The 453,337-nt window shown below is 59.5% G+C and carries 449 protein-coding genes, 4 tRNA genes and 4 pseudogenes (1 of these 457 cut by a window edge); 248 read left to right on the top strand and 209 right to left on the bottom strand.

The genetic code is table 11. The features are described from left to right. The 3 genes in view from mutL to AB4874_RS07795 are tightly spaced (at most 58 nt apart) and all read left to right on the top strand, a layout consistent with a single transcriptional unit that may run on beyond the window. Positions 1–1,350 carry the 3' portion of a DNA mismatch repair endonuclease MutL gene (gene mutL, locus AB4874_RS07805; RefSeq protein ID WP_368391562.1) on the top strand. The gene continues 504 nt to the left of window position 1, outside the view, so the window shows 1,350 of its 1,854 coding nt (coding positions 505–1,854); its start codon lies beyond the left edge, outside the window; it ends in the stop codon at positions 1,348–1,350. After that, on the top strand, positions 1,347–2,795 hold the full coding sequence (locus AB4874_RS07800; protein WP_368391561.1) for a DNA recombination protein RmuC: 1,449 nt from the start codon (positions 1,347–1,349) through the stop codon (positions 2,793–2,795). Before mutL ends, AB4874_RS07800 begins: the two co-directional genes overlap by 4 nt. 58 nt (positions 2,796–2,853) lie before the next feature. Next, the gene (locus tag AB4874_RS07795) at positions 2,854–3,198 is read left to right on the top strand and encodes a DUF3775 domain-containing protein (RefSeq protein WP_295532154.1); all 345 of its coding nucleotides are present in this window, start codon (positions 2,854–2,856) and stop codon (positions 3,196–3,198) included. Between the two features lie 102 nt (positions 3,199–3,300). Here AB4874_RS07795 and AB4874_RS07790 read toward each other — a convergent pair whose 3' ends face one another. Then, positions 3,301–3,987: a response regulator transcription factor gene (locus tag AB4874_RS07790; protein WP_295532195.1), complete on the bottom strand. Its 687-nt coding sequence runs from the start codon at positions 3,985–3,987 to the stop codon at positions 3,301–3,303. A gap of 142 nt (positions 3,988–4,129) precedes the next feature. On the opposite strand from AB4874_RS07790, the gene ribA reads away from it, so the two are divergent. The 8 genes from ribA (at position 4,130) to AB4874_RS07750 (ending at position 11,977) form a co-directional block, all read left to right on the top strand. Further along, entirely contained in the window at positions 4,130–5,209 is a 1,080-nt protein-coding gene (gene ribA, locus AB4874_RS07785; RefSeq protein ID WP_368391560.1) for a GTP cyclohydrolase II, read from the top strand. Then, positions 5,209–5,724 (top strand): L,D-transpeptidase family protein, encoded by a 516-nt coding sequence (locus tag AB4874_RS07780; protein ID WP_368391559.1) that lies wholly within the window; start codon positions 5,209–5,211, stop codon positions 5,722–5,724. Before ribA ends, AB4874_RS07780 begins: the two co-directional genes overlap by 1 nt. A gap of 461 nt (positions 5,725–6,185) precedes the next feature. Next, the gene (locus AB4874_RS07775) at positions 6,186–6,836 is read left to right on the top strand and encodes an ABC transporter permease (RefSeq protein ID WP_368391558.1); all 651 of its coding nucleotides are present in this window, start codon (positions 6,186–6,188) and stop codon (positions 6,834–6,836) included. Between the two features lie 28 nt (positions 6,837–6,864). Continuing rightward, entirely contained in the window at positions 6,865–7,992 is a 1,128-nt protein-coding gene (locus AB4874_RS07770; RefSeq protein ID WP_368391557.1) for an ABC transporter ATP-binding protein, read from the top strand. A 10-nt stretch (positions 7,993–8,002) separates the two neighbouring features. Further along, a complete protein-coding gene (locus AB4874_RS07765; protein WP_295532162.1) occupies positions 8,003–8,728 on the top strand; it encodes an ABC transporter permease in 726 nt (241 codons plus the stop codon). 49 nt (positions 8,729–8,777) lie between these two features. Next, on the top strand, positions 8,778–9,656 hold the full coding sequence (locus tag AB4874_RS07760) for a glycine betaine ABC transporter substrate-binding protein (protein WP_368391556.1): 879 nt from the start codon (positions 8,778–8,780) through the stop codon (positions 9,654–9,656). A gap of 61 nt (positions 9,657–9,717) precedes the next feature. Next, on the top strand, positions 9,718–10,593 hold the full coding sequence (locus AB4874_RS07755) for a nitrilase-related carbon-nitrogen hydrolase (protein WP_368391555.1): 876 nt from the start codon (positions 9,718–9,720) through the stop codon (positions 10,591–10,593). Between the two features lie 31 nt (positions 10,594–10,624). Further along, positions 10,625–11,977 (top strand): MmgE/PrpD family protein, encoded by a 1,353-nt coding sequence (locus AB4874_RS07750; RefSeq protein ID WP_368391554.1) that lies wholly within the window; start codon positions 10,625–10,627, stop codon positions 11,975–11,977. Here AB4874_RS07750 and AB4874_RS07745 read toward each other — a convergent pair. The 9 genes from AB4874_RS07745 to AB4874_RS07705 form a co-directional block, all read right to left on the bottom strand. Then, complete coding sequence (locus AB4874_RS07745) at positions 11,966–12,973, bottom strand: GlxA family transcriptional regulator (RefSeq protein ID WP_368391553.1); 1,008 nt, start codon at positions 12,971–12,973, stop codon at positions 11,966–11,968. The genes AB4874_RS07750 and AB4874_RS07745 overlap by 12 nt on opposite strands. A 6-nt stretch (positions 12,974–12,979) precedes the next feature. Beyond that, complete coding sequence (ydiJ, locus tag AB4874_RS07740) at positions 12,980–16,051, bottom strand: D-2-hydroxyglutarate dehydrogenase YdiJ (RefSeq protein ID WP_368391552.1); 3,072 nt, start codon at positions 16,049–16,051, stop codon at positions 12,980–12,982. A 53-nt stretch (positions 16,052–16,104) separates the two neighbouring features. After that, the gene (locus tag AB4874_RS07735) at positions 16,105–17,085 is read right to left on the bottom strand and encodes a hypothetical protein (RefSeq protein ID WP_368391551.1); all 981 of its coding nucleotides are present in this window, start codon (positions 17,083–17,085) and stop codon (positions 16,105–16,107) included. 17 nt (positions 17,086–17,102) lie between these two features. Then, positions 17,103–17,999, bottom strand: a complete 897-nt coding sequence (locus AB4874_RS07730) for an amidohydrolase family protein (protein ID WP_368391550.1) — start codon at positions 17,997–17,999, stop codon at positions 17,103–17,105. Positions 18,000–18,363: 364 nt separating this feature from the next. After that, positions 18,364–18,615, bottom strand: a complete 252-nt coding sequence (locus tag AB4874_RS07725) for a cupin domain-containing protein (RefSeq protein WP_368391643.1) — start codon at positions 18,613–18,615, stop codon at positions 18,364–18,366. A 255-nt stretch (positions 18,616–18,870) separates the two neighbouring features. Continuing rightward, positions 18,871–19,140, bottom strand: a complete 270-nt coding sequence (locus AB4874_RS07720) for a hypothetical protein (protein WP_368391549.1) — start codon at positions 19,138–19,140, stop codon at positions 18,871–18,873. 127 nt (positions 19,141–19,267) lie between these two features. Continuing rightward, positions 19,268–20,071 carry a 3-hydroxybutyrate dehydrogenase gene (locus AB4874_RS07715; protein WP_368391548.1) on the bottom strand — a complete coding sequence of 268 codons (804 nt, stop codon included), beginning with the start codon at positions 20,069–20,071 and terminating at the stop codon, positions 19,268–19,270. Further along, entirely contained in the window at positions 20,071–21,576 is a 1,506-nt protein-coding gene (locus AB4874_RS07710) for a class I adenylate-forming enzyme family protein (protein WP_368391547.1), read from the bottom strand. The genes AB4874_RS07715 and AB4874_RS07710 overlap by 1 nt, the downstream gene beginning before the upstream one ends. Beyond that, positions 21,573–22,739: an acetyl-CoA acetyltransferase gene (locus AB4874_RS07705; protein WP_368391546.1), complete on the bottom strand. Its 1,167-nt coding sequence runs from the start codon at positions 22,737–22,739 to the stop codon at positions 21,573–21,575. Before AB4874_RS07705 ends, AB4874_RS07710 begins: the two co-directional genes overlap by 4 nt. 93 nt (positions 22,740–22,832) lie before the next feature. Here AB4874_RS07705 and AB4874_RS07700 point away from each other — a divergent pair, with 93 nt between their 5' ends. The 4 genes from AB4874_RS07700 to AB4874_RS07685 all read left to right on the top strand — a co-directional run bounded on the left by AB4874_RS07700 (position 22,833) and on the right by AB4874_RS07685 (position 27,164). Continuing rightward, entirely contained in the window at positions 22,833–23,396 is a 564-nt protein-coding gene (locus AB4874_RS07700; protein ID WP_368391545.1) for a LuxR C-terminal-related transcriptional regulator, read from the top strand. 576 nt (positions 23,397–23,972) lie between these two features. Further along, complete coding sequence (locus AB4874_RS07695) at positions 23,973–24,563, top strand: hypothetical protein (protein WP_368391544.1); 591 nt, start codon at positions 23,973–23,975, stop codon at positions 24,561–24,563. An 81-nt stretch (positions 24,564–24,644) separates the two neighbouring features. Then, positions 24,645–25,871, top strand: a complete 1,227-nt coding sequence (locus tag AB4874_RS07690; RefSeq protein ID WP_368391543.1) for a surface lipoprotein assembly modifier — start codon at positions 24,645–24,647, stop codon at positions 25,869–25,871. Positions 25,872–26,114: 243 nt separating this feature from the next. Then, the gene (locus AB4874_RS07685) at positions 26,115–27,164 is read left to right on the top strand and encodes a LuxR C-terminal-related transcriptional regulator (protein ID WP_368391542.1); all 1,050 of its coding nucleotides are present in this window, start codon (positions 26,115–26,117) and stop codon (positions 27,162–27,164) included. A 94-nt stretch (positions 27,165–27,258) separates the two neighbouring features. On the opposite strand, the pseudogene AB4874_RS20040 reads toward AB4874_RS07685, so the two are convergent. The 4 genes and pseudogenes from AB4874_RS20040 to AB4874_RS07665 form a co-directional block, all read right to left on the bottom strand. Then, positions 27,259–27,456 (bottom strand): annotated as a pseudogene (locus AB4874_RS20040) (helix-turn-helix domain-containing protein); the annotation flags it as partial. A 37-nt stretch (positions 27,457–27,493) separates the two neighbouring features. Continuing rightward, positions 27,494–28,078, bottom strand: a pseudogene (locus tag AB4874_RS07675) (oxidoreductase); the annotation flags it as partial. A 361-nt stretch (positions 28,079–28,439) separates the two neighbouring features. Beyond that, positions 28,440–29,084, bottom strand: a complete 645-nt coding sequence (locus AB4874_RS07670; RefSeq protein WP_368391539.1) for a hypothetical protein — start codon at positions 29,082–29,084, stop codon at positions 28,440–28,442. A 47-nt stretch (positions 29,085–29,131) separates the two neighbouring features. Beyond that, positions 29,132–31,576: a heavy metal translocating P-type ATPase gene (locus tag AB4874_RS07665; RefSeq protein ID WP_368391538.1), complete on the bottom strand. Its 2,445-nt coding sequence runs from the start codon at positions 31,574–31,576 to the stop codon at positions 29,132–29,134. A 185-nt stretch (positions 31,577–31,761) separates the two neighbouring features. Between AB4874_RS07665 and AB4874_RS07660 the strand changes: the two genes are divergently transcribed. The 6 genes from AB4874_RS07660 to AB4874_RS07635 all read left to right on the top strand — a co-directional run bounded on the left by AB4874_RS07660 (position 31,762) and on the right by AB4874_RS07635 (position 36,429). Then, positions 31,762–32,157, top strand: coding sequence for a MerR family transcriptional regulator (locus tag AB4874_RS07660; protein WP_368391537.1), 396 nt, complete (start codon positions 31,762–31,764; stop codon positions 32,155–32,157). A gap of 51 nt (positions 32,158–32,208) precedes the next feature. Further along, positions 32,209–32,541: a hypothetical protein gene (locus tag AB4874_RS07655; RefSeq protein ID WP_368391536.1), complete on the top strand. Its 333-nt coding sequence runs from the start codon at positions 32,209–32,211 to the stop codon at positions 32,539–32,541. Positions 32,542–32,631: 90 nt separating this feature from the next. Next, positions 32,632–33,066: a c-type cytochrome gene (locus tag AB4874_RS07650; RefSeq protein ID WP_368391535.1), complete on the top strand. Its 435-nt coding sequence runs from the start codon at positions 32,632–32,634 to the stop codon at positions 33,064–33,066. 1 nt (position 33,067) lies between these two features. Beyond that, positions 33,068–34,438: a multicopper oxidase family protein gene (locus tag AB4874_RS07645; RefSeq protein WP_368391534.1), complete on the top strand. Its 1,371-nt coding sequence runs from the start codon at positions 33,068–33,070 to the stop codon at positions 34,436–34,438. A 50-nt stretch (positions 34,439–34,488) separates the two neighbouring features. After that, positions 34,489–34,872, top strand: a complete 384-nt coding sequence (locus AB4874_RS07640; RefSeq protein ID WP_368391642.1) for a c-type cytochrome — start codon at positions 34,489–34,491, stop codon at positions 34,870–34,872. A gap of 612 nt (positions 34,873–35,484) precedes the next feature. Next, positions 35,485–36,429 (top strand): Acg family FMN-binding oxidoreductase, encoded by a 945-nt coding sequence (locus AB4874_RS07635; protein ID WP_368391533.1) that lies wholly within the window; start codon positions 35,485–35,487, stop codon positions 36,427–36,429. A gap of 8 nt (positions 36,430–36,437) precedes the next feature. Here AB4874_RS07635 and AB4874_RS07630 read toward each other — a convergent pair whose 3' ends face one another. The 13 genes from AB4874_RS07630 to AB4874_RS07570 all read right to left on the bottom strand — a co-directional run bounded on the left by AB4874_RS07630 (position 36,438) and on the right by AB4874_RS07570 (position 49,542). After that, the gene (locus tag AB4874_RS07630) at positions 36,438–36,686 is read right to left on the bottom strand and encodes a hypothetical protein (protein WP_295535732.1); all 249 of its coding nucleotides are present in this window, start codon (positions 36,684–36,686) and stop codon (positions 36,438–36,440) included. A 19-nt stretch (positions 36,687–36,705) separates the two neighbouring features. Beyond that, positions 36,706–37,887, bottom strand: a complete 1,182-nt coding sequence (locus AB4874_RS07625; protein ID WP_368391532.1) for a cytochrome-c peroxidase — start codon at positions 37,885–37,887, stop codon at positions 36,706–36,708. 3 nt (positions 37,888–37,890) lie between these two features. Beyond that, complete coding sequence (locus tag AB4874_RS07620) at positions 37,891–38,820, bottom strand: sterol desaturase family protein (protein ID WP_368391531.1); 930 nt, start codon at positions 38,818–38,820, stop codon at positions 37,891–37,893. 5 nt (positions 38,821–38,825) lie between these two features. Then, entirely contained in the window at positions 38,826–39,818 is a 993-nt protein-coding gene (locus tag AB4874_RS07615; protein WP_368391530.1) for an imelysin family protein, read from the bottom strand. Further along, entirely contained in the window at positions 39,815–41,176 is a 1,362-nt protein-coding gene (locus AB4874_RS07610) for a di-heme oxidoredictase family protein (RefSeq protein ID WP_368391529.1), read from the bottom strand. Before AB4874_RS07610 ends, AB4874_RS07615 begins: the two co-directional genes overlap by 4 nt. An 83-nt stretch (positions 41,177–41,259) precedes the next feature. Further along, positions 41,260–42,606: an imelysin family protein gene (locus tag AB4874_RS07605; RefSeq protein WP_368391528.1), complete on the bottom strand. Its 1,347-nt coding sequence runs from the start codon at positions 42,604–42,606 to the stop codon at positions 41,260–41,262. A 71-nt stretch (positions 42,607–42,677) separates the two neighbouring features. Then, entirely contained in the window at positions 42,678–43,538 is an 861-nt protein-coding gene (locus AB4874_RS07600) for an FTR1 family iron permease (RefSeq protein ID WP_368391527.1), read from the bottom strand. After that, positions 43,535–43,960 (bottom strand): cupredoxin domain-containing protein, encoded by a 426-nt coding sequence (locus AB4874_RS07595; protein WP_368391526.1) that lies wholly within the window; start codon positions 43,958–43,960, stop codon positions 43,535–43,537. Before AB4874_RS07595 ends, AB4874_RS07600 begins: the two co-directional genes overlap by 4 nt. A gap of 310 nt (positions 43,961–44,270) precedes the next feature. Continuing rightward, complete coding sequence (locus AB4874_RS07590) at positions 44,271–44,675, bottom strand: hypothetical protein (RefSeq protein ID WP_368391525.1); 405 nt, start codon at positions 44,673–44,675, stop codon at positions 44,271–44,273. 265 nt (positions 44,676–44,940) lie between these two features. Continuing rightward, the gene (locus AB4874_RS07585) at positions 44,941–45,270 is read right to left on the bottom strand and encodes an ATP-binding protein (RefSeq protein ID WP_368391524.1); all 330 of its coding nucleotides are present in this window, start codon (positions 45,268–45,270) and stop codon (positions 44,941–44,943) included. A gap of 13 nt (positions 45,271–45,283) precedes the next feature. Next, entirely contained in the window at positions 45,284–47,176 is a 1,893-nt protein-coding gene (locus AB4874_RS07580) for a PAS domain S-box protein (protein ID WP_368391523.1), read from the bottom strand. A gap of 679 nt (positions 47,177–47,855) precedes the next feature. Beyond that, entirely contained in the window at positions 47,856–48,509 is a 654-nt protein-coding gene (locus AB4874_RS07575) for a YggS family pyridoxal phosphate-dependent enzyme (protein WP_368391522.1), read from the bottom strand. 97 nt (positions 48,510–48,606) lie between these two features. After that, the gene (locus tag AB4874_RS07570) at positions 48,607–49,542 is read right to left on the bottom strand and encodes a porin (protein ID WP_368391521.1); all 936 of its coding nucleotides are present in this window, start codon (positions 49,540–49,542) and stop codon (positions 48,607–48,609) included. 287 nt (positions 49,543–49,829) lie between these two features. Here AB4874_RS07570 and AB4874_RS07565 point away from each other — a divergent pair, with 287 nt between their 5' ends. From AB4874_RS07565 to AB4874_RS07545, 5 genes are all read left to right on the top strand, one after another. After that, positions 49,830–50,330 carry a DUF3576 domain-containing protein gene (locus tag AB4874_RS07565; protein WP_295535700.1) on the top strand — a complete coding sequence of 167 codons (501 nt, stop codon included), beginning with the start codon at positions 49,830–49,832 and terminating at the stop codon, positions 50,328–50,330. 152 nt (positions 50,331–50,482) lie between these two features. Continuing rightward, positions 50,483–53,041 (top strand): leucine--tRNA ligase, encoded by a 2,559-nt coding sequence (leuS, locus tag AB4874_RS07560; protein WP_368391520.1) that lies wholly within the window; start codon positions 50,483–50,485, stop codon positions 53,039–53,041. Continuing rightward, positions 53,028–53,522 carry an LPS assembly lipoprotein LptE gene (lptE, locus tag AB4874_RS07555; protein WP_368391519.1) on the top strand — a complete coding sequence of 165 codons (495 nt, stop codon included), beginning with the start codon at positions 53,028–53,030 and terminating at the stop codon, positions 53,520–53,522. Before leuS ends, lptE begins: the two co-directional genes overlap by 14 nt. Further along, positions 53,519–54,541 carry a DNA polymerase III subunit delta gene (holA, locus tag AB4874_RS07550; protein ID WP_368391518.1) on the top strand — a complete coding sequence of 341 codons (1,023 nt, stop codon included), beginning with the start codon at positions 53,519–53,521 and terminating at the stop codon, positions 54,539–54,541. Before lptE ends, holA begins: the two co-directional genes overlap by 4 nt. After that, on the top strand, positions 54,538–55,719 hold the full coding sequence (locus AB4874_RS07545) for a TIGR03862 family flavoprotein (RefSeq protein WP_368391517.1): 1,182 nt from the start codon (positions 54,538–54,540) through the stop codon (positions 55,717–55,719). Before holA ends, AB4874_RS07545 begins: the two co-directional genes overlap by 4 nt. A gap of 45 nt (positions 55,720–55,764) precedes the next feature. Here AB4874_RS07545 and AB4874_RS07540 read toward each other — a convergent pair whose 3' ends face one another. Both AB4874_RS07540 and AB4874_RS07535 read right to left on the bottom strand, forming a co-directional pair. Next, entirely contained in the window at positions 55,765–56,361 is a 597-nt protein-coding gene (locus tag AB4874_RS07540; RefSeq protein WP_295535687.1) for a glutathione S-transferase family protein, read from the bottom strand. A gap of 105 nt (positions 56,362–56,466) precedes the next feature. Then, positions 56,467–57,321 carry an SDR family oxidoreductase gene (locus AB4874_RS07535; RefSeq protein ID WP_368391516.1) on the bottom strand — a complete coding sequence of 285 codons (855 nt, stop codon included), beginning with the start codon at positions 57,319–57,321 and terminating at the stop codon, positions 56,467–56,469. A 102-nt stretch (positions 57,322–57,423) separates the two neighbouring features. Between AB4874_RS07535 and ade the strand changes: the two genes are divergently transcribed. The 5 genes from ade to AB4874_RS07510 all read left to right on the top strand — a co-directional run bounded on the left by ade (position 57,424) and on the right by AB4874_RS07510 (position 62,774). Further along, positions 57,424–59,226 (top strand): adenine deaminase, encoded by a 1,803-nt coding sequence (ade, locus tag AB4874_RS07530; RefSeq protein ID WP_368391515.1) that lies wholly within the window; start codon positions 57,424–57,426, stop codon positions 59,224–59,226. After that, positions 59,223–60,698: an AMP nucleosidase gene (locus AB4874_RS07525; protein ID WP_295535680.1), complete on the top strand. Its 1,476-nt coding sequence runs from the start codon at positions 59,223–59,225 to the stop codon at positions 60,696–60,698. Before ade ends, AB4874_RS07525 begins: the two co-directional genes overlap by 4 nt. Positions 60,699–60,829: 131 nt before the next feature. After that, positions 60,830–61,117 carry an HU family DNA-binding protein gene (locus AB4874_RS07520; protein ID WP_038130385.1) on the top strand — a complete coding sequence of 96 codons (288 nt, stop codon included), beginning with the start codon at positions 60,830–60,832 and terminating at the stop codon, positions 61,115–61,117. Positions 61,118–61,215: 98 nt separating this feature from the next. Then, positions 61,216–62,091 carry a DMT family transporter gene (locus tag AB4874_RS07515; RefSeq protein ID WP_368391514.1) on the top strand — a complete coding sequence of 292 codons (876 nt, stop codon included), beginning with the start codon at positions 61,216–61,218 and terminating at the stop codon, positions 62,089–62,091. After that, positions 62,088–62,774, top strand: a complete 687-nt coding sequence (locus AB4874_RS07510; RefSeq protein ID WP_368391513.1) for an NnrU family protein — start codon at positions 62,088–62,090, stop codon at positions 62,772–62,774. The genes AB4874_RS07515 and AB4874_RS07510 overlap by 4 nt, the downstream gene beginning before the upstream one ends. Here AB4874_RS07510 and AB4874_RS07505 read toward each other — a convergent pair. The 3 genes from AB4874_RS07505 to dapD all read right to left on the bottom strand — a co-directional run bounded on the left by AB4874_RS07505 (position 62,771) and on the right by dapD (position 65,313). Beyond that, positions 62,771–64,039 carry a lytic murein transglycosylase gene (locus AB4874_RS07505; protein ID WP_368391512.1) on the bottom strand — a complete coding sequence of 423 codons (1,269 nt, stop codon included), beginning with the start codon at positions 64,037–64,039 and terminating at the stop codon, positions 62,771–62,773. The genes AB4874_RS07510 and AB4874_RS07505 overlap by 4 nt on opposite strands. 81 nt (positions 64,040–64,120) lie before the next feature. Further along, entirely contained in the window at positions 64,121–64,486 is a 366-nt protein-coding gene (locus AB4874_RS07500) for a DUF8846 family protein (protein WP_368391511.1), read from the bottom strand. Next, positions 64,486–65,313, bottom strand: a complete 828-nt coding sequence (gene dapD, locus AB4874_RS07495; RefSeq protein WP_368391510.1) for a 2,3,4,5-tetrahydropyridine-2,6-dicarboxylate N-succinyltransferase — start codon at positions 65,311–65,313, stop codon at positions 64,486–64,488. Before dapD ends, AB4874_RS07500 begins: the two co-directional genes overlap by 1 nt. Positions 65,314–65,395: 82 nt before the next feature. On the opposite strand from dapD, the gene AB4874_RS07490 reads away from it, so the two are divergent. After that, complete coding sequence (locus tag AB4874_RS07490; RefSeq protein WP_368391509.1) at positions 65,396–66,217, top strand: LOG family protein; 822 nt, start codon at positions 65,396–65,398, stop codon at positions 66,215–66,217. Here the strand turns inward: AB4874_RS07490 and AB4874_RS07485 are convergent. The 4 genes from AB4874_RS07485 to AB4874_RS07470 form a co-directional block, all read right to left on the bottom strand. Continuing rightward, positions 66,214–66,924: a gamma-glutamyl-gamma-aminobutyrate hydrolase family protein gene (locus AB4874_RS07485; RefSeq protein WP_368391508.1), complete on the bottom strand. Its 711-nt coding sequence runs from the start codon at positions 66,922–66,924 to the stop codon at positions 66,214–66,216. The genes AB4874_RS07490 and AB4874_RS07485 overlap by 4 nt on opposite strands. Further along, positions 66,921–67,880 carry an amidoligase family protein gene (locus AB4874_RS07480; RefSeq protein ID WP_368391507.1) on the bottom strand — a complete coding sequence of 320 codons (960 nt, stop codon included), beginning with the start codon at positions 67,878–67,880 and terminating at the stop codon, positions 66,921–66,923. Before AB4874_RS07480 ends, AB4874_RS07485 begins: the two co-directional genes overlap by 4 nt. A gap of 59 nt (positions 67,881–67,939) precedes the next feature. Further along, a complete protein-coding gene (gene rlmN / locus AB4874_RS07475) occupies positions 67,940–69,121 on the bottom strand; it encodes a dual-specificity RNA methyltransferase RlmN (protein ID WP_295535656.1) in 1,182 nt (393 codons plus the stop codon). A gap of 119 nt (positions 69,122–69,240) precedes the next feature. Continuing rightward, positions 69,241–69,762: an invasion associated locus B family protein gene (locus tag AB4874_RS07470; RefSeq protein ID WP_368391506.1), complete on the bottom strand. Its 522-nt coding sequence runs from the start codon at positions 69,760–69,762 to the stop codon at positions 69,241–69,243. Between the two features lie 165 nt (positions 69,763–69,927). Between AB4874_RS07470 and AB4874_RS07465 the strand changes: the two genes are divergently transcribed. Next, positions 69,928–70,917 carry an asparaginase gene (locus AB4874_RS07465; protein WP_368391505.1) on the top strand — a complete coding sequence of 330 codons (990 nt, stop codon included), beginning with the start codon at positions 69,928–69,930 and terminating at the stop codon, positions 70,915–70,917. A 3-nt stretch (positions 70,918–70,920) separates the two neighbouring features. Here the strand turns inward: AB4874_RS07465 and AB4874_RS07460 are convergent, their stop codons facing one another. From AB4874_RS07460 to AB4874_RS07435, 6 genes are all read right to left on the bottom strand, one after another. Next, on the bottom strand, positions 70,921–71,739 hold the full coding sequence (locus tag AB4874_RS07460) for a DUF1217 domain-containing protein (RefSeq protein ID WP_368391504.1): 819 nt from the start codon (positions 71,737–71,739) through the stop codon (positions 70,921–70,923). After that, positions 71,736–72,140, bottom strand: coding sequence for a flagellar biosynthesis repressor FlbT (gene flbT, locus AB4874_RS07455; protein WP_295535645.1), 405 nt, complete (start codon positions 72,138–72,140; stop codon positions 71,736–71,738). The genes AB4874_RS07460 and flbT overlap by 4 nt, the downstream gene beginning before the upstream one ends. Continuing rightward, positions 72,137–72,514, bottom strand: a complete 378-nt coding sequence (gene flaF, locus AB4874_RS07450) for a flagellar biosynthesis regulator FlaF (RefSeq protein WP_368391503.1) — start codon at positions 72,512–72,514, stop codon at positions 72,137–72,139. The genes flbT and flaF overlap by 4 nt, the downstream gene beginning before the upstream one ends. Before the next feature lie 86 nt (positions 72,515–72,600). Further along, complete coding sequence (locus AB4874_RS07445) at positions 72,601–73,905, bottom strand: flagellin N-terminal helical domain-containing protein (RefSeq protein WP_368391502.1); 1,305 nt, start codon at positions 73,903–73,905, stop codon at positions 72,601–72,603. A 215-nt stretch (positions 73,906–74,120) separates the two neighbouring features. Further along, a complete protein-coding gene (locus AB4874_RS07440; protein WP_368391501.1) occupies positions 74,121–74,465 on the bottom strand; it encodes a flagellar protein FlgN in 345 nt (114 codons plus the stop codon). Beyond that, positions 74,452–74,754: a rod-binding protein gene (locus AB4874_RS07435; RefSeq protein ID WP_295535635.1), complete on the bottom strand. Its 303-nt coding sequence runs from the start codon at positions 74,752–74,754 to the stop codon at positions 74,452–74,454. Before AB4874_RS07435 ends, AB4874_RS07440 begins: the two co-directional genes overlap by 14 nt. A 73-nt stretch (positions 74,755–74,827) precedes the next feature. Here AB4874_RS07435 and AB4874_RS07430 point away from each other — a divergent pair, with 73 nt between their 5' ends. Together AB4874_RS07430 and AB4874_RS07425 are read left to right on the top strand one after the other, a co-directional pair. Beyond that, positions 74,828–76,900 carry a flagellar hook-length control protein FliK gene (locus AB4874_RS07430; protein WP_368391500.1) on the top strand — a complete coding sequence of 691 codons (2,073 nt, stop codon included), beginning with the start codon at positions 74,828–74,830 and terminating at the stop codon, positions 76,898–76,900. Positions 76,901–76,909: 9 nt separating this feature from the next. Then, positions 76,910–77,575, top strand: coding sequence for a flagellar hook capping FlgD N-terminal domain-containing protein (locus AB4874_RS07425; protein ID WP_368391499.1), 666 nt, complete (start codon positions 76,910–76,912; stop codon positions 77,573–77,575). Here the strand turns inward: AB4874_RS07425 and ubiB are convergent. Together ubiB and ubiE are read right to left on the bottom strand one after the other, a co-directional pair. Continuing rightward, positions 77,572–79,101, bottom strand: coding sequence for a 2-polyprenylphenol 6-hydroxylase (ubiB, locus tag AB4874_RS07420; protein ID WP_368391498.1), 1,530 nt, complete (start codon positions 79,099–79,101; stop codon positions 77,572–77,574). The genes AB4874_RS07425 and ubiB overlap by 4 nt on opposite strands. Next, on the bottom strand, positions 79,102–79,854 hold the full coding sequence (ubiE, locus tag AB4874_RS07415; RefSeq protein ID WP_368391497.1) for a bifunctional demethylmenaquinone methyltransferase/2-methoxy-6-polyprenyl-1,4-benzoquinol methylase UbiE: 753 nt from the start codon (positions 79,852–79,854) through the stop codon (positions 79,102–79,104). It lies immediately after the preceding gene. A gap of 89 nt (positions 79,855–79,943) precedes the next feature. On the opposite strand from ubiE, the gene mutM reads away from it, so the two are divergent. The 9 genes from mutM to gyrB all read left to right on the top strand — a co-directional run bounded on the left by mutM (position 79,944) and on the right by gyrB (position 89,895). Then, the gene (gene mutM / locus AB4874_RS07410) at positions 79,944–80,789 is read left to right on the top strand and encodes a bifunctional DNA-formamidopyrimidine glycosylase/DNA-(apurinic or apyrimidinic site) lyase (RefSeq protein ID WP_295537277.1); all 846 of its coding nucleotides are present in this window, start codon (positions 79,944–79,946) and stop codon (positions 80,787–80,789) included. 87 nt (positions 80,790–80,876) lie between these two features. Further along, the gene (locus AB4874_RS07405) at positions 80,877–81,653 is read left to right on the top strand and encodes an enoyl-CoA hydratase (protein ID WP_295537275.1); all 777 of its coding nucleotides are present in this window, start codon (positions 80,877–80,879) and stop codon (positions 81,651–81,653) included. 207 nt (positions 81,654–81,860) lie between these two features. Next, positions 81,861–82,127 carry a 30S ribosomal protein S20 gene (rpsT, locus tag AB4874_RS07400; RefSeq protein ID WP_295537274.1) on the top strand — a complete coding sequence of 89 codons (267 nt, stop codon included), beginning with the start codon at positions 81,861–81,863 and terminating at the stop codon, positions 82,125–82,127. Between the two features lie 483 nt (positions 82,128–82,610). Then, positions 82,611–83,975, top strand: coding sequence for a chromosomal replication initiator protein DnaA (gene dnaA / locus AB4874_RS07395; RefSeq protein WP_295537272.1), 1,365 nt, complete (start codon positions 82,611–82,613; stop codon positions 83,973–83,975). A gap of 115 nt (positions 83,976–84,090) precedes the next feature. Further along, positions 84,091–85,209, top strand: coding sequence for a DNA polymerase III subunit beta (gene dnaN / locus AB4874_RS07390; protein ID WP_295537271.1), 1,119 nt, complete (start codon positions 84,091–84,093; stop codon positions 85,207–85,209). A 52-nt stretch (positions 85,210–85,261) separates the two neighbouring features. Continuing rightward, a complete protein-coding gene (gene recF, locus AB4874_RS07385) occupies positions 85,262–86,320 on the top strand; it encodes a DNA replication/repair protein RecF (RefSeq protein WP_368391496.1) in 1,059 nt (352 codons plus the stop codon). Next, a complete protein-coding gene (locus AB4874_RS07380; RefSeq protein WP_295537267.1) occupies positions 86,317–86,745 on the top strand; it encodes a VOC family protein in 429 nt (142 codons plus the stop codon). Before recF ends, AB4874_RS07380 begins: the two co-directional genes overlap by 4 nt. After that, complete coding sequence (locus tag AB4874_RS07375) at positions 86,742–87,362, top strand: LysE family translocator (protein WP_368391495.1); 621 nt, start codon at positions 86,742–86,744, stop codon at positions 87,360–87,362. The genes AB4874_RS07380 and AB4874_RS07375 overlap by 4 nt, the downstream gene beginning before the upstream one ends. 82 nt (positions 87,363–87,444) lie before the next feature. After that, a complete protein-coding gene (gyrB, locus tag AB4874_RS07370; protein WP_295537263.1) occupies positions 87,445–89,895 on the top strand; it encodes a DNA topoisomerase (ATP-hydrolyzing) subunit B in 2,451 nt (816 codons plus the stop codon). Between the two features lie 184 nt (positions 89,896–90,079). Here gyrB and AB4874_RS07365 read toward each other — a convergent pair whose 3' ends face one another. Beyond that, positions 90,080–90,823 carry a dienelactone hydrolase family protein gene (locus AB4874_RS07365; RefSeq protein ID WP_368391494.1) on the bottom strand — a complete coding sequence of 248 codons (744 nt, stop codon included), beginning with the start codon at positions 90,821–90,823 and terminating at the stop codon, positions 90,080–90,082. 293 nt (positions 90,824–91,116) lie between these two features. Here AB4874_RS07365 and AB4874_RS07360 point away from each other — a divergent pair, with 293 nt between their 5' ends. Beyond that, a complete protein-coding gene (locus AB4874_RS07360; protein ID WP_438273458.1) occupies positions 91,117–91,644 on the top strand; it encodes a flavin reductase family protein in 528 nt (175 codons plus the stop codon). On the opposite strand, the gene AB4874_RS07355 is transcribed toward AB4874_RS07360, so the two are convergent. From AB4874_RS07355 to AB4874_RS07340, 4 genes are read right to left on the bottom strand one after another with little or no spacing between them, the layout of a single operon-like run. Continuing rightward, on the bottom strand, positions 91,641–92,204 hold the full coding sequence (locus tag AB4874_RS07355; protein WP_368391493.1) for a PqiC family protein: 564 nt from the start codon (positions 92,202–92,204) through the stop codon (positions 91,641–91,643). The genes AB4874_RS07360 and AB4874_RS07355 overlap by 4 nt on opposite strands. A 12-nt stretch (positions 92,205–92,216) precedes the next feature. Beyond that, positions 92,217–94,241 (bottom strand): MlaD family protein, encoded by a 2,025-nt coding sequence (locus AB4874_RS07350; RefSeq protein WP_295534435.1) that lies wholly within the window; start codon positions 94,239–94,241, stop codon positions 92,217–92,219. Beyond that, positions 94,238–94,852 (bottom strand): paraquat-inducible protein A, encoded by a 615-nt coding sequence (locus AB4874_RS07345; RefSeq protein ID WP_295534432.1) that lies wholly within the window; start codon positions 94,850–94,852, stop codon positions 94,238–94,240. The genes AB4874_RS07350 and AB4874_RS07345 overlap by 4 nt, the downstream gene beginning before the upstream one ends. After that, positions 94,849–95,484: a paraquat-inducible protein A gene (locus tag AB4874_RS07340; RefSeq protein ID WP_368391492.1), complete on the bottom strand. Its 636-nt coding sequence runs from the start codon at positions 95,482–95,484 to the stop codon at positions 94,849–94,851. The genes AB4874_RS07345 and AB4874_RS07340 overlap by 4 nt, the downstream gene beginning before the upstream one ends. Positions 95,485–95,609: 125 nt before the next feature. On the opposite strand from AB4874_RS07340, the gene AB4874_RS07335 reads away from it, so the two are divergent. The 11 genes from AB4874_RS07335 (at position 95,610) to AB4874_RS07285 (ending at position 107,180) form a co-directional block, all read left to right on the top strand. Next, positions 95,610–96,458, top strand: a complete 849-nt coding sequence (locus AB4874_RS07335; protein WP_368391491.1) for a flagellar motor protein MotB — start codon at positions 95,610–95,612, stop codon at positions 96,456–96,458. A gap of 96 nt (positions 96,459–96,554) precedes the next feature. Further along, positions 96,555–97,886, top strand: a complete 1,332-nt coding sequence (locus AB4874_RS07330) for a flagellar hook protein FlgE (protein ID WP_295534422.1) — start codon at positions 96,555–96,557, stop codon at positions 97,884–97,886. Between the two features lie 30 nt (positions 97,887–97,916). Beyond that, positions 97,917–99,371: a flagellar hook-associated protein FlgK gene (flgK, locus tag AB4874_RS07325; RefSeq protein WP_368391490.1), complete on the top strand. Its 1,455-nt coding sequence runs from the start codon at positions 97,917–97,919 to the stop codon at positions 99,369–99,371. Between the two features lies 1 nt (position 99,372). Then, positions 99,373–100,386, top strand: coding sequence for a flagellin (locus AB4874_RS07320; protein WP_368391489.1), 1,014 nt, complete (start codon positions 99,373–99,375; stop codon positions 100,384–100,386). After that, positions 100,386–101,486, top strand: a complete 1,101-nt coding sequence (locus AB4874_RS07315; RefSeq protein ID WP_368391488.1) for a flagellar basal body P-ring protein FlgI — start codon at positions 100,386–100,388, stop codon at positions 101,484–101,486. Before AB4874_RS07320 ends, AB4874_RS07315 begins: the two co-directional genes overlap by 1 nt. Before the next feature lie 189 nt (positions 101,487–101,675). Next, positions 101,676–102,248 carry a dTDP-4-dehydrorhamnose 3,5-epimerase gene (rfbC, locus tag AB4874_RS07310; RefSeq protein ID WP_368391487.1) on the top strand — a complete coding sequence of 191 codons (573 nt, stop codon included), beginning with the start codon at positions 101,676–101,678 and terminating at the stop codon, positions 102,246–102,248. Beyond that, a complete protein-coding gene (gene rfbB, locus AB4874_RS07305; protein WP_368391486.1) occupies positions 102,245–103,294 on the top strand; it encodes a dTDP-glucose 4,6-dehydratase in 1,050 nt (349 codons plus the stop codon). The genes rfbC and rfbB overlap by 4 nt, the downstream gene beginning before the upstream one ends. After that, on the top strand, positions 103,291–104,136 hold the full coding sequence (rfbD, locus tag AB4874_RS07300) for a dTDP-4-dehydrorhamnose reductase (protein ID WP_368391485.1): 846 nt from the start codon (positions 103,291–103,293) through the stop codon (positions 104,134–104,136). The genes rfbB and rfbD overlap by 4 nt, the downstream gene beginning before the upstream one ends. Further along, positions 104,133–105,011 carry a glucose-1-phosphate thymidylyltransferase RfbA gene (rfbA, locus tag AB4874_RS07295; RefSeq protein ID WP_368391484.1) on the top strand — a complete coding sequence of 293 codons (879 nt, stop codon included), beginning with the start codon at positions 104,133–104,135 and terminating at the stop codon, positions 105,009–105,011. Before rfbD ends, rfbA begins: the two co-directional genes overlap by 4 nt. Positions 105,012–105,055: 44 nt before the next feature. Further along, on the top strand, positions 105,056–106,069 hold the full coding sequence (locus AB4874_RS07290) for a glycosyltransferase (RefSeq protein WP_368391483.1): 1,014 nt from the start codon (positions 105,056–105,058) through the stop codon (positions 106,067–106,069). A 58-nt stretch (positions 106,070–106,127) separates the two neighbouring features. Continuing rightward, positions 106,128–107,180 (top strand): glycosyltransferase family 2 protein, encoded by a 1,053-nt coding sequence (locus tag AB4874_RS07285; RefSeq protein ID WP_368391482.1) that lies wholly within the window; start codon positions 106,128–106,130, stop codon positions 107,178–107,180. A 24-nt stretch (positions 107,181–107,204) separates the two neighbouring features. On the opposite strand, the gene AB4874_RS07280 is transcribed toward AB4874_RS07285, so the two are convergent. Then, on the bottom strand, positions 107,205–107,957 hold the full coding sequence (locus tag AB4874_RS07280; RefSeq protein WP_368391640.1) for an ABC transporter permease: 753 nt from the start codon (positions 107,955–107,957) through the stop codon (positions 107,205–107,207). 308 nt (positions 107,958–108,265) lie between these two features. Here AB4874_RS07280 and AB4874_RS07275 point away from each other — a divergent pair, with 308 nt between their 5' ends. From AB4874_RS07275 to AB4874_RS07240, 8 genes are all read left to right on the top strand, one after another. Continuing rightward, positions 108,266–109,372, top strand: a complete 1,107-nt coding sequence (locus tag AB4874_RS07275) for a KpsE/RkpR family capsule polysaccharide export protein (protein ID WP_368391481.1) — start codon at positions 108,266–108,268, stop codon at positions 109,370–109,372. Positions 109,373–109,378: 6 nt separating this feature from the next. Next, positions 109,379–110,038, top strand: a complete 660-nt coding sequence (locus AB4874_RS07270) for an ABC transporter ATP-binding protein (protein WP_368391480.1) — start codon at positions 109,379–109,381, stop codon at positions 110,036–110,038. Positions 110,039–110,178: 140 nt separating this feature from the next. Then, on the top strand, positions 110,179–112,938 hold the full coding sequence (locus tag AB4874_RS07265) for a calcium-binding protein (RefSeq protein ID WP_368391479.1): 2,760 nt from the start codon (positions 110,179–110,181) through the stop codon (positions 112,936–112,938). A gap of 174 nt (positions 112,939–113,112) precedes the next feature. Then, on the top strand, positions 113,113–113,535 hold the full coding sequence (gene arfB, locus AB4874_RS07260) for an alternative ribosome rescue aminoacyl-tRNA hydrolase ArfB (RefSeq protein WP_295534388.1): 423 nt from the start codon (positions 113,113–113,115) through the stop codon (positions 113,533–113,535). After that, on the top strand, positions 113,522–114,790 hold the full coding sequence (locus AB4874_RS07255) for an aspartate aminotransferase family protein (protein ID WP_368391478.1): 1,269 nt from the start codon (positions 113,522–113,524) through the stop codon (positions 114,788–114,790). The genes arfB and AB4874_RS07255 overlap by 14 nt, the downstream gene beginning before the upstream one ends. Further along, the gene (locus AB4874_RS07250; protein ID WP_368391477.1) at positions 114,790–115,764 is read left to right on the top strand and encodes a phosphotransferase enzyme family protein; all 975 of its coding nucleotides are present in this window, start codon (positions 114,790–114,792) and stop codon (positions 115,762–115,764) included. The genes AB4874_RS07255 and AB4874_RS07250 overlap by 1 nt, the downstream gene beginning before the upstream one ends. 14 nt (positions 115,765–115,778) lie before the next feature. Further along, complete coding sequence (locus AB4874_RS07245; protein ID WP_295534381.1) at positions 115,779–116,210, top strand: NUDIX hydrolase; 432 nt, start codon at positions 115,779–115,781, stop codon at positions 116,208–116,210. An 82-nt stretch (positions 116,211–116,292) separates the two neighbouring features. After that, complete coding sequence (locus AB4874_RS07240; RefSeq protein WP_368391476.1) at positions 116,293–117,777, top strand: inorganic phosphate transporter; 1,485 nt, start codon at positions 116,293–116,295, stop codon at positions 117,775–117,777. On the opposite strand, the gene pncB is transcribed toward AB4874_RS07240, so the two are convergent. Together pncB and pncA are read right to left on the bottom strand one after the other, a co-directional pair. Then, on the bottom strand, positions 117,774–119,081 hold the full coding sequence (gene pncB / locus AB4874_RS07235) for a nicotinate phosphoribosyltransferase (RefSeq protein WP_295534376.1): 1,308 nt from the start codon (positions 119,079–119,081) through the stop codon (positions 117,774–117,776). The genes AB4874_RS07240 and pncB overlap by 4 nt on opposite strands. A gap of 2 nt (positions 119,082–119,083) precedes the next feature. Beyond that, on the bottom strand, positions 119,084–119,683 hold the full coding sequence (gene pncA / locus AB4874_RS07230; RefSeq protein WP_368391475.1) for a bifunctional nicotinamidase/pyrazinamidase: 600 nt from the start codon (positions 119,681–119,683) through the stop codon (positions 119,084–119,086). 97 nt (positions 119,684–119,780) lie between these two features. On the opposite strand from pncA, the gene trhO reads away from it, so the two are divergent. Next, positions 119,781–120,686, top strand: coding sequence for an oxygen-dependent tRNA uridine(34) hydroxylase TrhO (gene trhO, locus AB4874_RS07225; RefSeq protein WP_368391474.1), 906 nt, complete (start codon positions 119,781–119,783; stop codon positions 120,684–120,686). On the opposite strand, the gene AB4874_RS07220 is transcribed toward trhO, so the two are convergent. After that, positions 120,683–120,844, bottom strand: coding sequence for a hypothetical protein (locus AB4874_RS07220; protein WP_368391473.1), 162 nt, complete (start codon positions 120,842–120,844; stop codon positions 120,683–120,685). The two genes, trhO and AB4874_RS07220, sit on opposite strands and share 4 nt — an antisense overlap. Before the next feature lie 153 nt (positions 120,845–120,997). On the opposite strand from AB4874_RS07220, the gene mbfA reads away from it, so the two are divergent. The 5 genes from mbfA to AB4874_RS07195 all read left to right on the top strand — a co-directional run bounded on the left by mbfA (position 120,998) and on the right by AB4874_RS07195 (position 124,985). Then, positions 120,998–121,975: an iron exporter MbfA gene (gene mbfA, locus AB4874_RS07215; protein WP_368391472.1), complete on the top strand. Its 978-nt coding sequence runs from the start codon at positions 120,998–121,000 to the stop codon at positions 121,973–121,975. Between the two features lie 187 nt (positions 121,976–122,162). Next, entirely contained in the window at positions 122,163–123,080 is a 918-nt protein-coding gene (locus AB4874_RS07210; RefSeq protein WP_368391471.1) for an AEC family transporter, read from the top strand. Between the two features lie 9 nt (positions 123,081–123,089). Further along, on the top strand, positions 123,090–123,920 hold the full coding sequence (fghA, locus tag AB4874_RS07205) for an S-formylglutathione hydrolase (RefSeq protein ID WP_368391470.1): 831 nt from the start codon (positions 123,090–123,092) through the stop codon (positions 123,918–123,920). Continuing rightward, positions 123,917–124,375: a YaiI/YqxD family protein gene (locus AB4874_RS07200; RefSeq protein ID WP_438273451.1), complete on the top strand. Its 459-nt coding sequence runs from the start codon at positions 123,917–123,919 to the stop codon at positions 124,373–124,375. Before fghA ends, AB4874_RS07200 begins: the two co-directional genes overlap by 4 nt. Next, positions 124,368–124,985 carry an HAD family hydrolase gene (locus tag AB4874_RS07195; RefSeq protein ID WP_368391468.1) on the top strand — a complete coding sequence of 206 codons (618 nt, stop codon included), beginning with the start codon at positions 124,368–124,370 and terminating at the stop codon, positions 124,983–124,985. Before AB4874_RS07200 ends, AB4874_RS07195 begins: the two co-directional genes overlap by 8 nt. A 42-nt stretch (positions 124,986–125,027) precedes the next feature. On the opposite strand, the gene dxs is transcribed toward AB4874_RS07195, so the two are convergent. The 8 genes from dxs to AB4874_RS07155 all read right to left on the bottom strand — a co-directional run bounded on the left by dxs (position 125,028) and on the right by AB4874_RS07155 (position 132,906). Further along, positions 125,028–126,953: a 1-deoxy-D-xylulose-5-phosphate synthase gene (gene dxs, locus AB4874_RS07190; RefSeq protein ID WP_368391467.1), complete on the bottom strand. Its 1,926-nt coding sequence runs from the start codon at positions 126,951–126,953 to the stop codon at positions 125,028–125,030. A 19-nt stretch (positions 126,954–126,972) separates the two neighbouring features. Next, complete coding sequence (locus AB4874_RS07185; RefSeq protein WP_295534346.1) at positions 126,973–127,839, bottom strand: polyprenyl synthetase family protein; 867 nt, start codon at positions 127,837–127,839, stop codon at positions 126,973–126,975. Beyond that, positions 127,840–128,088, bottom strand: a complete 249-nt coding sequence (locus AB4874_RS07180; protein WP_295534343.1) for an exodeoxyribonuclease VII small subunit — start codon at positions 128,086–128,088, stop codon at positions 127,840–127,842. A gap of 349 nt (positions 128,089–128,437) precedes the next feature. After that, positions 128,438–129,070, bottom strand: coding sequence for a queuosine precursor transporter (locus AB4874_RS07175; protein ID WP_295534341.1), 633 nt, complete (start codon positions 129,068–129,070; stop codon positions 128,438–128,440). An 85-nt stretch (positions 129,071–129,155) separates the two neighbouring features. Further along, positions 129,156–130,076 (bottom strand): esterase-like activity of phytase family protein, encoded by a 921-nt coding sequence (locus AB4874_RS07170; protein WP_368391466.1) that lies wholly within the window; start codon positions 130,074–130,076, stop codon positions 129,156–129,158. Continuing rightward, positions 130,049–130,945, bottom strand: coding sequence for a penicillin-insensitive murein endopeptidase (gene mepA / locus AB4874_RS07165; RefSeq protein ID WP_368391465.1), 897 nt, complete (start codon positions 130,943–130,945; stop codon positions 130,049–130,051). The genes AB4874_RS07170 and mepA overlap by 28 nt, the downstream gene beginning before the upstream one ends. A 3-nt stretch (positions 130,946–130,948) precedes the next feature. Continuing rightward, a complete protein-coding gene (locus AB4874_RS07160; protein ID WP_368391464.1) occupies positions 130,949–132,292 on the bottom strand; it encodes an MFS transporter in 1,344 nt (447 codons plus the stop codon). An 83-nt stretch (positions 132,293–132,375) separates the two neighbouring features. Beyond that, positions 132,376–132,906: an acyl-CoA thioesterase gene (locus AB4874_RS07155; protein WP_368391639.1), complete on the bottom strand. Its 531-nt coding sequence runs from the start codon at positions 132,904–132,906 to the stop codon at positions 132,376–132,378. 128 nt (positions 132,907–133,034) lie between these two features. Between AB4874_RS07155 and AB4874_RS07150 the strand changes: the two genes are divergently transcribed. After that, the gene (locus tag AB4874_RS07150; protein WP_295537248.1) at positions 133,035–133,334 is read left to right on the top strand and encodes a YggT family protein; all 300 of its coding nucleotides are present in this window, start codon (positions 133,035–133,037) and stop codon (positions 133,332–133,334) included. After that, complete coding sequence (recQ, locus tag AB4874_RS07145) at positions 133,334–135,397, top strand: DNA helicase RecQ (RefSeq protein ID WP_368391463.1); 2,064 nt, start codon at positions 133,334–133,336, stop codon at positions 135,395–135,397. Before AB4874_RS07150 ends, recQ begins: the two co-directional genes overlap by 1 nt. 7 nt (positions 135,398–135,404) lie before the next feature. On the opposite strand, the gene AB4874_RS07140 is transcribed toward recQ, so the two are convergent. Continuing rightward, positions 135,405–137,612, bottom strand: a complete 2,208-nt coding sequence (locus AB4874_RS07140) for a response regulator (protein ID WP_368391462.1) — start codon at positions 137,610–137,612, stop codon at positions 135,405–135,407. A gap of 138 nt (positions 137,613–137,750) precedes the next feature. After that, positions 137,751–138,926, bottom strand: coding sequence for a beta-ketothiolase BktB (bktB, locus tag AB4874_RS07135; RefSeq protein WP_368391461.1), 1,176 nt, complete (start codon positions 138,924–138,926; stop codon positions 137,751–137,753). 166 nt (positions 138,927–139,092) lie between these two features. Here bktB and AB4874_RS07130 point away from each other — a divergent pair, with 166 nt between their 5' ends. Further along, positions 139,093–139,965, top strand: a complete 873-nt coding sequence (locus AB4874_RS07130) for an MBL fold metallo-hydrolase (protein WP_368391460.1) — start codon at positions 139,093–139,095, stop codon at positions 139,963–139,965. Here the strand turns inward: AB4874_RS07130 and AB4874_RS07125 are convergent. The 3 genes from AB4874_RS07125 to AB4874_RS07115 all read right to left on the bottom strand — a co-directional run bounded on the left by AB4874_RS07125 (position 139,947) and on the right by AB4874_RS07115 (position 143,575). Beyond that, entirely contained in the window at positions 139,947–140,693 is a 747-nt protein-coding gene (locus AB4874_RS07125) for a metallophosphoesterase family protein (protein WP_368391459.1), read from the bottom strand. The two genes, AB4874_RS07130 and AB4874_RS07125, sit on opposite strands and share 19 nt — an antisense overlap. Positions 140,694–140,759: 66 nt before the next feature. Then, on the bottom strand, positions 140,760–142,355 hold the full coding sequence (serA, locus tag AB4874_RS07120) for a phosphoglycerate dehydrogenase (RefSeq protein ID WP_295537257.1): 1,596 nt from the start codon (positions 142,353–142,355) through the stop codon (positions 140,760–140,762). Between the two features lie 74 nt (positions 142,356–142,429). Further along, positions 142,430–143,575, bottom strand: coding sequence for a phosphoserine transaminase (locus tag AB4874_RS07115; RefSeq protein ID WP_368391458.1), 1,146 nt, complete (start codon positions 143,573–143,575; stop codon positions 142,430–142,432). Positions 143,576–143,723: 148 nt separating this feature from the next. On the opposite strand from AB4874_RS07115, the gene serB reads away from it, so the two are divergent. Further along, positions 143,724–144,596 (top strand): phosphoserine phosphatase SerB, encoded by an 873-nt coding sequence (gene serB / locus AB4874_RS07110; protein WP_368391457.1) that lies wholly within the window; start codon positions 143,724–143,726, stop codon positions 144,594–144,596. On the opposite strand, the gene nagA is transcribed toward serB, so the two are convergent. Together nagA and AB4874_RS07100 are read right to left on the bottom strand one after the other, a co-directional pair. Beyond that, complete coding sequence (gene nagA / locus AB4874_RS07105; protein WP_368391456.1) at positions 144,572–145,714, bottom strand: N-acetylglucosamine-6-phosphate deacetylase; 1,143 nt, start codon at positions 145,712–145,714, stop codon at positions 144,572–144,574. The two genes, serB and nagA, sit on opposite strands and share 25 nt — an antisense overlap. Further along, positions 145,711–146,523 carry a glucosamine kinase nucleotide-binding domain-containing protein gene (locus tag AB4874_RS07100; RefSeq protein ID WP_368391455.1) on the bottom strand — a complete coding sequence of 271 codons (813 nt, stop codon included), beginning with the start codon at positions 146,521–146,523 and terminating at the stop codon, positions 145,711–145,713. Before AB4874_RS07100 ends, nagA begins: the two co-directional genes overlap by 4 nt. A gap of 133 nt (positions 146,524–146,656) precedes the next feature. Here AB4874_RS07100 and AB4874_RS07095 point away from each other — a divergent pair, with 133 nt between their 5' ends. The 13 genes from AB4874_RS07095 (at position 146,657) to AB4874_RS07035 (ending at position 158,806) form a co-directional block, all read left to right on the top strand. Then, entirely contained in the window at positions 146,657–148,771 is a 2,115-nt protein-coding gene (locus AB4874_RS07095) for a dihydrolipoyl dehydrogenase family protein (protein WP_368391454.1), read from the top strand. Further along, on the top strand, positions 148,768–149,382 hold the full coding sequence (locus tag AB4874_RS07090; RefSeq protein WP_368391453.1) for a CDP-alcohol phosphatidyltransferase family protein: 615 nt from the start codon (positions 148,768–148,770) through the stop codon (positions 149,380–149,382). The genes AB4874_RS07095 and AB4874_RS07090 overlap by 4 nt, the downstream gene beginning before the upstream one ends. A 2-nt stretch (positions 149,383–149,384) precedes the next feature. Beyond that, positions 149,385–150,578, top strand: coding sequence for an ABC transporter substrate-binding protein (locus tag AB4874_RS07085; protein WP_368391452.1), 1,194 nt, complete (start codon positions 149,385–149,387; stop codon positions 150,576–150,578). Further along, positions 150,575–152,230, top strand: a complete 1,656-nt coding sequence (locus AB4874_RS07080; RefSeq protein WP_368391451.1) for an ABC transporter permease — start codon at positions 150,575–150,577, stop codon at positions 152,228–152,230. Before AB4874_RS07085 ends, AB4874_RS07080 begins: the two co-directional genes overlap by 4 nt. Continuing rightward, entirely contained in the window at positions 152,227–152,865 is a 639-nt protein-coding gene (locus AB4874_RS07075) for an ATP-binding cassette domain-containing protein (RefSeq protein WP_368391450.1), read from the top strand. Before AB4874_RS07080 ends, AB4874_RS07075 begins: the two co-directional genes overlap by 4 nt. A gap of 85 nt (positions 152,866–152,950) precedes the next feature. Continuing rightward, positions 152,951–153,598 (top strand): hypothetical protein, encoded by a 648-nt coding sequence (locus AB4874_RS07070; RefSeq protein ID WP_368391449.1) that lies wholly within the window; start codon positions 152,951–152,953, stop codon positions 153,596–153,598. Between the two features lie 146 nt (positions 153,599–153,744). Then, on the top strand, positions 153,745–154,518 hold the full coding sequence (locus tag AB4874_RS07065; RefSeq protein WP_368391448.1) for a DUF6478 family protein: 774 nt from the start codon (positions 153,745–153,747) through the stop codon (positions 154,516–154,518). Positions 154,519–154,528: 10 nt separating this feature from the next. After that, positions 154,529–154,879, top strand: coding sequence for a hypothetical protein (locus AB4874_RS07060; protein ID WP_368391447.1), 351 nt, complete (start codon positions 154,529–154,531; stop codon positions 154,877–154,879). A gap of 130 nt (positions 154,880–155,009) precedes the next feature. Continuing rightward, positions 155,010–155,468, top strand: a complete 459-nt coding sequence (locus tag AB4874_RS07055) for a RidA family protein (RefSeq protein WP_295533336.1) — start codon at positions 155,010–155,012, stop codon at positions 155,466–155,468. Continuing rightward, on the top strand, positions 155,468–156,232 hold the full coding sequence (locus AB4874_RS07050; RefSeq protein ID WP_368391446.1) for a glycerophosphodiester phosphodiesterase family protein: 765 nt from the start codon (positions 155,468–155,470) through the stop codon (positions 156,230–156,232). The genes AB4874_RS07055 and AB4874_RS07050 overlap by 1 nt, the downstream gene beginning before the upstream one ends. 57 nt (positions 156,233–156,289) lie before the next feature. After that, positions 156,290–157,462 carry a GNAT family N-acetyltransferase gene (locus AB4874_RS07045; RefSeq protein WP_368391445.1) on the top strand — a complete coding sequence of 391 codons (1,173 nt, stop codon included), beginning with the start codon at positions 156,290–156,292 and terminating at the stop codon, positions 157,460–157,462. Positions 157,463–157,505: 43 nt separating this feature from the next. Then, positions 157,506–158,387 carry a mechanosensitive ion channel family protein gene (locus AB4874_RS07040; RefSeq protein ID WP_295533342.1) on the top strand — a complete coding sequence of 294 codons (882 nt, stop codon included), beginning with the start codon at positions 157,506–157,508 and terminating at the stop codon, positions 158,385–158,387. A gap of 56 nt (positions 158,388–158,443) precedes the next feature. After that, positions 158,444–158,806, top strand: coding sequence for a 4a-hydroxytetrahydrobiopterin dehydratase (locus AB4874_RS07035; protein ID WP_368391444.1), 363 nt, complete (start codon positions 158,444–158,446; stop codon positions 158,804–158,806). A 42-nt stretch (positions 158,807–158,848) separates the two neighbouring features. Here AB4874_RS07035 and AB4874_RS07030 read toward each other — a convergent pair whose 3' ends face one another. Continuing rightward, on the bottom strand, positions 158,849–159,337 hold the full coding sequence (locus tag AB4874_RS07030) for a peroxiredoxin (protein WP_368391443.1): 489 nt from the start codon (positions 159,335–159,337) through the stop codon (positions 158,849–158,851). Between the two features lie 82 nt (positions 159,338–159,419). Here AB4874_RS07030 and AB4874_RS07025 point away from each other — a divergent pair, with 82 nt between their 5' ends. From AB4874_RS07025 to AB4874_RS07015, 3 genes are read left to right on the top strand one after another with little or no spacing between them, the layout of a single operon-like run. Continuing rightward, on the top strand, positions 159,420–160,622 hold the full coding sequence (locus AB4874_RS07025) for an NAD(P)/FAD-dependent oxidoreductase (RefSeq protein WP_368391442.1): 1,203 nt from the start codon (positions 159,420–159,422) through the stop codon (positions 160,620–160,622). Then, on the top strand, positions 160,619–161,182 hold the full coding sequence (gene rsmD / locus AB4874_RS07020; protein ID WP_295533350.1) for a 16S rRNA (guanine(966)-N(2))-methyltransferase RsmD: 564 nt from the start codon (positions 160,619–160,621) through the stop codon (positions 161,180–161,182). The genes AB4874_RS07025 and rsmD overlap by 4 nt, the downstream gene beginning before the upstream one ends. Further along, positions 161,179–161,829: an HAD family hydrolase gene (locus AB4874_RS07015; protein ID WP_368391441.1), complete on the top strand. Its 651-nt coding sequence runs from the start codon at positions 161,179–161,181 to the stop codon at positions 161,827–161,829. Before rsmD ends, AB4874_RS07015 begins: the two co-directional genes overlap by 4 nt. A 3-nt stretch (positions 161,830–161,832) precedes the next feature. Here AB4874_RS07015 and hemH read toward each other — a convergent pair whose 3' ends face one another. Next, a complete protein-coding gene (gene hemH, locus AB4874_RS07010; RefSeq protein WP_368391440.1) occupies positions 161,833–162,888 on the bottom strand; it encodes a ferrochelatase in 1,056 nt (351 codons plus the stop codon). Positions 162,889–162,998: 110 nt separating this feature from the next. Here hemH and otsB point away from each other — a divergent pair, with 110 nt between their 5' ends. After that, a complete protein-coding gene (gene otsB / locus AB4874_RS07005) occupies positions 162,999–163,760 on the top strand; it encodes a trehalose-phosphatase (protein ID WP_368391439.1) in 762 nt (253 codons plus the stop codon). Then, entirely contained in the window at positions 163,748–165,094 is a 1,347-nt protein-coding gene (locus AB4874_RS07000) for an alpha,alpha-trehalose-phosphate synthase (UDP-forming) (RefSeq protein WP_368391438.1), read from the top strand. The genes otsB and AB4874_RS07000 overlap by 13 nt, the downstream gene beginning before the upstream one ends. 15 nt (positions 165,095–165,109) lie before the next feature. Here the strand turns inward: AB4874_RS07000 and AB4874_RS06995 are convergent, their stop codons facing one another. After that, positions 165,110–165,943 carry a methyltransferase domain-containing protein gene (locus tag AB4874_RS06995; RefSeq protein ID WP_368391437.1) on the bottom strand — a complete coding sequence of 278 codons (834 nt, stop codon included), beginning with the start codon at positions 165,941–165,943 and terminating at the stop codon, positions 165,110–165,112. On the opposite strand from AB4874_RS06995, the gene AB4874_RS06990 reads away from it, so the two are divergent. From AB4874_RS06990 to AB4874_RS06975, 4 genes are read left to right on the top strand one after another with little or no spacing between them, the layout of a single operon-like run. Then, on the top strand, positions 165,942–166,706 hold the full coding sequence (locus AB4874_RS06990) for a ComF family protein (RefSeq protein WP_368391436.1): 765 nt from the start codon (positions 165,942–165,944) through the stop codon (positions 166,704–166,706). The two genes, AB4874_RS06995 and AB4874_RS06990, sit on opposite strands and share 2 nt — an antisense overlap. A 37-nt stretch (positions 166,707–166,743) precedes the next feature. Beyond that, positions 166,744–167,001 carry a glutaredoxin 3 gene (gene grxC / locus AB4874_RS06985; RefSeq protein ID WP_295533361.1) on the top strand — a complete coding sequence of 86 codons (258 nt, stop codon included), beginning with the start codon at positions 166,744–166,746 and terminating at the stop codon, positions 166,999–167,001. Between the two features lie 4 nt (positions 167,002–167,005). Next, entirely contained in the window at positions 167,006–167,836 is an 831-nt protein-coding gene (locus AB4874_RS06980; RefSeq protein ID WP_295533364.1) for a carbon-nitrogen hydrolase family protein, read from the top strand. Then, entirely contained in the window at positions 167,833–168,273 is a 441-nt protein-coding gene (locus AB4874_RS06975) for a MarR family winged helix-turn-helix transcriptional regulator (protein ID WP_295533366.1), read from the top strand. The genes AB4874_RS06980 and AB4874_RS06975 overlap by 4 nt, the downstream gene beginning before the upstream one ends. Before the next feature lie 488 nt (positions 168,274–168,761). Here AB4874_RS06975 and AB4874_RS06970 read toward each other — a convergent pair whose 3' ends face one another. The 5 genes and pseudogenes from AB4874_RS06970 to AB4874_RS20035 form a co-directional block, all read right to left on the bottom strand. Continuing rightward, entirely contained in the window at positions 168,762–170,324 is a 1,563-nt protein-coding gene (locus AB4874_RS06970) for a recombinase family protein (protein WP_368391435.1), read from the bottom strand. Further along, a complete protein-coding gene (locus tag AB4874_RS06965; RefSeq protein ID WP_368391434.1) occupies positions 170,321–170,500 on the bottom strand; it encodes a hypothetical protein in 180 nt (59 codons plus the stop codon). The genes AB4874_RS06970 and AB4874_RS06965 overlap by 4 nt, the downstream gene beginning before the upstream one ends. 215 nt (positions 170,501–170,715) lie before the next feature. Further along, a complete protein-coding gene (locus AB4874_RS06960; RefSeq protein ID WP_368391433.1) occupies positions 170,716–171,123 on the bottom strand; it encodes a hypothetical protein in 408 nt (135 codons plus the stop codon). Positions 171,124–171,193: 70 nt separating this feature from the next. Then, entirely contained in the window at positions 171,194–171,739 is a 546-nt protein-coding gene (locus AB4874_RS06955; protein ID WP_368391432.1) for a hypothetical protein, read from the bottom strand. A gap of 500 nt (positions 171,740–172,239) precedes the next feature. Then, positions 172,240–172,512 (bottom strand): annotated as a pseudogene (locus AB4874_RS20035) (helix-turn-helix domain-containing protein); the annotation flags it as partial. A 390-nt stretch (positions 172,513–172,902) separates the two neighbouring features. Here AB4874_RS20035 and AB4874_RS06950 point away from each other — a divergent pair. From AB4874_RS06950 to AB4874_RS06940, 3 genes are read left to right on the top strand one after another with little or no spacing between them, the layout of a single operon-like run. After that, complete coding sequence (locus AB4874_RS06950) at positions 172,903–173,571, top strand: dual OB domain-containing protein (protein WP_368391431.1); 669 nt, start codon at positions 172,903–172,905, stop codon at positions 173,569–173,571. Positions 173,572–173,575: 4 nt separating this feature from the next. Further along, on the top strand, positions 173,576–174,166 hold the full coding sequence (locus tag AB4874_RS06945) for a DUF488 domain-containing protein (RefSeq protein ID WP_368391430.1): 591 nt from the start codon (positions 173,576–173,578) through the stop codon (positions 174,164–174,166). 6 nt (positions 174,167–174,172) lie between these two features. Then, positions 174,173–174,607 (top strand): DUF488 domain-containing protein, encoded by a 435-nt coding sequence (locus AB4874_RS06940; protein WP_368391429.1) that lies wholly within the window; start codon positions 174,173–174,175, stop codon positions 174,605–174,607. Positions 174,608–174,679: 72 nt separating this feature from the next. Here the strand turns inward: AB4874_RS06940 and AB4874_RS06935 are convergent, their stop codons facing one another. After that, positions 174,680–175,807 (bottom strand): helix-turn-helix domain-containing protein, encoded by a 1,128-nt coding sequence (locus AB4874_RS06935; RefSeq protein ID WP_368391428.1) that lies wholly within the window; start codon positions 175,805–175,807, stop codon positions 174,680–174,682. Between the two features lie 12 nt (positions 175,808–175,819). Further along, positions 175,820–176,446, bottom strand: a complete 627-nt coding sequence (locus AB4874_RS06930; protein ID WP_368391427.1) for a hypothetical protein — start codon at positions 176,444–176,446, stop codon at positions 175,820–175,822. A gap of 406 nt (positions 176,447–176,852) precedes the next feature. On the opposite strand from AB4874_RS06930, the gene AB4874_RS06925 reads away from it, so the two are divergent. Next, positions 176,853–178,280, top strand: a complete 1,428-nt coding sequence (locus tag AB4874_RS06925) for a plasmid recombination protein (protein WP_368391426.1) — start codon at positions 176,853–176,855, stop codon at positions 178,278–178,280. A gap of 69 nt (positions 178,281–178,349) precedes the next feature. After that, complete coding sequence (locus AB4874_RS06920; RefSeq protein ID WP_368391425.1) at positions 178,350–178,703, top strand: hypothetical protein; 354 nt, start codon at positions 178,350–178,352, stop codon at positions 178,701–178,703. Between the two features lie 251 nt (positions 178,704–178,954). On the opposite strand, the gene AB4874_RS06915 is transcribed toward AB4874_RS06920, so the two are convergent. The 3 genes from AB4874_RS06915 to AB4874_RS06905 all read right to left on the bottom strand — a co-directional run bounded on the left by AB4874_RS06915 (position 178,955) and on the right by AB4874_RS06905 (position 181,286). Continuing rightward, positions 178,955–180,058, bottom strand: a complete 1,104-nt coding sequence (locus AB4874_RS06915; RefSeq protein ID WP_368391424.1) for a site-specific DNA-methyltransferase — start codon at positions 180,056–180,058, stop codon at positions 178,955–178,957. 100 nt (positions 180,059–180,158) lie between these two features. Further along, positions 180,159–180,794, bottom strand: coding sequence for a ribonuclease HII (gene rnhB / locus AB4874_RS06910; protein ID WP_368391423.1), 636 nt, complete (start codon positions 180,792–180,794; stop codon positions 180,159–180,161). A 102-nt stretch (positions 180,795–180,896) separates the two neighbouring features. After that, positions 180,897–181,286: a hypothetical protein gene (locus AB4874_RS06905; RefSeq protein WP_368391422.1), complete on the bottom strand. Its 390-nt coding sequence runs from the start codon at positions 181,284–181,286 to the stop codon at positions 180,897–180,899. Positions 181,287–181,454: 168 nt separating this feature from the next. On the opposite strand from AB4874_RS06905, the gene AB4874_RS06900 reads away from it, so the two are divergent. The 4 genes from AB4874_RS06900 to AB4874_RS06885 all read left to right on the top strand — a co-directional run bounded on the left by AB4874_RS06900 (position 181,455) and on the right by AB4874_RS06885 (position 184,867). Beyond that, on the top strand, positions 181,455–181,736 hold the full coding sequence (locus tag AB4874_RS06900) for a hypothetical protein (RefSeq protein ID WP_368391421.1): 282 nt from the start codon (positions 181,455–181,457) through the stop codon (positions 181,734–181,736). After that, positions 181,708–182,412, top strand: a complete 705-nt coding sequence (locus tag AB4874_RS06895; RefSeq protein WP_295533376.1) for a winged helix-turn-helix domain-containing protein — start codon at positions 181,708–181,710, stop codon at positions 182,410–182,412. Before AB4874_RS06900 ends, AB4874_RS06895 begins: the two co-directional genes overlap by 29 nt. A gap of 63 nt (positions 182,413–182,475) precedes the next feature. After that, entirely contained in the window at positions 182,476–183,570 is a 1,095-nt protein-coding gene (gene nspC / locus AB4874_RS06890) for a carboxynorspermidine decarboxylase (RefSeq protein WP_368391420.1), read from the top strand. 49 nt (positions 183,571–183,619) lie between these two features. Continuing rightward, entirely contained in the window at positions 183,620–184,867 is a 1,248-nt protein-coding gene (locus AB4874_RS06885; RefSeq protein WP_368391419.1) for a saccharopine dehydrogenase family protein, read from the top strand. A gap of 232 nt (positions 184,868–185,099) precedes the next feature. Here the strand turns inward: AB4874_RS06885 and AB4874_RS06880 are convergent, their stop codons facing one another. From AB4874_RS06880 to AB4874_RS06870, 3 genes are all read right to left on the bottom strand, one after another. Beyond that, positions 185,100–186,581, bottom strand: coding sequence for a heme biosynthesis protein HemY (locus AB4874_RS06880; RefSeq protein ID WP_368391418.1), 1,482 nt, complete (start codon positions 186,579–186,581; stop codon positions 185,100–185,102). A 10-nt stretch (positions 186,582–186,591) separates the two neighbouring features. Next, positions 186,592–187,872 carry a COG4223 family protein gene (locus AB4874_RS06875; RefSeq protein WP_368391417.1) on the bottom strand — a complete coding sequence of 427 codons (1,281 nt, stop codon included), beginning with the start codon at positions 187,870–187,872 and terminating at the stop codon, positions 186,592–186,594. A gap of 71 nt (positions 187,873–187,943) precedes the next feature. After that, on the bottom strand, positions 187,944–188,666 hold the full coding sequence (locus AB4874_RS06870) for a uroporphyrinogen-III synthase (protein ID WP_368391416.1): 723 nt from the start codon (positions 188,664–188,666) through the stop codon (positions 187,944–187,946). 79 nt (positions 188,667–188,745) lie between these two features. On the opposite strand from AB4874_RS06870, the gene tsaD reads away from it, so the two are divergent. The 10 genes from tsaD (at position 188,746) to phoB (ending at position 197,840) form a co-directional block, all read left to right on the top strand. Continuing rightward, positions 188,746–189,840: a tRNA (adenosine(37)-N6)-threonylcarbamoyltransferase complex transferase subunit TsaD gene (gene tsaD, locus AB4874_RS06865; protein WP_368391415.1), complete on the top strand. Its 1,095-nt coding sequence runs from the start codon at positions 188,746–188,748 to the stop codon at positions 189,838–189,840. Further along, positions 189,837–190,793 carry an NAD(P)H-dependent glycerol-3-phosphate dehydrogenase gene (locus AB4874_RS06860; protein ID WP_368391414.1) on the top strand — a complete coding sequence of 319 codons (957 nt, stop codon included), beginning with the start codon at positions 189,837–189,839 and terminating at the stop codon, positions 190,791–190,793. The genes tsaD and AB4874_RS06860 overlap by 4 nt, the downstream gene beginning before the upstream one ends. A gap of 1 nt (position 190,794) precedes the next feature. Continuing rightward, entirely contained in the window at positions 190,795–191,064 is a 270-nt protein-coding gene (locus tag AB4874_RS06855) for a YciI family protein (protein ID WP_295533395.1), read from the top strand. Then, positions 191,064–191,486 carry an EVE domain-containing protein gene (locus AB4874_RS06850; protein WP_368391638.1) on the top strand — a complete coding sequence of 141 codons (423 nt, stop codon included), beginning with the start codon at positions 191,064–191,066 and terminating at the stop codon, positions 191,484–191,486. The genes AB4874_RS06855 and AB4874_RS06850 overlap by 1 nt, the downstream gene beginning before the upstream one ends. 453 nt (positions 191,487–191,939) lie before the next feature. Next, the gene (locus tag AB4874_RS06845) at positions 191,940–192,971 is read left to right on the top strand and encodes a substrate-binding domain-containing protein (protein WP_295533397.1); all 1,032 of its coding nucleotides are present in this window, start codon (positions 191,940–191,942) and stop codon (positions 192,969–192,971) included. Between the two features lie 95 nt (positions 192,972–193,066). Next, entirely contained in the window at positions 193,067–194,275 is a 1,209-nt protein-coding gene (pstC, locus tag AB4874_RS06840; protein WP_368391413.1) for a phosphate ABC transporter permease subunit PstC, read from the top strand. Beyond that, positions 194,272–195,624 carry a phosphate ABC transporter permease PstA gene (pstA, locus tag AB4874_RS06835; RefSeq protein ID WP_368391412.1) on the top strand — a complete coding sequence of 451 codons (1,353 nt, stop codon included), beginning with the start codon at positions 194,272–194,274 and terminating at the stop codon, positions 195,622–195,624. Before pstC ends, pstA begins: the two co-directional genes overlap by 4 nt. A 12-nt stretch (positions 195,625–195,636) precedes the next feature. Further along, a complete protein-coding gene (pstB, locus tag AB4874_RS06830) occupies positions 195,637–196,434 on the top strand; it encodes a phosphate ABC transporter ATP-binding protein PstB (protein WP_295533401.1) in 798 nt (265 codons plus the stop codon). Positions 196,435–196,444: 10 nt separating this feature from the next. After that, entirely contained in the window at positions 196,445–197,146 is a 702-nt protein-coding gene (gene phoU, locus AB4874_RS06825) for a phosphate signaling complex protein PhoU (RefSeq protein ID WP_295533403.1), read from the top strand. A gap of 1 nt (position 197,147) precedes the next feature. After that, positions 197,148–197,840 (top strand): phosphate regulon transcriptional regulator PhoB, encoded by a 693-nt coding sequence (gene phoB / locus AB4874_RS06820; protein WP_295533404.1) that lies wholly within the window; start codon positions 197,148–197,150, stop codon positions 197,838–197,840. Between the two features lie 219 nt (positions 197,841–198,059). Here the strand turns inward: phoB and AB4874_RS06815 are convergent, their stop codons facing one another. Beyond that, a complete protein-coding gene (locus AB4874_RS06815; protein ID WP_368391411.1) occupies positions 198,060–200,327 on the bottom strand; it encodes an NADP-dependent malic enzyme in 2,268 nt (755 codons plus the stop codon). Between the two features lie 115 nt (positions 200,328–200,442). Here AB4874_RS06815 and mutS point away from each other — a divergent pair, with 115 nt between their 5' ends. Further along, the gene (mutS, locus tag AB4874_RS06810) at positions 200,443–203,088 is read left to right on the top strand and encodes a DNA mismatch repair protein MutS (RefSeq protein WP_368391410.1); all 2,646 of its coding nucleotides are present in this window, start codon (positions 200,443–200,445) and stop codon (positions 203,086–203,088) included. A gap of 59 nt (positions 203,089–203,147) precedes the next feature. Here mutS and AB4874_RS06805 read toward each other — a convergent pair whose 3' ends face one another. Further along, a complete protein-coding gene (locus AB4874_RS06805; protein ID WP_368391409.1) occupies positions 203,148–203,696 on the bottom strand; it encodes a nucleotide exchange factor GrpE in 549 nt (182 codons plus the stop codon). 5 nt (positions 203,697–203,701) lie between these two features. After that, on the bottom strand, positions 203,702–204,763 hold the full coding sequence (hrcA, locus tag AB4874_RS06800; RefSeq protein WP_295533409.1) for a heat-inducible transcriptional repressor HrcA: 1,062 nt from the start codon (positions 204,761–204,763) through the stop codon (positions 203,702–203,704). 120 nt (positions 204,764–204,883) lie between these two features. Between hrcA and rph the strand changes: the two genes are divergently transcribed. The 5 genes from rph to AB4874_RS06775 are packed head-to-tail and all read left to right on the top strand — an operon-like array spanning position 204,884 to position 208,090. After that, positions 204,884–205,597 (top strand): ribonuclease PH, encoded by a 714-nt coding sequence (rph, locus tag AB4874_RS06795; protein ID WP_368391408.1) that lies wholly within the window; start codon positions 204,884–204,886, stop codon positions 205,595–205,597. Further along, the gene (rdgB, locus tag AB4874_RS06790) at positions 205,594–206,202 is read left to right on the top strand and encodes an RdgB/HAM1 family non-canonical purine NTP pyrophosphatase (protein WP_368391407.1); all 609 of its coding nucleotides are present in this window, start codon (positions 205,594–205,596) and stop codon (positions 206,200–206,202) included. The genes rph and rdgB overlap by 4 nt, the downstream gene beginning before the upstream one ends. Then, entirely contained in the window at positions 206,203–206,583 is a 381-nt protein-coding gene (locus tag AB4874_RS06785) for a RidA family protein (protein ID WP_368391406.1), read from the top strand. Further along, positions 206,580–207,737 carry a radical SAM family heme chaperone HemW gene (hemW, locus tag AB4874_RS06780; RefSeq protein WP_368391405.1) on the top strand — a complete coding sequence of 386 codons (1,158 nt, stop codon included), beginning with the start codon at positions 206,580–206,582 and terminating at the stop codon, positions 207,735–207,737. Before AB4874_RS06785 ends, hemW begins: the two co-directional genes overlap by 4 nt. Continuing rightward, positions 207,734–208,090 carry a YbaN family protein gene (locus tag AB4874_RS06775; protein WP_368391404.1) on the top strand — a complete coding sequence of 119 codons (357 nt, stop codon included), beginning with the start codon at positions 207,734–207,736 and terminating at the stop codon, positions 208,088–208,090. The genes hemW and AB4874_RS06775 overlap by 4 nt, the downstream gene beginning before the upstream one ends. On the opposite strand, the gene AB4874_RS06770 is transcribed toward AB4874_RS06775, so the two are convergent. The 7 genes from AB4874_RS06770 to AB4874_RS06740 form a co-directional block, all read right to left on the bottom strand. Continuing rightward, complete coding sequence (locus tag AB4874_RS06770) at positions 208,091–208,975, bottom strand: ParB/RepB/Spo0J family partition protein (protein ID WP_368391403.1); 885 nt, start codon at positions 208,973–208,975, stop codon at positions 208,091–208,093. 3 nt (positions 208,976–208,978) lie between these two features. Continuing rightward, the gene (locus tag AB4874_RS06765; RefSeq protein WP_368391402.1) at positions 208,979–209,794 is read right to left on the bottom strand and encodes a ParA family protein; all 816 of its coding nucleotides are present in this window, start codon (positions 209,792–209,794) and stop codon (positions 208,979–208,981) included. Next, on the bottom strand, positions 209,787–210,413 hold the full coding sequence (rsmG, locus tag AB4874_RS06760) for a 16S rRNA (guanine(527)-N(7))-methyltransferase RsmG (RefSeq protein ID WP_368391401.1): 627 nt from the start codon (positions 210,411–210,413) through the stop codon (positions 209,787–209,789). The genes AB4874_RS06765 and rsmG overlap by 8 nt, the downstream gene beginning before the upstream one ends. Further along, positions 210,410–212,281: a tRNA uridine-5-carboxymethylaminomethyl(34) synthesis enzyme MnmG gene (mnmG, locus tag AB4874_RS06755; protein WP_438273450.1), complete on the bottom strand. Its 1,872-nt coding sequence runs from the start codon at positions 212,279–212,281 to the stop codon at positions 210,410–210,412. The genes rsmG and mnmG overlap by 4 nt, the downstream gene beginning before the upstream one ends. Before the next feature lie 2 nt (positions 212,282–212,283). Beyond that, positions 212,284–213,567: a tRNA uridine-5-carboxymethylaminomethyl(34) synthesis GTPase MnmE gene (gene mnmE, locus AB4874_RS06750; RefSeq protein ID WP_368391399.1), complete on the bottom strand. Its 1,284-nt coding sequence runs from the start codon at positions 213,565–213,567 to the stop codon at positions 212,284–212,286. 33 nt (positions 213,568–213,600) lie between these two features. Next, on the bottom strand, positions 213,601–214,872 hold the full coding sequence (rho, locus tag AB4874_RS06745; RefSeq protein WP_295533425.1) for a transcription termination factor Rho: 1,272 nt from the start codon (positions 214,870–214,872) through the stop codon (positions 213,601–213,603). A 136-nt stretch (positions 214,873–215,008) separates the two neighbouring features. Continuing rightward, positions 215,009–215,473 (bottom strand): CopD family protein, encoded by a 465-nt coding sequence (locus tag AB4874_RS06740; RefSeq protein WP_295533427.1) that lies wholly within the window; start codon positions 215,471–215,473, stop codon positions 215,009–215,011. Between the two features lie 400 nt (positions 215,474–215,873). Between AB4874_RS06740 and AB4874_RS06735 the strand changes: the two genes are divergently transcribed. The 7 genes from AB4874_RS06735 to nadC all read left to right on the top strand — a co-directional run bounded on the left by AB4874_RS06735 (position 215,874) and on the right by nadC (position 222,129). Then, entirely contained in the window at positions 215,874–216,467 is a 594-nt protein-coding gene (locus AB4874_RS06735) for a Maf family protein (protein WP_438273449.1), read from the top strand. Next, the gene (locus AB4874_RS06730; protein ID WP_368391398.1) at positions 216,464–217,303 is read left to right on the top strand and encodes a shikimate dehydrogenase; all 840 of its coding nucleotides are present in this window, start codon (positions 216,464–216,466) and stop codon (positions 217,301–217,303) included. Before AB4874_RS06735 ends, AB4874_RS06730 begins: the two co-directional genes overlap by 4 nt. After that, positions 217,300–217,899 carry a dephospho-CoA kinase gene (gene coaE / locus AB4874_RS06725; protein WP_368391397.1) on the top strand — a complete coding sequence of 200 codons (600 nt, stop codon included), beginning with the start codon at positions 217,300–217,302 and terminating at the stop codon, positions 217,897–217,899. Before AB4874_RS06730 ends, coaE begins: the two co-directional genes overlap by 4 nt. Next, positions 217,892–218,587, top strand: a complete 696-nt coding sequence (gene dnaQ, locus AB4874_RS06720) for a DNA polymerase III subunit epsilon (protein ID WP_368391396.1) — start codon at positions 217,892–217,894, stop codon at positions 218,585–218,587. Before coaE ends, dnaQ begins: the two co-directional genes overlap by 8 nt. 104 nt (positions 218,588–218,691) lie before the next feature. Continuing rightward, a complete protein-coding gene (gene nadA / locus AB4874_RS06715) occupies positions 218,692–219,744 on the top strand; it encodes a quinolinate synthase NadA (protein ID WP_295533434.1) in 1,053 nt (350 codons plus the stop codon). Beyond that, on the top strand, positions 219,741–221,291 hold the full coding sequence (locus AB4874_RS06710; RefSeq protein WP_368391395.1) for an L-aspartate oxidase: 1,551 nt from the start codon (positions 219,741–219,743) through the stop codon (positions 221,289–221,291). Before nadA ends, AB4874_RS06710 begins: the two co-directional genes overlap by 4 nt. A gap of 1 nt (position 221,292) precedes the next feature. Continuing rightward, positions 221,293–222,129, top strand: a complete 837-nt coding sequence (nadC, locus tag AB4874_RS06705; protein ID WP_368391394.1) for a carboxylating nicotinate-nucleotide diphosphorylase — start codon at positions 221,293–221,295, stop codon at positions 222,127–222,129. Positions 222,130–222,132: 3 nt separating this feature from the next. Here the strand turns inward: nadC and AB4874_RS06700 are convergent, their stop codons facing one another. From AB4874_RS06700 to AB4874_RS06670, 7 genes are all read right to left on the bottom strand, one after another. Continuing rightward, positions 222,133–222,618, bottom strand: coding sequence for an RNA pyrophosphohydrolase (locus AB4874_RS06700; protein WP_368391393.1), 486 nt, complete (start codon positions 222,616–222,618; stop codon positions 222,133–222,135). A gap of 29 nt (positions 222,619–222,647) precedes the next feature. Next, entirely contained in the window at positions 222,648–224,054 is a 1,407-nt protein-coding gene (locus tag AB4874_RS06695; protein WP_295533442.1) for a S41 family peptidase, read from the bottom strand. Between the two features lie 2 nt (positions 224,055–224,056). Further along, positions 224,057–225,124: a murein hydrolase activator EnvC family protein gene (locus AB4874_RS06690; protein ID WP_368391392.1), complete on the bottom strand. Its 1,068-nt coding sequence runs from the start codon at positions 225,122–225,124 to the stop codon at positions 224,057–224,059. Positions 225,125–225,198: 74 nt separating this feature from the next. Continuing rightward, positions 225,199–226,719, bottom strand: a complete 1,521-nt coding sequence (gene gpmI, locus AB4874_RS06685; RefSeq protein WP_368391391.1) for a 2,3-bisphosphoglycerate-independent phosphoglycerate mutase — start codon at positions 226,717–226,719, stop codon at positions 225,199–225,201. 67 nt (positions 226,720–226,786) lie between these two features. Beyond that, positions 226,787–227,254 carry a 23S rRNA (pseudouridine(1915)-N(3))-methyltransferase RlmH gene (rlmH, locus tag AB4874_RS06680; RefSeq protein WP_295533446.1) on the bottom strand — a complete coding sequence of 156 codons (468 nt, stop codon included), beginning with the start codon at positions 227,252–227,254 and terminating at the stop codon, positions 226,787–226,789. A gap of 13 nt (positions 227,255–227,267) precedes the next feature. Beyond that, complete coding sequence (gene rsfS, locus AB4874_RS06675; RefSeq protein ID WP_295533484.1) at positions 227,268–227,651, bottom strand: ribosome silencing factor; 384 nt, start codon at positions 227,649–227,651, stop codon at positions 227,268–227,270. 132 nt (positions 227,652–227,783) lie between these two features. Then, positions 227,784–229,070 (bottom strand): mechanosensitive ion channel family protein, encoded by a 1,287-nt coding sequence (locus AB4874_RS06670; protein ID WP_368391636.1) that lies wholly within the window; start codon positions 229,068–229,070, stop codon positions 227,784–227,786. Between the two features lie 311 nt (positions 229,071–229,381). Between AB4874_RS06670 and leuC the strand changes: the two genes are divergently transcribed. The 5 genes from leuC to AB4874_RS06645 all read left to right on the top strand — a co-directional run bounded on the left by leuC (position 229,382) and on the right by AB4874_RS06645 (position 234,199). Further along, complete coding sequence (gene leuC / locus AB4874_RS06665; protein ID WP_368391390.1) at positions 229,382–230,806, top strand: 3-isopropylmalate dehydratase large subunit; 1,425 nt, start codon at positions 229,382–229,384, stop codon at positions 230,804–230,806. Positions 230,807–230,816: 10 nt separating this feature from the next. Further along, positions 230,817–231,422 (top strand): 3-isopropylmalate dehydratase small subunit, encoded by a 606-nt coding sequence (gene leuD, locus AB4874_RS06660; RefSeq protein ID WP_368391389.1) that lies wholly within the window; start codon positions 230,817–230,819, stop codon positions 231,420–231,422. A gap of 115 nt (positions 231,423–231,537) precedes the next feature. After that, positions 231,538–232,056, top strand: a complete 519-nt coding sequence (locus tag AB4874_RS06655) for an HdeD family acid-resistance protein (RefSeq protein WP_368391388.1) — start codon at positions 231,538–231,540, stop codon at positions 232,054–232,056. Positions 232,057–232,352: 296 nt separating this feature from the next. Then, positions 232,353–233,153 carry a hypothetical protein gene (locus AB4874_RS06650; protein ID WP_368391387.1) on the top strand — a complete coding sequence of 267 codons (801 nt, stop codon included), beginning with the start codon at positions 232,353–232,355 and terminating at the stop codon, positions 233,151–233,153. Positions 233,154–233,227: 74 nt separating this feature from the next. Beyond that, entirely contained in the window at positions 233,228–234,199 is a 972-nt protein-coding gene (locus AB4874_RS06645) for an endonuclease/exonuclease/phosphatase family protein (RefSeq protein ID WP_368391386.1), read from the top strand. On the opposite strand, the gene AB4874_RS06640 is transcribed toward AB4874_RS06645, so the two are convergent. After that, positions 234,163–235,083, bottom strand: a complete 921-nt coding sequence (locus tag AB4874_RS06640; protein ID WP_368391385.1) for a Rossmann-fold NAD(P)-binding domain-containing protein — start codon at positions 235,081–235,083, stop codon at positions 234,163–234,165. The two genes, AB4874_RS06645 and AB4874_RS06640, sit on opposite strands and share 37 nt — an antisense overlap. Positions 235,084–235,296: 213 nt before the next feature. On the opposite strand from AB4874_RS06640, the gene leuB reads away from it, so the two are divergent. The 3 genes from leuB to AB4874_RS06625 all read left to right on the top strand — a co-directional run bounded on the left by leuB (position 235,297) and on the right by AB4874_RS06625 (position 237,628). Beyond that, positions 235,297–236,400 carry a 3-isopropylmalate dehydrogenase gene (gene leuB / locus AB4874_RS06635; RefSeq protein ID WP_368391384.1) on the top strand — a complete coding sequence of 368 codons (1,104 nt, stop codon included), beginning with the start codon at positions 235,297–235,299 and terminating at the stop codon, positions 236,398–236,400. Positions 236,401–236,516: 116 nt separating this feature from the next. Beyond that, on the top strand, positions 236,517–237,500 hold the full coding sequence (locus AB4874_RS06630) for a DMT family transporter (RefSeq protein WP_295533462.1): 984 nt from the start codon (positions 236,517–236,519) through the stop codon (positions 237,498–237,500). 51 nt (positions 237,501–237,551) lie between these two features. Further along, positions 237,552–237,628: transfer RNA gene (locus tag AB4874_RS06625), tRNA-Pro, on the top strand. 120 nt (positions 237,629–237,748) lie between these two features. On the opposite strand, the gene sbmA is transcribed toward AB4874_RS06625, so the two are convergent. Both sbmA and AB4874_RS06615 read right to left on the bottom strand, forming a co-directional pair. Then, positions 237,749–238,975 carry a peptide antibiotic transporter SbmA gene (sbmA, locus tag AB4874_RS06620; RefSeq protein WP_368391383.1) on the bottom strand — a complete coding sequence of 409 codons (1,227 nt, stop codon included), beginning with the start codon at positions 238,973–238,975 and terminating at the stop codon, positions 237,749–237,751. Between the two features lie 300 nt (positions 238,976–239,275). Then, a tRNA-Arg gene (locus AB4874_RS06615) sits at positions 239,276–239,352 on the bottom strand. A 263-nt stretch (positions 239,353–239,615) separates the two neighbouring features. Between AB4874_RS06615 and AB4874_RS06610 the strand changes: the two genes are divergently transcribed. Next, on the top strand, positions 239,616–240,644 hold the full coding sequence (locus AB4874_RS06610) for a LacI family DNA-binding transcriptional regulator (protein ID WP_368391382.1): 1,029 nt from the start codon (positions 239,616–239,618) through the stop codon (positions 240,642–240,644). Between the two features lie 21 nt (positions 240,645–240,665). Here the strand turns inward: AB4874_RS06610 and AB4874_RS06605 are convergent, their stop codons facing one another. After that, positions 240,666–241,487, bottom strand: coding sequence for an ABC transporter permease (locus tag AB4874_RS06605; RefSeq protein ID WP_295533468.1), 822 nt, complete (start codon positions 241,485–241,487; stop codon positions 240,666–240,668). Positions 241,488–241,614: 127 nt separating this feature from the next. Here AB4874_RS06605 and cysQ point away from each other — a divergent pair, with 127 nt between their 5' ends. The 8 genes from cysQ (at position 241,615) to AB4874_RS06565 (ending at position 250,628) form a co-directional block, all read left to right on the top strand. After that, positions 241,615–242,412, top strand: a complete 798-nt coding sequence (gene cysQ, locus AB4874_RS06600; protein ID WP_368391381.1) for a 3'(2'),5'-bisphosphate nucleotidase CysQ — start codon at positions 241,615–241,617, stop codon at positions 242,410–242,412. Beyond that, complete coding sequence (locus AB4874_RS06595) at positions 242,412–243,212, top strand: 3-deoxy-manno-octulosonate cytidylyltransferase (protein WP_368391380.1); 801 nt, start codon at positions 242,412–242,414, stop codon at positions 243,210–243,212. The genes cysQ and AB4874_RS06595 overlap by 1 nt, the downstream gene beginning before the upstream one ends. 189 nt (positions 243,213–243,401) lie before the next feature. After that, positions 243,402–244,295, top strand: a complete 894-nt coding sequence (gene galU / locus AB4874_RS06590; protein ID WP_295533474.1) for a UTP--glucose-1-phosphate uridylyltransferase GalU — start codon at positions 243,402–243,404, stop codon at positions 244,293–244,295. A 2-nt stretch (positions 244,296–244,297) separates the two neighbouring features. After that, positions 244,298–245,284, top strand: a complete 987-nt coding sequence (gene galE, locus AB4874_RS06585; RefSeq protein ID WP_368391379.1) for a UDP-glucose 4-epimerase GalE — start codon at positions 244,298–244,300, stop codon at positions 245,282–245,284. A 19-nt stretch (positions 245,285–245,303) separates the two neighbouring features. Further along, a complete protein-coding gene (locus AB4874_RS06580; RefSeq protein ID WP_368391378.1) occupies positions 245,304–246,323 on the top strand; it encodes a glycosyltransferase family 2 protein in 1,020 nt (339 codons plus the stop codon). Between the two features lie 209 nt (positions 246,324–246,532). After that, on the top strand, positions 246,533–247,510 hold the full coding sequence (locus AB4874_RS06575) for a glycosyltransferase family 2 protein (protein WP_438273448.1): 978 nt from the start codon (positions 246,533–246,535) through the stop codon (positions 247,508–247,510). A 12-nt stretch (positions 247,511–247,522) separates the two neighbouring features. Further along, entirely contained in the window at positions 247,523–249,220 is a 1,698-nt protein-coding gene (locus AB4874_RS06570) for a DUF5927 domain-containing protein (RefSeq protein ID WP_295530672.1), read from the top strand. A gap of 4 nt (positions 249,221–249,224) precedes the next feature. Beyond that, entirely contained in the window at positions 249,225–250,628 is a 1,404-nt protein-coding gene (locus AB4874_RS06565) for a nodulation protein NodH (RefSeq protein WP_368391376.1), read from the top strand. Positions 250,629–250,677: 49 nt separating this feature from the next. On the opposite strand, the gene AB4874_RS06560 is transcribed toward AB4874_RS06565, so the two are convergent. The 9 genes from AB4874_RS06560 to AB4874_RS06520 form a co-directional block, all read right to left on the bottom strand. After that, positions 250,678–251,142, bottom strand: a complete 465-nt coding sequence (locus AB4874_RS06560; protein WP_295531081.1) for a PTS sugar transporter subunit IIA — start codon at positions 251,140–251,142, stop codon at positions 250,678–250,680. A gap of 38 nt (positions 251,143–251,180) precedes the next feature. Continuing rightward, positions 251,181–251,756, bottom strand: coding sequence for a ribosome hibernation-promoting factor, HPF/YfiA family (gene hpf / locus AB4874_RS06555; RefSeq protein WP_295530678.1), 576 nt, complete (start codon positions 251,754–251,756; stop codon positions 251,181–251,183). A gap of 266 nt (positions 251,757–252,022) precedes the next feature. Next, positions 252,023–252,799 (bottom strand): LPS export ABC transporter ATP-binding protein, encoded by a 777-nt coding sequence (lptB, locus tag AB4874_RS06550; protein ID WP_295530681.1) that lies wholly within the window; start codon positions 252,797–252,799, stop codon positions 252,023–252,025. Continuing rightward, positions 252,799–253,287: a lipopolysaccharide transport periplasmic protein LptA gene (gene lptA / locus AB4874_RS06545; RefSeq protein WP_368391375.1), complete on the bottom strand. Its 489-nt coding sequence runs from the start codon at positions 253,285–253,287 to the stop codon at positions 252,799–252,801. Before lptA ends, lptB begins: the two co-directional genes overlap by 1 nt. 7 nt (positions 253,288–253,294) lie before the next feature. After that, the gene (locus AB4874_RS06540; RefSeq protein ID WP_295530687.1) at positions 253,295–253,897 is read right to left on the bottom strand and encodes a hypothetical protein; all 603 of its coding nucleotides are present in this window, start codon (positions 253,895–253,897) and stop codon (positions 253,295–253,297) included. After that, positions 253,897–254,853 carry a KpsF/GutQ family sugar-phosphate isomerase gene (locus tag AB4874_RS06535; protein ID WP_368391374.1) on the bottom strand — a complete coding sequence of 319 codons (957 nt, stop codon included), beginning with the start codon at positions 254,851–254,853 and terminating at the stop codon, positions 253,897–253,899. Before AB4874_RS06535 ends, AB4874_RS06540 begins: the two co-directional genes overlap by 1 nt. Then, positions 254,834–255,448, bottom strand: a complete 615-nt coding sequence (locus AB4874_RS06530) for a ribonuclease D (protein ID WP_295530693.1) — start codon at positions 255,446–255,448, stop codon at positions 254,834–254,836. Before AB4874_RS06530 ends, AB4874_RS06535 begins: the two co-directional genes overlap by 20 nt. Positions 255,449–255,620: 172 nt before the next feature. Continuing rightward, on the bottom strand, positions 255,621–255,758 hold the full coding sequence (locus AB4874_RS06525) for a hypothetical protein (RefSeq protein ID WP_295530697.1): 138 nt from the start codon (positions 255,756–255,758) through the stop codon (positions 255,621–255,623). Positions 255,759–255,840: 82 nt separating this feature from the next. Then, complete coding sequence (locus AB4874_RS06520) at positions 255,841–256,647, bottom strand: transglutaminase-like domain-containing protein (RefSeq protein ID WP_438273457.1); 807 nt, start codon at positions 256,645–256,647, stop codon at positions 255,841–255,843. Between the two features lie 154 nt (positions 256,648–256,801). On the opposite strand from AB4874_RS06520, the gene AB4874_RS06515 reads away from it, so the two are divergent. Beyond that, positions 256,802–257,002 (top strand): hypothetical protein, encoded by a 201-nt coding sequence (locus tag AB4874_RS06515; protein ID WP_295530703.1) that lies wholly within the window; start codon positions 256,802–256,804, stop codon positions 257,000–257,002. A 335-nt stretch (positions 257,003–257,337) separates the two neighbouring features. Here AB4874_RS06515 and AB4874_RS06510 read toward each other — a convergent pair whose 3' ends face one another. Beyond that, positions 257,338–257,976 (bottom strand): ChrR family anti-sigma-E factor, encoded by a 639-nt coding sequence (locus AB4874_RS06510; RefSeq protein ID WP_368391372.1) that lies wholly within the window; start codon positions 257,974–257,976, stop codon positions 257,338–257,340. Then, positions 257,973–258,560: a sigma-70 family RNA polymerase sigma factor gene (locus AB4874_RS06505; RefSeq protein WP_368391371.1), complete on the bottom strand. Its 588-nt coding sequence runs from the start codon at positions 258,558–258,560 to the stop codon at positions 257,973–257,975. The genes AB4874_RS06510 and AB4874_RS06505 overlap by 4 nt, the downstream gene beginning before the upstream one ends. 189 nt (positions 258,561–258,749) lie before the next feature. Here AB4874_RS06505 and AB4874_RS06500 point away from each other — a divergent pair, with 189 nt between their 5' ends. Genes AB4874_RS06500 through AB4874_RS06485 form a run of 4 tightly spaced genes read left to right on the top strand, consistent with a single transcriptional unit; the run spans position 258,750 to position 262,545 of the window. Beyond that, complete coding sequence (locus AB4874_RS06500; protein ID WP_368391370.1) at positions 258,750–260,060, top strand: NAD(P)/FAD-dependent oxidoreductase; 1,311 nt, start codon at positions 258,750–258,752, stop codon at positions 260,058–260,060. Continuing rightward, positions 260,057–260,806, top strand: a complete 750-nt coding sequence (locus AB4874_RS06495; protein WP_368391369.1) for a DUF1365 domain-containing protein — start codon at positions 260,057–260,059, stop codon at positions 260,804–260,806. Before AB4874_RS06500 ends, AB4874_RS06495 begins: the two co-directional genes overlap by 4 nt. Before the next feature lie 2 nt (positions 260,807–260,808). After that, positions 260,809–261,972, top strand: coding sequence for a class I SAM-dependent methyltransferase (locus AB4874_RS06490; protein WP_368391635.1), 1,164 nt, complete (start codon positions 260,809–260,811; stop codon positions 261,970–261,972). Positions 261,973–261,975: 3 nt separating this feature from the next. Next, the gene (locus AB4874_RS06485) at positions 261,976–262,545 is read left to right on the top strand and encodes a DUF3833 domain-containing protein (protein ID WP_368391368.1); all 570 of its coding nucleotides are present in this window, start codon (positions 261,976–261,978) and stop codon (positions 262,543–262,545) included. Here the strand turns inward: AB4874_RS06485 and mtgA are convergent, their stop codons facing one another. From mtgA to AB4874_RS06440, 9 genes are all read right to left on the bottom strand, one after another. Next, entirely contained in the window at positions 262,546–263,289 is a 744-nt protein-coding gene (mtgA, locus tag AB4874_RS06480) for a monofunctional biosynthetic peptidoglycan transglycosylase (protein ID WP_438273447.1), read from the bottom strand. It lies immediately after the preceding gene. A 31-nt stretch (positions 263,290–263,320) separates the two neighbouring features. Further along, complete coding sequence (locus tag AB4874_RS06475; protein WP_368391366.1) at positions 263,321–264,166, bottom strand: Hint domain-containing protein; 846 nt, start codon at positions 264,164–264,166, stop codon at positions 263,321–263,323. A gap of 174 nt (positions 264,167–264,340) precedes the next feature. After that, positions 264,341–264,925: a DUF1269 domain-containing protein gene (locus AB4874_RS06470; protein ID WP_368391365.1), complete on the bottom strand. Its 585-nt coding sequence runs from the start codon at positions 264,923–264,925 to the stop codon at positions 264,341–264,343. Positions 264,926–265,010: 85 nt separating this feature from the next. Further along, complete coding sequence (gene gltB / locus AB4874_RS06465) at positions 265,011–269,546, bottom strand: glutamate synthase large subunit (protein WP_368391364.1); 4,536 nt, start codon at positions 269,544–269,546, stop codon at positions 265,011–265,013. Then, entirely contained in the window at positions 269,533–270,213 is a 681-nt protein-coding gene (locus AB4874_RS06460; protein WP_368391363.1) for a hypothetical protein, read from the bottom strand. Before AB4874_RS06460 ends, gltB begins: the two co-directional genes overlap by 14 nt. Further along, positions 270,210–270,920, bottom strand: coding sequence for a hypothetical protein (locus AB4874_RS06455; RefSeq protein WP_368391362.1), 711 nt, complete (start codon positions 270,918–270,920; stop codon positions 270,210–270,212). Before AB4874_RS06455 ends, AB4874_RS06460 begins: the two co-directional genes overlap by 4 nt. 39 nt (positions 270,921–270,959) lie before the next feature. Continuing rightward, positions 270,960–272,393, bottom strand: a complete 1,434-nt coding sequence (locus tag AB4874_RS06450) for an NAD(P)-dependent oxidoreductase (protein ID WP_295530748.1) — start codon at positions 272,391–272,393, stop codon at positions 270,960–270,962. 216 nt (positions 272,394–272,609) lie between these two features. After that, complete coding sequence (locus tag AB4874_RS06445) at positions 272,610–273,410, bottom strand: undecaprenyl-diphosphate phosphatase (RefSeq protein ID WP_295530751.1); 801 nt, start codon at positions 273,408–273,410, stop codon at positions 272,610–272,612. A 47-nt stretch (positions 273,411–273,457) separates the two neighbouring features. Further along, on the bottom strand, positions 273,458–274,447 hold the full coding sequence (locus tag AB4874_RS06440; protein ID WP_368391361.1) for a complex I NDUFA9 subunit family protein: 990 nt from the start codon (positions 274,445–274,447) through the stop codon (positions 273,458–273,460). Between the two features lie 160 nt (positions 274,448–274,607). On the opposite strand from AB4874_RS06440, the gene AB4874_RS06435 reads away from it, so the two are divergent. After that, positions 274,608–274,692: transfer RNA gene (locus AB4874_RS06435), tRNA-Leu, on the top strand. A gap of 211 nt (positions 274,693–274,903) precedes the next feature. Here AB4874_RS06435 and AB4874_RS06430 read toward each other — a convergent pair. Genes AB4874_RS06430 through AB4874_RS06415 form a run of 4 tightly spaced genes read right to left on the bottom strand, consistent with a single transcriptional unit; the run spans position 274,904 to position 277,283 of the window. After that, a complete protein-coding gene (locus AB4874_RS06430; protein ID WP_368391360.1) occupies positions 274,904–275,371 on the bottom strand; it encodes a DoxX family protein in 468 nt (155 codons plus the stop codon). Continuing rightward, a complete protein-coding gene (locus AB4874_RS06425; protein ID WP_368391359.1) occupies positions 275,368–276,123 on the bottom strand; it encodes an HvfC/BufC family peptide modification chaperone in 756 nt (251 codons plus the stop codon). The genes AB4874_RS06430 and AB4874_RS06425 overlap by 4 nt, the downstream gene beginning before the upstream one ends. Next, entirely contained in the window at positions 276,107–276,946 is an 840-nt protein-coding gene (bufB, locus tag AB4874_RS06420) for an MNIO family bufferin maturase (RefSeq protein ID WP_368391358.1), read from the bottom strand. Before bufB ends, AB4874_RS06425 begins: the two co-directional genes overlap by 17 nt. Before the next feature lie 55 nt (positions 276,947–277,001). Beyond that, positions 277,002–277,283, bottom strand: a complete 282-nt coding sequence (locus tag AB4874_RS06415) for a BufA1 family periplasmic bufferin-type metallophore (protein ID WP_295530766.1) — start codon at positions 277,281–277,283, stop codon at positions 277,002–277,004. 144 nt (positions 277,284–277,427) lie between these two features. On the opposite strand from AB4874_RS06415, the gene AB4874_RS06410 reads away from it, so the two are divergent. Together AB4874_RS06410 and AB4874_RS06405 are read left to right on the top strand one after the other, a co-directional pair. Next, positions 277,428–277,976: a sigma-70 family RNA polymerase sigma factor gene (locus AB4874_RS06410; protein ID WP_295530768.1), complete on the top strand. Its 549-nt coding sequence runs from the start codon at positions 277,428–277,430 to the stop codon at positions 277,974–277,976. Next, the gene (locus AB4874_RS06405) at positions 277,973–278,602 is read left to right on the top strand and encodes an NrsF family protein (RefSeq protein WP_368391357.1); all 630 of its coding nucleotides are present in this window, start codon (positions 277,973–277,975) and stop codon (positions 278,600–278,602) included. Before AB4874_RS06410 ends, AB4874_RS06405 begins: the two co-directional genes overlap by 4 nt. Before the next feature lie 6 nt (positions 278,603–278,608). On the opposite strand, the gene AB4874_RS06400 is transcribed toward AB4874_RS06405, so the two are convergent. The 3 genes from AB4874_RS06400 to AB4874_RS06390 form a co-directional block, all read right to left on the bottom strand. Then, a complete protein-coding gene (locus AB4874_RS06400; protein WP_368391356.1) occupies positions 278,609–279,394 on the bottom strand; it encodes a 3'(2'),5'-bisphosphate nucleotidase CysQ in 786 nt (261 codons plus the stop codon). Next, a complete protein-coding gene (locus AB4874_RS06395; protein WP_368391355.1) occupies positions 279,381–280,730 on the bottom strand; it encodes a TldD/PmbA family protein in 1,350 nt (449 codons plus the stop codon). The genes AB4874_RS06400 and AB4874_RS06395 overlap by 14 nt, the downstream gene beginning before the upstream one ends. Before the next feature lie 68 nt (positions 280,731–280,798). Further along, a complete protein-coding gene (locus AB4874_RS06390) occupies positions 280,799–282,286 on the bottom strand; it encodes a DUF2125 domain-containing protein (protein WP_368391354.1) in 1,488 nt (495 codons plus the stop codon). 116 nt (positions 282,287–282,402) lie between these two features. Between AB4874_RS06390 and AB4874_RS06385 the strand changes: the two genes are divergently transcribed. Next, entirely contained in the window at positions 282,403–283,017 is a 615-nt protein-coding gene (locus AB4874_RS06385; RefSeq protein WP_368391353.1) for an enoyl-CoA hydratase/isomerase family protein, read from the top strand. A gap of 54 nt (positions 283,018–283,071) precedes the next feature. Here AB4874_RS06385 and AB4874_RS06380 read toward each other — a convergent pair whose 3' ends face one another. The 3 genes from AB4874_RS06380 to AB4874_RS06370 form a co-directional block, all read right to left on the bottom strand. Continuing rightward, positions 283,072–283,413: a DUF2853 family protein gene (locus AB4874_RS06380; protein ID WP_368391352.1), complete on the bottom strand. Its 342-nt coding sequence runs from the start codon at positions 283,411–283,413 to the stop codon at positions 283,072–283,074. A 202-nt stretch (positions 283,414–283,615) separates the two neighbouring features. Next, positions 283,616–285,007, bottom strand: coding sequence for an adenosylhomocysteinase (gene ahcY, locus AB4874_RS06375; protein ID WP_368391351.1), 1,392 nt, complete (start codon positions 285,005–285,007; stop codon positions 283,616–283,618). A 76-nt stretch (positions 285,008–285,083) separates the two neighbouring features. Beyond that, a complete protein-coding gene (locus AB4874_RS06370) occupies positions 285,084–285,581 on the bottom strand; it encodes a hypothetical protein (RefSeq protein ID WP_368391350.1) in 498 nt (165 codons plus the stop codon). A 142-nt stretch (positions 285,582–285,723) separates the two neighbouring features. On the opposite strand from AB4874_RS06370, the gene AB4874_RS06365 reads away from it, so the two are divergent. Continuing rightward, entirely contained in the window at positions 285,724–286,314 is a 591-nt protein-coding gene (locus AB4874_RS06365) for an HD domain-containing protein (protein ID WP_368391349.1), read from the top strand. 46 nt (positions 286,315–286,360) lie between these two features. On the opposite strand, the gene AB4874_RS06360 is transcribed toward AB4874_RS06365, so the two are convergent. The 3 genes from AB4874_RS06360 to AB4874_RS06350 all read right to left on the bottom strand — a co-directional run bounded on the left by AB4874_RS06360 (position 286,361) and on the right by AB4874_RS06350 (position 287,993). Next, the gene (locus AB4874_RS06360) at positions 286,361–286,669 is read right to left on the bottom strand and encodes an H-NS histone family protein (RefSeq protein ID WP_295530795.1); all 309 of its coding nucleotides are present in this window, start codon (positions 286,667–286,669) and stop codon (positions 286,361–286,363) included. A gap of 70 nt (positions 286,670–286,739) precedes the next feature. Then, positions 286,740–287,294 carry an ActR/PrrA/RegA family redox response regulator transcription factor gene (locus AB4874_RS06355; RefSeq protein ID WP_295530798.1) on the bottom strand — a complete coding sequence of 185 codons (555 nt, stop codon included), beginning with the start codon at positions 287,292–287,294 and terminating at the stop codon, positions 286,740–286,742. A 54-nt stretch (positions 287,295–287,348) separates the two neighbouring features. Continuing rightward, the gene (locus AB4874_RS06350) at positions 287,349–287,993 is read right to left on the bottom strand and encodes an SCO family protein (RefSeq protein ID WP_368391348.1); all 645 of its coding nucleotides are present in this window, start codon (positions 287,991–287,993) and stop codon (positions 287,349–287,351) included. Between the two features lie 105 nt (positions 287,994–288,098). Between AB4874_RS06350 and regB the strand changes: the two genes are divergently transcribed. The 8 genes from regB (at position 288,099) to trxA (ending at position 300,042) form a co-directional block, all read left to right on the top strand. Then, positions 288,099–289,481, top strand: coding sequence for a sensor histidine kinase RegB (gene regB / locus AB4874_RS06345; RefSeq protein WP_295530802.1), 1,383 nt, complete (start codon positions 288,099–288,101; stop codon positions 289,479–289,481). An 87-nt stretch (positions 289,482–289,568) separates the two neighbouring features. Continuing rightward, on the top strand, positions 289,569–291,164 hold the full coding sequence (locus tag AB4874_RS06340) for a PAS-domain containing protein (RefSeq protein ID WP_368391347.1): 1,596 nt from the start codon (positions 289,569–289,571) through the stop codon (positions 291,162–291,164). A 39-nt stretch (positions 291,165–291,203) separates the two neighbouring features. After that, positions 291,204–291,683: a tRNA (adenosine(37)-N6)-threonylcarbamoyltransferase complex ATPase subunit type 1 TsaE gene (tsaE, locus tag AB4874_RS06335; RefSeq protein WP_368391346.1), complete on the top strand. Its 480-nt coding sequence runs from the start codon at positions 291,204–291,206 to the stop codon at positions 291,681–291,683. Next, positions 291,676–292,671 carry an aminoglycoside phosphotransferase family protein gene (locus AB4874_RS06330; protein WP_368391345.1) on the top strand — a complete coding sequence of 332 codons (996 nt, stop codon included), beginning with the start codon at positions 291,676–291,678 and terminating at the stop codon, positions 292,669–292,671. Before tsaE ends, AB4874_RS06330 begins: the two co-directional genes overlap by 8 nt. Next, complete coding sequence (locus tag AB4874_RS06325; RefSeq protein WP_368391344.1) at positions 292,647–293,336, top strand: nucleotidyltransferase family protein; 690 nt, start codon at positions 292,647–292,649, stop codon at positions 293,334–293,336. The genes AB4874_RS06330 and AB4874_RS06325 overlap by 25 nt, the downstream gene beginning before the upstream one ends. Continuing rightward, positions 293,336–296,278, top strand: a complete 2,943-nt coding sequence (gene addB / locus AB4874_RS06320) for a double-strand break repair protein AddB (RefSeq protein ID WP_368391343.1) — start codon at positions 293,336–293,338, stop codon at positions 296,276–296,278. Before AB4874_RS06325 ends, addB begins: the two co-directional genes overlap by 1 nt. After that, complete coding sequence (addA, locus tag AB4874_RS06315; protein ID WP_368391342.1) at positions 296,275–299,667, top strand: double-strand break repair helicase AddA; 3,393 nt, start codon at positions 296,275–296,277, stop codon at positions 299,665–299,667. Before addB ends, addA begins: the two co-directional genes overlap by 4 nt. Positions 299,668–299,721: 54 nt before the next feature. After that, positions 299,722–300,042, top strand: coding sequence for a thioredoxin (trxA, locus tag AB4874_RS06310; protein ID WP_038127961.1), 321 nt, complete (start codon positions 299,722–299,724; stop codon positions 300,040–300,042). A 43-nt stretch (positions 300,043–300,085) separates the two neighbouring features. Here the strand turns inward: trxA and AB4874_RS06305 are convergent, their stop codons facing one another. After that, positions 300,086–300,991 (bottom strand): hypothetical protein, encoded by a 906-nt coding sequence (locus AB4874_RS06305; RefSeq protein WP_368391341.1) that lies wholly within the window; start codon positions 300,989–300,991, stop codon positions 300,086–300,088. 91 nt (positions 300,992–301,082) lie between these two features. On the opposite strand from AB4874_RS06305, the gene hslV reads away from it, so the two are divergent. From hslV to AB4874_RS06285, 4 genes are read left to right on the top strand one after another with little or no spacing between them, the layout of a single operon-like run. After that, the gene (hslV, locus tag AB4874_RS06300; protein ID WP_295530845.1) at positions 301,083–301,640 is read left to right on the top strand and encodes an ATP-dependent protease subunit HslV; all 558 of its coding nucleotides are present in this window, start codon (positions 301,083–301,085) and stop codon (positions 301,638–301,640) included. Beyond that, positions 301,633–302,694, top strand: a complete 1,062-nt coding sequence (locus tag AB4874_RS06295; RefSeq protein ID WP_368391340.1) for a hypothetical protein — start codon at positions 301,633–301,635, stop codon at positions 302,692–302,694. Before hslV ends, AB4874_RS06295 begins: the two co-directional genes overlap by 8 nt. A gap of 3 nt (positions 302,695–302,697) precedes the next feature. Next, positions 302,698–304,005, top strand: coding sequence for an ATP-dependent protease ATPase subunit HslU (gene hslU, locus AB4874_RS06290; RefSeq protein ID WP_368391339.1), 1,308 nt, complete (start codon positions 302,698–302,700; stop codon positions 304,003–304,005). A 55-nt stretch (positions 304,006–304,060) separates the two neighbouring features. Continuing rightward, the gene (locus AB4874_RS06285; RefSeq protein WP_295530853.1) at positions 304,061–305,155 is read left to right on the top strand and encodes an alpha/beta hydrolase; all 1,095 of its coding nucleotides are present in this window, start codon (positions 304,061–304,063) and stop codon (positions 305,153–305,155) included. On the opposite strand, the gene AB4874_RS06280 is transcribed toward AB4874_RS06285, so the two are convergent. Genes AB4874_RS06280 through AB4874_RS06270 form a run of 3 tightly spaced genes read right to left on the bottom strand, consistent with a single transcriptional unit; the run spans position 305,152 to position 307,293 of the window. Then, complete coding sequence (locus tag AB4874_RS06280; protein ID WP_368391338.1) at positions 305,152–305,745, bottom strand: Smr/MutS family protein; 594 nt, start codon at positions 305,743–305,745, stop codon at positions 305,152–305,154. The genes AB4874_RS06285 and AB4874_RS06280 overlap by 4 nt on opposite strands. Next, a complete protein-coding gene (gene mltA / locus AB4874_RS06275) occupies positions 305,742–306,629 on the bottom strand; it encodes a murein transglycosylase A (RefSeq protein WP_368391337.1) in 888 nt (295 codons plus the stop codon). Before mltA ends, AB4874_RS06280 begins: the two co-directional genes overlap by 4 nt. A gap of 4 nt (positions 306,630–306,633) precedes the next feature. Then, positions 306,634–307,293 carry a Tim44/TimA family putative adaptor protein gene (locus AB4874_RS06270; protein WP_368391336.1) on the bottom strand — a complete coding sequence of 220 codons (660 nt, stop codon included), beginning with the start codon at positions 307,291–307,293 and terminating at the stop codon, positions 306,634–306,636. Between the two features lie 120 nt (positions 307,294–307,413). On the opposite strand from AB4874_RS06270, the gene AB4874_RS06265 reads away from it, so the two are divergent. The 5 genes from AB4874_RS06265 (at position 307,414) to AB4874_RS06245 (ending at position 314,692) form a co-directional block, all read left to right on the top strand. After that, complete coding sequence (locus AB4874_RS06265; RefSeq protein ID WP_368391335.1) at positions 307,414–307,914, top strand: FxsA family protein; 501 nt, start codon at positions 307,414–307,416, stop codon at positions 307,912–307,914. 84 nt (positions 307,915–307,998) lie between these two features. Continuing rightward, the gene (gene secB, locus AB4874_RS06260; protein ID WP_368391334.1) at positions 307,999–308,502 is read left to right on the top strand and encodes a protein-export chaperone SecB; all 504 of its coding nucleotides are present in this window, start codon (positions 307,999–308,001) and stop codon (positions 308,500–308,502) included. A gap of 140 nt (positions 308,503–308,642) precedes the next feature. Beyond that, entirely contained in the window at positions 308,643–309,167 is a 525-nt protein-coding gene (locus AB4874_RS06255; protein ID WP_368391333.1) for an isopentenyl-diphosphate Delta-isomerase, read from the top strand. A gap of 120 nt (positions 309,168–309,287) precedes the next feature. Next, positions 309,288–311,081, top strand: coding sequence for an autotransporter assembly complex protein TamA (locus tag AB4874_RS06250; protein ID WP_368391332.1), 1,794 nt, complete (start codon positions 309,288–309,290; stop codon positions 311,079–311,081). Then, a complete protein-coding gene (locus AB4874_RS06245; RefSeq protein WP_368391331.1) occupies positions 311,081–314,692 on the top strand; it encodes a translocation/assembly module TamB domain-containing protein in 3,612 nt (1,203 codons plus the stop codon). Before AB4874_RS06250 ends, AB4874_RS06245 begins: the two co-directional genes overlap by 1 nt. On the opposite strand, the gene AB4874_RS06240 is transcribed toward AB4874_RS06245, so the two are convergent. Beyond that, complete coding sequence (locus AB4874_RS06240) at positions 314,686–315,525, bottom strand: YihY/virulence factor BrkB family protein (RefSeq protein WP_295530877.1); 840 nt, start codon at positions 315,523–315,525, stop codon at positions 314,686–314,688. The genes AB4874_RS06245 and AB4874_RS06240 overlap by 7 nt on opposite strands. Before the next feature lie 103 nt (positions 315,526–315,628). On the opposite strand from AB4874_RS06240, the gene mgrA reads away from it, so the two are divergent. Next, entirely contained in the window at positions 315,629–316,660 is a 1,032-nt protein-coding gene (gene mgrA, locus AB4874_RS06235) for an L-glyceraldehyde 3-phosphate reductase (RefSeq protein ID WP_295530880.1), read from the top strand. A 58-nt stretch (positions 316,661–316,718) separates the two neighbouring features. Here mgrA and AB4874_RS06230 read toward each other — a convergent pair whose 3' ends face one another. Continuing rightward, the gene (locus AB4874_RS06230; protein WP_295530883.1) at positions 316,719–317,516 is read right to left on the bottom strand and encodes a response regulator; all 798 of its coding nucleotides are present in this window, start codon (positions 317,514–317,516) and stop codon (positions 316,719–316,721) included. Positions 317,517–317,603: 87 nt separating this feature from the next. On the opposite strand from AB4874_RS06230, the gene AB4874_RS06225 reads away from it, so the two are divergent. Genes AB4874_RS06225 through AB4874_RS06210 form a run of 4 tightly spaced genes read left to right on the top strand, consistent with a single transcriptional unit; the run spans position 317,604 to position 321,834 of the window. After that, positions 317,604–317,762, top strand: a complete 159-nt coding sequence (locus AB4874_RS06225; RefSeq protein WP_295530886.1) for a NepR family anti-sigma factor — start codon at positions 317,604–317,606, stop codon at positions 317,760–317,762. Next, on the top strand, positions 317,759–318,349 hold the full coding sequence (locus AB4874_RS06220; protein ID WP_295530889.1) for an RNA polymerase sigma factor: 591 nt from the start codon (positions 317,759–317,761) through the stop codon (positions 318,347–318,349). The genes AB4874_RS06225 and AB4874_RS06220 overlap by 4 nt, the downstream gene beginning before the upstream one ends. Next, positions 318,346–320,199 (top strand): sensor histidine kinase, encoded by a 1,854-nt coding sequence (locus AB4874_RS06215; protein WP_368391330.1) that lies wholly within the window; start codon positions 318,346–318,348, stop codon positions 320,197–320,199. Before AB4874_RS06220 ends, AB4874_RS06215 begins: the two co-directional genes overlap by 4 nt. A 57-nt stretch (positions 320,200–320,256) precedes the next feature. Beyond that, positions 320,257–321,834, top strand: a complete 1,578-nt coding sequence (locus tag AB4874_RS06210) for a phospholipase D family protein (protein WP_368391329.1) — start codon at positions 320,257–320,259, stop codon at positions 321,832–321,834. Here the strand turns inward: AB4874_RS06210 and AB4874_RS06205 are convergent, their stop codons facing one another. Next, positions 321,835–322,875: an AI-2E family transporter gene (locus tag AB4874_RS06205; RefSeq protein ID WP_295530899.1), complete on the bottom strand. Its 1,041-nt coding sequence runs from the start codon at positions 322,873–322,875 to the stop codon at positions 321,835–321,837. Positions 322,876–323,014: 139 nt separating this feature from the next. On the opposite strand from AB4874_RS06205, the gene AB4874_RS06200 reads away from it, so the two are divergent. Next, positions 323,015–323,212, top strand: a complete 198-nt coding sequence (locus tag AB4874_RS06200) for a CsbD family protein (RefSeq protein WP_368391328.1) — start codon at positions 323,015–323,017, stop codon at positions 323,210–323,212. Between the two features lie 146 nt (positions 323,213–323,358). On the opposite strand, the gene AB4874_RS06195 is transcribed toward AB4874_RS06200, so the two are convergent. Together AB4874_RS06195 and AB4874_RS06190 are read right to left on the bottom strand one after the other, a co-directional pair. Then, positions 323,359–324,363 (bottom strand): hypothetical protein, encoded by a 1,005-nt coding sequence (locus AB4874_RS06195; RefSeq protein WP_368391327.1) that lies wholly within the window; start codon positions 324,361–324,363, stop codon positions 323,359–323,361. Continuing rightward, positions 324,360–324,776 (bottom strand): phage holin family protein, encoded by a 417-nt coding sequence (locus tag AB4874_RS06190; RefSeq protein WP_295530908.1) that lies wholly within the window; start codon positions 324,774–324,776, stop codon positions 324,360–324,362. The genes AB4874_RS06195 and AB4874_RS06190 overlap by 4 nt, the downstream gene beginning before the upstream one ends. 263 nt (positions 324,777–325,039) lie before the next feature. Here AB4874_RS06190 and AB4874_RS06185 point away from each other — a divergent pair, with 263 nt between their 5' ends. After that, positions 325,040–325,213: a DUF1328 domain-containing protein gene (locus tag AB4874_RS06185; protein ID WP_295530911.1), complete on the top strand. Its 174-nt coding sequence runs from the start codon at positions 325,040–325,042 to the stop codon at positions 325,211–325,213. A gap of 251 nt (positions 325,214–325,464) precedes the next feature. Here the strand turns inward: AB4874_RS06185 and mtaB are convergent, their stop codons facing one another. Further along, positions 325,465–326,724, bottom strand: coding sequence for a tRNA (N(6)-L-threonylcarbamoyladenosine(37)-C(2))-methylthiotransferase MtaB (gene mtaB / locus AB4874_RS06180; RefSeq protein WP_368391326.1), 1,260 nt, complete (start codon positions 326,722–326,724; stop codon positions 325,465–325,467). Next, positions 326,721–327,557, bottom strand: coding sequence for a diaminopimelate epimerase (gene dapF, locus AB4874_RS06175; protein WP_368391634.1), 837 nt, complete (start codon positions 327,555–327,557; stop codon positions 326,721–326,723). The genes mtaB and dapF overlap by 4 nt, the downstream gene beginning before the upstream one ends. A 106-nt stretch (positions 327,558–327,663) precedes the next feature. Here dapF and AB4874_RS06170 point away from each other — a divergent pair. Together AB4874_RS06170 and AB4874_RS06165 are read left to right on the top strand one after the other, a co-directional pair. Beyond that, a tRNA-Lys gene (locus AB4874_RS06170) sits at positions 327,664–327,739 on the top strand. Positions 327,740–328,131: 392 nt separating this feature from the next. Beyond that, positions 328,132–328,377 (top strand): annotated as a pseudogene (locus AB4874_RS06165) (IS481 family transposase); the annotation flags it as partial. A gap of 246 nt (positions 328,378–328,623) precedes the next feature. On the opposite strand, the gene AB4874_RS06160 reads toward AB4874_RS06165, so the two are convergent. The 5 genes from AB4874_RS06160 to fliF form a co-directional block, all read right to left on the bottom strand. Further along, complete coding sequence (locus AB4874_RS06160; RefSeq protein ID WP_368391325.1) at positions 328,624–328,893, bottom strand: hypothetical protein; 270 nt, start codon at positions 328,891–328,893, stop codon at positions 328,624–328,626. Positions 328,894–329,979: 1,086 nt separating this feature from the next. After that, positions 329,980–330,729, bottom strand: coding sequence for a flagellar type III secretion system pore protein FliP (gene fliP, locus AB4874_RS06155; protein ID WP_368391324.1), 750 nt, complete (start codon positions 330,727–330,729; stop codon positions 329,980–329,982). Between the two features lie 4 nt (positions 330,730–330,733). Beyond that, on the bottom strand, positions 330,734–331,015 hold the full coding sequence (locus tag AB4874_RS06150) for a FliM/FliN family flagellar motor switch protein (protein WP_368391323.1): 282 nt from the start codon (positions 331,013–331,015) through the stop codon (positions 330,734–330,736). Beyond that, positions 331,008–331,604, bottom strand: coding sequence for a FliH/SctL family protein (locus tag AB4874_RS06145; protein WP_368391322.1), 597 nt, complete (start codon positions 331,602–331,604; stop codon positions 331,008–331,010). The genes AB4874_RS06150 and AB4874_RS06145 overlap by 8 nt, the downstream gene beginning before the upstream one ends. After that, positions 331,604–333,286 (bottom strand): flagellar basal-body MS-ring/collar protein FliF, encoded by a 1,683-nt coding sequence (fliF, locus tag AB4874_RS06140; protein WP_368391321.1) that lies wholly within the window; start codon positions 333,284–333,286, stop codon positions 331,604–331,606. The genes AB4874_RS06145 and fliF overlap by 1 nt, the downstream gene beginning before the upstream one ends. Before the next feature lie 65 nt (positions 333,287–333,351). Between fliF and AB4874_RS06135 the strand changes: the two genes are divergently transcribed. The 10 genes from AB4874_RS06135 to AB4874_RS06090 all read left to right on the top strand — a co-directional run bounded on the left by AB4874_RS06135 (position 333,352) and on the right by AB4874_RS06090 (position 343,287). Then, positions 333,352–333,855 carry a flagellar basal body-associated FliL family protein gene (locus tag AB4874_RS06135; RefSeq protein ID WP_368391320.1) on the top strand — a complete coding sequence of 168 codons (504 nt, stop codon included), beginning with the start codon at positions 333,352–333,354 and terminating at the stop codon, positions 333,853–333,855. A gap of 11 nt (positions 333,856–333,866) precedes the next feature. Further along, positions 333,867–334,220 carry a hypothetical protein gene (locus tag AB4874_RS06130; RefSeq protein WP_368391319.1) on the top strand — a complete coding sequence of 118 codons (354 nt, stop codon included), beginning with the start codon at positions 333,867–333,869 and terminating at the stop codon, positions 334,218–334,220. 74 nt (positions 334,221–334,294) lie between these two features. After that, positions 334,295–334,840, top strand: coding sequence for a MotE family protein (locus AB4874_RS06125; protein WP_368391318.1), 546 nt, complete (start codon positions 334,295–334,297; stop codon positions 334,838–334,840). A 64-nt stretch (positions 334,841–334,904) separates the two neighbouring features. After that, positions 334,905–335,774 carry a flagellar motor stator protein MotA gene (gene motA / locus AB4874_RS06120; RefSeq protein ID WP_368391317.1) on the top strand — a complete coding sequence of 290 codons (870 nt, stop codon included), beginning with the start codon at positions 334,905–334,907 and terminating at the stop codon, positions 335,772–335,774. After that, entirely contained in the window at positions 335,774–338,110 is a 2,337-nt protein-coding gene (locus AB4874_RS06115) for a hypothetical protein (protein WP_368391316.1), read from the top strand. The genes motA and AB4874_RS06115 overlap by 1 nt, the downstream gene beginning before the upstream one ends. 105 nt (positions 338,111–338,215) lie before the next feature. Then, a complete protein-coding gene (locus AB4874_RS06110) occupies positions 338,216–339,010 on the top strand; it encodes a transglycosylase SLT domain-containing protein (RefSeq protein WP_368391315.1) in 795 nt (264 codons plus the stop codon). Continuing rightward, the gene (gene flhA, locus AB4874_RS06105) at positions 339,010–341,097 is read left to right on the top strand and encodes a flagellar biosynthesis protein FlhA (protein WP_368391314.1); all 2,088 of its coding nucleotides are present in this window, start codon (positions 339,010–339,012) and stop codon (positions 341,095–341,097) included. Before AB4874_RS06110 ends, flhA begins: the two co-directional genes overlap by 1 nt. Beyond that, complete coding sequence (locus tag AB4874_RS06100; protein ID WP_368391313.1) at positions 341,094–341,870, top strand: flagellar biosynthetic protein FliR; 777 nt, start codon at positions 341,094–341,096, stop codon at positions 341,868–341,870. The genes flhA and AB4874_RS06100 overlap by 4 nt, the downstream gene beginning before the upstream one ends. Then, a complete protein-coding gene (locus AB4874_RS06095) occupies positions 341,867–342,952 on the top strand; it encodes an EscU/YscU/HrcU family type III secretion system export apparatus switch protein (RefSeq protein ID WP_368391312.1) in 1,086 nt (361 codons plus the stop codon). Before AB4874_RS06100 ends, AB4874_RS06095 begins: the two co-directional genes overlap by 4 nt. Continuing rightward, entirely contained in the window at positions 342,949–343,287 is a 339-nt protein-coding gene (locus tag AB4874_RS06090; protein ID WP_368391311.1) for a hypothetical protein, read from the top strand. Before AB4874_RS06095 ends, AB4874_RS06090 begins: the two co-directional genes overlap by 4 nt. Positions 343,288–343,330: 43 nt before the next feature. Here the strand turns inward: AB4874_RS06090 and AB4874_RS06085 are convergent, their stop codons facing one another. From AB4874_RS06085 to AB4874_RS06045, 9 genes are read right to left on the bottom strand one after another with little or no spacing between them, the layout of a single operon-like run. Next, on the bottom strand, positions 343,331–343,828 hold the full coding sequence (locus tag AB4874_RS06085; protein ID WP_368391633.1) for a flagellar basal body-associated FliL family protein: 498 nt from the start codon (positions 343,826–343,828) through the stop codon (positions 343,331–343,333). Between the two features lie 9 nt (positions 343,829–343,837). After that, complete coding sequence (gene flgH / locus AB4874_RS06080) at positions 343,838–344,563, bottom strand: flagellar basal body L-ring protein FlgH (protein WP_368391310.1); 726 nt, start codon at positions 344,561–344,563, stop codon at positions 343,838–343,840. Positions 344,564–344,573: 10 nt separating this feature from the next. After that, positions 344,574–344,996: a flagellar basal body P-ring formation chaperone FlgA gene (gene flgA, locus AB4874_RS06075; RefSeq protein ID WP_368391309.1), complete on the bottom strand. Its 423-nt coding sequence runs from the start codon at positions 344,994–344,996 to the stop codon at positions 344,574–344,576. Further along, positions 344,996–345,781: a flagellar basal-body rod protein FlgG gene (flgG, locus tag AB4874_RS06070; protein WP_295530965.1), complete on the bottom strand. Its 786-nt coding sequence runs from the start codon at positions 345,779–345,781 to the stop codon at positions 344,996–344,998. The genes flgA and flgG overlap by 1 nt, the downstream gene beginning before the upstream one ends. A gap of 12 nt (positions 345,782–345,793) precedes the next feature. Beyond that, positions 345,794–346,510, bottom strand: a complete 717-nt coding sequence (locus AB4874_RS06065; protein ID WP_295530969.1) for a flagellar hook-basal body complex protein — start codon at positions 346,508–346,510, stop codon at positions 345,794–345,796. 4 nt (positions 346,511–346,514) lie between these two features. Next, positions 346,515–346,781 (bottom strand): flagellar biosynthetic protein FliQ, encoded by a 267-nt coding sequence (locus AB4874_RS06060; RefSeq protein WP_295530971.1) that lies wholly within the window; start codon positions 346,779–346,781, stop codon positions 346,515–346,517. After that, positions 346,781–347,074 (bottom strand): flagellar hook-basal body complex protein FliE, encoded by a 294-nt coding sequence (gene fliE, locus AB4874_RS06055; RefSeq protein ID WP_295530974.1) that lies wholly within the window; start codon positions 347,072–347,074, stop codon positions 346,781–346,783. Before fliE ends, AB4874_RS06060 begins: the two co-directional genes overlap by 1 nt. 16 nt (positions 347,075–347,090) lie before the next feature. Then, positions 347,091–347,483: a flagellar basal body rod protein FlgC gene (flgC, locus tag AB4874_RS06050; RefSeq protein ID WP_295530977.1), complete on the bottom strand. Its 393-nt coding sequence runs from the start codon at positions 347,481–347,483 to the stop codon at positions 347,091–347,093. 2 nt (positions 347,484–347,485) lie between these two features. After that, positions 347,486–347,872, bottom strand: a complete 387-nt coding sequence (locus AB4874_RS06045; RefSeq protein WP_368391308.1) for a FlgB family protein — start codon at positions 347,870–347,872, stop codon at positions 347,486–347,488. Positions 347,873–347,953: 81 nt separating this feature from the next. Between AB4874_RS06045 and AB4874_RS06040 the strand changes: the two genes are divergently transcribed. Continuing rightward, positions 347,954–349,279, top strand: coding sequence for a FliI/YscN family ATPase (locus AB4874_RS06040; protein ID WP_368391307.1), 1,326 nt, complete (start codon positions 347,954–347,956; stop codon positions 349,277–349,279). Here AB4874_RS06040 and AB4874_RS06035 read toward each other — a convergent pair. Beyond that, complete coding sequence (locus tag AB4874_RS06035; RefSeq protein ID WP_368391306.1) at positions 349,276–350,037, bottom strand: TSUP family transporter; 762 nt, start codon at positions 350,035–350,037, stop codon at positions 349,276–349,278. The two genes, AB4874_RS06040 and AB4874_RS06035, sit on opposite strands and share 4 nt — an antisense overlap. A 211-nt stretch (positions 350,038–350,248) precedes the next feature. On the opposite strand from AB4874_RS06035, the gene AB4874_RS06030 reads away from it, so the two are divergent. The 3 genes from AB4874_RS06030 to AB4874_RS06020 all read left to right on the top strand — a co-directional run bounded on the left by AB4874_RS06030 (position 350,249) and on the right by AB4874_RS06020 (position 353,481). Further along, positions 350,249–351,103 (top strand): CPBP family intramembrane glutamic endopeptidase, encoded by an 855-nt coding sequence (locus AB4874_RS06030; protein WP_368391305.1) that lies wholly within the window; start codon positions 350,249–350,251, stop codon positions 351,101–351,103. Positions 351,104–351,170: 67 nt separating this feature from the next. After that, a complete protein-coding gene (gene accD, locus AB4874_RS06025) occupies positions 351,171–352,124 on the top strand; it encodes an acetyl-CoA carboxylase, carboxyltransferase subunit beta (RefSeq protein ID WP_368391304.1) in 954 nt (317 codons plus the stop codon). Between the two features lie 85 nt (positions 352,125–352,209). After that, positions 352,210–353,481, top strand: coding sequence for a bifunctional folylpolyglutamate synthase/dihydrofolate synthase (locus AB4874_RS06020; RefSeq protein WP_368391303.1), 1,272 nt, complete (start codon positions 352,210–352,212; stop codon positions 353,479–353,481). 5 nt (positions 353,482–353,486) lie between these two features. On the opposite strand, the gene AB4874_RS06015 is transcribed toward AB4874_RS06020, so the two are convergent. Continuing rightward, a complete protein-coding gene (locus AB4874_RS06015) occupies positions 353,487–354,629 on the bottom strand; it encodes an alkane 1-monooxygenase (protein ID WP_368391302.1) in 1,143 nt (380 codons plus the stop codon). A 55-nt stretch (positions 354,630–354,684) separates the two neighbouring features. Further along, the gene (mutY, locus tag AB4874_RS06010) at positions 354,685–355,671 is read right to left on the bottom strand and encodes an A/G-specific adenine glycosylase (protein WP_438273456.1); all 987 of its coding nucleotides are present in this window, start codon (positions 355,669–355,671) and stop codon (positions 354,685–354,687) included. A 150-nt stretch (positions 355,672–355,821) separates the two neighbouring features. Between mutY and AB4874_RS06005 the strand changes: the two genes are divergently transcribed. Beyond that, positions 355,822–356,367, top strand: a complete 546-nt coding sequence (locus AB4874_RS06005; RefSeq protein ID WP_368391300.1) for a DUF721 domain-containing protein — start codon at positions 355,822–355,824, stop codon at positions 356,365–356,367. A gap of 3 nt (positions 356,368–356,370) precedes the next feature. Then, positions 356,371–357,048 carry a DsbA family protein gene (locus AB4874_RS06000; RefSeq protein ID WP_368391299.1) on the top strand — a complete coding sequence of 226 codons (678 nt, stop codon included), beginning with the start codon at positions 356,371–356,373 and terminating at the stop codon, positions 357,046–357,048. A 51-nt stretch (positions 357,049–357,099) separates the two neighbouring features. On the opposite strand, the gene lpxK is transcribed toward AB4874_RS06000, so the two are convergent. From lpxK to AB4874_RS05980, 4 genes are all read right to left on the bottom strand, one after another. Then, the gene (gene lpxK, locus AB4874_RS05995; RefSeq protein ID WP_368391298.1) at positions 357,100–358,089 is read right to left on the bottom strand and encodes a tetraacyldisaccharide 4'-kinase; all 990 of its coding nucleotides are present in this window, start codon (positions 358,087–358,089) and stop codon (positions 357,100–357,102) included. Beyond that, positions 358,089–359,315, bottom strand: coding sequence for a 3-deoxy-D-manno-octulosonic acid transferase (locus AB4874_RS05990; protein ID WP_368391297.1), 1,227 nt, complete (start codon positions 359,313–359,315; stop codon positions 358,089–358,091). The genes lpxK and AB4874_RS05990 overlap by 1 nt, the downstream gene beginning before the upstream one ends. Positions 359,316–359,337: 22 nt before the next feature. After that, a complete protein-coding gene (locus AB4874_RS05985) occupies positions 359,338–359,595 on the bottom strand; it encodes a DUF4170 domain-containing protein (RefSeq protein WP_295531018.1) in 258 nt (85 codons plus the stop codon). An 88-nt stretch (positions 359,596–359,683) separates the two neighbouring features. Beyond that, a complete protein-coding gene (locus tag AB4874_RS05980; protein WP_368391296.1) occupies positions 359,684–360,505 on the bottom strand; it encodes a sugar phosphate isomerase/epimerase family protein in 822 nt (273 codons plus the stop codon). Between the two features lie 79 nt (positions 360,506–360,584). Between AB4874_RS05980 and zapE the strand changes: the two genes are divergently transcribed. Beyond that, the gene (gene zapE, locus AB4874_RS05975) at positions 360,585–361,670 is read left to right on the top strand and encodes a cell division protein ZapE (protein WP_368391295.1); all 1,086 of its coding nucleotides are present in this window, start codon (positions 360,585–360,587) and stop codon (positions 361,668–361,670) included. 39 nt (positions 361,671–361,709) lie between these two features. On the opposite strand, the gene AB4874_RS05970 is transcribed toward zapE, so the two are convergent. Next, positions 361,710–363,725 carry an FAD-dependent oxidoreductase gene (locus AB4874_RS05970; protein ID WP_368391294.1) on the bottom strand — a complete coding sequence of 672 codons (2,016 nt, stop codon included), beginning with the start codon at positions 363,723–363,725 and terminating at the stop codon, positions 361,710–361,712. 289 nt (positions 363,726–364,014) lie between these two features. On the opposite strand from AB4874_RS05970, the gene AB4874_RS05965 reads away from it, so the two are divergent. Further along, entirely contained in the window at positions 364,015–364,920 is a 906-nt protein-coding gene (locus AB4874_RS05965) for a LysR family transcriptional regulator (protein ID WP_295531026.1), read from the top strand. A 39-nt stretch (positions 364,921–364,959) separates the two neighbouring features. On the opposite strand, the gene AB4874_RS05960 is transcribed toward AB4874_RS05965, so the two are convergent. The 3 genes from AB4874_RS05960 to AB4874_RS05950 are packed head-to-tail and all read right to left on the bottom strand — an operon-like array spanning position 364,960 to position 367,366. After that, on the bottom strand, positions 364,960–365,919 hold the full coding sequence (locus AB4874_RS05960; RefSeq protein WP_368391293.1) for an OmpA family protein: 960 nt from the start codon (positions 365,917–365,919) through the stop codon (positions 364,960–364,962). Continuing rightward, positions 365,916–366,641 (bottom strand): GNAT family N-acetyltransferase, encoded by a 726-nt coding sequence (locus AB4874_RS05955; RefSeq protein ID WP_368391292.1) that lies wholly within the window; start codon positions 366,639–366,641, stop codon positions 365,916–365,918. The genes AB4874_RS05960 and AB4874_RS05955 overlap by 4 nt, the downstream gene beginning before the upstream one ends. Then, complete coding sequence (locus tag AB4874_RS05950) at positions 366,638–367,366, bottom strand: competence/damage-inducible protein A (protein ID WP_368391291.1); 729 nt, start codon at positions 367,364–367,366, stop codon at positions 366,638–366,640. The genes AB4874_RS05955 and AB4874_RS05950 overlap by 4 nt, the downstream gene beginning before the upstream one ends. Before the next feature lie 116 nt (positions 367,367–367,482). On the opposite strand from AB4874_RS05950, the gene map reads away from it, so the two are divergent. From map to AB4874_RS05920, 6 genes are all read left to right on the top strand, one after another. After that, positions 367,483–368,292 (top strand): type I methionyl aminopeptidase, encoded by an 810-nt coding sequence (map, locus tag AB4874_RS05945; protein ID WP_295531033.1) that lies wholly within the window; start codon positions 367,483–367,485, stop codon positions 368,290–368,292. Positions 368,293–368,359: 67 nt separating this feature from the next. Further along, positions 368,360–369,307: a 4-hydroxy-3-methylbut-2-enyl diphosphate reductase gene (gene ispH / locus AB4874_RS05940; RefSeq protein WP_295531035.1), complete on the top strand. Its 948-nt coding sequence runs from the start codon at positions 368,360–368,362 to the stop codon at positions 369,305–369,307. Further along, positions 369,307–369,741, top strand: coding sequence for a DUF3429 domain-containing protein (locus tag AB4874_RS05935; RefSeq protein ID WP_368391290.1), 435 nt, complete (start codon positions 369,307–369,309; stop codon positions 369,739–369,741). The genes ispH and AB4874_RS05935 overlap by 1 nt, the downstream gene beginning before the upstream one ends. A 5-nt stretch (positions 369,742–369,746) precedes the next feature. Continuing rightward, positions 369,747–370,355, top strand: a complete 609-nt coding sequence (locus AB4874_RS05930; RefSeq protein WP_368391289.1) for a glutathione S-transferase family protein — start codon at positions 369,747–369,749, stop codon at positions 370,353–370,355. Further along, positions 370,348–370,812 carry a ribonuclease HI gene (gene rnhA, locus AB4874_RS05925; RefSeq protein ID WP_295531041.1) on the top strand — a complete coding sequence of 155 codons (465 nt, stop codon included), beginning with the start codon at positions 370,348–370,350 and terminating at the stop codon, positions 370,810–370,812. Before AB4874_RS05930 ends, rnhA begins: the two co-directional genes overlap by 8 nt. Continuing rightward, entirely contained in the window at positions 370,809–371,465 is a 657-nt protein-coding gene (locus tag AB4874_RS05920; protein ID WP_368391288.1) for a trimeric intracellular cation channel family protein, read from the top strand. The genes rnhA and AB4874_RS05920 overlap by 4 nt, the downstream gene beginning before the upstream one ends. On the opposite strand, the gene AB4874_RS05915 is transcribed toward AB4874_RS05920, so the two are convergent. Beyond that, complete coding sequence (locus AB4874_RS05915; RefSeq protein WP_368391287.1) at positions 371,462–372,175, bottom strand: LrgB family protein; 714 nt, start codon at positions 372,173–372,175, stop codon at positions 371,462–371,464. The genes AB4874_RS05920 and AB4874_RS05915 overlap by 4 nt on opposite strands. Continuing rightward, complete coding sequence (locus AB4874_RS05910) at positions 372,168–372,524, bottom strand: CidA/LrgA family protein (protein WP_295531047.1); 357 nt, start codon at positions 372,522–372,524, stop codon at positions 372,168–372,170. The genes AB4874_RS05915 and AB4874_RS05910 overlap by 8 nt, the downstream gene beginning before the upstream one ends. Before the next feature lie 495 nt (positions 372,525–373,019). Between AB4874_RS05910 and smc the strand changes: the two genes are divergently transcribed. Beyond that, complete coding sequence (gene smc, locus AB4874_RS05905) at positions 373,020–376,478, top strand: chromosome segregation protein SMC (protein ID WP_368391286.1); 3,459 nt, start codon at positions 373,020–373,022, stop codon at positions 376,476–376,478. A gap of 16 nt (positions 376,479–376,494) precedes the next feature. On the opposite strand, the gene AB4874_RS05900 is transcribed toward smc, so the two are convergent. Beyond that, positions 376,495–377,115, bottom strand: coding sequence for an alpha-ketoglutarate-dependent dioxygenase AlkB family protein (locus tag AB4874_RS05900; RefSeq protein ID WP_368391285.1), 621 nt, complete (start codon positions 377,113–377,115; stop codon positions 376,495–376,497). 199 nt (positions 377,116–377,314) lie between these two features. On the opposite strand from AB4874_RS05900, the gene dnaK reads away from it, so the two are divergent. The 3 genes from dnaK (at position 377,315) to radC (ending at position 381,335) form a co-directional block, all read left to right on the top strand. Beyond that, entirely contained in the window at positions 377,315–379,228 is a 1,914-nt protein-coding gene (dnaK, locus tag AB4874_RS05895; protein ID WP_295531054.1) for a molecular chaperone DnaK, read from the top strand. Between the two features lie 76 nt (positions 379,229–379,304). After that, positions 379,305–380,465, top strand: coding sequence for a molecular chaperone DnaJ (gene dnaJ / locus AB4874_RS05890; protein ID WP_368391284.1), 1,161 nt, complete (start codon positions 379,305–379,307; stop codon positions 380,463–380,465). A gap of 96 nt (positions 380,466–380,561) precedes the next feature. Then, entirely contained in the window at positions 380,562–381,335 is a 774-nt protein-coding gene (gene radC, locus AB4874_RS05885; RefSeq protein ID WP_368391283.1) for a RadC family protein, read from the top strand. Here the strand turns inward: radC and AB4874_RS05880 are convergent. Both AB4874_RS05880 and secA read right to left on the bottom strand, forming a co-directional pair. Next, positions 381,326–382,288: a hypothetical protein gene (locus AB4874_RS05880; RefSeq protein WP_368391282.1), complete on the bottom strand. Its 963-nt coding sequence runs from the start codon at positions 382,286–382,288 to the stop codon at positions 381,326–381,328. The two genes, radC and AB4874_RS05880, sit on opposite strands and share 10 nt — an antisense overlap. 277 nt (positions 382,289–382,565) lie before the next feature. Next, the gene (secA, locus tag AB4874_RS05875) at positions 382,566–385,247 is read right to left on the bottom strand and encodes a preprotein translocase subunit SecA (protein WP_368391281.1); all 2,682 of its coding nucleotides are present in this window, start codon (positions 385,245–385,247) and stop codon (positions 382,566–382,568) included. Positions 385,248–385,436: 189 nt separating this feature from the next. Here secA and AB4874_RS05870 point away from each other — a divergent pair, with 189 nt between their 5' ends. From AB4874_RS05870 to mutT, 3 genes are read left to right on the top strand one after another with little or no spacing between them, the layout of a single operon-like run. Then, positions 385,437–386,339 carry a peptidylprolyl isomerase gene (locus tag AB4874_RS05870; RefSeq protein ID WP_368391280.1) on the top strand — a complete coding sequence of 301 codons (903 nt, stop codon included), beginning with the start codon at positions 385,437–385,439 and terminating at the stop codon, positions 386,337–386,339. 17 nt (positions 386,340–386,356) lie between these two features. Then, positions 386,357–387,727 (top strand): bifunctional glutamate N-acetyltransferase/amino-acid acetyltransferase ArgJ, encoded by a 1,371-nt coding sequence (gene argJ / locus AB4874_RS05865; RefSeq protein WP_368391279.1) that lies wholly within the window; start codon positions 386,357–386,359, stop codon positions 387,725–387,727. Continuing rightward, positions 387,724–388,122: an 8-oxo-dGTP diphosphatase MutT gene (gene mutT / locus AB4874_RS05860; protein ID WP_368391278.1), complete on the top strand. Its 399-nt coding sequence runs from the start codon at positions 387,724–387,726 to the stop codon at positions 388,120–388,122. Before argJ ends, mutT begins: the two co-directional genes overlap by 4 nt. A gap of 354 nt (positions 388,123–388,476) precedes the next feature. Here the strand turns inward: mutT and infB are convergent, their stop codons facing one another. The 6 genes from infB to pip form a co-directional block, all read right to left on the bottom strand. After that, positions 388,477–391,014, bottom strand: a complete 2,538-nt coding sequence (gene infB, locus AB4874_RS05855) for a translation initiation factor IF-2 (protein WP_368391277.1) — start codon at positions 391,012–391,014, stop codon at positions 388,477–388,479. After that, positions 391,011–391,640, bottom strand: coding sequence for an RNA-binding protein (locus AB4874_RS05850; protein WP_295534054.1), 630 nt, complete (start codon positions 391,638–391,640; stop codon positions 391,011–391,013). Before AB4874_RS05850 ends, infB begins: the two co-directional genes overlap by 4 nt. 31 nt (positions 391,641–391,671) lie before the next feature. Beyond that, positions 391,672–393,279 carry a transcription termination factor NusA gene (gene nusA / locus AB4874_RS05845; protein ID WP_368391276.1) on the bottom strand — a complete coding sequence of 536 codons (1,608 nt, stop codon included), beginning with the start codon at positions 393,277–393,279 and terminating at the stop codon, positions 391,672–391,674. A gap of 3 nt (positions 393,280–393,282) precedes the next feature. Continuing rightward, entirely contained in the window at positions 393,283–393,864 is a 582-nt protein-coding gene (gene rimP, locus AB4874_RS05840; protein WP_368391275.1) for a ribosome maturation factor RimP, read from the bottom strand. 136 nt (positions 393,865–394,000) lie between these two features. Further along, positions 394,001–394,453 (bottom strand): tryptophan-rich sensory protein TspO, encoded by a 453-nt coding sequence (gene tspO, locus AB4874_RS05835; protein ID WP_368391274.1) that lies wholly within the window; start codon positions 394,451–394,453, stop codon positions 394,001–394,003. Positions 394,454–394,495: 42 nt separating this feature from the next. Further along, positions 394,496–395,467 (bottom strand): prolyl aminopeptidase, encoded by a 972-nt coding sequence (gene pip, locus AB4874_RS05830; protein WP_368391273.1) that lies wholly within the window; start codon positions 395,465–395,467, stop codon positions 394,496–394,498. Positions 395,468–395,532: 65 nt separating this feature from the next. On the opposite strand from pip, the gene ubiG reads away from it, so the two are divergent. Beyond that, positions 395,533–396,276 carry a bifunctional 2-polyprenyl-6-hydroxyphenol methylase/3-demethylubiquinol 3-O-methyltransferase UbiG gene (gene ubiG, locus AB4874_RS05825; RefSeq protein WP_368391272.1) on the top strand — a complete coding sequence of 248 codons (744 nt, stop codon included), beginning with the start codon at positions 395,533–395,535 and terminating at the stop codon, positions 396,274–396,276. 143 nt (positions 396,277–396,419) lie between these two features. Here ubiG and mog read toward each other — a convergent pair whose 3' ends face one another. After that, positions 396,420–396,956, bottom strand: coding sequence for a molybdopterin adenylyltransferase (gene mog / locus AB4874_RS05820; protein WP_368391271.1), 537 nt, complete (start codon positions 396,954–396,956; stop codon positions 396,420–396,422). After that, complete coding sequence (locus tag AB4874_RS05815; RefSeq protein WP_368391270.1) at positions 396,953–398,182, bottom strand: argininosuccinate synthase; 1,230 nt, start codon at positions 398,180–398,182, stop codon at positions 396,953–396,955. The genes mog and AB4874_RS05815 overlap by 4 nt, the downstream gene beginning before the upstream one ends. Before the next feature lie 476 nt (positions 398,183–398,658). On the opposite strand from AB4874_RS05815, the gene AB4874_RS05810 reads away from it, so the two are divergent. Together AB4874_RS05810 and ilvA are read left to right on the top strand one after the other, a co-directional pair. Continuing rightward, on the top strand, positions 398,659–399,282 hold the full coding sequence (locus tag AB4874_RS05810; RefSeq protein WP_368391269.1) for a hypothetical protein: 624 nt from the start codon (positions 398,659–398,661) through the stop codon (positions 399,280–399,282). A 37-nt stretch (positions 399,283–399,319) separates the two neighbouring features. Further along, positions 399,320–400,570 (top strand): threonine ammonia-lyase IlvA, encoded by a 1,251-nt coding sequence (gene ilvA / locus AB4874_RS05805; RefSeq protein WP_368391268.1) that lies wholly within the window; start codon positions 399,320–399,322, stop codon positions 400,568–400,570. Between the two features lie 4 nt (positions 400,571–400,574). On the opposite strand, the gene AB4874_RS05800 is transcribed toward ilvA, so the two are convergent. Then, on the bottom strand, positions 400,575–400,904 hold the full coding sequence (locus AB4874_RS05800; RefSeq protein ID WP_295534072.1) for an Hpt domain-containing protein: 330 nt from the start codon (positions 400,902–400,904) through the stop codon (positions 400,575–400,577). Between the two features lie 152 nt (positions 400,905–401,056). Here AB4874_RS05800 and AB4874_RS05795 point away from each other — a divergent pair, with 152 nt between their 5' ends. Next, complete coding sequence (locus AB4874_RS05795) at positions 401,057–402,319, top strand: PP2C family protein-serine/threonine phosphatase (RefSeq protein WP_368391267.1); 1,263 nt, start codon at positions 401,057–401,059, stop codon at positions 402,317–402,319. Positions 402,320–402,353: 34 nt separating this feature from the next. On the opposite strand, the gene AB4874_RS20030 is transcribed toward AB4874_RS05795, so the two are convergent. Continuing rightward, the gene (locus AB4874_RS20030; protein WP_438273446.1) at positions 402,354–403,160 is read right to left on the bottom strand and encodes an ABC transporter transmembrane domain-containing protein; all 807 of its coding nucleotides are present in this window, start codon (positions 403,158–403,160) and stop codon (positions 402,354–402,356) included. A gap of 354 nt (positions 403,161–403,514) precedes the next feature. Next, positions 403,515–403,964: an NUDIX hydrolase gene (locus tag AB4874_RS05780; RefSeq protein WP_368391266.1), complete on the bottom strand. Its 450-nt coding sequence runs from the start codon at positions 403,962–403,964 to the stop codon at positions 403,515–403,517. 97 nt (positions 403,965–404,061) lie between these two features. Between AB4874_RS05780 and hslO the strand changes: the two genes are divergently transcribed. From hslO to AB4874_RS05750, 6 genes are all read left to right on the top strand, one after another. Next, positions 404,062–405,081, top strand: a complete 1,020-nt coding sequence (gene hslO / locus AB4874_RS05775; RefSeq protein ID WP_368391265.1) for an Hsp33 family molecular chaperone HslO — start codon at positions 404,062–404,064, stop codon at positions 405,079–405,081. Further along, positions 405,074–405,670, top strand: a complete 597-nt coding sequence (locus AB4874_RS05770) for a CoA pyrophosphatase (RefSeq protein WP_368391264.1) — start codon at positions 405,074–405,076, stop codon at positions 405,668–405,670. Before hslO ends, AB4874_RS05770 begins: the two co-directional genes overlap by 8 nt. After that, on the top strand, positions 405,667–406,800 hold the full coding sequence (locus tag AB4874_RS05765) for a CCA tRNA nucleotidyltransferase (protein WP_368391263.1): 1,134 nt from the start codon (positions 405,667–405,669) through the stop codon (positions 406,798–406,800). The genes AB4874_RS05770 and AB4874_RS05765 overlap by 4 nt, the downstream gene beginning before the upstream one ends. 62 nt (positions 406,801–406,862) lie before the next feature. Then, a complete protein-coding gene (locus AB4874_RS05760; protein WP_368391262.1) occupies positions 406,863–408,689 on the top strand; it encodes an ABC transporter ATP-binding protein in 1,827 nt (608 codons plus the stop codon). A 49-nt stretch (positions 408,690–408,738) separates the two neighbouring features. Further along, positions 408,739–409,959, top strand: coding sequence for a class I SAM-dependent RNA methyltransferase (locus AB4874_RS05755; RefSeq protein ID WP_368391261.1), 1,221 nt, complete (start codon positions 408,739–408,741; stop codon positions 409,957–409,959). Between the two features lie 59 nt (positions 409,960–410,018). Further along, on the top strand, positions 410,019–410,519 hold the full coding sequence (locus AB4874_RS05750) for a L,D-transpeptidase family protein (RefSeq protein WP_295534091.1): 501 nt from the start codon (positions 410,019–410,021) through the stop codon (positions 410,517–410,519). A gap of 34 nt (positions 410,520–410,553) precedes the next feature. On the opposite strand, the gene dalA is transcribed toward AB4874_RS05750, so the two are convergent. After that, a complete protein-coding gene (gene dalA, locus AB4874_RS05745; protein ID WP_295534092.1) occupies positions 410,554–411,069 on the bottom strand; it encodes a divisome-associated lipoprotein DalA in 516 nt (171 codons plus the stop codon). Positions 411,070–411,248: 179 nt separating this feature from the next. On the opposite strand from dalA, the gene AB4874_RS05740 reads away from it, so the two are divergent. Beyond that, a complete protein-coding gene (locus tag AB4874_RS05740) occupies positions 411,249–411,854 on the top strand; it encodes a L,D-transpeptidase (protein ID WP_438273445.1) in 606 nt (201 codons plus the stop codon). A gap of 46 nt (positions 411,855–411,900) precedes the next feature. Here AB4874_RS05740 and AB4874_RS05735 read toward each other — a convergent pair whose 3' ends face one another. Beyond that, positions 411,901–412,347, bottom strand: coding sequence for a YqaA family protein (locus tag AB4874_RS05735; protein ID WP_368391260.1), 447 nt, complete (start codon positions 412,345–412,347; stop codon positions 411,901–411,903). Between the two features lie 82 nt (positions 412,348–412,429). Next, the gene (locus AB4874_RS05730) at positions 412,430–412,993 is read right to left on the bottom strand and encodes a LabA-like NYN domain-containing protein (RefSeq protein WP_295534097.1); all 564 of its coding nucleotides are present in this window, start codon (positions 412,991–412,993) and stop codon (positions 412,430–412,432) included. Positions 412,994–413,133: 140 nt separating this feature from the next. On the opposite strand from AB4874_RS05730, the gene folK reads away from it, so the two are divergent. The 4 genes from folK (at position 413,134) to AB4874_RS05710 (ending at position 416,989) form a co-directional block, all read left to right on the top strand. Continuing rightward, positions 413,134–413,694 carry a 2-amino-4-hydroxy-6-hydroxymethyldihydropteridine diphosphokinase gene (gene folK, locus AB4874_RS05725; RefSeq protein WP_368391259.1) on the top strand — a complete coding sequence of 187 codons (561 nt, stop codon included), beginning with the start codon at positions 413,134–413,136 and terminating at the stop codon, positions 413,692–413,694. Positions 413,695–413,781: 87 nt separating this feature from the next. Further along, positions 413,782–414,138 (top strand): DNA-directed RNA polymerase subunit omega, encoded by a 357-nt coding sequence (rpoZ, locus tag AB4874_RS05720; protein WP_295534102.1) that lies wholly within the window; start codon positions 413,782–413,784, stop codon positions 414,136–414,138. A gap of 25 nt (positions 414,139–414,163) precedes the next feature. Then, complete coding sequence (locus AB4874_RS05715) at positions 414,164–416,296, top strand: RelA/SpoT family protein (RefSeq protein WP_295534104.1); 2,133 nt, start codon at positions 414,164–414,166, stop codon at positions 416,294–416,296. A gap of 30 nt (positions 416,297–416,326) precedes the next feature. Beyond that, positions 416,327–416,989: a DUF2062 domain-containing protein gene (locus AB4874_RS05710; RefSeq protein ID WP_295534106.1), complete on the top strand. Its 663-nt coding sequence runs from the start codon at positions 416,327–416,329 to the stop codon at positions 416,987–416,989. Between the two features lie 12 nt (positions 416,990–417,001). On the opposite strand, the gene AB4874_RS05705 is transcribed toward AB4874_RS05710, so the two are convergent. The 4 genes from AB4874_RS05705 to AB4874_RS05690 form a co-directional block, all read right to left on the bottom strand. After that, positions 417,002–417,247: a WGR domain-containing protein gene (locus tag AB4874_RS05705; RefSeq protein ID WP_368391258.1), complete on the bottom strand. Its 246-nt coding sequence runs from the start codon at positions 417,245–417,247 to the stop codon at positions 417,002–417,004. 35 nt (positions 417,248–417,282) lie between these two features. Next, positions 417,283–417,444 (bottom strand): hypothetical protein, encoded by a 162-nt coding sequence (locus tag AB4874_RS05700; RefSeq protein WP_368391257.1) that lies wholly within the window; start codon positions 417,442–417,444, stop codon positions 417,283–417,285. A gap of 103 nt (positions 417,445–417,547) precedes the next feature. Next, complete coding sequence (locus AB4874_RS05695; protein ID WP_295534111.1) at positions 417,548–418,258, bottom strand: response regulator transcription factor; 711 nt, start codon at positions 418,256–418,258, stop codon at positions 417,548–417,550. Continuing rightward, entirely contained in the window at positions 418,255–420,159 is a 1,905-nt protein-coding gene (locus tag AB4874_RS05690) for a PAS-domain containing protein (RefSeq protein ID WP_368391256.1), read from the bottom strand. Before AB4874_RS05690 ends, AB4874_RS05695 begins: the two co-directional genes overlap by 4 nt. 213 nt (positions 420,160–420,372) lie before the next feature. Between AB4874_RS05690 and AB4874_RS05685 the strand changes: the two genes are divergently transcribed. The 12 genes from AB4874_RS05685 to AB4874_RS05630 all read left to right on the top strand — a co-directional run bounded on the left by AB4874_RS05685 (position 420,373) and on the right by AB4874_RS05630 (position 433,391). Beyond that, positions 420,373–422,349, top strand: a complete 1,977-nt coding sequence (locus AB4874_RS05685) for an AMP-binding protein (protein WP_368391255.1) — start codon at positions 420,373–420,375, stop codon at positions 422,347–422,349. Further along, positions 422,346–423,167 carry an ABC transporter ATP-binding protein gene (locus AB4874_RS05680; RefSeq protein WP_295534117.1) on the top strand — a complete coding sequence of 274 codons (822 nt, stop codon included), beginning with the start codon at positions 422,346–422,348 and terminating at the stop codon, positions 423,165–423,167. Before AB4874_RS05685 ends, AB4874_RS05680 begins: the two co-directional genes overlap by 4 nt. Positions 423,168–423,208: 41 nt before the next feature. Then, positions 423,209–424,195: a branched-chain amino acid ABC transporter permease gene (locus AB4874_RS05675; protein WP_368391254.1), complete on the top strand. Its 987-nt coding sequence runs from the start codon at positions 423,209–423,211 to the stop codon at positions 424,193–424,195. A gap of 133 nt (positions 424,196–424,328) precedes the next feature. Continuing rightward, a complete protein-coding gene (locus AB4874_RS05670; RefSeq protein ID WP_295534121.1) occupies positions 424,329–424,508 on the top strand; it encodes a hypothetical protein in 180 nt (59 codons plus the stop codon). A gap of 40 nt (positions 424,509–424,548) precedes the next feature. Next, positions 424,549–425,625 (top strand): branched-chain amino acid ABC transporter permease, encoded by a 1,077-nt coding sequence (locus AB4874_RS05665; protein WP_368391253.1) that lies wholly within the window; start codon positions 424,549–424,551, stop codon positions 425,623–425,625. Positions 425,626–425,704: 79 nt separating this feature from the next. After that, positions 425,705–426,991: an ABC transporter substrate-binding protein gene (locus AB4874_RS05660; RefSeq protein WP_295534124.1), complete on the top strand. Its 1,287-nt coding sequence runs from the start codon at positions 425,705–425,707 to the stop codon at positions 426,989–426,991. 58 nt (positions 426,992–427,049) lie between these two features. Then, a complete protein-coding gene (locus tag AB4874_RS05655; protein WP_295534126.1) occupies positions 427,050–427,874 on the top strand; it encodes an ABC transporter ATP-binding protein in 825 nt (274 codons plus the stop codon). Positions 427,875–427,961: 87 nt separating this feature from the next. Next, positions 427,962–429,182 (top strand): phenylacetate--CoA ligase family protein, encoded by a 1,221-nt coding sequence (locus AB4874_RS05650; protein WP_368391252.1) that lies wholly within the window; start codon positions 427,962–427,964, stop codon positions 429,180–429,182. 53 nt (positions 429,183–429,235) lie between these two features. Then, entirely contained in the window at positions 429,236–430,894 is a 1,659-nt protein-coding gene (locus AB4874_RS05645; protein WP_368391251.1) for a peptidoglycan-binding protein, read from the top strand. Positions 430,895–431,016: 122 nt separating this feature from the next. After that, the gene (acuR, locus tag AB4874_RS05640; protein ID WP_368391250.1) at positions 431,017–431,658 is read left to right on the top strand and encodes an acrylate utilization transcriptional regulator AcuR; all 642 of its coding nucleotides are present in this window, start codon (positions 431,017–431,019) and stop codon (positions 431,656–431,658) included. An 11-nt stretch (positions 431,659–431,669) separates the two neighbouring features. Further along, positions 431,670–432,662 (top strand): acrylyl-CoA reductase (NADPH), encoded by a 993-nt coding sequence (gene acuI, locus AB4874_RS05635; RefSeq protein WP_368391249.1) that lies wholly within the window; start codon positions 431,670–431,672, stop codon positions 432,660–432,662. Positions 432,663–432,674: 12 nt separating this feature from the next. Beyond that, entirely contained in the window at positions 432,675–433,391 is a 717-nt protein-coding gene (locus AB4874_RS05630; RefSeq protein WP_295534137.1) for a dimethylsulfonioproprionate lyase family protein, read from the top strand. 13 nt (positions 433,392–433,404) lie between these two features. On the opposite strand, the gene fmt is transcribed toward AB4874_RS05630, so the two are convergent. The 3 genes from fmt to def (AB4874_RS05615) are packed head-to-tail and all read right to left on the bottom strand — an operon-like array spanning position 433,405 to position 435,346. Then, positions 433,405–434,301: a methionyl-tRNA formyltransferase gene (gene fmt, locus AB4874_RS05625; protein ID WP_368391248.1), complete on the bottom strand. Its 897-nt coding sequence runs from the start codon at positions 434,299–434,301 to the stop codon at positions 433,405–433,407. Next, entirely contained in the window at positions 434,301–434,801 is a 501-nt protein-coding gene (gene def, locus AB4874_RS05620; RefSeq protein ID WP_368391247.1) for a peptide deformylase, read from the bottom strand. The genes fmt and def (AB4874_RS05620) overlap by 1 nt, the downstream gene beginning before the upstream one ends. After that, positions 434,801–435,346: a peptide deformylase gene (gene def / locus AB4874_RS05615; protein WP_295534143.1), complete on the bottom strand. Its 546-nt coding sequence runs from the start codon at positions 435,344–435,346 to the stop codon at positions 434,801–434,803. Before def (AB4874_RS05615) ends, def (AB4874_RS05620) begins: the two co-directional genes overlap by 1 nt. Before the next feature lie 126 nt (positions 435,347–435,472). Between def (AB4874_RS05615) and AB4874_RS05610 the strand changes: the two genes are divergently transcribed. Further along, a complete protein-coding gene (locus AB4874_RS05610) occupies positions 435,473–436,648 on the top strand; it encodes a MalY/PatB family protein (protein ID WP_368391246.1) in 1,176 nt (391 codons plus the stop codon). Between the two features lie 63 nt (positions 436,649–436,711). Here AB4874_RS05610 and AB4874_RS05605 read toward each other — a convergent pair whose 3' ends face one another. Beyond that, positions 436,712–437,059, bottom strand: coding sequence for a hypothetical protein (locus AB4874_RS05605; protein ID WP_295534147.1), 348 nt, complete (start codon positions 437,057–437,059; stop codon positions 436,712–436,714). Between the two features lie 179 nt (positions 437,060–437,238). Between AB4874_RS05605 and AB4874_RS05600 the strand changes: the two genes are divergently transcribed. From AB4874_RS05600 to AB4874_RS05590, 3 genes are all read left to right on the top strand, one after another. Further along, entirely contained in the window at positions 437,239–438,405 is a 1,167-nt protein-coding gene (locus tag AB4874_RS05600; protein WP_368391245.1) for a lytic murein transglycosylase, read from the top strand. A 131-nt stretch (positions 438,406–438,536) separates the two neighbouring features. Further along, on the top strand, positions 438,537–439,310 hold the full coding sequence (locus tag AB4874_RS05595) for an MlaA family lipoprotein (protein WP_368391244.1): 774 nt from the start codon (positions 438,537–438,539) through the stop codon (positions 439,308–439,310). Further along, positions 439,267–439,896: an MlaC/ttg2D family ABC transporter substrate-binding protein gene (locus AB4874_RS05590; protein WP_368391243.1), complete on the top strand. Its 630-nt coding sequence runs from the start codon at positions 439,267–439,269 to the stop codon at positions 439,894–439,896. The genes AB4874_RS05595 and AB4874_RS05590 overlap by 44 nt, the downstream gene beginning before the upstream one ends. Positions 439,897–439,970: 74 nt before the next feature. Here the strand turns inward: AB4874_RS05590 and AB4874_RS05585 are convergent, their stop codons facing one another. Beyond that, on the bottom strand, positions 439,971–442,181 hold the full coding sequence (locus AB4874_RS05585; protein ID WP_368391242.1) for a transglycosylase domain-containing protein: 2,211 nt from the start codon (positions 442,179–442,181) through the stop codon (positions 439,971–439,973). Positions 442,182–442,452: 271 nt separating this feature from the next. On the opposite strand from AB4874_RS05585, the gene AB4874_RS05580 reads away from it, so the two are divergent. Together AB4874_RS05580 and AB4874_RS05575 are read left to right on the top strand one after the other, a co-directional pair. Further along, a complete protein-coding gene (locus AB4874_RS05580; RefSeq protein WP_295534155.1) occupies positions 442,453–442,791 on the top strand; it encodes a P-II family nitrogen regulator in 339 nt (112 codons plus the stop codon). 25 nt (positions 442,792–442,816) lie between these two features. Further along, entirely contained in the window at positions 442,817–444,148 is a 1,332-nt protein-coding gene (locus AB4874_RS05575) for an ammonium transporter (RefSeq protein ID WP_295534157.1), read from the top strand. 69 nt (positions 444,149–444,217) lie between these two features. Here AB4874_RS05575 and AB4874_RS05570 read toward each other — a convergent pair whose 3' ends face one another. The 6 genes from AB4874_RS05570 to smpB all read right to left on the bottom strand — a co-directional run bounded on the left by AB4874_RS05570 (position 444,218) and on the right by smpB (position 450,123). Beyond that, positions 444,218–445,717 (bottom strand): DHA2 family efflux MFS transporter permease subunit, encoded by a 1,500-nt coding sequence (locus tag AB4874_RS05570; protein ID WP_368391632.1) that lies wholly within the window; start codon positions 445,715–445,717, stop codon positions 444,218–444,220. Between the two features lie 87 nt (positions 445,718–445,804). Next, positions 445,805–446,929: an HlyD family secretion protein gene (locus AB4874_RS05565; RefSeq protein WP_368391241.1), complete on the bottom strand. Its 1,125-nt coding sequence runs from the start codon at positions 446,927–446,929 to the stop codon at positions 445,805–445,807. Continuing rightward, on the bottom strand, positions 446,922–447,380 hold the full coding sequence (locus AB4874_RS05560; protein WP_295534162.1) for a MarR family winged helix-turn-helix transcriptional regulator: 459 nt from the start codon (positions 447,378–447,380) through the stop codon (positions 446,922–446,924). The genes AB4874_RS05565 and AB4874_RS05560 overlap by 8 nt, the downstream gene beginning before the upstream one ends. 147 nt (positions 447,381–447,527) lie before the next feature. Then, positions 447,528–448,709, bottom strand: coding sequence for an amino acid aminotransferase (locus tag AB4874_RS05555; RefSeq protein WP_368391240.1), 1,182 nt, complete (start codon positions 448,707–448,709; stop codon positions 447,528–447,530). Continuing rightward, a complete protein-coding gene (gene sseA, locus AB4874_RS05550) occupies positions 448,709–449,560 on the bottom strand; it encodes a 3-mercaptopyruvate sulfurtransferase (RefSeq protein ID WP_368391239.1) in 852 nt (283 codons plus the stop codon). Before sseA ends, AB4874_RS05555 begins: the two co-directional genes overlap by 1 nt. 89 nt (positions 449,561–449,649) lie before the next feature. Further along, complete coding sequence (smpB, locus tag AB4874_RS05545) at positions 449,650–450,123, bottom strand: SsrA-binding protein SmpB (protein WP_295534168.1); 474 nt, start codon at positions 450,121–450,123, stop codon at positions 449,650–449,652. 111 nt (positions 450,124–450,234) lie between these two features. Between smpB and AB4874_RS05540 the strand changes: the two genes are divergently transcribed. Further along, positions 450,235–450,696, top strand: coding sequence for an ion channel (locus AB4874_RS05540; protein ID WP_295534170.1), 462 nt, complete (start codon positions 450,235–450,237; stop codon positions 450,694–450,696). A 16-nt stretch (positions 450,697–450,712) separates the two neighbouring features. Here the strand turns inward: AB4874_RS05540 and AB4874_RS05535 are convergent, their stop codons facing one another. Further along, positions 450,713–451,165: a DUF302 domain-containing protein gene (locus AB4874_RS05535; protein WP_295534172.1), complete on the bottom strand. Its 453-nt coding sequence runs from the start codon at positions 451,163–451,165 to the stop codon at positions 450,713–450,715. Between the two features lie 175 nt (positions 451,166–451,340). On the opposite strand from AB4874_RS05535, the gene msrP reads away from it, so the two are divergent. Both msrP and msrQ read left to right on the top strand, forming a co-directional pair. Continuing rightward, positions 451,341–452,270: a protein-methionine-sulfoxide reductase catalytic subunit MsrP gene (gene msrP, locus AB4874_RS05530; protein WP_368391238.1), complete on the top strand. Its 930-nt coding sequence runs from the start codon at positions 451,341–451,343 to the stop codon at positions 452,268–452,270. Continuing rightward, the gene (msrQ, locus tag AB4874_RS05525) at positions 452,270–452,875 is read left to right on the top strand and encodes a protein-methionine-sulfoxide reductase heme-binding subunit MsrQ (RefSeq protein WP_368391237.1); all 606 of its coding nucleotides are present in this window, start codon (positions 452,270–452,272) and stop codon (positions 452,873–452,875) included. Before msrP ends, msrQ begins: the two co-directional genes overlap by 1 nt. Positions 452,876–453,337: the final 462 nt, after the last annotated feature.

Genomic DNA, 453,337 nt, shown 5'->3' with positions numbered 1-453,337 from the left:
AAATTCATGCGCACCGACCGCGCCGAAGCGCAGGCGATCGCGGATGCGATAAAACGCCTCGCGATGGCCGAGCCCTATGTCAGCTTCACGCTTACCGATAATTCCGGCGACAAATCGCGCGAAATTTTCCGCGTCGATGGCGAGCAGGGAGAGCTGTTCGACGCCCTCGCCGCGCGGCTGTCGCGGGTGATCGGGCGGGCGTTTTCCGACAATTCTGTGCGGATCGACGCCGAACGCGAAGGCGTGCGCCTGACCGGGTATGCTGCGCTGCCGACCTATTCGCGCGGCGCGGCGGTGGAACAGTTCCTGTTCGTCAATGGCCGCCCGGTACGTGACAAGCAACTGACCGGCGCCCTGCGCGCCGCCTATATGGATTTCCTCTCGCGCGAGCGTCATCCCGCGGCTTGCCTGTTCCTGACCTGTGATCCTGAGCGCGTCGATGTGAACGTGCACCCCGCCAAGGCCGAGGTGCGCTTTCGCGAGGCGGGTACGGTGCGCGGGCTGATCGTGACGGGACTGCGCCACGCGCTTGCGCAGGCAGGCCATCGCGCGTCCTCGACCGTGGCCGATGCGACCCTTGGTGCGATGCGCCCCGAGGCCCCCAGCGGTCAGCCGCCGCGCATCTACCAGATGGACCGCCCCAGCCTAGGCGCGACGCGCGCATCCTATGACTGGCAAGCCCCCGCCTTCGCCGAAAGCGCCCCGGTGTTCGACTATGCGCCCTCTGCACGTGCCGAGGCCCCCGCCCCACCCGAACCCGCGCTGACCGAGAAACCGCTGGGAGCCGCGCGCGCGCAGGTCCATGAGAATTACATCATCGCGCAAACCGAAAGCGGGATCGTGATCGTCGATCAGCACGCCGCCCATGAACGACTGGTCTATGAAAAGCTGAAACGCCAGATGGCCGAAAACGGCGTGCCCGCGCAGGCGCTGCTGATCCCCGACATCGTCGAACTCTCCGCAGGGGATTCCGCGCTATTGCTGGAACATGCCGAGGCGCTGAGCCAACTTGGTCTGGGCATCGAGCCCTTTGGCGGCGCGGCGATTGCAGTGCGCGAAACCCCCGCCGTTCTGGGCGAGATCAACGCCGAGGCGCTATTGCGCGATGTGCTCGACGAGCTGTCCGATCTGGGCGACACGCAGCTTGTGCAAGCCAAGATCGAAGCCGTGCTGTCGCGCATGGCCTGTCATGGCTCAATCCGCTCGGGTCGCCAGATGCGCGCCGATGAGATGAACGCGCTGCTGCGCCAGATGGAGGCCACGCCCCATTCCGGCCAGTGCAACCACGGTCGCCCCACCTATGTGGAACTGAAACTGAGTGATATTGAACGATTGTTTGGCCGCACATGATTCAGATCGGGGATATCACACTGGATCTGAACGATCCGCTGGTGCAGGGCCTGCTTGCGGCCTGTGTTCTGATGGTGGTCTTTGCGTGGCTCTGGCTGTCCGCGCGGCGCAATTTAACCGAGGCAAACGCCGATCTGGCACAGGCCGCGCCCTATCGCGAAGAGGCGCAAAACCTGCGTGAGGCACTGGCCGCTTCCGAAGCGGTGGCCGAACGGATGTCTGATCTTGAGGCCGAACTGATCGACACCCGCGCGCAGCTGAACGCCGAATACCGGGCGCGCATCGCTAAATCCGAAGCCTATGACAGTTTGCAACGCGAACATCAGGCGCGGCTGGATGAATTGCGCGGCATGAAGAAGGAAATCGAGGACCGATTTTCGACCGTCGCTTCGGGCGTGTTGCAGAAGAACTCTGAGACCTTCCTCAGCTTGGTCAGCGAGCGCTTCAAAGCGCATGAAAAGACCGCCCAAGATGAGCTGGACCGCCGCCGCGACGCCATCGAACATCTGGTCAAGCCGCTGAATTTGCGGCTCAACGAGTTCGGCGAGCAGATCCAATCGATCGAGAAAGCCCGCAACGAGGCCTATGGCGCGATCCATCAGCAGGTGCGCGCGCTGGCCGAAGGGCAATCCTCGCTGGGCCAAGAAACCCGCAAGCTGGTGCAGGCTTTGCGCGCGCCCAAAACGCGCGGACGCTGGGGTGAAATGCAATTGCGGCAGGTCTTTGAGATGGCGGGCATGACCGAGAATGTCGATTTCCACCTTGAACATCACATGGCCACCGACGAAGGCGCGCGCCGCCCCGATGCCATCGTGCATATCCCCGGCGGCAAAAGCATTGTGGTGGACGCGAAAACCCCGCTTGAAGCCTATCTCGACGCGCTTGAGGCCGCGACGCCCGAGCTACAAAACGCGGCCCTCGCACGCCACGCCCAGCAGGTGCGCCAGCATGTGAAAATGCTCGCCTCGAAGGCCTATCAACAGCAGATTCCCGAGACCCCGGATTTCGTGGTGATGTTCATCCCCGGCGAAACCTTTGTCGCCGCCGCTGCCGAGGCCGATCCGAGTCTGATCGAATATGCGTTCCAGAACAAGGTCTTGATCGCCAGCCCCACGACGCTGATGGCGCTGGTCAAGGCGATAGCCTATGGCTGGCAGCAAGAGAAAATGGCGAAGAACGCGGTCGAAGTGCAAAAGACCGCGCAAGATTTGTATGAACGGATCAAGACCTTTGGCGGCCATATCGACTCGGTGGGCAAGGCACTGACCCGGTCTGTCGAAAGCTACAACAAGGCGGTCGGCTCGCTGGAAAGCCGCGTGCTGCCCTCGGCGCGCAAATTCGAAGCGATGGGTGTGGTCGCTGATGAGGGCCAGCTTGAAACGCCCGCGCTGGTCGACAGCCAGCCCCGCACATTGTCCTCCCCCGCCTTCACACATGAAGACTAAGTTTTGCAGCTTGCGTTAAATCTGCGTCGGGGTGAAAATGGCTCAAATCGGAGGTACCATGCTTAGCATCAGCCCGGCAAAAATTGCGACTGTCATTCTGCGCGCACGCAAGTTCGATGCAGGCCTACCCGGATCGGGCCATGGCCGCGAGTTGCGAAGCTTTATCGCCACCATGAACGAAGACGAACAGGCATCGCTTACCGCAGTGATGTGGATCGGGCGCGAGACGTTCGACGCCTCTGAACTGGACGAGGCGATCGCAACGGCCAAGGCCGAGGCGACAGCGCCCACCGAAGATTACCTGATGGGAATTCCGATGCTGGCGGACTACCTTGAAGACGGTCTGAGCGCGCTGGGAGTCAGCCTGGAAGAGGCTGAGGAAGACATTTACCCCTCCGTCTGAGTGCTTTTTCGCTGTCTGATCGCCGCGCACCGCGAAAAAAAGCGGTCCCCGAAGGGACCGCTGAGGATACTTGTAACCTGAGAGTACTGACAGAAACCCCGTTTAGCCAACGAGCCGATAGCCGCCCGATTCCGTCACCAACAGGCGCGCATTCGAGGGGTCGGGCTCAATCTTCTGGCGCAGACGATAGATGTGGGTTTCCAGCGTGTGGGTCGTGACCCCGGCATTGTAACCCCAAACCTCGTGCAACAGCACATCGCGCGGCACAACACCGTCGGTGGCGCGATAGAGGAACTTGAGGATATTGGTCTCTTTCTCGGTCAGACGAACCTTCTTGTCGCGATCATCCACCAACATCTTCATCGCCGGTTTGAACGTATATGGGCCAAGCTGGAACACAGCGTCCTCTGACTGTTCATGCGTGCGCAGCTGGGCGCGCAAACGGGCCAAAAGCACCGGGAACTTGAACGGTTTGGTGATGTAATCATTGGCCCCCGAATCAAGGCCAAGGATCGTGTCGGAATCGGTGTCATGCCCGGTCAGCATGATGATCGGGCATTTCACCCCATGCTTGCGCAGCTTTTTGCACAGCTCTCGGCCATCGGTATCAGGCAATCCCACATCCAGCACGACCAGATCATAAAGTGCGGCTTTCGTCTTATCGACGGCATCGTGGCCATTCTCGGCCTCAAAGACTTCGAAATCATCGGTAGCGATCAATTGTTCAGCCAGCGCCTCACGCAGGTCGGTATCATCATCGACCAAAAGGATTTTCTTTAACGATGCCATCATATTTACCTCCGATTGCATTCTGAACATAGCTGTTGCCCCCTCACACCGATGGCAAGGGTGGTGAAACCTATCTCACGCGGTCGTGTCGATTTACGCTTGGTTATTTCAATTTGTTACAGGCGAGGCTATCTCAGAACGGATGAAACCAGAAACCACCCTTGGCCCAAGCCCGACCGAGCGACTCAATCGCGCCCGTGCAGATCTGCGCATGGGAGTGCCCGTTGTGGTGGCCGGTCACGGGCTTGCCGTGGCAATCGAGACCCTCAGCCCCGAACGACTAACCGCCTTGGGCGCAATCGGGGCGCTTACGCTGGTGCTGACAGCGCGACGCGCGCAAACGCTCAAGGCGCGGGTCTATGACGAGGATATCGCGCGCATTGCCGTTCCCAAGGATGCCGATTTGGGCTGGCTGCGCGCGCTTGCCGATCCGGCGGATGATTTGCGCGCGCCGATGAAAGGGCCGCTGCAATCGGTGCGCGGCGGTGACCCCGGTTTCGCGCGTGCTGCGATCCGGCTGACGAAATCGGCGCAACTTCTGCCCGCCGCGTTGATCGTCGCAGGTCCCGAATTCCTCCCCCAAGACCTGACCACGATCACCGTGCAGGACGCGCTGCAAGCCGCCGATATCCCGCAGGCCTTTGCCCCCGTGTCAGCCGCCCGCGTACCTCTGCGCGCCGCCGAAGCAGGCCGCTTGCATATTTTCCGCCCCGATGATGGCAGCGAAGAACACTACGCCATCGAGATCGGCCAGCCCGACCGTAGCAAGCCGGTGCTGGCGCGGCTCCATTCCGCCTGTTTCACCGGTGATGTGCTGGGCTCGCTGAAATGCGATTGCGGACCGCAACTGGACGCTGCGCTGTCCCGGATGGGGCATGAGGGCGCGGGCGTGCTGCTGTATCTCAACCAAGAGGGGCGCGGCATTGGGCTGGCCAACAAGATGCGCGCCTACAGCTTGCAGGATCAGGGCTTCGACACGGTCGAGGCCAATCATCGCCTTGGTTTTGAGGATGACGAACGCGATTTCCGCATCGGTGCGGCGCTGCTGAAAAAGCTTGGTTTTGGCGCGGTGCGACTGCTGACCAATAACCCCGCCAAGGTCGAGATGCTGCAAGCCAACGGCATTGACGTCACCGAGCGCGTGCCGCTCAAAGTCGGGATGAGCCGCCACAATGCGGGCTATCTCGCGACCAAGGCGGCGAAATCGGGTCACATCCTGTGATGCGGCTGACGCCTTCGGGCCTGCTGTTTCGCGGCCGCCGATTTCCCGTTCAGATTGGGCGCGGCGGGATCACCATGGACAAACACGAGGGCGACGGCGCAACCCCGGTCGGCAAGCTGCAGATCCTGCGCATGCTTTACCGCGCTGATCGCCTGCCCGCGCCGCAAGACTGGGCCGAGCCCATCGGGCCGCGCGATCTGTGGTGCGACGCGTCCGGGCACCCGGACTACAACCACGATGTGCGCGCGCCCTTCGCCGCCAGTCACGAGACCCTGCGCCGCGCTGATCCACTGTATGACATCGTGCTGGTCACCGACTGGAACTATCCGAATGCACGCCCCGGCAAAGGCTCTGCGATCTTCCTGCATCAACGTCGCCGCGCGGGTTATCCCACAGAGGGCTGCCTCGCCTTTCGCCGCGACCACCTGATCTGGATCGCGCAGCGAGTCACGCCCGGCGAAGCGCTCGACATCCCCATTCATCTAGCCAGAAATACTCCGAGGTCCGGGGCCTGACCCAGCCATCAATTGCACACCCCGGCGGATGTGAGCCCCCCTGGCTCACTACGGCGTGACGAAATCGGCCCGATACAGGCATTCAGCGCATTGGTCGCGTGCCCCGAAACCGGTCATTGGTGCTTAGCGCAGCGTTGTAACCAAGTCGACGACCGCTCTGCGAACCAAACGGTCTGAACTAGCGGAATGAACTGCCCCCACCAAACTGCAGCTATCATTGAGTCAGCCTGTTCTTCGGCTGAGCTATTAAGCGCCGAGAATGAACCGATCCAGCGATGAGCAGAGCAGGCGCGACAACTACATTCACATCTTCAAAATTAACGTAAAGCGGCTACAGATGGCGGATTATTGCTATTTAGTGGCGGAACCCTGTCAGCCCGCCTCTCATCGCCTGCACTATCGTCCCTCATAAGTTGAGCGTGTGTCGATCAGATGCGCGATCTGGCGGTTTCGGAGGACGCATGGACATCATCCAATTCATCGCTAACAACTGGAGCTCGATCCTCGGGATGGCGCTTCAGCATATCGCTATCGTCGGCACTGCGGTCGGACTCGCGATCTTCACCGGCGTGCCGCTCGGCATCGCGATTACTCAGAACCGACGTGCCGCCGATATTGTGCTCTATATCGCGTCGATCATCGTCACGATCCCCTCGATTGCGCTGTTCGGTCTGATGATCCCGATCCTGTCACATATCGGTCAAGGGATCGGCTGGCTGCCCGCAGTGATAGCGATTCTGCTCTATTCGCAGTTACCGATCGTGCGCAACACCTACACCGCCATCACCAATATCGACCCCGCCTTACGCGAGGCTGCGAAGGGGATGGGTATGACCGCCACACAACGTCTCTGGCAAGTCGAGATCCCGATTGCTGTGCCAGTGATCATGGCCGGGGTGCGCACGGCCGTGGTGATGAATATCGGGGTTGCCGCGATCGCCGCCTATATTGGCGCCGGCGGTCTGGGGGTGCTGATTTCGCGCGGGATTAGCCAAACCGATCCGCGTCAGCTCGTTACCGGGGCGCTCGCCGTTTCTCTTCTCGCGATCCTTGCCGATTGGGCGCTTTTGCAGCTTCAAAAACACCTCACGCCCCCCGGGCTCAAGCACTGATCCGCCCAAGCTTTGAAGGACTATAGACATGATCGAGCTCGAGAACCTGACCAAGACCTTCACCCTGTCGACGACGACGATCGTGGCCGCTGACAAAGTGAACATGACCGTGCCAAGCGGAGAAATCTGCGTCCTGCTTGGGCCTTCGGGCTGCGGCAAGACCACCGCGCTCAAGATGATCAACCGGCTCATCCCGCCGACCTCGGGGCGGATCCTGATCAATGGCGAGGATACCGCGCGGCTCAACGATATCGAGCTGCGCCGCCAGATCGGCTACGTAATTCAGCAGATCGGCCTGTTCCCGAACATGACGATCGAGGAAAATATCTGCGTCGTTCCGAAGATGCTCGGCTGGGATATCAAGCGTGCCCGGGCACGGGCCACCGAACTGATTGACCTTGTGGGGCTTGACCCGCGGCAATTCCTGCACCGCTATCCCAAGGAACTCTCGGGTGGCCAGCAGCAGCGCATCGGCGTGATCCGTGCGCTGGCGGCAGACCCGCCGGTGATGCTGATGGACGAGCCTTTCGGCGCGATTGACCCGATCAACCGCGAAATCATTCAGGACGAGTTCCTGAAGATGCAGTCAGAGCTGAAAAAGACGATCATGTTCGTCAGCCACGATATCGACGAGGCGGTGAAGATGGGCGACAAGGTCGCGATCTTCCGTGCGGGCAAGATCGAGCAATTCGACGCGCCCGACCATATCCTCGCCCATCCCGCCAACGCTTTCGTCGCCGATTTCGTCGGCGCCGACCGCACGCTCAAGCGGTTGCGGTTGGTCACCGCCGAAGAAGTCACCGATGCGCATTGCCCCGTCGTCTCGCGCCTCGCCTCTCCGCAGGAAGCCCGCAACGCAGCGCGCAACGGCACAGGCCGGATTGTGGTGTTGATCGACGCAGATCATCGCCCAGTGGGCTATGTCACGAACGAAGAGCTGGAAGGTGCGGACGGTTCGGTTGCCGATTTCGCCCATTCCTTGCCCGCGACCGTGCCAGTGCGCGCCGATCTGCGCGCCGTGGTCTCGGAGATGTTCGCCAATGACATAATGTGGCTGGCCTGCACTGACGATCAGGGCCGTTTCGCTGGGATCGTTACCCAACCCGCCGTCACGGCAGCGTTGGGCGAGACCTACAAGCGTTCCGAGAGGAACTGAGGACATGAGCATGGTGCGACAGGCAACGGGAATCGGCCGGAACGTGCAATTGCTCGTCATGTTCGGTCTGGGGATCTGGGTCTGCAATTCAGGGTTGCTTGGTCAGATCGGGGATAACTGGGACGATATCGTCTATCTCTCGAAACAGCATATGATATTGGTGACGGTCTCAGGCGGGGCGGCGATCCTTGTTGGCATTCCGGTCGGGATCTGGCTTTCGCGCCCGGCGATGGGACGCTACGCCGAAACGGTGATGCAGGTCTTCAATATCGGCGGCACGATCCCGACACTGGCGGTGATCGCCCTGTCGATGACGGTGCTCGGCATCGGTTTCGCGCCTGCCTTCTTCGGGCTGTTCGTGGCCTCGCTCCTGCCGATCGTGCGCAACACCTATACCGGCTTACTAGCCGTGCCGCAGCACCTGAAAGAGGCCGCAACCGGCATGGGTATGACACCGCGCCAGATTTTGTTCCAAGTAGAACTGCCCAACGCGCTTTACGTCATCTTTTCGGGCGTGCGCACTGCGCTTGCGATCAATGTCGGCACCGCGCCGTTGGCCTTTTTGATCGGCGGTGGGGGTCTGGGTGAGCTGATCTTCACCGGTATCGACTTGATGGATACTGGCATGCTGCTGGCAGGTGCGATCCCGACAGCTGCGCTTGCGGTGATGGTCGATTTCACAATGGGTCAAGCCCAGTTGCGGCTTGTCCCGAAAGGAGTGAACCCGCTGCGCTGAAGCGGCTGGCACAAGAAAAGCAAAACAAAGACAACATGGAGGAAACACGATGCTTCACATTCTCAAGGCGGCTTTACTAGGCGCCTCACTGTTCGGGTTAGCCGGTAGCGTCCAAGCCGAGGAAATCGCTGTTGGCGGCAAAAATTTCACCGAGCAGCAAATCCTTGCCTCGATCACCCAGCAATATCTGAGCGCCAAAGGCTACGACGTCACCGACCGATCCGGTATGGGCTCGGCTGTGGTGCGTCAGGCAATGGAGAACGGCCAGGTTGACATCTATTGGGAATATACCGGCACCTCGTTGATCACTTATAACAAGGTGACCGAGAAGCTGAACGCCCAAGACACCTATGACAAGGTCAAGGAATTGGATGCCAAGAAGGGCATCGTCTGGCTCATGCCGTCCAAGGCGAACAACACTTACGCGCTCGCAATGCGCGCCGACGAGGCGCAAAAGATGGGGATCGAGACGATCTCGGATCTGGCCATGAAGGAAATTGGTGGCGCGAAATTGACGCTCGCCTCGAACGCTGAATTCTACGCCCGTCCCGACGGCCTGAAGCCGCTCGAAAAGGATTACGGCTTCGATTTCGGCCGCGCCAATATCAAGCGGATGGATACAGGACTCGTCTACCAAGCGCTCAAGGACAGTCAGGTCGATGTCGGTGTCGTCTTTGCCACAGACGGCCGGATCCCGGCGTTCAATTTCGTCACGCTCAAGGATGACAAGGGATATTTCCCGTCCTACGCTCTGGCCCCGGTGATCCGCAAAGAGGTGCTCGACAAGCACCCCGAATTGGCCGATCTGATGGATGCCATCTCGGCGAAGCTGACTGACAAGGTGATGGCCGGCCTCACGCCAATGTGGATGTCGACAAGGTGTCGGTGGAAAATGTGGCGGCTGAGTTTCTCAAAGAAAACGGCCTGATCTGACGAACCTATCGGCGGGCTGCGCGATGGCCCGCCACTACCATTTAGGGAGCCGGGCTATGAGCGAGCACATATTGCGGGTCGGTGCCGCACAATTCGCCAGCGAAATCGGAGATGTCGATACGAATATGGATCGACATCTCGATTGGATCAGGCAGGGCCGCGAGGCGGGGCTTGAACTGCTGGTCATGCCCGAGCTGTCCCTGACCGGCCATTACGGGCCCGAACGGCTGCTCGACGTCGCGATGCGTCGCAACGATCCGCGCCTCAAGCGTCTTGCCGATGCGGCAGGCGACATGGCCGTCGTGTTGGGCTTCATCGAGGAAGGCGCCGCGGCACAATTCTACAACGCCTCGGCGCTGGTGCAGAACGGGAAAATGCGTCACCTGCATCGAAAGGTAAACCTGCCTACCTACGGCAAGCTCGAAGAGGGCAAATACTATGCCTCGGGCCGCTTCGTCGAAACCTACAATCTCGACGACGACTGGTGCGCGGGCCTTCTGATATGCGCCGATATCTGGAACCCGGCGCTGGCCCATCTGAGCTTCCTGCATGGTGCGACATTACTGATGTGCCCGGTCAGTTCCGGTGTCGAGGCCGTGGGCATCGACTTCGATAACCCCGCCGGCTGGGCGCTGACGATGCGCTTTTACTCAATGATGTATGGCGCGCCCTCGATCATGGTCAATCGGACCGGGATTGAGCGCGACCTGACCTTTTGGGGCGGCTCGCGCATCCTCGACCCGTTCGGGCGCGAGCTGGCCGTGGCGGGTAGCGAGGAAGAGCTCATCACCGCCGAGTTAGACTTCAACGAAGTGCGCCGCGCCCGCCACCTGCTTCCCACGGTGCGCGACAGTAATATCTCCCTTGTGTTGCGCGAGACGGACCGGCTCATCACGAAACTGGGCGTGCCGGACTTCGTGCGAGAAGACTGACTCTTTCATCTCCTGTTCCCGGGCACTGATCATGGCTCTACGCTTTTCCGATTTCGTCCACGACCTGCGTTGGCAGGATCTGCCCCCCGAGGTGCGAAACTTCGCGCGGCGCTGGCTTCTCGATCTGATCGGCGTCGCGGCCGGTGGGTCCGAGACCCAGCTTTCGCGGATCATCCGCGATCATGCGGCGCAACAATTCGGGGCCAGCACGTCTTCGGCGCGGATGCTCTTCGACGGGCGCGCCCTCAGCCCCGCGGGGGCCGCTCTGGCGGGCGGAATGACGATTGACGCGCTTGATGCGCATGACGGGCACAAGCTCACCAAGGGACATGTCGGCTGCGGCGTTCTGCCTGCATTGCTTGCACTGAGCGAAGCCGAAGGGCGCGACGAGGCCGAGGAGTTTCTGACCGCGCTCGTGATCGGCTACGAGATCGGCACGCGCGCTGGTATCGCGCTGCACGCCTCCGTGCCCGATTACCACACTTCGGGCGCATGGATTGCAGTGGCCGCAGCCGCACTGGGCGCCCGCACGCTGGAGCTGAGCACCGCACATACTCGCGAGGCGATCGGCATTGCCGAGTTCCACGGCCCGCGCAGCCAGATGATGCGCTGCATCGACCATCCGACGATGCTCAAAGACGGCTCGGGCTGGGGGGCGATGGCCGGGGTCTCTGCCGCCTATCTGGCGCGGGCTGGGTTCACCGGCGCCCCCGCCCTGACTGTCGAAGCCGAGGCGCAATCCGCGCTTTGGGGTGATCTGGGCTCGCACTGGCGGATTTTCGAGCAATATTTCAAGCATTTCCCTGTGTGCCGCTGGGCACAACCTTCGGTGCAGGCGGCGCTTGATCTCAAGGCCGCGCACGCGATCGCCCCAGATCAAATCGAGCGGATCGAGATCATCTCCTTCCACGAGGCCATCCGTCTTGCGGTGCGCCATCCGCGCAGCACCGAAGAGGCGCAATACTCCACCGCCTTCCCGGTTGCCGCAGCGTTGGCTCGCGACGGCCTCGGACCCGCCGAGGTCGCGCAGGACTCATTAAGCGACCCGCAAATCAACGCTCTCGCTGACCGGATCGACTTTGCGGAGTCGGATGCGTTCAACGCCGCCTTCCCGGCGCGCCGCCTGGCCGAGGTCACATTGGTGCTTCAGGACGGTCGCCGGCTGATGTCGGGACCAACCGAGGCGGGAGGCGACCCGGAAACACCGACACCTGACGCAAAGCTTCGCGAGAAATATCGCGCCTATGCCGGCCCGGTGCTTGGCAGCGCCCGCAGCCAAGCGATCGAGACGGCGGTCGACGGGCTCGGAATGGGCGGTGCGCTATCCACCCTGCTTGATCTTGTGCTCTCGCCGACCCGCGATCAGGGGTCGTCAGCCTCCTGACACCCGGCGGCGTTCCGTCCCCGGGGTGTGTCCGAAGGACCGGCGATAGACGCTGCCCAGATGTGAAGCCGAGACGAAACCGCAGCGCAATGCGATCGCAGCAATCGGTTCGGAGGTTTCCTTCAACAACCGCTGCGCCTCTTTCAGGCGTAGCCGGACATAGAACTGCTTAGGCGTCATTTGGAAATGCTTATGCCAGAGCCGCTCCATATGGCGTAGCGAGAGATTGCACTGATACGCGATATCGCTGATCTCGACCAACAACTCGAGATTCTGTTCCATCAACCTGATGGCTGCATTGATCCGTTCGTCGCGCACCCCGTAGCGCCATTTGGTCTCCATCCGCTGAAACTCCTGCGGACCACGTATCCGGCTGTGCAGGAATTGCTCGGCCACCTCGGCGGCTAATGTGCCGCTGATATCCGTCGCGATCTGTTCAAGCATCAGATCGATCGCAGCAATCCCGCCCGCGCAGGTCCAACGGTTACGATCGCGCACATAGATTTCGCGGCAGGTCTCGATTGTTGGAAACTCTTCAGAGAACTGGCCCAGCGATTCCCAGTGCAATGTGCAACGATAGCCGTCGAGAACCCCGGCCCGCGCCAGAACGAAAGAGCCATTGCTCAGCGCCCCGATCGGTTTGCCCGTGATCGCGAAACGCTGCAAAAAACGGGTCGCGGTCTTGTCGCAAATCTTCTCGATATCGAGACTGGCCACGACGAAAATTCGGTCAAGCTCAGGCGCAAAAGCCAGAGCCTCGGTTTCCAGCTTGAAACCATTGCTCGCACTTATGCCTCCGCCAGTGCTCGACAGAAGATGCAAATCGTAAAACTGTTGGTCTGCCAACCGATTAACCGCACGGAACGGCTCGATCGCCGAGGCACAGGCCATCATCGAAAAGCTCGGGAACAGCAAAATACCGATGCGCATCGGGCGATTACGGTCGCCGCCCGGTTCCGCTCCCCCCGCGTGTGTGTCTGTAAGCGCGTCGATCATCAGACATCATTGGTCGCGGATCGAGTCGATTGCAAGATGCGACGGGCGGCTCTGTTCTGACACAGATTTGCGCAGTAGATTCAACAGCACCTGGACCGGGTGGCGCAAGCTGAGCCCGTCAATCTCGCGCACTTGGCACCGGCACGAAAACCCATCGGCCATCAGCTTTTGCTCCGCATCCGGGGTATTCATCTGCCGGGCCCAACTCATCGCATAGATCTTCTCGGATAGCGGGCGGTTTTCGGCCTCATGCCCAAAGGTGCCCGCCATCCCACAACACCCAACCTGCCCGACCTCAATCTCCACCCCCATCGCCGAAAAGACCTCCGTCCAAGCCGCGACGGCACCCGGAGCAATCGAGCGTTCGGTGCAATGCGGCAGGAGAGTGAAACGTGCGTTCTGGTTCAGTTTCGGTAAAGCGTCGCAGCCTCCAGCGAGCCATTCCTGCAAGAGCTGCACCTTTGGCGCCGTGCCTTTCGGCAGGAACGCAGTATAATCCGAGCGGTAGGTCAGGGCCATCGATGGGTCGAGACCGACAAGATCCACACCACACTCCTGCAAGCGCCGCAGATCGGCCGCATGGCGACCCGCGACCCGCTGGAATGCACCGAGAAACCCATGCACATGAAGTGGCTTGCCGTTGGGCCGGAACCGGGCAAGCGCGGGTCGAAAACCGAGCAGCTGCAACAGATCAATCGCGTCGAGCAGAAGCTGAGTCTCGTAATGCTGGGTGAAAGCGTCTGGCACGATCACAACGGACTTCGCCCGCTCCTGCGCCGATAGCTCACACATCCGGCTCGGATCGGCAAAGTCGACACTCCGACGCGCCAATTCCTTGCGCAGGTTCAGGGTCGAAAGCTTTGGCGTATGCACCAGACCGACGAGACGCGTCAGCGGCGTCGCGGTGGCGAGATTGGCAAGCCGTGGCACGCACGCCGCGAGCGGCAAAAACGGCTCCAACCACGCCACGAGATGATGGCGCAGGGGCCGTAGGTAGCGCCCATGATAAAGCTCGAGAAACTTCGCCCGGAAACTCGGCACATCGACCTTGACGGGACAGCCGCCGGTGCAGGATTTGCATGCCAGACAGGTGGACATCGTCTCCATCACCTCATGCGAAAAATCATCTTCGCGCTTGCCGAATGACGCTCGAATTCGCGCTGGCAGGTGACGCAGTCGCGGTCCCGCGCGCAGCGTTTGCGCCTCGGCCAGCGGGTCCACCCCGGCCTGTGCGAGTCGCCGCAACCAGTCGCGCATCAATTGCGCGCGCCCCTTGGGGGACTGCCTACGATCGCGCGTCGCTTTCCATGATGGGCACATTGCTTCGTCCGGATCCCAGTTGAAACACGCACCGTTGCCATTGCAATGCAGCGCGTTATCCGTCGCCTCGCGCAGGGCTTGCGGTATCACGCGGTCGCGCTGTCCCTTGGTCGGCACAGCATCCACAGCCAGCAGGTGTCCCCCCTTGGGTGCGGCGATCTTGCCGGGGTTGAACTGGTTGCGCGGGTCGAAAGCCTCCTTCACCGCCTGCAATGCCGGGTAAAGCGCGCCAAAGAATTCTGGTGAGAACTCGGATCGCACACCCTTGCCATGTTCCCCCCAGAGTAGCCCTCCATAGCGCTTGGTGAGCGCCACGACCTGCTCGGTGATCTCGCGGATCAGCGCCTCTGATCCGTCCTCTCGCATATCGAGAGCGGGCCGCACATGCAGCACCCCGGCATCGACATGGCCAAACATCCCGTAATCGAGCCCGTGCCCGTCAAGAACCGCGCGGAACTCCATAATGAAATCCGCAAGGCACTCTGGCGGGACCGCAGCATCTTCAACAAAAGCCACCGGACGTCGGTCGCCCTGCATATTGCCCAGAAGTCCGACCGCTCGTTTACGCATCTGCCAGAGCCGTTCGACTGTCTCGGCACCGCGCGCAATGGTGTAGCCGCGCCGCGCAGGGTTGGGCTCCGCCGTGATGCCCGAAGTGAACTGTTCCATCGCCAGATCGAGCGCGTCGAGGCTATCGGCGGTGAATTCGACGAGATTGACGCCTTTCGCCAAGCCCTGCGAGTCCTGCGGGAAGAACTCTGCCACGCTTCCCCAGATGCTATCTTGCTGGGCGAGCGAGAGCACCCGCTCGTCGATGGTTTCAATCGATGCGGGGTCGAAGCGCATCAGAACCTGCGCGTCGCGCAGTGCCCCGTCGAAACTGTCATAGCGCAGCGTAATCAGTCCCGAGTGTGATGGGATCGGTAGAACGGACAGCTCTGCCTCGGCAATGAAGCCCAGCGTGCCTTCGGAGCCGCACAAGACTGCATTGAGATCGAGCCCGTCCGCCCCGTGGCGCAGATGCGCAAGGTCATATCCGGTTAGGCAGCGATTGAGTGGCGGAAAGACCTGGTCGATGGCCTTGGCATTCTCACGCGCGATCCGGTCGAGCGTCTGATAGATCTGCCCGGGCAAACCGGGTCGGGCCAGTGTCGCCGCGAGCCCATCCCGATCCAGCGGCTCCGAGCGTAGCACCGAGCCGTCCGAGAGCACCATGGTCAATGCGCGCACATGATCGCGGGTCTTGCCATAACGACAAGAACCCTGCCCGCTTGCATCTGTGGAAATCATTCCCCCGATCGTCGCACGGTTCGACGTCGACAGCTCCGGCGCGAAGAACAGACCATGTGGTGCCAATGCGGCATTGAGCTGATCCTTAACAACGCCGGGTTCGACACGCACGCGCCGCGTCACCGGGTCAATCTCGAGGATCCGGTTCATATGCCGCGATAGATCGACCAGAACGCCGTCTGTCAGAGACTGCCCGTTGGTGCCCGTCCCACCCCCGCGCGGCGCGATGTGAAGCCCGGCGAACCGCTCGCTGGACAGCAGCTTGGTGATCCGCACCAGATCGTCTTGGTTGCGTGGATAAAAAACCGCCTGCGGCTCGATCTGGTAAATGGAGTTATCCGTGGCCATGACCGTGCGATCAGCCACCCCGGTCATGATATCACCCGAAAATCCGCGTGCGCGCAGCTCGGCGCAAAACGCCTTGGTGAGAGGGAGCTCGGGCTCTTGGAGTGGCAGCGCTGGGATCATGATATCAAATGGCTTGACGGCCCGAGGGATGATGCCCCGGGCCGCGATCCGGCTCAGGCGCTATGCGTGCGGATAGCGTCGTCGATGGCCGAGATCAACGACTGAAAGACCGGGTTGTCGACCTGCAGCTGCTGGCCATGCTCCATCCCGTCGATTATCAGGGCATTCTCGCCTTTCTCGCCCGGATAGACCGAGTATAGCCGCTCCGACTCTGCCGGCATATGCAGAGTATTCTGCTTGCCGTGAATTATGAGCGCGGGTGGGAAGGTGCCGCTGACCGAGGCCAGCTCGGCTTCGGGATCGAAGGCGATATAGCTTTTGTAGGATTTGGCCGTGACGTAACTGCAGCCCGGCCAATGATCGACGCCCCCGACATCGGTGTAGCCGCCCAGTTGGACATCCACATAGGCTTGGGTGGCCGGATCGAGCGGATAATAGCCCAGCTTCGTCGCCTCGGTTCCGGTGTCAAACGGCGGGATCGCAGCATCGTCATCAAGCGCCTTGAGCGCCGCATCCGCAGCCACACGGTCCGCACGCAGCCCCTGCAACGCCGAAAGCTTGGTATAGCTCATCGGCACGTAGAACGGCACCTGCTCGGTGCCGCTGCGCGCAAGTTCGGTGATCGCGGCGAGGCTCGCGACCGAACCCATAGCCCAGGAAGCCACTGCTGGCATCCGCCCGAAATGCGCACGCGTCCAGTCGATCAGCGCAAGCAACTCAGTCTTCTGATCCTCGAGGCTGACATTGGTCACAGTCTGCGCACCGGTCTTGGTGGTGTTGCGCACGCCCTTGTTGGTGAAGAAGCCCGACACATCATATGTCGTCACACGGTAGCCACGCCCGGCCAGCGCTTTGCCGACGAGCTGACCATACATCGACACGCCACCGGTGAACCCGGAATTGAACACGACAGGCGGCAGTTTGCGCGCCTCATCATCCAGCTCAGCGGGGCGGAAAATGAAGCCGCGCAGATCGCAGGTTTCATCCGCGAATTCAACGGGGAAGCTAAATTCTTCTTCGATTACCTTGGTCATCTTTCTGCTTTCATTGATTAGGTTGGGAAGATTTCGTGCCGGGCGGCATTCAAAAGATGCTCGGCCGGAATGCCGGTGCGTTGCGCGGCAAGCGCGGCCAACCGGGCAACATAGGAGAAGGCACTGCTCGGCGTGAATTGTGCCGCGTAGTCACTCCCGCTCTGATCCTTGCCGACATGCGGCGCGTCGCTTGCCTGAAGCAGAACCCGTTGGGGGCCAACCGCCTCAAGGATCGCCAGCAAGAACGGCAGGGTCGTTTCCGGGTCGGTGGTCGTGCGATAGCCCGGCCCTTTGAACCAGACGGTCCCGCGCCGCGTGGCCTCGCCGAGCAAGGCCTGAAAGGCGTTGTCCTGCGGCCCACGACTGGGGCGACAATTGCCCAGATGGTCGATCACGACGTTCAGGCCTTGCGGCAATTGCTGCAACACACGTAGGCCCGTCTCGGGCTCTTGCGCATAGATATGGATGTGCTGATCGGCCCGCAGCCGCGCCCAGAGCGCCGCCCATTCCGACGTCGCGAAGTCATCTGGCCCAACACTCTCAGGCGAGGCATCATGCAACACGATCCGCACACCAACGATCTGCGGATGGCGCAGCCGTTCAGCGGTCGCGTATCCGGGATCGGCAAGGATCGTTCCGACCAGCCGGATATGTCCGTAGCGCTCCGGCTCCCGCGCCTGCAACATTTCCAGCTCAGCAAAGGAAGAAAACACGTTTTCGGAATCGGGCAGGATGCTGAGATGCACGTTATTGATCAGCACAGGCACAATCCCATCTTGGCTCAGCCCATCAAGATAGCTGGTCAGAGATTGCGCGGCGGGCCGGGCATAGGGCGCGTCATCAGCGACCCGCGAAAGGTCGCCATCCCTATAAAGATGGACATGTGCGTCAATATGGATGTCGTTTGGCTGCATGACCGGTTTCCCCTTGTCTCTGCAGCACAATATCCGGCGCAATGAGAACGAGGCTCCACAGGCTCGCCGTCAAATATCAAACTAACGACATCTTGCGGCTCGTGTCCAAAAACACTCCATTGCCATCTGGCCGCCTGCTGCTGGCCTGGCAGTCTCCCGAGGAAAAGACTTGGCAAACTCCGCTTTCTGCGCATGGCTGATGTTGGTGGCGGAAGCAGCATCCAGCAGTATGGGCTCAGTGCGGGCCTTCGCCGCGCGCTGTACCGATGACGTCAGCGCGGACCAACTGGACCTCTGGTTTTTTGCGCCGGAAGGCTTGGGATCGGCGCTTCTCGCTCCCCAGCTGAGTGAGGCAGCCTGTTGCCTACACCGTTGGCGCCCACGCCCCCTCCAAGTGGGTCGCCTCGTGGTCACCCGGCCAAGGCGGCATGGTCACGCAGATAAACGTCAACGGCTGATCTCCCACATTGCGATACTGGAAGGCCGTGCCGATAGGAATGTCGATCGACACGCCCGGACGCAACGGTGTGATCCTCTCTTCGGTCCTGTCTCGTCGCCAGATCTCGCCTTCACCTTCGAGGACGAACCAGAATTCGCTGACGGTGGCATGAACCAGGCCCTGTTGATTTGGCTTGGTGGCACCGTGCTATGGATCATGTTGCCCGTGGTCCCATCCATGATGAAGCGGATGTTCGCCCCGGCCGGGGATTTCGCATCCGGTGTGGGTTGCAGTGATGTCTCCTTCAATGTTCTTGCTCCCTTGCTGATTATCGTTCTGAGTCCGTGCGACCGCCACTACCGGGCTTGTTGTTAGATGAAATTCGACGCGGCCAATGGGTGCCCGACGATGGTCAGCGTGAAGGCCCCGATGCTACCTAACTGTGCGACAAGCCCATTTGCGGGTCCAATCTGGGCCGAATACGGCACGAGACGGGGGACTGCCGACGCCGAAACCGAAGCCGGGCTCGAAAGCGGGCAGCGCGCTTGCGATCAGCAGGGCGGCGGCGGTGAGAACGAGCGTGGTTGGCTTCACCCGATCCGCCAGCAGGCCGTAGACGAGGCTGCCCGCGATGCTGACGCGCGCGACCAAACCGGTGGCGTTTCCCGCCTGGGCCGAACTCAAGCCGTGGGCTTCGATCAAGAAAGTTGACATCATGCTCAGGAAGGAAAGCGAAAGGCCGAGGGCCTGTCCAGAAGTGGCTATTCCGGACAGGTGCGTTGCCGATGATGAACATGACATGCATGGCCGCAATGGTCTCCCTTGCCCTCTATTGCGCGGTCCACCCGCCATCGACCGGGATAGACGTTCCGGTCACGTTGTGCGCGATCGGCGCGCAGAGCCATAGCGCGAGTGCCCCGATCTCTGCAGGGTCCGAGGTTCGCCGCGAGGGTTGTTTCTCCGCAAGTAGATCCGCAATCCCGGCCGCGCGGTCGCCGTCATGAGCCGCCGCGCGTTCCTCGATCTGGGGGGCGAGAATGGCGGTTTCGGTCCAGCCAGGGCAGATGCAGTTGACCGTCACCCCGCCGGTGGATTTCGACCCTGCCGTCGCGTATTCCAGCGCCGCGACCCGGCTCATGCCGACCAGACCGAATTTCGATGCGACATAGGGAGCCTTGTTGACCGAGGCCACGAGACCGTGGACAGAGGCGATATTGACGACACGACCATAACCGCGCTCTGCCATTGAAGGCAGCGCCCGGCGCATCGTGTGAAACGAGCCCGAGAGGTTCACGGCCAGCACCGCGTTCCAGATCTCGGGGGTCGCTTCGGCGAGGCTCGCCGTGCGCTGGATACCCGCGTTGTTCACGAGGATATCGGCCCCACCCCAGCCCGCCACGCCGTCCATCATCGCGTCGATGGCCGCAGGGTCCGCCATGTCGGCATCGAAAAAGCGCACCTCTGGCGCACCAGCCTCTTTCAGCGTCGCAGTCGCCTCGGCGACTTGGGCATCATCGGCCAGACCGTGCAGCGCGATGCGCGCCCCGGCACCGGCGAGGGCTTCGGCGATCGCAAGGCCGATGCCCTGCACCGAGCCGGTCACGAGCGCTGTCTTTCCATCCAGTCTCGACATCATTCCTCCTCCTTCAATTTCTGTCTCAGCTCGGTTTTCAACACCTTGCCGTAGTTGTTCTTTGGTAGTTGCGCGACCACGCGATACGCCTTGGGGCGCTTGAACCGGGCGATGGTTTCGCAGCAATGCTGGTCGAGCGCCGTGGGGTCGATCTCTGCACCCGGCGCGGGAGTGACAAAGGCCACGACGCTCTCGCCCCATTCGGGGTCGGGCATGCCGACCACCGCCACCTCGTGAACGCAAGGATGCAGCAAGAGCGCCTCCTCGACCTCACGCGGATAGATATTGGTGCCGCCGGAAATGATGACGTCCTTTGAACGATCCTGCAGCGTGACGAAGCCATCCGCATCCATCGCGCCAAGGTCGCCCGTCCAGAGCCACCCATCCCGGATCGCGTTCGCGCTTGCCTCGGGGTTCTGCCAGTAGCCGGCCATTACCGCCGCGCCGCGCACAAGGATTTCCCCTGTCTCGCCCGGTGGCAAAGTCCGACCCTCGGCATCCGCGATGCGTACAGAGACCGGGCTTTGCGCCTGACCGACCGAAGCCAACCGTTCGCGCCAGCGCGGATGACTGCGGTCAGCCACGAGATCGCGCGACAGGGCAGTGATCGTCATCGGACTTTCGCCCTGACCGTAGATCTGGACGAAGCGGGGCCCCATCACCGCGACCGCCTCGACGATATCGGCGAGATACATCGGCCCGCCGCCATAGACGATCGTCTTGATCCCATCGCCCGTCTGACCGGCCGCCTTGGCGTGATCGACCAGCCGACGGATCATCGTGGGGGCGGCGAACATCGAGACATGGTCAAGCTTCGGGGCGAGGTCTAGAATCTCGTCAGCTTCAAAGCCACCTGATTGCGGCACGACGTGACGCGCGCCCCGTATGACGTGCATGAAGTTGTAGAGCCCCGCGCCATGCGACATCGGTGCAGCGTAGAGGATCGCGTCCTGCTCTGCGACGCTGTCGACATCGGCGAAATAGCCCAGGCACATCGCCTGGATATTGGCCGAGGTGATCTGCACCCCCTTGGGTCGACCGGTGGTGCCTGAAGTATAGAAGAGCCAGATCGTCTGATCCGATGCCACCTCAACCGGGGCGCGCAACGGCGCGTGACCCAGCAGTTCGGAATAAGCCTCGCCGGCGATGTCGATCGTCTCGGCGCGCAGATCCGCGCCCGTATCGGGAGATACAAAGGTAAGCTTTGCGCTAGAGGCCTCGATGATCCATTCGGCCTCACGCGGGTGGAGCTTCGCGTTGATCGGCACGACCACCGCGCCCGCGAACCACGCCCCGTAAAGCGCCTCAAGATATTCGATGCGGTTTTTCATGAAAAGAGCAACGCGATCGCCCGGCACGATACCTCGTTCCGCCAGTCCGGCGCCGATCCGCGCCGCATGGTCGGCGAAGGTTGCGTAATCGGCGCGCACCTCGTCGCCACAGAGAAGTGCGGGGGCTGCCGGGCGGCGGATCGCGCTGCGCACAAGCCATTCAGCCGGGTTCATGCCGCGCGCTCCGCTTCGAGGATCGAGCAGTAATTGGCAACACCCGAGCCGCCCATGTTGAAGACGCAGCCCAGTTCCGCCCCCGGCAGCTGCATTTCGCCCGCTTGCCCGGTGAGTTGCATCGCCGCCAACACATGCATCGAGACTCCGGTGGCGCCGACGGGGTGCCCCTTGGCCTTGAGACCGCCCGAGAGATTCACCGGCAAGCGCCCGTCGCGATTGACCATGCCCTCATCGATGGCGCGCGCGCCAGCGCCCCGAGGCACCAGCCCCATCGCCTCGTAGACGAGAAGTTCGGCGATGGTGAAGCAGTCATGAACTTCGGCGAAGGAAAGGTCTCCGACCTCGAGACCTGCCTTGGCATAGGCGCGGCGAAAGGCCTCCGCCGGTCCCTCGAAGGCCAGCAGATCGCGCCGCGACATCGGCAGGTAGTCGTTGACCTGCTCGGCGGCGCGGAAGGCGATGGAATTGGCGAAATCGCCTGCGCGATCGTCTGCGACCATGATCAACGCTGCTGCCCCGTCCGAGATCAGCGAGCAATCGGTCATCCGAAGGGGCGCTGCGATCATCGGGTTCTTCTCGCTGACGGTGTTGCAGAACTCAAAGCCTACGTCCTTGCGCATCTGCGCCATTGGGTTGGCGAGCGCGTTGGCATGGTTCTTCGCCGCGATCCGGGCAAGCGCTGAAGACCGATCGCCATAGGTCTGAAAATAGGCAGTCGCGAAGCGCGCGAATATCTGCGGGAAAGAGACGCCAGCTTCTTCCGCTTGATAGGACGCGCCCGCCAGAGCCTCCGTCACGCCGGCTGTGTCCTTCGCGGTCATCTTCTCGGCCCCGATGACCAGTGCGGCCTTGACCCGTCCAGATCGGATCGCGTCGCGCGCGGCGTAGATCGCGGCAGATCCCGAGGCGCAGGCATTCTCGACCCGGGTCGCGGGTTTGAAGCGCAGCGCGTCATCCAGACCCAGCGCGAGGGAGCTCGCGAATCCGTCGGGCACGAGCCCGGAATTGAAATGGCCCAGCCAGATCGCGTCGATCTCAGCGGGATCGATCCCCGCGTGATTGAGCGCTGCAGCGCCTGCTTCGAGAACCAGATTCTCAAACGTCCGGCCCTCAAACCTGCCGAATTTCGTATGCCCCCAGCCGACGATTTTCGCGTCCATGCTGTCATCCTCCCAAATGCATCCATCGCGGCGCAGACTAGCGCGAGACCCACGCGCGCTCTATTCGTAGAACTACGATATCGGGAGAAGACGATGAACAAAGACGCCATGGACGTAGAGGCGGCTGTGCTGGCCTTCACGCATGCGCCGATCGGGTTGGCGGTGACCCGCGATCGGGTGATCGAGCGTTGCAATGCGCGCTTCTGCGAGACCTTTGGCTACGCAGAATGTGAACTCCCCCGTCGCTCGCTTGCGCTGCTCTACCCGTCGCACGAAGAATTTCTGCGCATCGGCGAAATCGGGATGCGGCGCATGCGCGCCACCGGACGTTATGCGGACGAACGCATCATGCAGCGGCGCGACGGTTCGCTCTTCTGGTGCCGGGTGCGTGGCCAGTCGCTGACGCCCGAAACGCCCTTCGAGCGTGCGGTGTGGAGCTTCGCGGACATCTCCGAATCGCGCCCCGTTGTGGACCTCACAGCCCGCGAGCGTCAGGTTGCAGCGCTCTTGGCCGAGGGTCGTACGAGCAAGGAAATCGCGCGCGCTCTCGACCTGTCGCCGCGCACTGCCGAGGCACATCGTGCCAAACTGCAAGCCAAACTGGGGGCGCGAAACACTGCCGAACTCGTTGCACGCCTGACAGGCCTGCCGATGTGACGCTGCAAACCGCGCATGTATCCAAGACTTTTCTGCACATAGAGGACGCTCCTACCTTGCGTAGCAAAAAATACCTTTCTGCTCAGGCTGTCTCGAAGTTTCGGCCCAGGGCTATCGTTTGATTGCACGCCGAGATACTGCCACGTGGCCGCCATACCGGTCTTTCGCTGCATATGCATAATTCACGTAGCGCTGAAGGCCCGAACTGGGACGAAACCGCTGGTTAATACGCCTGCCTCGTGCGGCGCATATCGACAGGAAGACCGACAACCTGAGGGCGGTTCAGCCCTTTCTTAAATGCCCCAAGACAAACAACACCATCCGTTACCTTGACGTTGCGCTCGAAGACGCACAGGCGATCTCTGAAAGCGTGGAAGTCTAACGATTGGGCTCACGTTCTCTGGTGGTCGCGACTTGACGCTTACTTGTCACCCCGACACCGAGACAGGGCTCACCGATGCGAGCGAAACCTATAGTTTCTCATAGATTGCGCGGCGCACGCACGTTGGTGTGAGATGTGTGTGATCGGCTCGACCTGTCGGGCCGTGGGGACCAATCACAAAACAGGGCTTTCTCATGACTCTAAAATTTGCGCTTGCGGCTTCAGCCGCCTGTCTTGCGCTGTCCGCTTGTAACAGCAGCAACGGTTCTTCCGGCGCTCTGACGTCGGCAGCGGCACAGAACGTCGATGCCACCTATTCCGACTATGAAGACCGCATCACCAGTGGGGCACTGACCACGACGGCTCCGACGGGGCAGGCTTCGATGTCGGGCTACATGGGCGTCAGCGACATCAATCCCGAGGACAGTACCACGACTGCGATAGGCAAACTCGCGATGGATGTCGACTTTGATGCGGGAACGGTCAGAGGCACGGCTTCCGATTTCGGGATCTACAGCGGCGAGACCCTGACCAAAGACGCCAATGTCAACGGCACGCTTGCCGTGGACGGGACCGTGGGGGGAACGGATCTGACGGCCTCCGCGACAGGAACATTGTCGGACGGCGAGACGCCAACAGACGTCGCTCTGAACATGACCGGCAGTTTTTATGACGATGCGGGCACCTTGACCGCCGTCGGTGATATAAGCGGAACAATTGCTGACTCTGGCGACAGCTCGACAAGTATCGACGTCGGCGGTGCTTTCTACGCGACCAAAAATTGAGACGGGACACACGTCTACATGGGGGCCGGGCGCAGTGCGCCCGGTGTCCTTCGGACCGACAAACCGACTTCTGAGCACGCGATGCGAAACGTTTTTCCGTTAAAATGGCTTTGGCTCACAGTCTCGATCTTCGTCGGACTTACAGTCGTCGTGCCGACACGCGTTCAGGCTCAGCAATCCGTCTCGGATTGGCTCGCATTCGCGAACGCACAGATCTCACGCGACAAACCGGGCACCGCCCTTGTGGTTTTCGGAGAAATCGCGGCGCGCCACCCCAATTACGTTCCTGCACAGGTAGGACTGCAAAAGAGTTTCGCGAAATTCGGCTCAATCCGGCGCAGCGAGGCTTTCCTGCGCTATGCTCTCGCGAAGGATCCGGCGCATGAGCCCGCGCTTCTCGCGGCCTGGCAGGCGCTCGACCGCGCCCATCCCCTGCGGTTCTCCGCCTCGGCCTCGCTCCTGCCGAGCAGCAATGTCGATCACGTCGCCTCCGAACGCTACCTCGTGACCGATTTCGGCACCTTCCTTATCGATAATGGCGGGAATGAAACCTCCGGTGTCGGGCTCGGGTTCGACATGAATATGGATTGGGTCATCCAGCCCCGACCGGGCCATCGTGTCCGGTTTCGCGCCACCTATGCGGGAGCTTGGTTTCATTCTGCCGCGCTGCGTTACGCAGAGCCCTCGCTCTCGATCAGATACGAGCATCTCGGCGGCCGAAATCCTTGGTCACTGGAGGCAGCCCTGCGCAAGCGGCGTTATGGCGGCGCCGCGCAAGATGTAACCTCGGACAACATCACTCGCGCAATCAGTTTTTCGAAATTTTGGCGCCAAGTTGACGGGAGGCGCACTTTCTTGCGCATCACTGAAGAATACAGCAGCTATTTGGAGAAACCCTACCTGACGGGCCCCCGCTACAGCATTGACCTTGGACGCAGGAACCCGCTGGGGCGGAGAGGACATTTAAGCTACGGGGTGCGGCTTGAACGTGCCCTGCCGCGCACCGACTATCATCGCTACAGCGGTGCCGAATTGCGGATCGGATATGAGCGGCCATTGCTTGAAGGGCTCCGCGGTGGTCTCTCTCTTAGCTATGGCGAACGCCGCTACGATGCCAATTTCCCGATCGTAGGCGAACGCCGCCATGACCGTTCGGCGAGCCTTGGTCTGAGTGTGGCATTGCGAAAGGCGAAAATCTTGGGGCAATCGCCCAAAATCAGTTGCACCGTGCGGCGCACCCAGTCGAATGTTGCGCTTTATACAACCAATTCCGTCGATTGCGCCCTGTCGCTAAAACTTGATTTTTGACAGAAATCGGGCATCTTGGCGTAGGGTTAACAAGTTTCATCTGTCCAGTTTCACGGTGTCCTAGGCGATCTGCTGCGGGGCATATTAACCGATCGACTTGGAGATTTGGCTTTGGTTTCGAAACGGTTTTCCTATCGGAAGCAAGGCGGTTCCCCGAGCCACCGCTCAGCCAGAAATCGCGCAACAGAATAAATTCATCCAATGCCTAAAGCCCTATCGCATCACGACATTTACGAAGCCGCCTTGGATGACGAACTGTTCAACACGCTGCCCAATCGACTGGCGCGCGAAATCGACGTTCCGTCGGCGTTATTCATATGGCTCCACCCGGGGGACTACCGGGAAATCACCGCCGGAACACAAGCGGAAGCCAATCTCGATTACAACACATTCGAAGGACCTGATCCCTGGTTGGCGCAAGGCACGGATGACAAGGTTGGGACCGGCGTATTTCGACTTTCGAACTACGTGTCCCCGCAAGAACTCGAAGAAAGCGAGATGTTTAACGAGTTCATCACGAAGAATCGGCTGGATCGGTATTGGTGCCTCGGCCTGCTACAAGGCACGCGCGACGGTCGGGTTGCCACGGCCTTCCACAAAGGCAAGACCGCCGGGGATTTCACGGATACCGAACTGAGCCTGATAAATCGCCATGTCGAAGACCTAGGTCGGCTCCACGCGATCCGGCGCGAATTGCACCGCGCCAGCATCCGCGAAATCGCAGCCGCGGATCGCAGCTTGCTCGACGATGCGCCGATCTTCGAACTTGATCATCAGGGCCGCCTTCTTCGGATGAATGGGAAAGCTGAACGTCTCTTCAAGTTGCACCCACTTCTTGCCGTCGATTCCAAGCGCACGCTTAGGGTTCAGGGCACCGGACAGAGCGCCTTTCACTTGACGGCCGGAAAAGCCACGGCGGCCCGTAAAAGCGAGGCAGGCGCGATGGATCTAGCCCAGACGCGCGCAAGCGACGGGCGTATCATCCCGAGACTGCGGCTCAACTTCCTGCCACGCACCGACGGCGGGCGTAAGGTGCTTGTTATTGCGACAACCGAATTCACCGATGGGATGCAGGATCTTTTCGACTCTCCGCAGGAACGAATACTGCTTACGCCTCGTGAGCGCGATGTCCTGCATGGTTTGATCCGGGGCCTCAGGCGCGATCAGTTGGGCCACGACCTCGATCTGGCGATGCCGACGATCGATTTGCACAGTGCCAACCTACGTAGAAAGCTCGGGGCGCGAACCATCGCAGAGGCGGTCGCCATCGCCCTAAAGCTGGGCCTTATCTAATCCAATAAGAGCCGTGGAGCGTTCGGCGCAGGCGATGAACTATGCGTCCGCTCTGCCTCTGCGATTTCAACGGGTCGCTGCAACGCATGCTTCAAACTTCTCGGCTGATTGTCGAAGGCGACCGTTTCAAGCTTTGCGCGATCGAACGAAACGACCGCTTTGCGACAAGCTCACGGGAAATCCCCTCCCGCTCAATGAGACCCAACACCCCTCGCGACTGCCTGCGTCCCAATGGCCCGATCCCACCAAATTGCGCCAAATGAGGGAGAATCGAAGACGACGCACGATTGAAGAGCATTCTCTTCGTCAAGCCCGCCTTCAAGCTGGTCTGAAGAGTTGAGCTTCACTGCGATGGGAAAGTTAGGACCGACTGCCGCACGCGTTGCCTCGATGGTTTCAAGGAGCAGTCTCATGCGGTTGGCGATTGCTCCGCCATATTCATCGCGGCGCGTGTTGAACAATGGCGACAGGAATTGACTGAGCAAAAACCCATGTGCGGCGTGAATCTGCATGCCTCCAAACCCGGCTTGCTGTGCCAAGCTGGCGGTCTTTGCGAAATCCAGAGCCATCTGTTGGATTTCATCTTGTGTCATCCCCTCACAGCGAAGGCCGGGCAAATCGAGGGCGCTTGGCCCCTTAGGGCTGCTGATTGGCACATATGCAAGCGCCCCGGCGTGACCGAGTTGCAGCCAAAACTGCGTGCCGTTTTGAGAGCCAAGTTCGGCAAGCGCGCGAAACCTTGACAGGTCAGAAGCTGCGTCAAACATCAGATTGCCGGACCTTTCAGCGTAGATAGGCGTGGCTTGCACCTCGCCAATGATCGATACGGCCACCCCACCTTCGGCCCAATGCTGATACAGCCTGTTTTGCTCGGCTGTCGGATGACCGGTTTCGTCCCCCAAGGAGTCAGACATTGCCGATTTGGCGATCCGATTTTTCAAGACCACGCGGCAAGGCACTGTGGGTTTGGGGTCCAAGCGGTCATACGGCAGCGCGACTTTGCCAATACGGCGATGCACCGCCGCGAGCGACGATCCCGACCCTTAGCAGCCCTTTATGACGATCGCCGCAAAGGTCTGGAAGCAGCTTGAAGCTGCCAGTCGACCACGACGCTGGAAAGCACGATGGTCTGCCCTGAGCAGCCGCCCGATGATACAAGCCTTGTCCGCCCTGAGTTTAATCGTTTTCGAAGCTACAACAAGAATCCAAGCAGTCACTGATCTGAAACTTTCGGCGTTTGGCCTGGCCCGAAATAGATCGGACATCCTCGAAACCTCAATGACCGTGCATCGCCTCACCCTTCGCGATCGCGAGGTGATGAGCCTGATGATGCGCCCCGACGGTCAAAATGCCGATGAAGCCAAGCGCACGGATCTTTTGAGCGTCCGCCCCTTTCACTATAAGCGCGCTGCCTCCGGGGATATTCTCGGCGCTCATCTTCCAGCCCTCGACCCCGTTCATCGTCGCCACATGGGCCGGCACCATCGCCCGGATCGACGCGGTGATCGCAGGATCGTCCGAGGTTGCCTCGAAGCGAGCGCCGCCTTGGATGTCGCGCGCGCGAACCTGCGCATGAAGGGTGACGTTGTTCATGTCGATCAGGTGCTGGCGCAAGACTTCAATATCGACGCGGCTCCAGTCGGTGTTGGGATCGGCGAGCAGGTGGGCCACGATTTCTTGGATCGCGGCAAAAGCGGACTGGCCCGGTTCAGTGATGGTGCGCGCATCACCCATGGGCTGGACGCCGGGCATCATCCCCTCAGGCCCGGCTATATCCGCGCCATGCATCATCGCATGATCGTCTGACATCATGGCATGGCCCTCACCCATTGCTTGGTCCATGCCGTGACCGTCCATGTCCTGTGCATGGGCGAGCACAGGAACCGCCACGAGAGCAAGGATGGAGAGACTGCGTTTCATATAACCTCCAACAGTTTGCATGAGCCTATCATGTTGATCCGGCCGCGTCACAATTTCAGCCTGCGCAGCCGCAACGCGTTGGCGATCACCGAGACCGAAGAGAAGCTCATCGCGAGTGCTGCGATTGCCGGCGAAAGCAGCACGCCGAAGACCGGGTACAGCACGCCTGCCGCGATCGGCACGCCGGCGGTGTTGTAGGCGAAGGCGAAGAACAGGTTCTGACGGATATTGCGCATCACCCCCTCAGCCAGACGGCGCGCGCGCACAATGCCGTTCAGGTCGCCCTTGACGAGCGTCAGCCCCGCGCTTTCCACTGCGACATCAGCCCCGGTGCCCATCGCGATGCCGACATCTGCCGCCGCCAGCGCCGGGGCATCGTTCACCCCGTCGCCCGCCATTGCGACCGAGGCGCCGTCCTTGCGCAGCTTGTCAACCAGCGCGGCCTTGTCTTCGGGCGAGACGCCGGCATGAACCTCATCGATCTCCAGCGCGCGCGCGACCGCCTGCGCTGTGCCCTGACTGTCGCCGGTGGCCATGATGATGCGCAGCCCTTCGCCATGCAGGGCGCGGATCGCATCGACGGTGGTTTCCTTGATCCGATCGGCGACGGCGATCACTCCGATCACCGCGCCATCGCGGGCAAGATACATTGCTGTCTTGCCGTCGTTCTGAAGGCGTTCGACCGTTTCGGCCAGCGCCCCGGTATCGGCGCCGATCTGCGCCATCAGAGCGGCGTTGCCAAGCGCGATCTGCGCGCTCTCCACCCGGCCCATAACGCCCTTGCCGGTCACCGCCTCGAACCCCTCCGCTTCAAGTCTGGGCGCATCCTGTGCGCCCTGCACGATGGCCTCCGCGAGGGGATGCTCCGAGCCACGTTCCAACGCTGCAGCCAGCGACTTCACCTCTTCCTCGCTGACCCCATCGGCAATCACGTCGGTCAGCGTGGGTTTGCCTTCGGTCAGCGTGCCGGTCTTGTCCACGATCAACGTGTCAACCTTGGCAAAGCGCTCCAGCGCCTCGGCATCGCGGATCAAAACGCCTGCGCTCGCGCCGCGCCCAGTGCCGACCATCACCGACATCGGCGTGGCGAGACCCAGCGCACAGGGGCAGGCGATGATCAGGACCGAAACGGCCGCCACGGTCGCGTAACCCAGCGCTGGACTGGGGCCGAAGGTGAGCCAGACGATGAAGGCCAGCGCCGCGCAAAGCACCACCCCCGGCACGAAATAAAGCGCCACGCGGTCGGCCAGCCCCTGAATCGGGGCACGCGAGCGCTGCGCTTTACCGACCATTTCGACGATACGCGAGAGCGTGGTCTCCGAGCCCACCGCCTGCGCTTCCATCACGAAACTGCCCTGCTTGTTAAGCGTACCGCCCGTGACCGCATCGCCCTGCGCCTTCTCGACTGGCACGGGCTCACCCGTGAGCATGCTTTCATCGATGGCCGACGACCCATCAGCAATCACGCCGTCTACCGGCACGGTCTCGCCCGGGCGCACGCGCAGCTTGTCGCCCGCCTGCACTGCGTCGAGCGGCACGTCCTCCTCGCCGCTGTCGGTCACCCGGCGCGCGGTCTTGGGCGCCAGATCCATAAGTGCGCGGATCGCGTCGCCGGTCTTTTCGCGCGCCGAAAGCTCCATGATCTGCCCGATGAGGACGAGAACGAGGATCACCGCCGAAGCCTCGAAGTAGACGGGTGGCATCCCGTGCTGGTTCAGCATCTCGGTCGGGAAAACACCCGGCACCAAAAGGCCCACAAGCGAGAACAGGTAGGCTGCAAGCGTGCCGAGCGAAATCAGCGTCCACATATTGGGCGAGATGTTCACCACCGATTTCCAACCCCGCACGAAGAACGGGCGCGCGAACCACAGCACGGGCGTTGCCAGCACGAATTGCAGCCAGAGGAAGGCTTTCGGGCCGATCCAATCCGCGAACGGCAGGCCGATATGTGCGCCCATTTCCAGCACGAAAACAGCCGCCGCCAGCGGCCCCATGATCCAGAGCCTGCGCCGAAAATCTACCAACTCCGGGTTCGGGCCAGCATCGGCCGAGGGATTCATCGGCTCCAGCGCCATACCGCATTTCGGGCAGTCGCCGGGATGGTCTCGCACGATCTCGGGATGCATCGGGCAGGTATATTGCGTCCCTTCCGGCATGGCCTTAGCCGCCGGCCGGACGCCGAGATAATCTTGAGGGCGCGCCTCGAACTTGTGCTGGCATCCGGACGAACAGAAATAGAACCGCTCGCCATCAAGCTTGGCCATATGCGCGGCCGTGGCGCGATCAATTGACATGCCGCAGACGGGATCGGTCGCTTTGACGTACTCCTCGGGCTTGGCGACAAACTTGTCGTGACACCCTTGCGAGCAGAAATGATAGCGATGCCCATCATGGTCATGGCTGGGCTTGTCGGCATTCGTGTCCACGGTCATCCCGCAGACCGGATCGCGGGTGATCGTTTCGGCAGTGTCATGCTGATGGCGCGATGTCATCCGTTCATCCTTTCGGCAACTTCGCTTGACCAGATAGGGCCTCTAGTAACTGGAGGGTCAAGCCCGTGGCGGGTATTTTCCTTCAACCCCGGGCCGCATCCGCCAGTTCCCGCACGCATCACGCAAGCGTGACTTTGGCTTCCATCTACTAGAGGGCTTACTTGCCGCTCAGGAGGAATGTGCAGATGAATATCGGGGCCGCCGCGACGCAGACCGGGCTGCCGGTCAAGACCATCCGGTATTACGAGGAAATCGGCCTCGTCACGCCGGACCGACGCGCGAATGGCTATCGCGATTTTTCTGCGGCTTGCGTCGAGCAGTTGCGGCTTTTGGCGCAGGCGCGTCACCTAGGCTTCTCGCTTGAGGAATGTCGTCGCCTACTCGCGTTGAGCGCCGACGAGGACCGCGCAAGCCGCGACGTGCGCGCGCTTGCGCAACAAAATCTGGAAGCGGTGCGCGAAAAGATCGCATCCCTCACCGCATTGGAGGGGCAGCTTGAAGGGCTCATCGCGCAATGTCACGGCGACGATGCCCCCGATTGCGCGATCCTTGACGAACTGATGGGCCTGCGCGGCGATTGACAGGCGCGCGCAAGCCCACCAGATATGGATGAGGGAGAAACGGGAGCAGACATGCGCAAGGCGCTGCATATCTTCATGTTCGGGCTGGTCGCGATGATGGGCCTGTCGCAGTTGGGTGCGCCCGCTGCCGCGATGACCCATACCCGCGCGATGGACGCGCTCACCATGGCAGATTGCGCGGCCTGTCCCGATGGGCATCACGCGGGTCAACCCGCGCAAGACATGCCCTGTCCGCATGCGGAAATGCTGGTCTCGGCCACTCTCACCTTTTCGCCCGAGCTCTCTCTGAGCCGAGCCGATCTGTCGTTGCCGCTGCGGCCCGCCGACATACCGGCCCCACCGGCGCATGAGCCCCAGCTCGACCTGCCGCCCCCCCGCATCTGATCGATCAAACGTTCGCACGTCCTGCGCCTGCGCGCGCGGACCCAGTTTCTCGCGCCCGCGAAGGCGCGTCTGATCGCATTGGATATCTATATGAAGACCTACATACTCTACGCTGCGCTCGTCGCAGCGATCGCCGGGGGCGTCTGGCTGTCGCTACGCCCTGACCCCGCCACCGTGGCAAAGGCCGCGACGCCTGCACAAGGCGCTGCGCTTGTCGCCATCAGCCTTCCCGAAACCCTCTCTGCGCAGGCCGTCATGGGCAAGCGCGCCTTCGAGTCGACCTGCATCACCTGTCACGGCAAGAACGCGACCGGCAAGGCGGGGTTCGGACCGCCGCTGGTGCACAAGATCTACGAGCCCTCGCATCACGGCGACATGGCCTTTCTCGCTGCGGTTCAAGCAGGCGTGCGCGCCCATCACTGGCGCTTTGGAAACATGCCGCCGCAAGAGGGCCTGACCCGCGCCGACACCGCAAATATCGTCACTTACGTGCGCGAATTGCAGCGCGCCAACGGGATCAACTGAGATGCAGAACTTCAAACCGACCCGCCGGTCCATTCTTGCCGGAGCGGGCGCAAGCGCGCTGGCATGGCGCGCGGGCTTCGCCCAGACCGCACCCGTCGTTCTGACCGCGCAGCGCGCAAGCGTGCAGATCGCGCCCAAGGGCTACCCACAAACCGAAGTCTGGGCCTATGACGGCGCGCTACCCGGTCCGCAATTGCGCGTTCCCCAAGGCGCGCGGTTGCGCCGCCGTTTCGTCAACAAGCTCGATGTGGCCAGCTCGATCCACTGGCATGGTATCCGCATCGACAATGCGATGGATGGTGTGGCGGGGCTTACGCAAGACGCCGTGCCGCCGGGGAACAGTTTTGACTACGACTTCACGCTGCCCGATGCCGGAAGCTATTGGTATCATGCGCATACCAACTCGATGGAGCAGGTCGCACGCGGGCTTTCGGGCCCGCTGATCGTCGAAGAACCCGAGGCCCTGGATGTCGATCGCGACGAAGTGCTGATGCTGGATGACTGGTTGCTTAACCCCGAAACCGCGCAGATCGACCCGGATTTCAGCCAACCGATGGATCTCAGCCATGGCGGTCGCCTTGGCAACCTGATCGGCACGAACGGGCGTTTCAACCATCGGCTTGCCGTCAAGCGCCACGAACGGTTGCGCTTGCGCCTGATCAACGCGGCCAATGCTCGGATCTTCGTGCTGCGGCTTGTCGGGGTGTCAGGCTGGCAAGTAGCGCTGGACGGGATGCCCTTGCCGACACCGCAACCCGTCGCGCAAGAGCTGATCCTTGCACCTGCGCAACGCATCGACCTGATCGTCGATGTCATGGCCGAGGGCGCACAGGCCGCGATTGAGCGATTGGGCAATGATGATCAATGGCATGCGCAAATCGGTTTCGAAATCGCAGGCCAGGCCAGCCGGGCACGGCGCGATCCGCCATCGGCGCTGCCGCCCAACCCGCGCATGGATCTGCCCGATCTAGCGCAGGCGCGCCAACTTGAGATGAAGATAGAAGGCGGCGCGATGGGGCGGATGGCGATGGGTCAGATGCGCTCACTGATGCAGAGCGGCAAGTTCTGGACGCTGGGAGGTCAGGCCGGGCCGGGCGAGGCCCCCTTTGCCCGGCTGTCGCGCGGCGAACCGGTGCGGCTGCGCCTGCTCAACGACACCGCCTTTCCCCATGCGATGCACCTGCACGGGATGCATTTCCGCGAGGTATTGCCCGAGGGTCGGTTCGGCCCGATGCGCGATACGATCCTGACAATGGCGGGCCAGAGCCAAGAGATCGCCTTCATCGCCGACAACCCGGGAAAATGGCTGTTGCATTGTCACATGCTCGCCCATGCGGCGGCGGGCATGACCCGCTGGATCGAGGTGGCGTGATGGATTGGACCCCTGCATTCTACGCGCTTGTGGTGCTGTCTGGGCTGGCGATGCCAGCAAGTGCTGGCCCGCTTGATGGGCGCGATATCGCGACGGGTAAGCGGCTCTATGGCGAGACCTGCGCAAGCTGCCACGGCGCGCAACTTGAGGGCCAGCCGAATTGGCGCGAGCCGGGAGCTGACGGCATCCTGCCCGCACCGCCACATGACGAAAGCGGCCATACTTGGCACCACGATACCGGGCTACTTTTCGACTACGTCAAACGCGGCGGCGCGGCGGCGCTTGCTGATCGTGGGGTCGCGGATTTCGCCAGCGGCATGCCCGGTTTCGCCGGAACCCTCAATGATGGCGAGATCCTCGACATTCTCGGCTTCATCCGCTCAACTTGGCCAGACCGAATGCAAGCGGCGCAGGCCGCCCGCGACGGGAATTAAATGGGGAAGTCATACTGTCAAAACCGCAAGATTGGTTGCGCCTTGGCTTGCCAATCTTTGGACGGGAACGACCGGTTCCGCATGTGAGAACTATTCCACTCTCGGATATGGGCGGGGGGAGCCCCGCCCATTCTCATGCAAGGTACACCGTGCGCTATCTCGGTGGCGCTGCGATTGGCTTTGCTGTGCGGGGCCTCCCAAAAATCCGCTGGTGGGACGGGAAAGGCTTCGGTCCCTTGATCGACCAATAGTTTCTTTCGCAGCAAGCCGACGATCAAGGCGGCTTTGATCAGCTCGTGGGCTCAATGGCGGTCCTTAGCTACGCGATGCAGCGATGACTGCTGCAGACAAAGCGGACACTCTACTTGCCTTCTTTCATGTTTACCGTGGGGCTATTGACGCAAATCAAGGAATGGTCGCCACAAAACGTTAAATTATTGAAAGCATGCGTCAAACAATTGGGCATTCGATATGATCTCACGTCGAGCTTTGGTTGTCTCCGGGTTGTCGGTCGCTGCTATCGGAGCATGTGGATATGGTCTCTGGCCTCGTCTCGGCGGTTACAACGAAGAGGTTGACCGTCAACGTCGCCCCTTATCAGCGGACCCGGATTTGGTTGAACTGGCGCGTTTCGCAACGCTTGCAGCCAACGGACACAACACCCAGCCATGGAAATTCCGTCTCGACGGGGCGACGGTGTCGATCTTGCCCGATCTTTCGCGGCGGACGCAGGTCGTTGATCCCGATGACCACCATCTCTACGTTAGCTTAGGATGCGCTGCGGAAAATCTATTGATCGCGGCAAACTCAACAGGCAGATCCACTGAGCTTTCGTTCGAAGACGGTCCACAGACGAGAATCGACATTTCACTTGGCAATGGTCCCGTGCGCGATCTGGCGCTTCAGCAGGCCATCCCATTGCGCCAATCGACGCGGTCCGAATATGATGGACAACCGATTTCCGCGTCTGAGATCAAGCTATTGAAAGCTGCGGCCCAACAAGAGGGTGTATCGGTTCTAATCTTCACCGAAGCCTCTGATCGCGACGCAATTCTTGACCTCGTTGTCGAAGCCAACAGCGCACAGATGGACGATCCTGCCTTTGTGGCCGAGTTGCGCAATTGGATCAGGATGACACCGAAACAGGCGCTTGAGACGCAGGATGGCCTGTTTGCCGCGTGCACCGGTAATCCGGTCGTGCCAGCGTGGATCGCGAACCCGATGTTTGGCATGTTCTTTCAAAAGGACAGCGAGAATGACAAGTATCGGACCCAGATCCGCTCTTCCGCCGGCGTTGCGGTTTTCGTTGGGGACGCCGAGGATCCTGAGCATTGGGTCAAGGTCGGACGCAGCTTTCAGAGATTTGCGCTCCAATCTACGGCGCTTGGCATTCGCAACGCGCATATTAATCAACCCATCGAAGTGGCAGGTGTCCGTTCAGAATTCTCGCGTTGGTTGGGAATGACAGATGCGCGTCCGGACCTGGTGGTGCGTTTCGGACGCGCGCCTGCTTTACCCATGTCGCTAAGGCGCCCGGTTGCTGACCTCATGATCTGATTTGAGCGCTAAGGACTCCAAGCCGACATGCGGCGGCGCGGCGTAGCCTTGCTGGCACTCTCGGTCGTAATCAACGCGACCGCCCCATTGCCGCCGTTCACCGGATCAGAGCGCACCGAAGTGCAGCGTCCAATTCCATGCAACTGCCGACCGACGAAAGTGGTGCGACCAGATTTCCGTTCGGGTGCGATCACGCGATTCATATTGGCTGATGGCTTGACGAAGGTCGCCGAAATCGTCTGTTTCTTTGTCGCCACCGATATCCGTCAGCAGCCCCTAGTTCTGGTTGTTTAGCAGGGGCTCATAGCGTTTGTCGGTCAGGGTTTCGAGGAAGGCCACCAGCGCATCGATCTTGCGGTCGCTCAAGGCTTTGGCGCGCAGCTCTTCGAGGTCCACCGTGCCGGGCACTTCGGGATCGGCCCAAGGCTTGCCCGTCTCAGGGTTCAGCTTGCGATCGGGGTTGTTGAATTTGTCGTAGAATTCGATCACCGTCCGCAGGTCGGAAAACACGCCGTTATGCATGTAGGGCCCGGTCACCGCGACATTGCGCAGGCTTGGCGTTCGAAACTTGCCATCCATTGCCGGATCGCTCACCTGCGGATTTTCCAGCAGCCCGTGATCGATGTAATCGGGCGAGACTTGGCCAAGCGCCAGCAGGGCGGGGTTCCGCGGTACGCCGATATTGCGATACTGGTGATTGGTGAAAGGCTCAAACGGCGCATCCTCGCGCTTGAGCCTGTGGCAGTTCGCGCAATTCACGTTATTGTTCGAAAAGAACAGCGTGCGCCCGAGGTCTTCCAGCACGGTCAGATCGTAGTCGCCGCGCAGGAAGCGGTCGTATTTGCTGTCAAAGGGCGCGAATTGCGCGGTGCGTTCGTATGCCTCGATGGCGCGGCCAAACGCGGTGAAGGCGGCTGGCGTGTCGGGGGCGGCATCGCTGGGGCGCTCAAAGATATCCGCGCCGAAGAGCCGCTTGAAATCGGCGACGTAATCGGGGTTTTCCTTGATCCGCGCCTCAACAGATGCCGCCTCGGGCATCATCATCTCGACCGGGTTCAACGTCGGGGCGACGGCCTGATTGGCTAGCGTCGTGGCGCGTCCGTCAAGGAACTGCCCGCCCACATATTCCTTTAACGTCTCGTCAAAATGAAACGGCGGCGCGGTCAGCGCATAGGTCACCATCGGCGCGTTGCGCACGCCCAAGGCGTGGCCGTCATCGCCCAGCGAGACCATGCCCGTCGCAGGGGTCTCGCGCCCGTCGGTGAAGGCGCGGTCGGGATCGTGGCAGGTGGCGCAGGCCATGGTGCGATTGATCGAGAAATTGGGATCGAAGAACAGTTGCTCGCCCAGGTCTGCCTCGGTCAAAGGCGCGCCTTCGGTCAGGGCGGGCGGCGGCGCGGCCAGCACAACCAGTCCGGCGAGGGTCGCCACGATCATCAGTGAAAGGCGGGTCGTCATGGCTCAGCGCCTCCGCATCATTTGGCCGAGATCGCGAAACGGTTCCATCAGCAGCGCCGCCACGCTGGAGTAGCGCGCCCCGCGCGGGCCGATCCCGAAATCGGGAGCGCCCTGAATTTGCGCGGGCAGTTTGAGCGTGCCGAAGACCCAGTCCCAAAGCGCGAGGCAGGAGCCGAAATTGCTGTTCAGGTGGCGGCGGTCATGGTGGATCTGGTGCTGCGCGGGCGACACGAGAATATGGTCCAGCCAGCGCCCGTAGCTTAGTCGCACATGGCTGTGGCGCAGGTTCGCGGTGAAGGCAAACAGCGCCACGATAAACAGGTTTTCGCCGAAGATCGTATAAAGGTCGAGCCGCGCGCCAAAGAGAAAGATGAACACCCCCGTAACGCCCCCCGCCACCACCGCATGACGCAGCGCAAAGAGCAGGCTTTCCAGCGGGTGGATGCGATAGACCAGCAGCGGTGTCAGCACCTCCGCCGCGTGATGGACCCGGTGAAACGGCCAAAGCCAGCGCGAACGATGCATCAGCCGGTGCAGCCAGTAGCGCGACAGATCAGACAGCAAGAACAGCGCGAGCGTGTAGGCCAGCACGATGGATCGGTAGCGCCACGCAAGAAAGGGCGGGTCGTAAAACGCGTTCAACCCGTGCAGCACCCAGACCGCCACTGTCTGCACCGAAAGCACCAGCGGCACGATCAGCGCCGTGCGCAATCCCCACGCCACGATGAAATAGAGCGCATCAAGGCGCGAATCCGAGCTGAGCCAATAGGCCCGCAGCCGCGCGCGCGTCGGCCAGCTTCCTGCCCCCAGCATCAGCACCAGCGCAATCGCCGCGCTGGCGAGAAGATAGAGCCAGAAGATCCGCTCGGCCCCGTCAAAAAGCCCGTCAAAAGGCTTTGGCAGGCTGTGCAGGGTTGTGAAAGCCGTGGTCATCGCGCTCAATCCCCGTCAGCATCCACGAGCCCAAGCGTCACGCCGACCAGAAGCGCCAGCGAGTTGTAATAGGCGTTCTGCGCGCGTTGCAGCGCGTTGATGATCGGCACGGCCTCGCGCGGTGCGAATGCCTTATCCTCGGGCACGGCCTTGTAGGCTTCGATCGCCTCGCCAAGCATGTCCTGAACCGAGGCGAGACCGGCCCCTGCGTCGCGTGCCTCGGCGATGCTCGAGAGGTTGGGCGCGGTTTCGGTCGCCAGAAGCCGCCAATGCGTGTCAAGAATCGTGCCGATTGCGGGCCAAGACGCCTTGCCCCAGCGGTATTGGCGGCTTTCGGGATGCATCTGGCCAAGCGTCTTTTTGGTCAGCCCCGCCACTTCGGAAATGCGCCAGTCGCGGGTCTTGTAGAGACTTTGAATCTGGGCATTCATCAGCAGGCCAAGCGCCTCATTGGGATTGGCCAGAAAATCGTCGCGGTGATCGAGATATCCCTGATGCACCGTCTCGAACCGCTTGCAGAGCGATCCGGAAATCTCCTGCGCGAGGGCCTGACGGCGCTGCGACCAAGGACCCGAAAACAGGATGTCGTCAAGCGCGGTAATCGAGCGATAGGCGTTCTTGTAAAGCGCCTTTTGCGGGCTGGAATCGCTTTTGATCGCACGTTCGAGGCTCGCGTGGAGATCCTCCTTGCCGTTATGAAACATGTCGATCAGCAGCGGGTAATCCATTGCGTCCATGTCGTAGCCGCCGAGGATATAGGTCGCCTGGACCCGCCCCCAGCCAATCGCAAGCGCGGTGAACGCGTCTTCGCGCGCCTGCTGGGTGCTGTCGGTTGCAAGCGTCCCCACCATCGCGTGGCAGCTTTGCACCGTGGCCTCGGAATCGGCCAAAAGAATGTCGTCATAGATCGCCTCATAGGCGGCCTGCGTATCTTGGGCGGCACCAGCCAGCGGCACGAGGGCCGCAAACAGGACGGATAGGACTGCAAGCCGGGTCATAGTGTCTCCAGATAGCTGAGGATCGCGGCCCGCGCGGCCGGATCGAGGGAAATAAATGTCTTTCGGGCCTTTGCGGCCTCACCGCCATGCCACAAGATCGCCTCTTCCGGCGTGCGGGCGCGCGCATCATGCAGGAAACGATGACCTGCGCGCAGGCGTGCGCCAAGGCCCCAAAGCGGTGCGGTGCGAAACTCCGACGGACCTGCCTCGTGTTCGCGCACGCCATCGGCCAAATCCGCCCCCATGTCATGCAAAAGATAGTCGCTCATCGGGCGGATCTCGCGGCCATCGGCGGTGCTCAGCGCAGGCCGGTGACAGGCGGCACAGCCGATGGCGGCGAAGAGATCCGCCCCACGCGCGGCCTGAGCATTGAGCATGACGGGTTGCGGCGCCTTGAACCCCTCGAGATAGGTTTCGATCGCCGCAAGCCGCGTATCGGGCAGATCAAGCAGCCCTTGCGGCGAGGGGCGTCCGCGCGGGGCCTCGCGGCAGGCGGTCTGACCGGGCTGGCACAGCTCCACCGGGTAGCGCGAATTGGTCAGCCCCATATCGACGGCGGCGGCATTGGCAATCTGCGCGATAAGCGTGGGCTCGGCGGCCTTCCAGCCATAGCGCCCGATTGCGCCATCCGCCATCCGGTTGGCGCGTCCGCTGATCCCGTTGCCGTCGCGATCCTCGGGGTCTTCCCACGCCAGAATTTCCGCGTCGGGCACCGCCGCGATCAGCCCCAGCCCGGCCAGCGCGGGCGGCTGGCGGGTAAAAATCACCGTGTCCTCGGCCAGCGGCCCATAGGCCAGATTGTCGAGCTTCGGTGTGAAGCGTTCGAGGGTGACTTCGGCGCCATCGCGATAGCGATACGCGATCTTGTGCGTTTCCAGCCGCGGGCGCGCTTCGGGGGTTGCATGGCCGGTCGCGTTGATCGCGATTTGGCCGCCGTAATGCGGGTCGAGCATGCGGGCATGATCGGGGCTTTCGGGAGTATCCGTCGCCATCCGCGCGTTATGCGCGCCCGGACGGGCGAGCTTGAATAGCAGCGCACGCAGCGGCTTGCCATCGGCGTCGATCGTCGGCGCGGAGCCATTGTCTTCGTGGCAACTCGCACAGGTATTGGCATTGAAGAACGGTCCCAGCCCGTCGCGTGCGGTGGTGGCCGCGGGTGCTGCGACCCAAGGAATGGAAAAGAACGACCGCCCAAGCATCCGCTGGTCGAGCATAGCGTCGTCGCGCGCGCGCATGGCTTGGGCAAAGGGGGAGGGACCCGCCGCATCGGCGGTCCAATCGGGCAAAGCGGTCGCAGCGATGCCCGTTGCCGCCATCAGCGACAGCGCAAGCGTTCCCGCGATGATCTCCTTGCGCATCATTGTGTCCCGCAATTCTCAATCGGTGCAGGCACGCCCGGACCAAGCCGGCCGTGCCCCTTCATTCATCAGTCCCGGCCCGATCAGTTGACTTGCGTCTCTTCCGGGTCGGTCACGTTGTCGGTGGTCAGCGACAGGCCGTATTGCGGCGCGATCTGCACCATCTCATCCCCAAGCTTGCGCAGCTTGTTCTTCAACGTGACGATATTTTGCACGCTGTCTTTGTTCTCGGGGTGGATCTGATAATCGAAATGCATTGAGGTCTTGGCGGTCTCATTCACCGTGCCGATCCGCTGAGAGATATCAGCCATCAGGCTGTCGAGCGTGGCGCGCTCCTTCTTGGGCAGCGCATCGGCAAAGCCCATGCCGACATCTTTACCCCGATACGTGCCCAGCAGAACATTGTGAATGCCCTCATAATTCAGCGCGATATCGCGATGGGTATTGTCGGAAAAGCATGATTGCTCGTCTTCCTCCGAGGGCGTGAGCACCGCCACCGCGATCCGTTCATTGGCCAGTTCCGATTTCGAGAACACGCCAATAGCGGTCAGGATCTGCTTGAGCGCGTCCTGCGTCGGGATATTCATCGCCGCCTGATCGCCGGCCAGCTTGCCCAGCAGCGCCGCGCGATAAAGGCCCTTGTCGCCATCCACCGTGTCGTCCCAAGCCCCCGCAACGGTGGTCAGATCAAAGACCAGCTTGTCTGCGGCCGATTGCAGATAGGCCAAGCGGCGTGCGGCATGTGCATCGGTGGTGAAATCGCTCAGCGGACGCTGCCCTGCGACCATCGCGCCATGGGTGACTTTATCCTCGATCATGTTGGCGTAATCCTGATCCTGCCCCCAAAGCAGAAATTCAATCGCGTGATAGCCGGTCGCGACATTGGCATCGCCGCCATTTTCATTGAGCGCGGTCAGCGCGTCGGGGGTGATCGTGGTCACATCGACTTCCTCGGGCGCTTCGCCGCCCGGGGTGAAGGCACCTGCCGTGTCGATGATATTGCCCGAGGTTTTGTGGCCATCGGCATCGGTCGTGTAGTCGATCATGTTCTCATCAAGCGGCCAGGCGTTGATTTGACCTTCAAGCGCGCCGTATTTCTCGGCAACCCAGCCGGTCTCGGCGTCGATTGGCCCGTTGGAGAGGCGAAACACCTCGGTCGGGCCATAGCTCTCGCGCGATTGCAGCCAAGCCTGCTTGGCGGCCTCAAACGTCTCCTCGGTTGGGGTCGCGGCGAAGGCGTCAATCGCTGCCTTCAACGCCATGGCATCCGCCAGCGCGTCCGAATAGCTGTCATGGGCGATGGTGGCATAAGTCGCGAGCGCGTCCATTTCTTGCTTTTTGCTTACTTCGGCCAGCACACGCGTCGGCGCGAAAGCAGGCATCCCGAGGGCAAAGCAGGTTGCGATCAAGGCGATCCGATTGGTTTTCATGGTCACTAGTCCCTTGTTTTCGGTTTGCTTTGGTCGCGGCTGGCGAGGGCTTGCCGCATCGTGGTGAAAAATCAGGCGGGTGCGATCCGCGTGGCGGCAAAGCGGCGCTTTTGCCAGCCAAACAGCACCGCCAACGTGCCCCAGTAGAGCGCAAGCATAAGGATGTCCCAGACGATGGGTTGCGAGCGATAGGCCGCGAGCGTCGCCAGAAGACTTCCAAACATCGAGCTGTCCGAGAGAACACCTGACGTGTCCCAGACGGTGGCATAGACCCAGCCAGGAAGATCAAAGGCGGAAAGGTGCTTGGAGAGCAGCTTACCCATCGCGCTCAGGAACAGCGCCGAGCCCAGAAACAGCAGCATCCACTCGGTCACGCGGAAGAACCATTTCCAAGAAACGAAGCGCGCACCAACCTGCAAGGCCCAGAACAGCCCCAGCGCAATCCCCAGACCAGCAGCAGCCGATCCGAAGAAACTAAGGAAATTGGCCAAGCTTTGCAGTTGCAGGAAAGAGCCATAAAGGAAGACCACTGTTTCCGAACCTTCGCGCCCGATTGCGATCATCGCCAACGCGAACACGCCCCACCAGTTGGATGTGGCGACATGGCGATCTAATTCGCCCTCCATCTCACGCTTAAGAGTGCGACCATGCTTGCGCATCCAGAGCACCATCTGAACAATCAGCACCGCCGCCATGGTGAGCATACCAATTTCGAACCAGCTACGCGCCGCCGCGCCAAGGAACGTCGTGACCCCCACCAGCGCCAGTGCCAGCATCGTCGCCAACGCGAAACCCGCGACGATCCCGCCCAAAAGCCATGTCTTACCCGCGCGCGCATCGGCGCGATGTGCCATCCATGCCCAGAGAATACCGATCACCAACAGCGCCTCGACGCTTTCGCGCGCCACGATGAAGATCACCTGACCCATCATTGCGTGACCTCCTTTGCGATCAGCTTGCCCATCACGCCGGGCTGAAACTCATCGAAATAGTCATATTCGCCGGAATCGAGCGGGGTGACGGTCATCGTCACGTCCATCCCCATGAACAACACCTCTTCAAGGCGCATCTGGTTGCTCTCGAACTCGCTGGGTTTTGTGCCGATATTCGTCACATGCAGCTTGAAACGGGTCTTGGCGGGCACCACCAGCGTCTCGGGTAGCAACGCGCCGTCCTTCAACTCAATTTTGTAGGTAGGCACCGATGCGCCCGGATCTACAGGTTCGCTAAATCCCGTAGCCTCTGTCGCGGTTTCTTGCGCGTGTGCCGCACTTAGCCAGAGTGGTGCGAGACAGGTCACGACAACGCACAGAAAGGCTTTCTTTGGCATCTTCATCTTCAGTAGGCGGGACATTGCGAAGGCCTCTTTGTCGATCAGAAAACGTAACCACTCAATTCCTGAGCATTTAAGTCGTCTTTATTGAGAGCCACTTAGGGAGTCAATCCTTGAAGTCTTTCGGGGCTGAAATTCAGCGCCAGATTTGAGACACGCCAGAGGTTCCAAAAACACCGCACGGCAGAAAATGTTTCGTTTCCAAGATGATGACTAGAGACAAAGCAAAAGGCGAGATTGGGTCCGATACCCCCGTCGCGACCTTACCCATGATGCCAGATTAGACCCTTGGCTCTGCTGCTGGCCCCTCCCGACGGCCTCCAGCGCTGTGCTAGGGAATACGGCTTCCGCTTCTCGATCGCGGCGTTATCAACGGCGAGACGCAGCGGATCGCCATTGAGCGCGGCGATGGTCGCCACGATTGTATCGCGCAGAGCCTTGTCGCACCGCCGCGCTTCTTCATGCGTTTACCGCCAACGTCGAGCGCATGCTTGAGGATGCTGAGTTCTGAGGGGGCGAAGGTGATATCATCGCTCATCGGCGACATTTTCTCCATTCTTGGAGTTACGGTCGTCGCCCCGACCCGCTTGGTGGCGACGAGCGAGAGCGGCGCAACACCGTCCGGGCCCGGATCTTCGCCGCGCACGACATGGCGACAAAACATCACGCCGAAAAGCGCCGTAACCGCCGTGAACGAGGCCCGGCAAACCCGCCAGCGCGCCGTTTGGCCCGCCAACGGAATAAGCCTGGCAGTGCCCGGGCACGGCCCCGCCATTCTTCTCAACCCAGATCAAGGCCATCGTTGCCGATGGTCTCGACGTCGCTCGGGATGCATTCGATATGATGCAGCAGCTGCCGCGCGAGATCGCGTGGCACCGGGGGCAAGGTCGTTAGGCTTGAAGCGTCAGCGAGCGGACGCGGGCAGGTGCCGCCGCTCAACACAAGAAGCGCCAAAGGGCAAGGAATCTTTCACCGACAGAGATTAGCGGCGCTACTTCACATCATTCGACGAGGGGCAAATCGAAATAGAACGTAGTCCCGCGACCAACTTGCGACGAGAAATTGATTGTCCCGCCGTGAAGCTCGACGATCTCCTTGGAAATCGCCAGCCCGAGACCGACGCCGCCATGCGACCGCTGGTCCGACGAATCGATCTGGGTGAATTTTTTGAAAACCTTATCGCGCACGTCATCGACAATGCCGGGGCCGCGGTCTTCGACCGACAGCCGCGCGGTGCGGGTTTCTGCGTTGGCACGCACATCGACCTGCACGGTTTCGCCCCGCGGCGAGAATTTGGACGCATTGGTCAAAAGGTTGGTGACAACCTGCATCAGCCGCTCGTCATCACCATCCACGATGGACCGGATCGTCAGACCCCACAAATTCAAAGGCGATGTTGTTCTTCGCCCCGTAATTCACGTTCTGCTCTATCGCCGATTTCGCCAGTTCATTTAGCTCGACCGCATGCTTCTCCATCCGAAGCTTTCCCGAGGCGATCCGCTCCATATCCAGCAAATCCTCGATCAGACGGATCAGCCGGGTGCCATTTTCATTCGCGATTTCCAGCATGCGCTGGGTCTTTGGCGGTACCTTTTCGATCTTGCCGCTGAGGACAAGCCCCAGCGCGCCCAGAACGGAGGTCAGCGGCGTGCGCAATTCGTGGCTGACGGTCGAGGTGAATTCGGCCTTGGCCTTGTCCGCAGCCTCGCGCGCGGTGATGTCCCGGATGATCCCGACAAACAGCAACCGGTCCTTGGTGATCAGCTCATTCACCGTCAGTTCCAGCGGAAAGGTCGAGCCGTCGCGGCGCAGGCCAACCTCTTGCCGCCCTGCCCAGGCAATCTTCTTGGTGCCGGCAGTGGTGTAGCGCTCAAGATAGGCCGTGTGCTGGACGCCATGGCTCTTTGGCATCAAGACGCTGACATTCCTGCCGCTAAGTTGGCCGGGGCCATAGCCGAATATCTTTTTGCAGGCCGGGTTCACGCTGACGATCGTGCCCTGGGCATCGATCACGATAATGCCTTCGCCAATGCTGTCGATGGTCGAGCGCATCATCTCTTCATTGTCGCTGAGCTTCGTCGACAGATCGAGGAACGCATTGGCCAGAACGCCGATCTCGTCCTTCCTGTGGGACGGCAACTGTACCGGCGTTTCGGTAGTGCGGGCATCCTTCACGCTTTGGGTCAGTTCGCGCAGCGGCTTCGTCACGATATTCGCCAATCCCGTCGCCGCCAGAATTGCCAGCAATACGAAGACGCCGCCAAGAATCATTCCGAACTTGCCAAGACTGGACACGCCCGCAAGCACCACCTTGCGCGAGGCTTTCAGCCCGATGGTGATGAAGTTCTCGGCGTCAAGATCGTTCACATTGACCCGGACCAGATAGGAAATACTCTTTCCGTCATCAATCGCCAGTTCCGAGCTGGTGTTGGACAGGGCATCCGCCACCAGCTTTGGCACCGGGGCGGAATTGCCGCCACTCAGTTGCAGCCCAATCAGAGAGCCGTCTCCGGAATATTCGAGATAGTCCCCGGCCCGGTTGATGACATAGGCATCGTGACCCGGCGTGGATTCACGAAACGTCCCCACCAGAAGCTTCTCATAGTCGATATTGGCGACCAGAAAGCCCAACAGAGCGTGCCGCGTCGAATAGAGTGGCCAGATCGCGCGCAACATTGCGGTTTTCGGTTCGGTCACCACGCCATTCTCGCGGTTCAGCGTGATGTCGGAAAACGTGATATGGTGTTCGCTGTGTTCCGCGCCCGCGCCATGGTGGCTATACATCGCCACCGCCTTCTTGAAATAGGCCTCGCCACCCTTTTGCTGCAGCGCCCCCTGCTTCACGACCATCAATGTGCCGTTTACGCGGTTCATACGAAGCAGCTCGCGCCCCTGATCCGCGACGGTGATAAGGCGTAGCTGGGTGTATTCGGGCTGAACCGACATGATCGCCCGGAACGAATCCTGCAGCCCGGTGGCGGTGGAGGGGTACAGCGACCCGGCCTGCCCAGTCGCAAGGTCGGCTTCCATCTGCCGCTCGGCCGCCTTGACCGACGCCGAGGCGGCCAGCACGAAAAGATCGCCGCTAAGTTGTGTATAGCGATTCTTGAACCGCGAAGCGATCAGACGGGTTTGCCCGCCAATCTCACGCTTGGCCGCGTCCAGCGACAGTTCTTTGGACTGGTAAATGAACGTGAACGCCATGCCGGCGGTGGCGATCGACACAACGAGGGTCATGACGAGGGCAATCTTCTGGCGGATAGACAATGAAAACATGGAGTTATAATTGGTCCTGAAATTTCACGGGCCAATCTGGGCCAGTTTGAACAGCAATTGTTTCAAGAACGAAATGCCAGGAGACCTGTATTTCAAAGCACGGCGCTAGAATTTCAACCTAGAGGGGTGGCGCTCAATATGCCGAAACAGAAATTGTGGCAAGCCACCTGTTTCGAACTCGGCAATAACACGCCTATGCGACATTTCACCACCATTTTGCTCAGCCGTTCGTGAATGCGCGTCGCCTAATCCATCGGGGCTTTCGCAAGAGGCCGTCGTGGCCGCCCCCACATCACCACCCGCAAAGGAACCCAACAATCAGCTTCCCCCCAAAGTGTCATCATCTACGCCCGCACAGCGTCCGACTTAGACGCGGACATAGCCCAGGCTTTCGGGCATGGCATCCGGCAGTGCCTGAAAGCCATGCCTAATCGCCGGATCGATGCCATCGTCGTCGACACCTGCTTTCTGGCCTACTGGTCTGCGCCACCTGTGGTGCGCCCTATTATGTCACCTGCGGCAATGGGCGTGGCGTCTGCAGCAACCACAATTCGATCCGCAAGCCGAGGATCTAGGCACGGGTCTTTCATCGGCTTCGCCACTCGCTGCTGACGCCAGAACTCACCGCCCGCGACAAAGCCTAGGAATAATCCCGCGCGCCAAAAATAGCCGAGCCAACCCGTACATGGGTCGCCCCCGCCGCAATCGCGGCTTCAAAGTCGGAACTCATCCCCATCGAAAGCTGTTCCAGCCCATTGCGCGCGGCCATCGCAGCCAGCATCGCGAAATGGGGGGCGGGGTCTTCACCCTCGGGCGGAATACACATCAGCCCTTTCACCGGCAGATCCAAGGCCTGTGCCTCCGTTACGAATCGATCCAGATCATCGGGCAGCACACCGGCCTTTTGCGGCTCGCTTCCGGTATTGACCTGCACGAACAGATCGGGCGAGGCCCCGCGCGTCTGCGCCAGCCCGGCCAGCTTTTTCGCCAGCGAGGGCCGATCGAGCGTGTGGATCGCCTCGAACAGCTCAACGGCAATTTTCGCTTTGTTTGTTTGCAACGGGCCGATCATATGCACCGCGCAGCCGGGAAATTCAGCGCGCCAATCGGGCCATTTGCCCTGCGCTTCCTGAACGTAATTCTCGCCAAACAGGCGATGGCCCTCGCGCAGCACCGCTTCAACCCGCTCGGGTGGCTGCACTTTGGACACGGCAATCAACTGCACCGATCCGGGCGCACGTCCGGCGCGGGTCTCGGCGGTTGCGATGCGGTCCTTGATCTGGGCCAGTCCCATTTTGCGCCTCCTTGTTTGCGTGCAGAAAACACGCTTGGCGCACAAAAGAAAAGAGCGGGCACAAGGCCCGCTCTTCCATTCGTTCTATCCGTAAGGATTAGAATGCGAATTTCACACCGAAGTCAGCAACGGTTTCTTTCGCGTAACCTTTTTGGATGCCACCAAGCAGGGTCGCACCGCCGAGGTCGTAGTCAGCGCCGATACCGTAAGCGGTGTCGGTTGCGTTGCCAGCAGCGCTGTTGTTAGCGATGTAGCCGCGCAGGGTGGTTGCACCCATTTTGTAGCTACCGTAGCCAACGATGGTTTCGCCAACAAGTTCGTCCGTGTAGTTCAGGCCGACGTTGACTGCGTCGTTGACTTGGTAAGCAGCACCGATGAAGGCGATGTCAGCGCCGTCAACGCCTTTGGCGTTCCAGGTGCCAGCCGCAGAAACGGTGAGCGGGCCCGAAGCATATGCAACGTACAGCGACGATTCAGCTTTCCGAGCGCCCAGCGACTTGAGGGTCTGGTCGGGGTTGATGTACGACACCATACCGCTGAATGCACCCATCGAGTAGGAAGCCGACACGCCCATGCGGTTGGTGTCGGAGTAAGCACCGGTATTGTAGGCGAAGAAGCCGGACTGGATGTCACCGAAGGACGAGGACACGAGGCCGAGTTCCGAAGCATAAACCAGCGGAGCCGAGTCCATCGCCTGGTTGGCGTTGCCGACTTCCATACGGAAACCGCCGAACGAAGCATACATCATAGCGGCGTTCAGGTCAGACGAGCCAGAAGCACTGTCGTTGTCGTACTGAACGCGAATACGGCCACCGAAGGTCACGCCGCCGTCGGTTTCTTTCGAAGCGTCGATGTTCAAGCGCATACGGCTTTCGACGGTGGTTTCCGCCAAGGTCGGGTCAAACACGCCCGCGGTGGTACGGCCGTCGTTATACTGCAGACCGAAACGGCCGTAGCCCGACAGAGTCACGTCAGCGGACGCGAAGCCAGCCGACAGCACAAGAGCGGTTGTCGCGAAGAGAACCTTTTTCATCGTTTTCCCTCATCTTCTTTTAAAACTAAAGGTAACCCCCAACTCCGGGGAAGTCCGAATTGGGTATGACGCTGTTCTCTCTCCAAGCGCCATGCAATGCAACTCAAAGCGCAGCGCCCAGAGCAAAGCCCCGCAGGATGGTGCAGACTTGTCACAGTCATTTTCGCGCTCTGCATGGCCTTGTTTGACGACAAGACGTGTAGGACCCGGAAAATCCTTGTCGCTCTGAGGGCCATAGGCTAGAGACGAAACAAGAAACTCTAGCGAGCCGACAGGAACAGCGCCTCATGATCAGCAGACGTCTTTTGCACATCACCGCAGCTCTTGGCCTTAGCCTCGCACTCTCTGCTTGCGGCGGCACCTCTAGTGGCAAGCTTTTTTCGGCAAGCCCGGAAGACGCCGCAAAGGCGAAACAGCCCACGAACGAGGCCAACGCGCGCAAGCAGACCAAGATTTGGGACCTCTTTAATGGCGGCGGCGACCCGAACATCACCGTCGAGGTAAACAAATACCTTTGGCAGGCGTCGCTGGACGTGCTTGATTTCCTACCCATCCAAGAGGTCGATCCGTTCTCGGGCGTGATCGTGACGGGATATGGCACGCCTCCGGGCGGCGGTCGTGCGTATAAGGCGACTGTTTATGTGACCGATCCGGCGCTGGATGCGCGTTCGTTGAAAGTGTCGCTGCGCACGCGCAGCGGTCCGGTTTCGGCTGATACGCAACGCGCGGTCGAAGACGCGATCCTGACGCGCGCCCGCCAACTGCGGATTCGTGATTCGAAGCTGTAACCGGGGGCCCTAACCACCCGCACGCATTTTCCGCCCCGCCCGAGCCTGTCTCTGGCGGGGTTATTTCTGCGCGCATGTCAGCGGTGGCTGGACCTTGCCCCCGCGCGCGGTGTAGCAAGCCTGCGCAGAATATGACCGATGAGGGCCTAGATATGTCGCGCTACGAACCAAGCCAAAGCGAAGCCAAATGGCAAAAAGCCTGGGACGCAGCGCAGCTATTCGCCGCGCGTCACGATCCGGCCCGTCCGAAATACTACGTGCTCGAGATGTTCCCCTACCCCTCGGGGCGCATCCATATGGGCCATGTGCGCAATTACACGATGGGCGATGTGGTCGCACGCTATAAGATGGCGCAGGGATTTTCGGTGCTGCATCCGATGGGCTGGGATGCCTTCGGAATGCCCGCTGAAAACGCCGCGATGGAACGCGGCGGCCACCCCAAGGACTGGACCTATTCCAATATCGCCGACATGAAGGACCAGATGCGCCCGCTTGGCTTCTCGCTGGACTGGACGCGCGAATTTGCGACCTGTGACCCGGACTATTACGGCCAGCAACAGGCGATGTTCATCGACATGCTCGCTGCGGGTCTGGTCTATCGCAAGAATGCGGTGGTGAACTGGGACCCGGTCGACATGACTGTGCTGGCCAATGAGCAGGTGATCGACGGCAAGGGCTGGCGGTCCGGCGCGGCGGTCGAGCGGCGCGAACTGACGCAGTGGTTCTTCAAGATTTCGGATTACTCTGAAGAATTGCTGGATGCGCTCGACGGGCTCAAGGATTGGCCCGAAAAGGTGCGCCTGATGCAGGCCAACTGGATCGGCAAATCGCGCGGTCTGCAATTCGCGTTCTCGACCAAGGGCGCGCCCGACGGGTTCGAATCGCTCGAGGTCTACACCACACGCCCCGACACTCTGCTGGGTGCAAGTTTCGCTGCGATCTCACCCGATCACCCGCTCGCCAAGCATCTGGAACGCCACAATCCCGAAATCGCGGCGTTTGTCGCGAAATGCCGCGCTGGTGGCACCACCGAAGAGGCCATCGAAACCGCTGAAAAGCTGGGGATGGACACTGGCATCCGCGTGCGTCACCCGCTTAACACCGAGGTCGAGCTGCCCGTCTGGATCGCGAATTTCATTCTGATGGATTACGGCACCGGCGCGATTTTCGGCTGCCCGGCCCATGATGCGCGCGATTTTGAATTCGCGACGAAATACGAATTGCCCATCGTGCCGGTGTTCGAGCCGCTTGAGGGCAACTACCCCGCTGCCGAATTCGTGCCGCTGAAATCCGAGAAGGTCCGCTACATCGCGGGCTTCGCGGGTGACGAGGTTCAGACCGGCGAAGACGGTGTGGCCAGCGCCATCGCATTCTGTGAGGAAAACGGCATCGGCCAGGGCGTGACCAAGTTCCGCCTGCGCGATTGGGGGCTGTCGCGCCAGCGCTATTGGGGCTGCCCGATCCCGGTCGTGCATTGTGCGGCGTGCGGCGTCGTGCCCGAGAAGAAAGAGAACTTGCCCGTCGAATTGCCCTACGATCAGGACGGCGCGCCGATCGATTTCTCGATTCCCGGCAACCCGCTGGATCGTCACCCGAGCTGGCGTGACTGCGCCTGCCCGAAATGCGGCGCACCCGCGCAACGCGAAACTGACACGATGGATACCTTCGTCGATTCGTCGTGGTACTACGCGCGCTTCACCTCGCCCCATGCCGCCACGCCGACCGATCTGACTGAGGCCGCCTATTGGATGAATGTCGATCAATATATCGGCGGCATCGAGCACGCGATCCTGCACCTGCTCTATTCGCGCTTTTTCGCGCGCGCGATGGCGAAAACCGGGCATCTGCCCGCGCAAGCAATCGAGCCGTTCAACGCCCTGTTCACGCAGGGCATGGTCACGCATGAGATCTATCAGACGCGCGACGCCAAGAACCGCCCGGTCTATCACCTCCCCGAAGAGGTCGAGGACGGCAAGCTGAAGGCCACCGGCGAGACCGTCGAAATCATCCCCTCGGCGAAAATGTCGAAATCCAAGAAGAACGTCGTCGATCCGATGAATATCATCGCCGCGTTCGGCGCCGATACCGCGCGATTCTTCGTGATGTCAGACAGTCCGCCAGAACGCGACGTGGAATGGACGGCAGCCGGGGCTGAGGCCACGTCGAAATTCCTCAACCGCCTGCATCGAATCGCCGATGAGATCGCCACCTCGGCAGCGCCTGCCGATACGGCCGAGGATCTGGCGCTGTTGAAAGCCGCCAACAAAACGGTGGACGAGATCACCCGCTCGATCGAAGGATTCACTTTCAACAAGGCGGTGGCGTCGCTTTACGCGCTGACCAACACCCTGTCCAAGTCGAAAGCCGGAGCCGAAACCAAGCAGGCTGCAATGAAGCTGATGGCGCAGTTGATGGCACCTATGGTGCCCCATCTGGCCGAGGATATCTGGCAAATGCTGGGCGGTGAGGGATTCGTGAGTGGCGCGCGCTGGCCGGTGGCCGACCCTGCGCTGCTGGTCGAAGACAGCGTCACGCTGCCCATTCAGGTCAATGGCAAGCGGCGCTCGGAACTGACCGTGCCGGTGGACATGCCAAAGGAAGAGGTTGAAAAGCTGGCGCTGGCCGACGAACATGTCGTCAAGGCGCTGGCAGGAGGTCAGCCCAAGAAACTCATCGTCGTGCCGGGGCGCATCGTCAATGTGGTCATCTAACCGAAGAACCTTCTTGCTCACCGGCGGCGCGCTGGGGTTGAGCGCGTGCGGCTTCACCCCGGCCTATGGCCCCCAAGGTGGCGCGGCCAAGCTGCTGAACGGCGTGTCTCCTGATGCGCCCGACAGCCCGGATGCGTTTGAACTGGTGACACATCTGCAAGCACGCCTCGGCCCAGCCAATCCGGCGCGCTATCGCCTTGGCTATAGGATCGAGACCAGTGCTGCGGGCCAGGGGATATCACCCGATAACGCCACCACGCGCTATCAACTCACCGGCACGGTCGATTACACGCTGCGCGATGCCGCCAGCGATGCGGTGTTGCTGACGGGACGAGTGAATTCCTTCACCTCATGGTCGGCAACTGGCACCATTGTTGCCACGCAATCCGCCGAGCAAGACGCCCATCGCCGCCTGATGCGCATTCTCGGCGATCAGATCGTGACGCGGTTGCTGGCGCAAGCGTCGAGCCTGCCGCAATGAAACTGGCCGGGGCTGCCGCAGCGCGCTATTTCGCCAAGCCCGACCCCGACCGCACCGGCCTGCTGATCTATGGCGGGGATGCAATGCGCGTGGCCCTGCGTCGCCAAGAGGTGATCGCCGCCCTGATCGGCCCGCAAGGCGAAGAAGAAATGCGCCTGACCCGAATTGCGGGGGCCGATCTGCGCAAATCCCCCTCGCTGCTGTTGGATGCGATCAAAGAGGTCGGGTTCTTCCCCGGCCTGCGCGTCGCCTTTCTCGAAGATGCCACCGAAACCGTGACCGACGCGATCACGACGGCGCTGTCGGAATGGCGCGAAGGCGATGCGCGCATCGTCGTCACCGCCGGATCGCTTACCGCAAAATCGAAGCTGCGCAAGGCGTTTGAGGGCCATTCCAGCGCCTATGCGGTCGGCATTTACGACGACCCGCCCTCGCGCGAAGAGATCGAGGATATCCTGCGCCGCGCGGGGCTGCGCGATATCAGCGCCGAGGCGATGACCGATCTGTTGGCTTTGTCGCGCGCGCTCGATCCCGGTGATTTCCGCCAGACGGTAGAGAAGATTTCGCTGTATAAATATGGCGACGAAGCCGCGCTGAGTCCCGCCGATGTCGCCGCCTGTGCGCCCTCGTCGGTCGAGGCAGGCGTCGATGATGTGCTCGAAATCGTGGCTGACGGGCGCGCGCCCGAACTTGGCCCGGTGATGCAGCGGCTCGAGAGTCAGGGTGTGCAGCCGGTGCTGCTGACGATCATGGCGCTGCGCCATTTTCGCGCGCTGCATGCGGCGGCCTCGGACCCGGCCGGGCCCGGTTCGGGAATTGCGCGCATCCGCCCGCCCATCTTTGGGCCACGCCGCGACAAGATGCAGCGTCAGGCGCAGAGCTGGGGCATGTTCAAACTGGAAACCGCGCTCAAGGATCTGGTCGAGGCCGATCTGACCCTGCGCTCGGCGTCGCGGGCACCGCAAATGGCGGTGATCGAACGCACGCTGATGCGGCTGGCCATGCTGGCACGGCGATGAAAACGGCACTGGTCATTGGCGGCGGCCCGGCGGGCATGATGGCGGCCGAGGAATTGGCGCGCGCAGGCGCCGATGTAACGCTGATCGAGGCAAAACCCACCCTTGCGCGCAAATTCCTGATGGCGGGGAAATCGGGGTTGAACCTAACCAAACAGGAGCCGCTCGAAACATTCCTATCGCACTATTCACACCCGCAAATCGCTGCAATCACCCGCCCCTTCGGGCCCGATCAAGTGCAGGAATTTGCGCGCGATCTCGGGATCGATCTATTCGCGGGTTCAACAGGGCGCGTCTTTCCAAGTGGCATGAAGGCCTCGCCATTACTGCGCGCTTGGATTGCGCGACTCACCGGGCTTGGTGTTTCGATCCGCACGCGTTGGCGCTGGCAAGGGTTTGATGGCGCGGCGCTCGTCTTTGACACGCCTGAGGGCCGCAAGACCTTACACCCCGATACCACGGTGCTGACGCTTGGCGGCGCCAGTTGGCCGCGCCTTGGGTCGGATGCGGCTTGGGTGGCGTGGCTGGCGGGCAAAGGGGTTGCGATCACGCCCTTCCAACCCGCCAATATGGGCTTTCACATCGACTGGTCCGATCATATGCACGCCCATCTCGGCCAGCCCGTCAAAGGCGCTGCCTTGATCATACCGACTGGTCGCTCTCGCGGCGAATTTGTCCTGTCTAAACGCGGCATCGAAGGTGGCGGCATCTATCAGATCGCAGCGCAATTGCGCGCGGGCGCGCCGCTGCAGCTCGACCTCGCGCCAGATATCGACATCGACACCCTCACCCAGCGACTCTGCTCAATCTCGCCCAAACAAAGCCTGTCCAACCGCCTGCGCCGCGGGGCCAAACTTGACCCGGTCAAACTGGCGCTCGCGATGGAATGGGGCCGCCCCTTGCCAACCGATCCCCAGAGATTGGCCGCAAGGATCAAATCGCTGCCCGTGCCGCTTGGCCCGCCACGCCCGCTATCCGAGGCGATCTCCAGCGCTGGCGGCATCGCGTGGGACAGCCTCAGCGATGATCTTGAACTCACCACTTTGCCCGGCGTTTTCGCTGCCGGAGAGATGCTGGATTGGGAGGCCCCGACCGGAGGCTATCTGCTCACCGCGTGTCTGGCCTCCGGACGCCACGCCGGACGCGCCGCGGCGCGCCGCCTTATGTCTTCCCCTGATTGAAATATCCCGGGGTGAATGGCCGCAGGCCAGAGGGGCAGCGCCCCTTTAGCCGTCGCGTTTCGCCACAGCGCGCTGATAGGCGGGACGTGCACGCATCCGGGCGTGATACGCGCTCAAGCGATGCTCGGTGATCGGAAATTTCGACAGCAACGCCCAATCCAGACAATGCGCCAGAATGATATCAGGCACCGTCATCTCGTCTCCCATCACGAAATCGCCCTCGCCCATCCGATGCATCAGCGTGTGCTGCGAGCGTTCAAATTCCCAACGCAGGCTGTTCTTGATGCCAGACAGCCGCAGCTCTTCAGGAAGCACGAAACTGTGGCGCGCCGCGGTCCAGAGACTGGCGTCAAACTCATCAAGCAAAAATTGCGTCAGGCTGTCTTGCCGCGCCCGCTCCAGTGAGCCCGCTTTATGTGTCAGCTTGCCATGCGCATCCGCCAGATAGGTGATAATCGCCGTGGAATCGGTAATTGGCGTGCCATCCACCACCAGCACTGGCACCTTGCCCGCCGGATTAAAGGCCACCACATCGCTTGAACGCGGCTCAGCGCGCACATGTTCATAGTCCAGCCCCAACTCTTCGAGCGTCCATAAAACGCGCAACGTGCGTGAGCCCACCGTGCCGATCACCGTATACATGCCGCCCCCCTATTGCGCCCCCATCATTGGCCATATTGGGACACGGCTGAGACGAAGGTGCAAGCCATCCGCGCGATTGTGATGATGCACAGGCGGGAAAAGGACTCAGCCCTCTTGTTCCAGCAGCGCACGCAGCCCCGCGCGATAGTCGCGATAGCGCAGGGCAACGCCCAGATCGCGCTTGATCTTGTCGTTTCGCACCCGCTTGCTTTCGCCATAGAAACTGCGCGCCATCGGCGACAAGTCTGCCGTGTCAAAATCGACGGCGGGCGGCTGAGGCAAGCCCAGCAATTCCGCAGCGTAGCTGATCACGTCTTCCGGTGGGGCCGGATCATCGTCGCAGACGTTATAAACTCCCCCCGGATCGGGCCGGTCGATCGACGCCAAAAGCACTTGCGCGATATCCGCGACATGGATGCGCGAGAAGACCTGCCCCGGCTTGATGATCCGACGCGCGCTCCCTTGGCGCAACTTTTCAAATGGCCCGCGACCGGGGCCGTAAATCCCGGCAAGGCGAAAGATATGCAGCGGCAGACGATGGGAGGCTCCAAGCGCGCCCCACGCAGCCTCGGCCTCGACACGCGCCTGCCCGCGTTGGGTGGCGGGGGTCAGTGGCGTAGCCTCATCCACCCAGCCGCCCGCGTGATCGCCGTATACGCCAATCGTCGAGAGATAGCCGACCCAGTCAAGCTGCGGCGCGGCCTGCGCGAGTTGCGCACCCGCAGCCGCCAGCACCGGGTCGCCCTCGGGACCGGGGGCCACGGAACTCAGCACATGGCTGACCCCCTCAAGCGGTAGATCGCCGCCTTCCCAGATCATCGGCTCGATCCCTTGCGCGCGCAGGCGTTCCGCCTTGTCTGCCGAGCGCGTTGTACCGATCACCCGCCAACCGCGCGCCAACAACAGCGGCGCTAGCGCTTGGGCACTATAGCCGTGTCCGATGGAAAGAAGCGTGGGCATTTCCGCCCCCCTTTGCCGAACTGTCATCTGACCTAGGTAGAGCCTGCGTGAACGCATCACAACGTCTCTTGAACCTTCGCGCGGTCAATGACAGGCTGGGACATGGAACTTAGCAACAAAATCAAATCCTGGCCCGAGGCTGCTGCGCGCTTGATTGCCGTAGCCGCCGGGCGTGAGCCTGCCGACCTTGTGATCAGGGGTGGCAAATGGGTGAATGTGCATTCGCGTGAGGTGCTTGAAGGCTACGATATTGCCGTAGCCGAGGGGCGCTTTGCCGCCATTGCGCCCGATCTGTCTTCTGCAATCGGCCCCGACACCGAGGTCATCGAGGCCAATGGGCGCTACATGGTGCCGGGCCTGTGCGATGCGCATATGCATATTGAATCTGGCATGCTGACACCGGCGGAATTTGCCGCCGCTGTGATCCCGCATGGCACGACAAGCATGTTCACCGACCCCCATGAGATCGCCAATGTGCTGGGCCTTGAGGGCGTCAAGATGATGCATGACGAGGCGCTGATGCAGCCCGTCAACATCTTCACCCAGATGCCGTCCTGCGCGCCCTCGGCACCGGGGCTTGAGACGACCGGCTTTGAAATCACCCCCGAGGATGTATCGGCTGCGATGCAATGGCCGGGCATCGTGGGCCTCGGTGAGATGATGAATTTCCCCGGCGTGGTTGCGGGCGACCCCAAGATGCTGGCCGAGATTGCGGCGACGCAGAATTCGGGCAAGACGGTGGGCGGGCACTACGCCTCGCCCGATCTGGGGGCCGCGTTTCGCGCCTATGTGGCGGGTGGTCCAGCGGATGATCACGAAGGCACCTGCGAGGCCGACGCGATTGCGCGGGTGCGTCAGGGGATGCGCTCGATGATGCGGCTGGGCTCGGCTTGGTATGACGTGGAAACGCAGATTACCGCGGTCACCGAAAAGGGCCTCGATCCGCGCAATTTCATTCTGTGCACCGATGATTGCCATTCCGGCACGCTGGTGCATGACGGGCATATGAACCGGGTGTTTCGCCATGCCGTGACCTGCGGGGCCGAACCGCTGGTCGCGCTGCAAATGTGCACGATCAACACCGCCACCCATTTCGGGCTAGAGCGCGAGTTGGGGAGCATCACGCCGGGTCGGCGCGCCGATCTGATCCTGACCTCGGATCTGGCCACTCTGCCAGTCGAGCACGTGATCGCGCGTGGCCGCACGGTCGCAAAAGACGGCAAATTGCTGGTAGAATGCCCGCACTTCGCGTGGCCCGAAAGCGCGCGCAATACCGTGCATCTGGGCAAGACACTGACAGCAGAAGACTTCGCAATCGCCGCGCCCGAAGGGGCCAACACGGTCACTGCCCGCGTGATCGGGGTCGTTGAAAATCAGGCCCCAACCAAGGCGCTCACGGCGGAACTGGATGTGACGGACGGTCTGGCCCAGCCCGACACCGCCAAAGACATTGCCCAGATCGCCCTCGTCGAGCGTCACCAAGGCACCGGCGGCGTGACCAACGGGTTTGTCTCGGGCTTTGGCTACAAGGGCCGCATGGCGATAGGGTCTACCGTTGCCCATGACAGCCACCACATGATCGTGGTGGGCACCGACCGCGAGATGATGGCCGCCTGTGCCAATGCTTTGGGCGAGATGGGCGGTGGCATTTCGGTCTGGAAAGACGGGGCCGAGATCGCCACCGTGCCGCTGCCTATCGCCGGGCTGATGTCGGATGATCCCGCCGCGACCGTGGCCGAACGTGCCGGAAAAATGGTGCAGGCAATGGCCGATTGCGGCTGCACCCTGAACAACGCTTACATGCAGCATTCGCTACTCGCGCTTGTCGTCATCCCTGAAATTCGGATTTCGGATCTGGGGCTGGTCGACGTGACGCGCTTTGAACTGACGGAATTATTCAAATGAACGAACCTCTCACGACCCTGACCCCGGACGCGCGCGATCCGGAACGTTTCACCGATGCCGAGGCCGCCGTGGCGCGCCTTGAGGAACTGTATGAACAGGCCACCAGTTTTTTGCTGGAGAAATTCAACGACACGTTGGAATCTAAACGCGCAACAGCACGGTTTCGCGCCTTTTACCCTGAGGTGCGCATCACCGTGCCCTCGCATATCAAGGGTGACAACCGGATGAGCTTTGGCCATGTGCCAGTGCCGGGGACTTATACGGCCACGCTGACGCGGCCCGATCTGTTTCGCAATTATCTGACGCAGCAACTGGGCTTGCTGATGCGCAATCACGGCGTGCCGGTGCAAGTTGGTCCCTCGGATACGCCGATGCCGGTGCATTTCGCCGTCGCCGCGCATCCGGATGTGACCGTGCCCCAAGAAGGCGTACTGGATTTCAGCCTGCGCGATGTGTTCGACGTGCCCGATCTGGCCTCGATGAACGACGATATTGTCAACGGTACCGCCGGGCCGAACCCGGATGGGTCAGGCCATCTGGCCCCTTTCACCGCCCAGCGCGTGGATTATTCGTTGGCGCGTCTGTCGCATTACACCGCGACTGCCGCCGAGCATTTCCAAAACCATGTTCTGTTCACCAACTACCAATTCTACGTCGATGAATTCGAAGATGTGGCGCGCCGGATGCTGGCGGATCCGCATTCGGGCTATTCCAGCTTTGTTGCGCCCGGCAATCAGGAAATCTTTGATCCGCAAGAGCAAATTCCCGGCCTCGCGAAACTGCCGCAAATGCCGACCTACCACCTCAAGCGGCCGGATGGGCAAGGCATCACGCTGGTCAATATCGGGGTTGGTCCGTCGAACGCGAAAACCGCGACCGATCATATCGCCGTTCTGCGCCCGCATGCCTGGCTGATGGTCGGGCATTGCGCGGGGCTGCGCAACTCGCAATCCTTGGGCGATTTCGTGCTGGCTCATGCCTATCTGCGCGAGGATCATGTGCTTGATGACGACTTACCGGTCTGGGTGCCGATCCCGGCCTTGGCCGAAATTCAGATTGCCCTGCAAGAGGCCGTGGCCGAAGTCACCGATCTGGACGGGTTTGAGCTTAAACGGATCATGCGCACGGGCACGGTCGCGACAATCGACAACCGCAACTGGGAGCTGCGCGACCAATCCGGTCCGGTGCATCGGCTTAGCCAGTCACGCGCCGTCGCGCTGGATATGGAAAGCGCAACGATCGCTGCAAACGGATTTCGCTTTCGCGTTCCCTACGGCACATTGCTCTGTGTTTCCGACAAACCGCTGCATGGCGAGTTGAAGCTGCCGGGCATGGCGACCGAGTTTTATCGCTCGCAAGTGTCCAACCACCTGTTGATCGGCATCCGCGCGATGGAGAAGCTGCGCGAAATGCCGTTGGAGCGCATTCACAGCCGGAAATTGCGCAGTTTCGAGGAAACAGCCTTCCTGTGACGCAGGAAAATCCATGAAATAAGGCGAAAAGGTCTTGCCTTGCTCAATAAAAACGTGTCGAACATTGCCGACCAACCGCGTGATGCGGACGAAATTGACCCCGGCCAAGCGGGGCGAAGAGAGGATTAAATATGTCGAAACCGATGACCAAGACACAGCTTGTGGCTGCACTCGCCGAAGCAATGGACGCCGACAAGAAAACCGCCTCGGCCGCGCTGGACGCGATGACCGACGTGATCACCAAAGAAGTCGCTGCAGGCGGTGCCGTGACCCTTCCGGGCATTGGCAAAGTTTACTGCCGCGAGCGTCCCGAGCGTATGGTGCGCAACCCCGCTACCGGTGAGCAGATGCAAAAGCCCGCCGACAAGCAAGTCAAGGTTACCGTGGCCAAAGCGCTTAAAGACAGCGTCAACGCCTGATCCCCTCTCGCTTAACGAGGGACACACGACAGACAGGGCCGCTAGCGCAATGACGCAGGCGGCCCTTTTCATTGCCGACATTACGCTTTGGGGGACGTATGGATCTGCGCTCTATCGGAATGGGGTTGGCCTTTGCCCTGATGTGGTCGTCGGCCTTTACATCGACCCACATTATCGTAGCTCAGGCACCGCCCCTTGCCTCGCTGTCTTTCCGCTTTCTGATCTCCGGTGTGCTGGGCATCGTGCTAGCCCTTGCGCTGGGACAAAGCTGGCGGCTGAACCGGGCACAATGGCGCGCCACAATCCTGTTCGGGATCTGCCAGAATGCGCTGTATCTGGGCTTTAACTGGGTCGCGATGACAACGGTTGCGGCCTCGGTTGCGGCGATCATCGCCTCGACCATGCCGCTGATCGTGGGCGCATTGGGCTGGATTGTGTTTCGCGAGCGCCTCTCTCCTTTGGGGCTGATCGGGCTGATCGCAGGGTTTGCGGGCGTTGCGATCATCATGGGCGCGCGGTTGCAAGGCGGAGTGGACCCCTATGGCTTGATGCTGTGTGTTTTTGGCGCGCTTGCACTTGCGGTGGCCACACTCACCGTACGCGGAGCGAGTTCCGGCGGGGGCGGCGTGTTGATGGTTGTGGGATTGCAGATGCTCATCGGGGCAGCGGTGCTGGCCGTGGTCTCGGGGCTGACCGAGGCGATTGCGGTAGATGTCACACCCAAGCTTGCCACCGCATTTATCTACACGGTCCTGGTGCCGGGGCTCGCCGCGACCTGGATCTGGTTTCAATTGGTCGGGCGGATCGGCGCGGTGCGCGCAGCGACGTTCCACTTCCTCACGCCAGTCTTTGGCGTAGCGATTGCGGCGGTCGTTCTGGGCGATCCGCTGGATTGGCATGATGCGCTGGGGGTTGCGGTGATTGCGGGGGGCATTCTGGCCGTACAGCTGTCCAAGCAAAAGGTCGTGCGATGAACGGCTGGGGTGAATTCTTTCTGGCGGGATTTGCCTTTCTCGCCTCGCACGCGATCCCGTCGATGCCGCGCCTCAAGGGCGTGTTGGTTGCGACCCTTGGTGCGCGCGGCTGGACGATTGCGTTTTCCACACTCTCGACCGTGCTGCTGTTTTGGCTGATCTTTGCCGCCGGGCGCGCGCCCTATGTCGAGCTATGGTCGCAAGACAGTTGGGCGCGTTGGCTGGTCAATATCGCGATGCCTTTGGCGATTGTGCTGGGTAGCTACGGGGTGGGCGCGCCCAATCCCTTCGCCTTTGAAGGGCGCGCCAGTGGGTTCGACCCGACCCGTCCGGGCATCGCAGGGCTGACCCGCCAACCGCTGCTATGGGCGATCCTGTTGTGGGCAAGCGCGCATCTGATTGCCAATGGCGATCTGGCACATGTTATTCTGTTCGGAGCGTTTGCGCTGTTCACCGGCGCTGGGATTCGCGCGCTTGAGGCGCGCAAGCGCCGTGTCTGGGGCGCAGCGGACTGGCAAAGGCTGAGCGCGCACACAGCCCTGATCCCCTTTGCCGCGCTACTGTGCGGGCGTTGGCGGCCAAAAGCCCTGCCCTCGCCGCTGCGCTTGATCGTGGCGGTAGGCGTGTGGGGCGCGCTCTATTCCCTACACGCCCCCGTCATCGGTGTCAGCCCGCAGCCCTAGCGCAGGGTCTGCAACAGCTCCAGCGTGGCATAGCCATCGGGCGCAAGCCCATTGGCCTTCTGATAGGCCACGATTGCCTTGGCCGTGTTCGGCCCGATCTTGCCATCGGTGCCATCGGTATCATAGCCCGCCGCCGTCAGCCGTTCCTGCAGCTCGATCTTCTGCGGCGCGCTCAGCGGCTTGCCGGTGCGCGGCCAGTCCCGCACGAACGGCCCCTTGCCCTTGATACGATCCGCCAGATGCCCGACCCCGATCACATAGCTATCGGCGGCATTGTAGCGCGAGATTGCCCGGAAATTCCCGAAGATCATGAAGGCAGGTCCCTTCGCCCCCGCAGGCACAAGGATCGAGGCGGGGCCGTAATTCGCAATCGACCCGCCCGTCGCCGAGCGCACACCCAGTGCCGCCCATTGCGCGGGCGACTTCTTGGTGCCCTTGCCGGTCAGGCTGTAATTGAAGCCCGCAGGCAAGGCGACCTCGACCCCCCAAGGCTGCCCCTTCGACCAACCCGAGCGCGCCAGATACGCCGCCGTCGAGGCCAGCGCATCGGTCGGATCATTCGACCAGATGTCGCGCTTGCCGTCGCCGGTGAAATCGACCGCATAGGCCTCATATGAGGTCGGGATGAACTGCGTATGGCCCATCGCGCCCGCCCATGATCCGGTCATGTGGCGTTCATCGACATCGCCCGACTGGATGATCTTGAGCGCGGCAATCAACTGCTTGGCAAAGAATTCGCCGCGCCGCCCGTCATAGGCCAGCGTCGCCAGTGCGGGGATGATTGCGGTGGTGCCGCGATGCGCGCCATAGCGGCTTTCCATGCCCCAAATCGCAACGACAACCTCTTTGTCGACGCCGTATTTCTTTTCGATCGCGTTCAGCTGTGGGCCATATTGGCGCAGCATCTGCTGGCCGGTCGCCACCCGTTCGGGCGAAACCGCGCTATCGAGATAATCCCAGATGGATTTGGTGAATTCCGATTGATAACGGTCGCGCTCGATCACCTTGGGATTATAGCGCACATCCGCCATCGCGCGGGTCCACGTCGCGTCGCTGATACCATTGGCCATCGCGCGCGATTTGAACCCCCGAAGCCACGCCTCAAAACGCGCCTCGGTCGCAGGATCGGCGGCGGGGATCGCATCAGCCACCGGGGTTGCCCCCTTCGCCATCGGGCGCGGCGAAGATTCGGGGGGACCGGCACAGGCGGCCAGCCCGGAAAATGCCACGAAACTCAGAGGGATAAGATAGGAAAGGTTTGCCATGTTCTGCCCGAATGTTTGCCATTTCGAAACAGTCTAACAGGCGCAGGGCGCGTTTCAACGGAACTCGGTGCCGCGGGCGGTTTATTGCAGAGGCTTCTTGTCGTCGCCGTAATAAGGCGTCATCTGCGCGACGATCACCGAGTTTTCCGCCAATGCGCGACCCATCAACTCGCGTTCCTCATCGGGGATTTCATGGCCCTGCTCTTCGCGCTCGGCAATCGTGCCGTAGCCCGTCACATCCAGCGGCGCCAGCTCGGCCTGCTTGAGGATCGCCACGGTTTCGCGCACCGCCTCGGCCTCATCAACGCCGCTGGCATAGCACAGCAAGCCCGCCCCCGAGGCCCCTTTGGGCAAGCCATCATTAGGCGCGCGGCCGACCTCGACCAGCAGGGTAAAAACCTGCTGGCGCGAGGGTTTCTTGGCGGGTTTTTCGGGCTGTTCGCTCATCAGTCACGCAACAGTTCATTGATGCCGGTTTTCGAGCGCGTCTTGGCATCGACGCGCTTCACGATCACTGCGCAATACAGGTTGATCCCGTTTTTCGACGGCATCGTGCCCGACACAACCACCGAATAGGGCGGCACTTCGCCGTAGGTCACATTGCCGGTTTCGCGATCCACGATCTTGGTCGACTGGCCGATATAAACGCCCATGCCCAGCACCGAGCCTTCGCGGATGATGCAGCCTTCGACCACTTCGGAACGCGCGCCGATAAAGCAGTTATCCTCGATGATCGTGGGGCCAGCCTGCATCGGCTCCAAGACGCCGCCAATGCCGACGCCGCCCGAGAGGTGCACGTTCTTGCCGATCTGCGCGCAAGACCCGACCGTCACCCAAGTATCGACCATCGTGCCGGTATCAACATAGGCGCCGAGATTGACGAAAGACGGCATCAGCACCGCGCCCGGCGCGATATAGGCCGAGCGGCGCACAATACAGTTGGGAACGGCGCGGAAACCGGCCGCTTTCCATTCGTTATCGCCCCAGCCTTCGAATTTGCTGTCGACCTTGTCATACCAGCTGCTGCCTTGCGGACCGCCCGGCTGCATTTCCATATCCTTCAGGCGAAAGCCCAGCAGAACCGCCTTTTTCGCCCATTGATTGACATGCCAATTGCCGTCAGCCTGCTTTTCAGCCACGCGCAACGCGCCGCGATCCAGCGCATTCAGCGTGTCCTCGATCGCCTCACGCGTCTCGCCCTTGGTGGCGGGCGTGATCGTGTCGCGGGCTTCCCATGCAGCTTCGATGGCGGTTTCCAGCGCGGCGTTGGACATGTCGGTCTTCCTCTTTCAGGTGGCCTTTATCGAGATCAGGCTATAGTTGGTCAAAGCCCAACGCGCAATGAGCAGGACATCCATGAAAGACGATCGCCGCCACCCGTTCCGCGACAGTCAGGAAGACGCCGCCACCGCCAACCGCATCCCGGATACGCCGCAAACGCGCGCGCCCGCCTATCGTCTTGCCTTCACCGACACCGATTTCATGATGCGCGAAGAACTGCGCCCGGTGCGTCTGCAGTTGGAGTTGCTCAAGCCCGAACTGATCATGGATGAACGCGGGATTGAATCAACCATCGTGATGTTTGGCGGCGCGCGCATTCCCGCGCCTGAAAACAAGGACAGCGCCAAAACGCCCTATCTGGCGGAACTGACGCGCTATTACGACGAGGCACGGAAATTCGCATATGAAATGACCGAACGCTCGATGCAAGATTATGGCCGCCAGAACGTGATCTGCACCGGTGGCGGCCCCGGCGTGATGGAGGCGGGCAATCGCGGCGCGCATGAGGCGGGCGGACAGTCCATCGGGTTGAATATCGTGCTACCGCATGAACAGGCGCCCAATGCCTATGTCACGCCCGACCTGGCGTTCAACTTCCACTACTTCGCGATCCGCAAGATGCATTTCCTGATGCGCGCCAAGGCCGTTTGCGTCTTTCCCGGCGGGTTTGGCACGCTTGATGAGATGTTCGAGGCGCTGACGCTGATCCAGACGAAGCGGATGGCAAAGATCCCGTTCATCCTGTTTGGGTGCGAATTCTGGCGCGAGATCATCAACTGGGATCGGTTGAAAGAGGCGGGCACGATCTCGCCCGAAGACCTTGATCTGGTGAGCTTTGTCGAAACCGCCGCCGAGGCCGCGGCGGTGATCGACGGCTGGGATTACGAGGCCTGCTAGGCCTTGGCCTCGGCGCTGACCTCGGGCAGTTGCGCGCGCGCGGCGACATGCGCACGCGCCGCCGCCACGAGGGCACGAAACAACGCGCGCTGCCTGCGCGCATAGGTCAGATATTCGGGGTGCCATTGCACGCCCAGCGCAAAGGGCTCCTCGATCCGCTCGACCGCCTGCACCATGCCCGACGTGTCGCGCGCAGCCACGCGCAAGCCATCGCCCAGTAGGTTCACCGCCTGACTGTGCAGCGCATTGACGCGCATCGGCGCGGTTCCCGCCAGCGCCGCCAACCGCGTGTCAGGGCTGATACGAATGTCCTTCTTGGGTAGAATCGTAGAGTGTTTGCGCGCACCGAAATGCCCGTAGGCATCTTGATAGAGATCGCCCCCCAGCGCCACGTTGAGCATCTGGGCCCCGCGACAAATCCCCAAAACCGGCTTGCCCTGCGCCATCGCCTCGTCAATCAGACAGCGCTCCAGATCGTCGCGCGCTGGATCCAGAACCGCGCTGGCGACCAACTCGCCGCCGTAAAGTTCAGGGGAAATATCATCGCCGCCGCCCACGATAATGCCGTCAACGCATGTCACTTGCACGGGCTTTCCCGCTTGCCAACGCACGGACCGCCCGCCGGCCAGCCACACGCCCAGCGCAAGGAACGGATAGACCCGCCAGCCAGTGCGGCGCGAGGTCGAGATGCCGATCAATGGCCTCATAATAGCCCCGCGCCATGCAAAACTGTGTCGCACCGCGCGACCCATTTGTCGCCCAGCAGCGTCAGCCCCTCTTTTGCCGCCAACCACTCGCGGCACAGATCAGACAACAATGTGGTATCTGCGGCGATCGCCTCGACGCGCCACCAGCGCCGCCACTCGGTATCAAGGGACCAATCCGCATCGTCGATCCGGCAGTCGGGCAGACGAAAATGAAACGCTGGACGCGGAGACACTGTGCCGCCCTTGCCCTCCTCGGGCGCGATCAGATCGGGGCGCAGATGGGTAAAGATCGGCAGCATATCAAGGCCGTGATTGCGTGACAGCGTGGCCGCGCGATAGGTTCGGATTACGGCCTCTAAGCTGGCATTCGGGCCAAGCCGCGCCAGTTCGGCGATGAGTTTCTTCGGATAGGGCGCGGTGAAGGGCAGCAACTCGCGGGTGCGCTCAATCGGGTGCAGCTCGCGCATCCATTCCTCGATCAAGGCATAGGCCAGAAGCGGGCGCACGATGTCACGATCTTGCGCGCTCGCAATGGCGGGGTTCAGATGCAATCCAAACCCAAACAGCAGCGATTGTCCCGTTCCCTTCGCCCCTTCTCTGCGCAGCAATGCTATGAAATCAGAGAGTTGTAACATGCCCTCGCGGCCCAAAGGTTCGGTCACAATCTCGACCGGAATCACCTCGCGCCCGATCTTGAGGCCAATCTCTTTGAACGCGCTATCGGCCTCTTTGCGCAGAAAGATGTCGAGATAGATCTGCAATCTCCCAATCGCACTCTGCGCGACTTCCCAGTCATTGCCAGAGGTTCGTCGGGCTGTGCCGCCCAGATTCTGGGCGGCCAATTGCGCGATTTGCTTCTCGGTCAGACCGGCCAGTTCAATCTCGACACCGATGCGGCGTGGCGTTCCATCGGCCGTATCGGGCTGCGGCAACGGGGCGATAGCCTCACGCGTCATGATCTCTCCAGTCTATTGTCCCTTTGGGGGACAATGCAGCGAGAGGACGCTAAGTTCCCTTACAGTCCGGCCTCCGCCGCGATCTCGGCGCGGCTTTTGCGCGACCGCTCGGTTGCCGATTTCAACTGACCACAGGCAGCCATGATATCTTCACCGCGCGGGGTGCGGATCGGGCTGGCGTAACCGGCTTTGTAGATGATGTCGGCAAAGCTTTCGATGCGCTGCCAATCAGAGCGCTCATAAGGCGCGCCGGGCCATTCGTTGAACGGGATCAAGTTGATCTTGGCAGGAATGCCCTTGATCAGCTTGACCAGACGGCGCGCATCCTCGTCGCTGTCATTCACGCCCTTGAGCATGACATATTCGAACGTGATCCGTTCGGAATTGGACAGCCGCGGGTACTCGCGCAGGGTGTTCAGCAGTGTCTCGATGTTCCAACGCTTGTTGATCGGCACCAAGCGGTCGCGCACCTCATCGGTGGTCGCGTGGAAAGATACCGCCAGCAGACAGCCGATTTCCTCGGCCGTCTTCGCGATTTCGGGTACCACACCTGACGTGGACAGCGTGATGCGGCGGCGCGACAGCGTCAGCCCCTCATTGTCCATCACGACCTGCATCGCATCGCGCACATTGTCGAAATTATACAGCGGTTCGCCCATGCCCATCAGCACGACATTCGAGACCAGCCGCGTCTCATTCTTGGGGCTGTTCTTTTCGGGCCACTCGCCCAGATCGTCGCGCGCCACCATGACCTGACCGACGATCTCGCCCGCCGTGAGGTTGCGCACCAGTTTTTGCGTGCCGGTGTGACAGAACGAACAGGTCAGCGTGCAGCCAACCTGACTGGAAATACACAAGGTGCCGCGCGTCTCTTCGGGGATGTAGACGGCTTCTACCTCATGCCCGCCGGCGATGCGCAGCAGATATTTGCGCGTGCCATCTTCGGAAACCTGCTTTGTCACGATCTCGGGCAAGGTGATTTCAAACTGCTCAGCCAGCATTGCACGATAGTCTTTTGCGAGGTTGGTCATCGCCGCGAAATCGCGCACGCCCCAATGATAAATCCATTGCCAGACCTGCCCCACACGCATTTTCGCCTGCTTCTCGGGGGTGCCCGCTGCGATCAAAGCTTCGCTCATCTGCGCGCGAGTCAGGCCGACAAGATTGATCTTGCCGCCCTCGGGCAGTTTGCGCGGGATCGTATGCACGTCTTGCGTAATCGGTGCGTTGGGCTGGGTCATGGCGCATTTCCTTGGAATCAAGGGCTTCATATAGGGGATTCACCCCAGCGCGTGTAGGGAAAAACCAAAAAATAACGCCCCGACCAGCGGCCAGGGCGCCTAATGCAAAATCGCCGCACTTATTTGCAGCGCGTCGCAGCCTCTTCAGTGGCCGCGGTAAAGCCCATCAACGAGAAGTTATCCTGGGTCTGAGTGCCCCGGCCCGAATGGCCTGTCAGGGTCACATCGCTCCCCGATTTGAGGGCAGCGATCACCTTGGCATCCTCATCGGGAGAACCAGCCCAGGCACCTTCGCCATCCGTGAAGAGTGTGAACTTCTGCCCGCCCACGTCCAGTTCGACAGTTGAGCCCGATGCAAAGGGATAGCCGCCTCGGAACGACACTTCCGGCGCCTTGCCCGGTCGGTAGGTCACGAACAACAAGATGTCGCCGCGCCGCACCTGCACAACTTTGCCATCCTTGGTATTGACCGTTTTCTTCGGCTTGGACACGCCCCAACATTCCTTGGGATTGTCGTCGACGAAGACACTCCAGTCAGTCGCCGCGGCGACACGGTTGGTGCTTTCTTGCGCGACCGCGCTATGCGCCACCCCAAACGTGAGCCCAATTACGGTCACGACCCGCAGACACATATTTTTCATGCTTACAGCCTCCAGCTGCCGTTTGCCTCTACATCGCCCGGGCTGATCACCCTTTTCTTGCTGGCGGATGCGTTTTCCACTCGATAACACCTGTTTAACCGATAAATGCCTAGAGGGAAAACCCCTGGTTGGCGAGAAATCGCCCATTAGATTAGGAGCATGACCATGACTGCAGCACCAATGATCGAATTTTGGCGTGGTGGGATACTGGAATCCGTTCACGCGGGCCATGCCGTGGTCTTCGGACCTGATGGAATTGAAGAGGCGTGGGGCGATCCGGAAGCGGTAATTTTCCCGCGCTCTTCGGTGAAAATGATTCAGGCGTTACCTTTGGTCGAAAGCGGGGCGGCGGATGCAGCCGGATTGAGCGAACGCCAGCTGGCCTTTGCCTGCGCCAGTCATTCCGGCGCGGCCTTGCATCGCGATGCCGCCGCCGAGTGGTTGGCAGGCTTGGGCATGCATGAGGAAGACTTGCGCTGCGGCACGCATATGCCGTGGGACACGGCCGAAAAAACGCGGCTGGTCTGTTCCCATGAGGCCCCTTGTCAGCTGCACAATAATTGTTCGGGCAAGCATGTTGGCTTTCTCACGCTGAACCGACATTTGCGCGGCGGCTCGGAATATGTCGAAGTGACCCACCCGCTTCAGCAGATAATCAAGACCACTTTTGAAGAGGTGACCGATGTGACCTCTCCCGGTTTCGGGATTGACGGTTGTTCTGCGCCGAATTTCGCAACCACGGTGACTGGTCTGGCGCGCGCAATGCAATTCTTCGCGGCCGCCAACCCCGAGGGTTCAACACGCGAGCGCGCCGCCGCCCGGCTGACACAAGCGATGGCGACCTTTCCTGAAATGGTTGCCAATGACGGGCGCGCCTGCACCGAATTGATGCGCGCAATGGGGAGCAGAGTGGCCGTGAAAACGGGGGCCGAAGCTGTCTATATCGCAATCCTGCCAGAGCAAAAGCGTGGCATTGCCCTCAAGATCATGGATGGCGCCACCCGCGCTTCGGAAGCTGCGATTACAGCGCTTCTGATCCGCCAAGGCGTGCTGGATCGCAACCACCCAACGGTAGAGACCTGGCTTACGGGAATTCAGAAAAACTGGCGTGGGATCGTGACTGGCGAGATTCGACTTGCTCCGGGATTTGGCTGATCGTTACAGCAGCAGCGACAAGCTTCCGCTCGAGGCGTTTTGCAGCAAAGTTAGCGCGGCTTCGCCTGAGCTGATTGAACCACTCGTGCTAAGTTGCGAACGTAGCAAAAAGTCGCGCGTCAGCTTTTCTAGCTTTTCGCCATCGCTGAACTGCGCCGGGTCACTCGAGCCAAAAAGCTGATCTGCCTTTGCCGCATACATCTTCACCTGCGCATCGACATCAAGCGAGCCAACGCTCCTAGGCAGGCCAAGTGCTGTTTGAAACACCGTGCTCATCGTTGACGACCCGATAATAGAATACCATTTCGTGGTCTCAGTATTCGTTTTAGCCGCCAACGCGGGCAGGTCGCGCTGCAAGGCTAACGCAAGACGCATATCATTGTCGCTATTGCCAACGGCAATTTCGAACTGGCGTGTCTCATATTGACCCAAGATTTCGTCAGGAAAATTCGAGAGAACCGTGCGTGGCGTGGTGTAATCACCAAATCCGAAGGCCTGCGTCAAAGCAAAGTAACGCTTGTCAGAGAGTTTATTCGCAAGCGCGTCGCCATCCAGAGAGCCCTCATCAAGCACCTTGCGAATGAAAAATTTGTTGTCGATATCATCGTCAAGACCGAACGCGCCCAGCGCGACAGATAAGAGCCGGCGATCGCCCACCAGCTCTTCTGCTGTTTTGATAGAGCCGATCTTTTCGCGGAAATAATCCTCGTTGCGCTGGATTTCGCTTGAGGCAGAAAACGCCGCCTGCTGCTTCTCCATCGTGCGATTGAGAAAACTCCACCCGGCAAAGCCGCTGAAAGGTACGATCGGCTGATAGCTCATTGCGGATGTGCGGCTAGAAGCCGCGCCTCCCGAGGCAACAGGCTGCGCAGAAATTTCAGCGCCTGATAGGGCTGCCCGTCAAGCACTGCGTGACTGGCCGAGTTCAACTGCGCCCGGCTATCATGATCCGTCAGCACCTGGCTGAGTTGTTCGATCCCACGCAGAAGCTGCATCTTGGCGTCCTCCGGGTCGGCATCGCCCGACAGCACGAGCTGCGCAATATAACACACGCGGCGCACCGGGGTGTTGACCTCTTCGGGGTGAATCGCATCACGCAGCCGCAGGATATGTGCGTTGGGCGTCATGATCGCAAGGCGCGAGCGTCGCTCGCCATTCTCGATCACGGCACCATTGATCAGCACACGCTCTTTCGGTGCAAGTTTCAGAACAAGGCCGCTCATGCTGCGCCTCCTTCTTGGCGCAAACCGCGCATGATTGCGGTATTGATGTCAATCAGAACATCAACCGAGGCATCGCCGGAAAGAACCTTGCGGCTATGCACTTGCGTGAACTCATTGAGATAAAAAAGTCGCGCGCGCAGGTCGCTAGGCAATCTATTGCCAGGGTCAGCAACATCCGAGGCGAGCACCGTCCACAGCTTGCGGTTGTCATAAACCGCCGCGGCCAGAGCAGGAAACTGCGCCTTGCTGGCATCGGAGGCCTGTTTCAAGCGCCGTGTGATACGCGCAAAAAGTTCGAATTCGGTGCCACGCGCGGTGCGGACAGGTTGTCCGGGATTGGCGTAGGCCGTTTTGGCCAGAGTCGTAGCGAACACGGGAAATCCTTCCTGTGACTGGATACATCAGATCGCGGCTTTTCCGCGGTGAAAGGGGGCGCCAGTTTCGGCGCCCCCCTATGTCATCAGCGGAACAGCGACAGGATGTTCTGTGGCTGCTGGTTCGCAATCGATAGCGCCTGAATACCCAGCTGTTGCTGGGTCTGCAGGGCTTGCAGACGGGCCGATGCCTCTTCCATATCCGCATCGACAAGCGCGCCGATCCCCGATTTCATCGAATCCGACAGGTTGGAAATGAAGCTGGACTGGGTTTGAATGCGCCCCTCAGCAGAACCAAAAGCTGAGGCGGCATCAATCGACTTGCCGATCAGCGTTTCAATATTGCTCAGGGCTGCGGTCGCACCAGCGTCCGAAGTCACGTCGATATTGGCCAGCGTTCCCAAACCACCAGAGGCAGCATCGGTGCCTGCGGTCCCGCCACTCGTGGCACGCAGACCGACATCGATATCTGTACCCGAGTTGTTGGTGATCGTGATTTGATTGTCAGTCGCCCCAAGCACAGCAGTGTAGCTGCCATCAGTAGCCGCTTCGAAGAAGGAGTTGATCTGATTCAGCAAATTCTTAGCAACATCGGCCGTACCATCGGAATCCCCGGCAACGTATTGGAAGGTACGAGATCCGTTGGCGGTACTGCCATCTGCTGTCTTGATGTCCAGACCGTCGAGAGCCATCTCATAACCGATGCCTGCAGCGACTTGGCCAACGGTGACAGTCGCGGTGCCACCGCTTGCCGTAACCGTTGCCGGCGCTGTCAGCGCGCTGGCTGCCGCGGTTTGGGTCGTACCAGCGCCCGAAATGTAATCCGGTGCAGCGGCTGCCAGATCTCCCGCACCAAAGTTCTGCGCCGTGACCGGCGTGGTCACCGACAGGTTTTGACGCCCGATGTTGATCGTGCTGGCGTTTACGTTCCCGCTCGAGTCGCGATCAAGCGACGAAAGGACGTTCATCGAATCACTGCTCGTCCCGTCGATCAGGTTCAGGCCGTTGAACTGAGCCGCACCGACAACCGATTTAATTTGATCGGTCAGCGCTTGGATATCGGTTTGAATCTTGGTGCGATCGACGTTCTCTTCTTGGGCCGCGACGATCTTGCCCTTCATTTGGGTCAAAAGGTCGGTCACGGTTTCCGACGCCTGACGCGCAACGGCAACCGTCGATTCGCCGAGTGCCAAGCTGTCAGAGATCCCCGAAAAGCCCTTCACATCAGATTCCATGACCTTGGAAATCGCCCAAACAGCGGCGTTGTCTTTGGCCGAGGAAATCGATTTACCGGTCGAGATTTCCGATTGGGTCATCGCCAGACCCGAGTTGATGCCTTTGAGAGTCTGCAGCGCGACCATTGCGCTGGTATTCGTCAGAATGCTGGACATGTCATATTCCTAATTTTTTGGCGCTTTACGCCAGATTTTCTAAGCCGTTCTTTGAAACGGCGCTCATGTCATTCTGACCGTTGCGCTGCGTTTTATTGCGACGCGCCATCACATTTGATGCAGGTCCTAGATTGCACAGCTTGCCCTAATGAAATGCTAAGGCCGGCGCTGTGGCCGGCCCAAATTCATGAGAGTTTTCTTTAATGCTTAATGGCTTATACACGATGTTCGAGAGAGCCGTCGCCACGTCGGATCGGTTTGACCTGGCCGGATTTATCATAGGCATTGAACCCTTTAGACGCACTCAAGATTGCATTGAGGCGGCGCTGAGCAGCCCGCACGCCCTCAAGCGCGGCAGCAAGCAGGCGTTGGTTGTCAGCCGCGATGACGCGCAGCTCGTCCAGTCGCGCCGGGCTCGACCCCGCCAGATCGGCAATCAGAGCCTCTTTCCGATCCGCGATCTCGATGAGCGCCGAAAAATCACCGGCACGAATCGCATCCCGTTCAAGGCGCAGCAAATCAATCAGCGCCGTCGTTTTGTCCTCTTCAGTTTGAGCCATTCTTGGCCTCCCGCGCTTTCATTGCCTCAAAGATCGTCTCGGCCAGTCCAATTCCGCCAGCTTCAGCCATAAGCTGTGACTGCTCTTGCCGCAAAAACGAGGAAAATTGCTCTTCGCCGACACCGCCACTGAACGCCCCTTCAGTGTCACCAAGACCCGCGTGTTTGAGCATCTCTGCCAAGAAGTTCGCCTCAAGCTTGACCGCCGCCTCTCGCATCTCCGCCTCATGCTGTGTCGGCGGGGCGGGTTGGGGCGGGGCGGGTTGCGTGATTGGTTGTGTCGGGGTCATGGATCCCTCCAATTGATGCGAATTTTTCTGACTGTGCCATGGCGAGGTAAAGAATCGGTAACTCTCTGCTGACATGCTGGACAAGCCACAGACAGAAAGTCTTGAAACCATGATTCCAATTGCCACGACTGACCCGCTCGCCCAGAAATCTTCAGCCTCCGGCCGCGCTGGCGGCGCTGCATGGATGCAAACAGATCCGCTTGGAGCGCAGTTTTCTCTCGACTTTGGGCTTCGCACGCAAAAAGCGGTGGCTACAGATGTGGCGACGCGCACAGCGCTGCAAGGATCGGGCAGCGTCTTGACCGACGCGACCTTGAAGGACGCACTTAGCGTCGATGTAGGTGCAACGCAGAATCTCACGACAAAGACACCGCCGAGTAATGTTCAAATTGGGCCCGAGATTGCGAATTTTGCAACCCATCTTCCTGCGGTCGAAACTCTCTCGGATCAAGTCATTGCGCCAACCCAAATAGTCCAGGGCACGCCGAATCTTGCGTCACTGCAGGCGGCAAATGATGGCGCAATCATGCAAGCGGACCCGGCCTCGTCCGCTCAACAGAAACCGTCAGAACATGACTCGATGTCCTCAGATATCGCCTTTCAACCTGTGTCGGACACAGTTGCTGCTTGGCCTCCTACAGCTACAAACATGCCCAGCAGAGACTCCTCGGCTGCCCCCGTGTTGACCACACAAACCGCATCTCCAGAGGACAAATTATCGGCGCAATCAAATCAGATCGCGCAAGATACCGCGGAAACGTTGCAGCCGATCCGACACAGTCTTGATGACTCCACAGTGCGCAGTCGCCAAAGTATCGCACCAAATACAAACGCCTCAGATCGGCCCCTAAAAGAGGATGCACTGCCGGTATCCGAAAAACCCTCTCGGGGCAAAAATCAGTCTGCCAATAGTACCCGTTTCGAACAAAACGCGGCGTTGCATGCGACAGACCACGTTCGACAAAAACTCGACACTGTGCAGTCGACCAAAGTCACGACTTCTTTGCAGGCTGGCCCGACTGGTTCCGCATCAACGGACACATCGTTGTACGCTGTGACGGCGCTAGGTCAGACTTTCCAAGCACTGGCAAACGCAGCTAGCGCACCGCTCGCGCATGTCGAAAACACGCAAAACAGCCAAATACCTGCTCCCGCCAGACAGCACCAAGTCGATGTCCTGCCTTTACAAGCCGATGCCAAAGCTTTGGGGCAATCGGTTCAAATCACGCCCAATGTCAGGCCGATGCACCAGCCTGTAGAATACATAGGTGATAGCGGCACCGCTGAAACGGCAACTCTTCAGCCGGAGTTAAAGGGCGATATCACTATTCAAAAAGAAAACAGCAAGTCTGAAGATTTCGCCGCACGCGGCCCCGCTTTTCCGAAGCCGGAATCGGTCGCCATAGCCGGCGGACCGCAAGCCGCCTCTCTCGTGAACGACAAAACCAAATCTTCCGATCACACCGCGTCCGATCTCACATCTCTCTCGTCGCATGACGGTGAAACAGCACGAAAAGTGGCAACACCCACACAACCTATTCCGATAGCGGCGCAGCCGACGGCTCCTGCCGCGACCATAAACCCGGCTCACGTTCAACAAATGCAAGCAATAGAGCAAGACACTGACGCAGCGTTAGACCCAACTGGGGATGTGTCAGTCGACACAGCGGGCGCGACCCAAGGCAGCTCCTCCGTGCGCGGCGAGGCAACCGGACACACCGCGACTGCGACGCCGAACATGGCCCAATCGGTCAGCCGCCAGGTCGCGATTGCCGTTGCACAGATGCCCGATCAACCTGTGGAAATCGCGCTTTCCCCCGAAGAACTGGGACGTGTTCGACTGGTTCTGCATGCGTCCGAGCACGGCATGGTGGTAAGCGTGCAAGCTGAGCGTCCCGAAACCCTTGATCTGATGCGCCGCAATATCGGCATGCTCGCTGCGGATATGCGCGATTTGGGCTATAGTGAGCTAAACTTTACCTTCAGCGATCATCCCCAGCAGCAGTCTCGCCACCCCGAGCCGGAGGCCAGCGCAGAGATGATTAGCGGGCGCGGAAATCGCAACACCGACGCACCCGCCACCGTTCGCCCCCCCCCAATGCCCCCTCTTGCCGAAAATGCCTCTGGGCTTGATCTGCGCATCTAGGAGAAAGCCATGACAACCATTTCCCCCGTCACCACATCGACCACCACAACGGCAGCGCAGTCGAGCACAAGTTCGAAGACGGAAATCAGTGCAGATTTCCAGACATTTCTGACGATGCTCACAGCGCAAATGCAAAACCAAGATCCGCTGAACCCGGTCGACAGCACCGATTACGCGACCCAGTTGGCGACGTTCTCGGGGGTCGAGCAACAGGTAAAAACCAACGATTTGCTGCAAAACCTTGCCGCACAAATGGGAGCTTCCGGGATATCGGAGCTTGCGGGATGGGTCGGGATGGAAGCGCGCGCCGAAGCGCCCGCCTGGTTTGACGGCAGCACGCCCGTGACGCTTGCGCCAACCCCTGTTCGCGGCGCAGATCAGACGGTGTTAGTGGTCAGCGATGCCAGCGGGACCACCGTCGCGCGCGAGGCGATTGCCCCGACCAATGAACAGGTCTCATGGACCGGGAATGATGGCTCTGGCGGCATCCTGCCCGAGGGGGTCTATTCCTTCAGCCTCGAAAGCTATAACAGCGGCACGCTGATTGGCACGAATACGGTGGAAACCTACGGCCACATCACCGAGGCGCAAGGCGGAACAGATGGCACGCAGCTGATCCTGAAAGGCGGTACAGTCATTTCAACCAGCGACGTCAAGGCCTTGCGCGAAGGCTAAAGCAGCTCGCCCAGAATCACACCGATCACCACAAGCACCACAGCAGCCGCCCCCAACAGAACATAGGGCCAACGGCGGGGTGCGAGCGGTACAAAGGTCGGTTCGTTTTGCCTGCGGATCGCCGTTTTGATCAGATCGGGGAGTTCGGGCCCAAACCGCGCCAAGACATGCACCGTTCGACGCAGATCGCGCAGCGCCGCGCGCGGGCCAAGACTTTCGCGAATGTATTTCTCGACCACGGGCTGGGCCACGTCCCACATATTGATGCTCGGATGGAGTGAACGCGCCACCCCCTCGACCACGACCATGGTGCGCTGCAACAAGATCAACTCGGTGCGGGTCTGCATTCCAAAACGTTCCGTCACCTCGAACAGATAAGCCAGCAGGCGCGCCATCGAGATATGCCCCGCATCCATGCCAAAGATCGGCTCACCAACGGCGCGCAGCGCCAACGCAAATTCCTCGACATCTTGATCAGCCGAAACATAACCCGCCTCGAAATGGACCTCGGCCACACGACGATAATCGCGCTGGATAAAGCCCATCAGAATTTCGGCATATACCCGGCGGGTATATTCATCGATCTGTCCCATGATTCCGAAATCATAGGCCAGCACGTCGCCATTCGCCGCAACCTTGAGATTGCCGTGATGCATATCGGCGTGGAAATACCCGTCGCGCAACGCATGGCTGAGAAACAGTTGCAACACCCGTTCGCCCAGCGCCTGCACGTCATGTCCTGCGGCAACCAACCCGGCCCGATCGCCCATCGGCAGCCCCTCGGCCCAGTCCAGCACCATCACGCGCTTGGCCGAAAGATGCCAAATCGGCTGGGGTACCTTGAACCCGGCATCGCCCTTGGTATTGGCCCCGAATTGCGACGCCGCCGACGCCTCCAGCCGTAAATCCAGCTCTCCAGAGACAACCGATTCGAAGTGTTTGACAACCTCAGTGGGCCGCAGACGACGTGACGCGGGAGAGAGGAACTCAATCATCCCCGCGACAAAATGAAACGCGTCAATATCGCGGCTGAACGCCCGCTCAATCCCCGGCCGCAAGACTTTGACCGCAACTTTTTCCCCCGTATCGGCGCGCCGCGCGGCATGGACTTGCGCGATCGAGGCGGCTGCAACGGGTTCTGAAAACTCCATGAACAGCTCATCCGCCGAGGCGCCCAACTCTTGGGCAATCATACGCTTGGCAATCGCACTGTCGAAGGCGGGCAATTTGTCTTGAAGAACACGCAGTTGGTCGGCCAACTCCTCGCCCACAACATCGGGGCGCGTCGAAAGAATTTGGCCGAACTTGATATAGGCGGGGCCCAGTGCGGTGATCGCCCGCGTCACCGGCGGCAAGGCCTCATCGCCCTTGTAGCCCAGCCACGCAAAAGGCCAACTGATCGCATATGCCAAGGCGCGCAGCCGCGGCGGCGCATCCATCGCCTCAAGCGCCTGATGCATCGCCCGCGAGCGCACAAAGGTCGCACCGGTGCGGATCAGACGCCAAATGTTATGCGGTCCGCGCATTCAGAGCTTCCAGCCAGAATGCAGCGCCGCGATTCCAAGCGAGAGGTTGCGATAGCTGACATTGCCGAAGCCAGCGGCGCGGATCATCGTCGCAAAGCTTTGCTGATCGGGGAACTTGCGGATCGATTCGACCAGATATTGATAGCTGTCACAATCCCCGGCCACCATTTCACCCATCTTGGGAATGATATTGAACGAATAGAGATCATATGCCTTTTGCATCATATCATTCGGGATCTGGCTGAATTCCAACACCATCAACCGCCCACCGGGGCGCAGCACGCGATAGGCCTCGGACAGGGCATCGGCGATGCGGGTCACATTCCGAATGCCAAACGAGATCGTGTAGACATCAAAGCTTTTATCCGCAAAGGGCAGCGCCATCGCATCGCCCACCACCCAATCAAGGCTGTCGGCCATGCTCTCGGCCTCGGCGCGTTTGCGCCCTTCGATCAGCATCGGCTCGGTCATGTCGCACACGGTCGCATGCGCCTGTCCCGCGCGCTTGAGAAAGCGAAACGCCACATCCCCCGTGCCGCCGGCAACATCCAGCAGCCGCTGACCGGGGCGCGGCGCAAGCCAATCCATCATCGCGTCTTTCCAGACACGGTGAATGCCCATACTCATCAGGTCGTTCATGATGTCATACTTCGAGGCAACGCGAGAGAACACGCCATGGACCATCCCGGCCTTAGCGTCTTCATTCACGGTCTGATAGCCGAAATGCGTGGTCTTGGAACTGTCTGCAGTCATGGTTATCGCCTTCAGGACCTTGCCGATCGAAAATTCTCCCCCTTCTTATAGGGGCCGATCCGGCCATTACAATGCGACAGGAGAGATCAATGCCCGAACTGCCCGAGGTCGAGACGGTACGACGCGGCCTTGCCCCGGCGATGGAAGGAGTGCGCATCGCGCGGGCACAGGTGAACCGCCCCGATCTGCGCTGGCCCCTGCCCGAACGCATGGCAGAACGCCTGACGGGCACGAAGGTCGAGCGGCTGCGGCGACGCTCTAAATATATCCTTGCTGACCTGGATAGCGGGGAAAGCCTGCTGATTCATCTGGGTATGTCAGGGCGGATGATGGTGTCGGGCGTGATGCTGGGAGAGTTTCATCTCGACCACCCCGCGCCGCTGAAACACGATCATGTGGTGTTGCATATGGAAGGTGGCGCGCGCGTGACCTTTAACGATGCGCGTCGGTTTGGCGCGATGGATCTGGTGCGCACCGATCGCGAGGCGGCGCATTGGTTGCTGGCAGGGCTTGGCCCCGAACCCTTCGGCAATGATTTTCACGAAGATTATCTGATTGAGGCGCTCAAACGCCGGGCCACACCGATCAAATCCGCGCTTCTGGATCAGCATGTCGTCGCGGGCCTTGGCAATATCTATGTCTGCGAGGTGCTCCATCGCGCGAAAATTGACCCGCGTCGCCAAGCCAAACGGATTGCCACGAAACGCATCGCCAGTCTCGTGCCGATCATTCGCGAGGTGCTGTCCGAGGCGATCGCGGCAGGCGGATCGAGCCTGCGCGATCATCGTCAAGCCGACGGCGAATTGGGATATTTTCAACACAGTTTTCACGTCTATGACCGCGAAGACGCGCCCTGCACCGCCTGTGGCACAACGATCCGGCGCATAGTACAAGCAGGGCGTTCCACGTTTTTCTGCCCGACATGCCAAAAGTGACGCAGCGCACAGGGCGGAACAAGGTGCTTGATCTGCCCTTCTCACCTGATAGGACTCCCGTTCAAAGTTAAGGAAAGGCAAGACCGCATGGCCTACCAGACCCTGATCGTCGAGATCGAGGATTATATCGCCCTGATCCGACTCAATCGCCCCGACGCTCTTAATGCGCTCAACGCTCAATTGCTGGGCGAGTTGGTCGATGCGCTGAAATCGGCGGATGAAAATGACAAAGTGCGTTGCATCGTCATCACCGGTTCGGAAAAGGCGTTTGCCGCCGGTGCCGACATTAAAGAGATGTCGGAGAAGAGCTTTGTGGACATGTTCACAACAGACTACTTCGGCCCCGAAGCCGAGGCGATCACGCGCACCCGCAAACCCATCATCGCAGCAGTGTCGGGCTATGCGCTTGGCGGTGGGTGCGAATTGGCACTGATGTGCGATTTCATCATCTGTTCGGAAAGCGCAAAATTCGGCCAGCCCGAAATCAACCTTGGCGTCATCGCCGGGATCGGCGGCACGCAGCGCCTGACCCGTTTCGTGGGCAAGGCGAAGGCGATGGACATGCACCTGACCGGACGGTTCATGGATGCGACCGAGGCCGAGCGCTCGGGGCTGGTCAGCCGCGTTGTGCCCAATGCCAAGCTGATTCCCGAAGCGATGGCCGCCGCGAAAAAGATTTCCGAGAAATCCATGCTCGCCGCCGCCGCGGCGAAAGAAGCCGTGAACCGGTCGTATGAAACGACGCTGCGCGAGGGCATTTTGTTTGAGCGGCGCTTGTTCCACGGGCTGTTTGCGACCGAGGACCAAAAAGAGGGCATGGCGGCCTTCCTCGAAAAGCGCGAGCCGCAATTTCGCGACAAATAAACGAGTCGCTTGTGGTGCGATTGCAGTTGCAGACGGGGCTTCGGCCCCGTTTCGCATTTGAGGGCTTTTCTTTGCGCCCCTTTTACCGTAGAGACGCCGCTTACATGCGCGTGGAGCCCGCTCAGGCTAGAATCAACTAGGTTCGCTGGAACCCGGGCTGTCGTGCAATTTTGATATTTGAACAGACCCGGAAAGTGGGAAGACACCATGGCAAACACGCCCCAGTCCAAGAAACGCGCCCGTCAGAACGAGCGTCGTCAAGACATCAACAAAGCGCGTCGTTCGCGCATTCGCACCTACCTGCGCAAAGTCGAAGAAGCGATCGCTTCGGGCGATCAGGATGCAGCAACCACTGCGTTGCGTGCCGCTCAGCCTGAATTGATGCGTGGCGTGACCAAGGGCGTTGTTCATAAGAACACCGCTGCACGCAAAATGTCGCGTCTGGCCTCGCGCGTGAAGGCGCTCTCGGCTTAAGCGTTTCAAAAGCAAATAAAATGAAAAGAAATTGGGCGCCCATTCGGCGCCTTTTTTCATTTTTATAGCCTTTTCAAAACCTTATCATAAAAGTGTTGCCATTTTGCGCAGCCCCATCAGATTCGTTTTTGAAATTCCGCAGTCAAGTGAAAAGGTCAGTTGCCTGCGCGCTAACCGAATTGCTAGTTTCACGAAGCGATTCACGTCGCCTTGGGGGACATAACGAATTTTTCTACTAGCGAGGACGGCTATAAGTCTGCCGTTTTAAACAAATTAGCGCCGCAACCTCGCTTTGGGAAAATCCGATTCCGATTCTATAGGGCACCTGCCCTTGGCTTCGGCAGTTAATGCTGCAACCGACCTTTGTCGGGCGGCGGTCTGTGTCCCATTGCTGTGCGCGAAACGGCTGCCAACCGTTTCGACCGCGACAGACCCAAGGCGTCTTTCGTCGCAACTTGATGTATGAATTCGATGGGCGGGAAAATGACGGACGAAACCTGGGGGCAGGTCTGCAATCAGCTTCAGAAAGCTGTCGGACAAAATAACTACACAACGTGGATTGCACCGTTGGAGCCCGTTGGGCTGTCCGATGGCATCGCGTCGTTTCACGCACCAACCAAATTCATGCGGGACTGGGTGTCGCGCAATTTCGCCGAACCGATTCTGCGCGAACTGCGTCATGCCGGTGTGATCGTCGAGCGTATCGAAATTCTGGTGCTCAAGCATCGCCCCGCCAATGCGGCACCGGCACCGACGCACGCCTCTGCACCGCCAGCCCGCAAAATCGTTAGCAATCTGGATGCCCCCCTGCCCAGCGCTCCGCTTGATGGGCGTTTCACTTTTGACAGTTTCGTCGTCGGCAAACCGAACGAGCTGGCCCATGCTGCGGCCAAACGCGTTGCCGAAGGTGGCCCGGTCAGCTTCAACCCGCTGTTCCTGTATGGCGGCGTTGGTTTGGGCAAAACCCACCTGATGCACGCGATTGCCCATGACCTGCGCCAGCAACGCCCCGATCTGCGCGTCCTTTATCTTTCGGCCGAGCAGTTCATGTATCGCTTCGTGCAAGCGCTGCGCGACAAGCAGATCATGGACTTCAAAGAAATGTTCCGCTCGATCGACGTGCTTATGGTCGATGACGTGCAATTCATTGCAGGCAAAGAAAGCACGCAAGAAGAATTTTTCCATACGTTCAATGCCTTGGTAGATCAGGGCAAACAGATCGTGATTTCGGCAGATCGTGCCCCCGGCGAGATCAAGGACCTTGAGGAGCGGATCAAGTCGCGCCTGTCCTGCGGCCTTGTCGTTGATCTCCACCCGACCGATTACGAACTGCGCCTTGGCATCTTGCAGACCAAGACCGAAAATTACCGCACAGAATATCCGGGGCTGCAAATCGCGCCCGGCGTGCTCGAATTCCTTGCGCATCGCATCACCTCGAACGTGCGCATTCTCGAAGGGGCCCTCACACGGCTATTCGCCTATGCCTCGTTGATCGGGCGCGAAATTACGCTGGATCTGGCGCAAGAGTGCCTGAAAGATCAGCTGCGCCAATCCGAGCGCAAAGTCACCGTCGAAGAAATCCTGCGTAAGGTGGCCGAGCACTATAATGTGCGCCTGTCCGATCTGGTCGGACCGAAACGCATGCGCGCCATTGCGCGTCCCCGTCAGGTTGCGATGTTCTTGTCGAAATCGCTGACCACGCGGTCGCTGCCCGATATCGGGCGTCGCTTTGGCGGTCGGGATCACACCACGATCATGCACGGGATTCGCAAAATCGAAGAACTGCGTGCGTCTGATTCGCAACTTGCCGAAGATATCGACATGCTGCGCCGCCTTCTGGAAAGCTGAAACGGCCACCCGGGCTTGACGCTTGGTGCAAAGCAACCGAATGTCTCGGAAAATCTATTGTGCCGGCGCGGTAAGGTGATACGTTGCCTGCCCCGGACACTCATGAGGGATCGATATGAAATTCAGCATTGAACGCGCTGTGCTTCTCAAAGCCGTTTCGCAGGCCCAGTCAGTGGTTGAACGCCGCAACACGATCCCGATCTTGGCAAATGTGCTGATCGAGGCCGAGGGCGACACCGTGCAGTTCCGCGCCACCGATCTGGATATCGAGGTGGTGGACAAAGCGCCCGCCAAGGTCGAACAGGCTGGCGCGACGACCGTTTCGGCGCTGATGCTGCATGAAATCGTACGCAAATTGCCCGATGGCGCGCTGGTCGCGATTGCCGATGATCCCGCAGCCGGGCGGTTGAGCGTGCAAGCCGGGCGCTCTAGCTTCAACCTTGCCACGCTGCCCAAAGAAGATTTTCCGGTCATGGCAAGCTCGGAATACACGGCCAATTTCACGGCCAAGGCGGGCGTGCTCAAGCGCTTGTTTGATAAGTCGAAATTTGCCATCTCCACCGAAGAGACCCGTTATTACCTCAACGGCGTTTACATGCATGTCGCGACGGGCGAGGATGGCCAGGTGCTGCGCTGCGTGGCGACAGATGGGCACCGTCTGGCGCGCATCGACGCCGCCCTGCCCGATCACGCATCCGACATGCCCGGCGTCATCGTGCCGCGCAAGACGGTAAACGAAATGCGCAAGTTGCTGGATGACGACGATCAGGAAATCGCGGTCTCGGTGTCTGAAACCAAAGTGCGTTTCGCAACGCCTGCGATCACGCTGACCTCAAAGGTTATCGACGGCACCTTCCCCGATTACACGCGCGTCATTCCGGTGGGCAACACCCGCCAGCTGGAAGTGGATGCCAAAGAATTCGCCAAAGCCGTGGATCGCGTGGCGACGGTGTCTTCGGAACGCTCGCGCGCGGTCAAGCTGACGCTTGAGGCGGATAAGCTGGTTCTTTCGGTCAATGCGCCGGATGCGGGTGCGGCCGAGGAAGAACTGGTCGTGGCCTATAATGACGAGCCGCTCGAGATCGGGTTCAACGCGAAATACCTACAAGAGATCGCCGATCAGGTGGATCGCGAAAACGCGGTATTCCTGTTCAACTCGTCGGGCGATCCGACCTTGATGCGTGAAGGCGGCGATACGTCGGCAGTCTATGTCGTGATGCCGATGCGTGTGTGACGCCTGTCGGATGCCTCCGGCGGGAGTATTTCGAGCTAGATGAAAGAGAGCGATGCTGCGTGAACTGACGATCTTGCAGTTCCGCTCGCATCGGCGTGCCGAGATTGCCTTTGATGGGCGGCCTGTGGCGATTTACGGGCCGAACGGGGCCGGAAAAACCAACATTCTAGAGGCGGTATCACTATTTTCCCCCGGGCGCGGTTTACGGCGCGCGCAGGGCGATGAGTTGATGCGCCGCGATGAGGCCGTTGGCTGGAAGCTGCGCGCGCTGACGCAAGCGCATGAGATCGAGACCTCTGCCCTGCCCGGCGAGCCACGCCGCGTTGAGATCGACGCCAAGGCCGTGCCGCAAATCGCGCTGGCGCAAATTTTGCGGGTTCTGTGGCTGGTGCCCTCGATGGATCGGCTTTGGATTGAGGGGGCCGAGGGGCGGCGGCGGTTTCTGGACCGGATGGTGATGAGCTTTACGCCCAGCCATGCCGAGGCCACGTTGACCTATGAGAAAGCGATGCGCGAACGCAATAGGTTGCTCAAGGATATGGTGCGCGACCCGGCTTGGTATCATGCGCTAGAGGGCCAGATGGCCGAGGCGGGAGCCGCCATTCGCGCCAACCGCGCCGATGCACTGGCCCGGATTGCAGCCGCCCAAGATGGGGCGGCGACGGCGTTTCCAGCAGCCAGTCTGGCGCTCGACAATCAGGGCCCCGAAGACCTTGCCGGGGCGCTTGAGGCCAATCGGTCCCGCGACATGGCGGCGGGGCGCACGCTGGAGGGGCCGCATCGCGCCGATCTGCTGGCCACCTATAGCGAAAAGAATGCCCCCGCCTCGCTCTGTTCGACGGGCGAGCAGAAGGCCTTGCTGATCTCGCTTATTCTGGCCAACGCGCGCGCGCTTTCCGGAGAGACGGTGGTGCTTTTGCTGGATGAGGTCGCGGCCCATCTGGACTCTGCAAGACGTGCAGCGCTTTATGACGAAATCTGCGCACTTGATGGGCAGGTTATGATGACGGGAACGGGCGCGGAGCTGTTTGACAGCCTTGGATCGCGCGGCCAGTTTCTTGAGGTATTCGAGGGTCCGACCGGCTCGCAGGTGCAAGAGGGCACGCCATGACTTACCCGGTACAGCGCGTCACACTGATCACGCTGGGCGTGGCCGATCTGGGACGCGCACAGTCATTCTATGCGGCCTTGGGCTGGCAGCCTGCGCAGCAACAAGAGGGCGTGGCATTCTACCAGCTGAATGGGCTGGTTTTGGGTCTGTTTGGCCATGCGGACCTTGCCAAGGATCAGGGACGCGATGCGGCCGATCTGGGCACAGGCGCGATGACTTTGGCGCAGAATTTCGACACGCTCGAAGATGTGGACGCCGCGTTTGAGCAAGCGCTTGCCGCAGGTGCTACGGTGCTTAAACGTCCCGAAAAGGTGTTTTGGGGCGGTTATTCGGGCTATTTCGCAGATCCCGACGGCCATGTCTGGGAGCTTGCCCATAATCCGTTCTGGCCCTTGGCCGATGATGGAGGCCTGACCCTGCCATGACCCTCACCTTGGCGCAGATTGCGCTGTATTCCGGCGCGCTGTTCGTGCTGTTCCTCACCCCCGGCCCGGTCTGGCTCGCGCTGTTGGCACGCAGCATGTCGGGTGGGTTTGCGGCCGCTTGGCCGCTCGCGCTTGGTGTCACCGTCGGCGATATGATCTGGCCAGCATTGGCCATCCTTGGCGTTTCGTGGCTGGTCCAGGAATTCAGCTATTTCCTGATCGTTCTGCGCTGGATCGCCGTGGCGGTATTCATCGGCATGGGTTTTTTGCTGATCCGCCACGCTGATCATAAAATCAGCTCGGACAGTCGCCTGACACGGCCCGGCAAATGGGCGGGCTTCGTCGCGGGCCTGATCGTGATCATTGGCAACCCCAAGGCGATCTTGTTTTACATGGGCATCCTGCCGGGTTTCTTTCCGATCGCGACAATGACATGGGCCGATATTGCGTTGGTCAGCCTGATTTCCGCGATCGTGCCTTTGACGGGAAACCTGATCCTTGCCAGCTTTGTCGACCGCATTCGCAGCTTTGTCACAAGCCGGGGCAAGTTGGCACGGCTCAACCGGATCGCGGGTGGGTTGATGATTGCCGTCGGAGTTTTGATCGCGTTCACATGAGACCCCTAAATCTTGTGTCTCAGGCGTGACATTCCCCGGCCTATCCCCTATAAAATCCATAGATAAATAAGGACGGGCGAGCATGGCCGAAAATACTCCGAACAATAGCGCTTATGGCGCCGATTCCATCAAGGTTCTCAGGGGCTTGGAGGCGGTTCGCAAACGTCCTGGCATGTATATCGGCGACACCGATGACGGGTCTGGTCTGCATCACATGGTTTATGAGGTCGTCGATAATGGCATCGACGAGGCTCTGGCCGGTCACGCCGACTATGTTCACGTAAAAATTCACGCCGACAGCTCGGTCTCTGTGCGCGATAACGGGCGCGGAATTCCGGTTGGTATTCACACCGAGGAAGGCGTCTCGGCGGCCGAGGTCATCATGACCCAGCTGCATGCGGGCGGCAAATTCAACAACACCGACACCGATGGCAATGCCTACAAAGTCTCGGGTGGCTTGCACGGGGTTGGCGTTTCGGTGGTCAACGCGCTGTCTGACTGGCTGGAACTGACCGTCTGGCGCGATGACAAGATCTACAAGGCGCGCTTTGAACATGGCGAATGTGTCGAGCATGTGCATGTCGTGGGTGATGCGCCGGGCGAAAAGGGCACCGAGGTGCGGTTTTACGCATCGAACAAGGAAACGAGCCCCGAGGGGACGTTTTCCAACCTCGATTTCCAGTTCTCCACGCTCGAAAAGCGTTTGCGCGAGCTGGCTTTCCTCAATTCCGGCGTCCGCATCCTGATCGAAGATGAGCGCCCCGCAGAGCCGCTGCATGTCGAGTTGCACTATGACGGTGGCGTGCGCGAATTCGTGAAATATCTCGACCGCTCGAAGACCCCCGTGATGCCCGAGCCGATCTATATGGTTGGCGAAGTACGCGGCATCGGCGTTGAGGTCGCGTTGTGGTGGAATGACAGCTACCACGAAACGGTGCTGCCCTTTACCAACAACATTCCCCAGCGCGATGGCGGCACCCATATGGCCGGTCTGCGCGCGGCCTTGACCCGCACGATTACGAAATACGCTCAGGAAAGCGGCATCGCGAAACGCGAGAAAGTCGATTTCACCGGCGATGACGCGCGCGAAGGTTTGACCTGTGTTCTGTCAGTCAAAGCGCCTGATCCGAAATTCTCCAGCCAGACCAAAGACAAGCTGGTGAGTTCCGAGGTGCGGCCTGCGGTCGAAAACCTCGTGAACCAGAAGCTGTCTGAATGGTTCGAAGAAAACCCGACCGAGGCCAAGCAGATCGTCGGCAAGATCGTCGAAGCGGCCCTTGCGCGCGAAGCCGCCCGCAAGGCGCGCGAATTGACCCGTCGCAAGACGGCGATGGATGTGGCCTCGCTGCCCGGCAAGCTTGCCGATTGTCAGGAAAAAGACCCAGCCCTGTCCGAAGTCTTCCTCGTCGAGGGGGATTCCGCAGGGGGATCCGCCAAGCAGGGTCGTGAGCGGAAAAATCAGGCGGTGCTGCCGTTGCGCGGAAAAATCCTGAACGTGGAACGCGCGCGGTTTGACCGGATGCTTGGCTCGGACCAGATCGGCACGCTGATCACCGCGCTTGGCACCGGCATTGGCCGCGATGAATTCAACATCGACAAGCTGCGCTACCACAAGATCGTCATCATGACCGATGCTGACGTGGACGGCGCGCATATCCGCACGCTTCTGCTGACCTTCTTCTTCCGGCAAATGCCCGAACTGATCGAGCGTGGGTATCTCTATATCGCGCAGCCGCCGCTCTATAAGGTCGCGCGCGGCAAGTCCGAAGTTTACCTCAAGGACCAAACCGCGCTGGACGATTACCTGATCGAACAGGGCGTCGATGGTGCGATATTGCGGCTCAATACTGGCGAGGAAATCTCGGGTCAGGACCTTCGGCGCGTGGTCGAAGAGGCCCGCGTGATCAAGCGTATCCTTGGCGCCTTCCCGACCCATTATCCGCGCCACATTCTGGAACAAGCGGCGATCGCGGGCGCGATGTTGCCCGGCAAACTGGATGCCGATGCGCAGGGCGTGGCCGATGCGGTGGCCGAGCGTCTTGATCTTGTCGCGCTGGAATATGAGCGCGGCTGGCAAGGTCGCCCGACGCAAGATCACGGCCTGCGCCTGACCCGCGTTCTGCGCGGTGTCGAAGAGGTGCGCACCTTGGACGGCGCGGTTCTGCGTGCGGGTGAGGCGCGGCGTCTGGGCCAGCACACCGACACGATGAACGAGGTCTATGACCACCCCGCCAAGCTGATGCGCAAAGAGCGCGGGATCCTGATTCACGGCCCGCTGGAATTGCTCGATGCGATCTTGCAAGAGGGCGAAAAAGGCCTGTCATTGCAGCGCTATAAAGGTTTGGGCGAAATGAACCCCGAACAGCTTTGGGAAACCACGCTCGACCCGTCCGCACGCACCCTTTTGCAGGTTCGCATCGAAGACGTGGCCGAGGCCGAGGACATCTTCTCCAAGCTGATGGGCGACGTCGTCGAACCGCGCCGCGAGTTCATCCAACAAAACGCGCTATCGGTCGCGAATCTGGACTTCTAAGCTGATGTAGGGCGGCGCAAAACATTATGCGCCGCCCTACACTACGAAGATCGTGATTTTGAAGGCGCACGCGCAGTAAGCCGAGAATGGCTGAATTGGCGTTAGAACGCCTTCGAACGATGCCAAAACCCAGCTGCTGACAAGGCGCTATACAGAGCAAGAATGCGTGAGCAGCGCGCCTGTTTTAGCCAAGCGACTCTTCGAAAAAGCTCAGCAGACGTTTCCAGTGTCGCTCAGATCCCTCGGGGTCGTAAACGCCATGATCCGACACTGCCCAGCCATGCGCCATACCGATGTAATTCTCGATAATATGGTCCACTTCGGCTTCGCGCAGGGCTTGTGCCAGCCGGGCGGATTGCTCGGGCGGGAAACTTTTGTCGACCCCGGCAGACCCCACATAGACCCGCGCCCGGATATCGGCGGCGCGGCGATGCGGGCTGTCGGGGGCGTCGCTGGCCAGCCCGCCGCCATGAAAGCTCGCGGCTGCGGCCACCCGCTCGGGATAGGCGGCCGCAGCGTTCAACGCGCGCGCGCCGCCCATGCAATAGCCGACCGTGCCCACCGGGCCCGTCACCCCTTCGGCTGCCAGCGCATCGAGAAATCCCGCGCTGTCGCGGATCGTCATGTCTTGCGTGGTATTGCCCAACATTCCCATAAGCACGTCGCGGGACTCCGCGTTTGAAAAGGCAGTGGCCGTGTCAAAGGGCCCATAGGCGCCGTAGCGATAAAACAGATCCGGCAAAAGCACGGTGTAGCCAGCCGCGGCCAACCGCTCGGCCATCCCATCCAATGCAGGGCGCGGGCCAAACGCATCCATGTAAAGAATGACGCCGGGGCGCGACTGACCACCTGCGTGCCCCTCAGCCGTAAAGATTGCCGCGGGCGCCGTCCCATCCAGCGTCTCGATCTTGATTGCGCGTTTTGTCATGCCTGTCTCCATTTCCGACGTGCCTGTTTCCTGAGAATTAGGCTGGCACGCGCGCCCGTCCAACATCACTTTTTGCAGACCTTAGCGTGAGCTTGTCGCGGCAACGGCCCCAAACCGTGTTCCCGAGCGCCAGCACATGAAACGAGTGGCGAAGCCGTATACAACATTTTGCGCGATCTCGGCGCGGATATTCCCGGAATATGCAGCTAAGGCTTGCTCTTGCCAGCCTGTCCCTTATCTCAGGAATGAGGCAAGGAGTGAGTATGAGTGAAAGCGACGATATCGAGGCGGCCATGACGCGAGCCGAGATTTCTGGGTTGGGACATGCGCCCGACCCAAGGGATATGCGGCGGCTGCGCGATGCGCTGGGGCAATTTGCGACTGGCGTGACGGTCGTCACCGCCTGTGAATGCACCGATGCAGCCACCCCGGTGGGCATGACGGTGAACAGCTTTGCCTCGGTCTCGCTTTCGCCTGCGTTGATCTTGTGGTCAGCCGCGCGCAGTTCGATGCGCCATGCCCATTTCACGCAAGCCCCCGCCTTTGCCGTGCATGTGCTGCGCGACGATCAAGAGGCAATCGCGCGCCGTTTCACCCAGCGTGGCGATGGGTTTGACGGGCTGAGCTATGCGCCCAATGCCGATGGCGTGCCGTTGCTGGCGGGCGCGCTGGCGCGGTTCGAATGCGTCACAGAGGCGCGCCATGACGGTGGCGATCACACCATCATCATTGGCCGCGTTACGCGCTTCACCCAGTCAGACGTTGGCACACCCCTCGTTTTCGCCAAGGGCGAATTCGGCCGCTTCGTCAGCACGTCTTAATTCAGCGCGGCGATCCGTTTCGCTAGCTCTGTCACCGCGGCCCCTTGTGCTGCCACGATGGCGCTGGGTTCGCCCGTTGCGATGGGCACGCTATAGTCAAAGCGGCGCACCACATCCCCCCCGCCATTCAACCCGGCAGGCGAGACGAAATACACACCCGAAACATGCAAGGCCCCATCGGCGCCCGGCAGGATTTGTTCGATGCGCACCTCGATGCGGCGGCGCGGCGGGTCTGAGAGCGGCCAGGGATCAGACAACACGGTCGCCCCCGAGATCGCCGAGATTTGGCGCGCTAGGGCCAACGTGATGGAACGCGCCGGGTCATCTGCCCACAGATTGTCCGGGTTCGAGCGCAGCGCCCCATCAGGCGTCTGATAGGCGATCTCTTGCGCGGTGGCATATTGTGGCAAGGACACTTCGCGCAGTTCAGCGGTGCCAATCCGGTTTGGCAGGCTCTTTTTTACCGCAGGCGGTTCGATGGGATAGCGTGCGACCTTTTCAGGGTTGGAACACGCGGCGAGGGCCAGCAAGCATAGCGGAATGAGGCGCAGCATCGTCATCGGCATCTCCAATCAGCGGCCAAGAATAAAGGCGCGCGGGTTGCGTTCGATCATCCGCGCCACCGCGCCAATATTGGCAATCGAGCGGCGCAGTTCGCGCAGCATATTACTCGTCTCGTTCGAGAAGTTCGAACCCTGTCCATACGTCGCCACCAATGCGCGCGCTTGGCCGACAAGATCCTGCAACTGTTGCGTCAACTCGGGCAAGCGATCTGCCGCCTTCGAGATGGACCCCGCCGCCTGTTGCGTCGCATCCAACGTCTCGTTCAACTTCTCCGCCGCGCCAGCCTTGCGCAGCTGTTCCAGAATCGCCGCCGTCTGTTCGAGCGTGTTGTTGAGCGATTGCGGCAGATCCTGCGTGCCCGGCTTGTTCAACAGCCCGTTGATATCGGCAAGGATCGTATCAAGCTTATTGCCAATATCGCCCAGCGGCATATCCGCGATAGCTGTCGCAGCCTTATCCGCAGAGGCAAGCGTTTTATCGAGGCCGGAAATCTCCTCGAGCACCGAGGACGCCGCCTCGGTCACACGATCCAGCGCCGCCACCGTCTTATCCGCCGCACCCTGTTTGTTCAGATCGGCGGTGAAGGTGCGCAATTGCTCCAGCAGACCCGACAATTCCCCAGGCACTTTGCGCGTGTTCTCATTCTCGGCGACTGCTGAGATCGAATCCATCGTGCGAATGGCCGAGTTCATCAAATCTTCGATCGGCAGACCCTCAATGCGCTTGAACACCCCTTTGGCAGATTTCGTAATATCGTTCTCTGATGTCGGCGCAGTCGGGATGGTTGGATAGGGTTTCGCATCAAGATTCATCGTTTCTTTGGGTTGATCGGCGACATCGGTCAACTCGACCACCATCGTCCCGCCCAACAATCCGGTTGAGGCAATGCGCGCGCGCAGGCCATTTTCAATCTGACCTTCGAGGAATTGCGACACCTGTTCGGCATCAGTGTCACGCGCCAGCCCCAAACGATCGGGCGAAAGCGCAATCGTCACCTGTTGCTGGGCAAACCGCTGGCCCGCCGAGTCCTCATGCACCTTGATCGCAAGGCCAGTCACTTCGCCCGCCTCAACACCGCGGAATTGCACCTTGGAGCCAACCGAGAGCCCCTGCACCGGGTCGTCAAACAACAAGGAATAGCGCGGCGGATCAATCTGATCGGATTGGAAGATCGAGTTCTCAGCCGAGCCTTTACTATCAAACAGACGGAAAGATTGCCCGTTATCGACAATGCCCCCGCCGCTGGTAAAGGTATCAAATTCAACCCCGCCCTGCACCAAGGTCGCAAGCGAGCGCACATCAAGGCTCAGCCCTGACGTGTCAAATTTCACCGAAAACCCTGACGTATTCCAAAACCGCGTCTGCGTTGATAGCAGATCGCTATAAGGCTTTTCGATAAAAGCATCGACGATCACGCCCGAGCCATCTTTATCAAGGCGCAGGTTTTGCAAATGCCCCACCGTGATCCCACGATACAAGATCGGCGCTCCATCAACGATCCCACCCGCATCCTTTGAGCTAAGCTCAATGCTGATGCCCTTGCTTGGATCGGGGGAAATCGGCGGTGCCTCCAGCCCCTTGAACTGATCTTGATAGCCGTTCGGCGTGTTATTCCAGAACCCCTCAATATAGGTGCCTGACAGCACCGTCCCGAGATTCGAGATCCCGCGGGCCGACACTTCGGGGCGCACCAGCCAGAACTTTGTCTGATTGTCGATGAAGGGCGAAACATCCTTATCGACGCGCACCCCAAGACGCACCTGCGTCAAATCAGAGGTAAACCCAACGGATTCTACCTTGCCCACCTCGACTTCGCGGAACTTCAAGGGTGTGCCGATCTCGACCCCGGTGGCATCCTTGAAGTCGATATGTATCAGCGCGCCACGATCAGAATAGCTTTTCCACGCGACCCCAAGTGTAATGGCCAGCGCCAGCAGGGGCACGATCCAAACCACCGAAAGCCGGGTCCAGATCGGACGCGGGGCTTTGGAGATATCAAGCTTGGCCGGGCCGGGTTCGGGCGTGTCGGTCATTTTCTCTCTCTGTCAGGGCCGCGCCAAATCAGACGCGGGTCGAAGCTTTGGGCGGAAAGCATTGTGAATGCAACAGACAGCGCAAAAGACGCGGCCGCCGGACCGGGATGAATTGAGGCGACAAAGCCAAGCTGCACCAGCGCCGAGAGGATCGCCACGACGAACACGTCGATCATCGACCAACGCCCGATGAATTCCACCACTTCAAGCATATGCAAATGGGGTTTCCCGCCCTGCCGGCTTTCATTGCCAACCGAAACCGCGAGATAGGCCACCGCAATGAACTTACCAACCGGGATCATGATCGACGCACCAAAGATGATCATCGCAACGCCGTAATTATGGTGTTTCCATAGCTCGATCGCGCCCCCCACAATCGTATTCTTCTGCGCATTTCCCAGCGTCGTCGTGACCAGCATCGGCAAAAGATTGGCCGGGATGTAGAAAATCATTCCCGCGATCCACCACGCCCACACGGCCTGCAGCCTGTGTCGGTCCACTGCCTGCAAATGCGCCCCACAGCGCGCGCAATGCCCCTCGTCCTTGGGCCAGACACGACCGCAACGGGTGCAGCCCACCAGCCCGGCATCGGTTGCCGTCAATGCGTTCATTTGCGTCCTATCGCGTTCCATATCGTCCAATCGCTGACAAAACTGTTCTTCAGCGCGATCACGATGATCAAAACGCAAAACGCCCAAAAAGCCGGACCCAAAGACACGGTTGCAAGCCCGCCGATCTTTACCAGAGCCACCGCCGTTCCAATAATAAAGATCTCGGCCATCGCCCAGGGCTGGAGCTCCTGGACCAACCTGAAAGTCGTCGCGGCATGGCGATAAGCAGGGCGACCGTTGGCCAGTGGCCACAAGGTATAGATCAAGGCAACAAAACGAAAGATCGGCAAGGCCACGATCATCGTCAGAACAGCAAAGGCCAGCGGGGCAAGAAACCCATCCGAAAACGCCATCGCCACTCCGAAAATCGAACTTTCATGCGACAAGCCGCGCGTCGATATTTCCAGAAACGGGAAAAAGATCGCCCCGATCATCAGGATCATCCCGGTGAACGACAGCGAAACGACGTGGAGGAATGCGTTTTTGCGCGGCCACATCAGCACGGTGCCACAGCGTGTGCATTTCGCCCTTTGGCCATCGGCCAGTTCCTCACTGCGATGCAAGACATCACAGCGCGGACAGGCAATCAGCCCGCTCAGGTCATGGTCATATGGATAAAAGGGTGGCGTCATGTGCTAAATCTAACGATTGCCCACGCCACGACAAGGGCTCGCCAAGATAGCGCGCATTTTATCTGTAAACCGAGCGTTAAACCCGCTCTGCTAAATCTTCCCTCGGGTGAATAAGAGGTGGTGTGATGGGCGCGCGCGATACAGCGGCTCCAGTCATCATCAAACGCAAGAAGGTCGTTAGCGGCGGTGGGCACCACGGTGGGGCGTGGAAAGTGGCCTATGCTGATTTCGTGACCGCCATGATGGCCTTCTTTCTGTTGATGTGGCTTTTGAACGCAACGACTGAAAAACAACGCAAAGGGATTGCGGATTACTTTAATCCAACGATTCCAATCAACCGGATTTCCGGTGGTGGCGACGGTGCCTTTGGCGGCGAGTCGGTCTTTTCCGAGGATCAGATCGCGCAAACCGGCAGTGGTGCGATGCAACAAAAACCGACGGCGGAGCATCAGGCCAAAGGCCAGAACTCTGCCGAAGACAAAGCTGACGCCGATAAGGCAAAGTTCGATCAGGCTGCTAAAAACATCGAAAAGGCCCTAATGGGCGTTGGCGGTGAATCGATGGTCTCTGAACAACTCGCGCGCCACATCGTCACCAAGGTGACCGATGAGGGCCTGATTGTAGAATTCTTCGACCTGCCCGGTGAGCCGCTCTTTATCGGCGATAGCGCCACGCCCGAACCTTTGACACGTGACCTCGCCAAGATGATAACGCGTGTCTTTGGGCTGGTGAAAAACCAGATTGCGATAAACGGGTATACGCGGTCCTATCCGCAAATGCTCAAGCTTGACCCCGTCTGGGAGCTATCATCAGCGCGCGCTCAATCGATGCGCGAACTGCTGGAAGCGGCGGATTTCGACAAAACGCGTATTCAACGCGTCACCGGATACGCTGATCGCAAGCCAAGCGTCAAAAAGCCGATGGATCTGCGTAATAACCGGCTTGAGATCATCTTGCTCCGCAACCGACTCTGAGGAGAAAAGAGAAAAATTTGAGATGTTAGGACGATCTTAAACCAAAGCGCGCCAATCTAGCTGCAATTCGGACACCGCAGCAGAAAGGCGCCCTAAATGTCCATTTCCTCTTCGTTGAACGCTGGCGTAGCCGGGCTGGCAGCCAATGCCACCCGGCTTGCTACAATCTCAGACAACATCGCGAACTCTGGCACTTACGGCTACAAGCGGGCCGTCGCAGAGTTTGAAAGCATGGTGATAAACGAATCGCGTGGCGCGGGATCCTATTCTGCAGGCGGCGTTCGCGCGTCAACCAATCGCCTGATCGAAGAGCATGGCGCCCTCGTGGGCACTTCGAACGCGCTAGATATCGCGGTTTCGGGGCGCGGCATGTTGCCCGTTGCAACCTCGGTCGCGATCGAAGCCTTCTCTGGTGAGCCGCCACTGCTTTTGACGACAACCGGGGCGTTTCGCACCGATGCCGAAGGCACGCTCAAGACGGAATCTGGCCTTGTTCTCCTGGGCTGGCCCGCCAATGCGGATGGCACCATTCCAGTCCTGCCACGCGATACCACCTCAGGTCTGGAACCTGTCGTCGTCAATGCCAACCAGACCGCAGGCGACCCGACCACCAAGATGAATCTGGGTGTGAACCTGCCAGCCGTCGATACCGAGGCTGGCGCTGCGGGCGAAACCTTGCCCCTCTCGGTTGAGTATTTCGGCAACCTCGGCACATCAGAGACGCTTGATATCAGCTTCACACCAAGCATCCCCGCAACCGGCGTTTCAAATGAATGGACGATGGTGATCCGAGATTCGGCAACGGTCGATGATATCGCGACTGCCATCGATGAAAGCATCATCGGCGAATATACCCTGACCTTCGATGACAGCCGCGGGTCGGGCGGCACGCTGGCCACAGTCACACCCGTGTCCGGGGGGGCGTATGACGCCGCCACGGGTAAACTTGCCCTCACAGTCGCGGGCGGCCCGATGGAAATGACCATTGGCAAGATCGGGGACACCAACGGGCTGACCCAACTTTCCGACAGTTTCGCACCGACCGCGATCAACAAAGACGGCTCACCCGTGGGCAATCTGACCGCCGTTGAGATCGACGAGAATGGCTATCTCAAGGCGACCTATGACACAGGCTTCATTCGCACCGTCTATCAAATTCCGCTGGTCGATGTTCCCAATCAGAATGGTTTGACCTCGCTCGACAATCAGACGTTCAAAGTCTCCCCCACCTCTGGCTCGTTTTTCCTGTGGGACGCAGGTGATGGCCCGACCGGCTCGATCGAGGGTTACGCACGCGAGGGCTCGGCAGTCGATGTCGCGCAAGAGCTTACCAACCTCATCCAGACGCAGCGCGCCTATTCTTCGAACGCAAAGGTCATCCAGACCGTGGATGAAATGCTGCAAGAGACGACGAACATCAAACGCTGATCCGGATCGGATTACAAATAGGAGGCCATGATGAGTATTACGCTCGCTCTATCCAACGCTTTGTCCGGGCTCACTGCAGCATCGCGGATGGCAGAGGTCGTGGCCTCCAATACCGCCAATGCAATGACCGAAGGCTATGCCCGGCGCGAGGTGCAATTAACCTCGCAAATGCTCGGCACCCGCGGTGCGGGCGTCGCGGTGACCGGCATCAATCGCGCGGTCAATGAAACGGTGCTGCAAGACCGTCGATTGGCCGATGCCAGCGCCCAGAATGCCAGTATGCGAACAGATTTCTTCTCGCAGATGGAAGGTTGGCTGGGGAACCCCGAAGAGGCAGGCTCGCTCTCCACGCAGATGTCTGATCTTGAGGCAACTCTGGTCGAGGCCGCGAGCCGTCCTGACAGCGAACCGCGTTTGACAGCCGTCCTGGATGCCGCAACAGCGATAACAACCCATCTCAACGAGACCAGCGACAACATCCAGCGCGCTCGCATGACGGCCGATCAGTCGATCGCCTCTCAAGTTGACCGTCTGAATGAAACGCTGGGGCAGATTGACACGCTCAACGCCTCTATCCTCTCCGATCGCGCTTCGGGTCACGATGCCAGCGCCTTGCTGGATCAGCGTCAGGTCTTGGTAGATCAAGTCTCCACGATCGTGCCCGTGCGCCAAGTGGCGCGCGACAATCAACAGATCAGCCTCGTCACGACGGGTGGCGCGGTATTACTTGAAGGCAATCCGGCCAAAATCGGGTTTGAGCCCGTGGGCGTGATTACCCCGGACATGACACAGGGCTCCGGAGCCCTTTCTGGCCTGACGATCAACGGCACGCAGATCGCTACGGGTGAGGATCGGCTGATGGGTGGCGGCTCACTTGGCGCGTTGTTCGTGATCCGAGATGAGCTGGCCCCACAGGCGCAAACCCAACTTGACGCCTATGCACGCAACTTGATCGAACGGTTTTCCGACCCCGCGATCGACCCAACATTGAACGCTGGAGATCCGGGGCTGTTCACCGATGCTGGTGGGGCGCTTGATATCACCGATGAACTTGGGCTGTCAGGCCGCATTTCCATCAACGCGATCGCCGACCCCGATCAAGGCGGAGCGCTTTGGCATTTGCGTGACGGTCTTGGCGCGACCAGCGCGGGCTCGGTCGGAAATTCGCAGACTCTGTCGGCACTTACCGATGCGCTGACAGCGCAAACGACACCCGCATCCGGCAGCTTCGGTGTCTCAAAACACAGCGCGTCCAGCCTTGCGGCCAATCTGATATCAGAGTTTTCAACCAAGCGGCAAAATGCAGAAACAACGGAAAGCTTCGCGTCAGCGCGTCATCAAACGCTCAATGACCTGGTGCTCGCCGATGGGGTGGATACTGATCAAGAACTGCAGACCCTTTTGCAAGTGGAACGCAGTTATGCGGCCAATGCGAAAGTGATGCAGACTGTCGACACCCTCATTCAAACCCTTCTGGAGATGTGACATGAACTACGTTTCCATCGGCGACATGGCTCAAAGCTTTCAGCTGCGCCAACACAACACGCAACTCAAGACCACTCTGTCACAGCTCACGCATGAGGTCGTCAGCGGCGTCAAACAAGATATCGGTGCCGCTGTGGCCGGTGATTTCACGTCGCTGTCCGGCCTCAACCGCAGCTTGTCGATGATGGACAGCTACAAGGTTGTCTCGACCGAAGCGGCCCTTACGACGGATACGATGCAACAGACGCTGGGTGTGATCCAATCCCTGTCAGATGATGTCGGCACCACATTGATGTCTGCCGCAACAAATTTCAGCCCGACGTTGCTTGATGTTTCCGTTACCGACGCGGCGCAGAAATTTAGCACCATCATTTCTGCGCTCAATACCAACGTGGCAGGCCGCTATGTATTTTCGGGCGCGGCGACAGATACCGCGCCTTTGGCCGATCCGGCAGATATCCTGGCAGCTTTGAAAACCGAGATTGCAGGGGCGATATCAGCCGATGATGTGCTCACCATAATTGACGATTGGTTCGCTGCCCCCGCGGGCGGTGGCGGTTTTGTGGACACGGCCTATCGCGGCGACGATAGCCTAGGCCTGACCTTTCGCATTGCGGATGGTGAAACAACGTCGATCGATAGCTCTGCCTCTGATCCGCGCATTCGCGACGCGCTCAAGGGATTTGCGATCGCTTCGCTGATGGCAGATGGGTTGTTCGCTGGGGATCAACAGGCCCGCTCAACCTTGGCGACTGCGTCGGGCGAACGAATTCTTTCGGGCAATTCCCGCCTGACAGCGCTGGCGGCTGACATCGGCGCAAAACAAGGCAAAATCGCCGATACCCAGACCCGCAACCAAGCCGAAAGCACGGCCCTAAAGCTAGCGCGAAACGATTTGATTTCAGCGGATCCCTACGAAAGCGCGACCGCCCTTGAGGCCGTCAACACTCAGCTTGAAACTCTTTATACGTTGACGTCGCGACTGTCGCGGCTGTCTCTGGCGGATTACCTGTAATGCTGAAGCTCCTCTTCGCGCTGTGCCTAGCCCTCTTGCCAACGCTGTCCGCAGCCACACCGATCCGGATCAAGGATCTTGTCGAATTTGACGGAGTGCGCGGCAACGATCTGGTCGGCTATGGCCTGGTTGTAGGCCTCAATGGCACGGGCGATGGGTTGCGCAACGCGCCTTTCACCGAAGAGATCATGTCAAACATGCTTGAACGGCTGGGCGTTAACGTTACCGGCGAACAGTTTCGGCCAAAAAACGTCGCCGCCGTCATGGTCACCGCGACAATGCCCCCCTTTTCGCGCGCAGGCAGCCAAATCGATGTCACAGTCTCAGCCATTGGCGACGCTAAAAGTCTGTTGGGCGGGACCTTGGTGATGACTCCCCTCAAGGCAGCCGATGGCGAAATCTACGTTGTCTCGCAAGGGACGATTATTGCGGGCGGTACGGTGGCTGAAGGTGCCGGCGCAAAGGTGACCCAAGGTGTTCCGACCTCTGGAAATATCCCAGCCGGCGGCCGCGTGGAGCGTGAAATCGATTTTGCGATCAATGATTTGAGCGTCGTACGTTTGGCTCTGCGCACCCCTGACTTTACCACGGCGAGCCGGATTGAAGCCGTCATCAATCTTGAATTCGGGCGGCGCGTGGCCGAGATGCTTGATGGTGGGACAGTCGCACTTGATATCAAATCCACCCGCGCGCGCTCGGTTGCGCACGCTATTGGTCAAATCGAGAATCTTGGCGTCGAGCCAGAACAACGCGCCCGCGTGGTCGTTGATCAACGCTCTGGGACCATTGTTATGGGCCAAGATGTACGTATTTCGCGCGTCGCGGTCAGCCAAGGAAACCTGACACTCAAGGTCGAAGAAAGCCCGATCGTCGTTCAACCAAACCCCTTTTCAGAAGGGGAAACCGTGGTTGTGCCGCGCTCAAAAGCTACGATCACCGAAGAACCCGGCATCCGCATGGCTGAAGTGACCGAAGGTAGCACATTGTCGCAAGTGGTAGCCGGACTGAATGCGCTTGGGGTCAGTCCGCGCGATATGATAGACATTCTCAAAAGCATCAACGCCGCAGGTGCCTTGCACGCCGAATTCGTGGTGAATTGAGCAGGCGAAGTGAAATCAACATTGGCAAAGCGCGCTAGTAACCTCTTTCGCAGCAAGTGCGGCCTCGTCTTGGCGGGGCAAGGCACCCGCAGGCCCCATACCGACCGCTGAAACGCGTTTCGCTACTGGCAATCTTGTTCATTCTAGACCATTTTGCCCCCATCCGATCTGGCGCAACGAGAGGCCCGCGTGCTTATAGAACAAACTCCCCTCGCGGGCGTCCTTGTCTTGACCCCCAAGCGTTTTGGCGACGCTCGCGGGTTTTTCTGCGAAACCTTTAGTGCAAGGTCTTTTGCGCAAAACCAGCTCAATTTCGATTTCGTGCAAGACAATCATTCGCTATCGCAAGCCGTAGGCACAATCCGCGGTCTGCATTTTCAAGCGCCGCCTCACGCGCAGGATAAACTGGTGCGATGTGGGCGCGGGCGGTTGTGGGATGTGGCGGTTGATATCCGCAAGGGCAGCCCGACTTACGGTCAGTGGTTTGGGACTGAACTCAGCTTTGAGAATGGGCGGCAATTGCTGATCCCCGCCGGATTTGCGCATGGGTTTATCACCCGCGAACCAAGCACCGAGATTATTTATAAATGCACCGACTACTACGCGCCCCAAAGCGAAGGGGCGATCCGCTGGAACGATCCTGACGTCGCCATTGACTGGGCGCTCGCTGAGGGCGTGGAACCCGCATTGTCGCAAAAAGATGCCGAGGCAGGCCGGTTCGCTGATCTCGACAGCCCGTTCATTTGGGATGGTGGATCATGAAGCTTTTGGTCACCGGCGGGGCAGGATTTATCGGATCCGCGGTTGTGCGGCTTGCAGTGGCGCGCGGTCATCATGTCATCAATCTTGACGCGCTGACCTATGCGGCCTGCCTTGAGAACGTCGCCAGCGTTTCGGGCAGCGACCGCTACGCCTTTGAGCACGTCGATATCCGCGACCGCGCGTCCCTGGATCGGGTATTTTCCCAGCACCGCCCCGATGCAGTGATGCATTTGGCCGCCGAGAGCCATGTTGATCGTTCCATCGACGGGCCGGGCGATTTCATCGAGACCAATATCACCGGCACGTTCAACATGCTCGAGGCCGCGCGCCGCTACTGGTCCGATCAAGGCAAGCCCGCCACTTTCCGCTTTCATCACATCTCGACGGATGAGGTGTTTGGCTCTTTGCCCAATGATCCGGGTGTCAAATTCACCGAGACAACCCCCTATGATCCGCGCTCGCCCTATTCGGCCTCAAAGGCAAGCTCGGATCATCTGGTGCGCGCTTGGCACGAAACCTATGGCCTGCCCGTCGTGCTCAGCAATTGCTCAAACAATTATGGCCCGTTCCATTTCCCCGAAAAGCTGATCCCGGTGATCATCCTCAACGCCTTGGCGGGGGCCAAACTGCCGATCTATGGCGATGGCTCTAATATCCGCGACTGGCTTTATGTCGAGGATCACGCCGATGCTTTGTTGCTGGTGCTCGAAAAGGGCGTCTCGGGACGCAGCTACAATATCGGCAGCGAAAACGAGTGTTCAAACCTCGACTTGGTCAAAACGCTGTGCGCCATTCTCGATCAGAAAAAACCAAAGCCCAGCGGTTCCTATGCCGATCAGATCACCTTTGTCACCGACCGCCCCGGGCATGATGCGCGCTATGCGATTGATCCCACACGTATTCGCACCGAACTGGGTTGGCGGCCCAGTGTGAGCGTTCAACAGGGGCTTGAGAAGACCGTGCAATGGTATCTCGATCACGAAGATTGGTGGCGCGCACTGCAAACCCGCACGGGCGTGGGCCAGCGGCTTGGGGTCAAGGCATGATCCTTGTGTTTGGCAAAACCGGTCAGGTCGCATGCGAATTGCAGCGCCAAGCCGAGGTTGTCGCATTGGGCCGCGACGCCGCTGATCTCAGCGAACCGGCAGCCTGCGCCCAAGCGATCCGCGACAGCGACGCCACTTGCGTGATCAATGCCGCCGCCTACACCGCTGTTGATCGCGCCGAAGACGAAGAGGCCTTGGCCACCGTGATCAACGCTGCTGCCCCCAGCACGATGGCGCAGGCCTGCGCCGCCAAAGGCATCCCGTTTTTGCATATCTCAACCGATTACGTTTTTGATGGCTCGGGCGATGCGCCCTGGCAGGTCGATGATCGCGTGGCCCCGCTGAACGCCTATGGCCGCTCGAAATTGGCAGGCGAGCAGGGCATTGCCCAAGCGGGCGGACGCTACGCAATTTTGCGCACCAGCTGGGTTGTGTCGTCTCATGGCAATAACTTCGTCAAGACGATGCTGCGCCTGTCGCAGACCCGTGACGCGCTTACCATTGTGGATGACCAAATTGGCGGGCCAACCCCGGCCGCCGATATCGCCGCAACATTGCTGCGCATCGCGGCGCCGATTGGCGCGGGTCAAGGGGGCGGGCTGTATCATTACGGCGGCGCGCCTTGGGTCAGTTGGAAAGACTTTGCGTGTGAGATTTTCGCGCAGGCCCATCGCGACGTGACCGTCACCGGCATTGCCAACCAAGACTACCCGACCCCCGCCGCACGCCCACGCAATTCGCGGCTCGATTGCACGCGGCTACGGCAGGATTTCGGGATCGAAGCCCCCGATTGGCGCGCCGGGTTGGCACGTATTCTCAGCGATCTGGAGGCGGCGCGATGACCCAACGCAAAGGCATAATTCTGGCGGGTGGCACGGGCACGCGGCTATATCCGATCACCATCGGCGTGTCCAAACAACTGCTGCCGATCTATGATAAACCGATGATTTATTACCCGCTGACCACGTTGATGCTGTCGGGCATCCGTGAGATCGCGATCATCACAACCCCCGTCGATCAAGACCAATTTCGCCGCACGCTGGGAGATGGCAGCCAGTGGGGCATCTCGCTGGACTACATCACGCAACCCACCCCGGATGGCCTTGCGCAGGCCTATATTCTCGCAGAGGGTTTTCTGGGTGGCGCGCCTTCGGCAATGGTGCTGGGCGACAATATCTTTTTCGGCCATGGTCTGCCGATCTTGCTGCAAGAGGCCGATCGCGCGGCGGATGGCGGCACGGTTTTTGGCTATCACGTCGCCGACCCAGAGCGCTACGGCGTGGTGGATTTCGACGCGAGCGGTCAAGTGCGCGCGATTGTCGAGAAACCCGCTATGCCGCCATCAAACTACGCGGTCACGGGGCTTTATTTCTTAGATGAAACCGCATCACGGCGCGCCCGTGACGTGACCCCATCCGCGCGCGGCGAACTGGAAATCGCTTCGCTTCTTGAGATGTATCTTGCGGATGGTGCTTTGTCGGTCAAACAAATGGGGCGCGGCTATGCTTGGCTCGATACCGGCACCCATGCCAGCCTGCTGGATGCGGGGAATTTCGTGCGCACGCTTGAGCAGCGCCAGGGTTTGCAAAGCGGCAGCCCCGATGAGATTGCCTTTTCGAATGGCTGGATCAGCGCTGACGACCTCATAAAACGCGCCAATCAATTTGGCAAAAACAGCTATGGTACCTATCTGAAACGCCTGATCTCTGAGACTTAGGCACAGAAATGCCTTTTGGGACGGCCAAGCGAAGGAATGGCTATTTGAACACAAGCGGCAACGCCAGCGCCGACGCAAGCGACAGCCAAGGTCGCCCGGCGAGCCGTTTGGTGGCCGTGGTCGTGACCTATAATCGGCTGCCTCAGCTCAAGGTGACCCTGTCGCGCCTGCTGCAAAGCGCGGCCGAAGATTTGCAGGCCGTCATCGTCTTTGACAATGCCTCAAATGATGACAGCGCGGCTTGGCTGGCAACGCAACACGACCCGCGACTTGTGGTGTCGCGCAGCGAAACCAATCTTGGCGGTGCCGGAGGGTTTGCGGGCGGCATGGCCTTGGCGCGGGATCGTTTTAATTCCGATTGGATGGTCGTGATGGACGATGATGCCCGCCCGGAACCGGGCGCGTTGAGTGCGTTTCACACCCGCGATTTGTCGCAATGGGATGCGCTCGCCGCAGCGGTCTATTTTCCCGATGGCCGGATATGTGAAATGAACCGCCCCTCGCGCAATCCGTTCTCAAACGGGCGCGCATTCTGGCGCACGCTGCTGCAGGGGCGCGACGGATTTCATGTAACGCCCGAGGCTTACGAGGGCACGGATTCCCTTAACATCGACGTCACGTCTTTTGTGGGCTTCTTTATCTCGCGCAAGGGTCTTGCCTTGGCCGGGCTGCCCGATCCCGGGCTGTTTCTATATGGCGATGACGGGCTGTATACGCTTGGGTTGTCGATGAAGGGCGGCCGGATCGCCTTTGCGCCTGACCTGCGTTTTGAGCATGATTGTTCAACATTTGCGAGCTCTCAACGCGGCCGTTTTCACCCGCTTTGGAAGGCCTATTATTACCATCGCAACCTGTTGCTGCTGTATCGGATGGCAGCGGGTTGGCTATTTTGGCCGGTGCTTTTGGTCATTGTGCCGAAGTGGCTGACCAAGGCACGCCACCACCAAGGCGAGCGGTTGCTGTTTCTGGCTTTGATTGGGCGCGCACTGCGCGACGGTCTTTTGCGACGCACCAATGTTGCACATAAAACGATTTTAGCTTGGGCGGAGAAGCGGTAAACAGGCTCTCAAATCCGTCAGGTTGCGCCTTATCTACGGGCACCAAAGGAGTTACGCCATGGCCAGCTGGTCAGTCTGTTCCACCGTCGCAGAACCGCCTGAACTGCTATGTGCCTTTGCCGCGCATTACCTCGCTTTGGGCGCTCAGGAGGTGCATCTGTTTCTCGATGCCCCCGACGACACGACCGTCGAGATGCTGTCAAAAATTGACGGCGTGCGGCTGACTCTTTGTACCGAGAAATATTGGCTTGAGACAAACGGCAAGCGCCCGCCAGGACATCTCATGCGCCAAATCAAAAATGCCAATCGCGGCTATGCGCAATGCACCACCGATTGGTTCTTTTTCTGCGATGCTGATGAATTTCTTGTCTCAAAAACGGAGGTCGCGCACGCGCTGTCCGAGGTGCCCGCAGAGATCGCGTTTTGCCGACCACAAATGGCCGAGCGGATCTTTGAGGCCGAACAGCCGCAGGTCGGTTTGTTCGATGGGCGGATCCGCAAAATGTTGCCACCCCATCCAGCTTTGATCCGCGAAATCTATGGAGACCTTGCTGAGATGACCACGCGCGGCTTGACCGGCCATGTCATCGGCAAGTCCTTCGTTCGCACTGGGCAGGCTGATCTGCGCATCCGTATCCACTTTCCTGTGCCGCGCGATGGTGCACAAGAAGAGGCAATGAGACGCGAGGGCTCGCTAAAGCCGGGGCCGTTTCTGCCTGAAAGCTGGTTGGTCCATTTCGACGGCATGACGTCGCTACACTGGCAGCTCAAACTGCTGCGCTTTTATCTCGATTATGCACCGCTTCTTGAGGCGGACAAGAAAGGCGTATTCACCAAACGCACAGCGGCACGGTCGCGCCAACTCAACGCGCTGTATGAAAGTCGCGGCGACAAGGCGGCGCTGAAGCGGCTGATCGGGCTCATCAAACTTGAGCCGGCCGTTCTTGCAAAATTGGCTGCGGCAGATGGGCTACTCGACTTGGACTGTGATCCCGCCACAGAAGCGCGCGCGCTCTTTGGGTCTGCGCTGACGCTCAGCGTCGCTGATTTTGACGCAACTTTGCGTGTCCGCTATGGGAAGCTGATCGAGGACTACCAGCTTCTCACCTGACGCCAAATCGTCTGGTGCGATCCGTCACGATGCCAAGATTTGACGATGATAGCGGCCAAGCAGCATGACGCCCAAAAACAGCAACACCAAGCTAACGCCAATCACATAGGGAACCGACACATAGTCGGCGTCATAGCCGGGATAAAACCCCATACGCATGATCCCCAGGATGTGCATCAGCGGATTATACCACAAGATATTTTGTGCAATTGCCGGCAGCGATTCATAGAGAAATATCACACCAGAGGCGAGGAAAAGTGGCCGGGATATGATCGACCAGACCTGATCCCACACCTGTATCAACCCCATCAGCGCACAATTCAAAGTGCCGATCGCCAAACCGAAAAACAGCGACAGCGCCATAGCTTCCACGATCGGTCTAAAGTCGAGCGTGATCGGGTCAGATTGCATGAACAGGATGACGCCCATGATCAGATAAGACACGAGAATCTGCGTCAAACTGTTGAGCAACAAGCGCGCCACTATCGCATCAACCCAAGTGACGACGGGGTAAGACAAAAGCGCCCCTGAGAACCGAAATGCGCGCGCGATCACGTTTGAGATCGTCTGATAAAAGACAAAAGGGACAAAGCCCGTGGCAAAGAACAAGATGAAGCTATTGCCAATCGGTGGCGAACGCACCAGCAAAGAAAAGCCGAGGCTCATCAGAAAAATAGACCCCAAAGGCTCAATAACTGCCCAGACGTAGCCACCGGGCGAACGCCCGTAGCGCGTTGACATTTCCCGCAGAATTAGGGCTGCAACGGTGCGCGACATGCGAAACCGTTGCGACAATCCGCGTCCGGGCAAAGCGGGCGGTCGGATAGGGGAAGAGGACAAAGAGAGTCGCCTTTGCATTGGTGGTCTCGAAACGTATTATGTTAGTCTTGGTAACAATTGCAAACTACGTTCTTGGGGTAAAAAATTTGACAGGCGATAACAATATCGGCGCAACGCCCGAGCACGAAGCGCCAGCGCCCGGTCCTCAAGGTCAGAAGCAGGCAGCCCGCGGACCACAAGGAAAGCCCGGCGGAAAACCCGCAGAAAAGGTTGTTAAGACTCGCCCTCTGGCAAAGGCGGCGCGGATGCGCAAACGCCACTGGGGCGTGCTGGCCAGCTTTGTCGCCATTGTTGTCGTGCCGCTTTTCCTCGTGGGATTCTATCTGTGGATCGTGGCGGATGATCGCTACGGCTCAACGACAGGGTTTTCGGTGCGCCAAGCCTCCGAACAAAGCTCGTCGGATATTCTGGGTGGATTGGCGAAATTTACCGGTGCCTCGTCCTCGCCCGATTCCGATGTGCTGTATCAGTTCATCCGTAGCCAGAACCTCGCCCTTGAGGTCGACAAAAAGCTCCATCTTCGGCAGTATTTTTCGGCCCATTGGAAAAGCGACCCGGTCTATGCGCTGTGGCCCAACGCTACCGCCGAAGATCTGCATTGGTATTGGGGGCGGGTCGTGCGCGTGACCTACAGTCAAGGCAGCGGCTTGCTGCAAGTAGACGTGCACACGTTTACCCCCGACATGGCGCAGAAAATCGCACAGCAAATTGTCGCTGAAAGCACGAAAATGGTGAACGGGCTGAACGATGTCGCCCGTGATGACGCCATTCGCTATGCTGACAACGACCTCGTGAAAGCACAAAAGCAGCTACGCGAAGCCCGCGAAAAATTGACGGAATTTCGCACGCGCACCCAGATTGTCGACCTGCAGGCCGACATTCAGGGCCGGATGGGCGTGACCAACAACCTTCAGCAACAGCTCGCCCAAGAGCTCGTCGCCCTTGATCAACTGGCCGCATCAACAAGCGAGGACGACCCGCGCGTCACCCAAGCCAAGCGCCGCATCCAAGCCATCCGCGAGCGCATCGCAACGGAACGCAAGAACCTCGCCACCACGGTCGTCCCGGGCACAGGCAAAGACTATCCAGCACTCATGTCCGAATTCGAAGGGCTGACGGTTGATCGGGAATTCGCAGAGCAAGTTTACCGAGCAGCCTTGACCGCGCGCGATTCCGCCTATGACAGCGCCCAACGACAGACCCGGTATCTGGCAACCTTCATCACACCAACCCTTGCGGATTCTCCTGAATACCCACAACGCAGCATGATTTTTGGCCTGGCTGCGCTGTTTTTGCTGCTCAGCTGGGGGATCGTTGTCTTGATCTATTATTCGATCCGCGATCGAGGTTGAGTTGGCATGATCCGGTTTGAGAACCTCTCAAAGGGCTTCTGGGTTGCTGGTGAATACAAGACAGTGATCGACAAACTCGACCTGACCTTGCCCACCGGAAAATCACTTGGACTTCTGGGGCGCAATGGTGCGGGAAAATCGACGCTGATCCAGATCATCGCGGGAATTTTGCCCCCTGATTCCGGGCGCGTCGTCTCGGACGGATCGATTTCCTGGCCGGTGGCCTTTGGTGGCTCCTTTCATCCAGCCCTGACAGGCGCGCAGAATGTGCGCTTTGTGGCGCGGATTTACGGCGTGGATACCGATAGCCTGATCGCGTTCGTCGAAGATTTTGCCGAACTGGGCAAACATTTCTACATGCCGGTACGCACCTATTCCTCGGGGATGAAGTCGCGTTTGACCTTTGGCACTTCGATGGGCATCCGGTTTGACACCTATCTGGTCGATGAAGTGACCGCCGTCGGGGATTCGCGCTTTCGCAATAAAAGCCGCCTCGTTTTCCGCGATCGGATGCAGGAAAGCAGCGCCATCATGGTGACACATAACATGCGTGAATTGCGGGATTTCTGCGATGCGGGAATCCTGCTTGATCGCGGCAAACTTTTCTATTTCGACGATCTCGACGAAGCCATCGAACAACACGAAGCCCTCATGCGCGAGAGGTAACACCGTGAAACTTAGCGTCTTTATCGCAATTTCCGCTCAAATTTGGAGCGTTATCCACAGTTTCGCCTGAATGCCCTCCCCAAAACCTCCCCAAACGAAGCCTAAACCTGTCTCGGGGTAAGAAACTGGGGTGAACGGGGATGTTGAGTCTCGAATTCCGATCACAGATCGGCGCGTCTTGGGGCGATTTGGCAGTTGATATTCGGTCCATGCAAGTTCTCGACACGACGCTTGGGCCGGTAGTTCTGGCGGTGAACGGTCCGGCTGGCGGGGTGCTAAGCTTTCGCTTGAACGAGGGTCTTGCGGAAGCGGATCTGATCGACAGCGTCACCTACAACACCTCGATGTCATATAGCGTCACGGGCGGTTCGCTCCTGCTGGAACCAGAGGGCGGCACGATGGTTGCGGTTCTGGGCTGCACCGCGCAGGACGGCACATTTGGCTTTTCGGTCAGCTCCGATGGTCAGATCGGAGCGTCGACGACGATTGGCTTGCCCGACTCCGCTAGTCTGACAGGCCCCGTTATGGCCGTCGCGCAGGATGGGTTCGTCTATACAATGAACGCCTCGGCGATGTTGCAATGTTTCGCGCCAAACGCGCAGAATGGGTATGTCGCAGGCACCTCGTATGCCGACACTGACGGTCTTTATCTGCAAAGCCCGGTTGCAATGACGACGGTGCGTGTTTCAGGGCAGGAATATCTGCTGACCCTTTCGGGCACCGAGCAGGGAGTCAGCGCATTCTGCATCGAAAATGATACCGGCGCGCTAAGCGCTGGCGGCTCTCTCGGCACAGCTTCAGGTCTGGGCTTGCTTGCAAATCCGACAGGCATGACCACGGTCGAGGTCGGCGGGCATTGCTACATCCTTGTCGCAAGCTCTGCCGATAATGGCGCGGGCGGCGCCTTGAGCGCGCTTGAGTTGCATGACGACGGGTCGCTGAGTGTGACGGATCATCTGATCGACACGCTGGACACCCGATTTGGCCGCACGCATAGCCTGACCAGCACACAGGTCGGGGATTGGACCTATGTGCTGGCTGGCGGCGGCGATGCTGGTCTCAGCCTGTTCACTCTTACCCCGCAAGGCCAACTGATCCATCTCGACAGCTTGGCCGACAGCCTGCAATCCGGGCTCGAAAATATTACGGCGCTCACAACGCTCGTTCGCGACGACGAACTGGATATCCTTGTCAGTTCGGACAAGTCGGCAGGGCTCAGCCGCCTTGCGGTCTCGCTCGCCGATCAAGGCGCAGTGCTTAGCACCGAAAGCGGGCTACTGAACGGGACCACCAAGGATGACATGCTGATCGCTGGCGCTGGCAATAGCGACCTTCGCGGAGGGGCTGGCGCCGACATTCTGCTCGACGGCGAAGGGCAAGATACGCTTAGCGGGGGCAGTGGAGCCGATCTGTTCGTGCTACGCGCTGACGAAAAACGCGATGTCATCACCGATTTCGATGCTGCGGTCGATCGCCTAGACCTTACTGCAATTCCAATGCTTTATGAGGCAAGCCGCCTGAGTGTTACAGAGAAATCCTGGGGCGCGGTCTTGTCCTTCCGCGGCGGAGAAGAGACCGAATTGCACAGCGCCAACGGCAAGACCTTGACCGCCGATCAGATTTTTGGCGCGATCAGCTGGAATGCCAACCGCCCCCCGATGGTCGCGGCGAGTGTGAGCCCTGACGACCCTGCCCCCGACGAACCCGCGCAAGACAACAGCCACACGTTCATTGGCGGCCCGGGCGGCGACAGCCTGTTTGGCACAGAAAGCAACGATACGCTTCGGGGGAATGACGGCAATGATAACCTGCATGGCAATGCTGGCGCGGACCTGATCGAAGGCAACGCCGGGGCCGATTTTATCGATGGCAGCGATGACAATGACTGGCTTGATGGCGGGATGCACAACGACACGCTGCTCGGTGGGCACGGCGTGGACACTCTTTATGGGTCGGATGGCGATGATCGCCTTGAAGGCCAAGATGGTGTTGACCTGCTCTATGGAGGTCTCGGCAATGATTGGATGCATGGCGGATCGCAAAACGACCTTTTGATGGGCGGCGACGGCAATGACTCTCTCTATGGCGCGTATGGCAATGATCGCCTTGAAGGTGAGGATGGGCGAGATGTTCTGGAGGGCGGCCAGAACAACGATTGGCTCGATGGCGGCGCAGATGATGATTGGCTGCTGGGCGGGAATATGCGCGACACGCTGTTCGGGGGGCTCGGAAACGACTCGCTCGAAGGTCAATACGGCAGCGATTATATCGACGGCGGCCTGGGCGATGATTGGATCCACGGTGGCGCTATGGGCGATACGATATTCGGCGGTGGTGGCAATGATACCGTCAATGGCGGTTCCGGTCCTGATCTTGTGTGGCTGGAAGACGGTGACGACCTGTTTCGCGGCTTTTCTCAAGGCGGCTGGCTAGGCCGCGACACGATTTGGGGCGGCGAGGGACAAGATACGATCTGGGCGAACTCGGGCAGCGATTTAGCCCATGGCGAGGGAGGCGATGATCTGATTTCTGGCGGTTTTGGCGGAGATTTTCTGTACGGCGACGCGGGGAATGACACGCTGTTTGGCGGGTTCAACAATGACGTCCTTTTCGGCGGCACCGGCGCAGATTGGCTTGAGGGAGGGCGGGGATTTGACCTTTTGACCGGGGGCGCTGATGCCGACATTTTTGCATTTGACTCCCTGTCCGGGCGCAATGAGATCACCGATTTTGAGCCGGGCGTAGATCATCTTCTGTTCGATACCATCGAAAAGAATTTCGCCGCACTCTCGGTCACCAATGCACCTCGGGGTGTTTGGCTGGAATGGGACGGAGGCGAAGTCCTTCTGCAGGGCGTCTGGGCCAATGGCATCAACGCAAGTGATGTCTACTTCAGCTAGAATTTGATCTGCGTGGCCGCCAAAGTGACTTGGATATCAGACCTTACCTGTGTCTCGACAATGACCGCCCGCTGATAGGCGGCACTGCCCCGTCTCCTGCACAGCCTCCCTCGGGATATTTATGCAAATGCAAAGGGGGCTTTCGTTTTCCTCTGCACGCGCTAGCTTGGCGGCATGTTGCGAATAAACGATCAAATCACCATCGAGGATTGGGAGCTTGTCGAGAGCTTTACCCGCGCCCAAGGGCCGGGTGGGCAGAATGTGAACAAGGTCTCAACCGCCGTCGAATTGCGCTTTGAGGCCGAGCGGTCGCCCAATCTTCCCCCCGCCGTCAAATCGCGCCTCAAACGTCTTGCGGGGCGCAAATGGACGCTGGAGGGCGCACTGCTGTTGCAGGTTCAAGACACGCGATCTCAGGCCCGCAACCGCGAGATCGCGCGTGAGCGGCTGGCCGAGTTGATCCGCAAAGCTTGCGAGCGGCCCAAGCGCCGGATCGCCACCAAGCCCACCAAAGGCAGTCAACGCCGCCGTCTCAAGGCGAAAACCATCCGCGGTGAGGTCAAGGCGATGCGCGGGAAGGTAGATGATGGAGAATGACCTGATCGCCCGGCGCGCCCGCTTGCTGGGCCCCAATGTGCCGACATTTTATGAGCAGCCCGTGCATATCACGCGCGGCGCGGGCGCCTATTTGTGGGGCGCAAACGGGCAGCGCTATCTCGACGCCTATAACAACGTCGCCCATGTCGGGCATTGCCACCCGCGCGTGGTGCGCGCAATTGCCGATCAGGCCGCGACGCTCAACACCCACACGCGCTATCTCCACGAGGGAATTCTCGATTACGGCGAAGCCTTGGTGGCGCGGCTGGATCACGGGTTGGATCAGCTGTTGATGACCTGCACCGGATCGGAGGCCAATGACGTGGCGCTACGCATGGCCCAAGCGGCGACCGGCAAGCGCGGCTTTATCGCCACCGACAACACCTATCACGGCAACACCACGGCGGTCGCGCATCTCTCCACCCGGCGTCCGCCAATCGGGGGCTGGCCCGATCACATCCGCCGGGTGCCCGCGCCCGACAGCCTTGCGCCGCTCGGGGGCAGCCTGGACGCGCAGCCGCAAGCCTTCGCCGCCAGTGTCGCGCAAGCCATCGCCGAGCTGGAGGCCTCAGGGCATGGCTTCGCCGGATTCATGCTCTGTCCGATTTTCGCCAATGAGGGGATGCCCGGCGTCGCCTCCGGTTTTCTCGATCCAACCGTCGCGGTGATCCGCGCGGCGGGTGGCTTGATTATCTCCGATGAGGTCCAGCCCGGTTTCGGACGCATCGGCAGCGATTTCTGGGGCCATGACTGGCTGGGGTTTGCGCCCGATGTGGTCACATTGGGTAAGCCGATGGGCAATGGTCACCCGGTGGCTGGCGTGGTCGCAAGGCCCGAAGTGATGGCCGCCTTCCGCGAGGCCTTTGGCTATTTCAACACCTTTGGCGGCAATCCGGTGTCCTGTGCTGCGGCAATGGCGGTGTTGCAGGTGATCGACGATGAAGGGCTACAACAAAACGCCGCCGAAATCGGGGCCTATCTGCTGCAGGGACTGCAAAGCCTTGATCACCCGCTGATTGCGGACACGCGCGGTCTTGGCCTGTTCGCCGCGATTGAACTGGCGCGCGAGGGGCAACCCGCCAGCCATGAGGCCGGGCAGATCGTCGAGGCAATGCGCAACCGCCATGTCCTGATGGGCCGCGTCGGCCGCGCCCAGCACATCCTGAAAATCCGCCCACCGTTGGTTTTTTCGCGCCAAGATGTCGATTTTCTGATCGACCAACTGAACGCCAGTTTCGCCGTGATCCCCGCATGATGTCCGAACGCAAAGCGATGGCGATGGCGCAAACCGCGCTGTTCACTTGGGGCCAAACGGCGACCCCACCCCGCCTTGTGAATATCCGCGAAAACATCGTCTTTGAGGCGCATTTGAAGGATGGCCGACACGTCGCGTTGCGCCTGCACCGCCCCGGTTATCAAGGCCGCGCGGGCATCGAGGCCGAGCTGCGCTGGTGCGAAGCGCTCAGCGCGCAGGGGCTGGCCGTGCCGCGCCCAATACGTGGTATCAACGGCCGGCTGACGGGGGGCGCGGGCAATCGCGTGGCCTCGTGCGTGCAGTGGCTTGACGGGGGGCCGATTGGTTCGGGGGATCAACCGCTTGGGCCTGACGCGGCGCAGGTCCACATGCAGGCCGAGGCGCTGGGCGCACTGATCGCACAGCTCCACAATGCCAGCGACGCCGCGCCGCCGAAAGACTTTGCGCGCCACGCTTGGGATGGCGAGGGTTTGCTGGGCGATCATCCGCAATGGGGCCGCTTTTGGGAGCATCCCGCCCTGAGCCCCACACAAGCGACACTGCTGCAAAAGGCGCGCGCGCAGGCCCGCGACCAACTAGCTGCGGCGCTTGATTTTGGCCCGATCCATGCCGATATCCTACGAGAGAACGTGCTGGCCACACATCACGGACTTGCGCTGATAGACTTTGACGATTGTGGGCCGGGATATCGCCTTTACGACTTGGCAACCGCCTTGGTGCAGGGGTGGGGCGACCCGCTTTGGGCCGCGCAAGCCGAGGGTTTGGTGGCCGGATATCGCAGTCGTCGCGCATTGGCCGATGATCAAGCAGGTTTACTGCCGCTTTTTGTGGCATTGCGGGCGTTCGCATCAGCTGGCTGGATCGTGAGCCGCGCAGCAGGTGACGACCCGCGACAAATCGCCTATATAGAGCGTGCATGCGTTCTCGCACAACATATGCTCGATGGAACACCACCTTGGCAATACAAAGTATAAAATGGGCCAAACAAATGGCCAAAGAGATCTTGGGCCACCGCCCCGCCTCCTTGCAGGTGGGCGCGCTGTGTACGCGGCTGCGCGATGGCAAGGTGCAGGTGATGCTGATCACCTCGCGCGATACCGGGCGCTGGGTCATGCCCAAGGGCTGGCCGATGCGGGGTCGCTCGCTTTCAGGGGCGGCGCGTCAAGAGGCCTGGGAGGAAGCGGGCGTAAAAGGGCACATCTCGTCTGACCCGATCGGCAGTTTTCGCTATGACAAACGCCTTGATGGCGGGCTGAGCGTGCCGACCGATGTTCTGGTCTATCACCTCCGGGTCGACAACACCTCCAAGACCTTTCCCGAACAACATCAGCGCAAGCGGCAATGGTTTTCGCTCAATCAGGCTGCCAAACGTGTCGATGAGGACGGCTTGCAGGATATTTTGCGCGCTCTGATCCGCTAAAGGCGGGCTTTCTCTTGTTTGGATGGGTCTAAACCGATAGGGCCTGCGCTGGATATGACACCAGCATGACAGGTTTGCGACAGTGAGCGACGAAGACAGAACGCCCCCCGTCAATCAGTGGAAAACGCTCGACAAAGATCTCAAACGGATCAGTCGGATCGAGGTAGGCGCGCAGACCGTTTCTCGCGGCTTGGTCGCGCCGGGCGTGGCGCTGGCCTTCATCGTGCTGGCCGGGCTTGCAGCGGCGCTGCTGATGGGCGGCCAATCGGGCCAGATTCTGGTCGTCGCAGCGGCGGCGATTGGGGCCTATATGGCGCTCAATATCGGGGCCAATGACGTGGCCAACAATATGGGCCCGGCCGTTGGCTCCAAGGCGATGACGCTGGGCATGGCCCTGATTTTGGCGGCGGTGTTTGAATCGCTGGGTGCGCTGGTTGCGGGCGGCGATGTCGTGAATACCGTGGCCAAAGGCATCATCGAGCCCAGCGCCCTGCCCGATTCCACGCATTTCGTCTGGGCGATGATGGCGGCACTTCTGGCCGCGGCCCTTTGGCTCAACCTTGCGACATGGTTTGGCGCGCCGGTTTCGACCACCCATTCCATCGTCGGCGGCGTTGTCGGCGCGGGCATCGTGGCGGCAGGCTTTGGCGCGGTCGACTGGGGCACGATGGGCATGATCGCGGCAAGCTGGGTGATCTCACCGGTAATGGGCGGGGTGATTGCGGCCCTGTTCCTTGCGATCATCAAATCCAAGGTCGTCTACGTCGATGACAAGATCGCCGCCGCACGCAAATGGGTGCCCATCCTGATCGGCATCATGGCCGGGGCCTTTGCCGCCTATCTGGCGCTCAAAGGGCTGAAGCACCTGTTCAAGATCTCCCTGCTGGAGGCAGTCCTGATTGGCCTCGCAACGGGCATCGCGTGCTGGCTGCTCACGATCCCGATGATCCGCCGCCAGTCTGAAGGCATGGAGAATCGCAAGAAATCGCTTAAATCGCTGTTCTCACTGCCCCTGATCGTGTCGGCGGCCTTGCTCAGCTTTGCCCATGGCGCCAATGACGTCGCTAATGCGGTGGGGCCGCTGGCGGCCATCGTGCACACGGTCGAGCAAGGCGATATCGCGTCGCAAGTCGGCATCCCGTTCTGGGTGATGGCCGTGGGGGCACTGGGAATTTCGGTCGGTCTGTTGCTTTTCGGGCCGAAACTGATCCGTCTGGTGGGCAATGAAATCACCAAACTCAACCCGATGCGCGCCTATTGCGTCGCCCTGTCCGCCGCGATCACGGTCATCGTGGCCTCGTGGCTGGGCTTGCCGGTCAGCTCGACCCATATCGCAGTCGGTGGCATCTTTGGCGTCGGCTTTTATCGCGAATGGCATTCCGAAAAACGCGCCCGCGATCTTGGCATCAGCAAAGGCAAACCCGTCCCTATTGAAGAGCGCAAACGCCGCCTTTTGGTGCGCCGCTCGCATATGCTGACGGTGGCGGCAGCCTGGATTATCACAGTGCCGGTCAGCGCAGGCCTATCCGCCCTGATCTATATCTTGCTGAACTGGCTGATCGCCTAAACGATCACATCCATCGCCTGCTGCGCACCAACTCCGAACACCCGTTTGTACCGCGCGATCTCATCGGCGGGCCCCATGGCCTTTTCGGGATTGTCCGACAGTTTGACCGTCGGGCGCCCATTGGCCGAGACTGCCTTGCACACAAGGCTGAACGGCGCGAGCCCATCATCGGGCACAAGGCCGCGAAAATCATTGGTCAGCAGGGTGCCCCAGCCAAAGCTGACCTTCACGCGGCCCAAGAACTGCGCGTGCAATTCGCGGATCTTGTTCACGTTCAGACCATCCGAAAAAATCACCAGCTTGTCGCGCGGATCTTCGCCGCGCGATTTCCACCACTCGATCGCAACCTCTGCACCCGCTGCCGGATCGCCTGAATCGATGCGAATCCCCGTCCAGCCCGCCAACCAGTCGGGCGCGCGATCAAGGAAGCCCTTGGTGCCATAAGTATCGGGCAGGATAATGCGCAGATTACCGTCATGCTCTTCGTGCCAATCCGCCAGCACCCGGTACGGAGCCTGCGCCAAGGCCGCATCGGTATCGGCGAGCGCGGCATAGACCATCGGCAGTTCATGCGCGTTGGTGCCCACCGCCTCGATGTCGCGCCGCATCGCAATCAGGCAATTCGAGGTGCCGGTAAACGCGCCCCCTTTGCCGCTATCGCCCAGCCCCTCAAGCATCGCGCGCACGCACCAATCCTGCCACAGGAACGAGTGGCGCCGCCGCGTGCCGAAATCCGCGATCTTGAGGCCCGGCAAATCGCGCAACGCCTCGATTTTCTCCCAAACCTTCGTCATCGCGCGCGCATAAAGCACCTGCAACTCAAACCGACCCATCCGGTTCAGCACCGCACGCCCGCGCAACTCCATCAAGATCGCCAGCGCCGGAATTTCCCACAGCATGACCTCATGCCATTTGCCTTCAAAGGTCAGCTCATACTGTCCGTCACGCTTTTCCAGATGATAGGGCGGCAGTTGGAACCCCTCGAACCACTCCATGAAATCGGGGCGGAACATCTGCCGCTTGCCGTAAAACGTGTTGCCGCGCAGCCATGTGCTTTCGCCCCGCGCCAGCGTCAACGAGCGCGCATAATCCAACTGCTCGCGCAACTCGCCCTCATCGACCAGATCGGCAAGACGCACCGATTTGCTGCGATTGATCAGCGAAAAGGTGACCTGCGTATCCGGATGGTTGCGAAAAATAGACTGACACATCAACAGCTTGTAGAAATCCGTATCGATCAGCGAGCGCACGATCGGGTCGATTTTCCATTTGTGATTGTAAACGCGGGTGGCGATATCGGCCATGTTCAGTGCTCCAGTGTCACGCCAGCCGCGCGCATTGCATCGCGCGCCGCAGCCAGCGATCCGTCTAAATCAATCGCGCGACATGCGCCTTCCAGCACCGTTACCTTGAACCCCAGTTTCGCCGCGTCCAGCGCCGACCACGCGACGCAGAAATCGGTCGCGAGCCCGACGAAGGTTAGCTCCTCCACGCCCCGGTCGCGCAGATACCCGGCCAGCCCCGTAGTGATTTTGTGATCGTTTTCAAAGAACGCCGAATAACTGTCGACCGCCGCGCGAAACCCTTTGCGGATCACCATCTGCGCGCGATCAACGGCCAGATCCGCGTGAAACTCTGCGCCCTTGCTGCCTTGCACGCAATGATCGGGCCAGAGCGTCTGCACCCCATACTCCATATGGATCTGGGTGAACGCCGCTGCCCCCTCATGGCTTGAGGCAAAAGACGAATGTCCCGCCGGGTGCCAGTCCTGCGTCAGCACGACCACCTCGAACTCCGACATCAGCGCGTTGATCCGCGCGATGATCTCATCACCGCCTTCAACCGCCAGTTTGCCGCCGGGGCAAAAGTCATTTTGCACATCGATCACGATCAAGGCTTTGGTCATGGTTTTCCTCATGGCTTTCACAATGGGTAGGGCGGCGGGCCTGCGCGGTCAATCCGGCCCTTGCCAGAATACCCCCTGCGGCGCTAAGCCCCCTCTCATGATTACTGTTGCAGCGCTTTACCATTTCACCAAGTTCCCCGATCCTGCCGCGCTTCAGGCGCCGCTGGCCGATCTGGCACGCGCGCAGGGCGTCAAAGGCTCGCTTTTGCTGGCACGCGAGGGTATCAACGGCACCATCGCGGGCTCGCGTGCGGGCATTGATGCGATGCTATCCCATATCCGCGCCCTGCCCGGTTGCGCCGATCTTGAGTGGAAAGAAAGCGGCGCTGAGAAGATGCCCTTTGGCAAAATGAAGGTGCGGCTCAAGCGCGAAATTGTCACGATGGGGATTGCCGATGTCGATCCGCGCGCCCGCGTTGGCCACTATGTCGAGCCCGCCGCCTGGAACGATCTGATCGCCTCGCCCGACACGGTGGTGATCGACACGCGCAACGATTACGAGGTCGAGATTGGCACATTTGAGGGCGCGATTGACCCTCAAACCAAGTCATTCCGCGAATTTCCCGACTGGTGGCGTGAAAACGCACCGCGCTTTCACAACAAGCGTGTCGCGATGTTCTGCACCGGGGGTATTCGCTGCGAAAAGGCGACGAATTTCCTGATTTCCGAGGGTGTTACAGATGTTTACCACCTCAAAGGCGGCATCCTGAAATATCTTGAGGAAATGCCCGCAGAGGGGTCCCTCTGGAACGGCGATTGCTTTGTTTTTGACAATCGGGTGAGCCTGCGCCACGGGTTGGAGGTTGGCGATTACGAAAGCTGCCACGCCTGTCGCCGCCCCGTTTCCGCCCAAGACAAGCAGCATCCCGATTTTGAACAAGGCGTGTCATGCCCCCGCTGCATTGGCGAATTTTCTGACGCCGATCGCGCGCGCTTTCGGGAACGCGAGCACCAGATACGCCTCGCAGCCAAGCGCGGAGAGGCGCATCTGGGGCGCGATTAATCCTGCGCGCATGCCTGCGTCAGGGGGTTGCACGCCTGCGTCACATCGCCGCCCGTCGTGGGGAATTCGAGTCGTGGCAACGAAAAATCTCCGATCCCCGCCGAGGCGGCGCCTGTCGTCATCATCGTCAAAGCCAAAGCGATTATTATACGTTTCATTTCATCTCTCCAAATCTGAACTGCTTCGTTCAGATTCCAATATGAACCGAGTCGTTCACTTTTCAAGATGCTCTGAACTGATTGGTTCAAAATACTGCATTGCAATCGCCGCAACCCTTGCTAGTTTAGAAGCGTTCTAAAAAAGGATTCCACATGTTCGCTGGGTTTACCTCTCGTCGCCGTTTCGCCGATTTGTCTGAACAAGAAGTGCTCGCGCTTGCGATCTCTTCTGAAGAGGATGATGCGCAGATTTACCGCCAATATGGCGAAAAACTGCGCAAGGAATATCCCGCTTCGGCACAAATCTTTGACGGGATGGCGCTGGAAGAGGATGAACATCGTCGCCGCCTGATCGAGGCCCATAAGGCGCGCTTTGGCGATGTCATCCCGCTTATTCGGCGCGAACATGTGGCAGGATTCTATGCCCGCAAACCGATCTGGCTGGCCAAGAACCTGTCGCTCGAAACGATCCGCGGCGAGGCCGAGGCGATGGAGCGCGATGCCGGGAAGTTCTACACCCTCGCCGCCCAGCGCAGTTCAGACGCTGATACCCGCAAGCTGCTGGGCGATCTGGCCGCTGCAGAATTGGGCCATGAGAAAACGGCCGCCGAACTCAGCGCGACCCATCTCACCGAAGACGCCAAGGACGAGGAAGACCGCAAGGCTCATCGCCAGTTCATTCTGACATGGGTGCAGCCGGGTTTGGCCGGGCTGATGGACGGCTCGGTGTCCACACTGGCCCCGATTTTTGCCACCGCTTTTGCCACGCATGACCCGCACACCACGTTGCTCGTGGGTCTGGCCGCATCGGTTGGTGCGGGGATCTCGATGGGCTTCACCGAGGCCGCCCATGATGACGGCGTAATCTCGGGGCGCGGCTCGCCCATGAAGCGTGGTATCGCTTCGGGCGTGATGACAACGCTTGGCGGCTTGGGTCACGCGCTGCCCTATCTGATCCCCGATTTCTGGACTGCAACCACGATCGCCATGATCGTCGTGTTCCTCGAGCTTTGGGCGATCACCTGGATTCAGAACCGCTTTATGGAAACCCCGTTTCTGCGCGCAGCCTTTCAGGTTGTGCTGGGCGGCGCGCTGGTCTTTGCAGCCGGTGTGTTGATCGGCGCGGGCTGACCCCATGAGCGGCACGCATCTTGATGCGTTGGACGCTCCGCGGGGAGTATTTATGGCCAGATGAAAGGAGGGAGCGCGCCTTGTCTTTCATCTGGCCATAAATACTCCCGCCGGAGGCATCCGCCCTTACCAACACCGCGCAAATCCCTGACTGGCGCTTGGCCAGTCCTCATGCTAGCGCTTGTTCATGCTGGAGATTTTCCTCAAGACACTGCCGTTTTTCGCCCTGATTGGGCTGGGCTGGTTTGCCGGTAGAATCCGGTTTTTCACCGCCGAAGCGACCGCGTGGCTGACGAAATTCGTCTTTTATTTCGCGCTTTCTGCGATGCTGTTCAAATTTTCGGCCAATCTGAAACTGGCCGAGCTGTTTGATCCGCAATTCGTGCTGGCCTATCTCAGCGGCTCGGGTGCGGTCTGGATTCTCACATTCCTTGTGGCCAAGGCGCGCAAGCTGCCCACGACCTTGGCCGCAATGGAAAGCCACACCGCGATGACCGGCAATACCGGCTTTCTCGGCGTGCCGATGCTGGTGGTGTTGCTTGGCCCGCAAGCGGTTGGCCCGGTACTGATGGTCTTGTCCTGTGATTTGATTGTGTTTTCCTCAATCATCACGATCATCATCACGGCCGCGCGCCACGGGAAGGTTTCGGTTGCGCCCATCGCACTGGGCCTGCTGAAAAACCCGATGATTGTGTCGATGGGGGCCGGGCTGATCTGGGCGGGGCTGAAATGGCCGATTCCGGCGCCGATTGAGGAGTTCATGACGCTTCTTGGCGCCGCCGCGACACCGGGCGCGCTTTTCGCCATCGGGGCTTCGCTTGCGTTCAAATCCGCCGAGAAACCCGCGCCCGCGATCTGGCTGTCCTTTGGCAAGCTTTTCCTGCATCCCGTTGCGATTGCCATCACCTCGCTGATGATCTTTGATGTTGATCCCTACGCGGCGGCGGTGATGATTGCAGCGGCGGCCCTTCCCGTGGCGGGCAATGTCTATATTCTGGCGCAGCATTACGGGGTCGCGCCGCAGCGCGTGTCTGCGGCGATCCTCGTTTCCACCGCCGTTTCGATTTTGACGGTTCCGGCGGTCATTCACTGGGTACAAATGTAGGAGAGCGCAATGCGTACGATCTCGGAAAATCGCTGTTTTGGGGGCGTTCAAGGCGTCTATTCGCATGATTCAAAAGTCACGAATTGCGAGATGACCTTTGGCCTGTTCCTGCCCGCAGAGGCCGAATTCGGCCCCGTTCCGGTGCTGTGGTATCTCTCCGGGCTGACCTGCACCCACGACAACGCGATGACCAAAGCCGGCGCGCAGGCCTTTGCCGCCGAGCACGGTATTGCGCTGGTGTTCCCCGACACAAGCCCGCGTGGCGAAGGTGTGGCCGATCACGAGGATTACGATCTGGGTCAAGGCGCGGGGTTTTACGTCAACGCCACGCAAGACCCTTGGGCGGCGCATTTCCAGATGTGGGATTACATCGCCGAAGAATTGCCCCGTGTCGTGACCGCGGCTTTCGCCATTGATGGCGAGCGTCAATCAATCACCGGTCATTCGATGGGCGGGCATGGCGCGCTGACGTTGGCGATGGGTTTGCCGGGGCGGTTCCGCTCGGTTTCGGCCTTTGCGCCGATTGCCAATCCGCTGATGTCAGATTGGGGGCGCAAGCAGTTGGGCGCCTATCTGGGTAGCGATGAAACGGCTTGGGCGCAGCATGATGCCTCGCATCTGATGCGCGATATCGGGTTTGATGGTGAAGTGTTGATTGATCAGGGCACGTCGGATCAGTTCCTCGAATTGTTGCGCCCCGAGGCTTTGGCGGGCGCGTTGGCAACACGCCGTCAACCCGGCACGTTCCGCATGCAACAGGGCTATGATCACAGCTATTTCTTTGTGCAAAGCTTCATGCCCGATCACATCGATTTCCATGCCGAGGCGCTTTGGCAGTGATCTGGATTGATGCCGATGCCTGCCCGGTCAAAACCGAGGCTGAGACCGTTGCGACCCGACTGAAGGTGAAGCTGATCTTGGTCAGCAATGGCGGGTTGCGGCCCTCACCCAACCCGTTGGTTGAGATGGTCTATGTCGATCAAGGCCCTGATATTGCTGACATGTATATCGCCGAACGCGCGACGGTCGGCGATGTCGTGGTGACCAATGACATTCCTCTGGCGGCGAAATGCGTTGAAGCGGGCGCGCGCGTTTTGCGCCCCGATGGCGAGGCGCTGACACCGGCCAATATCGGCAATGTGCTGGCGACACGCGATTTGATGACAGATTTGCGCAGCGCCGATCCGTTTCGCCAAGGCGGGGGCAAGCCGTTTTCCAAGGCAGACAGATCTCGCTTTGCGGATGCGCTTGATCGCATCACGCGGGCCGCGATGAGAGAGGCAAACAATGGTTGAAGCCGTGATTTTCGACATCGGCAATGTGCTGATCGAATGGCAACCCGAGCGCTATTACGACGCGATTATGCCCGTCTCCGAGCGCGAGGAGATGTTTGCACAGGTCGATCTGCACGCGATGAATGACGATATCGACCGCGGCGCGCCGTTTCGCGAGACGATCTATGCGATGGCCGATCAACACCCGAAATGGCGTGACAAGATCCGGCTGTGGCACGATGACTGGATCAAGATGGCGACGCCCGAGATTCCGCATTCGCTGCGCTTGATGAAGGCGCTTCAGGCCAAGGGGATGCCGGTATTTTCGCTCACGAATTTTGGCATTGGCAGCTATGATTTTGCCGCGACCCATTACCCGTTCCTGCGCGCGTTCGATCGCGATTTCATCTCGGGGCATATGGGCGTGACCAAGCCCGATCCGAAAATCTATGAGATGGTCGAGGCGGCGAGCGGGTTGAGCGGGCATCAGTTTTTGTTCACCGATGATCGCAACGACAATATCGCGACGGCGCACACGTTTGGCTGGAAAACGCATCTGTTCGAGGGGCCCGAAGGCTGGGCGCAACGGTTGGTTGATGAGGGATTGCTAAGTGCGACCGAGGCCGCATAAGCCACGCTTATTTGTGCCCGCCTGAATTAAGCGCCGCTTATCTCAAGCGCGCTTGGCCACGGCCACCCCGAGCAGTTCCAGCACCTTGGCCTCGATCTGAGACGCCTCCATCCCCGCCGAGCGATACATATCCTCGGGCGAGGCATGGTCGATGAACGTGTCGGGCAGCACCATCGAGCGGAATTTGAAGCCGCGATCAAACACGCCCTGATCGGCTAGGTACTGCGCGACATGGCTGCCAAAGCCGCCAATCGCGCCCTCTTCGATGCAGATCAGCGCCTCGTGATTGGCGACGAGCTGGTCGATCAGATCGGTGTCGAGCGGCTTGGCGAAACGCGCATCCGCAACAGTCGGCGCAAGACCGCGCGCCTGCAATGCTTCGCGCGCCTTAAGCACTTCGGCCAGACGGGTGCCGTAGCTGAGAATCGCGACGCGGCCCCCTTCGGCGATCATCCGGCCTTTGCCGATTTCCAGCGGCACGCCAGTTTCGGGCATCTCCACGCCCATCCCCTCGCCGCGCGGATAGCGGAACGCGATGGGGCCCGCGTCATAGGCGGCGGCGGTGGCGACCATATGCACCAGATCAGCCTCATCGGCGGCGGCCATCACCACCATGCCCGGCAGGCTGGCCATGAAGCCCACATCGAAGCTGCCCGCATGGGTCGCGCCATCGGCGCCCACAAGCCCGGCGCGGTCGATGGCAAAGCGCACGGGAAGGCGTTGAATCGCCACGTCATGCACGATCTGATCGTAGCCGCGTTGCAGGAAGGTCGAGTAGATCGCGCAGAACGGCTTCATCCCCGAGGCCGCAAGCCCGGCCGAGAAGGTCACCGCGTGCTGTTCGGCAATACCCACATCAAAGCAGCGGCGCGGATAGAGTTGGGCAAACATATTCAGCCCGGTGCCATCAGGCATCGCCGCCGTGATCGCCACGATCTTTTCGTCCTTCGCGGCTTCCTTGATCAGGCTTTCGGCGAAGACCTTGGTATAGCTGGGCGCATTCGAGATCGCCTTGACCTGCGTGCCGGTCGCGACGTCGAATTTGGCGGTCGCATGGCCGCCATCGGGGCGGCTTTCGGCATGGGTATAGCCTTTGCCCTTTTTCGTCAGCGCATGGATCAGAACCGGCCCCTTGGCGCGGGTCTTGAGCATGCGCAGCACCGGCAAAAGCTGATCAAGATCATGACCATCGACCGGCCCGACATAGGTAAAACCAAGCTCTTCGAACAGGGTGCCGCCCATCGCCATGCCCTTGAGCATTTCCTTGGCTCGGCGCGCGCCTTCGTGGAACGCCTCGGGAAGGAAAGCCCGCGCAGCGCCCTTGGCGACTTCCTTGAGGTCTTGCACCGGTCCCTCGGCGTAAAGCCGGGTCAGATAAGACGACAGGGCGCCAACCGGCGGGGCAATCGACATTTCATTATCGTTGAGCACGACAAACATCCGCTTGCCCAAGTGGCCTGCGTGGTTCATCGCCTCAAACGCCATGCCGCCCGACATCGCGCCATCACCGATCACCGCAATCGCGTCGCCGGTCTCCGCGCCCAACTCGCGCCCCATCGTGAAGCCGACAGCCGCCGAGATCGAGGTCGAGCTATGCCCCGCGCCGAACGCGTCATAGGGGCTTTCCGAGCGTTTCGTGAAGCCAGACAGCCCGTCTTTCATGCGCAGGGTCCGGATGCGGTCGCGCCGCCCGGTCAGGATTTTATGCGGGTAGCATTGATGGCCGACATCCCAGATGATCTTGTCGCGCGGCGCGTCAAACACGGCATGCAGCGCCACGGTCAACTCGACCACGCCCAGCCCTGCCCCAAGATGCCCGCCGGTTTGTGACACGGCGGAAATGGTTTCGCTGCGCAATTCTTCGGCCAGCTTTTTCAGCTCAAGATCCGACAGCCCTTTCATGTCCGCAGGTAGACGCACCCGATCAAGGATCGGGGTTGCAGTCAGGGGGGAGGCGCTATCGCTCATTTGGGTGCTTTCGGATGGCTCAAGTTCTACGGGAGATAACGAAACGCGCGGCCTCTCGCAAGTTTTCCGCCTTGTCGCCATAGGCAGAGAGCACATCTGTCGCGGTTTCGATCAACTCAGCGGCACGGGTCTGCGCGCCGCTCAGGCCCAGCAAAGACACAAAGGTCGCCTTGCCCGCCAGCGCATCCTTGCCAACACGCTTGCCGGTTGCGGCCTCATCGCCGGTCACATCAAGAATGTCATCCGCGATCTGAAAGGCGAGACCCACCGCATCAGAATAGATCCGCAGCGCGGTTTGATCGGCCCCGGCCAAAATCGCCCCAGCGCGCGCCGAAAAGGAAATCAGCGCGCCGGTCTTACCCGCTTGCAAGGCGATAATCTGCTCAAGGGTCAGCGGTGTGCTTGCGGTTTCAGCGGCAATATCCAGCGCTTGGCCATGACACATCCCAGCCGCCCCAGTCGATTTGGCCAAAGCCTCGACCAGCGCAATCCGGCGTTCAGGCGCGCCCAAAATCGGATCACAGCACAGCTCAAACGCCAGCGTTTGCAGCGCATCGCCCGTGAGAACGGCGGTGGCCTCATCCCATTTGACGTGAACAGTGGGCTGGCCGCGGCGCAGATCATCGTCATCCATGCAGGGCATATCATCATGCACGAGACTGAAAGCATGCAGCGCCTCGACGGCGGCGGCAGCGGGCATGGCTTGGGCTTGTGGGAGATCGAATAAGGCCGCACTTTCGAGCACGAGAAACGCCCGCAAGCGTTTGCCACCTTGCAGCGCGTAATGCATCGGCGCGCGCAGAGGGCCTTCGGGCTGGCGCGCCACGGCCTCATCAAGCGCCGTTTGCACCGCAGCTTGGACCTCTGACAGACGCGCGTTGAACATTTACAGCCCGTCGACCGGGGTCGTGCCCTGCGGCGCACCATCGGCGCCAAGGGTGATTTTTTCGACCCGTTCCTCAGCCTCTTTGAGCAGCTTGGCACAGCGCGCTTTCAGCTCGGCACCGCGTTCATACAGCGCAATCGAGCGATCCAGCGCCACATCGCCATGTTCCAACTGGCTGACAACGTCTTCGAGGGCCTTCATCGCCTGCTCGAAGCTGAGGGTTTTTACGTCGGGCTGTTCATCGCTCATTCGCTCGCTCCTTGCTTGGTCTTCGGGATGCCACCAAATGGCCTCAACGTCCAGCCCTGCAAGGCAGGACGCGCGGTCTGTCGCCTGATATCAGGACGCGATCACAATACGGAAAGGGCCGTCTCGATGTGAGACGGCCCTCCGAGATCTACGGAGATGGTCCGGTTAGGGTCCGAAGGATCCAGCCGTCCCAGTCAGGGTTCTTTTGCCCCAGGGTTTGCCCTCAGGCCACGGCCCCCCTCACTGTCCCGACACCTCTCTCCACTATCACTCTAGACACTGGACCACCTCCTTTCATGCGTTGCCGTTATCCACAGCCTGCCACATATTTTGTGTGTGACAAGTTTTTTTACGCAATCCGTGGAGAAAGTTTTGTGACAAGTGCCTTGAAAGGCAGCAGTGCGATTAAAGTCAGGGCAAGTTTTACAAGCCAATCGGCGCAAGCGAGCGACACCCAAAGCGGCACTTCCGGGCCAAGCCCCAGAAGCGGCAGATGCGCCCCCGCCCAAGACACGTCATTGGACGGCTCGATGAAGGTCAGCGTGGCCGAAAACGCGATCGAGAAGAAGATCATCGTATCGAGCGAGGCCCCGATCAGCGTGGACACCGCCGGCGCGCGCCACCACACCCCGTTGCGCAGCTTGTCAAAGATGAACACGTCGGTCAGTTGCGCCACAAGGAACGCCGCGCCCGAGCCCAGCGCGATGCGCAAGGTCACTGCGGGGTAGGTGTAGCCATCGCCTTGCAGCATGATCTGAGAGCCGATGAGCGAGCAGGCCACGCCGGCGACGAAACCGGCAAACACCACACGGCGCGCGGCGGCGGGCCCGTAGACGCGGTTCATCACGTCATTGACGAGAAAGGCGAAGGGATAAGTGAACGCGCCCCAGGTCAGCCAATCGCCGACGAGGAATTGCACGAGAATATTGGAGGCCACAACGATAATGGCCATGGCAAGAATGCCAGGTAGGAAGCGGGTCATCATTTCATCCGTTTTTACATGGTAGCGGGGACATGGCTTGGTCAATCCAAGCAAGGGCGCGCGATACGCCGATGTTGCGCGTGCGTCAATCCCCTTCGGGGTTCGGCTGCAGGCGGTATTCGACAATTTCGGTGCGCTGGAAGATGCGGAAATTGTCATCCGAGATCATCGTCAGACGGATCGCTCCGGTGCTGTCGCGCCAAGCGGAAATGCCTTCGAGGTTGTCATGCTTGCCCGGTCCGGTCTGGATCAGCACGTCGCCGCCGCTTAGCGTGTCACCGGTGATGTCAAACACCTGCACGCGGGTGAGAAAGCCCAGAAGGCCCCAAAAGTCGCGCTCCAGCACGTAAAGCCGCCCGTCGGGGCCGAAATCTGCGCCCACTGGCAGCCAATCGCCCGCGCGCGGGATGTCGAAAGGTTGGCTCCATTCGCCGTTGCGATAGCGCCAGATCGGGAAAGAGGCATCCAGCGAGCCAGAGCGTTCGGGCATCGTGTAAAGCGTACCATCGGGCGCAATTGCCAGCGATTCAAACGAGGAGTTGCGCTGCATATTCTTGAACGCCTCGGGACGCGGTAGATCGCGCGCCGGGCCGCCATCGGTTGCGAAATGGGCCACGCGGGCGACGCCTTCGAACGACAGATAGACCGATCCGTCAGGCGCAAGCGCCAAGCCTTCGGAATCGGCAAAGCGACGCGTCATCAGCGCGCCCTTGGCGTCATGCAGCTTGGTTGGCCCCGACGTCAGGGCAATCCCGATGATCTCGCCCTGCGCATCGCGCTGAATTTGACCGCGCCACAGCGTCGCGCGATCTGATTGGGTGACGAAATCGCGCCCCTGCGGGCCGATCTCAAACCCCGAGAAGCCACCGAAAAGGGGCTGATCCGGGATCTGCCAGCGATAGGATTGCAGGAATTGCGCGCGCACAGGGTCGGCGGCGGCTGACAGCCCCGCAAACCCCAGCGCCAGCACCCCTGCAATCAGCGTGCGGACAAAACGGCGCGGCATTGGCTGGGCAGATCCGCCATGACATAGGTCTTGGCGTTTTTCTTGCGCGGGCCTTTTTTCTTGGGCGGCGCAGTGGTTTTCGGCGGGTTGAGATAATCGGTCACCCACCAGTTCAGCGTCTCATCACAGCCATCTCCCCCTTTGGAGAGCGTCGCCACCGTGGGCTTTTGCGCCTGACAATAGCGCGCACCGGGCGGGCATTTGAGGCGCACATGAAAATGCGTGTTATGGCCGTAAATCGGGCGGATTTTTTGCAACCAGGCGCGATCATTACGCGGCGCCGCGTTGCACATCGCGATCTTGGCGGCGGCCGTTACGAAGACGCGTTCTACGCGCGGATCAGAAGCAGCATGGCGCAGGAGTGCCATATGTTGCGGCGTCCAGTTGCCATTGGTGCGGCGCTGATCGGCGGAGCGCACCGAGATCGACGAGATTTTCTCGCGCTGCGCCCGGCTCAGATCAAGACGTTGCGGCGGCAGCATCCAGACATCGGCATCCAGCCCGATCTGGTGGCTGGCATGCCCCCCTGTCATCGGCCCGCCGCGCGGCTGCGAAATATCGCCGATATAGAGACCTTTCCAGCCCGGCAGGCTGGCCGCGTAGCGCGACAGATCCTGCAAATAGGCGATCATCTCGGGCTGGCCCCAGTTGCGATTGCGCGACAGCCGCATCGCCTGCCATGTCGGCCCGGTCTGCGGCATCGCCTGCAATCCCGCCGCACAGCCGCGTGAGTAGAACCCGATCGCTTGAGGGGCTTGTTGCGAGGGCACCGATTTCGCGCCGAAGAGTTGGCGGGCCAAGGGCTCGGACAGGGCCGGAGAGAGCGAGGTGACTAAGGAAACACTGGCGATAATCAAAAAACGAAACATGGGTTACCCTTCGGGCTGCGGATCTCCGTTGGTCTTGACGAAACCTAGCAGGATAAGGCCCAAAATCAAAAGCACGATAATCGGGGTGATGCCGGTGGACTGATTGTCACTGATCTGCGTGGTGATCCCAATCGCGAGCGGTGCGATAAAGGCGGTGGCCTTGCCCGACAAGGCGTAGAGGCCGAAATGTTCAGTGATTTTCTCGGGGTCAGCCTGACGCACCATCATTGTGCGGCTCGCCGATTGCAGCGCGCCCCCGCAGGCCCCAATCAGCCCGCCAAGCACATAAAAGGCGATGTCAGGCAGCGAGCTGCCAGGCGGCACGGCGATGCCAAAGACATGGTCGCGCGAGATGAACACGACGCCGATCACCACCGCCGTCAGGATCACCACATTGGCCACGATCACCGATTTCGGACCAAAGCGATCATCGGCCTTGCCGCCAAGCCACGCAAAGATCGCCCCGGTGATGATCGCGAGAATGCCGAAAATGCCGATCATCGTGATCGACCAGCCCAGCACGCCCGCCGCATAGAGCCCGCCGAAAGTGTAAATGCCATTGAGCGCGTCACGGTAAAACATCGAAGAAACGAGGAACGAGGTGAGCGAGCGGCGCTTGGGCAGGGCGCGCAAGGTGGCGCGCAATTCCGGCCATGCGGCGCGCAACGCCGTGGCGACGGGCAAAGCATCGGCTTTGCGCGGTTCGCGCACCCAATAGAAAAACGGGATCATGAAGACGGCATACCAGATCGCGACCAGCGGCCCGACAACACGGGTATCTTCGCGCGTGGCCGGGTCAAGGCCGAACAGCGGTGCGATCCCCAGCATCGTCTTGCCAGTGGTCGGGCTGGCTTGCAGCAAGAACAGCATGATCAACAGCGTGATCAACCCTCCAACATAGCCAAAGGCCCAGCCCGAGCCGGAAATTCTGCCAATCTGCTCACGCGGGCCCAAATCGGGCAGCATCGCATTGGTGAAGGTGGTGGCGAATTCCATGCCAATCATACCGATGGCAAAAGACAGCATGATCAGCATCAGGCTGAAATTGCCCGGCACCGCATACCAAAGCCCCCAAGCGCCCAGCACATACATCAGTGAGAAAACCCAGATGAACGGCATCCGCCGCCCCGAGCGATCCGCGATTGCCCCCAAAAAGGGTGAGAAGATCGCAATCACCAGCCCGGCAAGCCCGACTCCATAGCCCCAGACGGTCTGAGCCCCGGTGCCAGAGCCCAGCAGGTCTTTCATGAAAGGCGCAAAAATAAAGGTGATCAGCAGCGAGTTATAGGGTTGGCTGGCCCAGTCAAAAAACCACCAGCCCCAAATGCGTTTGCGTGCTGTAATCATGTCGTCCCCCGCAGGCGTAAATTGCCTTTAGCGCGATCAAGCCCGAAAAGATGTGCCGGTGCAAGTCACAGTGCTTGGAAGCGCTAAATAGTTGGCGGCCAAGGACGCTTGGTATCGGCTTCGGCCCAAGCAGTGACGAATTCGGGCAATTCGGGGCTGACCGCATCAACGCCCATTTCGGCCATCACCTGTGCGGGCGTGATTATGCCATTGCGCGAGGTCACAGCACCACGGATCAACACATGGGATGAACATTCGCCCTTGGTGAACATCGCGTGTTCCAGCCAGATCCAGCGATCATCCCAGCCGATGCACCGCGAGCGCATCTCAAAGCGCTGAAACGCCTGCACCCGGCGGCGATAGCGCGTGGTATTGCCCGCAACGACAATGCCCCAGCGGTTCTTTTTCAGCGCAGGCCATAGCCCGGTGCGCATCGCCAGCGGAATACGCCCCAGATCATACAAGGTCAGCGTGCGCCCGTTATTGAGCTCCATCCACAGGTCGATATCCCACGGCCAACAGATATGCTGACTGATATGAGTGCCCGTGATCGGCAGCGCAGGCGCATTGCGGAACTTCAGGATCTCTTTGGTCATGCGAATGATCGGATACATGCCCCCAGCGGTGCCGCGACGCAGCATCGTCGTCAAGCGGGACGTTACGGAAAAAGCCGCAGGTGTGACGGTTGCATTGCACGCGCCCCTCGCTTACCTGTCTTTGCGACCCAAAGCGGAGGTGTTCGATGGTCACGCTTTTTCAAGCGCTCGTCCTGATCCTGAATGTGATCTGGTACATCATGATTGCCCATATCATCATGAGTTGGCTGATCAATTTTCAGGTGCTCAACCTGCGCCAGCCCCTGGTTGCCCAGATCTGGTACGGTCTGACCAATCTGCTTGAGCCGATCTATAGCCGGATCCGGCAGTTCCTGCCCAGTACGGGCGGGCTTGATCTGGCACCGCTGGTGGCCTTTATCGTGCTGATCATCCTGCGTCAGGCGCTGTTTAACAATGCGGGCTTCTTTTACGGCAACGCCTATTAATGTCTGAGCCGGGACCGAGCAACGACCCTGCCGCGCTGCTGGCGCGGGTCTGGGGGTTTGATGCGTTTCGCCCCGGTCAGGAAGAGGTCGTGCGTGCTGTGATCGCGGGGCATAACGTGCTGGCGATCATGCCCACGGGCGGCGGCAAATCCCTGTGTTTTCAGCTACCTGCGCTGATGCGTGATGGGGTGACGGTGGTGATTTCCCCGCTGATTGCGCTGATGCGCGATCAGGTGCGCGCGATGAAACAGGCCGGCGTCGAGGCGGGCGCGCTGACCTCTGGCAATACCGAGGAAGAGACCGAGGAAGTCTTTGCCGCGCTCGATGAGGGGCGGCTGAAGCTTTTGTATATGGCCCCCGAGCGGCTGGCCTCGGGCGGGGCGCAGAATATGTTGCGCCGTGCCGGTGTGTCGCTGATCGCCGTCGACGAGGCGCATTGCGTCAGCCAATGGGGCCATGATTTTCGCCCCGACTATCTGCGGATCGGAGAATTGCGCCGGTCCTTGGGCGTGCCGCTGGCCGCGTTTACCGCCACAGCCGATGAAGAAACCCGCGCCGAGATCGTGACGCGCCTGTTCGACGGTCAAGCGCCCGAGACGTTTCTGCGCGGCTTTGATCGGCCCAACATCCATCTGGCGTTTTCGCCCAAAGATCAGCCGCGCAAGCAAATCTTGACCTTTGCCGGGGCGCGCAAGGGCCAATCCGGGATTGTCTATTGCGGCACCCGCGCGAAAACCGAGTCTCTGGCTGCGGCGCTGCGCGAGGCGGGGCATTCTGCCTGTCACTATCACGGCGGGATGGAGGCCGAGGAGCGACGCCATGTCGAGGTACGCTTTCAGCAGGAAGACGGGTTGATTGTGGTCGCCACCGTCGCGTTTGGGATGGGCGTGGACAAGCCCGATATTCGCTGGGTCGCCCATGCCGATCTGCCGAAATCCATCGAAGCCTATTATCAGGAAATCGGCCGGGCGGGGCGCGATGGTGCGTCGGCCGAAACGCTGACCCTCTATGGCCCCGATGACATCAAGCTGCGGCGCACGCAGATCGACGAAGGGCTGGCCCCGCCCGAGCGCAAAGAGGCCGATCACGGGCGACTGAATGCGCTGTTGGGTCTCGCAGAGGCCACCGAATGCCGCCGCGCGAAACTGCTGCGCTATTTCGGCGAAGATGCCGCCGCCTGCGGCAATTGCGATCTGTGTGACAGCCCGCCCGACCTATTTGATGGCACCGAGTCCGTGCGCAAGGCGCTGTCGGCGGCACTTCGCACCGACGAACGGTTCGGCGCCGGCCATCTGATCGAGATTTTGCTAGGCAGCGCGACGGACAAGATCACCCAGCGCGGCCATGACAAGCTGCCCACCTTTGGCATCGGGCGCGATCTGAGCCGCCCGCAATGGCAGGCGGTGTTCCGCCAGATGATGGGCCATGATCTGATGCGGCCCGATGCGGCGCGCCACGGGGCGCTGGTGATGACGCGGCGCGCCCATCCGATCTTGCGCGGCGAAGAAAGCATCACCTTGCGGCGTGATCTTGTGGCACGAGCGAAAGTCACGAATGTCGCCAAAGCGCTGGTCAGTGATGAGGACGCGCCGCTGCTTTCCGCGCTCAAGGCGAAACGGCGTGCTTTGGCCGAGGCGGCGGGCATGCCGGCCTATATTATTTTCAACGACCGCAGCCTGATCGAAATGGCCGAAACGCGGCCCGCGACGCTGGATGAGATGGCGCGGATCAGCGGCGTTGGCGCGAAAAAACTGGAGAGCTATGGCACAGAGTTTCTGGCGGTGATCGCCGGAGCGGTGCAAGAAATGCATCCCACTCGGCGCAAGCTGGCGGGCAGCCCGGCCGGAGAGATTTTCGACCGGCTGGCACAGGTGCAACGCGATCTGGAGCGGGGCACCGATGGGTTGGCGCGCCCGCTTTCGTGTTCGACATCGCTGCTGCGCAAGATCGCCGAAGCCAAACCCCACACGCAGGACGATCTGGCGCGGCTGACACGGCTGCCCGAAGCCAAGCTGGAACGCTTTGGCGATGCCTTTCTTGAGGTGCTGGCCGAGTTTCGCTAAGCGCAGATCACCCCGGGATAGCCGGGCGCGCGACATCGGGGCATTCGGAACTGATACGTTCGGCAATTGCGATTTTTTTCAAGGGCTTGGTCAGGTAATAGTCGATCCCGGCGGCCAAGATCGACTCGCTATCGCCATCCATCGCATGCGCGGTCAGCGCACAGATTGGAACATGCGTGCCGGGCACTTCACGTGCGCGGATTTCGCGTGCGGCTTCGCGCCCGTCCATTTCGGGCATCGAAATATCCATGAAGATCAGATCGGGAGCAAAGTCTTGCCACATCTTGACCGCTTCGCGCCCGTTATTGGCAAAGCGCAGGTCGATATCGAAATCCTTGACCATCTTGCGAAAAACAAGCTGGTTTGTGCGGTTGTCCTCGGCGGCGAGCACGCGCATCTGGCGCAGCTCCGCGAGGGCGCGCGGCCCCGCGGGCGGTGCAGCCGGCACGCGCGCCGGGGGCGGATGTGAGAGATCTTGCAAGGCGCGAAACAGCTCAGAGCGCAGAACCGGCTTTTGCAAATACCCGGCCAGATCGTCGCTTTGCGCGGTCAGCACTGCATCGGGATCGGAGCTAAGCAGCAAGATCGGCACCGATACGCCCGCCTCTTTCAGCTTTTGCACGAAGGCCACACCATCCAGATCGGGCATGTGATGATCACTGAGAACAACGTCGAATGTCGCGCCCTGCTCGATCACATGCAGCGCCTCTTCGCCCGAACGGCACAGCGTTACCTCAAGGCCGTAGGTCTGTAGCTGACGCTCCAGAATGACACGGTTCACCAAGAGATCATCGACAACCAAGGCTGCACTCAGTGTGATTGGCGGCGTGGGTGTGTCGATTGGTGTGGCGGGTTCGCTGCGTGGCAAGGTGAGTTTGAAGCCAAAACACGACCCCTCGCCGAGCGCGCTATCGACCCACACCTCACCCCCCATCAGCGCCACAAGCTGACTTGTGATCGCAAGGCCTAGTCCCGTGCCCTCAAACTTGCGGTTTGAATCGGCCTCGACCTGATTGAATTCGCCAAAGACGTGTTCAAGCAGTTCGGGCGCGATGCCAATGCCGGTGTCTTCGATCGTGATGTGCAATTCATATTGGCTTTCTTCGCGTTCAAAGCCGACAACGCGGGCCAGCACATGCCCGCGTTGGGTGAACTTGACGGCATTGCCCAAAAGATTGGTCATGATCTGGCGCATGCGGCCCGGATCGGCCTCAAATCGGGTGGGCAGGAACAGGTCGTAATCAACCAGCAGCTTGACGTCGCGATCTTTGGCGGAGGGCTGCAACAGCACCATGATTTCATGCAGGCAGCGTTCCAGATCGAAGGGCTCGGGATAAAGTTTCATCCGCTCGGCCTCGATCTTGGAGTAGTCGAGCACGTCATTGATGATCGTCAAAAGCGCCTCACCCGACGAGCGGATCGTATCCGCAAAAAGCCTTTGTTCCTCGGTCAGGTCGGTTTCTGCAAGCAGATCGGCCATCCCCACGACGCCGTTCATCGGGGTGCGGATTTCATGGCTCATATTCGCGAGGAATGCCGATTTGGCGCGATTGGCGGCCTCGGCCTTATCGCGGGCTTCGCGCAACTCATCCTCGCGCGCGATCGAGTCAGTGATGTCTTGCGCGTAGGTCACCAAATCGCCCTGCATGCCCCAACGATTGTTGAGCCGATACCAGCGCCCGTCATGAGACTGCATATCGACCGGGCTGATATCGCGGCTGCGGATGCGCGCGCTCATTTCAAAATACCAGTCTTGCGGGTCGCGCCCAGCCAGATTGAACAGACCGCGTTCGGCCACCAGACGCAGCACATCATCATAAGAGGTGCCTGGTCCGATCGCGACATGGCCCTCGAAGAAAGTCAGATAGGCCCGGTTTGCCGCGACCAGCCGCAAGTCGCCGTCATAGACAGCGAAGGCCTGCGTGATCGTTTCGACCGCGTCCCAAAGCCTGCGTTGCGCGATCATCGCCATCGAGTTGGCGCGTTCGAGGTCTGTCTTCACGCGGGTGTTTTCACCCTTGAGCGATTCTGTTTCGTGCATAGCGCGCACAAGGCCCTGACGTTGTTCGACAATTTGCTCAGTCAACATACGCGCATGCATCGCCAGTTTTTGATTGGCCGCGAAGAGTTCGGTTTTTTTCTGATCCAGTAAACGTTCAGCGGCAAGCCGGGCCCGGCGTTCCTGCGCCAGTTTTTCCGCGATAGACGATTGCATAATGCGACACCTGCCCCCGAAAGCGATCCTTCGGGGGCAGGTTGCCACAGGGCGATGAATTAACGATTAATCACGATACGGCTTGGTCGGCGGCAGGTCTTTGAAAATACAGATAAAATTGCCCGTATTTTCTGGCACTCAGACCCGCTCAATCGCCAGCGCAATGCCTTGCCCGCCGCCGATGCACATGGTGATAAGCGCGCGCTTGCCGCCCGTGCGTTCGAGCGCATGCAGCGCCTTGACGATCAGGATCGCGCCTGTCGCCCCAACCGGGTGGCCCATCGCAATCGCACCGCCATCGGGATTCACCTTGGCGGGGTCAAGGCCCAGTTCCTTGGAAACCGCCAGAGCTTGCGAGGCGAACGCTTCGTTGCTTTCGATCCAGTCGAAATCATCGGCGCTCAGCCCGGTTTTTTCGAGCAAGGCGCGCACGGCGGGGATCGGGCCAAGGCCCATCACCTCGGGGCGCACCCCGGCAAAGGCGTAGCCGGTGATCTTGGCGCGCGGAGCCAGGCCAGCGGCAGCAGCTGCGTCTTCGCGCGCAATCACGAGGGCGGCGGCGGCGTCATTGATGCCGCTGGCGTTGCCCGCGGTAACGGTGCCGTCTTTCTGGAACACCGGCTTGAGACCTGCCAGCTTTTCGAGGCTGGTGGATTTCGGGTGCTCGTCGGTATCAAACACAATCGTGCCTTTGCGCGAGGTGATCTCGACGGGGGTGATTTCTTCCTTGAAATGGCCTGCGGCGATGGCGGCGGCGGCGCGTTCTTGGCTTTGCATGGCAAAGGCGTCTTGCTCGACGCGGGTGATGTTGCACTCAGACGCCACGTTTTCCGCCGTCACGCCCATATGACCAGTGCCAAAGGGGCAAGACAGCGCGCCGGTCATCATATCGACCACTTTCGCATCACCCATCTTCTGACCGAACCGGGCGGCGGGCAGAATATAGGGTGATCTGCTCATGACTTCCGAGCCGCCTACCAGCGCGAATTCGGCATCGCCCAGCATCAGCATCTGCGCCGCCGAGATGACCGCCTGCACGCCCGATCCGCACAAGCGGTTGACGTTCATCGCCGGGGTACCAACCGGAACGCCCGCGTTCACGGCGGCGACGCGGCTGACATACATGTCGCTCGGCTCGGTGTTGATGATATGACCGAACACGGCTTGCCCGATCTTCTCGGGGGCAATGCCCGCGCGCGCGATGGCCTCTTTCGAGACGATGGTTGCAAGATCAATGGGCGAAAAGCCCGAGAGCGATCCGCCGAAGGTGCCAATCGGCGTGCGGGTGGCGGAAAGGATGACGATGCTTGTCATGGGGACCTCATGTGGTTGGGTTGGCGTCACGGTAGGCCCTGCGCGCGCATCCGGCCAGAGGGGGGAGGCGCAAATGACGGCACGTTACGGCGCAGATCGCGGGGGGTTGAAATCTTTCATTGGACAAACACATTCCAAGTAACGAATATGAATTCAGGAGACAGCCATGACCGCGCATCCGATCGTCAAAGGGTTTTGGGACAAACCCACCGGTAGCTGGCAATACGTGTTTCACGATCCCGATACGATGACAGGGGCCGTGGTCGATCCGGTCTGGGATTATGATCCGCAGGCGGGCGCGACGGGTCTGGGCAATGCCAAGGCGATCCTAAGCTATATTCGCGAGACCGGGATTGATGTGGAATGGGTGCTGGATACGCATCCCCATGCCGATCACTTTACATCCGCGGTCTGGCTGGCCGAACAACTGGGTGCGAAACGCGGTATCGGAGAGCGGGTGCGCAAGGTCCAAAGCCTTTGGGCCGGGATCTACAACACCCCCGATCTGGCGCAGGACGGGCGGCAATGGGACCGTCTGTTTGCCGATGGCGAGAATTTCAAGATCGGCAATCTTGATTTGCGGGTGATGCTGTCGACGGGGCACACGCTGGCCTCAATCACCTATGTCGTGGGCGATGCCGCCTTTGTGCATGACACGCTGATGATGCCCGAAAGCGGGACGAGCCGTGCCGATTTCCCCGGCGGATCGGCGGCAGAACTGTGGGACTCGGTGCGTGCCATTCTGGACCTGCCCAGCGAGACGCGGCTGTTCATTGGACATGACTATCCCGGTGAGGGGGCCGCGCCGCGCTGCATGGCGACGGTGGCCGAGCATCGCCGCGACAACAAGCATGTGAAGGACGGGATCAGCCGCGCCGATTTCATCGCCACGCGTGAGGCGCGCGATGCGACCCTGCCGCTGCCCAAGCTGATGCTAGCGGCGTTGCAGATCAACATTCGTGGCGGGCGCAAACCCGAGGCAGAAAACGACGGGCGCAGCTATCTCAAGATTCCGCTGGATTATTTCGAGCCGCGTTGAGGGGTCAACGGCACGCGGCCCTCAGCCGACAATAGCCACGCGTCGCGCCCCTCGATCACGGCTGTTGAAATCGGGTGGCCATAGCCTGCGCCGCTATCGAGATTGAGGCGGTTGCCGTAATGGGTGGCCGCCTCAATATTGGTGTGACCGTGCACGATCAGCGCGCCGTGATCGCGGGTATCAGACAGGAAGGGCTCGCGAATCCAGAGCAGGTCATCTTCGACCTGATCGTGCAGATCGACGCCGGGACGAACGCCTGCATGTACGAACAGCGCCTCGCCACGCAAGAAATAGGCGGGCTGACCGGCCAGCCATGAGCGATGCACTTGCGGGACCGCACCAAGCAGCGGGGTGATCTCTGCCTTGGGGCGGGAGAACGCATCAGCGATACCGTAGCTTTGCAACGTCGCCTCACCGCCCACGCGCGGGTTGAGATAGGTGACATGGCTGCTCAGGATCGGATCTTCGATATAGGGATGGTCGAGAAATCCCAAAAACATCCGGTCGTGATTGCCCCGCAGCACGACCCAGTTTTCGCCCTGCGCCTGCCCCGTCATCAGATAGTCGATCACGCCAGCCGAGTTCGGCCCGCGATCAACCAGATCACCGACATGAACGATTGGCGCCTCTGTGTCGCCACAGGCTGCGCGATCGGCAGCGATCAACGCATGCGCCGCCTTCAACTTGTCGAGATGGCCGTGAATGTCACCGATTGCGTAGCTGCGCATTTTACCCCCGTCATGCGATAGGCCCCCCGCAGGTGCGAGGGGCCATGATCGTTGCCTTCAACTAGATCAACCGACGTTAAATTCCAGCGGCTTGACCTGTTTGAAGTTGCCCGTGGCTTTCATCGCCTCGACTACACTGGCCGGGACCGCGTCATCCACATAAGCGATTGCGATCGCCTCACCGCCCTGTTTGGAGCGGCCGAGCGTAAAGTTCGCGAGGTTCACGTTGTGCTCGCCCAGCAGCGTGCCGAGCTTGCCGATGATGCCGGGCACGTCGTTATTGGTGGTATAGAGCATGTGATTGCCCACTTCGGCGTCGATATTGATGCCCTTGATCTGGATAAAGCGCGGCTTGCCATCGCTGAACACGGTGCCCGCAATCGAGCGTTCCTTGCTTTCAGAGACCACGGTGACCTTGATATAACCATCAAACGCGCCGCTTTGATCTTGCGACGTGGTTGAGATCTGGATGCCACGCTCTTTTGCGATGACCGGCGCAGAAACCATGTTCACATCGGGTTGGCTGGCCTTCAGGATGCCCGCAACGACAGCACAATCCAGCGCCTTGAGGTTCATTTCAGAGGCGATGCCATCATAGGTGACGTTGATTGCTTTGATCGCGTCTTCGGTCATTTGACCGATGAAGCCGCCCAGATGCTCGGCCAGCTTGACCCACGGGCCCATCGTTTTGGCCTCTTCGGCGGTCATCGAGGGCATGTTGAGCGCGTTTTCCACGGCTCCGTCGAGCAGGTAGTTCGACATCTGCTCGGCCACTTGCAGGGCCACGTTTTCCTGTGCCTCGGTGGTCGAAGCGCCAAGGTGGGGCGTGCAGACCACGTTGGGCAGGCCAAACAGCGGGTTCTCGGTGGCGGGTTCTTCAGCGAACACATCAAAGGCCGCGCCCGCGACATGGCCCGATTTGATCAGCTCGGCCAGCGCGTTCTCATCGACCAGACCGCCGCGCGCACAGTTGATGATGCGCACGCCTTTCTTGGTCTTGGCGAGGTTTTCGCGGCCAAGGATATTGCGGGTCTGATCGGTCAGCGGCACGTGAAGGGTAATGAAATCGGCACGACGCAGCAGCTCGTCCAGTTCGACCTTTTCAACGCCCATGTTCGACGCTTTCTCTTCGCTCAGGAAGGGGTCATAGGCCACGACCTTCATCTTGAGGCCGCGCGCCCGGTCGCACACGATGCCGCCGATATTGCCAGCACCAATCACGCCCAGCGTCTTGGCGGTCAGCTCGACCCCCATGAATTTCGACTTTTCCCATTTGCCCGCTTGGGTGGAGGCATCGGCCTCGGGGATCTGGCGCGCGACGGCGAACATCAGCGCGATGGCATGTTCGGCGGTGGTGATCATGTTGCCGAACGGCGTGTTCATCACGATCACGCCCTTTTTGCTGGACGCTTCTTTATCCACGTTATCGGTGCCGATCCCGGCGCGGCCGACGACTTTCAGGTTGGTCGCGCTTTCGAGCAGCTTAGCGGTGACCTTGGTGGCCGAGCGGATCGCCAGACCGTCATATTTGCCGATCACCTCGGCCAGTTTTTCCTTGTCTTTGCCAAGGCTGGGTTCGAAATCAACCTCGATGCCGCGATCGCGGAAGATCTGGACGGCGGTTTCCGAGAGGCTATCGGAGACGAGAACTTTGGGAGCCATTTTCTGGGTTCCTTGAATTTTCTGAAATCTGGGAAAGACGGGCCAGCATGGCCCGCCGATCTGTCAGGTTTGGATCACGCTTGCGCTGCGATCTCGGCCTCAAAGGCGTATTCGATCCACGGCAGCAGGGCCGCAACATCTGCCTGCTCGACGGTCGAGCCACACCAGATCCGCAGACCTGCTGGCGCGTCGCGATAGGCGCCAAGGTCAAGACCGACACCCTCTTTTTCCAGACGCTTGGCGACAGCCTTGGCGAATGCCGCGCCGTCCTTGATGCGATCATCGGTGAACTTCACGCAGACGCTGGTGGTCGAGGCGGTCGCGGGATCATTGGCGAGGTTTGCGATCCAGTCGCGTGCATCGCAGAAATCCCAGACGGTTTTCGCATTCGCCGTGGCGCGATCCACCAGGCCCTTGAGCCCGCCAATGGATTGCGCCCATTTCAGCGACACAAGGTAGTCTTCGACACAGAGCATCGAGGGCGTGTTGATGGTTTCGCCAACAAAGATGCCTTCGATCAGCTTGCCGCCCTTGGTCATGCGGAAGATTTTCGGCAGCGGCCAAGCGGGGCTGTAGCTTTCCAGACGCGCAACGGCGCGGGGCGAGAGAACCAGAACGCCGTGGCCACCCTCACCGCCCAGCACTTTCTGCCAGGAGAATGTCGTCACATCGAGCTTGTCCCAGGGCAGGTCCATCGCAAACGCTGCCGAGGTGGCATCGCAGATCGTCAGACCTTCACGATCCGCCGGGATCGCATCGCCATTCGGGACGCGCACGCCAGAGGTGGTGCCGTTCCAAGTGAACACGACATCGGTGTTGAAATCGACGGTCGAGAAATCGACGATATCGCCATATTCGGCGGTCTTGGTCTCGGCGTCGATCTTGAGCTGCTTGACCACGTCGGTCACCCAGCCAGCACCAAAGCTTTCCCAAGCGCACATCGTCGCCTTGCGTTCACCCAGCAGCGACCACAACGCCATTTCGACAGCGCCAGTATCGGAGGCAGGCACGATGCCGATGCGGTAATCAGCCGGGATGCCAAGAATTTCACGGGTGGTTTCGATCGCCTCTTTCAGCTTGGCCTTGCCGATAGCGGCACGGTGCGAACGGCCCAAGGGCGCGTCGGATAGCATGTCGAGGGAGAAGCCGGGGATCTTCGTGCAGGGGCCCGAAGAAAAACGCGGATTGGCCGGGCGCGCTGCCGGAGCTTGAATAGCCATTGCTGGTATCCTCTCAGATATATGCCCTTCGTTGGGGAAGGGTGTCCCGCCGCCGCAGATACGCTTGGCGACCCTCTGGCGCAAGAGGGAAAATTCGTCTAATGCGCCGCATCACGACCCGGATACGACATTCCCCACAGGAGCGCGCATGTTCACCGCCACGCTGATCGCCGACCCGTCGCAGGCCAATCTGGATCAGGCCACGCTGGATGCGCTGTGCGGGGCGTGGGGTGGCGGCGGGGCGCGTTGGCTCAACCCGAATGTCGCGGCCGAGTTCTCCTGCGACACGGTGCCGCGCAATGCAGCGCAGGCTTGGGAGGGCCTTCAAGGGCTGGGCGTTGATCTGGTCGTGCAGCCCAGCGCGGGGCGTCGCAAAAAAATGTTGCTCGCTGATATGGACAGCACGATGATCCAGCAGGAATGCATCGACGAGCTGGCAGATGTGGCCGGTGTCGGGGCGCGGGTCAAAGAGATCACCGCGCGGGCGATGAATGGCGAGCTGGATTTCGAAGGGGCGTTGCTCGAGCGCGTCGGGCTGCTGGCCGGTTTACCCGACAGCGTGATCGACGAGGTGATCGCGACACGCATCAGCTTCATGCCGGGCGGGCATGATTTACTGGGCACGATGAAGGCAAACGGGGCCTATTGCGCGCTGGTGTCAGGCGGATTTACGGCCTTCACCGGCTATGTCGCCAAGACTTTGGGCTTCGATGAGAGCCGCGCGAACACGCTGCTGGTTGTGGATGGGTATCTGAGCGGTGACGTCGCGCGCCCGATCTTGGGGCGGGAGGCGAAGGTGCAGGCCTTACTTGAGATTTCGGATCGGCTGGGGCTTGCCCATGCAGACGTCATGGCCGTGGGCGATGGCGCGAATGATCTTGGGATGCTGGGGCTGGCCGGGTCCGGGGTGGCGCTGCACGCCAAGCCCTCGGTCGCGGCGCAATGCGACATTCGCATCAATCACGGCGATCTAAGCGCGTTGCTATATATCCAAGGCTACGCGGTGACAGATTTCGCCTGACCGTCCTGCCAGACACGGGTGAGCACCCAGTTTTCATCGAAATGCACCAGATCGGCGGGCAGGCCCGGCGCGATCCGGCCCATTGGCGCGCCGATTGCTTGCGCCGGGATGCGGGTGGCCATGGCGAGGGCGCGCTCGGGCGTAATCCCCACCGTCTTGATCATGTAGCGGATCGCTTGAGGCAACGACAAATCGGCCCCGGCCAGTGTGCCATCCTCTAGCCGAAGCGCCCCGTTCTGTCGCAGGATCTTGCGGCCTGCGAGGTCGAATTCCGCCATATCAGAGCCTGCACAAGCCATCGCATCGCTCACCAGAAACAGATCGCCCTGCTGTTTGACCGCCAGCGCGAGGCGGATCGTTTCGGGATGCACGTGGATACCATCGGCGATCAGCCCCGCCGACACCGGCAAGGCAAGCGCCGCGCCGACCAGTCCGGGGGCGCGACTGCCAAGCTGGCTCATCGCGTTGAACAGATGCGTAACCATGCGCGCGCCAGCCTGCACTGCCGTCTGGGCCTGCTCGAAACTGCACTCAGAATGACCAAGACTGACGATGATCCCACCATCCGAGAGCCGCGCGATCTGCTGCGGCGTGGCGGAGGCGGGCGAGAGCGTGACGATCAGCGCGGGCAGCCCGGTTTTTGCCTCGAGCAGCAGTTCGAAATCGCCCTCCTCCATCGGCCGGATCAGGCCCGGCGGGTGGCAACCGGGGCGCTTGGGGTCAAGATGGGGGCCCTCCAGATGCAGCCCGGCAAAGCCCGGCACCCGCCCAACGGCGGTTACGCCCGCCGCCAGCACGGTTTGCGTCGCGGCAAAGCTGTCGGTGATCAGCGTCGGTAAAATCGCAGTCGCGCCTAGCCCGGCATGGGCGGCGCAGATTCTCGCAAGCCGGTCTTGGGTCACATCCCCGTCCAGCATCACCCCACCGCCGCCATTGACTTGCAGGTCCACCAAACCGGGGGCAAGTACGCCATCACGCAGCGCGATTGTGTCGCCCGAAGGGGCCTCGGCCAGCGGCAGGATCGCAGTGATTCGACCCTGTTCCAGCACAATTGCGCGATTCTCAAGCATCTCGAACCCGTCGAACACGCGCGCGGCTACGATTACAAGTTGGCTCATGCTCGACCCTCCATTGCCATCGCCAAAGCCCCATCAAGCGATGTTCCCAACGCTTCGTGCGCTGGCCAATCCGAGAGCGCAAGCATCTTGCCCAACCCGCCAATCCAGGTGACCGGCAGCGCGGACTCGGGCTGCAGCAAGGTGATCGCGGCGCGAATTTCGGCCTCGGCCTGATCGCGGATCTCGTAGGCGGCGGTATCATCGCTATTCAGCACACGCAGCGCGTAAACAGCCCAATCGGCGGGGGTGGCGCGCAAGCTAAAGGCGATCAAGCCTGCGCGACCGTCCCATTCGCTCAGCGCATCGCGCAACAGCGGCGTGATCTCGCGAAACCCATCGGAGGCGCGCGCAGCCGCTATGCCCAGCGCGCGCCCTATCCACGCCCCCGAACCCTCATCGCCCAAACGCAACCCCCAGCCGCCGATGGAATGGATCATGCCCCCCATCTGGCGCGCAAAAACCGAACCAGTGCCGATCGCCGCGACGATCCCATCCCCCGTGCCCAGCGCGCCACGCACCGAGGTGGTCACATCTTGCACGACGCGCGTCTTGAACGGGAGTTGCGCGGCGATCGCCTCGGCAGCACCGCCCAGATTGGCGCCTGCAAGCCCGAAGACTGCGCGAATATCACCGCCCTCAACCCCCGCCATCGCCGCATCACACGCGGCGCGGATATTTTGCGCAGCGCTCGCGAGATCGCTTGCGATATTGGCCGGACCGGCCGATCCGCGCCCGATAATGCGCCCTGTTTGATCCGCCAGAACCGCACGGCATCCGCTGCCGCCGCCGTCGAGCCCAAGAAAATGCATCCCTGCCTCCATTTGCGACGTAACACTGCCAAAGCCACGCGATAAGCGAAAGAGTGTAACGAAGCACGACACCGAAACGACTTGGGAAAGCAGCCTGCGGGCTTTATCACTAAAACGACACATGCGGGGACCGATGCGCAAACCACTCATATTCGCGGCACTGATCGCGGCGGCTATTTTAGCCGCCTTCATCGTCGCCGATCCGAACCCGGACGCGTTGCGCAATTTGCGCGACGGTTTGCGCGGCTGGCAAGCCGCCTATCCTCTGGCGCTGCCGCTGGGGTTTTTCCTGCTCTATGTGGCAATTGCGGCTCTATCCTTGCCTTTTGCGCTGTGGATGACGCTGCTAGGCGCGGCCTTGTTCGGGTTTTGGAAAGGGTTGGTGCTGATCTCGTTTGCGTCGTCCATCGGCGCACTGCTGGCGTTTCTGGTGGGGCGCTACCTGATGCGCGATTGGGTGCGGGGGAAGCTGGGCAATCGGCTTGCCTCGATTGAAAAAGGCGTGGCGCGCGATGGGGCGTTTTATCTGTTCTCGCTGCGGCTGATTCCGGTTGTGCCGTTCTTCGTCATCAACCTCGCCTTTGGTTTGACCCAAATGAAGGCGCTGCGATTTTACGCGATTTCGCAACTGGGGATGTTGCCGGGGACCGTGGTGTATGTGGCCGCCGGGGCGCAGCTTGGGCAGCTTGATAGCCTGTCGGGTATCCTCTCGCCGGGATTGCTTGGCGCGTTTGTGTTGCTGGCGATTTTCCCGTGGATCGCACGGGCGGGGTTGCGCATCGTGGCGCGCCGCCGGGCCTATCGCGGCTTTACGCGACCGAAAAGCTTTGATCGCAACCTCACGGTGATTGGTGCGGGCGCAGCGGGGTTGGTGGCGTCTTATGTCGCAGCACAGGCCAAGGCGAAGGTGACGCTGGTCGAGCAGGCGCAAATGGGCGGCGATTGTCTCAATTCCGGCTGCGTTCCGTCAAAGGCGCTGATCGCGTCGGGGCGCGCAGCGGCGAATGCGCGCGCGGGCACGGCGTTGGGGGTCAGCAGCATGCCGCAGGTGGATTGGCCGCGAGTCACAGCGCGGATTTCCGAGGTGATCGCAACGATCGCCCCCAATGACTCCCCCGAGCGGTATGAGGGGTTGGGCGTTGAGGTAAAGCGCGGTCATGCGCGACTGATCGACCCGTGGACCGTGGAAGTTGATGGCCGGCGCTGGACTAGCCGCGCGATCGTGCTGGCAACAGGCGCTGCTCCGGTGATCCCAACTCTACCGGGGCTGGATCAGGTCGAGCCGCTGACCTCGGAAACGCTGTGGACGGCGCTGGCCGCGCGCCCTGCCCCGCCCGAGCGAATGGTGATTTTGGGCGGTGGACCGATTGGCTGCGAATTGGCGCAGGCGATTGCGCGGCTTGGGGGCGGTGTGACGTTGATCGAGGCGGCGGATCGGCTGGTGGCGCGCGAAGAACCCGAGGTCTCGCAAGCACTGGAAGCCGCGCTGCGCGCGGATGGTGTAGAGGTGAAAATCGGCGCGAAAGCGATGCAATTTGGCGTGGATAGTGACAAATGGGTCGAGCTGGATGACGGCTCGCGGGTCGAATTCGACATGCTGTTGGTGGCTGTCGGCAGGCGCGCGCGGCTTGAGGGCTACGGCCTACAAGAGCTGGGCATTCGCACGGATCGCGTGATCGAAACCAATGAATATCTTGAGACCTTGCTGCCCAATATCCTCGCGGCGGGTGATGTGGCGGGGCCGTTGCAGCTGACCAATGCCGCCGGGCATCAGGGCTGGATCGCGGCGGCCAATGCTTTGGCGGCTCCGTTCTGGCGCTTCAAAGCGGCGTCCGCGCCCATTCCGGCGGCGATCTTTACTGCACCGGAAGTGGCGCGTGTGGGGCTCACGGTGGCCGAGGCAAATGCGCAGGACATCGCGCATGAGGTCGTGCGCTATCCGCTGGCCGATCTGGACCGCGCGATCACCGAGGGCGCGCGCGAAGGGTTCGTGCAGATCATCACGGCGAAGGGTTCGGATACGATTTTGGGTGCGACCATTCTGGGCGATCATGCGGGCGAGATCTTGGCCGAGATCACGCTGGCGATGCGTCACAAGCTGGGTTTGGGCAAAATCCTATCCACACCCCATATCTATCCAAGCTGGTCAGAGGCCGCGAAAAACGCAGCCGGGCGCTGGCGGCAAGGGCATGTGAACCCGCGTATGTTGACGCTTGCGAGCCGGTTCATGGCATGGAGGCGCGGATGATTGACGCCACGCTACTACCGCTTCAGCGCGCGATGTTGCGCTCGCCCGCGGCGGCGCTGGCGGCGCGCGGAGTGCGCGCCGATCAGGTCACGCTGGCGGGATTCAGCATCGGGATTTTGGCGATCGCGGCGCTGGCGTTACATGCCTATTGGCTGGCGCTGGTGTTGATCTTGCTCAACCGGTTGGCCGATGGGCTGGACGGGGCGATTGCGCGGATCAACGGGCCGACGGATCGCGGGGCGTTTCTTGATATTGCGCTCGATTTCCTATTCTACGCGCTGATCCCGGTGGGGTTTGCGCTGGCCGATCCGGGGCGCAATGCGCTGGCGGCCAGTGTGCTGATCGCGGCGTTTGTGGGCACCGGGTCAAGCTTTCTGGCTTTTGCCTCGATTGCCGCGAAACGCGGTCTGTCTGCGCAAAACTACCCGAGCAAGGGCATCTATTACCTGGGCGGGCTGACCGAAGGGGCCGAGACGATCTTGTTCTTCGCGGCAATTTGCGTCTTTCCCAACGCCTTCCCGCTGCTGGCCTACCTGTTTGCGATGGCCTGTGGTGTCACCACACTCACCCGCTGGCTGATGGGCTGGCGGGCCTTTTCAGAGACGGAGTGAGCATGAAGAAACTTGTTGTTGCACTGGGGTTTGCGGCGTCATGTCTGCTGGGCACTCCGGTACTTGCCGATTGGGCCAAAACGGTGGCCGACGCCAAGGGTCAGACGGTGTATTTCAATGCCTGGGGGGGCGATCCGCGCACCAATGCGTTCATTGACTGGGTGTCAGAGCAGATGCAGGCGCAATATGGCGTGACGGTCACTCAGGTGAAGCTAAGCGACACGGCCGAGGCGGTTTCGCGGGTGCAAGCCGAAAAGGCGGCGGGCAAGGATAGCGGCGGCGCGGTCGATCTGATCTGGATCAACGGGCCGAATTTTCTGGCGATGAAACAGGCGGGGCTGCTGGCCGGGCCGTTTCTAACCGATTTGCCGAATGCGACATATCTTGATCTTGCGCCCGGATCGGCAGCAACCACCGATTTCACCATTCCCACCGAGGGCTATGAAAGCCCGTGGCGGTTAGCAAAATTCGTCTTTGCCTATGACGCGGATCGGGTGAACGACCTGCCCGAGGATATGGCAGGCTTGGGCGCGTGGGCGGCGGCGCATCCGGGCCGTTTCACCCATCCCAATCCGACGAATTTCATGGGAGCAACCTTTCTGAAACAGGCGCTGGTCGAGATGGCACCAGATCCGGCAGTCTTGGCCAAACCCGTCACCGATGCAGCCTATGCCCAGCAAACCGCACCACTTTGGGCGTGGTATGACGCGCTGCGTCCGAACATGTGGCATCAGGGGCGTGATTTTCCCGAGAACGAAAGCGCACAGGCCCAGCTTTTGGCCGATGGAGAGACTGATTTCGCGATGTTCTTTGACCCCGCCGCTCCTGCCGCGATGATCCAACAACAGGTCTTGCCGCCAAGCGTTCGGGTCTGGGTGCCCGAGGACGGCTCGATCGGGAATATGTCGTTTGTGGCGATCCCCTATAACGCGGCGCATCGCGCGGGGGCCGAGGTCGTGGCGAATTTCCTGCTCGATCCGGCCACGCAAGCGCATATGCAAAATATCGACGTTTTGGGCAGCTATTCGGTACTTGATCCGGCCAAGTTGGATACTGCGGCCAAGGCGGATTTCGCAGCTTTGCCGAGCGCCCCGGCGTTGCCCACGCTGGCTGATCTGGGGCCGACCCTGCCCGAGCCACATCCCAGTTGGATGACCCGGATCACTGAAGACTGGGCCAAGCGCTACACGCAATGATCGCTGCCCGAGCCCTGTTTTTGCTACTGCTTGGCGCGCCTGTTTTGATCGGCGCGGGGCTAACGCTGGGCACGGCACTGGGCTGGCAGCCGGGGATCGGGCGGTTTGATCTGGGCTGGCAGGGCTTTGCGCAGGCGGTCGCCCTGCCCGGCTTTGCCAGCAGCTTGCGGCTGACGCTAATCACCGGGATCGGGGCGACGCTGGGGTCGCTGGCCGTTTCGGTCCCCCTTGGCTTGTGGCTGGTGGGCAAATCGGGCGCGGTGCGGTTTTTGACACCGCTTTTGGCGGTGCCCCATGCTGCCTTGGCGATTGGGCTAGCGTTCTTGCTCGCGCCCTCGGGCTGGGCGGTGCGGCTGATCTCGCCTTGGGCGACGGGCTGGGATCTGCCACCCGCCGTGATTACGGTGGGCGATCCTTGGGGGTTTACGCTGATCCTTGGGCTGATGCTGAAAGAAGTGCCGTTTCTGGTGCTTGCGACCCTTGTGGCGGCGGGAACGCGCGATATTGCCGGGCAGATGGCGGCAGGACGCGCGCTGGGATATCCGCCCGGTCAGGTCTGGCGGTTAATGATCTGGCCGCAATTGTATCCAGCCCTGCGCCTGCCGGTGCTGATCGTTTTGGGGTTTTCGCTATCCGTGGTGGATATGGCGCTGGTGCTAGGACCGTCGAACCCGCCGGTGATGGCGGTGCAAATCTTGCGGCTGTTTGGCGCGCCCGATCCAGCGATGGCGCAGCCTGCTTCGGCGATGGCGGTGATCTTGCTAGGGGTGATGGCGCTCAGCTTGCTGGCGTGGCTGGCCGGGGAGCGCGCAATTGCAGCGCTGGGCCGCATTTGGCTGCGCCAAGGGCGGCGCGGGCGGCGGGGCGCGCAACTGGCGGGACCGTTCATGGCGATAATCGGCGTCGTGTTGGGCCTTGGTGCGCTGGGGGCTTTGCTGCTGTGGAGCGTGGCGACGTTCTGGCGTTTTCCCAACGCTCTGCCAAGCGGGTTTTCAGGGCGGCTTTGGGGCTCTGCCGATTGGCTGGCACCGGCGCTTAGCACGCTTGGTCTGGCGCTGGCCTCAGGCACGATTGCGCTGTGTTTGTCTCTGTTTTGGCTTGAGATTGAGGATCGCACGCAGCGCCGTTTGCATCTGGGTTGGCTGATCGCGCTGCCCCTATTGCTGCCCCAGATCGGGTTTCTGCAAGGGCTTACGACGGGGTTTCTTTGGCTAGGCCTGCCGCCCGGGCCGCTGGCCGTGATCTGGGCGCAACTGCTGTTCGTGTTTCCCTATGTGATGATTGCGCTGACCGGGCCGTGGCGCGCGCTTGATCCGGCGCTGCTGGCAACCGCGGCAAGCCTTGGTGCAGGGCCGACACGGCGATTTTTCGCGGTAAAAGTACCGATGCTGGCCGCGCCGATCGCCACGGCTGTCGCGATTGGCATTGCGGTGTCGGTGGCGCAATATCTTGCGGTGTTGCTGCCGGGTGCAGGCCGGGTGCGCGTGCTGGCGACCGAAGCCGTCGCGCTGGCCTCCGGGGCGGATCGGCGGTTGGCGGCGATCATGGCGCTGATGCAGGCGGCACTGCCGCTGATCGGGTATCTTCTGGCTTTGACGCTGCCGCTATGGCTGCATCGCAATCGGCGTGGCCTGCGTGGGGGGGCAACATGAGTTTAAAATTGGGCGATGTCACCCTGATCCCACCGGGCGCGGAGGCGGCGATGTTTGCCCCCCTCTCGCTGACGGTCGCACCCGGTGAAACGGTGTGCATCATGGGACCGTCGGGTGTGGGAAAATCAAGCCTGATCGCGCATATCGGCGGGCATCTCGCGCGGGGATTTCGCTGCTTTGGCTCAGTCACGCTGAACGGGGTCGATTTGCTGGCCCTCCCAGCCGAAAAACGCGGTGTTGGGGTCTTATTTCAGGATGCGCAGCTGTTTGCGCATCTATCGGTGGGGGATAATTTGGCCTTTGGGCTGCGCGCGGGACTGCGAGGGCGTGTCCCACGTCAACGCGCGGTTGCTCAGGCGCTTGAACAGGCTGGGTTGGCGGGCTTTGAGGCCCGCGATCAGGCGACGCTCTCGGGGGGGCAACGGATGCGGGTGGCGCTGATGCGCGCGCTTCTGGCTGAGCCACGCGCGATGCTGATAGACGAGGCGTTTGCGCGTCTTGATAGCGGACTGCGCGCAGAGATCCGCGGCTTCGTGCTGGAGCACATTGGCGCACGCAAGATCCCGGCTCTGATGGTCAGCCATGACGAACAAGACGCGCTGGCAGCAGATCGCGTGCTGCAATTGCGGCCATAATCGGCGAGCAATCCCCGCGATGTTAGCGCCGTCAGGCTTGCGAGCCGCGCGGCAACCTTCTATCCCTTTGCCTATGCTTGTGAGATTGACCCGACCCCTTTGGCTCACTTTGATCAAACGCGTTCTTGCGGTGGGCGTTGCGTTGTCGCTTGTTGGGTGTGTGCCCACCGGAATGGGCGGCGCGCAGGTGGGACAGGCGCGCACCACATTGGCAAGTGGGGCGCTGACAATCGCCGCTCCCAAAGGCTGGTGCGTGGACCCCAAGACGCTGCGCGACGGGCGCAATGGCGGATTTGTGCTTTTTGGCAATTGCGCTGCGATCTCGGGCAATCCCGAAGATGCCCGCGCCCCCGAGCCCGCCCTGTTAAGCGCGACCGTAGGCCCGCCCGCGATTGAGGATGAGAACGGCAAGCTTGGCCACGCCCGTCTCGCGCAGATGGAGACGTTCTTTCGCTCTGATATCGGGCGCGCGGCGCTATCGCGCTCGGGCGAAAGCAAGGACGTGAAGATCCTGCATTCCGAGATTACCCATGACATGCTGATGCTGCGAATTCAGGATCGCTCGCAAAGCGGTGCGCCGCCGGTGGCGCAGGTTTACTTGCGCGCGATCACCGATCTGGGCGGTCGAATCACGTCACTTTCCGTCATGCCTTTGAAAGACGGAGAAATGAGCGCCAAGGCGCAAAGCGTTTTGATCACGCGCTTTGCCGAGGCCATTCGAAACGCAAATTGAGGCTTGCAAGAGAACGCCACGCAAGGTGTTGAGGAATTTGTGATTTATTTCCCGAAAGGGACTTTCGCGTAAAGAAACGATAAGAAATAACTGTTTCCATGTTGGAAATTGACGCGCCTGCGGGCGAGAGCATGTGGATTTAAGTGGTGAAATCGCGGCGAAGCTCATTTCTTGACCGGGTGGTTCAGCGCCGCGCCTTGGCGCGCTGGCGTGAAGCTGCACGGGCTGCGGGCAGTCTGGATCTGGCGCAATTGCCGCTTCTGCGTTCAGATGCGCGTGCGCTACGTCGTGAAATCGACTCGGTGCTGCATCAGGTTGACGGGCGGCTACAAATGCCCCGGATCGGTGCCGATTCTGTGCCAGCCCCGCCCACCAGCGATTGGACTTGGCGCCCCGAGCTATGGCGTGGGCCGGTCTCTCCTTTCGGGGTGGCGGGCGCGCAGAATCGCGCCCAACTGGGGCGGGAACTGACCCTGTTTCACGACTGCGACGAGTCTGAAATCACCCTGCGCCAAATCCGCAACCGCCATGACAGTGATCTGGCTCCCTGCGCGCTGCGGATGGATGTGTTTCGTTTCAATGGCTCGTTTCTGTCTTTCGTGCTTGATCTGCCCGAAACGGCACTGCAGCGATTGCACCTCAATCATCTGGTGCGCCTTGATATGAAACTGGAGCTAGAGCGCCCGCTGGAGATATTCTGTCGCCTCAACATCAAACACGGCCCGAATAGTGAGCAGTTGGTGCGCGAAATGCCATTGACGCAAGGCGACAGCTTTGTGGAATTCGATCTCGCCTACACCCGGATGAACGAGAAGCGGCTAGAGAAGGCCTGGGTCGATATCATCTTTGAGCGCCCCGCTATGAACCAGATTTTGCTGCGCGATTTGACGTTCTCGCGCTACCCACGCGCTGAGTTGTAAGGAACCTGCAATGCTAGAGTTAACGCGCATTCATGCCGGACGCTGGGAGGCGGTTTGGCGCGCCCCCGAGGCCCCGGTGCTTGAAGTGTTGCATCTGGGTCAGGCGCTGGAGGGGCTCACGATAAGCGGCGCGCCGATGGAATGGCATATTTCACAACCGATCCCGGCAGAGCTGTTGTCAGATGGCGTTCTCAGCTTTGTTGTGCGCGACTGCTCCAACGGCGCAGAGGTGGCGCATTTCGCGATCATCGCCGGAGAGCCATTGGCCGATGATCTGCGCGCGGAGATCGACTTGCTGCGCGCCGAGTTGGACTTGTTGAAACAGGCGTTTCGCCGTCATTGCGCCGAGAGCGGCGCCTGAAAGTTGACGGGCGGGCGCGCGATCTGCGCCTCTCTTTCCCGCCGTTTAGTACCCAAAACACAATGTCGTTTTGACCTTGCGAGGGAGGCGGCGCACCCCTAGCCTTCGGCGCAAATATATGGAGGCGAACATGGCGAAAATTGACGCTCGACTGGACGAATTGGGACTTACTCTGCCCGCCGCACCTGCACCTGCGGCGAATTATGTGCCCTTCGTGCGCAGTGGCAATTTGCTCTATGTCTCCGGGCAAATCTCGAACGGACCGGACGGGCTGATCCTAGGTCGGCTTGGGGCGACGATGGATGTGGAAGAGGGCGCTGTCGCGGCGCGCTTTTGCGGGCTGGCGCTGATTGCGCAGGCCAAGGCGGCACTGGGCGATCTTGATCGGGTGAAGCGGGTGGTGAAACTGACCGGTTTCGTGAATTGCACACCCGATTTTACGGATCAACCGAAGGTCGTGAATGGCTGTTCTGATCTGATGGTCGAGGTGTTTGGCGATGCCGGGCGCCATGCGCGTGCCGCCGTCGGGGCCCCAAGCCTGCCACTTGGGGTCGGCGTGGAAATCGAAGCAATTTTCGAGGTCGAGTGATGGCGCTACATCCTGCGTTTCTAAACCTGCCAATTGCGCATCGCGCGCTGCACGATACGGCCGCTGGCCGCCCCGAAAACAGTCTCGCGGCGATGCGCGCGGCGATTGCAGCGGGCTACGGGATTGAACTTGACCTGCAGTCCTCGGCGGATGGCGAAGTGATGGTGTTCCACGATTACAGCCTGCATCGGCTGACCGAGGAAACCGGCCCTGTGAAGGGGCGCACCGCGGCGGAGCTGTCCAACATTGCGCTGCGTGGCGGGGATGAGGGTATCCCCACGCTTGCCGAGGTGATTGCGCTGGTCGATGGGCGCGCTCCGCTGCTGATCGAGATCAAGGATCAAGACGGCGCGATGGGGCCCAATGTCGGCCAGCTTGAGGCGGCGGCGGCGGAACTGTTGCGCGATTACCCGGGGCCGCTGGCGGTGATGTCGTTCAACCCGCATTCCATCGCGGCGTTTTCCAATGCCGCGCCCGCGATCTGTGTTGGGCTGACCACATCCGCCTATGATGCGCAGGATTGGCAATTGCTGCCTGCAGCGCGCCGCGATGCGCTGCGTTCGATTCCTGATTTTGACGCTGTGGGGGCGCAGTTCATCTCGCATGAGGCAAAGGATCTGGACTCACCGCGCGTGGCAGATCTGAAAGCGCGCAACGTGCCGGTATTGTGCTGGACGATCCGCTCGCTTGAGGCTGAGCTGCAAGCGCGCCGCATGGCGAATAACGTCACCTTTGAGGGCTATCTTTCGCCTCTGTCCGCTTGACCAAAAGGTGGCTCGCCCCAAGTTCAGCGAAAGCCCCCGCAAACCTCGGCAGGTGCCATGGATCAAAGCGTTGAAATCACGCTTCATTCGGATATTTCCGAAATAAGCGAAAGTGATTGGAATGCCTGTGCGTGCCCAGAGCTTGCGCAGGGCCTGCGGGCCTATGATCCGTTCACAACGCATCGGTTTCTGGCAGCCTTGGAGGCGTCTGGATCTGTCGGACCGGGCACTGGCTGGGACGCGCGCCATTTGGTGGCGAAGGTCGAGGGCCGGGTGATTGGTGTCGCGCCGCTTTATGTCAAAAGCCATTCTCAGGGCGAATATGTGTTCGATCATGGCTGGGCGGATGCGTTCGAGCGCGCCGGTGGGCGCTATTACCCCAAGCTGCAATGCGCGGTGCCTTTTACGCCGGTGGCAGGACGCCGCCTTTTGGTGCTGCCGGGGCTGGAAGAGGCCGGGCGGCGCGCCTTACTGGCCGGCATGGCGCAAATTGCCGAGGGGGCGGGCGTCTCGTCGGTTCACATGACGTTTTGTACGCAACCCGAGATGGAAGCCGCCGCAGACGCGGGTTGGCTGCCCCGCATCGGCCAGCAGTTCCACTGGATCAATCGCGATTACACCAGCTTTGACGATTTCCTCGCCGAGCTTTCGTCGCGCAAACGCAAAGCCTTGCGCAAAGAGCGCGCTCGGGCGCAGGCGTTTGGCGGGCAGATCATTTCACTGACAGGCGATGACATTCGCCCCGAGCATTGGGACGCGTTCTGGACGTTTTACCAAGATACCGGCAGTCGAAAATGGGGCCGCCCCTATCTGACGCGCGCCTTTTTCGACGCGTTGCATGAGATGCGCGAGGATGTGCTGTTGGTGCTGGCGCTGCGTGATGGGACACCGATTGCAGGGGCTCTGAACCTGATCGGGCGTGAGGCGCTGTTCGGGCGCTATTGGGGCTGCATCGAGGATCACCCCTATCTGCATTTCGAACTGTGCTATCATCAGGCCGTGGATTGGGCGATTGCACAGGGATTGCAACGGGTCGAGGCGGGCGCGCAGGGCGAGCACAAGCTGGCACGCGGCTATCTTCCGGTCGCCACATATTCGGCGCATTGGATCGCTCATCCGGGCCTGCGACGCGCGATTGCCGACTACCTTGAGGCCGAACGCACGGCCGTTGATGAAGATATCGAAATCCTGACCGAGATGGGGCCGTTTCGGAACCTCAAGGAACCGTGAAGGGCATCGGGCGTTTGTCACAGGACATATTAAGGGGACTTGAATGACTTTGGACGATCTTACGAATGTCAGCGGCTGGCTAACCCAGACACGCATCGACGCGGCAATCCTTGTGGCGGTGAATGTTCTGGCCGCACTGGTGATCCTGCTGCTGTCTATGTCTGTCTCTGCATGGGCCAAGCGCCGGATCGTGTCGCTATCAAACAGTCATCAAAAGCTGGACGATACTCTGTTCGGATTCCTGGGTAATTTAGCGAAATACCTGATCCTCGGGATCGGGATCATCTTCATTCTCAATCGCTTTGGTATTCAAACGACATCGCTGGCCGCCCTGATCGGTGCCGCAGGTCTGGCCGTGGGTCTGGCACTGCAAGGGGCGCTGAAGAACCTGGCCGCCGGTGTGATGATCATCATGTTTCGCCCGTTCCGGCAGGGTGATTTCATCGCAGCGGGCAGCGAAAGCGGAACGGTGACTGAGATCCAGCTGTTTTACACGGTTCTGACGACCTATGACGGGTTGCAGATCATCGTTCCCAACAGCGATATCTGGTCGAGTTCGATCATCAATTACTCGGCCAATGCGACGCGGATGATGGATCTGACGATTGGGGTCGCCTATAATGCGGATCTGAAAAAGACGCAGTCCATTCTTGAAACTATCTCGACCTCGGATGCCCGCGCTTTGGCGGATCCCGCCCCGACGATCCGGGTGAAGGCGTTGGGGGATAGCTCGGTCGATTTCACCTTTCGGGTCTGGGCCAATTCAAGCGATTACTGGGCTTTGCAAGCCGAGATGCTGCGCAAGATCAAGGAAGAGTTCGACGCCAATGATATCGGCATTCCCTTTCCGACACGCACTTTGGAAGTCGTGCAGGTGCCCCGTATCGAAACTGCGCAGAAGCCTGCGCAAAGTGGTGCGGTCTGAGTTGCAGGGAGGCGCGGAAGCGCTAGGTTTCGTCAGATGCGTTATGGGAGAAAGATATGACCACAAAGCTAGACTCTGAGGAACGCAAAGCGCTGTTGCGCGGGCTGGAAGATACCGGCTGGCGCGCGGCAGAAAGCGCGGATGCGCTGGTCAAGCGGCTGATGTTCAAGGATTTCTCTGCCGCTTGGGGATTCATGTCACAGGCCGCGCTCTGCGCCGAAAAGATGGATCACCATCCCGATTGGCGCAACGTCTATAACAAGGTCGAGATCACGCTTTCGACGCATGATTGTGGCGGCGTCAGCGTTTTGGATATCGAGTTGGCGCGTGCACTCGATGCGCTGGCGGACGATGACTGCGAGGTTGATCGCGATATCGGGCGTCCGATCATGCGGCTTGCGGATGAGGCGCCGGAATAGGATTTGGTTCGGCGGAGAGCGCAAGCAATCCGCCGCGCAAACTTAAATTGCGGCCAGCAAGCTTTCGCCCGCCGAGGCCTCGCAGGTGCCGGGGCTATCCTCGACATGCAGCACTTTGACAACGCCGTCTTCGACCAGCATCGCATAGCGCTTTGAGCGGTTGATCAGGCCCGCGGGCGGGGCGTTGAAATCCATGCCGATGGCTTGGGTGAACGCGCCTTCCGCATCGGCAAGCATGCTCAGCCCCGCCGCAGTCGCGCCGGTTGACTCGCCCCAAGCCTGCATCACGAAGGGGTCGTTGACCGCGACGCAGATGATTTCATCCACGCCCTTTGCAGCAAACGCATCCTTAGTGCGCATGAAGCTGGGCACATGGGCGGTTGTGCACACGCCGGTAAATGCGCCCGGCACCGCGAAGATCACGATCTTGCGGCCCTTCATCTTCTCGCCAAGGCTAACATCTTGCGGGCCTTCGCTGCCCATCGAAAGAAAGGTGGCGCCTGGAAGGACGTCGCCGGTGGTGAGTGTCATGGAATGCTCCGTTGCTGTCGCGTTGCGTTTGTCGCTTGGGACGATATAGGGTCAAGCGCGGGTCAGGCCAGTGGAGATTGATATGAGCGGCATCGTTATCGTTGGAGCGGGGCAAGCGGCGGCCTCGATGGCGGCGAAATTGCGCGGTCTTGGCTATGACGGGGCGCTCAGTGTTGTCGGATCAGAACCGGTGCCACCCTATCAGCGTCCACCGCTATCCAAGGCCTATTTGCTAGGCGAAATGGCAGTAGAGCGGCTGACCCTGCGCTCAGATACATGGTGGGCGGAGCATGATGTAAGTCTGCGTCTGGACACCACGGTGAGCGCGATTGACCCGGGCGCGCAAGTCATCACCCTGTCGGATGGCGATACCCTTGAATATAGCGATTTGGCGCTGTGCACAGGCGCCACGCCCAAGCGGCTGCCTGCCGCGATCGGTGGCGCATTGGATCACGTTTTCACGGTGCGCAATCTGGCCGATGTCGATGCGATGCGCGCGCTGTTCGTAGCGGGCAAACGGCTGGTGGTGATCGGCGGGGGGTATATCGGCCTTGAGGCGGCAGCGGTGGCGCGCAAACTGGGGCTTGAGGTCACGTTGATCGAGGCCGCTCCGCGTATTCTGGGCCGGGTGGCCTGCGAAGAGACGGCCGAAGCGATCCGCGCGCTGCACCACACGCATGGGGTCGAGATCATCGAGGGCGTCGGGCTGACGCGATTGACGGGCGATGCGTGGGTCACCGGGGCCGAGTTGAGTGATGGCCGCATGATCGCCGCAGATTTCGTTGTGGTCGGCATTGGCGTCACCCCCGATGACGCACTTGCGCGCGCGGCCGGGATCGCCTGTGACAATGGAATCGCGGTGGATGCGCAGGGCCGCAGTTCAGACCCGCATATCTGGGCGGCGGGCGATTGCGCGTCCTTTCCCTACGCAGATGGCAGGCTGCGGCTGGAAAGCGTGGGCAACGCGATTGATATGGCCGAATTGGTGGCTGCGAACATGCTGGGGGCGGCCCAGGAGTATACGCCCAGACCGTGGTTCTGGTCAGATCAGTTCGACGCCAAGCTGCAAATCGCCGGGCTAAATCTGGGTTATGACAAAGTGGTTGCGCGTGCAGGCGAAGGCCAGAGCTTCTGGTATTTCCGGGACGAGCGGTTGATTGCGGTCGATGCGCTTTCGGATGCGCGGGCCTATATGATCGGCAAGCGGCTGATCGAAGGGGGCAAGCCCGTCACACCAGCGCAGGTTGCTGACCCGACATGCGATTTGAAGGCTTTGCTGAAATGAGAATCATCGGTGGCGAGCGGCGCGGGTTGAAGCTGGCCGACGTGGGGGCGGGCGATGCGCAGGCGCATCTGCGCCCGACCACAGACCGGGTCCGCGAGAGCATCTTCAACCTGCTGATCAATGGTGGTCATGGTAACCCGGTGGCGGGGGCGCGCGTGCTTGATCTGTTTGCGGGCACCGGCGCGCTGGGCCTTGAAGCCTTGTCGCGCGGGGCCGCGCGGGTCGCCTTTGTCGATGACGGCACGGTGGCGCGCGCGCTGATGCGCCAGAATATCGAGGCGATGCGCGCGATGGGCGTCAGCGATGTGTGGCGGCGCGATGCGACCAAGATGGGGCCGTGCCGGGGCGCGGGCTATGACCTGATCTTTCTGGACCCGCCTTATGGGATGGGGTTGGGCGAACGCGCGATTGCCTCTTGCCTTGAAGGTGGCTGGATTGCCCCCGGCGCGATGGTGGTCTGGGAGGAAAGCGCCGCGCCAATGGTGCCTGCACCTTTGGTTCAGATCGATCAACGCCGTTACGGCGATACTCTGGTCACATTAGCAAGGAACCCAGAATGAACGTGCAAGCGGTTTTGTTTGATTGCGATGGTGTGCTGGTGGATAGCGAGCCTGCGACCTTCGATCTTCTGGGCGAGGATCTTGCCGCGCATGGGCTAGCGATGTCGCATGACGAGATGGAGCGTATGTTCATCGGCGGCACCATCGAAGGCGTGGCGCATCAGGCCCGCGAGATGGGGGCGACCCTGCCCGCAGATTGGGTCGAGAGCTATTACATCCGGCTTTATACGCGGCTGCGCGAGGGGGTCGCACTGATGCCGGGGATTGCGGAACTGCTGGACCGGCTTGACGGCGCGGGCATTGCCTATGCGGTGGGCTCGAATGGGCGAATGGCCAAGATGGAGGCCACGCTGGGCCAGCATCCCGACATCAAAGCGCGGCTCGAGGGGCGGCTGTTTTCGGGGCAGGATATGGGCTGTCCCAAGCCCGATCCGGACCTGTATTTGCACGCAGCCCGCGCGGTTGGCGTGGACCCCGGCTACTGTGTGGTGATCGAGGATAGCGCGACCGGCGCGCGTGCGGCCAAGGCAGCCGGGATGCGCTGTCTGGGCTACGCGCCGCAGGGGCCGAATCCGCGCCTTGCCGCAGAAGGCGCAGAGCTGTTTACCGATATGGCGCAAGTTCCGGGGCTGATCGGGCTGGAATAGGGTCTATTTGATCCAGCCCAACAGGTTGTCCTCAACCACATCCATCAGCGCCTTGATGTGCAGATCGTCATCGTTGAGGCAGGGGATATAGGTGAATGTCTCACCGCCCGCATGCTCGAACGCTTCGCAGATTTCGCCGTTGATTTCCTCGAGCGTCTCGATGCAATCGGCGGAAAATGCGGGCGAGATCACCGCGATGTTCTTTTTCCCGGCCTTCGCGAGTTCCGCGACATGCTCGACCGTGTAGGGCTTGAGCCAGACTTCGCGACCAAAGACCGACTGGAAAGTGGTGTCGATCGCGTCTTTGTCCCAACCCAACCGCTCACGCAGCAGACGTGAGGTTTTCTGACATTGGCAATGGTAGGGATCCCCCTCCATCAGATAGCGCTGCGGCATCCCATGATAGGAGGCCACCAGCACATCGGGCTTGCGATCCAGCGTGGCATAGACCCTCTCAACCGAAGCCGCGAGCGCCTCGATATAGCTGGGGCGGTCAAAATATTCAGGCGCGATGCGCGCGGCGGGCTGGCGGTTTTGCTTCATCAGGGCGCGGAAGAACTGATCATTCGCCGTAGCCGATGTCGGGCCCGCATATTGCGGATAAAGTGGCAAAAACAGGATCTTCTCGCAGCCCTGCTCGACCATGCGATCCACGACCGATTGCGTCGAGGGGTTGCCGTAGCGCATGCAGAAATCGACCACCACCTCAGCCCCGTAGCGCGCCGAAACCGCCGCGCGCAGCTTGGTAACCTGCTGTTTAGTGATCGTCATCAACGGGCTTTCATCGGCCTCGGTGTTCCAGATCGTCTTGTAATTCGCCCCGCTCGTGAACGGACGGCGCGACAGGATGATCAGTTGCAGCAGCGGCTGCCATTTCCAGCGCGCGATATCGACGACCCGATGGTCGGACAAAAATTCGCTGAGATAGCGGCGCATCGACCAGTAATCCGTGCCGTCCGGCGTTCCCAGATTGGCAACCAGCAAACCAATTTTGGCCGCTTTTACGGGCGGGTGGTCGGCGGGCGCATGAGCAAGGCGCGCAGCGGCATCATTCGTCATCTGTCACTGTCCTATTTCTTGTTCTTCGGAACCTTATCCCGACTTAACGGGTTTGCCTGTCAGGTCAATGCGGCCTATTCAACCGACACTGGATCACTTACGTTCGCAACATGATATTGGATGACTCACCCCAAACGAAACCCGGACCACCGGCACTGAACCCGTACGGGGATGCGCTTTTTCTGGATTTTGATGGCTGCCTTGTCGAGATCGCACCCACACCGGATGCCATCAAAGTGCCCGATGATCTCCCCCATGTCTTGCAGGAATTAGCCGCGCGTCTGAATGGGGCGCTGGCAATCGTCTCAGGGCGCTCTTTGCACGAGTTAGAGACGTTTTTGCAGGGATTTGACGGACCAATGGTCGGCTCTCACGGGGCCGAGGCACGCGGCATGACTGCGCCGATGGCACATCAGCCTGTGGGCCTGTCTGACTTGCAACAAGAGATGGCGGATTTTGCTAGCCAGTCGGGCCTGCTCTATGAGCATAAAAGCCATGGCGGGGCGGTGCATTTTCGCTCTGATCCCACCCGGCAAGCGCAGGTTGAGGGGTTCGCGCACGCGCTTGCAGAGCGCTATCGCGATTTCACTGTCCAGCCCGCAAAGATGGCGGTTGAGCTGCGCCCGACGGGATTTTCCAAAGATGGCGCGCTGGTGCTTTTGTCCGAGCTATCCGCTTTTGAAGGGCGTCGTCCGGTTTATGCGGGCGATGATACGACGGACGAGCCAGCGCTGGCCTGGGCCGAGGCGAATGGCGGTTTTGGTATCAAGATTGGCGCGGGCGAAAGTGTTGCGCGGTTTCGGCTGCCCGAGCCCCAGCAGTTGCGCGGCTGGCTTTCTGCAGCGCTGGAGGGCGAAGCATGGGACGTCTGATTTGCCTGTCAAACCGCATTCCCACCGGGGCGAACCCTTCGGGGGGGCTGGTCGTGGCGCTCGGCGATGTGCTGAGCGAAACCGGAGGTGTCTGGATTGGCACGTCGGGCGAGATCGCCGAGCAACCCGGCACCGAGCTGCGCGAGATCGAGGGCGGACCGTTCAAACGACTCTGCTTTGATCTGACCGAGGAAGAGCACGCGCTCTATTACGACGGCTATTCAAATTCGGTGCTGTGGCCACTGTTTCACGGCCGCACTGATCTGATGCAAATCCAGCAGGATTATCTTGATAGCTACAAGCATGTGAACCGGCGTCTGGCGAAGATGCTTGCGCCGATCCTTCAGCCAGATGACCGGATCTGGGTGCATGATTTCCACTTCCTGCCGCTGGCCTATGAGCTGCGCGTCATGGGCGTGCAAAACCCGTTCGGGTTTTTCCTGCACACCCCGTTTCCCGGCCCGACCACGATGCGGGCGCTGCCCAACGGGCGTGAGATTTGCGAGTGGTTATCAAATTTCGACCTGATCGGCTTGCAAAGCGAGCGCGATGTGCGGGCCTGTCTTGCCTCGATGGTCGAAATTGGCGGCGGCTCAGATTTCGGGAGTGGATTTGTGCACCTCTCGCCGCGGCAATGCCGGATCGCGGCCTTTCCGATCTCGATCGACGCGGGCGAATTCAAGACCTTGGCCGAGCGCGAGATCGAAAAGCTGCCCGCTGGCATCGTCAAAGCCAATCGCAGCCTGATGATTGGCGTGGATCGGCTGGATTATTCCAAAGGGGTGCCGCAACGGTTTCGTGCCTTTGGCGAGTTTCTCGATCGCCACGAAGATTGGCACCGCCATGTCTCATTGATCCAGATTTCGCCCCCAACCCGTGAGGGCGTGCCCGCCTATGACGATATTCGCGAAGAGACCGAGCATCTGTCGGGGCGCATCAACGGGCAGTTTGCCGATATCCAATGGGCGCCGATCCGCTTTATCAACCGCCCCGTGCCGCGCGCGGTGTTGGCGGGGCTTTATCGGGCCTCGCAAGTGGGGCTGGTGACGCCGCTGATGGATGGGATGAACCTTGTGGCCAAGGAATATATCGCGGCGCAAAATCCCGAAAATCCCGGCGTATTGATCTTGTCGAAATTTGCCGGGGCCGCCGAGCAGATGGAAGAGGCGCTGATCGTCAACCCTCATGACACCGAGCAGATGGCGACATCAATGCTTACCGCGCTGTTGATGTCGCTGTCAGAGCGGCGCGAGCGCTACCATGCCTTGATGAAGGGTCTGACCACGCATGACGTGCATTGGTGGTCCAAGGCATTTCTGACCGCCTTGGGGTAAGCGGCGTTGGGCCAATCAGTGACCCGGCTTGTCACCCGTCGGAATTTCCATCGTGCCCAGCGCATCTGCCAGACGTTTCGCCGCTGATCCGGGGCGCAGAGGTTTTTGCTGTTTCGGATGGGGTTTCCAGCCCGTCAGCCAGACCATCTCAAACGTGGCGCGCATCCGGCCATCAGGCTCGCGATAGCTCTCGGAATAGATCCTCAGCGCCTCGGACATCACGTCACGGCGGGTGAAATGGCGGCTGCGAGTGGTAAGCGCATTGGTCTCGCCCATGGCGCGCAGATCGCTGAGCAGGCGCAGCGGCGTTTCATAGGTCACTTTGCGCGTCACCGCATCCGCCACCGGCAGTGCAAACCCGGCCCGTCCCAGCAAAGCCCCGAGATCGCGAATTTCGCCCATCGGCAGCACGCGCGGGCTAAGGCCGCCGGTGATCGACGCCTCGGCCTGCGCCAGCGCCGCGCGCAACTCATTCAGGGTCTGACCACCAAACATCACGGCCAGAAATAGCCCGTCGGGTTCCAGCGCGCGGGCAGCCTGCACCATCTGGCCGACCGGATCATTGGCCCAATGCAGGCACATCGCATGCACCACCAAATCATGCGCGCCCTCTTCCAGATCAAGCAGATCTCTATCGGCCACGAATTTGGCGTCAGGCAGGATTTTGCGCCACGGTTCGGGAAAAGCGGTGATCACAGCGGGCGACGTAAAGGTTCTGTTAACCTCTTGGAGCCTTTCATACAGCTCATCAGCCGCGTCCTCGTGCAGGAACAGCTCGGGGGCGCGCGCGGCGCGGGCACGTTGGCGCATCAAGGCGGCGCGGTCGGTCAAGAGGGGCGGTGTGTTCATGGCTAATTCAGGTCTTAGCGTGCTTCGCGCACGGATGCTAGCGGGAGGGATGCATGCGCTGCACGCCGTCTTCCCGCCGCGCTGTATTGCCTGTGGCGAAGAGGTCGGGTCTGACTTCGGCCTCTGCCTGAGCTGCTGGGAGCAAACGAGTTTCGCCACCGGAACGGTCTGTGATGCCTGCGGGGTGCCGCTGCCGGGCGATGACGGCGGCGAGGCCGTGCTATGTGACGACTGCCTGACTCATCCGCGCCCCTGGACGCGCGGGCGCACGGCGATGATGTATTCCTGCGTCGGGCGCGATCTGGTGCTGGCGTTCAAACATGCCGACCGGCTTGATCTGGTGCGGCCAATGGCGGGGTGGATGGCGCAGGCCGCGCGCGCCCTGATCACGCCTGACACGCTGATTGCGCCGATCCCGCTGCATCGCTTGCGGTTGCTGAAGCGGCGTTACAACCAATCCGCGCTTTTGGCCAAGGCGATGGCGCGGATCACCGAACGCGAAGGCTGCGTCGATCTATTTTTGCGCACCCGAAACACGCCCAGCCAGAAAGGGCATGATCGCGGCGCGCGGCTTGCCAATCTCTCTGATGCGATCACCCTGAACCCGGCGCGCGCCGATCTGATCGCGGGGCGCAATGTGCTGATCGTGGATGATGTGATGACCTCAGGGGCGACGCTGGGGGCGGCCACGCAGGCGGCCATGCACGCCGGTGCTGGCCGAGTTGACGTTGTGACACTGGCGCGCGTTGCGAAGGCGCCCTAAATCCCTATAGTCGAGCCGACTTAAGAAGGATTATCGCATGAAGCGCGTCGAGATCTATACGACCCGGACCTGCCCGTTCTGCATCATGGCCAAGCGCCTGTTGGATCAAAAGGGCGTTGCCTATGAAGAAACCGACGTGGGCCGTGACCCGCATCTGCGCGCACAGATGACGCAGCGCGCAAAGGGTAGGCGCACTGTGCCACAAATTTTCATCGGTGATCAGCCAATTGGCGGCTGCGATGAGCTGCATGCGCTTGATCATTCGGGCAAGCTCGACACTTTGTTGGCGGGTTGAGCCGATGAAAGCAGCTCTGGTTCAGCTTTCTGTCACCGATGACCCGGTCAAGAACCTGCCGATCACGCTAGAGTTCATCCGGGAGGCTGCGGCCGGTGGCGCGCAGATGATCGCGACGCCCGAATGCACCAATCTGATTTCCTCGGATCGCGCCTATCAGCGCACGGTGCTGCACCACGAGCACAATGACCCCACGCTGGCCGCAATCCGACAAGAGGCGGAACGGCTGGGCGTTTATGTGCTGATCGGCTCGCTCTGTCTGAAAACCGACGATGAGGATGGGCGTTTTGCCAACCGGTCGTTTCTGATCGGACGCAAAGGCACCATCAAGGCGAGCTATGACAAGATTCATATGTTCGACCTCGACGTATCCGAGACCGAACGCTACCGCGAATCAGAGGGCTATCGCCCCGGCAGACAGGCGGTGCTTGCGCCCTCGAAATACGGCTTGCTCGGGATGTCGGTGTGCTACGATCTGCGCTTTCCCCATTTGTATCGCCAACTCGCACAGGCAGGTGCGACTATTTTGACGATCCCGTCGGCCTTTACAGAGGGCACCGGGCGTGCCCATTGGGACATTCTGGTGCGCGCGCGCGCGATCGAAAACTCGTGCTTCGTTCTGGCGCCGGCGCAATGTGGCACGCATGGCGCTCATGAGGGGGGACCGCGCAAGACCTGGGGTCACTCGCTGGCAGTGAACCCTTGGGGCGATGTGCTGGTCGATGGCGGCACCGAGCCGGGCGTCAGCCTTGTCGATATCAATCTAGATGAGGTCGAAACCACGCGATTGCGCCTGCGCTCGCTGTTTCATGACCGGAGCTATGAGGCACCGTGAGCCAAGATCCCGATCCCCTTGCCGCAGCCCTATTCGCCGAGGTCTTCATGGCCGACCAGTTGGCGCGCAGCGTGGTCAGCCGCGCCCTGCCCAAGGGGATGGAAATTTCACATTTCTCGGTGCTCAACCTGTTGAGCCACATCAATGAGGAACGCACCCCTGCACAGTTGGCCGAGGCGCTGCACGTGACGCGCGGCGCGATGACCAATACGCTTGCCAAACTGGAATGGGCGGGACATGTGCATGTGCGTCCCGATTGGGATGATGCGCGGCGTAAATGGGTGTCTCTATCGCCCTCGGGTCGGCGCGCCCGCGATGGCGCACTCGCATCGTTGATGCCGATCATCGGAGGGATCGTGCGCGATCTGGGTCCCGACAAAGTGCGCGCAACCTTGCCGGTCTTGCGCGAATTGCGCGCGCGGCTGGAAGAAAGCTGATCGGGTGGGGGGGCGCTGCCCCCGGCCTACGGCCTCCCCCGGGATATTTCGATCAAGAGGAAGAAAAAACGCCCGGCTCGGGCCCGTTTCTGGGCTGCAAGGCCGGACGCTTCCCCTTGAACGGTCATCGGCGTCCCCGCCTGTTCCGCAAAACCAAACTCACCTGATTCTGGTAAAGAAAAGCCTAACTTCCTCTTGATCGAAATATCCCGGGGGTGAATGGCGCAGCCAGAGGGGGCAGCGCCCCTTGCCCGACCGTTGATTGTCGTTCTTGCGCCGAACTTTGACGGTTAAAAAACCAGAATAGCAATGAAGGCCCGATTTACGAACCCGTAAGCATCGCGCAGCCCGTCGATCACCCATTGCGAACACTTTTAGCGCGGTGCAGGGGCAACAGCGCATTGAAGCGCCACATGGCCTCCCTTGCGCTTCGACAGAGGCGAAGAGCGAGGGCCTGCCTTGTATCTCTCGACCGCACCTCACGGCGACTAACCCCGAGCCTCATCCCGATCCCATGCCCTCGAACGCAAACTACCGAGATCCATGTGGATCTCGGCAGCCAGGCCGTCTTTGGACTCGGGGTCCGGTAGGAGGGTGATACTTCGGACCAGGGTCGCGAGTTCTTCATTGGCGCGCGCGACGAGATCGGGATCGCCGAGCAACGCTTCGAGGTCTTGCAGCGCCGCCTCGAAGATCGCGGGGATGTCGGGCGGTGTGGCGTCTTTCTCGGCCTGCTGTGCCTCCAAATACGCGATCCGGTCTTCGAGTGCCGTGATCTCGGCTTTGAGTTCCTTGTCGCGCGCGCTGTAATCCGCAAAATCAGCGCCCTTTTCAATCGCGCGCATGATGCCGTCGCGCGCCTTGCGAGCCAACGCAAGTTGCGCTTTTGTAGCCTTGATCGCAGCGCCGAAATCTGTGCTTTCGAGCACGCGCAGCTCGGCTTGGAACGCAGCCTCGAATTGCGCCATCAGATCCGCATTGCGAAGCTCGGCGCGCAGTGCGTCGAAGACACGCGCCTCAATCCGGGTCTGGCAGATCGTGACCTTATTGTTGCAGGCGCCCTTGCGGGCTTCGCGACACTGAAAGCGCTTCCGACCCACTTTGATATAGGGCGCACCGCAGCAGTCGCAGACCAGCAAGCCGCTCAGAAGATGCTTCGAACGACGCGCCGCCTGAGGGTTTCCCGAGACGGTTGCACGGCGCGTGCGCGTCGCGCACTCGGCCTGCACCTGATCCCAGAGATCCTGCGGGATGATCCGCAGTTCTTCGAAGGTTTTCTGCACCATGTCTTCTTCGGTCGAATAGACGGCCTTCGCACCGGTCTCGGGATGGTAGCGGCGGCCGAATTTGCACACCGAGGCTTCGCCGATATAGAGACGGTTGTTCAAAATGCCTTCTTGGCGATCTTTGCGGCCGCGGATCGTCGATGGCTCCCAAGTGCCGCCTTTGGGTGCCGGGATGCCATCTGCATTCAACCCTTTTGCGATCGCCATGGCCGAGCGCCCCTCGGCGGTTTCGCGAAAGATCCGGAGCACGATCCGGGCTTCTTCCGGGGCGATTTCGCGGTTCGTGCCCTTCGGCTCGTCCCGCTTGCGATAGCCATAGGCGCTGGTGTGCAAGCGCCCTCGCGAAATAGCCCCCTGCATACCACGGCGCGTATGAACCGAAATCTTCGCCGAAACTTCCTGAGCACCAAAGCCAAGCAGCATAACACGCATGAAGTCCTGTTTGCCCTCATTAACGGAATAAAGCTCCACGCCTTGGAACTGGTAAAGATCGAATAGGTTGAGCGCATCAGCGACCTTGCGGGTCAGACGGTCCAGCGCCTCGACCACGACGACATCAATTTCGCCGCGCGCACTTGCGTCCTTCATTCTCTGCAACCCAGGGCGGCGCATGTTGCGACCGGTCATCTCGCGGTCTTCGAAGACTTCGACAACGGTCCAACCTTTGCGGTCGCATTCGCGACGCGCCATGGCGATCTGGTCTTCGATCGAGGTGGCTTTCTGGCGGTCGGAAGAATAGCGGGCGTAGATGGCGGCGCGTGTCATTGGGCGGTCCTTTCGGTCGGGGCGGTGGTGCTGTTGGCGGGCGTGGCGGCCTCGACAAAGCGGCGAGCGGCGGCGCGGCCAAGAAGCGAGACAAGGCCTGTCGGCGCAATCTCGATCCGGGTGGGTCCGTCGGGGTTATCGTTGGCTGCGGTCAGTGTGGTTGTTGGTGCCTGCATGCTTTTTCCTCAAAGTTCGTGTCGTAGATTCACGAACATTCCGCGTGGCCCCTTTGATCAAAGCGAGTTTTCGGAAAAAAATGCGGCGTGCATGTCTAACTGTTTGATTCTGCGTAAAAGAAAATTCGAAATTAATTGTATTTTCGAGTTTGACCTCTCGAAAAAGGGGGCGCAGATCCCTTGGAGAACCCGCGCCCCAAGTTGGGTGGTTTGGCTTATCTGCTACCCCACCGAATACGGCGGAGATCTTGCTCCGCCGCGATTAGATCCGCGACGCGCTGCGAGAGGGTCAGCGCCCTCGTGAGAGCATCGCGAAACGCTTCCACAGTCTCGTCGGGAAGGAAGGCTTCGAGCCGGTCGATGCAGAGCGTAATCTCGGCCCGGGCCCCGTCGCGGATCGTGTCGCGCAATTCGAGTCTGCGTTCGAGCGCAGTCAGCTCGGTGGCGATGTCGTCGGCGACTCCTTCTGATAGCTCGGAGACCGATTGCAGAGCTGCACGCAGGGCGCCGGTCGCATCGGCTGCGATGTCCTGAATCCGGTCGATATCCGGGGTCCGCTGGTCGGGGGATGAAAGAATGATCCGGTGGGTATTGCCACTGGGGATGATGTTGGGAACGCTCATTTGGGAACTCCTGTTTAGAGAGGGAAAGGCGGCAGCGCCGGCGAACTGACGCTGCCGGAAGGCATCAGCGTCAGGTGCCGGTGATGACCGCCCGCGCTGCGGCCCGGGCGCGGGCCTGGATCAGCGATTTGCGGTCATTGACGCGGGCGCGACGGCGTTCCGCGCGACGCTCGGCAGCGATATCGGCCTCGGCTTGAAGCCGCGCCTGAATCTCGCGCATCCGCGCCAGCGGTCGTCCGGTCAGCCGCCCCAGAACCGGGGTGCGAAAGATCGGGCTGACGGCGAAAGCGGAATGGTTGGTGCGCACAATGACGATGCGATCACCACGAAACGCCGTCGCGCGTTCAAGCCCGGCCAGCCGCGCATCGCGCGAGCCAAGCGGGATCGCGTAGCCCTTGCGGACCTTTTCGGTGACCGAGGTGCCGTAGGCGATGGTGAGCCAGCGCTGACCCGCAATCGTGGCCGCAGCAAGGACGAGACAAGGACGGGCCTTTGGTGTGGGGCCGCTCTTGCCCTCGTTGGCCGGAAAGTGGAACGAGACGATGTCGCCAGAGCGCACGGTCTCGGACCAAGCCTGCGTTGCTTTCTCAGACACAGCAGGAAGGTTGTCGAACATGGGATTCTCCATTTTTGGGAAAGATCGACACGCTCCCATTCCGTCCCCCACGGGGTGTCCGGGATTTGGTCGCGCGTCATCCCGACCGCGCGACCAAAACCCGGACGCCTCGGCGGCAATTCATGCGCAACCGCTCGGGCCTTGGCCCGCGGTCCGTCAGGTTTCGGCGCAATGCTTGGAGGGGGTTCGGGGGAGGCGCGCCTAAGCGGCCTCCCCCGGGCGCAGGGGGTGTCCAGAGGGGGAGTGCAGAACGACGACCCTCTGGTCGCGCAGACAGCGGCCGGGGATGTCCAGAGGGGGCGGCGAGCGCCCCTATGGTCCGTCGGAAGACGCCAGGGGGAGGCCGGAGGGGGAGTGGCGAACGACGCCCCAACGGTCCCGCGGACGGCGCGGGGTCCGGGGCAGCGCCCCGGCGAACGGCTTCTGATACGCAGGGCCAACGGCCCGAAGTGTCAGATGCTTAGTGAGTAATGGTGTTACGGAGTAGTGGTGCAACGGGATGACCGGTTCAAGTTTTGCGCGATTAAACGAAACGACTGCTTTGTGACAAGCCCACGGGAAATTTCTTACCGTTCCGTCAGACTCAAAGCATATCGCGGTCGCGTGCGATCAGCGGGGCGAATCCCACCTGTTCGTGCCAAATGAGGGAAAATCGACGACGACGCACCATTGAAGTGACGGCCAATCGAGCTCATTGAATCGCCGCGTTGCCACCTATCGATCATCTCAGACTTCTGTTTGTCCGTATATAACAGACGTGTGCGATACTTCATGGCAAACACTCCATCTTTCCAAAAAGATTAAAATGTTGCATCACCCCTTTGAAACGACAGTCCAAAACCGACATTTGATGCGACTAGTAACCGGTCTGCCTGCTTTCCTAGACCGGACATCTATTCATTGTGCAGCATTCCTGCTTGTCTGCCGGCCGCCGCGCGAGGCAGAGCGGCCGTTTGGCCGGACAATACATCATTGACCAATCAGCGCCTCAGTCATGTAGTAGGATCAACGCTACCAACAGCAAGGCCAGTAATGGAGTGCGCAGAGACCGGGTCGATGGGGTGCAACCCACTTCAGACTTTTGATTATGGAGGCCCCGGGGCGTTGAAAGTCACTCGTTCAGTCCTATATTCTTTGTTATTAGGAGTGGGGGATGCATTATGGTGACAAAGACTATTATTTGTTTGGCTAATTCTTTTCGACCTGGTGGCAGTTGTGTAGCTGGTATCGAAATTGTGAATGGTCAGTTCGGGCCATGGGTTCGCCCCATCAGTCACCGACAGGATCAGGCGATCAGCGAAGATGAGAAGACCTATGCTGACGGCTCTAGTTTGGCCATGCTAGATTTGGTCGAAATATCTTTTGACGCTCACCAGCCAGAGCATCACCAAACTGAGAACTGGCTAATAACGAATAACCTCCGTTGGACGAAGGTTGGACAAGCCGAATCAAATGAACTGGTTGGAGCTGTCCTTTCGCACGATACTCCTTTGTGGAGGCCGGCTCAGAGCACCTACACAGGCCGCCATGACCTAGTCAGCGGACAAGTGGCGCATCAGTTTGATTGGTCACTTGCTCTGATTCAACCAGAAACCGCTAACGTTGAAGTTTCCCACAATCCATACAGTGGAAACAATGAAGTTTGGGTGAGCTTCACTTGGGCTGGAACACCTCACAAAATCAAGTTGACAGATCCGATCCAATTTGCGCGATTCAATACGGGGGTTGGGGATAGGCACGCTCTGCAAAACCCATTCCTCAGTGTTAGCTTGGCGCATGTTTGGCCGGCGAAAAACACTGCTTCAAAGCTGGTTGCCGGGCTGATAGCATAGAGACATGAGCAGCAACCGCCTTGTTTTCACGATTGGACACTCAACTCAACCTGTAGAACGGTTTTTGGAGTTGTTGGCAAAGCATGGCGTGACTGCTGTGGCAGATGTCCGTTCTTCACCATACAGCAAGCACGCCCCGCAGTTTTCTACAGACGAATTGAGAGCTTCATTGAATGAGGCGGGTGTCGCCTATGTTTTCCTCGGGAAAGAATTGGGCGCGAGATCGAATGACGACTCATGCTACGTTAACGACGTCGTAAGCTATGAAAGGCTGGCTAGGTCTCAGCTCTTTCAAAGGGGCATTCAGCGTGTGGAAGATGGGTGCGAGCGGCACCGCATCGCGCTGATGTGCTCCGAACGTGACCCTACGGAATGCCATCGGACAATCTTAGTTTCGAAAGTGTTGTGCGAACGAGGAGCTGAAATCAAGCACATCCTCTCCAATGGCATGACAGAATCTCATGAGGAGACGATGCTGCGTGTCCTAGATATCCTTGGTATGCCTCGAGAGGACATGCTGAATTCTCAGGATGAACTCGTTTCGAAGGCATATTTTGGCAGAGAAAAACAAATCGCCTATCGGCGGGGAGGTTGAGGCAACATGGTTCAAGTCTTCACAATAGGCTTTACGAAAACCACAGCCGAGCATTTCTTTGGCCGACTCAAAGACTCCCACTCTCGAAAGCTTGTCGATGTCCGCTTGAACAACGTTTCGCAGCTCGCCGGGTTCGCTAAACGCGATGACCTAAAGTTCTTTGCAAAGAACTTGTGCAAAATGGACTACATTCACGCACCCAACTTTGCCCCAACAAAGTCAATGCTTGACGCATACAAGAAAAATAAAATTGATTGGTCAAATTATGAGAACCAGTATTTGGACCTCATGATGAAACGCAAAGTTGAGAAACTGCGTCCTGCCGATTTAGACGGATGTTGTTTGCTGTGCAGTGAAGACACCCCGCATTTTTGCCATCGGAGACTGTTGGCTGAATACCTTGATCAAAGATGGGGTAACGTTGAGATCATCCACCTTTGAAGGTGGGGGGATTGACTGTTCCGGATGGGATCGCCACCCGCAAGCTTTTAGCCCGCGGGGAGCTATCTGTTATTATTTTACAGCTCTCAAAGCAGGTCTGGCATTTTCGCCGATAAATTCACTCTGTTCTATTCTTGGCAAAATCCCTGAAAGCAACATTTCAACTTCGCCTGCAGGCAGAGATAGATCGTTGGCAATGTGCTGAAGATTTTTGCGATCTGACCAGAGTTCAGAAAGCACCATTTTCCACAGAACCGAGCTTTCTCGGGAAATCCCTTCTGGTTCGCCGCTCCGATAACCACGTCTTCCAAGCTCAATGCAGATTGAGCGATACTGCCACTCAGTCAGCATTGGTCGCTGAAAGTGGTGCACGCGATACGCGAGCGCCATCGCAGACACCCTCCAACGCCTCTTGGCTTTGATGATGACATCAGCCGTGATGAAACGAGGAAGGCGCAAGCGCAAATCTTCTTCGGGCATCAAGAATGCTGCCGCAAATCTGTTTGCCTCAATCTCTGTATTTCTTGTGTCTTCGAAAGGATTAATCTCACTTTTTCCTTTCGGAGCCTGCGGCGTCGCGCCATGCTTATGTAGAACTAGGTGCCCCAATTCGTGCGCCGCATCAAAGATGCTGCGCTCCGCCGATTTGTAAGAGTTCAAGAAAACATAGGCACTTTCTTCTTCCCAAAAAGAGAAAGCATCCACGTTTGCAGTATTCTCCTCCAAACCCAAAACGCGAATCCCTTTGGACTCAAAAAGTTTGAGCAGATTTGGGATTGGTTCGTATCCAAGCCCCCAGTGTTGCCTCAGAGCCTCTGCCGCGGCATCAGGGGTCAGTTCTGGGTCAAAGGGAGGAAGATCAAGAGAGGGGAGGTTGAATTGCTCTTCGAGCCATGAGAAAACTTCCACGCCTATTTCGCCAGCCGACAACGCGGCGTCGCGTTCCTTAGCGCTCATGCTCTTCAAGCTACGAAAACTAACTGCCTCTCTAGTGAGAGCAGAGGGATCATCCTTATAGAAGAAGGCGGCAGGGTAGCCGAGAACCTCAGCCAATTTTTCTACAGTTTCAGGAACGGCCTCATTTTGACCGTTCTCCAATCGCGTAATCGTTACAGGTGACACCCCTGCTTTTTGTGCAAGTCCTTTTGCCGTCAGCCTGCGCCGCTTCCTAGCCAGGCTAAGCCTTTTGCTGCTGAACATAGTAGTTTAACGCTATTTCCGGGTCACGACGAAATCCAGATCGGATTCGCCAGCCGGTTCATCGAGGCCGAAGTCAATCTCGTCAAGGTCATTTCCATCAATTAGGAAAATTCGCTCAACACAGCGCAAGAAGTTTCCGCCAGCCTTAACAATTGGGAGGCTCAATTCCATCGCGCCGTTCTGATCCACCATGAGGTAATAGGTTTTGTAGTCGCCGCTAAACTTCACGACACTTACAGGGAGCTCAACGCCAGCAGCTTCAAACATGTCGCCACAAGCTACTCTTTCGGATCCAGCCCCCTTCTTGGAGCGCGCTTGTGGGTCGGTCGGTCCGCAAGCGACGTGAACATTTGCAAACAAAACCCTGAGATTGAGCTCTTCATTACAAATCCCTTCGACGCCTTCACTTCGAAAAAACTGCCAATTCGCGCCCATGTTTTCAGCGCGCAACCCTTTGACACCATCGGCGTAGGAAAAGAATCCGGCGGTGTTTGCAGGGTGAAGGGGGGAAGCATTTGCGCGGCCTGCCAAAGCATGATGACCTGCCGCAATTAGCCTGTGTCGCTCAAGACCTAACTCAGAGAGACGGAGGTCCCCCTCTTCAGTGTCTGTGGTTGTGGTGGGGCGAATCGATTCCATGTTAGCCTGCTCGTGTTAATTTTTACTTCCTCATTTGTGGGGAAAAAAGTTAACATGGTCAAGGGCAGAAACTTCAATAGGTCTGCGCGTGGCGTAATCGGGCCATCCTCACACTCTTGTTCACCAAAGAAAACAACATCCGCTTTCGTGGTCGACTATGTCTTCCGCTGCGCAGCAGAAAATTCAAACTTCCCGCCCTTCATGCTAGAATACCCTGCGTTTGGCTGCGCTCCGCACACATGTCATGAGCGGGCTGCCATCGGCCCAATACCGCTTTGACGCAGGGCTCCGTTCCAATCCGAACGAAGGCGCAGCAGAGGCTAAGCACGATCTCATGCCTCCGCTCTAACTTTTACTTCCCCACCCTCCGCCCATTTTCCGACGGCAACCCAATCAGGAGGCCGTTATGTCCATGCATCACCCTATCGACGCATTCGCTGCTGCGTCGGTATCGTCACCCCGTCCCGTCGTGCTGCGCTTCGCCGAACTCTATCCTCAGCAGCTCTACCGCTATCGGATGCACGGTGATCGCAAGCAGCAGGAAGACCGACTGGACCATGTCGATCCGAGCCGCACTCGACTGAACGAGCAGATCCTCGGCTCCCCGGCTTGGCACAAAGAGCTGACGCAGGCGGTCCGCCTCGCGAGCCTTGAAAATATCAATCAGGAGGTCGAAGGGCTTCGTGCAGTCAAGCGCCACAAGGAAGCGGATCGGCGCTTGATTGAGGGGCCGCGCGATCCGTGGCGCAAATCAAAATCCGGCCCTTTGCGTGAGTTCATCATCACCGCAAGCCGAGAGTGGTTCGTTCCCTCGCAGGACGACACCCACTTTGTCGGGACAGACGAAGAAAAGGCGGCAGCGCGACAGAAACTGATCGAAGAGCGCGAAGCTCAGTTTCAGGACTTGGCGATTGAATGGCTGCGATCGCGCTTCGGCAACCAGGTTCTGCATGCGCGCGCTGATCGCGACGAGACGACATTCCACATCCATGGGGTGATCGCCCCTTGGACGGAGAAACACTCGAAACGCAGCGGCATACAGCGGCTCATCCAACCATCGTCTCATCCGCTCCTGAAGGATTACGAGAAAGCGCAGGACGACATCGGCGCATTTTTCGCCTCACTGGGGCTGACGCGTGGGGAACGTCAGGCAGCGGCGCGCCGAAAGGCGAAGAAAGCGAAAAAGAACGACCCGGCCGTCATCATTCCGCGTCGCAAGAAACATGTTCCAGCGCATATCTGGCGTGCAAATGAGGAAATCCGCTTGGCGCGAGCAAATGCCAAGGTCCAGGCCGATAAGAAGAAGCTCGAAGCGGAGCGCGAACGCTCGGAACAATTGCTGCGTGATACCAGACGCCAACGAGAAGCTCTGATCGCGGCAACCGAGCGCGCCGAAGCGCGCGAAACTGTCGCGAACGAAGTGATCGAGATTGCCGAGCACGCGGCGACAGGCAAACTCATTCCGGCCGAAAACGACCGAATGACGGTTTCACCACGCGTTCCTGCGAAGTCGCGGGAGCGCGATCGGTTGGAGCGCTTACTATTAGCACCAGGCAGTTCGGCACGAAAACTACTGATCCATCTGGGCGGTGCCTATCGAGCCTTCCGGCAAGGGGCATCCCAACAGGCCGAAAAGTCTGTCGCTGCGCGGTTGGCTGCGGTCGAGCAGAAAGAAACAGCCCTCGACCAGCTGCGCGCCAAGATGCTTGCAGCGCTCCCATCGGGCCTGCGAAAACATTTCATCGCAGACACGCAGATCGAGAAAAGGGCGGTCGAAATCACGGACAAAAAATTGAAAAACAACAATAAAAATAACGATCAAAAAAAGCGCTAAATTGGCTTCCGTGCGGGGTCAGGGGCTCCATTTTTGCTTTTGAACCCGTCGCAAACACAGGAGCACGACATGACCGTTCAAATCCCTCAATCGCAGCAAGAGCGCATCTTTCAGAAATATCTGAGTCTCCAGAACAAGGTCGCACAGGTGGCTGAAAAAGAGCACAAGGCGCAATTGCGTCGGCGCCGTTATGTCATTGACGCCTTTGGCAAGTGGCTCGACAAGACGCCGCGCGATCAGGTCGAGACCTTCCTCGAAACGCTCTCTGGTGCGTCCAGTGCCGCTGATAGCAAGCGGATTGCGGATTACCTCGCGCAACTACTTCCCGAACCGGAGGCCCCCACTTCGCCCTCACCTGCGGCACCGCAGGCCTCGACTCGGGAAAAGCCTAAGGAGAGTGCAGTGGATAACAAGGACATCTGATCGACAATCGCCTCTGCCCCGCGCGGCTGACTGCGCACAACGGATCGTTAAAGCCCGCCAGTGTTCTGGCGGGCTTTCAAAATTGAGCAGCCCTTAGAAACAAGGCGTCCCGAAACGACAATCAACGGCCAAGCAAGGCCCCTTTCTCCTGGACTCAAAAGGCCCCGTCGTTTTGACACGACGGGGCAAGGCTGTGCCTGAGGACGAGCCTCAGGCACTGGCGGTAAACTTGTGTTGCTAGTGAAAGACGCTCAGGTCATCTCTGCGCGAATTTGTTGACGCAGCAGGTCAATGGGGACCTGTTTGCCATCGCGCTTGAAGGTCCAATAGGTCCAGCCATTACAGCTCGGCGCGCCTTCAAGATGCGCACCGACCTGGTGGATCGAACCTTTGACGTCATCGCCAATCAGCGTGCCGTCAGCGCGCACCTTGACCTTGTGCCGCCCGTTCATCGAAAACAGCTCTTCGCCGGGGCGCAGCATGCCGCGCTCGACCAATTGACCAAAGGGCACGCGCGGCTCGGAGCGTTTCGAGGTCGAAACCTCAAGCGCCTCGCGGTCGAATTTGCGAATCTTCGAGAGGCGTTTTTGCGCCACCTCGCGATAGGCTTCCTCGCGCTCGATGCCGATAAAATCGCGGCCCAGCATTTTCGCCACAGCGCCCGAGGTGCCGGTACCAAAGAACGGGTCGAGCACGACATCGCCGGGATTGGTGGTGCCTACGATGAGACGATGCAGCAGGGCTTCGGGTTTTTGGGTGGGATGGGCCTTGTCACCATTCTCATCCTTGAGACGCTCACCGCCATTGCAGATCGGGATCACCCAATCCGAGCGCATCTGAATGCCCTCGTTCAGCGATTTCAGCGCCTCATAGTTGAACGTATATTTTGCGCCCTCGGCTTTGGAGGCCCAGATCAGCGTTTCATGCGCATTGGTCAGGCGTTTGCCGCGGAAATTCGGCATCGGGTTGGATTTGCGCCAGACCACATCATTGAGAATCCAGAAGCCTTGATTCTGCAGCTCAGCGCCCATGCGGAACACATTGTGATACGATCCGATCACCCAGATCGCCCCATTGGGTTTGAGGATGCGGCGCGCAGCGGCCAGCCAGTCGCGTGTAAACTGGTCGTAATGCGCGAAGGATCCGAACTGGTCCCAAGCGTCATCCACCGCATCGACCTTGGAATTGTCGGGGCGATGCAGATCGCCGCGCAGTTGCAGGTTGTAAGGGGGGTCGGCAAAAATAAGATCAACACTGCCCTCGGGCAGGCTGTTCATTACTTCGATGCAGTCACCTGCAAGAATCTCGTTCAGGGGCAGTGCATTGCGCACTACCGGGGTCTTGATCTTGGTCATACTCGCCTCTTTCTGCCCGTCTTTCGGGTGTCGGCTTTTGCGCCGATCTATGTCCACCAAGATGAGTCAAAGGCGATTCCCCGTCAATTTCTTTTTTGAATCAAGGGGTTATAAATTTCTCTTGGCACAAGATATTGTGGACGGGTTTGAATGAACGTCTATGAACAGGGGTTACCCCCAAATCTAGAAGCGCTTGCAGATGGTCCTTGGTCGGGTAGCCTGCGTTTCGTTCCCAACCATAACCCGGATACTGTTGCGCCAAATCCACCATCAGCAAATCGCGCGCTTCTTTCGCCAGAATTGAGGCCGCCGCGATCGACACAGAGCGGCCATCGCCTTTCACCACAGCTTCGGCTGAGAGGGTAAGGTCGCGCGGCAGGCGGTTTCCATCGACCAAGACATGATCGGGGCGCTTGGACAGTCCCGCAACCGCGCGGCACATCGCCAGATGCGAGGCTTGCAGGATGTTTATCGCGTCAATTTCTTCGACGCTGGCATGAGCAACGCAAAATTGCGCGGTTTCCATGATCTCGGCGGCAAGCTTGGCACGTTTCGCCGCACTGAGCTTTTTCGAATCGTTCAGCCCTGCGGGGATATGAGCCGGATCCAGCACCACTGCCGCCGCCGTTACAGGGCCACAAAGCGGACCGCGCCCCACCTCGTCAACGCCAGCGATTACGGTGAAGCCCCGCAAAAGGGCGGCGCTTTCGAAGGAAAAATCGGGGGCTTGTGTCATCGCACCGAGATGCCCCGGTTTAGCGTCGCGTTCAACGAAAAAGCGGGGGCACTTGGCCCCCGCCCTGCTCGACGGTGCGTTCTGTGGCACCTGCCTGCTGACTTAACGACGTGAGTCGCGCCCGTAATAGGCGTTGCGATCCCAGTGATTGCGGTCCCAGCGATTGCGATCATAGGCATCGTTGCGACGCTCCACACGGCGTTCAAAGCGGCGCTCGTCACGGCGATCCACACGGCGGTCGACATGATGGCCGTGGCGACGCACTTCGCGATACACAACACGTGGCGGCGGCGGCGGCGCATGACGCACGCGGCGTTGATTGTTGTTCGCAGAATCAAGGATCAGCGCCGCAGCCCCAATCCCCAAGATGACGGTCAACGCCTGACGGTCCTTCTGACCCAGCGCCGCCGCAGGGCTCGCGGTGGCGGCAAAGGTGCCCAAAGCCAGCGCGGAGGCGGTGAACAAAGCGGTCATTTTGGTTTTGAGTGACATGGTCAGTCCTTTCGGTAGGGCGACCCACCGGGGCCGCAACAAAGCGATAAATCACCCTCATCCCAATCGGCTTGGACAGACAATAACGCCGCGATGTTATCGGATAGCAGCCCCACCAACCCCCTTTGGCTATTGAATAACATTGCCGGTTTGCGCAACGTGGTCGGCATGAAACAGCTTATCCTCATATGCGCCTTCATCGGCATGGCAAGCACGGCACAGGCCGAGTGTTATGCCGATTACAAGGCCAAGCGCGACGACCCGTTGCAGCTGCAATATGGCGTGGCGAGAATCTCGGATAAGGCGTGCTCGAAACAGGGGGCCGCGCGCGAATTAGCGCCGAGGCTCAAGTCTGCGGGCTGGACCTTGTTGACGGTTGTCTCCACATTCGGCCCCGAAGGCTTAGCGCAAAGGAAGGCCAGTGCCGGACCATTTTACCTCCGTTACTGACAGTTTGCGGCTGGGTTCGCGCGCGGTGATCGGCGGAATCGCGGCGGTGGTCGCGATTCTGGCGATAGCGGCGGGGCTGTTATTTGCCGCACTGCCCGATGCCAACGCGTTCAACGCGCGGGTCGAGCAGATTTTCGTGCAAAACGACAACCTCACCTCGCAGGCCGAGATCAAGCTGCTGGAAGTGCTCGCGCAATCGGGCACCGCGTTTTCCGATGTGCTCAGTTCTTATCGCGTGATCATTTTCATCCTGCTGATCTTTGCGGCGGCGCTTTTGATCGTCACACTGATCTTCTTGCTGCTGCTGATCGGTCTCAACCGTCGCATGATCGAGATTCGCCGCGCCGGGATCGAGGTGCAATCTTTGCACATCCTGCGCAGCGAAAACGCCGTGATGCTCAACGATATGGCGTTCTCGTTGACCCCCGCCGCGATTGAGACCCTTTCGGTGCTGGCCGAGGCACGGATGGATGACGATATCCTCACCGGGGTGCAGATCGAAGCGATGATATCGGGTCGATCCGAGGCCGATTGCGACGAAGCCGCAGGTGCCACACGCATCAAACGGCTGCGCGATGCGCTGGGAAATCAGCTGGTGACAGAGCTGCTGGTGCGCAATATCGCGCGCAAGGGCTATGCGCTGAGCGTCGCGAAAGAGGCGATCCGCGTCGACTGAGTCCGGTTGCACCGCTGTCACATGCACCTTATATCCCGGGCCTGTCCTGCCGGGGGAAAAGCCATGTCTGACACGCCCTTCTACCTGATCGACGAAATGCGCCTTCTTGAAAATATGCGCAAAATCGAACGCCTGCGCGAACGCTCGGGGGCGAAGGCGCTGCTGGCGCTGAAATGCTTTGCCACATGGTCGGCCTTTGACATCATGCGCCCCTATCTGGATGGCACGACGTCGAGCTCGCTGTTCGAGCTGCATCTGGGGCGCGAGAAATTCGGCAAGGAAACCCATGCCTATTCCGTGGCGTGGTCTGATGGCGAAATCGACGAAGCCATCGGGTATGCCGACAAGATCATTTTCAATTCGCTGAGCCAGCTTGACCGTTTCGACGACAAGGCCGCGCATATCGAACGTGGGCTGCGGCTCAATCCACGGTTTTCGACCAGCGGCTTCGATCTGGCCGATCCGGCGCGGCCGTTCTCGCGGCTGGGCGAGTGGGATACCGAGCGGCTTGAGGCGGCTATGGGGCGGATCTCGGGCGTGATGATCCACTATAACTGCGAGAATAGTGACTTTGCGCTGTTCGATCACCAGCTTGGTCGGATCGAGGCAGAGTTCGGCGATATCCTCAAGCGGCTCGATTGGGTCAGCCTTGGCGGTGGCATCCATTTCACCGGCGAAGGCTATCCGCTGGATGATCTCGCGGATCGGCTGAAACGCTTCTCTGACGATTTCGGCGTGCAGGTCTATCTCGAACCCGGCGAAGCGGCGATCACGCAGACCGCCAGCCTTGAAGTGACGGTGCTGGATATTCTCGACAATGGCAAAAAGATCGCCATCGTCGACAGCTCGATCGAAGCGCATATGCTGGACCTGCTGATCTATCGCGAAACGGCCAAGCTGCCCCAGAACGGCACGCATGAATATCAGATCGCAGGCAAGACCTGTCTAGCGGGCGATATCTTTGGCGATGGCAAATTCGATGCGCCCTTGCAGATCGGCGACCGGATTTCGATTGCCGATGCAGCCGGTTACACGATGGTCAAGAAGAACTGGTTTAACGGCGTGAACATGCCCGCAATCGCAATTCGCCGTGCCGATGGCACGATCGAGCGGATTCGAGATTTCACCTATGAGGACTACTTGTCCTCATTGTCCTGAAGGGCGCTCGCGCCCCCTTCCCCTGTCCAATCAAAAGGAGACAGCCGAAGTGAAAAAGAACGTGCTCATCATCGGAGCGGGCGGTGTCGCGCAAGTCGTGGCCCATAAATGCGCGCAGAATAACGATATTTTCGGCGATCTTCACATCGCCTCGCGCACCAAGTCGAAATGCGACGCGATCTTGGACAGCGTGCGCGAAAAAGGCGCGATGAAGATCGAGGGCACGTTTGAGGCCCATGCGCTGGACGCGATGGATGTCGCCGCGACCGCCGAACTGATCCGCAAGACGGGCGCGCAGATTGTGATCAATGTGGGCTCGGCTTTCGTGAACAAATACGTGCTCGACGCCTGTATCGAGACCGGCGCGGCCTATATCGACACCGCAATTCACGAAGAGCCCGACAAAATTTGCGAGGCTCCGCCGTGGTATGCCAATTACGAGTGGAAAAAACGCGATCTCTGCGCACAAAAGGGCGTAACGGCGATTTTGGGTGCCGGGTTCGATCCTGGCGTCGTCAACGCCTATGCCCGCTTTGCCGCTGATCAGATGGACACGGTCAAATCCATCGACATCGTCGATATCAACGCAGGCTCGCACGGCAAGTATTTTGCGACCAATTTCGATCCCGAAATCAACTTCCGCGAGTTCACCGGCACGGTCTATTCTTGGCAGCAAGGTGCGTGGCAGGAAAACGCGATGTTCGAAGTGGGCCACGAATGGGATTTGCCCGTCGTGGGCAAGCAGAAAGCCTATATGTCGGGCCATGACGAGGTGCACTCGCTGGCCGCGAATTACCCCGATGCCGATGTGCGCTTCTGGATGGGCTTTGGCGATCACTACATCAACGTTTTCACCGTGCTGAAAAATATCGGCCTGCTGTCGGAAAAACCGGTGATGACGGCAGAGGGGCAAGAGGTCATCCCGCTCAAGGTGGTCAAGGCCTGCCTGCCTGATCCGTCCTCGCTGGCACCGAATTATACCGGCAAGACCTGCATCGGCGATGTAGTCAAAGGCGTGAAAGACGGCGTCGAGACCGAGCTGTTTGTCTATAACGTCGCCGATCACAAAGAGGCCTATGAAGAGGTCGGCTCGCAGGGCATTTCCTACACCGCGGGCGTGCCCCCGGTCGCCGCCGCGATCTTGGTCGCGCAAGGCGATTGGGACGCCAAGACGATGAAAAACGTCGAAGAACTGGACCCGAAGCCGTTCTTTACCGTACTCGACCGGATCGGCCTACCCACGCGGGTGCAAATCGGCGGATTGGGTGGTGCAGACAAAGCCTGGACCGATATCTGACCCGCGACCAGATTAAAGCCAAAAAGGCGGGAATAGAGACAAATTCAGGGGCGCACCGATCAGCAATGGTGCGCCCCTTAATTTTGGGTCATCTGTGGCGATCTAGGAGATCCTGTCCCCTTGGAAAGGGCCAAGACTTTGGCCGCTTTCCCAGGAAAACTCCGTTTGCACGTCGCAACTAGACCCCCATCTACCTGAGGCCCGCAAACAGGGAATGACCGCAAGAATTACCTTAGCTTGCAGCTGGCTTTTCGTCCTCGGCGCTCATCTGCTCGCTCGCCTCGACCACCTCGGCATCCACGATGGACTCCTCAGAATCTGACGCAGGCGCAGATGCAGGTTTGCCCACGATCAGCGGCAACATCTCGGCCCCATTGGGCAACGGCGCGGCATGCTGAGTCGTTTCGCGCCAGCTCAAAGTGTCGAAACCACCGCAATTGTCACAAATCGGCGTCCATTCGGATTGGATATTCTGACAATTATCGCAGCACCATTGCGGGCCACGCGGCGCCGTCAGCGCACGGGTCAACCAGCCGCGCACAACGGCATCATCCGCGCCCTCGCCACGCTCTACCGCCGCCATGATCGCAAGCACGCGCGCGGTGGGATGTGTCTCGGGCAGATCGCCCAGCGCCCGACGGGCTGCCGGAAAATCTTCGGCGGAAATGTTCAACTCGGCTTTCAAAAGCCGTGTCTCTTCGTGCTCGGGTCGCGTCACCAACAGTTTGTCAAACCGCTTGAGCCGCTTGGCAGGCGCTTCATCAGGCGCGATCGCGGCATAGGCCGCCGCCAAGTCCGGATGCGGTTGCACCCCCCAGGCTTTGCGCAAAATACGCTCTGCCGCGCGGGGCTTGTCTTTCTCGATGTAAGACCGTGCCGCCATCACCACCGCCGGTATCAGATCGGGCGAGGACTTCGCCGCAGCAATCGCAGCTTCACGCGCCTCAACGCTCGCACCTTCAGCCATAACATCCTTGGCCTCTTGCAGAGCCATCACAGCATCGCGCCGCTTGTGCACGTCGCGCGGCAACTCGCCTTGGCGCAGCTTGGATTGAAGTACGCCACGCGCGCCCTTCCAATCGCCTTTTTCCGTCTGCAATTTCAGCAGTGTATCTTGAACCTCGCGGTGACGCGGTTTGAGCGCATAGGCCTTTTTGGCCAATTCCAGCGCGGTCGTCGTGTCACCCTCTTCCAGCTTTTGGCGCATCAAGCCGCGCACGCCCACAAAACGCGTGCGATCATCGCCCAGAAGGCGCTTGTAAACTTCGCTGGCCTTCTTGGTGTCGCCGATCTGCTCGGCCGCCTGCGCGGTGAGCAGATTGGTCAACTCAGGGCGCTGCAAATAACGCTCGGCCTTGGCCGCTTTGGACAGCGCTAGCCGCCCTTCGCCTGCCGCCGCAGCCATCATGCCTTCGGCGAGTGCCTCATAGCCTTTGCGTTCCCGGTTGCGATCAAAATAGCGGCTGATCGCGGTTTCATCCCCCGAGATAAAGCGCAGGAACGCCACCAAGAACCCCACGATCCGGATCACCAGCCAAATCGCCACAAACAACAAGATCGCCGCGATCACCGCCTGCAACGGACCAAGCGTGAACTCCATTCCCAGCGTCGAAATCCGCAATCCGCCTGACATATCCGCCAGATGTGACGCCCCCAGCGTGGCCGCAGCCACGACGACAAGGAACAGGGCAACTTTTATAAAGGTCCAGATCATCTGCGGTTCCTCATTGATTCTGGCCAAGCTGGCCGGCCGCATCCAGCGCGGCGACCCGCGCCTGCGCCTGTGTGGACCAATCGGACAGTGCAGGTCGCGCCGCCTCGGGGAGTTTTGCGATCTCGGTCAGGGCCGCTTTCAGATCGCCCGTATTCACATCCGCTTGCGCGCGCGACAAAACCGCATCCGGCCCATCGCCCGCTTGTGGCGTCAAAGACCGCGCGCCCGTTTGCGTCAACAAAAACGCCCCCAGCTTATCGCCCAAACTCGCCCCACTACCCGCTTTGCGTGCCGCAGCGAGCGCCAAGCGCGCCGCCTCGGGGAAACTGGCCTGTAGCGATTGCAATGTGGGCACGTCCCCGCTCAATGCAGCAGGAATAGAGACACCCGCCGCCTGCAAATCAGCCCGCGCCGGATCAAGCGGAGCGCCGGCATCAAGAGCCGCCTTCATCCGCGCACTCGCCGCTTGCGCCATCGCCGCCTTTGCAGCCGCCTGCGATTGGTCTTGCAACGTCTTTGCCTGCTGCTCGGCCTGATCAATGCGATCTTGCGCGGCTTTTGCGACCGCCTCGATTTGCGCCTTGGTCGTTGCATCCACCGCGGCACCGGACGCTTCAAACCCGGACATTTGCTTTTTCAGATCATCGAGCGTCGATTTATTCGCCCGCACCTCAGAGCCGATCTGGTCCAGCGCGCCTTGCACGCCCGACAGATCCGGCGCGGGAGGCTGGGCTGATTTCAATGCGGCCAACTGGCTGCTGAGCGCGTCAATCTTACTCGATAGCGCATTCTGTTTTGCGTCGATGTCGGCAATGGCACTGCTCTCGGGGGCAGCTGGGAACCACGCGGCAAATTGCGGCGGCAGCTTGGGGAGCGTGTAAATTGCGGCCCCTGCTCCCACGATCGCAGCAATCACACCGCCCAGAAAGAGCGGCATGAAACCGCCACGCTTGACCGGAGCGGCGGCGGGCGGCGGCAAGATTGCGGGCTCGGGGTGGTCTGGCGCCTCTGGCGCAGTCTCTTCCGTGGCAGTTGTGATCGCATCCTCAGCGGGCGCATCTTCGGTTGGCTGGGCTAGATCAACACTTTCATCCGCGTCAACAACGGCTTCGGACGGCGCTTCACTGGTGCCTTGGGTAACATCGGGCGCCAGCTCTGTCTCATCGACGCCAGCGGGCTGCGAGTCTTGCGCGATATCCGATGATGGATCAACGCTCTCAGCTGAAGTGTTTTCGACACCATCTACTGGCTGCTCCTCGGATTTTGGTTTCCGAGTTCTTGGTTTTGCCATTGGCCACGCCCTCCAGATTCGCGCCGAAATTTCGCGGTATATAGTCAATCTAGAGAGGTGCTGCCCCCGGCTCAACCCGCCATCTGCGCGCGCAGCAAACGGTTTAGGGCCTCCAACACCCCAACCGCATCCGCTGTCGGCGCAACTTCGATCAGATCATATATAGAGGGCTGACAGATATCAGCTACTGCCGCGCTGATCGCTGCGACAAATAGCGGCGCATGATGATCGGGCAGCGCCTTGGTGAGGGCCCGCGCACTATTTGGTGAAAAAATCGGTATCAATAGCGGCATCTCTCCGCGCAGTGCAGCGCGCGCATCCGGCGATAGCGGGACTGACACTTGTCGGTATAAAACGATCTCATTCGTCTCTATTCCGGCGTAATTGAGCGCTTTTGCGAGATCAAACGCGACCTCTTCACCACGTGCGTGAAGCAACCTTTCCCCGGAATACGTAGCCTTGATCACCGGTATCAGCGCCTCGGCACCACCCTCACCTGCGATCGCATGAAACCCCGCTTTGCGCGCCGCCTGCGCCGTGCGCGCGCCAACGCAATAAGCGACGCGACCCGTCGCATCTTCTCGTTCGGCAAAAACGCGCACCCCATGTTGGGACGTAAAAATCAGCGCTTCGGCTGGCGGGATTGCCCCATCCAAAGGGTCGATCTCGATCAAAGGAGAGAGAAGCACGGGCCAATCGGCGCCAAACCGCGCGTTAAATTGGCGGGCAAACGCCTCGGAACTTTCACGCGGCCGCGTCAGCAGCAGAATCGGTTTCTCGATACGCTTACCCATCTGCCAAATGCGCCTCGGGATTGTGTGAACCCTTCCCCGGTGTTACCTGCGAAGCAACGCACACGCAACATCGGCCCCGATGACACAGACGCTTACATTCCTCGGCCTCGAATCCAGCTGCGACGACACAGCCGCCGCTGTGGTGCGCAGCACGCCCGATGGAAATGAAATCCTATCCTCCGTCGTCGCAGGCCAGACCGAGCTGCACGCCCCGTTCGGAGGCGTCGTTCCCGAAATCGCCGCGCGCGCCCATGCTGAAAAGTTGGATCTTTGCGTGGAAGAGGCACTGGAACAGGCCGGAATTGGTCTGGATGGTCTGGATGGGATCGCTGTTACCGCTGGGCCGGGCCTGATTGGTGGGGTGATGTCGGGCGTGATGTGCGCCAAGGGTCTTGCCGCCGGGTCCGGCTTGCCACTGATTGGCGTGAACCATCTGGCTGGCCACGCGCTGACGCCGCGTCTCACGGATAATCTGCCGTTTCCGTATCTGATGCTGTTGGTGTCAGGTGGGCATTGCCAGTTTCTGATCGCGAAGGGCCCCGAAGAGTTCACACGTCTGGGCGGCACAATCGACGATGCCCCTGGCGAGGCCTTTGACAAAGTCGCCAAGCTGCTGGCCCTGCCCCAACCCGGCGGCCCTGCGGTCGAGGCCGAAGCAGCCAAAGGTGACCCCAAAGCGATCTCGCTACCGCGTCCGCTTTTGGACCGGCCGGGGTGTGATATGTCCTTTTCCGGTCTCAAGACCGCCGTTTTGCGCGCACGCGATCAAATCATCGCTCAGTATGGTGGCCTGCCGCGCGCGAAACGTGCCGATCTCTGCGCCTCGTTTCAGGCGGCCGTGGCGGATGTCTTGGCCGAGAAATCCCGCCGGGCCTTGCGCGAATATCTGACGAGCGCACCCCAGCATCCTGCCTTGGCGGTCGCAGGGGGCGTGGCGGCCAACACGGCTATTCGCGCCAGTTTAGAGACGGTTTGCGGGGAATTCGGCGCACAATTCCTCGCCCCACCCTTGCGGCTTTGCACCGATAATGCGGCGATGATCGCCTATGCTGGGATTGAGCGTTTTCGCGCAGGTGCGCGCGATGGGATGGACTTGGCGGCGCGCCCGCGTTGGCCGCTTGATAAAACTGCACCAGCGTTGTTGGGATCGGGAAAGAAAGGGGCCAAAGCATGAGCATCTCAGTTCTTGGAGCGGGCGCTTTTGGCACCGCGCTCGCCATCAGCCTTGCCCAAAACGGCCCCGTCACGCTTTGGGCGCGCGATGGCGAGCATGCCCGCCAAATGCAGGCGACGCGAACCAACGCCCGGAGATTGCCGGGGGTGGATTTGCCCGAAAACGTCTCGATAGATGCAGACCTTTCGCTATGTCTTGCCGCTGACCTTCTGCTGTTAGCGATGCCGATGCAGCAAATGGGAGATTTCCTAAAGACCCATGCCGAAAAGCTTGGCGGCAAAACGCTGGTGTCGTGTTCGAAGGGCATTGATATTGCGACGGGCCAAGGCCCTACTGGCCTGATCCGCGCTCATTGCCCCGGCGCTCGCGCCGCCGTTCTGACAGGGCCAAGCTTTGCCGCCGATATCGCGCGCGGCCTGCCGACGGCGTTGACGCTTGCCTGCACCGATCATTCGCAGAGCTTGCAGACCGCGCTTTCAACGCCCAATTTGCGCCTGTATCGCACAACGGACACGACCGGAGCAGAGTTGGGTGGTGCGTTGAAAAATGTCTATGCCATCGCGGCGGGCACCGTGATTGGTGCAGGCCTTGGCGATTCCGCGCGCGCCGCGTTGATGACCCGCGGATTTGCCGAAATGTTGCGCTTCGCGTTGATGTTGGGCGCGCGGGCCGAAACGCTTTCGGGCCTTTCGGGTTTCGGTGATCTGGTATTGACCTGCACCTCAAGCCAATCGCGCAATTTTAAGCTAGGCCATGCGCTTGGAGCGAACGAACCCTTCGATCAAACGATCACGGTGGAAGGGGTAGCCACGGCCAAGGCAGTCTCTAAACTGGCGCAAAGCCGCGATATTGAGATGCCAATCGCTGCCATGGTGACGGCCCTGACAGAACAGAAAATCAGCGTAAACGACGCGGTTCAAGCGCTGCTTGCGCGCCCTTTGAAAGAGGAATGAAATGTATTTTGCCCTGATCTGCCGCGACAAACCCGGCGCACTCGATATTCGCAAGGAAAACCGCGACGCCCACCTCGCCTATATCGCTGAAACAGGCGTGGTGTTCATGGCCGGACCATTCATCGAGGCGGGCGCGATGTGTGGCTCTCTTGTGATTCTCGCGCTCGACAGTCTTGAAGCCGCGCAAGACTGGGCTGCGAATGACCCCTACGCCAAGGCCGGGCTTTTCGCCGATGTCAGCATTCAGGAATGGAAAAAGGTGGTGGGCTGATGCGCTACTGGCTGTTCAAATCCGAACCCAACAAATGGTCATGGGATCAACAAGTCGCCAAGGGCGACGCGGGCGAAGAATGGGACGGAATCCGCAATTATCTGGCGCGCAACAACATGCGCGAGATGAAAATCGGCGATCGCGCCTTTTTCTATCATTCCAATATCGGCAAAGAGGTCGTCGGCATTGTCGAGGTTTGCGCCCTCAGCCATCCCGACAGCACAACGGATGACCCGCGCTGGGACTGCGTTGATATCAAGGCGGTAAAACCGTTCAAACGCCCGGTGACGCTCGCCGAAGTCAAAGGGGATCCGCGCCTGTCAGAAATGTCGCTCGTCACTTCGATGCGGCTTTCGGTGCAGCCAGTGACCGAAGAAGAGTGGAAGATCGTCTGCGATCTAGGCGGCATCGATCCCGAATAGGAATCACTGACGCCCTCTTTGAAAAGACAAAGAGGGTTCCGGCACCCCTACCAGAACCCTCCGTCACCCACGTGCTCCCCTAACGCACCACACGTGAAACTGTATCTCGGGTCTGGCCATCCTGGCCGGTGAGATAGGTTTACGGAAAAACCTTCATCAAGGCAAGCTTACTATCATGAAAATACAAGCAATTACAATTCGTTAACGTCAATACTTCATTAACCCTTGTGCTGCGACATCACACCACTTGTGTCGTGAAAAAGATTTTACCCCCATCAAATAGCTGGAATCGCTCGCGAATTCGTGAGCAAGTCGGCCCCGCCCTTTGCGTCACGCTCACATTCGCGTGTAATGTCACATGACTGTTACATTTCCTTCGCATAAGCGTCACGCAAGCCCAATAGGACGCCAACAAGGCCGCAAAGGCCCGCAACTGAACTCTGGGAGTAACAAATGAAATCCGTGACCCTCACCGCTTCCGCCCTAGCGATCCTCGCCGCTTCCGGCAGCGCAGCGCTTGCGCGCGACAACATCCAAATCGCTGGTTCGTCGACCGTACTGCCCTACGCGTCGATCGTGGCCGAGGCCTTTGGCGAAAACTTCGACTTTCCGACCCCGGTCGTAGAATCCGGTGGGTCTTCGGCCGGCCTTAAGCGCTTCTGCGAAGGCGTAGGCGAAAACACGATCGACATCGCCAACGCATCGCGCAAAATCAAAGATAAAGAGATCGCGACCTGCGCTGAAAACGGCGTGAAAGACATCATGGAAGTCCGCATCGGCTATGATGGCATCGTCTTTGCCAGCCAAAAAGATGGCCCGGACTTCACCACATTCGTGCCCGCTGACCTGTATAACGCGCTTGGCGCCAAGGTGATGAAAGACGGCAAGCTCGTCGACAACACCTACGGCAAATGGAACGAATTCAACGCGAACCTCCCCGATGCCGACATCATGGCCTTCATCCCCGGAACCAAGCACGGCACCCGTGAAGTCTTTGAAGAAAAAGTTCTCGAAGCTGGCTGCGAAGCCACCGGCGCGTTCGAAGCCTACAAGGCCGAGGGCATGGACGACAAAGCCGCCTCGAAAGCCTGCATGAAAGTGCGCGCCGACGGCAAGGCTGTGGATATCGACGGCGACTACACCGAAACCCTCGCGCGGATCGCTTCGAATCCCAATGGGGTTGGTGTGTTCGGTCTCGCTTTCTACGAGAACAATACCGACAAGCTGAAAGTGGCAACCATGTCGGGTATCGCGCCCTCCACGGCGACCATCGCCGACGGCAGCTACCCGGTGTCGCGCCCGCTCTACTTCTACGTCAAGAAAGCGCATATCAGCGAGATCCCCGGTCTCAAGGACTATGCTGAATTCTTCGTCTCTGACGACATGGCTGGCCCCGATGGCCCGCTGGCGCAATACGGTTTGGTGTCCGACCCGGAACTCACCAAGGTTCAAGACGCTGTCGCCAACGAAGTGACCATGAAGTAATCAAGCACTGCATCTTATGATGCGGCTCTGGGGGCGGCATATTTCGTCGCCCCCACCTTCCTTTTAGGACATTTTCCAAAACAAAGGCGAGGCTCATGCCTGTTTTCTGGATCATCGCGATCATGCTGGCGCTGGCTGTGACAGGCTTTGCGATGGGGCGCGCGAAAGCCCTGAGATCCGTTGGCGGGGATCGGCGCCTTTTGCATTCGCTCCCATTTTACGCAGGCGCGCTGATTGCAATGGCGAGCTTTATACCGGCCTTGATCATGTTGGTTTTGCTTTTGGCTTTGCAGGCCTCAAGCCTCCTCTTGACTGGCGCGACGATCCTTGCGGCACTGGTCGGCTTTGCCATAAGCCTGCGCCTGATCAGCCAAGACTTTCGCGCGCGAAATGCTGTCGAAGCCGGGGTGCGCGCCCTGCTGATTGCTGCAGCAAGCGTTGCGATTCTCACCACCGTTGGCATTGTGTTGTCGCTTATTTTCAACACGGTTGAGTTCTTCGGCCTCTATCCCGCGTCAAACTTCTTCCTTGGGATGAACTGGACGCCCAGCTTTGGTGGGGGCTCTGATCTGGGCATTCTGCCGCTGATTTGGGGCACGCTTTACATCTCGTTTATCGCGCTCTTGGTCGCCGTGCCGATTGGGCTCTATGCCGCTGTTTACCTCTCGGAATATGCTTCGCATCCGGTGCGCAGCATCGTCAAGCCGCTGCTCGAGGTGCTCGCGGGGATCCCGACCATCGTGTATGGTCTGTTCGCGCTGCTTACCGTTGGCCCCTTCCTGATGTCGATTTTCGGCCCCAATGGCCCGACCGCGGCGATTGCCGAAAACGGCTGGATGCATGCCGGCACCGCAGTGATGACCGCTGGCCTCGTGATGGGCATCATGTTGATCCCCTTCGTATCGTCGCTGTCTGATGACATCATCAACGCCGTGCCGCAAAGCCTGCGCGACGGTTCATATGGTCTGGGTGCGACGAAATCTGAGACGATCAAACAAGTGATCCTGCCTGCGGCCCTTCCCGGCATCGTGGGCGCTATCCTGCTTGCCGCCTCGCGCGCTATTGGCGAGACGATGATCGTGGTGCTGGGGGCCGGGGCTGCGGCGCGGCTGTCGCTCAACCCGTTTGACGCGATGACCACCGTCACCGCCAAGATCGTCAGCCAGTTGACCGGCGACGCCGATTTCGCCTCACCCGAGGCGTTGGTGGCCTTTGCTTTGGCAATGACCCTCTTTGTGATCACGCTTTGCCTCAACATCTTCGCGCTCTGGATCGTGCGCAAATATCGGGAGCAATACGAATGAGTGACGCGACCCATTCCGCACCGCAGAAACCGGCCGCCCGTTCGCTGCATCAGCTAGATGCGCGCACCAAACGCCGCAACGCCTCTGAGACCCGATTCAAGGTGATGGGTATCGCAGCGATCAGTGTTGGTCTGGCCTTTCTGGTGTTGCTGCTCACCACAATCGTTCTCAACGGTGCGTCGGCCTTTCAACAGACTTTTATCAACGTGCCAGTCTATCTTGATCCCGCCAAGATCGACAAAAAGGGCAATCGTGACCCCGCAGATCTGAAAAAGGCGACCACGTTCACCTATGCCCCGCTGATCCAGAAGGGCTTGCTGGAAGTTGTGGAAAAGGCTGGATTAGAGACTGATCTGAGCAAAGCGAAAGAACTCAAGAACCTGATTTCGGCCTCAGCAGCGGCTCAGGTGCGTGACCAGGTGCTCGCCGATCCTGCGCTGATTGGACAAACGGTCGATTTCAAAATCCTCGCCTCCTCACGCGTCGATGGCTATCTCAAGGGCCGCGTGCATCGCGATGAGATCGCTAAGGACAAGAACATCAATGTCGCGCAGCTTGATCTGACCGACGCGCTTCTCAAAGCAGGCGTGGTTCATAAAGGCTTCAACTGGAATTTCATATTCGGCTCTGACGCCTCAGATTCGCGCGCCGAACAGGCGGGGCTTGGCGTGTCGATGCTGGGTTCGTTCTACATGATGCTGGTCGTTCTGGTGCTGGCCCTGCCCATTGGGGTGGCCGCTTCGATCTATCTTGAGGAATTCGCTGCGAAAAACCGCTTCACCGACCTGATCGAGGTGAATATCTCCAATCTCGCTGCAGTGCCCTCCATCGTGTTCGGTATCCTCGGCCTCGCCGTCTTCATCCAGTTCGCCCATCTGCCGCAATCCGCGCCACTGGTCGGTGGTTTGGTGCTGACGCTGATGACGCTGCCCACGATCATCATCTCGACCCGCGCTGCCCTCAAGGCAGTGCCACCTTCGATCCGCGATGCGGCCCTAGGCGTTGGCGCGTCCAAAATGCAGTCGGTGTTCCACCACGTCCTGCCGCTCGCGATGCCCGGCGTTCTTACCGGCACGATCATTGGCTTGGCCCAGGCGCTTGGGGAAACCGCGCCGCTTTTGCTGATCGGGATGGTGGGCTATGTCGCGACAAACACCCCCGATGGCTTTATCGATGGCTTCGTATCGCCCAACTCAGCGATGCCCGCACAGATCTATGAATGGGCCAAGCGCGCAGACCCGGCATTTTACGAACGCGCTTGGGGCGGTATCATCATCTTGCTGGTCTTTCTGCTGAGTATGAACATCATCGCGATCATTTTGCGCCGCAAGTTTGAGCGCCGCTGGTAAGGAGACGCAGCCATGAACGACATGACATTGACGGAGAGAGCTGTGAACGCCACCGAAAACAAGATCACCGCGCGCAACGTGCAGGTCTACTATGGCGAAAACCACGCCATCAAAGATGTCGATGTCGATATTCTCGACAAGACCGTGACCGCGTTTATCGGTCCCTCAGGCTGCGGAAAATCGACCTTTCTGCGATGCCTTAACCGGATGAACGACACGATCGACATCTGCCGGGTCACCGGGGAAATCCTGCTCGATAACGAGGATATTTACGACCGCCGCGTCGATCCGGTGCAGTTGCGCGCCAAGGTTGGGATGGTGTTTCAAAAACCCAACCCCTTCCCGAAATCGATTTATGACAACGTGGCCTATGGCCCCAAGATCCACGGCTTGACGCGGAACCGCGCCGAACTGGACGAGACCGTTGAAGCCTCGTTGCGCAAGGCCGCCCTTTGGAACGAGGTGAAAGACCGCCTGACCGCGCCGGGCACCGGGCTTTCGGGCGGACAGCAGCAACGCCTGTGCATCGCGCGCGCAATTGCCACCTCACCCGAGGTGCTGCTGATGGATGAGCCCTGTTCGGCGCTTGATCCGATCGCCACGGCGCAAGTTGAAGAATTGATTGACGAGTTACGGACCAATTATTCGGTCGTCATCGTGACCCACTCGATGCAGCAAGCTGCCCGGGTGAGTCAGAAAACCGCCTTCTTCCACCTCGGACATTTGGTGGAATACGGCGATACAGACAAAATTTTCACAAATCCCACCGACCCCCGGACCGAAAGTTATATCACCGGCCGGATCGGCTAAGGAGGCAGGCATGAGCGACCATATCCTTTCCGCATTTGACCGCGACCTAGAGGCTGTTCAGGCCCTCGTCGTGAAGATGGGCGGAATCGTCGAAGAGCAGATCCTTAACAGCGCGCGCGCACTTGAAACCCGCGATGCTGATCTGGCCAAAACTGTGCGCGAACGTGATCGCGCCGTCGACCAGCTTGAAGAGAAAATCAACGAAGAGGCCGCGCGCCTGATCGCCCTGCGCGCCCCCGCCGCGCGCGATCTGCGGGTTGCGCTTTCGGTGATCAAGATTTCGGCCAGCCTTGAGCGGGTCGGCGATTACGCCAAGAATATCGCCAAGCGCTCCAAGGTTCTGCTCGACAGCCCGCCGATCAATGGCACGCCCGCCGCGATCCGGCGTATGGCACAAGCGACCGAAGCGATGCTCAAAGACGCGCTCGACAGCTATATTCAACGCGATGTCGATCTGGCCCGCGACGTGCGCACGCGCGATCTTGAAGTGGACCAGATGTATAACGCGCTGTTTCGCGAATTCCTGACCTATATGCTGGAAGACCCGCGCAACATCACACCCTGCATGCACCTGCATTTTATCGCCAAGAACATCGAGCGGATGGGTGACCATGCGACCTCGATCGCCGAGCAGGTGATTTATCTCGTCACCGGAGAGTTGCCCGATGACACTCGCCCGAAATCTTCCAGCGTGATCGAAACGGAGGTCTGACATGGCGCCCGCCCAGCAGCCCTGTGTTTTGGTGGTCGAGGACGAATCCGCCCAGCGCGAAGTCCTGTTCTACAATCTCGATGCCGAAGGCTTTCGCGTTGTGATGGCGGAAAACGGCGACGAGGCCCTTTTGATGGTCGCCGAGGAAAAGCCCGATCTCATCGTGCTCGACTGGATGCTGCCGAATGTTTCGGGCATCGAGATTTGTCGGCGCGTCAAAGCCAATACCGAGACGCGCCACATCCCCGTCATCATGCTGTCAGCGCGCTCGGAAGAAGTGGACCGGGTGCGCGGGCTTGAAACCGGCGCGGATGATTATGTAGTAAAACCGTACTCTGTGGTCGAGCTGATGGCCCGCGTGCGTACCCAGTTGCGTCGAACGCGCCCTGCGACGATGGGAGAGCGGCTAACTTACGACGATATCTTGCTGGATTCCGAAGAACATCGCGTCTTCAGAGACGGTAAGCCATTGAAATTAGGGCCAACTGAGTTCCGCTTGCTCTCGACCCTGATGGAGAAGCCGGGTCGAGTCTGGACTCGCGATCAATTGCTGGATCGGGTCTGGGGGCGCGATATTTATGTCGATACGCGCACCATCGACGTGCATGTCGGGCGTTTGCGCAAGGCTTTGATGACTCATGGCGGCGCCGATCCTGTGCGCACTGTGCGCGGGACGGGCTATTCGCTGGGCTGATTGGCGATAAAATCATCAACCTCGGCGCGTGTCGGTATGACATCGGCAGCGCCGGGGCGTATCACCTTGAGCACTGCCGCCGCCCAGGCCAACCCTTCCGCGAGTCCGGCGATCAGATACGCCGCGCAAGATACGCCGCATCCACCTGAAAACCAGCTTCATTTTGCAAGATCATCGCGTCGCCCGATCCCGCGCAATCGCTACGGATTGGTTCGCGCCCTATTTCGCTTGCCCCAACCGACAAGACGCCAAGGCTGCCATATTGAGGATGTCGTTCACCGTCGATGACGTTGGGCAGAGCTGCACCGCCTGCGAGATCCCGGTCAGGATCGGCCCGATCACGGTGGCGCCTGCCATTTCTTGCATCAGCTTGACCGAGATCGACGCGGAATGCCGCGCTGGAACCACCAGAATGTTGGCTGGCCCGGTCAGGCGGCAGAACGGGTAATTCGCCATCTGGTCCATATTCAACGCGACATCGACAGTCATTTCGCCATCATATTCGAAATCGACGCCACGCTGATCCAGGACTTTCGCCGCCCGGTGCATCTTGGTCGCGCGCTCGGACACCGGATAGCCGAAGGTCGAGAAGGAACAAAACGCCGCGCGCGGTTCTAGCCCAAGGCCACGCGCCACTTGCGCCCCCGAGGTCGCAATATCGGCCAGATCGTTCTCATCAGGCCATTCATGCACCAGCGTATCGCCGATCAGCACCACGCGCCCTTTATTCAGGACCGCCGTGATCCCCACCGCCCCATCCGAAGGCTTGGCATCAATCACCTTGTTGATCAGCTCAAGCACATGCGCCGATTTCCGAGTCGCCCCCGTCACCAGCCCATCGCCATGCCCATGCACCAGCATGAGCGCAGCGAACACATGACGATCGCGCGTGGCGAGCTTGTGGGCATCCTCACGATCCACGCCTTGGCGCTGCAACCGCTCGTAGAGATAGTCTTTATAGGCGGCGATATGTTTGGAATTGGCCGCGTTTACGATGCTCAACTCGCGATAGGCATCGCCCAGCCCCGCGGCCTCCAGCCGCTCTTTGACGTCTTGTTCGCGCCCGACAACAAGCGCCTGCCCCATGCCCGCGCGCTGATAGGCGACGGCTGCGCGCAAAACGCGGGTATCATCGCCCTCGGCAAAGATCATGTTGGCCTGCGCCTGACGCGCACGCGCGTGAATGCCCTGCAAGATCGAGGCCGTCGGATCCATCCGCGCCTTGAGGCTTTGGGCATAGCCCTCCATGTCGATGATCGGACGCCGCGCCACGCCGGTATCCATTCCCGCCTGCGCGACGGCGGGCGGAATCACATAAATCAGACGCGGATCGAACGGCGTCGGAATGATGTAGTCGCGCCCAAAGCTGAGCTTGCGCCCATAGGCCATTGCAACTTCGTCGGGCACATCCTCGCGTGCAAGTTCGGCCAATGCGCGCGCACAGGCGATTTTCATCTCGTCATTGATCGCGCGGGCGTGGATATCAAGCGCACCCCGAAACAAATAGGGAAACCCAAGCACGTTATTAACCTGATTGGGATAATCGCTACGCCCGGTCGCTACGATGGCATCGGGGCGCACAGCATGAGCTTCCTCGGGTGTAATCTCGGGGTCGGGGTTCGCCATTGCAAAGATCACTGGATTGTCGGCCATTACCTCAACCATCTCGGGCGTCACGGCCCCCTTGGCCGACACGCCAAGAAACACATCCGCACCTTCCATCGCTTCTTCCAGCGTGCGCGCCTCAGTTACCGCGGCATGGGCTGATTTCCATTGATTCATGCCCTCGGTGCGACCCTGATAAATCACGCCCTTCGTGTCGCACATGATGCAATTATCGTGTTGCGCGCCCATCGACTTGATCAATTCCAGACACGCGATCCCCGCAGCGCCGGCTCCGTTGAGCACAATCTTGCAATCTTCTATCTTCTTGCCCGACAGCTCCAGCGCGTTGATCAATCCCGCCGCACAGATTACCGCCGTGCCATGCTGATCATCGTGGAAAACGGGAATATCCATCAACTCCTTGAGCCGCTGCTCAATGATGAAACACTCCGGCGCCTTGATATCCTCAAGGTTGATGCCGCCAAAGGTCGGCCCCATCAGCTTGACCGCGTTGATGATTTCGTCGGCGTCCTCGGTATCGAGCTCAATATCAATCGCGTTGACGTCAGCAAAGCGTTTGAACAGAACCGCCTTGCCCTCCATCACCGGCTTTGACGCCAGCGCCCCAAGATTGCCCAACCCCAAAATCGCCGAACCATTCGTGATCACCGCAACCATGTTGCCCTTGACCGTATAGTCATAAGCCAGCTCTGGATTGGCCGCAATCGCCTCAACCGGCACCGCAACGCCGGGCGAATAGGCCAGCGACAGATCGCGCTGCGACGTCATCGGCGTCGAGGGCACAATGTCATATTTCCCCGGACGCGGCTCCAGATGATAGGCAAGCGCCTCTTCTGGCGTGATACGAGTCTTGCTGGGCATGGTCCGGGCTCCTCCTACAGGTTCTTTCGTCATAACGCCCGGTTATCTCACGCTCAATGGAATTGCGCCCGAATCCGGGGTTTTGTAGGGTCACGCGACTGGAAATGGGGGCGACATGAACAAGCCAACCGTCACGCCGATGATGGAGCAATATCTTGGGATCAAGGCGGCCAATCCGGGCGCACTCTTGTTTTATCGCATGGGTGATTTCTACGAGATGTTCTTTGACGACGCCGTCGATGCGGCTGCGGCGCTTGATATTGCGCTGACCAAGCGCGGCAAACACAACGACGAAGACATTCCGATGTGTGGCGTGCCCGTTCATGCCGCTGAAGGCTATCTGCTGACGCTGATCCGCAAAGGCTTTCGCGTCGCCATCGCCGAGCAGCTGGAAGACCCCGCCGAGGCGAAAAAGCGCGGAGCGAAATCGGTTGTGAAACGTGACGTGGTGCGTCTTGTCACCCCCGGAACGCTGACCGAAGAAAGCCTGCTAGAGGCTCGCCGTCATAACTTCCTTGCCGCGTGGGCCGAAGTTCGCGATGCGGGCGCGCTGGCTTGGGTAGATATCTCGACGGGCGAGTTTCGCGTGATGACCTGCCCGCTGACACGCTTGGGGCCCGAATTGGCCCGCCTCGCCCCGCGCGAAGTGCTGGTCAGCGAAGTAAAAGAGCAGGATTGCGCCGATATTGTCTCTGATATGCGCGCCGCTCTCACGCCGTTGTCACGGGCAAGTTTTGACAGTCAGGCCGCAGAAAAGCGCCTGCTTGACCTCTATGAAATTGGCTCACTAGAGGCGTTTGGCAGCTTCAGCCGTGCCGAAATGGCCGCGATGGGGGCGATTGTCGATTATCTCGACATCACCCAGAAGGGCAAACTCCCGCTGCTGCGTCGTCCCGTGCTAGAAGATGGCGGCGCTGCCATGCAGATTGACGCCGCGACCCGGCGCAATCTCGAACTCACGCAGGCGCTGTCTGGTGGCCGCGAAGGCTCGCTGCTGCACGCCATCGACCGTAGCGTGACCGCTGGGGGCGCGCGCCTTTTGGAGCGTCGCCTGTCCGCGCCCTCGCGCAACTTGCCTGAAATCCACGCACGCCACGACTCCGTGCGGTTTCTGCTAGAACAGGCTCGATTCAGCGATGATCTGCGCGCTGATCTCAAACGCTGCCCTGATATGGATCGCGCGCTTTCACGCCTTGCGCTTGATCGCGGCGGTCCGCGCGATATGGCGGCAATCCGCAATGGCCTTGAACAAGCGGGACGCATCGCCGAAGCCCTGCAACAAACCGACGCCCCGGACCTTTTGAAAACGGCTGCCCGCGCGTTGATCGGCCACGAAGACTTGGTCGCGCTCCTTGATGCGGCCCTCATCGCAGAGCCGCCGCTTCTGGCGCGCGATGGCGGCTTTATCGCCACGGGCTATGACACCGAACTCGATCAAACCCGCAAGTTGCGCGACGAAGGGCGCAGCGTGATCGCAGAATTGCAGGCGGAATATATCGCGGCCTCTGGCATCACCGGCCTCAAAATCAAACACAACAATGTCTTGGGCTATTTCATTGAAACCACGGCGACCCATGCAGAAAAGATGCTTGCGCCGCCGCTTTCGGAACGCTTCATCCACCGCCAAACCACCGCCAATCAAGTGCGCTTCACGACGATTGAACTAAGCGAGCTGGAAACCCGCATTCTGAACGCAGGAAATCACGCGCTTGAAATTGAAAAACGTCTCTATAACAGCTTGAAGGGCGCAATTTTAGGCCAATCCGGCCCGATTGGTGAAGCCTCGCGTGCCCTTGCCGAAATTGATCTTTCCACCGCGTTCGCAACCCTCGCCAGAGGTGAAAACTGGGCCGAACCCAAGATCGATGATAGCCGCGCCTTTGAGATTTCCGGGGGGCGCCATCCGGTCGTCGAGGCCGCACTCAAAAGAACGGGCGAGCCCTTTATCGCCAATGACTGCGGCCTCACAAATGGGCCGACGCCAGCAATCTGGCTGCTCACCGGCCCGAACATGGCGGGTAAATCGACCTTCCTGCGCCAAAACGCGCTTATTGCACTGCTCGCGCAGGCAGGCAGTTTCGTTCCCGCAAAAAGCGCCCATATCGGGATTGTTTCACAGCTATTTTCGCGCGTCGGCGCTGCGGATGATCTCGCACGCGGGCGCTCGACCTTCATGGTCGAGATGGTCGAAACGGCTGCGATCCTCAATCAAGCCGATGACCGCGCTTTGGTGATCCTTGATGAAATCGGACGCGGCACAGCCACCTACGATGGGCTTTCGATTGCCTGGGCGGTGATGGAGCATCTACACGCCACGAACCGCTGCCGCGCGCTGTTTGCGACCCATTACCACGAGATGACCGCGCTTTCCGCCAAGCTTGAGGGCGTGGAAAATGCGACCGTTACTGTCAAGGAATGGGACGGCGAGGTGATCTTTCTGCACGAGGTCCGCAGGGGCGCGGCAGATCGTTCTTATGGGGTGCAAGTGGCGCGTCTTGCCGGACTGCCGAGTTCGGTCGTTGAACGCGCCCGCCACGTCCTTGATGCTTTGGAAAAAGGCGAGCGGGAATCTGGCACCAAAAAGCAGGCGATGATTGATGACCTACCCTTGTTTTCAGTCTCTAACACACCCCAAACCAGCCCGAAGCCCGCGGGAAATCCAGAACTCGAGGCGGCTTTGAAATCTTACATCCCCGATGAGATGTCGCCGAAAGACGCGCTCAACGCACTTTACGCATTGCGCGCCTTGCTCAAGGATTGATCTTCGTATTTGGAAATCTCCGACGAGGGTCTGGGGGCATAAAGCCCCCAGACTTACGATCAGGATTTCGGCGTTGAACTCACGCCAACTTTAGCCGGCCGCAACAGCCGCTCGTGGATCATGAAGCCCTGCTCCATGACCTGAATGATGTCACCCGCCTTCGTGCCAGGCACAGGGGCTTCAAACATCGCCTCATGTTGCTGGGGATCAAAGCGATCGCCAATCTGGGGCGCCATCGATGTAATCCCGTGCCGCGCGAAGACATTGATCAGCTCGCGCTGTGTCAACTCGATCCCTTGGATCACCGGCCCCGCTTGGGCACGCTGCTCTTCGGTTACGGCCTCCAAGGCGCGCTGCAAAGCGTCAAATACCGGCAGCATGTCACGCGCCAAACGCGAACCACCGTAATTTGAGGCCTCTTGCCGCTCTTTATCAGCCCGCTTGCGCGCATTCTCGGCATCGGCCAAAGCGCGCATGAAGCGTTCACGGAACTCATCACGTTCGGCACGCAACTGCTCGATCTCATCGGCCTCTGCGGCCATGATATCTTCAAAAGCCTCATCCACATGGGCCTGATCTTCGGCAATTTCGTCTTTCTTCTCGCTCATGCCCTTCATCCCTTGCTCTGGCCGGAAATCAATCGCCCGACCAGCTGCGCTGTATAATCCACAATCGGAACGATCCGCCCATAGTTTAGCCGCGTCGGCCCGATTACACCAACCGCGCCGATGATCTTCCGGTCAGCGTTCATATAAGGAGAGACCACCAAAGAGGAACCCGAAAGCGAGAAAAGTTTGTTCTCAGAGCCAATAAAAATGCGCACACCTTCGCCATCCTCGGCCAGATTCAGGAATTCCGCGATATCGCGCTTGCGCTCCAGATCATCAAAAAGGGTGCGGATGCGGTCGAGATCAACCTCTTCGCCCAGCAAATTCGCCCGGCCACGCACGATCAAACGCTCAGATCGCTCGCCCTTATCTTCCCAAGCAGCCAAACCATTGTCGATCAACTCGGCCGCCAGCGAATCAATTTCCTGCCGACGGTTGGCGATTTGATGCAGAATATGGGAGCGCAGCTCTGAGAGAGTTCGCCCCTCTGCCATCGCGTTCAGGAAATTCGCGGCCTCGCGCATGGATGACGGCGTCTGCCCGATTGGCGGCGTAAATACCCTATTTTCTACCTGACCGTCGGCAAAGACCAAGACAACCAGCGCGCGGTCCAGAGCAAGTGAAACAAACTCGATATGTCGGATCGGTGCCTCTTGTTTGGGCGCCAAAACAAGGCTCGCGCCCTGCGTCATCCCCGACAGAGCGCTTGAAACACGCCCTAAAATAGACCCTACATCACCCGAATTTGCCCCCATCGTCGCTTCTAACGCGGCGCGGTCATCCTCACCGAGATGGCTCAACTCCATCACACCATCGACAAACATCCGCAGGCCCAACTGCGTAGGAATACGCCCGGCCGACACATGCGGGCTGTCCAACAGCCCCAGATATTCGAGGTCTTGCATGACGTTTCGGATGGTGGCCGCTGACAGTTTTTCCGTCATTTGACGGGTCAATGTGCGCGACCCCACCGGATCTCCCGAAGACAAATACCCCTCAACCACCCGGCGAAACACCTCGCGGGAGCGGTCATTCATCTCGGTCAGAATATCGGTCTTAACTGTCATCTCAGCGCGCCTCCGAGTGAATTAAAGCTGCGTGAGGCCGGTCGTCAATCTCGGCTTTCGGGGTTGCATCGCGGCCACGCGGGGATCAAATGGGATCAAACCAGTTGAGAGGATCCAAAGATGCGCCCTTCCGGCAGAGAGTTAAGCGACCTTCGCACGATTTCAATCGAAACGGGCGTAACAAAACACGCCGAGGGCTCTTGCCTGATCAAAATGGGCGACACGCACGTTCTGTGCACCGCCTCGATCGAAGATCGCGCACCGTCTTTCCTCAAGGGCTCGGGCCTCGGCTGGGTCACCGCAGAATACGGGATGCTACCCCGTGCGACCAATACCCGCAACCGGCGCGAGGCTGCGGCTGGCAAACAAGGCGGTCGCACCGTTGAAATCCAACGCCTGATCGGACGGGCACTGCGCGCGGGCGTGGACCGCTCTGCACTGGGCGAACGTCAGATCGTCGTGGATTGCGATGTCATTCAGGCCGATGGCGGCACGCGCTGTGCTTCGATCACCGGGGGCTGGGTTGCGCTGCGTTTGGCTGCAAATAAACTTCTTAAAACGGGCGCCTGCACCTCCGATCCGCTTCTGGACCATGTTGCTGCAATCAGCTGCGGGATCTATGCAGGCCAGCCGGTCGCTGACCTCGATTATGCCGAGGATAGCGAAGCAGGCACAGATGGTAATTTCATCATGACTGGCGCTGGCAAGCTGATCGAAGTGCAGATGTCTGCCGAGGGCGCTACCTTTTCGCGCGATCAGATGAACAAGCTGCTCGACATGGCTGAGGCAGGCGTGGCGCAGCTCGTCGCAGCGCAGAAAGCTGCCGTCGGATGAGAAAATTCACGGACAAAAAGCTATTGGTTGCCACGCATAATGCGGGGAAACTTGAGGAAATCGTCTCTATCCTTGCGCCTTTCGGCATTGAGGTCGTTGGCGCCAAGGCCTTGAACCTTCCCGAGCCAGACGAAACCGAAGACACCTTTGTCGGCAATGCGCGCATCAAGGCCCATGCTGCCGCCAAGGCCACCGGACTGCCCGCACTCGCCGATGATTCCGGGATTGAGGTGGATTGCCTGAACGGTGCGCCAGGCGTCTTTACTGCCGATTGGGCAACCACACCCACCGGTCGTGATTTCACGATGGCGATGGAGAAAACCTGGAAGGCCTGCAATGACATTGCGGCCCCTGCCCCACGCATTGCGCGGTTTCGTTCGACCCTCGTGCTTGCGTGGCCCGATGGTCATGACGAGGTCTTCGCTGGCAAGGTTGAGGGACAGTTGGTTTGGCCAATGCGCGGCAAGCTTGGTCATGGTTATGATCCAATGTTTCAACCCGACGGCTACGACATTACCTTTGCCGAGATGGATGCCGATGAGAAAAACCAAATCTCTCACCGCGCTGATGCGTTTCGCCAATTTGTAAAAGTGTTCGAGGGATAGATGACCGAGCGACGCCTTATATCTGGCACCTCCCCCTACGAGCCGAAACTCGGTTATTCGCGCGCTGTAGTTCAGGGCGATTGGTGCTTTGTCGCTGGAACGACGGGCGCGGATTTCAATGGTCAGTTTCCCCATGATCCGCTGGAACAGGCTCGAAATGCGCTCAAAACCATCCGCGCGACTTTGGAGCAGGCCGGGTTTACGATGAAAGACGTTGTGCGGGCGAATTACATCATCACCGACGCAAGCCTCATAGAGGCGATCGCGCCGGCGCTAGGCGACGCATTCGGCAATATCCGACCCGCGGCAACGATGATCGTCGCCGGCCTCGTAAACCCTGCGATGAAGGTCGAGATCGAAGTCACGGCCTTTCGGGGATGAGTGACGACTGGCGGAATGGCGGCTTTGGCCTCTACCTTCACTGGCCCTTCTGCGCCGCCAAATGCCCCTATTGCGACTTCAATTCCCATGTTTCGTCCAATATTGATCAATCTCAATGGGCCAAAGCCTACCTGTCAGAGATTGACCGTGTGGGCCGCGAAACTCAGGGGCGCACCCTCAACACTGTCTTTTTCGGTGGCGGCACGCCCTCGTTGATGGACCCCGAACTTGTCGGCGCGATCCTGGAGCGTGTCCGCGTGACTTGGCCAATGGTCAACGATCCTGAGATCACCCTCGAAGCGAACCCCACAAGCATTGAATCGGGGCGGTTTAGAGCCTTTTTTGACGCGGGTGTGAATCGCGTTTCGATGGGGATGCAGGCGCTGAATGACGATGATTTACGCCGCCTTGGGCGGATGCATAGCGCCGCTGAAGGACGTCGCGCCTTTGATATTGCGCGCAATACGTTCGACCGCGTCAGCTTTGATCTGATCTACGCGCGCCAACACCAGAGCACGGAGCAATGGCGCGCTGAGTTGAACGAAGCGCTCAGTATGGCCGCAGATCACCTCTCCCTCTATCAACTCACGATCGAACCCGGCACAGTTTTCGGGGCCCGTCACGATCTTGGCAAGCTTCACGGCCTTCCGATCGACGACACCTCGGCCGATATGTATCTGATCACACAAGACATCTGTAATCAGCACGGCCTGCCCGCCTATGAGGTGTCAAACCACGCGATACCGGGTTCTGAGAGCCGCCATAACCTGATCTACTGGCGCTATGGAGATTATCTTGGGATTGGTCCCGGCGCGCATGGGCGCCTCACGCTCAACGGGACGCGCTATGCAACTGATACGCCAAAATCCCCCACTCAATGGCTTGACCAAGTAAGCAAACGCGGCACCGGTGAAGGTGCGCGTGAAAGTCTCAGCGACAGCGACCAAGCAATCGAGTATCTTCTCTTTTCGATGCGATTGACGGAAGGGCTCGACATGAACAGATATGCCAAACTTGCTGGCAGAGAGATCGAACCCGCTGCCATTCGTCATTTAGAGGAAATTGGCATGATTACGCTGGATCAGGGTCGAATTTGCACGACTGAGCAGGGCCGCCCTGTTCTAAACGCTATTATTCGAGAGCTCATGCCGTGATCCGGTTTCTTTGGCTGACCCTGGGGCTGATTTCGCTAGTGATCGGACTGATTGGCGCGATCGTTCCCCTTGTTCCGACCGTCCCACTCATGCTGCTCGCGGCGTTTTTCTTCGCGAAATCCTCGGAGCGCCTGCATAACTGGCTCATCACCCATCCCCGGTTCGGAACCGCGATTCAGGACTGGCAAGAGCATCGCGCGATCTCAAAACGCGCAAAGATCGCGGCTTCGATCTCTATCCTCGTGGCTTTCGCGTTCTCGGTGATTATCAGCTTGCCGGTCAAGCTTTTGGCGATTCAAGCAGCAACGCTCATCGCTGTCTCAATCTTCATTTGGACACGACCAAATAGCTAATCAGCGCCCACTGCTCAGCAACTGGCACAAACGATCAAGGTCATCAAGATCGCTATAGTTGATCACCAGCTTGCCTGACCCCACATCATTGTGGTCGATATTGACCTTCATACCAATTGTAGCAGAGAGATCTCCCTCCAAAGCCCGGGTATCTGCATCTTTCTGGGGCTTCGGTCGCGGGGTTTTCGCCCCTTTTTCGGGTTTTTTCGCCAAACGCTCGACGTCGCGAACCGACAGCGACTTTGCAACCGCTTGGCGCGCCAATGCCACTGGGTCATCTGCCGTAATCATCGCGCGTGCGTGCCCTGCCGACAGTTTACCCTCTCGCAGCATGTCGCGCACCTCTTCAGGCAGCTGCAAAAGCCGCATCAGGTTTGCGATATGGCTTCGACTTTTCGACAGCGCTTCAGCCAGCTTTTCCTGCGTATGCCCAAAGCGATCCATCAATTGACGATAGGCTTGCGCCTCCTCAAGCGGATTGAGCTCTGCGCGTTGAATGTTTTCGATGATCGCAACTTCAAGCACTTCGGTGTCGTCGAAATTACGAACAATCACTGGCAATTCGTGCAAGCGTGCCATTTGCGCCGCGCGCCAGCGCCGCTCACCCGCGACAATCTCAAAATGATCAGATTTCTTGGGGTGTGGGCGCACGATCAGTGGCTGAATGACGCCTTTTTCGCGAATAGAGGCTGACAATTCCTCCAACGCGCCCGGCTCAAAGTCTCGCCGCGGCTGATCGGGATTGGGCTCCAGCCGCTCAATCGGAATATATTGCTCGGCGCGGCGCGGCGCATCCTCTGACACGGCGGGGTTCAGGTCGACATCCGCCATCAAGGCAGACAAACCACGGCCCAATCCCCGACGCTCATTTCGCTTCTCGGCCATGTCTCAGCCCCCTCGTTTCGTCGCCTGATGGCGCGCAACCAATTCCTGACCCAGCGCACGATACGCCACTGCCCCGCGCGAACTGCTATCATAGCTTAGCACTGGCATAGCGTAAGAGGGCGCCTCGGATACGCGGACGTTTCGCGGGATCATCGTACGAAAAACCAGCTCACCCAGAGTGGCGCGCGCATCCGCCTCAACTTGTTGCGACAGATTATTGCGCACATCATACATTGTCAGCACTACACCCTCGATCCGAAGAAAACGGTTGGCGCTTTGACGTATCTCACGGATCGTCAGCATCAGCTGGGAAAGCCCCTCTAGTGCAAAGAATTCTGCCTGTAGAGGAACAAGAACGGAATGCGCCGCAACCATTGCATTCACCGTTAATAGGCTTAGCGAAGGCGGGCAATCAATCAAGATATAGGCGAATTCAAAGGGATCTATGTCTGTATGCCGTAGGGCATCATGCAAAAGAAAGCTGCGCTTTTCCGTCGAAACGAGCTCCATATCGGCCGAAGCAAGGTCTGTTGTCGCAGGGCAAAGAAAGAGGTTCTCAATATTTGTCTTGCGAATGACGGACGCAATCGGCGCATCTTCGAGCAGCAACTCATAGGTGCTCGCATCGCGATCATCGGCCTCAACGCCCAGCCCGGTCGAGGCATTCCCCTGCGGGTCCAGATCGATCAGAAGCACCTTTTCACCAGCCTCAGCCAATGCGGCCGCCAGATTGATTGCGGTGGTCGTTTTGCCCACCCCTCCCTTCTGGTTTGCGATTGCAATTATTCGAGGATCGCTTGCGCGAATTGGATCAGACACGCTTTGCTCCGGTAATTTTCAGAATGACGCCGTTAGGATCGGTCTGGCTCGACCAAGTCTCTAGATCAAAGGACCAGCTTTCCCGTGCGCTCGCAACCTCTTCTTCCCAGCGCGCCCCTTTTGGAAAAAGCGCAACGCCCCCCTTTGCGAGGTGAAGCGCAGAAAATCCCAGCAATTTCGGGAGAGGCGCTAAGGCGCGTGCGCTCAGAACATCACAGTCAAGCCCGCTCATCTCTTCAATTCTCTCGGCCTCGACGCGCGCAGAAAGCCCTAACTCGCGGATCGCTGTCATCAGAAACGCCGCTTTTCGGTGATCCGATTCGACGAGGGTCACGGACAGATTTGGCCGCTTTTCCTCAGCCAATATTGCGATTATGAGCCCGGGGAACCCTGCGCCCGAGCCCAAATCCGCCCATGACCGCCCCGTTTCCGGTGCCAGAGCAAATATCTGCGCCGAATCGACAAAGTGGCGGCTCCAAATTTCCGATAACGTTGTTGCGGAAACCAAATTGATCGCCTTGTTCCATTTTACGAGCAGCGCTTCTAGCTTCTGCAGGCGCTCCAATGTTTCACGTGAAACATCGAATTTCGCTTGAAATTGCGCCGACGCGCCGCTCATGCAATTTTATCCTTCTTTGTCTGACGAAGCTTTGCCAGCATCAGCATCAACGCAGCTGGCGTCACCCCATCTACACGCCCCGCTTGCCCAAGCGTTTGCGGGCGCGCTGCTTCAAGCTTTAGCTTGAGCTCATTCGAGAGGCCCGTAAGCCCATCATAGTCGAAATCCGCGGGAATCGCCCAGCTCTCATCGCGTTTAATTGACGCGGCATCACGTTCTTGGCGCGCTGTATAATTGGCGTAAAGCGCATCCTTCGCAAGCTGATCGCAGATTTCCGGTGGGATGTCTGCCAAGCTTGGAAGAGCGTCTTGGAGCTGATCCATCGAAATGTCCGGGAACGATAATAGCTGCAGCGCACTACGTCGCGTCCCGTCCTGAGTGACGCGAAACCCCTTCGCCTGCGCCTCGGTTGGGCTCAACGAGATCGCCTCCATCAATAACCGCCCCGCCTCCAGCGCCTCAACCTTACGTTCAAACATCTCCTGGCGCCCCGCCCCGACGCAGCCAAGAGCGATCCCAAATGAGGTCAACCGCTGATCGGCATTATCCGCGCGCAGCGAAAGACGGAACTCAGCGCGAGAGGTAAACATCCGATAAGGCTCACTCACCCCACGCGTCACCAAGTCGTCGATCATCACGCCGATATAGCTATTTGTGCGGCTGAAATGTGCCGGCTCCTGATCGCGCACGGCTAGTGCGGCATTCAAGCCCGCGGCCAGCCCCTGCGCAGCGGCCTCCTCATATCCGGTTGTGCCGTTGATTTGTCCCGCAAGGTACAGCCCGGGAAGCTCACGCAACTGTAGCGTCAAATCAAGCGCGCGGGGATCGACGTAATCATATTCAATCGCATATCCCGGTTGCAGAATTCGCGCCTGCTCCAGCCCATAAATTGAATGAACATAGGCTTCCTGCACATCACGCGGCAACGAGGTTGAGATCCCATTCGGGTATACTGTATCGTCTTCAAGACCTTCTGGCTCAAGGAAAATTTGGTGCGACGTCTTATCTGAAAACCGCACGATCTTGTCTTCGATTGAGGGGCAATATCGCGGGCCAACACCTTCAATATGACCGCCATACATCGCCGATTTATCCAAGTTTTCCCGAATAATATCATGCGTTTGCTCGTTCGTATGGGTAATCCCACATGAAATTTGCCGCACAAAAGGCCGTCGATTTTGAAACGAAAACATCGTTGGGTCATCATCGCCCGGCTGGCTTTCCAGACGGTCCCAGGCAATCGTTTTACCGTCGAGCCGCGGCGGCGTTCCTGTCTTCAGCCGACCTAGCGGCAAGCCTAATGCCTTCAAACGCTCTGCCAATGCGCGTGACGGCTTATCACCAATTCGCCCACCCGGCTGCCTTTGATCACCGATATGGATTACGCCGTTCAAAAAGGTGCCCGAGGTCAATATTGCGGCCGCGCCCCGAATGACGGACCCATCCGCCAGAACGACTCCGGCCACGCGACCACTCTCGATAACAAGGTCTGCAACCTCGCCTTCGATCACATGCAAATTTTCCTGCGCTGCCGTCAGTTCCGTGATTGCACGACGATAAAGCGCGCGGTCCGCTTGGGCACGTGGCCCCTGCACCGCCGGCCCCTTACGTCGATTGAGCAGCCGAAACTGAATTCCCGCGCGATCGGCGGCTTGTCCCATGACTCCATCAAGCGCATCAATCTCGCGCACCAAATGGCCTTTTCCAAGCCCGCCAATCGCCGGATTGCACGACATCACCCCAAGCGAATCCGCGCGCAAAGTCACCAGTGCCGTCGCAGCGCCGACGCGTGCCGCCGCATGCGCTGCCTCTGTGCCGGCATGCCCGCCACCAATAACAATGACATCGTAATGTTTCACGTGAAACACTCCTACTTTCCGATACAGAAACTGGAGAATATCTCATCCAGAAGATGCTCAACATCGACGCGGCCAAGCAAAGATTCCAAAGACCACACAGCTTGTCGCAGTGATTCCGCCGCCAACTCGCTTCGTTCAGACCCGCGCAATACCTCATCTCGCGCCGATTCCAAAGCCTCAAATGCCGTGCGGATCGCATGACGGTGACGTTCACGCGTCATCACGCCTGCGCCTGCAGCACGTTCAGACAGCCGCGAAGCAATTTCAGCAATCAAACGATCCAGACCGAGCCCGGTTTTCCCCGACACCGCAAACCCTGCAGCGACTCCAAGATCCGCCTTGCCGTGGACGATGATATCATCGGGCTCAGGGGAAATCAGCGGCACCTCGCCACCATCCAGCAGGAACACCCTTAAATCGGATTGACCAGCACGCTGCAAAGCCCGCTCGACGCCGATCGCTTCGATGGCATCCTCTGTTTCTCGCAAGCCGGCGGTATCCAGCAATGTCACCGCCAAACCCGCGATATCCATCCGAAGCTCAATCACATCCCGAGTTGTGCCCGCAAACTCCGAGGTGATCGCCGCTTCTCGCCCGGCAAGAGCATTCAAAAGTGTGGATTTACCAGCGTTCGGGCGACCGACAATCGCGACTTCAAACCCCTCGCGCACCCGCTCGGCAGCATCAATTCGACGAAGTTCATCACTCAATCCGGCACGAACCCGATCAATCAACGCTGTAACCTCGGGCGACACGTCAACCGGCACCTCTTCATCGGCGAAATCAATCGTCGCCTCGATCAAGGCCGCAGCGCGCACCAGATCGGCGCGCCACCCCTCGACGCAATCCCCTACCGCTCCAGACAGAACCTTTAACGCTTGTTTGCGTTGCGCTTCCGTCTCAGCCTCGATCAAATCTGACAGGCCCTCGACTTGCGATAGATCGAGCCGCTCATTTTCCAAGGCACGCCGGGTAAACTCGCCCGGCTCCGCCAAACGCAGACCTTCTTGCTGGCCCAATGCACCCAAAACAGCACTGACCGTGGCAACAGCCCCATGGATATGCAGCTCTGCCACGTCCTCGCCGGTAAAGCTTGCGCCGCTCGCAAAACACAGCACAAGCGCCTCATCCAGCTCATCAGAACCCAGCCGCAATTTGCGCAAGCCTGCAACCCGCGGTGGCGGCAATGGGCCGGATAACGCAGTCGCAGCATCCCAGGCTTGCGGCCCCGAAATTCGGATCACCGCAACACCTGCCTTGCCACGCGCGGTCGCCAAAGCAAAGATCGTGTCCATCGTAACCCCCTGAGGGAAAACGATAAATCAGCGTCAGCCGTTCATCGAGTCAAAGAATTCGGAATTTGTTTTGGTTTGCTTGAGCTTGGAAATTAAGAACTCTACCGCGTCAGTCGTGCCCATCGGATTCAGGATGCGCCGCAGCAGATAGGTCTTTTGCAGATCTTTCTGATCAACCAACAGCTCTTCTTTCCGGGTGCCGGATTTCAAGATATCCATCGCAGGGAAAACGCGCTTGTCAGACACTTTGCGATCCAGAACGATTTCCGAGTTACCCGTGCCTTTGAATTCCTCAAAGATCACTTCGTCCATCCGCGAGCCGGTATCGATCAGGGCCGTCGCGATGATCGTCAACGAACCGCCCTCTTCGATATTACGCGCAGCGCCAAAGAAGCGTTTCGGGCGTTGCAAGGCGTTCGCATCCACACCACCGGTCAAGACCTTACCCGAGCTTGGCACAACGGTGTTAAACGCGCGCCCCAGACGGGTAATCGAATCGAGCAGGATCACGACATCGCGCTTGTGTTCAACCAAACGCTTGGCCTTTTCGATCACCATCTCGGAGACCGCAACGTGGCGTGTCGCCGGTTCGTCAAAGGTCGAGGACACAACCTCTCCCTTTACCGACCGCTGCATGTCCGTCACCTCTTCAGGACGCTCATCGATCAGAAGGACGATCAAATAGCATTCCGGGTGATTGGTTTCGATCGAATTGGCGATATTTTGCAGCAGCACAGTCTTACCCGTGCGCGGCGGCGCCACGATCAACGCACGTTGACCTTTGCCGATCGGCGCGACCAAATCGATGATACGGGCCGAACGGTCCTTGATCGTCGGATCTTCGATTTCCAGTTTGAAACGCTCATCAGGGTAAAGCGGCGTGAGGTTATCAAACGCCACCTTATGACGGGCTTTTTCCGGCTCTTCGAAGTTGATTTTCTCAACTGTGGTCAGTGCGAAGTAACGTTCGTTTTCACCGGGCGCGCGGATCACACCTTCAACGGTGTCCCCCGTGCGCAAGCTGTATTGGCGGATCATCTCGGGCGAGACATAAATGTCATCGGGACCCGGCAGATAGTTCGCCTCAGTCGAGCGCAGGAACCCGAACCCGTCTTGCAGAACTTCCAAAACACCGTCGCCGCCGATATCCCAATCATCTTCGGCATGCTCTTTGAGGATCGAGAACATCATCTCGCCCTTGCGCATGGTCGAAGCGTTTTCGACATCCCATTCTTCCGCCAAAGCCAACAGCTCTTTCGGGCTTTTCGCTTTGAGATCAAAGAGATTGAGGCGGGTTTCGCTCATATGTCACCTGTCGTGCCAACCCACACGGGGTGCAACCCGTGCGGCGTCATATCATTATCTACAGAAAAACCAATCAGCCAGAACGGCCGGGGCTTATCTGCCAGATACGCCTCACGCCGTGCGAAGTCAATAAAACTTAGAATTTCACGATCACCGACAGAACGATCACGATCATAAACACCGTCGGCACCTCGTTCATCATCCGATATTGCCGCCCGGTTTTAGCACTATTGCCACTGGCAAGTGCTTTGCGCTCTTTCGCGCACCACATGTGAAACCATGTCATCCCCAGCACCGAAACCGCCTTGGTCCAGGGCCAGATGCTTGACCAATCCACGATCCCCGGTGTGAAAACCAACATCAGACCAAACAGCCAGCTCGCGATCATCGACGGGTTCATGATCGCCTTGAGCAACAAGCGCTCTTGGTGCTGAAACAGCTTATCCATGTCAGAGCCATGCACCACGCCCTGCTTTTTAAGCCCCTCAACGTGATAGACATACAGCCTTGGCAAGTAAAACAGCCCAGCCATCCAGGTGATGATCGACATCACATGCAAAGCCTTGATCCACGGATACCAGTCGCTCAGGAAATTGGTCATGTCGCCTCCAGGTCACAGGCCTCTTCTTAATAAATAAATATAGATATTGAAAAGATGATGATGATGTAGGCCCTGTGGACTATGTGGATTAACAGTTTGTTCAGGGCTTTTCCACAGGAACGTGGATCGGGATAAGTGCTGGGCTGACTTTTTCAGAGAAGACAGTAACGTATTGATGATAAAAGACATTTAACGTGTAATTGAGATCTATTCCTGTGGATAACTCGTGGGATGGATTGTGGAACGCGGCGTTTTCACACATCCTCGCGATCCTGAGTTCCACAGGTGGATAATCTGCGTGGATCGTCCGTGGAACACGACGAGATGGTGGAGAACTTCGTCAAACCCAGTTATGCCCAATTCCATCCCTAGGGTTTCACATCGGGTTATCCACATAGTCATGAACATCCTGCTTGCCTCTGCATCCGAGATCCGCGCGCAGCTTTTACGCAATGCCGGGCTGATCGTTCAGGTCCTGCCCGCCCGCATCGACGAAGATGCGATCCGCCAAGGTCTTGAGGCTGAAGCGGCGAGTCCACGTGACGTTGCCGATCTGTTGGCAGAAATGAAAGCCGCCAAAATTTCGGCTAAAGCACCGGGCCAACTTGTACTGGGGGCGGATCAAGTGCTTGAGTTGAAGGGTGAAATCTTTACAAAGCCCGAAACTCCTGATGACGCCCGTGCCCAATTGCGCGCGCTTAGTGGTCAGACCCATAAATTGCTATCTGCGCTTGTCGCGATCCGCGATGGCGAACCGCTTTGGCGCCATGTCGCAGAGGTGCGCCTTACTATGCGCCCGCTTTCCGATGGCTTCATTGACGCCTATGTTGAACGCAACTGGGACAGCATTCGTCACGCCGTTGGCTGCTATAAACTTGAAGAAGAAGGCGTGCGGCTTTTCTCTCGTGTCGAAGGCGACTATTTTGCGGTTCTGGGCCTGCCCCTGATTGAGTTTCTCAACTGGCTAAGCGCACGAGGAGAGCTGAGCACATGAGCGATCACCCCCGAATACCGATTGCCGGCGTTATCGGCTCGCCCATCGCGCATTCGCGCTCGCCGGCGCTGTTTCGCCATTGGTTTCAGCAATACGGCGTTGCGGGGCATTATGTGCCGCTCGATGTCGCAGCAGGTGATCTTGAAACGGTCCTGCGTACCTTGCCCAAGGCCGGGTTCGTTGGTGTGAACGTAACGATCCCGCATAAGATTCGCGCATTGGAAATCGCCGACGTGATTTCAGACCGCGCGGCGCTGATCGGGGCGGCCAACACTTTGATCTTTCGCTCTGATGGCAAGATTCACGCAGATAATACAGATGGTTACGGATTTATTGCCAATCTCAAGCAATACGCGCCGGGCTGGGCCGCTAACGCGGGTTCGGCAGCCGTCTTGGGTGCGGGCGGGGCTGCGCGGGCGATTGTTGCCTCGCTATTGGAAACCGGGGCGCCTGAAATTCGCATCTCCAACCGCACCCGCGCACGCGCCGACGCGCTGCGCGCAGAGTTCGGCGCACGCATTGTTGTTTATGACTGGGTGCAGGCAGGCAATATGATCGAAGGCGCAACGACGGTTGTGAACACCACCTCTTTGGGCATGACCGGAAAACAAGAGTTTCGTGTGCCACTCGACGCGCTAAGCCCCGGAACGACGTGCTGCGATCTTGTCTATTCGCCGCTGCGCACGAAATTCCTGATCGCCGCCGAAGAGGCCGGATGCGTCGCCGTCGATGGCTTGGGCATGTTGCTCCATCAGGCGGTCCCCGGCTTTGAGCGGTGGTTCGGCCAGCGCCCCGAGGTCACCGATTCCTTGCGCGATGCGGTGCTGAACGCATGAAACGCCCGTTTCTGCTAGGCTTGACCGGCTCTATCGGCATGGGAAAATCTACGACGGCAGCGATGTTTTCTGACGCGGGCGTGCCGGTATGGGATGCCGATGCCTGCGTGCATGATCTTTATGCCAAAGGCGGGGCCGCTGTGGCGCCAATTGCAGCCGCCTTTCCCGAGGCGGTCCAAGATGGCGCAGTAAGCCGCGACGCGTTGAAGGCGCGCCTATCGCAAGATAAACAGGCTCTAGCCCGCCTTGAATCGATCGTTCACCCGCTCACCACCCAATCGCGCAAGGCGTTCATCGCAGCGCATGGCGACGCCGATCTGATCTTGCTTGATATCCCGCTCTTGTTTGAAACTGGCGCGGATCAGGGCTGCGATGCGACGCTTGTCGTGTCGGCCTCACCTGAAATTCAGCGTGCCCGCGTGCTGGACCGACCCGGCATGACGCAGGCGCAGCTTGAACTGATCCTCGCGCGTCAGATGCCCGATGCGCAAAAACGCGCCCGCGCAACCTATGTGATCGAAACCCGAACGCTTGAGCAGACCCGTGAAGATGTGCGACACCTGATTGCGCAGATCAAGGAGGCTCGCAATGCGTGAGATCGTGCTGGATACCGAGACCACCGGCTTTGAGCCCGGCGAAGGTGACCGCATCGTCGAGATCGGCGCGATTGAGCTGTTCAATCACATGCCGACCGGACGCACCTATCACCAATACATCAACCCCGAACGCAAAATGCCGTCATCGGCGTTCGAAGTGCACGGGCTGGGTGACGACTTCCTCGCTGACAAACCGAAATTCGCCGAGATCGGATTGGATTTTCTTGAATTCATCGGCCCGGATTCAAGATTGGTTATTCACAACGCCAAATTCGACATGAAATTCCTCAATGCCGAGCTAAGTTGGGCCAAGATGCAGCTGATCGCGAACGAACGCGCGCTGGATACGCTTGCGATTGCGCGGCGCAAATTTCCGGGCTCTCCTGCCTCGCTTGATGCGCTGTGTCGGCGCTTCAGCATCGACAATTCGTCGCGCACGCTGCATGGCGCGCTTCTCGACAGCGAAATCCTAGCCGAGGTTTATCTAGAGCTGATCGGCGGCCGCCAGCCCGGCTTTGGCCTGCAACTTGTCAATGATACCAAGGGCAAAGGCGCTCAATCTGATACCTGGCGTCCCTCGCCGCGCCCCACCCCCCTGCCACCTCGACTAACTGCGCAGGAAAATGAGGCCCATGTCGCCTTTGTCGCCAAAATCGGCGAAGCCGCGATCTGGAAGCGGTATGACTAGGCAAACCTGTAGGTTTTGCGCAGATTTCGCGAAGTTTCCCATTTCACCTTGCGTCAACTACCCTTACATCCAAGACCTGTTCCGGGCTTGAGGGAGGATAACCCATGCTTGACCTGACCACGATGCGCGCCACCTTGGCCGAGATCTACGATCTCGCGCCGTCTCTCGAACTCGCGCAAGAGATGCGCGACATTCACGCCAAGATGGATCGGGTCGTTCCGCTTCCTGACTTCGCTCGCTACGCGCCCTATATCCGCGCGATCAACAAGCTGAAGCGCGAAAAGAATGCCGTTATTCTGGCGCATAACTATATGACGCCGGAAATTTACCACGGCGTAGCAGATGTTGTGGGTGACAGCCTGCAACTTGCGATCGAGGCAACCAAGGTTGAGGCCGATACGATCGTGCAATGCGGCGTGCATTTCATGGCCGAGACCTCGAAAATCCTGAACCCCGCCAAGACCGTGCTGATCCCCGATGTCAAAGCGGGCTGCTCGCTGGCGGAATCGATCACCGCCGAGGGGATCGCCGAGATGCGCGCGAAATATCCCGGCGCGCCGGTGGTGAGCTACGTCAATACTACCGCCGAAGTGAAAGCCGCATCCGATATTTGCTGCACTTCGTCTAATGCCGCCCAGATCGTCGCTGCGATGGATAGCGATGTAGTGATTATGACGCCAGATCAATATCTTGCGCAGAACGTCGCCAATGAGGTGCCGCAGAAGAAAGTCGTCTGGTGGGAAGGCTCTTGCATCGTGCATGAACAATATACCAAGGACGACATCAACGCCTTCCGCGCGCTCCACCCCGATACCCGCATCATCGCCCATCCCGAATGCCCTCCCGATGTGGTCGCGGCGTCGGATTTCTCGGGCTCGACCTCGGGGATCATCGACTATGTCACGCGCGAAAAGCCGAGCAGCGCGATGCTGGTCACGGAATGCTCGATGGCCTCGAATATTGCTGATGCCTTGCCCGAGGTCGATTTCACCGGTCCGTGCAACATGTGCCCCTATATGAAGAAAATCACGCTCGAGAAAATCCTGTGGTCGCTGCACACCGGCACGCACGCAGTAGAGGTTGATCCTGAAATTTCCGCCAAGGCCAAGATCGCCGTTGAGCGGATGATTGATCTCTCGCGGGCGCTTACCAAGTGATTGAAACAAAACGCACAATAATTGTCGGCGCAGGTCTTGGAGCGCTCTATGCCGCCTTGAAACTGGCCCCGCGCCCGGTTTTGGTGATCTCACCGGAAACGCTGGGCGAAGGGGCGTCTTCGGCTTGGGCACAGGGCGGTGTGGCGGCGGCAATGGCTGCGGGCGACACGGCCGAGGCGCATGCGCGCGATACGGTTACGGCAGGTGCAGGCACGGTCTCGCCCGAGATCGCGCAACTGGTCACGGATGAGGCGCGCCAGCATATTCTGGAACTGACCAATCTTGGCACGCCCTTTGATCGCGATGCGGAGGGTGGCTATGTGATGTCGCGCGAGGCAGCGCATTCTCAGGCCCGCGTGGTGCGCGTCAAAGGCGATCAAGCCGGTCGGGAGATCATGCAAACGCTGATCGGGGCGGTGCGAAAATCTCCGTCAATTCAGGTGCTTGAGGGGGTTCTGGCCCAAGGGCTTGAGGTCAAGAATGGCACGGTCACCGGCGTGTGGATCGAGCGCGCGTATGCGCCCTCGGGTGCCACGTTGATCCGCAGCCCTGCTGTGTTGCTGGCGGGCGGCGGCTCTGGCGGGTTGTTTGCTGTGACGACGAACCCCCCGCGCATTCGCGGTCAGGTGATTGGTATGGCGGCCCGCGCGGGTGCGCGCATCGCTGACCCCGAATTCGTACAGTTTCACCCGACAGCAATTGCAAGCGGTGAGGATCCGGCACCGCTGGCGACCGAAGCCTTGCGCGGCGAAGGTGCGACCCTGATCAACGCTGCGGGCGAGCGGTTCATGCTCGCGGTGCACCCCGATGCCGAATTGGCCCCGCGCGACATCGTGGCCCGCGCTGTGTATCTGGAACGTCAGGCGGGTCGCGAACCTGCGCTTGATACGCGCGCGGCGTTGGGCGCAGAAGTTCTGACCCGGTTTCCGGCCGTCGCGGAATCGTGCAAACGCGCGGGAATAGACCCTGTTTCACAGCCCATCCCTGTTGCGCCCGCAGCGCATTACCACATGGGCGGGATTGATACCGATGCGTTGGGTCAAAGCTCGCTAGCGCGACTTTGGGTCTGTGGTGAGGCATCTTCAACCGGGCTTCATGGTGCTAACCGCTTGGCATCGAATGGGTTGTTGGAGGCGCTGGTTTATGCTCGCATCTGCGCGCTGGGGATCGAGGCCGCCTTGGGCGATATCGCTGTCGCGGATGAGATCGCCCCGGATTTCCCCGATGGCGATATTGCGGTGAACGAGGCACAATTGATGCGCCTGCGTCACGCGATGACTGACGGGGTTGGTGTTGTGCGCGATGCGACCGGGCTTAAATCGGCGCTGCGTGTGATTGCCGATGTTGAGGCGCATGCCTGCACCGAAACGATGCGCAACATGACGGCAACCGCGACCTTGATTGCTGCCGCAGCGCTCGCGCGTGAGGAAAGTCGGGGTGGTCACTACCGGTCCGATTTCCCAGAACCAGACCCTGATATGGCTCATAGAACCAAAATCACGCTGCAAGAGGCGCTGAAAATTCGCGCCCGTGCCTTGGAGGACTGACATGCTGCCCGAGTTGCTGATCGAACCGATTGTACGTGCCGCCTTGATCGAGGATCTGTCCCCGATGGGCGACGCGACCACCAAGGCGGTGATCCCGACGGGCAAGACCTATGCCGCGCGTCTGAATGCGCGCGAAGAAGGTGTGGTGTCAGGCATGCAGGTCGCCGCGCTGGCCTTTCGTCTGGTCGATCCGGCGCTGCGGGTGCAGGTGCTCGTGGCGGATGGTGCCGCGTGCAAACCGGGTGAGACGCTGATGACGATCGAAGGGCTCGCGTCCTCGATCCTGATGGGCGAGCGGGTGGCGCTGAACTTCGCGGGCCGGCTGAGTGGGATCGCCACGAAAACAGCCGGTTTCGTCGCGCAAACCAAGGGCACTAAGGCGCGCGTCACTTGCACGCGCAAAACGACGCCGGGGCTTCGGGTATTGGAAAAGGCGGCTGTCGTGCATGGTGGCGGCTTCAACCACCGCTACGGCTTGTCGGATGCAATCCTGATCAAAGACAACCACATCGCTGCCGCCGGAGGCGTGCGCCAGGTGCTTGAGGCGGCGAAGGCGGCGCGCAGTCACATGATGCGGATTGAGCTGGAGGTGGACACGCTGCGCCAGATGGAAGAGGCGCTGCGCGTGGGCGGTGCGGATGTGATCTTGCTTGATAATATGACCAGCGATGAACTGCGCGCGGCCGTGGCGTTGAATGCAGGTCGTGTGACGCTGGAAGCCTCGGGGAACATGAAGCTGGAGCGGATCGCAGAGGTCGCGGCGACCGGTGTCGATTACATTTCGGCAGGTGCGCTGACGCATTCCGCGCAGACGCTCGATTTGGGGCTCGATTTCTAGAATTTAGCCAAGATAGTCCCTGAATTCGGCGCGCACGGCCTCATAGACGTGGCGCTTGAAGGGCACGATCTTGTCGATCAACTCGTCAAATTCCATCCATTGCCAGACCGAAAATTCGGGATGCTGCGTGTCGATTTTCACCTGATCATCACGGCCTTTGAAGCGATAGAGAAACCATTTCTGTTCCTGCCCGCGCCAACGCCCGTTCCAAATTTTGGGCACCAGATCATGGGGCAGTTCGTAGCTGATCCATTCGGCAGATTTCGCGACCAGATCGACCAGATCAGGCGTTACACCGGTCTCTTCCTCTAGTTCGCGCAGCGCGGCCTCACGAGGCTTTTCGCCCTTGTCGATCCCACCTTGCGGCATCTGCCAGGCGGGCCCGGGATTATCGATGCGCTGACCGGCAAAGACCCGGCCCTGCGCATTGAGCAACACAACGCCAACATTGCGCCGATAGGGAAGTTTGGAAATTTGCTCTGGGGTCATGCAAAAAAGGGGCCCGTAGGCCCCCTCCTTCAGTTCTTTTTGGTGGCGTCAGGTTTCGCAGGCGCGGCTTCAGCCTTTTGCGTTGGCTGCTCTGCCTTGATGTCTGTGGACAGCGCCGAAAGCCCCTGGATCAGGTCAACCGCATAAGACATCTGGAAATCATCAAGCCGACGCTTGGCGGCTTCCGCGGCCTTTGTGCGCTCATCAAGGGCTTGTTTCTTTTCGTCTGCGGTCATCGAGTCATTGGTGATCGCGCCTTTCAGATCGGCTTCCGAAGGCATCTTGCGTTCGGGAGTGTCTTTCTTGGCGGTCTCATCCGCAGGGGGCGGAGCGGGCTGAGGCACCACAACATCGGGTGAAATCCCAAGGCTTTGGATCGAGCGACCCGAAGGCGTATAATAGCGCGCCGTCGTTAGGCGCATCGCCCCTTCGCCTTGGATCTGCATCACCGTTTGGACAGAGCCTTTCCCAAAGCTTTTCGTGCCCACAACGATGGCGCGATGATGGTCTTGCAGCGCACCGGTCACGATTTCCGATGCTGACGCCGAGCCGCCATTGATCAGCACGACGATGGGCTTGCCATCTGCAAGATCGCCGGGCGTCGCATTGAAGCGCTCGCTATCTTGCGGGTTGCGCCCGCGTGTCGAGACGATTTCCCCTTTGTCGAGGAAGGCATCCGATACTTTGATTGCTTGGTTCAGCAAGCCACCGGGGTTGTTGCGCAAATCAACGATAAAGCCATCAACCTTGTTCATTCCGCCAATCTCAGCGACCTGTTTCTTGATCGACTCTTGCAGGTTCGGGAAGGTTTGTTCGTTGAACGTAGTGATCCGCAAGATTACCGTATCGCCATCGTGACGGCCCTTCACAGCGGTCAGCTTGATCGTGTCGCGGGTGAGCGTGACGTCAAAGGGCTCTTTCTCGCCGTCGCGCACGATGGTGATCTTGATCTCAGAGCCGACCGGGCCGCGCATCTTGTCGACGGCCTCATCCAGCGGCATTCCCATCAGCGATTCACCATCGACAGCCGTGATGAAATCTCCCGATTTGATCCCGGCTTCGGCGGCGGGTGTGCCATCCATCGGTGAGACGACTTTGACGAAACCGTCTTCTTGCGTCACCTCGATCCCGAGACCGCCAAACGAGCCACGCGTTTGCACACGCATATCGGCGTAATCATTGGGCGGCAAATAGCTGGAATGCGGATCAAGCGAACTGAGCATTCCGTTGATGGCCGCTTCGATCAGCTTTTTGGAATCAATCGGTTCGACGTAATCCTCACGGATTTTTTCGAAGATGTCACCAAACAGATCTAGTTGTTGATAAACTGTATCTGGCTTTTTCGCTTCTTGTGCCATCAGCGGCGCGGCCACCTGTGTCGAAAGAACGGCACCTGCCAACGTCCCGCCAAGCGCGGCCATCATGAACTTTTTCATACTCAACCTTTGTCGCCTCTCGTCTGGGTGAACCACGGGGCCGGGTCCACGGGCGCATCGCCCTTTCTCAGCTCCAAATAAAGCGTTTCGCTTTGTCCTGCGCTACCGCCGTCTTGCGCCTCTTGCACGAATTCTTTGCCGAATTCCCGTGCTCCCGGCGTTATTCCGCCCATCAAACCGATCGGCGCTCCTTTTTGAAGCACGTCTCCAGTCTCACCATAGACTGTTCCGAGCCCTGCTAGAACCAGAAGATATCCGTCTGCTGGCTCCAACACCATCACATTTCCGTAGTCGAGCAGCGGTCCACGATAGCGAATTGTCGCAGGCCAAGGCGTGGTCACCAGCGCTGCGGGTGCTGTGGCGATCACAAGTCCGGGACGTTTGATGCCCGCCGCATCGGTTTCATCGAAATGACGCAGCACCGACCCGATCACTGGCAGTCGCAGCGACCCTTTGGCCCCAGCGAAGTCATCCATCGGTGGGCCGATATCATTTTCCATGCCGCTCAGACCGGTGGCGAACCCTTCCAGCGTATCCGCGCTTTCGACCAGTTTGCGCAGTTCTTCAGGTTCCTCAAGATAGCGCTGGGGCAGTTTTTCGCGCTCGGAAATTGCCTCGGAGAGGGCGGTGCGCGCTTGCGTGACCGAGGTCATGCCCTGCTCAAGAACGCCGCGCGCATTTTCCTGCAGCTTGCGCAACGTCGCGATCTCATCAAGCTGTTTGCGCAGCCCCTCAGCCTCTTGTTGCAAGGCGGGGGCGACCGATGACAGCACCATGCCTGAACGCGCCGACCCTTCAGGGCCAGACGGGTGCAGCAACAAAAGCGGGCCGTCGGTTTGCTGCATCGTGGACATCACGGCGAGCAGCCCCCCCAATTCCTCGCGCTTGGCATCGAAGCCTTGCTTGATCTCGCCATCGCGGATCGCGGCGCGACGCAACCCATCGCGCAGCGCGCCCAAGCCCATCTCATAGGCCGAGATCGTTTTCGTCAGCGCGGCCACGCGATCTGATTTGGTTTGCGCATCATTAAGCGCGGTAATCGCCTTGCGCAAATCACTGGCGGCAGACATGGCAATATCGGCCGCAGGTTCCGCCTGCGCAGCCGCCCCGAAAAGCAAAAAGCAAACAAGGAGGGCGGCGCGTTTCACGTTTCGATCAGGCTCTTTCCGGTCATTTCGGGCGGAATAGGCAGCCCCATCAATTGCAACAGGCTTGGCGCCAGATCGGCCAAGCGCCCCTTGTGCAGCTTGGCGCCTTTTGGCCCGCCCACCAGCGCTACAGGCACCAGATTGGTCGTGTGCGCCGTGTGCGGCCCGCCGGTTACGGGATCGATCATGGTTTCGCAATTGCCGTGATCGGCAGTGATGATCATCGCACCGCCCGCCTTTTCCAGCGCCTCAACGACGCGGCCAATGTCACGATCCACCTCTTCGCAGGCCGCCATCGCGGCTTCGAGCGAGCCGGTATGTCCCACCATATCGCCATTGGCATAATTGACGATAATCAGATCATAGCCCGCCTCGATCGCGCCGATGAGATGCTCGGTTACCTCGGGCGCGCTCATTTCTGGTTGGAGATCATAGGTCGCGACTTTTGGCGATTTCGGCATGAAACGATCCTCGCCCTGCCAAGGCGCTTCGCGCCCGCCATTCAGGAAGAACGTGACATGAGGATATTTTTCCGTCTCAGCGATGTGAAACTGGGTTTTACCCTGCTTGGCGACCCATTCACCCAGCGTGTTGACCAGTTCGCGCTTGGGATAGGCAACGCTCATATAGGCGGTATGGGCCTCGGAATATTGAACCATGCCTAGCATCGCCGCCAATTTCGGGCGTTCGTCAGTGTCAAACCCGTCAAACTTCGGCGCGCCAATGGCCGCCAGAATTTCGCGCGCGCGATCCGCCCGGAAGTTGAGACAGAACAGCCCATCGCCATCCACGGCCCCTGCGTAATCGCCGATCACCGTGGGTTGGATGAATTCGTCCATTTCCTTGCGCGCATAGCTTTGCGCCACGGCCTCGGCGGGGGTGGCGGCGTGCTCCCCTTCGCCCTTGATCATTGCATCATAGGCGCGCTGCACCCGATCCCAGCGATTGTCACGATCCATCGCGAAATAGCGCCCGATCACCGTGGCGATGGCGCAGTTTTCCGGCAGGCGCGCGACCAGATCATCGATGAACCGCTTGGCGCTGTCGGGGGCCACATCGCGACCATCGGTGATCGCGTGAACGACAACGGGCACCCCTGCCCCGGCGATCATTTTGCACGCGGCAAGCAAATGTTCGATATGACCATGCACGCCCCCGTCCGAGACGACGCCCATCAGATGCGCCCGCCCACCCGAGGCTTTCAGCGTCTCGATAAAGCCAAGGATCGCCTCGTTCTTGAAAAACGAGCCATCCTCGATCGCCAGATCAATCTGGCCGAGATCCATCGCTACCACCCGACCCGCGCCGATATTGGTGTGACCGACCTCGGAATTGCCCATCTGCCCTGTCGGCAAACCGACATCGGGACCAAAGGTGATCAGCGTGGACTTCGTGCCATTGCCCCAGATCGCGTCGATATTGGGGGTCTTGGCCAGCGCGGGGGCGTTGCCCTCGGTTTCGGGGCGTTCGCCCCAACCGTCAAGAATGCACAAGATCACCGGTTTCGGATTGCTCATCGCCACCTCCTGCTAGCTGTTGGTGTTGTTTACGCGCCTCGCCTGATACGAGCAACCGCCTCGCCCATCAAACGCGATGATAGGGCGTGCCCGCAATGATCTGTCCGGCCCGATAAATCTGCTCTGCCAACATGACGCGTGCCAGCATATGCGGCCAGACCATCTTGCCAAAAGAGATCGAAAAATCAGCTTTGGCGCGCAGGTCTGGCGCGATGCCATCCGCGCCACCGATCACAAAGGTCACATCGCGCGCTGCATCTCGCCATGTTTCCAGCTTTTGGGCAAATTCGGGCGAAGAGATCAGGCTTCCGCGCTCATCTAGGCTCACGATCACAGAGCCATCGGGGATCGCGCGGGATAAAAGCTGCGCCTCGGCCTCTTGGCCCAGACCCTTTTTATCCTCAACCTCGATCAGTTGCGCGGGGCCCAGACCCATCCCTCGCCCGGATTTCTCAAACCGGGAGAGGTAGTCGTCGATCAACTCGCGCTCGGGGGATTTGCGCAGGCGACCGACCGCGCAGATCGTGATTTTCATCGGTCAGCCGCGATCAGACGTCATCGTCCAGCAAAACGCTATCCACGCTTGGTGACATCCACATCTTCTCAAGCTGATAAAAATCGCGCACTTCGGGGCGGAAGACGTGAACAATCACATCGGCACTGTCGAGCAGAACCCAATCCCCCTGATCCTTGCCTTCGACTTTGCAGATACGACCAAATTCTTGCTTGAGCCGTTCGGACAGGTTTTCAGCGATCGCGCCGACCTGACGAGAGCTACGCCCCGAGCAGATAACCATGTAATCACCGATGGAAGAGCGGCCGCGCAGATCGATTGTGACGACATCTTCGGCCTTATCATCTTCGAGAGATGAAATGACACGCGCGAGAATTTCTTCGCTCGTAGCGTCAGCACCGAGGGTGTGGGCTGTCATGACGACCGCCTTTGTGCCGCTGTCGCCCGACACGAGTGAGAGATGAGACAGGACATAGTCCTCCAGAGGTTGCACGCCAGTCCGGCCCCGGCGCAGGCCATACTATTAAGGTAACATCGCTTCTGCACGATTTCAATTTTCGCTCTGCGATTTTTGCGGGCTGTTCTGCACAACCAGTGTTGAGCCATCGAGCATGCGCAGTTCGCGTTGCGGGAAAGGAATGGAGATTCCGTTTTTCTTGAACGAATCCCACAGCGCCAGATAGACCGCGCCGCGCACATTTGTAAGCCCTTCAACGGGGTCTGTGATCCAGAATCGTAAGATATAGTCAATCGAACTGTCGCCAAAGCCCGTAATATGGCACACGGCGGGGCGATTTGACAGCACGCGGCTCACCGATTGCGCGGCCTCGACCGCCAGTTTGCGCACCAGATGCGGGTCGTCGTGATAGGACGTCCCAAACAGCAGGTCGATGCGGACAAACTCGTTTGAATGCGACCAGTTGACGACCTGTCCGGTGATCAGATCTTCATTCGGGATCAGATATTCCTTGCCGTCTCGGGTGACGACGCTGACATAGCGCGCCCCAAGCGAAGCGATCCAGCCGAAGGTTTCGCCAAGGCTGATCACATCGCCCGGCTTGATTGACTTATCGAGCAGGATGATCACGCCAGATACAAGGTTCGAGACGACTTTTTGCAGCCCGAACCCCAAGCCCAAGCCAATCGCACCCGATAAGAACGCCAGTCCGGTAAGATCGAAGCCCACCGCCTTTACGCCGATGAAAATGGCGGCACCGTACAATAAGACCTGCATCGTCTTGATTGCCAGTTCGGTCATCGACGGGCTGATATCTTCGTTCAGACGCAGGCGCGCTGTGGTTTGGCCGGTGATGATGCGCGCGATTGATAACAGCGCGGTGGTCAGCACCAGCGCCTTGAGAATTGCCATAGCTGTCAGGCGGAACCCGCCCAGCTCGATGGCGATAGAGTCAAGGACGCGCTCGGTATCGTCCCAAAAACCCAGATAATACAGCGTGACCCAAATCCACGCGCCCCAGCTTACGATCCGGCGCAGGAATGAGTTGCGGATCAGGCGCGCAAACAGGCCAACCACAAGCCAGGCGGTGACAAGCGTTGCGGCCAGCACCACCAGAAAGCGCCAAGAATAGAACCCTTTGACGGCATCAAGGATGAGAACCGACGACCAAGCCAATATGATGAAGAATATCCCGCGCAGCCGCTTGCGAAACAAGATCACCCAGCGTTTCTGTCGCGTGCTCAGTTCGCGCTTGCGCGCCCAGTCGTCGACCTTGGGCGACAGCCAGATCCGGCCCAGATGTGCCAGCGCAAAGCACCCAGCAATGACTGCAAACTGCCATAACCGCGAGGGTAGCAGCATCGAATTGAAAAAAATCATGACCTGCGCCCAGAGCGCGGTCAGTGTCTTGGCGGTGTCCGGGCTCAGAAAGTCCACATGCACTCCTTTGTGATCAGGCTATCAGAGCAGCGCTGAAACTCAAAAGCGACTCTTTTGATTGCCAGCCTTCACGCAACCGCCTATTTAACAGCTTATGACGCGTGTTTTTGACATGGATGACCGCGCCCGCCTGCGCGAGCGTTTCTACGGTGAAAGCCGTTCGGTGCTGGCCCGACTTTGATCGGGCAGCCCGCAGGCCGCGCCTGCGTTCCCATGTCTGACGTACAAGCTATCCAACGAAAGTGAGAGCCATGTCTGCTCCAAAGACCCTCTATGATAAAATCTGGGATTCCCATGTCGTGTCGCAAGACGAAGACGGCACCTGCCTGCTGTATATCGACCGCCATCTCGTGCATGAGGTGACCAGCCCGCAAGCCTTCGAGGGGCTGCGCATGACGGGCCGTTCGGTGCGCGCGCCCGACAAGACCATCGCCGTGCCCGATCACAACGTGCCCACCACGACCGACCGCGCCTCGGGCGTGATCGAGAACGAGGAAAGCCGCATTCAGGTCGACGCACTCGACAAGAACGCGCGCGATTTCGGTGTGCATTACTACCCGGTCTCCGATGTGCGTCAGGGCATCGTGCATATCGTCGGCCCCGAACAGGGCTGGACCTTGCCGGGCATGACCGTGGTTTGCGGCGACAGCCACACCGCGACGCATGGCGCTTTTGGCGCACTGGCGCACGGCATCGGCACCTCGGAGGTTGAGCACGTTCTGGCGACACAGACGCTGATCCAGTCGAAGTCGAAGAACATGAAGGTGGAAATCACTGGCAAGTTGCGCCCCGGCGTGACCGCCAAGGACATCACGCTTTCGGTGATTGGCGCGACCGGTACGGCTGGCGGCACCGGCCATGTGATCGAATATTGCGGCGAGGCGATCCGCGCGCTGTCGATGGAAGGCCGCATGACGGTGTGCAACATGGCGATTGAGGGTGGCGCGCGTGCCGGTCTGATCGCGCCGGACGAGACCACGTTTGAATATGTCAAAGGCCGCGCCCATGCGCCCAAAGGCGCGCAATGGGAAGCTGCGCTCAGCTGGTGGAAAACGCTGTTCACCGATGAGGATGCGCATTTTGACAAGGTTGTGACGATCCGCGGCGAAGATATCGCGCCGGTCGTTACCTGGGGCACCTCGCCCGAAGACGTGTTGCCGATCTCTGGCGTTGTCCCGGCCCCTGAAGATTTCAAAGGCGGCAAGGTCGAGGCGGCGAAACGCTCGCTCGATTACATGGGCCTGAAGCCGGGTACCAAGCTGGAAGACATCGCAATTGACGTGGTCTTCATCGGCTCTTGCACCAATGGCCGGATCGAAGATCTGCGCGCCGCAGCTGAAGTGCTGAAGGGGCGTAAGATAGCCGATGGCGTGCGTGGCATGGTCGTTCCGGGCTCGGGCCTCGTGCGCGCGCAGGCTGAAGAAGAAGGTCTGGACCAGATCTTCCTCGATGCCGGGTTTGAATGGCGCATGGCGGGCTGCTCGATGTGCCTTGCGATGAACCCCGATCAGCTGGCTCCGGGCGAGCGTTGCGCCTCGACCTCGAACCGTAACTTCGAGGGGCGTCAGGGCCGCAACGGCCGCACCCATCTGATGAGCCCCGCCATGGCGGCGGCGGCGGCGGTCACCGGCAAGCTCACCGATGTGCGCAAGCTGATGGAACTGGAAGAGGCATAAGGACAGCGACATGGATAAGTTCGAAAAACTCACCGGGGTCGCGGCCCCCATGCCGCTGGTCAATATCGACACCGATATGATCATCCCGAAAAACTTCCTGAAAACGATCAAGCGCTCGGGCCTTGGCGTGCATGCCTTTGCCGAGATGCGCTATGACGACAATGGCAATGAGAACCCCGATTTTGTGCTGAACAAACCGCAATATCGTGACGCGCAGGTGTTGGTTGCGGGCGACAATTTCGGCTGTGGCTCGTCGCGCGAACATGCGCCTTGGGCGCTGGCCGATTTCGGGATCAAGGTCGTGATTTCGACCTCTTTCGCAGATATTTTCTTCAACAACTGCTTCAAGAACGGGATGCTGCCGATCGTGCTGCCCCAGGAACAGGTCGATCTGTTGATGAAGGATGCCGAGAAGGGTTCCAATGCGCGTATGACCGTCGATCTGGAAAACCAGCAGATCACCACCTCGGAAGGTGACGTCATTCCCTTTGAGGTCGACGCGTTCAAGAAGCACTGCCTGCTTGAAGGGCTCGACGATATTGGCCTGACACTGGCAAAAGCGAGTGCGATCGACAGCTTTGAGGCACAAGCGGCCCAATCGCGCCCTTGGGTTTGATCTGAACCAAATCGAACGTGAGAGGTCGCCTTCGGGCGACCTTTTCATTGCGGCAAGGAACTGACCTCGCCAACAGTCGTTTATCAAATGACATATCAAGTTTGGATGCATGATCATGAAAGCTGCAAACCTCTTTCTAGGAATCGGCGCGGGGATGGTCTTGCTTGGTATTCTCGCGCTGGCCAATCCATTCACCGCCTCTCTCGCGGTGACTACATTCGTGGGTATCTTGTTTTTGCTGGGCGGTGTGGCGCAGGCTTGGCTCACCTTTCGCGGAATTGACGCAGAGCACCGGATGTCGCACGGGGTGATTGCACTGCTCAATATCGTTGTCGGCGTCTGGCTTCTGGCCAATCCGCTTTCGGGCACAGCCTCTTTGACTTTCGTGGTGGGCGCACTGTTCCTGATCATGGGGGCAATGCGGCTGATTGTTGGCCTGCGCATGCCCCGTCACGCGATGCGCCCGCTGCTGTGGTTTACCGGGTTGGCCTCAATCGTGATTGGTGTCGTGATCTTTTCCGACTTCCAAAATGTCGCCACCAAACTGCTTGGCGTCTTGTTGGGAGTGCAATTGCTGCTTGATGGCCTTGGTCTGCTTGTCCTTGGACTTAGCGGTCGCGGACCGCGACTTTAAGAAAATAGCGCCCCGAGCAACCCCAACCACAACATTTAGTGAGCCCAACAAAGGCGCCACAGTTTTGCACCGAGTTTGATGCAAAGCCGCACCAGTTCCTCCCCCAAAATGCCGGAAACAGTCTGTTATTGTTAACGAAAGATTGCCAGGCACGGGGAATAGGGGCAAAATCATGGCAAGAATGAGGCAGCCCGTCACAATAGGCGGGCATCACACGGAACAAGGCTCCGGCATCGTATCGGGACCGTTCGTGATGAAGGGGTAGGGCAGTGTTTTCACGTCTGACAGGAGCGCTTTTGCGTGCGATTTTGATTGGGTTTACGGTCTGTATTCCCGCTTTGGTGCTGCCAAATACCAATGTGGATACGGCCCAGATCGTCGCGCTGCTTGCCCTGTTTGCTACGGCGTTGACCTTCTTTGAATATGCTTCTGTCTATCCCGGTATTGTCGAATTTCGCGATGCGCCGCCGTTCAATCGGATCCGGTTTCTAGCGCTGTTCTTCATGCTTCTGATGATGTCGGCTGCCACGGATGCGCGGCACGAACCCAATACCTTCAATCTGTTTATCGAAGCTTTAGGCGAAATGATTTCGCGTGCGCTCGATGTGCCATACAGCCCGGTGCGCCTGTTCCTGCTTGCCTTGCCCGAGCATTCAAGCCCGGCGCATATCGAAGCGGTGCGCACGGCGGCTGGAATGTCATATTTCATTTCGATCATGGCGCTGTTTATCTTTGTGCTGAGCATGCGCTTGCGCGGGTGGCCGGTTGCGAAGAGTACGTTTAACGTCTGGGTCAATCTGCCTACCTTCGATCCAACGGCGGGCGGTGATGTTATCGAACGGTTGCGGCGCGATGCTTGGTTTAACGTGGCGCTGGGCTTTCTATTGCCCTTCCTTGTTCCCGCGGCAATCAAGCTGGTATCGATGAACTTCGTGTCGATCACGCTGGTAAACCCGCATACGCTGATTTGGACGGTGACAGCATGGGCCTTTCTTCCTGCAAGCTTGTTCATGCGCGGCATCGCGATGGGGCGCGTCGCAACGATGATCGAGGCAAAGCGGCGCGCGCGAGACGGTTCGGATTTCGTGCCGGCCTGATCTTTGCGATGCTTTGTGTCAGCGTTGTTTCTGCACCGGCAGAAACGGTGCGCATTGCCACTTGGAATGTCGAATTGAGCCGAAAAGGTCCGGGGCTTTTGCTGCGTGACATAACGGCGGGCAAAGACCCTCAAATCAAGGCCGTGGGCGAAATCTTGGATCAGGCGCAGGCGGATGTGCTGCTGCTGACCGGGATCGACTGGGATTACGACGGGCGCGCGCTTGCAGCGCTCAATGCAACGCTTCCACGGCCTTATCCCTACCTCTACGCGTCCCAACCCAACGCCGGGTTGCGAAGCGGCGCTGATCTTGATGGCAATGGCGCGCTGGGCGAGGCGCGAGACGCACAAGGCTATGGCCGGTTTCAGGGCCAAGGCGGTATGGCCTTGCTGTCGCGCCTGCCGATAGAGACCAAGTCAGTGCGCGATTTTTCGACCCTATTATGGCGGGATTTGCCTCAAAGCACGATCTCGAATGCACAGCTGTCTGATCGGGCCCAGGCAGTGCAGCGGCTTTCGTCTGTGGGTCATTGGGATGTGCCGGTAGCGCTGGCGGATGGCCAAGCGCTCCATCTGTTTGCCTTTGCCGCGACGCCTCCGGTGTTTGACGGGCCAGAGGATCGCAATGGTTGGCGCAACCATGATGAGGCGGCGTTCTGGCTGCGTTATCTGGATGGCGATCTTGCGCAAGCCGCCCCCAAACCGCCGTTCGTTCTGATGGGCGATTTCAACATTGACCCGCAAGACGGTGAGGGCCGCCGCGCCGCCCTACATGCCCTTCTTAGCGATCCGCGCCTGCAAGACGTCACCCCGCAAAGTCTTGGCGGCAAGCTGGCGGAGGATGTCGCGCACAAGGGCGATCCCGCGCAAGATACTGCGGACTATAACGGCCCGGGCAATCTGCGGGTGGATTATGTCTTGCCGTCCGCAGGGCTAAAGGTGACGCGGGCCGGGGTGATCTGGCCTGCGCCGGGCGCGGCATTGGCCAAGGCCGCTGCGCGTGCCTCGCGTCACAAACTTGTCTGGGTGGACATTTTGACACCCTGATCGGGAACGACTTTCATGCCGCGCATATACAGGTGTTCAAATACCAGACGTTGCACGGTTTTTGGCTCGAAGTCGGGGAAAAGCGCCTTAAAATCCGTGCCATCAATCGCGTGATCCATGTCGTAAAGATAGCGCATTTCGCGCAGCTCTCTCGCCAGTTCCCAGACCGGAGACGCCAGTAAAAGCGCGGTCCATGGAAAGCGCTTGATCGTAATCTTACGCCCCAACTGCCCTGCCAGTTCATCGGCCAGCTCGCGAAACGAGAACCGGGTGCCGGGATAACCCAGATCAAGCAATCCCGGCAACGAGTCGGCACTATCGGCCAGCGCCACCGCGACCTGGGTCAGATCCCCGATATCGGCATAGGTGCGCCGCGCTTCGGGCTTGCCCATCGCTGTGATCCGGCCTTTGCGCAGATCTTTCAGCACGATGCGGTTGAGCAATGTGGTCGGGGATTCGGGGTTCACGAAATCGCCGGCACGCAGCATCACAACAGACCGCCCTTCGGAGGCGAGATCGCGATAACGCTCTTCCATCTCGGCGCGAATGCGACCCTTTCGCGTGCAGGGGTGATGCGCGGTGCTGGCGCGCCACGGGCCGGGTTCGCGACCGTAAACATAGACATTCGCGGGGATCATCACCGAGGCCCCACTATCGCGCGCAGCGGCAAGCACCTTGGTAGTGATTTCCGGGATTTGATGCTCCCAATCGTGATAATTTGGCGGATTCATCGCGTTAATGATCCAGCGGACGCCACGCGCCGCAACTGTCATATCGGTGCCGCGATGATAGCGATCGACGTTCCAGCCCGCAGCGCGGAATGCTCGGGCCGCGACAGAGCCGAAATGCCCGCCCATTCCCAGGATCAATACCCTGCGATTCATATTCGCCCTCATTTCAACTCTGCTCTTTTGACTTCATGATGCGCCTATCTGCAGTCATGTGCGAGTCCTCTGCAACCATACCTGCGAAAGCCTGCCGAAGCCTCGGCAAGGCACCGCCGATCATCCAAGCCGGGTTTCGCGATGCGCCATGCTTGACCAAGCGGCGGGCAGGCGCTACCCCGCTTGCGACCCTGCATTCTTTGGAGATACCCGATGTCCAACCCCTCCATCCTTATCCTTCCCGGCGACGGGATCGGCCCCGAAGTCATGGCCGAGGTGCGCAAAGTCATCGATTGGTTCGGCGCCAAGCGCGATCTGGCTTTCGACGTTAGCGAAGATCTTGTTGGCGGTGCCGCCTATGACAAGCACGGCGTACCGCTGGCCGATGAGACGATGGCGAAGGCGCAAGAGGTGGATGCAGTTCTGCTTGGCGCAGTCGGTGGGCCGAAATACGACGTGCTCGATTTCAGCGTGAAGCCCGAGCGCGGGTTGCTGCGTCTGCGCAAGGAAATGGACCTGTTTGCCAATCTGCGCCCCGCGCAATGCTTTGACGCGCTGGCGGATTTCAGCTCATTGAAAAAGGATATCGTGGCCGGGCTCGACATCATGATCGTGCGCGAGCTGACCTCGGGCATCTATTTCGGCGAGCCGCGTGGCATCTTCGAAGAGGGTAACGAGCGCGTCGGCATCAACACCCAGCGCTACACCGAAAGCGAAATCGAACGTGCCGCCCGTGCGGCGTTTGAACTGGCGATGAAGCGCAACAAGAAACTCTGCTCGATGGAAAAAGCCAACGTCATGGAATCGGGCATCCTGTGGCGTGAAGTCGTGACCCGCGTTGGTCAGGACTACCCCGAGGTTGAGCTGAGCCATATGTATGCTGATAACGGCGCGATGCAGCTGGTGCGCGCGCCCAAGCAGTTCGACGTGATCGTCACCGACAACCTGTTCGGCGATATCCTGTCGGATTGCGCCGCGATGCTGACCGGCAGCCTTGGCATGTTGCCCTCGGCCAGCCTTGGTGCGCCGATGGCCAATGGTCGTCCGAAAGCGATGTATGAGCCGGTGCATGGTTCTGCACCCGATATCGCAGGGCAGGGCAAGGCCAACCCGATCGCCTGTATTCTCAGCTTCGCGATGGCGCTGCGCTACAGCTTTGATCAAGGCGATGAGGCAACTCGCCTGGAAACCGCGATCGAGAAAGTGCTGGCCGATGGCGTGCGCACGGCTGATCTGATGGGCCCGGACGACGGCACCCCGGTTTCGACCAGCGAGATGGGCGACAAGATCATCGAAGCGCTTGACGCAAGTCTCTAAGCTATCGTGCTCTCTCGCAAGGCTTCCGGCGCGGCTCACCAGCCGCGCCGTTTTCTTTGGGGTTGAACCTCGCGCCAATTCGAAGACATTGTGAGCGGTAACATCAAGAGGCTGCAATGAGCGAAGCGGGACGCAAATCGAATGGTAGGGGGGCAGCGCTGGCGCTGCTTTCGATGGCGATTTTCGCAACCCATGACGTGATCATCAAACATCTCGGTCAAAGATATTCCCCCGTCGAGATCGTGTTTTTTGCGGCGCTTCTCAGCTTTCCGCTGCTTTCCAGCATCATGCTTAACGACAAGCGCGGCGGCTCTTTGCGCCCGTTGCATCCCGGTTGGGTGATTTTGCGCGTAGTTTGCACGGTGACGACCGGGCTTTGTGCGTTTTATGCGTTTTCGACGCTGCCCTTGGCACAGGTCTACCCGATCCTGTTCGCGATGCCGCTATTGATTACAGTGCTGTCGATCCCGGTCCTTGGTGAAAAGGTCGGGCCGCATCGCTGGGGTGCGGTGATCGTGGGGTTGATCGGCGTGCTGATCGTTGTACGTCCGGGCCAGACTGATTTGCAACTTGGCCATTTCGCGGCGATGCTTGCTGCTGTTTGTGGCGCGATGGCCTCGGTTATCGTGCGCAAGATCGGCGGCGAGGAGCGTTCGGTCGTGCTACTTTTGTCACCGCTTCTCGGCAATTTTCTGGTGATGGGCGCGGCGCTGCCCTTCGTCTGGGTACCGCTGCAATTGCCCGATCTGGGTTTTATGGCGGTAATTGCGCTATTCGGGCTGACCGCATCTTTTCTGCAAATTCTCGCCTATCGCTCGGGCGAGGCGGCGATCGTCGCGCCGATGCAATATTCTCAGATTCTATGGGCGATTTTCTACGGCTGGTTCATCTTTGGCGAGGGTGTGGATGCCCCCACGATGCTTGGTGCGGGCGTCGTGATTGCCTCAGGGATGTATATCGTTTTCCGCGAGGCGCGCCCGAATGTCTCGGAAAATCAGCCAGTGCTGCGCACCCGCGGCCGGACCGAGACCGTAACCTCGCCGCGCAGTTCATTGCTTGGGCGTGCGATGGGCCTGCGTCCGCGCAATCCCAGAACCTGAATCAGACCCCTTGCCAAACCCTGCACAAGGCGCTAATTCCCGCCCCACGGTCGGAGCGTGGCGCAGCCTGGTAGCGCACCTGCTTCGGGAGCAGGGGGTCGGAGGTTCGAATCCTCTCGCTCCGACCATTTAGAAAGCCTCCCGAAAATCAATAATTCGCAAAACAGCGCACTCTATTTTGGAGTGTTCCTGAGACATCGCCGTCCTAGCTTGCGGGCCGGAAATCGGGAATGACGCCACAACGAAACTCAGGCGCCGATGCTCGCCGCTTCTGGCACGTGCACGAAGGTTTTCTCAAATCCGCGCAGGCGTTTGTGAATCGACAACAGCTCGATAATTGTCGTCCACGAGCCCACCAAATATTGGAACGATCCCGTCACCTGCCCAAAGGCCGTAAGGATTTGCTGCATCACGCCAAAGGTAATCTTGCCCGCAACGATGGTCGGGATCAGCATGATATTGGCGAATACATTGTCAGCCTGAATGTAGAAACCGCGGAAGATGTTGAAATAGGCGAAGTGAAAGAAGTAGCGGAAGTAAGATTGCCGCAACGTCCCGAACAGATCTTGCACGGTTAGCGGATGGGCGCGGCTCGCGTCATCCTCGCCATACACCAATTCCTTGCGATAGGCGGCCTCGGTGCGCTGATTGGCAAAGGCTAGCCCGGGCAGACGAATGCCAGCCACCGCCAGCAGCACGGTGCCAAAGGCCGACCAGAAGATCGCGGCCACCAAAAGCGGCTCGGCAATATGACCCACGAGGGGTAGCTCGGAAACAAAATGACTCAGGCTCGCCAAGACCGGCAGAAAGGCAAACAACGTGATCACGGAATCGATCATCGACACGCCCAGATCCTCGACGATCGCAGCAAAGCGCGCGGTGTCTTCTTGCACGCGCTGTGCTGCACCCTCGACCTGACGCGCGCGGGGCCAATGCGATATGTAATAGGCGTTCATCGCGGTGCGCCAACGAAATACGTAATGGCTCGTGAAAAACCGGGTCACGATATAGACCACCATCCAGACAAGCGCGATTTCGGACCAGATCAGCAGCATGTGATAAAGCTCGCCCTGCGTCACCCCATGTCCCCCATCCAGCGCCTTCTGGATCGCGTCGAAAAATGGGCGTTGCCAGTTGTTGAGATCGACCGTGGTCTGCACGCTGAAATAGTCTGACGCCACGATCAGCGCGGTGCCGGGGATCGACCACCATTGCCAGGGATGAGGCGACAAGATCATCCAGGCCGCGGTAAATGCCACCACCCACAGCGCGCAATAGGCGTAAAACCAAAGGAAATCGGGTGTGATGAAGAAGCCAAGCCCGATCACCGGCGGCGCGCTGGGCGCAGGCTCGCCCATGCCGAACCGCGCGCCCAGATCGCGCGCAAAGACATACCAGATCAGTACGGAAAGCAGGGTGCAGAAAACCGCACTGGAAAAGAACAGCCGTGGATTGGGGAAAAAGGATTTGAACACGATGCACGCCTCGCAACGCGACCCACAAAACGCGCCGCGCCTTTTGTTGTAGCGCTGCGGCGGTGGGGGTGAAGACTTGGAGCGCTAGCGTCACATGGATGTGTCCCGGGTCAGCCGTCAGATGGATCAGGTGTTCGCCAACGCTGTCAGGCGGGCGTCATCTATCTTTTTTGATCTCGAAGCACAGGGCTGGCGTGCCCGCCATCGTGCAATTCTTCAGCGCGGCTCGCTCAACGTCTCAATTCCAGGCTTGAAACTAGGCTCAAAGCCTCGACCAGAGTGCTATCTTTGAGGTGCTTTTGGTGATCCCGACTGGATTCGAACCAGTAACCTGCCCCTTAGGAGGGGGCTGCTCTATCCAGTTGAGCCACGGGACCACGCCGCCCTTGATGGCGTCAAAGCATCATGCGTGCAAGTCTGTGAAGGCGGGGAAAATGAAAAGGGGAAGCGTATTGGCCCACCGCTCCCCCTTTTGATACCTCTCCCACGCTCAGAAACTGCGCGTGAGCTAAGCAATCGCAGAAATTCGGTTGACGAAGGTCAACCCAATCACTGTTACCGCTAACATGACGCGCATCATTCGCTTGCGCAAGGGAAATGTTTGGCGCTAACAAGAATAACCCCAGCAAAGGATGAGTGCGTGTCCCGCCCAAATGATCTCCGCCGCCCGCTGACATTGCGCGATGTGTCCGAAGCCTCGGGGGTCTCGGAGATGACGGTAAGCCGGGTCTTGCGCAATCGCGGCGATGTGTCGAATGCAACGCGTGAAAAGGTGCTCAAGGCGGCAAAGACGCTGGGCTATGTACCCAACAAGATTGCCGGAGCGTTGGCCTCGCAGCGCGTCAATCTGGTGGCCGTGATCATTCCGTCGCTGTCCAACCTTGTCTTTCCCAAGGTGCTGTCGAATATCTCGGATGAGTTGGAAGATACCGGCCTGCAGCCTGTTGTGGGCGTGACCAATTACTCCCCCGAAAAAGAAGAGCAGGTGCTGTATGAAATGCTCTCATGGCGCCCTTCAGGGGTGATAATTGCGGGGCTTGAACATACCGACGCCGCGCGTGCCATGCTGCAAAACACCGACATTCCGGTGGTCGAGATCATGGATGTCGACGGCGAAGGCATTGATTCGGTGGTGGGCATTTCGCATCGCCGCGCCGGTCTGCATATGGCCGAGGCGATCACTGCCGCTGGCTATCGACAGATCGGATTCATCGGCACGAAAATGCCCGAAGACCACCGCGCTCGCAAACGGTTTGAGGGGTTTAAAGAGGGTCTGGCAAAGGCTGGGCTGACTTTGGCCGATACGGAATTTTACGCTGGCGGCTCGGCGCTGGCGAAGGGGCGCGAGATGACCGAGACACTCCTTCGGCGCTCGCCAAATCTGGACTTCATCTATTATTCCAATGACATGGTTGGCGCGGGCGGGCTGTTGTATTGTAGCGATCTTGGGATGGATGTGCCGGCCCAGATCGGGCTTGCAGGCTTTAACGGGCTTGATCTGCTCGATGGGTTCTCGCAACGGCTGGCGACGATGGATGCATGCCGAGGCGAAATCGGGCGCAAGGCGGCGCAGATCGTGGCAAAGCGCTCGCAAAATGATCAGGTCGCCAGCGAAGTGATTGAGCTGGAGCCGGTGCTGCAACCGGGCGACACGATCCGCCGGATCTGAGCGCTTAAACCAGCCGGGGATTTAGCGTTTCGCGCCCCAGCTGAGCGAGGCGTATTGCCGGGTATAGAATTCCCCCATCAAGCCGATCATCAGCAGCGCCAGCCCAAGATAGAGCGGATATTCCCAATTCGAGAAATGCGGATTGTAGTTGATGAAGACATAGCCGCGCGCCTGATCAATCGTGTGAAACAGCGGGTTCCAGTCAAATAAGACCAGCATCTTGTGGGGCAAGTTATTGGCAAGGAACATCTTGCCCGACGCGATCATATTGGCCCGCGAGTAGATTTGCTGGATGATACTGACCACATCGGGGGCCCACGGTTTTGCCGCCAGCATGACCAACCCGATCGCCGCCCCTGTAAACCATGACAAGAACACCATCCCCATCGCGCCGACCCAGTCATAAATCTCAATCGGGTGGAAGGCGGCGTGATAGATGAACAGCACCACAAACATCGAGAGCAGCTGGATATAAAGCGCGCTCAGCGCCGCTGACGAAATGGAAATCGCAGTCGTCATCGGCGCGTGTTTCATCATCGCAGAGGTCGGCCCTTCGGCCCCAAAAACCGCACCCATCGCCTTGGTGTGGGTCATGAACAGGAAAATTCCGCTCATGACATAGAGCAGGAAATCCCCGCGGATCGAATTCCCGCGCAACCCTAAAACGCCAAACATGATGTAAAATGTCACCACCAAAAGCACGGTCTGAAACATGTTCATGACCAGCCCAAGCAGTGCATTGCCATGTGACTTGCGTATGTGGCGCACCGTCGCATGATAAATCAACTCCAGCAGGCTGAAGGTCGATCCGATCGTGGAGTTGCTGCGTTTTGCCTTGAACATACTCTGTCATCCTGGCTGCCTGCGCTGCACCTTGTGCTGGAAACCTTGCCGTTCCCTTGCTGCCGCATCATAAGGGAGGTGGATAACCATAGCAATTGGGCCAGAATAGGGCCGGAACGGAGGTGTGATGGATTTCGAGCATCTGACACGCGTGATGCGCCGCTTGGCACTCGAAGCGGGTGACAAGATCATGGAAATCTATAACTCGCCCGAATTCGAAGTGAGATCCAAATCTGACAACTCTCCTGTGACGGAAGCCGATGAAGCCGCCGACGCCCTGATTTCCGCAGGATTGCGTGCGGAATTTCCCGATATCGCGCTGGTCACCGAAGAGCAGGCGGATTCGCACAGCCAAAACGTCTCGACCTTTCTGATCGTCGATCCCCTTGATGGGACAAAAGAATTTGTCAAACGCCGTGGCGATTTCACGGTCAATATCGCCTATGTCGAAGATGGCAAGCCGCTGCGCGGTGTGGTCTATGCGCCCGCGAAGGGGCGGCTGTTTTACACGCTTGCCGATGGCCGCTCGATCGAAGAGACGGGGCCGAATTTCGACAAGGCAGCACCGGGCAAACAAGAGCCGATTTCGGTCTCGATTCCCGACAATCGCGCGTTGATGGTGGTGGCCTCAAAATCGCATCGCGATCAGGCCACGGATGATTATATCGGCCAATATGTGGTGGCGGATATGAAATCAGCGGGCTCGTCGTTGAAATTCTGCTTGGTCGCGACCGGCGAGGCCGATCTGTATCCACGCCTTGGGCGCACGATGGAATGGGATACGGCAGCAGGTGATGCGGTGCTGCGCGGTGCGGGCGGCCAAGTGATCCGGTTCGACGATCACAGCTCATTCACTTATGGCAAGCCGGGCTTTGAAAACCCGTTTTTCATTGCCTATGCTCCCGGCGTTTTGTTGGTGAAATAATGTCCGTTCTCATCGTCATTCCGGCGCGCTACGCGTCAAGCCGCTATCCTGGTAAACCGCTGGTCGAACTGACTGGCGCGACGGGCGTTTCCAAGACCCTCATTCAGCGCAGTTGGGAGGCCGCGATAGCGGTCTCGGGTGTGGATCGTGTGGTTGTGGCCACCGACGACCCGCGTATTCGCGACGCGGCAGAGGCGTTCGGGGCCGAGGTGGTAATGACCTCGGAAAGCTGTCGCAATGGCACCGAGCGCTGCGCCGAGGCTGCCGCGGCCTTGGGCGATGCCTACGAGATCGTGGTCAATCTGCAGGGCGATGCACCGCTCACCCCGGCTTGGTTCATCGAAGATCTGGTCGCCGGGTTGCGGGCCAATGACTGGGCCGAATTGGCGACCCCGGTGCTGCGCTGCGAAGGAGAGATGCTGGCCAGTCTGCGCGAAGATCGCCATCAGGGCCGCGTCGGCGGCACGACGGCGGTTTTTGGTGCAGGCAATCGCGGGCTTTATTTTTCGAAAGAAGTGATCCCTTTCACTTCCGAAAGCTACTTGCCTAACGATCCAACGCCGGTGTTTCATCACGTCGGTGTCTATGCCTACCGCCCCGACATTCTGGCACAATATCCAGATTGGCCAATCGGCCCGCTGGAAGGGCTTGAAGGGCTTGAACAATTGCGCTTCCTCGAAAATGGGCGCGCGGTTCTATGTGTCGAGGTTGAAGCGCGCGGTCGGCAATTCTGGGAGCTGAACAACCCCTCGGATGTGGCGCGTCTCGAGGCGATGATGGCCGAAATGCAGCTGCCCTGAGGGCGGCACAGGCGCAAGGCTCACGAAGCATTCCCAAGATCCCGGCAACGCACGCATATATTGCAGCTATAGGCGATAAACAGCGAGCGCGCTGCGCTGCAGCACTCTGCCATCTTGTTCCTAGTCATATTTTCGGTCACGATACCGCAAATTTTGATAGCGCAATGAAAACGAACCGATAGGTGCCCAATGAAAAGCAAGGTTACAAAGGCGATTTTTCCGGTTGCCGGCCTTGGAACCCGCTTCCTTCCCGCGACCAAATCTATCCCGAAAGAGATTTTGACGCTGGTGGACCGCCCCCTCATTCAATACGCGATTGATGAGGCGCGCGCGGCAGGCATCAGGGAGTTCATCTTTGTGACGTCGCGGGGGAAATCTGCGCTCGAAGACTATTTCGATGACGCACCCGAGTTGGAAGCGGCCCTTCGCGAGAAAAACAAAGATGACTTGCTGCAAGAGCTGAAGGCCACGAATATGGAATCCGGCGCCATCGCCTATGTGCGCCAGAACAAGCCGCTGGGTCTGGGTCACGCGGTTTGGTGCGCGCGTCGTCTTGTGCATAACGAACCCTTCGCCGTGATCTTGACGGATGACGTGATTGCCTCGGAAAAGCCCTGTCTTCAGCAGATGATGGAGGCTTACGACGAAACCGGGGGCAATATCGTTGCCGCGATGGAAGTGCCCAAAGAGAAAACCTCGTCTTACGGCGTGCTGGATTGCGAAAGCGAAGATGGCGCAACTGTCAAGGTCAAGGGGATGGTCGAAAAGCCCGCCCCAGAAGATGCGCCCTCAAACCTAGCAGTGATCGGGCGCTATATCCTGACGCCGAAGATCATGCAGAACCTGAACACGCTGAAATCTGGCGCTGGTGGTGAAATCCAGTTGACCGATGCGATTGCTCAGGAAATTTCCGATGGCAACCCGGTCTATGGCTATCGCTTCCGCGGCCAGCGCTATGACTGCGGGACCAAGGCTGGATTTCTGCAGGCGACGGTGGCCTTTGGTCTGCAACGTCCGGATCTTAGGGACGAATTTTCGGAATACCTGACCGATATCATGTCGATGCGCGCGGCGGCCGAGTAACAATGGCGGCTTATGTTTTGGTCACCGGGGGTGCGGGCTATATTGGTGCGCATGCCTGCAAGGCCCTTAGCAAGGCAGGCTATGTTCCTGTGTGTTTTGACAACCTTTCGACCGGCTGGAAACAGGCGGTCAAATACGGCCCGCTTGAAGAGGGCGATCTGGCAGATCGCGCGCGCCTTGATGCGGTATTCGCGCAATATAAACCCATTGCCGTAATGCATTTCGCTGCGCTCAGCCTTGTGGGCGAGTCGATGTCGAACCCGGCGAAATACTGGTCTCAAAACGTCAATAACGCGCTTAATCTGATTGAAGCGGCAATTGCCAGTGAATGCAAAAACTTTGTATTTTCATCGACATGCGCGACTTATGGCGATCAGGACGGTGTGGTGCTGGATGAAGACACGCCCCAGCGCCCAATCAACGCCTATGGCGGCTCGAAACGCGCGATCGAAGATATGCTGCGCGACTTCGGGGCGAGTCATGGGCTCAACTCGGTGATCTTTCGCTATTTCAACGTGGCGGGCGCTGATCCCGATGGCGAGGTCGGCGAACAGCACGTGCCCGAGACCCATCTGATCCCGCTGATGCTGGATGCGATTGATGGAAAACGCCCCGCGCTGACGGTGTTTGGCTCGGATTATCCGACGCCCGATGGCACCTGCGTGCGCGATTATGTTCATGTCTCTGATCTTGTGGACGCGCATGTTCTGGGTCTGCGCTGGCTTGAGCACGACAAGGGCAATGCCGTTTTCTGTCTTGGCTCTGGCAAAGGGTTTTCCGTGCGCGAAGTGATAGATGCCTCGCGCGCGGTGACCAATCGCGATGTGCCCATCATCGAGGGTGAGCGCCGTGCCGGAGACGCTGCTTGCTTGGTATCAGGTTCGCGCCGTGCCTTGTCAGATTTGGGCTGGGCCCCGCAACGCTCTGATATGGCAACAATGATTGCAGATGCGTGGCGCTGGCATCAAGCGCCAGAGTATGAATACTGACCCTCTGAAAGGGTCTGGTATGAGCGTTCAATCAGCTTGGCGCGCCGCGTATCTGCTGCGCCTGAAACGGCGGCAATTGCTGTGGCGTGCTTTGCGAAGCCGCCACGCTTTGCAGGTGCAACACAATCAAACGGCCCAGATCGGACGCGGCGATATCCTGTTATTTGCCAGCATGCGCAATGAGGCCCGGCGTCTACCCTATTTCCTGCAGCATTATCGCCAACTGGGTGTGCGTCATTTCCTGATCGTCCTGAATGACAGCACCGATGAGAGCGCCGAGATATTGCGCGCTCAGCCCGATGTCTCGGTGTGGAGCACGCAACGCAGCTATCGCGAGGCGCGCTTTGGGATGGATTGGATGAACTGGCTGCTGATGCGCTATGGGCGGCGTCATTGGTGCCTCACCGTCGATGCCGATGAACTGCTCGTCTATCCCGGTTGTGACACCCGCGCCCTGCCCGCGCTGACCGGTTGGTTAGAGGCGCGTGGCGCATCTGCGATGGCCGCGATGATGTTGGATATGTATCCTGAGGGGCCACTTTCCAGCGCCCACTCAGCGCCTGGCGATGATCCGACCAAAGCGCTACCGCTGTTTGATACGCAGGGCTACTCTTGGGAATATCAGCCCCGATTTGGAAATATCTCGATCCGGGGTGGGCCGCGCAAACGGGTGTTTTTCGCCAAACACCCCGAACGCGCCCCCCATTTGCACAAGGTGCCTTTGATCAAGTGGGATTGGCGCTATGCCTATGTCAGCTCGACCCATGTGGCGCTGCCGCGCCACCTCAATGGTGGGTTTGATCTGCGCAGCGGTTTGCCCAGCGGGGTCTTGCTGCATTCCAAATTTCTGGATGGTGCGTTGCAACGTGCGCGTGAGGAAAAGGCGCGGGGCGAACATTTCACCCATCGCGACCGTTATAATGCCTATTATGATCGTATCAGCGACGATCCTGATCTGTCTTGCGAACACTCTGCGCGCTATCGCGGGCCCGAGAGTTTGATTGCCCACGGCTTGATGCGCGCCGGCGACTGGACCTGACGCAGGGGACAGTTTACGCAAGCGGACGTTCTGCGTATTCTTGGGGTGATTTTCTGTTTCGCCCACGCGTATTTGCATCCCGCCGCAAACGCCGCCAAGGTGCCAAACGGGAAACAATTAATAGACCGGAAACCAATTTCGGCGAAAAGACGTAAGTGCGGCAGAAGGAACGGGTTTTGAGATCGAGGGAGCTGATCAAACTGCGTCGAATGCGCAGGATCCGCCAGATACGTGCCTTTCGCAAAAGGCGTGAGATGGCGGTGGTCGCCGATCGCACCGGGCAGATCGGTGGCGATGATATTCTTGTCTTCGCAACCCTGCGCAACGAGCGCGTTCGCCTGCCCTATTTCCTGCGCTATTATCGCAACATGGGCATCCGTCATTTCCTGTTTGTCGATAACGGTTCGGATGACGGATCACGCGATTATTTGGCCGATCAAGAGGATTGTTCGGTCTGGGTCACCAATGCCTCATATAAAGTAGCCAATTTCGGGATGGATTGGCTCAACTGGCTGCTGCGCAAATATGGCACCGGGCATTGGACGCTAACGATCGATCCTGACGAGTTCTTCGTCTACCCCTTCAGCGATACCCGTCCGATCAATGCCTTGACCGATTGGCTTGATACCTACGACATCCGGTCCTTTCCGGCGATGTTGCTGGATATGTATCCCAAGGGGCCGATTGACGCGGTGCCTTATGTCGAGGGGCAAAACCCGTTCGAACATGCCTGCTGGTTCGATGCCGGGAACTACATGATTTCGCGCAACCAAAAGATGCACAATCTGTGGATTCAGGGTGGGCCACGCACGCGGATGTTCTTTGCTGATGACCCATTGGCGGCACCGTCCTTGAACAAGATTCCGCTTGTGAAATGGCAGCGCGGCTTCGTCTACACCTCCTCGACCCATATGCTGCTGCCGCGCGGGCTGAATCATACCTATGACACGGGCGGCGGCGAAATGGTTTCGGGCTGCTTGATGCACGCCAAGTTCCTGTCGCCCCTCGCTGCGAAAGTCGAGGAAGAGTTGGATCGCGCTCAGCATTACGCCGGATCACGGGAATATCGCGCCTATGCGCAGACCGTCGGCAAACAGCCTGATTTGTGGTGCAAATGGTCCGAAAAGTATATCAACTGGCGGCAGCTCGAAATTCTCGGGCTGATGTCAAAGGGCAATTGGGCATAGGGGTCAGGGCAGGTGACTGTCGGTTTCATCATGATGTGTCACACGGCGCTGGATCGTGCAGCCCAGGTCGCGCGCTATTGGGCAACCAGTGGTGCGCCGGTGGTGATTCATGTCGATGCGCGCGTGAGTGAACATGACTACTCTGCGCTAGGGCGCAGCCTTGCCGATCTTGAAGACGTCTCGTTCTCGCGCCGCTATAAATGCGAATGGGGCACCTGGTCCTTGGTGGCCGCCGCCCAATCCGCAGCCGAGCAGATGCTGGATCGCCACCGCGAGGTGCGCCACGTTTATCTGGCGTCTGGTTCGTGTCTGCCCTTGCGCCCGCTCAGCGAATTAACTGATTATCTTGCCGCGCGCCCCTATACCGATTTCATCGAAAGCGTGACCACGACCGAGGTCGGTTGGACCGTCGGTGGCATCGATATCGAGCGGTTCACCCTGCGCTTTCCTTTCTCGTGGAAGAAACAGCGTCGATTGTTTGATCGCTATGTCGAGTTTCAACGCCGCGTCGGATTCAAGCGCCGGATTCCGCATGGGTTGGTGCCGCATCTGGGCAGCCAATGGTGGTGCCTGACGCGCCAAACGCTGAGCGCGATTTTGCAAGACCCGGATCGGGATCTGTATGACCGCTATTTCAAACGCGTCTGGATCCCCGATGAAAGCTATTTTCAGACACTGACTCGGCTCTATGCGACCTCGGTAGAGAGCCGCTCTTTGACGCTGACCAAGTTCGACTTTCAGGGCAAACCGCATATTTTCTACGACGACCACTTGCAGCTTCTGCGCCGCTCGGATTGCTTCGTCGCACGCAAGATATGGCCCAAGGCAGAGCGGCTGTATTCCACCTTCCTTGCGCCCGGAAATGGTAGTTCGGTGATGGCCGAACCCAACCCGGCCAAGATTGACCGGCTGTTCTCAAAATCGATTGAGCGGCGCACCAAAGGGCGGCCCGGCTTGTATATGCAAAGCCGCTTTCCCAAGAAGGACCACGAAAACGGCAAGACCTCGGCGCCCTATTCGATCTTTCACGGCTTTTCTGACCTGTTTGAAAATTTTGACGGTTGGCTGGCGAAATATGTCGGGGCGCGGGTACATGGCCATCTGTTCGCGCCAGAGCGTGCGGAGTTTGCAGGTGGCGAAGAGATGTTCAACGGCTGCCTGACCGATAGCGCGGTGTTGCGCGACTATAATGCGCGGGCTTTCTTGACGAATGTGATCTGGAATTCGCGCGGCGAGCGGCAGTGTTTCATGTCTAGCCCACGCGACAACCAAGACAATAACTGGTTCACTGCGACCGACCCGAACGCGCAGATCTCGGTGATTAGCGGCGCCTGGGCGCTGCCGCTGTCGCGGATGAACGAAAATTTTGCAACCATCCGGCGCGAGGCTGCGCGACTGCAAAAACGTGAACTGGATCATCTGGAAATTCTGCGTTCGATGTATGTGAAGGCGCGGGTGCGGATCTGGTCGATCGCGGAATTCATCGAAAACCCGATGGAGCCGTTGCAAACCATCATCGATGAGATTTCGCCCCGCAGCACCCGTCGCCTGACCGAAGCGCCTCAGATGGTGGATCTCGCTGGCTTCGGGCAGTTCCTGCAAAACCTCAAAAATCAGGGGATGCAGCCGCTGGTGATGGGCGATTTCCCCTTGGATGAGGGCGCGCGCCAAACCGCGACGCGGCGCGGCCGCCCCTATCTGGTGAAGTGAGCCCATGGCAAAATTCGAAACATTCGTGATCTTTGCGGAGATGCGCACCGGCTCTAATTTGCTAGAGGCCGCGCTGAATGCGCTGCCGGGCGTGACCTGCCATGGCGAGGCGTTTAACCCGGTGCTGATCGGCTATCCCAATCGCAAGGATCTACTGGGCGTCACCCAAACCCTGCGCGATTCCGACCCGATGGTGTTGTGGAAAGCCATCAAACAAGGAGACGGGTTGAACGGCTGTCGCTATTTCCATGACCATGATCCGCGCATGCTCTCAAAATTTCTGGACGATCCGAAATGCGCCAAGGTGGTGCTGACGCGAAACCCTATCGAAAGCTATGTCAGCCTCAAGATTGCCAAGGCGACGGGGCAATGGAAGCTGGGCGATGCCAAGCACCGCAAACCGGGCAAGGCGCGCTTTGAGGCTGCCGAGTTTGAAGAGCATCTCGAGCAGTTGCAAAGCTTTCAGATCCAGCTGATGAATGCACTGCAAAAATCCGGTCAGACCGCGTTCTATATCGACTATGAAGACGCGCAATCCGTCGAAATTATCAACGGCTTGGCGGAGTGGTTGGGCGTCGAGGCGCGGCTTTCGGCGATGCCCGATTCATTGAAAGTGCAAAACCCGGAACCGCTTGAGGCGAAGGTCTCGAATTTTCCGGGCATGGAAGCGTCGCTGGCGCGGCTCGATCGGTTCAACCTGTCGCGCACCCCGAATTTCGAACCCCGTCGCGGCCCCGGTGTGCCCGGTTTCATCGCCTGCAAAGAGGCTGGGCTTTTGTATATGCCGATGCGCCCGGCGTTGGATGCGTCGATCCGGGCTTGGATGGGCAAGATCGGCGGCTTGGAAGAGGGTTTCTCACAAAAGACGCTGCGCCAATGGAAGCGGCGCCATAGTGGCCATCGCAGTTTCACCGTGCTGCGCCATCCGTTGATGCGCGCGCATCTGGCCTTTGCCGCCGTGCTGGAATGGGACTCCATGTTCGAAACCCGCGCGGTTTTGCGCAAAAGCTACAAGCTGGCGATCCCGGATGAAGGTCAGACGCTAGAGGCAGGTCGCCACGGCGAAGCGCTGATCGGGTTCCTTGGCTGGCTCAAGGCCAATATCGCCAATCAGACAAGCTTGCCCGTGAATGCACTTTGGGCGACGCAATCAGCGCTACTACAGGGTTTGGCGCAGTTCGCGCTGCCCGATCTCTTGGTGCGCGAAGACCGAATGGCTCTGGATCTGGCCTATCTCGCACAAAGCGTGGGGATTGAGAATGCGCCTGAATTCGACCCCACGGATGGCGATGTGGCTGCGGTGAAACTGGCGGAGTATTGGACGCCCGATCTCGAAGCGGCCGCGCGCGAATGCTATCCGCGCGATTTCATGCAATTTGGGTTCGGCGATTGGAAACGGGCCGATTAAAAAAGCGCGCCCGTGAAGGGCGCGCTGTGTTTTCGGTGTCTGGTTCCGCTCAGGCAGCCTGGCGGCCCTGCGCCTCAGTCAGAACGGCATGCAGCGCTGACGGGTCGGAATTTGCGCGCAGCTTCTCGCAGGTTTCCGGGTCCCGCATCGTGCGTGAGACCAAAGCCAAGGCTTTGAGATGTTCCACGCCCGAATCCTTGGGCGCAAACAGGGCAAAGACCAGATCCACTGGAAGGCGATCCACCGCGTCGAAATCAAGCGGCTTTTCGAGCCGCAAGAACACGCCAACGACCTCGTCCAGGGCATCAAGCCGTGCATGCGGCAACGCTACCCCGTGACCGACACCGGTCGGCCCAAGGCTTTCGCGTTCCTGCAGGGCATCGACGGTCTGCGCAGCGTCGAGCCCATAGCCCGCCGCCGCGATATCGCCGAGATCCTGAAAAAGGCGCTTCTTGCTCGTTACATTGGACAGCACCTTGACGGCGCCAGGTTTGAGCAACCTCGAAAGATCCATATATCCCGTCTTTTCCGCGCCTTCTTCGTTGGAGGCGCTCATTTGCTGTTGCGCGGGTCTATCCAGCCGACATTGCCGTCGTCGCGACGATGCACGACATTGACCCCACCGTGTTTTTCATTTCGGAAAACAAGCATGGATGCATCGGAAAGCTCCATCTGCATCACTGCCTCGCCGACCGAGAGAGTGGGCACCTTTGTCTCCATCTCTGCTACGATCACTGGCGCCACATTGGCGGCTTCGCCCGACTCGTCTTCCTGCTCTGCCGCGAGCACATACATCCCTGCCGCCCCGAATTCAACCGGTTCGATCCGATCGCGGTGGTGATCCTTGAGCCGACGTTTATGGCGACGCAGTTGTTTCCCCATCTTTTCGCGGCAGCTGTCAAACGCGGCATAGATTTCGTTCGCGTGGCCTTTGGCCGATGCGGTCAGTCCGGTGGACAGGTGCACGGTGGATTCACAAATGAATTCATGTGCGTTCTTCGAGAAGGTGATCGTCGCGTCCGTGGGTCGCTGCATATATTTGTCGACCGTCTCGCCCAGTTCGGATTTGACATGAGATTGCAGCGCCTCGCCAATATCGATTTGCTTGCCAGTGATCTGGTACCGCATGGATTTTCTCCTTCACGCATTGGGCCACGCCGCTTGACCGTGACACGGACAAGTTGCGAGCCGGTTAATTTCCCTAAGGAAAATGCAGATCATTCCCCCCTCTGTCTGGCGCTTAGGCCAAAGGCGGACGCTGGCCGAGTTGGGCTCGGCGGACGTGCGCAGGAGATGGGGGCGACAATCACGCATGTAAGTATATTTGGGGATGGATGGGGCGGGCTGTCAACGGGTGACCTGCAAAGTGGTGGTTAGGTTCGCTCACGCCGGGGTCAAAGAATGCGGAAATTCTGCCCAAGATAGACCCGGCGCACATTTTCATCCTGCACGACTTCCTCGGTCGTGCCCGACATCAACACCTTTCCGTCATGCAAAATATAAGCGCGTTCCACAATTTCGAGCGTTTCGCGCACGTTATGATCGGTAATCAACACCCCGATACCACGATCTTTCAGTTGCGACACCAAAGCGCGGATTTCTGATACCGCGATCGGGTCGACGCCGGCGAAAGGCTCATCCAGCAGCAGATATTTCGGATCAGCGGCCAGACAGCGCGCAATTTCACAGCGCCGCCGCTCACCGCCTGACAGGGCGATCGCCGGGGCCTGACGCAGATGCCCGATCGAAAAATCGCCGAGCAACTCTTCAAGCCTCTCGCGCCGACCATGCGGGTCAGAGACCGCGATTTCCAACACCGCCATGATGTTTTGTTCGACCGTCAGCCCGCGAAAAATAGAGGCTTCCTGAGGCAGATACCCAATGCCCAGCCGGGCGCGGCGATACATCGGCAGGCCAGTGACATCGCGGCCATCCAGCATCACCTGACCCGCATCGGGGCGGATCAACCCGGCGATATTGTAAAAACACGTCGTCTTGCCAGAGCCGTTCGGCCCCAACAGCGCCACCACCTCGCCACGCGACACATCCAGCGAAACATCGCGAATCACCGGGCGGCGGCGATAGCTTTTGCGCAGGCCTCGCACATGCAGACCCTCGGTGCTCTCATGCGCGAGCACCGGCTCGTGTTGATTGTCAATTTGGGCATTCATTATTTTGTTCCGGGTTTGAGGATCGTGCGCACGCGCCCGTCCATTTGCCCTGAGCCGGTGCGCAGGTCGACGTTCAGCCAATTGCCAGACATCACGTTCTCGCCTTGCGTCAACAAGACGTTGCCCGTCAGAACCACGGTGCCTGCGGGCACATCATAGACGGCTTGCTGCGCCTCTGCTGCCTCGGTTTCTGAGACCAGCGTGACGCCACCGGTGGCGACAAGCTGCGAGATTTTCGTGCGATCCCCTTTGGCATATTGCACTTCAACCTGCTCCGCCTTGAGGCGCATTGTGCCTTGGCCAACCAGAACATTGCCACTGAAAACGGCCTTACCGCTTTCCTGATTGACGTTGAGCTTGTCCGCAGTGATTTCAACCGGGGCCTTGGTATCGGCACGGATGCCGCCGAAGGTGACCTGTTGGGCCTGCGTGATCGCGGGGATCAGCAGGAACGCACTCAAGATAAGAAAACTCGCAAGGCTTCGCATCACACCCTCATTGCTTTGGCTGATATATCAGCTTCACACCCTTGTTGAAATCCAGATCATGCCCGCCGCCATTCGCAAGCGTTGTCATCGTCATCGACCCAGCATCCAGCGTGCCAAACGGCGCAGCGCCATGAACCGCCCCCGGCGAGACAATCTTGCCGCGATTGGTCTGCATCGTGATCAATTCAGACGTCAGATGATAGCCCTGCGAGGTTTGCATCGCGACCGAGCCTTGCAAGGTAATTTCACCCGCTGCGGTGGCAAAGCGACCCTGTTGCGCGCTCAGATCAGTGACGAGCCCGTTCTTTGCGGTCAGCTTGGCAATAAGCTGTTGCGCAGAGGCACCGCCCCCGTTCTCGGGTTCGGGGCGCGCAAGCTGCGCTGTCACAGACAGAGTCGCGCCGTCTTGTGTCACACCTGAAAATTCAGGCCGCGTCAGCGCGGAATCACGTGCAAGCTTTTCCACATCGACCTGCGCGTAGGGAATGGCCGCACTCGGGTCGATCCGATTTGAAAACAAGAACAGAGTCGACAACAGCATCAGCGCAACCAGAGGCAGGGCGACCTTGGCCCAACCCACAAGCTGCGAATGGCGGTTGTCATAGTCCATCAGACGATCCCGGCACGCAAACAATCATGGATCTGGATGAACCCAACGGGCCGATCATCTTGAACCACAAATAGGCTGGTGATCTTGCGGTCATTCATCTGCGCCACGGCGGCCTCGGCAAGTTGCTCGGGCGTGATTGTGCGCGGCTTAGCAGTCATTACCTCGGCCACCGTATGTTGCAACAGACCATCCATATGGCGGCGCAAATCGCCGTCGGTGACGATGCCGCTAAGGCGACCTTGCGCATCCAGCGCACCGATCACGCCAAAGCCCTTCTGGCTCATCACCAGTAGTGCCTCAGACATCGGCGTGGCTTCGGGCACCAGCGGCAGATCGGTGTGCATCAGGTCCGACACCTTGGCAAGGCGCGCCCCCAGCTTGCCGCCGGGATGGAAGGTGCGGAAATGTTCTGCGGTAAAATGACGATGCTCCATCAGCGCCACCGCCAAGGCATCCCCCAGCGCCAGCGTCATCGTCGTCGAGGTGGTGGGCACCACGCCCGTGCCACAGGCCTCTTCGGCTTGCGGCAGCACCAGCGCCAGATCGGCCTGTTTCAGCAGCGTCGACTCTGGCCGACTGGCCACCCCGATCATCGGGATCGAAAACCGCCGCGTATGCGCGATCAGATCGGCCAATTCAGGGGTTTCGCCGGAATTGGACAGCACCAGCGCCAGATCGGTCGGTGTGATCATGCCCAGATCACCATGGCTTGCCTCGGCAGGATGCACGAAATGCGCAGGCGTCCCGGTAGAGGCGAGCGTGGCCGCAATTTTGCGCCCGATATGGCCCGATTTCCCCATGCCCGAAACGATCACGCGACCCTTGGTGGCCAAGATCATCTCGACCGCGCGGGAAAATTCGCCGTTCAGGCTGTCGGCCAGTGCCGACATGCCCGCGATTTCAATCGCGATCACCCGGCGCGCCGTTGCGCTGTAATCAGTGGTGGAAGATGTCATTGGGCTCTCCCCATCCTAGCAAATCAAGCTGCGCCCGCGCGGGCAGAAAATCGAAACAGGATTGCGCCAGCGCGCGGCGATCTTCGCGGATCAGGCGGCGTTCCAACTCCTCGCGCAGCTTGTGCAGATATAAAACATCGCTCGCCGCGTAGTCTTTTTGTGCCGTACTTAGTGTCGCTGCACCCCAATCCGAGCTTTGCTGTTGCTTGGATATATCGACTCCAACTAACTCTTGTAGCAACTGCTTGAGTCCGTGGCGATCGGTGTAGCTGCGCACCATTTTCGAGGCGATCTTGGTGCAAAATATCGGCTGGGTCACAACGCCAAAGGCATTGAACAAAGCGGCCAGATCGAAGCGCGCAAAATGAAACAGCTTTTCAGTGTGGGGATCGGCCAGCAACGCGCATAAACGCGGTGCCTCGGTTTGCCCCTTGGCAATCTTGACCAGATGGGCGCTGCCATCCCCCGAGGACAGCTGCACCAGGCACAGTCGGTCCCGGCGCGGGTCAAGCCCCATCGTTTCGGTATCAACGGCCACGACCGGCCCCAGATCAAGCCCTTCGGGCAGGTCGTTCTCGTGCAGATGGATCGCCACAGCTTGTCCTTTTTGGTCGTCCTGACAAGCATATAAGCTCTTTGTGACCGCCTTGCCAACGCGCGAGGTGATCTGCGTAGCCGCACCATTTCGCACAGGGTGCCAAGCGCGCTTCGGAGTGGCGATGACACAAGGTCATAGCTTGGTCCGAAACGCGCAGCGGCAAGGCTGTTTAGGTCTTTTTCTTCTCGCCGAGTCCAGATCCCGGTTGAAGCCCTTTGCTAAACAGATCGCTCGTTTTCGAAACGGCCGGTTTGGTCTGTTTCGGCTTCTTGACTTCTTTATTGCCTTTGCTTCTTCCCTTGGCCATGTCTGTCACTCCTGTTGATGCGCCCGTTCCGGAAGGGGACGGGTCGTCTTTCCGGGCAGGCGTCACGCCCCGGCGCATGGTATCAGACGATCTGGTCAGTCCAGACCTCGAACCCCGTCAGAACATTCGATCCGAAACTGTGGATCAGGGGTACATCCGCCGCATCACGACCACGCGCCATCAGCACGCGCCCAATCCGCGGGACATTGTTGCGCGGGTCAAATACCCACCACGCGCCGTCAAGCCAGACCTCCATCCACGCTGCGAAATCGCCGGATGCGTAGGGGGGAGGCATGCCGATATCGCCCAGATAGCCCGTGCAATAGCGCGCCGGGATGTTCATGCAGCGACAGAAGGTGATCGCAAGATGGGCGTAGTCACGGCACACGCCGCGCGCTTCGTCATAGGCTTGCGCGGCGCTGCGGGTGGCACGCGCCTGCAGGTAGTCAAAGCGGATATGGTTGTGCACGAAATCACAGATCGCCTGAACGCGTGCTGCACCGGGCGGGCTATTTTGAAACAAACGCCACGCCTCGGGCGACATCAGATCGGTCTCGCAATAGCGGCTGCCCAGAAGATATTGCAGCGTATCATCTGGCAGCGACTCAACCGGGGTTTGCGCGCTCTGGGGTGGGCGCAAATCGCAGGTGCCGGGATCTCGCACGATGGTTTCGGTGCTGATCGTGAAGTCACCAGCCGGGGCCAGAAGCCGGGTGCACCAATTGCCAAACCCATCGCGATAGGCTGTCAGCGGCACAGCTGGATTGGTAACGATGCGGTCGGGATATTCCAGATCGCTCGCGCGCGAAAAATGCACGTTCAGCAGCGCAATCATGGGTGTCGGTTGCTCTAGGTGTAACTGGAACCGGCATCCAAGTTGGATGCGCATATCAGTCTCTCCCATGGCGCGCCTCATCTGTGCCATGCGCCACAAGCTGCGCAGAGAGATGTGATCGCGGCACCAATTTCATCGCTTCTTTGCATCCAGACGCGACCATGCCTTGCGCCGCTCAGCCCCTTCGGGCGCATATGAGCTGTCAAAAATGGATCGGCTGGGCGGAATAACCGTGCTTTCGGGAATTTCAGAGCGCTTTGCGGTAGGTTTGACACCACGCTTGGTGGTGGGACCGGGTGTTTTGCCTGATTTAAGGCTTGCGGACTCGGAACTGGTCATCTTGCAGTTTCCTTTCTCATGCAAAGCCGAAAATGCCCATGGCGATGCGGATGGCGGTCGTGAAGTCTGAGCCTGCCCGCGCCTATCAACAAAACCAGCCATAGCCCCGCACGCACAGCGCGGAGCACTTCCAAATCTGTTTCGAAATCAAGGTTGTCGGGTCGTAGCCAGTCGACTGGCACAAGTCAAAATCGCAAAGAGATTTCTCGATCTGGTCAATAAAACGATTGCCGGGGGTCAACTTTGCTTAAGCGTAATATATGCGTTTCGCGAAAAAATACGAGAGCAAAGCCAAAAGAAATCGGCCACGTCTTTGGCGCAGACTGTGCCGATCGCTGTGAAACGAAAAGACCCGCCGCGACATGTCTGTCTGGCGGGTCTTTCAAAGATGCACTTGGGAAGGCGTCAGATCCGAAAGATCGGCTGTAACAAGCGGGGCAGAAGACCGTTGAATTTCAATGGCGCGCTTGTAGCCGCCAGACAAATACAAGCCTCGCCCATGCCAGCAATCGGGGTGTGATCAAGATCATCCTCGGCCACTTCGACATCGCCCACGCCATACTCGCCCGTTTCGTCACTGAACGAACCTTGCAGCACCAGCGTCAATTCCAGCCCGGTATGGCTGTGATCGGGCACGGCCATTCCCGGTGGGATGTAAAGCAGACGCGCCGACCCCTCTTTGTCCGCACTTAGGATCGCCTGACGAATGCCGCCGCCCAAGGACCGCCAGCGCGGCGTGTCCGAGCCCATCTCGGCGATCAGCGCACCGGGATAGATGCCAGCCTTCTGCGGTGCGGGGGGTGCAGGGGCGACAATCTCGTCAAGCCCGTCAAAGACACGCGCGCGCAGATCGTCTGAGGCCTCGACAGCCTCAAGCGTTTCCAGCACGACGCCGCCCACCAATTCCTCGGCTTCAAGTCGTGCCCGGCATTCGTCGCATTGGCTGACATGCGTCGCCACAACCAACGAAAACGCATGACCAAGGCTTCCGGCGGCATACGACCGGACCAGCCATTCTGGAAGATGATGCGTAATCTCTTTCATTCGTCCCTCAGATCTCTCAATTCGTGCCGTAACTTCTCCAGTGCGAGCCGAATTCGTGACTTAATTGTTCCCAAGGCAAGGCCGGTGGCCTCACGTATTTCCGCCTGTGTCAGCTCGCCAACATAGGCGCGCTCAATAATGTCGCGCTGCGATTTTGGCAGCGTCGCAAGCGCCTCACGCAGTTGCACGGCCTCTTGCTCTAAGGAGACCGCCGCGTCCGCATCATGGGATTCGCGGCTTTCTGCCTCGATGACCATTTCATCGGGCACCGGGCGCGGGCGCCGTCTGATCACGTCAATCTGGCGATTGCGCGCGATTCGATAAATCCAGGCGGATGCACGCGCCCGGCTCTCATCATATAGATCGGCCTTGCGCCAGATCGTCAGCATCACGTCCTGCACGACATCCTCTGCTGCCGCTCCAGACATGCCCGAACGAATCAGCATTCCTTTCAGGCGTGGCGTGAAATGATCATACAGCCGCCCAAAGGCCGCCTTATCGCGGTGATCGCGGACGGCCACCAACCATTCCGTCTGCTCGCAACCTTCAGATCTCTGTTCGCTCGACGCGACGCTGTCGTTCATATTCTTCCCAGAATGCCCCGGCCACATGCCTTGCGGCAGCGGCGATTTCAGATCGGAGCCTATGGTCATCGTGTTAAACATGACAAGACTACGGATCGTTTTATCACCCGGATCACCCTTTGGCGAAAAAACTTCTGATCCAAAGCCTAGTACCGGGCGTTATCGCTTCAAGTGATTGGGAGTTTTGATATGTCCTTCGACGCACCGCATCCGAGCGCACAGCGCATCGCCATCATCGGATCGGGCATTTCCGGGTTGGCGGCTGCATGGCAGCTTGCACCGCATAACCAAGTAACGATTTACGAAGCCGAAGCCCGATTGGGTGGCCACTCGCGCACGATCTATGCGGGTCGGCGGGGCGATCAGCCCGTCGATACAGGATTTATCGTGTTCAACTACGCCAATTATCCCCATCTGACGCGGATGTTCGCAGAGCTTGATGTGCCGGTGGAACGCTCCGACATGAGCTTTGGTGTCAGCATCGATCAGGGCCGAATCGAATACGCGCTGCGCGATTTGCGCGGTCTGGTGGCGCAAAAGCGCAATCTTGCGCGGCCCGGATTTTATCGGATGGTCGCCGATATTGCTAAGTTCAACGCCCGCGCCGTTGAGATGGCGCAGACCGATGACATGACAATCGATGCGCTGATGGATGGGCTGCAAATGGGCGACTGGTTTCGCCGCTATTATCTGCTGCCGATTTGCGGAGCGATCTGGTCCACGCCCGCCGTCGAGATCGGCGCGTTTCCCGCCCGCAGCCTGATGCGTTTCTTTGAAAACCACGCGCTGTTGTCGGCCACAGGGCAACACCAATGGTGGACCGTTTCTGGCGGCTCGATCGAATATGTCCGTCGACTGGAGGCTGCTTTGCGCCTGAGGGGTGTGGCGTTCCGGCCTGGAACGCCCGTCACCTCTGTGCAGCGTCGTGCAAATAACGTCACTATTACGGCGCAAAACTGCCTTCCAGAGACATTTGATCAGGTGATCATCGCGACGCATTCCGATCAGGCCTTGCGTATCTTGGCGCAACCGACGGCGCAGGAGAAAGCGGCGCTTAGCGCAATTCGCTATCAGCCAAATGACGTTTTTCTGCATCGCGACATTCGGCAGATGCCGAGGCGGCGGGCTTGTTGGTCAAGTTGGACTTATCAAGCCTCGCAAAATCAAACCGAGACGCGCTTGGGCGTTACCTATTGGATGAACAAGCTGCAAAACATTCCCCAAGACGACCCGCTTTTCGTCACGCTCAACCCCGAGGCCGAGATCGCGCAAGAAACGATCTATGATCACGAGGTATTCTGGCACCCGGTCTTTGACCGCGCAGCCTTGCGGGCTCAAGGCGAGATACAGGAAATTCAGGGTTTGAACAGAACGTGGTATGCAGGTGCATGGCTGCGTCATGGTTTTCATGAAGACGGCTTTGCTTCGGCGGTGCGGGTGGCGCGTGGCATCAGCTGCGGCGCGTTGACCCAACCCGCGCTTGAGGCGGTGCCCGCATGAACGCCGAGTTTTGCCCTGGTTACACTGGCCACGCACGGCGCGGCGCGATTGCTCACAGCTTCCGCTACCATGTCGACTATGTGTTGATTGACCCAGATTCCGACGGCCCTTGGCCGCGCTTGTTTTCGCGCAAAGGTCACAATCTGGCGGTGCTGCGCGATCGTGACTACGGAGGCGTGCGCGGGCAGGGCGAGGGGGCAAAATGGGCGCGTCGTAAGCTGGCCGAGGCTGGTGCGCCCGATCCATATGCCATACGCCTGTTAACCCAGCCGCGCATCTTTGGTGCTGTGTTTAACCCGGTGAATTTCTGGCTGTCCTTCGACGCGCAAAACCAGTTGCGCGCAGTAATAGCCGAGGTGAACAACACTTTTGGCGACCGTCACTCTTACCTCTGCGCAACGCCAAATTTCGACCCTATTACGGCGACAACTGTGCTGCATAGCCGCAAGGTTTTTCATGTCTCGCCGTTTCAGGACATCGCGGGTAACTATCAGTTTCGGTTCAACATCACCGATGACACGATCCGCATTCGCATCGCGCATGAGAACGGTGGCGAGGGAGTGGTTGCAACGCTCGTCACCACGCGCCGACCGCTGCGCTCTCGCGATTTGATCGGCATTGCCTTGCGCCGCCCGCTGACCCCGATCCGCACGATCGCGCTGATCCATTGGCAAGCGCTGCGCCTGAAACTCAAAGGGGCGGTCTATCGCCCGCATCCGGCCCCCCCGAATGAGGAGATCTCCTGATGATGCCTTTCGTCACCAACAGAATCCGCAAGGAATTCTTGGATACCTGCGAAAAGATTGAACACGGCACGCTCAGCCTGCGCCTGCCAGACGGCGAGACACGTCATTTCGGGCGCGGCGCGCCGCATGCCGAGATGATCATTCGCGATTGGCAGGCGGTTCTGATGATGGCCGCGCGCGGCGATGTCGGTCTGGGAGAGGCCTATGTCGCGGGAATGTGGGACACGCCTTCGATCGAGGGCCTGTTGACGCTTGCGCTGAAAAATCTTTCGATAGCGGATAGCTACGCCTATGCCGGGTTCTGGTCGAACCTGCGTTTCAAGATCATCGACCGGTTGATGCGGGCCAATTCCTTGCGCGGGTCATCGCGCAATATCCGGGCGCATTACGATGTTGGAAACGAGTTTTACCAAATCTGGCTTGATGAGGGGATGAGTTATTCCTCAGCGCTGTTTGCGCCGGGTGATCGCGACCTGCACCGCGCGCAAAATCGCAAGCTCGACCGCATTCTCGATACGCTGGGCGAGGGCGAGCGTGTGCTGGAAATCGGCTGTGGTTGGGGCCATTTCGCAGAGCGCGCGGCCGAGCAGGGGCGGAATGTCACGGGGATCACGATCTCGCCCAGCCAAAAAGGGTATGCCGATGCGCGCCTAGATGGCCGCGCCGAAATTCGACTGCAAGACTATCGCCGCACCCCCGGAAAATTCGATCATATCGTGTCGATTGAGATGATCGAGGCAGTGGGGGAGCGTTATTGGCCGACCTATTTCGAAACCCTCAAACAACGCTTATCCGAGGGTGGAACAGCGATGATTCAGGCTATAACAGTCTCTGATTCCTACTTTCCGACCTATCGCAAAACGTCTGACTTCATCCGCCAATATACTTTCCCCGGTGGGATGTTGCTGTCCGATAGCGTGATCCGCGATCAAGCGGCCCGGGCGGGGCTGATGGTCAAGGAAAGCTTTGGCTTTGGTCAGGATTATGCCGAGACCTGCCGGCAATGGGCCGAGCGTCTTCGGGAGCGGGCAGGGCGGGCCTCGCAGATGGGCTATGGCCCCGATTTCCTGCGCGGTTGGCTTTATTATCTCGAGGCCTGCGCGGCAGCATTCGCAGTCAACCACACGGATGTGGTTCAGGTCCAACTTGTACATGCGAGGGCGTGAACGATGATCAAGATACTCTTGGCGATTGCCGTTTTGATTTTGGCAGCGGTGCTGATCCGGCACGTCTTTCTCAGCTTTCCGGCGCAGCGCCTTTCCGATTACGCCAGTGACACACCGCGTTTCGATATTCGCCAGGCCTTTGACGGGCCGGTTGAGGCGCATGGTATGATTTACGGGCCAACCGGTCGGGTGACCTCGCGGTTTCGCGCGATGATGGTCGGGAGCTTCACCAATGATGGCGGCGTGATCAATGAGGAATTCGACTATGCTTCTGGGCGCACTCAAAGCCGCGCCTGGAAGATAAAATTCGCCGAGGATGGCACGATCAGCTCGACCGCCGATGACATCGAAGGCATCGCGAGCATGGAACAACGCGGCAATGCGCTTGAGATGCATTACAGGCTGCGACTGCCCGAAGATGCAGGCGGGCATGTGCTGGATGTAACCGACTGGATCTATCAGATGCCTGACGGCACGCTGCTGAACCGCTCGCAGATGCGCAAATTCGGGATCAAGGTCGCGGAATTGTTCGCCGTGATGCGCCGTGTTCCTGAGAACCAGCCTGCGGAGTGATCACTCAAAACAGGCGGCGCGACCATCGTTCTTGATCGTCGCTGCGCCGTCGATAATCGCCCTCGCACGACGTTGCATGAAAGCCGACGGTTTCGCTGCCGAGCGCCCCTTGGGATCAGGGAGAACCGCGGCAATCAGAGCCGCTTGGCGGGCGCTTAGCTTATCTGGCGAGGTGCGGAAATACCGAAACGCGGCGGCATCAACGCCGAACGCACCCTCGTCGAATTCCGCGACATTGAGATAGACCTCAAGAATGCGCCGCTTGGACCAAACGGCTTCGACGGCGGGGGTCAAAGCCGCCTCCATCGCTTTACGAATCCAACTGCGGCCCTGCCAAAGAAAGACGTTTTTCACGACCTGCTGAGAGATCGTAGACGCGCCGCGATTGGCGCCATCATCAAGCGCCTCGCGGATCGCATGCATGTCAAAACCCCAATGGTTGCAGAAATTCGCATCTTCCGCAGCCACGACCGAGCGCGCCATGACCGGGGCGATATCCTCTATCGGGACCCATTGCTGATCGACCGCGCCAAGGCGGTGACGTTCAGACCACATGTAGTAATCGGTGGGCGGATTGATAAAGGCAAAGACCACGATCAGGGCCAGATAGATTGCAATCACCACCAATGCGGCTCGGCCCAACCACTTAAGGATGAGCCGAAACGGAGCCGTCATGCCTGCGATAAGACCCGGAGTTGCGCTGCCCCGGCGGGTCTTTTTTCTCGATTTTTTTGTTCTCGCCATGCAGGTATAAGTCACGCCCGCACGGGGGTGGTCAAGCCGCCAAAAGCGAAACCTCTGCACCACGCGCGACTTGTCGCGCGGTTACCATAGCTTCGATTGGCTCAGGATGGCGCTTGGCCCAAGCCTTGCGGATTTCATCGTGAATGGTGCGATCTTCATCCAGAATCATCTGGCCGGGGAAAAGGCTTTCGCAGGGCGCGCCCTCGGCGTTGAGAACGTGATGGGCGTCCAGCAGCAAATGCACATAGTACAGACGCTGTGTGGGCACGATGCGAATGCTATGGCCATTGACCAGATGCTTGGCGGCCACCAGAACTTCGGGGTTGCCGCAGGCAAGCTCGGCGCGCCATCCCTCGATCAGCATGCGGTGCTGTTGGGACACAAGAAGTGGACGCAGATTGCCGATCGCGCCGGTTTCAAACCGCACCGGGGCGTAGTTCCCGAGGCCCACAACGTGCCGCCCACCGGCCCATAGGATCGGTTGCGCGCCGTCATCGCGGGTCAAGACCTCGTCGCCTGCGCGCAGCCATTCGACTGGAACCGCGCCATTCGGTGTGTCGATCAGGCTGCCAGCGACAAAACACTCTGGCCCAAGGTCTCCGACCGGAAGCTGTGTTGAGGTGGTGACATAGGTCGAGCTGACAAAGGTCGCGTTATGAAGGATCGAACCATCGCTCGGCGTAAACACACGATCGCCGTTGCGCAGGTAAAACGTGTCGCCAGTGATCGTGAACTCGTTGCCGTTCGCATCGGCCAATGTGATCGTATCACCGCGCCAGACATCATCCACGCGCTGCCCATCAACCCGGTCACGCCAAGTCGTCGAAATATAATTGTCGTTATTCCCATCGGTCAACGACAACGTCTCGGGCGACAAGGCTGTCCCCGCGGCCGGGGGGTTTCCCGGGTCCATATGATAAAACTGGTCGTAATATGTAGCCACGTTGGGCGCCTGTTTTTAGTCTGCTCTTATTGTTTCCAAAAAAGCTGTAAATTGCGGCATAAATGAGGCGACGTGATCATATTCCCGATTGGTCGTTAACTATTCCTCTTAGCTTCCTGAAAGGAGCGAGCCGCCAACGACATGTTTCGCTGCCCCGGATGCCCCTTCGGTGACCTCTTCGCCGTCAAAGGTTGCGGCCCCGCCAGTGATCAGCGCAGTCTCAAGCCGGTCGCGGAAATCGGGATGCAAATCAGACCGCAGCACCTGCGCATCGGTATGACCCAAGGTCTTGAGCTGGGCCATCAGCGGCGCGGCCCCGGCCTTTGGAATTAATAAAAAGACCGCAGCGCCGTCTTTTGGCAAATGTTTGCCCGCATCACGCAAGAAGGAATCATTCAGACCAAGATCGGTGGCATGCCCGGCAATTGCGCCAGTGCCAGCCCCAATCGCGGCCCCGATCACCGGGGACAAGAAGACCAAGCCAAGAACGCCGCCCCAAACTGCCCCACCAATCGCACCCATCGCGGTGGTGTTCGTCAGTTGCAGCAGGTAAACAGCGCCATTGGTCTCGCGCGTGACCACCACAATATCCTCGGCGCGAAATAATCCCTGCTTACGCAAGTCTTGTAGCGTGTCGCGCAGATCCAGCGCGGCGTCTTCGTCGGCACAGGAAATCACAAGCAATTCGGACATCGCGGCCCCTCCAAGGCAAACACGAAAAAAGGGCGAGACCGATGGCCCCGCCCCTTTAAAACGTCTTGTTGGCTGAAGGGTTCCCTTACTCCGCCGGCATCGCCTGAGGCTCATCCGAAAGCGGATGAGACAGGTTGACGAGCATCTCTTTCGGGCAAACCTGCAAGAAGTTGGCCCGCTCGCTCTGCCAATGCTGCAAGATATCGGACGCCTTGCGCGAACCCGTCTCGGCCGCGTGCCGCTCGATCAGTCCTTTGAGTTGGGCCTCCCAATGGGGATGACCCAAGCCACAGGTCGCAAGGCTTTCGAGGTTCATCAGATCCTCGGCCACACCATCGGGATCATAGAGATAGGCCATGCCGCCAGTCATCCCCGCGCCGAAATTCGGCCCGATAGAGCCAAGGATTACCGCGACACCGCCGGTCATGTATTCACAGCCGTTCGATCCGCAACCCTCGATCACCACCTTGGCGCCCGAGTTGCGCACGCCAAAGCGTTCGCCCGCGCGCCCTGCGGCAAACAGATACCCGTCGGTCGCACCATAGAGCACCGTATTACCGATGATGGTGTTTTCCGAGGCCACCAGCGGGCTAATCATTGGCGGGCGCACGATGATGGTGCCCCCCGACAGACCCTTTCCGACATAGTCATTGGCATCACCCGAGACCTCGATCTTGAGACCTGGCGCCGCAAACGCGCCCAGCGACTGACCGCACGATCCGGTCAGCTTCACCGTCAGATGGTCGGGCTGCAACGCGTTGCGCATCCCGAAATTCTTGACGATATGGCTTGAAGCCCGCGTGCCGATGGTGCGCAGCGTATTGCGCACCGCATAGCTCAGCTGCATCTTCTCGCCTTCTTCGAAGAAGCGCGCTCCGTCGCGGATAATCTCGGCATCCAGCGTATCGGGCACCCAGTTGCGCGGCTTGGAACGGTCGTAAACGATCTTGTCCCAGCCATCGACGGTGATCAGCAGTGGGTTAAGGTCAAGGTCATCCAGATGCGCCGAGCCACGGCTGACCTGCGTCAGCAGATCTGCGCGCCCGATCACCTCGTCCAAGCTGCGCGCGCCAATCGAGGCCAGCAACTCGCGCACTTCCTGCGCATAGAAGGTGATGAGGTTCACGACCTTGTCCGCCGTGCCGGTGAACTTGGCGCGCAGTTCCGGGTCTTGCGTACACACGCCCACCGGGCAGGTGTTGGACTGGCACTGGCGCACCATGATGCAGCCCATCGCGATCAGCGCAGCAGTGCCGATGCCGTATTCCTCGGCCCCCATCATCGCCGCCATCACGATATCCCGCCCCGTGCGCAAACCGCCATCGGTGCGCAGGGTGACGCGTTCGCGCAGGTTGTTCATCGCGAGAACCTGATGCGCCTCGGTCAGGCCCATTTCCCACGGCAGACCGGCATATTTGATCGAGGTCGCGGGCGAGGCCCCCGTGCCGCCGTTATGACCCGAAATCAGGATCACGTCGGCTTTGGCCTTGGCCACACCAGCGGCAATCGTGCCAACGCCCGACGAGGCCACCAGCTTGACCGTCACCTTACAGCGCGGGTTGATCTGCTTGAGATCGTAGATCAGCTGCGCGAGGTCTTCGATCGAGTAGATATCGTGGTGCGGCGGCGGCGAGATCAGCGTCACGCCCTTGGTCGAGTGCCGCAGCCGCGCGATCAGGTCGGTGACCTTCATGCCCGGAAGCTGACCACCCTCGCCGGGTTTCGCACCTTGCGCGACCTTGATTTCCAGCTCTTCGCAATGGTTGAGGTATTCGGCGGTCACACCGAAGCGCCCCGAGGCCACCTGCTTGATCTTGGCGCTGGGGTTGTCGCCATTGGGTTCGGGCACGAAATGTGCCGGATCTTCGCCACCTTCACCGGAGTCAGATTTCGCACCGATCCGGTTCATCGCCACGTTGAGAAGTTTATGCGCCTCGGGCGAGAGCGCCCCCAGCGACATCCCCGGCGTCACGAAGCGCTTGCGGATCGAGGTGATGCTTTCCACCTCTTCGATTGGCACCGGTTTGCCCAGCGATTTGATATCCAGCATGTCGCGGATATGGATCGGCGGGTTGGCCCGCATCATCGCGGAATACTGCTTCCACAGATCATAGCTGGCCCGGTTGCACGCCGTTTGCAGCATATGCATCGTCTGCGCGCCCCAAGCATGGGTTTCACCGGTGCGACGCGCTTTATACAGACCGCCGATTGGCAGCACATCCTGCCCGCCTTTCCAGCCCTTCGCATGCACTTCTTCCAGCTTGTGCTGAATGCCGTGCAGACCGATGCCGGAAATGCGCGAGTGCATGCCGGGGAAATACTCCGCGACCATCGCCCGGCTCAGGCCGACTGCCTCAAAGTTGAGACCGCCGCGATACGAGGACAGCACCGAAATGCCCATCTTCGACATGATCTTGAGCAAGCCCGAATTGATCGCATCGCGATAACGGCGCATCGCATCGACAAGGCTACCTTCAACGAGGCCGCGCGTGATCCGGTCTGCAATCGTATCCTCAGCCAGATAGGCGTTCACCGTGGTCGCACCAGACCCGATCAGCACCGCAAAGTAATGCGGGTCGATACATTCAGCGGCGCGCACATTGATCGAGCAGAACGTGCGCAGGCCTTTCTTGGTCAGCCAGCTATGAACGGCGCTGGTCGCCAAGATCATCGGCATCGCGACTTTGTCGGCGTCTTGCGCCTCATCGCTGAGCACCAGATGCAGCGCACCCGAGCGCACGGCGTCTTCGGCCTCGGCGCGAATGCGGGTCAGCCCGTCATGCAGCGCCTCCTGATCGGCACCTGCGGGGAAGGTGCAGTCGATCACGGTGACCTGCTCGCCAAATTGCGTGAGCATTGCGTCGAATTCGGAATTCGCCAGGAACGGGCTGTCGAGCAGCCAAATCTCGGTTTGTGAGCTATCCTCATCAAGCACGTTCTTAAGGTTGCCGAACCGCGTTTTCAGGCTCATCACCCGGCTTTCGCGCAAGGAGTCGATCGGCGGATTGGTGACTTGGCTAAAGTTTTGCCGGAAGAAATGGCTGAGCGGGCGGTATTGCTTGGACAGCACTGCGGGGGGCGTATCATCGCCCATCGAGGCAATCGCCTCTTTGCCGTCTTCGGCCATCGGCGCGAGGATCTGTTCGATCTCTTCGACCGAATAGCCCGCAGCGATCTGGCGTTTGCGCAGCTCGGCACCCTCGAATTTCGGGGCTTCGGGCACGTCCCGCAATTGCTCGTTCAGATCGGTGACCTTGCTGACCCATTCCGAGAAGGGCTGTGCATGGGCCAGTTTGTCCTTCAACTCGGCGTCATGGTAGAGTTTGCCATTGGCCATATCGACCGCAATCATCTGCCCCGGGCCAAGCGCGCCTTTCTCGACAACCATCGACTCGTCAATCGGCACCATCCCGGCCTCGGACCCTGCAATCAGCACGCCATCGCCGGTGATGACATAGCGCAGCGGACGCAAACCGTTGCGATCCAGACCGCCACAGACCCAGCGGCCATCGGTCATCGCCAAGGCGGCGGGACCATCCCAAGGCTCGATCACGGCGTTGGAATAGGCATACATATCTTGCAGCGCCTGCGGCATCGCCTCGTCATTCGACCACGGTTCGGGCACCAGCATGGTCTTGACCATCGGTGCCGAGCGGCCCGAGCGCACCATCAATTCAAACACCGCATCCAGCGCACCGGAATCCGACGCACCCGCCGGGATGATCGGCTTGATATCCTCGGCGCTGTCGCCAAAGGCAGAGCTGGCCATGCGGATCTCGTGGCTTTTCATCCAGTTGATGTTGCCCTTGATCGTATTGATCTCGCCGTTATGGGCCAACATCCGGAAGGGTTGCGCCAGCCACCATTGCGGGAAGGTGTTCGTGGAATACCGCTGGTGATAGATCGCGAAAGCCGATTCAAACCGCTCGTCTTTCAGATCGGGATAGAACTCGGCCACTTGCTCGGCCAGCATCATGCCCTTGTAGATAATCGAGCGGCAGGACAGCGAGCAGATATAAAGCCCGGCAATCTGTGCAGCGACGGCGGCTTTTTCGATCCGGCGGCGGATGATGTAAAGCTCGCGCTCGAACTGCTCGTCGTCGATATCCTTGTCGTTGCGGATCAAGATCTGCTCGATCTCGGGGCGCGTCGAGTTGGCCTTTTCCCCCAGAACGCCGGTATTTACCGGAACGTGGCGCCAGCCATAAATGTAATGGCCCATCCGCAGCACTTCGGATTCCACGATCGTGCGGCAGCGTTCCTGCGCGCCAAAATCGGTGCGCGGCAAAAAGACCTGACCGACAGCGACCATCTTTTCCATGTCGGGCTCATGGCCGGTGCGCCGGATCTGGTCGTAAAAGAACGGGGCGGGGATTTGCACATGGATGCCTGCGCCGTCACCGGTCTTGCCATCGGCATCAACCGCGCCGCGGTGCCAGATCGCTTTCAGTGCATCAATGCCGTTTTCCACGACCCTGCGGCTTGCCTTGCCGTCGATGGCAACCACCAGACCGACGCCACAAGAAGATTTTTCATCCTCTTCTTTCCACAGAGAATTTTCATTCATCCACTGGCGTTTGGCTTCCTGAGCTGCAACCCAGGCTTCATCATATTTCGTCATGTCCGGCCTCCTTCGGAGAAAGCGTTAAACCAGCGGCTTCAAATTCGGCGCGCAGCATGCCGCCCGCCGCCTCGATGGCCTTTTGAGCGCCGCTCGGGCGCCCTTCGATGATGGCTTGCACGATTGGGCGCAATAGACCCTGTTTGTGCAATGAACGCGCCAAAGTATGGCGACGCTCGGGAAAGAGGTAATGGCGATAGCCCGCATCCTCGGGAAAGCGCGAGGCATGCATCCATTCGTCCTGCATGCCGCCATACAGCAGCGTGACCACACATTCGCGATCACGCAGAACAGGCACCTTCGGATAGGGCCGTTCCACGATCCGGTCGCGCAAGAACGTCCAGCGGGGTTCCTCGGACATCATATCGGGGCGGACCGAATATTGCGGCACGATGGCGAGCACACGGTTTGCCGGCGTCACACTCGCCAGCATGATCGCCTCAGAGCCCCCCATCGAATTGCCGATCGCAACAATGTCGCCCGCAGCAACCTGTTCGGCGGTCTCTTCGACGATACGTTGAATGGCATCGGCAAGCTCGGGGACGTTCATCCAGCTTCGACTGGCATCGGCAATAAACGGCACATTGCTGCGCCCGATGCTGGTCGCCATGCGCGCAAAGTGGATGTGCAACGGTTTTGGTGCCGCAAGGTGTTCCAGCGCAATCATCCGCGCCCGCCCGCGGGGGAAAACCCCGTCATCATCATGTCGCAATCATATTCGGGCGTCTCGCTTGAAAAACCCGGATCGCCCGGAAAATCAAACCGCGCCGGGCTGTCGTCATAGGATTGCGACTCGCCCGCGGCATTTTCGAAACGCTCCGGCCCACTTAGAAAAATGCGATATTTCCGGCTGACATATTGCACGCCACTGCGGGTCGACAGCTTTCGGTTCTGGGCGTCATATTCGCTGAGTTCAAAGCTGCATTTTTCCAGCGGCACACCATCGATGGTGACGGATTCCCCCGTCAACGTATCGGCGCCAACAAAGCGCTGGGTCTGCGCGAAATTGTTGCGCGTGATGAAATCATAATCATCGCGCCCTGACGCCAAAAGCGTGCTGTACGAGGCGTTGTCTTTCGATGCGCCCTGATCGAGCCTGTCAATCTCGCCGGTTTCGAGTGATTGGGCCTCGATCCAGCGGGTTTCACTGTCGATATGGCTTAGGAAATAGGCCCCTTTGCCATCGGCATAGGAAACCCATTGATCGCCCGCAGGATCAGAAGAACAGGTGTAGTAATTGGCGACTTGGCAGTTGTGCAGTTGCGCGGTCAAATAGACCTCACAGCCCTTGGGAGGGATGAAATTGGCAGCATAGGCCGGGAGGGCTGCGAAAAGCCCTCCACAGATTGCCTGAAAGAATGCCGCCAAGTTCATCTTTGTGTCTGCCCTTTTGGCCCTGTCGCTTCGGTGGCACTACTGCGCCGCGACCGCCGCTACGTTTTCGAGGTAGCGCAGGATTTCATCGCCCGCCTCGCGCCCATCACGGATCGCCCAAACCACAAGGCTCGCGCCGCGCACGATATCGCCCACCGCGTAAACGCCGGGGATCGAGGTAGCATGCGTGCCAAACTCGGCCTTGACGGTGCCCCAACGGGTGGTTTCCAGCTCGGCCGTGTCCCATTGCTCGGGCAGGTTTTCCGGCTCAAACCCAAGCGCCTTGATCACCAGATCGGCAGGCTCGTCATAGATTCCGCCTTCGATCTTTTCGGGGGTTTGACGCCCCGAGGCATCGGGTGCGCCCAGACGCATCTGTTGCACCGAGACCGAAGCCACCGGATTGCCGGCAAAACCTGCAGGTGCTGCAAGCCAGACAAATTCCACGCCTTCTTCTTCGGCGTTTTGCACTTCGCGCTGGCTGCCGGGCATGTTGGCACGGTCGCGACGATAGAGACATTTCACCGATGTCGCACCCTGACGGATCGCCGTGCGCACGCAGTCCATCGCGGTGTCGCCACCACCGATAACCACGACGCGCTTGCCCTCGGCGTTCAGCGTGCCGTTTTCGAACTCGGGCACCTCGTCGCCAAAGCTTTTCTTGTTCGACGCCGTCAGGAAATCAATCGCGCGCACGATGCCTGACGCATCCGCGCCCGGATCGGTCAACTCGCGCGTTTTATAGACACCCGCAGCGATCAGAACAGCGTCATGCTTGCCCCGGATCGCATCAAAGGAAATATCCGTGCCGACATTGCAGTTCATCACAAACTCGACGCCGCCCTCTTCAAGTTGTTTGACGCGCTGCATGACGATGTCTTTTTCCAGCTTGAAGCCGGGGATGCCGTAGGTCAGCAATCCGCCCGCGCGGTCATAACGGTCATAGACCGTGACCTGCACGCCCGCGCGGCGTAGCACATCTGCCGCCGCCAAGCCGCCCGGCCCCGCGCCGATAATGGCCACGGATTCAGCGCGATCGCTCATTGGTTTGATCGGTTTGACCCAGCCCATATCAAAGGCAGTGTCGGTGATGTATTTCTCGACCGCGCCGATGGTGACCGTGCCGTGACCGGATTGCTCGATCACGCAATTGCCTTCGCACAGGCGATCTTGCGGACAGATGCGGCCACATATTTCGGGGAAAGTGTTGGTGGCTTGGCTCAGCTCATAGGCTTCTTGCAAGCGGCCCTCAGCGGTCAGGCGCAGCCAATCGGGGATATTGTTGTGCAACGGGCAATGCGACTGGCAATAGGGCACGCCGCATTGGCTGCACCGACTGGCCTGCTCGGCGGCTTTCTCGGCTGCGAATTCGCGATAAATTTCGCCAAAGTCGTGGGAGCGGACATCTGCGTCACGCTTCTGAGGCATCTCCTTCGCCGTTTTGACGAACTTGAGCATCGGTTGCTTGGCCATGTCGGCGCCTCCCTGAGTGAACCTTGGGTGCGCATTGCTACACCGCTTCGCGCGGCAATAAAAGTAAGTGGTGCTGACCTAATTGCGATATTTTTCGGGTTGGCGCGACGAAGGCGGCGCAAAATCACTCAAATTAGGTCAGCTTTGTTTACCATTTTGCGAATATGGCGTGAAAATTAACGACAGACCGGAGCGCAAAAAGCTGATTCGTTCGCCTTAGCCAAGAAAGCCGACCGCAGACATCCCCAGAAGCAAGCCGCCAAAGAGGATCCGATAAATCGCAAAAGCGGTAAAGCGATGGGTCTGGATGAATCCCAGAAGCCATTTCACCGCGATAAAGGCCGTCACGGTCGAAACGACAAAGGCGATGCTCATCGACGTCCAGTTCTCCCCCTGTACGCCGGCGCCGCCGGTAAACTGCTTGAGCAGTTCATAGCCGCTGGCCGCATACATCGTCGGAATGCCTACGAGAAATGCAAATTCGGTGGCAGCGCCACGGTTTGACGTACCCAACAGCATCGCTGCGAAAATCGTCGCGGCAGACCGCGAGGTGCCGGGAAAGACACCCGCCACGATCTGCGCCAAGCCGACAGCAATCGCGACGCGCCACAGAATGACACTGCGGTCGGACTGGTGTTCGGCGACACGTTCCGCCGCGATCATCCAGATACCCCCGATCACCAACGCCCAGGCAATCGGCTGGATCGTCGTTGGCAGCTCAAATCCTAGCTTCTTAACGATCAGGCCCAGCACGGCGGTGATCAGAAAAGCCACGCTCAGCTTCGCCAGATAGTCGCGGTTCGTAGGCTCACGCCAGTTGGTAAGCAGCTCAACGATCCGATGCCAATAAATCAGCGTAACGGCCAGAATAGCGCCCGCCTGAATGACGATGTTATAGGTGTCAGACCGCGCGCCCAGCCAATGTTCGGCAAGCAGCAAATGCCCGGTGCTCGAAATCGGAAGGAATTCAGTGATGCCTTCGATCACGCCCAGCAGGACGTCGTTGAAATAGGTCAATCTCAGAGGCCTTTGTTAAGGAATCAGGATGCGCAAACCGCGCTTAATCACAAAGACTTATGCAGATTTTTGGCAGAGGCTTTGATCGCGTCATACTGACCGCCAGGACGAAAGCGCCACAGATAGCCCTCAAGCACCGCGTCCATCGCCATCGGCGTGATGCCCAGATCAGCGAAACCCTTGGCATCAGCAGCCACCACATTATCGGCACGCAGGTTCTTCACCTGATCGCGCGTCAGGATGCGGTTGACCAACAGTCCGCCAGAGACCGTCTGAACCAAATCAAACACGCCACCCATCATGCCCGCGAGCCAGAATGGCAGCGAGACCACAAAGCGACGGCGATTGATCAAGCCAAGCATTTTCTTGACCAGATCACGGAAGGTTTCGACGTCGGGCCCGCCAAGTTCGTAGATCCCGGGGATGACATTGCCATTTGCAGCCATCGCGGCGACCTGAGCTACGTCATCGACATAGACAGGCTGGAATTTCGTATCGCCACCGGTGATCGGGACAACAGGCGTAAGCCGCGACATCGCTGCGAATTTATTGAAGAACCCGTCTTCATTGCCAAAGATAATCGACGGCCGCAGGATTACGGCCTGTGGATAGGCCTCTAGCACGGCGGTCTCGCCCGCCATTTTGCTGCGCGCATAGGCGCTTTGGCTGTCGGCATCCGCTCCAATGGCAGAGATTTGCACCAGTTTCGCAATACCTTGTTCAGCGGCAATGCGCGCGACCCGCGCAGCCCCGGCTGTCTGAACCGAATCAAACTTGTTCTTGCCCTCGTTCACGAGGATGCCCACGCAATTGATCACCGCATCGGCGCCAAACATCACGGCGCGCACGCTGTCTTCGTCGCGAATGTTGCATAGCACCGGCTCTACTTGACCGACAGCGCCATAGGATTTGACAAACAGCGCTTCATTGGGGCGGCGTACAGCCACGCGAATGCGCCAGCCCTCTTTGGCGAGCCTGCGTGCAATATAGCGTCCGACAAACCCCGAACCGCCATAGATCGTGACCAGCTTGGACATGCGCACAGGCCTTTCCTTGCAAAGAATTCGTATCTTGATTACCGCCTTGCCCCATCAGGAACAAGGCCTAAGGCGTCTCACAAGCCGGTGTCGCGAAAATTCGTGCCCTGCCCCGTTGACAGTGCCTTCGGGCCTCTATAGATCGCGCTCCACGACACCTGCCCAGGTGGCGGAATTGGTAGACGCGCACGGTTCAGGTCCGTGTGCCGCAAGGCGTGGAGGTTCGAGTCCTCTCCTGGGCACCAAAAAAAGAGCCCCAAGAAACTCAGTTTCTTGGGGCTCTTTCTATTTTGTCGCCCCGTTCCCACAAATGAAGAGAGCTGGGTCTTTCTTAAACGATTTGCGGCCATGTCATTGAAAATTGAGTGATGCGCCTTGATCGTATTTCTTCGAACGACGAGGTCTCGGTCGAAATTGTCATTCAGCTATGGCGAGGACGGATTGGGAAGTGTCGCATCAGCGCTCCAATCGTAGAATCTTATCGAGCGACAAAACACCGGGTCCTTTCGCGATTACGATCAGAAAGCAGATTGCCCAAAGCCCATGCGTTAGCCACGCATCCGGAAAGACAAAAATTTGAATGACAAGTGTCATCACCAGCAAAGCCAGCGCAGACGCACGCGTAAAGAGACCCAAAACCAGAAAGATCGGCATCAGATGCTCGGCAAAGGTCGCGGCAACCGCTGCGATATGTGGGGGAATGACGGGTAGGGCATAGATCTGCTCAAACAGCGTGTAGGTCGAGTCCTTGATTGAGAGGCCATCAACTTTGGTGCGACCGGATTGCCAAAAGATAACGGCCGGAAAAAGGCGAGCGGCCAGCAAGACGACGCTATCTGGAATACGTCCACCCAGCTTTGTGACGTGCGAATATAGGTGAATCAGTCTCTGATTGGTGCTTTTTTCCAAGGTCTGAAACGTCATTTCATCCTCCCATCATTGATATCTGTGATTAGATCGTTGCGGATCAAAAGGACCAGCGCCTCAGTGAGATCAAAGTCTGGTCCCGCTGTGGTGCATGCGGTTGCAAGCGTTTGTCGGGCCAGAATCTGTTGCAGAAAACATCCAATCTCTGGCGGGATCTGCTCAGTGATCATGCTTGCAACGCCGCGCCGCGCGATCAGCACCGTTTCGGGAAGCCAATTCTCCGGTGCTGGCGGCGCGGGGCCACCGGGTTGCTGAGACGCCCAGATGCTTCCAGCAGGCGTCGCGAGGTTCAGCACTTGCACAGAGGCGTGCAGGCAGATGCTATGGTGCTGGGCCAAACTCTTGAGCCGCTCTGAGCTAGCAGGTTTGGCATCGCAAGCGTGATAGGCCCGGCTGCGTGCCCATTCGATACGCGCAACATCGCGAAGATAGGGGAGCGTCGAAAGTGTCTCTAACGAAGCCAAAAACTCGGGAAACTCAACGCCCCAGTCGGTTAAATTCGGGCTGCGCGGGGGGTGGTGTTCGATGAATATCTGCGCCACGCCCGCAAAACAGTCCGTGCCGACCAGGCGCTCAACCGCGGGAAACTGCCGTGCCAGGGCACGCGAAAGCCCGTAGGCGACATTGTTGCGATAGACATTGAAGCGCTGGGCAATCTCTGCCGGATCACCCGCTTGCGCCCCCAAAGGGAGATGATCGCTGCCAAGCGCGGTTTGGAAACTGCGGGCGAACTCAAGATGCGAGGGCATGGCGCGTGTCCGCAAGAAATTGGGCGGCACGATGCGCCTCGGCCATGAGCGTGGCAAAGTCAGGCACGTCATTGTCCCATTCAACCAGGCTTGGAATGGGGCCAAATTTCGAGACTATCTCACCATAAAGTGCCCACACGGGCTCACTCACCGCCTTGCCATGCGAGTCGATCAAAAGCGGGCCCGAGGGCAACTCTTCGCTGTCATGACCCGCCAAATGGATTTCCCCAACTGCGTGCATTGCAAAGGCATCAAGATAGGCACGCGGATCGCTGCGATGGTTCACGCAAGAGACGAAGACATTGTTCACATCCAACAACAGACCACAGCCTGTGCGCTGCGCGATCTGTGCGAGAAATACGGTTTCGGGAATGTCGGATTGTGCGAATGTCAGATAAGTCGCTGGGTTTTCGAGTAAAATCTTGCGGCCAAGAACCTCTTGCAGGCGATCTATGTGTTCACACACGATATCCAGCGTCTCAGCGGTATAGGGGAGAGGCAGGAGGTCATGCATCCAGGTGCCCCCATGACTTGCCCAGGCGAGATGCTCGGAAAAGCTTTCGGGCTGATAGCGGTCGCATAATGTCTTGAGGCGAGTCAGATGGGTCTCGTCCAGCGGATCTGGACCGCCAATCGAAAGTCCGACACCATGGACCGAGATGGCATAATCCTCGCGAAGCCGCTCGAGCATCGCATGCGGCATGCCGCCAGCATTCATATAGTTCTCGGCGTGAACCTCAAAGAAGCCCAAGTCAGGTTGTGTCTCTATTATCGCTGGAAAATGCTCTGGCTTGAAGCCGAGGCCCGTTTTTGCAGGTAACATTTGCGCCTCCGTGATTGGGTAATGGGGCAGACACAAGCCTGCCCCAGAAGTGTGATCACATTTTGATCGGCTCAAGCGAGCCCATGCCATGAGGCGTCTTGATCTCGGCACAAGTGCCTGCTGGGACAAGCTTCCAGGCGTTGCCTTGATAGTCCATCGTGGCGGTGCCAGCGCAGGTGGTGCCGGGACCGGCGGCGCAATCGTTCTGGCCCGCGAGCGCTACGCCAAAACATTTCTCCATCTTCTTTGACATATCGTCGGCCTGTGCTGCGGTGGCGATGCCCAAGGCACAGGTGACGGCGGCGGCGATACCCAAGGTGGTTTCGATCTTGCTCATTTTACTCTCCCAAATTGGTTGCGGGCACGGTGCGGCCCTGTAAACCATTCGCAACCGCGCACCAAAGCGTTACGATATGTGTGCAAAATTTATTTTCCGAGCGGGCTGTAACGAACGGATGTTGCGTGGCGAAGGGACAGAATGATGCATGATCGCCAAGCAGATTGGACGCGATTGCTGCGTGCCGCCAATGCAGGTGATGCGCAGGCCTATAAGGCATTCCTGCACGCGGTTACGCCGGTTTTGCGTGGAGTTGTGCGCGGGCGTTCGGCGGGATTGCCGCCAGACGATTGTGAGGATGTGGTGCAAGAGGTGCTTTTGGCGATCCACCTCAAGCGCCACACTTGGCGCGAAGATGAACCGGCGGCCCCTTGGTGCTACGCGATTGCGCGTCACAAGGTGGTCGATGCGTTTCGTAAACGCGGGCGACGCGTGCACGTGCCGCTTGATGATTTTGTTGAGGTTTTGCCTGCCGAGCCGGTTTCGGACCCGACCGAGCGCAACGATATCGAGAGGGTGATTGACCACCTTGAGCCCCGCGCAGCGCAACTGGTGCGCGCGATTGGGCTTGAGGGACACTCTATTGCTGAGACTGGTGACATGCTGAACATGAGCGAGGGCGCAGTGCGGGTCATGCTGCATCGGAGCCTCAAGAAACTGGCCGAGCTAAGAGAAAGGCTGATCGAGATATGAAAACGGATGATCTGCTGAACATGCTGGGCAGTGACCGGGTCGCAGAGCCGCTTCCTGGCGCTGTTCTCTGGCGTCTGTTGCTTCCCGCTGCGCTGTTTTCTTTTGCTGCGATGGCAGTGGGCTTGGGCGTGCGCTTTCCGCTTTCCCAGACCCTGCTTTCGCCCGAAGTCTTACCCAAGCTGGCGCTACCGCTTTTGCTGGGGATTTTGGCGGCACCTTTGGCATTGCGTCTTGCGCAGCCCTTGGCGCGCGCGCGATTGGCTTGGCTGTGGATTATCCCGATGCTTGGACTTGGGTTGTTGGTGTTTGCGTATCTCACCACGCCGTCCCAGGCACGGATGATGGAATTTACCGGCAAGACAATTCTGCCTTGTTTAGTCTCTATTCCGGCGCTTTCTGTGCCATTGCTGGCGGCGTTTTTGGTGGCTTTGCGACGCGGGGCCGTGATGGCGCCGATGCGCGCGGGGCTGATCGCGGGGCTTGCAGCCGGGGGCTTGGGCACCGCGATCTATGCGCTTCATTGCACCGAAGATAGCCCGCTATTCTATGTCACATGGTATGGGGCCGGGATCGCGATCACCGCGGGGCTTGGCGCCTTGATCGGGCGCTCTGTGTTGCGTTGGTGAACGCGCTCAGCCCGGCAGAACGGCGAGTTCGTCCAAAAAGGCGGCATGCAGTGCGGGGTTGGCTACGATCAGCCCGTTGGCTTGCGGCATCGGCGCGTTAAAACGCAGGGGCCTACCCTCTCGATCGGTCGTGTACAGACCTGCGCGTTCGGCAATCAAGCTTGCGGCGGCCGTGTCCCATTCCCACGCCGGCCGCATTGAAATTGTCGCGTCGAACTGCCCCTCAGCAACCAGACATAGCCGCCAAGCCAGAGACGAGCGGAAATGGCGCTGATAGCCCGGCACGCCGCGTTTCCATTGGCTTGGATTGTCCGAAAGCTTCGACGTCAGTACCTCTGCGCCAGCGATTTCTGCGCGGGTATTTGTGGTAATCTGCATGCCGTTCAGCATCGCAGGGCCATCAAGCACCGCACTATAGGTCATGCCCAGAGCGGGCATATGCACGACACCAGCCACCACGCGCCCGGCCTTTGTCACCGCAAGCGCGTGGGCAAATCCGCCATCCCCTTGCAAATAAGCGCGCGTGCCATCAATCGGATCGATGATGAAGCAGTAGTCTGCGCCAAGACGCGCGGGGTCATCGACGCTTTCTTCAGACAGCCAGCCGTAATCAGGCCGGGCCGTGCGCAACGCATCTTCGAGCATTGCATTCACGGCAAGATCAGCCTCAGAAACAGGGCCCGCCCCATCGCCCTTATCCCAGGCTTCAGGGGCATTTTTCCAATAGCGCAGCGCGATCTTTCCCGCCTCTTCGGCAGCCTCGCGCAGAAGCGTCAAATCAGTCTCCGGCAAGCGTCATCCCTTCGATCAAAAGGGATGGCACGATCTGGCTCAGGTGGAGGCGGGCATCATTAGCTGGACGGATCGAGCGCAACATCTCGCGCAGATTGCCCGCGATTGTGCATTCGTTGACGGGATACTGAATCTCGCCGTTCTCGACCCAAAAGCCCGACGCGCCGCGTGAATAATCGCCGGTATTGGGGTTGATCGTGGCGCCGATGAACGAGGTCACCAACAGCCCCGTGCCCATGTCAGCCAGCAGATCGGCGCGGCTCTGATCGCCTTGGGTCAGTGTCACATTGCCGGTGCCGGGTGATGGTGGGGCTGAGGTGCCGCGCCCGGCATTGGCGGTCGAGGTCAGCCCCAGCTTGCGCGCCGTTGCCAGATCAAGAGTCCAGCTGCGCAACACACCGCTGTCGACAATGGCGCGGCGCATCGTTGGCAGGCCCTCGGCATCAAACGGACGCGAGCCCGAAACACGTTTGCGATGGGGCTCTTCGATCAGCGAAAGCGCATCGGGAAGCACCGGCTGATCCATCGCGTCACGCAGCCATGAGGCCCCGCGCGCAATTGCTTGACCGTTCACCGCTGCCAAAAGATGCCCGATCAGCGAGCCCGAGATACGTTCGTCCAGCAGCACCGGATAGGCACCCGTTTTCGGGCGGCGCGGATTGGCACGGGCCGCTGCGCGTTCGCCCGCAAGACGCCCGATTTCGGCGGCACCGGGCAAATCGGCCTGAAAAATGCGGCTTTCGGCGGCCCAGTCGCGCTCCATCGCGAGGCCCTCGCCCGAGATCGCCACGGCAGAGGTCGAGCGGGAACTGCGGCTGTAGCCACCGCTGAACCCGTTGCTTGCGGCCATATGAATGCGACGAAAGCTGTAGGCGGCAGAGGCCGATTGCACCTGATCAACGCCCGTCACCGCAAGCGCGGCCGCCTCGGCCATGCGCGCGTCTTCTTGCAAAGCGGCGGCGGCGGGTTCGTCGCTAGGGTCGGCCAATTCCAGAGCGTCGGCATCCCAGTCCTTGGCCAGATCGGCGGGGTCGGCAAGCCCGATATAGGGATCGCGCGGGGCCTCGCGGGCCATGGCGACGGCACGTTCGGCCATTTGCTCCATGGTGCGGGCGGAAATATCCGAGGCCGAGACACAGGCCTGACGCCCGTCCATCAACACCCGCAGACCGATCTCGACCCCCTCAGCGCGTTCGGCCTGTTCAAGCTGACCTGCGCGTACATCAATCGCGACGGATCGGCCATCAACGGCGATCGCATCGGCCTCGGTTGCGCCGGCGCGCTTTGCGGCTGCCAGCAATGCTTCGGTCAGCTTGGGCAGGGATTGCTCGGTCATGCTTACCTCATGAAAGACTCGGGGCCGCCCGGTCGCGCCGGACGGCCCCGGTTGTTCTGCTGCGTCTCTTACTGGACGCGTTGACCATTGACGAGGATTTCCCCGCCATCTTTGAATTCAACTTGCGACTGCATCTCATCATCGCCGGTGGGCTTGGCGTAAAGGCCCAGCATCATCCGACCGAACATCACCTGATCTTGCGGCACAAGCCCGGCAGCTACGAGGTTATCCATCAGGGCATTTGCGCCTTTCAGGGTAAAATCAAGCGTGCCAACGGGTTTCGGGACCGGCCCGGAATTGTCAAATTTCAGCGCACCAGTGCCGCGCAGATCCGCCCCTGCAACGGTCAGTTGCAGCGCGTTTACATCGGCACTGTCCACCTTGAGCGGTGGGGCAGGCATATTTGCAGCCTCGGGTGAGAACAGATCAGAGGTTACCGTTGTGTTGCCCGAAAGATCAATGACCAAGCTTGCAGGATCACGCGGCAGCTTGCCTTGCGGATCAAACAGCGACCAGACGTTGTCTGACAGTGTCAGCCCCTTGAGCGCAATCTTCGCCTTATAGGGCTGGGTGTCGGTCGAAGAGGTCACCGGGATGGTGAAGTCAGCGTCCATTTCGTCCAGCGCCGCCGAGACCGGGAAGGGCAGCTTTTGAGAGGTCATGTCGATCTTGGCCTTGGTCCCGGTTGCAGCGTAATGTATGCCGTCCTTGGCCATTTTGACGTCGATTGTGCCTGTATCGGCACTGCTTTTGATGGTCACGGGGCCTTCCTTGGAATCCGCCGTGAGCTCATAATTGCTTGGACCGTAGCTCGCTTTAAAATCGAGGTTCATGCCAGCGCTCAGCGCTTCATCAAGCTTCTCCATCGCGGCGCCATTGGGCAGAATGAAATTGCCGGAGTAATCAAGATCGGCAAGCTGGCCGCTCATGTTGAATGTGCCGCTCGATTCCGGGTCGGCGCCCGAGGCGGTGAATTTCACCATAGCGCTTTTGACTTGCGAGGTGACGTCATGGCTATCGCCCTGCTTCATCTCATAGCGCCCGGTCGTGTTGTCGATCGAGGCCCAGACCTTAACCGGCATCGTCGCACCTTCTTTGCCGATTTTCTGATCCACCTCGATCGTCATGTTCGGGGCGGTGATATCGTAGATCATATCCTCGGGTGAACCCGACACGATGACCGAGGTGCCCTTTTGGGTCATCACCATACTCATCTGCATCGGGTCTTTTTTCGGCAGATCGGCGGTTGCCTCAGCGGTCATTTTGTCAGCAAGCGTAGCCTCGACGGTGCCATCGCCGCGATCGCGCAGTTTGATCTCAGGGATGGTCATGGTGAAACTCGAATCATTCACTTCATTGACCAGTTTCACATCAGATACGTTGAGTGTGTCGCCCTGACGGTCTGTGCTGCCGCTAAGCACCTGATAGCCATAGGCCTCATAGCCTTTTTGCCAAGCATCCCAGACCTGTTCGGGCGTGACATCCGCAAAAGCGGCCGTCGTCGAGAGCAGCGAGACGCAAAGCGCGCCGATTCCAGCCGTATTGACCCGTGCCATAAACGCACCTTTCCTGATACCTAGATCTTGGCGCTATCCTCTTGTGACCTTGGATAATGGTCAAGGGGCAGCGGCGCTGATAAAGCCTATCAAACCGCCCAGAAACGGAGATGTGCATGATCCGGCTCACGATTGACGAAGGTTTTTGGCTTGTCACCCTTGATCGGCCGGACAAAGCGAACTCTCTGACGGGCGAAATGCTGGCAGAAATAGCCGATATTGCGCAACGGGCGCGGGTCGAAGGGGCGCGTGTTTTCGCGATCACCGGGGCCGGCAGGGTGTTTTCGGCGGGGGCCGACCTGGATGAGGCGCGCGCCGGACTTGCCACGGATCCGGTCTGGGAGCGGCTTTCAGGGGCGATTGCAGCGCTGCCGTGTCTGAGTATCGCAGCGCTCAACGGCACTTTGGCGGGGGGCGCAATGGGCATGGCGCTGGCATGTGATCTGCGTATCGCTGTGCCGGGTGCGAAGGTGTTTTATCCGGTAATGAAACTCGGGTTTTTGCCCCAACCCTCCGATCCCAAGCGGATGGTGGGACTGATCGGGCCAGCGCGCACAAAGATGATATTGATGGCGGGGCAGAAAGTGCCGGTCGAAGAGGCGCATCTTTGGGGGTTGATCGACCGCATTGTCGCCCCCGATCGCCTGCTTGCAACGGTGCAAGAGTTGGCCAGCGATGCGCTGGGCGCGAAAGCCGCTCATGTTGGTGCAATCAAGGCATTGATTGATTGACGAAAAAGCCCGGAGGCAAACCCCCGGGCTTTTGATTTGGGCACAAGCCTGCGTTTAAGCAAACATGCTTTCTTTGCCGAAATGCTTTACGAGCATGTAATAGACCACGGCGCGATATTTGCTGCGCTCAGAGCGGCCATAGGTCTCGATCACGGAATCGATCGCATCCATCAGCGCGGGGCCATCGGCCAGTCCGAGCTTTTTGACGAGGAAGTTGTTCTTGACGGTCTCAAGCTCGGATTTATCCGATCCAGCGACGGTCGAGGCGTCGGCATTATAGATCGAGGGCCCGCAGCCGATCGTCACTTTGGTCAGCAAAGCCATATCCGGGGTCATGCCGCATTTGCTTTTCAGATCGTCCGCATATTTGGCGATCAGCTCGTCTCTTTTTCCCATGTGTCCCACCTGTAGAAATGTTTTGTCCTGCAGAAATCAGGCGCAGGCAGGGTAGGACGATATAGCAAAATTACAAAGCCAAATCTCCACCCGCGGAATTCTGTGCGACCAATGGCCCCTTGCTGCGAGATTGCAGGGGAAGGGGAGGCAAAGAAAAACCGCGCCCGGAGGCGCGGCTTTGGCGTTTGCACGAACGCTGATTTTAGTAGCGGTAATGTTCCGGCTTATAAGGGCCGTCCACGGTCACGCCGATATAGGACGCCTGATCGGGACGCAGTTGGGTTAGCTTGACGCCAATCCGATCCAGATGCAGACGCGCGACTTTCTCGTCCAGCGCTTTGGGCAGGATATAGACGCCGGGCTGATACTCGTCGCCCTTGGTCCACAACTCGATCTGTGCCAGCACTTGGTTGGTGAAGGAGGCCGACATCACGAAAGACGGGTGACCAGTGGCATTGCCAAGGTTCAACAAACGTCCTTCGGACAGCAAAATGATGCGATTGCCCGAGGGCATCTCGATCATGTCGACCTGTTCCTTGATATTGGTCCATTTGTGGTTCTTGAGATTGGCGACCTGAATTTCATTGTCGAAATGGCCGATATTGCCAACGATCGCCATGTTTTTCATCTCGCGCATATGCTCGATGCGGATGATGTCTTTATTGCCGGTGGTGGTGATGAAGATGTCGGCGCTATCCACAACATCCTCAAGGATTACGACCTCAAACCCATCCATCGCGGCTTGTAGCGCGCAGATCGGGTCGACCTCGGTGACCTTGACGCGCGCGCCTGCGCCCAATAGCGACGCCGCGCAGCCCTTGCCCACATCGCCATAGCCGCAGACCACGGCGACCTTGCCCGCCATCATCACGTCGGTGGCGCGGCGGATGCCGTCAACGAGCGATTCCTTACAGCCATATTTATTGTCGAATTTCGATTTGGTGACGCTGTCATTCACATTGATCGCGGGGAAGGGCAGCAGGCCCTTTTTGTGCAGATCATACAGGCGATGCACGCCGGTCGTCGTTTCCTCGGACACGCCCTGAATGGCGTCACGCTGTTTGGTGAACCAGCCGGGGCTTTCTTTGAGACGCTTTTTGATCTGATTGAACAGGCAGATTTCCTCGTCCGAGGTGGGCACTTCGATAATATCGGTTTCGCCCGCCTCGACCCGCGCGCCCAGCAGGATATACATCGTCGCATCGCCGCCATCGTCGAGGATCATGTTGCAAGTCCCCTCGGGGAACTGGAAAATCTTGTCGGTATAAGACCAGTAATCTTCCAGCGTCTCGCCCTTGATCGCGAAGACAGGCGTGCCGCCCGCCGCAATCGCGGCCGCTGCGTGGTCTTGCGTCGAATAGATGTTGCAGCTGGCCCAACGCACATCTGCGCCCAACGCCTTGAGCGTCTCGATCAGCACGGCGGTCTGGACAGTCATGTGCAACGACCCCGCGATCCGCGCGCCTTTGAGGGGCTTCGTCGTGCCAAATTCTTCCCGACACGCCATCAGGCCCGGCATTTCGGTTTCAGCAATGTCGAGTTCCTTGCGGCCATAATCGGCCAGCGAGATATCCTTGACGATGTAGTCGGCCATGCTCGGCTCCTAAAAGTTCATTTGCGCCGTATGTAGCACTGGTAACTTAACCCGGCAATAACGGCACTGAACGTTGTCAGGTGGCGGGCAAAATGCCTTCTTTGTGCAGCAGAGCAATCGGGTTGTCGCCGCTTTTCCAGTCAATCCCGGAAGAGACCACGCACGACACGCCATCAGCGCGGGTGTATAGCGCCGTCCAAGTGCCCATAACCTTGGAGCCCAACAATTCCAGCTTGCGATGCGGCCCGAGAGATTTTTCAAACTGCGGACTTTCCGCAAAATCATGGTCAAGCACTTTGAGCATCTTGCCACGATGGTCGCAGTACGGCACATCCGGAGATTGCGACATTCCGATTGTGGTGATTTTGTCAAAGGCGGACAGGTCGCCATAAGGAATATTGGCAGTGTCTGAATCCATCGGGCGACCATTGCCCACATAGCCGTCCAGCATAATCTGACGAGGCGTTTCCACCTGCAAGTCGACGGTATTGCTCACGCTCGCCAAGGCGATCGTTGCGGGAATGCTAAGCGCCAGAACGCCAGCGAAGATAACTTTTGACTGTGAGAACTTCATGCAGCCCTCCTCTCACTAAGTGTTGAACCCAAAACGCATGATGAAGTGAAATGTTCCCGCGAAAGCTTGAGTTTACATGCGAACCGGTCTTGGCTAGGGGTCTGAAGGCCTTTGGTTAAATATGCATGGAGCGGATTTTCGGATGAAACGCGCGTGGCAAAGAATGCTCTCGGGGCGTCGACTGGATCTGCTGGATCCGACGCCAGTTGATATCGAGGTCGAGGATATCGCGCATGGACTTGCTTTTGTAGCACGCTGGAACGGGCAGACGTTCGGGGATTGGCCCTATTCGGTGGCTGAGCATTCGCTTTTGGTCGAGCAGATTTTCACCCGTCAGAATCCGAAATCTGACCCGCGCTGGCAATTGGCAGCCCTTCTGCACGACGCGCCGGAATATGTTCTGGGCGATATGATCAGCCCGGTAAAAGCGGCGATTGGTGAAGGCTATGGCGAACTGGATACGCGGCTTGTTGCGGCAGTGCATATCCGTTTTGGCCTGCCCGCAGCCTTGCCTGTCAAAATAAAGCGCGCAATCAAAAAGGCCGATATCCTTTCGGCCCGCCTTGAAGCCGAGCAGATCGCGGGATTTTCAAAGATTGAAGCAGATCGTATTTTTGGCAAGATTGATGCGCAAGTCGCGGCGGATTATGAAATTCGCCTGCGCCCGCCATCGCTGGTGCGTAAGGATTACACCCAGCGTCACGCGGATTTGCTGACGCGGATGGCGATCTGAAAAAGGCCCGCTATTAGCGGGCCCTTTTAATGCGATCGAGTTAGTTTCAGATCGCGAGATCATCCATCGACTTGCCTGCATCCAGTGCGGCTTGCACCCAAAGCGGCTTGCGTCCACGCCCGGTCCAAGTCTGGCTTGCATCGGCAGGATTGGCGTATTTCGGTGCCACCGTGCGGCGCGGCTTGACGCCACCAGCGCTGGTCAGCTCTGCCAAAGAATAGCCCATATCACGGGCGGTTTTTTCAAGCTGGTCGATCGCTTCTTTTTTCTTGCGATCCTGAAACGACTCGATTGCCTTATCGACCCGCTTGCGGAGCGATTTTAGCTCGTCCAGCGGCATATTTTCTAGATCCATGTGAATACCTCGATTACTGGTTATTCGGGTAAACATAACATATTCTATAGATTTGCAAGTTAGATTTTAGTTACCGTGGGCTGCGCTTGGCAAGAATTCGCTGCAACGTCCGGCGATGCATATTTAACCGACGCGCTGTTTCCGAAACATTACGATCGCATAATTCGTAAACGCGCTGGATGTGTTCCCAGCGCACGCGATCCGCGCTCATTGGGTTTTCGGGCGGTGGCGGCAGATCTTCGCCGCGGGCCAATAGCGCATTCGTAATGTCGGTCGCATCGGCAGGTTTCGCAAGATAATCCGTCGCGCCCATCTTTACCGCCGCAACTGCCGTAGCGATTGCACCATAGCCGGTCAGCACGACAATCCGGGCATCAGCGCGTTTTTCACGCAACAATTCGACGACATCCAGCCCGCTGCCATCCTCAAGCCGCAGATCGATAACGGCATAAGCTGGCGCGCTTGACTGCACGATGGCGCGCCCGGCGGCCACTGTTTCGGCGGTCTGGGGTTCAAATCCGCGCTTTTCCATTGCCCGTGCAAGACGGGTCAGAAACGGCACGTCGTCATCGACGAGAAGAAGCGAACGATCCTGCCCGATATCGGCGTTGTTTTCGTCTACCATATCAATCCCCGGCGTGTTGCGCTTGTCTGGTTCTAAGAGGTTGCGCCTCTGCGGTCAATTTCCGCTTTTCGCACCCTTCCACGCGTCAATAAAACAACCGATACGGTCGGCCATTTCTGCAGGTGGCGTGTCGCGGTTGAAGTATTCGACAAAGCCGATATCGGGAAACACCAGATAGCTTTGCGTCGAATGGTCGATCAGCGTGTAAGGGTCGCCCGGATTTTGTACCTTATAGTAGGTGCGATATTCCTTTGAGACCTGCTTGATTTGCTCAGGAGTGCCCGTCAGCCCGATCATTTTCGGGTCCATGATGTCGGTGAATTCCTTGAGCAGCTCTGGCGTGTCGCGTTCAGTATCGACGGAGATAAAGACCGGCGTCACCGAATAGCCTTTTTTCGCAAGCAGTTCGGTCGCCTCGGCATTGCGCGCATTGTCCAGCGGGCAAACATCGGGGCAATAGGTATAGCCGAAATACAAAAGGCTTGGTTCGGTGATCACGTCCTTGTTGGTCACCTGTTTGCCGTTTTCATCGGTCAGGGTGAACGGACCGCCGATTTGATCAGTGCCACCGGCAACCACGCTGGATCGGCATTGCGCAAAAATATCGCGGTTTTCGTTGCGCGAGATGGAAAACCAAGCTGCACCAAGGCCCATCGCGACGATGGCGGCGGCGGCGAGTGCGGCGGTGGATGTTTTCATTGTGAATGCTCCTTCATCACACTCCATTGATCGCGCGAGAGCGGGCGACTATCAATGCTTTGGTGCAGGTTTTTATTCACTGCGCCCTTTCGACGCGGAGAAAAAATGTCCCAGCGCCACGAGGCTCAGCTTGGTCCCCCTGAAACGCATCAGGATTGGGTGCGTCTGCGCACGCTGATTTATCTGCGCTGGGCGGCGATTGTGGGGCAGCTTGGCGCCATCATGATCACTTATTACGTTTATGATATCGCCTTGGATTTGCCGCTGTGCCTAGCGACTGTCGGCGCGGCGGTCGCGGCAAATATTGTCGCGATCTATCTGTTTCCCGACACCAAACGGCTGACCCAGACCGAAGCTGCTGCCACTTTGATGTTCGATATGGCGCAACTGGCGCTGCTGTTGTCGATTACGGGCGGGCTGAATAACCCCTTTGCGTTGTTAATTCTGGTTCCGGTGACGATCGCGGCGACGGCGCTCAAAAGCTCGGCCACGATCATTTTGGGTTTGGCGACGATGGTGATGATCTCGATCGTCGCGCTGGTCTATCTGCCGCTTGAGACGCATTCAGGCGAAGTTCTGACCGTGCCTGCGGTTTTTGAGTTTGGCTATTGGCTGGCAATTGTGATTGGCGTCGCGTTTCTGGGGGCTTACGCGCATACGATTTCCAACGAGAACCGTTCGATGGGTGATGCGTTGCGTGCGACGCAACTGGCGTTGGCGCGTGAACAGAAGCTAACCGATCTGGGCGGGGTGGTAGCCGCCGCCGCGCATGAGCTGGGCACGCCTTTGGCGACGATTAAACTGGTGTCGTCCGAGCTGGCCGATGAGTTGGATGCCTATCCCGAGCTGCGCGACGATGCGCTGTTGATCCGCGAGCAAGCGGATCGGTGCCGCGATATTTTGCACTCGATGGGGCGGGCGGGCAAAGACGATTTGCATCTGCGCACAGCCCCGCTTTTGGCGGTGCTGCGCGAGGCAGCGGAACCGCATTTTGAGCGCGGCATCGACATTCTTTTCGATACGCGGCCCCTGCCGGGCGGGAGCGAACGCCAGCCCACGATCTACCGCTATCCTGAACTGATCCACGCGCTGCGCAATTTTGTGCAAAACGCGGTGGATTTCGCGCGCACCACCGTCTGGGTCGAGGCGGAATGGGATAATGAGACGATCCGCGTGCGGGTCAGCGATGATGGGCGTGGCTATCCCAGCAATGTGTTGAGCCGCATTGGCGACCCGTTCTTGCAGCCGCGCTCCAATGCCTCTGAGCGCAAGGAATATGAGGGCATGGGCTTGGGTGTTTTCATTGCAAAGACCCTGCTTGAACGCACCGGGGCGCAGCTTGCGTTTTACAATGGCGATGCACCCTATGGCGCGCAGTCAGATAAGCCGTTGCGCTGTGGGGCGGTGGTCGAGGTGCGCTGGCCTGCCGCCCAAATTCTCGCCCCTGAAAATGGTGCGCTCGGTCTCAACCAACCGATCACCGTTTAAATTTCTCAAATTTGCCAGTTTTGCTTAACGGGGCATTAACCTCTTCTCACCCATTCTTGCCTCGGGACAGGTAAGAGAGGCCAGGTGATGGCAAATGTTTGGTTTGAGGCTGCGCTGATTGCGCTTACCTCGATTGGCTCGGGCGTGCTGGCGCTTATTATCCTATGGAATGTCATAGGGGACGGCGTTGCGTCGAGGCGCGCTACTGCCACACATCCGGAGCTGGAAGAAACCGTTTTCCTGTTTGATGACGAGGTGCTGGTCGATGCCAGTGGCCCGGCACGTGCGCTGCTTGAGGCGACTCCGATGGGCGCCAGCGATTGGGCGCGTCTGTCAGCGTTTATTGCGCCGCGCTTTCGGGACTTTACCGCGCAGATGGCGTCTTTGGCGGAACGTGGACGGATCGAACTGACGGGCAAAGAGGGTGACTGCGAGCTGCGACCGCTGCAACTGATCGCCGAAAATGTGAACGGGCTGGCGCGCATTACGCTGAGCGATCCCAATGCTGAGGGTCACGGAGTGCTGGTCGACAGCCTGTCGCAATGTGCGCTTGAAGATGAGTTGGAAATGATGCGCCAAACGCTGGACCGCTCGCCTGCATTGGCGTGGCGCGAGGATGAAAACGGTGTCATCGGCTGGGCGAACCGAGCCTATATTTTGAAGTCAGGCGCATTTGAGGCCACGGAAGACGGGTTCGTCTGGCCGCTCCCTTCTTTGTTTCAAATCGACACGGATCTGGTCGCCACGGGGCCGCGAAGGTTGGCTTTGGATACCGTTGATGGCGCCAAATCCTGGTATGACTGTCACTCTTTTGCGCTGCATTCGAGCGTGCTGCATTTTGCGCTGCCCGCCGATGCGACCGTGCGTGCAGAAAAGGCATTGCGCGACTTTGTGCAGACTTTGACCAAGACGTTCGCGGATCTGCCCATCGGGCTCGCGATTTTTGATCGCCAACGGCAGTTGCAACTGTTCAACCCTGCGCTGATTGATCTGCTCCAACTCAGTCCGCAATTTTTGTCGGGTCGCCCGACGCTTTATGCCTTTCTTGATCGCCTTCGTGAGGCGCGGATGATGCCCGAACCCAAGGACTATCGCAGTTGGCGTTTGCAGATGACCGAGCTTGAAAATGCTGCCGCAGCCGGGTTTCATTCCGAAACATGGAGCCTGCCGGGTGGGCAGACCTATCGCGTGACCGGGCGTCCGCATCCCGATGGGGCCGTGGCGTTTCTGTTCGAAGATATCTCGGTGGAAATCGCGGCAACCCGTCGCTTCCGGGCCGAGTTAGAGATGAGTCATGAAGTGCTTGATCAGATCGAGGATGCTGTCGCGGTGTTCCAATCCAGCGGGGAATTGCTGCTGTCCAACAGCGCCTATGCGCGAATGTGGTCGCTCGATCCCGAGGCGGTTTTGGGCCAGATGACCCTGATTGATGCAATCGGGCATTGGCAACAAGGCTGCAAGCCGACCGCATTTTGGGCGAAACTGCGCGAGCGTGCCAATCGGATTGGCATGCGCGACAGCTTGAGCGAAACGATTTCGCTGCGCGATGGGCAGGTCCTGACATGCCAGCTGAACACCCTCAATAGCGGCGCATTGATGGTGCGATTTCTGAACCCCGTCGTCACAAGCACCAAGCGCGCCGCAACGCCTCGACGCAAGACGAACCTAATCGCGCATGGTTAACCCCTTGCAGAGCGCGGGCAGGGGCGTAAAACTCGCGCCATGCAATCACCTGCGCCCTGCCTGAATTTGCCCGATCCTGACGCGACCAGCCGGTTTGGCGCGGTCGTGTCCGAGGTGCTGAACCGCGGCGATGTCTTGCTGCTCGAAGGGCAGATCGGGGCGGGCAAGACCCACTTCGCTCGAGCGCTGATTCAGCATCGTTTGGCGGCACAGGGTTTGCATGAAGATGTGCCCTCACCGACCTTTACGCTCGTTCAAACCTACGAGGCGGATTGCGAGATTTGGCATGCCGACCTGTATCGGCTGAGCCATCCCGACGAGCTGTTCGAATTGGGGCTTGAGAGTGCTTTTGAAACAGCGATCTGTCTTATTGAATGGCCGGATCGATTAGGCTCTAACGCGCCTAAAAATGCTCTGACACTCTCGTTTGAATTGGTGGATGAGGGACGCTCGCGCCGGGTTTGCCTGAGCGGGAATATCGCCTTGGCGGACCGGATTAGGGAGCGTTGGAATGGTTGACCCCAGCGCGCTGGACCGATTTTTGCTGCGGGCGGGCTGGGCCGATGCGACACGCGAGCCGTTGGCTGGCGATGCCTCTGCGCGCAGCTATGATCGACTGACGCAAAAAGGTGAAACAGCGGTCTTGATGAAGGCCGAGCCGGGGGACGAAATGGCTCGGTTCTTGCGCATCGGAGCCCATCTTGCGCAGGCTGGGTTTTCGACGCCCAAGGTGCTTGCGCGTGCCGAGCATGATGGTTTTCTTCTCCTCGAGGATTTCGGCGACACATTGGCGGCGCGCGCCTTGACGGAGTCGCCCGCCCGCGAGGCCGAAATCTATGGGCGCATCACCGATCTTTTGTTGGCGCTGCAAGACGTCTCGCCGCCCGATGACTTGCCGCTTCTGAATGGTCCCGCGCTGGCAGAGCTATTGGCGCTGACCCCCGCATGGTATCCCTGTCTGTCGCCTGAGATCGCCGCGCGGTTGGCCGAAAAGATCGCAGCGCTTTACACCGATTTAGCGCTAGAACCGAGCGGGATTTGCTTGCGCGATTTCCATGCCGAGAACATTATTCTGCTTGATCGTCCGGGCGTGCGCGGCCTTGGCCTGTTAGATTTTCAGGATGCGGTGCTGTGTCATCCAGCCTATGACTTGGTCTCTGCCTTGCAAGATGCGCGCCGCGACGTATCGCACGTTTGCGCAGACCGCGAAATCGTGCGGTTTGCGACGCAAAGTGGGATTGAACCGGGCCGCTTCGCTGCGATTTATGCCTTACTGGGCACCCAAAGAGCGCTTCGCATTCTGGGAATTTTCGCACGACTCTGTCTGCGTGATGGCAAGCCGGGCTATCTGGCACTGATGCCACGGGTCTGGCGCAATATTGAACTCAATCTGCGCCACCCGGCTCTGGGCGACATCGCTCAAGATCTGCGCGCCGCCTATCCCGCGCCAACCGCCGAACGTATTGCCGAACTGGAGGCCGCATGCGCGACACGCCGCAATCCTTAATGCTGTTCGCTGCCGGGTTTGGTACGCGCATGGGGGCGTTGACCCAGACCCGTCCCAAGCCCTTGGTCGAAGTGGCGGGCAAGCCGTTGATTGATCATGCCCTGGAGTTAATCGAGGCGGCAAAAGTTGAACGGGTGGTTGCAAATGTTCATTACCTCGCGGATCAGATCGAAGCCCATTTGATCGGCCGCAACGTCTTGATCTCGGATGAGCGGGCGCAAATTCTTGAGACCGGTGGTGGCTTGCGTAAGGCGCTTGGGCTGCTTGGTGAGGGGCCGGTGATGACATTGAACACCGATGCTGTCTGGCGCGGAGAAAATGTGATCACGCAACTTCGCGATCATTGGGATGGCACAAAGATGGATGCGCTGCTTGCCTTGGTGCGCCCGGAAAATGCGATGGGGCATCGGGGCGCAGGGGATTTCACGATGGATGCGCAAGGGCGGCTCACGCGTGGCGAGGGCTATGTCTACACCGGGGCGCAAATCCTGAATCCTGCGGAAATAGGCTCTGTTTCTGAGGATGTCTTCTCGCTCAATCTGCTGTGGGACGCGATGATCGCCGGTCGGCGGGTCTATGGTGTGGTCTATGAGGGCGGTTGGTGTGACGTTGGCCAAGTCAGCTCAATCGCTTTGGCTGAAACCCTGCTTGAAGGACGCGCTTGATGGCTGTCTTTGCGCTTCCACCGGGTGTGGACTTCCCCAAAGAACTGGTCACCGGTCTACTGGAGCGTATGCAATCGCAGCCGCCGGAGGCCATCGCGCGCGTTCAGCTTTATCTGAACTCGGGCCGCATGCTGCGCCGCGTTCGCGAAGAATTTCAACGCTCTGGGGCGCGCTATTTGCCGCGCCTACGCCTTGTCAGCGATTTGGGACAAGACCCGCTTGCAGGCTTGCCGCTTGCGGTATCATCGTTGCGGCGCAAGCTTGAACTGGCGCAATTGGTTGAACAATTGACCCGAGCCATTCCGGCGTTTGAGGCTGGCTCTAGCCATTTCGCACTGGCCGAGAGCCTCTCTGCACTGATGGCCGAGATGCAAAGCGAAGGGGTTCATCCTGATGTACTTGAGGACCTCGAAATTGCGGAGAGCCATGCCGAACATTGGCGTCGCAGTCTTGATTTCATCCGTATCGTCGCGCGCTACTTTGACGACGATGCTGCGTTGGATTCCGAGGCGCGCCAGCGCCAGATCGTAGAGGCGATCGCGCAGGGTTGGGAAACGCACCCTCCCAAAGATCCCGTTATCGTTGCGGGCTCCACGGGGTCGCGCGGGGCGACTGCGGCGTTCATGTGTGCGGTGGCGACACTTGAAAATGGCACCATCATCTTGCCGGGTTTTGATCGCGAGATGACGGATGCCGCATGGAAAAGTCTCTATTCCGGCGTGTTTCCGATCGAGGATCACCCTCAGTTTCGCTTTCGCGCGTTGCTGGACAAGATGGATCTGGCTATTGGCGATGTCGGCGAATGGCGTGACATTGACCCACATGACCGTGCGCGCAATCGCTTGATCTCGCTTGCGTTGCGCCCGGCACCTGTCACGGATCAGTGGCGCAGCGAAGGGCGCGAGCTTGGTGACCTGCGTGAGGCTTGCCAAGGGCTTACTTTGATCGAGGCGCGCGATCCACGAGAGGAGGCCTTGGCCCTCGCGTTGGTCCTGCGCGAGGCGGCAGAAACTGGCACGCGTGCCGCGTTGATCACCCCGGACCGCCTGCTTGCGCGTCGGGTGACCTCTGCGCTGGATCGATGGGGAATCATCCCAGATGACAGCGCCGGCCAACCACTGCAACAAACAGCGCCAGGGCGCTTATTGCGCCATGTTGCATCGTTTCGGGGGCAGGCGCTGACGATTGCTGATCTTCTGGTGCTGTTGAAGCATCCGCTATGCGCGACGGGCGCAGGGGCGACCGCGCGTGGTCAGCATTTGCGTCTGACCCGAGACCTCGAACTCGAGCTACGGCGCAATGGCCCGGCGTTTCCCGCGCCCGATGCTTTGCGGATTTGGGCCGAGAAGAAAGCCCAAGATCGCACGGTTTGGGTCGATTGGTTGTCGGGCGTCTTAGACGGGTTCGCTGCACCAGAGAAAGCGCCTCTTTCCGCCAATGTAGACACTCATTTGGCGTTGACGAGCCTGATCGCCGCCGGTCCAGAAGGCTGCGTTGAAACCAGCGAGCTGTGGCGCGAAGAAGGTGGGCGTGAGGCGCTTCGTTTGATGCAAGAGTTGCAGCGCGAAGCTGCGCATGGCGGTGAAATCTCGCCCTCGGCCTATGCCGACTTGATCAACCGACATTTGCAAAGCGGGATCGTGCGCAGCGGCATGGCGTCGCATCCGCTGATTGCTATTTGGGGCACGCTCGAGGCGCGCGCGCAGGGTGCGGAGCTACTGATTTGCGGCGGGCTGAATGAGGGAAGTTGGCCCGAAGCCCCCGCGCCTGATCCTTGGTTGTCGCGGCAAATGCGGCTTGCGGCGGGGTTGTTATTGCCCGAACGTCAAATCGGTCTGTCGGCGCATGATTTTCAGCAAGCGCTCGGGTCGAAACGGGTAGTTTTGAGCCGTGCGCGGCGCGATGCCGAGGCAGAAACGATCCCCTCACGCTGGCTCAACCGCATTTTGAACCTCGTTCAAGGCTTGCCAGATCAGCATGGACCCGACGCGATCGACGCGATGCGTAAACGAGGCGTGCGATGGCTGGAGATGGTCAAAGCCTTTGAAGCGCCCCGAACGCAGCTGTCCCCCGCCACACGTCCGTCGCCGAAACCACCGGTGCCGCAGCGGCCCAAGAACCTATCGGTTACGGCGGTGCAGACCCTTATCCGCGACCCCTACGCGATCTATGCCAAGCGCGTGTTGCGACTCTTTCCGCTCGATCCGATGCGCCCGGCGCCTGACCCTCTGTTGCGCGGCCAAATCTTGCACGAAATCGTTGAGCGGTTCACCCGAACGCGCGCGGTTGAAGAGACTGCAGATGCCGCGCGTGATCGGTTGATGGCGATCACGGATGCTGTTCTGGAGACTGAGGTGCCTTGGCCCAGCACACGACGGATCTGGCGCGCGCGGATTGCGCGCATCGCCCAGACCTTTAGCGAGGATGAAGTGCAAAGATGGCAATCTGGCACACCCGCCGTGATTGAAGAAAAGGTCACTATTCCGCTTGAAAATGACGATTTCACGATCACAGCGAAGCCTGACAGAATAGATCTGCTCAGCGACGGGACGGTCCGAATTTACGACTATAAATCGGGCGCGTTGCCAAGCGAAGCCGAGATCATCGCGTTCAACAAGCAGATGTTGCTTGAAGCTGCGATGGTCGAGCGCGGCGCGTTTGAGGGGCTTGGGGCGCGAACCGTTCGGGAGATGACATATGTGCGTCTTGGCGGTCGCGGCGAGACCCGGGAGGTCAAAGGCAAATCGAAGGATCGCACCGAGACCCCCGACGAGGCTTGGGCGCGATTGCGCGAATTGGTTGCGCGGTATCAGCGCCCGTCGCAAGGGTTCACCGCGCGGCGCGCCATGCAAAAGACGCCCGACCGTAGCGACTACGACCTACTCTCGCGTTTTGGCGAATGGGATGTGACCGATAAGCCCGAACCGGAGGAACTTGGATGAGTCGTGACGAGGCGAGCCAACGGCAAATTCAGGCCTCTATGCCGCGCGATTCTGTCTGGCTTGGCGCGAATGCGGGCTCGGGCAAGACCAAGGTTCTGACCGATCGAGTCGCAAGGATGCTGCTGAACGGGACCGAGCCGCAGCGGATTTTGTGCCTCACCTACACCAAGGCCGCTGCCGCAGAGATGCAGAACCGGCTTTTGAAATTGCTTGGCGGTTGGGCCATGATGGAGGAGGTCAAGCTTCGGACATATCTCGCAGATCTGGGCGAAGAGGGTGTGATTACAGATGAACGCCTTGCTGACGCGCGACGCCTTTTTGCGAAAGCGATCGAGACGCCGGGTGGTCTGAAAATTCAAACGATCCACGCGTTCTGCGCCTCGCTTTTGCGCCGGTTTCCTTTGGAGGCTGAGGTGCCTCATGGGTTCAGCGAAATGGATGATCGCGCTGGCGACTTGATGCGCGAAGATCTTCTGGAAGAGATTGCGCTTGGCCCGGATCGCGCGGTGCTCGACGCGGTTTTGCTGGCCTATTCTGGCGAAGACCTTGGAGTAATTTGTCGCGAAATCAGCCAGAACAGAGCCTTTTTCATTCCAAGCCGTAATCTCTCAGATATTTTCCGCAGCTATGGTTTGCCCGGTGATCTGACGGCGCAAGCTATCACGAACCGCGTCTTTGAGGCGGGTGATCTAGAGTTGATCCAATCCGCCGCTCCTGCCTGTTTGGCGAGCAGTGCAAATGACCAGAAGCTGGGTGTCGTATTCTCGCAAATTGAGTCGCTTGATCTGACTGCATTGGAACGCTTGGCCGATGTGATGAACAACAAGGGGACCGCGACGGTGCCGTTTGGCCCCAAGGGCGATAAACTTTTGACCAAGGCCTTGCAGAACAAGCTTGGGGAGGCGGTCTGCGAGGGGCTCAAGGATTTGGCCGAGCGGGTGGCGAGTGCCCGAGAAGAGCGACTAGCCTTTGCTGCGGCAGAGCGCAGCCATGTGCTGCATCGGTTCGCACAGATATATCTGCCTCGAATTGCGCGCTACAAAGCGCAACGAGGATGGCTTGATTTCGATGATCTGATTGAACGAGCGGCGGCGCTTCTGTCGAATCCCTCAGTCGCGCAATGGGTGTTGTTCAAGCTTGATGGTGGCATTGATCATATTCTGGTTGATGAGGCCCAAGATACCAGCCCCGGCCAGTGGCGCGTGATCGAACGGATCGCAGATGAATTCACCTCGGGTCAGGGCGCGCGCGAGGCGGATCGAACTTTGTTTGTCGTGGGGGATCGCAAGCAGTCGATCTATTCCTTTCAAGGTGCGGACCTTGAGCATTTTGAGGCGATGCAGAGCCACTTTCAGGCGAAATTCGAAGGTATCGGCGCGCCGCTGCGTCCGCTGGAACTGGAGCATTCCTTTCGCTCTTCGGCAGCGATTTTGCGCGTCGTTGATCTCAGCTTTGCGCAGGGGGCGGTGCAGGGTCTGGGCGGGCCGCCAAACCACATCGCGTTTCAGGCGGAGTTGCCGGGGCGAGTCGATCTCTGGCCAGTGGTCGCGCAAGAGACCCAAAAAGAGGACAGCGACTGGCAAGATCCCGTCGATCTGGTGGGCGAAACCTCGGATACGGTGGTGCTGGCCCGCGCGATTGCGTCTGAAATTCGCGCAATGATTGATCAGGGCGTCCAAATTCCAGATCGCGATGCACCCGAGGGCGCGCGACCGGTGCATGAGGGCGATTTCCTGATCCTCGTGCGTCGGCGTTCTGATTTGTTCGCTGAAACCATTCGCGCGTGCAAAGCGACCAATTTGCAAGTTGCGGGTGCGGATCGCTTGAAATTGGGTGCCGAGCTGGCGGTGCGCGATATCCGCGCGCTTCTGGCGTTTCTTGCGACCCCCGAGGATGATTTGTCTTTGGCCGAAGCGCTTCGTTCACCGCTTTTGTGTTGGAGCGAGGCGGAAGTCTATGACTTGGCGCATGCCCGCGAGGGCTATTTGTGGCAGGCGCTGCGCAAATCTGAAACGCGCCCCGACACGCTCGCAATCTTGCACGACTTGCGCGATCAAGCGGATTTTCTGCGACCGTTTGAGCTGATCGAGCGGCTTTTGACGCGTCATGCCGGGCGTGAGCGGCTATTATCACGGTTGGGTGCAGAGGCAGAAGACGGCATCGATGAACTGATATCGCAGGCATTGGCCTTTGAACGCAGCGAAGTGCCAAGCCTGACCGGGTTTCTGGGATGGCTCGAGGCGGACGAGGTTGAGGTCAAGCGCCAGCTGGAAGGGGCGGGGCGTGCCATTCGGGTGATGACCGTGCATGGCTCAAAGGGGCTGGAATCCCCGATCGTGATCTTGCCCGATACCGCGGAGCGCAAACCGAAAAACGATGCCCAGGTGGTGCGCTTGGAGGGTGAGGTCGCAGGCTGGAGCGTCACCAAAGAGGCCGCACCCGATGCGCAACGTCAAGCGCAACAACGAAGCGCCGCGCAACGCGAAGCGGAGGCGCTGCGCTTGCTTTATGTGGCGATGACGCGGGCAGAGAAATGGTTGATCGTCGCGGCCGCCGGCAAGACGGGCGAGGGCGAGGACAGTTGGTATTCGCGCATCGCTGAAGGCATGAAATTGGCGGGACTAGAGACGGTTTCTGCCTGTGGCGCGCCGCTAAAAGACCTTGGCGAATTGCAGCGACATAGTCATGGCAACTGGCCTGAGGCTTTGGGTGTCCCACATGCCAATACCCGTGAACCATCTGTGAATGAGCTTCCCGATTGGATCTTTCAGTCTGCGCCAAATGTCGTGCAGACCGAAGCGCCTCTTTCACCCTCTGACCTTGGCGGAGCCAAGGCGTTGCCCGGTGAGGGGGCGCTGCTTGATGAGGAGGCTGCGAAGCGACGTGGGCGTCAATTGCACCTTTTGCTCGAACATCTGCCGCAGCGCGATCAAGCCGAGTGGCCCGACGTCGCCCGCTCGCTTCTTGGTTATGGGGAGGACGCTCTGCTTTGGGACGAAATAGAGCCTGTTTTGGCCGAAGCTGTTCGCGTTTTGACGGCCCCGAACTTGGCGCCTTGGTTGAGTGAGAGTGCCCTGGCCGAGGTCGAGATCAGCGCCGAACTGCCCGAGTTGGGTCATCGGCGCATCCATGGCTTCATCGACCGGCTAGTGATTGATGCGGATGAAATTCGTGTGCTTGATTACAAATCTAACGCCGTAGTGCCCGAAACGCCCGATCAGGTGCCAACCGGGATCGTGCGTCAGATGGCAGCCTATCGCGGGGCATTGCGCCTGATCCATCCTGGCATGCCAGTGCGCTGCGCTATTTTGTGGACGGCCTCGGGCGAGGTGATGCCGCTCAGTGACGCACAGCTTGATGCGTCATTGCGCACACCCCCTGTATCTTGACGCAGGCCGGGGCGGACCATACGTTCACACCAACCGAATTTTCAGGAGGCTGATATGGCTACCGTTGCTGTTACCGACGCCACTTTCGATGAAGAAGTGCGCAAATCCGACGTTCCCGTCGTCGTTGATTTCTGGGCCGAATGGTGCGGCCCCTGCCGGATGATCGGTCCGTCGCTTGAAGAACTGTCCGAAGAAATGTCGGGCAAGATCAAAGTTGTGAAGATTAACGTCGATGAAAACCCTGACAGCCCGGCGACGCTGGGTGTGCGCGGGATCCCGGCGCTGTTCCTGTTCAAGGACGGCGAGGTCGTTTCGAATAAAGTCGGTGCCGCCCCCAAAGCCGCGCTGCAAAGCTGGATCGAATCGTCGATCTGAGGGTTTTGAAACTGCTACGAAAGGGCGCCTTCGGGCGCCTTTTTTATATCGGCCAGCCGAAATTCTTTAGATGAGCGCGCAGACGCTCTTCGAATTCAGGGCGGCCTGCGTTCAGCGCGTTGAGTTGTAACAACCAGTAAAGATAACGCGCGACCGGTGGTGTTTGATCGCGATATTGAAACGCCGCTTCAAGGCCGTCACGCGAAACCGAACCTGCGATGTGGTGAAACTCTGACTTCGCAAAGAGGATTGCCGGTTTGCGCAGGAAATACCCCTCAAGCGCCAAGGCGCTGTTCTGCGTGGCGACGAATTGGCATTTGGGCAGCAAGGCTGGCGAGCCGCCCAATTGAAAGTGAAAGCGAGAAAAGCGTGACGCGATCTGCTCAAGCGCGGCGATCTCGTCAGCTGTGTAAATCTCTTTCGGGTGCAAAGTTGCCACCACGGGCCCCGCATGGCGCGCCAAGACCTCTTCGATCATCTGGATCGGGCTCATCGCCTGAAACGAGCGGTGATCGCGCAGCTTGCCCTGCAAGGCGATCAGTGCGAGATCGCGCTCATTCGTCGGGTTAACGCCGGGATAGAGCCTATTTTTCCATATTCCGAAGAACTTGGCTGCCTCTTGTCCGTCAATTTCATCAGCGTCGAATGCTGCCTTGGCGACGGGCCATTCCCAGCGTTCAGCGCTGTCTTCAATATGCCAAAACGCGCCAACATAGCTGCGTCGACAGGTGAGGGCGCGTGCGTGCGTTGGTGGCTCCATGTGATACAGCGCGTAGCCGGGTTTATTGCGGGCATCGCGCCGGGCGATTGGGCCGGTTTCATGCAGGTTGACACCCCAATCCACGGCTTTCAAAGCGCCAATCAGACGCGCAAAGAAATTGTGCTGTCCCTCGCGCACCTGAGAGAGGGTCGTGGGGTCAAGGTAGATGGAGAGGTGTCGCTCTGTCATGGCCGGACGCTAGCGCGCCCGGGCGAACCGGGCAAGCGGGGTTGCAGGGCGCGGCTTGCGGCCTCATATCTGCGATAACACGGAGGTAGTTATGGCAGATGACAAGTTCCCCGGCTGGCACGGCACAACGATCATTGGCGTTCGCAAAGGGGGCCGCGTGGTCGTGGCGGGCGATGGGCAGGTGAGCCTTGGCCAGACCGTCATCAAGGGCACTGCGCGCAAGGTCCGCAGGCTTAGCCCCGGCGGGCATGATATCGTTGCGGGTTTCGCAGGATCGACGGCGGATGCTTTTACCTTGCTCGAACGGCTTGAGAAAAAGCTCGAGGCATCACCGGGCCAGTTGGCGCGCAGCTGCGTCGATCTGGCCAAAGACTGGCGGATGGACAAATATCTGCGCAATCTTGAGGCGATGCTGATCGTGACCGATGGTAAGGATCTGTTCGTTCTGACGGGTGCGGGCGATGTGCTTGAACCGGAAAATGACATCGCGGCGATTGGCTCGGGCGGGAATTTTGCCTTGGCGGCAGCGCGTGGCTTGATGGAAGCCGATCTGGACGCCGAGGCCGTGGCGCGCAAGGCGATGGCAATCGCTGCCGATATTTGCGTCTATACCAACGGAAACCTGACCGTGGAGACAATCGGTGAGTGAGATCACGAAGGACGATCTGCGCGCTGCAGTCGCCGCCGGTCATCTGAGCGAGGCACAGGCAGCGAGCGTGATGGCACTGGCCGCCAACCGCATCTCCGGTCGTGCCGCCCTCCCGGCAGAGGACGAACCGTTTGAGCTGTTTCGCGGTTTTGCCGAGATTTTCGTGACCGTCGGCCTTGCGATCCTGATCACGGGCTCGTTTGGCTTCTTGCTGTTTCTGGGCGGGCACAGTGGCTATATCTTCCTGATCCCCCTCACCGCACTGTTTGCCGAGTATTTCACCCGCAAGCGCCGCATGGTGCTGCCCTCAATCCTGCTGACGGTGACGTTGGCGGGCGCGGTTCTGGCGAGTTTCCTCGGCATTCCTGTGCTCGGCATGCGCTTTGTCGCGGAGGACCCAAGTTTTAACCTCGCGCTGGGCGTTACGGCGTTGGCACTGATCGCGTGGTTCTTGCGCTATCGCGTGCCTTTTTCGATGTTCTTGGTCGGGTTATGCGTGCTTGCAATCCTGCTTAACCTTGCCAAGGGGTTGGGACCGAATGTCGAGATGGCGCGGGCGGTCGATATGTTCGATCTTGCGCGCGGCTCGTCAATCTCGCTGGCGATGCTGCTGTTTGGCTGTCTCGCGTTGGCGGGCGGCATCTGGTTTGATATGCGCGATCCGTACCGGCTGGGGCGGCAATCGGCCTCGGGCTTTTGGCTGCATGTGCTGGCTGCGCCTGCGCTGGTGAATACCGTAGCGCTGACATTCTACAAGATGGGGCCGGGCACCGGGTATGGCTTGCTTTTGGTGGCGTTGATCGTGGCCGCGGCGCTGGCGCTGATTATCGACCGACGGTCATTCTTTACCGCAGGCATCGGCTATATGATCTTTCTCAGCTTCTATGCGTTTGGCGATGCCGCCGATCCGCGCAGTTGGTGGGTGGTGCTGATCCTGATCGGGCTGGCGCTGACCGCGCTTGGCTCGTTCTGGACCGAGCTGCGCACCCGCCTGATGCGCCTGCTTCCACAATTCCCCGGCAAGTCTCGTTTGCCGCCTTATGTTACGGAGTGATCCATGACCGATCTGACCCCCCGCGAAATCGTTTCCGAACTCGACCGGTTCATTATCGGGCAGAAAGAAGCCAAGCGTGCCGTCGCCGTGGCGCTGCGCAATCGCTGGCGTCGCCATAAGCTGGCCGATGATATTCGCGATGAGGTCTATCCCAAGAATATCCTGATGATCGGCCCGACCGGGGTCGGCAAGACCGAGATTTCGCGCCGTCTGGCCAAGCTGGCCCGCGCGCCCTTCCTCAAGGTTGAGGCGACCAAGTTCACCGAAGTTGGCTATGTCGGGCGCGATGTGGAACAGATCATCCGCGATTTGACCGATGTGGCGATGACGCAAACCCGCGAACAGATGCGTGAGGCGGTCAAGGCCCAGGCGCATAAATCGGCTGAAGATCGGGTGATCGAGGCTTTGGCGGGCACAGATGCGCGTGAGGCCACACGTGAGATGTTTCGCAAGAAGCTGCGCGATGGCGTGCTGGACGACAAGGTGATCGAGGTAGAGATCGCCGACACCTCAGGTGGCATGCCGATGGGGATGATGGGCGGCCAACCGGGCATGGAAACGCAGATGCAGGGTCTGCAAGACCTGTTCAAGGCGTTCGGCGGCAACCGCACGGCCAAACGCAAGATGACGGTCGCGCAAAGCTATGAGGCGCTGATCTCGGACGAGGCGGACAAGCTGTTGGACGATGAAAAGGTCAAAACAGCCGCGCTTGAGGCGGTGCAAAATTCCGGCATCGTGTTTATCGACGAAATTGACAAGGTGACGGCGCGGGCCGATGCGCGCGGCGCGGATGTCTCACGCGAGGGGGTGCAGCGCGATTTGCTCCCTTTGATCGAAGGCACGACCGTCTCGACCAAATATGGCCCGGTGAAGACCGATCATATCCTGTTTATCGCCAGCGGCGCGTTCCACATCGCCAAACCCTCGGATCTGCTGCCCGAACTGCAGGGTCGCCTGCCGATCCGGGTCGAGTTGCGCGCTTTGACGGAACAAGATTTCACGCGAATCTTGTCCGAGACGGATAATGCGCTCACCCGGCAATATATGGCGCTGATGGCGACTGAGGACGTCAGTGTTGAGTTCACGCAAGATGGCATTGAGGCGCTTGCCCGGATCGCTGCAGAGGTGAACTATTCGGTTGAAAATATCGGCGCACGCAGACTCTATACCGTCATAGAACGGGTGTTTGAGGAGTTGGCCTTTACCGCGCCCGACCGTGCAGGCGAAAGCGTGACGATTGATGCCGCATTCGTTGAAAAGGAAATCGGGGCGTTGACTCGTGACAGCGATTTAAGCCGTTACGTTCTTTGATGGTGGTATCGTAGCGCAGCTTTGCTATCGTGTGGGCGTCTGATCGGGGGCGAACATGCTGCGCGTGCTGATTGTCATGGTTTTGGTCGTGCTGGCTGGCTGCGCTCCGCGCGGTCGGCTTGCCTATTTGGCCCAGCCATCCCCCGAGGCACGCACGATTTTTGTCGGCTCCACGCGTGCGCCTAATCCTGAAACCGGGCAGCCTTTTGGGACGGAGCGGAGTTTCGATTTGCGTCTGGCGAAGTTTGACGTAGCGACACCCCCTGATCATCAGAGCGGCACAATCGACTACCCAAAGGACGGACAACCTGCGGACCCGCAGACCCAGTTCATGGTTTCAAGCGCCCAGATCGACATGTCGCAAAATGCGTTTCGTCGCGATCTAAGGGCTGCTCTGGCGCGGCAGAACGGGCAAGCGGTGGTGTTCGTTCATGGCTTTAACAACGACTTCTCCGAGGGGCTGTATCGGATGGCACAGTTGGGCACGGATTTCGATCTGCCCGGCGTGTTCGTTCATTATTCGTGGCCCTCGCGCGCGCATGTTCTGGGCTATGCCTATGATCGCGATTCCGCCCTGTTCGCGCGCGATGGCTTGTCCGAGCTACTCGAGGATTTGCAGGCAGCCGGGGCGCGCCAGATTTTGTTGATTGGGCATTCTTTGGGGGCGCAGCTGACGATGGAAGTGCTGCGCCAAGAGGCTTTGGGGCATGATCAGAGCCTGTTGAGGGATATTAACGGCGTGATTCTGATCTCGCCAGATATTGCCGTCGATGTGTTTCTGTCGCAGGCGCAAGCTCTCAAAACATTGCCGCAGCCCTTCGTTATCTTCACCTCTCAACGCGATCGAGCCCTGCAACTATCGGCGCGACTTTCCGGTGCCGAGGATCGGCTGGGCGATCTCAAGGATTTCAAACGCGTCGCGCGCTACAAGATCACCATCGTTGATGTTGGTGCGTTCAGCGTGGGTGACGGGCATTTCGATCTCGCCCAATCTCCGGCGCTCATCAAATTGCTGGACCGGGCCGGGCAGGTGGCAAAGGTTCTGACTGGAGAGCAGATCGGCCGCACAAGCCTTGCTTCGGCGGTCATACTGACGGTCGACAACGCGACCCAGATCGTGCTCAGCCCTCTGGCGCAATCCGGGGGTTAGCGCAGACGGCGCAGATACACGTAATAGGCACCGCCGCCGCCATGTTTGAGATGAGCCTCGTTCACCTGCATCACCGCAGGCGCAAGTGGTGGCATGCGCAGCCATTGCGGCACCTGATGGCGCAGCACGCCAACGCGCCGCGGGATCGGCCCATCATCGTCGCCGCGCTTGCCCTTGCCTGTGATTACAAGCACCAGCCGTTTGCCGTGACTTTGGGTGTTGAGGATAAATCGGATCAGTTCAGGATGCGCCTCGGTCAGCGTCATGCCATGCAGATCCAGCGTCGCCTCGGGTTTCAGCTTGCCACGCGTCATCGCCTTATGGGCCTTGTGATCCATCACCACGGGTTGGCGTGCCAGGTGTTCGCCCGGGCTGGGCGCGAGGTCAAAGCGCTGCGCGCTGGGTTTCGAATGCTGCCCCAGATGAAAACCGCGTAGCTCTGGCTTGGGCGGTTTTGGCGGTGGTGTTCCGTCGAGAAAAGACTCTAATTCAGCGGAATCGTCATGTTTCTCGCGGATACTGCGGGTGCTGGCGGCGACGCGAGACCACAATTCACGCTCTTCGGGGGTGAGTTTGCGCCGCCCACTCATGCGCGTCTCCGTAGGACGACCATGCGACCTAGGGTGTTGATCGCGCCCGCACGTTCGCCTGCCTGTAAACCCGACCCGATAAAAATGTCGCCACGTCCCGCGCCCTTGATGGCGGACCCGATATCTTGCGCCACCATCAGACGTGCGCCAAAGCCGGGGCAGTCAATCCAGACCGGGCTGCCCAAGGGAACGATTTCAGGATCGACGGCAAGGGTGCGCCCGGGCGTGACAGGGCGTCCCATTGCGCCGGGCGGGCCCATATCGTCGGGCAGATCAAGCACGCGGAAAAACACAAAGGACGGGTTGTGATTGAGCAGGTTTTGCACCTGTTCGGGATGCGCCTTGCACCAGTCGCGGATGCGATCAGGCGTCATCTCTGCGACGGGGGCGACACCTTGCGCCACCAGTTGCGCACCGATCGAACGATAGGGGTGCCCGTTCTTGCCGTCATATCCAAGGCGCAGCGATTGACCATCGTCCAGCTTGATGCGCACCGAGCCCTGCACCTGCGCCAAGAACGCCTCGATCGCGTCTTCAACCCAGACAAGTTCATGGCCTGCCAGCAAATCACCTGCCGCGATATCGGCGCGAGAAAACCAAGGCTGATCAGGCTCTATACCGCCGGGATTCGCATAAAGCGCATGCGTGAAGCGCGCGGATTTCATGCGCGCGCCCGTCAGTTCCGGTTCGTAATATCCGGTGAAATGCGCGCCGCTTTCGCCATCGATCTCGACAGGTTCGAACAAGGTCTCAAACGCAGCGCGTGGATCGTCTGTTTGGGCGGGGGCAAAACCGAACAGATCGGCAGTGACGCAAAACGCCGCCCATGCGGCGGCGTGATCATCCCGGTCCCAGCCGGGAAGGTTGTGCAACTTAGAAGCCACGCACTCAGCCGCCCGTGGCGACAAGCTGCCAGTTCGGGTCATTGCTGCCCATCTTGCGCGCAAAGGTCCAGACGTCGCGCTGTTTGCGTGGCGCTTTGGGATCGCCCTCGACGACCTCGCCTGCCGTATTGCGCGCCACCGAGATCAGTTCGCTGCCAAAACGCACCGTCACCTCGGCGTCGTTCGTGGCATGGTCGAAATCGGCACCGCTCAGAACCAGTTCGCGCAATCCAAGGAACTCGGCTTGAACATCAAGCCCTTGTTCCTTGCGCGCATTCACCGCACCCTCAAACGCCTCATAGACCTCGGGCGAGAGGAATGGCTTGATCTTCTCGATATCGCCCGTCTCAAATGCCATCAGGATCATTTCATACGCGCCGCGCGCACCTTGCAGGAATTCCGAGACTGAAAATTTCGGCTCCACCCGCTTCATCGCAGCCAGCGACACGGCGGCGGTTGATCCTTCGTCAACATGATCGACGATGTCGGGGTCGGGCCCGCCTTCGATCACCTCAAAATCGCGCTTCGCGACGGGGGCGGGTTGTTGCTCGGGTTCAATCGGATGTTCATAGCCGTCCCGCGTCCCGAGGACATTTTTCAGCTTAATAATCAAAAAGATCGCGATCGCCGCGAGAACAATTAACTGGATGACGGCGCTGGACATCGAAACCCCTGTGAAACGGACTGCATTTGTGTATCGCGTGTAGGCTACTTATGTAAGGCAGCAACAGGATCAAGTCCACCTGCGCGACCATAAGCGCGCGGACCGGAAAAAGAGGATGATATGTGGATTTTTTTGGCCTTTTTGGCCGTGCCGCTGATTGAAATCGGTTTGTTCATCAAGGTCGGTGGGACGATCGGCTTGGGGCCGACGCTTGCAATCGTGGTGATCACAGCTGTTCTGGGCACGACGCTTGTGCGTCGCGAAGGCGCGCGCGCGCTTGAGGATTTGCGCCGTTCCCTCAATGAGCTAAGCGACCCATCGCGGCCCTTGGCGCATGGGGCGATGATTTTGGTTGCGGGTGTGCTGCTGCTGACGCCGGGGTTTTTCACCGACGCGTTGGGCTTGTTGCTGTTGATCCCCGGTGTGCGCAACTGGGTGATGACGCGGCTCGCCAGCCGGGTGACGGTCGCGCGCTTTGAGATGGGCGGCGGGCCGTTTCCTCCGGGTGGGGCAGATCGCCGGCGTCCGCACGATCCTGATGTCATTGATGCCGAGGAAATCGACGAGATAACCCCACGCACGCCACCGCGCGACGGGCCATCCGGTTGGACTCGGCATTGAGACAAGTTGCCAAGACCCGTTATTGAGAATTGAGACACGCGCCGAGCAATGCTACACCCGGCGCAAACAAGGTTGGAGATAGAGATGACTGATCAAGCCAATGGCGCCGATACCGCTGAACAGCCACAATTGCGGATGAATATTCTCGCGCAGTTTGTGCGCGATCTTTCGTTCGAGAACAACGTCGCCCTCAAAGGGCTGCAAGCGGCTGATATCCAGCCCGAAATGCAGGTTCAGGTGAGCCTTGACGCCAAGAAACGCGCGCAAGACGACCAGTATGAAGTGATCTCGAAATTCAAAGTCACCGCGACGAACCAGACCGACAATTCGACCCTCTATCTGCTCGAAGTCGATTACGGCGGAATTTTCCACATCGAGGGCGTGCCCGAAGACCAGCTGCACCCCTTCCTGCTGATTGAATGCCCGCGCCAGTTGTTCCCCTTCGTGCGCCGGATCGTTTCGGACGTGACGCGCGATGGAGGCTTCCCGCCCTTCAACCTTGAGGTCGTGGATTTCGTAGCGCTGTATCGCGCCGAACTGGCACGTCGCCAGCAATCGGAATCGGGTGAGCAAGCGACCCTGTCCTGATCGTTCTGCCCGCTTGACAGCCCCGAGGCGCGGCATGCTGCCTCAGGGACAAGCTGACACCGTGACTTTGAACGCCGCCATACTCATCCTATGGCGGCGTTCTGCGTTTGCAGCGCGCGTTCGCATGGGGCGCGATCACGATGACACGGATTCAAGCCTGGGTCGGCGACACGCTGATGCCGGTTGACAAGAATGAAGCGCATGCGCGGGGACTTCGCCACAGGGCGGTCTCTATTTTTGTCATGGATGGCGACCAGTTGCTGATCCAGAAACGCGCGGCGGGCAAAGATCATTCGGTGGGGAAATGGTCAAACACCTGTTGTTCGCACCCTGATTGGGATGAGCGCCCTGAGCATTGCGCCGTTCGCCGCCTGCGCGAAGAATTGGGGATCACCGGGCTGTATCCGGCCCATGCGGATCGTGTGGAATATCGCGCCGACGTGGAGGACGGGTTTATCGAACATGAGGTGGTCGAGGTATATCTTGCCCATTTCCGTCCCGGATTGCAGATCACCCCCGATCCCCACGAGGTCAGTGCGACGTGTTGGGTGGGGCTTTATGATTTGGCCGCCGAGGTCCGCCGCCATCCCGAGCGGTTTTCAAAATGGCTGCGGATCTATCTCGCCGAGCATATGGACCGCATTTTTTCGACTCTGATCTGCTAGACCTGACATTGCCTTGGTAGATTTCCGCCTATCACGTTCACAATGGTCGCGGAACTTCGCGCATCCTCTGGCGTTTAGCTCTAATACTTGCGACCTTGCCCCGGCAGATAGGGGCGCGATATGGGACCGGGACAAATTAAGCAATTTACACTCAGCCTCGCGATAAGCGCGTTGGCGGCAATGCCGGCGGCGGCATATGATCTGAGCTTCACAACCCCGGGCGCTTCAAGCAGCTTGCGCGATACGATCACGGGCGCGTCCTTGTTGCAACAATCGGTCGGCGACAAAAGCAAAGATGCGCAGGATATCTTTTCCGCAGCGCGCGCTGATTACAATCGCATCGTCACGACGCTGTTTTCCCAAGGCTATTATTCGGGGGTCGTGTCGATCAAACTTGATGGGCGTGAGGCGGCGTCGATTTCGCCCTTGGATGCCCCCAAGGCCGTCCGAAATGTTGTTGTGTCCGTCATGCCGGGCCCGAATTTTCGATTCTCCAAGGCGATAGTCGCACCGCTCGCGCCAGCCACAAAGCTGCCCGAAGGGTTCGCCGTCGGTCAGCCTGCAAAATCAGGCTTGGTCGTTGAGGCGGCGACGGCCGGGGTAGACGGTTGGCGCGAGGATGGCCATGCCAAGGCGCAGGTCTCCGGTCAATCGATCGTTGCCAATCACCGCACAAATACGCTCGCTGCTGACGTTCGGCTTGCCCCAGGGCCCTTGGTGCATTTTGGTGCGCTCGACGTGTCGGGCAATAAACGCCTGCGGACCAAGCGTCTGCGCCAGATTGCGGGCTTTCCCACAGGCAAGGTCTATGACCCTAAGGAACTGGACAAGGTGCAGACGCGGCTGCGGCGCACCGGCATTTTCAGCTCTGTCGCCGTGACCGAGGCGAAAACCCTCAACCCCGATGACAGCATGGATGTCAGCCTTGCCGTGGTCGAGCAGAAGCCGCGTAAGATCGGCGCGGGGGCCGAGTTGAACAGTGATGAAGGGATCGGGCTGACTGCCTATTGGCTGCATCGCAATCTGTTTGGCGGCGGTGAGCGGTTTCGCCTCGATGGTGCGATCAGCGGGATCGGCGGCGCAACGGGAGGCACCGATTATTCGCTGGGCACGCGGATCGAACGCCCGGCAACCTTCGGCCCCGACACCTCGGCCTATTTCGAGACCGAGATCAGCCAAGTGAACGAAGTAGATTACGATGAGAACGCCTTTGACATTGGCTTCGGTGCCAGTCGCATCTTCAGCGATAAACTGACGGTCGATACGGCGATCAAATATGGCTGGTCGAAAGTGACCGATAGCTCTGGCGAGACCTTCTTTCGCCAGATCTATTTCCCGACCACTGCGATCTATGACAATCGCAACAATGATCTCGATCCGACCAAGGGATATTACATCAAGACCGGATTGACACCGTTCGTCGGCCTTGGAGGAGAGACCGGGACGGGTGCGCAGCTAAGCACAGACCTGCGCGGCTATAAGGGCTTTGGCGCGCGAGACCGGTTCGTCTTGGCGGGACGGCTGCAACTTGGGCGCGTGTTCGGATCAAGCCTTGGAGAAACGCCGCGCGACTATCTGTTTTATTCCGGCGGTGGTGGAAGCGTACGCGGCCAACCCTACCAATCGCTTGGCGTCACGGTTTTGGATGGCGGCACTTTGACAACCGGTGGCACTGAATTTGTCGGCGTCTCGGGTGAGGCACGCATCGGTGTGACCCAGTCTATCGGTATCGTGGCATTTTATGACTACGGCTATATCGCGGGCGGTGGCCAAAGCGGTTCGCAGGCGGGCGCGGGGCTGGGTTTGCGCTACAAAACAGCCGTGGGCCCGATCCGCCTTGATGTTGGCTTCCCGGTCAGCGGCGGCACGGGCAGCGGCGCACAGGTCTATATCGGGATTGGGCAGGCATTTTGATGAAACGGGTTCTTCTATCGCTTGCGCTGGTGATTTGGCCTTTGGGTGGCTTTGCCCAAGACAGCACGCCTGCTGATCAAGGCGCCGGGGCGGCGACCGAGGCGCAGACGCAGCGTGATCGCTCTTATCTTACCGGGCTGATCGAGGATTCGCTTTCGGGTGCCGGGCGGTCGGTGCGCCTTGATGGGTTCGCGGGTGCTTTGAGTTCACGTGCAACCTTTACCTCGCTGACGATTTCGGATGATCAGGGGGCGTGGCTGACGATCAAGGACGGGGCGATTCAATGGAACCGCACCGCGCTTTTGACCGGTAAAATCGAGATAGATGAGCTTTCCGCCAATGAAATAGACTTGCCGCGTATGCCCGGCACCTCTGCGACCGGCACGCCTGCGCCCTCGCCCGAGGCCAAGCCGTTTTCATTGCCCGACCTGCCTGTCGCGCTGAAGATCGGCAAGATCGACGCGAAAAAGGTCATCATTGGCCAGCCGGTCATCGGCGAAGCCGCAACGGTGAAAATCACCGGCTCTATGTCGCTGGCCGGAGGCGAGGGCAAGGCCAAGCTCGATATCGACCGGATTGATGGGCAGAAGGGAAAGTTCTCGCTAACGGGGGCCTATGACAACGGTTCGCGCGAGTTGGGTCTGGATCTGTTGGTCGATGAGGGCAAGGGGGGCATCATTTCCAAGATGATCGGCCTTCCGGGGCGCCCTGCGATTACGTTGGCCGTATCGGGCAGCGGGCCGATCGACAAGTTTTCCGCCGATGTCGTTCTCAGCACCGATGGCCAGCAGCGTCTCGCGGGCAAGGTCTCGGTTAACAAAGCCGTGCCCGAGGGCGCGGTGCAAGGGGCAGCGCCGGAAACCGGGTTCTCGGCGGAGTTCTCGGGCGATGTCTCACCGCTATTGCCACCGGAATATCGTGATTTCTTTGGCAAAAACGTATCATTCGTCGCGCAGGGGGCGCGCACGGCTACGGGGCAAACGAATCTGAGTGCGCTGGATATCAAATCGCGTGCGCTCAATCTGCAAGGCTCGGCGGTTGTTGGCGCCAACGGTCTGCCGCACAAGTTTGACCTGACCGGGCAATTGGGTCTGGGTGAAGGCCAAGAGGTGCTGCTGCCGATCTCGGGGGTCAAAACTTGGGTGCAATCGGGCAATATCAAACTTGCCTATGATAAGGCGACGGGCGATGGCTGGTCTCTTTCTGGGCGCTTGAACGCATTGCGCCGCGAAGATGGCACCAAAATGCTCAGCGCAATTCTGTCGGGCTCGGGGCGTATTCGCCAAGGCTCGCCCAGCAGCGTGGGCGGTACTGTGGTGCTAAGTGCGAGCGGGATCGAATTGGCAGACGAGAAGCTTGCGAAAGCCGTGGGGCCATTCGTGTCGGGCAAGGCCGTGTTTTCGTGGCAGCAAGATCAGCCGCTGCGCCTGTCGCAACTTTCGCTGCTGGGTCGGGGCTATCGCGCCGATGCCAACCTGCGGATCGCGGATCTGAACAAGGGCGCTAAGATCAGCGGCACGGCTAAGTTTGATGATGGCGACATTTCGGCACTGTCGGATTTGGCCGGAAGACCGTTGAGCGGGGCGGTGTTAGGCTCGATTTCGGGGAATTATACGGTGCTGACGGGGGCGTTTGACGCCAATCTTGATGTGACGGGGCAGGATGTCACGATCAATCAGCCGCAAGCCGATGCAGCCCTCAAAGGTAGCTCCAAGATTTCGCTGTCCGCCAGCCGGAATGAAAACGGTCTGACAATCAAGGCGTTCAATGCCACCACGCGGGCCGTCGTGGCCTCGGCGCAGGGCACTCTGAGCAGCAAGGATGGCGTGCTGAATGCGCATGTCGAGGCCAAGGATCTGTCGCTGCTGGGCGGTGGCTATCGCGGCGGGCTAAGCGCGGACGCCAAGGTGACGCGCTTGGGTGAGACATTCTCGGCCAAGCTGGATGCCGAGACGCAAAACCTTGCCATTGGTCAGGCCGAAACCGACACTATTCTTGCAGGAAAAACGGCTATCTCGTTGGCGGCTGATTACACTGGCGGCCGTGTGAAGTTGCAGAATCTGAGCGTGAAGAACCCGCAGGTTACGATATCGGCGAATGGTGCGGTGACCGATACGAACCGCCAGATCACGCTAGATGCGCGGCTGGCCAATGCGGCTTTGCTGGCACCCGGTTTTCCCGGCCCGCTCAGCCTGAGCGGCACGGTGACGGATGACGGCACCGGTTATCAGGTGAATATTTCGGGCGATGGACCGGGCGGCACCAGCGCGAAAGTTACAGGCCAAGTTGCCTCCGATTTCTCCAATTCTGATCTCACGATCACCGGTTCGGCGCAGACAGCCTTGGCTAATTCGTTTATCGCGCCGCGCTCGGTGCAAGGGCCGCTAAGTTTCGATCTGCGGATGAATGGGAAGCCAGGGCTGCCCGCCTTGTCGGGCACGATCACGGCGAATGACACGCGCATTGTTGCACCCAATCTTGGCATGGTGCTGGAAAAGGTAAATACGCGCGTGCAGCTTTCGGATGGCAAGGCGCAGCTTGGGGTGACGGGTCAGTTGGGATCGGGCGGAACGCTGGCGGTGAACGGCCCGATTGATTTAAGCCCGCCATTCAATGGCAATCTCACGATCCGGCTCGATCGGGCGCGACTGCGCGATCCAGAGCTGTATGACACCTATGCCTCGGGCACGATCACGATGGACGGACCGCTAAGCGGGGGCGCAAAGATTGCGGGCAAAATCACGCTTGCCGATACCGAGCTGCGCGTGCCCTCATCGGGGATCAGCGGCGCGGCCTCGGTGCCTGACGGGCTTACCCATGTGGGCGAGAATGCGGCGGTGCGTCAAACGCTGATACGTGCCGGTCTTTTGGACGACGGCAAGGCTAATGCTGGCGCCAAGACAAGCAGTGCGCGCCCCTACCCAATGGATGTGACGATCGCAGCGAGCCGTGGAATTTTCGTGCGCGGTCGGGGTCTGGATGCCGAGCTGGGCGGCAGTTTGCGCATCACGGGCACTAGCGCGAATGTTGTGCCGATCGGGCAGTTCAACCTTGTGCGCGGGCGGCTCGATATTCTGGGGCAGCGCTTCACGCTCAACAAAGGTCAGATTGCGCTGCAAGGGGCGCTGGTGCCTTATATTGATTTCGCAGCAGTCACCACGCAGGGCGATTACACGATTGCCATCGCGATTTCGGGGCAGGCGAATTCACCGGAAGTGTCATTTTCGTCTTCACCTGATCTGCCCCAAGACGAGGTTCTGTCGCGCTTGATCTTTGGTCGGGGCGTCTCAAGCCTGTCAGCAATTCAAGCGGCACAGCTGGCCTCGGCGGTGGCGACATTGGCAGGCAAAGGCGGAGAGGGGATCATCGGTAAACTGCGCAAAAGCACCGGGCTTGACGATCTTGATATCTCGACCGATGCGTCGGGCAATGCGCAACTGAAGGCCGGGAAGTACCTGTCTCAGAACCTGTATACCGATGTCACTGTGGCCGGTGATGGCACATCCGAAATCAATCTCAACCTGGATGTGAACAAAAACGTCACGGCGCGCGGCACCGTTGGGTCTGATGGCAAAAGCGGGATCGGGATCTATTACGAGCGCAATTACTGATCGCCCTGTCGCGCCTTCGCGCGATGGGCATTCAGTTCCGCATTCAGGGCCGCCCCCAAAAGTACCGACAGGGCGCTTAGATAAAGCCAGAACATCAGCGCGATTACAGCGCCAATAGAGCCATAAACCTTATTATAAGAGCCGAAATTGGCGAGATAATAGGTGAGCGCCAGCGAGCTAATCCCCCAAACGGCCGTTGCTAAAACCGCCCCCAACGTCAAAACCGGATCGCGCTGTCCCTTTGTATTGGGGCCGTAGCGATACAGAATGCCAAGCGCTGTAAGCATCAGCAACAGCATCGCTGCCCATGGCAGACCTGTAAGCAAAATGCTGGTATATTCGTGAAACGGCAGAAAGTTGATCGCGATGGGCACGATCACGATGGTCGCCAGCGCCAGCAGCATCACGCCAACCAATGACACTGTCATCAGGTAGCCCAAGATAAAGCTCCAGATCGTGTTGCGCGGTTTGGTGTCGTGGATCACGTTCAGGCCCAACACCAAGGCGGCGACGCCAGCGCGCGCCGATAACAGGGTTACCAGAGCCGAAAGAAGCGTGCCAATGCCAATCGAGGGGCGCGGCCCAATCAGCCAGCTTTGGATCTGATCGTTGATCAAGCCATAAGCCTCTTCGGGAATAAACTCTCTGGCGACCGCAAGATATTGGTGGATGATCGCGGGATCGGAAAATGCGCTCCAGATGGCGATTGTGGCTGAAATGCCGGGAAAGACCGCAAGCATCGCGTAAAATGCCACGCCGGCTGCCACCAAAGTTATATTGGAGTCGATCAGTCTGCCCAGCAGTTTGATCCCGAATTTTGCCAAATCGCGCAATGGGCTCTCCTTTTGGGGCACCATCGCGCAAGCGTCATCCGAGTGCAACTTGCGAAGCCTCGCGCGCTATGCTTGTGTTTCCGCTAACAGGAGGAGACACAGTATGACCTATCATCCCGCCGAAGATCGCTATTCCAAAATGGTCTATCGTCGTTGTGGAAAATCCGGATTGAAATTGCCCGCCGTGTCGCTGGGGCTGTGGCATAATTTCGGCCATGATACGCCCCATCAGGTGAAACGTGCGATCTGTCAGACGGCTTTTGATCACGGCATTACCCATTTCGACTTGGCGAATAATTACGGCCCACCGCCCGGCTCTGCCGAGGAAGCGTTCGGGGAAATCCTGCGCACCGATTTTGCCGGGTTTCGCGATCAGCTGATCATCAGCTCAAAGGCGGGATATGAGATGTGGAACGGTCCCTATGGTGAATGGGGCTCGCGCAAATATCTGATTGCGTCGTGTGATCAGTCGCTCAAGCGGATGGGGCTTGAGTATGTCGACATCTTTTATTCGCACAGATTCGACCCTGATACGCCGCTGGAAGAGACGATGGGCGCACTTGAACATATCTGGCGGTCGGGCCGCGCGCTTTATATCGGGATTTCCAGCTATAATTCGCAGCGCAGCCGGGAAGCCGCCGCGATTTTGCGCGATATGGGGGTGCCGCTGCTGATCCACCAGCCCAGCTACAACATGCTCAACCGGTGGGTGGAACGTGACGGGCTGACGGATACGCTGGACGAATTGGGCGTGGGCTCCATCGCGTTTACGCCGCTGGCGCAAGGATTGCTGACGAAGAAATATCTGGGTGGCATTCCCGAAGGCTCGCGCGCGGCGCAGGAGAAATCGCTAAATAGCAATGTGATCACCCCTGAGATGATCGCCAAGATCAAAGCGCTGGATGAGATCGCGCAATCGCGTGGTCAAAGCTTGGCGCAGATGGCGATTGCCTGGGTGCTGCGCGGGGGGCGGATTACTACGGCGTTGATTGGGGCGTCAAAGCCCTCGCAAGTGATCGATTGCGCTGGTGCAGTGTCTAATTTGGACTTTACCGAGGCCGAGCTGGCCGAGATTGACCGCCACGCGCAGGATGAGGCGATCAACCTTTGGGCACGTTCCTCCGAGATGGGCTAGGTAAAACAAAAGCCCCGGCGCAGTGCCGGGGCTTTCATAATCAGGCCGTGCGGCTTGATCAGGCTGCGAGCGTCTCGGTCGAGGAGAAGAACATCGCCTGAGAAACCGCCGATTGCACCTGCGCCTCGGTGTAAGGCTTGGTGATCAGGAAGGCGGGTTCGGGCCGCTCGCCCGTCAACAGCCGTTCGGGGAAGGCGGTGATGAAGACTACCGGCAGATCGGGGCCGAATTGGGCGAGAATATCGTTGACCGCATCAATGCCCGACGAGTTATCGGCAAGCTGAATATCGGCGAGGATCAAGTCGGGTTTTTCCCGGGCGGCAAGATCGACGGCCTCGGTCCGAGTGCGCGCGACTCCGGTGATGGAATGCCCCATATCCTCGACGATCGCGCGAATATCCATTGCGATGATCGCTTCGTCTTCGATGATCATGATCTTGCCCGCAACGGAGGATTCCATCTCTCGGATTGCGATATCAATCAATTCCTGAGCTTCCCCGGAATCGACCTGCATGATCGTGCCGATCTCTTCGACGCGGAACCCTTCGATTGAGTGCAGCAGCAGCGCCTCACGCGTGTTCGGCGTCAAAGATGACATGTGATCTTGGGCGCTCGCCGAAAGGCGGCTGTCAGGCTCTCCCAGGGGCGAACCAGCAGACGCCCAAACAAGGTGAAACGCATGGAACAACGCAAGCTTTGGGTCGTTATTCTCAAAAGGCGCCGTATCTTCGAGGATCGCTTCGAGCGTTGCCGCGGCGTAACGGTCGCCACTGTCTTGGCTGCCGGTCAGGGCCCGCGCGTAACGCCGGAGATACGGTAGGTTGGCCCCAATAGTGCCAGCGATGTCTTCGGACATAAAAGCCCCCCTTTTTCATTTTCTGGGAACCAAACGTCCTAGCCCTGCGTTCGGTTCCGTGCAAAGTATGTGGGATCGGAAACCAGAATGTATAGTGACATGGCTGATGAAAAGTCCAAGTCCAGTATCAAAGAACAGATCAATGAAAATCTGAAGCGAGTCTACGAAGAGGCCTTGCAAGAAGAAGTTCCTGATCGGTTCAAAGATCTTCTGGCACAGCTCAAGGCGAAGGAGGGCGGCAAATGAATACGCCCTCCAAAACCGCCAAAGCCAGCGAGAGCCTTGATCCGCGCGAAGAACTGACTGACCACCTTGGCGCATTGCGTGCCTTTGCGTTGTCACTGACGCGAAACGGGGCCTCGGCGGATGATCTGGTGCAGGATACGATTGTGAAAGCGTGGTCGAATATCGAGAAATTCGAGCGCGGCACAAACCTGCGGGCGTGGTTGTTTACCATTTTGCGCAACACGTTTTATTCCGACCGACGCAAGCGTAAACGTGAGGTGGCTGACCCTGATGGGGTGCACGCGGCGGCCTTGTTTGAAAAACCCGCGCATGACGGTCGCCTTGCGATGAATGATTTCGTACGCGCGTTTGATCAGCTCAGCCCCGAACACCGCGAAGTTCTGACCTTGGTCGGGGCCTCGGGCTTTTCTTACGAGGAAGCGGCCGGGATGATGGGTGTCGCTGTCGGCACGGTCAAAAGCCGGGCGAACCGGGCGCGAGCCCGACTGGCTGAGATGCTCGAATTGGAAGAGGGCGAAGATATCATGTCAGGTCCTGACCGGAACTCGCTGGCTGTGATGGGTCGTTCAGGGGTCGCCGCAGCATGACGCCTGAGGCTCCCGAAGGAGCGCCTTCCGAGATCCCGCCAGAGACCGAAGTTTGGCGCGCACGCCCGAAAGGTGTGCGCGCGTTATTCAATGGCTTGGGGGTGCGTTTGGCGCTGATGCTGGCGATCGCGCTCTTCCCGCTTCTGATCATTGCGATCCTGCAATCCTCATCGGTCGCACGCGAGGCGCAGGCCCGGTCCGAAGCCGCCTTGATGGGGGAGACGATGCGCGCTGTGGCGGGTGAGACCCGCGTCATTCAGCATGCCCAAGACTCGGCGCGGTTGCTGTCGCGCAGCGTCGTGGCGCGGGTTAATGACCCAACAGCCTGTGCGGCACTGATGCGCCAAGTCGCGGCGACCTTCCCAAGCTTTTCGCTTGTTGCCTATATTCCCAATTCTGGGCTGATGACCTGCTCCAACACTGGCGAGCAATACGATTTCTCGGGTCACGATATTTTCAAACAGATTTCGGCAGCGACTGACACGACCTTTTTCGTCAATCGCGCGGCACCAGTGTCTGAAACTTCCGTTCTGGGCGTGGCGCACCCGGTCTATGACGAGGCGGGCGATCATATCGGGGTGATCTCAATCTCGATGTCCCACACGGAATTGTCGCTGGCCAAGGACGGCCCCAAGATGAACGATGAACGCCCTTTGGTGATGATGACGTTTGATCATGAAGGCACGATTTTGACCTCGTCAGACGGGCTCAGTAGAACGCAGGGCCATCTGCCAGCGGATCGCTCGCTTAAGCTGCTGTCCGGGGCCGGTGCAGTGACCTTCTCGGGCGTGTCAAATCTTGGTCATGAGCGGGTCTATTCCGTCGTCGAGGTGGTGCCAAATCAGCTTTATGCGCTGGGCAGTTGGCCGGCAGAAAAAATCTCGTCCCTGAGTCCTTTCGCGGATATATCGCCGATCTTGTTCCCGGCTCTGATGTGGGCGGCAAGCCTGCTGGTAGCCTATTTTGCGATGCAGAAATTGGTGATCGGCCACATTCGAAAATTGGTCTATGCGATTTCAAATTTCGCGACGGGCAGCCGGATTGTGGGCAAGCTCAGCCTGTCGGGTGCCCCGTCGGAAATTCGCGATCTCGCCGAAGCCTATGATCGCATGACCGAGACGATACTGCATGATGAGGCAGAGCTTGAAGATATTGTTCACCACAAAGAGGTGCTGCTGCGCGAAGTGCATCACCGGGTGAAAAACAACCTGCAACTCATCGCCTCGATCATCAATATGCAGATGCGTCAGGCCCGCACGCCTGAGGCCAAGGGTCTGATGAAAAGCCTTCAGGAACGGGTGATCTCACTCGCGACCATTCACCGAGGGCTGTATCAAACCTCGGGGTTGACCGACATTCGGGCCCAAGAATTGCTGCCAGATATCGTGCGCCAGATCACGCGCTTGGCGACAGGGCCGGGACGCCGGATCGCTGTGGATTGTCAGATAGATGATATCCATCTGACGCCCGATCAGGCGGTGCCGCTGTCGCTGTTGCTAACCGAGGCGATGACCAATGCGATGAAATACGCTTCTAACGTCAACGGCACGCCCAAGCTCGACATCACGCTGCGCAAGTTTGAGGGCATGCGCGCCCGCCTGCGTGTCAGCAACACGGTTGATCCCAACGCTGCACCGTCTGCGACCGTCGATGGTTCTGGGCTTGGCTCGCAATTGGTGAATGCGTTCGTGCAGCAGCTCTCGGGGCAGCTACAAATCGAGGCAGAGGGCGAAATCTACACGCTTGTTACGGACTTCGCGCTGCGTCCGCTGGAAGAGAGCGAGTTGCGACATGAAGAAGACTTGAAATCCAAGGCCGGCGAGACAGCTAGTAAGGATGTGAGTTCGTGACCATACGACAGGCGTGTGGTTAGTTTCGATTGAGTTCGACGTAGATGAACGGGTTGCATGGAACGTCTATTAAAAGCCGGAATTCAGGCCGCAAGCAGGACAAAGCTGCTTCTGACCGCGGCAGAGGCGTATCCAGCGCTTGAAGGCGCATTTCTGGATGCCCGGCAGGATATTCATCTCTCGTTTCGCATTTTCGACCTTGAGACCAAACTGCGCTCGATGCGTGGGCGCGAGGTGGGGGCGACGTGGTTTGACTTGCTCGTGCATGTTTTGCGCCGCGGCGTGCCGATCCGAATTGACCTGGCCGATTTTGATCCCTGCGCGCGCCCAGATTTACATCGCGGCACTTGGCGCACGATGCGGCTGTTGGCGGCTGCGCGTGAGTTGGCGGGACCGCGTGCGCGTCTTGATGCCCGCGCGCTGATGCATCCGGCGCAATCGGGGTTTTTCATGCGCTTGGCGTTCTGGCCAATGGTGATGGGAAAGCTGGCGAAACACGCGCAATGGCTCAACGCGCAGCCCGAGAATTCGCGGGACACCTTGCTGCGCGACATGCCCGGTCTCGTTGCATATTTGTCGGGTGACGGCGGGCGCGGCTTTAAGCGGCGCATGTTGTCGCTGCCGAAACTCTTTCCCGCGACACATCATCAGAAGATCGCGCTGTTCGATGGAAAATGGCTCTATATTGGCGGTTTAGACCTGAATGATCGCAGATATGATACGCCCGATCATGCCCGTGTCGGGTCGCAGACTTGGCATGATGTTCAGTTGATGGTGACGGGTCCGGTCACCCGCGAGGCGCGCTTGCATCTTGATAATTTCCATGAGGTTGCCGCACGCGAGCAGGACGCCGCGCCGCCCCGTCGTTTACTGCGCACGATTTCGCGCCGCCGTCGCTTTGCGCCTTTTGCAATCGGGCCCAGCCCGCAGCATCGAGAGATCGCCACTGCGCATGAAATGCTGATCGCGCGCGCGCAAAAGCTGATTTATCTTGAAACGCAGTATTTCCGCTCGCTGTCGCTGGCCAAACACCTGGCCAAGGCCGCCAAAGAGCGCCCCGATCTCAACCTGATCCTGATCGTGCCCGCCGCCCCCGAGAAACTGGCCTTTGGCAAAGGTCTGACCTCGGATGTGCGGTTTGGGGAGTATCTGCAGGCCCGCGCGATTGGTATCGTGCAGCGGGCCTTTGGCACACGCGCTTTCATCGGCAATCCAGCGCAGCCGCGAACCATGCGCTCTTCTACGCTGCAGCAGACTGAAAACGACCGGCTGAATGGCGCGCCGATGGTGTATCTGCACGCGAAAGTGTCGATTTTCGATGACGATTCGGCGGTCGTGTCTTCGGCGAATCTCAACGGGCGCTCGCTGGCTTGGGATACGGAAGCTGGCATATATCTCCGCCGGAGCGATGGCATCGAGGCAATGCGCAGCCGCATCATGCGCCATTGGCTGCCCGAAGGCGCGGATCCGCGCTGTTTTGAGCTGGACAATGCCGCAGCGTCTTGGGCGAAAATCGCCCAGCAAAACGCCGACCTGCCCCCGGATGAGCGTGGTGGTTTCTTGATGCCCTATGATCGCGCAGCCGCTCAGCGCGTGGGCAGATGGCTGCCCTTCATACCTGACGAGATGGTTTGATCAGCTTTCGACTGCGGGCTTGCGATCTTCAGGCAGACTGTTGGTCAGCACCAGGGCCCACAACAGCAGCGGGATTGCCACCACACCGCCAAGCGGCCCCCACAGCCAAATTCCAAATGTCAGCGACAAGAAGATCAAAAGCGGATTGATCCGCATATGCTTGCCGACCAGCGTGGGTGTTACGAATTGCCCCTCGGTGCTGTTCAGGCCGAGATAGATGAGCGCGGGAAGCAGCACACGCAGCCCGTCAAACGCGGCGATACCTGCGAAAATCAGCGCCACTGCCAGCACTGCCGGGCCAAGGTAGAGAATGTAATTGATCAAGAAGGCAATAACGCCCCAAAGCGCTGCATTGGGCATGCCGATCAATTGCATCGCCGCTGCGACGATCAGGCCAAGGCCTGCATTGATCACCGAAATCGTCAGGAAATAGCGCGACACGCGGTTTTCAGCGGCACGCAAACGCAGCGCCGTATTTCCGCGTTGCGTGGAATCCGCGAGATGTTTGGCGACCCAATCATAAATATCACGCCGTGACAGCTGAAAGAAAAAAAGCGTTCCGATATAGACCAGCGCTTGAGCCAGCAGAGCTGGGGCGAGCATCAGCATATCGGTCGCATTGGGCATCGCAGAGGGGGCGGCGCTATCTTTGCCCGGATTCGACGCGGGCGCGATTGCCTTGGTGACCTCGTCACTGGCGTCCTGAATCCCCTGAAACATCTGGCGCAGATCAAGCACGCTGGAGCGCAGATCATTCCAGACCTTAGGCGCTTGCGCGATCATCTGCGCCGCCAAGGGTTGGATCACCAGCAGCAGCAAAGCCGCCACCATCAGCGAGATAAGAAGCGAGGTAAGCGCCCCCCAGACGGGCGACAGACCTCTAGTTTCCCATGCATCGGAAATAGGCGAGAGGACAATCCCGACGACAAGTGCAAGCACGACGGGGGCGAGAAGGCTCTCCACCTGTTCAAGCGCGCCAACCACAGCGATCACAGCGATCACGATGAGGGAGACGCGCGACAGGGTCTCCAGGCGATTCATGGTGTGTTTTATACTCCTGATTTCGTGTGCAACGCTTGATTAGCGCAGCGGTTCCCGTGATTTGAGCAAATTATTCCGGGAACGATTCAGATTGATATCGCGTTCTTTTCACAAGGAACCTTAGAGAAAGGAGTTCAATATGAATTGGGATGAAATTAAAGGAAACTGGAAGCAAGTCAAAGGCAAAGCCCGCGAGAAATGGGGCGAACTGACTGATGACGAACTGGACCGTGCAGAGGGCAAGCGCGAGCAGCTTGTCGGCCTTGTTCAAGAAAAATACGGCAAGACCAAAGAAGCTGCCGAAAAAGAAGTCGATGATTGGTACTCCAAGTCCTAAATCGACACTAAACTAGCTGAAAAGGGCGCTTCGCAGTTGCGAGGCGCCCTTTTTCTTGGTGCTTCCTTTTGGGGTCAGGCCTGCAGTGCAAAGACACGAAAAAGCCGGGCGCAGGGCCCGGCTTTCTCATACGCCTTTGGCTTGGATCAATGCGTGATGCCACGGGCGCGGGCGCGCAAATGCTCACCCACCTCTTTGATCGCTTTGCTCGCCTCATCAGCCAGTTCCTGCGCCAGACGCGCACTCAAGTCCTGACCCGCACTCTTTGCTTGATCAGAGATGTCGCGCGCTGTCTTGCGCGCTTCGTCGGTCGCATTGTCGGCCACCGAACGTGCGGTGCGCTTCACCTCTTTGCCAACGGACGCAGCCAAAGATTTCGCGCGCGCCCTTTCTTCGGCAAAGATCTCTTGCGCCTCATCCAACAGCCGTCGAGTGCGAGGGCCAAAAGCGCGGCGGTTCACCTCGGGCTTGGGCATCGCGTTAACGATTGCTGCGCCAATCGCGATTCCAAGAGCCGCAGTGATCAGCGGGTGGTCCTTGATCATCTGCTTGCCAGAGCGCCCGGCTTCTGTCGCGCGATCTTGAAGGCGAAGCCGCGCCGAATAGGCCGCCTCACGGGCGCTGACAACGCGATTGCGGGCCTCTTCGCTAAGATCATTCAACCCAGAATGCAGAGACGCCCTCAGATCCGAGGCAAATTCACTGACCATGCGGGCGCGCTCGCTGGCATAATCAACCGCTTTGTCGGTATTGCTCGCCGCGTCGATTTCAAGCTGTTGGAGGCGCTCGGATGCGGTGTCACGCAGCTCATCGATCTCATCAAGCCATGCGTCTGAAAGGCCCTCTTGAGCCATAATAGGGTCTTTTTCAGGCTGCGCCGGCTCTGCCGTATCCTCCATGCCCTTGCGCGTGCTCAGAACCAGCCAAGCCAACCCGGCCCCAGCCAATGCGAAGGCCAATGGATTGGCGCGCACCGTCTCTTCGGCTTTCTTGGCCATCGGGCGGGCATAGTCATGCACCAATTGCGAAACTTGCTCGGACAAATATTCCGGGGCGATTCGGCCCGTGAGATCAGCCAAGGTTGAGGCCAGGTCCGCGCGGTCATCACGCAGACGGCTTTCGATGTCTTTGATGGTTGCTTTCTCGGTCACTTGAAGCTCTCCTTGATGGTCTGCGCATCCGCAGACAGGTTTTCCTTGATCCGGTGAATCGGGCGCGTGGCGCGGCGTATTTGGGCAATCGCGACCAGCGCTAGAATGATGGCAAAAATGGCGAGAACGGCGCCTGCAATCAGCGTGGCCGGGCCCGTCTCTAGCCCATAATATTCAAGTGCAAAGACCATCGACTGCACCAATGGCCCAATCGCCCCCAGTCCAAGAATCAACGCGATCGCTGCGAAAATCATGCCGTTCCGCACGAGTGAGATGCGATGCACCGCCTCGGCGCGCGCAAGATCAGCCTCAGCTCGAGCAATCTCGCGGGCTTGTTCGACGACATGGGCCAGCATAGCGGAGACACTCCGCTCGGCGTGCTGGCTGTCTTGGTCGGCATCTTTCGGGTTCATCGTCGCTCCTTTGAAGCCAGCGTCACGTTTCGCGTTACGATTCTAGCAAAGTAACGCTGCACTGCGCGAACAGTTCCTTGGTGCTGCAGTGTAACAGGTAGGGCCGCTTCAGGGCGCATGAAACATGATCGCTGCAAGAAAGTTCCCCTCAAGACGCAGAATCTTTTCGCGGAACTTGTTGCTCAAGCTCTCGTTATCTCCCCATGAGACGCGAGTAAAAACGCGTCAAAGATTGGTAGAAACAAGCTGTAAGGAGATATCCCATGCTAGGTTGGGCCCTAACGTTCCTCGTCGTCGCACTTATTGCCGCAGCACTTGGCTTTGGCGGCATCGCAGGTGCATCTGCCGGGATCGCGCAAATACTCTTCGTGGTGTTCTTGATCCTGTTCGTGGTCGCGCTGGTGGCGCGTGCAGTCAGAGGCAGACCGCCGATGTGATCACACCAGTGCCAGCCTTGAAGGCATATGAAACTTGAAAGGGGTCGTTCTCATCGGGCGGCCCCTTAGTGTTTTTCAGCTATCCAAGTGCCAAAATCAGCCTTCTTAGAGCCTAAAATCGCGTATCTAGAACAGCGCAGGTGAGGCCACCTGATGACGATCCAATTGCGCCGGTTCTACCGCCGCAAGTTATATCGAATGGCATCAGTGAGAATGGCATCAGTGAGAACTTTACGCTGTGCAGTCAGCATTCACGCGATCAAGCGCGCGCCGTCGTGACCTTTGATATGCACCCGCATCACCGTCCCTTCAGGTTGGTCGGTGTCAAAGGTGACCTCAGCAAAGCCCTCGGTCCGTGCAAGGCGCGCACCTTCGGTGAGCACGACGTGCTCGCGTCCGACTTGCGCGTCCAGATGGGCGCTTAGCGCGGCTTGACCCTTGGCACGCAGGCGTGCTGCGCGCTCCTTGATCGCGGGGCCTTTGACGGCGGGCATACGGGCCGCTGGCGTGCCCTGACGCGCCGAGTAGGGAAAGACATGCAGGAATGTCAGCCCACACTCATCCACCAGTTTCAGCGAATTTTGAAACATTGCCTCATCTTCGGTCGGGAAGCCTGCGATGATGTCGGCGCCGAAAACGATTCCGGGGCGCAGTTTGCGGGCCTCTTCACAAAAGGCAATCGCATCGTCGCGCAGATGGCGGCGTTTCATCCGTTTGAGGATCAGATCGTCGCCATGTTGTAGCGACAGGTGAAGATGCGGCATCAAGCGCGGCTCGGTCGCAATCGCCAGCATCAGGTTTTCATCAGCCTCGATACTGTCGATCGAGGAAATTCGCAGTCGCGCCAGATCCGGCACCAGCCGCAAAATCCGCATCACCAGATCGCCCAGACGCGGCAGGCCGGGCAGGTCGGAGCCCCACGAAGTCAGATCGACGCCCGTCAGCACGACCTCGTTAAAGCCGCGATCCACGAGGCGTTTGATCTGCTCGACCACTACGCCCGCAGGCACCGAGCGCGAATTGCCCCGCCCGAAGGGAATGATGCAAAAGGTGCAGCGGTGATCGCAGCCGTTTTGCACCTGAACATAGGCGCGATGACGGCCGAAACCGTCGATCAGATGGCCAGCGGTTTCACGCACCGACATAATGTCATCGACCATCACGCGTTCGGTTTGGCCGATGAAATCTGGGCCTTGCGGGGCCAGTGCGGCCCAGGTCTCGGCCTGCATCTTTTCGTGATTGCCGATCACGCGGGTCACCTCCGCCATTGCGGCAAAGGTTTCGGGTTCGGTCTGGGCCGCGCAGCCAGTCACGATCACCGGCACATCGGGATTTTCCCGCGCAAGACGGCGGATTTCCTGTTTCGCCTTGCGTACGGCCTCGGCGGTGACGGCGCAGGTGTTGACCACGACAGCGCCTTCCAGCCCGGCCTGCGCGGCGAGTTGCTTCATCGCCTCGGTCTCATAGGCGTTGAGCCGACAGCCGAGCGTCGAGAAAACGGGTGGTTTCATAGCGTGGCCAGAAAGTCGGGGGTGAGGGTCGCGTCAAAGACATGCGCGACTGGGCCCGTCATCCAGACGCCATCGTCGCGCCAGTCGATCTCTAGCTGGCCACCATCGACATTGACCAGCACGCGCTTGCCCGTCAGTCCACGCAGATTGGCGGCCACGGCGGTGGCGCAAGTGCCCGAGCCGCAGGCCAACGTGATTCCCGCGCCACGTTCCCATACGCGCATCCGCAGGTGGTCGGGGCCGATGAGGCTGACAAATTCGACATTGGTGCGTTGCGGGAATAGCGGGTCGTGTTCAATTGCGGGGCCAAGGCGCGCGACGTCGACGGCCTCGGCATCTGCGACAAAAAAGATGCAATGCGGATTGCCCATGCCGATGGCAATTGGATCGCCCGCCAAGGGCAAGTGTTGTGGATCGGCGGTTGCGACAATCGGAATCTGCGCCGCGCCGAGAATCGGTGCGCCCATATTGACCGAGACCAGCCCGTCTTCGCGCCGCAGAGCCAAAAGTTGTCCGCGTTCCGTGGTTAGCGTCACCTGATCACGACCAAGTTGGCGCATCATATAGTCGCTGACGCAGCGGCTGGCGTTTCCGCAAGCGCCCGCGCGCGATCCGTCTGAGTTCCAGAAATCCAAGGTGAAATCGGTATCTTGCCCGGGCCGAATCACCGCAAGCTGGTCAAAGCCCACGCCGCGATGACGATCCCCCAAGGCGCGCGCTAGCGCAGGCGTGACCGGATCGGCCGCGTCTCGGGCGTCGATGACGACGAAGTCATTGCCAAGTCCATGCATTTTCATGAAGGGCAGGCCAGCGGTGTTTTGCGCGTTGTTCATGCTGCGCGATATACGCTTGCGCAAAGGTTTTTTCCAGACATGCAATTTTTGAGAGTTTTTGGCCTTGACCCCCATGGCCGGGGTTTATAGAGAAGCGCCCTGTGATGGGCCGTTAGCTCAGTTGGTAGAGCAACTGACTTTTAATCAGTAGGTCGTTGGTTCGAACCCAACACGGCTCACCATCACACCCTTTTTTCAAAGGGATGCGCGATGTCTGGCTGTTGACGCCAACCGCGCCCGCCGTTCCCGGAAGCAATACGGAAGCAAGTGTGCGCCAATTCTGGCGTCGCGATTTCGCGACAGCCGAATCGACTGAGCAGGGCTTCGATGTTTGTGAGGGCTGCTGGTAAGGGAAGACGATGAGCCGTTGGCGAGGCTCGCGGCTCCTAGCTGTTTGATCCCACGGTTTGCTGATGCGATCCTTTCGAAGGAATGGAAGGAAGCATTTTGGGACAAGTTCGTGACGGAAGCGCTACGATCCCATTGACCGGCAGGTGAATGCGCGCATTCACCGAGAGGGGCGCACGCCGTCAGAACTGCAATACAGTGATCCTTTGCCCGGCAGGGCGTTGCACTGCAATGTCCCGAGAGGGGCGTCTCGTTCTCGGAACAGAGCCTGAAGTTTGAGATCAACCTAAAAACGATGGTGAAGTGGCGCAAGCGCACCACGCTTGAGGATCTAAGACCGGCCCCGAAGAGCCGCGCTCCACGGTTCTGGCCGATGCCGAAGAGGCGATGGTTGTCGCTTTCCGGCGTCACACGCTGCTAGCCGCTGGACGACAGTCTCTATGCCCTTCAATCCTCCATCCCGCGCCTGACGGCCGTGCCCTACAGGATCCACACGATCTAAACGAAAAATGGAATTCAGTTCGCTAAGCAGCCCGGACATCGCAACACCATCTATTCCCGGGCAATGCGCTTCGACATGATCTGTGAGGCCAATGCATCAAGCACGGGTTCACCAAGCCCAACCATCCACGAACCGATACCGACCCTCTCGCCTGATCCGGTTTGCTCACTGCGCGCGCCGGATCGGCCTTGATGGCCTCTCGCAGGCGTCTTCGGGTCATATCATCGGAGAGCTTAGCCTCTGCGCCCTCCAGCGCCGCGAGCGTGCAAGTTGCGCCATGATCAGGCGGATAGGTTCGGCGCGGTGAAGTTGTTTGATTTGGTTCTGCGGTAGGTGGCTGCGCATTTCCGTCAGATCGCCCTCAATTTCGGCACTGATCAAATCCCATAGCAGATAATTGGGCCAGCGATCGTTGGGCAGGTCTTTTACGGCGCGGAATTCAACGCACCAGACGCGGCTTGCCGTGCGGTCTGTCGGATCGAGCATGGCGAGTCATCGCCTGCAAGGGTTGCGTTCCAGATATCCCACCAGATCGGCTTGTGGCGGTCGATCACTTCGGCCGCTTGTCATAAATGAACACTTGCCGTTCCGGCATCTTGCCGACAGCAACTAGGGGAAGGGAGGTTCGGCTCTCAACCGATTTACGCAACGGATTCGTCTGCGGTCACCCCGCACCCAACATAGGAGCGGCGCATTTCAAAAGGCGAGACATGCGCCGAGCGAATTCGACTGGTTCCCGTTATCGTCAGTTTACTCTTGGTTCTTGCTGTCTGACCAAAGCAAAAGCCTTTTGGTCGCCGCCGATTTTGGTCGGGCCTTGATGCTGCGGAGGGCTCGTAAGCGCCCATTCCGGGCCTTTTCCAACAGGGATATTTCACCTGCCGGTACAAGGAGAAGCGAGTCTGATCTCCAAGCGGAACGGTGGTGCAGAGGCGGCGAAACATGCTGCCTTTGGTGTAGGTTGATGGGCATCATTTCCATGTCAAGACTCACGCTTGGGTTGCGTTAATATTTTTGTAGCAGATATTGAAGATGACGCAAGGACAGTATGTAGAAAGCTGATGCAACGCGTTTGAGGATCCAATGCACGATTCGATGGGGTCCCTATTTAGTCAATTGTAAACATGCAATTTTTTTGACTCACTGAATTTCGTTTGGAAGCGTTTCCAACTCTCTAAACAGAGAGATGAATCGCGCAGGAGATGCAGATTCTATTGTTGCCACGGCGTCAAAGATCATGTCTTTAGATTCTTTTTGTGGAAATTTTGGGTATTCACCACGATGCAGGCGAAACTCTTTCAGCTCAATTTTAAGCTGTATGATCCCCTGCTTTTCGAGGAATCAGAGCCGCTCATGGAGCGTCACCAGCAGTCTGAATTTTGCGTGACCGACCGAATACCAAGTCGCAAGCTAGCCGTGCCCCAATAGTCCTGGATATTCACGACGCGAACGATGATTATTAGCCGAAACTCCGCCACTCTCTTCTAATCAGTAGGTCGTTGGTTCGTACCAACACGGCTCACCATCCTAGCAAAAGCCCGGGTCCGGCCCGGGCTTTTGTGTACCTGACAATCAGAAGTAACTTTGCACAAGCGCACCAGAAATCAGCACCCAACCATTTGCCACCACAAAGAACGCAAGTTTGAAGGGCATCGCGACAACGGCGGGTGGCACCATCATCATCCCCATCGACATCAGGACGGCCGATACGACGAGATCGATGATCAAAAACGGCAGGTAGATCAGGAACCCGATCTGAAAGGCGCGGGTGATCTCGGAGAGCATGAATGAGGGCACAAGGGTCGATAGCGGTGCCGCGTTCAGATCACCTTGATAGGGCGTGCCGGTGCGCAGCGCGGAGAGCGACGAAAATGTCTCGGGATTGGTGCGATTGCCCATGAAGGCGCGAAACGGCTCTATTCCGCGCGAAAACGCGGTTTGCCAGTCGATGGTGCCGTCAATCAGCGGCTGGCCTGCGGTGTTCCAGCTTTGCATGAACACCGGCTCCATGATGAACCAAGTGAGGAACAGCGCGAGGCTGACAATCAGCATATTGGGCGGCGATTGTTGCAAGCCAAGTGCCTGACGCAGAATCGAGAGCACGGTGACGATGAAGGGAAAGCATGTCACCATGATCGCCAACCCCGGCGCGAGGCTGAGCAATGTAATCGCGCCAATGATCAACATCGAGCGGCCCGCAAGACTTTCGCCATCGCCCATCGAGAGCGAGATATCCTGCCCCCAGACGGGTTGAAGCGAAAGCGTTAGGGTTAATATCGCAAATCCAGCGAGAGCCAGCGCGCGTGGGGGGGCGATTTGCATAAAATCACAGCCCGTTTTGCAAGTCGGCGACTTCGGTCAGGCGCACGGCCAATTGGCCGTTCGGATCCCCCTCGACCTCGGTCAATTCGCCCCGTGCGATCAACTTATCGCCGACATAAAGCTCGACCGGATCATCGACGCGCCGATCAAGCGGCAATACCGAATCGCGTTGCAGTCGCAGCATGTCGCGCACTAAGGGGCGTGCTTTGCCGACCGAGATCGTGATTTCGATCGGGACTTGGCTGAACGGATTGCTGTTGGGTATGTCTTGGGTGGCGTCAGTCATCGCTGGGCTCCTCAGCGGAAGAGTTGAAATAAGTGGCAACGGCCTGAGAAATCGTGGCGATCACGGCATCCAGATCGATCCGGGTTTCGGTCTCGGAAAATCGCAGATAGACCTGTCCTTCGCTCAGGCTGTTTTCAGAGGCAAAGGCCAGTGGCAGGGTGTCGTCGCGGGTCAGAATTTCTTTGATCTGAGGCAGCGCGGCGGGGTTGGCGATGACCGTAACAGGTGCCGAGGCGAGATCTTCGGCCAGCGGCATTAACTGGTCTGCCACCAGCGCGGGCAAACTGAGGCGCGCGACTTCGGGTAGCACCTTGGCGGTCATGTCGATCAATAGCGGGCGCAGCGCATCCAGCATATGACGTCGCGCCTCGTGAAAGGTGAAGGAGAGCGCTTGCAGATTGCGTCCCAGATCGCCATGAAGCCGCGTGGTTTCACTGTTTTGCGCTGCCACCGCGTCATCCCAACCGGCTTGATAGCCCTTTTCAAAGGCGGCAAGCTTGGCCTCCTCGAAGGCAACAGGTTCGATCTCGATCGCGGCGTCGTCTGCCTGACGGGGCTCGAAGGATTCAAGTTTTAGACGCTGCGCCATCATGCTTTCTCCTCAGTGTCTTCCATCCAGCTGCGCAGGATTTCCATGCTCTCAGATTGACGCGCCTCAATCATCTTTTTGAGTCGCTCGACGGGGTCACTGGATTGGGACATGTCGTCCAAATCGGCCATGTCGAAGGCGGAATTCATGGTCATCGGCAGATCGCCCACGTCAAAATCCGAGACCAACTGCATATTCATGTCGGGCATCTCATCTTCTGCGATTTCTCCGGTTAAAGCGGTGGCGGAGCGTTCTGGCGTAGGCAGCTCAGCCATTGAGGTTTGTAGCTTTTGCATCAGGATTGGACGTGCGACGAACAGGCCCAGGATCAACGCCACCAAGGCCAGAACGGCGATCTGGATGATCTGTGTCAGGTCGAATGAGATGTCACCAAGCGCCCCGGCAGTGGCGGCTGTCCCCAGCTCTGGCAACGCTTCGAATTGCATGGATTGCAGCGTGATGACATCTCCGCGCGCCTCAACAAAACCCACCGCCGACGCGACAAGCTGCTTGAGCGCGGCCAGTTCTGCCTCGGAGCGGGGTTGCCAGCTGGTCGTGCCATCGCTGTTCGTGGTGGTCACGCCATCGACCAGCACCGCCACGCTCAGGCGTTTGACCGCCCCCGGAGTGCGCAGCAATTCGCGCCGCGTCTCGGATACTTCATAATTGGTGCGCTCGCGTGTCTCGGTGCTTTGGCTTTTGGATTGGCCATTATTTCCGCCGGTGTTTTGCGGCAGGTTTGAGGCCACCGTCACCTCCCCGGGCTGAGACGCATCGGATTGCTTCGTGGTCTCGACAGAATCGGTCGAGATTGCCACCCGACCCTCCGGATCGAAGTGATGTTCGGTGATCGCCTCACGCTCATTGACGGTTTCAACCGATAGCTCGACCACTGCATTTCCAGCGCCAACGCGTGCCGCCAGCAAGCGTTCAATATTCTTTTTCATTGCGCTGGCGCGATCGTTGGCAGAGGTCATCACGTTCGCATCATCGCCAGAGGCGATCAATCCGCGCGCCGAATCGATCACCGAGACATCGTCGGGCGACATGCCACTGATCGCCGAGGCCACGAGGTAGCGCAATGCCTTGGCCTGCGCCGCGCCGATCCCACCCGACGTGGCCGTGATGGTGACCGAGGCGGTCGGCTTGAGATCTTTGCGAAACGGCTGATTTGTCGAATGCGCGATATGAACGCGTGCGGAGCGAATCGATGGAGACGAGGCAATTGTGCGCGCCAGCTCTCCTTCTTGTGCCCGCCAATAGGCCGCGTCGAACATTTGCGAAGTCGTGCCAAAGCCGGACAGCGAATCAAGCAGTTCGTAGCCCGCTGCGCCCTGTGCAGGCAGGCCCTGCGCGGCCAGTGTCATGCGAAGGGAATCGCGTTGAGTGCTTGGCACGAAAATCGCATCACCGCGCACCTCATAAGCGACTCCGCTTTGATCGAGCGCACTCACCACCTCTCCTGATTCGACCCCTTCGAGGCCCGCGTAAAGCAGACTCATCGAGGGTTTCGAGGCCATTGAGGAAATCGCGAGAATCGCGGCGAACATCGCCGCAGTGGCCCCGATCACAATCATCCGTTTACGCAGATCGAGAGCCTGCCAGACGCCGATTAACTGTTGCAAGACGCACCTCCCTTGAGTGGGCGTTCTGCCCCGTCGCGTGTCCCCACATTCCCTCATCGCGCTTAACAATCGGTTAGTCGTCTTCGGTTAAGTCTGTTTGTGAGGAAGAAATCGGTGATGACATGGCAGATGCAACGACTGAGGCCGCAGATGAGGCCCCCAAGAAGAAATCGAAACTGCCTCTGCTGATTGGGCTGGTGCTTATGCTCTTGCTTGGCGGCGGTGGGTTTTATGCGGTGTATTCCGGGATGATCCTTGGCCCGGCGGCTGAGAGCGATGCGCATGGCGACGCAGCGCATGCCCCCGAGATTGTGCCCGACGCCTTGCCCGAAATCGGGTTCGTCGCGCTTGATCCGATGTTGATTTCGCTGGCCGGCAATGGCGCGAAACATTTGCGCTTTGTGGCGCAGCTCGAAGTGCCCCTGGCCTATGAAAATGATGTCGCGCATCTCAAGCCGCGGGTTATGGACGTGTTGAATGGCTATTTGCGCGCGGTTGATCCTGCGCTGCTCGAAGATCCGTCCGCATTGATGCGGCTGCGTGCGCAGATGTTGCGCCGGGTTCAGATCGTGACCGGGGATGGCCGGGTGCGCGACCTCTTAATCGTCGAATTTGTGCTGAACTGATGGAGGGCTTGATGCAGCTTATTGCGGATCTTTTTCTGGGCCTCGCGGCTATGGCTGCAGCGGCCTATTGCCTCGTGCTTGCACGGCGACTGAAGCGATTCAATCAGTTGGAAAATGGCATGGGCGGCGCGATTGCGGTGCTTTCGGCGCAGGTCGATGACATGACGCGCGCACTTGAAAAGGCGCAGATGACGGCGAGTCAGTCGGAAACTCAGCTTCGGGCGCTAACAGAGCGGGCCGAGGGTGGGGCGCAAAAGCTCGAACTGCTGTTGGCCTCGCTTCACGATCTGCCCGATGGGCAGGAACCCCGCCGCACCGTGAAGCGGAGGCGCCATCGCGACAGTGATCTGGAGGCGGCGGAATGAAGACCCCAGTGGCTGCAAAGCCGAAACGCGGTCAAAAACAGGCCAAGCGCAAGCGGCGTTGGCTCGGCCGCGGCGTGCTGTGGATCATTGCGCTTTTGTTTGCGATGTCGGGCACGATTAAACTTGTCGAAACAGGTGGCTTCGCGTTGGCCAAGCAGATGTTGGCGTCTGATGCAGGAGGCGCCAAAGGCCAGGATGACTGCGTGACAGAGCCCGGTTTAATGGAGCTACATGCTCAGTTGCAGTTACGAGAGAGCCAATTGTCTGATCGTGAGGGGCTCGTTCTCGATCGCGAACAGGCCATCAAGCTGGCTGAAAAGCGCATTGAATCGCGGCTGACTGAATTGGTCGCTGCTGAACAAGTCTTATCGAAAACCGTCTCGATCGCCGACAAAGCTGCGGATGAGGATGTTACCCGCCTTGTAACCCTTTACGAGAATATGAAACCCAAACAGGCAGCGCCCTTGTTCGAAGAGATGGCACCAGAGTTTGCTGCGGGTTTCTTGGGTCGAATGCGCCCCGCTTCGGCGGCGGCCGTTATGGCGAGCCTTGATCCAAAGACCGCCTATACGATCAGCGTGATGATGGCTGGCAGAAACGCCGGGGCGCCAAAAAATTAAGTAAGCCAGTCATTTCTTAATCCTATTCTGCAATGCTTTCGGCGCAGTTGTTGGAGTGTCTCTTATGGTCGGCATCATCGGTATCGTTATCATCTTTGCGATGGTCTTTGGCGGCTACGTCGCGGCCGGGGGCAAGATGGGGATTATCCTCAAATCTTTGCCTTTCGAGATGATCATGATCGGTGGCGCAGCGGTTGGGGCATTCGTGCTGTCCAATGATTTGGCTGCGATCAAACACACGCTCAAGGATATCGGCAAAGTCTTTAAGGGCCCAAAATGGAAACCCTTAGATTATCGCGACTTGCTGTGTCTTCTGTTCGAATTGATCCGCTTGGCGCGCCAAAACCCGGTCGCGATCGAAGAACATATTGAAGACCCGGAAAACTCGTCGATCTTTGGCAAATATCCCAAGATTCTGCACGATCACGAGGCGATCGAAATCATTTGTGACACCTTGCGTTCTGCGTCGATGAATTATGACGACCCCAATCAGGTCGAGGAGGTTCTCGATAAGCAGTTGGAGGCGAATTATCATCATGCGATGCACTCAAGTCATGCGATGCAAACAGTCGCAGATGCGATGCCAGCATTGGGAATTGTGGCCGCTGTGTTGGGCGTAATCAAGACGATGGCGTCAATTGACCAGCCGCCCGAGATTCTGGGCAAGATGATTGGCGGCGCGCTCGTCGGGACATTTTTGGGTGTGTTCATGGCCTATGGTTTCATCGGGCCTTTCGCGACCCGGATGAAATCAGTGATTGATGAAGACAGCCATTTCTACAAACTGATCCGCGAGGTGTTGGTGGCGAACCTGCACAACCATGCCACCAATATCTGCATTGAGGTGGGGCGCCAGAATACTCCGCATCACATCCGTCCTAGCTTCTCTGATCTCGAAGAGGCGCTCAAGACAGTGAAATCGGAGGCGGCGTGATGCTGCGTCTGGCGCTGATATTCTGCTGTATGGCTTTGTCTGCTCAGGCAATGCCGATTGCCGTGCGTTCGGGAGAGCACGCCGATTTTTCGCGACTCGTCATCATGTTGCCGAAAGAGGCAGATTGGACGTTGGACCCAACCGCTGAAGGTTATCGCCTTGAGACCGATGTAGATGAGGCGCAATTTCAGATTGAGGATGTATTTCGTTTGATCCCGCGCAGCCGGGTTGTTGAGATCAAGGACGACGCAAAGGTCAGTGGTTTGCTTTTCACCACGACCGAAGGAGTCAAAATCCGCTCATTCCCCCTTCGCCTGGGGGGGCTCGTTCTGGATTTTTACGATGCACCCGCGCAGGCTGTCGAGGAAACAGTTGCGCCGCACGCTGTGACATCCACCAGCCGCAATCTTCAACCCGTTCCCATCGGTGCCGCACATCTCGACCTGTATTGGCAGGGGCTGATAGACACGCCACCGATAAGCGCACCAGAAGAGCAAGATCATACGCCCAACGAGCCAGTTTTAGCAGAGGCCCCGCTTTCTGTGCCTCAGATCGAACAAGTCGACGAGCGTGTTAGCGCGGTAGAGGAGCGTTTGCGTCAAGAACTTTCGCGCGCCGCAGCACAGGGTTTGGTCGAAGTTGATACAGCGAAGCTGCACAAACCTGCGGTGCCAAAAGAACAGGGGATGGTTGATGCCGCCCCCGAGGTAACGCCCGAGCAATCCGCTTCGGCCCATAAACCGACTGATCAAATAGCGTTTAAGTCGAAAACTTCGATTGATCAGGCAAACCACTCGGCACGCTCCGCTACGGATCCTACGGAAAGCGGTCTACGCTGCGCGTCGGATTCCCTGTTCGATTTGGGTGGGTGGATTGGGGATGGAGATGCGAGTGATCAAATCGGGAAAGGCCGCCGGGCTGTGATGGGGGAATTCGACAAGCCCAATCAAGACGAGGTCATCAAGCTCGCGCGCACCTATCTCGCATTTGGGTTCGGGGCTGAATCACGCATGCTTTTAAACGATATGGGCGCGCCCGGAGAGGCGCGGGATGCCCTTTTCTATCTTGCCGATTTGTTCGATGAGCTGCCAGACGCACATCAATCTCCTTTTGCGCAAATGACGGGATGTGATGGGAATGTAGCTGCTTGGGCGTTGCTGGGTGCTGATCCGCTACCGCCAAAAGAGGATGTGAATTTCGCGGCGGTGCGACGGAGCTATCAGGGTTTGTCGCCGCAATTGCGCCAGACGATTGGCCCAGATCTGGTGGCGCGATTGATTGCACTTGGCGCTCCCGACATAGCGCGTGCGATCCGTCCGGCTCTTTCGCGCATTACCGAACAAGATCGTAGCGCTTTGCATATGGTAGATGCGCAACTGATACTTGAGAAAGGTGGCGCTGATGCGGATCATTCCTTGGCTGATGTCGTTGCGCAGGATGGGCCGCATGCGGCGCAGGCCTTGTTGCTTTTGATCGACGACAAGTTGAGCCGCGGACAGGCGATCGAGTCAAAAACCACGCAAAATGCGCGCGCCTTGGCATTTGAACTCAGGGGCACGCCGTTGTCTTATCGTTTGTTGCGTGCGGCGACACTTGGCCACGCTTCTGTCGGCGAATTTGACGCAGCTGTTGATCTGCTTGCAGGCTGGCCAGTTCAAGCTGAGGCTGAGCTTAGGATGAACACCCGCGATGAGATGGTGAGGTTGCTCGTCAAGGTTCCCGATGATGGTAAATTTTTGCGTGCTCTGTTTGCCCATATGGAAATTGTGCAGCGCTCTGCGATGCAGGCCGATTTGCGTTTCGGTTTGGCTGATCGCTTGATCAACCTGGGCTTCGCGAGCACTGCAAAGCAGTTTTTGGCGCAAGCAAAATCACCGAATGAGCAGGACCGTTTGCTTTTGGGCAAAGCGGCCTTGGCATCGCAAGACGCGGCGGCCGCTCTGACACATTTTGCAGGTATTTCTGGACCCGAGGTTGAGGCTTTGCGTGCCCAGGCGCTTGCATTAATTGGCGAACATGGATCTGCGCAAAAGGCCTATTCTAAAGCCAATGAGCCCAAAGATGCGATTCGCGAGGCGTGGCGTGGTGGCAATTGGGATTTCGTGCGTGAAAATGCAGATGGCACTGAACGCGATTTTGCCAATACATTTGCGCCAGCGTCTCGCACGACTGCCACCAGGCCGGAGCCGAGCGGCCCGCTTTCTCAAGCGGAGGAGTTGATTGCCGCGAGCCAAAAAGAACGCGAGATATTTGAGAAATTGCTCGGCAGTTTTGCTGTTACAGATGCAAATACTGCGCAAAAACCCGTCCAGAGCGAAGCTGTTCCAACGAATTGAATGCGGATTGTTTTCGCCTGATGATTTGGAGAACGAAAACGGAATATCAAGACTTTTCCCTTAGCAGTTTGGAAAGCAAGAATTGCTTCGCGAAGGGAAAACCCAATGCTCGGAACACTCCGTCTTCTGTCTTTGTCTGCCCTGCTCTGTCTTGGAAACGGGCACGCTTTGCGTGCAAGCACACTTGATCTTGCCGCTATCTGTGAAGCCGCGGCAGAACAAGTTTCGCGTGAAAGCGGCGTGCCGGTTTCTGTGCTCAAGGCAATCTCCCTGAACGAGACCGGTCGCAAACGCAACGGAGCCTTTCGCCCGTGGCCATGGACGGTGAACATGGAGGGTGCGGGTCATTGGTTTGAGACGCGCGACGCAGCGCTGGCCTATGTGTTCAAAGAGTTCAAACGTGGCGCACGCAGTTTCGATGTCGGCTGTTTTCAGATCAACTATAAATGGCATGGAGAGCATTTCTCATCGATCGAAGAGATGTTTGATCCGCTGGCAAACGGCCGCTACGCAGCGCAGTTTTTGAGCGACCTCTACTCGGAAATGGGCGATTGGAAAAAGGCGGCCGGGGCGTTTCATTCGCGGACAAAGAAATATGCCGACAGCTACTCGACCCGCTTTTCTTCGATCCGAAAGAAATTCCTGCATGAGGATGGTGCTCCGTCAGACCCTGCGGATCTGGTTGGGGCGCAACGGTCTGCGAAGCCGCTCGATACACGAAATTCGCAGATTCCCGATATTCCAGATATCGTTTTGGCACAGCAAGAAAACCGGCGCCAACAAACGCGCGAAAACACGTATCCTTTGCTGATCCGAAAAGAAACAGGGGCCCCGTCCTTAGGCCGCGCTGCAGGCGCGTCCTTGTTTGCCAATGCACTTGCAAAACGTGAGGGCCTCTAATGGCTGCGCCGCTTCTCTCACGGATTTTCCAGCCTACTATCATGTTGGCGCTCGTCTTGATGGCGATCATTGTGATGATGATCTTGCCGGTGCCTTCCTGGGTGCTGGATGTCGGGCTGGCAACGTCTTTTGCGCTTGCGATCCTAATCTTCACCGTCACCCTTTTCATCGAGCGCCCGCTTGATTTTTCAGCTTTTCCCACGATTTTACTGGGTTCGCTGATGCTGCGCCTCTCGCTTAACGTCACCTCGACGAAACTGATCATCGGTCAGGGCCATACTGGCACCGGTGCGGCGGGAGAAGTGATTGAGGGGTTCGCCAATTTCATCATGAGCGGCTCGGTTCTGATCGGGCTTGTCGTGTTTTGTGTGATCCTGATCGTGAACTTCATCGTGATCACCAAAGGCGCTGGCCGAATGGCAGAAGTGGGTGCGCGGTTTGCGCTTGATGCGATGCCGGGCAAGCAGTTGGCAATCGACAGCGACATGAATGCTGGCGCAATTGATCATGCTGAGGCACGTGAGCGGCGAGAACGCGAACAAGCGGAGACCACGTTTTTCGGGTCGCTTGATGGTGCGTCGAAATTCGTCAAAGGCGATGCGGTCGCAGGGTTGCTGATTACCATGCTGAACTTGGTCGTCGGGCTGATTATCGGCACAGCGGTGCATGGTATGCCGCTTGCGCGCGCGCTTGAGACCTATACGATTTTGACCGTAGGCGATGGGTTGGTCAGCCAGATTCCGGCCGTGATCATTTCCATCGCTTCAGCGATTTTGTTGTCGCGCACGGGCTCCAAAGGCTCCACCGATCTCGAGATGTTCCGCCAGTTGGGAAAATACCCGCCTGCATTGGCGACTGTGGCTGTCTTGATGGCGTTGTTCGGCTTGGTCCCGGGCCTGCCCTTTGTCCCCTTCATGTTGGGCGCAGTGATTTTGGGCGGAACGGCCTATATGCTCACGCGGGCCGAAAAGGCGCGGCTGCGGCGTGAAGCAATGAAAATGCCCGCACCCGAAGAAAAGACCCAACGAAAATCATTGGGGGACGTCCTTGATGTTGATGACATTCATGTCGAATTCTCCCCTGATTTGGTTAGTATGGCGCTTGATCCGGCAACCGGATTGGATGCGCGTATTTCAAATATGCGCAATCATGTGGCGGCGAATTTTGGGCTTATCCTGCCTGAAATTCGGCTCACCGATGACGCAAGTCTGGGACCGGGCTGTTATCGCATTCGCATTCAAGGGGTCGAACAGGCCAGTGACCGTCTTTATCCCGACCGCGTTTTGGCGCTGATTGCGGATAATCGTGAGGCCCTGCCCGAAGGCCCCGAGGTGCGCGAACCCGTGTTCAATGCCCCCGCGCGCTGGGTGTCGGTCAATGCGCAAGAGGATGCGGCGCTTGCCGGGTCTACCGTGGTCAGCCCGACCGAAGTGTTGGCAACCCACTTGCTTGAGGTGATCAAGGCAAATTTCTCGCGGCTGATGACCCTGCGCGCGTTGCGGCGTTTGCTTGATGAGGTGGTGAACCTGTCTGATCCAGCGCGCGCCGACGCCAATCGCCGGGTTCTGGACGAGATGATTCCCGAAAAAGTATCGATCGATATGCTGCTTGCGGTGCTGCGTTTGCTGCTCGAAGAGCGGGTCTCGATTCGCAATTTGCTGCTGATCACCGAGGCCGTGGCGGAAGTGCGCAATCTGCAATCCCCCGAAGCGATCTGCGAGCATGTGCGCCAGCGCTTGGGGTTCCAGTTGGTAGCCGAACTGCGTCGCGCTGATGGGACGATTCCGCTCATTCAGCTAGCGCCGGAATGGGAAGAGACCTTTGGCAGCTACACTTTCGGTACCGAACGTGGCGCGGGTGATGTCGCGTTGCCGCCGGAAAAATTCAACCGCCTCGCTTCAAATATCGCCGAGCGAGTCGCGGCCGCCGGTCAAACGGGCGTGTTTCCCGCATTGGTAACATCGGGGCGGCGGCGGCGATTTTTGCATACAGTTCTCAGCGCCAAAGGCATCTCCGCACCGGTTTTGAGTTTCGAAGAAATCGGGTTTGAGGCGCGCCCCGCCATGGTCGGACTGGTCTCAGCATGAATGAGTTGCTCTCCCAGTTGCTGCAGGCAAGCCAAGAGGCCCTCTTCCTTGGATTTGTCGTGTTGTTGCGGGTGGGCGGCTTGGTGGCGCTTGCGCCAGGTTTTGGGGAATCAACATTGCCTGCGCGGATCAAAACGGTGGTCGCGCTTGGTTTTACCATCTTGCTGATCCCGGCACTCTCGAGCGATCTGGCGCCATTGCGCGCGCGTTCCGGGGTGCCCTTCTGGATGCTATTCGAGATCGTCACCGGGGTCTTTCTGGGCCTTGGTTTGCGCGCGTTCATTTTCGCGCTGCAGGTGGCGGGCACAATAGCGGCGCAAGCCACGTCTCTGTCGCAACTTCTGGGTGGCATGGGCGGTGAGCCTCAACCCGCCATCGGCAATCTGATGGTGGTCGCGGGGATCGCTTTGTTGATGCAGATGGGGTTTCACGTGCACCTGGCGGAATTCATACTCGGTTCATACCGCGTGATGCCGGTCGGGACGATTCCTGATGCGCAATCCTTTCATGACTGGGGTTTGGCCGGGATTGCGCGGGCGTTCTCGCTGGCCTTCATGATCGCGGCCCCCTTCGTGATGACTGGGCTGATTTACAACGTGGCACTGGGCGCGATCAACCGGGCGATGCCGCAGTTGATGGTGGCCTTTGTCGGTGCGCCGGCGCTGACGGCAGGCGGGTTGATCCTGCTGGCCATCGCCTTGCCAAGCGGTATCCTCATCTGGCGCGAAGCGGTGGTCGATTTCCTGCTCAACCCGTTCACGGTGTCTCCATGAGTGAGGAAGACGCTGGCGAAAAGGAATATGAGCCAACCGAGCACAAGCTGAACGAGGCCCGGCGCAAGGGTGATCTGGTGCGCTCCTCTGAAATTGCTGTGGCGGCGGTCTATGGTGGGTTTTTGCTGGCGATCCTGGCGTTGGGTGCTGTCAGTCTGCGCCAGTTCGGGACGCGTGCCATGGTCATGCTCGAACAAGCAGATACTTTGTCGCGCGATATTTTCGAAGGTGGAACCGCGCTTGGCATGGGAGCGGTGTTTTCGGTGCTTGCGCCCGTCGCGCCTTTCCTGCTGGCCACGATGATTGCGGCGTTGATCGCCTATTGGGCGCAACGCGCGATCGTCGTGGCACCCGAAAAGCTGCAGTTTAAGCTGAGCCGGATCAATCCGATGGCCAATGCTGTGCAGAAATTCGGGCGCAACGGGTTGTTCGAGTTTTTCAAAAGCGCGGTCAAACTGTTGGTGATCTCGGTCGTTCTTGGGTTCTATCTACGGGCGAAATTCGACGTCATTCTGACGGGGCAGCGCGTATCTCCGGGACAGGCCACCAGTGCCCTTTTGGAAATGATCGTCGAGTTTCTTGCCTTGGTTACTGCTATTGCCGCGATCATGGGGGCACTGGATTATCTATGGCAGCGCGCGGAATTCCTGCGCCGCAACCGGATGAGCCGCAAGGAGCTGACGGACGAGATGAAGCAATCCGAAGGCGATCCTCATCTCAAGGGGCAGCGCCGCCAACGCGGCTATGAGATCGCAATGGGGCAATCGGTGGCCAATGCCGCAGATGCCGATGTCATCATCGTTAACCCGACCCATTATGCGGTTGCGTTGAAATGGGACCGCGCAAGTGGTCGGGCCCCGACCTGTTTGACCAAAGGCGTCGACGAAATTGCCGCGCGCATTCGTGAAATTGCGGCGGAAAATGCGGTGCCCATCCATTCAGATCCGCCCACGGCGCGCGCAATTTACGCAACGATCGAGGTCGGCGATGAGATCCGTCCCGAACATTACAAACCCGTCGCTGCTGCGATCCGGTTCGCTGAAAAGATGCGCCAGCGTGCCCGTGCTCGGGGGATGAAATGAATCGCCACAAGCAATTGCTGCGTCTGACCGCTTTGGCAAAGATGCAGCGCGAGTTGGAACTGGCCAAACTGAGCGCCTTGGGTCAACGCCAACGCCAGATTGAAGCTCAGGTGGCTGATCTGCAGAAAGCGCGCCGATCTGCGCATAGCTTTGCAACTGAAAGCCCCGCAAACGCGATTATGGAGGGGCGTTTTGAGAGCTTTGCGCATCAACGCAGGGATGAATTGGATGCGCAGATTGCGGAACTCACACCCGAGATTGATCAGGCGCGCGCAATGGCGGCGCGGGCCGTAGGGCGTCATTCCGTTTTGCAAAAGCTTACGCGCAAAGTTTAGGGGCCGCGTATCGCGACCCCGTTCTCAGCGTTTCAAAGATGCGTTAGGTGTCTTGGCGCACGATATCCGAAACAAGCACGCCGACCACATAATCGCCCAGAACATTGCGCGCAGTTTCACCAAGTGCGGTGCGCAGCCGGTCCATATTGGCCGAGCTGGTGAACTCGCCTGCGAACCCGCCGGTATTGGCATGATCAAACAGAACCTGCAAAAAGGCGTCGCGCAGCTTCGGTTCGGCGCGATAGACCTTTTCGGTTGCGCCGACCTTGACCTCGATGCTGAGCGACATGATCACCAACGAATGGACAAGGCCACCTTCAACAACCGGCACGATGAACTGATTGTTCAGTTTGACGAATTCCGTGGTCGGTACCTCCTCAGCGGCATGCTCTGAATCGGTGCTGGTGTGATCTTGCGGAATCGGCGCGCATTCGGCCATCGCGGTTGGATCTGGCGGCGGCGGGCGCAGGAAATATCCAGCGCCGCCGCCTGCGCCCAGCCCGATCAGGGCAAGAAGAATGGGCAGTATTTTACCAAGCATCATGTCACCTCAGAACGGCAGGAGAATATCGGCGACTTGCTGGCCGATGCGGGGCTGCTGCACATCCGTGATTTGCCCCCGACCGCCATAGGAAATGCGCGCGCCTGCGATCTTGTCATAGGTGATTTCGTTCTGGCGGCTCACATCCTCGGGGCGCACGAAGCCACTCACGATCAGCTCGCGCACCTCGAAATTCACCCGGACCTCCTGGCTGCCTTGAATGCGCAGCACGCTGTTGGGAAGCGTTTCGATGATGGTGGCTGCGACGCGCAGGGTCAGTTTTTCATTGCGCGACACAGAGCCATCGCCCTGAAAGGCCGAATTCGAATTGGTCGAAATCGCATCGGCCATCGAGGCCCCTTCGGGCAGGCGCTGATCGAGGCGTTGCGGAATGCCCAGCAGAGAAGGGATTCCCATGCTCTCGGAACCAGAGCGCGAGCGCCCGGTGGAATTGGAAATCTCGGCTTTGTCGTTGATCTCGATGACCACAGTGAGAATGTCGCCACGCTGTGCGGCGCGCCGATCCCCCAGCAACGAATTGCGCGCGCCAGACCACAGGGATGCCTCTTTTGTGGGTTGGCGCTTGGAGGTTGTTTCCGGCATCGGCACGCTCGACATTGCAAAGAATTCATTGCCGCTTTCGACAGGCGTAAACCCGGGGGCTTTGCCGACGTCTTCAAGACGTCCACAAGCGGTGAGCGCGATCATCAGGAAGAGCAGGGCGGGAGATTTCATGACGGGTCCTTCATTGCATGACATAGGCGGCACCATCCGCGGCAAGCCGCGCATTCACGGTGGTTCTGGAACTTGCATTCATGACCCGGATCGTGTCCCCGACGCCGGCGCGGTCCAACGCGCGACCCTCAACGCGAATTTCCAAGCCTGCGTTGCGATAGACCAATGGCAGAAATTGGTTGCGCTCGACGATTGCGGGGGCGCCCAGATCGTTGCTGCTGATCGGCCGTCCGGCGTAAAGTGTCGCACGGGTTTCCAGACCGACGGCATCGGCAGGCGACGCGATCGCGCCGGGCATATCGCCCGGATTCAGTGCCAGATCGTCGGGCGTCAGCACTGATTTCGCCCGGATTGTGCGCGTTGCCACAAGGTAATCTGCCAGTGCGGGCAGTGGTGCCATAAGCAGCGTGGCAAGGATCAACGCTCGTTTCATCAGCGCACCTGCGTCGTTGCGCCAAGCATCTGATCGGCGGCGGTGATGACTTTGGCGTTCAGCTCATAGCCGCGCTGCGCCTTGATCAGTTCGGTGATTTCGCGCACCGGATCGACGGAGCTTTCTTCAAGATAACCTTGGCGCAGTGTGCCAAGACTGTCTTGGCCGGGGGTGTTCACATTGGGTGGGCCGGATGCGCCAGTCTCGCGAAACAGGTTCGAGCCTATCGCCTCGAGTCCCTTGTCATTGGTGAAATTGGCCAAGGTGAATTGCCCCAAAAGCTGGGGCTGAACCTGATCGGTGAAATAGGCATAAATCTCGCCATCGGCATTGATCGCAATGGCGCGGGCATCTTCGGGGATGGTGACACTGGGCACGACAGGAAAGCCATCGGATGTCACAACCTGACCGTCCGCAGACCGTTTGAGCCCGCCATCGCGAGTATAGGCCGAAATGCCGGAGGGCAGCGTCACCTCAAGATATCCCGCACCGTCAATCGCCAAATCCAGATCGCCCCCGGTCGCTGAAAGCGAGCCTTGCGAGAGGTTCACGGTCACGGCGGTCGGGCGCACGCCAAGGCCCAGCTGCACGCCAGCAGGAATTTGCGTGCCATCGGTTGCGTTGATTGTGCCGGGGCGCGTCATTTGTTGATAGTGCAGATCGGCAAACTCGGCGCGGCGCGGATTGTAGCCGGTGGTGGACATGTTCGCGAGGTTGTTCGAGATCACCTCGACGCGCATTTGCTGCGCACTCATACCGGAGGCGGCGATTTGAAGGGCACGCATGGCTCTCTCCTGTTATCTTGCGAGCGTCGAAATGACGCCACGAATACGTTCGTCCTCACGGTCGAGGAATTTTTGGCCCAGCTCATAGGCGCGCTGCACCTCGATCATCCGAGAGATTTCCGAGACCGGATTGACATTGGAGTCTTCGAGAAAGCCTTGCAGCAATGTCGCTTGCTCGACGGGTTGCGCCCCTGCCGGGATTGCGAAGCGGGTGCCACCAACATGGTTTAGCCCGTTCGGGTCGTTGGGCAGGAACACCCCAATCTGCGCGATCGGTTCGCCCGCCGCAGATAAAGTCCCGTCCGAGGCGAGCGCGATATCTTGCGCCCCATTGGGCACCGCGATGGGCGTGCCGCCGGGGTCAAGCAGGCGATAGCCATCAGGGCTCAGCAATTCCCCTTCGGGCGAGGGGATGAAGCTGCCCGCGCGGGTCAACTGATTGCCCTGCGGCGTCTCGATCATGAAGAACCCGTCACCCTCGATCGCAAAGTCAAAACGCCCGCCCGTTTGGGTCAGCCCGCCTTGTTGCAGGTCGATGTTGCGCCCATTCGCATAGGCCATCGAAAGCGAGGGTTCGTCCCCCTCAAGACCTGCGACATATTCCGAAAAGATCACCCCCTCGCGGCGAAACCCGGTGGTCGAGGCGTTAGCGATATTATTCGCCACCGTGCGCATTTCCTGCATCAGCCCGGATTGCCGCGTGAGTGTTGCGTAAATTGCGTTATCCATCGGTTCAGCTTCCTGCGATCAATGGCACGAGCGACCGGGTGAAAAAATCCACCAGCGTATCGGACATGAACGACATTGAGGCCCAGAAAACGATCAGCATCGCACCAACCTTGGGTACGAAAGTCAGCGTCATTTCCTGCACCGAGGTGAGGGCCTGAAACAGACCGATGGTGACGCCTGCGATCAGGGCGACCGCCAACATCGGCGCTGCAATCATCACGGCGATCCACAGCCCCTGACGCATCGTGTCAAAGAAAATGGCTTCCTGCATCAGACCGGCATCCTCAGGATTTCCTGATAGGCCTCGACGACCTTGTTGCGCAGGGTAACGGCGGTCTCAACCGCCAGTTCGGTCTGCGCCAGCGCCTGAACCAAAGCATGTGGATCAGCACCGCCAGCCATTGCGGCTTTTGCAGTGTCTTCACCCGCCTTCAGTGTTTCGGCAAAGGCATTGGCGGTGTGTTCAAACGCATCGCCAACCGGCCCGCCCGCTTGCGGATTTGGGGCCGCAGCGGCACGGGCTTTGGCATAGCTTTGCGATGCAAGAGAGGTAGTTACGTCCATTCTGGAGTCTCCTTATCTAGCGGCGAAGTAAATCGAGCAGAGAGGACGACATTTGCCGTGCCTGATCGAACATTTTGAGATTCGCCTCGTAGCTGCGTTGCGCTTCGCGCGCGTCAGCAATTTCGACCACCAGATCGACATTAGAGCCGTCATAGTAGCCGTTCTCATCCGCCATCGGGTGGCCAGGATCATAGACTTGCGCCAGTTCGCGTTGGTCCAGTTGCACGGGACCAAGCTGCACGCGACCGGTTTCAACACCGCCATCGACCACCTCTTGAAACGCGGTGGTCTTGCGATGAAAGCCGGGCGTGTCGGTATTCGCGATATTCTCGGAGACATAGCGCAGGCGCATTGCCTGAGCCTTCATGCCCGAGGCTGATAGGGAGAGAGCGTTGGAAAAATCACTCATGCTCAGCCCCTCCCGAGAGAGGTGCGAAGAACCGTCATCGACGAGCGATAGATTGCGAGCGCCGTATCATGCTGGCGCTTCACTTCCACGGCCTTGACCATCTCATCTTCAAGAGACACCGAATTGCCATCTGGCGACATCGTGCCGGGGTCAATGCGCGCCTCAAACGAGGCACTGACGGTGTGATCCGCCCCGACGTGACCGGCGCGGGTGGCGCGCATGCCAGACGTGCTTTCGCTTTGATACAGCGATTCAAAGGACGCGAGATCACGCGCGGCGTAACCCGGCGTGTCCGCATTCGCGATGTTTTGCGCCACGGCATTTTGCCGAGCGGACGCATGGGTGGCCATCGCGCTGGCCATTTGCAGGATCTCAATTTTTTCGAACATCGGGGCTTCTCCTCCGAGCTATCAATCAAGCCTTAAGGGTGAATCGTTTAAAAAACATTTAGAGAACATGAGGAGACCAGAATGGCTTTCGCAGGATTTGACCTTTTGCGCGCGGAAATGCGCGCCATCGGATCGGTGCACTCGGTTGGGCGTGTCACGCAGGTGCGCCAAGGCACGATTGATGTCAGCGGACTGACGCGCCGCGCCGCATTGGGGGATCGCGCGTTGATTCGCTGCCAATCGGGTCGCGAGATTGGCGCAGAAGTGTTGTCGCTCTCGCGCGGCGGGGTGACGGTGCTGCCCGATGGTGCCGCTGATGGCGTGGCGATCAGTGATGAGGTGGAGCTGTTGGGGCAGGGCGGCATCGCACCCCATGACAGCTGGATCGGGCGAATCATCGACCCGTTCGGGGTGGCGCTGGATGGGCGGCCCCTAGTTCACGGCGCACAGGAACGCGAACTGCGCGCGGCCCCGCCGCCGGCGGCACAGCGCAAGCGGTTGGGCGCGCGTTTGGAAACCGGCATGGCAGCGTTCAACACGCTATTGCCGCTTGTGCGCGGTCAGCGGATCGGGCTGTTTGCTGGCTCTGGCGTCGGGAAATCCTCGCTTTTGGCGAATTTTGCGCGCGGCGTGCAGGCCGATGTGGTGGTGATCGCCTTGATCGGAGAGCGCGGGCGCGAGCTGCGTGAATTCGTCGAAAAAACCTTGGGCCCCGAGGGGATGGCGCGCGCGGTAATCATTGCGGCCACTTCCGACCAATCGCCCCTCGTGCGGCGGCGCTGTGCGTGGGCGGCGATGTCGGTGGCAGAATACTTCCGCGATCAGGGCAAGCACGCGCTGTATCTCGCCGATTCGGTGACACGTTTCGCCGAGGCGCATCGCGAGGTGGCGCTGGCGGGCGGCGAGCCCGCGTCTTTGCGCGGTTATCCGCCCTCGACCTCGTATCAGATCATGGCGCTGGGCGAACGCGCCGGGCCAGGGATTGATGGGTCGGGCGATATTACGGCGGTGTTTTCGGTGCTGGTCGCGGGCTCGGATATGGATGAGCCGGTGGCGGATATCCTGCGCGGCGTGCTGGATGGCCATGTCGTGCTGGAACGCGAGATCGCCGAACGTGGGCGATTCCCGGCGATCAACCTTCTGCGCTCGGTTTCGCGATCATTGCCAGACGCTGCGAGCATTGAGGAGAACCAGCTGATCGCGCGGGCCCGCGCCTTGCTGGGCGCCTATGACCGGGCGGAGATGATGATTCAGGCTGGGCTATATGCGGCCGGGTCTGATCCGATGGTGGATGCCGCGATTCGGATCTGGGCGGAGTTGGATGGGTTCATCGCCTTGCCCGCACCGGAAGGTGTCGCAAGCAGCTTTGCCCAGCTTGGGGGGATTCTGGCGCAAGTGGGGCGCTAAAGGAACCGGTCCCAGATCAGCTTGAACGCCAGCAATGAGGAGGTCGCGACCAGAAGCGGCTTGATCAGCCGCGCGCCAATGCGCATCGCCAGCTTAGACCCAAGCCGCGCACCGGCAATCTGCGCCACACCCATCGCGAGCCCAAGGCCCCATAGCGGTGCGCCCATCGCAATGAACCCGACAAGGCCCCCGATATTGGAGGCGAAATTCAGCAATTTGGTATGCGCTGTGGCCCGCAACACGCCGTAACCAGCCAGCATAACGAAACCGATCATAAAGAACGCCCCCGTGCCCGGCCCGATCAGCCCATCATAAAACCCGATGACCGGCACGAAAAACGCGGTGAAAGCGGCGGGCCGGATGCGCTCGACCCGGTCGGTATCGTCAAGACCCGGACGCAGCGCAAAAAACACCGCGATCGCGATCAACACAAAGGGCAGCGCGGTTTGCAGATGCTCGGTTGGGATCACCGAGACAAGCAACGCACCGCACAGCCCCGCCACAAAGGCCAGCGCCGCCGCCGGAAGCTGGCGCTTCAGATCGACTCGCCCCGAGGCCGCATAAGACAGTGCCGCCGTGGCCGCGCCGAATGTCCCTTGGATCTTGTTGGTGGACAAAGCCTGAAGCGGTGAAATCCCTGCCAGCAGCAGCGCGGGAACCGTGATCAGCCCGCCACCCCCGGCAATCGAATCAACAAACCCTGCGACAAAGGCTGCGCCAATCAGCATCACAACCAATTCGTAAGAGAGGTCGAACATCGCGTATTCCTTGGCTAAATTCAGGCCTTCTTCCGCCGCGCCCGCGCGAATGTAAACCCTGCGCTGTTGCGCGCACACTTGTGCAGGCGCTAATTGATCGCACCAAAAGGGGGCCATCCATGCCAACCATTCATCCCGCACGTTTTGCTACGGCCCGCGATTGCGTGCATCTGCAATGATATCCAGCGCCCGATATCCGGCATTGGTGCAAATGACAGCGCCTGCACGTCATGACAGCGCCTTCTGGCGCACCGTTCTGGGCGCGATCATGATCGTCGCGATCTATGTCGGCGCTGGTTGGTTGCTGTTGCTGGTCATGACGCAATCGGTGCCGTCGTTGCGCCTCGTCGGCTTGCTCTCCGAGATCGCAACAGGGTCAAGCCCGCGTGGTTTGGTCATTTTGCTCGCAAGCTTCGCGCCGCTCCTTTTGGGCACGATTTTCGTTGCGCGCTGGTGGCATGGGCGCGCGGCAGGCAGCCTGTTTGGCCCGAACGTTCTGCGCGATCTGCGGGCTGTGCTGCCTTGGCTGCTGATAGTCTCGCTGCTCTGCACCACTCTGGCGCTATTTGATGGTGATGTTGGGCGCTCCACCCGGCTGGGCACATCGCTGCGCTGGGTAGGTCTGGCCCTTCCGTTGCTGGCGGTTCAGATCACGGCCGAAGAGGTGCTGTTTCGCGGCTATCTATTGGCGCAACTGGGGGCGCGATGGCGCTCGCCCTGGATGTGGATGGTGCTGCCCTCGGCGCTGTTTGGCGCGCTGCATTACGATCCGGGTAGTTTTGGGCCAAATGCAATCTGGCTGGCGATCTGGGCCTTTGCCTTTGGCTGCTTTGCCGCCGATCTGACCGCGCGCACAGGTAATATCGGGGCTGCACTGGCGCTGCACCTGGTGAATAATTTCACCAGCATGTTCATCGTCGGTTTTTACGGCGATCTCGACGGGCTGGCTCTCTATACAATTGTGATCAACGCCCGCGATTTTGCGATACTTGCGCCTTGGTTGGCGATTGACGCGCTTATGATTTTCATCGGCTGGCTTATGATCCGGCTGATCTTGCGCGTTTGATTGCAATTCCCGCGCGCTGCGCGTATCTGAGGCGGATGCCAAATCAGCACAGCTCAGGGGCCTGCCGATGAACTGGATCACCAATTATGTCCGCCCGCGGATCGACTCGCTTTTCTCGCGTCGCGATACGCCCGAGAACCTGTGGACGAAATGCCCGGAATGCGGGACCATGCTGTTTCACCGCGAATTGGCGGATAACCTCAATGTCTGCACCAATTGCGACCACCACCTCGCAATCACGCCGCGTGTGCGTTTCAACGCGCTGTTTGACGGCGGAATCTTTGCCGAGGTGAAGGTTCCCGAACCGATCCACGATCCGCTGCATTTCAAAGATCAAAAGAAATATCCCGATCGGATGAAGGCGGCGCAGAAAGCGACTGGCGAAAAAGAGGCGATGCTGGTGGCCGAGGGCGAGATCGGGCGCACGCCCATCGTCGCGGCGGCGCAGGATTTCACCTTCATGGCTGGCTCGATGGGCATGTATGTCGGCAATGCGATTGTCGCGGCTGCCGAACGTGCGGTGCTGCTGAAACGTCCGCTGGTGTTGTTTTCCGCAGCCGGCGGCGCGCGCATGCAAGAGGGGATTCTCTCGCTGATGCAGATGCCGCGCACGACCGTCGCGGTGCAGATGCTCAAAGAGGCTGGCCTGCCCTATATCGTAGTGCTGACCCATCCCACGACCGGCGGGGTCACGGCCTCATATGCGATGCTGGGCGATGTGCAGATCGCCGAGCCCAATGCCCTGATCTGCTTTGCCGGGCCGCGCGTGATCGAACAGACGATCCGCGAGAAACTGCCCGAAGGCTTTCAGCGCGCAGAATACCTGCTTGATCACGGCATGCTGGATCGCGTGACACATCGCATGAAACTGCGCGACGAACTGATCACGATCTTGCGCATGTTGATGGGGATGCCTCCCGCTGTTGCTGGCGATTTGCCGCCACCCGAGCCAATGGATGCTGCGACATCCGCACCAATGCTCGATCCCACGGATGAGACACCGTTCACGCCTTCCTCTTGATCGAAATATCCCGGGGGAGTCGCGCCGCGCGCGACGGGGGCAGCGCCCCCTTTCAGCGTGATCCACGAATATGACAGGTCCGGCCATGTCCGACGCTTCCGATACGATCCTCGCGCGGCTGATGGGCCTGCATCCCAAGGTGATTGATCTCTCGCTGGACCGGATGGAGCGGTTGCTGGCCGCTTTGGGCCATCCCGAACGCCAGATCCCGCCGGTGATTCATATCGCGGGGACCAATGGCAAAGGCTCGACGCAGGCGATGATTCGCGCGGGGCTCGAGGCGGCGGGTAAGCGCGTGCACGCCTATACCTCGCCCCATCTGGCGCGGTTTCACGAACGGATCCGGCTGGCAGGCACGCTGATCTCCGAACCCGATCTGGCAGCGCTTCTTGATGAGGTCGAAGCCGCCAATGACGGTGCACCGATCACCTTTTTCGAGGTCACCACGGCCGCCGCCTTTCTGGCCTTCGCGCGAAGCCCGGCCGATTTTACCTTGCTTGAGGTCGGGCTTGGCGGGCGGCTCGATGCGACCAACGTGATCGACCAGCCCGCGCTGACCATCATCACCCCGGTTTCAATCGACCATCAGCAATTTCTGGGCGAAACCCTGCCCGAAATCGCAGGCGAGAAAGCCGGGATCATCAAGCGCGCCGTGCCGCTTGTCATTGGCCCGCAGCAAGAACTGGCGCTTGAGGTGATCGAGGCCCGCGCCGCGCGATTGGGCGCGCCTGTTCTGGCCTATGCCCAGCAATGGCAGGTCTGGGAGGAGCGCGGGCGGCTAATCTTTCAAGATGAAACCGGCTTGCTCGACCTGCCCTTGCCCAATCTGCCGGGGCCGCATCAGATCCAGAATGCTGGGGCCGCATTGGCCGCGCTGCGCCATCTCGGGGTGGAGGCGTTGGCCTGTGAGGCGGCTGTCACGCGCGCAGAATGGCCTGCCCGGATGCAGCGCTTGCGTCAGGGGCCGCTTGCCCTTTGCGCGCCCAATACCGAGCTATGGCTTGATGGTGGGCATAATCCGGCGGCGGGTGAGATGATCGCCGCGACGCTTGCCAGCATGCCGCGCCGCCCGACCCATCTGATCTGCGGGATGCTCAACACCAAGGATGTGACGGGCTACCTGCGCCCGCTGGCTGCGCATGCCGCGCAGCTTGTCGCCGTGTCGATCCCCGGCGAGGCCAATACACTGAGCGCCGAGGACACGGCTGCGGCGGCAAGCAAGGTCGGTATTGCTGCGTCAACCGCACCCGATGTCGCCGCCGCGTTAGCTGCGATCACCGTGCAAGACCCGCAGGCGCGGGTGCTGATCTGCGGCTCGCTCTATCTGGCAGGTCAAGTGCTGCGCGAGAACGGCTGAAGGCTCTAATACGAGCCGCGCGGCAGCGGTGTCGCGCCGCGATTATAATCGGACCAGTCGTTGATTTCGGGATAGTATTTGCGCCGCCACGCCCGAACGCGCGGGTTCATCCGCCGTCGCCAAAGCGGCGGAATCATCGCAAGCGCGGTCATACCCGGATAGCCGAACGGCAATTGCGGCGCCTCGTCGGAATCATAGGTTTGCAGTAGCGGAAAGCGTCGGTCGGGCTTGTAGTGGTGATCCGAATGGCGCTGTAGATTGATCAAAAGCCAGTTCGACGCGGTATGATCGGCATTCCAGGAATGACGCGGCAGCACGTGCTCATACCGCCCTTCGCCGCGATATTCGCGCGTTAACCCGTAGTGCTCGACATAATTGGTCAGCTCCAGCTGCCAGATCGCGAAAAATGCCTGCAGCGCGAACAGCCCTAACCCCATCCAGCCGCCCACCGCAAAAGCCGCAATCAGCGCCAGCGCCTGCAACGCAGCGTAGCGCCAGAATGGGTTAGAATGATGCCAAAGCGGCCGCCCGGCACGGCGCAGCATCAGCGCATCGGCCTTCCATGCCGAGCCGGGGCACTCGAACAGCACCCGCCAGAAGAAGTGGTGAAACCCCTCGTTATAGCGCGCGCTGACCGCATCGCGCGGCGTGCCGACCCAGAGGTGATGCACCAGCAGATGCTCGGTGCGGAAATGCGAATACAGGACACTTGCCAGCAGAAGATCACCCAGCCAGCGCTCCAGTCTGTTCTTTTGATGCAGCAATTCATGGGCATAAACGATTCCGATCGTCCCCGAGATCACGCCCACACCAAACATCAGCGCCACGATTTCAAAGCCGTTCAGATGCGAACTGCGCGTCACATACCAGATCGTGCCATAGATCACCGCCGCCTGAATCGGGAGCCAGATCATCGTGATCGCGCGATACCAACTCAGTTCGCTCTCGGGCGTCTCGACATCGGGTTGATCCTCGTTGCGCCCCAGAATTTGGTCGAGAAATGTCACCAGCCACCACGCATAGGTCGGCAGCAGGATCAGCGTCCAGCCACCGTAGCGCGCCTCGATCACGGCCAGCGGCACGGTGCCAAGCGACAGCCAGAAGGGCAACGCATGAGAGGGGCTGCGGATTTCGTCGCGGCTGGACATTGGGGCCTCGGAGTTGCAAGCGCGGCCATGATAGCGCGGGAATTTCCTGATACAATCACTCAGGTTGCGGCCAATCAGCGCTTTGCGCCGCGTCCCAGACCTTGCGCATCAGTGTAGGAAGATCACCGGGTGCAAAATCGCCGCCGGGGGTAAAATTTGCGCCCTCTGTGCGGGTCACAAAGACGCGTAGGATCAGATGAAAATGGGTGAAGGTGTGGCGCACCTCGGCATCGGCCTCCTGCCAGTCGGAGCGCAGTGGCGGGGCGGGCGTGGGGGCCTCTGACCACTCCGACCCGGGAAAGCCCAGCATGCCGCCCAGCAGGCCCTTCTCGGGGCGACGTTCCAGCAGAACATCCCCCGCCGCATTCATCGCGACATAGGCGAATCCCAGCCGCGTTGGCTTGGGTTTCTTCGCCAGCTTGCGCGGCAGATCGGCGGCGATGCCCTGCGATTGAGCGTCACAATCCGCAATCAGCGGGCAGATCGCGCAGGCAGGGTTGCGCGGCGTGCAGATCGTCGCGCCCAGATCCATCATTGCTTGGGCGAAATCGCCGGGGCGGGATTGGGGCGTGATCTGCGCGGTCAGATCGGTCAGCTCGGGCTTGGCTGCGGGTAGGGGAGTCTGCACGGCAAACAGGCGCGAGACGACGCGCTCGACATTGCCATCGACGACCGCGACCGGCTCGTCATAGGCAATCGCCGCGATCGCGCCCGCAGTATAGGGGCCGATGCCGGGAAGTTTTTGCAACTCAGCCGCCGTTTGCGGGAACTGACCGTCCATCTCCTGCGCCACCACACGCGCGCATTTCAGCAAGTTGCGCGCGCGGGCGTAATAGCCAAGCCCGGCCCATTCGGCCATCACAGCGCCATCCTCGGCCGCGGCCAGCGCCTCGACGTCAGGCCAACGCGCCGTGAAGCGGCGGAAATAATCGCGCACGGCGGCCACGGTGGTTTGCTGCAACATCACCTCGGAGAGCCAGATGCGATAGGGATCGGGGCGCACGCCCGAGGCGCGGTCCTGCGGCGACACTCGCCACGGCATCACTCGGGCATCGGTATCATACCATTTCAGCAGGCTTTCGCCGATTGCCCCTTTACCGTCACGCAATGTTTATGCTCCCCTCTTGGCCACCGGTTGGCCTGACCCGATGTGCTGCTTACAATGGGGCCGATCAAGAGGAACCTATCGGCAATGAGTGCGAAAGACCCGAAATCCAAGTCAGACCGGCGCATGCGCGGCTTTGAGCCCGCAGGCAAGCTGCTGCGCCAGAGGGTGCGCGCGGCCGGTGAGTCGCGGGGATTCGCGGTGTCGCGCCTGTTGACCCATTGGTCCGAGGTGGTCGGCGAAGAGATTGCCGCCCAGACCCGCCCGGTGAAAATCGGCTATTCCAAGGGCGGATTTGGGGCGACGCTGACGCTGCTGACCACGGGGGCCGCAGCACCAATGGTGCAAATGCAACTGCCCCAGATTCGCGAAAAGGTAAACGCGTGTTACGGCTATAATGCGATCTCGCGCATTTCGCTGACACAGACCGCGCCCATCGGCTTTGCCGAAGGGCAGGCGCAATTCACCCCAGCCCCGAAGCCCAAGCCAAAGGCGATTGATCCGCAAATAATTGAGGCGGCAGCGCGTACGGCAGCGGGATGTGGGGATGCTGATCTTAGATCAGCGCTGGAAACTTTGGCACAAAACGTTCTATCGAGGTCCGCGGAACGGGCCGCGCAGAAGAAAGGCTGATACATGAGCAAAACTCTTACGATCCTTGGCGGCGTTGCCGTTGCAGGCGTTCTTGCAGTGGGTGGCTGGTATGCCTCCCAGCATAGCGAAGCGAGCCTGATCACCGCCGCGCAGGCGCAAGAGGCAACCGCCGACAAAACGGTGCAGACCCTGCCCGATGTCAGCCTTGGCCAAGAGAACGCGCCGGTGACGATCATCGAATACAGCTCGTTCACCTGCCCCCATTGCGCCGATTGGCACACCGAGGAATACCCGACGCTGAAGAAAGACTACATCGACACTGGCAAGGTGAAGTTCATTCAGCGCGAAGTCTATTTCGACATGTTCGGGATTTGGGCTGGCTTGATCGCGCAATGTGGCGGTGACCCGAAATATTACGCGATTTCGGACATGCTGTTCAACAAGCAGCGCGACTGGATCGGGGATGGCAAGCAGCAGACGATCTCGGACAATCTGCACAAGATCGGGCTGCAGGCCGGGCTGACCAATGATCAGGTCACCACCTGCATGAACGATGAAAAGCGCGCCGAGCAACTGGTCGCGACCTTCCAGAAGAATGCTTCGGCGGACAAGATCGACGCAACGCCGACCTTCATCATCAATGGCACGAAATATTCCAATATGGTTTGGTCGGATATGAAGAAGATCATCGACGACGATCTGGCCAAAGCCGCACAGTAAGCGCAGGTTGAGTTTATCGAAAGGCCGGCCCGATTGGGTCGGCCTTTTGCGTTACAGTCCAAGCTTGGCGAGCGCTGCATCCAGCGCATCCGCCACCGAGATTTCCAGCCGCACCGGCAGTGCGAGAACCTTGGGTCGGAATTCGGCCGGTAGGCGCACGGCGTCTTTCTCGGTGGTCACGAGTTGCGCGCCGAGCAGGTTGGCCTCGGCCTCGATCCGGGTCAGCAATCGGGGGGTGAAAGGCTGGTGATCCTCCAGCGCTTCGCTGCGCAGCAATTTTGCGCCCAGCGATTGCAGCGTGGCAAAGAATTTCTCGGGATGGCCAATGCCTGCAAAGGCGAGAACGGGCAAATCCTGCCAATCCATCCCTGTTTGCAGTGGCATCAGCGCGCCCGTCAAATGTGGAATTTTCACGCGCGATTGCCAAGCGGCGGCGAAATCATGCTGCGCAGCATCTGGCCCGATCGAGATCAACAGATCAGCCCGCGCCAACCCGGCATCCACCGGCTCGCGCAAAGGCCCGGCGGGCAAGCAGCGCCCGTTGCCAAACCCCTTTTGCGCATCGACAACGACGATTGACAGATCCTTGCGCAGCGCTGGGTTCTGATGGGCGTCATCCAGCACCACCACCTGTGCCCCCGCCGCCACCGCAGCGCGTGCCCCCGCAGCGCGATCCTTGGCAACCCAAGTCGGCGCAAAGGCTGATAGCAGCAACGGCTCATCCCCGGTTTGATCGGCGCGATGGGTGCGCTCATCGACGCGCACCGGGCCTTGCAAGGTGCCGCCATAACCGCGCGTGACGACATGCGCCGTCACCCCGCGCGCCGCGAGACGTTGCACCAGCCAGATCACCGTGGGCGTTTTTCCGGTGCCACCTGCGTTGATATTGCCAACCGAGATCACCGGCACGTTCAGCACCGCTCCCGGCTGTCGCACCCGGCGCGCGGTGGCTTGTGCATAAAGCGCGCCCAGAGGCGACAAAAGCCGCGCCGTCAGGCCGGGCTTTGTGGGCGCATTGAACCAGAACAGCGGCGCGCCCATCACCGACTGCCTTTCGTGAGGCGCGCTTCCAGCAACGCCGCGATGCCGCCTGCAACGGTTTCAACCGCGCCCGCACCTCCCGATGACACGAGCCACGCGTTATGGGCCAGATGCGCTGCGCGATCAGGGGCGATCAGATCGGCCATCGCATCGGGAAAATCATCTTCGGTGCGAATTCCACGACAGGCATGTGCCACTTCGAGGCGGAGATATTGCGCGCGGTGGCGTCCCAGATGCGGCCCGTGCAACACCGCTGATCCCAAAGCGGCGGCTTCGAGGGGCGCGCGCGGGGCATGCCCCAAACCGCTTAGGGTGCCGCCCATATACGAGAGCGGTGCAAGCCGATACCAAAGCCCATATTCCTGCGCATCATCGGCCACGAAAATCTCGGTCGTGGCTTGCGGCTCACCCTCAAGCGAACGGCGCGTCACCGACCAGCCCTCATCGCTGAGTTGTTGGGCCAAGGCCGGGCCGTCTTGGTCGCGATCAGGCGCAAGCAACAACAACAAGCGATGCGCGTGACGCATGGCATAGCTATGGGCATTCAAAACGGCGCGAAGCTCTTCTCCCGGAACGCTCGTCGCCAGCCAGACCGGGCGCGCGCCGATCGCATCGGCCATGGAAGCGCGCTCGACCTCCGAGCAGGTCAGCGGTTCGGCGGGTTCCACCAATGCGCCCTCACTGACCTCGATGCGCTCTGCGGGTATGCGCCGCTCCAGCGCGCGACGACTGTCGCCATCACGCAGATAAATCCGGCTGAGGCGGCCTAGCAAAGCCGTGATTTTGTCGCCTGACAAAGCTGCTACACCGGTGTCGAATTGCGCATCGGCCAAGGCGATCGGAATGTCGCGCCGAGCGGCCTCGGTAATCAGGGCCGCGGGCAAGACATTGCCCAAAAGCAAGATCATCTCGGGGCGCCAGGCATCAAGAACCAGCTTCACAGAGGCAGGACGATCTTCGGGGGCGGGCAGACACAGTGCGTCTGGGGGCAGCCCCGCATCATCGGGAGGATCGCTTGTCGGGGTCAGCGCAATTTGCAGATCGGGCAGCCGCGCGATCACACGGCGCGCAACGAGCGCAGCCCCCGATCCGGCCCCGGTGCTGTCCCAGATCCACAAAAGTGGCCCGTCAGGCGGTGAGTGGGCCGCTGCGTTGCGCGCACGCGGCCCCGGAGGACGCATCGCAGCGAGGGGGCGCTCGATCCATGACGGAAGGGTGTGGCGCATCCTGCTGCTGGTCCTTATCGGCTCAGTTGCCGAGTTCTTCGGTCGGGGAAACCTCGACCGCTTCGTCGCGCAGACGATGCAGATGCGCAATGAAATAGCGGGTATGCGCGTCATCAACGGTGCTATGCGCGGCACCTTTCCAGGCGGCGTAGGCGCTGGCGTAATTGGGGAAGATCCCGACAATGTCGATTTTCGAGACATCGGTAAATTCGGTGACACTCGGGTTCACCAGCTCACCACCGAAGACAAGGTGAAGACGCTGCGGATCGGCTTTGGACATGCTAACTCCTGTCGGCTTTTGCTGCAGCGCAGAGATTACGCGCTGCCATCGGGGTTCACAAGGCGCTGGCCCATTGTGCACGAAGCCGTTACCGCGCCAATCCCTGATCGGCCAGATACTGTGCGCCTTTGCGCAGCCCCGCCTCGTCATTCACCTCCAAGATCAGGCGTGGCATTTTGGGCAGCCGCCCGAGGGCTGCAAATACCGCATGCCACGCGATCGAGCCCTCGCCCGGATGCCAATGGCGGTCCCCATACCCGTCGACATCTTGCAAATGCACATGCTGCAACGCAGCCCCCGCCGCATTGACAAAGACATCTACTGGGGGCGCGCCCAAACGCCGATGCATGAACTGCGCATGTCCGGTATCCAGTGAGACTTTAACAATCTTGCTATCAAGCGCCGCAGCCAGATCGACACGCAGGCGCGGTGTCAGATCCTCGACATTCTCGATCACCAAAGTCACGCCCAGATCGCGGGCCTGCGCGATCACCGGTGTCAGAATGTAGCGCACGCGTTCAATCTGCATGAAACCTTTCGAGGGATTCGCATCCAGATCGCTTTCCTTCCACATCGTGTAGGGCGAATGGATCACCATCTGATCGGCCCCAAGTTCGGCGCAGATATCAAGCGTGCGCAGCATCCGCGTGCGGATCACCTCGACAATCGCGGGATCGGTGCAATCGATGTTGAAACCCGAAAAGGGCCCGTGCAGCCCCAGCCGCCCACGATAGCCCGCCAGCAATTCTTTGGCGCGCGCCACCATTTTCACAAAGTCCGCCTCGGGCGTGTTGGGCCAGCAAAAGCTTTGCAGTTCCAGATCGCGATGATCGGCCAAAATCCAGTCTTGATGATGGGCCAGCATATCAAGGCTCAGCGCTGCGCCCAGCAATGGCAGGTCTTTGGTCATGGGTGTTCTCCTCTTGCGAAGGATGCTTGCGCAAGCATGAGGGCTTTTCAATCCCGCAAACGCGCTATATCGCACCGTCATGAGACGTACATTGCCCGAGATCTACGATGCGAAACTGGCCGAAGGGGCGCTGAACCCTGATCCGGCCCAACGCGCCGTTCTGCCAATTCTCGAAGATATTCGCACCAAGCTTGAAGCGGCCCCAGAGCCACGCAAACGCGGGTTTTTCTCGCGCAAGGCAGCCCCTGTCGAAGGGGTGCGGGGGCTGTATTTCTGGGGTGGCGTCGGGCGCGGCAAGTCGATGCTGATGGATATGTTCTTCGGGGCGACTGACGTGCCCAAGCGCCGGGTGCATTTCCATGCTTTCATGCAGGAAATTCAGGGCAAGTTGGAAGATGCGCGCCGCGCGAATACGGTCGATGCAATGCGCCCGGTGGCCGAAGAGGTGGCCGGGTCGCTGCGCCTGCTGTGTTTTGATGAGATGCAGATCACCGATATTGCCGATGCGATGATCGTGGGGCGCTTTTTCGAGGCGCTGTTCGAGCGCGGTGTAACGATTGTGACCACGTCAAATCGCTTGCCAGAGGACCTGTATAAGAACGGTCTCAACCGCCAGCTTTTCCTGCCCTTCATCGCGCTGATCCGCGACAAGCTGCAAGTCTATGAGCTGGCATCCGATACCGATTACCGCCAGCATCGCCTGTCAGGGGAAGAGGTCTATTTCCACCCCGTCGGGCGCGAGGCGCGCGCGCGGATGGATGCGCTTTGGGACGATTTGTCTGGCCATGACCTCACCCACAAGCTGGAACTGACGGTCAAGGGCCGCAACGTCGTGCTGCCCCATTTCCATGCCGGCGTAGCGCGGGCGTCTTTCTGGGATCTTTGCGCGGTGGCATTGGGCCCGGCAGATTATCTCGCCATTTCCGAGGCCGTGCGGGTTCTGCTGCTGGATGATATCCCGCTGCTTTCGGCATCGAATTTCAACGAGGCAAAGCGGTTCGTGACGCTTATCGACGCTTTGTATGAGGCGAAAGTGCGGCTGATCTGCTCGGCGGCGGATGTGCCCGAACGGCTGTATGTCGAGGGCGAAGGCACGTTTGAGTTTGAACGCACCGCCAGCCGCCTGCGCGAGATGCAGGCGGCCGATTGGGCGCAAGAGGCGTAAGGGCCGCGGGTGTCTCGACGCGGCCCTTGATTGCAACTCTCAGATCGCGGCGGCGAGGCGTGTGCCTTGATCAATCGCGCGCTTGGCGTCGAGTTCGGCGGCAACATCCGCGCCGCCGATGACATGGGGCGACCGGCCCGCTTCGATCAACGCATCGGCAAGGCTGCGCTCGGTCAACTGTCCGGCACATAGCACCACGGTATCCGCAGCGATCACACCGGGGTTTTCGCGCGCCTCACCATAGCTGACATGCAGGCCCTCATCGGTGATGCGCTCGTAATTCACACCGCCGATCATCTGCACATTCTTCATCTGCAGCGCGGCGCGATGGATCCAGCCCGTCGTCTTGCCCAGACGACGCCCCAGCTTCTCGCGCTTGCGTTGCAACAGGGTGACAGCGCGTGTGGGCGGTTCGGGATGAGGCTCGGCCAGCCCGCCCGGTGTTTGTGCCGGATCGCCCACGCCCCATTCGCGCTTCCACTCCTCCAGATCGAGCGTCGGGCTGTCATCGACCGTCAGGAACTCAGCCACGTCAAAGCCGATCCCGCCCGCGCCGATGATGGCGACGCGTGGCCCGGCTTTCACGCGGCCTTTCAGGATGTCGATATAGGACACCACTTGCCCGCCCTCGACCGGAATCTCGGGATCACGCGGGCGCACGCCGGTGGCGATGATCACCTCGTCAAAATCGGTTAGCGCCTCGACGGTGGCTTCCGTGTTGAGCCGCAGCGTGACACCGGTCTTGTCCACCATCGTGGCGAACCAATTGGTGAGGCCGTGGAATTCCTCTTTGCCCGGCACCACGCGCGCCATCGTCAGCTGCCCGCCGATCTCATTTGCGCGATCAAATAGCGTGACCTTATGTCCGCGCTGCGCCGCCGTGATCGCGGCGGACAGGCCCGCAGGCCCGGCGCCAACCACGGCAATTGTCTTGGGGCTGGCGGTGGGGGTAATCACGATCTCGGTCTCATGGCCCGCGCGCGGATTCACGAGGCAGGACGACACTTTGCCTTGGAACGTATGATCCAGACAGGCCTGATTGCACGCGATACAGGGCGCGATTTCGGCGGCGCGTCCCGCTTGCGCTTTATTGACGAAATCGGGATCGGCCAAGAACGGTCGCGCCATCGAGATCATGTCGGCGCTGCCGCCGGCCAAGACCTCTTCGGCGACGCCGGGCGTGTTGATCCGGTTCGAGGTGATCACCGGGATCGAGACTTCGGGGCGCAAGCGACCGGTCAGCCACGTGAACGCCGCGCGCGGCACCGAGGTGGCGATGGTGGGCACGCGCGCCTCATGCCAGCCGATGCCGGTATTAAGCATACTCGCCCCCGCCGCCTCGATCGCCTTGGCCAGCGTCACGACCTCGTCCCAGGTCGAGCCGTCGGGCACCAGATCAATCAGCGAAATGCGGAAAATCACGATGAAATCCTCGCCAACAGCGGCGCGCACGCGTTTCATCACCTCGACGGGCAGACGCATCCGGTTCTCAAAGCTGCCGCCCCAGTCATCCGTGCGCTTGTTGGTGTGGCGCACAAGGAACTGGTTGAGGAAATAGCCCTCAGACCCCATGATCTCGACGCCGTCATAGCCGGCCTCGCGCGCCCGCGCGGCGGCTGTTGCGATATCGGTGATCTGTTTTTCGATCCCGGCTGCGTCCAACTCCTTGGGCGGAAACGGCGAAATCGGTGATTTGATCGCCGAAGGGGCGACGCATTCGGGCCCATAGGCATAGCGCCCGGCATGCAAGATCTGCATCGCGATGCGCCCGCCCGCCGCGTGCACGCGCTCGGTGATGATCTTGTGATGGGCGATGTCATCAGAGGTGAACAGGCCCGCCGCTCCGGGAAACACGCCCCCCTCGCTATTGGGGGCCATGCCGCCGGTGACCATCAGGGCGACACCGCCGCGCGCGCGCTCGGCGTAGAATTCCGCCACCGCGTTCCAGTCGCCGCGCTCTTCAAGATTGGTGTGCATGGAACCCATCAGGACCCGGTTGGGCAGGGTCACATGCCCCAGATCGAGCGGCGCGAAAAGATGCGGAAACTGGCTCATGTCGTCCTCCCATAACCTGCGCGTCACTGTGAAAGCGCACCGCGATCTTGTCACGCCAAACGCGGCGTCACGCTGCTTTTCGGGTGTGATTGCGCGCATGTGAGCGTTGGTAAAAAGGCGGCTGCGCCTGCCGGTGGGATGTTTCGCGCAAGGGCGGCTATCGTTTCGCAACAGTAACCAACGTGTGACAATACCGCGGTATTGTCCCCCCTTGGCCCCATTTGCGCCCGAATTGGGGGCCAGAACTGTTCCCGAACAAGCAATAAGCCGAGACCGAAAAGGTGCGCATATGGATCGCCTGACTGAAATGGAAGCCTTCGCGATGGTCGTGGATCAGGGGGGGTTCACCGATGCCGCGAAAAAGCTGGGTATTTCCAAATCCGCTGTTTCGAAGCATGTTTCGGCACTAGAGGCGCGACTTGGGGCGCGGCTTCTCAATCGCACGACGCGCCGCGTGAGCCCGACCGAAATTGGGCTGGCCTATTATGACCGGGCACGCCGTGTACTCAATGATGCAGGCGAGGCGGATGCGCTGGTAACCTCAATGCAACTGGCGCCTTCGGGGGTGTTGCGCATTTCGGTCGCGACCGATTTCGGGGTCAATCTGCTCTCTCCTGTTCTGGGGGAGTTCTTGCAGGAGTTTCCCGAGATTACCGTGAACATGGTGCTCAATAACCGCTATGTTGAACTGATCTCGGAAGGGTTCGACATGGCGATCCGGGTGGGCGAGCTGGAAGATAGCAGCCTGCGCGCGCGCAAACTGACCGAGACCTCGCGCCGTATGATCGCCTCGCCGGGCTATTTCCAACGCTATGGTCGCCCGCAAAAGATCGACGATCTCAATGAACACAAGTTGCTACATTATTCCAACCAATCGGCTGGTAATGTCTGGAAGCTGACCGCGCCCTCGGGCGAGCGGCGTCAGGTGCGCTCCAATGGCTGGCTGACGGTCAATGACGGGCAGTCGCTGTTGCATGCCGCGATCGCGGGGCTTGGCATCGCCTATCTGCCGTCTTTCCTATACGCCGAGGCGCTCAAGGATGGTCTTGTCAAAGAGGCCATGCCCGAATTGCCGATGGAAACGCTGGGCATTTACGCGGTCTATCCGCCGGGCCGCTTTACCCAGCCGAAAGTGCGAGCTTTCATTGATTTCCTTGCCAACACTTTTGAGAAACGTGGCCCGGACAACTGGTAAGCTTTCCCTCCCACAGTGCTTTCTATCCGTCGGACGCTGTCACATTTGGGTCGAGGTGAGAACCACTTCGACCCGCCTGTTTTTCTCACGGCCCTCTTTCGTCAGATTGCTGGCGCGCGGAGCCAGATAGCCTGCCCCTTCGGCGCTGATCTGGGCCGGGTTGGCGGCAAAATCGGCAATGAGTTTAGCGCGCACGGTCGTTGCGCGGCGTTTGGACAGCGCGATATTGGCCGCCAAGGAGCCGACCGCATCGGTATGTCCGACCAGAACCACCTGCGCTTTGGGATGGTCCGACAGATAGCTGGCCAAGTCTTTGAGCGAGGCATACTCGCGCGAGCCCAGCGCCACTTCACCGCTGGCAAAGTCCAAATCATCCAGTGCGACCGAGCCTTGCGATTCCAACTGTGCCGCAAAGACAGATGGTGAGAGGGCCGTGGCTGCCGCACTGCCGGGCAGTGGCGCGGATTGTTGCGGGATCGCGAGCGGATTGTCGGGCACAATCGGGGTAACGTCTTGCACGCTCATCGTCGTGATCTGGACAAAGCCCGATTCCGAGCTGCGCGAGACCGTGATCGCCACGTAGTCATTGCCCTTATGTGCCGCGAAATAGCGAAAATCGCCCAGATCGACATGCATTGCGGGCTCGGGCAGCAAATCAAGTGCGTAGCGAAAATCAAACCCGCCGCAGGCCTCGGTGTCGCATTCATAGAGCATCGTATAGCCCGCCTGAGCAAGCTGTTCGCGCAGCGTGGCAAGCAATTGCAGCGTGGTATTCTGGTTCGCGCGCAGCCGCCAAGCGGTGTCGCTGCGCGCGCCTTCCAGCGCCAGCGTCTGCATCGAATCGCCCTTCCACGGCCCCACAGCCAGCGCATAGCTGGTGGCAGGACTTGATTCTTGGTCCGCTTGAATGGCGCCAGCGGGCAGGGTCAGGTTGAGCGGCTCTGCCAGCGCAGGTGCGCCGCTTAGGGCCAACATCAAGACGAAAGCCGCGCCTCTCATTTTCCGCCCTCCCGGCGATAGTGATAGCCCGCACGTTGCGTCATCCCGAGGCTTTGCGCCAGCGCGTTCGAGGCGTCATTGGCATGGGTGACAAGCATTTCAAACCGGCTGGCCCCCTGCGCCAAAGCCCAGCGCGCGCCCTCATGCACCATCACGCGCGCCAGCCCGCTGCGCCGAAATTGCGGTGCGACCGCGAGCGCGTGCAACATCGCCGTGCCTTCGTGCATCGCGACAAAGGCGACCCCGGCGGCGCGATCTTGTTTGCGGCCCAGCACACAGACCTTCGGCCCTGTCACCCGGTCCATGATCGCTTGGCGTTCGGGGCCGACCTCCAACTCGCTCCAAAGATCGCGCGCGATTTGCAGCGGCGGCCAATGCGCGAACGCCGTAACAGGGGGCACCTCTCCCTGCATCTGCGCGATCGGGGCGGACCACAGAAAGACCGGGTCATAGGCAATATACCCCCGAGCCTCGAGCGCTGCATCCAGCGCGCTGTCCTCGGGGCGGATCATGAAGCGTGGGGTCTGGCCCAAGGCGCGATGCGCGGCCTCGGCAGCGGCTATGTCGGCGTCACCGAACGGAGCAATCAGCGTGGCGCAACTCACCCGTGAGCCGCCGCCTTGCCCCTCGCGAATCAAGAAGCCGCCCGCAACTTGCGTCGCTGCCGCAGGCCAAGTGGCGTCAATGATGGTGCTTGGGATGGTGCTTGGGTCCTTGCTCATTGCCCCTCCGGAAAGGCTGATTTCAGTGCGCCAAGCCCGGCCTCAACCTGCGCGGGCTCCTGTCCGCGCACCACGAGATTAGTGCCATAGCGCCCCTCTTGCACAAAGGGATAGGAACCGAAGGAAAGATCGCCGAACTGTCCTGCAATCGCGCGCAGCTCATCGGCCACTGTCGATTCCGCCTCCATCACCTGCCAGTTGCGCGAGATCACGGGCGCCCCTCCGGTCAGGCGCGGCAGCAGACCTGTAACCATTGCCTGAAAGATATTGGGCACGCCTGCCATCACATGCACATTGTCACAGGAGAACCCGGGCGCGACCGAAACCGGGTTGTCGATCAGCGTCGCGCCATCGGGAATGCGCGCCATGCGCAGGCGTGCGGCGGTGAATTCAGTATCGCGCGCGGCGTAATGCTTGGCCAAGAGCGCACGCGCATCGTCGCGCACATCCAGCCCGACGCCCATCGCCTCGGCCACCGCATCGGCGGTGATATCGTCATGCGTTGGGCCAATGCCGCCACTGGTGAATACATGATCGAACCGCTTTGACAGCGCGCGCACCGCCTCGATGATTCCGGCGTGGTCATCGGGAATGACGCGGATTTCGCGGCAATCAATACCGTGTTCCACCAGCTTGCTGGCAAGAAAATGGGCATTGCCTTCGCGGGTGCGCCCGGACAAGATTTCGTCTCCGATAATCAAGATTGCGGCGGTGGGATTGGGCATGGATTGGCCTCCTTTTGCCTTGGTATAGGGCGCAGCCCCTGCGCGGGAAAGGCCGGGCACTGGCCAAGCGGTGTAATTGTGACTATCTAAAGCGCAAAAGCGTTAGGAGTAGAGCCTTGGACAATAGCCACGGCCGTGTGACCAAAGACGGCATTCGCATTTACGACCAAAATGATTTCGAGGGAATGCGTGCCTCGAGCCAGGTCACGGCCCAGATCCTTGACGAGGTCGCCGATCTCGTGAAGCCCGGCGTGTCGACCGGCGAGTTGGATGCGTTTATCGAAAAGCGCGTCGGCGAGATGGGTGCGACCTCGGCCACGATTGGCTATCGCGGCTATCGCCACGCAAGCTGCATCTCGATTAACCACGTCGTTTGTCACGGCATCCCCAGTGACAAGCGCCTTAAAGACGGTGATATCGTCAATATCGACGTGACTGTGATTTTGAACGGCTGGTTTGGCGACAGCTCGCGGATGTATGTGGCGGGCACTTTGTCGCGCAAGGCCGAACGGCTGATTCAGGTCACGCATGATGCGCTGATGATCGGGATTGAGCAGGTCAAGCCGGGCAATACCTTTGGCGATATCGGCCATGCGATTCAGAAATTTGTCGAGGGTCACCGGATGTCGGTGGTGCGCGATTTCTGCGGTCACGGCGTGGGCGAAGTATTTCATTCCCCGCCAAACGTGCTGCATTACGGGCGCGCGGGATCTGGGCCGATGCTGGAAGAGGGCATGATCTTTACGATCGAGCCAATGGTCAATCTGGGTCGCCCTGAAACCAAGGTTCTGGCCGATGACTGGACAGCGGTGACGCGGGACAAATCGCTGAGCGCGCAGTTTGAGCATTCGGTGGGCGTCACGGCGGATGGGGTGGATATTTTCACACTCTCACCGGCAGGGCGTTTCCATCCGACTTGGCGCTAAGCTATGCGGCCACTGGACCTGCGCCAATACCCGCATTAGGTCAGTAACCAGACCGAAGGAGAGCGCGATGAAACCTTCCCTGACCCTTTATCTGGCGGCCCCGCGCGGGTTTTGCGCGGGCGTGGACCGGGCGATCAAGATCGTCGAGATGGCGCTCGAAAAATGGGGCGCGCCGGTCTATGTGCGCCATGAGATCGTGCATAACAAATATGTCGTTGATACGTTGCGCAACAAAGGCGCGGTGTTTGTCGAAGAGCTGGACGAATGCCCGACGGATCGGCCGGTGATTTTCTCGGCTCATGGGGTGCCCAAATCCGTGCCCGCCGAGGCTGAGCGGCGCGAGATGATCTATGTTGATGCGACCTGCCCGCTGGTGAGTAAGGTGCACAAAGAAGCCGAGCGGCACTCGGATAATGGTCATCAGATGGTGATGATCGGTCATGCCGGTCACCCCGAAGTGCTGGGCACAATGGGGCAACTGGCCGAGGGCGAAGTGCTGCTGGTCGAAACGATCGAGGACGTGGCAAAGATTACGCCGCGCGATCCCGATCAGTTGGCCTTCATCACCCAAACCACCTTGTCGGTCGATGATACGGCGGCCATCGTGGCGGCTTTGCAAGACCGGTTTCCCGCGATTGTCGGGCCCGCGAAAGAAGACATCTGCTATGCCACGACGAACCGTCAGGCCTCGGTCAAGGCGATGGCGGGGCAGATTGATGCGCTGCTGGTGATTGGCGCGCCTAATTCGTCCAATTCGCGCCGTCTGGTCGAGGTCGGGCGCGCGGCGGGCTGTGGCTATGCGCAGCTCGTGCAGCGCGCTGATGATATCGACTGGCGTGCCATTGCAGGCGCCAAGGCGGTGGGCGTAACAGCCGGGGCGAGCGCGCCCGAGGTGCTGATCGACGAGGTGATAGTGGCCTTTCGCGACCGCTATGACCTGACCGTCGATCAGATCGAGACCGCACGCGAAGATATCGAGTTCAAAGTGCCGCGCGTGCTGCGCGAGACCGCGTGATGCGCGCGATCGGACCGCGCATTCCGGGGCTGGCGCTGATGCTGGGCGTCGCCGGGCTGATCCCCTTTGTCTGGGGCGTGTTGGTGGTGCAGACCGGCGCGCTGCTACCGCCGGGCATGGTCGATCCGCGCGTGGCGGTGCTGGGCTATGCGCTGATGATCTATTGCTTTATGGCGGGCTGTCTTTGGGGCTTTGCCGCCAAGGCCGAGTGGTCCGCGGGCTATGCGATTTCCATCGCGCCGATCCTGATCTTTATCCTGCTGGCCGTGCTGGGGATGCCGATCAACTTTGTCCTGTTGATCGGGTTTATCTTGTTGCTACCGCTTGATTATGTTTTTGCCCGCAGCGGGCTGGCCCCTGGCTGGTGGATGAAGTTGCGCCTTGGGCTGACGGTGGTGGTCGTGGCCTGTCTGGTGGCCTTGGTAAGGACCTGAATAATATGATGACGCTGTATTCGATGCCCTCGTCGGGCAATAGCTACAAGGTGCGGTTGCTGCTGGCGCTGCAAGGGCGCGCCTATCAGTGCATTGATGTCGAATATGACACCGAGGCGCTGGCCAAGGCCCATGAAAGCGGCGCGCTTCCCTTTGGCAAGGCACCGACTCTGCATCTGGGCGATGACCGGGTGTTGGGAGAATCCAATGCGATCCTGTTCTGGCTGGGCGAGGGCAGCGATTTCATCCCGCAAGACGCCTTTGCGCGCGCGCAGATGTTGTCATGGATGTTCTGGGAGCAAAACCAACATGAGGGTGTGATCGCAGTGCGCGCCGCCCTGCTGCACTATGCGCATCGCAAACCCGAGGCCACGCCGCAACGCTTGGCCGATCTGCTGGAGCGCGGCAATGCGCTATTGCAAGTGATGGAGGATGCGCTGAAGGGCCGAAATTGGCTTGTGGGCGATGCGATCAGCCTCGCCGATATCTGCCTTTACGCCTATACCCACACCGCCGAAAGCCGTGGTGGGTTCGATCTGTCGCCTTTCCCGGCGCTGGGCGCGTGGCTGGATCGGATCGCAGCGCTGGATGGATATGTGGGGCTTGATGGCTGAGATTCACGCATGGACGGATGGCGCGTGCAGCGGCAATCCCGGCCCCGGTGGCTGGGGCGTGGTGATGCGCGCGATGGATGGCGCGCGGATCGCCAAAGAGCGCAGGCTCAAGGGCGGCGAGGCCGATACCACCAACAACCGGATGGAATTGCTGGCCGCGATCAACGCGCTTGAGGCGCTGAAGCGAGATTCGGAAATCACCATCACCACCGACTCGGCCTATGTGAAGAACGGTGTGACCGGTTGGATTCACGGCTGGAAGCGCAATGGTTGGAAAACCGCGAACAAGAAGCCAGTGAAGAATGTCGATCTGTGGCAACGCCTCGATGCAGCCCAAGCGCGCCATTCGGTAACGTGGAAATGGATCAAGGGCCACGCCGGCCACGCCGAGAACGAGCTGGCTGACGAACTGGCCCGCGCCGGCATGGCCCCATTCAAGCTGGGCAAAGCCGGATGAGCCCGCTGCCCGCGTGGCTAAGCGATCTACCCATCGGCACCGGGCTCGATTACGCCTCGGTGCTGGTTTTCGCGCTGACCGGGGCGCTGGTGGCCTCGCGCCAACAATTGGATCTCGTGGGCTTCATCTTTATCGCGGCGCTGACGGCGGTGGGCGGTGGCACGCTGCGCGATCTGTTGCTGGGGCGTGACATGGTGTTCTGGGTGGGCGATCCGAACTTTGTGGTGATCGCCGCCGGGGCCGCGGTCGTAGTGTTTTTCACCGCACATCTGCTGGAAAGCCGCTATCGCGCGCTGCTGTGGCTGGATGCCTGCGCGCTGGCCATAGCGGTGCCTGCGGGCGTCGCGATCACGATGAAGCTGGGCCACGGGCCGGTGATCGTGCTGATCATGGGCGTCGTGACCGGGTCATTTGGCGGTCTGATGCGCGATGTGGTGTGTAACGAGGTGCCCTTGATGCTTAAACAGGGCGAGCTGTATCTGAGCTGCGCCTTTGCGGGGGCTGCCAGCGCGCTGATTGCGAGTGGCCTAGGGGTTGATCGGTTCACGGCGCTGCTGATCTGTGCGGCGACGACCTTTGTGTTGCGCGCGGGATCGCTACGGTTTGGCTGGACCTTGCCGGTCTACAAACCTCGCCCGCCACGCAATTTCTAGAACAGACTCAGGATAACCGGCGCGAGAAACGCCGTCAGCACCGCGTTCATCCCCATCCCGATCGAGGCAAAAGCCCCCGCCGTTTCATGCACCTGAAAGGCACGTGCGGTGCCGATGCCATGGGCCGCAACGCCCACCGCCAATCCACGCGCACGCCAGTCGCGAAAGCCCAAAAGGTTGAGCATCGGCGTCACCACGATCGCGCCGATCATGCCGGTGATGATCACCAGTACTGCGGTCAGCGATGGCTCTCCGCCCAACTGCTGCGAAATCCCGATGGCCACGGGTGCTGTCACCGATTTCGGCGCAAGCGAGGCCAACAAGATCGGCCCCGCCCCCATTGCCTTGGCAATCGCCAGCACGCTGACAACCGCGGTGGTCGAGCCCACGATCAGCCCTGCCGCTATTGGCAAAAGCGCGCGTTTGACCTTGGGAAGATTGTCATAAAGCGGCACTGCAAGACAGACGGTCGCCGGGCCCAGCATGAAATGAACGAACTGCGCCCCGTCGAAATAGCGCTCGTAAGGGGTATGGGTCGCCAGCAATACGCTGCCAAGGAGCACCACGGCGATCATCACCGGATTGGCGAACGGGCTGCGCCGCGTCATGCGAAAGATGAAATCGCCCAACCAATAGGCCAGCAGCGTGGCCCAAAGCCACAACAGCGGCTCCGAAGACAGATAGGACCATAGCTTGAACGGATCAGTCATCAGCGCGGCTCCCGATCAGTTTGGCCACGAATACGAATGCCGCAGCTCCTGCGATGATCGCCGCCATCGTCGAGACCACCAGCGCCAGCGCCAAGCCAAAGCCGTGCTCTTGCAGATCGCTGAGATGGGCGACGATCCCAACACCTGCGGGCACGAATAGCAGCGACAGATGCGCAAGAATGAATTGCGCCACCGGGCGCACGACGTTGCGCACACGCTCCGATGCACTGAGCGCGATGAGCAGAAAGATCATGCCCAGCACTGGTCCCGGCAACGGTAACACAAGGGCGCGCGACAGGATTTCTCCGACGAGTTGAAACATCAAGATCAAGGACAATGCGGGGATCATCGGGGACTCCTTGGCGGTTGGCGTGATGCTAGGGCATGCCGCGCATAAGAAAAAGGCCGCGCGAGAGATCCTTCGCGCGACCCGCAGTGATTTACCCGGTCAATTCCTACTCGGCAGGAACCGGCTGTGCCGCAATGCGTCCGAAATGACGCCGGATGAGATGCAGCACCGTCCAGGTCGACAACGGGCCCCGATATTCCACGACCGATCACAGGCCGGGTACGAAGACCATCCAAAGGATGAAGCCGACATTGATCGTCATCGCGATCCTCAACGGCATTGCCGTCACGTGCGTTTGTCCATTCGAGGCGCTCAGGGCGCGCTATCTCGCGCAGCTCTGCCTTTGGGCCATGACCCGACAGATCTGCGCGGGAATACGCCAATATCTTGTGGATAAGCGCGCCTGCGCATCGATATGAGGTGCGTTTTGGTTGACTCGAGCGCCATGGCTGCGGACACTTCTTAACGCTTCGCAGATTCGGAAAGGCAGGGCATTTGCGCTTCTCACGGCTACGCCTCAACGGTTTCAAAAGCTTCGTGGACCCCACCGATCTGGTGATCCACGATGGGCTGACCGGTGTTGTCGGGCCCAATGGCTGCGGTAAATCCAACTTGCTTGAGGCGCTGCGCTGGGTGATGGGCGAAAATCGCCCCTCGGCGATGCGCGGCGGCGGGATGGAGGATGTGATCTTCGCGGGCGCGTCCTCGCGTGGGGCGCGCAACTTTGCCGAAGTCTCGTTGCAGATCGACAATACTGAACGTCTCGCGCCGTCGGGATTTAACGAAAGTGACGGGCTGGAGATCATTCGGCGGATCACGCGCGATGCGGGCTCGGCTTACAAGGTCAATTCCAAGGATGTGCGCGCGCGCGATGTGCAAATGCTGTTCGCCGATGCCTCGACCGGCGCGCATAGCCCGGCGCTGGTGCGGCAGGGCCAGATATCCGAACTGATTAACGCGAAACCCAAGGCGCGCCGGCGCATTCTAGAGGAGGCGGCGGGGATTTCCGGTCTGTATCAACGCCGCCACGAGGCCGAGTTGAAGCTAAATGGGGCCGAGCAGAACCTGCTCCGCGTCGATGACGTGATCGAACAGCTGGCCGCGCAACTGGCGCAGCTTGCGCGTCAGGCCCGCCAAGCCGCGCGCTATCGCACGATTGGCGATGATCTGCGCCGCGCCGAGGGGATGTTGCTGTATCGCCGTTGGCGTGAGGCCGATCTGGCGCGCGAGGCGGCGCAAGCGGCACTGCGCGAACAGGTCACCAACGCCGCGCAAGCCGAACGCACGGCGCGCGAGGCCGAATCTATCCGTGTCGCGCGCGACGAGGCTTTGCCGCCCTTGCGTGAGGAACAGACCGTGGCGGCGGCGATCTTGCAGCGGCTGGTGGTCGAACGTGATGCGCTGTCTGATCAAGAAGATCAGGCGCGCGCCCGGATCGCCACTTTGCAGGGCCGGATCGAGCAGTTGATGCGCGATATGGACCGCGAGGCGGGGCTGAACCGCGATGCGGGCGAAACGATTGAGCGGCTCGAATGGGAGCAGGGGCAAATCACCAAGGCCTCCGAGGGGCATGAGGACAAGCTGGCGCGCGCGACAGATGATGCGCATGAGGCGGCCACGATTTTGCAGGACCGCGAAGCGCGGCTATCGGAGCTGACCGAAGATGTCGCCCGCCTCGCGGCGCGGCACCAATCGGCACAGCGGTTGGTCACGGATAATCGCGCAACGGCCGAGAAATCTGAAACCGCCGCCGCGCAGGCGAAACAGGCCGCGCAGGCCGCTCAGTCGGCCTTGGCGCAGTCTTCCGAGGAATTCACCGAGGCTGAAACTGCCCAAGCCCAAGCGCAGGCCGCAGCCGAAGCCGCCGATGAGGCGCTTGCCGCCGCCGATGATGCGCGCGGCGAAATTCAGGCGCGCGAAAGTGCCGCGCGCGCGGCGCGATCCGAGGCTGAGGGCGAGGCTGGGGCGTTGCGCGCCGAGGTCGGGGCTTTGGCACGGCTGGTTGAACGCGAAAGTGCGGGTGGCACGCAATTGCTGGACCGCGTGCGCGTCGACAAGGGTTACGAGGCGGCGCTGGGCGCGGCTTTGGCCGATGATTTGCGCGCCCCCGAGGTTTCGGGGGATGAGGCGACGGGCTGGCAGGTGCTGGCGGGCTATGACGACACGCAATCCCTGCCTGTCGGGGTCGAACCGCTGGCGGATCATGTTGAGGTGCCCGACGTGCTGGCGCGCCGGATCTCGCAGATCGGGTTGGTTGCGGATTGGGACGAGGGCGCGCGCTTGCAGGAACAGCTGCGTCCCGGCCAGCGGCTGGTTTCGAGTGAGGGTGATCTGTGGCGCTGGGACGGGTTTCGCGCTGGGGCCGAGGATGCGCCCACCGCGGCGGCGTTGCGCCTGCAACAGCTCAACCGACTGGTCGAATTGAAGCGTGATCTTGAGGAAATTTCGGCCCGCGCCGAAGGGGCCCGCCAAGCCCATGAGATGCTGACCGCACATCTGGCTGAGGCGACCCGCGCCGATGCCGCCGCACGCGATGCCCGCCGCGAGGCCGACCGCAGGCTGGCTGAGGCCGGGCGCGCCTTGTCACGCGTCGAAAGCGATCGCGCGATTGCGGGCTCGAAACTGGAAAGCGCGCAGCTCGCCGTAACGCGTCACGAAGATGAGGCCAGCGGCGCGCGTATGGCTTTGCGCGATGCGGAAAACACCCTGAACGGTTTGCCCGATCTGGCTGCCGCGCGCTCTGATGTCGATGCGATCAAGATGACGGTGGAAGCCGCGCGCATGACAATGATGACCAAGCGTTCCGCGCATGACGAAATTCGCCGCGAGGGTGAGGCGCGCCTCAAGCGGCGTCAGGAAATCACCAAGGAAATGTCGGGCTGGCGGCATCGCCTTGAGACGGCCGAGAAACGCTCGGCGGAACTGGAAGCGCGCAAGCTTGAGACCGAGGATGAGCTGGACGAGGCGGGGGCTGTTCCCGAGATTCTGGCCGAGAAACGGTCTGACCTTTCAGAAGCGATCACCACGGCAGAGGCGCGTCTGGCCACGGCCTCGGACACGCTGTCGGCGGCAGAAACCGCCTTGCGCGAGGCCCAACTGGCCGAGCGTGACGCCGAACGGCTGGCAGGTGAGGCGCGCGAATCCCGCGCCCGCGCCGAGGCCCGCGTCGATGCCGCGCGCGAAACGGTGACTCATGCCGCAGAGCGCATCAGCGAAGAGTCGGAATGCACGCCGCAACAACTGCTGGAAACGCTTGCGGGTGACCCGGATAAAATGCCCGATGTCGAGGCGTTGGAGACGCAGGTCAACAGCCTCAAGCGGCAACGCGAAGCCTTGGGGGCGGTGAACCTGCGTGCTGAGGAAGATGCGCGTGAAGTTGAGACTGAACACGACGCGCTGGTTAAAGAGAAATCCGATCTGGAAGAGGCGATCCGCAAACTGCGCGCCGGCATTTCCGGGCTCAATCGCGAGGGGCGCGAGCGGCTGTTGACGGCTTTTGAGCAGGTCAATGAAAGCTTCACCACGCTGTTCACCCATCTTTTTGGCGGCGGCACCGCAAAGCTGGAACTGGTGGAAAGCGATGATCCGCTGGAGGCCGGGCTTGAGATTATGTGCCAACCGCCGGGCAAGAAGCTGAGCACATTGAGCCTGCTGTCGGGCGGTGAGCAGACCTTGACCGCGATGGCGCTGATTTTTGCGGTATTCTTGGCCAATCCGGCACCAATCTGCGTTCTCGACGAGGTCGACGCGCCGCTGGATGATGCGAACGTCACCCGGTTCTGCGATCTTCTGGATGAGATGACCCGGCGCACAGACACGCGGTTTTTGATCATTACGCACCACGCTGTGACGATGGCGCGGATGGACCGCCTGTTTGGCGTCACGATGCAGGAACAGGGCGTCAGTCAGCTTGTTTCGGTCGATCTGAAAAAGGCCGAAGCACTGGTCGCCTGACGCGGCGACAATGCGTTCAGGTCACCACCCGCAGAGTGATATTGATGCGCCCGCCTTTGGGAAGCAAGGTCGAGGTGCCCGGCGCGATCCGATCGATTCCGTGATACAGGAGTCGCGCGTCGCCCCCCATCACCATCACATCGCCCGAGCGGAGCCAGAGGCTTTCGGTCTTGCCGCCGCGCGTCTTATTGCCGATCCGAAATAACCCGTCATCGCCCAGACTGATCGACACCACGGGATGACCGAAATCTGCCTCGTCGCGATCTTGGTGCAGGCCCATTTTCGCGCCTTCGGAGTAGAAATTGATCAGGCAACATTCTGGATCGCGCGCGCTCTCCGAAACGGCCCTCCAGATCGCCAAAATCGAGGGCGGAATGGCGGGCCAAGGGGAGCCGTTGGGATGGGTTTCGCTATAGCGATAGCCGCGCCGATCCGAGACCCAGCCGAACCGCCCCGCCGAGGTCATGCGCACGGACATCTCCTTGCCATAGGGCGTCATCGGGGAAAATAGCGGCGCGGCGGCCACCACGTTACGCAGATCATCGCGCAGCGCGCGCTGTTCTGGCGCGCTTAACCAGCCCGGATAATGCAAAAATCCGCGAATCTTCTGCGCGGCGGGTCGTTTTTCGGTTTCCATCGGCATTTTCGTCAAATTCCCGCGGACTTCATAGGGGGACGGTTCTTGCAGCCCGAATTAGGCCTCCTTATATACGCACCCAAGCCGGTCGCGGACCAGTAACGCGTCTGGGCAGAGAGTTGAAACCTAAACCCAAGGGATAGGGGCCGGGTGCCTGACAGGACCCGCACCCCACCATATCGCCAAGAGAGGGAATATCATGGCCAAAGTAATCGGCATCGACCTCGGGACCACCAATAGCTGCGTGGCTATCATGGACGGCGCGCAGCCCCGTGTGATCGAAAACTCCGAAGGGGCGCGCACGACGCCCTCGATCGTCGCCTATACCGACGATGAACGTCTGGTCGGCCAGCCGGCAAAACGCCAGGCCGTCACCAACCCGTCCAACACCGTCTTTGCCGTTAAGCGCCTGATCGGGCGTCGCACGACGGATGCAGAGGTCGAGAAGGATAAGAAACTCGTGCCCTATGACATTGTCGATGGTGGCAATGGGGATGCATGGGTCGAAGTTCGGGGTGAGAAATACTCCCCCGCGCAGGTGTCCGCTGTGATCTTGCAGAAGATGAAAGAAACCGCTGAAAGCTATCTGGGCGAAGAAGTGACGCAAGCCGTCATCACCGTTCCGGCCTATTTCAACGACGCTCAGCGTCAGGCGACCAAAGACGCGGGCAAGATTGCCGGCCTCGAAGTGCTGCGCATCATCAACGAGCCGACCGCGGCTGCGCTGGCCTATGGTCTGGATCGCAAAGAAACCAAGACGATTGCCGTTTATGACCTTGGCGGTGGTACGTTCGACATCACGATCCTTGAGATCGACGATGGCCTGTTCGAAGTGAAATCGACCAATGGTGACACGTTCCTTGGCGGTGAAGATTTCGACATGCGGATCGTCAACTACCTCGCTGACGAGTTCAAAAAAGAGCACGGCGTCGATCTGACCAAAGACAAGATGGCCCTTCAGCGTCTGAAAGAAGCCGCCGAGAAAGCCAAGATCGAGCTGTCTTCGTCGAGCCAGACCGAAATCAACCAGCCCTTCATCTCGATGGGCAAGGACGGCTCGCCGCTGCACATGGTCATGAAGCTGACCCGCGCGAAGCTGGAAAGCCTTGTGAACGATCTGATCAAAGCTTCGATGAAGCCCTGCGCTGCCGCGTTGAAAGATGCTGGCGTGAGCAAGGACGAAATCGACGAGATCGTTCTGGTCGGTGGTATGACCCGGATGCCGAAAGTCGTGGAAGAGGTTACCAACTTCTTCGGCAAAGAGCCCAATAAAGGCGTGAACCCCGATGAGGTTGTGGCGATGGGCGCAGCCATTCAGGCTGGCGTGTTGCAAGGCGACGTCAAGGACGTGGTGCTGCTCGACGTGACGCCGCTGAGCCTTGGTATCGAAACGCTGGGTGGCGTGTTCACCCGCCTGATCGACCGCAACACCACGATCCCGACCAAGAAGAGCCAAATCTTCTCGACCGCCGAGGATAACCAGAACGCGGTGACGATCCGCGTCTTCCAGGGTGAGCGTGAGATGGCAGCCGACAACAAGCTGCTGGGTATGTTCAACCTTGAAAACATCCCGCCGGCTCCGCGCGGTATGCCTCAGATCGAGGTGACCTTCGACATCAACGCCGACGGTATCGTCAGCGTGTCGGCCAAAGATAAAGGCACCGGCAAAGAGCAGAAGATCACGATCCAAGCCTCGGGCGGTCTCTCGGATGATGAGATTGAGAAGATGGTGCAGGATGCCGAGGCGAATGCCGAAGCCGACAAGACCCGCAAGGAACTGGTCGAAACCCGCAACCAAGGCGAATCGCTGCTGCACTCGACGCGTAAATCGCTTGAAGAGCATGGCGACAAGGTCGATGCCTCGACGGTCGAAGTGATCGAACTGGCGGCCAATGCGCTGGAAGAAGCCCTCAAGACCGATGAGGTCGGCAAGATCAAAGGTGCGGTGCAAAACCTCACCGAGGCGGCGATGAAACTTGGCGAGGCCATCTATAAGGCTGAGCAGGACAAAGCCGGTCAGGGCGACGCTCCCGACGAAGACGGCCCGCGCGATGTCGATGACGATATCGTTGATGCCGATTTCGAAGATATGGGCGACGACAAGCGCAAATAAGCGCGGATGAATGTTGGATCGGGCCTGCCGAAAACAAGGCGGGCCCGTTTCCATGTTCTCCCAAAAGGGGTAGCCGATGGCAAAACGCGATTATTATGAGGTTCTTGGCATCGCCAAGGGCGCCACGGCCGAGGAAATCAAGAAAGCCTATCGGGGCAAGGCCAAAGAGCTGCATCCCGATCGCAACAAAGATAATCCCGAATCCGAGGCCCAGTTCAAAGAAGCAAACGAAGCGTATGACGTCCTGAAAGACGCTGACAAAAAGGCGGCCTATGACCGCTTTGGTCATGCGGCATTCGAGGGTGGCATGGGCGGTGGCCGTCCCGGTGGCGGCTATGGCGGCGGTCCGGGGCAGGGCGATTTCGCCTCAGCTTTCTCGGATGTGTTCGAAGACCTGTTTGGCGATTTCATGGGCGGCCGCCCCGGCGGCGGCGGCGGGCGCTCGCGCGCGCAACGCGGCTCGGATTTGCGCTACAACATGCGGGTTACTCTCGAAGAGGCCTTCTCGGGCACGCAAAAGACCATCACCGTTCCCAGTTCGGCCGCCTGTACCTCGTGCAATGGCACCGGGGCTGAAGGCGGTGCCGAGCCGCAAACCTGCCCGACCTGTTCCGGTCTGGGCAAAGTGCGCGCGCAAAACGGCTTTTTCACGGTTGAGCGCACCTGTCCCACCTGTGGTGGTCAAGGTCAGGTCGTCAAGAATCCCTGCCGGAAATGTCACGGCGCGGGCCGTGTCGAAGTTGAGCGTCAGTTGCAGGTCAACATCCCTCCGGGGGTCGAGACGGGCACCCGGATTCGCCATGCAGGCGAGGGTGAGGCGGGGCTGCGCGGCGGTCCCTCGGGCGACCTCTATATCTTCATCGAGGTCGCGCCCCATGCGCTGTTTGAACGCGACAACACCGATCTGCATTGCCGTGTCCCCGTTTCAATGGTGACCGCCGCGCTGAGTGGCGAGGTTGAGGTGCCCTCAATTGATGGTGGCCGGAGCCGGGTGAAGATCCCGCCGGGCAGCCAGTCGGGCCGACAGATGCGCTTGCGTGGTAAGGGTATGCCCGCGCTGCGCGGGGGTGGCGTGGGCGACATGTTCATCGAACTGGCGGTCGAAACTCCGGTGAATCTGACATCGCGGCAAAAAGAAATTTTGCGCGAATTTCAGGAGATCGAAGCCGAAAACAACCCGGAAGGTGCGAGTTTCTTCAAGAAAGTCAAAAGCTTCTGGGAAGGGATGACCAATTGATCAAGGCGCCTTCGGGCGCCTTTTTCTATATCCGAAAGATCATGGTTTGTTCTGATTTTAACGGTTTGTTCACCTGAAATCAGCCAATCTCCGGGAATGAGCCAGCGCCCGTCCTCCTTTCACGAATCTGCTTTGCCGCTTTTTGCGGATCCCGATGAAGCGCGCGCAATGGCTTTGGCCGGACCTGCAGGGCGTCAACCGTCGTATCTGCGCGATCATCGAGAGCGGTTGCGCACCCGCTTTATGCAAGGGGGCGCGCAGCCCTTGCCGGATTATGAACTGCTGGAACTCGTTCTGTTTCGTGCCATCCCGCGTCAGGATGTCAAACCGCTGGCTCATCGGTTGCTGGAAACCTTTGGCGATTTTGGCCGTGTCGTGTCTGCCTCGCCTGCGCGGCTGCGCGAGGTAAGTGGTGTGGGCGAGGCGGTGATCCAGGAATTCAAGATTGTGGAGGCCTCGGCGCAACGCTTGGCACGATCGCGGGTGATAAACCGGCCGATGCTCAGTTCATGGCAGGCGCTGATAGATTACTGCCACACCGCGATGGCCCATCGAGAAACAGAGCAGTTTCGCACGCTTTATCTAGACCGCAAGAACGTGCTCATCGCGGATCAGGAGCAGGCGCAGGGCACGATTGATCATGTGCCCGTGTATCCGCGCGAGGTCGTCAAGCGCGCGCTGGAACTCAACGCCTCGGCGCTTATCCTCGTGCACAACCATCCCTCGGGCGACCCAACCCCGTCAGAGGCCGATATCGCGATGACTCGTCAGATTGAACAGGCCGCCGGGGTTTTCGGAATCGTGGTGCATGACCATCTGATCATCGGGAAAAGCACCGAAATCAGCCTGCGTTCGGCTGGCTATTTTTGAGCCAACTGTTTGCTGCGCGCATCTTGAAAGTCGGACAGTGGTAAGACGACGAATTGTCCCATCGCCTCGCAATCGGGCATTTCGATGGCAATCGGGACCGCAGCCTGACTTTTCCCCGCAATCACCCGGCGAATCGAACCAGTGATGGTTTTGTTGCAATTTTTCGGGGTGACTTCAGTCTCAATTTGCATGCGCACGGGCGTTAAAGTCGCAGGGGCAGTATAGACCTCGATCTGGCTGTTTTTGGGGCCCTGGTAGTGCATCATGAAACCACCCATCGGCGTGTCAGGCGTGCGCGGGGTGGCAACACTGACATGGCCCGCACCATCGAAACCGGCCCCTTTTTCATAGATATTGAGATGCATTTCGGACCCGGCATCAGCCGAGAAAATCACGCGATCCAGTTTGGCAAACTCGGGAGCCGAGATGGTGCCAGATGCGACCGGCCCGGACGTATTGTGCACAGAAATTGTGTTTTTGGCCTGCATCGCGGGGAGCAAACCCTGCCAATTTCCCTCGGCATCCGCTTGGGCGGCGATGTACAGGGTGCCTTCATGAATATTCAACGTATCATTGCGCGCACAGCCCGCCGTCAGTGCTACCGAGACCGCGCCGGGCGGCACAAGGCTCAGATCAAGAGAGGCATCTTTGCAAGCGGTGCTTTGCAGATGCACGAACCCTGAGTCAGTTGCGGCCGGCATTTCCGGAATCGCGCCCACTCCGGTATCCTGCGCAATGCGATGCGTCGGTGGATTGTGCAAAACGGTCATGCCCGAAAGCTGAACACGCGGCTGAGGAGTGGGCAGAGATAGGCCTGTCACCATCGCGCCGCTCGTCGGGTTGGGGGGCGAAAATGCCGAAAAATCGGGGCTCACGCTTTGCATGACGTGCCCGGTCGCCGCCGCCAGAAGGAACGTCCCGGCTACCAACGTCACTTTTTGGAGTTTGCGCATATGTTTTCCTCCAGCATTCTTGCCTTCGGATGAAGCTACCAAGCGATCACGGCGAAGCTTGGGCGGGAATGGGGAAATGTTTCCAAATCAGGAACACAATGTGTCGCAATCTATGGTGGGATAGCGTTAACCAAACACCAGATGCGGAGCGAGAAGTCAGTCTCGCCGCATGACCGCCCAATTCTTGCCCGATAGCATCGAGATTGTCGGATTTGGGCGATGGACTGTAGCGCAGATAACAAAAGGGGCGACCCGAAGCCGCCCCTTCATGCCGAAATCAGACCAGCTGACCGTGGCAATGTTTGAACTTCTTGCCCGAACCACAGGGACACGGGTCGTTGCGGCCCGGATCTCCCCATGTCGTGGGATCTGTCTCGACGAAGCCGGGTGCGGGCGTTGCGCCTTCAAGAGCATCAGGCTCTGCAGCGGCACTTTGTGGCATCTGCATTTCCAGCATTTGCGCTTGCTCCTCTGCGGTTAGCGGGCGCACACGCGAAAGCTGTTGGGAGACATCTGCGCGCAGCCCATCCAGCATGATCTCAAACAACTGGAAGCCTTCGGTTTTGAATTCCGACAGCGGGTCACGCTGCGCATAGCCGCGGAAACTGATCGTCGAGCGCAGATGTTCAAGCGTGACCAGATGCTCACGCCATTTACCGTCGATCGTCTGCAACAGAACCTGCTTTTCGATCATGCGCATCTGCTCGGGGCTGAAGGCCTCGGTCTTTTGCACCATTTCCGCGTCGGTCGCGGCCACGATGCGCTCGGCGACGACATCTTGATCCACGCCCTCTTCCTCGGCCCAGGCTGCAATCGGAAGATCGATGGAAAGCTGCTCGATCAAGGCCGCATGCATACCTTCGACATCCCACTGATCGGCATAGGATTTCGGCGGCATATAGGTGTCCACGAGATCGTCGATCACCTGCACCCGCATATCGCGCGCGATTTCATCGACCTCATTGCTCTCCATGATTTCGCGGCGCTGCGAGAAGATCGCCTTGCGCTGATCGTTCATCACGTCGTCGAATTTCAGCAGCTGTTTGCGGATGTCAAAGTTGCGGCCTTCGACTTTGGCCTGCGCCCGCTCAAGGGATTTATTCACCCAGGGGTGGATGATCGCCTCGCCCTCTTTCATGCCAAGTTTCGAGAGCACCGCATCCAGCTTGTCCGAGCCAAAGATCCGCATCAGATCGTCCTCGAGCGACAGGAAGAACAGTGAACGACCAGGATCGCCCTGACGGCCCGAGCGGCCGCGCAGCTGGTTGTCGATGCGCCGGCTTTCATGGCGTTCCGTGGCCAGAACGAACAGACCACCCGCTTCAAGCACTTTGGCCTTTTCGTCAGCATGCTCTGCTTCGATGCGCGCGCGCACCTCATCAGGATCGGCGTCGGGGTTTGAATCCAGCTCTTCGAGCAGTTTCATATCGACGTTGCCGCCAAGCTGAATATCGGTCCCGCGACCCGCCATGTTGGTGGCGATGGTCACAGCACCCAAACGCCCCGCATCCGAGACGATCTTGGCTTCTTGCTCGTGTTGGCGCGCGTTCAGCACACTATGCGCGATGCCCGCCTTTTTGAGCATGTCCGACAGCATCTCGGACTTCTCGATCGAGGTGGTGCCAACAAGCATTGGCTGGCCCTTTTTATGGGCGATTTCGATCGATTTGATTACGGCTTCATATTTCTCGCGTGCGGTGCGATAGACGCGATCATGTTCGTCTTTACGCGCGATCGGGCGGTTGGTGGGCACTTCGACAACGCCAAGCGAATAAATCTCGGCGAATTCGTCGGCCTCGGTCGCAGCCGTACCGGTCATGCCGCCAAGTTTGTTATAGAGGCGGAAATAATTCTGGAACGTCACCGAGGCGAGCGTCACGTTTTCGGGTTGAATTTCGACGCCTTCCTTGGCCTCGATCGCCTGATGTAGGCCATCTGACAGACGACGCCCCTTCATCATCCGGCCCGTAAATTCGTCCACCAGAACAATCTCACCGTCTGCGACGACATAGTTCTGATCTTTGAAGAACAGTTTATGAGCGCGCAGGGCCTGGCTGGCATGGTGAACGATCGTGGTGCTCTCGGGATCATAAAGCGACTGACCTTCGGGCAAGACCCCACCTTCAAGCAGAAGCTTTTCGAGATAGTCGTTACCCTCTTCGGTAAGCGTCGCGTTGCGGTCTTTCTCGTTCACCTCATAGTGCTCTTCCGTCAGCTTCGGGATGAACTCATTGAGGGTGATATATAGCTCTGAGCGGTCATCAGAGGGTCCCGAAATGATCAACGGCGTGCGCGCCTCGTCAATCAGGATCGAGTCGACCTCATCGATGATGGCGTAGAAATGGCCACGCTGCGCCATCTCCTCGACCGAGGTGCGCATGTTGTCGCGCAGATAGTCAAAACCCAATTCGTTATTCGTCGAATAGGTGACATCGGCGGCATAGGCGGCGCGTTTCTCGCCATCGGGCTGGAACGGCACAACGACGCCGCAAGTCATCCCCATGGCGTTGTAAACCTTGCCCATCCAGTCCGCATCGCGCCGCGCCAGATAGTCGTTGACGGTCACGATATGCACGCCCTTGCCAGCAAGCGCGTTCAGATAGGCCGGAAAAGTTGCGACAAGGGTTTTCCCCTCACCCGTCTTCATTTCGGCGATATTGCCTTGATGCAGGAAAATTCCGCCCACAAGCTGCACGTCAAAGGCCCGCAGACCCAACGCACGGCGCGCCCCCTCGCGGCAGTTGGCGAAGGCTTCGGGCAGGATTTTGTCGAGGCTCTCGCCCTCTTCCTGCACCCGACGCTGGAATTCGCGCGTCTTTTCGATGATTCCCTCATCGCTGAGTGCGGCAAATTCAGGTTCGAGCGCGTTGATCTTCGCCACCAACGGGCGCACCGACTTCACTTTGCGGTCATTCGAGCTTCCGAAGACCTTCTTTGCGACTGTTCCGATGCCAAGCATGTATTCTCCGGGGGTATCTGACCATTTCGTGTAACCGAGCGCCTTGTCGCGCCGAGCGGGCCTGTTAGAACAGCGAACGAAACAAGGGCGGTGCGCCTCTTACAGACCTTAGGCGATGTAAGCGGCGACCGTCACAGTGTCAACGCCGCCCAAGGACGCGGCCAAGATGGAGTGGCAAGGATGCCCAAAATGACAAGACTTTTCGCAAGCGTCGCAGTACTGGCCCTGATCGGCGGGGCTGCAATGGCCGAAGACGCCAAAACCTCGGCCCCTGCAAGCGATGCCGCCAAGGCCGCAACACCGGCCAAGCCGCGCACCGATCTGACCGCTGACACGGTGGTTGCAACGGTCAATGGCAAAGACATCACGCTGGGCCAGATGATTACGGTGCGCGATGGCCTGCCCGCGCAATATCAGTCTTTGCCCGATGACAAGCTGTTTGAAGGCGTGTTGCAACAGTTGATCCAGCAGACCGCGTTGGCCGAAATCGGCGAAAAACGCATGACCCATCGCGACGAGATCGCGCTTGAGGTGCAAAAACGCGCCTACCTGTCTGGCTCGCTGCTCAATTACACTGCCGACAAGGCCGTGACCGATGAAGCCGTTCAAAAAGCCTACGATACGAAATATGCCAAGGCCGAGCCGACCAAGGAATATCACGCCGCCCATATCATCGTGAAAACCAAGGATGAGGCCGAGAAGATCAAGAAAGAGATCGACGGCGGCGCGAAATTTGCCGATGAGGCGAAGAAATACTCGACCGATGGCGCAGCAGCCAATGGCGGCGATCTGGGTTGGTTCAAGCTGGCTGACATGGTCAAACCGTTTGGCGATGCGCTGGTGGGCATGAAGGATGGCGAAGTCGTAGGTCCGATCCAGACGCAATATGGCTGGCATGTCGTGGAACTGATCGGCACAAAAATGGTCGACGCCCCCAAGCTGGCAGATGTGCGCAAGAAACTTGAAGGCGATATTCGTCAGCAAGCTGTCGAAAAGCGTGTGACGGATGTTGTGAACGCCGCGAAAATCGACAAGATGACGCAAGGGATTGATCCGTCCGTGCTGAAGGATCAGTCGATTTTGGGGAACTGATCTGAACGGCGGGCGTGATGGCGAAAGAGAAGAAGAAGGACGATAAGGACGTTAAGCTGAAGGCCAAGGTCAAAAAGCTGCGCGCCAAGATCAAGGCGCTGACATCCGATGTTTCCACCGCTGCGCCGGCGAAAGCCAAGGCAAAGTCGGTCTCTGTTTCGCCACTCGCGCCCGCCCATTTCCCGGAATTGCCCGCGATTGCGGGGGTCGAATTTGCCTCCGCTGCGGCGGGGGTGAAATATGCCGGGCGCACCGATGTGATGCTCGCGCGCATCGCGCCGGGGGCCTCGATCGCGGGGGTGTTCACCACCTCGTCGACCCGCGCCGCCTGCGTGCTCGATTGTCAGTCGAAACTGGCGATGCGCGTGCCCAAAGACGCGGGCGCTGCGATCATCGTTAACTCGGGCAACGCCAATGCGTTCACTGGTAAAAATGGTCAAAAAGCGGTCGATATGGTGACCGGGGCCGTGGCCAAGGCGCTTGATCTGCCCATTAGCCGGGTGTTTTCGTCCTCGACCGGGGTGATCGGAGAGCCGCTGCCCTTTGAGCGCATCGTGCTGGCGGTTGATGGTCTGGCGCAACGCTTGTCAGGGGACGGCATCGAAGATGCGGCGCGCGCGATCATGACGACAGACACCTATCCCAAGGGCGCCAGTGCCGTGATCGAAGGCGAGGGCGGGCCGATCACCATTGCCGGGATCGCCAAGGGCTCGGGGATGATCGCGCCCAATATGGCGACGATGCTGGTCTATATCTTTACCGACGCGAAGATCACGCCCGCACGGCTGCAAAAGATGCTGTCGCGGCAGGTCGATGACACGTTCAACGCGATCACCGTCGATAGCGATACCTCGACTTCTGATGCGCTGATCATGGCCGCGACGGGGCAATCCCCGGCAAGCGAAATCCACGATCTGCGGTCGCAAGTGGCGAAAGATTTCGAAGCCGCCCTGCGCACTGTGATGATGGATCTTGCCCATCAGGTGGTGCGCGATGGCGAGGGCGCGACGAAATTCGTCGAAGTGCGCGTAACCCGTGCCGCCAGCGCCGAGGATGCCCATAAGGTCGCGATGGCGGTGGCAAATTCTCCGCTGGTGAAAACCGCAATCGCGGGTGAAGACGCCAACTGGGGCCGCGTGGTGGCAGCCGTTGGCAAGTCCGGTGCCAAGGCGGATCGTGACAAGCTGACGATCTCGTTTGGCGATATGGTGCTGGCCGAGAAGGGCTGGCGCGCGCCAAGCTACTCCGAGGCCGATGCCAGCGCCTACATGAAGGGCGACGAGTTGGTGATCGGGGTTGATCTGGGGCTTGGGCGAGCGAACAAATCGGTCTGGACCTGCGATTTGACCCATCGCTACATCGACATCAACGCGGATTACCGTTCGTGAAGCTGCTGCTGGTCTCGGCTGTGGCCCTGATTGACGCCGAGGGCCGAATTTTGCTGGCTCAACGTCCTGAGGGCAAATCTTTGGCGGGTTTGTGGGAATTTCCCGGCGGCAAGGTCGAGCCGGGCGAAACTCCCGAAGCTTGCCTAATCCGCGAGTTGCGTGAAGAACTGGGCATTGAGACAAAGCAAAGCTGTCTTGCGCCACTGACCTTCGCCAGCCATAATTATGATGACTTTCATCTGCTTATGCCGCTGTTCGCCTGCCGTAGGTGGCAAGGAATCGTGTCCCCGCAAGAGGGGCAGAAACTGACTTGGGCGCGTGCGAAAGACCTGCGCGACTACCCGATGCCCCCAGCGGATGAGCCACTTATCCCGATCTTGCGTGACTGGTTGTAGCCGCGCTGGGAACGAAAACGTTTCCACAAAGCGCTGCGTATATAACAAATTGCGAACAGCCATGCGGATTACATTTGCAATTTGTTAAGATTTTTTCCAAACCTGTCTCAGGGAGAAGGAGATATCAGCATGCTCAGAACAATTTTGATTGGTAGCAGCGTTTCTATTCAGGGCGTGTTTGAACGCAAACTTGAATGTGGACGTATTCTTGTGCGCGTGGGTGACAGCCTTTTTGCAGGTCGGCCTGTCTGCGGCTAAGTTTGCCCTGCGGTGCGTCTTGAATGCCCGCTGTGAAATACGAAAAACGGGGGCCCGTCAGAGCCCCCGTTTTCTATTGTCGTCAGTCTACCAGAATCAGAGCGAGCGCTCGATCTCTTCGCGCTCAAAGATTTCGATGACATCGCCAGGGCGGATATCGTCGTAATTTTCAAACGCCATACCGCATTCCTGACCTGAGGGCACTTCCTTGACCTCGTCCTTGAAGCGCTTGAGCGTCTTGAGCGTGCCTTCGTGGATCACCACGTCGTCGCGCAGCAGGCGCACACCAGCCGAGCGGCGGGCAACACCTTCGGTCACGAGACAGCCCGCAACCTTGCCCACGCCCGTGACCTTGAACACCTCTTTGATCGACGCATAGCCGATGAAATGTTCGCGGATCTCGGCCGACAGAAGGCCAGAGGCAGCAGCTTTGATGTCATCCACCAGATCATAGATGATCGAGTAATAGCGGATCTCGACACCTTTCTGGTTGGCAGTGGTCCGGGCCGATGCGTTGGCACGCACGTTGAAGCCAATAACCGGCGCACCCGATGCCTCGGCCAGACCGATGTCGGATTCGGTGATCGCGCCGACACCCGAATGCAGGATACGCACGCGCACCTCGTCGTTGCCGACCTTTTCAAGCGCTTGAACAATCGCCTCGACAGAGCCCTGCACGTCGGCTTTCACCAGCACCGGAAGTTCGGTCACGCTTTCATCCGCCTTGGCCTTCGCCATCAGCTGTTCCAGCGTGGTCGCAGCCCCGGCCGCAGCACGTTTGTCTTTCGCGGCTTGCTCGCGGTAATCGGCGATCTCGCGGGCTTGCGCCTCGGTCTCGACGACGTTGAGCACATCACCCGCTGCGGGCGTGCCGTTCAGACCCAGCACCTCGACAGGAACCGACGGACCTGCCTCTTCGACACGCGCGCCCTGGTCGTTGATCAGCGCACGGACCTTGCCCCACTGCTCGCCCACGACAAAGATATCGCCGCGATGCAGGGTACCGTTCTGGATCAGTACGGTCGCAACCGGACCACGGCCCACATCAAGCTTGGCTTCGATCACAGCGCCCTGAGCGGCACGCGTCGGGTTGGCCTTGAGCTCAAGCAGTTCTGCCTGCAGCGCGATTGCCTCAAGCAGATTGTCGAGCCCTTTACCCGTCTTGGCCGAAACCTCGACATCTTGCACATCACCCGACATCGCCTCGACGACAACTTCATGCTGCAGCAGCTGCGTGCGCACTTTTTGCGGCTCGGCACCATGCTTGTCGCATTTGTTGATCGCCACGATCATCGGCACTTTGGCCGCTTTGGCGTGGTTGATCGCTTCGATCGTCTGCGGCATCACCGAATCATCGGCAGCCACAACGAGCACGACGATATCCGTGACGTTCGCACCGCGTGCGCGCATCGACGTAAAGGCCGCGTGACCGGGCGTGTCGAGGAAGGTCAGAACCGCGCCGCTATCGGTGGTCACCTGATAGGCGCCGATATGCTGCGTGATCCCGCCCGCTTCGCCAGACACGACATTGGCGTGACGGATCGCATCGAGAAGCGAGGTTTTGCCGTGATCGACATGGCCCATGATCGTGATGATCGGCGGGCGCGTGATCAATTCTTCGGGCTTGTCATCAACGGTGTCGATCACCTGTTCCACGTCGGCATCGGACACGCGCACAACTTTGTGGCCGAATTCCTCGATCACAAGCTCGGCGGTGTCGGCGTCGATGGTCTGGTTGCCCGTCACCATCATGCCCATGTTCATCAGCGATTTGACAACGTCAGCACCGCGTTCCGCCATCCGGTTGGCCAGTTCCGAGACAACAATCGTCTCGGGCAGGCGCACGTCGCGCACCTGCTTTTCAGCGCGGGTAGAGCCACCCATCGCCTTCTGGCGCTGGCGTTCCTGTTTGCGCTTCATCGCGGCCATCGAGCGTTGACGCCCTTCGCCACCACCCAGCGCATCATTCAGCGAAAGCTTGCCGGTGCGACGGTTGCCGCCATCGGTCTTGCCTTTGGTCGCGCGGGCGTCGCGTTCGGTGCGGGCGTCACGCTCACGGTCGGTCTTGCGCGGACCCGAGGCGACAACGCCCTTGGTCTCGGCGCGCGACGCCGCAGCTTCGACAGCCGCCTGATCCTGCACGGCGTCGTCCTTTTTCGGAGCGCCCTTGCGGATCTCTTCTTTCTTTTTGTCACGAAGTTCAGCTTCGCGCTTTTTGCGCTCGTCTTCTTCGGCCTTAGCCTTCAGCGCCTCTTCGCGCTCACGATCTTCGCGTTCCTTGGCCTCGGCCTCGGCACGACGGCGCTCGCGCTCTTCTTCGCGGGCCTTCTCTTCGGCTTCGCGGTTCGCGGCTTCTTCGACTTCGCGGATCTTGGCGGCTTGCAACGCCTTCATACGGCGATCCATCTCGGCATCGGAAATGCCAGCTGGACGCCGCGACGGATCACCGCCTGCAGAATTATTGCCACCAGGGCCTTTGGCGGCCCCGGCGCTTGGCTTGTTCAAGACACGCTTCTTGCCCTTCGTCTCGACCACAACATTTTTCGTGCGCCCGTGCGAGAAGCTTTGCTTCACCTGCCCGGGACGCGACGCCGCGCCAAGTCCGAGAGTCTTTTTGCCGTCCGTATCGCTCATGCCGTCTTCGTATCCTTCATAGCGGTCTTGCCGCCGTCCTGCCTGCGCAATCCCGCAAGCCTCGATATCTCTTCAATCACGCGAGGAGTGAGGCCACCGGCTGCAAGCGCGCCGTGTATCGCACGATCGCGACCGAATGCCAAACCCAATTCCTGTGAGGTGAGACAGCCGAACCAGCGCCCGCCCTCGGGCGTCCACAGCTTGCCTTTTCCTCTGTCCGAGCCGTCGCTGGCCTGAAGCAAAACTTTTGCCCGCCCATCTGCCAGCCAACCCTTGACCTTTTCGAACCCGATCACCGCGCGACCGGATTTCCGAACCAGAGAGATAAGCTCGACAACGCGGCTGGCAAGGGCTGATTCTACCATATCTGCCATATTTTCCGGGGTTTTCGCGGGCGCTTTGGCGGCGCGGGCAAAAAGACCCTTCTTTATGGCCGTCTCCAGCACGTCGCGATCGGCTGTCACCCAGATCCCACGACCGGGCAGCTTCTCGGCGATGTCGGGATAAATCATCCCGTCAGGGCCCAGCACGAAGCGCACAAGCCCGGCCTTCGGCTGAACATCGCCAGTGACGATGCAGCGCCGTTCGGGATCATCCCGATCTTTGGCTTTGCCTGCGCGACTCATCTCTCTCTCCTGCCTGAGGCGGGGCCGGGGCTTACGCCTCGGCCTCCTCCTCGGTTTCGTCTTCGGCCTCGCCTTCCAACTCGGAGGGATCAACCCACCCCAGTTGAATGCGCGCGGTCATGATCAGATTTTGCGCCTCTTCAAGGCTCATGTCGAACTTTTCGAGCAAACCGTCATCCTTGACGCGCGCGCCATCCACGGTGGTCCAGCCGCCGGCCAGTTCCCAATCCGCGCAGGTCGCGAAATCTTCCAGCGTCTTGATGCCGTCTTGCGCAAGTGCTTCGGTCATCTGCGGGGTCAGACCCTCGAAATCGAACAGTGACTGCTCGACGCCCAGTTCCTTTGCCGCTTCCAGAGCCTTGCGATTTTGCTCTTCGATCACGTCACGTGCACGCGCCTGCAATTCGCTGGCGGTGTCGGGATCGACGCCCTCGATCGACAACAGCTCATCGAGATCGACATAGGCCACCTCTTCGAGCGAGGTAAAGCCCTCTGCGACCAGCAGCTGCGCGAAGAACTCGTCCAGATCGAGCGAGTTGACGAACAGTTGGGTGCGCTCGGTGAATTCGGCCTGACGGCGCTGGCTTTCTTCGGCCTCGGTGAGGATGTCGATATCCAGCCCGGTCAACTGGCTTGCCAGCCGCACGTTCTGACCACGACGACCGATCGCGAGCGACAACTGCTCATCGGGCACCACGACCTCGATCTTGCCCGCTTCTTCGTCGATCACAACTTTCGACACTTCGGCCGGTTGCAGCGCGTTCACAAGGAAGGTCGCCTGATCTTCGTTCCACGGGATGATATCGATCTTTTCACCCTGCAACTCGCCAACAACGGCCTGCACGCGCGAGCCGCGCATACCGACGCAAGCGCCGACCGGGTCGATTGAGTTGTCATGGCTGATCACGCCGATCTTGGCGCGCGAACCGGGGTCACGGGCCACGGCCTTGATCTCGATGATGCCATCGTAGATTTCGGGCACTTCCATCTTGAACAGTTCGGCCATGAACATCGGGTCGGTGCGCGACAGGAAGATCTGCGGACCACGGGCCTCGCGGCGCACGTCTTTGACATAGGCGCGGATGCGGTCGTTGGGGCGATAGCTTTCGCGACCGATCTTTTCGTTGCGGCGCAGAATCGCCTCGCCACGGCCCACATCGACGATGATATTGCCGTATTCCTCGCGCTTGACGACACCGTTGATGATGGTGCCTGCGCGGTCTTTGAATTCTTCGTATTGACGATCGCGCTCGGCCTCGCGGACGCGCTGCAAGATCACCTGTTTGGCGCTTTGCGCGGCGATCCGGCCAAGTTCGACGGGCGGAACTTCGTCAACGACGGTGTCGCCCACACTGGGGTTATCAAGATATTGCTTGGCCTGAGCAACGGTCAGCTCTGCCTGATAGTTTTCCAGCAGATCATCCTCGACCACGGTGCGCACACGGGTAAAGCGGGCGCGGCCGGTCTTGCGGTCAATCGTGACGCGGATATCCATTTCGGCGCCGTAACGCGACTTTGCAGCCCGTGCGAGGCTGTCCTCCATTGCTTCGATCACCAGCTCGGGGTCGATCATCTTCTCGCGTGCAACCGCCTCGGCGGTCTGCAGAAGTTCCAGCTGGTTGGCAGAGGTGATTGCCATGACTCAGGTCTCCTCGTCGGGGGATTCTTCAATTTCGTCAAAGTCGTCTTCGTTAATGCTGCCTTCGGCCTTTTTCTGCCGGAGCATCTCGGTGATCAATTCGTCGGTGAGCACCAGTTTCGCATCTGCAAGCCAGTCAAATTGCAGGCCAATGACGACCTGCGCGCCCTGATTCTCAATCTCGATCAGAACTTCATTGCCATCAGTGCCGCGCAATTCGCCCTTAAAGCGTTTGCGCCCGTCAATCAGCTCAAAGGTCTCGAGCTTGGCCTCATGGCCCTCGAAACTGTCGAAATCCTTCAGCCGGGTCAGCGGCCGGTCGATCCCGGGGGAGGACACTTCAAGCGTGTAATTCTCTTCGATCGGGTCTTCCACATCCAGCGTGGCCGACACCGCAGTCGAAATCTTGGCGCAGTCATCCACCACGATCCCACCGTCGGGACGGTCGGCCATGATCTGCAAATTGGGGGTCTCGCCGCCTTGTAGGCGCAAACGCACCAGTTCAAAGCCCAGCCCCTCAATCACGGGGGTGACGATATCGGCCAAACGCCGGTCAATGGCGGTCTTGGCGATTAGGTCGGTCATCGTTTCCGATCCTCTAACACAAAAAAACGGGCCGCTGCGGCCCGTCACACGTTTCCGGTGGGCGCTGAGTTTGGACCTCAACGCACCGCTGTTGAAGGCGATATAGGCTTTTGCGCCCGAGTCCGCAAGCAGAACTTCACGCGGCGGGGTTATCGCGCCAGATCCGCCAGTTCAGCGCGGCCGCCAGACTAAGCCAGATGATATAGGGCAACACCAACAGCCCCGCGATCAGATCAAGCCCGATGAAGGCAACCCCCATCGCCGCCACCGCGACCCACAGCAGCGCCAGCACGATCATCGCTAGGCCCAGCCGATGCGCCCCGAAAAACAGCGGCGTCCACAGCGTGTTCAGCGCGATCTGCACGGCAAAAAGCGCTAGCGCCAACTGCGCGCCATCCTGCCCTGCCACCCGTGCCGTGGCGTAAGCGACCGAGATATAAAGATAGGTCCAAGCGATGGGAAATAGCCAATTGGGCGGTGTAAATCCGGGTCGGGTGAGCCCCTCATACCAATTGCCCGGCTTGAAAACGATGCCAGTGGCAGCGGCGGCAGCCGATGCGGCGAGGAAGAGCAGGAAAAAGATCAGCATGTGAGACGCCCCGATCGAATGGTGTCGCGAATAAAATCGTGACTATGATCTAAGCGCGTCCATCGCCCGGACAAGCCCTCGGGTGATCCCCGGCTCGCTCAACGCGTGGCCAGCCGCCGGAACGAGATGCAATTGCGCCCGCGACCAGCCATCGGCCAGCCGGTAGGCCGAGAGGGGCGGGCAGATCATATCTAGACGCCCCTGCACGATCGTGGTCGGAATATGCTCGATTCGGGAACGATCGCGCAGGATTTGCCCGTCCACCTCAAGGAAGGCGCGGTTCTGGAAATAGTGGTTCTCCAGCCGGGCAAAAGCGCGGGCGTAATCGGGGGATGCCTCACCGGGAGGGCCATCAAAGCCCACGGATGCCAGCGCATTCTCCCAGACCGCCCAGATTCGGGCATAGCGGGTTTCTTCCATATAATCGCCTGAGAACAGACGTTTATTATACGCGCCGATCAGGTCATTTTGCTCATCTTCGGGAATAAGCCTGCGGAAATTGGCCCAGAGATCAGGATAGAACTGCCCCGCGCCGCCGCCATAAAACCAATCAAGCTCTGCCTGTGTGGCGAGAAATACGCCGCGCAGAATCAGCGCCTGTGCACGCTCGGGATGAGTCTGGGCATAAAGCAACGCAAGCGTTGCGCCCCAACTGCCGCCAAACACCATCCAGGAATCAACCCCCAGCGTTTCGCGAATCAGTTCCATATCGGCGATCAGATGCCAGGTCGTGTTGTCGCTCACGCTGGCATGGGGGCGCGACAGGCCGCAGCCGCGTTGATCAAACAGGATGATGCGATAATGTGCCGGATCGAAAAACCGCCGCATCGTGGGGCTGCACCCGCCGCCCGGCCCACCATGGCAAACAATAACTGGCTGCCCCTGCGGATGACCCGACTGCTCGACATACAGTACATGGCCACTGCCAACATCGATCTTGCGCTGATCGAAGGGTTCGATCGGCGCATAGAGCCGCGCTTCGGATGCGCGCTTTTGCCCTGCATTTCTGTCCATCCCTGCACTATATAGGTCAAACGAGACGCCCGCCATGGGCGTTTAACAGGGAAAACGGGGTAGCGATGGCAGAGGCTGCAAACAGCATCGATCTAGGCGAGGTCGCGAAATTTGAGGCGATGGCGGCCGAGTGGTGGGACCCAAACGGCAAGTTCAAACCGCTGCATATGCTCAACCCCTGTCGGCTGGATTACATCACCTCGCAGATCGCCACGCAATTTGGCCGCGACCTGACATCGCCCGAGCCGTTCAAGGGGCTGACCCTGCTTGATATCGGCTGCGGTGGCGGGCTTTTGTCCGAACCGATGGCGCGCCTTGGCGCAACGGTTGTGGGGGCCGATGCGGCGGGTGGCAACATTCCCGTGGCACAGCTTCATGCCGAACAATCGGGCCTCGAGATCGACTACCGCCATTGCGCTGCCGAAGACCTGGCCGCGCAAGGCGCGCAATTTGACGCAGTTCTGGCGATGGAAATCATCGAACATGTCGCTGATCCGCAGGGCTTTGTGAACACGATCGAAAGCTTGCTCAAACCCGGTGGTTTGATGATCTGCTCAACCCTCAACCGAAATCCCAAAAGCTACATGATGGCTATTTTCGGGGCTGAACGCGTCATGCGCTGGCTGCCTGTGGGCACGCATGAATGGTCGAAATTCGTCACTCCCGACGAGCTATATACCTTGGCGCAAAAGGCCGGGATCGATCCGGTGGATCGGCGCGGCATGGTGTTCAACCCGATCAGCTGGCGCTGGTCGCTCTCAGATCGCGATTTGTCAGTGAATTATGCCATCACGGCGGTCAAAAGATAGCGCGAGGGGCTCTGCCCCGCCGAGGCGATGCCTCTGCCCCCGGGATATTTCGATCAAGAGGAAGTTAATCTGGCCGTCCCACTTCCTCTTGATAAAAATATCTCGGGGGAAGCTGCGTAGCAGGTGGGGGCAGCGCCCCCTAGTTACTTCGCCTTGGGACGAAACGCTTCGATCCGCGTGGGATCGGTCGCAAGATAAGCTGCGCCGATCAGATCAAGGCAATAGGGGACAGCGGCGAAAACCGCATTGAGACAGGTCGCGATGGCCGAGGGTTTACCCGGCACCATGATGATCAACGATTTGCCCGCGATGCCCGCTGATTGGCGCGACAGAATTGCTGTGGGCACTTCGAGCAGGCTCGCGCGGCGCATTTCCTCGCCAAAACCTGCCAATTCTTTCTCGATCACATCGGCGCAGCCCTCGGGCGTTTCGTCGCGTGGCGCGGGGCCGGTGCCACCGGTCACGAGAATCAGGTCGGCCTCTGCCGCGACCAATTCACGAAGCATGTTGGCCACGCTTTTGCGTCCGTCGGGGATGATGTGGCGCGTGATCGTTAAGTCCGATGTCACCACGTCACGCAGGTATGCTTCGCAGCCCGGGCCACCCTTGTCTTCGTATTCGCCGCGACTGGCGCGATCGGAGACGGTGACAATTGCGGCATGGGGCTGCGAAACGCTCATTTCTTGACCCGGGCGTTGCGCGTCGCGATCAGTTTCAAGCGCAGCGCGTTAAGCTGAATAAAGCCCGCCGCGTCTTTTTGATCATAGGCGCCCGCGTCTTCCTCAAAGGTCACATGCGCCTCGGAGTAAAGCGAATACTCCGACCAGCGCGCCACGGTGCGGGCTGCGCCCTTGAACAGCATCAGCTTGACGGTGCCGGTGACATATTCCTGCGTCTTGTCGATCAGGGCTTGTAGCGCCTCGCGCTCGGGCGAGAACCAGAAGCCATTATAGATCAGCTCGGCATAGCGCGGCATGATCGAATCCTTGAGATGACCCGCGCCGCTATCGAGTGTGATTTGCTCGATCCCGCGATGCGCCTCTAGCAGGATCGTGCCGCCGGGAGTCTCGTAAATGCCGCGCGATTTCATCCCGACAAAGCGGTTTTCGACGAAATCGAGTCGCCCGATGCCGTGCTTGCGGCCCAATTCGTTAAGCTGCGTCAGGATCGTCGCGGGCGACATCGCCACACCATTGATCGAAACCGCATCGCCGCGCTCAAAGCCGATCTCGACATATTCGGGGGTGTCGGGGGCCTCGGTCACCGGATCGACGCTGCGCTGATAGACGTAATCAGGGGCCATCTCGCCGGGGTTTTCCAGAACCTTGCCCTCGGACGAGGTGTGCAAAAGGTTCGCATCAACCGAGAATGGTGCTTCGCCGCGCTTGTCCTTGGCGATCGGAATCTGGTTGGCCTCGGCAAATTCCAGCAATTTGGTGCGCGAGGTCAAATCCCATTCCCGCCAAGGCGCGATCACCTTGATCATCGGATCCAGCGCATAGGCGGCCAGTTCAAAGCGCACCTGATCATTGCCTTTACCGGTCGCGCCATGCGCCACCGCATCCGCCCCGGTCTCATGTGCGATCTCGACAAGCCGCTTGGAGATCAGCGGACGCGCGATCGAGGTGCCCAGCAGATACAGCCCCTCATAAACCGCATTGGCGCGAAACATCGGAAAGACGAAATCGCGCACGAATTCTTCGCGGACATCTTCAATATAAATGTTTTCCGGCTTGATGCCGAGCAACTCGGCCTTCTTGCGCGCCGGGTCCAGTTCTTCGCCTTGGCCCAGATCGGCAGTGAAGGTCACAACCTCACAACCATATTCGGTTTGCAGCCATTTCAAGATGATCGAGGTATCGAGGCCACCCGAATAGGCAAGCACGACTTTCTTGGGCGCGGACATGAAGCAACTCCTGATGCGGATTTTAAGTCGCGCTTAGCGATTTTTGACGCCGAGGGCAAGGTAAGCGCGTTGACTGGGGCAATCGTGGCGCTCTTGACCTTTCGAGGCATCAAGACCGGAATATTTGATGTCGCGATTGGCTGTCTCACGTCGATCTGGACGCTGGCGCACAAGACCATGCTTTGTGGCCCTCGTGCCAGCGCGCGCCAATGCGATCTGCCGGCATGCCGCAGAGTTTACCGTCACGTCTATTGGTGTGGAAAAGCAAGAAGATTAGGATTTCGCAAATTTTAAAGTCTTTTTGACCGAAGGAATGTCCGATGCACCCATGGCATATACTTCAACATTCGTGGCGGCAGGTTTTTGGAAATTTTGGGTCGGCGACCCAGATCGTCTTTCCGCCTTTTGTCCTCGGGGCCTTGTGTAATCTATCTTTTCAAGAGGGGCTGCGACGGGCCGCACATGTGGGTCACAGTGTGGCTGTGCCACCGTCTAGCGCGCTGCTGTATTTTCTTCTCTTTGTGATCGCGCAGTTTGTGTTGGCCACTGCATCCGTGAACTGGCACCGCTTTATCCTGTGCAACGAAAGCTGTGGCTGGCTTCCTCGGATCAATCTGCGGCGCAGTCTGCGATATTTCCTGCGGGCTTTTATAATTGTGGCGATGCTGATGCTCGTCGGCATTCTGTTAAGTGTGGTGGTTATTGTCCTTTTAATGCTGTTCGAGAAGATTATCGGATCTGACACAGCGGGCCTGATCGCAGGCGGAGTGAGCACGGTCATCATTCTTGTTTGGATGGTGGCGTTGTTCCTGCGTTTCAGCGTGGCGCTGCCCGGCGCGGCGCTTGATACGCTTGGGCTGCGTGCGGCGCTGCGCGCGACCCGCGGCCAAGGTTGGCTGTTTGTGACGCTCAGCGTGATCGCAGTGCTCGTGGTGTTTCTGGGCGCGATGTTCAATAGTTTGGTTGCGCTCTTGCCGGGGGGTGCGTGGGATGTCGGGTTTGTCGCCCAACTCGGGGTCGATTTTGTCGTGACGATGCTGGGATTGTCGCTGCTGACCACGCTCTATGGTGTTTTTGTGGAAAACCGCGAATTGGTCTAAGCTTGCCAAACTGCTTGGCGCGCGTCACATCTGGCCTATGAGTGAATTTGCCCTCTCCGCCATTGCCGCGACGCGCGCCCTGCGTGCGCTGTTCGAGCCCACGCCGCTGCAGCGCAACGACCACCTGTCGGCGCGCTTTGATGCCGATATCTGGCTCAAGCGCGAAGACCTGACCCCGGTGCGCAGCTACAAACTGCGCGGCGCGTTTACCGCGATGCGAAAGCGGCGCGAGGTTGACCCGCAGGCCGATCATTTCGTCTGTGCGAGTGCGGGAAACCATGCGCAGGGCGTGGCCTTTGCCTGTCGTCATTTCGGGGTGCGCGGCACGATCTTTATGCCGGTGACGACGCCGCAGCAAAAGATCGACAAGACCAAGACCTTTGGCGGTGATGCGATCAAGATCGTGCTGACGGGCGATTATTTCGACGACACCTTGGCTGCAGCGCAGAGCTTTTGCGCCGAAGCGGGGGCGCAATTTCTCGCGCCCTTCGACGATGCGTCGGTGATTGAAGGGCAAGCCTCGGTCGCGGTGGAAATTCTTGATCAGATGGGGGACACGCCCCCGGATCTGGTGATCTTGCCGGTGGGTGGTGGTGGCCTTGCCGCTGGCGTGACAGGATATCTGCGCGCGACCTCACCGCAAACGGAGTTTCGCTTTGTCGAGCCGATGGGCGGGGCCAGTCTGACCGCCGCCGTTGCCGCTGGTGAACCGGTCGCCCTGCAGCAGGTCAATAGTTTCGTGGACGGCGCGGCGGTGGCGAAAATCGGCGCGCGCCCGTTTGACAATCTGCGCTGGGTCACCCCCGAGTTGGTTTTGCGCGCCCCCGAAGACCGGATCTGCGTGACCATGCTTGAGATGCTCAATGTCGAGGGGGTCGTGCTCGAACCGGCGGGCGCCTTGTCTATCGACGTTCTGCCCGAACTGGCCGAGCAGATCCGCGGCAAGCGCGTTGTCTGCATCACTTCGGGGGGCAATTTCGATTTTGAACGTCTGCCCGAGGTAAAGGAACGCGCGCAACGCTTCAGTGGTCTGAAGAAATATTTCATCCTGCGCCTGCCGCAACGCCCCGGTGCCTTGCGTGATTTTCTGGAAATGCTGGGCCCGGATGATGATATCGCCCGGTTCGAATATCTCAAAAAATCCGCGCGCAACTTTGGCTCGGTCCTGATCGGGATCGAGACCAAACAGGCAGACGATTTCACCACGTTGTTTGCCAAGCTCGACGCTGCCGGTTTCGTCTGGCGCGACATAACCGAGGATGAAACTCTTGCGGAATTTCTGATCTAGGTGTTCAGGCGGCGGTCGTGAATTCCTCGAGACGGGTCATGAAGCAAGTCTTGGACGCGCCATAAACGTCTAAGATATTTGAGACATCAACCTCATCCGAGCGTCCAGCGGCGGCCAGTTTCTCGCCGATCTGACACTGCGCCCCAAAGGCCCGAAACCCGAGGTTGAGCGCCGATCCCTTGAGGAAATGCAACTCGTCTTCAAGCTTTCCAGGCTTTTGGCCAAGCGCCATCACCACGGCCTCCACCTCATCAAGAAACAGTTCGACGACTTCGGCAAACCCCTCTGCCCCAATTTCTGAACGCAATTCGGCCACACGTTCCCAATCAATCATTTCACCCTCCAAGGTGCCCTTGGTTCACTCACCGCGCATCACATTAGCCTGCAAAGCTTGCCGAACCTTTAAGGCCGCATGTAATCAGGGATTCAGGAATTGTTAGGTGAGTTGTGAAACAACGGGGCAGTTTTGCCGATCGGACACCATCTATGTCACTTGCTCTGAAACCTCATATCATCTCGGACCCGCGGTTGAATGAAACCGTGCCGCGGCGCGTTTTGGTGGTTGATGACAGCCGGATGCAGCGCCGGATTCTGACTGCGCAACTTTCGCGCTCAGGCTATGAGGTGATTGAGGCGGCAAGCGCTGAAGAGGCTTTGCCGATCTGTGCAAAATGTGAGCCCGATATCGTGATTTCTGACTGGATGATGGCGGGAATGAACGGGCCGGATTTCTGCCGCGCATTTCGCCAGATGACCCGGTCCAGCTATGGCTATTTCATTCTGCTGACCTCAAAGACAGACAAAACCGATGTCTCGCACGGTCTCGAAAGCGGCGCAGACGATTTCCTGTCCAAGCCGGTTAATGGCGAAGAGCTGCGCGCAAGGCTTGTCGCGGGGCGGCGTATCCTTGCCATGCAAGAAGAATTAAGCGCCAAAAATGCCCTTCTGCGGGCCTCGCAGGACGCGATTGAGCGCGATTTACAAGAGGCGCGCAAGCTACAGCAAAGCCTTGTGCGCGAACGCCACCGTAGTTTCGGTTCTGCGGAAGTCGCGTTGATGTTGCGCCCGGCGGGGCATGTGGGGGGCGATCTGGTGGGGTTCTTCCCGATCAACGCGCGCCGTGTCGGGCTGTATGGGATCGACGTGTCGGGCCATGGCATTACCTCGGCGGTGATGATGGCGCGGCTTGCGGGCTATCTGTCCGGTGCGATGCCCGCGCAAAATATCGCCATGGTCGAGTCCGAGTTTGGCATTTACGAGGGGCGCCCGCCTGCGGAATTGGCTGAGATGCTCAATGAACTTGTTCTCGAAGAGATGCAGACCGAAAGTTATTTCACCCTCGTTTACAGCGATATTGATCTGGTGACTGGCCGGGTTGAACTGGTGCAAGCGGGCCATCCCTATCCGGTCGTGCAACGCCAATCGGGGGATATCGAATTTTTGGGGGAGGGAGGCTTGCCCGTGGGCCTGATCCCGGGCGCGCGCTATCGAAGTATCAGTACCGTTCTTGCCCCCGGTGATCGGCTGATCCTGCTGTCTGATGGCATGACCGAAGCAACCAACCGCGCTGGAAAAATGATTGATCACGCCGGTCTGAGCGCAATTTTTACCAAATTTGCGCAATTGCGGGGGCGCGCCTTTCTGGATGCGGTGTTTTGGGATCTTGAGAATTACACAGATGCGCAGATGGAAGATGACGTTTCTGCGGTCATCTTCAGCTTTGATGGCGCAAAGATGTATCGCGATTAAGGCTCGCGCGATTTGTAGAGCGGCTTCAAAGGGATCACAGCACGGCCTTCTCGCCAGTGTGCAATTCAACGGTCGCTTGCATCCCGGGGCGGATTTCCGGATGGCGCTGCTGCGCGCTCAGATGGCTCAGATTGACCGTCACGGTCACTTCAATCAGTGGGGCCACGCCTTTTTCATACATCGCCTCTGTCAGATCGAGCTCTTGTCGCGCCTGAACCTTCACGTTTTTCGTGCCGGTTTCGCGCCCATAATCGCATCCAGCCCGCTCAATGCCGCTTTGACGTTGAGGTCTCCGCGCGAGAGTTCCCGCCAGTTGCGTCAGAGGCGCTAGCGTGCGCGAGGTCAAAATGCTGATCGTGATGATCGAGCCCACGGTGAAATCGCCTGCGAGCACCTTGTAGGTGCCGATCACCGCGGCGGCGATATAAGTGGCCTGCTGCACCATTTGCGCCCAATAGGTCAGCGCCGATGCCAGCTCGCGTTGCTCGAAACTCTTCGCAGCCGACAGGGTTATGCGATCCTCCCAGATCCGCATGACCCGGACGCCGCCGCGCGCGGTGGTCACGGTCTCATGTTCATAAATCGCCTCATGCAGCACGGGCGAGGCGTGGGTCGAAGCACCCTGCGTGGACTGTGTCAGCGCGATCATCTTTTTCTGAAACAGAACACCGGGCACCACCATCAACCCCGAGCACGCCAGTTTCAGCCCCATCTCCAGCACCAGTGCCAGACCTGCGGCGACTACGACATCGGCAAATTCGCGTTCGGCCTTTTTCGCGCCATCCAGTTTTTCGATTTCGCCTTGGCCGTCAGGCGGGCAGCACCGAGCGGCGCGCCGCAAGATCGGCGATGACGCTGGAACTTTGCACCGTCGTTCAGGGTAGGCGGGCCGGTCCCAGTTTGGGGGCGGTGAGGCTGGTCGGGGCGATCGCGTTGCGGGTGGGGAAGGGCAGCCCATCGAGTCGATGATTGGTGTTTGAACCATCCCCACGCGCCCCGATCAGATCGTCAGGTGGCTGATATCGTCATCCACAATAAGTGTGGCATCGCCCCGTGTATACACGCTGTTGCTATGCCCAGCTGTGATGCTTGCTACTGCGTGAGAGGCGCATGAATTCATGCACTATTGCTAGACTGCCTCATTCCCGTAACGTCAACTTGTAGCGCGCAATATTGTACGTTGATTTTGTGACGCCTAGCGCATTGCAATCTGCAAAAATCTTTGCAGAAAGTGACGATCTCCATCATTTCCAAGCGCTTCAACGGCCTCTTCGGGCGCCATCCAGGCAGCGCGATGGTCGGGCTCGCTGGGCAGGCCACGCCGGATCACCGGGCGGGCGGCGTAAATCGTGCAAAGTTTCTCGGCCCAGACTTCGTATTCGGGCATGTAGGCAAATCGGCGAAACGCCCCGATCCTGATGGGGGCGGCGATAGCCCAGCCGGTTTCTTCAAACACCTCGCGATGCAGCGCTCTGATAGCGCCCTCGCCAGGATCAACGCCACCGCCGGGCAATTGATATTCAGGCACCGGCGCGCGTTGATGGGTCAGCAAGACCCGACCCTCACGCATCAAGATACCATACGCACCGGGTCGCAGTTTGTAGCGCTGTCCTGTTTTCATGCTCTCGCCAAATCTGCGGATCATGATTGCCCCCTTGGGTCTATGGTTGCCTCGCCTATATAGGGTCTATATGGCAGGCCGCGCGCCGCCCGAAAACCCCATTGAGCCCGTCAGGAGCACCATGTCGAAGCTTTCCCAAATCGCCTGGGACGATACCGTTCTGCCGTTCCAACTTGACCGATCCGATATTCGCGGTCGGGTCGCGCGTCTTGATGGGGTGCTGGAAGAGGTGCTCTCGCAGCATGACTATCCGCGCATCGTTGAAATGCTGGTTGCCGAGGTGGCGTTGCTCACCGCGATGATCGGCCAGACAATCAAACTGCGCTGGAAACTCTCGATCCAAGTGCGCGGCAATGGCCCGATCCGTATTATCGCCACCGATTACTACGCCCCCACCGCTGACGGCGCGCCGGCGCGCATCCGCGGCTGGGCGAGTTACGACGCGGAGGCGCTTGATTTGGCAGCTGATCCGTTTAGCCAGATCGGTCAGGGCTATTTCGCCATTCTGATCGACCAAGGTCAGGATACCACGCCCTATCAAGGGATCACGCCTCTGACCGGTGGTTCGCTGAGCGCCTGCGCCGAGGCCTATTTTGCCCAATCCGAGCAACTCGCCACCCGGTTCGAACTGTCCTTCGGGCGCTCGATCTTGCCGGGGCAGGGCGAAAGCTGGCGAGCAGGGGGGGTGATGTTGCAACATATGCCACCCGCCTCGCCGCTGCATATTGTCCCTGAAGGATCGGGCGATGAGGGCCTTTTGAACCCCGAGGATCTGCTGGAAGGCGAAGAGGGCGAGAATTGGGTGCGCGCGAATGTGCTGCTGGATACCGTCGAGGACATGGAGCTGATCGGCCCGACCGTGCAGCCCACCGATCTGCTGGTGCGGCTGTTTCACGAGGAACGCCCGCGTGTCTTCGATCCGCAGCGCGTGGAATTTGGCTGCACCTGTTCTGCTGATCGCGTGCGCAACTCGCTCTCGATCTATTCGGCGCGCGATATTGCCACGATGACCACGGATGATGGACGTGTCACCGCTGATTGCCAGTTCTGCGGCGCGCATTATGAATTCGACCCTGCGACGCTGGGATTTGAGGCCGCGAAAAACCCCGGTGGTAGCCCGCGTGAGAGTGATGATGACTGATCCGCTCGCCCCGGTTCTGGCCGCGCTGGGCCGGGCGGGGCGGCCCTCGTCGGACTATGACCTGAACCCCGAAGCGGTTCTGGCGGAAGGGCGCACGCTGCGTTCGGCGGGGGTGCTGGTGGCCTTCGATGCCTCTGGCCCTGAGCCTCTGCTCTATCTTACCAAGCGCAGCTCGCATCTGCGCCACCATCCCGGTCAAATTTCTTTTCCCGGTGGCAAGGTCGATCCCGGTGACGCTGGGCCCGTCGGGGCTGCTCTGCGCGAGGCACACGAGGAAATCGGCCTTGATCCCGCCAATGTCGAAGTGTTGGGCACGCTTGAGCCGCATGAGACGGTGACCTCGTTTCTGGTGACGCCGGTGCTCGCGCGCATCAAGGTGCCGTTCACGCCACGCCCGGAGGCAGGCGAAGTGGCCGAGGTGTTTACCGTGCCACTGTCGCACATCGCGAACCCTACGAATTTCCGTGTTGAATCGCGGCGCTGGCGCGGTGCACGGCGCTACTATTTCGTCGCGCCTTACGGACCCTACTACATCTGGGGGGCAACCGCGCGTATGCTGCGGTCCTTGGCAGATGGGATGGCGGGATGAAACTGACAGGCGATTGGCTGCGTGCGGGGCATGTGCAAGCCGTCTTGGCGATGCTTTCGGCTGGTGGGTATCAGGCGTTGTTGGTGGGCGGATGCGTGCGCAACGACGCCATCGGCGCGCCGGTCAGCGATATTGATATTGCCACGGATGCGCGCCCCGAACGGGTGATGGAGCTCGCCAAAGGGGCGGGGTTGAAATTCGTGCCAACCGGATTTGAGCATGGCACGATCACCGTGATCGCCGAAGGCCACCCACACGAGATCACCACATTTCGCCGCGATGTCGAAACACATGGCCGTCATGCAACGGTCGCGTTCTCTGATGATCTGGTCGAGGATGCTGCGCGCCGCGATTTCACGATGAATGCCTTATATGCGCGCGCCGATGGCGAGGTGCTTGACCCGCTCGGCACCGGAATTGCGGATTTGCGCGCGCGTCATGTGCGATTTGTGGGCGACGCGCAGGCGCGCATCCGCGAAGATTATCTGCGGATCTTGCGGTTTTTCCGCTTTACCGCGTGGTTTGGCCACGATCTTGATCCCGAAGGGTTGGCTGCCTGTGCGGCGAATTCCGCTGAAATAGAGACGCTTTCGCGCGAACGCCTCGGCGCTGAGATGAAAAAACTGCTGGCTGCGCCCGATCCTGCACCTGCTGTCGCGGCGATGGCGCAAGCCGGTATCCTGATGGCGGTTTTGCCCGGCGCAGATGCGCGCGCTTTGGCCCCGCTGATCCATCTTGAGGACCGCCCAGCCAATCCAATGCGGCGTTTGGCCGTGCTGGGCGGTGTCAACGTCGCGCACCGTCTGCGCCTGTCCAAAGCCGAAGCGCGCCAGTTGGCGCGATTGCGCGAGGCGATGGTGTCGCCCGAACGCCCCGAGGTTCTAGGCTACAGATTGGGGGGCCAAGAGGGCGCGGATGCGTTTCTGCTCCATCACGCGCTGATCGGTCAGGAACTACCACAGAACTGGAAAAACAGGCTCTGTTTCGGCGCAAATCAGGTTTTTCCAGTGACGGGCGCCGATCTGATGCCAGCGTTGCAAGGCCCGGAACTGGGCGCGCGTTTGCGCCAGATCGAGGCGCGCTGGATTGCGTCAGATTTCACGCTGACCCGCGACGAGCTGCTGGCGTGATCTTGGCGGCGCTTTCCCCCGCCTGATCGGGGGCTATATTGCAGTCGTGAAAGCGAGCCCGCATGTTTGATCCATTCCAAAAGGCCGACGGCCCGCCCCCGCAAAGCCTTGCTGCATTTTTCCGCTGGTGCCTGAAAGGCGCCGGCTCTCTGATCGTGATTTCTGGGGCTGCCTCGGTGTTGGCTGGCGCGATGGAGGTGGTCTCGGCTTGGCTGTTGGGGCGCGTGATCGACGCAGCCCTTGGTAGCGCACCTGCTGAGGTGATTGCCCGGAACGCAGGGCTTCTGGTGCTGTTCGTGAGCTTCTATCTTATCATCCGGCCCGCGGCTTTCGCGCTGAGTTCGGCGACAACCAACCTGCTGATTGCTCCCAACGTTCTTCCGCTTGTGCTGTCGCGCCTGCATCGCTGGACGATGGGGCAATCTGTGACGTTCTTTGACAATGATTTCGCAGGCCGTATTGCGCAAAAGCAGATGCAGACCGCGCGCGCAGTGACGGACACGGTTTCCGAGGTGATCAATACCGCGCTCTTTGCGCTGGCCTCGATCCTGGGGTCGGTTTTGCTGCTGATCGGGATTGATCTGTGGGGAGCCTTCGCGCTGGTGATCTGGACGCTTGGCCTTGGGGTGCTGATCCGGGCTTTCCTACCCCAAATCCGGGCGCGATCGCGTGCGCGCGCCGCGTCGCGGGCGATGGTGACCGGGCAAGTCGTTGACACGATCACCAATATCAAGACGGTGAAGCTGTTCGCGCATGCCGCGTATGAGGATCGCTCGGCACTTGCTGCGATGTCGACGTTTCGCACGCGAACGATCCGTTTTGGGCAAGTTCAGAGCCTATATCGCACCGTCCAGATGGCGTATTCCGGGTTGCTGCCCGTGATTTTGGTTGGCGGAGCGATCTGGCTGTGGTCGCGCGGGCAGGCAAGTGCGGGCGATATCGCCACGTCTGGGGCGATTGCGATCCGACTGGCGCAAATGTCGGGCTGGGTGTCGAATGCGCTGATGGGGCTTTGGACCAATATCGGCGAGGCTGAGGACGGGATGCGCACGCTTGCGCGCCCTCACGGGCTGACCGACGCCCCCGATGCGCGCGATCTTGGGCAGGTGGCCGGGGCGATCCGCTTTGATCATGTGGGCTTTGCCTACGGGCGCGAAAAAGGGGGCGTCGAGGGGCTGGATTTGCACATTGCCGATGGCGAGCGAATTGGGATTGTGGGCGCATCCGGGGCCGGGAAGTCGACGCTCGTGGCTTTGCTTTTAAGGCTCTATGATGCTGAAACAGGCTCTATTTTGATCGACGAAACCGATATTCGCGACGTCACCCAAGAGAGCCTGCGCCGCCAGATCGCGATGGTCACGCAAGAGACGGCGATGTTCAATCGCTCGGCCCGTGAAAATATCCTGTATGGCCGTCCCGATGCCAGCGAGGCCGAACTGATCGCAGCGGCGAAACAAGCCGAGGCGCATGAATTCATCCTCGCGATGCAAGATCACGAGGGAAACCGCGGCTATGAGGCCAAACTGGGCGAGCGGGGCGTCAAACTGTCGGGTGGTCAGCGCCAACGGATCGCATTGGCCCGCGCCTTTCTGAAAGACGCACCGATTTTGGTGCTGGATGAGGCGACCTCGGCGCTTGATTCCGAGGTTGAGGCCTCAATCCAATCGGCGCTGCATCGGGTGATGGCGGGCAAAACGGTGCTTGCGATCGCGCATCGGTTGTCCACGATTGCCGAGATGGACCGCATCATCGTGCTGGAACAGGGTCGTATCGTGGAGCAAGGCAGCCATAATGACTTGCTGGCCGCGCAGGGGTTGTATGCCCGTTACTGGGCGCGTCAATCCGGTGGGTTCCTGAATTGCGATGAGGACAGTCAAGCGGCGCAATAGCCCAAAACAGGGCCTTCCCAGTGCCGCCCCATCCCGCTATGGCACTTCCATGACATATACGATCGACCGACTTTCGCTCCATGCTGATGGCGTGGCCCATGGTCCCGAGGGGACCGTGCATGTCGCCATGGCGCTGCCCGGAGAGGTCGTGTCGGGTGAACCGATAGCCGGTCGGATCGCCGCGCCCAAGATCGTCACGCCCAGTGCGGATCGGGTCTCGGCCCCCTGTCCGCATTACCGGGCTTGCGGGGGCTGCGTGATGCAGCACGCCTCGGATGCTTTCACGGCTGGCTGGAAGGTTGACGTGGTGCGCCACGCGCTGAGTGCGCGCAATCTCACGGTGCCCGAAATGACGATCGCGACCTCGCCGCTCCACTCGCGCAGGCGCGCAACTTTGGCAGGGCGGCGCACCAAAAAGGGGACGTTGGTCGGGTTTCACGCCCGTGCCTCGGACACGCTGGTCGAGGTGCCGGGCTGTCTGATCTTGCGGCCGGAACTATTGGCAGCGCTCCCGATCTTGCATGAAGCCACCGCGATTGGCGCCTCGCGCAAGGGCGAGGTCGCCTTTGCAATGAGCCTGTCGCAGAACGGCCTTGATATCGCGGCGACCGGTGGAAAAGACACTGATCCCGCCCAATTCGAGGCCTTGGCCGATCTGGCCCGCCGCCGGGACTTGGCGCGGCTCACTTGGAATGGTGAGGTGATTGCCGCGCGGCGCGCGCCACTCCAAAGCTTTGGTGCGGCCAAAGTTGCCCCGCCGCCGGGTGCGTTTTTACAAGCGACCGCGCATGGCGAGGCGGCGCTGGTCGCCTTCGTACGTGAGGCGGTGACCGGGGCCTCAAAGGTTGCCGACTTGTTTGCAGGGTGCGGCACGTTCGCCCTGCCTTTGGCCGAGGATGCAAGCGTGCATGCGGTTGAAAACGCGACGGCGATGATTGAGGCGCTTGATCTGGGTTGGCGGCAGGCCAAGGGGCTGCACCGCGTGACCTCGGAAGTGCGCGATCTGTTTCGCCGCCCGCTTTTGTCCGATGAAATCGACCGCTACGATGCCGTCGTGATCGACCCGCCCCGGGCCGGGGCCGAGGCGCAGGTTGCACAGATCTGTGCATCGCGCCTCAAGCGGTTGGTGCATGTGTCGTGCAATCCGGTGACTTTCGCGCGCGAAGCGGCGGCGTTGGCTGATGCTGGCTTTACGCTGGATCGGATATTGGTCGTCGATCAGTTCCGCTTTTCTGCTCATGTTGAGGTCGCGGCCTGTTTCAGCCGCTAGAATCGGCCTTGGAAATCGCGTATGACTGAACAAAACAAGCAGTTGCGAACAGGCAAATCATGAACCGCAGAACTCTATTTCTGGGCGCCAGCGCCCTTGCCGCTTTGGCCGCCTGTGGCGATTCAAGCAAATTCTTATCCTATAGCGGGCCGCAAGTGACCCAGATTCAGGTCTTCAAGGGCAAGCGGATGATGTATCTGCTGCATGGCGACACGGTGCTGGAAAGCTACAAGATCAGCCTTGGCGGGGACCCGATTGGCCCCAAGCATTTCGAGGGCGACGGCAAGACCCCCGAAGGGCTGTATTACATCAACCGGCGCAACCCGAATTCCGCCTATTACCTGTCGATCGGGATCAGCTATCCCAATCCGCAGCAGGTGGCCTATGCCGCAGCTCAGGGCAAAAAGGCCGGCGGTGATATCTTCCTTCATGGTCGTGATGGCAAGAATAAAGGGCGCGGGCGTGATTGGACGGCGGGCTGCATCGCTGTGAAAGACAAGGAAATCCGCGAGATCTACGCGATGGTGCGAGAGAACACGCCGATCTTTATCTTCCCATGATGTGCAAAGGGCCCCGCGTTGGGGCCCTTTTGATTTAGTTGCCGGTGACCATCGTCCACCAGATTTTTCCCGAAGGTTCCTGATACCACGAAAAGCCCATTTGCGTCGCCGCCGGGTTCAAGATCACGTCACGGGTGTCGGGCACATTCATCCATGCCGACAGGGTTTCCATCTCGGTCTCGTAGGTCTCCGAGATATTCTCGCCCAGCACGGTGCCGGTATAGCCCGCACGTTGCGCGCGTTCGAGGGGCGAGGAGCCGTCAGACCCCCAGTGCCACGGCCGGTTCTGCGCGGCCATGTCCTTAGAATGGGCCAGCGCGGCCGTGGTGAGCGAGGCGTTCAGCACCAATGGGGCTGCCCCGCGCGCCGAGCGCAGCGAGTTGACCGATTCGAGAACCCGCTGCGGGATCACCTGCGCTTCGCGCCCGGTGATCGAATACACCTTGGGCAAAGGCAGGCCATCGGGGCCAAGCTTGGGTTGTTGATCGACAGGATCGCAGGCCGCTAGGGCGAGCGTGGCGGAAATCGCAAGGAAAGTGGCGCGCAGCATGGTCTTGGGGGCCCCCTGATAAAGCTGCGTTTCCCTTTACACGTTCGTCCTTGGCCGCGCAAACCCTCCTGTCACGCGAAAGGCACATCTTTCAGGGTTTGATTTGCACCAACGCCGTACTCACACTATGTTGATGCTGGTTTCTGACGCCAATAGTTCCGCCACATTCGGAGGGCATGATGTCCAACGCGCGTACCAAATTCGATCGCCGCGCTTTTCTCGGCGCGGCTGCACTTAGCGGTGCAGGGCTTGCGCTGCCAGCATGGGCCCAAACGCCCGATGCCGGGGCGGAGCAATTCGAGACCAACGCCTATACCAATCAGCGGCGCAATATCTCAAGCTTTCAGGCGCGCCAGTGGCAGCCCTATTTCAGCACGCTGCGCAATGGGGCGATCCTTGTGGATACGACCTCGCGCGATCTGCATTACTGGTCGGAAGATCAAACGATCTATCGGTTGTATCCCACGTCGGTGCCAGTATCAGAGGATCTGACGCGACGCGGCCGCACAGAGGTGATCCGCAAGGTCGAGGGGCCAAGCTGGGCACCTACGCCTTCGATGAAACGGCGCAACCCCGAATGGCCGTCCTACGTGCCGCCCGGACCTGACAATCCGCTGGGCACCCATGCGCTGTATCTGTCGTGGAAATATTACCGCATCCACGGCACGCATGACACGCGCAAGATCGGGCGCAAAAGTTCGAACGGATGTATCGGGCTTTATAACGAACATATCCAAGAGCTGTTCGGGATGGCCAAGATTGGCACGCAGGTTCTGTTGATTTAACATCTGTCAAAGCGTGATGTTCCAAAGGGCCCCGCGTGGGCCCTTTTTATTGCGCCAGCGCCAGGGCTTGCGCGGTGATCCAAGCCAGCGCCGCATACCGCCCCGTTTTGGCGATGAATACGAGCGACAAGAACAGCCACAGGTTCATGCGCAAAACGCCCGCGACAAGGCAGATCAGATCACCGCCGGGGGCCCAGCTGAGCAGCAGCAAAGGCGCGCCCCATCTGTCCAGCCAGCGATGTCCGCGCTCAAGCTGTTTGCCTGAGGCAGGAAACCATTTGCGGTCTTTCCAATGGTTCATGCCGCGGCCCAAAGCATAGGTAATCAGTGCGCCCAGCGTATTGCCGATGCTCGCGACCAAGATCATCTGCCACAGTGCAACCCCGCCCGCAGTTTGCAGTGCGACGAACAGAATTTCGGATTGCATCGGGATCGGCGTTGCGGCGAGCATTGCCGAGACAAACAGGCCGATCAAAGAGGCGCTTAAAGCCATAAAGGTCCTGTTCGCTCAAATGAAAAAGGGCGTGCGGGGCAATCCGCACGCGCCTTGTAGCGTAAACTTCGATGACACGCGATCAAGTCTCGGAGGGGTAGTCCTCTTCGCGCGGCTCGCGCGGCGGGCGCCCGATGACATCGCGCAGCGCGTCCAGCTCGATGAAGTTGTCGGCCTGACGGCGCAGCTCATCGGCGATCATCGGCGGCTGGCTGCGGATCGTTGAAACGACCGAAACGCGGCAACCCTGACGCTGCAGACTTTCAACCAGCGGGCGGAAATCACCATCGCCCGAGAACAGCACGATATGATCAAGGCGCGGCGCAAGTTCCATCGCATCCACGGCCAGCTCGATGTCCATATTGCCTTTGACTTTCCGTCGACCCATCGAATCGGTGTATTCTTTGGCAGGTTTGGTCACCATTGCGTAACCATTGTAATTTAGCCAATCGACAAGCGGACGGATCGGTGAGTATTCTTCATTTTCCAGAAGCGCAGTATAGTAGAAGGCCCGCAATAATTTGCCGCGCCGTTCAAATTCCTGACGCAATAATTTATAGTCGATATCGAACCCGAGCGCTTTTGCAGCGGCATACAGGTTTGAGCCATCAATAAATAATGCGAGACGTTCGTCTTTGTAAAACATGCAACCCTCGTGCTGATGTGCCCGCCTTGTTCACTTGGATCGCGAAACGAATTTGATCATATCGCTTGCTCAAGAGAACAGGGCCGACGAGATATGTCTACTGACATATGCATTACGCAAGGAATTTGGAGCCTGTCTAAATGGACATGTCAGTGATTTGCGCCCTTGGGGCGAACCTGTCAGGGGCGCAGGGCGGCCCGCGCGACACGCTTTGTGCTGCGGTATTGCGGTTAATAAATGCAGGTTTTACAGTCCTTTCGGTTAGTCGCTTTTGGCGGACACCCGCATATCCAGAAGGCTCGGGGCCGGACTTTGTGAACGCGTGTTGCAAATTGCAAACCACCCTTGGCGCAGAAGCCACACTTGCGGCGTTTCATCAGATTGAAGCGCAGCTTGGTCGGGAGCGATCAACGCGGTGGGGCGCGCGCGCGATTGACCTCGATCTGCTTGCATATGGCGATGCTGTGTTGCCGGATCAATCTGAGTATGAACATTGGCGCGATCTGCCACTGGACGCGCAGCAAACCGCAGCGCCAGACAATCTGATCCTGCCCCATCCACGACTTCAGGACCGCGCTTTTGTGCTGATTCCCTTGGCCGAGATTGCGCCGCTCTGGTGCCATCCCGTCTCGGGCAGGACGGTCACGCAGATGCTCGAGGCGCTGCCAGATTCCGAAAAAGCGGGAATACGCCCGGTTTGACTGGGTTTTGACGCGATTGCGCGCTTGTCAATGTAGACCCAAGCGCCTAAGTAGGGCCTTCGATCGAAAGTCCTACTGGAGTTGCCCATGGCCCGCGTGACGGTTGAAGATTGCGTCGATAAGGTTCCGAACCGATTCGAGCTGGTAATGCTCGCGTCCCATCGTGCACGTGAAATCGCCGCTGGTTCCTCGATCACGGTTGAGCGTGATAACGACAAGAACCCGGTTGTGGCGTTGCGCGAAATCGCGGACGAAACCCAATCGGCGGATGATCTGCGCGAGCGCCTGATCGAAAGCAACCAGACCCAGATCGAGGTTGACGAGCCCGAAGACGATTCGATGTCCCTGCTGATGGGCGGCGAAAGCCCCGATCGCGCTGTCGAAGACGATATGTCCGAAGAGCGCATGTTGCGTGCCCTGATGGACGCGCAGGGCCGCGAATAAGCAATAGGGGCGGAAACGGGCGCGCATGATCGACGTCGAAGACCTGATCGCGCTCGTTCGCAACTACAATCCGCAGACAGATGCCGATCTGATCCGCCGGGCCTATGCCTACGGGCTGGAAATGCACGCCGGTCAACTGCGCCATTCCGGTGAGCCCTATTTCACCCATCCAGTGGCCGTTGCCGCCATCTTGACCGAACAGCGGCTGGATGATGCGACCATCGTCACCGCGCTTTTGCACGATACGATTGAAGACACTCGCTCGACCTACACTGAGGTGACCGAGCTGTTTGGCGAGGAGATCGCCGAACTCGTCGATGGCGTGACCAAGCTGACCAATCTGCAACTCTCCAACGCCGCCTCTAAGCAGGCCGAGAATTTCCGCAAGCTGTTCATGGCGATGTCCAAGGATTTGCGGGTGATCCTCGTCAAGCTGGCCGACCGTTTGCATAACATGCGCACGATCCGCTCGATGCGGGTGGAAAAGCAGGTGCAAAAGGCGCGCGAGACGATGGAAATCTATGCGCCGCTTGCTGGGCGCATGGGGATGCAATGGATGCGCGAAGAGCTTGAGGATCTTGCCTTCAAGGTCATCAACCCCGAGGCGCGCACCTCAATCATCCGCCGCTTTGTCAGCCTGCAAAAAGAAACGGGCGATGTGATTCCGAAAATCACCGCTGATATCCGTGCGCTTCTGGAAGATGAGGGCATCGAAGCGATGGTGTTCGGGCGCGCCAAACGCCCCTATTCGATCTGGCGCAAGATGGAAGAGAAGCAACTCGCCTTCTCGCGGCTTTCCGACATTTACGGATTTCGCGTCATCACCGACTCCGAAATGGATTGCTACCGGGTGTTGGGGTTGATCCACCACCGTTGGCGCGCCGTGCCGACCCGGTTCAAAGACTATATCAGCCAGCCCAAGACGAACGGGTATCGCTCTATTCACACCACGGTCTCGGGGCGCGATGGCAAGCGGGTCGAGGTGCAAATCCGCACCCGCCAGATGCACGAGGTCGCAGAGGCCGGGGTGGCTGCGCATTGGTCCTATCGCGATGGTGAGCGGGCGAAAAACCCCTTTGCCGTGGACCCGGCGAAGTGGCTGGCATCGCTGAATGAGCGGTTTTCGGAGGGCGATGGCGAGGGCGATCACGATGAATTCCTCGAGAACGTCAAGCTCGAGATGTATTCCGATCAGGTGTTTTGTTTCACCCCAAAGGGCGATGTGGTCAAACTGCCCAAGGGCGCAACGCCGATTGATTTCGCTTATGCGATCCACACCCGCATCGGCAACAGCTGTGTGGGCGCCAAAGTCGATGGCATCCGCGTACCGCTTTGGACACGGTTGAAAAACGGTCAATCGGTCGAGGTGATTACCGCGGCTGGCCAGCGTCCTCAGATGACCTGGCTTGATATCGTGGTCACCGGGCGCGCCAAGGGGGCGATCCGCAAATCCCTGCGCGAGGAAGATCGCGATCGCTTTATCAAGCTGGGGGCGGAACTTGCGCGCGTGGCTTTTGAACATGTCGGGCGCAAGGTCACGGACAAGGCGCTGCGCACCGCCGCCAAGACCTTGGGTCTGCCCGATGAAGATGAGGTGCTTGCCCGGATCGGATCGGCGGAAATGGCGGCCTCAGAGGTGTTGGCCGCCCTCTATCCCGAACTTGCGGCGCGTCAGAACGAAGGCGAGATCGAACCGACCCGCGCCGTCTTGGGCCTTGAGGCGGATCAGACGTTCACCCGCGCGAATTGCTGCCAGCCCCTGCCCGGAGAGCGGATCGTTGGCATCACCTATCGTGGGCAGGGTGTGGTTATTCACGCCATCGACTGTCCCGCCCTTGAGGAATTTGAGGATCAACCCGAACGCTGGGTCGATCTGCATTGGAAAACCGGGCGCCATCCGCCCGCCTACACCGCGACGCTCAAGGTCACAATTTCCAATGATGCGGGCGTTTTGGGCCATATCTGTACCTTGATCGGGCAGCAAAAGGCCAACATTTCGGATCTGAAATTCATTGATCGAAAGCCCGATTTCTATTCGCTTCTTGTTGAGGTCGAACTGTGCGATGCCGAGCACATCCACCGTTTGCTTAATGCACTCGAAGCGGAAAGCGATGTTGCACAAGTGGCGAGAATCCGCGAATTGTCACGCAAGCCATAGCCGTTTCGGCGGCGCGAAGGGGAGAGAAGCGTGGTTTTTAGGCGGCGCGAAAAGCGAAGCGTTCTAGAGAACCTGCGCGAGGCGGTCTGGCCGCGCTCGGGGTGGGGCCGTGCTTTTCAATACGTCAAACACCGCGTAAATCGCCTGCCAGATCGACCCCACCGCATTGCGCGCGGCGTCTGGGCCGGGGTGTTGGTGTCGTTCACCCCGTTCTTCGGGTTTCACTTTCTGTCCGCCGCAGCAGTCGCGTGGATCATCCGCGGCAATATCTTGGCGGCATTGCTGGCGACCTTTTTTGGCAATCCGATAAGCTTTCCCATCATCGCGGTGTTCTCGGTCAAGCTGGGCCACTACATCCTTGGAGGGCGACTGGATAGCGGGCATCCCGAGGGCTTGCTGCGCACGTTTCAGGCGGCCAGCCATGATTTGCTGCACAATTTCTGGGCCATGTTCACGCCCGATCATGCGGAATGGGGTGGGCTCGAGCGGTTTTTCACCGATGTCTGGCTGCCCTATCTGGTGGGGGGGATTGCGCCGGGGATCATCGCGGCGACGATTTGCTATTATGTCTCGCTACCCATCATCACCGCCTATCAGAACCGCCGTCGTACCCGGCTGAAAGAGCGGCTGGAAAAAATCCGCGCCAAGATCAAACGCGACGATAAAAACGGCGAGAAAAAGCCCCGCGAATAGGCTTTTTGCCGATCAGGGTCGGCCCTTGGCCGCCCCCGCTTCGCTGAGGCGATAGCCGCGCATCTGGGCGTGGCGCCGGGCTGTTTCGGCGACGCTTACCGCGTCGCGCAGATTGGAAAACCAGCGCAGGCATTGGCGACCCGCGCGCCCATGCTGGCCCCATTCGCGCAGCACTGTGTATTCCCCGAACAGATTGTCGGATATCTCAACGCGGTAGAAACGCCGCGTATTCGGCGTGTGCAATATGAGGTTGAGCATGGCAGTGCTCCCGCATCCCAGTTTTGTGAACTGAATCAGAGACGCGCGGCCTTTGCCAGCGAAAAAGGGTTAACGAAAAGGGCCGCGCGTTCTGCGACCGAACCTTTTGCGACATCGGTGAAATCGTCCAGATTGTCGCCCATCAACAGCGTGACGCGGTAATCCTTGGTGCGGTTGGAGACGTTGAAAATCTTCACGCCTTTGGAAGCCGCATATTTCCGGAAATCGACCGCGCAGCGCCTCAAAAAGGCACTGCAGATGCAAGAACTGCAAGCGCGCTCGGGTTGCCTTGGCGTGAGCCTAGCTCCAGCGGACCTCGCCCAAAAAGATATAGCCTGCGCCGTAGATCGTCTTGATCAGGCGGGGATTTTTCGGGTCTTCCCCAAGCTTGGTGCGTAAGCGCGAGATCCGCACATCCATCGCGCGATCAAAGCTGTCGCCTGCCGCACCGCCTAAGCTTTCCTGCATCTGCGCGCGGCTGATCAGGCGGTTCGGGCTTTCGAGAAATAGCCGCAGAACCTCGCCCTCGGCATGGCTGAAGGAGGTCTCGTGTCCGGTCTCATCGACAAGCATATAGCGGTCGAAATGCGCCTTCCAGCCCGCGAAACTGGCGCTGTTGGCCGTGTTCGCTGCCCCAGAACGCCCCTTGCGCAGCCGGGCGCGAATGCGCGCGACGACCTCGGCGGGATCAAAGGGTTTGATGATGTAGTCATCCGCGCCCAGCTCAAGCCCCGTCACCCGGTCTTGCACTTGCGCGCGCCCCGAGATGATGATGATCGCCGCCCCGGATTCCAGCGCCAGACGATGCACCAGCGCCAGCCCGTCACGATCGGGCAAACCCAGATCGACAAGGCAGACATCGGGCGCGGTGCGACGTAGCGCGGCCTCGAACTCGGTCGCGCGTCCGTAACAGGTGGTGCGAAACCCCGCCTCTTGCAGCGCATCCGACAGCATCCGGCGAATTTCCGGCTCATCATCAAGGATCGCGACATGGGGTTGATCGGCGGTCATGGTCTGGGTCCAGCAAGAAACGCGCCAAGATGTGCGGCGTCAAAGGGTTTCTGGATGACGGGGCAGGGGGCCGCCAAGCGCAGCGCATCCCCCGGAGGCAGCGACGTCATCAAGATCACTGGCACCTGATCGCCGATTGCGTGTGCAAGGTCCACCCCTGTGCGCGATCCGGCGAGTTGAATATCTGATAGTACGAGATTGATATCAGGCAGCGCCATCAGGGCCAGCGCCTCGGTCACGTTGCGCGCTTCGATGATGGTGTGGTCCATCGCGCGCAACATATCGCGGGTCGTGGTGCGAATATCTTCGTCATCCTCGACCAACAGCACCAGCATCGGCGTGGTGGACACCGCCGCAGGGCGCAAAGGCAGGCGCAGCGTCACACGTGCGCCTTCAGGCGTATTGGTTAGCCGCACCGTGCCGCCTGCCAGCTTGGTTTGATCATAGACCATCGACAGGCCCAGCCCCGACCCCTCGCTACCCTTGGTGGTGAAAAACGGATCGAGTGCATGGCTGAGCGCCGTCGGTGAAAACCCGGGCCCCTCATCGCTGACGGAGATTTCCACCCAAGTATCGCGCACCGGATGGGCCGCGATGCGGATGCACCCGCCCGTGTCGCGCATCGCGTCATTGGCGTTCAAGATCAGATTGAGAATGCTGTCTTGCAACGGGCCGGGGTCAAGCAAGACCGGGCTGTCCAGCCCATCTATCGCGATCTCAAGGCGGACCGCTTCGCGCAAGGTCGGCCCCGCCATCGCGGCCAGATCGTCAAACAGATCGGCGAGGGCAACGGCTTGCGGACGCAATTCGCGCGGGCCGGAAATCGCGGCGAGGCGGTCCAGCAAAGTGCCGCCGCGCCGCGCCGCGCCCAAGGTCGCGCGGATCGCGTCTTGCGCGTCTTCCGGCAGGCCTTCCATGCGCTCCAGCCGACCTTGCAGCCCCAGAATGATCGTTAGAAGATTGGCGAAATCATGCGCGAGCCCTGACGACAGTTTGGCGGCCAATTCGCGCTTGGCAGTCTGGGCAAGGGCGGCACGCGCCTGCGCCTCATCGGTCACATCGGTGGACAGGATGAATACGCCCCCCACCGGGCCCGTACCAATTCGATCGGGCGTCAGCGCGATGCGGATGCGCCGCCCCGAAGGGTCATGCGTAATCTCGATCACGCTCGCCTCGCCATCCAAGGCGCGTTCAAACGCGGGGCGAATTTTGGCGAATGTCGCAGCCCCCAGCGCATCGCTTGCCTCTTGTCCAACGACATCGGCATGGGATCCGGGCATCACCGAAGACAGTTTGCGATTGGAAAACGTGTAGACGAAATTGCGATCCATATGGGCGATATGCGCGGGCATCATCTCGGTCACTTGTCGGGTGCGCGCCTCGGTGATGGTGAGCTGGCGCTGGGTCTCTTGCAGCGCGGCATTGGTCGCGCCCAAAGCGCGGTTGGCGGCGCCTAACGCCTCGGCATGATCGAGCACCTGTTCGGACAGTTCCTCAGATCGGGCACGCAGCAACGCCTCTTGGCGTTTGATCTCGGTGATGTCGGTATAGACGGTGATCCAGCCGCCTTGCGGCAGTGGTGCGCCCTCAACCGAAATTGTGCGGCCATTGGCGCGGGTGCGCTCCATGTAATGCGGGGCAAAGGCGCGCGCGGTTTCCACGCGGTCACGCACGGCAGCCTCGATATCGTCCACCGGGCCATATTCGCCCTGCTGCACCAGATAGTGCACGGTATCCTCAAACGAGGCTCCGGGCTGGGTCAGCGGATCGGGGAGGTTGAACATTTCCTTATACGGCGCGTTTGACACTGCCAGGCGTAGATCACTGTCAAAGATCGACAATGCCTGAGCAATCAGGTTCAGCCCCGCCTGTGTCAGCCTGTCATGTGCGCTTTCAGCCACCCGTTTCCCCCCTTGGCGTGATCATGGCTAACACCCCACCGGGCCCTGCGCAAATTACGTTTTTCGAAGTTGAGCCGCGCTGTAAGAATTCGTTACAATCACGAAAACATCACGAAAACTTTGACAGCGAGCCTAGCGCCATGCCGAACTGGGCGCGGAGGATTCGCCTTGGGCGGAGAGGGACGCCGGTCAACCGGCGCGAGGGAGGATAATTTGGCTGAGGCAGTCACGAAGGGGCACGAGTCTGCCCAATCGATTCCTGCGCTGTTGGCGCGCAACGTAGCCCGTTTCGGGGGCTATCCCGCCTATCGCGAAAAGGAATTCGGGATTTGGCAAAGCTGGACATGGGCCGAGACCGCCGATGAAATCCGCGCTATGGCGCTGGGGTTTCTCAGTCTTGGGGTCGAGCGTGGCGATCATATCGCGATTATCGGGCGCAACCGCCCGGCGCATTACTGGGCGATCGTGGCGGCGCAGATGTGCGGTGCCATCCCGGTATCACTGTATCAGGACGCGGCCGCCGATGAGATGGCCTACGTGATGGACCATTGCGGTGCGCGCTTTGTTGTGGCGGGCGATCAAGAGCAGGTCGACAAGATCCTTGAGATCGGTGATCGCATCCAAGACATCACCCATGTCATGTATACCGACAAGCGCGGCATGCGGAAATATGACCACTCGCAGATGAACGCGCTTGAAGACGTCAAGGCCGAGGGGCGTGCGGGCCATGCGCGCTATGACGCAGAGCTGGATCGCCGCATCGCCGAGCTGACTTACGACACCACTTGCGTGATGCTTTATACCTCGGGCACGACCGGCAAGCCCAAGGGCGTGGTGCTTTCGAACCGCAATATCATCGAGACCGCCAAGGCGAGTTCCGACTTCGATCATCTGGATCATAACGACGAGGTTCTCGCCTATCTGCCGTTGGCTTGGGTGGGCGATTTCATCTTTTCCATCGGGCAGGCTTATTGGACGGGCTTCACCGTGAACTGCCCGGAATCGCCCGAGACGATGATGACCGATCTGCGCGAAATCGGGCCGACCTATTTCTTCGCCCCGCCGCGGGTGTTCGAAAATCAGCTGACCACCGTGATGATCCGCATGGAAGATGCCGGGCGGGTCAAGAAATGGCTGTTTGATCACTACATGGAGGTCGCGCGCAAGATTGGCCCCGATATTCTGGATGGCAAGCCGGTCAGCTTTGGCAAGCGGCTGTCTTATGCGCTGGGCAATCTGTTTGTTTATGGTCCGCTCAAGAACACGCTGGGCTATTCGCGTATCCGCGTCGGCTATACGGCGGGCGAGGCGATCGGCCCCGAGATCTTCAGCTTTTACCGCTCGCTCGGGATCAATCTGAAGCAGCTTTACGGGCAGACCGAAGCGTCGGTGTTCATCACGCAACAACCCGATGGCGAGGTGCGCGCCGATACCGTGGGCGTTCCAAGCCCCGGCGTCGAGGTGCGGATCGGCGAGAATGGCGAGGTCTATTATCGCAGCCCCGGCACTTTCGTGGCCTATTACAAGAATGCCGAAAGCACCGCCTCGACCAAAGATCCCGAGGGCTGGGTGGCGACGGGCGATGCTGGTTTCTTTGAGCCCGATACAGGCCATTTGCGCATCATCGATCGCGCCAAAGACGTTGGTAAAATGTCCGATGGTCGGATGTTCGCGCCGAAATATGTCGAGAATAAACTGAAATTCTACCCCGCGATTCTGGAATCCGTGGTGTTTGGGGCGGGCCGTGACCGCTGCACGGCTTTCATCAATATCGACCTTGCGGCAGTGGGCAACTGGGCCGAACGCAAAAATATTTCCTACGCCTCATATCAAGAGCTGGCCGGTCATCCGCGTGTCTATGAAATGATCCGCGAGCATATCGAAGAGGTGAACGAGAGCGTCGCGCAAGATCCGATCCTGTCGGGCTGTCAGGTGCATCGCTTCTTGATCTTGCACAAGGAACTGGACGCCGACGATGGCGAGTTGACCCGCACCCGCAAAGTGCGCCGCAACATTATCGCCGAGAAATTCGCCGACCTGATCGGCGCGCTCTATGACGGCAGCTCGGACATCTACACCGAAACCGAAGTGACCTACGAAGACGGCCGTAAGGGCGCGATCAAGGCCACGTTGCGGATCGAGGATGCCAAGGTCATGCCGATCAAACCAATGGCGGAGGCCGCGGAATGAACGATATGAGCGACGGTTACATGACCGCGGATGGCCGCCAGATTGGTGGCGTTCTGATGGAGTTGAAGAACATCACGCTGAAATTCGGCGGCGTGACCGCGATCGAGAACATCTCGTTTGATATTCGCGAAGGCGAAATTCGCGCGATCATCGGGCCGAACGGCGCGGGAAAATCTTCGATGCTGAACGTGATCTCGGGGTTCTATGTGCCCACCGAGGGCGAGGTTTGGTTCAAGGGCTACAAGCGCGGGCCGATGAAGCCCTATGAAATCGCGCGCCTTGGGATTGCTCGCACGTTCCAGAACATCGCCTTGTTCGACGGGATGTCGGTGCTCGATAACATCATGACGGGCCGCTTGACCAAGATGAAGAAGGGCCTTCTGGCGCAAGCCGGCTGGTGGTGGACGGGCGCAGCCAAGGAAGAACATGAGAACCGCGAAAAGGTAGAACGGATTATCGACTTTCTGGAGATCCAGAATATTCGCAAAACGCCCGTTGGTCGCCTGCCTTACGGGCTGAAAAAACGGGTCGAACTGGCGCGCGCCTTGGCCGCCGAGCCGAAAATCTTGCTGCTCGATGAGCCGATGGCGGGAATGAACGTCGAAGAGAAAGAGGACATGTGCCGCTTTATCCTCGATCTCAACGATGAATTCGGCACCACCATCGTCTTGATCGAGCACGATATGGGCGTGGTCATGGATATTTCGGACCGCGTCGTCGTGATGGATTACGGCAAAAAGATTGGCGATGGCGCGCCGACCGAGGTGCGCAACAATCAGGCCGTGATCGACGCCTATCTGGGGGTGGCCCATGACTGATTTCTCACAAACGCAACGCGGTCAAACCGGGGAGGCGCATCATGCCTGATCAACTCGTCTATGCGATGGAAGTGACGCTGAACGGGCTGATGGCGGGGGTGTTGTACTCGCTGGTTGCGCTTGGCTTTGTGCTAATTTTCAAGGCCTCGGGCATCTTCAACTACGCCCAAGGGGTGCTGGCGCTGTTTGCCGCGCTCACGCTGGTGGGTATCCAGAACGGCCAAGTTCCGTTCGCCCATATGATCAACGCAATGACGGGCGGGCATCTGACCAATTTCGGCTGGCAAGTGCCATCGGTGATTGCGATTTTGTTGACGGGCGTCGTGATGGTTCTGCTGGCGATCGTGATCGAGAAGCTGGTGCTCAAGCACCTCGTCAACCAAGCGCCGATCATCTTGTTCATGGCGACCATCGGCATGGCTTATTTCCTCGAAGGCTTCGGCGATGTGATGTGGGGGGCTGATATCAAAACGCTTGATGTCGGCCTGCCCCAAGGCATCAACGAAACCATCGAGAGCCTGACCGACCGCTTGTTCGGCTATGGGTTCTTCATCGACAATCTCGATATCGTAGCGACGTTGCTCGCGATCTTGCTGGTCACCGCGCTGACGCTGTTTTCGCAATATTCCAAGCAGGGCCGCGCCTTACGCGCGGTGGCCGATGACCACCAGGCCGCGCTGTCAGTGGGCATCTCGTTGCGCTTTATCTGGGTGCTGGTCTGGTCGATTGCGGGCTTTGTCGCGCTGGTTGCGGGCATCATCTGGGGCACGAAGTCGGGGGTTCAGTTCTCCCTCAGCCTGATCGCGCTCAAGGCGTTGCCGGTGTTGATGCTGGGCGGGTTTACCTCGATCCCCGGTGCGATTGTCGGCGGGTTGATCATTGGCGTTGGCGAAAAGCTGTTCGAATTCTCGATCGGTCCGATGATCGGTGGCGCCACCGAGAACTGGTTTGCCTATGTGCTGGCGCTCGTCTTCCTCGTCTTCCGTCCGCAAGGGCTGTTTGGCGAAAAGATCATCGAGAGGGTCTGAACAATGTCACGGAGCTGTGAGAATTTTCTTGATCGGGATGCGGGGCTGCGACAAGCTGCCGCATATCGTAGCGTCAAGGCAGGGGAGGCCCGTCGTTGCGAGAGCGTAACGAGCAAAGGGAGGACCGTTGCCCATGAAAATCTGTGCGACCGTATTCACCATCGGTTGGGGGGCCGCGCTTGCCTTCGGCTGGATCGCATTGGCGGCCCCGCCAGAAGAGGCGTCACAATTGCAAACCATCAATATCGCACTGGCCGCCTTGGGCGCCGGGGCCGGGCTTTGGGCTTGGCTCAGGATACGACGCGGCTGCTGACGGAAGAGATCGCTCTCTTCCCAAATAAGGGGAGAGGCTAATGTTTTACCGCGAAGCTGGTGATTTCAAGACGTCGTATAGTGAAGACGGGCAGACCTTTCCGATCAAATTCGATCGGTTGCGGTTTTACGCCGTGCTGGCCGTGGCCTTCGGGGTGATCCCGCTTTTCATCAATGATTACTGGGCCAACGCAGTGGCGGTGCCGTTTTTGATCTACGCAATTGCGGCGATCGGGCTGAACATTCTGGTGGGATATGCCGGTCAGGTGAGCCTTGGCACGGGCGGCTTCATGGCCGTCGGGGCCTATGCCGTTTACAAGCTGATGACTGCGTTCCCAGAAGTGTCGATCTTCATTCACGTCATTTTGGCGGGACTCATCACGGCCGCCGTTGGTGTGGTGTTTGGTCTGCCCAGCCTGCGCATCAAGGGGTTCTATCTGGCCGTCGCAACGCTGGCGGCGCAGTTCTTCCTAGTCTGGCTGTTCAACAAGGTGCCGTGGTTTTACAACTACTCGGCCTCCGGCCAGATCAACGCACCCGAGCGCACGGTGTTTGGCGTGTTTGTGACGGGCGCGCAGACCTCGGCGATGGCGAAATACATGTTCTGCCTCGTGATTCTGACACTGGTGGCATTGGTCGCGCGCAACCTGACGCGCGGTACCGTCGGGCGCAAATGGATGGCGATCCGTGACATGGATATCGCCGCAGAGATCATCGGGGTGAACCCGTTGACCACCAAACTCACCGCTTTCGCCGTGTCCTCGTTCTTCATCGGTATCGCAGGGGCGCTGTTCTTTGCAGTCTATCTGGGCGCGGCAGAGGTGGGCGAGTCCTTCGGTATCCAGAAATCGTTCCTGATCTTGTTCATGGTGATCATTGGCGGGCTTGGCTCGATCTTCGGGTCTTTCGCGGGGGCTGCGTTCCTCGTGCTGCTGCCGGTGTTCCTCAAGAACGTGCTGGTGGGAACGCTGGGTTGGCCGACCGATCTGGCCGCGCATATCGAGTTGATGATCGTGGGCGGGCTGATCGTGGTGTTCCTGATCGCCGAACCCCATGGCATCGCGCAGCTTTGGCGAGTCACGAAAGAGAAACTCCGGCTTTGGCCCTTCCCGCACTGACGCGAAGGCGCTGCCCAACATCGAAGAACCGGGATCAACCCGGCAAGGTATTCGACTGACTCTCTGGGAGGAGATGCATATGAGAAAGACACTAACCGCCTTGGTGGCCGCCGCGATGACGCTAGGCGCTGCCCCGGTCATGGCCGAACTGGTCGTGCCGAACCTGAGCTACCGCACCGGGCCCTATGCCGCGAACGGCATTCCCTACGCGGACGGCTTTAACGACTATTTCACGCTGCTGAATGAACGCGATGGCGGGATTGGCGGCGAGATGATCAAAAGCCCCGAATGCGAAACCGCCTATAACACTGAAAAAGGTGTGGAGTGCTACGAGGCCACCAAGGGCGAAGGTGCGCTGGCCTATAACCCGCTCTCGACCGGCATCACCTATCAGCTGATCCCGAAAATGGCCGAAGATGGCATCACGCTGTATACGCCCGGCTATGGGCGCACCTCGGCGGCCAATGGCAAAGTGTTCAAATGGGTGTTCAACTACCCGGCGAACTACTGGGATGGCGCTTCGGTCGCGGTCAAATACCTGATGGATCAGAACGGTGGATCGCTTGAGGGCAAGAAGATCGCGCTGGTCTATCACAACTCGGCATATGGCAAAGAGCCGATCCGCACGCTCGAAGAACTGTCCAAGAAACACGGTTTCACGCTGTCTACCTTGCCGGTCGATCATCCGGGCCAAGAGCAGAAATCGCAGTGGCTGCAAATTCGTCGCGAAAAGCCTGACTATGTCATCATGTATGGCTGGGGCGTGATGAACCAGGTCGCCATTCAAGAGGCCGTCAACATCCGTTTCCCGATGGAAAACTTCATCGGCATCTGGTGGTCCGGCTCTGAAAATGACGTTCAAGCCGCAGGGGACAAGGCGACCGGCTACAAGGCGCTTTCGTTCCACGGCACTGGCATGGATTACCCGGTTTACGCGGACATGAAAAAATATGTCGTGGATACGGGCAAAGCCAGCGGTGCGGGCGATCAGGTCGGCACGATGCTGTATTCGCGCGGCATGTATGCGGCGATCATCATCTCTGAGGCGATCCGCAAGGCGCAGGAGCTGGCGGGCAAATCGGCGGTGAACGCAGCCGAGGTGCGCGACGGTTTCGAAAACCTCGATCTGACCGAGGCACGCTTGGTCGAACTTGGCCTGCCCGACTTTTCGCAGCCGATCAAGGCAAGCTGTGAAAACCACGGTGGTCCGGGGGCTGCGCGCGTCTTCCAGTGGGATGCGGCGAGCAAGAAATGGAACGCAGCTTCGGATTGGATCACGTCTGACAAGGACGTGCTGGATCCGCTGATCGCGGAAGACTCGGCTGCTTTTGCCAAGGAATCCGGCATCGAGGAACGCTGCAAATAACAGACTGGCTCCCGGCCTGCGGGTCGGGAGCCACCTCTAACCCCTCGGAGTTTTTCCCATGCTCGATGACGTCAAAACCGATGCGGCCCTGCTTGAGGTCAACAATATCGAAGTGATCTACAATCACGTCATCCTTGTTTTGAAAGGCGTCAGCCTCAGCGTGCCCAAAGGCGGGATCACTGCGCTTCTGGGTGGTAACGGCGCGGGCAAGACGACGACGCTCAAGGCGATCTCGAACCTGCTGAGATCCGAACGCGGCGAGGTCACCAAGGGCAGTATCATCTACCGTGGCGAGCGGGTTGAAGATGGCGCCCCGGCGGATCTGGTGCGCAAAGGCGTGATTCAGGTGATGGAGGGTCGGCATTGTTTCGAACACCTCACCGTTGAAGAGAACCTGCTGACCGGGGCCTATACCCGCAAGGATGGCCGCGCCGCCGTGCAGGCAGATCTTGAGATGGTCTATAATTATTTCCCCCGCCTGAAAGAGCGCCGCAAATCGCAAGCGGGCTACACTTCGGGCGGCGAGCAACAGATGGTCGCAATGGGCCGGGCGCTGATGAGCCGCCCCGAGATGATCTTGCTGGACGAGCCCTCGATGGGGTTGGCGCCGCAATTGGTTGAGCAGATTTTTGAGATCGTGAAATCGGTTAATGAGAATGAAGGCGTGACCTTTCTATTGGCCGAGCAAAACACCAATGTCGCGCTACGCTACGCGCATTACGGCTATATTCTGGAAAGCGGGCGCATCGTGATGGACGGCCCGGCCGCCGATCTGCGTGAAAATCCGGACGTGAAAGAGTTCTACTTGGGCGTTGGCGATGACGGGCGCAAATCGTTCCGCGATGTGCGCAGCTATCGTCGCCGCAAGCGCTGGCTGGCGTGACTTTAAGTCTTTGAAATTGAACAATTGCTGCGCAGAAGTTCTGAGCGGCAGGGGGCAGTTTGCCCATAACAGGAAAAGGGTCGAGAGATGGGTAAGCATTTCGACGAATTGGAAACCCGATCGGCTGATGCGCGTGAAGCCGCTTTGGCCGCCGCTCTTCCGGGCGTGATCGCCAAGGCGCTGCAAGCCCCGGGGATGGCCGCGCATTTGGCGGGCGTGGATGCCTCGCAAGTCACATCGCGTGCGGCGCTGGCGCGTCTTCCCGTGCTGCGCAAATCCGATTTGGGCGCGGCCCAGAAAGGGGCGCCCCCCTTGGGCGGGCTAATCACCAAACCACTGACCGCTTTCGCCCATATCTTTCAATCTCCCGGCCCAATCTATGAGCCCGGCGATGTCAGCCATGACTGGTGGCGGCTGGGGCGCTTTGCCCATGCTGCGGGGGTGGGCCCCGGTGACATTGTGCAAAACTGCTTTGGCTATCACCTGACGCCCGCGGGCATGATGTTTGAAAATGCGGTGCGGGCGGTGGGTGCCGCTGTGCTACCTGCGGGCACGGGTCAGACCGAGCTGCAAGTGCGTGCCGCCGCCGATATTGGCACGACCGTCTATGCGGGCACGCCCGATTACCTGCGTATCATCCTCGAGAAGGCCGACGAGATGGGCGAGCGGTTGGCGCTGCGTAAGGCCACAGTCTCGGGGGGCGCGCTCTTTCCCAGCTTGCGCCAGCTTTACGCCGATCGCGGCATCGCCTGTCTGCAATGCTATGCCACTGCCGATCTGGGCAATATCGCCTATGAAAGTGCCGCGATGGAAGGGATGATCGTCGATGAAGGCGTGATCGTCGAAATCGTGCGTCCCGGCACGGGTGACCCGGTCGCCCCCGGCGAAGTGGGTGAGGTCGTGGTGACAACGTTGAACCCCGATTATCCGCTGATCCGTTTTGCGACGGGCGATCTTTCGGCTGTGATGGAGGGGGCCTCCCCCTGTGGACGTAGCAATATGCGCATCAAGGGTTGGATGGGGCGCGCCGATCAAACGACCAAGATCAAGGGCATGTTCGTGCGCCCCGAACAGGTTGCGGCCTTTGTCGCGGCCCATCCGCAGGTGCAAAAGGCCCGCGTCATTGCCAGTCGTTCGGGCGAGATGGATGTGATGACCGTGCAGGTCGAAACCGAGAGCAGCGATGCAGCCCAATTCGACGCTGGCATTCGCGCTGCACTCAAGATGAAAGGGGTGATCGAACTGGTTGCTCCGGGCGCTTTGCCCAATGATGGCAAGGTCATTGACGACCAGCGCAGCTATGATTGAGGAACTTTTACGCGTGCTTCTGTGTTAATCCGTTTAGAGAGACGGAGGATAGCATGCGTAAACTATTGTTGACGGGGGCCGCGATTGCGGCGCTTGCCGTGCCTGCGAATGCGGCCGATTTGGCGCTGATCTTGGGCAATGCGAATTACGACCGAATGGGCGATGTCAAAGCGGGGGATGCCTCGATTGCCGCCCAGTCGGGTTTGAAACAGGCCGGGTTCGCGGTTTTCGATCAGGACAATGCCGATGCGGGCGAGATCCGCGCGCGCTTTCGCGATTTTGTCGCGGAGTCGCAGGGGGCGGACACGGTTGTCGTCGCGTTGTCTGGGCGCTTTGTCCACAGCAATTCCGAGACGTGGTTTTTGCCCGTGGATGCGCGCGATGCCACTTTGCCCGAAGCGGTCAGCGAGGCTTTGCCGCTGTCCGCTGTGATGACCGTTTTGGCGGCCCATCCGGGGAAAGCGGTGTTGCTGTTGGGCGCGCCGGACCCCGAGACGGGCATGTCCGGGCTGACGATGCCGGGCATTGGCACGCTCGACATTCCTCAGGGCGTGAGCGTCCTGCGTGGAGAGCCCAAACAAGTGGCTGCCGTTATGGGCGGCGCGCTGGTGCAACCCGGCATGCCCCTTGCTCAGGCGGCGCGCGAAGCGGGGCTGACGGCCTCGGGGTTTGCGATGCCGGAACGTGCGTTAATCAATGTGCAAAGCCAGCCGAACACCCCTTCACCTGCTCCGGTCAAAACGCCCGCCGCCGATCCTGCCTCGCCTTATTGGGATCTCGCGAGCTCCGAAGACACGATTGACGCCTATCAGCTATATCTCAAGCGCTATCCCAATGGCGCAAACGCGGCGGATGCCAAGGCGCGCATCGCGACGCTCAAGGCGGAACCCGAGTTGCAGGCCAAGGCGGTCGAAAAGGCACTCAACCTGTCGCGCGATCAGCGCCGCGAGGTGCAGCAGAATCTGACCATCCTTCAGTTTGACCCGAAGGGCGTTGACGGGATATTCGGCCCCGGTTCGCGCAGCGCCATTTCGCGTTGGCAGCAGGCAAACGGGTTTGATGGCACATCCTATCTAAGCTCCGAGCAGCTGACCAAACTGTCTGCGCAGGGCGAAAAGCGTTCTGCCGAACTGGATGCCGAAGCCAAGGCGCGTCAGGCAGAGATTGACACGCAGGATCGCGCCTATTGGGAGCAAACGGGCAAGGCCGGGGATGAGCCGGGCCTGCGCGCTTATCTCAAGAAATATCCCGATGGGCTGTTTGCGGATTTGGCGCAAGAGCGGCTTGATACGATTGAGGCCGCACGTCGGGCGGATGCGCAATCGGCGGATCGTGGGGATTGGGATGCTGCGCGCAAGGCCGACACGGTCGCGGCCTATCGCGAGTATCTTTCAAGTCGCGACAAACCCGCCTTCCAAGCCGAGGCCGAGGCCCGCATCTCCGAACTGCAGCAGGAAAACCAGGACAGCGCACAGGTGGCCCAAGCCAAGGCAACCGAAGACGCCTTGGGTTTGCCCAGTGTAGCGCGGCAGTTGGTGGAACAACGGCTATCGCAGATGGGGTTGAAGCCGGGCAAGGTTGATGGCGCCTTCACCCCCGAAACCCGCCGCGCGATCCGGCGCTATCAAACAGCCGGCGGGCTGCCTGCGACGGGCTATCTGACTCAGGCAACCGTGGCACAGCTTTTGGCCGGTGCCATCGGGTTTCGCTAAGGCAAAAGGGGCGGCTTGGTCGCCCCTTTTTCATGACGGTTTCGGGCGCGCGCAGCGACGCCATGCTAAGGTCTCAATACACTCCGCTTTATTTAATATACCGACTGGTATATTAAATATGCATGCGTGCTTCTAACCCCTCGTCCGCCAAGCCCCGCCCCCGTGGTCGCCCGCCCCTTGCGCCTGATGCGCAGGCGTCGCGCAAAGCGTTGCTGCGCGCGGGGCTCGCGCAGCTGACAGAACGGGGCTATGTCGCGGTGCGTCTGGACGATGTCGTCGCGAATGCGGGCGTGACCAAGGGCGCGTTCTATCATCATTTCCGCTCAAAGGCGGACTATGGCATGGCGCTGATCGCGGAATATGACGCGTATTTTCGGGCCCAGATCGCGCGCAGTCTGGGGCGAGCCGACCTAACGCCACTGGCGCGTTTGCAGGACTTCGCCACGATGGCCGAGGCCGGGATGGCCCGGTTCGGGTTTCGGCGCGGCTGCCTGATCGGCAATCTTGGTCAAGAGATGACCTCGCTGCCCGAAGACTATCGCGCCAAGCTGATCGCAGTGCTTGAGGGCTGGCAAGACATGACCGCAACCTGTCTGCGTGCCGCTCAAGACGCAGGTGAGATCGCATCAGATCAAGACCCAGAGATCCTTGCCGCGCTGTTCTGGACCGGCTGGGAAGGCGCGGTCCTGCGCGCCAAACTCGAACGCAACCCCGCGCCGCTGCGGCAATTTACTGCCGGATTCCTGCGCCTCGTATCGAAATGACGGAGTTCCCAATGACCAAAGCCATCGTGATTGAAAAGACTGACGAGACCCAAAGCGTTTCGTTGCGCGACATTGATCTGCCGCCGCTGGCCGAGGGCGAAGTGGCCGTGGATGTCGCCTATTCCACGCTGAATTACAAAGATGCGCTGGCATTGACCGGGGCCGCGCCGGTTGTGCGCAGCTTCCCGATGGTGCCGGGGATCGATTTGGCCGGGATCGTGCGCGAAAGCCTGCATCCCGATTATGCGCCCGGCGACCGCGTTGTTCTCAACGGTTGGAGTGTGGGTGAGAAATACTGGGGCGGGCTGGGTGCGCGCGCGCATCTGCGCGGCGAGTGGCTGGTGCCGCTGCCCGAGGGAATCTCGATGCGTCAGGCGATGGCGATCGGCACGGCGGGCTACACTGCGATGCTGTGCGTGATGGCACTTGAGGCCAATGGCGTGACGCCCGAGAGCGGCGAAGTGGTTGTGACCGGGGCCTCGGGCGGTGTCGGCAGCGTGGCCATCGCGCTGCTCGCGGCCAAGGGCTACACCGTGGCTGCGGTCACCGGGCGCGAAAGCGAGGCGGAGTATCTGAAATCGCTCGGGGCGTCGTCAATCGTGGCGCGCGAGGAGTTGTCGGGTAAGCCGCGCGCCCTCAACAAAGAGCGTTGGGCAGGCGCGATTGATGTGGTGGGCAGCACGGTTCTCGCCAATCTGATCTCGATGATGAAATATCACGGCACGGTCGCGGCGTGCGGTCTGGCAGGCGGCATGGATCTGCCCAGCTCGGTTGCGCCTTTCATTCTGCGCGGTGTCACCCTTGCCGGGGTCGATAGCGTGATGTGCCCGCGCCCCCGGCGAATCGAGGCGTGGCAACGCTTGGCGCGTGATCTTGACATGGCAAAGCTGGAATCGATGGTGGTCGAGGTCGCGCTGAAGGATGTGATCACCACGGCCCCGAAATTCCTCGAAGGGCAGGTGCGCGGCCGGATCGTCGTACCCGTCGCCCCCGAGCTTGGCTAAGAGGGGGGGGCGATGAGCGACACCAACCCGCCCACCGAAATAGAGGCCGCGCAACCGGGGCAGGCCCGGTTGCGTGACTGCCCGGCTTGGACCTACCTGTTGCAAGAATTCCACGGCATCTACGCGCGCGGCTCTGCAGGGGGCAGCAAGGCGATCCGCGGGCATCGAAAGAAGGTGCGCGACAGCCTGTCCTACACGATCGATTCCAATCCGCTCATTGCGCCGCGTCAGCCGGTGAACAAACCGGTTACCGCACATTTGCCGCGTGCTTTCGACCTCGCGGCGAGCGGCCCAATGGCCAGAATGAGCCGGGCGTTGGAACGCGCCAGCGCGCAGCTGACATGGGATTACGGGTATGAGCGCGTGCCACAGCATTTGGCGCAGAAATACGCCTATTGCGAGGTGCTCGGCCCGCAAGGTCCGATCCTGTCAGAGCGCCTGACACTGGGTTTCGTGCTGTTTGCGCCGCGCACCACCTATCCTCAGCACAGCCATCTCGATATCGAGGAAAGCTATATCTCGATTGCGGGCGATTGGTCGGAAAACGAGTTTGCGGTGTTTGCGCCGGGCTCGCTGATTCTGAACAAGCCGGGGCATGAACATCGCATCACCACAGGTGATTTCGACCCGTGCCTGCTGGCCTATGCCTGGATCGGTCCAAGCGACAAGTTGGCGACACCGGGGATGAAATTTTCCAAGACACGCAAGCGGAGTGTGCAGGGGATCTAAGCGGGCGCTTTGATCAGTTCAGCGTATCGGGCAAATCCAATCCGCGCAGAATATCTTGCGCGGCCATCGGGCGCTTGCCGGGGCGCTGGGCTTGCAGCACCTCCAAAGCACCGATGCCGCAGGCAATGGTGAACCCATGCAGTACGCGGCCAGCCGGGCCGTTCCCCTCGGACAAGGCGGCATGAAGCAGCTTCACCCGTTCGTCTCCAATCGCGACCCAAGCGCCGGGGAACGGGGACAGCCCGTTGATATGGCGCACCAGCTCGGCGGCGGGGCGCGACCAGTCGATGCGCGCCTCGGCTTTGTCGATCTTGGTGGCATAGGTCACGCCCGCTTCGGGCTGCACCTCGGGCGTCAGGTTGTCGATCTGCGCCAGCGCATCCACGATCAACCGTGCGCCCATCTGCGACAGCCGGTCATGCAGCACGCCGGTGGTTTCGGTTGCGCCGATATTGGTGGCTTCGCGCAGCAGCACAGGGCCGGTATCCAGCCCCGCCTCCATCTGCATGATACAGATCCCGGTCTGCGCATCGCCCGCCATCACCGCGCGGTGGATCGGTGCCGCCCCACGCCAGCGCGGCAACAGCGAGGCATGAATGTTCAGACAGCCATTCGCGGGCGCATCCAACACCGCTTGCGGCAAGATAAGCCCATAGGCGACGACCACGGCGATATCGGCATTGAGCGCGGAGAAAGCCTCGCGATCCTCTGGCGCTTTGAAATTGCGCGGCGTGCGCACCTCAATCCCCAGCTTTTCGGCGCAAAGCTGCACTGGCGAGGGGCGATCTTTCTTGCCGCGACCAGCAGGGCGCGGAGGCTGCGAATAGACCGCGACGACATCATGGTCGCGCGCCAAGGCCTCGAGCACCGGAACCGAGAAATCGGGCGTGCCCATGAAGATCACCCGCATCAGGCTTTCCCCAGTTTCTTGGATTTTTGCACCAGCATCTTGCGGCGAAGCGGCGTCAGGTGATCGACGTAAAGCTTACCGTTGAGATGGTCGATCTGGTGCTGCACTGAGGTCGCCCAAAGCCCGACAAAATCGCGATCTTCGCTTTCGCCGCTTTCGTTGAGAAACCGCACCGTCACGGCGCGCGGGCGTTCGATCGGAGCGAAAACTCCGGGCAGGTTGGGCGAGGCCTCGTCATGTTTGCGCATCTGCACCGAGGCATGCAGCACCTCGGGATTGGCCATGCGCACGGCTTGCCCGCGCTTGTCCGAGGCGTCGACAACGGCCAGACGCAGGGTGATCCCGATCTGCGGTGCGGCCAAGCCGACACCGGGCATTGCATCCATCGTTTCGACCATGTCGTCCCAGATCATGCGAACGGTTTCGGTGATCGCCTCGACCGGTTCGGCGGGGCGATGCAAGCGGCGGTCGTCATAAGGCAGGAAGGCGCGCACGGCCATCAGGAAAGGAAATCCTTCGAGCCCGCTTCACGTGCGCGCTCGCGTTTCAGCTTTTCCATCTTGCGGGTGATCATCTTGCGCTTCATCGGACCGAGATAGTCGATGAACAGCTTGCCGTTGAGATGGTCGAATTCGTGCTGCGCGCAGGTTGCCCAGAGCGCGTCGAACTGCTCTTCGTGGCTTTGCCCATCCAGACCCAGCCAGCGCATGCGCACCTCGGCGGGGCGGGTGACTTCGGCATATTGCTCGGGGATGGACAGACAGCCTTCCTCGTAGACATTGCTTTCGTCCGAGACCCAGCTGACCTCGGGATTGATCAGCACCATCGGCTCGGGCGTGGCGTCTTGTTCCTTGACGCAATCCATCACGAACAGCCGTTTCATCACGCCAACCTGCGGCGCGGCCAACCCGATGCCGGGGGCCTCATACATGGTCGCAAGCATGTCATCGGCGAGTTTGCGGATCTCGTCGGTGACCTCGGCCACGGGGTCGCACACCTTTTTCAGGCGCGGATCGGGATGGATCAGGATCTGTCTTAGCGTCATGACAGGGGATTTAGGCGAACTGTTCCGTCCTTGCAATGGCACGCGATTGTGTCTGAGACAAATCGGGGTTTGAACCTGTCTGCGCGATTTGCTCTGTTGCGCGCGTAACATAGGAGAGCCCGACATATGACCGCCCCCAATTTCGACGAGATGATCGACCGCATCGGAACCCATTCTGCGAAGTGGGACGCGATGGAGGGGATTTTTGGCGTAGCCCCCGAGGACGGGATCTCGATGTGGGTCGCAGACATGGATTTCCGCCCGCCTGCCTGTGTGCAGCGCGCGCTGGAATCGATGACGGCGCATGGGGTCTATGGCTATTGGGGCGATATGCGCGAATATCACGCGGCCATTCAGTGGTGGATGTCCAATCGCCACGGCTGGCAGGTCGAACCCGAATGGATTTTCACCACCCATGGGCTGGTGAATGGCACGGGGCTGTGTGTCGACGCCTTCACCAAGCCCGGCGAAGCCGTGGTGCTGATGACGCCAGTTTATCATGCCTTCGCGCGCACCATCAAAGCGGCGGGGCGCGAGGTGCGCGAATGCCCGCTGGCGCTGGAAGATGGCCGCTATGAGATGGATTTCGATGCGTGGGACGCGCAGATGACGGGCAACGAGACCATGCTGCTCTTGTGTTCGCCGCATAATCCCGGCGGGCGTGTCTGGAGCCAATCAGAGCTAGAGACCACGGCCGCGTTCTGTCGCCGCCACAACCTTTTGCTGGTCTGCGATGAAATTCACCACGATCTGGTGATGCCCGGCCACACCCATGTTCCGATGACCGTGGCTTGCCCTGACCAACCGGTCGTCATGATGACTGCGACGACGAAGACATTTAACATTGCGGGCACGCATACGGGCAATGTGATCATCGCCGATCCCGCGCTGCGCGAACGCTTTGCCGCGCGGATGATGGCACTGGGGATCTCGCCCAACAGCTTTGGGCTGGCGATGGCGACAGCCGCCTATAGTCCAGACGGGGCGGCTTGGGTTGACGCGTTGACCGCCTATCTTGAGGGTAATCGCCATATTTTCGACGCGGGTGTGAATGCGATCCCCGGTCTGCGCTCGATGCCGCTGGAATCGACCTATCTGGCTTGGGTCGATTTTTCCGGCACCGGAATGGCGGCTGAAGACTTCACGGCGCGCGTCGAGAAAGACGCGAAAATTGCGGCCAATCATGGGGAAACCTTCGGGCGGGGGGGCGAGAGCTTTCTGCGCTTCAACATCGCGACCCCGCGCGCGCGGGTGCAAGAGGCCGTGGGCCGACTGCAAGCCGCCTTTGGTGATCTGCAATAACGAAAGGCGCCCGTTCGGGCGCCTTTTTCCAAAGCCATTCAGGGGGCAACGGCGCGCCCCGCCTTAGGCTTTTGACAGGTAGCCTGCAATCTCGGGCCCTTCGAACACGAAATCGAGCGGCGCGCGATCGGCGACGGCGGTCTCGCGTTTGACGTTGCAGATCAACTCGCCGTCAGCAACCTCTGAGGCGATGATCAGGCAGGTCGCGATATGGGTCGACCCGTCATATAGATCGACATACCCCCGCAGATGACTGACCCGATCCGCATCAAGCGCAAACCCGCCTTTGAACCTGCGCAGCACCCGCCAGCTTGCGCCATCCGCCAAGACGCGCAGACGCGATGTTTTCGCCGACTTGCGTTTCTGCGCGACACGCAGCCCTTCGAGCAGTTCCTTGGGCAGAAATTCCATCACAGCCTCCAGCAGCATCCCCGCACTCTATGCTGCTCACGCGAATGTAAAATTCAAGTTAACCATTTGTCCGATCTTATGCCGCACCTGCATGGAGTGCTGTATTTGCAACGTCTTGGCTGTTGTCGGACCTGTGAGTGCGCGTTAGCCTCTCGATAATCTCATAAGAAAGTCTGCTCATGCGCCTGCCGATTCTCGCCCTCAGCTTGTCGATTCTTGCCGCGCCCGTGATGGCACAATGCGGAGGGAGTTGGTCTGGGTTTCTCAGTGGCATCCGCAGCGATATCCGTGCCGCTGGCCTGAGCGCGGCGCAGGCCGATGCCTTTCTCAATGGTGCGCGCCAAGACCCAAAAGTGCTGAGGGCTGACCGCGCGCAGGGCGTGTTTCGCAAAGATTTCCTGCAATTTTCCAGCGCGGTGATCAGTCAGAACCGCCTCACCAACGGGGCACGCAACGCCAAGCGCTACAAATCGACTTTTGATCGGATTGAGCGGGACTACGGCGTCTCGCGCGGGGTGCTATTGGCGTTTTGGGCGCTTGAAACCGATTTTGGGCAGGTGCAGGGCGATTTCAACACCCGCAACGCGTTGCTGACGCTCGCCCATGATTGCCGCCGCCCCGAGCTGTTTCGCCCGCAGGTGATCGCCGCCGCCAAACTGTATCAACGGGGTGATTTTGATCCCCAGCGCGAAAAAGGCGCTTGGGCCGGAGAGATCGGGCAAGTGCAGATGCTGCCTGATGACATCTTGCGCAACGGGGTGGATGGCGATGGCGATGGGCATGTACGGCTGAAAACCTCTGCGCCGGATGCGCTGATGTCGGGGGCCAAGATGCTGCACGATCTGGGCTGGCGCAAAGGTGAGCCGTGGATGCAAGAGATCGTGCTGCCCGCCACGCTTGATTGGTCCAAAACCGGGTTGAACACGCAAGCCTCCACCGCCGATTGGGCGCGGATGGGTGTACGCGCACGCAGCGGGAGGCTGGCGCAGGGGTTGCCAGGATCGGTGTTGCTGCCGATGGGGCGCAAGGGGCCGGCCTTTATGGTCTATCCCAATTTCCGCGTGTTGTTTGAGTGGAACAAAAGCTTTGTCTATGTCACCTCGGCGGCCTATTTCGCGACCCGGCTTGAAGGCGCGCCGCGCCTTGACCCCGGCCATCCCGATGCGGGGCTAAGCAGTGCTCAGATGTCGGCGCTACAACAAAAGCTGACGGCGCGTGGTTATGATGTGGGTAAGGTTGACGGGATTTTAGGGGCGAAAACGCGCCCCGCCGTCCAAAGCGAACAGAAACGGTTGGGCCTGCCTGCCGATGGTTGGCCCACCCAGGCGCTGCTGAACGCGCTTTGAATTCAGGCAGCGCGACTGCGGAGTTCCAGAATTGCACAGCCCTTTTCATTGCGAGTGAGGGCTGCGCGCATTATGTCAAAGGGCCGGGGCACCCCGTGCTGCTCTGGCGGTAGGGTTCGAAAGGGGATCGTGTGACAGGTACAACCACCCAGCGCCTTGGCATAAGGACACTCGGGATTGCGACGTTGATCCTGAGCATGGCCGCAGGTCTTGCCGGCTGTGGGCCCGCCCCGCGCGGTAGCGGCATCAACGATCCATACGAGGCGTCAAATCGCCAAACCCACGCGTTCAACAAAAAGGCGGACAGCGTGCTGTTTCGCGCGCCTTCGCCGGATGATACCCGTCCCCCCGTGGGGCCGGTGGGGCATGCGATTGGCAATGTGGGCAACAATCTTGGCCTGCCAAGCATGGTTCTCAATTCGCTTTTGCAAGGCCGCCCTGAACCGGCGATCAAGAATACCTTCCGCTTCATCATCAATTCGACGCTGGGTCTGGGTGGCATATTTGACCCCGCTGGCACCAGGTTCTCGCTTCCCGAGTCCACTACGGATTTCGGCGAAACGCTGCATGTTTGGGGGGTGGGTGAGGGCACCTATCTGGAACTGCCGATCTTTGGCCCCTCGACGGAGCGTGACGCACTGGGCAAGGTGGTTGATCTGGTGATTGATCCGCTCAACGCGCTGGACCCCGATCCGCGGTTGGTAGCCAAGGCGTTCCGCTTGGGCGCGCGCGTCGAAACCCGCAAGAAATATAGCGCTACCGTCGATTCGGTGTTGCATGACAGCGCCGATAGCTATGCGCAAAGCCGCCTGTTGTATTTGCAAAACCGGCGCTTCGAACTTAACGGCGAGGAGAGAAACGATGCCGCAGCCTATGATCCCTATGACGACCCTGCGTTACAATAGACGTTTCATTTTGGGGGCCGGGGTTGCCGGGCTGGCCGGGGCGATGGTGCCGGGTCAGGCTTTTGCGCTGAATGATTCACAGGCGAGGGCGCTGATTGAGCGCGCCGTGACCGATACCAACGCAGCCATCCGATCTGGCAAGACGGGCCCCGCGCTTTATGCCATGTTCGAGCGGATTTTCTCGAAATATGCGGATGTGAACGTGATCGCCCGCTCGGCGCTGGGGGTCGCGGCGCGTCAGGCGAGTGCTGCGCAGATGGCCGCCTTCACAAAGGCCTATCAGGGCTATCTTTCGCGCAAATATGGCAAGCGGTTCCGCGAATTCATCGGCGCGCAATTCGAGGTGAAGGGCGCGCGTGCGATCAAGACGTTCTATGAGGTGAAAACCACGGCGATCCTCAAGGGCCAAGCGCCGTTCGAGGTGCTCTGGCAGGTCTCGGATCGGTCTGGCCAAGATAAGTTTTTCAACCTGATCGTTGAGGGCGTGAACATGCTGGCCTCTGAGCGCGCCGAAATTGGTGCGATGCTTGATCGCCGTCGCGGTAACATCGACGCAGTGATTCAAGATTTGAAAACGGCTGGCTAGGGCTTGCCCGACGGCTGATATGACAACGCCCGGTGGAGACATCGGGCGTTGTCATATCAAAGCGCCGTCACGCCTCAGTTTCGATTGCCGCCAAACACGCCCAGCAGGCTTTTGAGAATCGAATCAGACGGGTTTCGGCGTTGTGCTTGGGGCTGAGGCTGCTGGGGTTGCGCGCTTTGCTCGGGCAGTTGCCCCGCACTTTGCGAATCGCCCGAATATTGCTGCGTCTCTGCCTGCCAATCCGAGGGCTGCGCCATCGGCAGTGGTTTGGCGGGCTGGCCGTCTTCCACGCGCGCCATCGTTTCGTGGAAGATCTCGGCGGGCAATCCACCGCCCGTGACGCCCTTCAGCGGCGTGTTGTCGTCATTGCCCATCCAGACGCCCACGACATAATCCGCCGTAAACCCGATAAACCAGGCATCCCGCGAGCTTTGCGTCGTGCCAGTTTTCCCAGCGATCTCATAGCCTTTGATATTGGCCCGCCCGCCCGTGCCATGCAGCACAACCTGACGCATCATATAGATCAACTCGCGCGCCGATTTTTCCGAGATCACGCGCTCGCCAATGCCGCCGGGTTTGCTGAACAGCGGGTTGCTATCGCCCTTGAGCGTAAGCGTATTCAGCCCGTAGGGCGTCACCGAAGAGCCGCCATTCAAGATGCCCGCATAGGCACCCGTCATGTCCAGCAGATCCGATTCCCCGACCCCCAAAGCGACCGAGGGCAGGTTTGGCAGGTTCTGCGCAAAGCCAAGCCCCTCGGCGACCTTGATGACATTCTCGCGCCCCACCGCCTCAGAGACACGCACCGTTGCAACGTTTACCGAATGCTCAAGCGCGGTGGTCAGGGTGATCGGGCCGCTGAAGTTGCGTTCATAGTTGCGCGGCGTCCAGTCCGGGGAGCCGGGCATCTTCACGGTCAACGGGGCATCATCGACCATCGAATCGGGGGTGTAGCCCAGATCCAGCGCGGTGGCATAGACAAAGGGCTTGAAGGTCGAGCCGGTCTGGCGCTGCGCCATCGTGGCGTGGTTGAACGCGCCGGTCACCTTGGTTGCGCGCCCGCCCACCATGCCACGCACGGCCCCATCGGGCGACATCACGACGATCGCAGCCTCGGCGGTGCTGTCTTTGGCGACCTTATCGCTAAAGACAGACTGCATCGCCTCTTCGGCGGCGGATTGGATGCGCTGATCCAAAGTCGTGTGAATCACCACATCTTCGGTCGTGCCGCGTGACAGGAAATCGGGGATCGTATCCATCAGCCAATCGGCGAAATAGCCCCCCGCGCGACGTTGCGCAGCCTCGCTCAGAGTGGCGGGATTGGCCTTGGCATCCAGATATTGCCGGTCCGTCAGATAGTGTTGCTGATGCATCAACATCAGCACGGTTTCCGCCCGCGCCTGAGCGCGCTCAAGACTGTTGGTGGGCGCGTAATAGCTTGGCGCTTTGAGCAAACCCGCCAGCATTGCAGCTTGCTGCGGATTGTCATTGGCGGCCGAAATCCCGAAATACCGCTCGGATGCGGCCTCAAATCCGCGCGCCCCGGCGCCCAGATAGGCCCGGTTGAGGTAGATCGAAAGAACTTGGTCTTTGGTATATTTCAGATCCAGCGCAAAGGCATAGGGCACTTCCTTGATCTTGCGCTTGAGCCCGCCAGAGCGGCAATCATCTTCATAGGCGGATTCGTTTTTCCATTGCTTTGGGTCGAACTTCACACCAAGGCACAAAAGCTTTGCTACCTGTTGCGTGATCGTCGAACCACCATTGCCCTGAAACGGGCCGCGCCCATCCTTGAGGTTGATCGCGATCGCCGAGGCGATGCCGCGCGGGCTGATCCCGATATGGTGGTAAAAACGGCGATCTTCGGTCGCGATCACCGCGTTGCGTAGATGGGGCGAGACGTTTTTGGCGTCAATCAGCCCGCCATAGGTTTCGCCGCGCCAGGCAAAGACCTTGTTTTGATCGTCAAGCATCGTGACCGACCCACGGGTGCGCCCATCCAGAAGCTTCGTGTAGTCAGGCAGCGTCGAATAGAAATACAGCGTCGCCGCGCCCACAACGAGCGCGATCACCATGGAAAAACGCCAGAACGCCCCCCAGAGGAGGCGCCAGATAAACCGCACCATCCCTGCGATTGCGCCGCTGAACCCACCGCGCCGGGGCGGGCGCGGTTTTTGCCCGCGTGGTTTGCGGGGTTTCGGCGTCTTCGAGGGGCTCGTATTTTTCGACGTGGCGTAGCGCTTATCCGCTACCAACGACCCGCGTCGTCCGCCCTTCTGTGTCATTTGCCTGATCCGCTGCCTTGTTTTCGTTGGCGCCAATTTACACGCAGCTTCACAGGATGTGGACCCGCATAAATTCACGTTTCAGTTTCACATTTCGCCCAATAATTAGCCGATACGCCTAAAATGTATAATTATTAGGCAGATTACTAGCAAGCTTCCCGATCTCTCTGCCTCTGTTTCCTTGTGCGCGTGCAGCGAACTTGGCCTTCTGACGCCAGATGGTGTCGATCGCTCACGACATTGAGATGTGCTGAACAAGGAAGGGACGACAGTGAAACTCATCATTGCAGCAATCAAGCCGTTCAAGCTCGAGGAGGTGCGCGAAGCGCTCACCACCATCGGCGTGCGCGGTATGATGGTTACCGAGATCAAAGGCTTTGGCGCTCAGTCGGGTCACACCGAAATCTATCGCGGCGCGGAATACGCCGTGAACTTCGTGCCCAAGGTGAAACTGGAAATCGTGGTTGCGGACGGCCTGGCAGACGAGGTCGTCGATACGATCCTCAAGGCCGCCAAGACCGACAAGATCGGCGACGGCAAAATCTTCGTGCTCGATGTGGGGCAGGCAGTGCGCGTGCGCACGGGCGAAACCAATGACGACGCGCTCTGAGACGCGACAGAGGGAAAGTAGGACAATGAAAAACCTTTCTAAAATTGCAGGTCTCGCCGGGGTTCTCGCCCTTGCTGGCCTTCCGGCTCTGGCGCAGGATGCTGCGGCCCCGGCTGAAGTCATCGACAAGGGCGACGTGGCGTGGATGATGACGTCTTCGTTGCTGGTTCTGTTCATGATCATTCCGGGTCTGGCGCTGTTTTACGGTGGCCTCGTGCGCACCAAGAACATGCTGTCGGTTCTGATGCAGACCACGATGATCGCGTCGATCGTGATGATCGTCTGGGTGCTGTGGGGCTATTCCTTTGCCTTCGGTGGCGGCACATCGCCGTTCTGGGGCGGTCTGGGGAAAATCTTCCTCTCGGGCGTGACGATGGATTCGACCGCAGCGACCTTCACCGATGGTGTCGTGCTGCCGGAATATGTCTTCATCGCGTTCCAGATGACCTTTGCAGCCATCACCCCCGCGCTGATCGTGGGTGCTTTTGCCGAGCGCGCTAAGTTCTCGGGCATCGTGCTGTTCATGATCTTGTGGGTGACCTTCGTTTACTTCCCGATCGCACATATGGTTTGGGACGGCGCCGGTCTGATCTTCAACTGGGGCGCTATCGACTTTGCTGGTGGCACCGTGGTTCACATCAACGCTGGTATCGCCGGTCTGGTCTGGGCAATCGTCCTTGGTCCGCGCCTCGGTCTGGGCAAAGAGAACATGGCTCCGCACTCGATGACGCTGACGATGGCTGGCGCTGCGATGCTCTGGGTCGGTTGGTTCGGCTTCAACGCTGGCTCGAACCTCGAAGCGACGGCGAATGCGACGCTTGCGATGCTCAACACCTTCGTGGCTACGGCTGCTGCGGTCGTCTCTTGGTCGATCGTCGAAGGATGGGTGCGCGGCAAGGCCTCGGGTCTGGGGGCTGCGTCGGGCATGGTTGCGGGTCTGGTCGCGATCACCCCGGCTTGTGGCACCACCGGTCCGGTTGGCGCGATCTTCCTGGGCCTTCTTGTCTCTCCGATCTGCTTCTTCTTCGTCACCGCCATCAAGTCGAAGTTCAAGTATGACGACAGCCTCGATGCTTTCGGTGTCCACGGTGTTGGCGGTATCGTCGGTGCCATCATGACCGGTATCCTCTGCGCCCCCTCGCTTGGTGGCACGGGCTTTGTGGTCGAAGCTGGCACCATGGGTGCGCAGGTCTTCGCCCAGATCAAAGCGGTTCTCTTGACCATCGTCTGGTCGGGTATCGGGTCGCTGGTTATTATCTACATCGTCAAGGCGATCACCGGTATCCGGGTCAGCGCCGATGATGAGCGTCAGGGTCTCGACCTTACGGCACATGGCGAAAGCGCCTATCACAGCTAAGACGCGATAAGATCAACAAAGAAGGCCCGGAGTTCGCTCCGGGCCTTTTGCGTTGTGAGGGTAAGGCGCTTATTCCGCAGTCACAGCTGCGACGCCTTTCTGTGGGGCAGAGCTTGAGTAATCGGGTTTGCGCAAGAACACGACAAGCGGGATCGCAGCGATCGTGATCCACATCATGAACTTGAAATCATCCAGATACGCGATCATCGCAGCCTGTTGCGTCGTCAGCGAATTCAGCACCTCATAGACCGCCGTTTCCCCATAATGCGCCAGTGAAGAGCTGCCCGAGGCCAGCCCTTGCAGGTTCTGCGGGTTCATCCCCGAGGCCAGCTCGGAATGGTTGACCGCAATCATATGGGTCAGCAGCGCCGTCACGATCGAGATCCCGATCGACGAGCCAATATTGCGTACAAGGCTGAACAGCGCCGTTCCGTCGCCGCGAAATTTCGGCTCGAGCGTGGCAAAGGTGAGCGTCGAAATCGGCACAAAGACCGAGCCCAGACCAAAGCCCTGAACGATCCCCGAAATGACGAACCATTTTGCCCCCATCAGCGGCGAGAAAGTGGACATCATATGCAGAGAGTAGGCGGTCAAAGACAGCCCGACCACCACCAGAATGCGCAGGTCGACAAATTTCATCAGCCGCCCGATCAGCAGCATCATGATCATCGCCCCGACACCGCGCGGCGACATCACCAACCCGATAGTCAGCGTTGGATAGCCGTAGATGCTGGAGAGCATTGGCGGCAGGAGCGCAAGCGATGCCAGCAAGACGATCCCGACGACAAAAATGAACAGCAGCCCCATCGACAGGTTGCGATCCAGAAACATCCGCGGGTCCAAGAAGGGTCGCTCTGCCCCCAAGATCCAGACCACGAAAATCCAGAACCCGGAAACTGACAGCGCCAACTCGATCCAGATTTCAACCGACGAGAACCAGTCGACGTCAGAACCGCGATCAAGCATCAACTGCAACGCCCCGATCCCCACGGCAAGGGCCGCAAAGCCGAAGAAGTCGAACTTGATCTTGCGCTTGGGCATCTCGGGCAGAAACGACCACGCCCCCGCAATTGCGATCATCCCCAGCGGCACGTTGATATAGAACACCCAACGCCAGTTGAGCGACTCGGTCAGATAGCCCCCGAGCGTCGGCCCGATGATCGGCCCCAGCATGATGCCTGCGCCAAACATAGCCATGGCTTGCCCGTGGCGTTCCCGCGGGTTGATATCGAGCATGAAGTTCTGCGCCAGCGGCACGATTGCAGCGCCAAACACGCCCTGAACCAGGCGAAACGCAACCATCGTGTTGAGGGACCATGCAGCCCCGCACAACATCGAGAACACAACAAAGCCAACCACCGAGATCATGAAAATCTCGCGCCGTCCAAACTGGTTGGACAGCCAGCCCGACATCGGCGTGATGATCGCAGCGGCCACGATATACGAGGTCAAAACCCAGTTGATCGTGTCCGTCGACGCGCCAAGATCAGCCCGCATGTCGGGCAGCGCCACGTTGGCGATGGTGGTGTCAAGCACCTGCATGATCACCGCCAGCATCAGCGCCGCCATGATCAGGCCGCGATGAGGCACGTTATAGGGGTCGATCGCCTTTGGCTGATTGGCCTGCGGGCTCTGCGTGGCAGCCTCGGCCATAGCTTATTGCCCCTGAGCCGCGGGCGTGGCCTGAGCCTTATCGCCGATGAGTTGAGCGAGATTCGATTTGACCTTGGTATCCACATTCACCGTCGCCGAAAGACCCGCGCGCAAACCGGTCAAGTCCGAGCCTTTCGCGAGCCGCAGCCGCACGGGAACACGCTGGGTCACCTTCACCCAGTTGCCGGTCGCGTTTTGCGCCGGAAGGATCGAGAACTCGGCCCCGGTGCCTGCGCCGACCGCTTCGACCGTGGCTTTGTAGTTGCGACCGGGGAAGGCGTCGAACGTGACCGTGGCGGATTGCCCCGCGCCCATATGGGTCAGCTCGGTTTCCTTGAAATTCGCGATCACCCAGACATCGGTGGTATCAACCAGCGTGAACAGGCTTGATCCCGCGCCAACCATTTCACCGGGCTTGAACGAGCCGGCTTGGTAGATGACGCCGTCGGCTGGCGCGAACAGTTCGGTTTGCGAAAGGTTATATTTCGCATCGTTCACGGCGGTGATTGCAGCTTTCACCGTGGGGTGATCCTCGACCGCGATGTCGGGATTGCCATCAAGGGCAACCTTGGCGGCTGCAACCTTTTGCTGGGCGGCGGCAAGCGTGTCTTGGGCCGCGATTGTGGTCGTGCGCTGCGCATCAAGCGATGTCTGCGTCGCAGCCCCCGATTTGGTCAGCGATTCTTGCCGGGCAAGCTGCTTGGCTTGGTAGTCTGCATTGTCAGAAGCCTGTTTTTCATCCGCCAACGCCGCCTTATACGAGGCGCGCAGCTGTTCGACCTGAAGCTTGGCCATCGACAGTCCGGCCTCAGCCTTGGCCAAGGCCAATTCATAGGGTTTCTTGTCGAGTTCGAACAGCGGGTCGCCCTTTTTGACATGCTCGTTTTCTGAAACGAACACCTTCGTCACCCGGCCCGAGATTTGTGAGGCCACCGGAATGCGCGCCATCTGGAAGTTGGCGTTTTGGGTGGACTCAGATCCGCCGGAACTCAGCCAATAATACGCGCCGCCAAGCACGATCAGCGCAGGCACAAGGACCAGCAGCCATGTTTTTGGCCGTTTTTTCTTTTTCGTTTCGATGTCTTGCCCATTGCTCGGGGCAGATTTTTTTTCTGTTGCGTCACTCATGATTGGCCTCGGAACTCTGGGAGGGGCTCTCCTCATCGGAGAGATTTTCGATTATCTTGTTCAGGGAACTCATGACCTGTTTGACCGCACGGTCTGACAGGCCATTGAGGGCTTTGGCGTAAATGGCTTCTGCGATGTCATGCGCCTCTTCAAAGGCAGCACGGGTCTTCGCCGTGGGGTGGATCAGCTTGACGCGCCGGTCGTTGGAATCGTGCTTGCGCAAAACCCAATCGGCCTCTTCCATCCGGTCGACAAGGCGCGACACCGAGATCGGCTCGATCTCGAGCAACTCGGCCAGACGCGCCTGTGCCAGCGGTCCTTCGCGCTTGAGATAGACCAAGAGACGCCATTGCGCGGTGGTCAAACCCAGCTCATTGGCACGTTTTTCAAAGCGACGCCGGATCAACCGGGTCGCGTCATGCAACAGGAAACCTAGGCTTTGTTCGGACATAGCGGGCTCCGGATCAATGCGTATATCATAAGCCCTTACATTATAAGCTTGCTTACTATTTCAAGGGTAAAATGAAAAATTTTCCAAATAAAAAGACGGAAGCCCGAAGGCCTCCGTCTTAAATCGTCAAGCTTGGTTGTAGGTTCCTTAGACGCCCGCGTCGATCAAGGCGCGCGCCAGCAGCGGTACCGATTTTGTATTCAGCCCGGCGATGTTGATGCGCGAATCGCCGACCATATAAATCCCGTTTTCGGCCTTCATCTTGGCGACCTGCTCGGGGGTGGCCCCGAGGCGCGAGAACATGCCGCGATGCTCGGCCACGAAGTCGAAGCGATCCGAGTTGGTCAGACGCCGCAATTCATCGGCAAGCTGTTTGCGCAGGTCCAACATGCCCGTGCGGACCTCTTCCAATTCGGCCTCCCATTCCGCGCGCAGCGCCGGATCGGTCAGCACGCGCGCGACCAACGCCTGCCCGTGATAGGGTGGGAAGGAATAGGTCTGGCGGTTGAGGTACGACAGCACGTCTTGCGTCACCGCGCGCGTGGCCGCATCGCCCAGAACCATCAGGCAGCCGGTGCGCTCGCGGTAAATCCCGAAGTTCTTGGAGCAGGACGCCGCGATCAGCACCTCAGGCAGGCGCGACGCAATCAGACGGGTGCCAGCGGCGTCTTCTTCCAGCCCATCGCCGAAGCCCTGATAGGCGAGGTCGATCATCGGGATCGCGCCGGTCTGTTCCAGAAGGTCTGCGACCGCGCCCCACTGCTCGATCGTCAGGTTCGCGCCGGTCGGGTTGTGACAGCAGCCGTGCAGCAGCACGATGTCGCCTTTCTTGACTGCTTTCAGATCTGCCATCATCGCGTCGAAATCGACGCTTCGGCTGGCGGCATCGAAATAGCGATAGGATTTGAACGCCTGCCCCATGAAGTTCAGGATCGACAGGTGGTTCGGCCATGTCGGATCAGACACCCAGACCGTGGTCTCGGGCTGCGCCATGCGCGCCAGTTCAAAGCCCATCCGGCACGCGCCAGTGCCGCCCACGGTGGACAAGCAGGCGAGACGGTCGGCAGGGTAACCCTTGCCCAGCACCATTTCCGCCATCGCGGCGTGGAATTCGGGCTGGCCGGCAAGGCCCGCATAGGATTTCGTGGTCTCGCTGTCCCAGACCTGTTTTTCAGCTTTGTGAACGGCGGTCATGATCGGGGTTTTGCCATCGGCATCTTTATAGACGCCGACGCCCAGATCGACTTTTTTGTCACGCGGGTCAGCGCGATATTCGCCCATCAGCGCGAGGATTTTATCCGGCGCTTGCGGTTTGAGATTGTTCAGCATCATGCGTCTCCGGTTGCGACCTTGAGGTCGTTATACATGCCCCATTCGGCCCATGATCCATCATAGAGGGCCCAATCCGACTTGCCGATCAGCTCCAGCGCGAGGGCCAGAATGGCCGCGCTCACGCCAGATCCACAGGTGGTGATCGCGGGTTTGGACAGATCGACGCCCGCGCCTTCAAAAATCTTGCGCAGGGCCTCGGGGGATTTCATCGTGCCCTCTGGCGTCAAAAGGCTCTCCCACGGCACGTTTCGCGATCCGGGGATATGGCCTTTGCGCAGGTTCGGGCGGGGTTCAGCGTCTTGGCCGATGAAACGGCCATGCGCGCGCGCGTCGATGATCGCATAATCACCCAGCTTAGAGGCATGGGCCACTTGCGTCACGTCTTTCACCAGACCCGACTGGCGCTGCACGGTCATGTGACGGTCGCGCACCATCGGCGGCATGTCTTCAAGCGGGTGGCCCTCGGCCTCCCATTTTGGCAAGCCGCCGTCGAGCACGGCCACATCGGTCTTGCCCATCAGCCGGAACAGCCACCACACGCGCGGGGCCGATAACATCGAGTGTTGGTCATAGACCACGACCTGATGGCCGTCGCCCACACCCATCGCGCGCATCCGGGAAATGAACTTCTCGGTCGGCGGCGCCATATGCGGCAAATCCGAACGGTTATCGGCGATCTCGTCGATATCGAAGAAGCGCGCGCCGGGGATATGTTTGGCATCATAGGTCGCCTTGGCGTCCAGACCCATCTGGGGCAAGAACCACGAGCCATCCAGAATCCGCAGATCGGGATCGTTCAGATGGGTGGCAAGCCAGTCCGTCGATACGAGCGTTTTCGGGTTGTCCATCGCGGTGCGCCTCTCTCTATCGGTCAGAGTTGATTAGACTCAGCACCGCAGGGGACGCAAGGGCAGGGCGCCCAAAACCGCGCCTCAGCTCATTGATTCTGCTTGAGCAGCCGTTGTTTCTGGCGGTTCCAGTCGCGCTTGGCCTCGGTTTCGCGTTTATCGGCCAGCTTTTTGCCCTTGGCGATTCCGACCAGCAGTTTCGCGATGCCCTTGTCGTTGAAATACATCTTGAGCGGCACGATCGTCATGCCCTCGCGCTGGGTGGCGTTCCACAGCCGGGACAATTCGCGTTTGGACACCAGTAGCTTGCGCTTGCGCCGTTCCTCGTGGCCGAAATGCCCCGCTTGCATATAAGCTGCGATATAACTGTTGATCAGCCACAGCTCGCCATCTTCAACCGAGGCATAGCTTTCGGCGATATTGGTCTGGCCAGTGCGCAGCGATTTCACCTCAGAGCCATAGAGCATGATCCCCGCCTCGAGCGTATCCTCGACGGCGTAGTGATAACGGGCTTGCCGGTTTTCGGCGATCAGCTTGGAGTTGGGATCAGAATGTTTTGCCATGGTCGCCCCGAAATAGGGCTTGGATGCCGCTCTGTCCAGTGCGGCACTGCGGCGCTTGACGCGAGACGGGCTGCGCGCCTAGCTGGGACCGTTGCTGTCGAAAGGATTACCATGCTCCACCAGATCGCTATCGGATCGCTGATGATGCTGATCACGGTTTCTTTCGCTGCGACGACAGCTTGGGCGATGGAGGCGATGTTCGTGCGCTCTGCCCGCTGGGTGATGCGTGAGCCGCACGGGCCCAAGATGTTGCTTCTGGTGATGGCGTCCGCGCTATGGGCGCTGGGGATGGTGACGGCCAGCGTCTGGGCTTGGGCGGCCTGCTTTCGCGTGCTCGATATCTTTCACACGATGGAAGAGGCGGTCTATTTCGCGCTCGTCGTCTATACGACGCTGGGCTATGGCGACATTCTTCTCAGCCATGACTGGCGTATTCTGGGGGGCATGGCGGCGGCGAACGGGTTGCTCAATATCGGGTTTCTCACCGCGATGATGGTCGAGACCCTGCGCCAGACCCGCAACAGCCAGATCGAAGCGCGCAGGATCAAGGCGCATTTGAATATGCACCTGTAAATCCCGCGCGCGCCGCTTAGTCGATCATCAAGGCGTCTTTGACGATCCCGGTCAGCATATCGGTCACCGGGTCCATCGTGTCCTTGGGATAGTCACGAAAGCCGACCGTGATCTCGCCCGCGTTTTCGGGGGTCTCATAGACAAAGATCGTATAGGGGCAATATTGCACATTGGTGATGTCGCTGGTCATCACCTCGCGCGACACCTTGGCCGAGCAGAACGAAAAGATATCTGCGCCGGTAAACAGGGTCTTGGTTTCGCCCACCGCGTCTTTGGTGCGTTCCAGCATGTCGCCGGTATGGCTGACGTGATCAACCACAAGCCCCGCGCCGACGATCGCGTTTTGTACCGCAAAGGTGACGTTGTCGAACGTGTCTTCGGTGGTCCAAGTATGCGCCTCTTGTGCCGAAGCAGCCTGCGCACCTAGCATGAATGCCGCCGCAACTGCGGCGCTGATCAGATGTTTCATCTGTGTCTCCCTTATCTCCCACACGGGTCACGCCGGATGGCGCCCAGTGATCCAATCCCGAGTTTGGCGCGTATTTTTCTTTATGCCTAGGGGTAACAATGTCGCCCCCTCTTGCGAAAAGGGATGCACAGGGCACGCCCCGCACTCATAGTGTGGGCCTACAGGAGGTATTTCCATGCGCAAGATCAGACCCGGTGACCCAACATGGGCCGACGTGACGCCAAAGGTCGATTTCCTTAACCGTCGCCAGATCATGGCGGGCGCAGGCGCGATGGCGCTGGGTGCGATTGCGGGGCCGGCCTTGGCCAAGATCAATGCAGCGCCATCGAAATATTCGACTGATGCTGCGCCGAATACGCTTAAAGACATCACGCATTACAACAATTTCTACGAATTCGGCTGGGATAAGACCGACCCGGCGGCCTATTCGAAGCAGCTTGTGACCGACCCGTGGTCCATCGAGATTGACGGGCTGGTAGATAAGCCCGGCAATTACGCGCTGGATGATATTCTTAAGCCGGTGACGCTGGAACAGCGCATCTATCGGTTTCGCTGTGTCGAGGCGTGGTCGATGATCGTGCCGTGGATCGGGTTTGAGCTGGCGGATCTGCTGAACCGCGTGGGCGTGCAGCCCGGAGCGAAATACGTCGCGATGCAGACCTTGCTGCGTCCCTCGCAAATGCCGGGGCAGAAACAGGGCGGTATCGACTGGCCCTATGTCGAGGGCCTGCGGATCGACGAGGCGATGAACCCGCTGACGATTCTGGCGACCGGGCTTTACGATGAAGAGATGCCCAACCAGAACGGCGCTCCGATCCGGCTGATCGTGCCGTGGAAATATGGTTTCAAGTCGATCAAGAGCATCGTGAAGATCTCGCTGACCGACAAGATGCCGCGCACCACGTGGAATCAGCTTCAGCCGCGCGAATACGGTTTCTATGCCAATGTGAACCCCAAGGTGGATCACCCGCGCTGGTCGCAAGCCACCGAACGGCGTGTGGGCGCAGGGCTGTTTGCCGGGCGCGAACCGACGCTGATGTTCAACGGCTACGAGGATGAGGTCGCGAGCCTCTATACCGGCATGGACCTGCGGAAGAATTACTGATGACCACCGCAAGCCTGTCGGCCCCGATCAATGGTGCGTTGCGACATGTGCCCAGTTGGGTTGTCTATCTCGCAGGGCTGATTCCTCTGGCCTGGGTGGTCTATCTGACCTTCACCGGGGGAATCGGAGTCGATCCCGTGAAAGGGATCGAGCATCGGCTGGGCAAGATCGCGCTGTGGTTTCTTGTGGGCGGATTGGCGATTACGCCCGCGCGGCGCTGGCTGGGGCTCAATCTGATCCGCTATCGTCGCGCGATCGGGTTGCTCGCGTTCTTCTATATAGCCCTGCATCTGACGGCTTGGGCGGTTCTGGATATGAGCATGCTGTGGGCGCAGGCCTTGTCGGACCTCGTGAAGCGGCGCTACCTGTTGCTGGGAATCAGCGCCTTCATCCTGCTGATCCCGCTTGCGATCACCTCAAACAATGCCTCGATCCGCAAGCTGGGCCGCAATTGGCGCAAGCTGCATTGGCTGGTTTACCCTGCCGTGCTGTTGGGGGTGATTCATTATCTGCTACAGATGAAGGTGATCTCCACTCAGGGCTGGCTGTGGTTGGCAGCGGTATTGCTGCTTTTGGGGCTTCGTTTGGCCCCCCGATTCCGCTGACCCGGCGGAATGCGCGTTCAGAGGTTTCGTTGAGTCGGGTATTTTGCGAAAGATTCTTGCGTAAGCGCGAAAATGGACCGGTTAGACAAAGAATCTAACAAGGTAAGGTCGTTATTTTTCAAAGGACTAAGTGGTTCTTTGCGGAAATGTGGAAGTTTTTTAAAAAAGTGGTTGCGGAGGTCGGGGAGTATCCGTAGAACCCCCCTCACCGAAGCAGCAAACGACGCAGCGACGGTAGCCGGAAGTGCTGCAAGGTGCTGAAAAGCGAAACAAAATTTGGAGTAAGGTTTGCAGGTCGCGCCCCAAGAGATTGAGGTGTCGCCGGTTTATTTTGTCTCTGTGCTCTTTGACATTGCTATTTATCTGAAGAGATATGTGGGCGGTTTGGTCGATTTCGACGTTTAACCGTAGCATATCGGCTCATTAGGATTTCGGTCCGATGATATGAGTGTCAGCTTCACT

The sequence above is a fragment of the Thioclava arctica genome (assembly GCF_040892615.1).
In the GTDB taxonomy this organism is placed as follows: domain Bacteria; phylum Pseudomonadota; class Alphaproteobacteria; order Rhodobacterales; family Rhodobacteraceae; genus Thioclava; species Thioclava arctica.
Note: the sequence above shows the minus strand (reverse complement) of the source record. Positions and strands in the feature narration are given on the sequence as shown.

Bases quoted from the DNA above. Each gene is read 5' to 3' on its own strand.
- AB4874_RS07800 (WP_368391561.1), top strand. From the start codon at position 1,347: ATGATTCAGATCGGGGATATCACACTGGATCTGAACGATCCGCTGGTG.
- AB4874_RS07795 (WP_295532154.1), top strand. From the start codon at position 2,854: ATGCTTAGCATCAGCCCGGCAAAAATTGCGACTGTCATTCTGCGCGCA.
- AB4874_RS07790 (WP_295532195.1), bottom strand. From the start codon at position 3,987: ATGGCATCGTTAAAGAAAATCCTTTTGGTCGATGATGATACCGACCTG.
- ribA (WP_368391560.1), top strand. From the start codon at position 4,130: ATGAAACCAGAAACCACCCTTGGCCCAAGCCCGACCGAGCGACTCAAT.
- AB4874_RS07780 (WP_368391559.1), top strand. From the start codon at position 5,209: ATGCGGCTGACGCCTTCGGGCCTGCTGTTTCGCGGCCGCCGATTTCCC.
- AB4874_RS07775 (WP_368391558.1), top strand. From the start codon at position 6,186: ATGGACATCATCCAATTCATCGCTAACAACTGGAGCTCGATCCTCGGG.
- AB4874_RS07770 (WP_368391557.1), top strand. From the start codon at position 6,865: ATGATCGAGCTCGAGAACCTGACCAAGACCTTCACCCTGTCGACGACG.
- AB4874_RS07765 (WP_295532162.1), top strand. From the start codon at position 8,003: ATGGTGCGACAGGCAACGGGAATCGGCCGGAACGTGCAATTGCTCGTC.
- AB4874_RS07760 (WP_368391556.1), top strand. From the start codon at position 8,778: ATGCTTCACATTCTCAAGGCGGCTTTACTAGGCGCCTCACTGTTCGGG.
- AB4874_RS07755 (WP_368391555.1), top strand. From the start codon at position 9,718: ATGAGCGAGCACATATTGCGGGTCGGTGCCGCACAATTCGCCAGCGAA.
- AB4874_RS07750 (WP_368391554.1), top strand. From the start codon at position 10,625: ATGGCTCTACGCTTTTCCGATTTCGTCCACGACCTGCGTTGGCAGGAT.
- AB4874_RS07745 (WP_368391553.1), bottom strand. From the start codon at position 12,973: ATGATCGACGCGCTTACAGACACACACGCGGGGGGAGCGGAACCGGGC.
- ydiJ (WP_368391552.1), bottom strand. From the start codon at position 16,051: ATGATCCCAGCGCTGCCACTCCAAGAGCCCGAGCTCCCTCTCACCAAG.
- AB4874_RS07735 (WP_368391551.1), bottom strand. From the start codon at position 17,085: ATGACCAAGGTAATCGAAGAAGAATTTAGCTTCCCCGTTGAATTCGCG.
- AB4874_RS07730 (WP_368391550.1), bottom strand. From the start codon at position 17,999: ATGCAGCCAAACGACATCCATATTGACGCACATGTCCATCTTTATAGG.
- AB4874_RS07715 (WP_368391548.1), bottom strand. From the start codon at position 20,071: ATGTCGAGACTGGATGGAAAGACAGCGCTCGTGACCGGCTCGGTGCAG.
- AB4874_RS07710 (WP_368391547.1), bottom strand. From the start codon at position 21,576: ATGAACCCGGCTGAATGGCTTGTGCGCAGCGCGATCCGCCGCCCGGCA.
- AB4874_RS07705 (WP_368391546.1), bottom strand. From the start codon at position 22,739: ATGGACGCGAAAATCGTCGGCTGGGGGCATACGAAATTCGGCAGGTTT.
- AB4874_RS07700 (WP_368391545.1), top strand. From the start codon at position 22,833: ATGAACAAAGACGCCATGGACGTAGAGGCGGCTGTGCTGGCCTTCACG.
- AB4874_RS07695 (WP_368391544.1), top strand. From the start codon at position 23,973: ATGACTCTAAAATTTGCGCTTGCGGCTTCAGCCGCCTGTCTTGCGCTG.
- AB4874_RS07690 (WP_368391543.1), top strand. From the start codon at position 24,645: ATGCGAAACGTTTTTCCGTTAAAATGGCTTTGGCTCACAGTCTCGATC.
- AB4874_RS07670 (WP_368391539.1), bottom strand. From the start codon at position 29,084: ATGAAACGCAGTCTCTCCATCCTTGCTCTCGTGGCGGTTCCTGTGCTC.
- AB4874_RS07665 (WP_368391538.1), bottom strand. From the start codon at position 31,576: ATGACATCGCGCCATCAGCATGACACTGCCGAAACGATCACCCGCGAT.
- AB4874_RS07660 (WP_368391537.1), top strand. From the start codon at position 31,762: ATGAATATCGGGGCCGCCGCGACGCAGACCGGGCTGCCGGTCAAGACC.
- AB4874_RS07655 (WP_368391536.1), top strand. From the start codon at position 32,209: ATGCGCAAGGCGCTGCATATCTTCATGTTCGGGCTGGTCGCGATGATG.
- AB4874_RS07650 (WP_368391535.1), top strand. From the start codon at position 32,632: ATGAAGACCTACATACTCTACGCTGCGCTCGTCGCAGCGATCGCCGGG.
- AB4874_RS07645 (WP_368391534.1), top strand. From the start codon at position 33,068: ATGCAGAACTTCAAACCGACCCGCCGGTCCATTCTTGCCGGAGCGGGC.
- AB4874_RS07640 (WP_368391642.1), top strand. From the start codon at position 34,489: ATGCCAGCAAGTGCTGGCCCGCTTGATGGGCGCGATATCGCGACGGGT.
- AB4874_RS07625 (WP_368391532.1), bottom strand. From the start codon at position 37,887: ATGACGACCCGCCTTTCACTGATGATCGTGGCGACCCTCGCCGGACTG.
- AB4874_RS07620 (WP_368391531.1), bottom strand. From the start codon at position 38,820: ATGACCACGGCTTTCACAACCCTGCACAGCCTGCCAAAGCCTTTTGAC.
- AB4874_RS07615 (WP_368391530.1), bottom strand. From the start codon at position 39,818: ATGACCCGGCTTGCAGTCCTATCCGTCCTGTTTGCGGCCCTCGTGCCG.
- AB4874_RS07610 (WP_368391529.1), bottom strand. From the start codon at position 41,176: ATGCGCAAGGAGATCATCGCGGGAACGCTTGCGCTGTCGCTGATGGCG.
- AB4874_RS07605 (WP_368391528.1), bottom strand. From the start codon at position 42,606: ATGAAAACCAATCGGATCGCCTTGATCGCAACCTGCTTTGCCCTCGGG.
- AB4874_RS07600 (WP_368391527.1), bottom strand. From the start codon at position 43,538: ATGATGGGTCAGGTGATCTTCATCGTGGCGCGCGAAAGCGTCGAGGCG.
- AB4874_RS07595 (WP_368391526.1), bottom strand. From the start codon at position 43,960: ATGTCCCGCCTACTGAAGATGAAGATGCCAAAGAAAGCCTTTCTGTGC.
- AB4874_RS07585 (WP_368391524.1), bottom strand. From the start codon at position 45,270: ATGCAGGTTGTCACCAACCTTTTGACCAATGCGTCCAAATTCTCGCCG.
- AB4874_RS07580 (WP_368391523.1), bottom strand. From the start codon at position 47,176: ATGACCCTCGTTGTGTCGATCGCCACCGCCGGCATGGCGTTCACGTTC.
- AB4874_RS07575 (WP_368391522.1), bottom strand. From the start codon at position 48,509: ATGGGACTGGCCCAGATCAAGGACCGCATCGCAACCGCCGAGACCCGC.
- AB4874_RS07570 (WP_368391521.1), bottom strand. From the start codon at position 49,542: ATGAAAAAGGTTCTCTTCGCGACAACCGCTCTTGTGCTGTCGGCTGGC.
- AB4874_RS07565 (WP_295535700.1), top strand. From the start codon at position 49,830: ATGATCAGCAGACGTCTTTTGCACATCACCGCAGCTCTTGGCCTTAGC.
- leuS (WP_368391520.1), top strand. From the start codon at position 50,483: ATGTCGCGCTACGAACCAAGCCAAAGCGAAGCCAAATGGCAAAAAGCC.
- lptE (WP_368391519.1), top strand. From the start codon at position 53,028: ATGTGGTCATCTAACCGAAGAACCTTCTTGCTCACCGGCGGCGCGCTG.
- holA (WP_368391518.1), top strand. From the start codon at position 53,519: ATGAAACTGGCCGGGGCTGCCGCAGCGCGCTATTTCGCCAAGCCCGAC.
- AB4874_RS07545 (WP_368391517.1), top strand. From the start codon at position 54,538: ATGAAAACGGCACTGGTCATTGGCGGCGGCCCGGCGGGCATGATGGCG.
- AB4874_RS07540 (WP_295535687.1), bottom strand. From the start codon at position 56,361: ATGTATACGGTGATCGGCACGGTGGGCTCACGCACGTTGCGCGTTTTA.
- AB4874_RS07535 (WP_368391516.1), bottom strand. From the start codon at position 57,321: ATGCCCACGCTTCTTTCCATCGGACACGGCTATAGTGCCCAAGCGCTA.
- ade (WP_368391515.1), top strand. From the start codon at position 57,424: ATGGAACTTAGCAACAAAATCAAATCCTGGCCCGAGGCTGCTGCGCGC.
- AB4874_RS07525 (WP_295535680.1), top strand. From the start codon at position 59,223: ATGAACGAACCTCTCACGACCCTGACCCCGGACGCGCGCGATCCGGAA.
- AB4874_RS07520 (WP_038130385.1), top strand. From the start codon at position 60,830: ATGTCGAAACCGATGACCAAGACACAGCTTGTGGCTGCACTCGCCGAA.
- AB4874_RS07515 (WP_368391514.1), top strand. From the start codon at position 61,216: ATGGATCTGCGCTCTATCGGAATGGGGTTGGCCTTTGCCCTGATGTGG.
- AB4874_RS07510 (WP_368391513.1), top strand. From the start codon at position 62,088: ATGAACGGCTGGGGTGAATTCTTTCTGGCGGGATTTGCCTTTCTCGCC.
- AB4874_RS07505 (WP_368391512.1), bottom strand. From the start codon at position 64,039: ATGGCAAACCTTTCCTATCTTATCCCTCTGAGTTTCGTGGCATTTTCC.
- AB4874_RS07500 (WP_368391511.1), bottom strand. From the start codon at position 64,486: ATGAGCGAACAGCCCGAAAAACCCGCCAAGAAACCCTCGCGCCAGCAG.
- dapD (WP_368391510.1), bottom strand. From the start codon at position 65,313: ATGTCCAACGCCGCGCTGGAAACCGCCATCGAAGCTGCATGGGAAGCC.
- AB4874_RS07490 (WP_368391509.1), top strand. From the start codon at position 65,396: ATGAAAGACGATCGCCGCCACCCGTTCCGCGACAGTCAGGAAGACGCC.
- AB4874_RS07485 (WP_368391508.1), bottom strand. From the start codon at position 66,924: ATGAGGCCATTGATCGGCATCTCGACCTCGCGCCGCACTGGCTGGCGG.
- AB4874_RS07480 (WP_368391507.1), bottom strand. From the start codon at position 67,880: ATGACGCGTGAGGCTATCGCCCCGTTGCCGCAGCCCGATACGGCCGAT.
- rlmN (WP_295535656.1), bottom strand. From the start codon at position 69,121: ATGACCCAGCCCAACGCACCGATTACGCAAGACGTGCATACGATCCCG.
- AB4874_RS07470 (WP_368391506.1), bottom strand. From the start codon at position 69,762: ATGAAAAATATGTGTCTGCGGGTCGTGACCGTAATTGGGCTCACGTTT.
- AB4874_RS07465 (WP_368391505.1), top strand. From the start codon at position 69,928: ATGACTGCAGCACCAATGATCGAATTTTGGCGTGGTGGGATACTGGAA.
- AB4874_RS07460 (WP_368391504.1), bottom strand. From the start codon at position 71,739: ATGAGCTATCAGCCGATCGTACCTTTCAGCGGCTTTGCCGGGTGGAGT.
- flbT (WP_295535645.1), bottom strand. From the start codon at position 72,140: ATGAGCGGCCTTGTTCTGAAACTTGCACCGAAAGAGCGTGTGCTGATC.
- AB4874_RS07445 (WP_368391502.1), bottom strand. From the start codon at position 73,905: ATGTCCAGCATTCTGACGAATACCAGCGCAATGGTCGCGCTGCAGACT.
- AB4874_RS07440 (WP_368391501.1), bottom strand. From the start codon at position 74,465: ATGGCTCAAACTGAAGAGGACAAAACGACGGCGCTGATTGATTTGCTG.
- AB4874_RS07435 (WP_295535635.1), bottom strand. From the start codon at position 74,754: ATGACCCCGACACAACCAATCACGCAACCCGCCCCGCCCCAACCCGCC.
- AB4874_RS07430 (WP_368391500.1), top strand. From the start codon at position 74,828: ATGCTGGACAAGCCACAGACAGAAAGTCTTGAAACCATGATTCCAATT.
- AB4874_RS07425 (WP_368391499.1), top strand. From the start codon at position 76,910: ATGACAACCATTTCCCCCGTCACCACATCGACCACCACAACGGCAGCG.
- ubiB (WP_368391498.1), bottom strand. From the start codon at position 79,101: ATGCGCGGACCGCATAACATTTGGCGTCTGATCCGCACCGGTGCGACC.
- ubiE (WP_368391497.1), bottom strand. From the start codon at position 79,854: ATGACTGCAGACAGTTCCAAGACCACGCATTTCGGCTATCAGACCGTG.
- mutM (WP_295537277.1), top strand. From the start codon at position 79,944: ATGCCCGAACTGCCCGAGGTCGAGACGGTACGACGCGGCCTTGCCCCG.
- AB4874_RS07405 (WP_295537275.1), top strand. From the start codon at position 80,877: ATGGCCTACCAGACCCTGATCGTCGAGATCGAGGATTATATCGCCCTG.
- rpsT (WP_295537274.1), top strand. From the start codon at position 81,861: ATGGCAAACACGCCCCAGTCCAAGAAACGCGCCCGTCAGAACGAGCGT.
- dnaA (WP_295537272.1), top strand. From the start codon at position 82,611: ATGACGGACGAAACCTGGGGGCAGGTCTGCAATCAGCTTCAGAAAGCT.
- dnaN (WP_295537271.1), top strand. From the start codon at position 84,091: ATGAAATTCAGCATTGAACGCGCTGTGCTTCTCAAAGCCGTTTCGCAG.
- recF (WP_368391496.1), top strand. From the start codon at position 85,262: ATGCTGCGTGAACTGACGATCTTGCAGTTCCGCTCGCATCGGCGTGCC.
- AB4874_RS07380 (WP_295537267.1), top strand. From the start codon at position 86,317: ATGACTTACCCGGTACAGCGCGTCACACTGATCACGCTGGGCGTGGCC.
- AB4874_RS07375 (WP_368391495.1), top strand. From the start codon at position 86,742: ATGACCCTCACCTTGGCGCAGATTGCGCTGTATTCCGGCGCGCTGTTC.
- gyrB (WP_295537263.1), top strand. From the start codon at position 87,445: ATGGCCGAAAATACTCCGAACAATAGCGCTTATGGCGCCGATTCCATC.
- AB4874_RS07365 (WP_368391494.1), bottom strand. From the start codon at position 90,823: ATGACAAAACGCGCAATCAAGATCGAGACGCTGGATGGGACGGCGCCC.
- AB4874_RS07360 (WP_438273458.1), top strand. From the start codon at position 91,117: ATGACGCGAGCCGAGATTTCTGGGTTGGGACATGCGCCCGACCCAAGG.
- AB4874_RS07355 (WP_368391493.1), bottom strand. From the start codon at position 92,204: ATGACGATGCTGCGCCTCATTCCGCTATGCTTGCTGGCCCTCGCCGCG.
- AB4874_RS07350 (WP_295534435.1), bottom strand. From the start codon at position 94,241: ATGACCGACACGCCCGAACCCGGCCCGGCCAAGCTTGATATCTCCAAA.
- AB4874_RS07345 (WP_295534432.1), bottom strand. From the start codon at position 94,852: ATGAACGCATTGACGGCAACCGATGCCGGGCTGGTGGGCTGCACCCGT.
- AB4874_RS07340 (WP_368391492.1), bottom strand. From the start codon at position 95,484: ATGACGCCACCCTTTTATCCATATGACCATGACCTGAGCGGGCTGATT.
- AB4874_RS07335 (WP_368391491.1), top strand. From the start codon at position 95,610: ATGGGCGCGCGCGATACAGCGGCTCCAGTCATCATCAAACGCAAGAAG.
- AB4874_RS07330 (WP_295534422.1), top strand. From the start codon at position 96,555: ATGTCCATTTCCTCTTCGTTGAACGCTGGCGTAGCCGGGCTGGCAGCC.
- flgK (WP_368391490.1), top strand. From the start codon at position 97,917: ATGAGTATTACGCTCGCTCTATCCAACGCTTTGTCCGGGCTCACTGCA.
- AB4874_RS07320 (WP_368391489.1), top strand. From the start codon at position 99,373: ATGAACTACGTTTCCATCGGCGACATGGCTCAAAGCTTTCAGCTGCGC.
- AB4874_RS07315 (WP_368391488.1), top strand. From the start codon at position 100,386: ATGCTGAAGCTCCTCTTCGCGCTGTGCCTAGCCCTCTTGCCAACGCTG.
- rfbB (WP_368391486.1), top strand. From the start codon at position 102,245: ATGAAGCTTTTGGTCACCGGCGGGGCAGGATTTATCGGATCCGCGGTT.
- rfbD (WP_368391485.1), top strand. From the start codon at position 103,291: ATGATCCTTGTGTTTGGCAAAACCGGTCAGGTCGCATGCGAATTGCAG.
- rfbA (WP_368391484.1), top strand. From the start codon at position 104,133: ATGACCCAACGCAAAGGCATAATTCTGGCGGGTGGCACGGGCACGCGG.
- AB4874_RS07285 (WP_368391482.1), top strand. From the start codon at position 106,128: ATGGCCAGCTGGTCAGTCTGTTCCACCGTCGCAGAACCGCCTGAACTG.
- AB4874_RS07280 (WP_368391640.1), bottom strand. From the start codon at position 107,957: ATGTCGCGCACCGTTGCAGCCCTAATTCTGCGGGAAATGTCAACGCGC.
- AB4874_RS07275 (WP_368391481.1), top strand. From the start codon at position 108,266: ATGCGCAAACGCCACTGGGGCGTGCTGGCCAGCTTTGTCGCCATTGTT.
- AB4874_RS07270 (WP_368391480.1), top strand. From the start codon at position 109,379: ATGATCCGGTTTGAGAACCTCTCAAAGGGCTTCTGGGTTGCTGGTGAA.
- AB4874_RS07265 (WP_368391479.1), top strand. From the start codon at position 110,179: ATGTTGAGTCTCGAATTCCGATCACAGATCGGCGCGTCTTGGGGCGAT.
- arfB (WP_295534388.1), top strand. From the start codon at position 113,113: ATGTTGCGAATAAACGATCAAATCACCATCGAGGATTGGGAGCTTGTC.
- AB4874_RS07255 (WP_368391478.1), top strand. From the start codon at position 113,522: ATGATGGAGAATGACCTGATCGCCCGGCGCGCCCGCTTGCTGGGCCCC.
- AB4874_RS07250 (WP_368391477.1), top strand. From the start codon at position 114,790: ATGTCCGAACGCAAAGCGATGGCGATGGCGCAAACCGCGCTGTTCACT.
- AB4874_RS07245 (WP_295534381.1), top strand. From the start codon at position 115,779: ATGGCCAAAGAGATCTTGGGCCACCGCCCCGCCTCCTTGCAGGTGGGC.
- pncB (WP_295534376.1), bottom strand. From the start codon at position 119,081: ATGGCCGATATCGCCACCCGCGTTTACAATCACAAATGGAAAATCGAC.
- pncA (WP_368391475.1), bottom strand. From the start codon at position 119,683: ATGACCAAAGCCTTGATCGTGATCGATGTGCAAAATGACTTTTGCCCC.
- trhO (WP_368391474.1), top strand. From the start codon at position 119,781: ATGATTACTGTTGCAGCGCTTTACCATTTCACCAAGTTCCCCGATCCT.
- AB4874_RS07220 (WP_368391473.1), bottom strand. From the start codon at position 120,844: ATGAAACGTATAATAATCGCTTTGGCTTTGACGATGATGACGACAGGC.
- mbfA (WP_368391472.1), top strand. From the start codon at position 120,998: ATGTTCGCTGGGTTTACCTCTCGTCGCCGTTTCGCCGATTTGTCTGAA.
- AB4874_RS07210 (WP_368391471.1), top strand. From the start codon at position 122,163: ATGCTGGAGATTTTCCTCAAGACACTGCCGTTTTTCGCCCTGATTGGG.
- fghA (WP_368391470.1), top strand. From the start codon at position 123,090: ATGCGTACGATCTCGGAAAATCGCTGTTTTGGGGGCGTTCAAGGCGTC.
- AB4874_RS07195 (WP_368391468.1), top strand. From the start codon at position 124,368: ATGGTTGAAGCCGTGATTTTCGACATCGGCAATGTGCTGATCGAATGG.
- dxs (WP_368391467.1), bottom strand. From the start codon at position 126,953: ATGAGCGATAGCGCCTCCCCCCTGACTGCAACCCCGATCCTTGATCGG.
- AB4874_RS07185 (WP_295534346.1), bottom strand. From the start codon at position 127,839: ATGTTCAACGCGCGTCTGTCAGAGGTCCAAGCTGCGGTGCAAACGGCG.
- AB4874_RS07180 (WP_295534343.1), bottom strand. From the start codon at position 128,088: ATGAGCGATGAACAGCCCGACGTAAAAACCCTCAGCTTCGAGCAGGCG.
- AB4874_RS07175 (WP_295534341.1), bottom strand. From the start codon at position 129,070: ATGACCCGCTTCCTACCTGGCATTCTTGCCATGGCCATTATCGTTGTG.
- AB4874_RS07170 (WP_368391466.1), bottom strand. From the start codon at position 130,076: ATGCCGCGCCGTTTTGTCCGCACGCTGATTGCAGGGGTGCTGGCGCTG.
- mepA (WP_368391465.1), bottom strand. From the start codon at position 130,945: ATGTTTCGTTTTTTGATTATCGCCAGTGTTTCCTTAGTCACCTCGCTC.
- AB4874_RS07160 (WP_368391464.1), bottom strand. From the start codon at position 132,292: ATGATTACAGCACGCAAACGCATTTGGGGCTGGTGGTTTTTTGACTGG.
- AB4874_RS07155 (WP_368391639.1), bottom strand. From the start codon at position 132,906: ATGTATCCGATCATTCGCATGACCAAAGAGATCCTGAAGTTCCGCAAT.
- AB4874_RS07150 (WP_295537248.1), top strand. From the start codon at position 133,035: ATGGTCACGCTTTTTCAAGCGCTCGTCCTGATCCTGAATGTGATCTGG.
- recQ (WP_368391463.1), top strand. From the start codon at position 133,334: ATGTCTGAGCCGGGACCGAGCAACGACCCTGCCGCGCTGCTGGCGCGG.
- AB4874_RS07140 (WP_368391462.1), bottom strand. From the start codon at position 137,612: ATGCAATCGTCTATCGCGGAAAAACTGGCGCAGGAACGCCGGGCCCGG.
- bktB (WP_368391461.1), bottom strand. From the start codon at position 138,926: ATGACAAGCATCGTCATCCTTTCCGCCACCCGCACGCCGATTGGCACC.
- AB4874_RS07130 (WP_368391460.1), top strand. From the start codon at position 139,093: ATGACCGCGCATCCGATCGTCAAAGGGTTTTGGGACAAACCCACCGGT.
- AB4874_RS07125 (WP_368391459.1), bottom strand. From the start codon at position 140,693: ATGCGCAGCTACGCAATCGGTGACATTCACGGCCATCTCGACAAGTTG.
- serA (WP_295537257.1), bottom strand. From the start codon at position 142,355: ATGGCTCCCAAAGTTCTCGTCTCCGATAGCCTCTCGGAAACCGCCGTC.
- AB4874_RS07115 (WP_368391458.1), bottom strand. From the start codon at position 143,575: ATGGCTATTCAAGCTCCGGCAGCGCGCCCGGCCAATCCGCGTTTTTCT.
- serB (WP_368391457.1), top strand. From the start codon at position 143,724: ATGTTCACCGCCACGCTGATCGCCGACCCGTCGCAGGCCAATCTGGAT.
- nagA (WP_368391456.1), bottom strand. From the start codon at position 145,714: ATGAGCCAACTTGTAATCGTAGCCGCGCGCGTGTTCGACGGGTTCGAG.
- AB4874_RS07100 (WP_368391455.1), bottom strand. From the start codon at position 146,523: ATGCATTTTCTTGGGCTCGACGGCGGCGGCAGCGGATGCCGTGCGGTT.
- AB4874_RS07095 (WP_368391454.1), top strand. From the start codon at position 146,657: ATGCGCAAACCACTCATATTCGCGGCACTGATCGCGGCGGCTATTTTA.
- AB4874_RS07090 (WP_368391453.1), top strand. From the start codon at position 148,768: ATGATTGACGCCACGCTACTACCGCTTCAGCGCGCGATGTTGCGCTCG.
- AB4874_RS07085 (WP_368391452.1), top strand. From the start codon at position 149,385: ATGAAGAAACTTGTTGTTGCACTGGGGTTTGCGGCGTCATGTCTGCTG.
- AB4874_RS07080 (WP_368391451.1), top strand. From the start codon at position 150,575: ATGATCGCTGCCCGAGCCCTGTTTTTGCTACTGCTTGGCGCGCCTGTT.
- AB4874_RS07075 (WP_368391450.1), top strand. From the start codon at position 152,227: ATGAGTTTAAAATTGGGCGATGTCACCCTGATCCCACCGGGCGCGGAG.
- AB4874_RS07060 (WP_368391447.1), top strand. From the start codon at position 154,529: ATGCTAGAGTTAACGCGCATTCATGCCGGACGCTGGGAGGCGGTTTGG.
- AB4874_RS07055 (WP_295533336.1), top strand. From the start codon at position 155,010: ATGGCGAAAATTGACGCTCGACTGGACGAATTGGGACTTACTCTGCCC.
- AB4874_RS07050 (WP_368391446.1), top strand. From the start codon at position 155,468: ATGGCGCTACATCCTGCGTTTCTAAACCTGCCAATTGCGCATCGCGCG.
- AB4874_RS07045 (WP_368391445.1), top strand. From the start codon at position 156,290: ATGGATCAAAGCGTTGAAATCACGCTTCATTCGGATATTTCCGAAATA.
- AB4874_RS07040 (WP_295533342.1), top strand. From the start codon at position 157,506: ATGACTTTGGACGATCTTACGAATGTCAGCGGCTGGCTAACCCAGACA.
- AB4874_RS07035 (WP_368391444.1), top strand. From the start codon at position 158,444: ATGACCACAAAGCTAGACTCTGAGGAACGCAAAGCGCTGTTGCGCGGG.
- AB4874_RS07030 (WP_368391443.1), bottom strand. From the start codon at position 159,337: ATGACACTCACCACCGGCGACGTCCTTCCAGGCGCCACCTTTCTTTCG.
- AB4874_RS07025 (WP_368391442.1), top strand. From the start codon at position 159,420: ATGAGCGGCATCGTTATCGTTGGAGCGGGGCAAGCGGCGGCCTCGATG.
- rsmD (WP_295533350.1), top strand. From the start codon at position 160,619: ATGAGAATCATCGGTGGCGAGCGGCGCGGGTTGAAGCTGGCCGACGTG.
- AB4874_RS07015 (WP_368391441.1), top strand. From the start codon at position 161,179: ATGAACGTGCAAGCGGTTTTGTTTGATTGCGATGGTGTGCTGGTGGAT.
- hemH (WP_368391440.1), bottom strand. From the start codon at position 162,888: ATGACGAATGATGCCGCTGCGCGCCTTGCTCATGCGCCCGCCGACCAC.
- otsB (WP_368391439.1), top strand. From the start codon at position 162,999: ATGATATTGGATGACTCACCCCAAACGAAACCCGGACCACCGGCACTG.
- AB4874_RS07000 (WP_368391438.1), top strand. From the start codon at position 163,748: ATGGGACGTCTGATTTGCCTGTCAAACCGCATTCCCACCGGGGCGAAC.
- AB4874_RS06990 (WP_368391436.1), top strand. From the start codon at position 165,942: ATGGCTAATTCAGGTCTTAGCGTGCTTCGCGCACGGATGCTAGCGGGA.
- AB4874_RS06995 (WP_368391437.1), bottom strand. From the start codon at position 165,943: ATGAACACACCGCCCCTCTTGACCGACCGCGCCGCCTTGATGCGCCAA.
- grxC (WP_295533361.1), top strand. From the start codon at position 166,744: ATGAAGCGCGTCGAGATCTATACGACCCGGACCTGCCCGTTCTGCATC.
- AB4874_RS06980 (WP_295533364.1), top strand. From the start codon at position 167,006: ATGAAAGCAGCTCTGGTTCAGCTTTCTGTCACCGATGACCCGGTCAAG.
- AB4874_RS06970 (WP_368391435.1), bottom strand. From the start codon at position 170,324: ATGACACGCGCCGCCATCTACGCCCGCTATTCTTCCGACCGCCAGAAA.
- AB4874_RS06965 (WP_368391434.1), bottom strand. From the start codon at position 170,500: ATGCAGGCACCAACAACCACACTGACCGCAGCCAACGATAACCCCGAC.
- AB4874_RS06960 (WP_368391433.1), bottom strand. From the start codon at position 171,123: ATGAGCGTTCCCAACATCATCCCCAGTGGCAATACCCACCGGATCATT.
- AB4874_RS06955 (WP_368391432.1), bottom strand. From the start codon at position 171,739: ATGTTCGACAACCTTCCTGCTGTGTCTGAGAAAGCAACGCAGGCTTGG.
- AB4874_RS06945 (WP_368391430.1), top strand. From the start codon at position 173,576: ATGAGCAGCAACCGCCTTGTTTTCACGATTGGACACTCAACTCAACCT.
- AB4874_RS06940 (WP_368391429.1), top strand. From the start codon at position 174,173: ATGGTTCAAGTCTTCACAATAGGCTTTACGAAAACCACAGCCGAGCAT.
- AB4874_RS06935 (WP_368391428.1), bottom strand. From the start codon at position 175,807: ATGTTCAGCAGCAAAAGGCTTAGCCTGGCTAGGAAGCGGCGCAGGCTG.
- AB4874_RS06930 (WP_368391427.1), bottom strand. From the start codon at position 176,446: ATGGAATCGATTCGCCCCACCACAACCACAGACACTGAAGAGGGGGAC.
- AB4874_RS06925 (WP_368391426.1), top strand. From the start codon at position 176,853: ATGTCCATGCATCACCCTATCGACGCATTCGCTGCTGCGTCGGTATCG.
- AB4874_RS06920 (WP_368391425.1), top strand. From the start codon at position 178,350: ATGACCGTTCAAATCCCTCAATCGCAGCAAGAGCGCATCTTTCAGAAA.
- AB4874_RS06915 (WP_368391424.1), bottom strand. From the start codon at position 180,058: ATGACCAAGATCAAGACCCCGGTAGTGCGCAATGCACTGCCCCTGAAC.
- rnhB (WP_368391423.1), bottom strand. From the start codon at position 180,794: ATGACACAAGCCCCCGATTTTTCCTTCGAAAGCGCCGCCCTTTTGCGG.
- AB4874_RS06905 (WP_368391422.1), bottom strand. From the start codon at position 181,286: ATGTCACTCAAAACCAAAATGACCGCTTTGTTCACCGCCTCCGCGCTG.
- AB4874_RS06900 (WP_368391421.1), top strand. From the start codon at position 181,455: ATGAAACAGCTTATCCTCATATGCGCCTTCATCGGCATGGCAAGCACG.
- nspC (WP_368391420.1), top strand. From the start codon at position 182,476: ATGTCTGACACGCCCTTCTACCTGATCGACGAAATGCGCCTTCTTGAA.
- AB4874_RS06880 (WP_368391418.1), bottom strand. From the start codon at position 186,581: ATGATCTGGACCTTTATAAAAGTTGCCCTGTTCCTTGTCGTCGTGGCT.
- AB4874_RS06875 (WP_368391417.1), bottom strand. From the start codon at position 187,872: ATGGCAAAACCAAGAACTCGGAAACCAAAATCCGAGGAGCAGCCAGTA.
- AB4874_RS06870 (WP_368391416.1), bottom strand. From the start codon at position 188,666: ATGGGTAAGCGTATCGAGAAACCGATTCTGCTGCTGACGCGGCCGCGT.
- tsaD (WP_368391415.1), top strand. From the start codon at position 188,746: ATGACACAGACGCTTACATTCCTCGGCCTCGAATCCAGCTGCGACGAC.
- AB4874_RS06860 (WP_368391414.1), top strand. From the start codon at position 189,837: ATGAGCATCTCAGTTCTTGGAGCGGGCGCTTTTGGCACCGCGCTCGCC.
- AB4874_RS06855 (WP_295533395.1), top strand. From the start codon at position 190,795: ATGTATTTTGCCCTGATCTGCCGCGACAAACCCGGCGCACTCGATATT.
- AB4874_RS06850 (WP_368391638.1), top strand. From the start codon at position 191,064: ATGCGCTACTGGCTGTTCAAATCCGAACCCAACAAATGGTCATGGGAT.
- AB4874_RS06845 (WP_295533397.1), top strand. From the start codon at position 191,940: ATGAAATCCGTGACCCTCACCGCTTCCGCCCTAGCGATCCTCGCCGCT.
- pstC (WP_368391413.1), top strand. From the start codon at position 193,067: ATGCCTGTTTTCTGGATCATCGCGATCATGCTGGCGCTGGCTGTGACA.
- pstA (WP_368391412.1), top strand. From the start codon at position 194,272: ATGAGTGACGCGACCCATTCCGCACCGCAGAAACCGGCCGCCCGTTCG.
- pstB (WP_295533401.1), top strand. From the start codon at position 195,637: ATGAACGACATGACATTGACGGAGAGAGCTGTGAACGCCACCGAAAAC.
- phoU (WP_295533403.1), top strand. From the start codon at position 196,445: ATGAGCGACCATATCCTTTCCGCATTTGACCGCGACCTAGAGGCTGTT.
- phoB (WP_295533404.1), top strand. From the start codon at position 197,148: ATGGCGCCCGCCCAGCAGCCCTGTGTTTTGGTGGTCGAGGACGAATCC.
- AB4874_RS06815 (WP_368391411.1), bottom strand. From the start codon at position 200,327: ATGCCCAGCAAGACTCGTATCACGCCAGAAGAGGCGCTTGCCTATCAT.
- mutS (WP_368391410.1), top strand. From the start codon at position 200,443: ATGAACAAGCCAACCGTCACGCCGATGATGGAGCAATATCTTGGGATC.
- AB4874_RS06805 (WP_368391409.1), bottom strand. From the start codon at position 203,696: ATGAGCGAGAAGAAAGACGAAATTGCCGAAGATCAGGCCCATGTGGAT.
- hrcA (WP_295533409.1), bottom strand. From the start codon at position 204,763: ATGACAGTTAAGACCGATATTCTGACCGAGATGAATGACCGCTCCCGC.
- rph (WP_368391408.1), top strand. From the start codon at position 204,884: ATGCGCCCTTCCGGCAGAGAGTTAAGCGACCTTCGCACGATTTCAATC.
- rdgB (WP_368391407.1), top strand. From the start codon at position 205,594: ATGAGAAAATTCACGGACAAAAAGCTATTGGTTGCCACGCATAATGCG.
- AB4874_RS06785 (WP_368391406.1), top strand. From the start codon at position 206,203: ATGACCGAGCGACGCCTTATATCTGGCACCTCCCCCTACGAGCCGAAA.
- hemW (WP_368391405.1), top strand. From the start codon at position 206,580: ATGAGTGACGACTGGCGGAATGGCGGCTTTGGCCTCTACCTTCACTGG.
- AB4874_RS06770 (WP_368391403.1), bottom strand. From the start codon at position 208,975: ATGGCCGAGAAGCGAAATGAGCGTCGGGGATTGGGCCGTGGTTTGTCT.
- rsmG (WP_368391401.1), bottom strand. From the start codon at position 210,413: ATGAGCGGCGCGTCGGCGCAATTTCAAGCGAAATTCGATGTTTCACGT.
- mnmE (WP_368391399.1), bottom strand. From the start codon at position 213,567: ATGGACACGATCTTTGCTTTGGCGACCGCGCGTGGCAAGGCAGGTGTT.
- rho (WP_295533425.1), bottom strand. From the start codon at position 214,872: ATGAGCGAAACCCGCCTCAATCTCTTTGATCTCAAAGCGAAAAGCCCG.
- AB4874_RS06740 (WP_295533427.1), bottom strand. From the start codon at position 215,473: ATGACCAATTTCCTGAGCGACTGGTATCCGTGGATCAAGGCTTTGCAT.
- AB4874_RS06735 (WP_438273449.1), top strand. From the start codon at position 215,874: ATGAACATCCTGCTTGCCTCTGCATCCGAGATCCGCGCGCAGCTTTTA.
- AB4874_RS06730 (WP_368391398.1), top strand. From the start codon at position 216,464: ATGAGCGATCACCCCCGAATACCGATTGCCGGCGTTATCGGCTCGCCC.
- coaE (WP_368391397.1), top strand. From the start codon at position 217,300: ATGAAACGCCCGTTTCTGCTAGGCTTGACCGGCTCTATCGGCATGGGA.
- dnaQ (WP_368391396.1), top strand. From the start codon at position 217,892: ATGCGTGAGATCGTGCTGGATACCGAGACCACCGGCTTTGAGCCCGGC.
- nadA (WP_295533434.1), top strand. From the start codon at position 218,692: ATGCTTGACCTGACCACGATGCGCGCCACCTTGGCCGAGATCTACGAT.
- nadC (WP_368391394.1), top strand. From the start codon at position 221,293: ATGCTGCCCGAGTTGCTGATCGAACCGATTGTACGTGCCGCCTTGATC.
- AB4874_RS06700 (WP_368391393.1), bottom strand. From the start codon at position 222,618: ATGACCCCAGAGCAAATTTCCAAACTTCCCTATCGGCGCAATGTTGGC.
- AB4874_RS06695 (WP_295533442.1), bottom strand. From the start codon at position 224,054: ATGAAAAAGTTCATGATGGCCGCGCTTGGCGGGACGTTGGCAGGTGCC.
- AB4874_RS06690 (WP_368391392.1), bottom strand. From the start codon at position 225,124: ATGTCTGCCGCCAGTGATTTGCGCAAGGCGATTACCGCGCTTAATGAT.
- gpmI (WP_368391391.1), bottom strand. From the start codon at position 226,719: ATGAGCAATCCGAAACCGGTGATCTTGTGCATTCTTGACGGTTGGGGC.
- rlmH (WP_295533446.1), bottom strand. From the start codon at position 227,254: ATGAAAATCACGATCTGCGCGGTCGGTCGCCTGCGCAAATCCCCCGAG.
- rsfS (WP_295533484.1), bottom strand. From the start codon at position 227,651: ATGACAGCCCACACCCTCGGTGCTGACGCTACGAGCGAAGAAATTCTC.
- AB4874_RS06670 (WP_368391636.1), bottom strand. From the start codon at position 229,070: ATGATTTTTTTCAATTCGATGCTGCTACCCTCGCGGTTATGGCAGTTT.
- leuC (WP_368391390.1), top strand. From the start codon at position 229,382: ATGTCTGCTCCAAAGACCCTCTATGATAAAATCTGGGATTCCCATGTC.
- leuD (WP_368391389.1), top strand. From the start codon at position 230,817: ATGGATAAGTTCGAAAAACTCACCGGGGTCGCGGCCCCCATGCCGCTG.
- AB4874_RS06655 (WP_368391388.1), top strand. From the start codon at position 231,538: ATGAAAGCTGCAAACCTCTTTCTAGGAATCGGCGCGGGGATGGTCTTG.
- AB4874_RS06640 (WP_368391385.1), bottom strand. From the start codon at position 235,083: ATGAATCGCAGGGTATTGATCCTGGGAATGGGCGGGCATTTCGGCTCT.
- leuB (WP_368391384.1), top strand. From the start codon at position 235,297: ATGTCCAACCCCTCCATCCTTATCCTTCCCGGCGACGGGATCGGCCCC.
- AB4874_RS06630 (WP_295533462.1), top strand. From the start codon at position 236,517: ATGAGCGAAGCGGGACGCAAATCGAATGGTAGGGGGGCAGCGCTGGCG.
- AB4874_RS06605 (WP_295533468.1), bottom strand. From the start codon at position 241,487: ATGTTCAAGGCAAAACGCAGCAACTCCACGATCGGATCGACCTTCAGC.
- cysQ (WP_368391381.1), top strand. From the start codon at position 241,615: ATGGATTTCGAGCATCTGACACGCGTGATGCGCCGCTTGGCACTCGAA.
- AB4874_RS06595 (WP_368391380.1), top strand. From the start codon at position 242,412: ATGTCCGTTCTCATCGTCATTCCGGCGCGCTACGCGTCAAGCCGCTAT.
- galU (WP_295533474.1), top strand. From the start codon at position 243,402: ATGAAAAGCAAGGTTACAAAGGCGATTTTTCCGGTTGCCGGCCTTGGA.
- galE (WP_368391379.1), top strand. From the start codon at position 244,298: ATGGCGGCTTATGTTTTGGTCACCGGGGGTGCGGGCTATATTGGTGCG.
- AB4874_RS06580 (WP_368391378.1), top strand. From the start codon at position 245,304: ATGAGCGTTCAATCAGCTTGGCGCGCCGCGTATCTGCTGCGCCTGAAA.
- AB4874_RS06575 (WP_438273448.1), top strand. From the start codon at position 246,533: ATGCGCAGGATCCGCCAGATACGTGCCTTTCGCAAAAGGCGTGAGATG.
- AB4874_RS06565 (WP_368391376.1), top strand. From the start codon at position 249,225: ATGGCAAAATTCGAAACATTCGTGATCTTTGCGGAGATGCGCACCGGC.
- AB4874_RS06560 (WP_295531081.1), bottom strand. From the start codon at position 251,142: ATGGATCTTTCGAGGTTGCTCAAACCTGGCGCCGTCAAGGTGCTGTCC.
- hpf (WP_295530678.1), bottom strand. From the start codon at position 251,756: ATGCGGTACCAGATCACTGGCAAGCAAATCGATATTGGCGAGGCGCTG.
- lptB (WP_295530681.1), bottom strand. From the start codon at position 252,799: ATGAATGCCCAAATTGACAATCAACACGAGCCGGTGCTCGCGCATGAG.
- lptA (WP_368391375.1), bottom strand. From the start codon at position 253,287: ATGCGAAGCCTTGCGAGTTTTCTTATCTTGAGTGCGTTCCTGCTGATC.
- AB4874_RS06540 (WP_295530687.1), bottom strand. From the start codon at position 253,897: ATGGACTATGACAACCGCCATTCGCAGCTTGTGGGTTGGGCCAAGGTC.
- AB4874_RS06535 (WP_368391374.1), bottom strand. From the start codon at position 254,853: ATGACATCTTCCACCACTGATTACAGCGCAACGGCGCGCCGGGTGATC.
- AB4874_RS06525 (WP_295530697.1), bottom strand. From the start codon at position 255,758: ATGGCCAAGGGAAGAAGCAAAGGCAATAAAGAAGTCAAGAAGCCGAAA.
- AB4874_RS06520 (WP_438273457.1), bottom strand. From the start codon at position 256,647: ATGCGCATCCAACTTGGATGCCGGTTCCAGTTACACCTAGAGCAACCG.
- AB4874_RS06515 (WP_295530703.1), top strand. From the start codon at position 256,802: ATGGATCGGCTGGGCGGAATAACCGTGCTTTCGGGAATTTCAGAGCGC.
- AB4874_RS06510 (WP_368391372.1), bottom strand. From the start codon at position 257,976: ATGAAAGAGATTACGCATCATCTTCCAGAATGGCTGGTCCGGTCGTAT.
- AB4874_RS06505 (WP_368391371.1), bottom strand. From the start codon at position 258,560: ATGAACGACAGCGTCGCGTCGAGCGAACAGAGATCTGAAGGTTGCGAG.
- AB4874_RS06500 (WP_368391370.1), top strand. From the start codon at position 258,750: ATGTCCTTCGACGCACCGCATCCGAGCGCACAGCGCATCGCCATCATC.
- AB4874_RS06495 (WP_368391369.1), top strand. From the start codon at position 260,057: ATGAACGCCGAGTTTTGCCCTGGTTACACTGGCCACGCACGGCGCGGC.
- AB4874_RS06490 (WP_368391635.1), top strand. From the start codon at position 260,809: ATGCCTTTCGTCACCAACAGAATCCGCAAGGAATTCTTGGATACCTGC.
- AB4874_RS06485 (WP_368391368.1), top strand. From the start codon at position 261,976: ATGATCAAGATACTCTTGGCGATTGCCGTTTTGATTTTGGCAGCGGTG.
- mtgA (WP_438273447.1), bottom strand. From the start codon at position 263,289: ATGGCGAGAACAAAAAAATCGAGAAAAAAGACCCGCCGGGGCAGCGCA.
- AB4874_RS06470 (WP_368391365.1), bottom strand. From the start codon at position 264,925: ATGTCCGAATTGCTTGTGATTTCCTGTGCCGACGAAGACGCCGCGCTG.
- gltB (WP_368391364.1), bottom strand. From the start codon at position 269,546: ATGACGAAATATGATGAAGCCTGGGTTGCAGCTCAGGAAGCCAAACGC.
- AB4874_RS06460 (WP_368391363.1), bottom strand. From the start codon at position 270,213: ATGATTGCGCTGGAACACCTTGCGGCACCAAAACCGTTGCACATCCAC.
- AB4874_RS06455 (WP_368391362.1), bottom strand. From the start codon at position 270,920: ATGAACTTGGCGGCATTCTTTCAGGCAATCTGTGGAGGGCTTTTCGCA.
- AB4874_RS06450 (WP_295530748.1), bottom strand. From the start codon at position 272,393: ATGGCCAAGCAACCGATGCTCAAGTTCGTCAAAACGGCGAAGGAGATG.
- AB4874_RS06440 (WP_368391361.1), bottom strand. From the start codon at position 274,447: ATGTCCAAGCTGGTCACGATCTATGGCGGTTCGGGGTTTGTCGGACGC.
- AB4874_RS06430 (WP_368391360.1), bottom strand. From the start codon at position 275,371: ATGACGTTTCAGACCTTGGAAAAAAGCACCAATCAGAGACTGATTCAC.
- AB4874_RS06425 (WP_368391359.1), bottom strand. From the start codon at position 276,123: ATGCCCTCGCATCTTGAGTTCGCCCGCAGTTTCCAAACCGCGCTTGGC.
- bufB (WP_368391358.1), bottom strand. From the start codon at position 276,946: ATGTTACCTGCAAAAACGGGCCTCGGCTTCAAGCCAGAGCATTTTCCA.
- AB4874_RS06415 (WP_295530766.1), bottom strand. From the start codon at position 277,283: ATGAGCAAGATCGAAACCACCTTGGGTATCGCCGCCGCCGTCACCTGT.
- AB4874_RS06410 (WP_295530768.1), top strand. From the start codon at position 277,428: ATGCATGATCGCCAAGCAGATTGGACGCGATTGCTGCGTGCCGCCAAT.
- AB4874_RS06405 (WP_368391357.1), top strand. From the start codon at position 277,973: ATGAAAACGGATGATCTGCTGAACATGCTGGGCAGTGACCGGGTCGCA.
- AB4874_RS06395 (WP_368391355.1), bottom strand. From the start codon at position 280,730: ATGACCGAGCAATCCCTGCCCAAGCTGACCGAAGCATTGCTGGCAGCC.
- AB4874_RS06390 (WP_368391354.1), bottom strand. From the start codon at position 282,286: ATGGCACGGGTCAATACGGCTGGAATCGGCGCGCTTTGCGTCTCGCTG.
- AB4874_RS06385 (WP_368391353.1), top strand. From the start codon at position 282,403: ATGATCCGGCTCACGATTGACGAAGGTTTTTGGCTTGTCACCCTTGAT.
- AB4874_RS06380 (WP_368391352.1), bottom strand. From the start codon at position 283,413: ATGGGAAAAAGAGACGAGCTGATCGCCAAATATGCGGACGATCTGAAA.
- ahcY (WP_368391351.1), bottom strand. From the start codon at position 285,007: ATGGCCGACTACATCGTCAAGGATATCTCGCTGGCCGATTATGGCCGC.
- AB4874_RS06370 (WP_368391350.1), bottom strand. From the start codon at position 285,581: ATGAAGTTCTCACAGTCAAAAGTTATCTTCGCTGGCGTTCTGGCGCTT.
- AB4874_RS06365 (WP_368391349.1), top strand. From the start codon at position 285,724: ATGAAACGCGCGTGGCAAAGAATGCTCTCGGGGCGTCGACTGGATCTG.
- AB4874_RS06360 (WP_295530795.1), bottom strand. From the start codon at position 286,669: ATGGATCTAGAAAATATGCCGCTGGACGAGCTAAAATCGCTCCGCAAG.
- AB4874_RS06355 (WP_295530798.1), bottom strand. From the start codon at position 287,294: ATGGTAGACGAAAACAACGCCGATATCGGGCAGGATCGTTCGCTTCTT.
- AB4874_RS06350 (WP_368391348.1), bottom strand. From the start codon at position 287,993: ATGAAAACATCCACCGCCGCACTCGCCGCCGCCGCCATCGTCGCGATG.
- regB (WP_295530802.1), top strand. From the start codon at position 288,099: ATGTCCCAGCGCCACGAGGCTCAGCTTGGTCCCCCTGAAACGCATCAG.
- AB4874_RS06340 (WP_368391347.1), top strand. From the start codon at position 289,569: ATGGCAAATGTTTGGTTTGAGGCTGCGCTGATTGCGCTTACCTCGATT.
- tsaE (WP_368391346.1), top strand. From the start codon at position 291,204: ATGCAATCACCTGCGCCCTGCCTGAATTTGCCCGATCCTGACGCGACC.
- AB4874_RS06330 (WP_368391345.1), top strand. From the start codon at position 291,676: ATGGTTGACCCCAGCGCGCTGGACCGATTTTTGCTGCGGGCGGGCTGG.
- AB4874_RS06325 (WP_368391344.1), top strand. From the start codon at position 292,647: ATGCGCGACACGCCGCAATCCTTAATGCTGTTCGCTGCCGGGTTTGGT.
- addB (WP_368391343.1), top strand. From the start codon at position 293,336: ATGGCTGTCTTTGCGCTTCCACCGGGTGTGGACTTCCCCAAAGAACTG.
- addA (WP_368391342.1), top strand. From the start codon at position 296,275: ATGAGTCGTGACGAGGCGAGCCAACGGCAAATTCAGGCCTCTATGCCG.
- trxA (WP_038127961.1), top strand. From the start codon at position 299,722: ATGGCTACCGTTGCTGTTACCGACGCCACTTTCGATGAAGAAGTGCGC.
- AB4874_RS06305 (WP_368391341.1), bottom strand. From the start codon at position 300,991: ATGACAGAGCGACACCTCTCCATCTACCTTGACCCCACGACCCTCTCT.
- hslV (WP_295530845.1), top strand. From the start codon at position 301,083: ATGGCAGATGACAAGTTCCCCGGCTGGCACGGCACAACGATCATTGGC.
- hslU (WP_368391339.1), top strand. From the start codon at position 302,698: ATGACCGATCTGACCCCCCGCGAAATCGTTTCCGAACTCGACCGGTTC.
- AB4874_RS06285 (WP_295530853.1), top strand. From the start codon at position 304,061: ATGCTGCGCGTGCTGATTGTCATGGTTTTGGTCGTGCTGGCTGGCTGC.
- AB4874_RS06280 (WP_368391338.1), bottom strand. From the start codon at position 305,745: ATGAGTGGGCGGCGCAAACTCACCCCCGAAGAGCGTGAATTGTGGTCT.
- AB4874_RS06270 (WP_368391336.1), bottom strand. From the start codon at position 307,293: ATGTCCAGCGCCGTCATCCAGTTAATTGTTCTCGCGGCGATCGCGATC.
- AB4874_RS06265 (WP_368391335.1), top strand. From the start codon at position 307,414: ATGTGGATTTTTTTGGCCTTTTTGGCCGTGCCGCTGATTGAAATCGGT.
- secB (WP_368391334.1), top strand. From the start codon at position 307,999: ATGACTGATCAAGCCAATGGCGCCGATACCGCTGAACAGCCACAATTG.
- AB4874_RS06255 (WP_368391333.1), top strand. From the start codon at position 308,643: ATGACACGGATTCAAGCCTGGGTCGGCGACACGCTGATGCCGGTTGAC.
- AB4874_RS06250 (WP_368391332.1), top strand. From the start codon at position 309,288: ATGGGACCGGGACAAATTAAGCAATTTACACTCAGCCTCGCGATAAGC.
- AB4874_RS06245 (WP_368391331.1), top strand. From the start codon at position 311,081: ATGAAACGGGTTCTTCTATCGCTTGCGCTGGTGATTTGGCCTTTGGGT.
- mgrA (WP_295530880.1), top strand. From the start codon at position 315,629: ATGACCTATCATCCCGCCGAAGATCGCTATTCCAAAATGGTCTATCGT.
- AB4874_RS06230 (WP_295530883.1), bottom strand. From the start codon at position 317,516: ATGTCCGAAGACATCGCTGGCACTATTGGGGCCAACCTACCGTATCTC.
- AB4874_RS06225 (WP_295530886.1), top strand. From the start codon at position 317,604: ATGTATAGTGACATGGCTGATGAAAAGTCCAAGTCCAGTATCAAAGAA.
- AB4874_RS06220 (WP_295530889.1), top strand. From the start codon at position 317,759: ATGAATACGCCCTCCAAAACCGCCAAAGCCAGCGAGAGCCTTGATCCG.
- AB4874_RS06215 (WP_368391330.1), top strand. From the start codon at position 318,346: ATGACGCCTGAGGCTCCCGAAGGAGCGCCTTCCGAGATCCCGCCAGAG.
- AB4874_RS06210 (WP_368391329.1), top strand. From the start codon at position 320,257: ATGGAACGTCTATTAAAAGCCGGAATTCAGGCCGCAAGCAGGACAAAG.
- AB4874_RS06205 (WP_295530899.1), bottom strand. From the start codon at position 322,875: ATGAATCGCCTGGAGACCCTGTCGCGCGTCTCCCTCATCGTGATCGCT.
- AB4874_RS06200 (WP_368391328.1), top strand. From the start codon at position 323,015: ATGAATTGGGATGAAATTAAAGGAAACTGGAAGCAAGTCAAAGGCAAA.
- AB4874_RS06190 (WP_295530908.1), bottom strand. From the start codon at position 324,776: ATGAACCCGAAAGATGCCGACCAAGACAGCCAGCACGCCGAGCGGAGT.
- AB4874_RS06185 (WP_295530911.1), top strand. From the start codon at position 325,040: ATGCTAGGTTGGGCCCTAACGTTCCTCGTCGTCGCACTTATTGCCGCA.
- mtaB (WP_368391326.1), bottom strand. From the start codon at position 326,724: ATGAAACCACCCGTTTTCTCGACGCTCGGCTGTCGGCTCAACGCCTAT.
- dapF (WP_368391634.1), bottom strand. From the start codon at position 327,557: ATGAACAACGCGCAAAACACCGCTGGCCTGCCCTTCATGAAAATGCAT.
- AB4874_RS06160 (WP_368391325.1), bottom strand. From the start codon at position 328,893: ATGCTCGATCCGACAGACCGCACGGCAAGCCGCGTCTGGTGCGTTGAA.
- fliP (WP_368391324.1), bottom strand. From the start codon at position 330,729: ATGCAAATCGCCCCCCCACGCGCGCTGGCTCTCGCTGGATTTGCGATA.
- AB4874_RS06150 (WP_368391323.1), bottom strand. From the start codon at position 331,015: ATGACTGACGCCACCCAAGACATACCCAACAGCAATCCGTTCAGCCAA.
- AB4874_RS06145 (WP_368391322.1), bottom strand. From the start codon at position 331,604: ATGGCGCAGCGTCTAAAACTTGAATCCTTCGAGCCCCGTCAGGCAGAC.
- fliF (WP_368391321.1), bottom strand. From the start codon at position 333,286: ATGAGGGAATGTGGGGACACGCGACGGGGCAGAACGCCCACTCAAGGG.
- AB4874_RS06135 (WP_368391320.1), top strand. From the start codon at position 333,352: ATGGCAGATGCAACGACTGAGGCCGCAGATGAGGCCCCCAAGAAGAAA.
- AB4874_RS06130 (WP_368391319.1), top strand. From the start codon at position 333,867: ATGCAGCTTATTGCGGATCTTTTTCTGGGCCTCGCGGCTATGGCTGCA.
- motA (WP_368391317.1), top strand. From the start codon at position 334,905: ATGGTCGGCATCATCGGTATCGTTATCATCTTTGCGATGGTCTTTGGC.
- AB4874_RS06115 (WP_368391316.1), top strand. From the start codon at position 335,774: ATGCTGCGTCTGGCGCTGATATTCTGCTGTATGGCTTTGTCTGCTCAG.
- AB4874_RS06110 (WP_368391315.1), top strand. From the start codon at position 338,216: ATGCTCGGAACACTCCGTCTTCTGTCTTTGTCTGCCCTGCTCTGTCTT.
- flhA (WP_368391314.1), top strand. From the start codon at position 339,010: ATGGCTGCGCCGCTTCTCTCACGGATTTTCCAGCCTACTATCATGTTG.
- AB4874_RS06100 (WP_368391313.1), top strand. From the start codon at position 341,094: ATGAATGAGTTGCTCTCCCAGTTGCTGCAGGCAAGCCAAGAGGCCCTC.
- AB4874_RS06095 (WP_368391312.1), top strand. From the start codon at position 341,867: ATGAGTGAGGAAGACGCTGGCGAAAAGGAATATGAGCCAACCGAGCAC.
- AB4874_RS06090 (WP_368391311.1), top strand. From the start codon at position 342,949: ATGAATCGCCACAAGCAATTGCTGCGTCTGACCGCTTTGGCAAAGATG.
- AB4874_RS06085 (WP_368391633.1), bottom strand. From the start codon at position 343,828: ATGCTTGGTAAAATACTGCCCATTCTTCTTGCCCTGATCGGGCTGGGC.
- flgH (WP_368391310.1), bottom strand. From the start codon at position 344,563: ATGAAATCTCCCGCCCTGCTCTTCCTGATGATCGCGCTCACCGCTTGT.
- flgA (WP_368391309.1), bottom strand. From the start codon at position 344,996: ATGAAACGAGCGTTGATCCTTGCCACGCTGCTTATGGCACCACTGCCC.
- flgG (WP_295530965.1), bottom strand. From the start codon at position 345,781: ATGCGTGCCCTTCAAATCGCCGCCTCCGGTATGAGTGCGCAGCAAATG.
- AB4874_RS06065 (WP_295530969.1), bottom strand. From the start codon at position 346,510: ATGGATAACGCAATTTACGCAACACTCACGCGGCAATCCGGGCTGATG.
- AB4874_RS06060 (WP_295530971.1), bottom strand. From the start codon at position 346,781: ATGCAGGAAGCCATTTTCTTTGACACGATGCGTCAGGGGCTGTGGATC.
- fliE (WP_295530974.1), bottom strand. From the start codon at position 347,074: ATGGACGTAACTACCTCTCTTGCATCGCAAAGCTATGCCAAAGCCCGT.
- flgC (WP_295530977.1), bottom strand. From the start codon at position 347,483: ATGAGTGATTTTTCCAACGCTCTCTCCCTATCAGCCTCGGGCATGAAG.
- AB4874_RS06045 (WP_368391308.1), bottom strand. From the start codon at position 347,872: ATGTTCGAAAAAATTGAGATCCTGCAAATGGCCAGCGCGATGGCCACC.
- AB4874_RS06040 (WP_368391307.1), top strand. From the start codon at position 347,954: ATGGCTTTCGCAGGATTTGACCTTTTGCGCGCGGAAATGCGCGCCATC.
- AB4874_RS06035 (WP_368391306.1), bottom strand. From the start codon at position 350,037: ATGTTCGACCTCTCTTACGAATTGGTTGTGATGCTGATTGGCGCAGCC.
- AB4874_RS06030 (WP_368391305.1), top strand. From the start codon at position 350,249: ATGACAGCGCCTGCACGTCATGACAGCGCCTTCTGGCGCACCGTTCTG.
- accD (WP_368391304.1), top strand. From the start codon at position 351,171: ATGAACTGGATCACCAATTATGTCCGCCCGCGGATCGACTCGCTTTTC.
- AB4874_RS06020 (WP_368391303.1), top strand. From the start codon at position 352,210: ATGTCCGACGCTTCCGATACGATCCTCGCGCGGCTGATGGGCCTGCAT.
- AB4874_RS06015 (WP_368391302.1), bottom strand. From the start codon at position 354,629: ATGTCCAGCCGCGACGAAATCCGCAGCCCCTCTCATGCGTTGCCCTTC.
- mutY (WP_438273456.1), bottom strand. From the start codon at position 355,671: ATGCCGTGGCGAGTGTCGCCGCAGGACCGCGCCTCGGGCGTGCGCCCC.
- AB4874_RS06005 (WP_368391300.1), top strand. From the start codon at position 355,822: ATGAGTGCGAAAGACCCGAAATCCAAGTCAGACCGGCGCATGCGCGGC.
- AB4874_RS06000 (WP_368391299.1), top strand. From the start codon at position 356,371: ATGAGCAAAACTCTTACGATCCTTGGCGGCGTTGCCGTTGCAGGCGTT.
- lpxK (WP_368391298.1), bottom strand. From the start codon at position 358,089: ATGGGCGCGCCGCTGTTCTGGTTCAATGCGCCCACAAAGCCCGGCCTG.
- AB4874_RS05990 (WP_368391297.1), bottom strand. From the start codon at position 359,315: ATGCGCCACACCCTTCCGTCATGGATCGAGCGCCCCCTCGCTGCGATG.
- AB4874_RS05985 (WP_295531018.1), bottom strand. From the start codon at position 359,595: ATGTCCAAAGCCGATCCGCAGCGTCTTCACCTTGTCTTCGGTGGTGAG.
- AB4874_RS05980 (WP_368391296.1), bottom strand. From the start codon at position 360,505: ATGACCAAAGACCTGCCATTGCTGGGCGCAGCGCTGAGCCTTGATATG.
- zapE (WP_368391295.1), top strand. From the start codon at position 360,585: ATGAGACGTACATTGCCCGAGATCTACGATGCGAAACTGGCCGAAGGG.
- AB4874_RS05970 (WP_368391294.1), bottom strand. From the start codon at position 363,725: ATGAGCCAGTTTCCGCATCTTTTCGCGCCGCTCGATCTGGGGCATGTG.
- AB4874_RS05965 (WP_295531026.1), top strand. From the start codon at position 364,015: ATGGATCGCCTGACTGAAATGGAAGCCTTCGCGATGGTCGTGGATCAG.
- AB4874_RS05960 (WP_368391293.1), bottom strand. From the start codon at position 365,919: ATGAGAGGCGCGGCTTTCGTCTTGATGTTGGCCCTAAGCGGCGCACCT.
- AB4874_RS05955 (WP_368391292.1), bottom strand. From the start codon at position 366,641: ATGAGCAAGGACCCAAGCACCATCCCAAGCACCATCATTGACGCCACT.
- AB4874_RS05950 (WP_368391291.1), bottom strand. From the start codon at position 367,366: ATGCCCAATCCCACCGCCGCAATCTTGATTATCGGAGACGAAATCTTG.
- ispH (WP_295531035.1), top strand. From the start codon at position 368,360: ATGAAACCTTCCCTGACCCTTTATCTGGCGGCCCCGCGCGGGTTTTGC.
- AB4874_RS05935 (WP_368391290.1), top strand. From the start codon at position 369,307: ATGCGCGCGATCGGACCGCGCATTCCGGGGCTGGCGCTGATGCTGGGC.
- AB4874_RS05930 (WP_368391289.1), top strand. From the start codon at position 369,747: ATGATGACGCTGTATTCGATGCCCTCGTCGGGCAATAGCTACAAGGTG.
- rnhA (WP_295531041.1), top strand. From the start codon at position 370,348: ATGGCTGAGATTCACGCATGGACGGATGGCGCGTGCAGCGGCAATCCC.
- AB4874_RS05920 (WP_368391288.1), top strand. From the start codon at position 370,809: ATGAGCCCGCTGCCCGCGTGGCTAAGCGATCTACCCATCGGCACCGGG.
- AB4874_RS05915 (WP_368391287.1), bottom strand. From the start codon at position 372,175: ATGACTGATCCGTTCAAGCTATGGTCCTATCTGTCTTCGGAGCCGCTG.
- AB4874_RS05910 (WP_295531047.1), bottom strand. From the start codon at position 372,524: ATGATCCCCGCATTGTCCTTGATCTTGATGTTTCAACTCGTCGGAGAA.
- AB4874_RS05900 (WP_368391285.1), bottom strand. From the start codon at position 377,115: ATGGAAACCGAAAAACGACCCGCCGCGCAGAAGATTCGCGGATTTTTG.
- dnaK (WP_295531054.1), top strand. From the start codon at position 377,315: ATGGCCAAAGTAATCGGCATCGACCTCGGGACCACCAATAGCTGCGTG.
- dnaJ (WP_368391284.1), top strand. From the start codon at position 379,305: ATGGCAAAACGCGATTATTATGAGGTTCTTGGCATCGCCAAGGGCGCC.
- radC (WP_368391283.1), top strand. From the start codon at position 380,562: ATGAGCCAGCGCCCGTCCTCCTTTCACGAATCTGCTTTGCCGCTTTTT.
- AB4874_RS05880 (WP_368391282.1), bottom strand. From the start codon at position 382,288: ATGCGCAAACTCCAAAAAGTGACGTTGGTAGCCGGGACGTTCCTTCTG.
- secA (WP_368391281.1), bottom strand. From the start codon at position 385,247: ATGCTTGGCATCGGAACAGTCGCAAAGAAGGTCTTCGGAAGCTCGAAT.
- AB4874_RS05870 (WP_368391280.1), top strand. From the start codon at position 385,437: ATGACAAGACTTTTCGCAAGCGTCGCAGTACTGGCCCTGATCGGCGGG.
- argJ (WP_368391279.1), top strand. From the start codon at position 386,357: ATGGCGAAAGAGAAGAAGAAGGACGATAAGGACGTTAAGCTGAAGGCC.
- infB (WP_368391277.1), bottom strand. From the start codon at position 391,014: ATGAGCGATACGGACGGCAAAAAGACTCTCGGACTTGGCGCGGCGTCG.
- AB4874_RS05850 (WP_295534054.1), bottom strand. From the start codon at position 391,640: ATGAGTCGCGCAGGCAAAGCCAAAGATCGGGATGATCCCGAACGGCGC.
- nusA (WP_368391276.1), bottom strand. From the start codon at position 393,279: ATGGCAATCACCTCTGCCAACCAGCTGGAACTTCTGCAGACCGCCGAG.
- rimP (WP_368391275.1), bottom strand. From the start codon at position 393,864: ATGACCGACCTAATCGCCAAGACCGCCATTGACCGGCGTTTGGCCGAT.
- tspO (WP_368391274.1), bottom strand. From the start codon at position 394,453: ATGCTGATCTTTTTCCTGCTCTTCCTCGCCGCATCGGCTGCCGCCGCT.
- pip (WP_368391273.1), bottom strand. From the start codon at position 395,467: ATGGACAGAAATGCAGGGCAAAAGCGCGCATCCGAAGCGCGGCTCTAT.
- ubiG (WP_368391272.1), top strand. From the start codon at position 395,533: ATGGCAGAGGCTGCAAACAGCATCGATCTAGGCGAGGTCGCGAAATTT.
- mog (WP_368391271.1), bottom strand. From the start codon at position 396,956: ATGAGCGTTTCGCAGCCCCATGCCGCAATTGTCACCGTCTCCGATCGC.
- AB4874_RS05815 (WP_368391270.1), bottom strand. From the start codon at position 398,182: ATGTCCGCGCCCAAGAAAGTCGTGCTTGCCTATTCGGGTGGCCTCGAT.
- ilvA (WP_368391268.1), top strand. From the start codon at position 399,320: ATGAGTGAATTTGCCCTCTCCGCCATTGCCGCGACGCGCGCCCTGCGT.
- AB4874_RS05800 (WP_295534072.1), bottom strand. From the start codon at position 400,904: ATGATTGATTGGGAACGTGTGGCCGAATTGCGTTCAGAAATTGGGGCA.
- AB4874_RS05795 (WP_368391267.1), top strand. From the start codon at position 401,057: ATGTCACTTGCTCTGAAACCTCATATCATCTCGGACCCGCGGTTGAAT.
- AB4874_RS05780 (WP_368391266.1), bottom strand. From the start codon at position 403,964: ATGATCCGCAGATTTGGCGAGAGCATGAAAACAGGACAGCGCTACAAA.
- hslO (WP_368391265.1), top strand. From the start codon at position 404,062: ATGTCGAAGCTTTCCCAAATCGCCTGGGACGATACCGTTCTGCCGTTC.
- AB4874_RS05770 (WP_368391264.1), top strand. From the start codon at position 405,074: ATGACTGATCCGCTCGCCCCGGTTCTGGCCGCGCTGGGCCGGGCGGGG.
- AB4874_RS05765 (WP_368391263.1), top strand. From the start codon at position 405,667: ATGAAACTGACAGGCGATTGGCTGCGTGCGGGGCATGTGCAAGCCGTC.
- AB4874_RS05760 (WP_368391262.1), top strand. From the start codon at position 406,863: ATGTTTGATCCATTCCAAAAGGCCGACGGCCCGCCCCCGCAAAGCCTT.
- AB4874_RS05755 (WP_368391261.1), top strand. From the start codon at position 408,739: ATGACATATACGATCGACCGACTTTCGCTCCATGCTGATGGCGTGGCC.
- AB4874_RS05750 (WP_295534091.1), top strand. From the start codon at position 410,019: ATGAACCGCAGAACTCTATTTCTGGGCGCCAGCGCCCTTGCCGCTTTG.
- dalA (WP_295534092.1), bottom strand. From the start codon at position 411,069: ATGCTGCGCGCCACTTTCCTTGCGATTTCCGCCACGCTCGCCCTAGCG.
- AB4874_RS05740 (WP_438273445.1), top strand. From the start codon at position 411,249: ATGTCCAACGCGCGTACCAAATTCGATCGCCGCGCTTTTCTCGGCGCG.
- AB4874_RS05735 (WP_368391260.1), bottom strand. From the start codon at position 412,347: ATGGCTTTAAGCGCCTCTTTGATCGGCCTGTTTGTCTCGGCAATGCTC.
- AB4874_RS05730 (WP_295534097.1), bottom strand. From the start codon at position 412,993: ATGTTTTACAAAGACGAACGTCTCGCATTATTTATTGATGGCTCAAAC.
- folK (WP_368391259.1), top strand. From the start codon at position 413,134: ATGGACATGTCAGTGATTTGCGCCCTTGGGGCGAACCTGTCAGGGGCG.
- rpoZ (WP_295534102.1), top strand. From the start codon at position 413,782: ATGGCCCGCGTGACGGTTGAAGATTGCGTCGATAAGGTTCCGAACCGA.
- AB4874_RS05715 (WP_295534104.1), top strand. From the start codon at position 414,164: ATGATCGACGTCGAAGACCTGATCGCGCTCGTTCGCAACTACAATCCG.
- AB4874_RS05705 (WP_368391258.1), bottom strand. From the start codon at position 417,247: ATGCTCAACCTCATATTGCACACGCCGAATACGCGGCGTTTCTACCGC.
- AB4874_RS05695 (WP_295534111.1), bottom strand. From the start codon at position 418,258: ATGACCGCCGATCAACCCCATGTCGCGATCCTTGATGATGAGCCGGAA.
- AB4874_RS05680 (WP_295534117.1), top strand. From the start codon at position 422,346: ATGAACGATATGAGCGACGGTTACATGACCGCGGATGGCCGCCAGATT.
- AB4874_RS05675 (WP_368391254.1), top strand. From the start codon at position 423,209: ATGCCTGATCAACTCGTCTATGCGATGGAAGTGACGCTGAACGGGCTG.
- AB4874_RS05670 (WP_295534121.1), top strand. From the start codon at position 424,329: ATGAAAATCTGTGCGACCGTATTCACCATCGGTTGGGGGGCCGCGCTT.
- AB4874_RS05665 (WP_368391253.1), top strand. From the start codon at position 424,549: ATGTTTTACCGCGAAGCTGGTGATTTCAAGACGTCGTATAGTGAAGAC.
- AB4874_RS05660 (WP_295534124.1), top strand. From the start codon at position 425,705: ATGAGAAAGACACTAACCGCCTTGGTGGCCGCCGCGATGACGCTAGGC.
- AB4874_RS05655 (WP_295534126.1), top strand. From the start codon at position 427,050: ATGCTCGATGACGTCAAAACCGATGCGGCCCTGCTTGAGGTCAACAAT.
- AB4874_RS05650 (WP_368391252.1), top strand. From the start codon at position 427,962: ATGGGTAAGCATTTCGACGAATTGGAAACCCGATCGGCTGATGCGCGT.
- AB4874_RS05645 (WP_368391251.1), top strand. From the start codon at position 429,236: ATGCGTAAACTATTGTTGACGGGGGCCGCGATTGCGGCGCTTGCCGTG.
- acuR (WP_368391250.1), top strand. From the start codon at position 431,017: ATGCGTGCTTCTAACCCCTCGTCCGCCAAGCCCCGCCCCCGTGGTCGC.
- acuI (WP_368391249.1), top strand. From the start codon at position 431,670: ATGACCAAAGCCATCGTGATTGAAAAGACTGACGAGACCCAAAGCGTT.
- AB4874_RS05630 (WP_295534137.1), top strand. From the start codon at position 432,675: ATGAGCGACACCAACCCGCCCACCGAAATAGAGGCCGCGCAACCGGGG.
- fmt (WP_368391248.1), bottom strand. From the start codon at position 434,301: ATGCGGGTGATCTTCATGGGCACGCCCGATTTCTCGGTTCCGGTGCTC.
- def (WP_368391247.1), bottom strand. From the start codon at position 434,801: ATGGCCGTGCGCGCCTTCCTGCCTTATGACGACCGCCGCTTGCATCGC.
- def (WP_295534143.1), bottom strand. From the start codon at position 435,346: ATGACGCTAAGACAGATCCTGATCCATCCCGATCCGCGCCTGAAAAAG.
- AB4874_RS05610 (WP_368391246.1), top strand. From the start codon at position 435,473: ATGACCGCCCCCAATTTCGACGAGATGATCGACCGCATCGGAACCCAT.
- AB4874_RS05605 (WP_295534147.1), bottom strand. From the start codon at position 437,059: ATGGAATTTCTGCCCAAGGAACTGCTCGAAGGGCTGCGTGTCGCGCAG.
- AB4874_RS05600 (WP_368391245.1), top strand. From the start codon at position 437,239: ATGCGCCTGCCGATTCTCGCCCTCAGCTTGTCGATTCTTGCCGCGCCC.
- AB4874_RS05590 (WP_368391243.1), top strand. From the start codon at position 439,267: ATGCCGCAGCCTATGATCCCTATGACGACCCTGCGTTACAATAGACGT.
- AB4874_RS05585 (WP_368391242.1), bottom strand. From the start codon at position 442,181: ATGACACAGAAGGGCGGACGACGCGGGTCGTTGGTAGCGGATAAGCGC.
- AB4874_RS05575 (WP_295534157.1), top strand. From the start codon at position 442,817: ATGAAAAACCTTTCTAAAATTGCAGGTCTCGCCGGGGTTCTCGCCCTT.
- AB4874_RS05570 (WP_368391632.1), bottom strand. From the start codon at position 445,717: ATGGCGGCGCTGATGCTGGCGGTGATCATGCAGGTGCTTGACACCACC.
- AB4874_RS05565 (WP_368391241.1), bottom strand. From the start codon at position 446,929: ATGAGTGACGCAACAGAAAAAAAATCTGCCCCGAGCAATGGGCAAGAC.
- AB4874_RS05560 (WP_295534162.1), bottom strand. From the start codon at position 447,380: ATGTCCGAACAAAGCCTAGGTTTCCTGTTGCATGACGCGACCCGGTTG.
- AB4874_RS05555 (WP_368391240.1), bottom strand. From the start codon at position 448,709: ATGCTGAACAATCTCAAACCGCAAGCGCCGGATAAAATCCTCGCGCTG.
- sseA (WP_368391239.1), bottom strand. From the start codon at position 449,560: ATGGACAACCCGAAAACGCTCGTATCGACGGACTGGCTTGCCACCCAT.
- smpB (WP_295534168.1), bottom strand. From the start codon at position 450,123: ATGGCAAAACATTCTGATCCCAACTCCAAGCTGATCGCCGAAAACCGG.
- AB4874_RS05540 (WP_295534170.1), top strand. From the start codon at position 450,235: ATGCTCCACCAGATCGCTATCGGATCGCTGATGATGCTGATCACGGTT.
- AB4874_RS05535 (WP_295534172.1), bottom strand. From the start codon at position 451,165: ATGAAACATCTGATCAGCGCCGCAGTTGCGGCGGCATTCATGCTAGGT.
- msrP (WP_368391238.1), top strand. From the start codon at position 451,341: ATGCGCAAGATCAGACCCGGTGACCCAACATGGGCCGACGTGACGCCA.
- msrQ (WP_368391237.1), top strand. From the start codon at position 452,270: ATGACCACCGCAAGCCTGTCGGCCCCGATCAATGGTGCGTTGCGACAT.